The organism is Duganella sp. Dugasp78 (genome assembly GCF_059491455.1).
In genome coordinates this window covers 1531006-1988552 of sequence record NZ_CP168506.1, presented here as the reverse complement: position 1 = coordinate 1988552, position 457547 = coordinate 1531006, and the positions used below count along the sequence as shown (strand labels likewise).

Annotated in this window: 400 protein-coding genes, 7 tRNA genes, 3 pseudogenes and 2 riboswitches (2 of these 412 only partly in view); of the genes and pseudogenes, 237 read left to right on the top strand and 173 right to left on the bottom strand. The window is 64.3% G+C overall.

Translation table 11 applies throughout. The features are described from left to right. A protein-coding gene (locus ACEN9O_RS08890; protein ID WP_495617208.1) for a 3-hydroxybutyrate oligomer hydrolase family protein crosses the window boundary here: on the top strand, nt 1-566 show its 3' end. 1492 nt of this gene lie to the left of the window's left edge; the window shows 566 of its 2058 coding nt (coding positions 1493-2058); its start codon lies off the left edge, out of view; the stop codon is at nt 564-566. Between the two features lie 67 nt (nt 567-633). Here ACEN9O_RS08890 and ACEN9O_RS08885 read toward each other — a convergent pair whose 3' ends face one another. After that, nucleotides 634-1800 carry an iron-containing alcohol dehydrogenase gene (locus ACEN9O_RS08885; RefSeq protein ID WP_495617207.1) on the bottom strand — a complete coding sequence of 389 codons (1167 nt, stop codon included), beginning with the start codon at nt 1798-1800 and terminating at the stop codon, nt 634-636. Nucleotides 1801-1944: 144 nt separating this feature from the next. On the opposite strand from ACEN9O_RS08885, the gene ACEN9O_RS08880 reads away from it, so the two are divergent. The 16 genes from ACEN9O_RS08880 (at nt 1945) to ACEN9O_RS08805 (ending at nt 19253) form a co-directional block, all read left to right on the top strand. Continuing rightward, the gene (locus tag ACEN9O_RS08880) at nt 1945-2709 is read left to right on the top strand and encodes a sulfite exporter TauE/SafE family protein (RefSeq protein ID WP_495617206.1); all 765 of its coding nucleotides are present in this window, start codon (nt 1945-1947) and stop codon (nt 2707-2709) included. Between the two features lie 168 nt (nt 2710-2877). Then, the gene (gene mnmG / locus ACEN9O_RS08875) at nt 2878-4809 is read left to right on the top strand and encodes a tRNA uridine-5-carboxymethylaminomethyl(34) synthesis enzyme MnmG (protein ID WP_495617205.1); all 1932 of its coding nucleotides are present in this window, start codon (nt 2878-2880) and stop codon (nt 4807-4809) included. After that, complete coding sequence (gene rsmG / locus ACEN9O_RS08870; RefSeq protein WP_495617204.1) at nt 4806-5456, top strand: 16S rRNA (guanine(527)-N(7))-methyltransferase RsmG; 651 nt, start codon at nt 4806-4808, stop codon at nt 5454-5456. The genes mnmG and rsmG overlap by 4 nt, the downstream gene beginning before the upstream one ends. Before the next feature lie 110 nt (nt 5457-5566). Next, on the top strand, nt 5567-6337 hold the full coding sequence (locus ACEN9O_RS08865) for a ParA family protein (RefSeq protein ID WP_495617203.1): 771 nt from the start codon (nt 5567-5569) through the stop codon (nt 6335-6337). 9 nt (nt 6338-6346) lie between these two features. Then, a complete protein-coding gene (locus ACEN9O_RS08860) occupies nt 6347-7234 on the top strand; it encodes a ParB/RepB/Spo0J family partition protein (RefSeq protein WP_495617202.1) in 888 nt (295 codons plus the stop codon). A 273-nt stretch (nt 7235-7507) separates the two neighbouring features. Continuing rightward, nucleotides 7508-7873, top strand: coding sequence for an ATP synthase subunit I (locus ACEN9O_RS08855; protein WP_495617201.1), 366 nt, complete (start codon nt 7508-7510; stop codon nt 7871-7873). A gap of 21 nt (nt 7874-7894) precedes the next feature. Next, complete coding sequence (atpB, locus tag ACEN9O_RS08850; RefSeq protein WP_495617200.1) at nt 7895-8695, top strand: F0F1 ATP synthase subunit A; 801 nt, start codon at nt 7895-7897, stop codon at nt 8693-8695. 62 nt (nt 8696-8757) lie between these two features. After that, the gene (atpE, locus tag ACEN9O_RS08845) at nt 8758-9039 is read left to right on the top strand and encodes a F0F1 ATP synthase subunit C (RefSeq protein WP_495617199.1); all 282 of its coding nucleotides are present in this window, start codon (nt 8758-8760) and stop codon (nt 9037-9039) included. 41 nt (nt 9040-9080) lie between these two features. Further along, nucleotides 9081-9551, top strand: a complete 471-nt coding sequence (locus ACEN9O_RS08840; protein ID WP_495617198.1) for a F0F1 ATP synthase subunit B — start codon at nt 9081-9083, stop codon at nt 9549-9551. A gap of 2 nt (nt 9552-9553) precedes the next feature. Further along, the gene (locus ACEN9O_RS08835) at nt 9554-10099 is read left to right on the top strand and encodes a F0F1 ATP synthase subunit delta (protein ID WP_495617197.1); all 546 of its coding nucleotides are present in this window, start codon (nt 9554-9556) and stop codon (nt 10097-10099) included. Between the two features lie 62 nt (nt 10100-10161). Continuing rightward, nucleotides 10162-11703 (top strand): F0F1 ATP synthase subunit alpha, encoded by a 1542-nt coding sequence (gene atpA, locus ACEN9O_RS08830; protein ID WP_495617196.1) that lies wholly within the window; start codon nt 10162-10164, stop codon nt 11701-11703. Between the two features lie 52 nt (nt 11704-11755). Next, nucleotides 11756-12631, top strand: coding sequence for a F0F1 ATP synthase subunit gamma (gene atpG / locus ACEN9O_RS08825; protein WP_495617195.1), 876 nt, complete (start codon nt 11756-11758; stop codon nt 12629-12631). 30 nt (nt 12632-12661) lie between these two features. After that, nucleotides 12662-14062 carry a F0F1 ATP synthase subunit beta gene (gene atpD, locus ACEN9O_RS08820; RefSeq protein ID WP_117012360.1) on the top strand — a complete coding sequence of 467 codons (1401 nt, stop codon included), beginning with the start codon at nt 12662-12664 and terminating at the stop codon, nt 14060-14062. 60 nt (nt 14063-14122) lie between these two features. Beyond that, entirely contained in the window at nt 14123-14545 is a 423-nt protein-coding gene (locus tag ACEN9O_RS08815; RefSeq protein ID WP_008443442.1) for a F0F1 ATP synthase subunit epsilon, read from the top strand. Nucleotides 14546-14793: 248 nt separating this feature from the next. Continuing rightward, nucleotides 14794-16278 carry an ATPase domain-containing protein gene (locus ACEN9O_RS08810; protein ID WP_495617194.1) on the top strand — a complete coding sequence of 495 codons (1485 nt, stop codon included), beginning with the start codon at nt 14794-14796 and terminating at the stop codon, nt 16276-16278. Further along, entirely contained in the window at nt 16275-19253 is a 2979-nt protein-coding gene (locus ACEN9O_RS08805) for an EAL domain-containing protein (protein WP_495617193.1), read from the top strand. The genes ACEN9O_RS08810 and ACEN9O_RS08805 overlap by 4 nt, the downstream gene beginning before the upstream one ends. Nucleotides 19254-19316: 63 nt before the next feature. Here the strand turns inward: ACEN9O_RS08805 and ACEN9O_RS08800 are convergent, their stop codons facing one another. The 8 genes and pseudogenes from ACEN9O_RS08800 to ACEN9O_RS08765 all read right to left on the bottom strand — a co-directional run bounded on the left by ACEN9O_RS08800 (nt 19317) and on the right by ACEN9O_RS08765 (nt 26651). Then, nucleotides 19317-19691: a GFA family protein gene (locus ACEN9O_RS08800; protein WP_495617192.1), complete on the bottom strand. Its 375-nt coding sequence runs from the start codon at nt 19689-19691 to the stop codon at nt 19317-19319. A 40-nt stretch (nt 19692-19731) separates the two neighbouring features. Then, nucleotides 19732-20613 (bottom strand): helix-turn-helix transcriptional regulator, encoded by an 882-nt coding sequence (locus tag ACEN9O_RS08795; protein WP_495617191.1) that lies wholly within the window; start codon nt 20611-20613, stop codon nt 19732-19734. A gap of 38 nt (nt 20614-20651) precedes the next feature. Beyond that, nucleotides 20652-21206, bottom strand: coding sequence for a hypothetical protein (locus ACEN9O_RS08790; protein ID WP_495617190.1), 555 nt, complete (start codon nt 21204-21206; stop codon nt 20652-20654). Nucleotides 21207-21327: 121 nt separating this feature from the next. Next, nucleotides 21328-22380, bottom strand: a complete 1053-nt coding sequence (rsgA, locus tag ACEN9O_RS08785) for a ribosome small subunit-dependent GTPase A (RefSeq protein ID WP_495617189.1) — start codon at nt 22378-22380, stop codon at nt 21328-21330. A gap of 239 nt (nt 22381-22619) precedes the next feature. Further along, nucleotides 22620-22850: a helix-turn-helix domain-containing protein gene (locus ACEN9O_RS08780; protein WP_495617188.1), complete on the bottom strand. Its 231-nt coding sequence runs from the start codon at nt 22848-22850 to the stop codon at nt 22620-22622. A gap of 498 nt (nt 22851-23348) precedes the next feature. Continuing rightward, a pseudogene (locus tag ACEN9O_RS08775) lies at nt 23349-24801 on the bottom strand (aldehyde dehydrogenase family protein). An 8-nt stretch (nt 24802-24809) separates the two neighbouring features. After that, on the bottom strand, nt 24810-25625 hold the full coding sequence (locus ACEN9O_RS08770) for an alpha/beta fold hydrolase (RefSeq protein WP_495617187.1): 816 nt from the start codon (nt 25623-25625) through the stop codon (nt 24810-24812). A 33-nt stretch (nt 25626-25658) separates the two neighbouring features. Further along, entirely contained in the window at nt 25659-26651 is a 993-nt protein-coding gene (locus ACEN9O_RS08765; RefSeq protein WP_495617186.1) for an alpha/beta fold hydrolase, read from the bottom strand. A 138-nt stretch (nt 26652-26789) separates the two neighbouring features. On the opposite strand from ACEN9O_RS08765, the gene ACEN9O_RS08760 reads away from it, so the two are divergent. Then, the gene (locus ACEN9O_RS08760; RefSeq protein WP_495617185.1) at nt 26790-27254 is read left to right on the top strand and encodes a MarR family winged helix-turn-helix transcriptional regulator; all 465 of its coding nucleotides are present in this window, start codon (nt 26790-26792) and stop codon (nt 27252-27254) included. Between the two features lie 20 nt (nt 27255-27274). On the opposite strand, the gene ACEN9O_RS08755 is transcribed toward ACEN9O_RS08760, so the two are convergent. After that, nucleotides 27275-28084 (bottom strand): AraC family transcriptional regulator, encoded by an 810-nt coding sequence (locus ACEN9O_RS08755; protein WP_495617184.1) that lies wholly within the window; start codon nt 28082-28084, stop codon nt 27275-27277. An 80-nt stretch (nt 28085-28164) separates the two neighbouring features. On the opposite strand from ACEN9O_RS08755, the gene ACEN9O_RS08750 reads away from it, so the two are divergent. After that, on the top strand, nt 28165-28791 hold the full coding sequence (locus ACEN9O_RS08750; protein WP_495617183.1) for a glutathione S-transferase family protein: 627 nt from the start codon (nt 28165-28167) through the stop codon (nt 28789-28791). 94 nt (nt 28792-28885) lie between these two features. Beyond that, nucleotides 28886-29356 carry a hypothetical protein gene (locus tag ACEN9O_RS08745; RefSeq protein ID WP_495617182.1) on the top strand — a complete coding sequence of 157 codons (471 nt, stop codon included), beginning with the start codon at nt 28886-28888 and terminating at the stop codon, nt 29354-29356. Here ACEN9O_RS08745 and speD read toward each other — a convergent pair. Genes speD through ACEN9O_RS08720 form a run of 5 tightly spaced genes read right to left on the bottom strand, consistent with a single transcriptional unit; the run spans nt 29349 to nt 32841 of the window. Beyond that, nucleotides 29349-29750 carry an adenosylmethionine decarboxylase gene (gene speD, locus ACEN9O_RS08740; RefSeq protein WP_495617181.1) on the bottom strand — a complete coding sequence of 134 codons (402 nt, stop codon included), beginning with the start codon at nt 29748-29750 and terminating at the stop codon, nt 29349-29351. The two genes, ACEN9O_RS08745 and speD, sit on opposite strands and share 8 nt — an antisense overlap. After that, nucleotides 29747-29929 carry a hypothetical protein gene (locus ACEN9O_RS08735; RefSeq protein ID WP_495617180.1) on the bottom strand — a complete coding sequence of 61 codons (183 nt, stop codon included), beginning with the start codon at nt 29927-29929 and terminating at the stop codon, nt 29747-29749. The genes speD and ACEN9O_RS08735 overlap by 4 nt, the downstream gene beginning before the upstream one ends. After that, the gene (locus tag ACEN9O_RS08730; RefSeq protein ID WP_495617179.1) at nt 29926-31395 is read right to left on the bottom strand and encodes a DUF4178 domain-containing protein; all 1470 of its coding nucleotides are present in this window, start codon (nt 31393-31395) and stop codon (nt 29926-29928) included. Before ACEN9O_RS08730 ends, ACEN9O_RS08735 begins: the two co-directional genes overlap by 4 nt. Before the next feature lie 9 nt (nt 31396-31404). Beyond that, nucleotides 31405-32439, bottom strand: a complete 1035-nt coding sequence (locus ACEN9O_RS08725; protein WP_495617178.1) for an SPFH domain-containing protein — start codon at nt 32437-32439, stop codon at nt 31405-31407. A gap of 15 nt (nt 32440-32454) precedes the next feature. After that, the gene (locus ACEN9O_RS08720) at nt 32455-32841 is read right to left on the bottom strand and encodes a DUF350 domain-containing protein (RefSeq protein WP_495617177.1); all 387 of its coding nucleotides are present in this window, start codon (nt 32839-32841) and stop codon (nt 32455-32457) included. A gap of 65 nt (nt 32842-32906) precedes the next feature. Here ACEN9O_RS08720 and ACEN9O_RS08715 point away from each other — a divergent pair, with 65 nt between their 5' ends. From ACEN9O_RS08715 to ACEN9O_RS08700, 4 genes are all read left to right on the top strand, one after another. After that, the gene (locus ACEN9O_RS08715; RefSeq protein ID WP_495617176.1) at nt 32907-34418 is read left to right on the top strand and encodes a polyamine aminopropyltransferase; all 1512 of its coding nucleotides are present in this window, start codon (nt 32907-32909) and stop codon (nt 34416-34418) included. Beyond that, complete coding sequence (locus ACEN9O_RS08710) at nt 34418-36025, top strand: NAD(P)-binding protein (protein WP_495617175.1); 1608 nt, start codon at nt 34418-34420, stop codon at nt 36023-36025. Before ACEN9O_RS08715 ends, ACEN9O_RS08710 begins: the two co-directional genes overlap by 1 nt. Before the next feature lie 113 nt (nt 36026-36138). Then, nucleotides 36139-36981 carry a polyphosphate kinase 2 family protein gene (locus ACEN9O_RS08705; protein WP_495617174.1) on the top strand — a complete coding sequence of 281 codons (843 nt, stop codon included), beginning with the start codon at nt 36139-36141 and terminating at the stop codon, nt 36979-36981. A gap of 12 nt (nt 36982-36993) precedes the next feature. After that, entirely contained in the window at nt 36994-38448 is a 1455-nt protein-coding gene (locus ACEN9O_RS08700) for an NAD-dependent succinate-semialdehyde dehydrogenase (protein WP_495617173.1), read from the top strand. On the opposite strand, the gene ACEN9O_RS08695 is transcribed toward ACEN9O_RS08700, so the two are convergent. Both ACEN9O_RS08695 and ACEN9O_RS08690 read right to left on the bottom strand, forming a co-directional pair. Further along, the gene (locus ACEN9O_RS08695; RefSeq protein ID WP_495617172.1) at nt 38445-39503 is read right to left on the bottom strand and encodes an extracellular catalytic domain type 2 short-chain-length polyhydroxyalkanoate depolymerase; all 1059 of its coding nucleotides are present in this window, start codon (nt 39501-39503) and stop codon (nt 38445-38447) included. The two genes, ACEN9O_RS08700 and ACEN9O_RS08695, sit on opposite strands and share 4 nt — an antisense overlap. 84 nt (nt 39504-39587) lie before the next feature. Beyond that, nucleotides 39588-40526: a LysR family transcriptional regulator gene (locus ACEN9O_RS08690; protein WP_495617171.1), complete on the bottom strand. Its 939-nt coding sequence runs from the start codon at nt 40524-40526 to the stop codon at nt 39588-39590. 62 nt (nt 40527-40588) lie between these two features. Here ACEN9O_RS08690 and ACEN9O_RS08685 point away from each other — a divergent pair, with 62 nt between their 5' ends. The 3 genes from ACEN9O_RS08685 to ACEN9O_RS08675 all read left to right on the top strand — a co-directional run bounded on the left by ACEN9O_RS08685 (nt 40589) and on the right by ACEN9O_RS08675 (nt 42479). Beyond that, complete coding sequence (locus ACEN9O_RS08685) at nt 40589-41491, top strand: NmrA family NAD(P)-binding protein (protein WP_495617170.1); 903 nt, start codon at nt 40589-40591, stop codon at nt 41489-41491. 41 nt (nt 41492-41532) lie between these two features. After that, entirely contained in the window at nt 41533-42141 is a 609-nt protein-coding gene (locus ACEN9O_RS08680; RefSeq protein ID WP_495617169.1) for a glutathione peroxidase, read from the top strand. 80 nt (nt 42142-42221) lie between these two features. Then, on the top strand, nt 42222-42479 hold the full coding sequence (locus ACEN9O_RS08675; RefSeq protein WP_495617168.1) for a hypothetical protein: 258 nt from the start codon (nt 42222-42224) through the stop codon (nt 42477-42479). Nucleotides 42480-42481: 2 nt separating this feature from the next. Here ACEN9O_RS08675 and ACEN9O_RS08670 read toward each other — a convergent pair whose 3' ends face one another. Then, a complete protein-coding gene (locus ACEN9O_RS08670; protein ID WP_495617167.1) occupies nt 42482-42883 on the bottom strand; it encodes a rhodanese-like domain-containing protein in 402 nt (133 codons plus the stop codon). A gap of 97 nt (nt 42884-42980) precedes the next feature. Here ACEN9O_RS08670 and ftrA point away from each other — a divergent pair, with 97 nt between their 5' ends. The 3 genes from ftrA to ACEN9O_RS08655 all read left to right on the top strand — a co-directional run bounded on the left by ftrA (nt 42981) and on the right by ACEN9O_RS08655 (nt 44824). Beyond that, nucleotides 42981-43937 (top strand): transcriptional regulator FtrA, encoded by a 957-nt coding sequence (ftrA, locus tag ACEN9O_RS08665; RefSeq protein WP_495617166.1) that lies wholly within the window; start codon nt 42981-42983, stop codon nt 43935-43937. Nucleotides 43938-44003: 66 nt separating this feature from the next. Next, entirely contained in the window at nt 44004-44363 is a 360-nt protein-coding gene (locus ACEN9O_RS08660) for a DUF1428 domain-containing protein (protein ID WP_495617165.1), read from the top strand. After that, on the top strand, nt 44363-44824 hold the full coding sequence (locus ACEN9O_RS08655) for a GNAT family N-acetyltransferase (RefSeq protein ID WP_495617164.1): 462 nt from the start codon (nt 44363-44365) through the stop codon (nt 44822-44824). Before ACEN9O_RS08660 ends, ACEN9O_RS08655 begins: the two co-directional genes overlap by 1 nt. On the opposite strand, the gene pabB is transcribed toward ACEN9O_RS08655, so the two are convergent. Genes pabB through ACEN9O_RS08640 form a run of 3 tightly spaced genes read right to left on the bottom strand, consistent with a single transcriptional unit; the run spans nt 44821 to nt 48034 of the window. Next, a complete protein-coding gene (gene pabB / locus ACEN9O_RS08650) occupies nt 44821-46671 on the bottom strand; it encodes an aminodeoxychorismate synthase component I (RefSeq protein WP_495617163.1) in 1851 nt (616 codons plus the stop codon). The two genes, ACEN9O_RS08655 and pabB, sit on opposite strands and share 4 nt — an antisense overlap. Nucleotides 46672-46675: 4 nt before the next feature. Then, nucleotides 46676-47269, bottom strand: a complete 594-nt coding sequence (gene slmA / locus ACEN9O_RS08645) for a nucleoid occlusion factor SlmA (protein ID WP_495617162.1) — start codon at nt 47267-47269, stop codon at nt 46676-46678. Between the two features lie 42 nt (nt 47270-47311). Then, nucleotides 47312-48034 (bottom strand): HAD-IA family hydrolase, encoded by a 723-nt coding sequence (locus ACEN9O_RS08640; protein WP_495618446.1) that lies wholly within the window; start codon nt 48032-48034, stop codon nt 47312-47314. Between the two features lie 64 nt (nt 48035-48098). Between ACEN9O_RS08640 and ACEN9O_RS08635 the strand changes: the two genes are divergently transcribed. Continuing rightward, on the top strand, nt 48099-48986 hold the full coding sequence (locus ACEN9O_RS08635; RefSeq protein WP_495617161.1) for a TraB/GumN family protein: 888 nt from the start codon (nt 48099-48101) through the stop codon (nt 48984-48986). Between the two features lie 22 nt (nt 48987-49008). Here ACEN9O_RS08635 and ACEN9O_RS08630 read toward each other — a convergent pair. Together ACEN9O_RS08630 and argB are read right to left on the bottom strand one after the other, a co-directional pair. Then, nucleotides 49009-49083, bottom strand: a tRNA-Thr gene (locus ACEN9O_RS08630). Between the two features lie 54 nt (nt 49084-49137). After that, nucleotides 49138-50031: an acetylglutamate kinase gene (argB, locus tag ACEN9O_RS08625; RefSeq protein WP_495617160.1), complete on the bottom strand. Its 894-nt coding sequence runs from the start codon at nt 50029-50031 to the stop codon at nt 49138-49140. Nucleotides 50032-50176: 145 nt separating this feature from the next. Between argB and ACEN9O_RS08620 the strand changes: the two genes are divergently transcribed. The 5 genes from ACEN9O_RS08620 to ACEN9O_RS08600 are packed head-to-tail and all read left to right on the top strand — an operon-like array spanning nt 50177 to nt 55481. Beyond that, nucleotides 50177-50752, top strand: coding sequence for a sigma-70 family RNA polymerase sigma factor (locus tag ACEN9O_RS08620; RefSeq protein ID WP_495617159.1), 576 nt, complete (start codon nt 50177-50179; stop codon nt 50750-50752). A gap of 46 nt (nt 50753-50798) precedes the next feature. Beyond that, nucleotides 50799-51044 carry a zf-HC2 domain-containing protein gene (locus ACEN9O_RS08615; RefSeq protein ID WP_495617158.1) on the top strand — a complete coding sequence of 82 codons (246 nt, stop codon included), beginning with the start codon at nt 50799-50801 and terminating at the stop codon, nt 51042-51044. Between the two features lie 7 nt (nt 51045-51051). Next, nucleotides 51052-51258, top strand: a complete 207-nt coding sequence (locus ACEN9O_RS08610) for a cysteine-rich CWC family protein (RefSeq protein ID WP_495617157.1) — start codon at nt 51052-51054, stop codon at nt 51256-51258. A gap of 16 nt (nt 51259-51274) precedes the next feature. Continuing rightward, nucleotides 51275-54334 carry a hybrid sensor histidine kinase/response regulator gene (locus ACEN9O_RS08605; protein ID WP_495617156.1) on the top strand — a complete coding sequence of 1020 codons (3060 nt, stop codon included), beginning with the start codon at nt 51275-51277 and terminating at the stop codon, nt 54332-54334. A 13-nt stretch (nt 54335-54347) separates the two neighbouring features. Next, nucleotides 54348-55481: a response regulator gene (locus tag ACEN9O_RS08600; protein ID WP_495617155.1), complete on the top strand. Its 1134-nt coding sequence runs from the start codon at nt 54348-54350 to the stop codon at nt 55479-55481. Here ACEN9O_RS08600 and ACEN9O_RS08595 read toward each other — a convergent pair whose 3' ends face one another. Next, nucleotides 55482-56696 carry an extracellular catalytic domain type 1 short-chain-length polyhydroxyalkanoate depolymerase gene (locus ACEN9O_RS08595; protein WP_495618445.1) on the bottom strand — a complete coding sequence of 405 codons (1215 nt, stop codon included), beginning with the start codon at nt 56694-56696 and terminating at the stop codon, nt 55482-55484. It lies immediately after the preceding gene. Nucleotides 56697-56729: 33 nt separating this feature from the next. Beyond that, entirely contained in the window at nt 56730-57143 is a 414-nt protein-coding gene (locus ACEN9O_RS08590) for a CopG family transcriptional regulator (protein ID WP_495617154.1), read from the bottom strand. Nucleotides 57144-57230: 87 nt separating this feature from the next. On the opposite strand from ACEN9O_RS08590, the gene ACEN9O_RS08585 reads away from it, so the two are divergent. The 3 genes from ACEN9O_RS08585 to ACEN9O_RS08575 all read left to right on the top strand — a co-directional run bounded on the left by ACEN9O_RS08585 (nt 57231) and on the right by ACEN9O_RS08575 (nt 59418). Continuing rightward, complete coding sequence (locus tag ACEN9O_RS08585; protein WP_495617153.1) at nt 57231-57461, top strand: DUF1289 domain-containing protein; 231 nt, start codon at nt 57231-57233, stop codon at nt 57459-57461. Next, nucleotides 57458-58366, top strand: coding sequence for an MBL fold metallo-hydrolase (locus tag ACEN9O_RS08580; RefSeq protein ID WP_495617152.1), 909 nt, complete (start codon nt 57458-57460; stop codon nt 58364-58366). Before ACEN9O_RS08585 ends, ACEN9O_RS08580 begins: the two co-directional genes overlap by 4 nt. Before the next feature lie 98 nt (nt 58367-58464). After that, nucleotides 58465-59418, top strand: a complete 954-nt coding sequence (locus tag ACEN9O_RS08575) for an NAD(P)H-dependent flavin oxidoreductase (RefSeq protein WP_495617151.1) — start codon at nt 58465-58467, stop codon at nt 59416-59418. A 99-nt stretch (nt 59419-59517) separates the two neighbouring features. Here ACEN9O_RS08575 and ACEN9O_RS08570 read toward each other — a convergent pair whose 3' ends face one another. Both ACEN9O_RS08570 and ACEN9O_RS08565 read right to left on the bottom strand, forming a co-directional pair. After that, complete coding sequence (locus ACEN9O_RS08570) at nt 59518-60987, bottom strand: amidohydrolase family protein (RefSeq protein ID WP_495617150.1); 1470 nt, start codon at nt 60985-60987, stop codon at nt 59518-59520. Nucleotides 60988-61184: 197 nt separating this feature from the next. After that, nucleotides 61185-61358, bottom strand: coding sequence for a hypothetical protein (locus tag ACEN9O_RS08565; RefSeq protein WP_495617149.1), 174 nt, complete (start codon nt 61356-61358; stop codon nt 61185-61187). 78 nt (nt 61359-61436) lie between these two features. Between ACEN9O_RS08565 and ACEN9O_RS08560 the strand changes: the two genes are divergently transcribed. Then, entirely contained in the window at nt 61437-62627 is a 1191-nt protein-coding gene (locus ACEN9O_RS08560; RefSeq protein WP_495617148.1) for a tetratricopeptide repeat protein, read from the top strand. 3 nt (nt 62628-62630) lie between these two features. Here the strand turns inward: ACEN9O_RS08560 and ACEN9O_RS08555 are convergent, their stop codons facing one another. From ACEN9O_RS08555 to ACEN9O_RS08515, 9 genes are all read right to left on the bottom strand, one after another. Next, nucleotides 62631-63200, bottom strand: a complete 570-nt coding sequence (locus tag ACEN9O_RS08555; protein WP_495617147.1) for a hypoxanthine-guanine phosphoribosyltransferase — start codon at nt 63198-63200, stop codon at nt 62631-62633. Nucleotides 63201-63300: 100 nt separating this feature from the next. After that, nucleotides 63301-64557: a phenylacetate--CoA ligase family protein gene (locus ACEN9O_RS08550; protein ID WP_495617146.1), complete on the bottom strand. Its 1257-nt coding sequence runs from the start codon at nt 64555-64557 to the stop codon at nt 63301-63303. A 7-nt stretch (nt 64558-64564) separates the two neighbouring features. After that, nucleotides 64565-64912 (bottom strand): MmcQ/YjbR family DNA-binding protein, encoded by a 348-nt coding sequence (locus ACEN9O_RS08545; RefSeq protein ID WP_495617145.1) that lies wholly within the window; start codon nt 64910-64912, stop codon nt 64565-64567. 12 nt (nt 64913-64924) lie between these two features. Further along, nucleotides 64925-65764, bottom strand: a complete 840-nt coding sequence (locus ACEN9O_RS08540; protein ID WP_495617144.1) for an ABC transporter ATP-binding protein — start codon at nt 65762-65764, stop codon at nt 64925-64927. Next, a complete protein-coding gene (locus tag ACEN9O_RS08535) occupies nt 65761-67071 on the bottom strand; it encodes an ABC transporter substrate-binding protein (protein ID WP_495617143.1) in 1311 nt (436 codons plus the stop codon). Before ACEN9O_RS08535 ends, ACEN9O_RS08540 begins: the two co-directional genes overlap by 4 nt. A 34-nt stretch (nt 67072-67105) precedes the next feature. Further along, nucleotides 67106-68164, bottom strand: coding sequence for a branched-chain amino acid ABC transporter permease (locus tag ACEN9O_RS08530; RefSeq protein WP_495617142.1), 1059 nt, complete (start codon nt 68162-68164; stop codon nt 67106-67108). A 19-nt stretch (nt 68165-68183) separates the two neighbouring features. Beyond that, nucleotides 68184-69080, bottom strand: coding sequence for a branched-chain amino acid ABC transporter permease (locus ACEN9O_RS08525; protein WP_495618444.1), 897 nt, complete (start codon nt 69078-69080; stop codon nt 68184-68186). A gap of 2 nt (nt 69081-69082) precedes the next feature. Beyond that, nucleotides 69083-69916, bottom strand: coding sequence for an ABC transporter ATP-binding protein (locus tag ACEN9O_RS08520; protein WP_495617141.1), 834 nt, complete (start codon nt 69914-69916; stop codon nt 69083-69085). A gap of 21 nt (nt 69917-69937) precedes the next feature. Next, entirely contained in the window at nt 69938-71884 is a 1947-nt protein-coding gene (locus tag ACEN9O_RS08515; protein ID WP_495618443.1) for an AMP-binding protein, read from the bottom strand. Nucleotides 71885-72023: 139 nt separating this feature from the next. Between ACEN9O_RS08515 and ACEN9O_RS08510 the strand changes: the two genes are divergently transcribed. The 7 genes from ACEN9O_RS08510 (at nt 72024) to ACEN9O_RS08480 (ending at nt 78254) form a co-directional block, all read left to right on the top strand. Next, nucleotides 72024-72704, top strand: coding sequence for a Crp/Fnr family transcriptional regulator (locus ACEN9O_RS08510; RefSeq protein WP_495617140.1), 681 nt, complete (start codon nt 72024-72026; stop codon nt 72702-72704). A 657-nt stretch (nt 72705-73361) separates the two neighbouring features. Continuing rightward, nucleotides 73362-75176, top strand: coding sequence for an aminopeptidase P family protein (locus ACEN9O_RS08505; RefSeq protein WP_495617139.1), 1815 nt, complete (start codon nt 73362-73364; stop codon nt 75174-75176). Continuing rightward, nucleotides 75173-75430, top strand: a complete 258-nt coding sequence (locus ACEN9O_RS08500; protein ID WP_495617138.1) for a hypothetical protein — start codon at nt 75173-75175, stop codon at nt 75428-75430. The genes ACEN9O_RS08505 and ACEN9O_RS08500 overlap by 4 nt, the downstream gene beginning before the upstream one ends. Nucleotides 75431-75454: 24 nt before the next feature. Beyond that, the gene (locus ACEN9O_RS08495; RefSeq protein WP_495617137.1) at nt 75455-76201 is read left to right on the top strand and encodes an MgtC/SapB family protein; all 747 of its coding nucleotides are present in this window, start codon (nt 75455-75457) and stop codon (nt 76199-76201) included. A gap of 14 nt (nt 76202-76215) precedes the next feature. Continuing rightward, nucleotides 76216-76833, top strand: a complete 618-nt coding sequence (locus ACEN9O_RS08490) for a DUF924 family protein (protein WP_495617136.1) — start codon at nt 76216-76218, stop codon at nt 76831-76833. Beyond that, nucleotides 76833-77657 (top strand): Rossmann-like and DUF2520 domain-containing protein, encoded by an 825-nt coding sequence (locus ACEN9O_RS08485; RefSeq protein WP_495617135.1) that lies wholly within the window; start codon nt 76833-76835, stop codon nt 77655-77657. The genes ACEN9O_RS08490 and ACEN9O_RS08485 overlap by 1 nt, the downstream gene beginning before the upstream one ends. A gap of 234 nt (nt 77658-77891) precedes the next feature. Next, nucleotides 77892-78254 carry a hypothetical protein gene (locus tag ACEN9O_RS08480; protein WP_495617134.1) on the top strand — a complete coding sequence of 121 codons (363 nt, stop codon included), beginning with the start codon at nt 77892-77894 and terminating at the stop codon, nt 78252-78254. A 3-nt stretch (nt 78255-78257) separates the two neighbouring features. On the opposite strand, the gene ACEN9O_RS08475 is transcribed toward ACEN9O_RS08480, so the two are convergent. Then, nucleotides 78258-78848, bottom strand: coding sequence for a molybdopterin-dependent oxidoreductase (locus ACEN9O_RS08475; RefSeq protein ID WP_495617133.1), 591 nt, complete (start codon nt 78846-78848; stop codon nt 78258-78260). 44 nt (nt 78849-78892) lie between these two features. On the opposite strand from ACEN9O_RS08475, the gene ACEN9O_RS08470 reads away from it, so the two are divergent. From ACEN9O_RS08470 to ACEN9O_RS08460, 3 genes are all read left to right on the top strand, one after another. Beyond that, the gene (locus tag ACEN9O_RS08470) at nt 78893-79489 is read left to right on the top strand and encodes an alpha-ketoglutarate-dependent dioxygenase AlkB family protein (protein WP_495617132.1); all 597 of its coding nucleotides are present in this window, start codon (nt 78893-78895) and stop codon (nt 79487-79489) included. A gap of 122 nt (nt 79490-79611) precedes the next feature. Further along, nucleotides 79612-81237: a methyl-accepting chemotaxis protein gene (locus tag ACEN9O_RS08465; protein ID WP_495617131.1), complete on the top strand. Its 1626-nt coding sequence runs from the start codon at nt 79612-79614 to the stop codon at nt 81235-81237. 172 nt (nt 81238-81409) lie between these two features. After that, entirely contained in the window at nt 81410-81997 is a 588-nt protein-coding gene (locus ACEN9O_RS08460) for a porin family protein (protein WP_495617130.1), read from the top strand. Between the two features lie 105 nt (nt 81998-82102). On the opposite strand, the gene ettA is transcribed toward ACEN9O_RS08460, so the two are convergent. Together ettA and rarD are read right to left on the bottom strand one after the other, a co-directional pair. Further along, nucleotides 82103-83770: an energy-dependent translational throttle protein EttA gene (gene ettA, locus ACEN9O_RS08455; RefSeq protein WP_495617129.1), complete on the bottom strand. Its 1668-nt coding sequence runs from the start codon at nt 83768-83770 to the stop codon at nt 82103-82105. An 81-nt stretch (nt 83771-83851) separates the two neighbouring features. Next, nucleotides 83852-84727, bottom strand: a complete 876-nt coding sequence (gene rarD / locus ACEN9O_RS08450) for an EamA family transporter RarD (protein WP_495617128.1) — start codon at nt 84725-84727, stop codon at nt 83852-83854. Nucleotides 84728-84929: 202 nt separating this feature from the next. On the opposite strand from rarD, the gene ACEN9O_RS08445 reads away from it, so the two are divergent. Together ACEN9O_RS08445 and ACEN9O_RS08440 are read left to right on the top strand one after the other, a co-directional pair. Beyond that, nucleotides 84930-86810: a potassium transporter Kup gene (locus ACEN9O_RS08445; protein ID WP_495617127.1), complete on the top strand. Its 1881-nt coding sequence runs from the start codon at nt 84930-84932 to the stop codon at nt 86808-86810. Between the two features lie 126 nt (nt 86811-86936). Then, the gene (locus tag ACEN9O_RS08440) at nt 86937-87794 is read left to right on the top strand and encodes an FKBP-type peptidyl-prolyl cis-trans isomerase (protein ID WP_495617126.1); all 858 of its coding nucleotides are present in this window, start codon (nt 86937-86939) and stop codon (nt 87792-87794) included. A 76-nt stretch (nt 87795-87870) separates the two neighbouring features. Here the strand turns inward: ACEN9O_RS08440 and ACEN9O_RS08435 are convergent, their stop codons facing one another. The 4 genes from ACEN9O_RS08435 to ACEN9O_RS08420 are packed head-to-tail and all read right to left on the bottom strand — an operon-like array spanning nt 87871 to nt 94736. Further along, entirely contained in the window at nt 87871-90300 is a 2430-nt protein-coding gene (locus ACEN9O_RS08435; RefSeq protein WP_495617125.1) for an ABC transporter permease, read from the bottom strand. 13 nt (nt 90301-90313) lie between these two features. Then, nucleotides 90314-92701, bottom strand: coding sequence for an ABC transporter permease (locus ACEN9O_RS08430; RefSeq protein WP_495617124.1), 2388 nt, complete (start codon nt 92699-92701; stop codon nt 90314-90316). Nucleotides 92702-92719: 18 nt separating this feature from the next. Then, nucleotides 92720-93400 carry an ABC transporter ATP-binding protein gene (locus ACEN9O_RS08425; protein ID WP_152807651.1) on the bottom strand — a complete coding sequence of 227 codons (681 nt, stop codon included), beginning with the start codon at nt 93398-93400 and terminating at the stop codon, nt 92720-92722. Between the two features lie 31 nt (nt 93401-93431). After that, nucleotides 93432-94736, bottom strand: coding sequence for an efflux RND transporter periplasmic adaptor subunit (locus ACEN9O_RS08420; protein WP_495617123.1), 1305 nt, complete (start codon nt 94734-94736; stop codon nt 93432-93434). Between the two features lie 191 nt (nt 94737-94927). On the opposite strand from ACEN9O_RS08420, the gene ACEN9O_RS08415 reads away from it, so the two are divergent. Both ACEN9O_RS08415 and ACEN9O_RS08410 read left to right on the top strand, forming a co-directional pair. After that, the gene (locus ACEN9O_RS08415) at nt 94928-96367 is read left to right on the top strand and encodes a sigma-54-dependent transcriptional regulator (RefSeq protein WP_495617122.1); all 1440 of its coding nucleotides are present in this window, start codon (nt 94928-94930) and stop codon (nt 96365-96367) included. Beyond that, the gene (locus ACEN9O_RS08410; protein ID WP_495617121.1) at nt 96357-97601 is read left to right on the top strand and encodes a sensor histidine kinase; all 1245 of its coding nucleotides are present in this window, start codon (nt 96357-96359) and stop codon (nt 97599-97601) included. The genes ACEN9O_RS08415 and ACEN9O_RS08410 overlap by 11 nt, the downstream gene beginning before the upstream one ends. 9 nt (nt 97602-97610) lie before the next feature. On the opposite strand, the gene ACEN9O_RS08405 is transcribed toward ACEN9O_RS08410, so the two are convergent. Continuing rightward, nucleotides 97611-98063 (bottom strand): GNAT family N-acetyltransferase, encoded by a 453-nt coding sequence (locus ACEN9O_RS08405; protein ID WP_495617120.1) that lies wholly within the window; start codon nt 98061-98063, stop codon nt 97611-97613. A 96-nt stretch (nt 98064-98159) separates the two neighbouring features. Continuing rightward, nucleotides 98160-98585, bottom strand: coding sequence for an organic hydroperoxide resistance protein (locus tag ACEN9O_RS08400; RefSeq protein WP_176653133.1), 426 nt, complete (start codon nt 98583-98585; stop codon nt 98160-98162). A gap of 322 nt (nt 98586-98907) precedes the next feature. Between ACEN9O_RS08400 and ACEN9O_RS08395 the strand changes: the two genes are divergently transcribed. The 10 genes from ACEN9O_RS08395 to ACEN9O_RS08350 all read left to right on the top strand — a co-directional run bounded on the left by ACEN9O_RS08395 (nt 98908) and on the right by ACEN9O_RS08350 (nt 115551). After that, nucleotides 98908-99432 (top strand): hypothetical protein, encoded by a 525-nt coding sequence (locus ACEN9O_RS08395; protein ID WP_495617119.1) that lies wholly within the window; start codon nt 98908-98910, stop codon nt 99430-99432. 13 nt (nt 99433-99445) lie between these two features. Then, a complete protein-coding gene (locus ACEN9O_RS08390) occupies nt 99446-100237 on the top strand; it encodes a 4'-phosphopantetheinyl transferase family protein (RefSeq protein WP_495617118.1) in 792 nt (263 codons plus the stop codon). Nucleotides 100238-100365: 128 nt separating this feature from the next. Next, nucleotides 100366-101193: a phytanoyl-CoA dioxygenase family protein gene (locus ACEN9O_RS08385; protein WP_495617117.1), complete on the top strand. Its 828-nt coding sequence runs from the start codon at nt 100366-100368 to the stop codon at nt 101191-101193. A gap of 107 nt (nt 101194-101300) precedes the next feature. Then, a complete protein-coding gene (locus ACEN9O_RS08380) occupies nt 101301-104315 on the top strand; it encodes a beta-ketoacyl synthase N-terminal-like domain-containing protein (RefSeq protein WP_495617116.1) in 3015 nt (1004 codons plus the stop codon). Then, the gene (locus ACEN9O_RS08375; RefSeq protein WP_495617115.1) at nt 104312-105418 is read left to right on the top strand and encodes an LLM class flavin-dependent oxidoreductase; all 1107 of its coding nucleotides are present in this window, start codon (nt 104312-104314) and stop codon (nt 105416-105418) included. The genes ACEN9O_RS08380 and ACEN9O_RS08375 overlap by 4 nt, the downstream gene beginning before the upstream one ends. A 3-nt stretch (nt 105419-105421) precedes the next feature. Continuing rightward, nucleotides 105422-105907 carry a 3-hydroxyacyl-ACP dehydratase FabZ gene (gene fabZ / locus ACEN9O_RS08370; protein WP_495617114.1) on the top strand — a complete coding sequence of 162 codons (486 nt, stop codon included), beginning with the start codon at nt 105422-105424 and terminating at the stop codon, nt 105905-105907. A 58-nt stretch (nt 105908-105965) separates the two neighbouring features. Then, on the top strand, nt 105966-107321 hold the full coding sequence (locus tag ACEN9O_RS08365; RefSeq protein WP_495617113.1) for an MFS transporter: 1356 nt from the start codon (nt 105966-105968) through the stop codon (nt 107319-107321). Then, nucleotides 107318-112438 (top strand): AMP-binding protein, encoded by a 5121-nt coding sequence (locus ACEN9O_RS08360; protein ID WP_495617112.1) that lies wholly within the window; start codon nt 107318-107320, stop codon nt 112436-112438. The genes ACEN9O_RS08365 and ACEN9O_RS08360 overlap by 4 nt, the downstream gene beginning before the upstream one ends. After that, the gene (locus ACEN9O_RS08355; protein WP_495617111.1) at nt 112435-113979 is read left to right on the top strand and encodes a carboxylesterase/lipase family protein; all 1545 of its coding nucleotides are present in this window, start codon (nt 112435-112437) and stop codon (nt 113977-113979) included. The genes ACEN9O_RS08360 and ACEN9O_RS08355 overlap by 4 nt, the downstream gene beginning before the upstream one ends. 36 nt (nt 113980-114015) lie before the next feature. Further along, entirely contained in the window at nt 114016-115551 is a 1536-nt protein-coding gene (locus tag ACEN9O_RS08350) for a carboxylesterase/lipase family protein (RefSeq protein WP_495617110.1), read from the top strand. A gap of 185 nt (nt 115552-115736) precedes the next feature. On the opposite strand, the gene ACEN9O_RS08345 is transcribed toward ACEN9O_RS08350, so the two are convergent. From ACEN9O_RS08345 to ACEN9O_RS08335, 3 genes are read right to left on the bottom strand one after another with little or no spacing between them, the layout of a single operon-like run. Then, a complete protein-coding gene (locus ACEN9O_RS08345; protein ID WP_495617109.1) occupies nt 115737-116570 on the bottom strand; it encodes an arginase family protein in 834 nt (277 codons plus the stop codon). Then, nucleotides 116561-117811, bottom strand: coding sequence for a hypothetical protein (locus ACEN9O_RS08340; protein WP_495617108.1), 1251 nt, complete (start codon nt 117809-117811; stop codon nt 116561-116563). Before ACEN9O_RS08340 ends, ACEN9O_RS08345 begins: the two co-directional genes overlap by 10 nt. Next, complete coding sequence (locus tag ACEN9O_RS08335; RefSeq protein WP_495617107.1) at nt 117808-118500, bottom strand: 50S ribosomal protein L11 methyltransferase; 693 nt, start codon at nt 118498-118500, stop codon at nt 117808-117810. The genes ACEN9O_RS08340 and ACEN9O_RS08335 overlap by 4 nt, the downstream gene beginning before the upstream one ends. A 195-nt stretch (nt 118501-118695) precedes the next feature. Here ACEN9O_RS08335 and tolB point away from each other — a divergent pair, with 195 nt between their 5' ends. Next, a complete protein-coding gene (gene tolB / locus ACEN9O_RS08330) occupies nt 118696-119967 on the top strand; it encodes a Tol-Pal system beta propeller repeat protein TolB (protein ID WP_495617106.1) in 1272 nt (423 codons plus the stop codon). A gap of 14 nt (nt 119968-119981) precedes the next feature. Here the strand turns inward: tolB and ACEN9O_RS08325 are convergent, their stop codons facing one another. The 8 genes from ACEN9O_RS08325 to ACEN9O_RS08290 all read right to left on the bottom strand — a co-directional run bounded on the left by ACEN9O_RS08325 (nt 119982) and on the right by ACEN9O_RS08290 (nt 128398). After that, on the bottom strand, nt 119982-120719 hold the full coding sequence (locus ACEN9O_RS08325; protein ID WP_495617105.1) for a GGDEF domain-containing protein: 738 nt from the start codon (nt 120717-120719) through the stop codon (nt 119982-119984). 7 nt (nt 120720-120726) lie between these two features. After that, nucleotides 120727-121770: a histone deacetylase family protein gene (locus tag ACEN9O_RS08320; RefSeq protein WP_495617104.1), complete on the bottom strand. Its 1044-nt coding sequence runs from the start codon at nt 121768-121770 to the stop codon at nt 120727-120729. 13 nt (nt 121771-121783) lie between these two features. Next, a complete protein-coding gene (gene gshA, locus ACEN9O_RS08315; RefSeq protein ID WP_495617103.1) occupies nt 121784-123382 on the bottom strand; it encodes a glutamate--cysteine ligase in 1599 nt (532 codons plus the stop codon). Between the two features lie 192 nt (nt 123383-123574). Beyond that, the gene (prmC, locus tag ACEN9O_RS08310; RefSeq protein ID WP_495618442.1) at nt 123575-124414 is read right to left on the bottom strand and encodes a peptide chain release factor N(5)-glutamine methyltransferase; all 840 of its coding nucleotides are present in this window, start codon (nt 124412-124414) and stop codon (nt 123575-123577) included. Then, a complete protein-coding gene (locus ACEN9O_RS08305) occupies nt 124414-124881 on the bottom strand; it encodes a disulfide bond formation protein B (protein WP_495617102.1) in 468 nt (155 codons plus the stop codon). Before ACEN9O_RS08305 ends, prmC begins: the two co-directional genes overlap by 1 nt. A gap of 178 nt (nt 124882-125059) precedes the next feature. Then, nucleotides 125060-126136, bottom strand: a complete 1077-nt coding sequence (prfA, locus tag ACEN9O_RS08300) for a peptide chain release factor 1 (protein WP_495617101.1) — start codon at nt 126134-126136, stop codon at nt 125060-125062. 92 nt (nt 126137-126228) lie between these two features. Further along, nucleotides 126229-127503 carry a glutamyl-tRNA reductase gene (hemA, locus tag ACEN9O_RS08295; RefSeq protein ID WP_495617100.1) on the bottom strand — a complete coding sequence of 425 codons (1275 nt, stop codon included), beginning with the start codon at nt 127501-127503 and terminating at the stop codon, nt 126229-126231. Between the two features lie 205 nt (nt 127504-127708). Next, entirely contained in the window at nt 127709-128398 is a 690-nt protein-coding gene (locus tag ACEN9O_RS08290) for a response regulator transcription factor (protein WP_494690796.1), read from the bottom strand. A 238-nt stretch (nt 128399-128636) separates the two neighbouring features. On the opposite strand from ACEN9O_RS08290, the gene ACEN9O_RS08285 reads away from it, so the two are divergent. After that, nucleotides 128637-129149, top strand: a complete 513-nt coding sequence (locus ACEN9O_RS08285) for a hypothetical protein (protein WP_495617099.1) — start codon at nt 128637-128639, stop codon at nt 129147-129149. Nucleotides 129150-129290: 141 nt separating this feature from the next. On the opposite strand, the gene minE is transcribed toward ACEN9O_RS08285, so the two are convergent. The 4 genes from minE to metE form a co-directional block, all read right to left on the bottom strand. Continuing rightward, nucleotides 129291-129542: a cell division topological specificity factor MinE gene (gene minE / locus ACEN9O_RS08280; protein WP_008443622.1), complete on the bottom strand. Its 252-nt coding sequence runs from the start codon at nt 129540-129542 to the stop codon at nt 129291-129293. Nucleotides 129543-129544: 2 nt separating this feature from the next. After that, nucleotides 129545-130360: a septum site-determining protein MinD gene (minD, locus tag ACEN9O_RS08275; protein WP_495617098.1), complete on the bottom strand. Its 816-nt coding sequence runs from the start codon at nt 130358-130360 to the stop codon at nt 129545-129547. Between the two features lie 28 nt (nt 130361-130388). After that, on the bottom strand, nt 130389-131156 hold the full coding sequence (gene minC, locus ACEN9O_RS08270; protein WP_495617097.1) for a septum site-determining protein MinC: 768 nt from the start codon (nt 131154-131156) through the stop codon (nt 130389-130391). 206 nt (nt 131157-131362) lie between these two features. Beyond that, nucleotides 131363-133720: a 5-methyltetrahydropteroyltriglutamate--homocysteine S-methyltransferase gene (gene metE / locus ACEN9O_RS08265; protein WP_495617096.1), complete on the bottom strand. Its 2358-nt coding sequence runs from the start codon at nt 133718-133720 to the stop codon at nt 131363-131365. Between the two features lie 106 nt (nt 133721-133826). Here metE and ACEN9O_RS08260 point away from each other — a divergent pair, with 106 nt between their 5' ends. The 6 genes from ACEN9O_RS08260 (at nt 133827) to ACEN9O_RS08235 (ending at nt 139133) form a co-directional block, all read left to right on the top strand. Next, nucleotides 133827-134735, top strand: a complete 909-nt coding sequence (locus ACEN9O_RS08260; protein WP_495617095.1) for a LysR family transcriptional regulator — start codon at nt 133827-133829, stop codon at nt 134733-134735. Nucleotides 134736-134997: 262 nt separating this feature from the next. Continuing rightward, nucleotides 134998-136176: an acetyl-CoA C-acetyltransferase gene (locus tag ACEN9O_RS08255; RefSeq protein WP_495617094.1), complete on the top strand. Its 1179-nt coding sequence runs from the start codon at nt 134998-135000 to the stop codon at nt 136174-136176. Between the two features lie 105 nt (nt 136177-136281). Next, the gene (phbB, locus tag ACEN9O_RS08250) at nt 136282-137022 is read left to right on the top strand and encodes an acetoacetyl-CoA reductase (protein WP_008443632.1); all 741 of its coding nucleotides are present in this window, start codon (nt 136282-136284) and stop codon (nt 137020-137022) included. A 163-nt stretch (nt 137023-137185) separates the two neighbouring features. Further along, complete coding sequence (gene pip / locus ACEN9O_RS08245) at nt 137186-138142, top strand: prolyl aminopeptidase (RefSeq protein ID WP_495617093.1); 957 nt, start codon at nt 137186-137188, stop codon at nt 138140-138142. A 70-nt stretch (nt 138143-138212) separates the two neighbouring features. Then, a complete protein-coding gene (locus ACEN9O_RS08240) occupies nt 138213-138656 on the top strand; it encodes a DUF2721 domain-containing protein (protein ID WP_495617092.1) in 444 nt (147 codons plus the stop codon). Nucleotides 138657-138680: 24 nt separating this feature from the next. After that, nucleotides 138681-139133 (top strand): hypothetical protein, encoded by a 453-nt coding sequence (locus tag ACEN9O_RS08235; RefSeq protein ID WP_495617091.1) that lies wholly within the window; start codon nt 138681-138683, stop codon nt 139131-139133. Between the two features lie 88 nt (nt 139134-139221). Here the strand turns inward: ACEN9O_RS08235 and ACEN9O_RS08230 are convergent, their stop codons facing one another. Then, nucleotides 139222-139749, bottom strand: coding sequence for an SRPBCC family protein (locus ACEN9O_RS08230; protein WP_495617090.1), 528 nt, complete (start codon nt 139747-139749; stop codon nt 139222-139224). Nucleotides 139750-139959: 210 nt separating this feature from the next. Here ACEN9O_RS08230 and ACEN9O_RS08225 point away from each other — a divergent pair, with 210 nt between their 5' ends. Then, on the top strand, nt 139960-142005 hold the full coding sequence (locus ACEN9O_RS08225) for a 2,4-dienoyl-CoA reductase FMN-binding domain-containing protein (protein WP_495617089.1): 2046 nt from the start codon (nt 139960-139962) through the stop codon (nt 142003-142005). A gap of 8 nt (nt 142006-142013) precedes the next feature. On the opposite strand, the gene ACEN9O_RS08220 is transcribed toward ACEN9O_RS08225, so the two are convergent. The 3 genes from ACEN9O_RS08220 to pdxR form a co-directional block, all read right to left on the bottom strand. Next, nucleotides 142014-142979 (bottom strand): hypothetical protein, encoded by a 966-nt coding sequence (locus tag ACEN9O_RS08220; protein WP_495617088.1) that lies wholly within the window; start codon nt 142977-142979, stop codon nt 142014-142016. After that, nucleotides 142969-144696, bottom strand: a complete 1728-nt coding sequence (locus tag ACEN9O_RS08215) for a cation:proton antiporter domain-containing protein (RefSeq protein ID WP_495617087.1) — start codon at nt 144694-144696, stop codon at nt 142969-142971. The genes ACEN9O_RS08220 and ACEN9O_RS08215 overlap by 11 nt, the downstream gene beginning before the upstream one ends. A gap of 64 nt (nt 144697-144760) precedes the next feature. Further along, a complete protein-coding gene (pdxR, locus tag ACEN9O_RS08210) occupies nt 144761-146191 on the bottom strand; it encodes a MocR-like pyridoxine biosynthesis transcription factor PdxR (RefSeq protein WP_495617086.1) in 1431 nt (476 codons plus the stop codon). A gap of 79 nt (nt 146192-146270) precedes the next feature. Between pdxR and ACEN9O_RS08205 the strand changes: the two genes are divergently transcribed. Next, entirely contained in the window at nt 146271-146714 is a 444-nt protein-coding gene (locus ACEN9O_RS08205) for a GNAT family N-acetyltransferase (RefSeq protein ID WP_495617085.1), read from the top strand. Then, entirely contained in the window at nt 146711-147328 is a 618-nt protein-coding gene (locus ACEN9O_RS08200; RefSeq protein ID WP_495617084.1) for an FMN-dependent NADH-azoreductase, read from the top strand. Before ACEN9O_RS08205 ends, ACEN9O_RS08200 begins: the two co-directional genes overlap by 4 nt. Here the strand turns inward: ACEN9O_RS08200 and ACEN9O_RS08195 are convergent. Both ACEN9O_RS08195 and ACEN9O_RS08190 read right to left on the bottom strand, forming a co-directional pair. Next, a complete protein-coding gene (locus ACEN9O_RS08195) occupies nt 147325-148446 on the bottom strand; it encodes a beta-ketoacyl-ACP synthase III (RefSeq protein ID WP_495617083.1) in 1122 nt (373 codons plus the stop codon). The two genes, ACEN9O_RS08200 and ACEN9O_RS08195, sit on opposite strands and share 4 nt — an antisense overlap. 229 nt (nt 148447-148675) lie before the next feature. After that, nucleotides 148676-150121, bottom strand: coding sequence for a S41 family peptidase (locus ACEN9O_RS08190; protein WP_495617082.1), 1446 nt, complete (start codon nt 150119-150121; stop codon nt 148676-148678). Between the two features lie 363 nt (nt 150122-150484). Here ACEN9O_RS08190 and ACEN9O_RS08185 point away from each other — a divergent pair, with 363 nt between their 5' ends. The 11 genes from ACEN9O_RS08185 (at nt 150485) to ACEN9O_RS08135 (ending at nt 166561) form a co-directional block, all read left to right on the top strand. Beyond that, nucleotides 150485-151069: a hypothetical protein gene (locus ACEN9O_RS08185; RefSeq protein WP_495617081.1), complete on the top strand. Its 585-nt coding sequence runs from the start codon at nt 150485-150487 to the stop codon at nt 151067-151069. Nucleotides 151070-151287: 218 nt separating this feature from the next. Continuing rightward, the gene (locus ACEN9O_RS08180; RefSeq protein WP_495617080.1) at nt 151288-153501 is read left to right on the top strand and encodes a TonB-dependent receptor plug domain-containing protein; all 2214 of its coding nucleotides are present in this window, start codon (nt 151288-151290) and stop codon (nt 153499-153501) included. 55 nt (nt 153502-153556) lie between these two features. Further along, nucleotides 153557-155548: a M13 family metallopeptidase gene (locus ACEN9O_RS08175; RefSeq protein WP_495618441.1), complete on the top strand. Its 1992-nt coding sequence runs from the start codon at nt 153557-153559 to the stop codon at nt 155546-155548. A gap of 195 nt (nt 155549-155743) precedes the next feature. Then, on the top strand, nt 155744-157744 hold the full coding sequence (locus ACEN9O_RS08170) for a M13 family metallopeptidase (RefSeq protein WP_495618440.1): 2001 nt from the start codon (nt 155744-155746) through the stop codon (nt 157742-157744). 87 nt (nt 157745-157831) lie between these two features. Further along, nucleotides 157832-159898, top strand: coding sequence for a M13 family metallopeptidase (locus ACEN9O_RS08165; protein WP_495617079.1), 2067 nt, complete (start codon nt 157832-157834; stop codon nt 159896-159898). Between the two features lie 195 nt (nt 159899-160093). Then, on the top strand, nt 160094-160651 hold the full coding sequence (locus tag ACEN9O_RS08160; RefSeq protein WP_495617078.1) for a hypothetical protein: 558 nt from the start codon (nt 160094-160096) through the stop codon (nt 160649-160651). A gap of 177 nt (nt 160652-160828) precedes the next feature. Next, nucleotides 160829-161797: an ABC transporter substrate-binding protein gene (locus ACEN9O_RS08155; protein WP_495617077.1), complete on the top strand. Its 969-nt coding sequence runs from the start codon at nt 160829-160831 to the stop codon at nt 161795-161797. Between the two features lie 15 nt (nt 161798-161812). After that, the gene (locus tag ACEN9O_RS08150) at nt 161813-162634 is read left to right on the top strand and encodes an ABC transporter permease (protein WP_495617076.1); all 822 of its coding nucleotides are present in this window, start codon (nt 161813-161815) and stop codon (nt 162632-162634) included. Between the two features lies 1 nt (nt 162635). Continuing rightward, a complete protein-coding gene (locus ACEN9O_RS08145; protein ID WP_495617075.1) occupies nt 162636-163427 on the top strand; it encodes an ABC transporter ATP-binding protein in 792 nt (263 codons plus the stop codon). Nucleotides 163428-163449: 22 nt separating this feature from the next. Continuing rightward, a complete protein-coding gene (locus ACEN9O_RS08140; protein WP_495617074.1) occupies nt 163450-165222 on the top strand; it encodes a sensor histidine kinase in 1773 nt (590 codons plus the stop codon). A 1-nt stretch (nt 165223) separates the two neighbouring features. Beyond that, nucleotides 165224-166561 (top strand): sigma-54-dependent transcriptional regulator, encoded by a 1338-nt coding sequence (locus tag ACEN9O_RS08135; protein WP_495617073.1) that lies wholly within the window; start codon nt 165224-165226, stop codon nt 166559-166561. Nucleotides 166562-166615: 54 nt separating this feature from the next. Here the strand turns inward: ACEN9O_RS08135 and ACEN9O_RS08130 are convergent, their stop codons facing one another. Next, a complete protein-coding gene (locus ACEN9O_RS08130) occupies nt 166616-167167 on the bottom strand; it encodes a c-type cytochrome (protein ID WP_495617072.1) in 552 nt (183 codons plus the stop codon). 203 nt (nt 167168-167370) lie between these two features. Here ACEN9O_RS08130 and ACEN9O_RS08125 point away from each other — a divergent pair. Beyond that, a tRNA-Arg gene (locus ACEN9O_RS08125) sits at nt 167371-167446 on the top strand. Between the two features lie 37 nt (nt 167447-167483). Here ACEN9O_RS08125 and ACEN9O_RS08120 read toward each other — a convergent pair. The 12 genes from ACEN9O_RS08120 to soxC all read right to left on the bottom strand — a co-directional run bounded on the left by ACEN9O_RS08120 (nt 167484) and on the right by soxC (nt 176820). Next, the gene (locus ACEN9O_RS08120; RefSeq protein WP_495617071.1) at nt 167484-167957 is read right to left on the bottom strand and encodes an RES family NAD+ phosphorylase; all 474 of its coding nucleotides are present in this window, start codon (nt 167955-167957) and stop codon (nt 167484-167486) included. Then, nucleotides 167954-168490, bottom strand: a complete 537-nt coding sequence (locus ACEN9O_RS08115; RefSeq protein WP_495617070.1) for an antitoxin Xre/MbcA/ParS toxin-binding domain-containing protein — start codon at nt 168488-168490, stop codon at nt 167954-167956. The genes ACEN9O_RS08120 and ACEN9O_RS08115 overlap by 4 nt, the downstream gene beginning before the upstream one ends. 68 nt (nt 168491-168558) lie before the next feature. Next, complete coding sequence (locus ACEN9O_RS08110) at nt 168559-168984, bottom strand: DsrE family protein (RefSeq protein WP_495617069.1); 426 nt, start codon at nt 168982-168984, stop codon at nt 168559-168561. Beyond that, a complete protein-coding gene (locus ACEN9O_RS08105; RefSeq protein ID WP_495617068.1) occupies nt 168981-169955 on the bottom strand; it encodes an MBL fold metallo-hydrolase in 975 nt (324 codons plus the stop codon). Before ACEN9O_RS08105 ends, ACEN9O_RS08110 begins: the two co-directional genes overlap by 4 nt. Then, complete coding sequence (locus ACEN9O_RS08100; protein WP_495617067.1) at nt 169952-170383, bottom strand: thioredoxin domain-containing protein; 432 nt, start codon at nt 170381-170383, stop codon at nt 169952-169954. The genes ACEN9O_RS08105 and ACEN9O_RS08100 overlap by 4 nt, the downstream gene beginning before the upstream one ends. 6 nt (nt 170384-170389) lie before the next feature. Beyond that, nucleotides 170390-172108, bottom strand: a complete 1719-nt coding sequence (gene soxB / locus ACEN9O_RS08095; protein ID WP_495617066.1) for a thiosulfohydrolase SoxB — start codon at nt 172106-172108, stop codon at nt 170390-170392. A 28-nt stretch (nt 172109-172136) separates the two neighbouring features. Beyond that, nucleotides 172137-172757, bottom strand: coding sequence for a sulfur oxidation c-type cytochrome SoxX (gene soxX / locus ACEN9O_RS08090; RefSeq protein WP_495617065.1), 621 nt, complete (start codon nt 172755-172757; stop codon nt 172137-172139). A gap of 13 nt (nt 172758-172770) precedes the next feature. After that, nucleotides 172771-173577 carry a sulfur oxidation c-type cytochrome SoxA gene (gene soxA / locus ACEN9O_RS08085; RefSeq protein WP_495617064.1) on the bottom strand — a complete coding sequence of 269 codons (807 nt, stop codon included), beginning with the start codon at nt 173575-173577 and terminating at the stop codon, nt 172771-172773. 10 nt (nt 173578-173587) lie between these two features. After that, on the bottom strand, nt 173588-173899 hold the full coding sequence (gene soxZ, locus ACEN9O_RS08080; protein ID WP_161098385.1) for a thiosulfate oxidation carrier complex protein SoxZ: 312 nt from the start codon (nt 173897-173899) through the stop codon (nt 173588-173590). Between the two features lie 29 nt (nt 173900-173928). After that, nucleotides 173929-174387, bottom strand: a complete 459-nt coding sequence (soxY, locus tag ACEN9O_RS08075) for a thiosulfate oxidation carrier protein SoxY (RefSeq protein ID WP_495617063.1) — start codon at nt 174385-174387, stop codon at nt 173929-173931. 31 nt (nt 174388-174418) lie between these two features. Continuing rightward, nucleotides 174419-175486 carry a c-type cytochrome gene (locus ACEN9O_RS08070; RefSeq protein ID WP_495617062.1) on the bottom strand — a complete coding sequence of 356 codons (1068 nt, stop codon included), beginning with the start codon at nt 175484-175486 and terminating at the stop codon, nt 174419-174421. Beyond that, on the bottom strand, nt 175486-176820 hold the full coding sequence (gene soxC / locus ACEN9O_RS08065; RefSeq protein WP_495617061.1) for a sulfite dehydrogenase: 1335 nt from the start codon (nt 176818-176820) through the stop codon (nt 175486-175488). Before soxC ends, ACEN9O_RS08070 begins: the two co-directional genes overlap by 1 nt. 108 nt (nt 176821-176928) lie before the next feature. On the opposite strand from soxC, the gene ACEN9O_RS08060 reads away from it, so the two are divergent. The 4 genes from ACEN9O_RS08060 (at nt 176929) to lnt (ending at nt 182872) form a co-directional block, all read left to right on the top strand. Next, complete coding sequence (locus tag ACEN9O_RS08060; protein WP_495617060.1) at nt 176929-178461, top strand: methyl-accepting chemotaxis protein; 1533 nt, start codon at nt 176929-176931, stop codon at nt 178459-178461. Between the two features lie 245 nt (nt 178462-178706). Continuing rightward, nucleotides 178707-179798 carry an SGNH/GDSL hydrolase family protein gene (locus tag ACEN9O_RS08055; protein WP_495617059.1) on the top strand — a complete coding sequence of 364 codons (1092 nt, stop codon included), beginning with the start codon at nt 178707-178709 and terminating at the stop codon, nt 179796-179798. Continuing rightward, nucleotides 179795-180409, top strand: coding sequence for a hypothetical protein (locus ACEN9O_RS08050; RefSeq protein ID WP_495617058.1), 615 nt, complete (start codon nt 179795-179797; stop codon nt 180407-180409). Before ACEN9O_RS08055 ends, ACEN9O_RS08050 begins: the two co-directional genes overlap by 4 nt. A 6-nt stretch (nt 180410-180415) precedes the next feature. After that, nucleotides 180416-182872, top strand: coding sequence for an apolipoprotein N-acyltransferase (gene lnt, locus ACEN9O_RS08045; protein WP_495617057.1), 2457 nt, complete (start codon nt 180416-180418; stop codon nt 182870-182872). 15 nt (nt 182873-182887) lie between these two features. Here lnt and ACEN9O_RS08040 read toward each other — a convergent pair whose 3' ends face one another. Then, nucleotides 182888-185050: a HAMP domain-containing methyl-accepting chemotaxis protein gene (locus tag ACEN9O_RS08040; protein ID WP_495617056.1), complete on the bottom strand. Its 2163-nt coding sequence runs from the start codon at nt 185048-185050 to the stop codon at nt 182888-182890. Nucleotides 185051-185235: 185 nt separating this feature from the next. Between ACEN9O_RS08040 and ACEN9O_RS08035 the strand changes: the two genes are divergently transcribed. From ACEN9O_RS08035 to ACEN9O_RS08015, 5 genes are all read left to right on the top strand, one after another. Next, nucleotides 185236-186060, top strand: coding sequence for an arylamine N-acetyltransferase family protein (locus tag ACEN9O_RS08035; protein ID WP_495617055.1), 825 nt, complete (start codon nt 185236-185238; stop codon nt 186058-186060). Nucleotides 186061-186169: 109 nt separating this feature from the next. After that, a complete protein-coding gene (locus ACEN9O_RS08030) occupies nt 186170-186952 on the top strand; it encodes a substrate-binding periplasmic protein (protein ID WP_495617054.1) in 783 nt (260 codons plus the stop codon). 20 nt (nt 186953-186972) lie between these two features. After that, complete coding sequence (locus ACEN9O_RS08025) at nt 186973-188076, top strand: hypothetical protein (RefSeq protein WP_495617053.1); 1104 nt, start codon at nt 186973-186975, stop codon at nt 188074-188076. Between the two features lie 13 nt (nt 188077-188089). Then, complete coding sequence (locus tag ACEN9O_RS08020) at nt 188090-188515, top strand: phosphate ABC transporter substrate-binding protein (RefSeq protein ID WP_495617052.1); 426 nt, start codon at nt 188090-188092, stop codon at nt 188513-188515. A gap of 86 nt (nt 188516-188601) precedes the next feature. Then, entirely contained in the window at nt 188602-189186 is a 585-nt protein-coding gene (locus tag ACEN9O_RS08015) for a response regulator (RefSeq protein WP_495617051.1), read from the top strand. Here the strand turns inward: ACEN9O_RS08015 and ACEN9O_RS08010 are convergent. Both ACEN9O_RS08010 and ACEN9O_RS08005 read right to left on the bottom strand, forming a co-directional pair. Further along, complete coding sequence (locus tag ACEN9O_RS08010; RefSeq protein WP_495617050.1) at nt 189162-190856, bottom strand: response regulator; 1695 nt, start codon at nt 190854-190856, stop codon at nt 189162-189164. The genes ACEN9O_RS08015 and ACEN9O_RS08010 overlap by 25 nt on opposite strands. A 157-nt stretch (nt 190857-191013) precedes the next feature. After that, the gene (locus ACEN9O_RS08005) at nt 191014-195384 is read right to left on the bottom strand and encodes a molybdopterin cofactor-binding domain-containing protein (protein WP_495617049.1); all 4371 of its coding nucleotides are present in this window, start codon (nt 195382-195384) and stop codon (nt 191014-191016) included. 280 nt (nt 195385-195664) lie between these two features. Between ACEN9O_RS08005 and ACEN9O_RS08000 the strand changes: the two genes are divergently transcribed. The 3 genes from ACEN9O_RS08000 (at nt 195665) to ACEN9O_RS07990 (ending at nt 201467) form a co-directional block, all read left to right on the top strand. After that, nucleotides 195665-197146, top strand: a complete 1482-nt coding sequence (locus ACEN9O_RS08000) for a glycoside hydrolase family 30 protein (protein WP_495617048.1) — start codon at nt 195665-195667, stop codon at nt 197144-197146. Between the two features lie 154 nt (nt 197147-197300). Beyond that, nucleotides 197301-198713, top strand: coding sequence for a glycoside hydrolase family 5 protein (locus ACEN9O_RS07995; RefSeq protein WP_495617047.1), 1413 nt, complete (start codon nt 197301-197303; stop codon nt 198711-198713). 36 nt (nt 198714-198749) lie between these two features. Next, entirely contained in the window at nt 198750-201467 is a 2718-nt protein-coding gene (locus tag ACEN9O_RS07990; protein WP_495617046.1) for a TonB-dependent receptor, read from the top strand. A gap of 77 nt (nt 201468-201544) precedes the next feature. On the opposite strand, the gene ACEN9O_RS07985 is transcribed toward ACEN9O_RS07990, so the two are convergent. The 7 genes from ACEN9O_RS07985 to ACEN9O_RS07955 form a co-directional block, all read right to left on the bottom strand. Then, nucleotides 201545-201934 (bottom strand): EF-hand domain-containing protein, encoded by a 390-nt coding sequence (locus tag ACEN9O_RS07985; protein ID WP_495617045.1) that lies wholly within the window; start codon nt 201932-201934, stop codon nt 201545-201547. A 48-nt stretch (nt 201935-201982) separates the two neighbouring features. Then, on the bottom strand, nt 201983-203542 hold the full coding sequence (locus ACEN9O_RS07980) for a S10 family peptidase (RefSeq protein WP_495618439.1): 1560 nt from the start codon (nt 203540-203542) through the stop codon (nt 201983-201985). 110 nt (nt 203543-203652) lie between these two features. Then, a complete protein-coding gene (locus ACEN9O_RS07975; protein WP_495617044.1) occupies nt 203653-204129 on the bottom strand; it encodes a nucleoside deaminase in 477 nt (158 codons plus the stop codon). Beyond that, nucleotides 204126-205142, bottom strand: a complete 1017-nt coding sequence (locus ACEN9O_RS07970) for a Rieske 2Fe-2S domain-containing protein (protein ID WP_495617043.1) — start codon at nt 205140-205142, stop codon at nt 204126-204128. The genes ACEN9O_RS07975 and ACEN9O_RS07970 overlap by 4 nt, the downstream gene beginning before the upstream one ends. Before the next feature lie 8 nt (nt 205143-205150). Next, nucleotides 205151-206233 carry a BMP family ABC transporter substrate-binding protein gene (locus ACEN9O_RS07965; RefSeq protein WP_495617042.1) on the bottom strand — a complete coding sequence of 361 codons (1083 nt, stop codon included), beginning with the start codon at nt 206231-206233 and terminating at the stop codon, nt 205151-205153. Nucleotides 206234-206257: 24 nt separating this feature from the next. After that, complete coding sequence (locus tag ACEN9O_RS07960; RefSeq protein ID WP_495618438.1) at nt 206258-207109, bottom strand: outer envelope protein; 852 nt, start codon at nt 207107-207109, stop codon at nt 206258-206260. A 133-nt stretch (nt 207110-207242) separates the two neighbouring features. Next, nucleotides 207243-207995, bottom strand: coding sequence for a GntR family transcriptional regulator (locus ACEN9O_RS07955; RefSeq protein WP_495617041.1), 753 nt, complete (start codon nt 207993-207995; stop codon nt 207243-207245). Between the two features lie 288 nt (nt 207996-208283). On the opposite strand from ACEN9O_RS07955, the gene ACEN9O_RS07950 reads away from it, so the two are divergent. From ACEN9O_RS07950 to ACEN9O_RS07935, 4 genes are read left to right on the top strand one after another with little or no spacing between them, the layout of a single operon-like run. Further along, entirely contained in the window at nt 208284-209855 is a 1572-nt protein-coding gene (locus ACEN9O_RS07950; RefSeq protein ID WP_495617040.1) for an ABC transporter ATP-binding protein, read from the top strand. Continuing rightward, nucleotides 209842-210930 carry an ABC transporter permease gene (locus ACEN9O_RS07945; RefSeq protein ID WP_495617039.1) on the top strand — a complete coding sequence of 363 codons (1089 nt, stop codon included), beginning with the start codon at nt 209842-209844 and terminating at the stop codon, nt 210928-210930. The genes ACEN9O_RS07950 and ACEN9O_RS07945 overlap by 14 nt, the downstream gene beginning before the upstream one ends. Next, nucleotides 210927-211853, top strand: coding sequence for an ABC transporter permease (locus tag ACEN9O_RS07940; protein ID WP_495617038.1), 927 nt, complete (start codon nt 210927-210929; stop codon nt 211851-211853). The genes ACEN9O_RS07945 and ACEN9O_RS07940 overlap by 4 nt, the downstream gene beginning before the upstream one ends. 10 nt (nt 211854-211863) lie before the next feature. Further along, a complete protein-coding gene (locus ACEN9O_RS07935; RefSeq protein ID WP_495617037.1) occupies nt 211864-212175 on the top strand; it encodes a 2Fe-2S iron-sulfur cluster-binding protein in 312 nt (103 codons plus the stop codon). Here ACEN9O_RS07935 and ACEN9O_RS07930 read toward each other — a convergent pair. Next, nucleotides 212120-213022 carry an AraC family transcriptional regulator gene (locus ACEN9O_RS07930; RefSeq protein WP_495617036.1) on the bottom strand — a complete coding sequence of 301 codons (903 nt, stop codon included), beginning with the start codon at nt 213020-213022 and terminating at the stop codon, nt 212120-212122. The genes ACEN9O_RS07935 and ACEN9O_RS07930 overlap by 56 nt on opposite strands. Nucleotides 213023-213131: 109 nt before the next feature. Between ACEN9O_RS07930 and ACEN9O_RS07925 the strand changes: the two genes are divergently transcribed. Continuing rightward, nucleotides 213132-213668 carry a carboxymuconolactone decarboxylase family protein gene (locus ACEN9O_RS07925; RefSeq protein WP_495617035.1) on the top strand — a complete coding sequence of 179 codons (537 nt, stop codon included), beginning with the start codon at nt 213132-213134 and terminating at the stop codon, nt 213666-213668. Here the strand turns inward: ACEN9O_RS07925 and ACEN9O_RS07920 are convergent. Next, nucleotides 213665-213985 (bottom strand): hypothetical protein, encoded by a 321-nt coding sequence (locus ACEN9O_RS07920; protein WP_495617034.1) that lies wholly within the window; start codon nt 213983-213985, stop codon nt 213665-213667. The two genes, ACEN9O_RS07925 and ACEN9O_RS07920, sit on opposite strands and share 4 nt — an antisense overlap. 86 nt (nt 213986-214071) lie before the next feature. Between ACEN9O_RS07920 and ACEN9O_RS07915 the strand changes: the two genes are divergently transcribed. Together ACEN9O_RS07915 and ACEN9O_RS07910 are read left to right on the top strand one after the other, a co-directional pair. Beyond that, nucleotides 214072-214341, top strand: coding sequence for a ubiquitin family protein (locus tag ACEN9O_RS07915; RefSeq protein WP_495617033.1), 270 nt, complete (start codon nt 214072-214074; stop codon nt 214339-214341). 1 nt (nt 214342) lies between these two features. Then, the gene (locus tag ACEN9O_RS07910) at nt 214343-215431 is read left to right on the top strand and encodes a WD40/YVTN/BNR-like repeat-containing protein (RefSeq protein ID WP_495617032.1); all 1089 of its coding nucleotides are present in this window, start codon (nt 214343-214345) and stop codon (nt 215429-215431) included. Here the strand turns inward: ACEN9O_RS07910 and ACEN9O_RS07905 are convergent. After that, nucleotides 215428-216042 carry a TetR/AcrR family transcriptional regulator gene (locus ACEN9O_RS07905; RefSeq protein ID WP_495617031.1) on the bottom strand — a complete coding sequence of 205 codons (615 nt, stop codon included), beginning with the start codon at nt 216040-216042 and terminating at the stop codon, nt 215428-215430. The two genes, ACEN9O_RS07910 and ACEN9O_RS07905, sit on opposite strands and share 4 nt — an antisense overlap. An 87-nt stretch (nt 216043-216129) precedes the next feature. Here ACEN9O_RS07905 and ACEN9O_RS07900 point away from each other — a divergent pair, with 87 nt between their 5' ends. Continuing rightward, nucleotides 216130-217200: an MBL fold metallo-hydrolase gene (locus ACEN9O_RS07900; protein WP_495617030.1), complete on the top strand. Its 1071-nt coding sequence runs from the start codon at nt 216130-216132 to the stop codon at nt 217198-217200. An 84-nt stretch (nt 217201-217284) separates the two neighbouring features. On the opposite strand, the gene ACEN9O_RS07895 is transcribed toward ACEN9O_RS07900, so the two are convergent. Together ACEN9O_RS07895 and ACEN9O_RS07890 are read right to left on the bottom strand one after the other, a co-directional pair. Further along, nucleotides 217285-217626: a hypothetical protein gene (locus tag ACEN9O_RS07895; protein WP_495617029.1), complete on the bottom strand. Its 342-nt coding sequence runs from the start codon at nt 217624-217626 to the stop codon at nt 217285-217287. Nucleotides 217627-217760: 134 nt separating this feature from the next. Then, nucleotides 217761-220235 carry a TonB-dependent receptor gene (locus tag ACEN9O_RS07890; protein ID WP_495617028.1) on the bottom strand — a complete coding sequence of 825 codons (2475 nt, stop codon included), beginning with the start codon at nt 220233-220235 and terminating at the stop codon, nt 217761-217763. 364 nt (nt 220236-220599) lie between these two features. Between ACEN9O_RS07890 and ACEN9O_RS07885 the strand changes: the two genes are divergently transcribed. The 8 genes from ACEN9O_RS07885 to ACEN9O_RS07850 all read left to right on the top strand — a co-directional run bounded on the left by ACEN9O_RS07885 (nt 220600) and on the right by ACEN9O_RS07850 (nt 228174). Beyond that, complete coding sequence (locus ACEN9O_RS07885) at nt 220600-221607, top strand: LacI family DNA-binding transcriptional regulator (RefSeq protein WP_495617027.1); 1008 nt, start codon at nt 220600-220602, stop codon at nt 221605-221607. Between the two features lie 88 nt (nt 221608-221695). Further along, complete coding sequence (locus ACEN9O_RS07880; RefSeq protein WP_495617026.1) at nt 221696-224020, top strand: glycoside hydrolase family 65 protein; 2325 nt, start codon at nt 221696-221698, stop codon at nt 224018-224020. Continuing rightward, nucleotides 224017-224658 (top strand): beta-phosphoglucomutase, encoded by a 642-nt coding sequence (gene pgmB, locus ACEN9O_RS07875; RefSeq protein WP_495617025.1) that lies wholly within the window; start codon nt 224017-224019, stop codon nt 224656-224658. Before ACEN9O_RS07880 ends, pgmB begins: the two co-directional genes overlap by 4 nt. Nucleotides 224659-224754: 96 nt before the next feature. Beyond that, nucleotides 224755-226023 carry an MFS transporter gene (locus ACEN9O_RS07870; protein ID WP_495617024.1) on the top strand — a complete coding sequence of 423 codons (1269 nt, stop codon included), beginning with the start codon at nt 224755-224757 and terminating at the stop codon, nt 226021-226023. Between the two features lie 10 nt (nt 226024-226033). After that, nucleotides 226034-227047, top strand: a complete 1014-nt coding sequence (locus ACEN9O_RS07865; RefSeq protein WP_495617023.1) for a substrate-binding domain-containing protein — start codon at nt 226034-226036, stop codon at nt 227045-227047. 64 nt (nt 227048-227111) lie between these two features. Continuing rightward, a complete protein-coding gene (locus ACEN9O_RS07860) occupies nt 227112-227324 on the top strand; it encodes a FitA-like ribbon-helix-helix domain-containing protein (protein ID WP_495617022.1) in 213 nt (70 codons plus the stop codon). Nucleotides 227325-227338: 14 nt separating this feature from the next. Next, entirely contained in the window at nt 227339-227749 is a 411-nt protein-coding gene (locus tag ACEN9O_RS07855; protein ID WP_495617021.1) for a type II toxin-antitoxin system VapC family toxin, read from the top strand. Between the two features lie 194 nt (nt 227750-227943). Then, a complete protein-coding gene (locus tag ACEN9O_RS07850; protein WP_495617020.1) occupies nt 227944-228174 on the top strand; it encodes a hypothetical protein in 231 nt (76 codons plus the stop codon). A gap of 21 nt (nt 228175-228195) precedes the next feature. Here ACEN9O_RS07850 and icmF read toward each other — a convergent pair whose 3' ends face one another. The 3 genes from icmF to ACEN9O_RS07835 all read right to left on the bottom strand — a co-directional run bounded on the left by icmF (nt 228196) and on the right by ACEN9O_RS07835 (nt 236351). Next, nucleotides 228196-231486 carry a fused isobutyryl-CoA mutase/GTPase IcmF gene (gene icmF, locus ACEN9O_RS07845; protein WP_495617019.1) on the bottom strand — a complete coding sequence of 1097 codons (3291 nt, stop codon included), beginning with the start codon at nt 231484-231486 and terminating at the stop codon, nt 228196-228198. 147 nt (nt 231487-231633) lie between these two features. Further along, entirely contained in the window at nt 231634-235203 is a 3570-nt protein-coding gene (locus ACEN9O_RS07840) for an indolepyruvate ferredoxin oxidoreductase family protein (protein ID WP_495617018.1), read from the bottom strand. A 215-nt stretch (nt 235204-235418) separates the two neighbouring features. Then, entirely contained in the window at nt 235419-236351 is a 933-nt protein-coding gene (locus ACEN9O_RS07835) for a LysR substrate-binding domain-containing protein (protein WP_495617017.1), read from the bottom strand. Between the two features lie 130 nt (nt 236352-236481). Between ACEN9O_RS07835 and ACEN9O_RS07830 the strand changes: the two genes are divergently transcribed. Next, nucleotides 236482-237702, top strand: coding sequence for an HD-GYP domain-containing protein (locus ACEN9O_RS07830; protein WP_495617016.1), 1221 nt, complete (start codon nt 236482-236484; stop codon nt 237700-237702). Here ACEN9O_RS07830 and ACEN9O_RS07825 read toward each other — a convergent pair. Continuing rightward, on the bottom strand, nt 237699-238742 hold the full coding sequence (locus ACEN9O_RS07825; protein WP_495617015.1) for a GGDEF domain-containing protein: 1044 nt from the start codon (nt 238740-238742) through the stop codon (nt 237699-237701). The genes ACEN9O_RS07830 and ACEN9O_RS07825 overlap by 4 nt on opposite strands. Nucleotides 238743-239207: 465 nt before the next feature. Here ACEN9O_RS07825 and ACEN9O_RS07820 point away from each other — a divergent pair, with 465 nt between their 5' ends. The 11 genes from ACEN9O_RS07820 to ACEN9O_RS07770 all read left to right on the top strand — a co-directional run bounded on the left by ACEN9O_RS07820 (nt 239208) and on the right by ACEN9O_RS07770 (nt 249293). Next, nucleotides 239208-239387: a Flp family type IVb pilin gene (locus tag ACEN9O_RS07820; protein WP_495617014.1), complete on the top strand. Its 180-nt coding sequence runs from the start codon at nt 239208-239210 to the stop codon at nt 239385-239387. 56 nt (nt 239388-239443) lie between these two features. Then, nucleotides 239444-239974, top strand: coding sequence for an A24 family peptidase (locus ACEN9O_RS07815; RefSeq protein WP_495617013.1), 531 nt, complete (start codon nt 239444-239446; stop codon nt 239972-239974). A gap of 100 nt (nt 239975-240074) precedes the next feature. Continuing rightward, entirely contained in the window at nt 240075-241439 is a 1365-nt protein-coding gene (locus ACEN9O_RS07810; RefSeq protein WP_495617012.1) for an ATP-binding protein, read from the top strand. After that, nucleotides 241436-242272, top strand: coding sequence for a Flp pilus assembly protein CpaB (gene cpaB, locus ACEN9O_RS07805; RefSeq protein WP_495617011.1), 837 nt, complete (start codon nt 241436-241438; stop codon nt 242270-242272). The genes ACEN9O_RS07810 and cpaB overlap by 4 nt, the downstream gene beginning before the upstream one ends. 7 nt (nt 242273-242279) lie before the next feature. Further along, entirely contained in the window at nt 242280-243812 is a 1533-nt protein-coding gene (locus ACEN9O_RS07800) for a type II and III secretion system protein family protein (RefSeq protein ID WP_495617010.1), read from the top strand. A 13-nt stretch (nt 243813-243825) separates the two neighbouring features. After that, nucleotides 243826-244104: a hypothetical protein gene (locus tag ACEN9O_RS07795; protein WP_495617009.1), complete on the top strand. Its 279-nt coding sequence runs from the start codon at nt 243826-243828 to the stop codon at nt 244102-244104. 9 nt (nt 244105-244113) lie between these two features. Next, nucleotides 244114-245286 carry a CpaE/TadZ family protein gene (locus ACEN9O_RS07790; RefSeq protein ID WP_495617008.1) on the top strand — a complete coding sequence of 391 codons (1173 nt, stop codon included), beginning with the start codon at nt 244114-244116 and terminating at the stop codon, nt 245284-245286. Nucleotides 245287-245316: 30 nt separating this feature from the next. Further along, the gene (locus ACEN9O_RS07785) at nt 245317-246663 is read left to right on the top strand and encodes a TadA family conjugal transfer-associated ATPase (protein WP_495617007.1); all 1347 of its coding nucleotides are present in this window, start codon (nt 245317-245319) and stop codon (nt 246661-246663) included. A 4-nt stretch (nt 246664-246667) separates the two neighbouring features. Then, entirely contained in the window at nt 246668-247645 is a 978-nt protein-coding gene (locus tag ACEN9O_RS07780) for a type II secretion system F family protein (protein WP_495617006.1), read from the top strand. Nucleotides 247646-247655: 10 nt separating this feature from the next. Continuing rightward, nucleotides 247656-248591 carry a type II secretion system F family protein gene (locus ACEN9O_RS07775; protein WP_495617005.1) on the top strand — a complete coding sequence of 312 codons (936 nt, stop codon included), beginning with the start codon at nt 247656-247658 and terminating at the stop codon, nt 248589-248591. Nucleotides 248592-248597: 6 nt separating this feature from the next. Further along, nucleotides 248598-249293, top strand: a complete 696-nt coding sequence (locus ACEN9O_RS07770; RefSeq protein WP_495617004.1) for a LytR C-terminal domain-containing protein — start codon at nt 248598-248600, stop codon at nt 249291-249293. A gap of 80 nt (nt 249294-249373) precedes the next feature. Here ACEN9O_RS07770 and ACEN9O_RS07765 read toward each other — a convergent pair whose 3' ends face one another. The 3 genes from ACEN9O_RS07765 to ACEN9O_RS07755 form a co-directional block, all read right to left on the bottom strand. Beyond that, nucleotides 249374-250150, bottom strand: a complete 777-nt coding sequence (locus ACEN9O_RS07765) for a GIN domain-containing protein (RefSeq protein WP_495617003.1) — start codon at nt 250148-250150, stop codon at nt 249374-249376. Nucleotides 250151-250183: 33 nt separating this feature from the next. Then, nucleotides 250184-250387, bottom strand: coding sequence for a hypothetical protein (locus ACEN9O_RS07760; protein WP_495617002.1), 204 nt, complete (start codon nt 250385-250387; stop codon nt 250184-250186). A gap of 124 nt (nt 250388-250511) precedes the next feature. Further along, complete coding sequence (locus tag ACEN9O_RS07755; protein ID WP_495617001.1) at nt 250512-251414, bottom strand: LysR family transcriptional regulator; 903 nt, start codon at nt 251412-251414, stop codon at nt 250512-250514. A 172-nt stretch (nt 251415-251586) separates the two neighbouring features. On the opposite strand from ACEN9O_RS07755, the gene ACEN9O_RS07750 reads away from it, so the two are divergent. Further along, the gene (locus ACEN9O_RS07750) at nt 251587-252438 is read left to right on the top strand and encodes an alpha/beta fold hydrolase (RefSeq protein ID WP_495617000.1); all 852 of its coding nucleotides are present in this window, start codon (nt 251587-251589) and stop codon (nt 252436-252438) included. A 163-nt stretch (nt 252439-252601) separates the two neighbouring features. After that, nucleotides 252602-253591, top strand: coding sequence for an alpha/beta fold hydrolase (locus ACEN9O_RS07745; protein ID WP_495616999.1), 990 nt, complete (start codon nt 252602-252604; stop codon nt 253589-253591). Nucleotides 253592-253636: 45 nt separating this feature from the next. Here ACEN9O_RS07745 and ACEN9O_RS07740 read toward each other — a convergent pair whose 3' ends face one another. Then, entirely contained in the window at nt 253637-253768 is a 132-nt protein-coding gene (locus ACEN9O_RS07740; protein ID WP_495616998.1) for a hypothetical protein, read from the bottom strand. A 54-nt stretch (nt 253769-253822) separates the two neighbouring features. Further along, nucleotides 253823-254089: a hypothetical protein gene (locus tag ACEN9O_RS07735; protein ID WP_495616997.1), complete on the bottom strand. Its 267-nt coding sequence runs from the start codon at nt 254087-254089 to the stop codon at nt 253823-253825. A gap of 82 nt (nt 254090-254171) precedes the next feature. Between ACEN9O_RS07735 and ACEN9O_RS07730 the strand changes: the two genes are divergently transcribed. Beyond that, nucleotides 254172-254915 (top strand): substrate-binding periplasmic protein, encoded by a 744-nt coding sequence (locus ACEN9O_RS07730; protein ID WP_495616996.1) that lies wholly within the window; start codon nt 254172-254174, stop codon nt 254913-254915. Between the two features lie 455 nt (nt 254916-255370). Further along, entirely contained in the window at nt 255371-256111 is a 741-nt protein-coding gene (locus tag ACEN9O_RS07725; RefSeq protein ID WP_495616995.1) for a PEP-CTERM sorting domain-containing protein, read from the top strand. Nucleotides 256112-256174: 63 nt separating this feature from the next. Here the strand turns inward: ACEN9O_RS07725 and ACEN9O_RS07720 are convergent, their stop codons facing one another. From ACEN9O_RS07720 to ACEN9O_RS07710, 3 genes are all read right to left on the bottom strand, one after another. After that, complete coding sequence (locus ACEN9O_RS07720; protein WP_495616994.1) at nt 256175-256957, bottom strand: hypothetical protein; 783 nt, start codon at nt 256955-256957, stop codon at nt 256175-256177. A 172-nt stretch (nt 256958-257129) separates the two neighbouring features. Next, nucleotides 257130-258476, bottom strand: coding sequence for a type II toxin-antitoxin system HipA family toxin (locus ACEN9O_RS07715; RefSeq protein ID WP_495616993.1), 1347 nt, complete (start codon nt 258474-258476; stop codon nt 257130-257132). Between the two features lie 2 nt (nt 258477-258478). Further along, nucleotides 258479-258742: a helix-turn-helix domain-containing protein gene (locus ACEN9O_RS07710; RefSeq protein ID WP_495616992.1), complete on the bottom strand. Its 264-nt coding sequence runs from the start codon at nt 258740-258742 to the stop codon at nt 258479-258481. 616 nt (nt 258743-259358) lie between these two features. Between ACEN9O_RS07710 and ACEN9O_RS07705 the strand changes: the two genes are divergently transcribed. Then, nucleotides 259359-260288 (top strand): Abi family protein, encoded by a 930-nt coding sequence (locus ACEN9O_RS07705; protein ID WP_495616991.1) that lies wholly within the window; start codon nt 259359-259361, stop codon nt 260286-260288. 405 nt (nt 260289-260693) lie between these two features. On the opposite strand, the gene ACEN9O_RS07700 is transcribed toward ACEN9O_RS07705, so the two are convergent. Continuing rightward, the gene (locus tag ACEN9O_RS07700; protein ID WP_495616990.1) at nt 260694-261704 is read right to left on the bottom strand and encodes a hypothetical protein; all 1011 of its coding nucleotides are present in this window, start codon (nt 261702-261704) and stop codon (nt 260694-260696) included. Nucleotides 261705-262015: 311 nt separating this feature from the next. Further along, the gene (locus tag ACEN9O_RS07695; protein ID WP_495616989.1) at nt 262016-262576 is read right to left on the bottom strand and encodes a hypothetical protein; all 561 of its coding nucleotides are present in this window, start codon (nt 262574-262576) and stop codon (nt 262016-262018) included. Between the two features lie 504 nt (nt 262577-263080). Between ACEN9O_RS07695 and ACEN9O_RS07690 the strand changes: the two genes are divergently transcribed. The 11 genes from ACEN9O_RS07690 (at nt 263081) to ACEN9O_RS07640 (ending at nt 270912) form a co-directional block, all read left to right on the top strand. Continuing rightward, entirely contained in the window at nt 263081-264484 is a 1404-nt protein-coding gene (locus ACEN9O_RS07690) for a replication initiation factor domain-containing protein (RefSeq protein WP_495616988.1), read from the top strand. A 24-nt stretch (nt 264485-264508) separates the two neighbouring features. Further along, nucleotides 264509-264844: a hypothetical protein gene (locus ACEN9O_RS07685; RefSeq protein WP_495616987.1), complete on the top strand. Its 336-nt coding sequence runs from the start codon at nt 264509-264511 to the stop codon at nt 264842-264844. Continuing rightward, nucleotides 264831-265043 (top strand): hypothetical protein, encoded by a 213-nt coding sequence (locus ACEN9O_RS07680; RefSeq protein WP_495616986.1) that lies wholly within the window; start codon nt 264831-264833, stop codon nt 265041-265043. The genes ACEN9O_RS07685 and ACEN9O_RS07680 overlap by 14 nt, the downstream gene beginning before the upstream one ends. 45 nt (nt 265044-265088) lie before the next feature. Further along, nucleotides 265089-265376 carry a hypothetical protein gene (locus tag ACEN9O_RS07675; RefSeq protein WP_495616985.1) on the top strand — a complete coding sequence of 96 codons (288 nt, stop codon included), beginning with the start codon at nt 265089-265091 and terminating at the stop codon, nt 265374-265376. A gap of 29 nt (nt 265377-265405) precedes the next feature. Further along, nucleotides 265406-265612 (top strand): hypothetical protein, encoded by a 207-nt coding sequence (locus ACEN9O_RS07670; protein WP_495616984.1) that lies wholly within the window; start codon nt 265406-265408, stop codon nt 265610-265612. 161 nt (nt 265613-265773) lie between these two features. After that, on the top strand, nt 265774-267012 hold the full coding sequence (locus ACEN9O_RS07665) for a hypothetical protein (protein ID WP_495616983.1): 1239 nt from the start codon (nt 265774-265776) through the stop codon (nt 267010-267012). Nucleotides 267013-267019: 7 nt separating this feature from the next. After that, nucleotides 267020-267307 (top strand): DUF2523 family protein, encoded by a 288-nt coding sequence (locus ACEN9O_RS07660; protein WP_495616982.1) that lies wholly within the window; start codon nt 267020-267022, stop codon nt 267305-267307. Nucleotides 267308-267311: 4 nt separating this feature from the next. Continuing rightward, on the top strand, nt 267312-267485 hold the full coding sequence (locus ACEN9O_RS07655; protein WP_495616981.1) for a hypothetical protein: 174 nt from the start codon (nt 267312-267314) through the stop codon (nt 267483-267485). A 1-nt stretch (nt 267486) separates the two neighbouring features. Continuing rightward, nucleotides 267487-268578 carry a zonular occludens toxin domain-containing protein gene (locus tag ACEN9O_RS07650; RefSeq protein WP_495616980.1) on the top strand — a complete coding sequence of 364 codons (1092 nt, stop codon included), beginning with the start codon at nt 267487-267489 and terminating at the stop codon, nt 268576-268578. Further along, nucleotides 268575-269849: a type II secretion system protein GspD gene (locus ACEN9O_RS07645; RefSeq protein ID WP_495616979.1), complete on the top strand. Its 1275-nt coding sequence runs from the start codon at nt 268575-268577 to the stop codon at nt 269847-269849. The genes ACEN9O_RS07650 and ACEN9O_RS07645 overlap by 4 nt, the downstream gene beginning before the upstream one ends. 52 nt (nt 269850-269901) lie before the next feature. Then, nucleotides 269902-270912, top strand: coding sequence for a phage integrase (locus tag ACEN9O_RS07640; protein WP_495616978.1), 1011 nt, complete (start codon nt 269902-269904; stop codon nt 270910-270912). Between the two features lie 50 nt (nt 270913-270962). On the opposite strand, the gene ACEN9O_RS07635 is transcribed toward ACEN9O_RS07640, so the two are convergent. From ACEN9O_RS07635 to petA, 6 genes are all read right to left on the bottom strand, one after another. Further along, a tRNA-Thr gene (locus ACEN9O_RS07635) sits at nt 270963-271038 on the bottom strand. A gap of 26 nt (nt 271039-271064) precedes the next feature. Then, nucleotides 271065-271544, bottom strand: a complete 480-nt coding sequence (locus ACEN9O_RS07630) for a ClpXP protease specificity-enhancing factor (RefSeq protein ID WP_495616977.1) — start codon at nt 271542-271544, stop codon at nt 271065-271067. 91 nt (nt 271545-271635) lie between these two features. Next, nucleotides 271636-272247: a glutathione S-transferase N-terminal domain-containing protein gene (locus ACEN9O_RS07625; protein ID WP_008443913.1), complete on the bottom strand. Its 612-nt coding sequence runs from the start codon at nt 272245-272247 to the stop codon at nt 271636-271638. A 115-nt stretch (nt 272248-272362) separates the two neighbouring features. Then, the gene (locus tag ACEN9O_RS07620; RefSeq protein ID WP_495616976.1) at nt 272363-273127 is read right to left on the bottom strand and encodes a cytochrome c1; all 765 of its coding nucleotides are present in this window, start codon (nt 273125-273127) and stop codon (nt 272363-272365) included. A 36-nt stretch (nt 273128-273163) separates the two neighbouring features. Beyond that, nucleotides 273164-274576, bottom strand: coding sequence for a cytochrome b (locus ACEN9O_RS07615; protein ID WP_495616975.1), 1413 nt, complete (start codon nt 274574-274576; stop codon nt 273164-273166). 3 nt (nt 274577-274579) lie between these two features. Beyond that, complete coding sequence (petA, locus tag ACEN9O_RS07610; RefSeq protein ID WP_026334826.1) at nt 274580-275188, bottom strand: ubiquinol-cytochrome c reductase iron-sulfur subunit; 609 nt, start codon at nt 275186-275188, stop codon at nt 274580-274582. 360 nt (nt 275189-275548) lie between these two features. On the opposite strand from petA, the gene mscL reads away from it, so the two are divergent. From mscL to ACEN9O_RS07595, 3 genes are read left to right on the top strand one after another with little or no spacing between them, the layout of a single operon-like run. Continuing rightward, a complete protein-coding gene (gene mscL / locus ACEN9O_RS07605; protein WP_495616974.1) occupies nt 275549-275983 on the top strand; it encodes a large conductance mechanosensitive channel protein MscL in 435 nt (144 codons plus the stop codon). 36 nt (nt 275984-276019) lie between these two features. Further along, nucleotides 276020-277189, top strand: a complete 1170-nt coding sequence (locus tag ACEN9O_RS07600) for a Do family serine endopeptidase (protein WP_495616973.1) — start codon at nt 276020-276022, stop codon at nt 277187-277189. A gap of 9 nt (nt 277190-277198) precedes the next feature. Next, complete coding sequence (locus tag ACEN9O_RS07595) at nt 277199-277888, top strand: DUF2461 domain-containing protein (RefSeq protein ID WP_495616972.1); 690 nt, start codon at nt 277199-277201, stop codon at nt 277886-277888. 102 nt (nt 277889-277990) lie between these two features. Here ACEN9O_RS07595 and ACEN9O_RS07590 read toward each other — a convergent pair whose 3' ends face one another. The 5 genes from ACEN9O_RS07590 to ACEN9O_RS07570 all read right to left on the bottom strand — a co-directional run bounded on the left by ACEN9O_RS07590 (nt 277991) and on the right by ACEN9O_RS07570 (nt 280927). Then, nucleotides 277991-279031: an NAD(P)H-dependent glycerol-3-phosphate dehydrogenase gene (locus ACEN9O_RS07590; RefSeq protein WP_495616971.1), complete on the bottom strand. Its 1041-nt coding sequence runs from the start codon at nt 279029-279031 to the stop codon at nt 277991-277993. Between the two features lie 39 nt (nt 279032-279070). Continuing rightward, complete coding sequence (locus tag ACEN9O_RS07585; RefSeq protein WP_495616970.1) at nt 279071-279514, bottom strand: SH3 domain-containing protein; 444 nt, start codon at nt 279512-279514, stop codon at nt 279071-279073. A gap of 105 nt (nt 279515-279619) precedes the next feature. Continuing rightward, nucleotides 279620-280105 carry a protein-export chaperone SecB gene (secB, locus tag ACEN9O_RS07580; protein WP_117012620.1) on the bottom strand — a complete coding sequence of 162 codons (486 nt, stop codon included), beginning with the start codon at nt 280103-280105 and terminating at the stop codon, nt 279620-279622. Nucleotides 280106-280257: 152 nt separating this feature from the next. Continuing rightward, complete coding sequence (grxC, locus tag ACEN9O_RS07575; protein WP_495616969.1) at nt 280258-280515, bottom strand: glutaredoxin 3; 258 nt, start codon at nt 280513-280515, stop codon at nt 280258-280260. A 10-nt stretch (nt 280516-280525) separates the two neighbouring features. Next, nucleotides 280526-280927 (bottom strand): rhodanese-like domain-containing protein, encoded by a 402-nt coding sequence (locus ACEN9O_RS07570; RefSeq protein WP_495616968.1) that lies wholly within the window; start codon nt 280925-280927, stop codon nt 280526-280528. 107 nt (nt 280928-281034) lie between these two features. Between ACEN9O_RS07570 and gpmA the strand changes: the two genes are divergently transcribed. From gpmA to ACEN9O_RS07480, 18 genes are all read left to right on the top strand, one after another. Then, nucleotides 281035-281781 (top strand): 2,3-diphosphoglycerate-dependent phosphoglycerate mutase, encoded by a 747-nt coding sequence (gene gpmA, locus ACEN9O_RS07565; protein ID WP_495616967.1) that lies wholly within the window; start codon nt 281035-281037, stop codon nt 281779-281781. Nucleotides 281782-281854: 73 nt separating this feature from the next. Beyond that, on the top strand, nt 281855-283348 hold the full coding sequence (locus tag ACEN9O_RS07560) for a murein hydrolase activator EnvC family protein (RefSeq protein ID WP_495618437.1): 1494 nt from the start codon (nt 281855-281857) through the stop codon (nt 283346-283348). 15 nt (nt 283349-283363) lie between these two features. Then, entirely contained in the window at nt 283364-284914 is a 1551-nt protein-coding gene (locus ACEN9O_RS07555; protein ID WP_495616966.1) for a S41 family peptidase, read from the top strand. A 28-nt stretch (nt 284915-284942) separates the two neighbouring features. Then, nucleotides 284943-285692 carry a HesA/MoeB/ThiF family protein gene (locus ACEN9O_RS07550; RefSeq protein WP_495616965.1) on the top strand — a complete coding sequence of 250 codons (750 nt, stop codon included), beginning with the start codon at nt 284943-284945 and terminating at the stop codon, nt 285690-285692. Between the two features lie 29 nt (nt 285693-285721). After that, the gene (locus tag ACEN9O_RS07545; RefSeq protein WP_495616964.1) at nt 285722-287848 is read left to right on the top strand and encodes an amidohydrolase family protein; all 2127 of its coding nucleotides are present in this window, start codon (nt 285722-285724) and stop codon (nt 287846-287848) included. A gap of 242 nt (nt 287849-288090) precedes the next feature. Continuing rightward, nucleotides 288091-288537 carry a type II secretion system major pseudopilin GspG gene (gene gspG / locus ACEN9O_RS07540; RefSeq protein ID WP_495616963.1) on the top strand — a complete coding sequence of 149 codons (447 nt, stop codon included), beginning with the start codon at nt 288091-288093 and terminating at the stop codon, nt 288535-288537. A 20-nt stretch (nt 288538-288557) separates the two neighbouring features. Next, complete coding sequence (locus ACEN9O_RS07535; protein ID WP_495616962.1) at nt 288558-289025, top strand: GspH/FimT family pseudopilin; 468 nt, start codon at nt 288558-288560, stop codon at nt 289023-289025. Then, nucleotides 289026-289397, top strand: a complete 372-nt coding sequence (gene gspI / locus ACEN9O_RS07530) for a type II secretion system minor pseudopilin GspI (RefSeq protein WP_495616961.1) — start codon at nt 289026-289028, stop codon at nt 289395-289397. It begins immediately after the preceding gene. Next, nucleotides 289394-290008 (top strand): PulJ/GspJ family protein, encoded by a 615-nt coding sequence (locus ACEN9O_RS07525; RefSeq protein WP_495616960.1) that lies wholly within the window; start codon nt 289394-289396, stop codon nt 290006-290008. The genes gspI and ACEN9O_RS07525 overlap by 4 nt, the downstream gene beginning before the upstream one ends. Continuing rightward, the gene (gene gspK, locus ACEN9O_RS07520) at nt 290005-290931 is read left to right on the top strand and encodes a type II secretion system minor pseudopilin GspK (protein WP_495616959.1); all 927 of its coding nucleotides are present in this window, start codon (nt 290005-290007) and stop codon (nt 290929-290931) included. The genes ACEN9O_RS07525 and gspK overlap by 4 nt, the downstream gene beginning before the upstream one ends. 27 nt (nt 290932-290958) lie before the next feature. Then, nucleotides 290959-292215, top strand: coding sequence for a type II secretion system protein GspL (gene gspL, locus ACEN9O_RS07515; protein ID WP_495616958.1), 1257 nt, complete (start codon nt 290959-290961; stop codon nt 292213-292215). Then, nucleotides 292212-292730 carry a type II secretion system protein M gene (locus ACEN9O_RS07510; RefSeq protein ID WP_495616957.1) on the top strand — a complete coding sequence of 173 codons (519 nt, stop codon included), beginning with the start codon at nt 292212-292214 and terminating at the stop codon, nt 292728-292730. The genes gspL and ACEN9O_RS07510 overlap by 4 nt, the downstream gene beginning before the upstream one ends. Nucleotides 292731-292746: 16 nt before the next feature. Next, a complete protein-coding gene (locus tag ACEN9O_RS07505; RefSeq protein WP_495616956.1) occupies nt 292747-293520 on the top strand; it encodes a type II secretion system protein N in 774 nt (257 codons plus the stop codon). Nucleotides 293521-293541: 21 nt separating this feature from the next. Then, nucleotides 293542-295794 carry a type II secretion system secretin GspD gene (gene gspD, locus ACEN9O_RS07500; protein WP_495616955.1) on the top strand — a complete coding sequence of 751 codons (2253 nt, stop codon included), beginning with the start codon at nt 293542-293544 and terminating at the stop codon, nt 295792-295794. A 1-nt stretch (nt 295795) separates the two neighbouring features. Next, nucleotides 295796-297217 carry a type II secretion system ATPase GspE gene (gspE, locus tag ACEN9O_RS07495; RefSeq protein ID WP_495616954.1) on the top strand — a complete coding sequence of 474 codons (1422 nt, stop codon included), beginning with the start codon at nt 295796-295798 and terminating at the stop codon, nt 297215-297217. A gap of 10 nt (nt 297218-297227) precedes the next feature. Further along, nucleotides 297228-298448: a type II secretion system inner membrane protein GspF gene (gene gspF, locus ACEN9O_RS07490; RefSeq protein ID WP_495616953.1), complete on the top strand. Its 1221-nt coding sequence runs from the start codon at nt 297228-297230 to the stop codon at nt 298446-298448. A gap of 16 nt (nt 298449-298464) precedes the next feature. Then, the gene (locus ACEN9O_RS07485; RefSeq protein ID WP_495616952.1) at nt 298465-299073 is read left to right on the top strand and encodes a type II secretion system protein N; all 609 of its coding nucleotides are present in this window, start codon (nt 298465-298467) and stop codon (nt 299071-299073) included. 9 nt (nt 299074-299082) lie between these two features. Beyond that, on the top strand, nt 299083-301347 hold the full coding sequence (locus ACEN9O_RS07480; protein ID WP_495616951.1) for a patatin-like phospholipase family protein: 2265 nt from the start codon (nt 299083-299085) through the stop codon (nt 301345-301347). Here ACEN9O_RS07480 and ACEN9O_RS07475 read toward each other — a convergent pair. The 10 genes from ACEN9O_RS07475 to ACEN9O_RS07430 all read right to left on the bottom strand — a co-directional run bounded on the left by ACEN9O_RS07475 (nt 301337) and on the right by ACEN9O_RS07430 (nt 310434). Next, nucleotides 301337-302095 carry a helix-turn-helix domain-containing protein gene (locus ACEN9O_RS07475; protein WP_495616950.1) on the bottom strand — a complete coding sequence of 253 codons (759 nt, stop codon included), beginning with the start codon at nt 302093-302095 and terminating at the stop codon, nt 301337-301339. The genes ACEN9O_RS07480 and ACEN9O_RS07475 overlap by 11 nt on opposite strands. Nucleotides 302096-302280: 185 nt before the next feature. Beyond that, nucleotides 302281-302487 carry a hypothetical protein gene (locus tag ACEN9O_RS07470; protein WP_161099754.1) on the bottom strand — a complete coding sequence of 69 codons (207 nt, stop codon included), beginning with the start codon at nt 302485-302487 and terminating at the stop codon, nt 302281-302283. A 25-nt stretch (nt 302488-302512) separates the two neighbouring features. Continuing rightward, nucleotides 302513-303862: an ATP-dependent protease ATPase subunit HslU gene (hslU, locus tag ACEN9O_RS07465; protein ID WP_495616949.1), complete on the bottom strand. Its 1350-nt coding sequence runs from the start codon at nt 303860-303862 to the stop codon at nt 302513-302515. Beyond that, nucleotides 303859-304401, bottom strand: a complete 543-nt coding sequence (hslV, locus tag ACEN9O_RS07460) for an ATP-dependent protease subunit HslV (protein ID WP_495616948.1) — start codon at nt 304399-304401, stop codon at nt 303859-303861. Before hslV ends, hslU begins: the two co-directional genes overlap by 4 nt. A gap of 139 nt (nt 304402-304540) precedes the next feature. Beyond that, nucleotides 304541-305857, bottom strand: a complete 1317-nt coding sequence (locus tag ACEN9O_RS07455; protein WP_495616947.1) for an STAS domain-containing protein — start codon at nt 305855-305857, stop codon at nt 304541-304543. Nucleotides 305858-305923: 66 nt separating this feature from the next. After that, nucleotides 305924-306373, bottom strand: coding sequence for an RNA polymerase-binding protein DksA (dksA, locus tag ACEN9O_RS07450; RefSeq protein ID WP_070271465.1), 450 nt, complete (start codon nt 306371-306373; stop codon nt 305924-305926). Between the two features lie 89 nt (nt 306374-306462). Beyond that, on the bottom strand, nt 306463-307521 hold the full coding sequence (locus tag ACEN9O_RS07445) for a CobW family GTP-binding protein (RefSeq protein ID WP_495616946.1): 1059 nt from the start codon (nt 307519-307521) through the stop codon (nt 306463-306465). 131 nt (nt 307522-307652) lie between these two features. Continuing rightward, nucleotides 307653-308588, bottom strand: a complete 936-nt coding sequence (locus ACEN9O_RS07440) for a tyrosine recombinase XerC (RefSeq protein WP_495616945.1) — start codon at nt 308586-308588, stop codon at nt 307653-307655. Nucleotides 308589-308596: 8 nt separating this feature from the next. After that, nucleotides 308597-309265, bottom strand: coding sequence for a DUF484 family protein (locus ACEN9O_RS07435; protein ID WP_495616944.1), 669 nt, complete (start codon nt 309263-309265; stop codon nt 308597-308599). A gap of 122 nt (nt 309266-309387) precedes the next feature. Next, complete coding sequence (locus ACEN9O_RS07430; RefSeq protein WP_495616943.1) at nt 309388-310434, bottom strand: porin; 1047 nt, start codon at nt 310432-310434, stop codon at nt 309388-309390. A 419-nt stretch (nt 310435-310853) separates the two neighbouring features. Here ACEN9O_RS07430 and ACEN9O_RS07425 point away from each other — a divergent pair, with 419 nt between their 5' ends. Then, nucleotides 310854-312419, top strand: a complete 1566-nt coding sequence (locus ACEN9O_RS07425) for a tetratricopeptide repeat protein (protein WP_495616942.1) — start codon at nt 310854-310856, stop codon at nt 312417-312419. A 9-nt stretch (nt 312420-312428) separates the two neighbouring features. On the opposite strand, the gene dapF is transcribed toward ACEN9O_RS07425, so the two are convergent. The 3 genes from dapF to ACEN9O_RS07410 are packed head-to-tail and all read right to left on the bottom strand — an operon-like array spanning nt 312429 to nt 315031. After that, on the bottom strand, nt 312429-313292 hold the full coding sequence (dapF, locus tag ACEN9O_RS07420) for a diaminopimelate epimerase (RefSeq protein WP_495616941.1): 864 nt from the start codon (nt 313290-313292) through the stop codon (nt 312429-312431). Nucleotides 313293-313304: 12 nt separating this feature from the next. Beyond that, nucleotides 313305-314183, bottom strand: a complete 879-nt coding sequence (locus ACEN9O_RS07415) for an LpxL/LpxP family acyltransferase (RefSeq protein ID WP_495616940.1) — start codon at nt 314181-314183, stop codon at nt 313305-313307. Beyond that, a complete protein-coding gene (locus tag ACEN9O_RS07410; protein ID WP_495616939.1) occupies nt 314180-315031 on the bottom strand; it encodes a lysophospholipid acyltransferase family protein in 852 nt (283 codons plus the stop codon). Before ACEN9O_RS07410 ends, ACEN9O_RS07415 begins: the two co-directional genes overlap by 4 nt. Before the next feature lie 195 nt (nt 315032-315226). On the opposite strand from ACEN9O_RS07410, the gene metK reads away from it, so the two are divergent. Continuing rightward, nucleotides 315227-316393: a methionine adenosyltransferase gene (gene metK, locus ACEN9O_RS07405; protein WP_495616938.1), complete on the top strand. Its 1167-nt coding sequence runs from the start codon at nt 315227-315229 to the stop codon at nt 316391-316393. A 140-nt stretch (nt 316394-316533) separates the two neighbouring features. Here the strand turns inward: metK and ACEN9O_RS07400 are convergent, their stop codons facing one another. Next, nucleotides 316534-317061 carry a hypothetical protein gene (locus ACEN9O_RS07400; RefSeq protein WP_495616937.1) on the bottom strand — a complete coding sequence of 176 codons (528 nt, stop codon included), beginning with the start codon at nt 317059-317061 and terminating at the stop codon, nt 316534-316536. A gap of 122 nt (nt 317062-317183) precedes the next feature. After that, nucleotides 317184-317251: riboswitch (S-adenosyl-L-homocysteine riboswitch) on the top strand. Nucleotides 317252-317279: 28 nt separating this feature from the next. Between ACEN9O_RS07400 and ahcY the strand changes: the two genes are divergently transcribed. The 3 genes from ahcY (at nt 317280) to metF (ending at nt 320016) form a co-directional block, all read left to right on the top strand. Next, a complete protein-coding gene (gene ahcY / locus ACEN9O_RS07395) occupies nt 317280-318707 on the top strand; it encodes an adenosylhomocysteinase (protein ID WP_495616936.1) in 1428 nt (475 codons plus the stop codon). A 138-nt stretch (nt 318708-318845) separates the two neighbouring features. After that, the gene (locus tag ACEN9O_RS07390) at nt 318846-319196 is read left to right on the top strand and encodes a phage holin family protein (RefSeq protein ID WP_026334838.1); all 351 of its coding nucleotides are present in this window, start codon (nt 318846-318848) and stop codon (nt 319194-319196) included. Beyond that, nucleotides 319189-320016, top strand: a complete 828-nt coding sequence (metF, locus tag ACEN9O_RS07385) for a methylenetetrahydrofolate reductase [NAD(P)H] (RefSeq protein ID WP_495616935.1) — start codon at nt 319189-319191, stop codon at nt 320014-320016. The genes ACEN9O_RS07390 and metF overlap by 8 nt, the downstream gene beginning before the upstream one ends. 53 nt (nt 320017-320069) lie before the next feature. Here metF and ACEN9O_RS07380 read toward each other — a convergent pair whose 3' ends face one another. Next, complete coding sequence (locus ACEN9O_RS07380) at nt 320070-320693, bottom strand: 5-formyltetrahydrofolate cyclo-ligase (protein ID WP_495616934.1); 624 nt, start codon at nt 320691-320693, stop codon at nt 320070-320072. A gap of 89 nt (nt 320694-320782) precedes the next feature. On the opposite strand from ACEN9O_RS07380, the gene ACEN9O_RS07375 reads away from it, so the two are divergent. The 11 genes from ACEN9O_RS07375 (at nt 320783) to dsbD (ending at nt 332653) form a co-directional block, all read left to right on the top strand. Continuing rightward, nucleotides 320783-322708 carry a lytic transglycosylase domain-containing protein gene (locus ACEN9O_RS07375; RefSeq protein WP_495616933.1) on the top strand — a complete coding sequence of 642 codons (1926 nt, stop codon included), beginning with the start codon at nt 320783-320785 and terminating at the stop codon, nt 322706-322708. A 26-nt stretch (nt 322709-322734) separates the two neighbouring features. Beyond that, nucleotides 322735-323451 (top strand): glutathione S-transferase family protein, encoded by a 717-nt coding sequence (locus tag ACEN9O_RS07370; RefSeq protein ID WP_495616932.1) that lies wholly within the window; start codon nt 322735-322737, stop codon nt 323449-323451. A gap of 4 nt (nt 323452-323455) precedes the next feature. After that, nucleotides 323456-324706, top strand: a complete 1251-nt coding sequence (locus ACEN9O_RS07365) for a multifunctional CCA addition/repair protein (protein WP_495616931.1) — start codon at nt 323456-323458, stop codon at nt 324704-324706. Then, nucleotides 324703-325380: a GNAT family N-acetyltransferase gene (locus ACEN9O_RS07360; protein WP_495616930.1), complete on the top strand. Its 678-nt coding sequence runs from the start codon at nt 324703-324705 to the stop codon at nt 325378-325380. Before ACEN9O_RS07365 ends, ACEN9O_RS07360 begins: the two co-directional genes overlap by 4 nt. 87 nt (nt 325381-325467) lie before the next feature. Further along, the gene (gene mrtJ / locus ACEN9O_RS07355; RefSeq protein ID WP_495616929.1) at nt 325468-325845 is read left to right on the top strand and encodes a JDVT-CTERM system glutamic-type intramembrane protease MrtJ; all 378 of its coding nucleotides are present in this window, start codon (nt 325468-325470) and stop codon (nt 325843-325845) included. Nucleotides 325846-325866: 21 nt separating this feature from the next. After that, complete coding sequence (locus ACEN9O_RS07350) at nt 325867-328008, top strand: choice-of-anchor D domain-containing protein (protein WP_495616928.1); 2142 nt, start codon at nt 325867-325869, stop codon at nt 328006-328008. A 1-nt stretch (nt 328009) separates the two neighbouring features. Continuing rightward, complete coding sequence (locus tag ACEN9O_RS07345) at nt 328010-328504, top strand: TlpA family protein disulfide reductase (protein WP_495616927.1); 495 nt, start codon at nt 328010-328012, stop codon at nt 328502-328504. Continuing rightward, nucleotides 328501-328716 carry a DUF4266 domain-containing protein gene (locus ACEN9O_RS07340; RefSeq protein ID WP_495616926.1) on the top strand — a complete coding sequence of 72 codons (216 nt, stop codon included), beginning with the start codon at nt 328501-328503 and terminating at the stop codon, nt 328714-328716. The genes ACEN9O_RS07345 and ACEN9O_RS07340 overlap by 4 nt, the downstream gene beginning before the upstream one ends. 8 nt (nt 328717-328724) lie before the next feature. After that, the gene (locus tag ACEN9O_RS07335) at nt 328725-329867 is read left to right on the top strand and encodes a DUF3570 domain-containing protein (RefSeq protein WP_495616925.1); all 1143 of its coding nucleotides are present in this window, start codon (nt 328725-328727) and stop codon (nt 329865-329867) included. A 21-nt stretch (nt 329868-329888) separates the two neighbouring features. Continuing rightward, on the top strand, nt 329889-330785 hold the full coding sequence (locus ACEN9O_RS07330; RefSeq protein ID WP_495616924.1) for an FAD:protein FMN transferase: 897 nt from the start codon (nt 329889-329891) through the stop codon (nt 330783-330785). Nucleotides 330786-330796: 11 nt separating this feature from the next. Next, on the top strand, nt 330797-332653 hold the full coding sequence (gene dsbD, locus ACEN9O_RS07325; RefSeq protein ID WP_495616923.1) for a protein-disulfide reductase DsbD: 1857 nt from the start codon (nt 330797-330799) through the stop codon (nt 332651-332653). Here the strand turns inward: dsbD and ACEN9O_RS07320 are convergent. The 3 genes from ACEN9O_RS07320 to ACEN9O_RS07310 all read right to left on the bottom strand — a co-directional run bounded on the left by ACEN9O_RS07320 (nt 332643) and on the right by ACEN9O_RS07310 (nt 333975). Beyond that, on the bottom strand, nt 332643-333194 hold the full coding sequence (locus tag ACEN9O_RS07320) for a hypothetical protein (RefSeq protein WP_495616922.1): 552 nt from the start codon (nt 333192-333194) through the stop codon (nt 332643-332645). The two genes, dsbD and ACEN9O_RS07320, sit on opposite strands and share 11 nt — an antisense overlap. Before the next feature lie 2 nt (nt 333195-333196). Further along, on the bottom strand, nt 333197-333385 hold the full coding sequence (locus ACEN9O_RS07315) for a hypothetical protein (RefSeq protein ID WP_495616921.1): 189 nt from the start codon (nt 333383-333385) through the stop codon (nt 333197-333199). A gap of 68 nt (nt 333386-333453) precedes the next feature. Next, nucleotides 333454-333975: an Lrp/AsnC family transcriptional regulator gene (locus tag ACEN9O_RS07310; protein WP_008444048.1), complete on the bottom strand. Its 522-nt coding sequence runs from the start codon at nt 333973-333975 to the stop codon at nt 333454-333456. Nucleotides 333976-334101: 126 nt separating this feature from the next. Here ACEN9O_RS07310 and hppD point away from each other — a divergent pair, with 126 nt between their 5' ends. Continuing rightward, complete coding sequence (hppD, locus tag ACEN9O_RS07305; RefSeq protein WP_495616920.1) at nt 334102-335214, top strand: 4-hydroxyphenylpyruvate dioxygenase; 1113 nt, start codon at nt 334102-334104, stop codon at nt 335212-335214. A gap of 170 nt (nt 335215-335384) precedes the next feature. Continuing rightward, complete coding sequence (locus ACEN9O_RS07300) at nt 335385-338948, top strand: indolepyruvate ferredoxin oxidoreductase family protein (protein WP_495616919.1); 3564 nt, start codon at nt 335385-335387, stop codon at nt 338946-338948. A gap of 103 nt (nt 338949-339051) precedes the next feature. Here ACEN9O_RS07300 and ACEN9O_RS07295 read toward each other — a convergent pair whose 3' ends face one another. The 3 genes from ACEN9O_RS07295 to ACEN9O_RS07285 form a co-directional block, all read right to left on the bottom strand. Beyond that, entirely contained in the window at nt 339052-341685 is a 2634-nt protein-coding gene (locus tag ACEN9O_RS07295) for a molybdopterin-containing oxidoreductase family protein (protein WP_495616918.1), read from the bottom strand. Nucleotides 341686-341687: 2 nt separating this feature from the next. Continuing rightward, a complete protein-coding gene (locus ACEN9O_RS07290; protein ID WP_495616917.1) occupies nt 341688-342398 on the bottom strand; it encodes a 4Fe-4S dicluster domain-containing protein in 711 nt (236 codons plus the stop codon). A 99-nt stretch (nt 342399-342497) separates the two neighbouring features. Continuing rightward, nucleotides 342498-342758 (bottom strand): hypothetical protein, encoded by a 261-nt coding sequence (locus ACEN9O_RS07285; RefSeq protein WP_495616916.1) that lies wholly within the window; start codon nt 342756-342758, stop codon nt 342498-342500. A 76-nt stretch (nt 342759-342834) separates the two neighbouring features. Between ACEN9O_RS07285 and ACEN9O_RS07280 the strand changes: the two genes are divergently transcribed. Beyond that, entirely contained in the window at nt 342835-343650 is an 816-nt protein-coding gene (locus tag ACEN9O_RS07280) for an AraC family transcriptional regulator (protein WP_495618436.1), read from the top strand. Here ACEN9O_RS07280 and ACEN9O_RS07275 read toward each other — a convergent pair. Beyond that, nucleotides 343647-344873: an MFS transporter gene (locus tag ACEN9O_RS07275; protein WP_495616915.1), complete on the bottom strand. Its 1227-nt coding sequence runs from the start codon at nt 344871-344873 to the stop codon at nt 343647-343649. The genes ACEN9O_RS07280 and ACEN9O_RS07275 overlap by 4 nt on opposite strands. A 115-nt stretch (nt 344874-344988) precedes the next feature. Here ACEN9O_RS07275 and ACEN9O_RS07270 point away from each other — a divergent pair, with 115 nt between their 5' ends. After that, nucleotides 344989-345900: a LysR family transcriptional regulator gene (locus ACEN9O_RS07270; protein WP_495616914.1), complete on the top strand. Its 912-nt coding sequence runs from the start codon at nt 344989-344991 to the stop codon at nt 345898-345900. 138 nt (nt 345901-346038) lie between these two features. Beyond that, nucleotides 346039-347808 carry a M14 family metallopeptidase gene (locus tag ACEN9O_RS07265; RefSeq protein ID WP_495616913.1) on the top strand — a complete coding sequence of 590 codons (1770 nt, stop codon included), beginning with the start codon at nt 346039-346041 and terminating at the stop codon, nt 347806-347808. Between the two features lie 38 nt (nt 347809-347846). Here ACEN9O_RS07265 and ttcA read toward each other — a convergent pair whose 3' ends face one another. The 3 genes from ttcA to ACEN9O_RS07250 are packed head-to-tail and all read right to left on the bottom strand — an operon-like array spanning nt 347847 to nt 349981. After that, entirely contained in the window at nt 347847-348782 is a 936-nt protein-coding gene (gene ttcA / locus ACEN9O_RS07260; protein ID WP_495616912.1) for a tRNA 2-thiocytidine(32) synthetase TtcA, read from the bottom strand. Further along, the gene (locus tag ACEN9O_RS07255; RefSeq protein ID WP_495616911.1) at nt 348779-349177 is read right to left on the bottom strand and encodes a dihydroneopterin aldolase; all 399 of its coding nucleotides are present in this window, start codon (nt 349175-349177) and stop codon (nt 348779-348781) included. The genes ttcA and ACEN9O_RS07255 overlap by 4 nt, the downstream gene beginning before the upstream one ends. Before the next feature lie 24 nt (nt 349178-349201). Next, complete coding sequence (locus ACEN9O_RS07250; protein WP_495616910.1) at nt 349202-349981, bottom strand: SDR family oxidoreductase; 780 nt, start codon at nt 349979-349981, stop codon at nt 349202-349204. An 86-nt stretch (nt 349982-350067) separates the two neighbouring features. Between ACEN9O_RS07250 and ACEN9O_RS07245 the strand changes: the two genes are divergently transcribed. Both ACEN9O_RS07245 and ACEN9O_RS07240 read left to right on the top strand, forming a co-directional pair. Further along, a complete protein-coding gene (locus tag ACEN9O_RS07245) occupies nt 350068-351219 on the top strand; it encodes a class I SAM-dependent methyltransferase (RefSeq protein ID WP_495616909.1) in 1152 nt (383 codons plus the stop codon). 112 nt (nt 351220-351331) lie between these two features. Continuing rightward, nucleotides 351332-352357 (top strand): J domain-containing protein, encoded by a 1026-nt coding sequence (locus ACEN9O_RS07240; protein ID WP_495616908.1) that lies wholly within the window; start codon nt 351332-351334, stop codon nt 352355-352357. A 144-nt stretch (nt 352358-352501) separates the two neighbouring features. On the opposite strand, the gene ACEN9O_RS07235 is transcribed toward ACEN9O_RS07240, so the two are convergent. Both ACEN9O_RS07235 and ACEN9O_RS07230 read right to left on the bottom strand, forming a co-directional pair. Then, complete coding sequence (locus tag ACEN9O_RS07235; RefSeq protein ID WP_495616907.1) at nt 352502-354232, bottom strand: methyl-accepting chemotaxis protein; 1731 nt, start codon at nt 354230-354232, stop codon at nt 352502-352504. A 21-nt stretch (nt 354233-354253) separates the two neighbouring features. Continuing rightward, nucleotides 354254-354733 (bottom strand): chemotaxis protein CheW, encoded by a 480-nt coding sequence (locus tag ACEN9O_RS07230; protein ID WP_495616906.1) that lies wholly within the window; start codon nt 354731-354733, stop codon nt 354254-354256. Between the two features lie 238 nt (nt 354734-354971). Between ACEN9O_RS07230 and ACEN9O_RS07225 the strand changes: the two genes are divergently transcribed. Both ACEN9O_RS07225 and ACEN9O_RS07220 read left to right on the top strand, forming a co-directional pair. Continuing rightward, entirely contained in the window at nt 354972-356555 is a 1584-nt protein-coding gene (locus ACEN9O_RS07225) for a DUF3369 domain-containing protein (RefSeq protein ID WP_495616905.1), read from the top strand. Between the two features lie 49 nt (nt 356556-356604). Further along, nucleotides 356605-358137, top strand: a complete 1533-nt coding sequence (locus ACEN9O_RS07220; protein WP_495616904.1) for an HDOD domain-containing protein — start codon at nt 356605-356607, stop codon at nt 358135-358137. 111 nt (nt 358138-358248) lie between these two features. Here ACEN9O_RS07220 and ACEN9O_RS07215 read toward each other — a convergent pair whose 3' ends face one another. Then, nucleotides 358249-361512 (bottom strand): bifunctional diguanylate cyclase/phosphodiesterase, encoded by a 3264-nt coding sequence (locus tag ACEN9O_RS07215; RefSeq protein WP_495616903.1) that lies wholly within the window; start codon nt 361510-361512, stop codon nt 358249-358251. A 195-nt stretch (nt 361513-361707) separates the two neighbouring features. Between ACEN9O_RS07215 and ACEN9O_RS07210 the strand changes: the two genes are divergently transcribed. From ACEN9O_RS07210 to ACEN9O_RS07145, 14 genes are all read left to right on the top strand, one after another. Continuing rightward, nucleotides 361708-361791 (top strand) — tRNA-Tyr (locus tag ACEN9O_RS07210). Nucleotides 361792-361849: 58 nt separating this feature from the next. Beyond that, nucleotides 361850-361923 (top strand) — tRNA-Gly (locus tag ACEN9O_RS07205). Nucleotides 361924-361953: 30 nt separating this feature from the next. Continuing rightward, a tRNA-Thr gene (locus ACEN9O_RS07200) sits at nt 361954-362028 on the top strand. A gap of 108 nt (nt 362029-362136) precedes the next feature. Further along, nucleotides 362137-363327 (top strand): elongation factor Tu, encoded by a 1191-nt coding sequence (gene tuf, locus ACEN9O_RS07195; RefSeq protein ID WP_495616836.1) that lies wholly within the window; start codon nt 362137-362139, stop codon nt 363325-363327. A 66-nt stretch (nt 363328-363393) separates the two neighbouring features. Further along, nucleotides 363394-363469 (top strand) — tRNA-Trp (locus ACEN9O_RS07190). Nucleotides 363470-363505: 36 nt separating this feature from the next. Further along, nucleotides 363506-363889 (top strand): preprotein translocase subunit SecE, encoded by a 384-nt coding sequence (gene secE / locus ACEN9O_RS07185; protein ID WP_495616902.1) that lies wholly within the window; start codon nt 363506-363508, stop codon nt 363887-363889. Continuing rightward, the gene (gene nusG / locus ACEN9O_RS07180) at nt 363889-364503 is read left to right on the top strand and encodes a transcription termination/antitermination protein NusG (RefSeq protein WP_495616901.1); all 615 of its coding nucleotides are present in this window, start codon (nt 363889-363891) and stop codon (nt 364501-364503) included. The genes secE and nusG overlap by 1 nt, the downstream gene beginning before the upstream one ends. A 121-nt stretch (nt 364504-364624) precedes the next feature. Further along, nucleotides 364625-365056 carry a 50S ribosomal protein L11 gene (rplK, locus tag ACEN9O_RS07175; RefSeq protein WP_495616900.1) on the top strand — a complete coding sequence of 144 codons (432 nt, stop codon included), beginning with the start codon at nt 364625-364627 and terminating at the stop codon, nt 365054-365056. 2 nt (nt 365057-365058) lie between these two features. Beyond that, complete coding sequence (gene rplA, locus ACEN9O_RS07170) at nt 365059-365754, top strand: 50S ribosomal protein L1 (protein WP_020704298.1); 696 nt, start codon at nt 365059-365061, stop codon at nt 365752-365754. A 256-nt stretch (nt 365755-366010) separates the two neighbouring features. After that, a complete protein-coding gene (rplJ, locus tag ACEN9O_RS07165) occupies nt 366011-366550 on the top strand; it encodes a 50S ribosomal protein L10 (protein ID WP_026334850.1) in 540 nt (179 codons plus the stop codon). Between the two features lie 71 nt (nt 366551-366621). Further along, nucleotides 366622-366993: a 50S ribosomal protein L7/L12 gene (gene rplL, locus ACEN9O_RS07160; RefSeq protein ID WP_117012784.1), complete on the top strand. Its 372-nt coding sequence runs from the start codon at nt 366622-366624 to the stop codon at nt 366991-366993. 268 nt (nt 366994-367261) lie between these two features. Next, a complete protein-coding gene (gene rpoB / locus ACEN9O_RS07155; protein ID WP_495616899.1) occupies nt 367262-371368 on the top strand; it encodes a DNA-directed RNA polymerase subunit beta in 4107 nt (1368 codons plus the stop codon). Nucleotides 371369-371505: 137 nt separating this feature from the next. Next, on the top strand, nt 371506-375738 hold the full coding sequence (gene rpoC, locus ACEN9O_RS07150; protein WP_495616898.1) for a DNA-directed RNA polymerase subunit beta': 4233 nt from the start codon (nt 371506-371508) through the stop codon (nt 375736-375738). A gap of 311 nt (nt 375739-376049) precedes the next feature. Continuing rightward, complete coding sequence (locus ACEN9O_RS07145; RefSeq protein ID WP_117012696.1) at nt 376050-376658, top strand: helix-turn-helix domain-containing protein; 609 nt, start codon at nt 376050-376052, stop codon at nt 376656-376658. Here ACEN9O_RS07145 and ACEN9O_RS07140 read toward each other — a convergent pair. After that, nucleotides 376655-378061 carry a sensor histidine kinase gene (locus tag ACEN9O_RS07140; RefSeq protein WP_495616897.1) on the bottom strand — a complete coding sequence of 469 codons (1407 nt, stop codon included), beginning with the start codon at nt 378059-378061 and terminating at the stop codon, nt 376655-376657. The genes ACEN9O_RS07145 and ACEN9O_RS07140 overlap by 4 nt on opposite strands. 199 nt (nt 378062-378260) lie before the next feature. On the opposite strand from ACEN9O_RS07140, the gene ACEN9O_RS07135 reads away from it, so the two are divergent. Further along, nucleotides 378261-378719 (top strand): acyl-CoA thioesterase, encoded by a 459-nt coding sequence (locus ACEN9O_RS07135; protein ID WP_495616896.1) that lies wholly within the window; start codon nt 378261-378263, stop codon nt 378717-378719. Between the two features lie 38 nt (nt 378720-378757). Here the strand turns inward: ACEN9O_RS07135 and ACEN9O_RS07130 are convergent, their stop codons facing one another. From ACEN9O_RS07130 to ACEN9O_RS07120, 3 genes are all read right to left on the bottom strand, one after another. Continuing rightward, on the bottom strand, nt 378758-380575 hold the full coding sequence (locus ACEN9O_RS07130; RefSeq protein WP_495616895.1) for a DUF885 domain-containing protein: 1818 nt from the start codon (nt 380573-380575) through the stop codon (nt 378758-378760). A 225-nt stretch (nt 380576-380800) separates the two neighbouring features. After that, nucleotides 380801-381964: an HPP family protein gene (locus tag ACEN9O_RS07125; protein WP_495616894.1), complete on the bottom strand. Its 1164-nt coding sequence runs from the start codon at nt 381962-381964 to the stop codon at nt 380801-380803. Between the two features lie 62 nt (nt 381965-382026). Further along, nucleotides 382027-382503, bottom strand: a complete 477-nt coding sequence (locus ACEN9O_RS07120) for an Lrp/AsnC family transcriptional regulator (protein WP_495616893.1) — start codon at nt 382501-382503, stop codon at nt 382027-382029. 120 nt (nt 382504-382623) lie between these two features. Here ACEN9O_RS07120 and ACEN9O_RS07115 point away from each other — a divergent pair, with 120 nt between their 5' ends. From ACEN9O_RS07115 to ACEN9O_RS07105, 3 genes are all read left to right on the top strand, one after another. Beyond that, nucleotides 382624-384669: an aminotransferase class V-fold PLP-dependent enzyme gene (locus ACEN9O_RS07115; protein ID WP_495616892.1), complete on the top strand. Its 2046-nt coding sequence runs from the start codon at nt 382624-382626 to the stop codon at nt 384667-384669. A 197-nt stretch (nt 384670-384866) separates the two neighbouring features. Then, on the top strand, nt 384867-393527 hold the full coding sequence (locus ACEN9O_RS07110) for a glycoside hydrolase family 94 protein (protein WP_495618435.1): 8661 nt from the start codon (nt 384867-384869) through the stop codon (nt 393525-393527). Nucleotides 393528-393732: 205 nt separating this feature from the next. Continuing rightward, nucleotides 393733-395892: a CehA/McbA family metallohydrolase gene (locus ACEN9O_RS07105; RefSeq protein WP_495616891.1), complete on the top strand. Its 2160-nt coding sequence runs from the start codon at nt 393733-393735 to the stop codon at nt 395890-395892. A 6-nt stretch (nt 395893-395898) separates the two neighbouring features. Here ACEN9O_RS07105 and ACEN9O_RS07100 read toward each other — a convergent pair whose 3' ends face one another. Both ACEN9O_RS07100 and ACEN9O_RS07095 read right to left on the bottom strand, forming a co-directional pair. Next, nucleotides 395899-396165 (bottom strand): hypothetical protein, encoded by a 267-nt coding sequence (locus ACEN9O_RS07100; protein WP_495616890.1) that lies wholly within the window; start codon nt 396163-396165, stop codon nt 395899-395901. Nucleotides 396166-396239: 74 nt separating this feature from the next. Then, entirely contained in the window at nt 396240-396809 is a 570-nt protein-coding gene (locus tag ACEN9O_RS07095) for a TMEM165/GDT1 family protein (RefSeq protein ID WP_495616889.1), read from the bottom strand. Nucleotides 396810-396814: 5 nt separating this feature from the next. Next, nucleotides 396815-397003: riboswitch (yybP-ykoY riboswitch) on the bottom strand. A gap of 90 nt (nt 397004-397093) precedes the next feature. Here ACEN9O_RS07095 and ACEN9O_RS07090 point away from each other — a divergent pair. Beyond that, nucleotides 397094-398938, top strand: coding sequence for a M1 family metallopeptidase (locus ACEN9O_RS07090; RefSeq protein ID WP_495616888.1), 1845 nt, complete (start codon nt 397094-397096; stop codon nt 398936-398938). A 2-nt stretch (nt 398939-398940) separates the two neighbouring features. After that, nucleotides 398941-400539 (top strand): serine hydrolase, encoded by a 1599-nt coding sequence (locus tag ACEN9O_RS07085; protein ID WP_495616887.1) that lies wholly within the window; start codon nt 398941-398943, stop codon nt 400537-400539. A 1-nt stretch (nt 400540) separates the two neighbouring features. On the opposite strand, the gene ACEN9O_RS07080 is transcribed toward ACEN9O_RS07085, so the two are convergent. Beyond that, nucleotides 400541-402259: a GGDEF domain-containing protein gene (locus ACEN9O_RS07080; protein WP_495616886.1), complete on the bottom strand. Its 1719-nt coding sequence runs from the start codon at nt 402257-402259 to the stop codon at nt 400541-400543. 199 nt (nt 402260-402458) lie between these two features. On the opposite strand from ACEN9O_RS07080, the gene panD reads away from it, so the two are divergent. Then, nucleotides 402459-402815: an aspartate 1-decarboxylase gene (panD, locus tag ACEN9O_RS07075; RefSeq protein WP_116993687.1), complete on the top strand. Its 357-nt coding sequence runs from the start codon at nt 402459-402461 to the stop codon at nt 402813-402815. 104 nt (nt 402816-402919) lie between these two features. Here the strand turns inward: panD and ACEN9O_RS07070 are convergent, their stop codons facing one another. Continuing rightward, on the bottom strand, nt 402920-403543 hold the full coding sequence (locus tag ACEN9O_RS07070) for a Crp/Fnr family transcriptional regulator (RefSeq protein ID WP_495616885.1): 624 nt from the start codon (nt 403541-403543) through the stop codon (nt 402920-402922). Between the two features lie 233 nt (nt 403544-403776). Between ACEN9O_RS07070 and ACEN9O_RS07065 the strand changes: the two genes are divergently transcribed. Further along, nucleotides 403777-405360, top strand: coding sequence for a methyl-accepting chemotaxis protein (locus tag ACEN9O_RS07065; protein ID WP_495616884.1), 1584 nt, complete (start codon nt 403777-403779; stop codon nt 405358-405360). 137 nt (nt 405361-405497) lie between these two features. Here the strand turns inward: ACEN9O_RS07065 and aqpZ are convergent, their stop codons facing one another. After that, nucleotides 405498-406190 carry an aquaporin Z gene (gene aqpZ / locus ACEN9O_RS07060; RefSeq protein ID WP_495616883.1) on the bottom strand — a complete coding sequence of 231 codons (693 nt, stop codon included), beginning with the start codon at nt 406188-406190 and terminating at the stop codon, nt 405498-405500. Nucleotides 406191-406650: 460 nt separating this feature from the next. Between aqpZ and ACEN9O_RS07055 the strand changes: the two genes are divergently transcribed. From ACEN9O_RS07055 to ACEN9O_RS07000, 12 genes are all read left to right on the top strand, one after another. Beyond that, nucleotides 406651-407826, top strand: a complete 1176-nt coding sequence (locus ACEN9O_RS07055) for a methyl-accepting chemotaxis protein (protein WP_495616882.1) — start codon at nt 406651-406653, stop codon at nt 407824-407826. 43 nt (nt 407827-407869) lie between these two features. After that, nucleotides 407870-408238, top strand: coding sequence for a response regulator (locus tag ACEN9O_RS07050; RefSeq protein WP_495616881.1), 369 nt, complete (start codon nt 407870-407872; stop codon nt 408236-408238). A gap of 16 nt (nt 408239-408254) precedes the next feature. After that, nucleotides 408255-408563, top strand: coding sequence for an STAS domain-containing protein (locus tag ACEN9O_RS07045; protein WP_495616880.1), 309 nt, complete (start codon nt 408255-408257; stop codon nt 408561-408563). 57 nt (nt 408564-408620) lie between these two features. Continuing rightward, nucleotides 408621-410813 (top strand): chemotaxis protein CheA, encoded by a 2193-nt coding sequence (locus ACEN9O_RS07040; RefSeq protein ID WP_495616879.1) that lies wholly within the window; start codon nt 408621-408623, stop codon nt 410811-410813. 16 nt (nt 410814-410829) lie between these two features. After that, nucleotides 410830-411399, top strand: a complete 570-nt coding sequence (locus ACEN9O_RS07035; RefSeq protein ID WP_495616878.1) for a chemotaxis protein CheW — start codon at nt 410830-410832, stop codon at nt 411397-411399. A 12-nt stretch (nt 411400-411411) separates the two neighbouring features. Continuing rightward, nucleotides 411412-412218, top strand: a complete 807-nt coding sequence (locus ACEN9O_RS07030) for a CheR family methyltransferase (RefSeq protein WP_495616877.1) — start codon at nt 411412-411414, stop codon at nt 412216-412218. After that, the gene (locus ACEN9O_RS07025) at nt 412215-412751 is read left to right on the top strand and encodes a chemotaxis protein CheD (RefSeq protein WP_495616876.1); all 537 of its coding nucleotides are present in this window, start codon (nt 412215-412217) and stop codon (nt 412749-412751) included. The genes ACEN9O_RS07030 and ACEN9O_RS07025 overlap by 4 nt, the downstream gene beginning before the upstream one ends. Next, the gene (locus ACEN9O_RS07020; protein WP_495616875.1) at nt 412748-413821 is read left to right on the top strand and encodes a protein-glutamate methylesterase/protein-glutamine glutaminase; all 1074 of its coding nucleotides are present in this window, start codon (nt 412748-412750) and stop codon (nt 413819-413821) included. The genes ACEN9O_RS07025 and ACEN9O_RS07020 overlap by 4 nt, the downstream gene beginning before the upstream one ends. Before the next feature lie 11 nt (nt 413822-413832). Next, on the top strand, nt 413833-415101 hold the full coding sequence (locus ACEN9O_RS07015) for an EAL domain-containing response regulator (protein WP_495616874.1): 1269 nt from the start codon (nt 413833-413835) through the stop codon (nt 415099-415101). A 41-nt stretch (nt 415102-415142) separates the two neighbouring features. Beyond that, nucleotides 415143-416837 (top strand): methyl-accepting chemotaxis protein, encoded by a 1695-nt coding sequence (locus tag ACEN9O_RS07010; RefSeq protein ID WP_495616873.1) that lies wholly within the window; start codon nt 415143-415145, stop codon nt 416835-416837. 12 nt (nt 416838-416849) lie between these two features. Then, nucleotides 416850-417374: a chemotaxis protein CheW gene (locus ACEN9O_RS07005; protein ID WP_495616872.1), complete on the top strand. Its 525-nt coding sequence runs from the start codon at nt 416850-416852 to the stop codon at nt 417372-417374. 108 nt (nt 417375-417482) lie between these two features. Next, nucleotides 417483-418964, top strand: coding sequence for a methyl-accepting chemotaxis protein (locus ACEN9O_RS07000; protein WP_495616871.1), 1482 nt, complete (start codon nt 417483-417485; stop codon nt 418962-418964). Between the two features lie 9 nt (nt 418965-418973). Here the strand turns inward: ACEN9O_RS07000 and ACEN9O_RS06995 are convergent, their stop codons facing one another. Further along, entirely contained in the window at nt 418974-419786 is an 813-nt protein-coding gene (locus tag ACEN9O_RS06995) for a class I SAM-dependent methyltransferase (RefSeq protein WP_495616870.1), read from the bottom strand. A gap of 440 nt (nt 419787-420226) precedes the next feature. Between ACEN9O_RS06995 and ACEN9O_RS06990 the strand changes: the two genes are divergently transcribed. The 10 genes from ACEN9O_RS06990 to ACEN9O_RS06945 all read left to right on the top strand — a co-directional run bounded on the left by ACEN9O_RS06990 (nt 420227) and on the right by ACEN9O_RS06945 (nt 433801). After that, entirely contained in the window at nt 420227-421864 is a 1638-nt protein-coding gene (locus ACEN9O_RS06990) for a TldD/PmbA family protein (protein WP_495616869.1), read from the top strand. A 17-nt stretch (nt 421865-421881) separates the two neighbouring features. Further along, the gene (locus ACEN9O_RS06985) at nt 421882-423219 is read left to right on the top strand and encodes a TldD/PmbA family protein (protein ID WP_495616868.1); all 1338 of its coding nucleotides are present in this window, start codon (nt 421882-421884) and stop codon (nt 423217-423219) included. A gap of 116 nt (nt 423220-423335) precedes the next feature. After that, nucleotides 423336-424973, top strand: a complete 1638-nt coding sequence (locus ACEN9O_RS06980; RefSeq protein ID WP_495616867.1) for a TldD/PmbA family protein — start codon at nt 423336-423338, stop codon at nt 424971-424973. Between the two features lie 3 nt (nt 424974-424976). Continuing rightward, entirely contained in the window at nt 424977-426314 is a 1338-nt protein-coding gene (locus tag ACEN9O_RS06975) for a TldD/PmbA family protein (RefSeq protein ID WP_495616866.1), read from the top strand. A gap of 128 nt (nt 426315-426442) precedes the next feature. Next, nucleotides 426443-427063 (top strand): DUF4159 domain-containing protein, encoded by a 621-nt coding sequence (locus ACEN9O_RS06970; RefSeq protein WP_008444191.1) that lies wholly within the window; start codon nt 426443-426445, stop codon nt 427061-427063. Nucleotides 427064-427065: 2 nt separating this feature from the next. After that, a complete protein-coding gene (locus ACEN9O_RS06965; protein WP_495616865.1) occupies nt 427066-428064 on the top strand; it encodes an AAA family ATPase in 999 nt (332 codons plus the stop codon). 6 nt (nt 428065-428070) lie between these two features. After that, nucleotides 428071-428988: a DUF58 domain-containing protein gene (locus tag ACEN9O_RS06960; RefSeq protein ID WP_495616864.1), complete on the top strand. Its 918-nt coding sequence runs from the start codon at nt 428071-428073 to the stop codon at nt 428986-428988. 13 nt (nt 428989-429001) lie between these two features. Beyond that, nucleotides 429002-430108: a BatA domain-containing protein gene (locus ACEN9O_RS06955; protein ID WP_495616863.1), complete on the top strand. Its 1107-nt coding sequence runs from the start codon at nt 429002-429004 to the stop codon at nt 430106-430108. Further along, the gene (locus tag ACEN9O_RS06950; protein ID WP_495616862.1) at nt 430092-432134 is read left to right on the top strand and encodes a hypothetical protein; all 2043 of its coding nucleotides are present in this window, start codon (nt 430092-430094) and stop codon (nt 432132-432134) included. The genes ACEN9O_RS06955 and ACEN9O_RS06950 overlap by 17 nt, the downstream gene beginning before the upstream one ends. A 5-nt stretch (nt 432135-432139) precedes the next feature. Then, a complete protein-coding gene (locus tag ACEN9O_RS06945) occupies nt 432140-433801 on the top strand; it encodes a hypothetical protein (protein WP_495616861.1) in 1662 nt (553 codons plus the stop codon). A 73-nt stretch (nt 433802-433874) separates the two neighbouring features. Here the strand turns inward: ACEN9O_RS06945 and ACEN9O_RS06940 are convergent, their stop codons facing one another. The 3 genes from ACEN9O_RS06940 to ACEN9O_RS06930 all read right to left on the bottom strand — a co-directional run bounded on the left by ACEN9O_RS06940 (nt 433875) and on the right by ACEN9O_RS06930 (nt 438549). Beyond that, on the bottom strand, nt 433875-436601 hold the full coding sequence (locus ACEN9O_RS06940; RefSeq protein ID WP_495616860.1) for a TonB-dependent receptor: 2727 nt from the start codon (nt 436599-436601) through the stop codon (nt 433875-433877). A 207-nt stretch (nt 436602-436808) separates the two neighbouring features. Then, complete coding sequence (locus tag ACEN9O_RS06935; RefSeq protein ID WP_495616859.1) at nt 436809-437816, bottom strand: alpha/beta hydrolase; 1008 nt, start codon at nt 437814-437816, stop codon at nt 436809-436811. A 76-nt stretch (nt 437817-437892) separates the two neighbouring features. Then, nucleotides 437893-438549, bottom strand: a complete 657-nt coding sequence (locus ACEN9O_RS06930) for a pyridoxamine 5'-phosphate oxidase family protein (protein WP_495616858.1) — start codon at nt 438547-438549, stop codon at nt 437893-437895. Nucleotides 438550-438639: 90 nt separating this feature from the next. Here ACEN9O_RS06930 and ACEN9O_RS06925 point away from each other — a divergent pair. Further along, nucleotides 438640-439242, top strand: a pseudogene (locus ACEN9O_RS06925) (GntR family transcriptional regulator); the annotation flags it as partial. Nucleotides 439243-439599: 357 nt separating this feature from the next. On the opposite strand, the gene ACEN9O_RS06920 reads toward ACEN9O_RS06925, so the two are convergent. The 3 genes from ACEN9O_RS06920 to ACEN9O_RS06910 all read right to left on the bottom strand — a co-directional run bounded on the left by ACEN9O_RS06920 (nt 439600) and on the right by ACEN9O_RS06910 (nt 442153). Next, nucleotides 439600-440208 carry a recombinase family protein gene (locus tag ACEN9O_RS06920; RefSeq protein WP_495616857.1) on the bottom strand — a complete coding sequence of 203 codons (609 nt, stop codon included), beginning with the start codon at nt 440206-440208 and terminating at the stop codon, nt 439600-439602. A 225-nt stretch (nt 440209-440433) separates the two neighbouring features. Next, nucleotides 440434-440751, bottom strand: a complete 318-nt coding sequence (locus ACEN9O_RS06915; protein ID WP_495616856.1) for a hypothetical protein — start codon at nt 440749-440751, stop codon at nt 440434-440436. Nucleotides 440752-441412: 661 nt separating this feature from the next. Then, complete coding sequence (locus ACEN9O_RS06910; protein ID WP_495616855.1) at nt 441413-442153, bottom strand: hypothetical protein; 741 nt, start codon at nt 442151-442153, stop codon at nt 441413-441415. 73 nt (nt 442154-442226) lie between these two features. Between ACEN9O_RS06910 and ACEN9O_RS06905 the strand changes: the two genes are divergently transcribed. Then, the gene (locus ACEN9O_RS06905) at nt 442227-442469 is read left to right on the top strand and encodes a helix-turn-helix domain-containing protein (RefSeq protein ID WP_495616854.1); all 243 of its coding nucleotides are present in this window, start codon (nt 442227-442229) and stop codon (nt 442467-442469) included. A gap of 151 nt (nt 442470-442620) precedes the next feature. On the opposite strand, the gene ACEN9O_RS06900 is transcribed toward ACEN9O_RS06905, so the two are convergent. Further along, nucleotides 442621-444318 carry a recombinase family protein gene (locus ACEN9O_RS06900; protein WP_495616853.1) on the bottom strand — a complete coding sequence of 566 codons (1698 nt, stop codon included), beginning with the start codon at nt 444316-444318 and terminating at the stop codon, nt 442621-442623. Between the two features lie 7 nt (nt 444319-444325). Between ACEN9O_RS06900 and ACEN9O_RS06895 the strand changes: the two are divergent. Beyond that, a pseudogene (locus ACEN9O_RS06895) lies at nt 444326-445225 on the top strand (aminotransferase-like domain-containing protein); the annotation flags it as partial. Here ACEN9O_RS06895 and ACEN9O_RS06890 read toward each other — a convergent pair. The 9 genes from ACEN9O_RS06890 to ACEN9O_RS06850 all read right to left on the bottom strand — a co-directional run bounded on the left by ACEN9O_RS06890 (nt 445222) and on the right by ACEN9O_RS06850 (nt 456921). After that, a complete protein-coding gene (locus ACEN9O_RS06890) occupies nt 445222-447651 on the bottom strand; it encodes a TonB-dependent receptor plug domain-containing protein (protein ID WP_495616852.1) in 2430 nt (809 codons plus the stop codon). The pseudogene ACEN9O_RS06895 and the gene ACEN9O_RS06890 sit on opposite strands and share 4 nt — an antisense overlap. A gap of 218 nt (nt 447652-447869) precedes the next feature. Next, the gene (locus ACEN9O_RS06885; protein ID WP_495616851.1) at nt 447870-448643 is read right to left on the bottom strand and encodes a spermine/spermidine synthase domain-containing protein; all 774 of its coding nucleotides are present in this window, start codon (nt 448641-448643) and stop codon (nt 447870-447872) included. A 69-nt stretch (nt 448644-448712) separates the two neighbouring features. Next, a complete protein-coding gene (locus ACEN9O_RS06880; RefSeq protein ID WP_495616850.1) occupies nt 448713-449183 on the bottom strand; it encodes an FxDxF family PEP-CTERM protein in 471 nt (156 codons plus the stop codon). Between the two features lie 247 nt (nt 449184-449430). Next, nucleotides 449431-450822 carry a sensor histidine kinase gene (locus tag ACEN9O_RS06875; protein ID WP_495616849.1) on the bottom strand — a complete coding sequence of 464 codons (1392 nt, stop codon included), beginning with the start codon at nt 450820-450822 and terminating at the stop codon, nt 449431-449433. Beyond that, nucleotides 450822-452165 (bottom strand): sigma-54-dependent transcriptional regulator, encoded by a 1344-nt coding sequence (locus ACEN9O_RS06870; protein WP_495616848.1) that lies wholly within the window; start codon nt 452163-452165, stop codon nt 450822-450824. The genes ACEN9O_RS06875 and ACEN9O_RS06870 overlap by 1 nt, the downstream gene beginning before the upstream one ends. A gap of 139 nt (nt 452166-452304) precedes the next feature. After that, nucleotides 452305-453540: an ABC transporter permease gene (locus ACEN9O_RS06865; RefSeq protein WP_495616847.1), complete on the bottom strand. Its 1236-nt coding sequence runs from the start codon at nt 453538-453540 to the stop codon at nt 452305-452307. A gap of 12 nt (nt 453541-453552) precedes the next feature. Continuing rightward, nucleotides 453553-454869 carry an ABC transporter permease gene (locus ACEN9O_RS06860; RefSeq protein WP_495616846.1) on the bottom strand — a complete coding sequence of 439 codons (1317 nt, stop codon included), beginning with the start codon at nt 454867-454869 and terminating at the stop codon, nt 453553-453555. Between the two features lie 10 nt (nt 454870-454879). Then, nucleotides 454880-455632, bottom strand: coding sequence for an ABC transporter ATP-binding protein (locus ACEN9O_RS06855; RefSeq protein ID WP_495616845.1), 753 nt, complete (start codon nt 455630-455632; stop codon nt 454880-454882). A 20-nt stretch (nt 455633-455652) separates the two neighbouring features. Beyond that, on the bottom strand, nt 455653-456921 hold the full coding sequence (locus tag ACEN9O_RS06850; protein ID WP_495616844.1) for an efflux RND transporter periplasmic adaptor subunit: 1269 nt from the start codon (nt 456919-456921) through the stop codon (nt 455653-455655). A 193-nt stretch (nt 456922-457114) separates the two neighbouring features. Between ACEN9O_RS06850 and ACEN9O_RS06845 the strand changes: the two genes are divergently transcribed. Next, nucleotides 457115-457547 carry the 5' portion of a MutS-related protein gene (locus tag ACEN9O_RS06845; RefSeq protein ID WP_495616843.1) on the top strand. Its footprint extends 1121 nt past the window's final position, so the window shows 433 of its 1554 coding nt (coding positions 1-433); the start codon lies at nt 457115-457117; its stop codon lies off the right edge, out of view.

Genomic DNA, 457547 nt, shown 5'->3' with positions numbered 1-457547 from the left:
CGCCGAGCAGCAACCTGGCGGACCAGTCGCTGGATGGCTTCCTATGCCTGCGCTCGCTGGCCACGGGTGTCGATCCGGTCACCGGCGGTGCCCTGAGCGCGACGCTGGCGGCGCAAAGCGCACGCGTGAAGGCCGGCATGGCCGAGGTGGCGGCGACCGGCAATCTGCATGGCAAGCCGGCCATCATCGTGCAGGGACGCAGCGACACGCTGATCCCGGTGAACTTTGCTTCGCGTTCCTATCTGGGCTTGAACGCGTCGGTGGAGGGTGGGGCGAGCAAGCTGCGCTACATCGAAGTGACCAACGCCAACCACTTCGACTCGTTCACCAACGCGCTGCCGGCCAACATCGTGCCGCTGCACGTCTACCTGTTCCGCGCGCTGGATGCGATGCTGGCCAGCCTGCGCAATCCGTCGCTGACGCTGCCGCCGTCGCAGGTGGTGCACACCGTGCCGCGCATCGACAACACCTCGGTGATCACCGTGGCCAATGTCCCGCCGATCGCTGCCGCGCCCGGCGCCAACGCCATCACGGTCAATGGCACCACGGTCGATGTGCCGAACTGAGCCTGACCCGAAGAGGCTGGGGTCGTACCCCGTACGGGGTACGACCCCTTCGGAGCGCCGTGCGGGGTTATAACGCCGCCGCGTAGATCGCCCTCGCATCGTCGCGCGTGACGGTGCGGGGGTTATTTCCCAACAAGCGGGTCTGGAGCATGGCGTCATCGGCCATCCGGTCCAGATCCGTTTCCCTGATCCCCACCTGCTGCAAGGTCCGTTCTATCCCCGTGATGATGGCTATTTGTTGCATCGCAACAACCAGCGCCTCCACCCTCGCCTCGACGCTGCCGCTGGCCTGCGGCACGACGATCTCCGCCAGTTCCGCGTACAGCGCGGCCGCCTCCGGTGCGTTGAAGCGCAACACGTGCGGCAGCACCAGCGAGTTCGACAGCCCATGCGGCACGTGGAAGATGCCCCCTATCGGATACGCCAGCGCATGCACCGCTGCCACCGGCGCGTTGGAGAACGCCTGTCCCGCCAGCATCGCACCCAGCAGCATGGCCTGCCGCGCCGCCAGGTCGCGGCCGTTTTCGCAAGCGCGTATCAGGTTGCCGGACAGCAGACTCAGCGCCTTGCGCGCCAGAATGTCGGACAGCGGATTCTTTTTGTGGCGGCTGGTGTAGGCCTCAATGGCATGCACCATCGCGTCGATGCCGGTCGCGGCGGTGACCATGGGCGGCAGGCCGATGGTCAGTTCGGCGTCCAGCAACGCCAGATCGGCATAGAGCTGCGGCGCGACCACGCCCATTTTTGTGGTGGTGCCGGTGGTGACGATGGCGATGTTGGTGACCTCCGAGCCGGTGCCGGCGGTGGTTGGAATCTGCACCAGGGGCAGCCGCGCGCCCTGCACATTGCCGATGCCGTAGATGGCGCTGAGCGGTTGGTCGCTGCCGGCCAGCACGGCGATCAGCTTGGCCACATCCATCGAGCTGCCGCCGCCGAGGCCGATCACCAGGTCAGTGCGATGCTTGCGGGCGGCCGTCACCGCATCGAGCACCACCTGTTCCGGCGGGTCCGCCACGACCCGGGAATAGATTTCCACCGCGACCCCGGCAGCGCGCAGGCTGGCCTCCGGAGCCTCGACCAGGCCGGTTCCCAGGAAGCCGGGATCGGTGACGAGCAGGGCGCGCCTGGCCGCCGGAAAGCGCTGGACGATATGCTCGCCCAACCGTCCGGCTGCGCCGAGCTCGGAAACGATGTGGGCGACGGTGCTGAAGGCGAATGCTGGGAAGTCGGTCATGGCGGTTCCAGGGTGGTGGATTTCACGTGAAGCTTACCTCATGTGAGGGCCTTGCGCCCGCCGTTGTCCACGCGGGAGGCGCACGGAGCGCTTTGGATTTCTTCCGTACAATATGGCCTTTGCAAGCGTTAAGGATGGCAGGCGATGGTGGATTATCTGGTGTTGGGTGTGGCGGCGTTCGGTGCAGGTCTGGTGGACGCGGTGGTCGGGGGCGGGGGGCTGGTACAGTTGCCTGCATTGTTCTCGGTATTTCCCAACACGGCACCCGCCACGCTGATCGGCACCAACAAGTTGTCCAGCATCTTCGGCACCGGCGTCGCGGCGGCCAGCTACGCGCGCCGGGTCGCCATTGCCTGGTCGGTCGCCACGCCGGCCGCGCTGGCAGCGTTGATCTTCGCCTTCCTCGGCGCCTACACCGTGACCAAGGTCTCGGCCGAATTCATGCGCTTGCTGCTACCGGTGGTGCTGGTGGCGGTCGCCATCTACACCTTCGCCAAGAAGGACTTCGGCAGCGTGCACGCGCCCATCCACTCCGGCGCCCGGGAGCAGACGCTGGCGCTGCTGATCGGCGCCGGCATCGGTTTCTACGACGGCTTCTTCGGGCCCGGCACCGGCAGCTTCCTGGTGTTCCTGTTCGTGCGCGTCTTCGGCTTCGACTTCCTCGGCGCCTCGGCCGTGGCCAAGATCGTCAACGTCGCCTGCAACTTTGCCGCGCTGCTCTGGTTCGGCTACAGCGGTCACCTGATCTGGCAATTGGGAGCGACGATGGCGGTGGCCCAGATCGCCGGTTCCATCGTCGGCTCGCGCATGGCGATGAAGCACGGCAGCGGATTCGTGCGCAAGCTGTTCCTGGCCGTGGTCACCATCCTGATCATAAAAACTGGCTACGATGCATGGTTGAGGTGGTGACACTGTTTCACGTGGAACAAAAAAAGGGGCTCTTATCGGGAACGATAAGGGCCCTTTTTCAATGTTTCACGTGGAACAATCCAGCGATATTTTTTTGCTTAAAAAAGTCGCAGCCACAAAAAGACTCTATAATCTGACCTTGATCCCTTCGCTTTAACCAATTCCAACATGCTATTTCCTACAAAATTCGACGTCATCGTCGTCGGTGGTGGTCACGCCGGCACCGAGGCGGCCCTCGCTTCGGCCCGCATGGGCCAGAAGACCTTGCTGCTCACGCACAACATTGAGACGCTGGGCCAGATGTCGTGCAACCCATCCATCGGCGGTATCGGCAAAGGCCATCTGGTCAAGGAAGTCGACGCCATGGGCGGCGCCATGGCCATCGCCACCGATGAGTCGGGCATCCAGTTCCGCATCCTGAATTCGTCCAAAGGCCCTGCCGTGCGCGCCACCCGCGCCCAGGCCGACCGCATCCTGTACAAGCAAGCCATCCGTTCGCGCCTGGAAAACCAGCCCAACCTGTGGCTGTTCCAGCAGGCCGTCGACGACCTGATGGTGGAGGGCGACCGCGTGATCGGCGCCGTCACCCAGATCGGCCTGCAGTTTTTGGCGCCTGCCGTGGTGCTGACCGCCGGTACTTTCCTCGACGGTAAGATCCACGTCGGCCTGCAGAACTACTCGGCCGGCCGCGCCGGCGATCCACCGGCGATCTCGCTGTCCGCTCGCCTGAAGGAACTGAAACTGCCGCAAGGCCGCCTGAAGACCGGCACGCCACCGCGCATCGACGGCCGCAGCATCGACTTCTCGCTGATGACCGAGCAGCCTGGTGACCTCGATCCGGTGCCGGTATTCTCGGTGATGGGCAATGCCGCCATGCACCCTGAGCAAATGCCGTGCTGGGTTACGCACACCAATACCCAGACCCACGACATCATCCGCGCCGGCCTGGACCGCAGCCCGATGTACACCGGCGTCATCGAAGGTGTCGGTCCGCGTTACTGCCCATCGATCGAAGACAAGATCCACCGCTTCTCGGCCAAGGAATCGCACCAGATTTTCCTGGAACCGGAAGGCCTGACGACCAACGAATTCTATCCAAACGGCATCTCCACCAGCCTGCCGTTCGACGTGCAAATCAACCTGGTGCGCTCGATGAAGGGCATGGAAAACGCCCACATCCTGCGTCCCGGCTACGCTATCGAATACGATTATTTCGACCCGCGCGGCCTCAAGGCGTCGCTGGAAACCAAGGCCGTCAGCGGCCTGTACTTCGCCGGCCAGATCAACGGCACCACCGGTTACGAGGAAGCAGCGGCGCAGGGCATGCTGGCCGGCATCAACGCCGCGCTGCAAACCCAGGGCCGCGAAGCCTGGACGCCAGCCCGTTCCGAAGCCTACCTGGGCGTGATGGTCGACGACTTGGTCACACAGGGCGTGATGGAACCGTACCGCATGTTCACCAGCCGCGCCGAGTATCGCCTGAGCCTGCGTGAAGACAATGCCGACATGCGCCTGACCGAAATCGGCCGCAAGCTGGGCTGCGTCGGCGATGCGCAGTGGCAGGCGTTCGAGACCAAACGCGAAGCCGTCGCGCGCGAGCTGGAGCGTCTGCGTTCCACGTGGGTCAATCCACGCATCCTGGAAGCGGCCGAATCCGAGCGCGTCATCGGCCAGGCGATCGAGCGCGAGTACTCGCTGGCCAACCTGCTGGCCCGTCCCGGCGTCGACTACGACAAGCTGATGAGCCTGTCCGGCATCGACGGCCGCGAGCTGGCCGGCCCCGGCGTGAGCGACGAAGCGGTGCGCGAACAGGTGGAAATTCAACTCAAGTATTCGGGCTATATCGACCGCCAGACCAAGGAAGTCGAGCGCCACGAGCACTACGAAAACTTGAAATTGCCGGAAGGTTTCAACTACCTGGACATCACCGCGCTGTCGGTGGAAGTGCGCCAGAAGCTGCACGCGCAGCGTCCGGAAACGCTGGGCCAGGCATCGCGCATTTCCGGCGTGACGCCGGCGGCGATCTCGCTGCTGCTGGTGCACCTGAAGAAGGCCGGTTTCGGCGGATTTGTGAATCAAAAAGATGAGGCTGTTCAATGAAGGTGTTTGACCGTGCGGTACTCGCGGATGTTTTAAAACAAGGCATCAACAGTCTGAAGCTGGACCTCGGCGACGACCAGGTGGAAAAACTGCTGGACTACCTGGCGCTGCTGAACAAGTGGAATTCGGTGTACAACCTGACCTCGGTGCGCGATCCGATGCAGATGGTCACCTTGCACGTGCTCGACTCGCTTGCGGCGGTGCCTGCCTTTGCCGGTGCGCAGAATGTGCTGGACGTGGGAGCAGGGGGCGGCCTGCCGGGCATGGTGCTGGCGATCAGCCGTCCGGACATGAAAGTGTCGATGATCGACACGGTGCACAAGAAGACCGCGTTCCTGAACCAAGTGAAGGCGGAGCTGGGCCTGGCCAACGTGACGGTGTACACCAAGCGTGTGGAGCAGCTGGAAGTGAAGACGAAATTCGACGTCATCACCTCGCGGGCTTTTGCCGACCTGTCGGACTTCGTCAACTGGTCGGGGCACCTGCTGCAAGAGGGCGGGCGATTCATAGCTCTGAAGGGAACGGCGCCGGCAGAGGAGCGAGAGCGACTGCCAGAGCCATGGAAAGTGCAGAAACTGGAGCCTTTGGAAGTGCCGGGGCTGGACGCGGAGCGCCACCTGGTTTTCATCCAGGCCAAAACCAAGTAAATGATTTATACGATATAAATGGTTTATACAGTTCATACTGTATAAACAGTATAAATCGTTTATATCGTTTTAATAGTATAAATAATTAGAAGCACAACACAAAGAAATACATGGCGAAAATTTTTTGCGTAGCGAATCAAAAGGGTGGTGTAGGAAAGACTACCACGACGGTCAACCTGGCCGCCGGATTGGCAAAGCTGGACCAGCGGGTACTGCTGGTCGACCTGGACCCGCAGGGCAATGCCACGATGGGTGCGGGCATCAACAAGGCGGGCCTGCCTGCATCGACCTATGAGGTGATGCTGGGCGAATCCGACGTGGCCACCGCGCGCCAGCGCTCGGAGCCCGGCCAGTTCGACGTGCTGCCCTCCAACCGCGAGCTGGCCGGCGCCGAAGTCGAGATGGTCTCTTTGGAAAACCGCGAACGCCGCCTGAAGGACGCGCTGGCCGTGGTCGACAAGGAGTACGACTTCATCTTGATCGACTGCCCACCCGCGCTGTCGATGCTGACGCTGAACGGCCTGTGCGCCGCGCACGGCGTCATCATCCCGATGCAGTGCGAGTACTACGCGCTGGAAGGCCTGTCCGACCTGGTCAACACCATCAAGAAGGTGCACGCCAACCTGAACCCCGACCTGAAGATCATCGGCCTGCTGCGCGTGATGTTCGATCCGCGCATGACGTTGTCGCAGCAGGTGTCGGCGCAGCTGGAGCAGCACTTCGGCGACAAGGTCTTCAAAACCATCATCCCCCGCAACGTGCGACTGGCCGAAGCGCCGTCCTACGGCCTGCCGGGCGTCACCTTCGATCCATCCTCCAAGGGTGCGCAGGCGTATATCGCCTTCGGCGCCGAGATGGTCAAGCGCATCAAGAAAATGTAAGGCAATCACATGGCAACCAAAAAACTCAAAGGCCTGGGTCGCGGCCTGGAAGCGCTGCTCGGCGGCGACGGCGACATCACCACCCCGGACGCGAACACGCCGTCCGAACTCCCGGTCACGCAAATGCAGGCAGGCAAGTACCAGCCGCGTACCCGCATGGATGAGGGCGGCCTGCAGGAGCTGGCCGCATCGATCAAGACCCAGGGCATCATGCAGCCCATCCTGGTCCGTCCGGTCGGCACCGACAAGCTGAGCGGCGCCATCAAGTACGAGATCATCGCCGGCGAGCGCCGTTTCCGTGCCGCGCAAATCGCCGGCCTGGAAGTGCTCCCTGTCTTGGTGCGCGATGTGGACGACCAGGCCGCCGCCGCGATGGCGCTGATCGAGAACATGCAGCGCGAGGATTTGAATCCGCTGGAAGAAGCGCAGGGCATCCATCGCCTGATCACCGACTTCAGTTTCACGCACGAGCAGGCGGCCACGGCCGTCGGCCGTTCGCGCAGCGCCGTGTCCAACCTGCTGCGCCTGATGAACCTGGCCAACCCGGTACAGACCATGCTGATGGCCGGCGATATCGACATGGGCCACGCCCGCGCCTTGTTGTCGGTCGATGCCGCCACGCAGATCAACCTCGCCAACATGGTCATCGCCAAACGGTTATCGGTGCGTGAAACTGAAAAGTTGGTGGCAAAAACGCTGGAAGATCAAAAAGCCTCGCCGACTGAAGCGCGCCAGAAAGAAAAGTCCGGCGACATCGTGCGCCTGGAAGAAGAGCTGTCCGACAAGCTGGCCACGCCGGTGGTGTTCAAGATGGGCAGCAAGGGCCGCGGCCAGATGATCATCGACTTCGCCGACCTGGACATCCTCGACGGCGTGCTTGCCCGCCTGCGCGCCTAACCCCGCAAGCCTGGGGTCAGACCCCGTTCGGGGTCTGACCCCGAAGCGGAGCCTCGGGGTAGCTGTACGCGCAAGTCATTGACGATTCACCAACAAAAAACGAAAACGCTTAACTGGTTCCAACTTGGTGCAACCAGCTTGGAAATGTTTATAAAAGCGTCTCTTTCGTGCACCAATTGCTCTGCTGCGGTGCAGCAATGTTTGACGTGATACAGTAAAGACACATATAATCCCGTGTCTTTGGGTTTTATCGGCTTTTCGGGAGCTCGCCAGATGAATGATTCGACGAGTATTTCCAAGCCGATTTTTAAAGTCGTCGCCCTCCAGTTGGCCATCGCCACTGGATTCGCCTTGCTCGCCTGGAACTTGGGCGGAGTACTCAAAGCTTGGTCGGCCGCCTATGGCGGAGCAATCGCAGTCATCGGGAGTCTGATGTACGCGATGATTGTTGCGGGCGGAACAAATGACGCCAAAAAAGCTTTCCGGTCGCATGTACGCGCCGAAGTTGTAAAAATATTTATCACGGTAGTGCTGTTTTCGTTGGCACTGGCGCTGTTTCAGTCGGCCTCTTGGTTATGGCTGATCTTGGGTTTCGCGGTGGCAACCTTAGCCTATTGGTTTTCACTGCTCGCAATTTAATCACCAAAATCTAATACTTTTATGACCACAGAAAACGCTGTAGGGGCACACGAAGCGCCCACCTCCATCGAGTATATCCAGCATCACCTGAGCCATCTCAAGAATGCTGACGCAACCTTCAACCTGGATACGTTCTGGGTTTCGGCCATTCTGGGCATGATCTTCCTGGGCGTGTTCTACATGGCTTCGCGCCGTGCGACCGCCGGCGTGCCGGGCAAGCTGCAAAACTTCGTCGAAGCCATCATGGAGCTGGTCAACGAAGTCGTCAATTCCGCATTCCACGCCAAGAGCAAGGTCATCGCGCCGCTGGCCATCACGATCTTCTGCTGGGTTTGGCTGATGAACGCGATGGACTTCCTGCCGGTCGATCTGCTGCCTAAGCTGCTTGGCTATGTTGGCGTCCACAAATTGCGAGTCGTGCCGACCGCGGACGTCAATCACACTTTCGGCATGTCGTTCGGCGTCATGCTGTGCATTATTGGTTTCTCGATCAAAGCCAAAGGTCTCGGCGGCTGGGGTAAAGAGTTGCTGACCGCGCCGTTCCACGCCCACGGCTTCATGGCCGTCGTGCTGGCCCCGGTCAACTTCATCTTCCAGATGATCGAGTTGCTGGCTAAGCCACTGTCGCTGTCGCTGCGACTCTTCGGCAATATGTACGCCGGTGAGCTGCTGTTCATTCTGATCGCTCTGCTGCCTTGGTGGGCGCAGTGGCTGCTGGGTGGTCCTTGGGTTATCTTCCACATCCTGGTGGTGACCCTGCAAGCGTTTGTGTTTATGGCGTTGACTGTTGTGTATCTGAGCCTTGCGGTTGAGAAACATTAAGCAACAAATCGTTTTAACTTTTTAGTATCTGTAGTCTTTTTTAAAATCTTAGGAGAAATTCAATGCAAGCTCTGATCGCACAAGTACAAAGCATGACCGTTCTGGCCGCAGCAATCATCATCGGCCTGGCCGCTATCGGCACCGCACTCGGTTTCGCAATTCTGGGCGGCAAATTCCTGGAAGCTTCGGCTCGTCAACCAGAACTGATGCCACAACTGCAAACCAAGCTGTTCGTTATCGCCGGTCTGCTGGATGCGATCTCGATGATCGGCGTCGGTGTTGCTCTGCTGTACACCTTCAGCAACCCGTTCCTGGCTCAAGTTATCGCCTTCGCCGGTAAGTAATCGCTCCCTTCTAGGAGAAACTTTTAGTTAGGAGCAAAGGTATGGACATCAATATGTCTCTCATCGGTCAGATGATCACCTTCGCGGTGTTGGTCTGGGTTTCGATGAAGTTCGTATTTCCATCGCTGAATTCGGCGTTGGATGAGCGTGCCAAGCGTATCGCTGACGGTCTGGCTGCGGCCGACCAAGGCCAGCAAGCGATGGTAGTGGCTGAGAAGCGCGCCAGCGAAGCGCTGGCAGGTGCACGCGAAGAAGCTTCGCAACGCGTTGCCGACGCTGAAAAGCGCGCGCAACTGGTGGCAGAAGAAATCAAAGCTAATGCACAAGCCGAAGCGGACCGCATCATTGCGCAAGCCAAGGCCGACGCCGATCAGCAACTGGCCAAGGCGCGCGAAGCGCTGCGCGCTCAGGTGGCTGACCTGGCTGTGAAGGGCGCCGAGCAAATCCTCAAGCGCGAAGTCAACGCCTCGGCCCACGCCGATCTGTTGTCGCGCCTGTCTGTCGAGCTGTAATCATGGCAGAAAACGCAACCGTCGCCCGTCCCTACGCGGAAGCTTTGTTCCGCGTAGCCCAAGCAGGTAAGGAATCGTTCAACCTCGCGGCGTGGTCCGAACTGGTGGCCGAACTGGCCCAGGTCGGTGCCCACCCCGAGGTGCAAGCATTCGCCCGCAATCCGAAAGCTTCGGCTAGCGATGTGAGCGCCGCCATCACGGCACTGGTCAAGTCGCCGCTCAACACGGAAGCGAAAAACTTCCTGGCGATGCTGGTCGAGAACGGCCGCATCAGTCTGCTGCCGGAAATCGGCGCGCAATTCCAGGCCTTGAAAAACGCCGTGGAAGGTGCGGCAGACGCCGACATCACCAGCGCCTTCGACCTGAGCTCGGCTCAAGTGAGCGAGCTGGTCGCCACGCTGGAGAAGAAATTCAGCCGCAAGCTGAACCCGGTCGTGACCGTGGATCCAGCGTTGATCGGTGGTGTGCGCGTCGTTGTCGGCGACCAGGTGCTGGACACGTCGGTCCGCGCCAAGTTGCAGCAAATGCGTGTTGCGCTGGTCGCGTAAGCGCCGCTTAGAACAGATTCTTCCCCTCGCGCAAGCTGAGAGAAACACTTTTAGGAGTTAGTATGCAACTCAACCCATCTGAAATCAGCGAGCTGATCAAGAGCCGTATCCAAGGCCTTGATGGCGGCGCTGAAGTACGCAACCAAGGCACGGTTATTTCCGTGGCCGACGGTATCGTCCGCATCCACGGCCTGTCGGACGTGATGCAGGGCGAAATGCTGGAATTCCCTGGTAACACCTTTGGTCTGGCGATGAACCTGGAGCGTGACTCCGTCGGTGCCGTGATTCTGGGTGCTTACGAGCACATCTCCGAAGGCGACACGGTCAAGTGCACCGGCCGCATTCTGGAAGTGCCGGTCGGTCCTGAACTGCGTGGCCGTGTGGTCAACGCCCTGGGCCAGCCGATCGACGGCAAAGGCGCTGTCGATGCCAAACTGACCGCACCAATCGAAAAGATCGCGCCAGGCGTTATCGCCCGTGAGTCCGTCTCGCAGCCTATGCAGACCGGTCTGAAGTCGATCGATGCGATGGTACCTATCGGCCGTGGCCAGCGCGAGCTGATCATTGGCGACCGTCAAACCGGTAAGTCCGCCGTAGCGGTTGATGCAATCATCAACCAAAAAGGCCAGGGCATGACCTGCATCTACGTGGCGATCGGTCAGAAAGCCTCGACGATCAAGAACATCGTGCGTTCGCTGGAACAGCACGGCGCGATGGAGTACACCATCGTAGTTGCCGCATCGGCCGCCGAATCGGCAGCGATGCAGTACATCTCGGCCTACTCGGGCTGCACCATGGGCGAGTACTTCCGCGACCGCGGCGAAGACGCGCTGATCGTGTACGATGACCTGTCCAAGCAAGCCGTGGCCTACCGTCAGATCTCCCTGCTGCTGCGCCGCCCACCAGGCCGCGAAGCCTACCCAGGCGACGTGTTCTACCTGCACTCCCGTCTGCTGGAACGCGCAGCACGCGTCAACGCCGACTACGTCGAAGCCTTCACCGGCGGCGCAGTCAAAGGCAAGACCGGCTCGCTGACCGCACTGCCGATCATTGAAACCCAGGCTGGCGACGTTTCGGCATTCGTGCCAACCAACGTGATTTCGATTACCGACGGTCAGATCTTCCTGGAAACCTCGCTGTTCAACTCGGGCATCCGTCCTGCGATTAACGCGGGTATCTCGGTGTCGCGCGTTGGTGGCGCCGCCCAGACCAAGGTCATCAAAAACCTGTCCGGCGGTATCCGTACCGACTTGGCACAGTACCGTGAACTGGCTGCGTTCGCGCAGTTCGCTTCCGACCTGGACGAATCGACCCGCAAGCAGCTGGACCGCGGTGCCCGCGTGACCGAACTGCTGAAGCAGGCTCAGTACTCGCCACTGTCGATCTCCATGATGGCCGCTTCGCTGTTCGCAGTGAACAAGGGTTACCTGGACGACGTGCCAGTCAAGAAAGTTCTGCCGTTCGAAGCTGGCCTGCACGCCTACCTGAAGACCAAGCAAGCTGACCTGATGTCCAAGATTGAATCGTCGAAGCAACTGGACAAAGACGGCGAAGCAACGCTGTCGGCGGCCATTGCGGACTTCAAGAAATCCGGCGCATTTTAAGCACAACGGCGTCCCGCAAGGGGCGCCTTACGCGCAGAAGGAGTAAGGACTCATGGCAGTAGGCAAAGAGATACGTGGCAAGATCAAGAGCGTAGAGAATACGAAGAAGATCACCAAGGCGATGGAAATGGTCGCCGCATCGAAAATGCGCAAAGCGCAGGATCGCATGCGCGCCGCCCGTCCCTACAGTGAAAAGATTCGCAATATCGCCGCTAATCTGGCTACCGCAAATCCGGAATACACCCACCCGTTCCTGGCTGAAGAGCAAAAGGACACGGCGAAGGCAATTGGCTTCGTGATCGTCACCACCGACAAAGGTCTGTGCGGCGGCATGAACACCAACATCCTGCGCATGGTGACGGCGAAAACCCGTGAGCTGGAAACAGCCGGCAACAAGATTGCCGCGGTAGCTATCGGTAACAAAGGTTTGGGGTTTTTGAATCGCGTAGGCATCCCTGTCGTTGCGCAAGTAACGCAGATCGGCGACACGCCGCACCTGGAAAAACTGATCGGACCGGTCAAGGTCATGTTGGAAAAGTTCCAGAATGGCGAGATCGACGCAGTCTACCTGTGCTACACCAAGTTCATTAACACGATGAAGCAAGAGCCGGTAGTGGAGCAGTTGCTGCCACTGCCAGCGGCCAAGACGCAGGCTGACGCAGGTAATCACAACTGGGATTACATCTACGAGCCAGACGCGGCAACCGTGATTGATGAGCTGCTGGAGCGCTATGTTGAAGCGCTGGTGTACCAGTCGGTGGCGGAAAACCTGGCGTCCGAGCAATCGGCGCGGATGGTGGCGATGAAATCGGCAAGCGACAACGCCGGTAACGTGATCGGCGAACTGAAGCTGATTTACAACAAGACCCGTCAAGCTGCGATTACCAAAGAACTCTCCGAAATCGTCGCCGGTGCGGCAGCGGTTTAAACGAATTTAACTATATTTGAAGGAACGAACATGGCTGATGGCAAAATCGTTCAGTGTATCGGCGCTGTGGTGGACGTAGAGTTTCCACGCAACGCGATGCCTAAGGTATTTGATGCCTTGAAGATGGCTGGCTCCGAGCTGACCCTGGAAGTACAACAACAGCTGGGTGACGGCGTGGTCCGTACCATTGCTCTGGGTTCGTCCGACGGCCTGCGCCGCGGCATGATGATCCAGAACACCGGCAAGCCGATCATGGTGCCAGTGGGTAAAGCTACCCTGGGTCGCATCATGGACGTGCTGGGCAACCCGATCGACGAATGCGGCCCGGTCGCTCACGACCAGATCGCCTCGATCCACCGCACTCCTCCTGCATACGACGAACTGTCGCCGTCGCAGGACCTGCTGGAAACTGGCATCAAGGTGATTGACCTGGTCTGCCCGTTCGCAAAAGGCGGTAAGGTCGGTCTGTTCGGCGGTGCAGGTGTGGGCAAGACCGTGAACATGATGGAACTGATCAACAACATCGCTAAAGCGCACTCGGGTCTGTCCGTGTTCGCCGGCGTTGGCGAGCGTACCCGCGAAGGTAACGACTTCTACCACGAAATGGCTGACGCCAAAGTAGTTGACCTGGAAAACCCGGCCAACTCGAAAGTAGCGATGGTCTACGGTCAGATGAACGAACCACCTGGTAACCGTCTGCGCGTCGCGCTGACCGGCCTGACCATGGCGGAAGCGTTCCGTGACGAAGGCAAGGACGTTCTGTTCTTCGTCGATAACATCTACCGCTTCACCCTGGCCGGTACCGAAGTATCCGCACTGCTGGGCCGTATGCCTTCCGCAGTGGGTTACCAGCCTACCCTGGCCGAAGAAATGGGCCGTCTGCAAGAGCGCATCACCTCGACCAAGACCGGTTCGATTACCTCGATCCAGGCCGTCTACGTTCCAGCGGATGACTTGACCGACCCATCGCCAGCGACCACCTTCGGTCACCTGGATTCGACCGTCGTTCTGTCGCGTGACATCGCCTCGCTGGGTATCTACCCTGCGGTGGACCCACTGGATTCGACCTCGCGTCAGCTGGATCCGCTGGTCGTCGGCCAGGAGCACTACGACACCGCGCGCGCTGTTCAGGGCACCCTGCAGCGCTACAAGGAACTGCGCGACATCATCGCGATTCTGGGTATGGACGAACTGGCGCCGGAAGACAAGCTGCTGGTATCGCGCGCACGTAAGATGCAGCGTTTCCTGTCGCAGCCGTTCCACGTTGCTGAAGTGTTTACCGGTTCGCCAGGTAAATACGTTTCGCTGAAAGATACGATCAAGGGCTTCAAAATGATCGCTTCCGGCGAACTCGATCACCTGCCAGAACAAGCGTTCTACATGGTCGGCACGATCGACGAAGCTATCGAAAAAGCCAAGAAGCTCAACTAATCATTGAGTTTCGATTGCGGCCCCGCGCGAGCGGGGCCGCATCACACCGACAGGACACACATGGCAAACACTATTCACGTTGACGTGGTTTCCGCCGAGGAGTTGATCTACTCGGGCGAAGCCGAATTCGTCGCGTTGCCGGGCGAGCAGGGCGAGCTGGGGATCTACCCCAAGCACACGCCGCTGATCACCCGCATCCGTCCGGGCGCGGTGCGCATCCAGGTACCAGGTCAAGCCGAGGAAGAATTTGTCTTCGTCGCGGGCGGCCTGCTGGAAGTGCAGCCAGGCGCCGTGACGGTGCTGGCGGATACCGCGATTCGCGGCAAGGATCTGGACGAAGCCAAAGCGGCAGCGGCCAAGAAACGTGCCGAAGAAGCGCTGGCCAACAACACCTCCGGTATCGACTACGCAAAAGCGCAAGCCGAACTGGCAGCGGCCATCGGCCAGCTGGCGGCGATCGCCAAACTGCGCGCCAAGCATTAAGCACTAAGCAACGCACAGCATCACAGCAAAAAGGCAGCCTCGGCTGCCTTTTTTTATGGCCGTCGTGTTTTTGCAAATAGTGAGAATTGAAGAGTTTTTGCTAAGCAATTACGTGTAACTTCGCAACTACAGAGAACGCCTCGATCCAGGCCTAAAAAACGCCAACATTTCTCTCGGCTTGCTGCGGCAGTAAGGCCGGTCTGGCGCCATCGTACTTTAGTATTCCACCCCTTTTACGTTGAAATGCCATGACGTTGCCTACAACTGAATCACGCCTGTCTACTGGTATCCCCGGATGCGATGAAATTCTTTGTGGCGGCTTCGTTCGCGAGCGAAGCTACCTGATCACCGGCGCGGCCGGCGCAGGCAAAACCATCTTCTCGTTGCAATGGTTGCGGGACGGCCAACGTGCGGGCGAGCGATGCATGTATATCACGCTGGCCGAACCAGGCCATGAGATCGCCCGCAACGTGGCCGGTTTTGGCTGGAGTCTTGACCGTATCGACGTTGTGGACCTGTCGCCGGCCGGCGATGAACTCATCGACAATCCCGGCGAGTATCATATATTCCCGCCCAGCGAGGTCGAGAGCGTGCCGGTCTGGAAGGCCATTTTCCAGGCAGTGCTTGAGAAGCGGCCCCAGCGTCTCGTAATCGACTCGGTGACCCAGCTGCGGTTTCTTGCCACCGACGCCTACCAGTTCCGCAAGAACATCCTTAGCCTCATCAATTTTTTGAATAAGTCAGGCGTCACGTCGCTGCTGGCGTTCGACCCCAATGAATTGGAACGTGATTCATCCGTTGTGCTGGCCGTTGATGGTGCCATTCATCTGCATTCGAGCATTTCCAACAGCCTTGCGATCGGATTGCGCAGCATCCAGATTGACAAGTTGCGCGGGTCCGGTTTCCTTTCAGGGCTGCATCCGTTGCGCATCAACGATTCGGGCATCACGATATTCCCACATAGAATTGAACACAGCAGCACCAACGATGCTGGCTGGCATATGGTCTCGTCCGGCATCCATCAATTCGACGAGCTGTTGGGTGGCGGCCTGGAGTCCGGCACCACCACACTGCTGACAGGTCCCACCGGAACCGGCAAGAGCACGCTCGGCGCGCAGTTCGCCGGACATTTCGCTAAAACAGGACGTGCGGTCATTTTCACATTCGAGGAGCCGGCCCACTTTATCGCCGCCCGCAGCCGCGCCATCGGGGTGCCCCTGGATCATGTGCTGGCATCCGGAGCACTCAAGATCGTACGCATCAATCCCCTCGAACTTTACCCGGATGAATTCCTTGCCGTCGTCCGTCAGGCGGTAGAGATCGACGGCTGCGGGATGGTCATGATCGACAGCCTGCGTGGTTATGAGCTTGCCATGGAAGAATTCGGCAAGCCGCAAGCGCACATTCATAATCTGGTTAGCTACCTGTCACGCAAGCTGGTCACCACCATATTAATCAACGAGGTTGAGCACATTACCAGTACCAGCCTGAAGGCCACCGACCTCGGGGTCAGCCATCTGGCGGACAACATCGTGCTCCTGCGCTACGCCGAATACCAGGGCAAACTGACCAAGATGGTCAGCTGCCTGAAGAAGCGCACCGGCTCCTTCGAGCCCGAACTGCGCCAGCTGGAAGTGAGCGCCGAAGGTATCCGGATCAGCGAAAAGCTGGAGCACCTGCAAGGCATCCTGAGCGGCTTGCCCTCATCCACAAGGGACGAGCGTGCGTCATGAAGCGTCTGCAGAGGACAGCAATCATAGGGCTGTGCATTGCGGATGCGGCGGATCGAAGCCTGCTAGCCGAGTTTCTCGGCCAGACCGGCTATGTGATCCAGATGCTGGATGCTCCGGATTTCCCGACGAGCGATTCAGCCTGGTCCTTAATTATTGCCGATGAGATTTCGGCCCGCCGCCACGCCCAAGTGATTTTCGGCTTGAGACAAGCGGCGCTGCCGCTATATTTGCCAGTACTGCTGACCCTGGGCGGAACCGCGCGCGCGACGCCATGGCTGCGCGTCGGCTTCGATGACGTGCTGCGCCTGCCACTCAGCAAAGACGACCTGCTCGCACGGCTGGAAGCGTTTCTGAGGTTGCGGCAGCATTCGGAAATAGCACGCAACGAAAGCGCACGCAACTACAGAGCCACATTCGATCTCGCCCCGGTGGGGATCGTGCATCTCGCTAGTGACGGCCGTCTGCTGCAGGCGAACTCGCGCTTTCGCGATATGCTGGGCTATGCGGAGGATGAGCTCCTGGCGATGGGCATCGGCCAGTTGCTTGAGCCGGTCGACGCCACCGCCATCGCACCGATCATCGAAAAATTGCTTGCCGCTCCAGGCAGGGCCGTGCCGCCCCACGACCAATGCTTCAGGCGCAAGAGCGGCGCGACGATCTGGACCATACTCGCGCTGTCGGCGGTGCACAATAGCGAAGGAGAATTGCTGTACCTTATCGCTGCGGTCGAGGACATCACCACGCGCAAGCAGATGGAAGAGACGTTGAGCGAATCGCAGCGGTTTATCAAGTCAACGATCGACGCGCTCTCCATGCACATTTGCGTGGTGGATGAGAAGGGCGCCATCCTCGCCGTGAACAAGGCCTGGACGGATTTCGCGACCGCTAACGGTGCCCGTCATGGCGGTGCATGGTCGGGCATGGACTATGTGGCCATTTGCGGCGAAGTGCTCGGCTTGCGCGCCAACGATGCGGAGGTTTTCTCGGCAGGCATGCTCGCCGTGGCCAGCTGCCATCGCGACGAGTTCAGCATGGAGCACTATTGCAGCTCGCCGGCGGGGCCGCACTGGTTCCGCGCGAAGGTGACGCGTTTTCCCGGCGACGGGCCGACACGCTTCGTCATCGCGCATGAAAACATTACCCAGGCGAAGCGGGCAGAGACCGAATTGCGTTACCTCGCCGAGTACGACACCCTGACCGGGCTGCCGAACAGGATACTATTGCGGGATCGCTTGCAGCAAGCCATCGCGCTTGCGAACCGGTACGGGCATCGGGTGTGGGTGATGTTCCTCGACCTCGACCGGTTCAAACTGGTCAACGACACGATGGGGCACAAGGCTGGCGATGATCTCCTTGAGATATTTTCCGAGCGGCTGGTCTCCGTCATGCGAGAAACGGATACCGCGGCGCGATTCGGAGGAGATGAGTTCATCGTGATTCTGACCGAACACGGCGAAGACAACATCAGCGGCATCTTGAGACGGATTCTCGCTGCCGTGGGAAAACCGCTGCTGGTCGGCGACCAGGAGTTCGTCATGACCGTCAGTGCCGGCATCGCGGTGTATCCCGACGACGGCATGGAGCCGGATGCCCTGGTCGATCATGCGGACATCGCCATGTACCGGGCGAAGGAACTGGGCCGCAATAACTATCAGTTTTATACAGCTGCCATGAACGAAGCGGTGCTCGAACGAGTGCAGCTGGAGCATCATCTGCGCAGGGCGCTGGAGCGCAAGGAGTTCGTGCTGCATTACCAGCCCCAGGTCGACCTCAGAACCGGACGGATCGTCGGGATGGAAGCGCTGATCCGCTGGCAGCACCCGGTAAGGGGGCTGGTCATGCCCGGCAGTTTTATCTCGGTGGCGGAGGACACGGAATTGATCGTCCCGATCGGCGCCTGGGTCATCCGCACCGCCTGTTTGCAGCACAAGGCGTGGGAACGCGCAGGACTGGGGCAGGTGCGCATTGCCGTGAATTTGTCGGGGCGTCAGTTTGTGCAGGAGTCCCTGGTACGGTCGATTGCCGGCATCCTCGAGGAAACCGGTATGGCGCCGCACTTCCTGGACATCGAATTGACCGAGACCATCATCATGACGGAGGTCTCGCAAGCTGTCACCATTCTTCGCGATCTCAAATCGCTCGGCGTCCAGCTGTCGATCGATGATTTCGGCACCGGCTACTCGAGCCTTTCCTACCTGAAGCGCTTTCCCATCGACGTGCTCAAGATTGATCAGTCGTTCGTACGCGACTTGATTATCGACCAGGGTAACACCGCGATCGCGAATGCGATCGTGTCATTGGCCCACAGCCTGGGAATCAAGGTGATTGCCGAAGGTGTCGAAACGGAGTTGCAGTGCGACTACCTGAGCCGAAACATGTGCGACGAGATACAAGGCTATTGGTTTTCCAGACCGTTGCCGGCTGAAGAGATCGACGTCTTGCTACGCTCGAACCGGCAGCTGCCGCCCCATCTCCTGCGTATGCAGGTCCCGCCCAGAACCTTATTGCTCATCGACGATGACCCCCACATCATGTCGGCGCTCAAGCGGGAGTTGCGCGCCGAGCGATATAAGATCCTGGCCGCACACAGCGGTCAAGGAGGACTGGAACTGTTAGCGACGAATAAAGTTGATGTGATTTTGGTTGACCAGCGGATGCACGGCATGACCGGGGTCGAATTTTTGCGCAAAGCAAAGCTTACGCATCCGGATACGGTGCGGATTGTACTTTCGGGCTACACGGAATTGCAGTCGGTCACCGACGCCATTAACGAAGGTTCGATCTTCCGATTTCTTACCAAGCCGTGGGAGGAAGACCAGTTGCGCAGGAATCTGGACGAGGCATTCCAGTACAAGGAAAGCGCGGACGAAAACCGACGCCTCAGTTTGAAAATACAAACAGCAAACTTTGAATTGGCAGAAAGCAATCGGAAGCTCGAGGCGGCGCTTCAACAGCAGCGTGAACAGGTGACCTGAGCGAACTTCAGGGCACCTTGACCAAACACGCAATCAAGACTCACTGAGCCAAGACGCCTCAAGCTACCAAAGATTTTTTCCGTCGATGACGTCGATGCGGGCCGAGGCCGCGTCGAAATTATCGAAAAGACGGGCGTTGACGCCGATCCGGCGGGTTTGCTGGTCCCAGCTGCCGTCCAGCTCGAACGCCGGGCTATCGGAATAGGTCGCGCAGCCGCAGTGGGCGCAAAAATGGTGGGCCACCAGCTTGGTCTGCCAGCGATAAACGCCATCGTCGGGTGCCGCCGACGTCACGTGAAACTGGGCGGGCTGGTAATACGCCAGCAGCGCGCCGCGCTTGGCGCAGAACGAGCATGTGCAACGGGTCAGTGCGTCGGGAATCTCGCCCTCGATACGAAACGTGGTCTTCCCGCAGTGGCAACTTCCTGTGATCGACATAGGGTTCTCCTTTGTCATGGTTAGTTGGGGGGGCGGAACGTCAGCAGCGCAGCCGATATTCCGTGGGGCTCATCCCTTCGGTCCGCCGGAATGCGGCGGCGAAGGCGGATGAGGTCTGATAGCCGACCGCCAGCGCGACCTGGGTCAGCGGAATCGAATGATCGGCCACCAGTGCGCGGGCGCGCGCCATGCGCTGGGTCAGCAGCCACTGGTGTGGCGTCAAGCCGGTGCTGCGGCGGAATGCGGTGCAGAAGTAAAAGCGCGACAAGCCGGCCAGCTTGGCCAGATCGTCCAGCCGGACTTCTTCATCAAGCCGCTCCTGCAAATATTCCGTCACGCGGCGGACCTGCCAGTTCGCCAGGCAACCTTGGGCGCGCTTGCCTTTGTCGCGGCAGGTGGTCGAGTGGGCGCGCACCAGATGCATACACAGCAGATCGACCGCCTGTTCGACAAACAGGCCGTTGCCGGCGTCGTCGCGGCAGGCTTCGGAGGAAAGGATTTCCAGCAAGGCACTGGCGGTGGGATCGGGCAATGCCACCCGGTCCAGCAGCTGTACCGCCGGGCCGCGATGGCCGGTCGCCTCGGCGCAGGTTTGCAGGCGTGCATCCGAAAAATAAACATGCGACACCTCGATCGCGCCGGCGATCATCCAGGCCGCCTCGTGGCCGCTGGGGATCAGCGTGATCGACTTCTGCCGCGTGACCCCTTGCTGGTAGCTGGCACCGTCGCGCCATTCTATTCTTTGCGGTGCGCCGTAGTAGGTCATCACCACATGGTCCGCCATCGGCTCGACATGAGAGGTGAAGCCACTGTGGGCCCAACGTTCAGTGATGCAGGCGCCATGGCCACACACGTCGGGACGCAGGCGCGGCGCGACGTCGAGTACGCGATTCATCTCCTGCATGGCGCTGCGGTCCAGCATGGCGTGGTATCTCCATTGGCGACGACCTTGCAAGCATATCACTGCTTTACCCCGATCCAGCGCAAGCGTGACATGGCACAGGGCTCCAGCAGCAGCAGCTCGGCATGGGTGTCGAGTGCCGCCTCGGTCGCGCGCAGGGCAGGGTGCAGGGCAGCGAGCGCCTGCATGTTTTGCACGATGGCTATCCAGACGACGCAATCGGTATCGACCGCCTCCAGTAGGCCCGCCTCCACCACGCCGACGCCGTGGTAACGGCCCACGAGCTGGTCGACTCGCACGAAGCAGGCGCCGTGGAACAGATGGACCAGCACCACGCCGCGCGTGCAGCGAGGTTCGCGCAGCGGATCGGCGGGCGGCAGAAGAGGGAGGGCATGCATGCGATTCGGCGCCTGCAGCAGCATCGTCTGCTCGGCTTCCGGCGTTGCGGCCTGTGCTGTGCGTGCGCTGGCCGCGGTCGAATAAGCCCGCAGTGAAACATGATTGCCGCGTCGGCCAGCCTCGGTGAAGCAGCCGTATGCGGCGTCGTTGTGACAGGGCTGCAACCGTGGCGGGCCACGGTGCAGCACGATGATGGCAGGGGTTTTGTGTTCCATGCTGCGGCTCCTGACGCGGGTGGAAGTTTGGATTGCGTGGAGATTTTCACGTTAGCCAGACTTCCCTGCTGTTCGGGAGTTGTTGGAACTATTCCGAAATTGCTGCTTCGGAAAGAGGACCTTATCGCTTGCCGAGCTTATCCTTCGAGCGGGCCACGGCGGCGCGCTGCATCACCTTCCACTTGGCGACTTCGGCGATGCGGTCCAGCGGGGTTTGCCGGCTGCGGCGTGCCTCGCGCAGCAGTTTGTGGTAGTTCAGCAGACGATCCTCATCCACCGCGCCACGCACCGCGCAACCGGGCTCGCCGGCGTGACGGCAATCGCGGAACTGGCATTGCGCCGCCAGCGCGTCGATGTCCTCAAAGGCGGCCGTCAGGCTGGCCTCATCGGCATCGGGCTGCCAGCTGCGCAGGCCGGGCGTGTCGATGATGCAGGCGCCGCCGGCGCACAGGTGCAGCGAGCGCGACGTGGTCGTATGCCGGCCGCGTCCATCTCCCTTGCGCACGCCGCCGGTTTGCTGGCCGGCCTGCGTCAGCGTGTTGGTCAGCGTGGATTTGCCCGCGCCTGAGGAGCCCAGCAACACCAGCGTCTGCCCCACGTCCAGCCACGGCGCCAGTTGCAGCGCCGCGTCGTCGCTGAGCGCGTTCACGGCCAGCAGCGGAATGCTGGCGGGCAGGCGCTGCCGCAGCAGCGCCATGCGTTCATCCACCTCGTCGCCGATGTCGGCCTTGCTCATCACCACCACCGGCTCCACGCCCGCAGTCTTGACGATGGCGAGGTAGCGCTCCAGCCGGCGCGGATTGAAGTCGTGATCCAGGCCCATCACCAGCAGCGCCGTATCGATGTTGCTGACCAGGCTGTGATGGCGGCCGTCGTTGCCGCGCCGGGCGATGTGGGTGGTGGGCGGCAGCAGCGCGCTGAGCCAGCGTTCGTCATGCGCCGGCGTGGTGCTGAGTACCCAGTCGCCGACGGCCAGCGCTTCGTCGTGCAGCGCCGGCAGCACGCGGGCGCGGAACTCGGCCTGGCCGTCGTGCACGGTGAGCCAGTCGCGCTGGATTTCGGTGATGCGCACCAGCCGGGCGTTGGCCGGTGCGTCGTGGAAAAGATAAAGCTGGCTGGCGATGGTTTGCGTTAAGCCGATAAGGCGCAGCGATTCAAAATCGATGTCGATCATGGTGTATGTGTTTCCTGATTCCGGTAAGACGAGCAAGACCCTTCGCGAAAAAGCGAATAGGTGGCGAATACGGGAAGTCAGCTGCGCGAGTACGCGCGGATCAACACACTACAAAAGGGAGTCCCGACGTAATCAGGCAGCCGACAGGAGGGCAGTATCTACTTGGCGCATTTTATGGTCTCCTGTGGTTTGGGTAAGGCGCACAGTGTCGCACTGGATGATGGTGCCGTCAATTGTCTTCATACTTCCTGAGGCTGGTTGGCGATGGCGATCAGCGCTTCGGGGTGGCGGAGGGCGATGGCGATCAGGGTCCGTACCGCACCGACCGGCGGATTGCGGTCTTGCTCCCAGCTTTCCAGGGTGTTGACGGAAATGCCGAACAAGGCCGCGAACTGCTCCGGTGTCAGGCCGGTATTTTGTCGTGCGGCGATCAAGGGGGAATAGACCACGCGTCCAAGTCCCGCTCGCATTTGCTCGCCGGCTTGCAGTAACTCAGCAGCCAAGTCCCGGGTAGCCTCAAAGGCTACGAGCTCTTCATCGCTGAGAGGTAATTTGCTATTCGTAGACACGGCGAATTTCCCTTAATGCTGCGCTGGACAGAGATGCAGTATCTGCCTTGGCGTATAGCGTCAACAAAACAATCTCATTTGCGGAGTTACGGGTAAAGTAAATTACTCTCACTCCAGCTGATTTTCCTGATCCTGCACGCCGCCAACGGACCTTGCGAACACCTCCCGTTCCCGGAATCACGTCACCAGCCGACGGATGCGTGGAGATGTATGCCGCAAAGGCCCCCCGTTCGTCCTCGCTCCAATAGAGAGGCCAGCGGCTTTGGAACAGCGGCGTTTCAATGACGGTGTACATGAAACGACTGTACCTTCAGGAAGTATAGTCGATTTGGCGTAGCGTCAAAGGCCGTAGCTCTTCGTGAGTTCGCTGGCAGGCTATGTTTTGCTCAGTCCCCGAATTCAGCCCTCTACAATGGTTTTAGGTTCCAGGAACGCTTCCAGCCCGAACACGCCGAACTCCCTGCCGATCCCCGATTGCTTGACGCCGCCAAATGGCGCCAGCAGTTCGGGCACGATGCGGTTGATCAGCAACTGTGCCGGCCTCCAGTCGTTCGGCGATCCGCAGCGCGCGCTGCGTCTGCGACGTGAACACATAGGCCTGCAAGCCGTAATCGGAGTCGTTGGCGATACGAATCGCTTCTTCCTCGTCGCCGTAGCCGATCACGGACAGTACCGGTCCGAAAATCTCTTCCCGCGCGATGTCCATGTCGTTGCGCACATTGACGAACACGGTTGGCCTGACAAAGAATCCCAGCTCCAGGCCCGCATCCAAAGCCGCCGGCTTGCCTTCGCCACCGGCGATCAGCGTGGCGCCTTGCTCAAGGCCGCGCCGGATGTAATGCTGCACGCGCTCATACTGGGCACGGCTGGCAAGCGGCCCGATGTCCGTATCCGGATCGCGCGGATCGCCGACGCGCATGCCCGCCACGATGGCGCGCAGGCGCTCGCTGATCTCGTCCATGCGGGCGCGCGGCACCAGCAGGCGGCTGCCCGCGACGCAGGCCTGGCCGTTGTTCATGAATGCCGCGTTGACCGCCAGCGGTAACGCGTTCGCCAGGTCGGCGTCGTCGAGCAGGATCGAGGCGGACTTGCCGGTCAGCGCCAGGCTGACCCGCTTCATGGTTTCGATGCCGGCGCGCGCGATCAGCTTGCCGGTGGCGGTCGATCCGGTAAATGAAATCTTGGCGATGTCGGGATGCCTGCTGAGCTCGTCACCCACGTCGCTACCCTGGCCGAGGAGAATGTTGAAGACACCGGGCGGCAGGTCCGCTTCGTGCAGCGCTTCGGCCACCACCTGCGCCTGGATCGGGCCCAGTTCGCTGGGCTTGATCACGGAGGCGCACCCGGCCGCGAGTGCTGACGCGAGTTTGCTGCAGATGGAACCGGCTGCGCTGTTCCACGGCGCGATCAGCGCGGCCACGCCGACCGGCTGCATCAGCACGGCCGCCTCGCCGATGCGCCGGACCGGTTCATGCCGGGCCAGCGCATCGGCTGTGTTGGCAAAGCACTGCGACGCATACTGACTGATCCACTGGGCACGCGCCACGGGGCCGCCATATTCTTCGATCGTGACATCACGGATGCGGTCGGTGTGCGCCAGCACGGCGGCTTGCAGGCGCCGCAGCATGGCGATGCGCTCGTCCTTGCTGGCGTGCCGCAACCCGTCCTGCGCCCGCTTGGCCGCGGTGATGGCGCGCCGCGCGTCCTCGCGGCTGGCCAGGGTGGCGGTGCCGATGGTTTGCCCGGTGGCCGGGTTCACGCTTTCCACCACACGGTCACCCTGCAGGAGCACGAAGGCGCCGTCGATATAGGCGTGGTCGATTTTCCACGCCGGGGTTGGCTGATTGTTCATGGCAGGCCTCATTGCGCCGCAGCGGCTTCTTCGATCAGCTTTGCCACCGCATCCGGATGCGACACCATCACCACGTGCGACGCCCCTTTGATTTCAACGACATCTTTCGCGCCCGCGCGTTTGGCCATGAAGCGGAAGGCTTGCGGCGGAATGTTGCGGTCGGCGCCGCCGTACACGAAATATGATGGCAACTGCTTCCAGGCCGTGCCGGTCGCCGGTTCGTCCAGCGCGGCCACGGCAATGGGACGCTGGCCGGCCGCCATCAGGGTCGCTTGGGCCGCCGGGACATCGGCCGCGAACTGGTCGTGGAATTTGTCCTGGCGGATGTACAGGTCCTTGCCGTCGTCCAGCGCGACCGGATCGGCCAACGCCTGGCCCAGCGTGCTGCCCGGGAACTTGTTGGCCAGGCCAGCGACGGTTTCACCTTGCTCGGGCGCGAAGGCCGCCACATACACCAATGCCTTCACCTCCGGATTACCCTCCGCCGCCTTGGAAATCACCATGCCGCCGTAAGAGTGGCCGACCAGCACCACCGGTCCCTTGACCGCATGGATCGCGCTGGCGGCGTAGCTTGCATCCGCGCCGATGCCGCGCAGCGGATTGGCCACGCTCAGGATGGGATAACCCTTGCCGGCGAGCTTCTTCACCACGCCATCCCAGCTGCTGGAATCGGCGAAGGCGCCGTGCACGAAAACGATGGTGGGTTTGGCTGGCGAGCCCTGTACCGCAGTGATGGCGCCTTCGGCATGTGCCGTTGGCAGTGTGGTGGCGAATACAGCGCCGGCGGCGAGGGTGATGGCGGACAGCAGTTTGGTGGCTTTCATGATTTTCCTTTTGATTGGTGGTGTGATGGCGGATTACAGGTGATCGACTTCGATCACGGCATTGGCAAAAGCGCGCGGCGCTTCTTGCGGCAGGTTGTGGCCGACGCCGCCCGAGATGAGTTCATACTTGTACTTGCCGGTAAAGCGCTTCGCATACGCTGCCGGTTCTGGGTGCGGCGCGCCGTTGGCGTCGCCTTCCATCGTGATGGTGGGCACTGTGATGGCGGGCAATTGCGCGAGGCGTGCTTCCAGGCCGGCGTACTGCGCTTCGCCCGAGGCGAGGCCGAGCCGCCAGCGGTAGTTATGCACGGTGATGGCGACGTGGTCCGGATTGTCCAGGGATGCGGCGCTGCGGTCGAACAGGGCATTGTCGAAGTGCCATTGCGGCGAAGCGGTTTGCCAGATCAGCTTGGCGAAATCGTGGCGGTTCTTTTCATAGCCGGCCTGGCCGCGCTCGGTGGCGAAGTAAAACTGGTACCACCATTGCAGTTCGGCGCTTGGTGGCAGCGGTTGCTTGCCTGCTTCCTGGCTGCCGATCAGGTAGCCGCTCACCGAGACCAGTCCCTTGACCCGCTGCGGCCACAGCGCCGCCACGATGTCGGCGGTGCGCGCACCCCAGTCATAACCGGCCAGGACGGCCTTGTCGATCTTCAGCGCATCCATCAGCGCCACCACGTCGGCGGCTAGTGCGGCCGGCTCGCCGTTGCGGACCGCGTTGGCGTCGAGGAAGCGGGTGGTGCCGTAGCCGCGCAGGTGCGGCACGATCACGCGGTAGCCGGCTTTGGTCAGCAGGGGCACCACGTCGACATAGCTGTGGATGTCGTAAGGCCAGCCGTGCAGCAGGATCACAACAGGGCCGTTGGCCGGACCCTCATCCACGTAGCCAACGTTCAGCACGCCGGCGTTGACTTGCTTGATCGCTGCAAAGGGCTGCTGATGCTCTTGTGCCATGGCTGGCAGGGAGAATTGTGCGGTGATGGCGGCTGCGGCGGCGACTGCGAGGATGCGGGTGCGGACGTTGTTCATGGTTCACTCCTGGGTTGGTGGAAGGTTTGAAGCAATTTACTTATCGCGATAATCATTATGAACGTAAATATATACCAGTGGTTTGGACTTTTCAAGTACGATAATGATTATCTCGATAAATAAATTTTTGGAGTTCAAATGAGCAACGATGACAATGCCCGCAAGAACGTCGCGAAACTGGGTGATTTCATGTGCTTCGCGATCTACTCGACCAACCTTGCCTACTCACGCGTCTACAAGCCCGTGCTGGAGCAGCTCGGCCTGACTTACACGCAGTACGTCACCATCATTTGCTTGTGGGAAGAAGACCGGCAGACGGTCAAGGGACTCAGTGAAAAGCTGTTCCTGGAACCGAGCACGATGACGCCAATGCTCAAGCGTCTGGAAGCCATGGGCTATGTGCGCCGCGAGCGCGACACGGAAGACGAGCGCAGTGTGCGCGTGTCGCTGACCGACGCCGGGCGCGCGCTGCGTGAAAAAGCGTTTGATTACCGGGAAATCACGGCCAAGGCGGCAGGCCTGGCGCCTGATGAATTCAAGGCTTTGCAGAAGGCAGTGGTCAATTTACGGACCAACCTGATGGATGCGGCCGACCCGTCGTAGTCCTGATCCGCCATGTGCGCTCAAGCTTGCCGCTTGCAACTGCGGCGGTAATCGGCCGGCGGCTTGCCGACCAGTTTTTCAAAGTCGCTGGTGAAGTGGGCCTGGTCGTAATAGCCCAACGCCAGCGCCAGCGAGGCCAGGTCGATCTCGCTGCCATTCGACAGCTGGTCGGCCGCGTCCAGCAGGCGGTTGCGGCGTATCACCCATTTCGGCGTGGCGCCCACATATTCCTTGAACAGGATCTGCAGGCGGCGCACGCTGATGCCGGTGTGATCCGCCAGCTGCTGCACTTGCGTGATATCGGGATGGTGTTGGATCGCGTCCAGAATCTGCGCGATGCGCGCGGTCTGCGGATCGGGCGCGGGCAGGGCGCGGCGCAGGATGGCGCTGGCCGCCTCCACCATGCCGGCATCGTCGGCCGCCGTCAGCACGCTGCGCTCCGCCTCCGCGTCGTCGCAATCGAACAGCGCCGACAGCGGCAATACGCGATCCGTCACCGACTGCACCGGCTGCTTCAGGAAGCTGCGGAAGGCGCCCGGCAAAAAGCGCACGCCGAGGATGCGGCCGCTGCCCTTGAGCGTGTACTCGAAGGCCCCGGTCATCACACCGAACACCGCCGTGCGGCCGGCGTCGAACACCAGGTGGATGCAGGGCGAGGGCAGGGTGCGCTGCACGTGGACTACGCCGTCCGGCAACTGCCACGCCACCAGCCAGAAGTGCTCGATGAAAGGCGCCAGGTCCGGCGCCGGCAGGTAGCGTTCCAGCCGGAAGATTTTTTCCGCCGCAGCAGGATTGACCACGCCCTTGGGCCGGCTCGTCACGGTTTGCATACAGTGTTCGCGTTTTTACAAGACCACCATCATAGCAAGAGTTATCGTGGCGTTTCTTCACCATCGACAGGAGACTTACCATGGCACCACTGCTGACTTTGTACCATTGCCCGTATTCCCGTTCCACCGGCGTCATGACCTTGCTGGAAGAGTTGCACGCGCCCTACGACCTGCATGTGATGAACATGAAGAAGGGCGAGAACCGCGAGCCTGCCTACCTGGCCGTCAACCCGATGGGCAAGGTGCCGGCGATCCGCCACGGCGACGCCGTCATCACCGAACAGGTGGCGATCTACCTGTACCTGGCCGACCTGTTCCCGGACGCCAAACTGGCGCCGCCGCTGGGCGATCCGTTGCGCGGACCCTACCTGCGCTGGATGGCTTTCTACGGCAGCTGCTTCGAGCCGGCCATCGTCGACAAGTGGATGAAAAACAAGCCGGCCGACAAGACATCCTGCCACTACGGCGACTTCGACACCATGTTCAACACGCTGGTCGAACAGCTGTCCAAGGGCCCGTACCTGCTGGGCGAGCAGTTCAGCGCGCTGGACGTGCTGTGGGCCTCGGCGATGGGCTGGATGGGCGCCTACGAGCTCTTGCCCAAGCTGCCCGTGATCGAGCAGTACGTGGCCCGCGTCACCAGCCGTCCGGCTTTTGCCGCAGCCAACGCCAAGGACGGCGAACTGGCCGCCGCCCAAGCCGCTTAGCGCTTCAAAGTGCACACCCTCGAGAATTGCATATTGTCATCTTCTATTTCCTGAGTGATAATTTGCCGGACACTTGGTCCACGAGGGGAAATACATGAAGAGCATACTCGCTTTGACGGGCATCCTGGCAATGACCGGTTGCGCGTCGGTGATAGGCGAAAAGATGCAGCCGGTATCCGTGACAACGGTTTTCGAGAGCAAGGAAATCGCCGGCCTGGGCTGCACCCTGAGCAACGACGCCGGCAGCTGGTTCCTGACCAGCCCGGCAAGCGTGGTGGTCCACAAGAGCACCGGCGACCTGGCGATCGACTGCAAAAAGGACGCCTACTTCGGCAACGCGGCGGCGGTATCCAAGGCCAACGGCGCGGTGTGGGGCAATATCCTGGCGGGTGGCGTCATCGGCTACGTCGTCGACCGCAACACCGGCGCCGGCTTCAACTACCCGTCGAACATTGTGGTCACCGTGCGACAACTGGTCGCGCCCGCCACGACGGCCGGCCTGCCGGTGGAGGATGTGCCGCTCAAGCTGATGTCGCCGACCCAGAGCGCGGCCAGGGTCAACTGAGCGCGGGCGGCGCCCGCCGCACCGTGTTGATGCGGCTGGAAGCCGGCTGCAAGGCCGCTTCGATGATGGCGAGCGCTAACTCAGGCTGCGCGCTGCCGCACATGAAGATGTCGGCTGCGGCAAAGCCGCATTCGGGCCAGGTGTGGATCGAGATGTGCGATTCCGCCAGCAGCACCACGCCGGTCACGCCCAAACCCTCGCCGAAACCGTGAAAATGGCTGAACAGCACGCGCGCGTGCGCGGCCTCGGCGGCTGAGCGCAGCAGCGCTTCCAGCCCGGCGCAATTGCCCAGTTTTTCAGCAGCGATGCCGCTCAGGTCCGCCAGCACATGCGTGCCGGCCGGCTGGTGCACCACCTGCACGGCCGCCGGCTGCGGGAGCGCTTCGCGTTTCACTTGTGGCCTCCGCCGCCGGAGCCGCCGCCGTAACTGCCGCCGCCACCGCCGGTGTTCGAGCTCCAGGTGCTGCCCCGGTAGCTGCTGCCGTAGTTGCTGCCGCCGCTCATGGCGCGCATCCAGCTGCTGCCCGAGGTGACCACGGAAACGATGATCGCGTAGATGAAGAATTTGCTCATGACTTGTCCTCGTTATCCATAAACCAGGCGGGCAGGTAGATGGCCGCCGCGCCGACCAGGCTGAGGAACCAGGTGCCGGAGAAATTCATCAGCAACGGGATCGCATTAATCGCCAGCATGAACCAGATGATGTACTTGGCCATGTCGCGGTAGCGGCGGTTACCGCCACCCTTGGCCCCCGCAGGCGCGCCCACGCGGCCCTTGAACTTGTCGCCGAACCAGGCCTTGAGCTGGTCGGCCGGTACCGGCGAGGAGCGCGACCACGTCATCTCCTGGTCCGTGGTTTCGGACGCCAGCCGGATCTGGCCGGCGGAGAATTCCTCCACCCGCGTGCGGTCGCCCGCCGCCACCCGCCAGTTGAAGGCGCCGGCGGCAAAGGTCACCACCGAACCGTAATCGTAGAGGCGGGAAAACTGCGACTTATCCACAGTCACCGTCGGCGCGCCGGGCGTGTACCACGCCGGCCACTCGGCCATCACGTTGGCACCGGACCAGCCTTCGTCCGTCTCCACCAGCCACGAGAAGCCGGCGCGGGTGCCGTACATCAGGTACTCGTTCCACTGCGTGCCCTCGTCGTCGGCGCGGCGCATCATGCCGATGATGGTGAAGTCCTGGTTGTTGATGCGGGCGGTCGCGCCCAGTTCTATCGTCATCGGCACGGCGGCCACGCGCTCGCCGGCGGCCAGCACTTCGGCCTTCGGGCTAGCGGCGTCGATCTGCGCGTGGCAGGCCGGGCACACCAGCGTCGTCGTCACGCCGGGGATGTATTTGATCGCGCTGCCGCAGGACGGGCAATCGAGCGCATCGAGCTTGCCGCGATAACGGCCGGCCGCGCGCTGGATGGTGTCGTCGTCGCGCAGCAGCTGGCATTGCATGCTCTCCAGCGTGACGGACAGGCCGGTGTAGACCACGGGGCGCGGCGAATCCGAATAATCGAGCGTGATGAACTCGCCGCCACGGCGGAAGTCCGCTACCTTGGCCTGGTAACCTTCGCCGACCTTGAACGGCAGCTCGCCCTGGCCGCCGATGCAATCGGCGGTGCGGATTTCGGCGGCGATGTAGGGCGCGCCGTTGATCGGATAGGTGCGGCCCGGCTGCAGCTGCTCGAAGGCCGGCAGCTCGCCTTCGCCCTTGTACTGCGCGGTGACGGTGTACATGCCGGACGAATCGCCCAGCCACGAGGTGACGCCGTCGTCGAACAGCAGATACCACTCGTTCCACATGCCGGCCGAATAGCGCAGCTGGATGCGGCCGACCACCGTGAACGGGCGCTTGCCCAGCACCCCGGAGGTGCCGATCTGGATCGGCGAATAGTCCTCCAGCACGGACGACATCTTGCCCAGGTCCTTGACCGAGTCGGCGTCTTTGAGCACGCTGGTGCTGCAATACTCGCAGACAGCCATAACCGAGGCATGCGAGCGGAATTTGACTTCCGCGCCGCAGCTGGGACAGGAGACGATTTGCATGTAGTGCGCTTAACCGAGCAGTTTTTTCAGCAGTTCGGCCTTGGTGCTGTCGTAGTCGGTAGCCGTGATCAAGCCCTTGTCGAGCAGACCTTTGAGTTTTTCCAGCCGCGCCTCGATCGAGTCCTCGGCCGGTGCTGCGGCAGCGGGAGCGGGAGCAGCTTGCGGCGCCAGCGTCGAGCCGAGCGCCTGACCCATCGCCTGGCCCAGCTGCACGCCCGCGCCCAGGCCGACGCCGATGCCGGCCATGCCGCCCTCGTTCTGCGCCGCCAGCGGAATCGCGCTGGCCACCTGGTACTTGGTGAAGCCGGCCATCTTGTCGGCGCTCATGCCGCCCTTCATGCCGGCGGAGATGCGCTCGTCCAGCGCGGCCTGCAGTTCCTCCGGCAGGCTGACGCTGGCGACGTTGAATTCATCGAGGCCGATGCCGTAGCGGCCGAACGCCGTGGCCAGGTCGCCCTTGACCTGCTGCGCCATCAGCGCCTGGTTGGCCGCCATGTCGAGGAAGGGAACCTGTGCGCTGCCCAGCGAGCTGGCCATGGTGGCCATCAGGATGCCGCGCAGCTGGTCTTCCACCTCGTCGCGGGTGTAGGCCGCGCGGGTGCCGCTGATCTCCTTGAAGAACAGGCGCGGATCGGCCACGCGGTACGAGTACATGCCGAAGGCGCGCACGCGCACCATGTCGAAGTCCTTGTCGCGGATGGTGATCGGCTGCTGCGTGCCCCATTTGCGGCCGGTCTGCACGCGGGTGCTGAAATAATAGACATCCGACTTGAACGGCGAATCGAACAGCTTGTCCCAGTTTTTCAGGTTGGTCAGCAGCGGCAGGGTTTGCGTGGTCAGCTTGTGGGTGCCGGGGCCGAACACGTCGGCGACCTGGCCCTCGTTGACGAACACCGCCATCTGCGATTCGCGCACCACCAGCACGCCGCCGTTCTGGATCTCCTGGTCCTGCATCGGATAACGCCACGCCAGAACGCCGTCGACTTCCTCGTTCCACTGCAGTACGTCGATAAACTGCTTCTTGATAAAGCTGCCTAAGCCCATGATGGTCCTCGCTAATTAGGAAATGCAGGCGCCGTTGATGGCGCCGATGGAAATGGAGATGGCGCCCAGCAGGCCGCCGAAGGCCGCGTTGTTGCCCTCGATCTGGTCCTTCGCCATGTTCAGCACACGCGTGGTGATGGCATACGCCAGCATCTGCACCACCATCGCGCCGAGCGCCCAGGCGGAGAACTCGCGATAATCGGCAGTATGCACCAGCGCCGAGGCGATGGTGACGGAAAAACCTATCAAGGCCCCGCCCAGCGATAGCGCCGCGGCGAAATTCCCCTGTCGTATCAGCAGCACCTCGTCGAAAGGTGTCATCCACGTGTAGGCTTTGAAAAATACCGCCAGCAGCACGGCGGCCAGCAAAAGGTGAATCAGGTAGTTTAGGATGGCGGGCACGGCGCACCTTGGGTTAAAGTGGTTGACTTGCTAACGCCCAAACATATTAGTGCAAAAATAGCTAAATGACCAAAAAGATTCTCATCCTGTCCGTCTTCGTCGTCGCATCCTGTGGCCTGGCCTATGAATTGATCGCCGGCGCCTTGTCCAGCTACCTGCTGGGCGACTCCATCCTGCAATTCTCCACCATCATCGGCTGCTACCTGTTCGCCATGGGCGTGGGCGCGCACTTTTCCAAATATGTCAGGGACGAGGACGTGCTGTCGCGTTTTGTGGATATCGAACTGGCGGTCGGCCTGGTGGGCGGCTTGTCGGCGGCGGTGCTGTTCCTGACCTTCTCGTGGATGGCGGCGCCGTTCCGCACGCTGCTGTACGTGATGGTGTTCCTGATCGGCGCCTTCGTCGGCATGGAAGTGCCGCTGGTGATGCGCGCCCTGAACGAGCGCAAGACCGAATTCAATGAACTGGTCAGCCGCGTGCTGACCTTCGACTACCTGGGCGCGCTGGCCGTGTCGCTGCTGTTCCCGCTGGTGCTGGCGCCGTATCTGGGGCTGGTGCGCACCGGCTTCTTGTTCGGCATGCTGAACGTGGGCGTCGCCCTGTGGACAATTACCGCGTTTCGCACAGAGCTGAAAAACGTCACCGGCCGCATGTTGCGCGCCGCCAGCGTGATGTGCGTGTTGTTGTTCGGCTTCGCCTTCGCCGACAAGATGACCTACTGGGGCGAGCATGGCCTGTTCGGCGACGAAATCGTCTACGCCACCACCACGCCCTACCAGCGGCTGGTGATCACGCGCTGGAAGGACGACCTGCGCCTGTACATCAACGGCAACCTGCAATTCTCCTCGCGCGACGAGTACCGCTATCACGAAGCGCTGGTACATCCGGTGCTGCAACCGCTGCCCTGGGCGCGGCGCGTGCTGGTGCTGGGCGGCGGCGACGGCCTGGCGCTGCGCGAGATCCTGCGCTATCCGAATATCGAGCAGGTCACGCTGGTCGACCTCGATCCCGCCATGACCGGCGCCTTCACCAGGCGCGAGGAACTGGTCAAGCTCAATCACGGCTCCTTCAGCGACAAGCGGGTGCACGTCATCAATGCCGACGCGGCCATCTGGCTGCAGCATAGCGACGATATGTTCGACGCCGTCGTCGTCGATTTCCCCGATCCGTCCAGCTTCGCGCTGGGCAAGCTGTACTCGGTGCCGTTCTACGGCATGGTGAAGAAGCACCTGTCGGCCAACGGCTTGATGGTGGTGCAATCGACGTCGCCGTTCTTTGCGCCGCACGCCTACTGGACCATCGACGCGACGCTGCGCGAAGTGGGCCTGAAGACCTATCCGTATCACGCCTACGTGCCGTCGTTCGGCGAGTGGGGCTTCATTCTCGCCACGCCGCAGGCGGACTACAAGCCGCCCACCGAATACCGCCTGCCGATGCGCTACCTGAACGCCGACACCACGCGCGAGATGTTCATCTTCCCGCCGGATATGACGGCGCTGCCGATGGAGCCCAACCGTCTCAACACGCAGTCGCTGGTGCACGAGTTCGAGCAGGACTGGCGCAGGGTGATACGCTGATGCTGCGCCGCTCCTTCCTCGTATGGGCCGGCGCCAGCGGCGTGGTGGCGGCGGGCAGCGTGGCAGGATTTCACCGCTGGCAGGAGATCACGCCAGCGGTCCATTATCCGGGCCGCGCCGAGGGCCACTTCCTGCGCGACCGCCGCGCCTTGCCGCCGCCGTCGGAAGTTATCCGCACCGACATCGCCATCCTCGGCTCCGGCATGGCCGGCCTGACCGCCGCGTGGAAGCTGAAAAAACTCGGCAAGACCGACGTGCTGATGATCGACGGCCCGCAGCCGCACGGCAACGCCGCCGGCGGTGCCTTCGGCGACCTTGAATACCCGACCGGCGCGCACTACCTGCCGCTGCCGTCGCCGGAATCGGTGCACGTGCGCGAGATCCTGGCCGACCTGGGCATCATTCAAAAAGATCCGATGGCGGAGAAGCCCTACTACGACGAGCGCTTCATCCTGCACGGGCCGGAGGAGCGGTTGTTGTTCAACGGCCGCTGGCAGGACGGCTTCATTCCAACCGGCGGCGTGCCGCAATGGGAGCGCGACGAACACACGCGTTTCTTCGCCGAGGTAACGCGGCTGCGTCAGACGCATGGCGCGGACGGCCGCCGCATCTTCGTGTTCCCGACCGTGCTGTCGTCGGAAGACCCGCAGTGGCAGGCGCTGGACCGCATCACGCTCAAGCAGTGGCTGGAGCAGAACGGCTACAAGTCGCCGACCTTGCACTGGTACCTGAACTACTGCTGCCGCGACGACTACGGCACGCGCTACGACCAGGTCTCGGCCTGGGCCGGGCTGCACTACTATTGCAGCCGCTGGGGCCAGGCCGCCAACGCCGGCAACGGCGCCTGGCTCACCTGGCCGGGAGGCTTGCAGCCGCTGGCTTCCGGCATCGAGCGCGCGGCCGCCATCCAGCGCAAGGCCGGCACCGTGGTGTCGCTGAAGACCACGGCGGACGGCGTCGAGGCGCTGTGCTTCAGGCTGGAAAACGGTCAACCGTTCACCTACACCGTCCGCGCCCGCAAGGCCATCTGCGCGATGCCCACCTATGTGGCGGCGCGGGTTGTGGATAACATCGCTGCCTACGGCTTCGACCCGGCCCAACACGTTCCACAGTACGCGCCGTGGATGGTGGCGAACTTCCTGCTCAAGCGTTTCCCGGACGAGCGCCCCAGCCAGCCGCTGTCGTGGGACAACGTGGTGTACAGCGAGCCGGGACTCGGCTTTGTCGTCTCCACCCATCAGGACATCCGCGTGCGGCCGCCGGAGAAGACCGTCTTCAGCGCCTACGTCGCCCTGTCGGACCGCAAGCCAGCCGCCGCGCGCCGCTGGCTGGAGGCGGCCACGCCGGAGGAGCTGCTGGCGCTGGCCAGCGCCGACCTGAAGGAAGCCTACGGCTCGCAGTTCGCCTCCTGCGTCGAGCGGGTCGACATCACGCTGCGCGGCCACGCGATGGCCTCGCCCGGTCCCAACTTCCGCAGCAACGCCGGCATGAAGGCGCTGCGCGAGGTGGATGGCCCCATTCTGTTCGCGCATGCCGACCTGTCGGGCTTCTCGGTGTTCGAGGAGGCCGCCTGGTGGGGCTGCCGTGCCGCCACACTTGCGGCTTAAACCCCCAAAGGTCGGGGTCGGACCCCGTACGGGGTCCGACCCCTGTCGCCGCAGTGCGGGGTAAACGGTTCCCGCGCGCGCCGTTCAGTTTGTCGGAATGCTATGCTAGTGTCATGACACATGACGCCCGCCAGCGCTTCGGCGCCTCCGCCAAACTCAAGCTGCGCGAAAGCGACGCAGACGACATGGCATTTTCCTGCCGCTCCGCCAACCCGGAACTGAGCAAGTCCAAGGCCAAGGCGCTGGACCTGAAGCGCACCGCCGCGCTGATCGCCCGCATCGACGCCTTGCAGGACAAGCTGTATGCCGAGCACGATCGGAAGGTGCTGCTGATCCTGCAGGGTATGGATACCGCCGGCAAGGACGGTACGATACGTGCCATGTTCAGCGGCATCAGCCCGATGGGCGTGCGCGCCGCCGCCTTCAAGAATCCGACCGACAACGAGCTGGCCCACGATTACCTGTGGCGCGTGCACCAGCAGGTGCCGGTCAAGGGCGAGATCGCGATCTTCAACCGCAGCCACTACGAAGACGTGTTGATCACCAAGGTGCAGGGCATGATCGACGGCGCCGAGTGCAAGCGCCGCTACGCGCAGATCCGCGATTTTGAACGCATGCTGACGGAGACGGGCACGGTGATCGTCAAGGTGTTCCTGCACATCTCGAAGGAAGAACAGCGCCAGCGCCTGCAGGAGCGGCTGGACGATCCCGACAAGCAGTGGAAATTCAACCCGGCCGACATCGACCAGCGCAGTAAATGGGACGACTACCAGCGCGCCTATGAACGCGCCATCCGCGAGACCAACGCGCCGCACGCGCCATGGTACGTGGTGCCTGCCAATTCCAAGACCCATCGCAACCTGGTGGTCGCCAGCCTGCTGCTGGAAACGCTGGAAGCGATGGATCTGACCTATCCCGAACCGCATCCCGATTTATCCTCGTTCACCGTGGAGTAAAGGAGCTTACCCATGCTGCAACTTAAAGATCCCAGCCTGCTGCGTCAGCAGGCCTATATCAATGGCCTGTGGAGCGACGCCGACAACGGCGCCACGCTGGCCGTCACCAATCCCGCCACCGGCGAGCAGCTCGGCACCGTGCCGCTGATGGGCACTGCCGAGACGCGCCGCGCCATCGCCGCCGCCAACGCGGCCTGGCCGGCCTGGCGCAAGAAGAGCGCCAAGGAACGCGCCGCCATCCTGCGCAAGTGGAATGACCTGATCCTGGAAAATACCGAGGACCTGGCGCAGCTGATGACGGCGGAGCAGGGCAAGCCGCTGGCCGAGTCGCGCGGCGAGGTGGCGTATGGCGCGTCGTTCATCGAATGGTTCGGCGAGGAGGCCAAGCGCGTGGCGGGCGAAACGCTGGCCTCGCCGTGGCCGGACCGCCGCCTGGTGGTGACCAGGGAACCGATCGGCGTCTGCGCCGCCGTCACGCCATGGAACTTCCCGATCGCGATGATCACCCGCAAGGCCGGTCCGGCGCTGGCGGCCGGTTGCCCGATGGTGCTCAAGCCGGCCGAGTCGACCCCGTATTGCGCGCTGGCGCTGGCGGTATTGGCCGAGCGCGCAGGCGTGCCGGCCGGCGTGTTCAGCGTGGTGACCGGCACGCCGAAGGACATCGGCGCCGAAATGACCTCCAACCCCACCGTGCGCAAGCTGACCTTCACCGGCTCGACGGCGGTGGGCCGTCTGCTGATGGAGCAGAGCGCGAAGACCATCAAGAAGCTGTCGTTGGAACTGGGCGGCAACGCGCCGTTCATCGTGTTCGACGATGCCGACCTCGATGCGGCGGTGGAGGGCGCGCTGGCCTCCAAGTACCGCAACGCTGGCCAGACCTGCGTCTGCGCCAACCGCATCTACGTGCAGGACGGTGTGTACGACCAGTTCGCTGAAAAACTGGTGGCCGCCGTGGCCAAGCTCAAGGTCGGCAACGGCGCGGAGGAGGGCGTCACGCAAGGCCCGCTGATCGACGAGAAGGCGGTGCAGAAGGTGGAACAGCACGTGGCCGATGCGCTGGCCAAGGGTGGCCGTCTGCTGGCGGGCGGCAAGCGGCACGCGCTGGGCCACAGCTTCTTCCAGCCGACTGTGATCGCCGACGTCACGAGCGACATGATCGTCGCCAGCGAGGAGACCTTCGGCCCGCTGGCGCCGTTGTTCCGCTTCACGACCGACGAGGAGGCCGTGGAACTGGCCAACAACACCGAGTTCGGCCTGGCCAGCTACTTCTATTCGCGCGATATCGGCCGCATCTGGCGCGTGGCCGAGGGACTGGAGAGCGGCATGGTCGGCGTCAACACCGGCCTGATCTCGAATGAAATCGCACCGTTCGGCGGCGTCAAGCAATCGGGCCTGGGGCGCGAGGGATCGCGCCACGGCATCGACGACTACCTGGTGATGAAATACATCTGCCTGGGTGGCATCTAGTCCGGCGCGCTTAGCCGCACCAGCACGGTGGCCGGCGCCACGCCGGTCAGCCGGTCGACCATGCGCTTGACGGCCGCCATCTGGTGACCGGACTTCTGCGCAAAGCGCGGATCGTCGTAGGAAAACCAATCCCAGCACGCGTTGGGATTGGTGTACGGGTAGATCGCCGACGCTTGCGGATACAACACCACGATCTTGTTGCTGTCGGCCCAGGCGTTGTAGCCGGCGTGCTCCACAAAAGTGGTGCCGATATTGTCCAGGTCCTGCAGGCAGCCGTGGAAGGCCACGTGCAGCTTGCACCCCGCGCCGCTGTTGCCGTCGCAGGCCTTGGGCACGTACAGGTAGCCGGTGCTGGCCATGCCGTGCCAGCCCGGCAGCGGCAGGAAATCCGACTGGTCGAAGGCGATGAAGCGGCCGCCCAGCGTGCCGTTGTTGCGTGGCGTGAGCGGGCCATAGATCCAGCGCAGCAGCTCGCCCGCAGCATCGTAGCCGCAGTTGTTGATGTAGGGCGTGCCCAGCGTGCTGCAGGTGTTGCCGTACTGGTCGGTCGGCATCGCATGCTCGGCCGACAGGTTGCGGGTGTAGGAAATGTGGTCGGCGTCGACGTAGTGGCGATAGTAGAAGAACAGGTCGTTCATCACCGGCTGCGGCACGACGGTATCGGCGCTGCCGGACAGCATCCAGATATGGTGGTTGGCCAGGGCGGCGGTCGGGTCGATGCTGCCGGCACTGGCGAACCAGTCGGTGAAGGCGATCAGGTCATTGATGCGGGTGGCGCCGGGGCTCACCTGGCAGGCGAACAGCTCGTTGGTGCAGCTGCAACTGGTGGTGGCGATGAACACGTTGCCCTGCGAGCAGAAGTACGGCCCGCCGGCGATGACGCCGGCGCCCCGCACCGTCTCCGAGAAGGCCACCTCGAACTGCACCGCCATGTAGGCGCCGGACGAGAGGCCGGAGACGGTGACCTGGGTGGTGTTCATGTTCGGCAGCGCCACCACCTGCGCCTCCGCGACGCCGGCGAGCAAAGCCCATAGCAAACACAGCATCTTCATCATGGCTCCTCGCGTCAGATAGGGCATCCAGTCTGGGGCAGTAGAGCCGATTTTGCTTAATTTCGCTCAATCGTGCGCGGGCAACATTTACCCGGCCGTATTGAACGAGGCAACGACGTCGACCAGCTGCTGCCTGATCCAGACATGAGCGGGGTCGCCGTGGAAGCGCTCGTGCCAGATCATGGCCGGCGACAAGGGGGCGACTTGTAGCGGCAAATCCAGCAGCATGAGCGGGAGCTTTTCCGCAAGCCGGCGCGCCAGACGGCCAGGCAGTGTAAGGATCATGTCGCTATCCGCCACCAACATCGCGCCGGCAAGAAAGTGCGGAACGCGCAGCGCGACGTGGCGGGTGTGGCCCAGTGTCGAGAGGGCGGCGTCGACCGCGCTTTCTCCCACGCCGGAAATCGTCACGGCAACGTGGCGCAGCGTCAGATAACGTTCCAGGCTGAGGCCGCCCGCCAGCCCGGGATGACCGGATCTCACCACGCACGCCATGCTGTCGGTGTAGAGGCCGCGCCGATAGAGGCTGCCGGGCAGGGCCTCGAAAATGCCCAGTGCCAGATCCGCGGTCCCCTGCTCGACGAGCCGCACGTTGTCCCCGGCAGGTTGGGCGATATGCAGGCTGAGCGCGGGCGCATGGCGCTCCAGGCGCGCGATTAAACCGGCCAGGACCAGCAAGCTCAGATGGTCGTGCGCGGCGATCGTGATCCGCCCCGTTGCGGAGGCGGGATCGAAGACGGCGGGCGAGACGATACCTCTGGCATCTTCCAGCAGCCTGGCCACCCGGCCAGCCAGCATTTCACCGCGTGGCGTCAGGTCCAGCCCGAGCTTGCCGCGCACCACCAGGCGGTCACCGAGCATGGTGCGCAGTCGTGCCAGCGCGCGGCTGGCGGCCGGTTGGCTCAAGCCCAGGCGCAGGCCCGCCTGGGTGACGCTGCGCTCCCGCACGAGAGCGTCGAACAGCTTTAACAGGTTGAGGTCGACTGAAGACAAATCCACTTGGTGCATTTTCACTATGACTTTCATGCCATTGATGCATTTCGAACAATCATGCACCCTTCAGTTTCATCTTAACAGGAGATTTTTATATGGCTGCTTCCCCTCACCTTCCTTACGTTGTGTTCGGCGTGACCGGCCGCACCGGCGCCGCTGCCGCCGATGCGCTGTTGCGCGCCGGGCAAGCTGTGCGCGTTGTCGTGCGCGATCCGGCCCAAGGCCGCATGTGGGCCGAGCGCGGCGCAGAGATCGCGGTGGCCGACCTGACCGACCTGGCTTCCATGACCAGGGCGCTCAGTCGGGCGCAGGGCGCCTATGTCGTCAGCCCGCAATCTTACAACCGTGAAGACCTGTTCGAGAGGGCCGGCTTGATTGCCGACACCACGGCGCGCGCCGCTGCGGCGGCGGAGGTGCCCAGGCTGGTGGCCCTGTCCTCGGTGGGCGCCGACCGCGAAAGCGGAACCGGATGGATCGGCATGAACCGCATGTTCGAGCAGCGCCTGGGAGAAGCAGGTGTGCCCACCGTCTTCCTGCGCGCGGCCTACTTCATGGAGAACTGGGCGCCGATGGTCGGACTGGCCGTGCGCAGCGGCACCCTGCCTACATTCCTGGCACCCGCGCAGCGTGCCATCCCCATGGTGGCGACTGTGGATGTCGGGAGCGCCGCAGCGGCCTTGCTGCAAGAAGAGCGGGCCGGCAGCTGCATTGTGACCTTGTCGGGGCCTCGGGACTACGCGCCGAACGATGTCGCCGCGATCATGTCAGCCGCGCTCGATAAGCCCGTCCACGTGGCGGTCCTGCCGGAAGCGGACTGGCCCCAAGCGCTGGCGGATGCCGGTTTCTCGGCGGCCGCGCTTGCCGGGTTCACCGAAATGACGCGTGGCCTCAACAACCCGCATATCGACATCAAGAGCGATCCGGGCGCGCTCGCATGGGCGGGAACCACCACGCTGGAACAAGTCATTCAAACGATGCTCGGCAAGCAAGCTGGTTAGGATTGGCATAAAATGGTCTTTTCCTTTTTCGGCCCATCACCATGTCCAAGACCTTTGCCCAGTTATGCCTGCTTTCCTCGCTGACTTTGCTGGCCAGCGCGTCCGCGTTTGCCCAGGCGCCCGCCACCGCCGCGTCGACGGCGGCGGCCCCGGCCGCTGCTGTGGGCAGCTGCCCGGCCATCCTCAAGCAGACCTTCAAGCGTTTGCAGGACGAGTCGCCGCAGGACCTGTGCCAGTACGCCGGCAAGGTGATCCTGGTGGTCAACACGGCCAGCTACTGCGGCTTCACCAACCAGTACGAAGGCCTGGAGGCGATGTACGCCAAGTACAGCAGCAAGGGCCTGGTGGTGCTGGGCTTCCCGTCGAACGACTTCGGCCAGCAGGAGCCGGGCAGCAGCAAGGAAATCGCTGATTTCTGCTACAACACCTACGGCGTGAAGTTCCCGATGTTTGCCAAGTCGGTGGTGTCGGGCAAGGAGCCGAATCCGCTGTTCGCCAACCTGATCAAAATCACCGGCAAGGCGCCGGCCTGGAACTTCCACAAATACCTGATCGACCGCAACGGCAAGGTGGTGGAAAACTTCGGCAGCAAGGTCACGCCTTCGGACAAGCAGCTGGTCGGCGCGGTGGAGAAAGCGCTGGCGATGTAAGCTGTGCTGAACTTTTGAGCAGGGCCGAGGTCTACCAGTAATGGCTGCCTCGGTGGCTCAATCGTCAGTGTGGAGGCGCCATGGCGCGTACTAGTCACTTGCTTGATATTTCGGTTGGCGGCATTACCGTCCGGACGAAACCTTCGACCGCCTTCCAACTGGTTCGGGCGCGCAACACCGGCAAGCGTGCCGTGATCGCGCTAGCCGATGTGCTCGCTGAGCCGGGCACGCCCATCTTCAGCGCCGATCCGCAGGACCCCAAGCTGGTCATCCGCGAACTTGATGGGCGGGTGGCGAGGGGTTATTTTAAAGCGGGCAAGTTTATCGAAGTCCCGTGACTCTACGCTGTCACCAGGGCAAAGCCTTCATCCACCCAGCCAGTAATCCCCCCCGGCATCAGCTTGACCGGCCGGCCCAGCTGCGCCAGGCGCACGGCGGCGCGGGCGGCGCCGTTGCAGTGCGGGCCGGCGCAGTACACCACGAACAGCGTGTCGGCCGGGAACTCGGCCAGTTTGGAGCCAATGATCTTGCGGTGCGCCAGGTCCAGCGCGCCCGGCACGTGGCCGGCCGCGTATTTCTCCGTGCCGCGCACATCCAGCAGGACGAAATCCCGGGGGCCGTTGGTCAGCGCGTCGTGCACGTCCCAGCAGTCGGTTTCGTAGCTGAAGCTGGCTTCGAAGCGGGCCAGCGCATCGCTGCTGGCGGCGGCGGGAATGGCGGCGACGAGGGACTTGGCGGACATCATGATCTCCTTCAATGAGTGGACAGTGACGCCATTGTGCGCCGCCGCCGCCGTCGCCGGCAGTGGCGCACCGGCCATTCTGCGTTAAGATTGCGCCATGAAAAAACATCTGGTTGTCGCACTGGCCTACGACCGCCTGTGCACCTTCGAGTTCGGCTGCACGGTCGAGCTGTTCGCGCTGGAGCGCCCCGAGCTGGACGTGGACTGGTACGACTTCGCGGTCTGCGCCGTCGAACCCGGCCCGATCCGCGCGGCCGGCGGCATCACCGTGCAGGCGCCGTACGCGCCCGAGCTGCTGGAACGGGCCGACACCGTCGTCATTCCCGGCTGGCGTGACGCCGACGAGCTGCCGCCGCCTGCGGTGCTGGACATGATACGTGCCGCCCACCGGCGCGGCGCCCGCCTGTGCTCGATCTGCTCCGGCGTGTTCGTGCTGGCCGCCGCCGGCGTGCTGGACGGCCAGCGCGCCACCACCCACTGGCGCTACGCCGACCGCCTGGCCCAACGTTATCCACAGATCCAGGTGCAGCCTGACGACCTGTACGTGGACAACGGCCAGATCATCACCGCCGCCGGATCGGCCGCCGGCCTCGACATGCTGCTGCATCTGGTGCGACGGGATTACGGCGCCAAGGTTGGCAACCTGGTGGCGCAGCGGCTGGTGGTGGCGCCGCATCGCGAGGGCGGCCAGGCGCAGTTCCTGCCGCGGCCGATGGTGCAGGGCGAGCAGGGCCGCCTGTCGCGGCTGATGGACTGGCTGCGCAGCCATCCCGAGCAGCCGCACACCGTCCACAGCATGGCCGAGCGCGCCGCGATGAGTCCGCGCACCTTGCAGCGCCAGTTCCAGCAGGCGACCGGCCTGGGTCCGGTCGAATGGCTGATCCGCGAGCGTGTCGCCCTCGTCAAGGAGATGCTGGAAGTGCCGGACGTGCCGCTGGCGCAGATCGCCGAGCGTGCCGGCTTCGGTTCGGAGGAATCGCTGCGCCACCATTTCCGCCGGCTGGCCGCCACCACGCCGGGCGCCTACCGCCGCCGCTTCGCCCACGCGATTTAATGGGGCTGCTTGTCATTTCGGCCATATTTGGCTACCCTGAATCCCCACACTGAGAAGGAGACAACCATGTCCTATGCAGACGGTTTTGTGATTCCTGTTCCGAAGGAAAACGTTGAGGCGTACAAGAAAATGTCGCTGGAATGCGGCAAGGTCTGGAAGGAGTTCGGCGCGCTCGAATTCCGCGAATGTATCGGCGACGATGTCCCGCCCGGCAAGGTGACGTCCTTCCCGCTCAGCGTCGACCTGCAGGAGGGCGAGGTGGTGGTGTTCTCGTGGATCGTCTACGCCTCCCGCGCGGCGCGCGACGAGATCAACGAGAAGGTGATGAAAGACCCGCGCATCGCCCACTACATGGATCCGAAGAACATGCCCTTCGACGGCAAGCGCATGATCTATGGCGGCTTCGAAATGATGATCGACCTGTGATGCTGGCACGCCGATCCAGCCAGCCCGGGGACGAGGCTTTCCTGCGCAGCGTGTACGCCTCCACGCGCGCGAACGAAATCGGCCTGTTCGGCTGGCATTCCAGCCAGGCCGAGATTTTCCTGCGCATGCAGTTCGATGCGCAGGACCGCCACTACCGCGCGGCCTATCCCGACGCGCAGTTCGATATCGTCGAACTGGATGGCACGGCGATAGGCCGCATCTACGTCGCGCGGCGGCCGCAGGTCACGCACGTGATCGACATCGCCTTGCTGCCGCCGTGGCAAGGCCAGGGCATAGGCACGCAACTGCTGCAAGGCTTGCAGCAGGATGCCGCGCGCGATGGCGGCAGCGTCAGCATGCACGTGGAGGGCAGCAATCCGGCGCAGCGTTTGTATGAGCGTCTGGGATTTCGCGTGACCGGCGACGCCGGCCCGTACAAGATGCTGGAGTGGCGTTCCTAGCTTGCCAGCACGGCCCGCATGGCGCCGCGCAGCGCGTTGCAGACGACGATCTCGTCGGCCGCCGCCAGCATCGCGCGCGTGATGACGGCCTCGCTGGCCTGCCATTGCGGATCGTCCAGCACCACGCCGCGCATCACGCCGGGCAGCACGCCGCTGCCCAGGGGCGGTGTCAGCCAGCGGCCGTCCACGTGAACGAAGACGTTGCTGCGGCCACCTTCGGTCAGTTCGCCGCGCTCGTTGAAGAACAGCGTATCGAAAGCGCCCTGCGCCTCGGCCTCGCGCCAGGCGGCGTCGTAGCGGCTGCGGATGCTGGTTTTGTGACGCAGGAACAGGTCGCCCGAGTCGGTGGCGTCCGGCGCCAGCAGCACGCGCACCGGCTCGGTCAACGGCGCCAATGGCGCATGCTGCACCGAGAACGCGCCCGCTGAACTGAGCGCCAGTCGCAGCCGGTAGTCGACGCCCGCATCCAGCATCGCGCAGGCGGTGTCGAGGTAGGCGTTGGCGGCCGCCTCGTCCCAGGCATAGCCGAAGCAGATTGCCGATGCCGCCAGTCGCCGCAGATGGCGCGCGCGATGGCGCACGCCGTCCGCCCGCGTGGCGCGCATGGTCTCGAAAATCTCGAAGTCGTTTTTCAGGCCGGTGAGGAAGCGTGCCTTGAGCTGGCATTCGGCGTATTCCTCCTGCGCGTCGCTGTCGAAGACGATGCCGGCACCCACGCCCATCTCGCCGCGGCGTACGCCGTTCGGGTGGGCCGGCGCCTGCAGCGTCAGCGTGCGGATCGGGACCGACATGCAGAAGTCGCCCACCTTGCCGTCGCCGCGCGGATCGAACCAGCCGATGGCGCCGGTGTAGATGCCGCGCGGGGCCGGCTCCAGTTCACGGATGATCTCCATCGTGCGCCGCTTGGGCGCGCCGGTGATCGAGCCGCACGGGTACAGCGCGTTGAAGATGTCGGCCAGCGTGGCATCGTCGCGCAGCCTGGCGGTGATGGTGGACGTCATTTGCAGCACGCTGCTGTAGCGGTGCACCTCGAACAGCGCGGGCACCTCCACGCTGCCGGTCTGTGCGATGCGGGCGATGTCGTTGCGCAGCAGGTCGACGATCATCAGGTTTTCTGCGCGGTTCTTCGGATCGGCGGCCAGCGTGGTGGCGCGCAGGATGTTCTCCTCCGCTTGCGACGGCGGCGCGGCGGGGGCGGTGCCCTTCATCGGCCGCGCGGTCAGCACGCCGCTCTCGTGGCGGACGAACAGTTCGGGCGACAGCGACAGGATGGCCGTGCCGTCCTCCAGTCCCACCAGCGCGCCATAGGGCACGGGCTGGCGTCCGCGCAGGCGCGCATACAGCGCGTGGATGCTGCCAAACGCGTCAAACCGCAGCCTGTACGTGTAATTGACCTGGTAGGTGTCGCCGGCCTCGATGTAGTCGTGGATGCGCGCCAGGGCCCCGCTAAAGGTCTCCTGGTCGATGTTGGCGCGGATGTTGGCGATGCCGGACGGCCGCTCGATCGGGAAGGAGTGCGCCGCCAGCCATTCGCCCACTTCGTCCGGCGACAGCTGGGTGCATTGCGAGAACAGCAGGATCTGCGCCAGCGGCGGGGCGTCCGCGGCGCGGGCCACGGGTGGGCCCAGCTCCAGCAGCTCCGCTCCCAGCTCGTAGCTGCACACGGTGACGGCATATTCGCCGCGCGTCAGCGCCGCCTGCATCCGCTCCAGCAGTTGCGGCCACTGGCCGATGTCGTCGCAACGCAGGGTGCCGGTGTGGCCGGAGTACAGGCGTGAACGAGCGCCCGGAGTTTGCATACCCTCCGGGCTGGCGTCATCCAGCAGTGCGAAGCATTCGGCGTTCATTTATTCAGCGTTCATTTTCTACGTACGGCAGCAACAGGGCTATTTGCAGCGGCGCGTCCTGCGCCGGGTTATTCTTGAATCCACTCTTGGCGTAACGGTGCCAGCGGCCGATGATGAAACTCACCAGCATGCCGGCGCGCGCCTGCACCTCCGGCTCGTGTGCCTGGCCTTCGGCGGCGGCCAGGCGCAAGGCCTGTTTCAGCGCCAGCTCGACGCGCTCGTAGAACTGGTTGATGCGCAGCTGCAGCCGCTCGTCCTCGTTCACCAGCGCCTCGCCGGTCAGCACCCGCGTCATGCCGGGATTCTGGCTGGCGAAGTTGAGCAGCATGCCGAGGATGTCGCGCGCCTGCGCCAGGCCGTCGTTTTGGCGTTCGGCGATCTGGTTGATCAGACCGAACACCGTCGACTCGATAAACTCGATCAGCCCCTCGAACATCTGCGCCTTGCTGGCGAAATGCCGGTACAGCGCGGCCTCGGAAAATTCCAGCTTGCGCGCCAGCGCGGCGGTGGTGATCTTCTCGCCTTTGGGTTGTTCCAGCATCTCCGCCAGCGCTTGCAGAATTTGCATGCGGCGCTGGCCCGGCGGGTTGCTTGCCATGTGATCTCGCGGATAAGTGAATGAGAGTGTTAGTGGTTCCGTTCAGCGCAGATGATGCAGGCGTGCCGGCAGATTCCTGACAGATTTTACTTTGACATCGACATAAGCGGGGCGAATTAAGCTTTTTTGCGGATGCGCCAGGCCGACCGCGTCGCCCACTTTCAGGTACTGCGTGACCCACGCGGTGCGCATGCCCAGCGCGTGGGCGCTGCGCAGATTGGCCAACGTATCCTCGACCAGCACGCAGCGGCCGGGCGTGAGTCCATGGCGGCGCATCAGTTTGCGCAGCAGCAGTTTGGACGGCTTGGGCCGCATCTGCCGGTGCACCGTCATGGCTTCGACCGAGACGTGGTGGCTGAACTGGCGCTGCAGGCCCAGGTGGCGCAGCACCTGCGTCGAATAGCGGTGCGGCGCGTTGGTCAGCAGGATTTTACGGCCGGGCAGGCGGCGCAGCAGCTGGCGCAGGCCGCGTTCGGCGCGGATCATGTCGGGCAGGCTGTCGAAGCGGTGGGTCTCGTCGAGAAAATGCGCGGCTTTGACGCCATGGTGCTTCACCAGTCCCAGCATGGTGGCGCCGTAGCGCCGCCAGTACAGCGTGCGCGCGGCGTTGACCGCGTCCGCGCCGGCGGGCGTGACGCCGTCGCCCAGCACATCGGCGATGTAGGCGTTCATATTGGCCATGAGCGCCGGGAAGATCGCGTGGGAGGCGTTGTGCAGCGTGTTATCCAGATCGAATAGCCACACCGGGGCGTTGCGGGTAATAATGTTCACTTCAAGTCAGTCATCTAAGGAAGCCATGCGGGAAGCCATACAGCGCCAGATTATAGTGATGTTCTGGACTTTACTCTGTTTCACGTTGATGCCGGCATGGGCCGCGGACAAGGTCCAGGTACCCAACCACGGCGCCTTGTTCAAGGTGCAGCAGGGCGGCCATACACTGTACCTGTTTGGCACCATCCACGTCGGCGCGGCCGATTTCTATCCGCTGGAGCCGCGCATCGCGGCGGTGCTGAAGAAGGCGCCGGTGCTGGCGCTGGAGATCGATCCGCTGGGCGACCAGCAGCCGCTGATGCGCGCCGTGCAGCGCCACGGCATGCTGGCCAAGGGCGGCCCGGCCGGCCCCGAGTTGTCGGCCGACTGGCGCCTGCGGCTGGACCGCCTGCTCAAGCAGTACAACATCGAACCGGAGACGGTGGCGGCGATGAAGCCCTGGCTGCTGGCCAGCCTGCTGACGGTGAGCGAGTTCTCGGCCCAGGGCTACGAAGCGGCGCTGGCGGTGGATGCGCATTTGTCGCGGCAGGCGCACGGCCGCGGCCAGAAGGTGATCGAGCTGGAATCGGCCGAGAGCCAGATGGCGCTGTTCGACCAGATGAGCGCCGATGAGCAGCTGATCTTCCTGCAGGAGGCCATCGCCGGCATCGAGGACAAGGAGCAGGCCAACCAGGCGCGCGAGATCGCCGACGCCTGGCGCAAGGCCGACACCATCGCGCTGGACGCGCTGGCGCTCAAGGCGGAGATGGACGACAGCTTCTCCGGCCGCTTCGTGCAGAAGGTGCTGCTGGACGGGCGCAATCCCACGCTGGCCGACGGCATGGCCAAGCTGATGGCGCGCGAGAACAACAGCGTGGCGGCGATCGGCATACTGCATTTGATCGGTAACGGCAGCGTGCCGGAACTGCTGCGCAAACGCGGCATGACGGTGGAACGGATTTACTGAACGGGGAGGGGTACTACAGGAATGGTGCCCTTTACGTGGATTGAACACGTGGCCTCTCCCTTACCAAGGGAGTGCTCTACCACTGAGCTAAAAGGGCGTACTGGTATGACGATGCACTTGAAATCGCGGCTAAAAGTGCATCGCCGTTTTTTCAGTGAGACCGGATCATAGTGCCAAAAGCCTGTTCGGTCAACACCTCGAGCAATAAACTGTGTTCAATTCGCCCGTCGATGATGTGAACCGTGTTGACGCCGGACTTGGCCGCGTCCAAAGCTGATGAAATTTTAGGCAGCATGCCGCCCGAAATCGTCCCGTCGGCGAACATCTCGTCGATCTCGCGCGCCGACAGGTCGGTCACCAGGTTGCCCTGCTTGTCCTGCACGCCGGCGATGTTGGTCATCATGATCAGCTTTTCAGCCTTCAGGATCTCGGCGATCTTGCCGGCGACGACGTCGGCGTTGATGTTGTACGCCTGGCCGTCCTGGCCGAAGCCGATCGGCGAAATGATGGGGATGAAGGCGTCGTCCTGCAGCGCCTTGACCACGGCCGGGTTGATCGCGTCGATCTCGCCGACGAAGCCGATGTCGAGGAACTGGCCCGGATTGTCGCGGTCCGGCATGGCCATCCGCTTGGCGCGTATCAGGCCGCCGTCCTTGCCGGTCAGGCCCACTGCCTGGCCGCCGTAGTGATTAATCAGCATCACGATGTCCTGCTGGACTTCGCCGCCCAGCACCCACTCCACCACTTCCATGGTTTCTTCGTCGGTGATGCGCATGCCCTGCACGAAGGTGCCTTGCTTGCCGATTTTTTTCAGCGCGTTGTCGATCTGCGGACCGCCGCCGTGCACCACGACCGGGTTCATGCCCACCAGTTTGAGCAAAATGACATCGCGGGCGAAGCCGTGTTTCAGACGCTCGTCGGTCATCGCGTTGCCGCCGTATTTGATGACAATGGTCTTGCCATGGAAATTACGGATGTAGGGCAGGGCCTCAGCCAGGATCTGCGCCTTGATCTGCGGCGCCACCGCGGTCAAGTCGTCAGTCATGCCTAAGTTAAGGTTAGTCAGTTGGGTCATGGCGAGTCCGGTTAGAAAATTCTGTGCAATTTTACAGCCTGATGCTGCAATCAACCATGCATTATAGGGCTATCCGGTTGTATTTTCCCGGATCATCCGATACGCTGGCCGTCATATGAGCCCTATCGATACCCTTCACCGCCAGTTGGAAGTCATGCGCCCCCTGCTTGTTCGATTTGCACAGTTGCAAATTCGGAATCAGGCGCTGGCCGAGGACGCGGTCCAGGACGCGCTGATCGCCGTGCTGGAAAAGCCCGAACGCTTCAACGGACAATCTTCCCTGCGCACCTATGTCACGGGCATCCTGAAGTTCAAGATCATCGACTGTCTGCGCGCCAGCTCGCGCGAACGCCAGATCGACACCGCCGAGGACCAGTCCGAGGACGACGCCATCGACGCGCTGTTCAAGGCCGACGGCCACACCGTCGCGCAGCCGCTGGCCTGGGGCGACCCGGATGCGACGCTGGAGCAGAAGGATTTCTTCAAGGTGCTGGAGGTTTGCCTGGAAAAGCTGCCCGCCAAGACCGCTCGCATTTTCATGATGCGCGAGTGGCTGGAGCTGGAAACCGACGAAATTTGTAAGGAACTGGCGATTACAACGTCTAATGCCTGGGTGCTCCTGTACCGGGCGCGCTTGCGTCTGCGCGAATGCCTGGACCTGAACTGGTTTGGCAACCGCCAGGCCACGTGACCGCGCCACTTAGCGTCACTTACTGTCTCACTTATTGTCTGCGACCATGGAACCACATGAAACCGGCTTGAAACCGACCTGCCGCGAAGTACACCGGCTGGTGTCGGAAGGGATGGACCGCGACCTGTCCTTCATTGAACGCACCCGCATGCGGCTGCACCTGATGGTCTGCGACGCCTGCACCCGGTTCAACGGCCAGATGTCGCTGCTGCGCACCGCCATGCACCGCTTCCCGGACGACAGCCCGCCGCCGCTGGACGACGACGAGCACGCGGAACATCACCACCCGTAGGCGCGCCATGAGCACCTGCTCGCGCTGCGGCGCCCAATTCAGCTGCGCCATGGTCGATGCCGATCCGGCGGCGCCGGCGCAGCCTTGCTGGTGCACGTATTTGCCGGCGTCGTTGCCGGTGCCGTCCGCGCCGGGCGCCAGCTGCTGGTGCCCGGACTGTCTGAAACAGCATATTTTGGACCAACGCGCCGCCCAGCCCAAGCCGGCCGGCTAGCCTGAAGGAAGCATGCATGCGCCGTTTTAGCGACATGGGTATCCGCGCGCGCATCAGCAGCGGCTACATCATCCTGATCCTGCTGCTGATCGGCGTGATCCTGGTCGGCGTCAGCCGCATCTACTCGATCCGCGCCGAGAGCGACCATATCCTGCACCAGGACTGGGCCGCCAGCGCCGCCATCAACGCCATCGACACGCAGTCGCGCGAGGCGGCCACCCGCATCGTCACGCTGATCATCCAGAAGGACCAGAAGCACCGCGTGGACAGCTACAGCCGCATCGACCGCATCAAGCTCGATATCGACGCCCAGCTGGAACTGCTGGCCAAGCTGGACGCCACGCCGGCAGCGCGGGCGCAGATCGAAAAGGTCAAGCAGGCGCGCGCCGCCTACTACGACACCTTCATCGCGGTGGCCGACATGGTGGAGGCGGAAGACCGCGACCAGGCCGAGGAAAAGATGAACGCGATGGCGCTGCCGGCGCTGGATCACTTGCTGGAGCAGATCAAACTGCTGGACCAGCTGCAGCAAAGCCAGGTGATGGCCAGCGCCGCGCGGGCGCGCGCCGACATCAATTTTTCGCTGGTGCTGATGTCGCTGATGGGCGGCACGGCGGTGCTGGTGGGGATAGGCTTCGGCATTTCGGCGCGTTCGATCACGCGGCCGCTGGAGGCGGCGATCGGCATCGCCAAGCGGGTCGGGCAGGGCGACCTCAGTTCCGTGATCGAGGTGACCTCGCAGGACGAGACGGGCGAACTGCTGCACGCGCTGAAGCTGATGACGGCCAGCCTGGCGGCCGAGCAGCAGCTGCGCCGCGCGGTGACGGTGGCCGAGGATGCGACCAAGATGAAGTCCGACTTCCTGGCCAATATGTCGCACGAGATCCGCACGCCGATGAACGGCATCATCGGCATGACCCACCTGGCGCTGCAGACCGACCTCACGCCCAAGCAGCGCAACTACCTGGAGAAGGTGGAGGGCGCGGCCAAGAACCTGCTGGGCATCATCAACGACATCCTGGACTTCTCGAAGATCGAGGCCGGCAAGCTGGCCTTCGAGCAGGTCGATTTCTACGTCGAGGACGTGATGGCGAATATCGCCGACCTGTCCGTCATGCGGGCGCAGGACAAGGGACTGGAGCTGCTGTTCGATGTGGCGCCGGACGTGCCGCAGGCGCTGGTCGGCGATCCGCTGCGCTTCGGCCAGGTGATGATCAACCTGACCAACAACGCCATCAAGTTCACACAGCAGGGCGAGATCGTGGTGACGATCCACGTGCAGGAACGGCTGCCGGACGAACGCGTGCGTCTGCGGATCGAGGTGCGCGACACCGGCCCGGGCCTGACGCCGGAACAGCAGGCGCGCCTGTTCCAGGCCTTCTCGCAGGCCGACACCTCGACCACGCGCCACCACGGCGGCACGGGCCTGGGTCTGACCATCAGCAAGCGCCTGGTCGAGCTGATGGACGGCGAGATCGGGCTGCAAAGCCAGCCCGGCGTCGGCAGCACCTTCTACTTCACGGCGGTATTCGGCATCGCCACCGTCGAGGCGCCGCTGCCGCTGCCTGACATTTCCGGCCTGCGCGCGCTGGTGGTGGACGACAACGCCAGCGCCCGCGAAATCTTCATGGGTATGCTGTCGACCATGCAGTTCAACGCCGCCTGCGCCGACAGCGGCCAGCGCGCCGTCGACATGGTGGCGCAGGCCCGCAGCGAAGGCCGGCCTTTCAATATTGTGCTGCTGGACTGGCAAATGCCCGGCATGAATGGCCTGGAGACGCTGCAGGCGATACGCGAGCAAGCCGCGGCCGCCGGCGCCGAGTCGCCGGCCTTCATCATGGTCACGGCCTACAACCGGGATGTGCTGATGGACGAGGCGCGCGGCATCGCCATTGACGCCATGCTGAACAAGCCGGTCAGCGCGTCGACGCTGCTCGATTCGATCTCCACCGTGTTCGGCAAGGACCTGAGCCGCTGCCGCAGTACGCGCCGCCGCGCCGACTATATGGCGGCCGAAGAGGCCGTGCGTGGCGCCTACCTGCTGCTGGTGGAGGACAACGAGGTCAATCAGGAGGTGGCGCAGCAGATCCTCAGCGACGCTGGCATCCGCGTCGATATCGCCGTCAACGGCGCGATGGCGCTGGCGAAGATCGCCGTGGCCGACTACGACGGCGTGCTGATGGATTGCCAGATGCCGGTGATGGACGGCTACGACGCCACCCGCAAGCTGCGCGAGGACGCCCGCTACGCCAGCCTGCCGGTGATCGCCATGACCGCCAACGCCATGGTCGGCGACAAGGAGAAGTGCCTGTCCGCCGGTATGAACGACTTCATCGCCAAGCCTATCGACGTGGCGCAGTTGTTCACGACGCTGGCGCGCTGGGTCAAGGTGAAGAACCCGCTGGCGCCGGTGGCGGCGGAGGAAACGCCGGCCGGCGCCGGCCGCGACGAGACGCTGCCAGCGGTCGCCGGCCTGCGCATGGAAGCGGCGCTGCAGCGCGTGGGCGGGAATGTTAAGCTGATGCGCAAGCTGTTGTCGCGCTTTGTCGAAACCCAGATCGACGCCATGCAGCGCATCGCCACCGCCATCGAGAACAACGATTTGTCCGGGGCCACGCGCGAGGCGCATACTGTCAAGGGATTGGCCGGCAATATCGGCGCCGGCGGCATGGCCGATGCGGCCGGCAAGGTGGAGCAGATGCTGGCGATGGGCGCGACCAAGGGCCGCGACGAGGCCATCGCCGACATGGCGAGCGAATTGAACGACCTGGTGGCGCGCATCGCGATGGCGATGTCGATGGACGGCAAGCCGGCCGCCGACGCCACCGGGCCCGCACCGGCCGCGCAAGCGGTCGACCAGGCGGAACTGGCGTCGATGGCGCACGAGATGGCGCGCCTGCTTTCGCAGGACGACGGCGCCGCCGTCAAGCTGCTGGACCGCCTGTGCGGCACGCTGACCGCCGCCGGCCAGGCCGAACACGCGCGACAGATGCGGCGCATGCTGGGACAATATGATTTTGAAGGCGCGCTGGACGAACTGAAGGCCGCCGCCGATGCACTGAACATCGCCTTGTGAAGAGAGACTGCCGATGAACGCAAAACCAACGATCCTCGTGGTCGACGATATCCCGGACAACATCGATCTGCTGTGCGCCGTGCTGGAGGACGATTACCGCACCAAGATCGCCGTCAACGGCGAACGCGCCCTGAAGATCGCCAACGGCGAATCCAAGCCGGACCTGATCCTGCTGGATGTGATGATGCCGGGGATGAGCGGCTACGATGTCTGCAAGGCGCTCAAGGCCAATCCAGACACGCGCGACATTCCGGTCATCTTCGTCACCGCCATGAGCGAGGCGGTGGACGAGCAGCTGGGCCTGAGCCTGGGCGCGGCCGACTACATCACCAAGCCGATCTCCGCGCCCATCGTGCAGGCGCGCATCAAGACCCAGCTGTCGATGAAGCGGGTGCACGACTTCCTGCGCGACCAGAACCACTTCCTCGAAACGGAAATCGAAAAGCGCACGCGCGAAGTCGTCGCCTTGCAGGATGTGACCATTCACACCATGGCCTCGCTGGCCGAAACCCGCGACAGCGAAACCGGCAACCATATCCGCCGCACTGCGCACTACGTGAAGACGCTGGCGGAAAAGCTGCGCACCAATCCGCGCTTCAGCGATTTTTTGACCGATAAGAATATCGAACTGCTGTTCAAGTCCGCGCCGCTGCACGACATCGGCAAGGTCGGCATCCCGGACCGCATCCTGCTCAAGCCGGGCCGCTTCGAGGGCAACGAGTTCGAGATCATGAAAACCCACACCACGCTGGGCCGCGACGCGATCCGCCAGGCCGAGCGCGAGCTGGGGGTGGAGGTGGACTTCCTCAAGTTCGCCAAGGAGATCGCCTACGGCCACCAGGAGAAGTGGGATGGCAGCGGCTATCCCGAAGGCCTGAGCGGCGACAACATCCCGATCTCCGCGCGGCTGATGGCGGTGGCCGACGTGTACGACGCGCTGATCAGCCGCCGCGTCTACAAGGCCGGCATGTCGCACGAGGCGGCGGTGGCCATCATCATCGAGGGACGAGGAAAGCACTTCGATCCCGACATGGTCGACGCCTTCCTGGAACTGCAGCAGGACTTCGTCGACATCGCCAAACGCTACGCCGATTCGGACCACGACATGGAGCAGCACCGCGAGAAGATCGAGCGCTTCAGCGGCTGATCAACTGACGGTGCGGAAGAAGCGCAGCATCTCGCGGCTGGCGTCCGGGCCTTTGGCGTCGGTGTAGGTGCCGCTGCCGCTGCCGCCGAACCAGGCATGGCCGGCGCCGTGCACCACCCAGTGTTCGCCGATTGGCGTGCCGTCCGCCCTGGTGTGGGTGGTCTGGGTGTAGCGGTGGCCGTTCGGCACGCTGCCCGATTGCACCGATGACTTGCCTTGCTGGCGATGCAGCAGCTGTTCGATCACCTGTTCGCCGTTGCGCGGATGGACGGTGCTGTCGCTGTCGCCGTGGAAGACGATGATGGGCTGCGAGCCGTCGCCGGCCTTGCGCGGCGAGGCAGCGCCTCGTTTCATGGCCGCCAGCGCCGACGGCAGGTCCTGCGCCGAGGCGAACGGCAGCCCCGAATGCACGCCTACCGCCGCGAACAGTTCGGGGTACAGTGTGCCGACGATGACCGCCATCGCGCCGCCCGCCGACAGGCCGGCCACGTACACCTGACGCTTGTTGACCGGGTAGTCGTCGGTGATCTGCCGGGTGATGCCGGCGATGATGGACGGTTCGCCCTGGTCGCGCTGCTGGTCGATGGCGCTGAACCAGTTCCAGCACTTGTGTTGATTGGCGTTGGGCGTCTGCTCGGGGTAGAGCACGAAGCATTTGTTTTCCTCGGCCAGCTGGTTCATCTGCGTGCCGGTGGCGAAATCGTCGGGATTCTGGGTGCAGCCATGCAGCATCACCATGAGCGGCATCGCCTGGCCATGGTAGCTGGCCGGGATGTACAGCTTGTAGTTGCGGGTGCCGGCGTGGTTGGTGTAGCTGCCCTTGATGAACTGTGCGCCGTCCGGCAGCGGCACTTCCGGCGCCGGATGCATGATGGCGCCGACGTCGAGGGCGCGGTCGATATTAGCTTGCAGGTCGACCTTGATGCCCATGCGGTTCAGCATATCCTGCGCGAATTCGGCCGGATGCGTGGCCGGATTCGGTGTGGCGCCGTTGTGCTGCGGCGCGGCTGGTTCCGGCGCGGCCTTGGCCGCAGGGCCGGGCGCCGCTTCCGCGGTTGCGCGGGACGGCGGCGGATTGATGTCGCGCATCGCTGGTTGCGGGGGCTGTGTTTGGGCGGCCGACTGCATGGACGGATGTCCGCGCAGGCTCTCCATCGCCTGCTGGATGGTGGCTGTGGCGCTTTTGTTCATTAGCTTTTGCGCCGCTTCGCGCATTTGTGAAAACAGTGGTAATTTCATGTTAGTCCTTTAATGGATGCGTTTTGCCAGCGCGGTTTTGAGTACGGCGCTCGCATGCAGCGATCCCAATACGAAGATTGATTCGATCGTCGCCAGTGCCAGTTCGACCGAAACGTCGCTGGCGATGCTGGCCAGGCCCAGTACCTGGATTTGCAGCCGCTCTCCGGCCGCCTGCGTGGCTTCCAGGTCGGCGCGCGAATAGTGCTGCATGCCGAGTACGAGGCTTTTGCGCGCCACCGTCTGTTTCACGACGTCGGCGTGCTGGTTCAACTGATTGCGGATCGCTGTGCGTATCAAGTCGGTGCGGTTGGAGTAAAACCCTTCCTGCACCAACAGATCAATTTGTCCCAGGTCGATAGGCCCGAGGTTGATCGTGATCTTTTCCGATTCAGCGGTCTTCAGTTTTAATTCTTGCTTTGCCATGAGTCTCCATCCGGTTACCATCTATATGGATGGTAGTATAGGTCTGAAAATCACCAAGTCAAGCGCGTTCGCGGGCATAATGGCGGCATGAGTGAACCAGCTAACTTAACTTCCCCCGCTGCGCCGGAATTGGCCACGCCGGTGCCGTCGCCCTGCGTCAGCCTGTGCAAAATGGACGCCGACCGCCTGTACTGCCTAGGCTGCATGCGCACCATCCCGGAGATCGTCGCCTGGTCCCAGGCGGACGACGACTACAAGCGCGGCGTGTGGGCGGAAATCCGCCGCCGTGAACAATTAATCAACTTCGACGACGAATGAACGCGCTCCCGGCTTCGATCCAGGTCTTTGAACGCGGTTGGCTGTCGTCCAACAACATCATGCTGCTGGGCCGCCACGACACGGCCATCATCGACACCGGTTACCTGAGCCACGCGCCGCAAACGCTTGAGCTGGTGCGCCATGCGCTGCGTGGCCGCCATCTCGACCAGATCATCAACACCCATCTGCATTCCGATCATTGCGGCGGCAACGCCATCCTGCAGGCGCATTTCGGCAGCCGCACCTCGATCCCGGTCGCCGAGGCGGACAAGGTGCGGCGCTGGGACGTGGAGGCGCTCAGCTTCAAGGCCACCGGCCAGCGCTGCGAGCGGTTTACCTTCGACGCCACCGTCGCCCCAGGCGACGTGCTGAAACTGGCGGACATGGAATGGCAGGCGCTGGGCGCGCCAGGCCACGATCCGCATTCGCTGATCTTCTACTGCCCGCAGGAGCGGCTGCTGATTTCGGCGGACGCGCTGTGGGAAAACGGCTTCGGCATCATCTTCCCGGAGCTGGACGGCCAGTCCGGCTTCGCCGAGGAGCGCGCCACGCTGGACGTGATCGAGCGTCTGGATGTGCGGCTGGTGATCCCCGGCCACGGCAAGCCGTTCGACGACGTGGCCGGCGCGCTGGCGCGGGCGCGCTCGCGGCTGGACTATCTGGAGACCGATCCGCTGCGCAACGCGCAGAACGCGCTGAAGGTGCTGCTGAAGTTCCTGCTGCTGGAGCGCCAGCGCATCCCGCTGGCGGACGTGCCGCAGCTGCTGATGGAACTGCCGGTGTTTGAAAAGGCCAACACCAACTTCCTGAAACAGACGCCGGAGCAGGTCGCTACCTGGGCGGTGGGCCAGCTGGTGCGTGCCGCAGCGGCCCGTGTCGAGGGTGAGTACTTACTTAACGAGTAGTCGCAAGGAAATATAGAGGAAGCCGCCTATTTTCGGCACGGTCGTACTATTTTCGATCTATAATCGATTTTCCTTCACTCACCGACAGCGAGTTCGACATGGCCCTGCCTGTAGCGTTGCAAAACCTTTCCCTTCCAGTCATCGCATCGCCGATGTTCATCGCCAGCGGCCCGGCCCTGGTCGCGGCGCAGTGCAAGGCCGGCATCGTCGGCTCCTTCCCTGCGCTGAACGCGCGTCCGGCGGAGCTGCTGGATGTGTGGCTGACCGATTTGCAGAAAGAGCTGGCCGAGTTCCAGGCCGCCAACCCGGACAAGCGCGTCGGCCCGATCGCCGTCAACCAGATCGTGCACCAGTCGAACGACCGCCTGGCGCATGACGTGGAAGTCTGCGTCAAGCACCAGATCCCGATCATCATCTCCTCGCTGCGCGCGCCGCCGAAAGAGATGCTGGATGCGATCCACAGCTACGGCGGCATCGTCCTGCACGACGTGGTCTCGATCCGCCACGCCGAGAAGGCGCTGGAGGCGGGCGTCGATGGCCTGATCCTGGTGGCCAGCGGTGCCGGCGGCCATGCCGGCACCTTGTCGCCGTTCGCGCTGGTGGGCGAAATCCGCAAATTCTTCAAGGGCCCGATCGCGCTGTCCGGTTCCATCGCCACCGGCGATGCGATCCTGGCGGCTCAGGCGATGGGCGCCGACTTCGCGTACATCGGCTCGCGCTGGCTGGCGACGCAGGAATCGAACGTCAGCGATGACTATCGCAATGCGATCGTGGAATCGACGGCGGCGGACATCGTGTATTCGAACCTGTTCACCGGCGTGCACGGCAACTACCTGAAAAAATCCATCGTCGCCGCAGGCCTGGATCCGGAAGCGCTGCCGCAGGCCGACAAGAGCTCGATGAACTTCGGCTCCAGCAGCGCCAAGGCGTGGCGCGACATCTGGGGCGCAGGCCAGGGCGTGGGCCTGATGGACGACGTGCCGACCACCGCCGACATGGTGGCGCGCCTGAAGCGGGAGTACGATGCCGCGCGCGCGCGACTGAGCCTGTAAAACCAACCCGCGGCCTTTTCTTCGGAGTTGGCCGCAGCACATAGGGGTCAGACCCCGAACGGGGGCTGACCCCTGCCTTGGCCTGGGGGGCGCTGCTGGCTAATGCGCGACTTCCAAGCTGTCGCGCGCAGCCTGTTTGCCGCGCACCCAGACCGTGTCGACGCTGTCGTAGGCGCGGATATCGGCCAGCGGCGACATCTTCATCAGCACCAGGTTGGCCAGCTTGCCCGCTTCGATGGTGCCCACCTGCGCATCGATCTTGAAGGTGCGGGCATTGTTGATGGTGGCCGCCTTGAACAGCTGCGTCAGCGACAGGCCGGCATTGTGCAGGTCCTGCATCTCCAGGTAGCCGTTCAGACCGGGGATGTTGCCGTAGGTCGGCGACGACGGCGTGTCGGTGCCAAACACGAAGTTGGCATCCTTGCTGGCCAGGTAGGCCACCACCTGCTGCTGGCGGCGCAGCGGCGCCTCCATTCCCTTCAATGCCACGGCGTCGGTTTCGTCTTCCGCCAGCTCCTGCCTGAACCATTTGCCTTCGGGTGTCTTGAGCCAGGCCAGCATGGACGGCGGCAGCAGCTTGGCCAGCGCCGGGTTGTTCAGGTAGGCCGGTTCGAAGTAGGCGCTAATGCCATGCATCACCTGCATCGTCGCCTGGTAGCCGGTCCTGCGCTCGACGATCTTGTCCAGCAGCTGCTTGATCTTGGGCGGCAGTTCCTGCTCCTTGTCCATCTCGCCCCAGTTCCACATGCCGTGCGCCAGCACGTCGACGCCGCCGTTGACGGCGAAGGTCTGTGCTTCGAACGAATTGCCATGGGTGATCAGCACCAAGCCTTCTTTGCTGGCGGCCGCGCGCACTTCCGCGTACACGGCGGGGCTCATCACCGGCAGGTTGTGCATGGTGCCGAAGCCGTGTTCGAAGTGGGTCTTGACGCAGATGGCGCCGTCGGCCTTGGCCCGCGCCACGCCCTTGGCCGGGGTGTAGTCCTCCGGCTTGAAGCGGGCGGGGATCTTGTCGGCCTGCGCCGGGTCGTAGATAAAGTTGGAGAACATCTCGAAGCGGCTTTCCGGCGGCGCGTAGTTCGACGGGTAGCCGTTGGCGAACACCAGCGGCGCGCCGCAGTCGTAGACGTCCGGGTGCAGCGGCGTGGCTTTCACGCGGTCGATGAGTTCGCGGTTGAGGGCGGCCAGGTCGATCACCGTGGTGTAGCCGTAGTAGAGGAAGGAACGCGGCATCTGCGCGAAATATTCGGCGGCCATGGTCTTCTTCTGGTCGGCCTGCTCGAAGCTCATGCCGGGGACGGAGAGCAGATGGACGTGCGAGTCGATCAGCCCGGGCGTCAGGTACTGGCCTTTGCCATCGATGCGGCGCGCGCCGGCCGGGGTTTTCTTGCCCGCGCCGCGTTCGACGCGGACGATGCGTTCATCTTCGATCAGCACGCTGCCGCTTTCGATGCGGTCCAGTTTTTCCGGTGACACCAGCTTGACGTTGGTGATCCAGGTCTGCTGGCCGGCCCAGGCCTGGGCACAGAGGAAGAGGGAAAGGCTGGCGAGAATGCGAGTGGTTTTCATGTGATGCTCCGTGTTGTGAGGAGGCCAGTGTGCAGCCGTATGCAGCGTTTTGCGTCTCAAATGATGATTTGGTACCTGCTACGTGGGCGTTTTTGCGTGCTCGCGGAATTCGCCCGGGGCGTGCAAAGCCTGTTTCAGGGCTTCGACGCGGTGACGGTTCAGGAAATCCGCGAAATTGGCGTCGCAGTTTTCGTTGATCACCTGGGACAGTTCGTGCGGCGTGTGATGGCCGCGAACACCAGCAGCAGCGCGGACAGCAGGCGGTTAGCGGTGCGCATCTCCGCCTGATGGCCGCTGAGCAGCGTCACCGTCATCAGGAACGATTGGCCTATCGCCAGCAGGAAGAGCCACGAAAGTATCAAATTGTACATTCCGTCGATGCTGACATTTTCTGGGACGGAAAGCAATTATACTAACTCCAACCTTATCAATTAGTGACGTTCACCCCGATGAAAAAAATCCATGTGTTGACGATGGTGCTGGCGCTGGCCGGCGCCCATGCCTGTGCCGCCGGTCTGCCCAACGAGGCGGCCAAGCCGCTGGTGCAGGAAGGTGCGGTGCTGGCTGCGCAGGGCAAGTACCAGGATGCGTTGAACAAATTTTCCGCAGCGATGAAGGCCGATCCGGCGTCATCGACGCCGTTGTCCTACGTCGCCCATGTGCTGTTGATGGCCTCGCTGGGCGCCAGCGGCGACAACGTGGCCAAGCTGCGGCAGCAGTCGGAAGGCGCGGCGCGCCAGGCGCTGGGCCTCGACCCCCAGGACCCGCTGGCGCAGGAGGTACTGCGCTCGCTGCAGGACGACAAGGAGTCGCCGCTGCACGTGCCGTCGCCCCAAGCCTGGGAGCTGACGCGGGAGGGCGAAGTGCTGTACCAGGGGAACAAGCCGGAAGAGGCGCGTGCCAAATACGAACAGGCGGCCAAGGTGGATCCGCAGTATTCGTCGGTGCTGGTGTATCTCGGCGATACGTACTACATGCAGCAGAATATGCCGGAAGCGGAAGCCTGGTTCCGCAAGGCGGCGGTGCTGGAGCCGTTGAACGGCCAGGCGTGGCGCTTCCTGTCCGATGCGCTGGCCAGGCAGGGCAAGCGTGCCGCAGCCGAAGCTGCGCTGTTGAGCGGTATCGCCGCACAGCCCAGCCAGCGCCCCAGCTGGGACAAGCTGGCGTCCCTGCGCGCGGCCAACGGCTATCCGCTGACGCCCCTGCGGATGAAGCGCAAGGCCAGCACGATGATGGACCCTGCGACCGGCAAGTTCGTCATCAATCTGGATGAAGGATACAGCGGACCTGTCGCGCAAAAGAGTCCCGACGGCGCGGTGTGGCTGATGCTCGCCGCGCAGGAGGCGAATATCCGTGGCAAGAACCGTGAAGACAAGGTGACCGACAAGCCGTTCGCCATCGAGCTGGCGTCATGGGAGGGCGCGATGAAGGTGGCCGATGAACTGGCCGCCAACGGCGTCGGCGAAGTCACCGATCCAAACCTGAAGACCATGCGCATGCTGGCCAAGGCCGGCCAGCTGGAGACCGCGCTGATGCTGTTGCAGTACAAGGAGTCCTGGCGCCCCGAGTTCGAGGCGTGGAAGCGCGAACACCCGGACGGCATCCGCAAATTCGTCGACGCATACGGCCTGCGGCCGTAAGGCTTAGTTCTCGGTCTGGATGGCCCACAGGCCTGGCAGGTTGCGCCAGTAACCGTAGGCGTCCATGCCGAAGCCGACGACGAAGCGGTTGGGAATGGTGATGCCGACGATGTCGGCCTTGCACGGCTTGGCCTTGCCGATCGCCTTGTCGGCGAAGACGGCCAGCACCACTTCGGAGGCGCCCATGTCCAGCAGGCGTTGTTTGACGTGGGCCAGCGTTTCGCCTTCGTCCAGAATATCGTCCAGCACGATGACCACGCGGCCGGCCACGTTCGAACGCGGCACCACTTTCCAGACTACTTGTCCGCCCTTGTCGTCGTCGCCGTAGCGGCTGACGTGGATGTAGTCGAATTCGAGCGGGAAGGTCAGTTGCGGCAGCAGGTTGCCCGTGAAGACCACGGCGCCGCCCATCACGCCGAGCACCAGCGGGAAGGAGTCGCTGTCCGGCCGGTCGAAACGGGCGTTGAGGGTGTTGGCCATCGCGGTGACGGCTTGGTCGACGTCTGCCTTGCTGAACAGTTCTTCCGCGTTCTCCAGCAGGGCGCGGGCGCGGTTGTGGTGGAAGTCTTGCATGATCTTCTTCGGCTTCTAAAAACAGGTGGTGAGTGCGCTATTATCCGCCATATCCCGCCTCGCCGCATGCCGTTGGTTTTCCACCACAATCAGCCGCGGCTTATGTGTAGTCGCGGACGTCGTCGATCACCTTGCCGTCGTTGGGCAGGCTGCCGATGGTGGCAAACCGCACTTCACCCCGCAATTTGGTCAGGTCGCGTATCGATTCGGTGATGGCGACCGCGCTCGATGCGCTGGACGGATCGGCCACTTCGCAGTGCAGCGTCATCACGTCCTGCGCCATGTGGCCCGACACCACCAGCCGCGCCTTGACGATTTCCGGATGGCGGCGGGTGACGTCGTGCACCTGCGACGGATGCACGAACATCGCGCGCACCTTGGTGGTCTGGTCGGCGCGACCCATCCAGCCTTTGATGCGGGTGTTGGTGCGGCCGCAGGGCGAGGGCGGTGCGTCGGTCAATATCGCCGACAGGTCGCCGGTGGCGAAGCGGATCAGCGGATAGTCCGGATTGAAGAGGGTGACGACCACCTCGCCGATTTCGCCAGGCGGCACGGGGTCGCCGCTGCCGGGGCGGACGATTTCCAGTATCAGGTCCTCGTCCAGCACCATGCCGGGATCGCGCACGCCGCCGCTCTGCGTTTCATAGGCGATGCTGCCGATATCGGCAGACGCGTAGCATTGCAGCACGTGCGGCACGCCGTGTTCGACGAACCAGCTGCGCAGCGATTCGGGCAGCGCCTCGGCGGACATCAGGGCCTTCTGGATGCTGCTGACGTCCGCGCCCAGTTCCTGCGCTTTTTCGATGATGATCTTCAGGAAGGACGGCGTGCCGATGTAGGTATCGGGCCGCAGGTGGCTGATGGATTGCACCTGCAGCTCGGTCTGGCCGGCGCCGGCCGGTATCACGGCGCAGCCTATGCGCGCGGCGCCGCCCTCGACCATGAAAGCCGCCGGCGTGAAGTGATACGAGAAGCAGTTCTGCAGCAGGCCGCCGGCGCGCACGCCGGCCGCGTACATTGGCCGCGCGAAACGCCACCAGTCCTGGCCGCGGCCCTCCGGATCGAAGATCGGACCGGGCGACATGAACACGCGCGAGAGCTCGCCGATGGGCGTGGTATTGAGGCCGCCGAACGGTGCCTGCTGCTTCTGCAAGGCGTGCAGCTCGGACTTGCGCGTCACCGGCAGCGTCGCCAGGGCTGCGCGGCTGTCGATGCCGGCTGCGTTGACGTCATGCAGGATGCGCGACCAGCCGGCGGCGGCCTTGGCGCGCGCCACCAGCTGCGGCAGGCGTGACATCAGTTCGCGCTCGCGCTGTTCGGGCGGGCGCGTTTCGAGACTGTCGTAGGTATCGGCCATGATTTGTTTATCCTTGTATCTCGCGTTGCAGCTTCTTGGTCAGTTTGCCGAACACCAGTTCATAAGAGCGCGCCAGAAGTTCTTTGGCTTCGGCGTCGCTGAGGGTTTTTAAATCTTCAACGTACACCCACCTGGCGCGCGCCAGGTAGGGCGCGGGGATGATGCCTGGGCGGTCGGTCAGTTCCAGAAAGCGCTCGTCGTCCACCTTGAAGCTGATGCCCCAGGCCTTGTCATCGAGCTCGGTGACGGCGAACATTTTTGCCCCGACGGAGAACACGAGGTCGGCGCCCCATTTGGTATCCTCGGTCGCGCCGGGGAAGGTGCGGCACAGGGCCTTGGCCTGCTTGATATTCATGTGCATCGGTCCTCAGGCCAGCCAGCGTTTGCGGCGGCGGTAAAATTTCATGTCGCGGAAGCTCTTGCGGCCGGCGCCGGAAACGCCGAGGTAGAACTCCTTGACGTCTTCATTGCTGGCCAGCTCGGAGGCCGCGCCTTCCATCACCACGCGGCCGTTCTCCAGGATGTAGCCGAAGTCCGCGTAGCGCAGCGCGATGCTGGTGTTCTGCTCGGCCAGCAGGAAGGAGACGTTCTCCTTGCTGTTCAAATCCTTCACGATGCCGAAGATCTCGTCGACGATCTGCGGCGCGATGCCCATCGACGGCTCGTCCAGCAGGATCATCGACGGCTTGGCCATCAACGCGCGGCCAATGGCGCACATCTGCTGCTCTCCACCGGAGGTATAGCCGGCCTGGCTGGCGCGCCGCTCTCGCAGGCGCGGGAAGTAGTGGTACACCTTTTCCAGCGACTCCTTCAGCTCCGCCCGCGACGCGCTGCGGGTGTAGGCGCCGGTGAGCAGGTTCTCTTCGATGGTCAGGTGGCCGAAGCAGTGGCGGCCCTCCATCACCTGCGACAGGCCGCGCCGCACCAGTTCATTGGGCGTCAGCTGGTCGATGCGTTCGCCCTTGAACTGGACTTCGCCCTTGGTGACGTCGCCCCGTTCGCCGCGCAGCAGCGTGGAGATGGTCTTGAGCGTGGTGGACTTGCCGGCGCCGTTGGCGCCCAGCAGGGCCACGATCTTCCCCTGCGGGACCTGCAGGGATACGCCCTTGAGCACCAGGATCACATGGTCGTAGATCACTTCCACGTTGTTCACGGAGAGATAGGGCGCTGCCGCCGGGGCGGCCGCTGTGCTGGCGGCGGTGATCATTTTGCGCAGGCTGGCGTGATTTTTTTCTCGGCCGCGTAGGCTGCGGAGCTTTCTTCCAGCAGCTTGCGGGTCAGCGCCTTGTCGCCGACGATCCAGTTCGGCGTGATGGCGTTCCACTTCTTGCCGTCCCATTGCTGGACCTTGACGGCGCCGGAACCTTCATGATCGTCGCAGCTGGTCTTCACCACCGGCAGCATGCCGAAGGCGCCGATGGCTTTCTGGCGCGCCTCGTCGACGTTCAGGTGCTCCAGGCCCCAGCGCATTTGCTCGCCGGTGACGGGTTTGCCCTTGCCGAATTTGTCCTGCGCGGTGCGCATCGCTTCCACCCACAGGATGGCCGCGCTGACGCCGCGCATGTGGTACACGGAGCCGATGCGGGTGCGGTCGGCCAGGTTGCCCTTGCCGGCGTCGTAGAGTTTTTTGTGGATCTCGTCCATCACCGGGTAGTTGCCCGGCGTGTTGAAGGTCATCGCGCTGTAGCCTTTGGCGGCGTCGCCGGCCGGTACGGTGTCTTCTTCGGAGCCGGCCCACCACACGCCCAGCATTTTCTCGCGCGGGACACCGTTGCGTTGCGCGGTCTTGATGGCGACCGCGTTCATCGAACCCCAGCCCCACAGGATCACGTGGTCGGGATTGGCCTGGCGGATCTGCAGCCACTGCGATTGCTGTTCGGTGCCCGGCGGCGTGACCGGGATCTTGATCAGGTCAAAGCCATACTGCTTGGACAAGGCCTCCAGCACCGGCAAGGGTTCCTTGCCGAATGCCGAGTCGTGGTACAGGTAGGCGATCTTCTTGCCCTTCAGTTTGTCCATGCCGCCGTTTTTGTCGCCGAGGTATTTGATCATCGCGGCGGCCTGGTTCCAGTAGCTGGTAATCAGCGGGAACACATAGGGGAAGACCTTGCCGTTGGCGGCGTCCGAGCGGCCGTAGCCTATCATCGTCATCGGGATTTTGTCGGTCGGCAGACGATCGAGCACGCCGTAGGCGACGCCGGTGGACAATGGCTCGACCAGCGTGGCGCCGCCGTTCTTGGTCTTCAGGCGCTCGTAGCATTCGACGCCGCGCGAAGGGTTGTATTCGGTTTCGCATTCTTCCCACGAGATCTTCACGCCGTTCACGCCGCCCGCCAGGTTGACCAGGTTGAAGTAGTCGATGATGCCGCCGTAGAAGCCGGAACCGCCCGCCGCATAAGGGCCTACGCGATATGAGGGCAGGGCGACGTATTGTTCGGCGGCGGCGGGTTGCGCCCATGCCGGAACGGATGCCGCCAGTGTGAGTCCAAGTACCAGGGATGCGATGCGCTTCATTGTCTTCTCCTCCAGGTTATTGTTTTATATGCGCTCAGTGCGGGAACGGCCACAGACGCAGTTTCTCTTTACCGATTTGCCATAAACGCGCCAGACCGTGCGGTTCCACGATCAGGAAAAATATGATCAGGGCGCCGAACACCATCAGCTCAAGGTTGGACGCCACGCTGGTCGGCAGCGCGAGGCTGTGCGCGAAAATATTCAGGAACACCGGCAGCAGCACGATGAACGCCGCGCCGAGGAAGGAGCCGAGCACCGAGCCGACACCGCCGATGATCACCATGAACAGGATGCGGAACGACAGGTCGAGGTTATAGGCCTCCGGTTCCACCGTGCCGAGGTAGGCGTAGGCATACAGCGCGCCGGCCACGCCGCAGTAAAAGGAGCTGACGGCGAAGGCCAGCAGCTTGGTGCGCATCAGGCGGAAGCCGATCACCTCGGCCGCCACGTCCATGTCGCGCACCGCCATCCACGAGCGGCCCACGTTGGAGCGGATCATGTTCTTGGCCAGCAGCGCCATCACCGCCACCACACCCAGTACCAGCAGGTATTTGCGGTCCGGCGTGTCGAACTGGTAGCCGAGGATGACGATCTTCTGCGCGGTGATCACGCCGGAGCTGCTGTAGTTGGTCAGGTAGGGGATCTTGGTCAGGCACCACACCACGAAGAACTGTGTGGCCAGCGTGGAGGCGGCCAGGTAGAAGCCGCGTATCCGTAGCGACGGCAGGCCGAAGGCGATGCCCACCATCGCCGCGCTCAAGCCGCCCAGCACGAAGGCCAGCAGCACCGGCAGGCCTGGCAGCCGCGCCAGGAAATTGTACGAGGCGAAGGCGCCGACCGCCATGAAGGCAGCGGTGCCCAGCGACAGCTGGCCCGCATAGCCGGTCAGGATGTTCAGTCCCAGCGCGGCCAGCGAGAAAATCAGGAAGGGGATCAGGATCGCCGACAAGGTGTACGGCGATGCGAACAGCGGCACCACCACGATCGCCACGGCCAGCAACGCAAACAACGCGATGCGGTCCTGGAGTATCGGGAAGATCTGGCTGTCGGCCTGGTAGCTGGTTTTAAATTGTCCTGCTTCGCGGTAGAGCATCGTCTTTACCTTTACTCTCTCAGATTCTGCGGATGATTTTTTCACCGAACAGGCCTTCCGGCCGCACCAGCAGGAACAACAGCGCCAGCACGTACGGGAACCAGCCTTCGATGCCGCCGCCGACCAGCGGGCCGATATACACCTCGGCCAGTTTTTCGGAGGCGCCGATAATCAGGCCGCCGACGATCGCACCAGGCATCGACGTGAAGCCGCCCAGGATCAGCACCGGCAGCGCCTTCAACGCCACGAAGGTCAGCGCGAACTGCACGCCGTTGCGGGCGCCCCACAGCAGGCCGGCCACCAGCGCGACCAGCCCGGCCACCGCCCACAGCACCGCCCAGATGCGCTGCAGCGGAATGCCGACGGCCAGCGCCGCCTGGTGATCGTCCGCCACCGCGCGCAATGCGCGGCCCACCTTGGTCCTGGAGAAAAGCAGTGCCAGCGCCGTCACCAGCAGGCCGCAGACAACGGCCGCCATGATGTCGAACTGCGAGACCAGGATGTTAAATTTGTTCATCAGGTACTCGGACGGCACATCCTCGATCGGCAGATCCAGCTTGTGCACCTGCGAGCCCCACATCAACTGCGCCAGCCCTTCGATGAAGAAGGCCAGGCCGATGGTGGCCATGAACAGCGTGATCTCCGGCTGGTTCACCAGCGGCCGCAATACCACGCGCTCGATGGCGATACCGAGCAGTATCATGACGACGATGGTCAGCGGTATCGCCACCCACAGCGACACACCGAACTTGTCGACGATGCCGACGCAGGTCAGTGCGGCGAAGAACACCATCGCGCCCTGGGCGAAGTTGAATACGCCGGAGGCCTTGTAGATCAGCACAAAGCCAATCGCCACCAGCGCGTACATCACGCCGGACAGCAGGCCGCCGATCAAGACCTCAAAGAAAAAGTTCACGTTCATTCGCAGGCCTTTCCGAGGTAGGCGTTGATGACGTCCTGGTTGCAGCGGATCTCGTCGGGTGTGCCGTCGCCGATTTTCTTGCCGTAGTCGAGCACCACCACGCGGTCCGAGATGTCCATCACCACGCCCATGTCATGCTCGATCAGCACGATGGTGGTGCCGAATTGGTCGTTCACGTCGAGGATGAAGCGGCACATGTCCTGTTTCTCTTCGACGTTCATGCCGGCCATGGGTTCATCGAGCAGCAGGATCTCCGGCTCGGCGGCCAGCGCCCGGCCCAGCTCCACGCGTTTTTGCAGGCCGTAGGGCAGGCGGCCCACCGGCGTCTTGCGGATCGCCTGGATCTCCAGGAAGTCGATGATCTCCTCGGCTTTGACGCGGTGGGCGATCTCCTCGCGCCGCGCCGGGCCCCAGTACAGCGCCTGCATCAGGAAGTTGGACTTCATCTTCAGGTTACGGCCGGTCATGATGTTGTCGAGGACCGTCATGCCCTTGAACAGCGCGATATTCTGGAAGGTGCGGGCGATGCCGGACTTGGCGGCGGCATGGCAGTCCATGTTCTTGCGGTGTTCGCCGCGGTAGATGATCTCCCCCAGCTGCGGGCGGTACACGCCGTTGATCACGTTGAGCATCGAGCTTTTGCCGGCGCCATTGGGGCCGATGATGGCGCGGATCTCGTGCCGCTTGACGTCGAAGGAGATGTCGGTCAGCGCCTTCACGCCGCCGAAGGAGAGCGAGATATTTTTCAGGTCGAGGATCACCGGGCCGATTTTCCGGCGGTCGGGATCCGCATCCGTCCCGAAGTGGGTGTCTGGTTCGTTCATTTGCATGGTCGCTTCCTCCATTCTGGCCTAGGCCGCTGCCTGGATGGCAGGGAAGGTCTTGCAGGACTCGATCTTCAGGTCCGCCGCCACCAATCCCGTGCGTCCATCCTCGAACTTGACCTGCGTTTCGATGTACTGCGACAGCTTGCCGCTGTAGAGCGCATCGATCAGCACCGCGTACTTCCCGGCGATGAACTTGCGGCGCACCTTGCGGGTACGGGTCAGCTCATCGTCGTCGGGGTCGAGCTCCTTGTGCAGCACCAGGTAGCGGTGGATCTGCGTATCGCTCATCATCGGCTCGGCCGCCAGGTCGGCGTTGACCTGCTCGATGCAGTCGCGCACCAGGCCATACACCTGCGGGTGCGCGGCCAGGTCGGTGTAGCCGGAATAGGCGAGGCTGCGGCGTTCCGCCCAGTTGCCCACGGCTTCCATGTCGATATTGATGAAGGCGCAGACTTCGTCGCGCTTGTCGCCGAACACCACCGCCTCTTTGATGAAGGGGAAGAACTTGAGTTTGTTCTCCACGTAGTTGGGCGCGAAGATGGCGCCGCTGTTCATCTTGCCGACGTCCGCCGCGCGGTCGATGATCTTCAGGTGGCCTTCGTGGTCGAACAGGCCGGCGTCGCCGGTGTGGAAGTAGCCTTCGGCGTCGATCGCTTCGCTGGTGGCGTCGGGACGCTTGTAATAACAGTCCATCAATGTTGGTGACCTGACCAGGACCTCGCCGTTGTCGGCCAGCTTGACCTCGACGCCCGGCGCCGGCAGGCCGACGCTGTCGAACTTGATCTGGCCGTCCGGCTGCAGGCAGATGTAGGCGCAGGTTTCGGTGGAGCCGTAGAACTGCTTCAGGTTGACGCCGATGGAGCGGTAGAAGCGGAACAGGTCCGGCCCGATCGCGGCGCCGGCCGTGTAGGCGACCCGCACGCGCGACATGCCGAGCACATTTTTCAGCGGGCCGTAGACCAGCACCTGGCCTATCGCATAAGCCAGGCGGTCCGACAGCGGCACCGGCTTGCCGTCCAGGATGGCGGCGCCGCTGCGGCGCGCCACTGCCATGAAGTGATGGAACATGCGGCGCTTGATGGCGCCGGCGTCCTCCATCCGTATCATCACGGTAGTGAGCATGTTCTCGAACACGCGCGGCGGGGCGAAGTAATAAGTAGGGCCGATTTCGCGCATGTCGGTCATGACGGTGTCGCCGGATTCGGGGCAGTTGACGGTGAAGCCGGCCGTCATCGCCTGCGCGAAGGAGAACAGGCAGTCGCCCACCCAGGCCATCGGCAGGTAGGACAGGATGTCTTCTTCGTCGGTGAGGTTCTCGAAACCGACCCCGCCGGTGCCGGCCGCGATCAGGGCGGAGTGGGTCTGGCACACGCCTTTGGGTTTGCCGGTGGTGCCGGAGGTGTACAGGATGATGGCGTTGTCGCTGCCCTTGCCTGCCTTGACGGCGTTGTCGAACATGCCGGGGTTGGCCTTGTCCCAGTCGCGGCCCAGTTCCTGCAGGCGGGCGAAGGACAGCAGGCCTTGCTGGCGGTAGTGGCGCATGCCGCGTTCGTCGTCGTAGGCGACGTGTTCTATATGCGGGTACAGGCTTTGCAATTCCGTCAACTTGTCGACCTGTTCCTGGTCTTCGACGATGGCGTAGCGGATCTCGGCGTTTTCCAGCACATAGGCCATGTCGGCGGCCGGGGCGTCCTGGTACAGCGGCACCGGCACGCCGCCCAGGCATTGCGCGGCCAGCATGGACCAGTAGAGGCGGGGGCGGTTGTCGCCGATGATGGCCAGGTTCATGCCGCGCTGGAAGCCGATGGCGGCCAGGCCGCAGGCCAGCGCCCGCACTTCGTCGTTGACCTGGGCCCAGGTCCAGCTTTGCCAGATGCCCAGGTATTTTTCGCGGAAGGCGGGTTTTCCCGGACGCTGCTGGCCATGGGTCAGCAGCCAGCGCGGGAAGGTCTCGTTCTGTGTTTGCACCAGTGTCTCCTGTTGCTGTTTGCTCGTACTTGTTAAACTTCTGATACGGCAGCCTTTTTATGTGATGATATTAGCCTGCCGCCGACCGTCAGGTTGTCTTTTCGGCGACATTTGACCGAACTTTCCATGGTGCGTTGCAATAATGCCTAATCGACATCATATCTCCCTCGAAATAGCTTTGCGTTCGGCAATCTGGGCGCAAGGGCTGACGCCGGAACAAATGACGCGCGTGCTGGCCGATACCTTTGAAACTTTTGTGCCGAAGGGGGGTTATGTTTGCCGCAAGGGGGAAATGGTCGAGCATTGGCTGGGGATTATGGACGGCATGGTCAAGATGACTAATTTCTCGGCGACGGGTAAAAGCGTGTCATTTACCGGTGTACCGGCCGGCGGCTGGTTTGGCGAAGGTTCGGTATTAAAGCGTGAGATACTGAAATACGACGCGATGGCATTGCGCGACAGCCATATCGCCCGCATGCCGATGTCCACGTTTCACTGGTTGCTGGATAACAGCCTGCCTTTCACGCGGTTTTTATTGATGCAGCTGAATGAGCGGCTGGGGCAGTTTATCGGCATGGTGGAAAACGACCGTTTATTAAACCGCGTTGCGCGCTGCCTGGTTTCCATGTTTAATTCCCATCTTTATCCGGGATTGGAAAAGCTGGTGCAAATATCGCAGGAGGAATTGGGCCTGCTGTCCGGCGCCTCGCGCCAGCGCGCCAATCAGGCATTACAGCTGCTGGAGAAACAAGGCTTATTAAGTCTTGATTACGGCGGCATTCGTATTCTCGATCTCGAAGGCCTGCGCCGCTACGAGGCATGAGTTAGCGGAATCCCGCAGTCTTATCCCAATCAATCTGTCCAGATGCTCGGCCCGGCGTCGTTACGCCCCTTGCTCATGCTAATTATTGGCATGTTTGTGCCAGTTTTCAGCATTTGTCCACGGCCGAGAGCAGTCCAGGTCAATGAATTGTCACGGCCTGATGCCCAGTTTCGCCGCACAACGGCGGCCGCTGACTTTATGAGACCGTAAATTTACTTCCAGAATAAATTTACCGGGATGAAGGGGGTTATGCATTTCCATTAGTAAGAATCCTCGTAATCTATTGCATAGGCGTGGCAGTCTGCAAATTTGCCCTTTTGTGTTGGAACGAAATTCTTATTGTTCACTATAGGGCACCTCGAATAACCACCAATTCGTCATTCCCGCGCAGGCGGGAATCCATGTTGAGATTCTGCTCATGCGGCGTATGGGTTCCCGCTTGCGCGGGAAGTCATTTCCCCTGGGAGGGGAAATGACGGTATTTCGAGGTTCCCTAAAGTTTTCAAGGTAACGCGAAACAAGCTGATCAAATAAAAGTACTTTACCGCAACGATCGGGTGCAATCAGATCAAGTTCGAAACCTGCACCCCAAGCAATCGCGGTATCATGGCGACAAGCTATGCCGCATCGGCGGCGCACCGGAAATTGACCTCATCCATGCATATTCCAGATACTTCCCATTTCGTCGAGCGCCTGGCGCTGTTGCGGGCGGCGATGCGTCAACAGCAGATCGACGCGCTGATCGTGCCGTCGGCCGATCCTCATTTGTCCGAATATTTGCCGGCCCGCTGGCAGGGCCGCGAATGGCTGTCGGGATTTACCGGCTCGGTCGGTACTTTTATTGTCACGCCGGAGTTTGCCGGCATCTGGACCGACGCCCGCTATTGGACTCAAGCCGAGCAGCAATTAGCCGGCACCGGCATTGCCCTGATGAAACTAACTTCCGGCGCCAGCGTTCAATATGTCGACTGGTTGGCCGCGACCCTGAAGCCCGGCGAGACGGCGGCGGTTGACGGCGCGGTGCTCGGCCTGTCCATCGCCCGCCTGCTGGAACAGGCGCTGCAAAAGAAAAACGTCGCGCTGCGCACCGATCTCGATCTGCTGGATCAGGTCTGGAGCGGCCGCCCCGCGCTGCCGGCCGCGCCGGTGTACGAGCATCTGCCACCTTACGCCTCGCAGACCCGCGTCGAAAAACTTGTCAATTTGCGCACGACGATGCAGCAGCTGGGCGCGGAGCGTCACCTGATTTCGACGCTGGACGATATCGCCTACCTGTTCAACCTGCGCGGCGCCGATGTTAATTACAACCCAATTTTTCTGTCCCACGCGCTGATCGGTCCGGCCCGCGCCACGCTGTTCGTCGCCGACGGCAAAGTCTCGCCCGCGCTGCGCGCCACCTTGGCGGAGGACGGCGTCGACGTCGCGCCCTACCAATCGGCCGCCGCCGCGCTGGCCGCGCTGCCCGCCGACAGCACGCTGCTTATCGACCCGCGCCGCCTCACCCACGGCACGCGCCAGTGGATACCGGCCACGGTTCAGGTGATCGAGGCGATCAACCCCACCACCTTCGCCAAATCGAAGAAAAGCGAAGCCGATGCTGCCCACGTGCGCGCCGCGATGGAGCAGGACGGCGCTGCCCTGTGCGAATTCTTCACCTGGCTGGAGCAGACGCTGGCCGATCCGCAGCGTCCGCCGCTGACCGAACTGGCCATCGACCGCGAAATCACGGCGGCGCGGGCGCGCCGTCCGGGCTTCGTCAGCCCCAGCTTCTCCACCATCGCCGGCTTCCGCTCCAACGGCGCAATCATGCATTACCGCGCCACCGAGGCCCAGCACTCCGTCATCGAAGGCGACGGCCTGCTGCTGATCGACTCCGGCGGCCAGTATTTGGGCGGCACCACCGACATCACCCGCGTGGTCGGCGTCGGCGCCATCACGGCCGAGCACAAACGCGATTTCACGCTGGTGCTCAAGGGCGTGATCGCCTTGTCCTCGGCGCGCTTCCCGCGCGGGACCAAATCGCCGATGCTCGACGCCATCGCCCGCGCGCCGCTGTGGGCCGAGGGCCTGGACTTCGGCCACGGCACCGGCCACGGCGTCGGTTACTTCCTCAACGTGCACGAAGGCCCGCAGTCGATTTCGCAATCGGCGATGCCGGAGCTGCACACCGCCATGGAGCCAGGCATGATTACATCGATAGAACCGGGCCTGTACCGTCCCGGACTATGGGGCATCCGGATTGAAAACCTGGTGCTGAACCGGCCTGCGGGCCAGACCGAATTCGGCGAGTTCCTCGATTTCGAAACGCTGACCCTGTGCCCGATCGACACCCGCTGCATCGCGCCCTCGCTGCTGCGCGACGACGAGAAGCGCTGGCTCAACGACTATCACGCGACGGTGCGCCAGCGTTTGCGCCCGTTGCTGTCGGGCGCCGCTCTGGCTTGGCTGGAAACCCGTACGGAGGCGTTATGAGCGGTCGCGCAACCCGTGCCACCTCCGCTGTCGACCGCCTCAAGGTCCGCAGCGGCAACGCCAAGTATTCGATGTCGCGCACCGGCAGCGGCCACTTCTTCCTGACCGAAGGCGCCGGCCAGCCGCCGCTGTGCCCTCCGCTGGAGCTGGACGATTTCGTCGCCTTCGTCAACGGCATTTCGCCGGGGCCGCCCCGGCGCGTCAGCAAGCTCGATGTCGCGTTCGAAAAACAGCTCGTTAAAAAAACGCCGTAGCGTTACCACTGAGAGAGAGCACGCATGCCACCGATTGAATCCCTGTTCGCCTATTGGTCTACCCAGGAAATCGCCACCAACGGCGTCATTTTGCTGAATCTGGTCGGTGCGCTGCTGCTAGGCCTGATGGTCGGCTACGAGCGCTCGTATCACGGCCGCGCGGCCGGCATGCGCACCTATGGGCTGGTATGCATGGCCTCCGCCGCGCTGACGGTGATCGGCGGCTATCCCGGCGACTGGTTCGGCGGCCATACCGGCCACACCATCCTGACCTCCGACCCGACCCGCATCGTGCAGGGCATCGTCACCGGCATCGGCTTCCTCGGCGCCGGCGTCATCATGCGCGAAGGCTTTAACATCAGTGGCCTGACGACGGCGGCCTCGATCTGGGCGTCGTCGGTGATCGGCGTGATGGTCGGCATCGGCTTCTACCTGGGCGCGATGGGGCTGGCGGTGCTGTGCGCAGGCGCGATGATCCTGCTGACCAGGGTCGAGGCCTGGCTGCCGTCGCGGCACGCGATTGCGATCACCATGCGCTTCAAGGCCGGCTTTCTGCCGCAGGAGCCGGCGCTGCGCGCGATGGCGCTGCAACGCGGCTACGAAATCGCCGGTGGCTCGCTGATGATAGGCAGCGATGGCGGCATGCAGGAATGGCGCTTTGTCGCCATCGCGCTCAGCAAGCGTAGCGGCGCGCCGATGTCGGTGCTGTCGGCCGAGCTGGCGCAATTCGACGGCATCCACAGCTTCCAGCTGTCGCACGCACGTAACTGAAAACTAACACGAACATGAGCATGAACGAACAAGCCAGGGCGGTATTCGATTTCTGGTTCCAGCCTTCCGCAGGGCAGGCCGCCGACGCGATGCGCCGCGAGTGGTTCCAGAAGAGCGACGATTTCGACCGCGAGATCGCCGGGCGCTTCGGCGCGCTGATCGAGCAGGCGCTGGCCGGCGGCCTGCATGCGTGGGATGCGGAAGGTCCGCAGTCGGCGCTGGCGCGCATCCTGGTGCTGGACCAGTTCTGCCGCAACGTCCACCGCGGCACGCCGCTGGCCTTTGCCGGCGACCCGCAGGCCTTGCAGGCGGCGCTGAATATGGTCGACGCGCAACAGGACCTGGCGCTGCCGCCCTTGCAGCGCGCCTTTGTCTACCTGCCGTTCGAGCACGCGGAGGACATGGCGATGCAGGAACGGGCCGTGGCCCTGTACACGCACATGGCGGACGCGGTACGCGACACCGCGCCGCCGGCCACCAGCCAGGGCATCGCCGGCATGCTCGATTTCGCGCATCGCCATCGCGAGGTGATACGCCGCTTCGGCCGTTTCCCGCACCGTAACGCCATCCTCGGCCGCGCATCGACGCCGGAAGAACAGGCGTACCTGCAGCAGCCGGGGTCTGGTTTCTGATGGCGACACTCAACCTGATCGGCGCCGGCCATGTCGGCCGCGTGCTGGGACGCTTGCTGGCGGGGCAGGGCGGCTATCAGGTGCAGCAGGTGCTCACGCGTTCCGCCGCGTCGGCGCAGGCCGGCGTGGATTTCATCGGCAGCGGCGCGGCGGTGGAGCGCTACGACCAATTGCAGCCGTCCGACATCCATGTGCTGGCCGTCGGCGACGACCAGATCGCGAGCGCCTGCGCCGCGCTGGCGCAGGCGGTGCCGTTGCAAGGCAGCGTGGTGTTCCATTGCAGCGGTGCGCTGGCGTCCGGCCAGTTGCAGGCGGCGCGCGATGCCGGCGCGCTGGTCGCCAGCGTCCACCCGATCCGCAGCTTTGCCGATCCGGCGGCGGTGGCTGCTCAATTTGCAGGCACCTTCTGCGGCATTGAGGGCGACGCCGCCGCGCTGGCCGTGCTGACGCCGGCCTTGCAGGCGATAGGCGCGCAGCCGGTGCCGATCGACGCCTCGGCCAAGACCGTGTATCACGCCGCCGCCGTCTTCGCCAGCAACTACCTGGTCACGGTGCTGGACGCCGCCCTGCGCGCCTACATGGCGGCCGGCATTCCGGAACCGGTGGCGCGCCAGATGGCGCAGCCGCTGGCCACCGAGTCGATGGCCAATGTCTTCCGGCTCGGCGCCGCCGCCGCGCTCAGCGGCCCGATCGCGCGCGGCGACATGGACACTGTGGATCGCCAACAACGGGCGGTCAGCCGGTGGGACAGGTCAACTGGCGAACTCTACCAGGCGCTGGTGGCGCCCACGGCGGACCTGGCGCGCCGGAAGCGCCAGAAATAGCCCGCTGCGACGGCTACAGCTCTTATCTCCTTGCAAATTACTAAACAACAACTATATTTTAAGCAGGTGCATGCTTGGTCCGAAGCGGGCGTTGCAGTTTTATTGGTACGAATTCACAAATAAGTGGCGGGATTAGTCGACAAACCTCGGAATTAGCAATAAGCTTGTTTCTTAGAATGTTTTCCTAAAGAATCTAGCATCAAGCCGGCGCACCAATAGGATAGGGGTAAGAACATGTTATTTCTGAAGAGTACGACCGTCACGAAAGCGCCTGGGATTTACGACGTAGATGTCGCCGCTAAACCACCCGGCAAGACCTTCGGTGTGTTCATGGCCACCGACCCGGACAATCCGCCGGCCGAGGTACTGGCGGCGCTGGCGGCGATGGGCTTCAAGAACACCTACAGCGGCGGCTACACCCACAAGGACCGCGGCAAGGTGCTGGACCTGCACTTCCAGAAGGACGGCACCGATCTGTTCCAGGGCTGGAAAGCCGAAGAGATGGAAGCCAATATGGCCGCCATCACCGCGCTGTTCAGCGGCATCGGCATCACCATCGCTCCGCGCGTAATGACCCTGGCCGAAGCCTACGCTTAAGCGTTAAGCCTGCACCTCGATGTGATACAAGGCCCACGGGCAGGAACCGAACCGCTCCGCGAGCGGTTTGGCCGCCATCTCCGCGACCTTGTCGGCATCGTAGACCGCCCATAGCGGCCCCAATCCGCCCAGCGCCATCGGCGCGCCATCCAGATGGGTGGCGACGATGTAGCGCTGCGCGCGCGCCTGCGCCACGGTGACCGTGGCCGCATAGCCATCCACCGCCCGCAACACCAGCTTGCCGCCGTCGCCCAGCGACGCGCCGGCCGCCTTCATCACATCCAGCAGCAGCGGGCCGCGCATGGTATGCACCTTGCCGTCGTATTCCAGCGTCGGCTGGATGGTGATGGCCGGCAGCGCGGCCAGCGCCGCGAAGTCGAAGGCATGCGCCTTGTCGAAGCTGAGTTTTTGCTTGTGCATCATCTGGTCGCGCACCGGATCGAAGCGGCCGCGGTTGACCTTGCCGACGGCGCCGGTGACGGTCAACAGCGCGGGGCCGGCGCCGCCCGCGGCGGCAGAGGCTTGCGATGCCGGCAGGGCGGCGGCGGCCATGCCGGCCAAGGCGGCGCGGCCCAGAAACTGGCGTTTTTTCATGCGGGTGATCTCTTGGCTGACGTAGTGCCGGTATCATACCGCGCATGGACTTATTTGCCGACGACAGCGCCCTGATGCCCATCCCGATCGAGGATGGCGAACTGTGGTTCCAGCAGCGGCTGGCGCTGGACCTGGCGCCGGCCGAGGCCATGCAACGCCTGCTGGACGAGACCGACTGGCGCGCGGAACAAGTCCAGGTCTGGGGCAAGCTGCACATGCAACCGCGCCTGAGCGCCTGGCATGGCGAGGCCAGCTACCGCTATTCCGGCAAGACCTTCCATCCGCTGCCGTTCACGCCGCTGCAGTTGCACATCAAACAGGCAGTCGAGCAGGCCACCGGGCGCCGCTTCAACAGCGTGCTGCTGAACTACTACCGCGACGAACGCGACAGCATGGGCTTCCACGCCGACGACGAGCGCGAACTGGGGCCGCAGCCGGCCATCGCCTCGGTCAGTTTCGGCGCGCCGCGCACCTTCATCCTCAAGCACCGGCGCCTGCCGAAGACCATCAAGCTGGCGCTGGGCGACGGCTGCCTGCTGCTGATGGCGGGCACCCTGCAGCAACATTGGCTGCACGGCATCAACAAGGCACGGGACCCGCGCGGGCCGCGCATCAACCTCACTTTCCGCCTGATCGCCTAAGTTCTTGCAAGTGTTGGCGTGCTGTGACATTGTGGGTGGGCCGGCGGGGAAATTGCTGCGCGGATCGGGGGGGGGCGCCGGCTGACGCTGTTATTGTTAGCTCTCTACATTGGAGGCCAGCCATGTTTAACAATATGAAGATTGGAACCAAACTCATCTGTGGATTTGTGTTTGTTGCGGTGCTTGGGGCCGTGGTCGCGTGCATCGGCATTTTCAGCATGAATCGCATCGCCGGCATGGCCGACAGCATGTACGCGGAAGACCTGATGGGCGTTTCCTACATCAAGGAAGCCAACATCAACCTGATTTACGCCAGCCGTTCGCGCAGCAATTTCTTGCTGGCGACTTCGGCGCAGGAGCGTGCCGGCCACCGTGCGGACATCCAGAAATACCTGGCGACGATCCGCGACTATCTCGACAAGGCGCGGCCGCTGTTCGTTGTCGAGCGGGGGCGCAAGCTGATCGACAGCTACGGGGTGCAAGCCCAGGAATTCGAGCGGCTGCTGGCGCGCGCACTGGACCGCGCCGAGGCCGAACCGCTGGCGCAGCGCAGCGACGAGTTGAACCAGATGCTGGCCGTCGCGCGCAAGCAGGCCAATGTGCTGGATGACCTGCTGACCGAAATGACCAAGCTCAAGGAGGAACGCGCCAACGCCAAGGCCGAGCAGACAGCCGCCTTGTCGCGCTCCAGCCTGCTGACGATGGTGGGCCTGGTGGCAGGCAGCTTGGCGCTGGGCGTGGCGCTGGGTGTGGCGATCACGCGTGGACTGATCCGCCAGTTGGGCGGTGAACCGGGCTATGCCGCGGACGTCGCCAACAGCATCGCCGGCGGCGACCTGACCGTCAGCGTCGATGTGCGGCAGACCGACCACGGCAGCGTGCTATATGCGATGAAGACCATGCGCGACAGCCTCGGCGACATCGTCGGCCAGGTACGCAACGGCACCGACACCATCGCCACCGCCTCGTCGCAGATCGCCAGCGGCACGCTGGACCTGTCGGCGCGTACGGAGGAGCAAGCGGGGGCGCTGGAGGAAACGGCCTCGTCGATGGAAGAGCTGACCGCGACGGTCAAGGCCAACGCCGATCACGCGCGCACCGCCAACGAGCTGGCGCGCTCGGCGTCAGAGGTGGCGCGCAAGGGCGGCGCCGTGGTCGACGAGGTGATCGGCACGATGAGCGCCATCAATGAATCGTCCGGCAAGATCGCCGACATCATCGGCGTCATCGACGGCATCGCTTTCCAGACCAACATCCTGGCCCTGAACGCGGCGGTGGAGGCGGCCCGCGCCGGCGAGCAGGGGCGCGGCTTTGCGGTGGTCGCTTCCGAGGTGCGCACGCTGGCGCAACGCTCGGCGGCCGCGGCCAAGGAAATCAAGGAACTGATCGGCGACTCCGTCAGCAAGGTCGAAGCCGGCGCGCGCCAGGTGGACCAGGCCGGCGCGACGATGCGCGACATCGTCACCAGCATTCAGCGCGTGACCGACATCGTGGCCGACATCCAGGCCGCCAGCGGCGAACAGCATGCCGGCATCGAGCAGATCAACCAGGCCATCATCCAGATGGACGCGGTGACCCAGCAGAACGCGGCGCTGGTGGAGCAGTCGGCGGCGGCGTCGGATTCGATGCAGCAGCAGGCGGAGAAATTGTCGGCGGTGGTCGGCGTGTTCCGCCTGGCGCAGCATCAGCAGGCGTCGGCGGCCCCGCCCGCGACGCGTGCGGCGCCCAAGCGCTTAAGCATCGCTTAAGTTTTGTCGGAACAGAATTTTTCAGCGGTTCGTTCGGCTTACATCTCGTCACACTTCTTACTAATTCGGCGGTGACGGGAGTTGATTCGAGTGCTATCTTGACTCCATCGCAATTCAGAGAACTGCGATCCCAAGCAAGTCCAACACTCATTTTGCTGAAAGATCCAAGACCATGAAAAAAATTCTGTTCGCAATCGTTGCTTCCGCTGCCGCCCTGGCCGGCACCTCCGCTTACGCCGCCGATGACGCAGGCACCGCCTACATCGGCGCCGGTGTCGTGGGCAGCCACTACAAATTCGACGTGCCTGGCGCCACCAGCACCTCCGACCGCAGCGGCGACAAGGCGACTGGCAAGATCTTCGCCGGCTACAACTTCGACAAGACCTGGGCGATCGAAGGCGGTTATACCGACTTCGGCAAGAAAGGTTATGACTACACGTCAGGCGGCGCAGCCGGCCACGTGCAGACCGACGCCAACTCGTTCTATGTTGCAGGCAAGGGTACCTACACCGTCAATGACCAGGTCGCCGTGTTCGGCAAGCTGGGCGTGGCGCGCAACCACAATGCCGTCACCACCACCGGCATCGCGGCCGTCAGCGGCGACAGCAACAAGAGCGCGCTGTACGGCTCCGTTGGCGCCGAGTACGCGATCAACAAGAACGTGAAGGTCTCGCTGGAGTATGAAAACTACGGCAAGAACAACATCGATCTGGGCCGCAAAAACAGCGCCATCACCGCCGGCGTGCGCTACAACTTCTAACCCGCACGGCACCACAGGGGTCGGACCCTACGGGGTCCGACCCCGCCTCGGTTCGGGGGGCGCCTCTCAGGCATAAAAAGGCCACCTTGCGGTGGCCTTGGTCGTTTACACGGTCAGTGGCTTGTAGCGGATGCGCTTAGGCTTCGCGCCTTCCTCGCCCAGGCGTTTCTTCTTGTCGGCTTCGTATTCCTGATAGTTACCGTCGAAGAAGGTGACCTGCGAGTTGCCTTCGAACGCCAGGATGTGGGTGGCGATACGGTCCAGGAACCAGCGATCGTGCGAGATCACCAGCACCGAACCGGCGAACTCCAGCAGCGCGTCTTCCAGCGCGCGCAGGGTTTCCACGTCCAGATCGTTCGACGGTTCATCCAGCAGCAGCACGTTGCCGCCCTTGAGCAGCGTCTTGGCCAGGTGCAGGCGGCCGCGCTCACCGCCGGACAGGTTGCCGACGATTTTCTGCTGGTCCGAACCCTTGAAGTTGAAGCGGCCCAGGTAGGCGCGCGACGGCATGTCGAAACGGCCGACGCTGAGCATGTCGGCGCCGCCGGACACGTCCTCGAACACGCTCTTGCTGTCGCTGAGCGTATCGCGGCTCTGGTCCACCAGCGAGATGCGGGCGGTCTGGCCGATCACCACTTCGCCGCTGTCCGGCTTGTCGAGGCCGGCGATCATCTTGAACAGGGTCGACTTACCGGCGCCGTTCGGGCCGATGATGCCGACGATGGCGCCCGGCGGTATCGTGAACGACACGTTGTCGATCAGCAGGCGGTCGCCAAACGCTTTCGACACATTCTTGAACTCGATCACTTCATTGCCCAGGCGCTCGGCCACAGGGATGAAGATCTCCTGGGTCTCGTTGCGCTTCTGGTATTCGTACTCGCTCAGCTCGTTGAAGCGGGCCAGGCGGGCCTTGGACTTGGCCTGGCGCGCCTTCGGATTCTGACGCGACCATTCCAGTTCCTTGGCCAGCGCCTTCTGGCGCGCGGACTCGGTCGACTCTTCCTGCTTCAGGCGGTTGGCCTTCTGGTCCAGCCACGACGAGTAGTTGCCCTTCCATGGAATGCCATGGCCGCGGTCCAGTTCCAGGATCCATTCGGCGGCGTTGTCGAGGAAGTAGCGATCGTGGGTGATGCCGACCACAGTGCCAGGGAAGCGCAGCAGGAACTGCTCCAGCCATTCGACCGACTCGGCATCCAGGTGGTTGGTCGGTTCGTCGAGCAGCAGCATGTCCGGCTTGGACAGCAGCAGCTTGCACAGCGCCACGCGGCGCTTCTCGCCGCCGGACAGCACGCCGATCCTGGCGTCCCAAGGCGGCAGGCGCAGCGCGTCGGCGGCCATTTCCAGTTGCAGGTTCAGGTTGCCGCCGTCGGAGGTCGAGATGATCGCTTCCAGGCGCGCCTGCTCGGTGGCCAGCGCGTCGAAGTCGGCGTCTTCCTCGGCGTAGGCGGCGTACACGGCCTCCAGCTTGGCTTGCGCCTCGAACACTTCGCCCAGACCCGACTCGACTTCCTGGCGCACGGTTTTTTCCGGATCCAGCTGCGGTTCCTGAGGCAGGTAGCCGATGTTCAGGCCCGGCATCGGCACGGCTTCGCCCTGGATGTCGGTGTCGATGCCGGCCATAATTTTCAGCAAGGTCGACTTACCGGAGCCGTTCAGGCCCAGCACGCCGATCTTTGCGCCCGGGAAGAAGGACAGCGAAATATCTTTCAGAATCTGGCGCTTGGGCGGGACGATTTTGCCCACGCGGTTCATGGTATAGACGTAATTTGCCATTGAGAATCTCAGTAAGAATTTTTTAATTGCGTAGAAATGCAAGGAGGACGACAGGATACGATAAATCCCGCCGCCCGCCCACTATTTAGCGCGCCGGGCGCTCCACAGCCCCTCGGCCACGTACAGCGCCAGCGCGGCCCAGATGATGATGAAGCCGATCAGCCGCGCCGGCGGAAAGCCTTCATGGAACACCCACACGCCCAGCAGCGCCTGCATGGTGGGCGACAGGTATTGCAGCAGGCCCAGCACCGACATCGGGATCTTGCGCGCGCCGGCCGCGAACATCACCAGCGGGATCGCGGTGATCGGCCCGGCCGCCGCCAGCAGCCAGCGGGTGCTGTCGTACGGAGTGTTGAGGAAGGTGTTCTGGCCGTGCGCGGTCAGCCACAGCACATACACCAGCGCCAGCGGGAACAGCAGCATGGTTTCCAGCGACAGGCCCTCCAGCGCCGCCAGCGCGGCCATCTTGCGCAGCAGGCCGTAGCCGCCGAAGGTGATGCCTAAAATTAAGGCAATCCACGGCACCTGGCCGGCCGACCAGGTCAGCCACAGCACGCCGCCGGCCGCCACGGCGATGGCGATCCACTGGCCGCGCCGCAGCTTTTCCTTCAGCACCAGCAGGCCCAGCAGCACATTGATCAGCGGATTGATGAAATAGCCCAGGCTGGAGTCGATGACATGGCCGTTGTTGACCGACCAGATGTAGACGAACCAGTTGGCCGTCAGCAGCAGCGCCGAGGCCACAAAGCTGGCCAGCACGCGCGGATTGCGCAGCACCTTCGGCAGCCACTTCCATTGCTGGCGCGCGGTCAGCACCAGGCCCAGGAACAACAGCGACCACAGCATGCGGTGCGCCAGGATTTCCACCGCGGGCACCTCGCCGATGGCGTGGAAGTACAACGGGAACAAGCCCCAGCAAAAGAACGCGAATGTGGCGTAAACAATACCAATATTCATGGAGAAGGGAGCGGGTCGAAGGCAAGGTCTGCCATTATCGCCGATCTGGCGCACCACCGCTGCGCGGCCTCGCGCTTCGGCCCGCAGCAGCGTACACTGGCGTTATTGAAATTTTGGAACGCCCTTCCATGCGAAAATCTCCTTGCCTTTTGCAAATACTTATCCTATTGTGCAATGCACCAAAACAACAACAGGTGCAATCTTGACCGAGCAACATAAGAAAAGCAGCCTCGTCGCCCTGACGCTGGCTGCGGTAGGCATCGTCTACGGCGACATCGGTACCAGTCCCCTCTACACCCTCAAAACCATCTTCGATCCCGAACACGGCCTGGCGCTGAACGAGTTCAACCTGCAGGGCATTATTTCGCTGATTTTCTGGGGCCTGACGATGATCGTCTCGCTCAAATACGTCACGCTGGTGCTGCGCGCCGACAACCGCGGCGAAGGCGGCATCATGGCGCTGATGGCGCTGGTACTCAATTCGGTCAGCAAGGCCGCGCCGCGCTGGCACTATCCCTTGATGCTGCTGGGCGTGTTCGGCGCCACCATGTTCTACGGCGACAGCGTGATCACGCCCGCCATCTCGGTGCTGAGCGCGATGGAGGGCCTGGAAGTGGCCGCGCCAGGGCTGGAGCAGTACATCGTGCCGCTGACCATCATCGTGCTGGTCACGCTGTACGCGGTGCAGCGCCACGGCACGGCCGGCATCGGCCGCCTGTTTGGCCCGGTGATGATGGTGTGGTTCGCCGCGCTGGCCGTCATGGGCCTGATCAATATCCTCGAAGCGCCACAGATCCTGTGGGCGCTCAATCCGCTGAACGCCTTCCGCTTCATGCTTCAGAACCGCATGATCGCCTTCGTCGCGCTGGGTGCCGTGGTGCTGGCCTTCACCGGCGCCGAGGCGCTGTACGCCGACATGGGCCACTTCGGCAAGAAGCCGATCCGTGCCGCCTGGTTCCTGGTGGTGTTCCCCGCGCTGGCGCTGAACTACCTGGGCCAGGGCGCGCTGCTGCTGGTCCACCCCGAAGCGATCTCCAATCCCTTCTTCCAGCAGCTCGGCGCCTGGAGCGTCTACCCGCTGGTGGTGCTGTCGACGATGGCGACGGTAATCGCCTCGCAGGCCACCATTTCCGGCACCTTCTCGATGACCAAGCAGGCCATCGCCCTGGGCCTGCTGCCGCGCATGCGCGTGGTGCACACGTCCGAGCGTGAAATCGGCCAGATCTACATCCCGGCCGTCAACTGGCTGCAGCTGGCGGTGGTGCTGCTGGCGGTGATCGGCTTCGGCTCGTCGGACAAGCTGGCCGGTGCCTACGGCATCGCGGTGACCGCGACCATGCTGGCCACCACCTTCCTGACCTTCTTCGTCACGCGCTACCGCTGGCACATGCCGCTGGCGCTGTGCCTGGCCGCCACCGGCTTCTTCATCATCATGGACATCATGCTGTTCTCGGCCAGCACGCTCAAGCTGTTCCACGGCGGCTGGTTCCCGCTGCTGCTGGGCGCCGTGCTGTTCACCGTCATGCTGACCTGGAAGCGCGGCCGCGAGCTGGTGTTCCAGAACCTGCAGAAGCACGCGATCCCGCTGGAAGACTTCCTGGCCTCGCTGTTCGTGGCGCCGCCAACGCGGGTCTACGGCACCGCCATCTTCCTGCGCGGCGAGAGCGACGGCGTGCCGCACGCGCTGCTGCACAACCTGTCGCACAACAAGGTGCTGCATGAACGCGTGGTGTTCTTCACGGTGCACGTGGTGGAGGAGCCGTTCGTGCCGGAGGCCGAGCAGGTCAAGGTCACGGACCTGGGCCACCAGTGCTACCAGGTGAACGTCCACTACGGCTTCAAGGACGAACCGGACATCCCGAAAGCGCTGGCGCTGTGCGACTGCCTCGGCCTGCCGTTCGAGATGATGGAGACCTCGTTCTTCATCGCCCGCCAGACGGTGATCTCGACCCCGGGCGCCGGCATGTCGACCTGGCGCGAACACCTGTTCGTGGCGATGTCGCGCAACGCCCGCGGCGCCGCCGACTACTACCAGATTCCCACCAACCGCGTGATCGAACTTGGCACGCAAGTGGAAATTTAAGCACACTCGCGGCGCTAAATGATGTAACCGAATGTAGCGCCCGGAGCAGAAGCGGCTTGGTCTGCTAAACTTCTGCTCCGAATGTGGGACCAATACGAATACTCATCAAAGGTAATCATGAAATCGATGTTTCAATTTATTGCTGCCGTTGCCTGCGTAGCGGCCCTGACGGCCTGCGGCGGCGGATCGAAAGCACCGGTGGCGGTGGTGGTGCCGCAACCGGCGTTCAAACTGACCGATACCGTGGTCGGCACCGGCGCCGCGCCCAAGGCGGGCGACATTGTGGTGATCAACTTCACCGGCTATCTGTACGACTCGACCAAGTCCGATTTCAAGGGCGCCAAGGTGGAAAGCTCGGTCGATACCGGCAAGCCGGCCGCGCCGTTCACGGTGGGGCTGGGCGCGGTGGTGACGGGCTGGGACCAGTCCATCCTCGGCGTGAGTCCAGTCGCCGCCATGAAAATCGGCGGCAAGCGCACCGCCATCCTGCCGGCCAATCTGGTGTACGGCGCTGCCTCGCGCCCCGTGCCGAGTCCTAACCCGTACGGCTACGCGGCCATTTCCGCCAATTCGCCGATGGTCTACGATTTCGAGCTGGTCGATGTCATCCCGGCCATCGTGATCCCCTCCGACCCGCCGCCGACGGTACTGACGATAACCAATGACGTACCTGGCACCGGCGCTGTCGCCGCCGCCGGCAGCTCCGTCACCGTCCATTACGTCGGTTGGGTGTATGACGGCACGCGCGCCGACAAGAAGGGCCCGCAGTTCGATGCCAATGTGGCGCCGACCGATCCCTATGCGCTGGTCCTGAGCGGCAGCGACAATATCCCAGGCTTCATCAACGGCGTCATCGGCATGGCCGTAGGCGGCACGCGCACCGTGACCATCCCTCCCGACCAGGCTTATGGTTCGGTTGGCAAAGGCAGTGTTCCTCCCAATGCGACGCTGATCTTCCAGCTGGAACTCGTTTCGGTCAAATAAGCTGGTCGGACATGAATGAAAAAGGCCGGTTCCCTCGTTGGGGGAACCGGCCTTTTTGCTTGAGGAGGCGAGGCGGCTAGTCGCGCAGCGCTTGTGCCGGTGCGATGCGCATCGCCGCCAGCGTGTGGCGGGCGGTGGCCAGCGCCACGATCAGCAGCGTGAACGCCAGCGCCGCCGCCGGCGCCCAGCCGCCCAGCGGCGTGCGCGCCGCGAAGCCCGCCAGATAGCGCTCGATGGCCAGCCACGCCAACGGCAGCCCGGCCGCTGCGGCGGCCATCGTCAGCAGCAGGAATTCGCGGCTGACCAGGACCGCGATCGCCTTGCGGCCGGCGCCATGCAGCTTGCGCAGCACGATCTCGCGCGCGCGCCGCTGCACGCTGTGCGCCGCCAGCACGTAGATGCCGAAAGCGGCCAGCGCCAGTACCACGGCCGTCGCGCAGGCCAGCAGCCTGGCCATGCGTACGTCGTCGGCGTAGGCTTGCGCGTAGTAGCTGCCGGCCCGGCGTATCACCGGTTCGCTGTCAGGGAAGTAGCGGCTCCAGGCTGTGGCGATGTCCTGCTCCAGCGCGGCCCGGCTGTGCGCGTCCGCTGCGGCGCGCATGCGCACCGTCAGCAGTTGATTGTCCTGGGTGATCTGGTACATCGTCGGGCGCACCGGATCGCGCAGCGTTTCCCAGCGCAGGTCGGGCGCCACGCCGACGATGCGGAACTGCGTGTTGCCGATGCGCTGGCCCACCGCCTGCTGCGCGGACGGCCAGCCCAGCGCCTGCACCGCCGCCTGGTTGATCACGATGTTTTGCTCGCCGTCGCCGGCCGTGCCTTCGATGCGCGGATCGAACAGGCGCCCGACCAGGGCCTTTAAGCCGTAGACGTTGAAGAAATCCGCTCCGACAAAATGCGCCGACAGCGATACGTTGCTGCCGTCCACGCGCGGGACCGTGGTGCTGCCATGCGTGCCGGTCTTGTCGTCGCGGCCCGGCACGTCGCGGCTGTCCGCCACGCCGGCCACCCCGGGCAGTTGTGCGATGGCGTCGCGCAGCGCGCGGGCGGCGGGATTGTCGCGCAGGTTCTCTTTCATTTCCACCACCAGCAGCGGATCGGGATCGAAGCCCGGCGGCGCCGCTGCGGCGAACTGTGTCTGCCACAGGATCGCCAGCGCCACGCTGCCCATGCTCATCGCGGCGCCGAACTGCACCACCGTCAGGACGCGGCGCAGCCATGCGCCGCCGGCCGTCTCGCCGCTGCGGTGGGCCAGCGCAATGCCCATGTCGACGCCGCGCGCCAGCCAGCCCGGATAGACGCCGGCCGCCGCGCCGACCAGGGCGCCGGCCAGCAGGTACGCGCCGACCGTCGCCGGCGTGAACATGCCGTCCAGGCGGCGCTCCAGCAAATCGGAGGCCAGCGGCAGCAGCAGCCACGCCAGCAGCACGCCCAGCGCGGCGGCGGCCACCGACAGCAGCATCGACTCGGCCATGAACTGGGTCAGCAACTGACGCGTGCCGGCGCCCAGCACACGGCGCATGGCGATCTCGCGCTGGCGGCGCAAGGCGCGCACCGTCGCCAGGTTGACGTAGTTGATCACGGCGAGCAGCAGTATCAGCAAGCCGGTGGCGCCGAGCGCCAGCACCATGCGCATGTCGCCGCGCGGGCCGGTGCCCATGGTGTTGGCGACGCTGCGGTCGAAGTAGGCGTCGGCCAGCGGACCGAGGCCGATATCGACCATCTTGCGCTGGCCCAGCGCGACCTTCATTTCAGGCGTCGCCAGGCTGGCCCAAGGCGCACGGTCGATCACATCTTGCAGCACCCGCTGCAAGGTCTGCGGATTGACGTCCTGGCCGGTCTTGACGTAGATGCGGCCGCCGATGCTCATCCAGCTCGACAGCGCCTCCTGGCGCTCCTTCTCAGGCCACAGTGCGCTGCCCACGCCAACCAGCGCATTGAATTGCAGCGTGCTGTTGGCAGGGCGGTCCGCCAAGACTGCCCGGACTTGCAGCGCTTGGCGATTGATCTCGATGCTGCGTCCCAACGCCTGCGTGGTGCCGAACAGGCGCAGCGCGGTCTGCTGCGTTACGGCCAGGCCGTCGGGCCGGGTCAGCGCCGCGCGCAGGTCGCCTTCCAGTGCAGGCAGGCCGCTGATGGACTGGAACGCAGGATCGACAGCCGTGACCTCCAGCTGCTGCGTGCGTCCGTGCAGTTGCAGCGTGGTCTGGCGCGGCCACCAGGCGCTGGCCTCCAGCGGCACGCCGCTGCGCAGCGCCACTCCGCGCAGCGCGAACGGCGTGTACTCCATCCATTGCGGTTGCGGGATGAAGTTCAGCCGGTGCTTGATGACGAACACGCGCTCGCGCTGCGGCACGTCGCGGTCGTAGCTGAAGGAGTAGGCCACAAATCCCAGCAGCAGGAAGCAGACGGCGAAGCCGGTCGCCAGTCCGAGTATCTCCACGGCGGAGTGGAGGGGATGGCGCAGCAGCAGGCGCCAGCCGATGCGGAAGTCGCTTGGTTTCATGTTGGTCTCCGGTTCAGTCGCGCAGTGCCAAAGCAGGCGACATGCGCAAGGCCGCCATCGTATGACGGGTGGTGGCCAGCAGCGCCACCAGAATGGCCATTGCCAGCGCCGCAGCCAGCGTCCATGCGCCGATGGGCGCATGCTCGGTGTAGCTGGCCAGATGGCGCTGGATCGCGACCGCCGCCAGCGGCAGGCCGATCAGCGCCCCGGCGCCCACCAGCGCCGAGAACTCGCGGCCCATCATCAGCGCAATGTCGGCGCGGCCGGCGCCATGCAGCTTGCGCATCACGATCTCGCGCCGGCTGCGCTGCACGCTGTAGGCGGACAGCACGTAGATGCCGAAGGCCGCCAGCGCGATGGCGATCACGCTGGTGGCCGCCAGTATCCGTATCAGCCGCGTTTCGGCGACATAGCGTTCCGCCAGCACGGACTGCTGCGTTTTCATTTCCATGATGGCGTTGGGGAAGTGGTGGCGCCACAGCGGTTCGATCTCGCTGTACGCCGCCTCCAGCTTGTCGCTGGTGCGTATCGTCAGCACCTCGCCGGCGCGGACGAAGTACGCGATCGCCTTCGATGGCTCGTGCAAGCCCTGGAAGCGCACATCGGGCGCGATGCCGACTATCTCCATGCCGCCTGCGACCTGGCCGACCGCGTCCTGCGGCGTTGCATAGCCCAGCGCCAGCGCGGCGGCGGCGTTCACCACGGCTCGCCGGGATTTGCTGTAGTCGATATCCTGCCCCGCGACGAACAGCCGTCCATGCAGCGCATGCAGGCGGTTCACTTCAAACCAGTTGGCACTGACGTTCTTGCCCTCCAATGGTATGTCGCGGCCGTCCCTGGCCGTCACGGTGCTGATCAGCTTTCTGCCGTCGCGGCCCACCGCTTCCGAAATGGACGACACGCCCTCGACGCGCGGCAGCCGGGCCAGCTGCTCCATGAAGGCCACGGCTTCCGGCTTGCCCTCCGCGTCGGGCGGCAGGTCCAGTACCAGCAGATGATCCGGATCGAATCCCGGCGAGGCGTGAGCTGCAAAGTAGGTCTGCCAGCCGACCGCCAGCGCGGTTGCCGACAGCGCCATCGCGCTGGAGAACTGCAACACGGTGAGCACGCGCCGTACCCACAGGCCGGCGGCCGTCTCGCCATTGCCGCGGCCCGCCAGCGCCGGCCCCGGCAACGCGTGCTGCGCCAGCCATGCCGGATAGGCGCCGGCGCACGCGCCGATGAATAGCCCGAATGTCAGCGCGATCAGGCAGCGCAAGGGCGTGAACATGCCGGCCAGCGGTCGGTTCACCAGATCGGAGAAGGTCGGCAGCAGCAACCACGCCAGCACCAGGCCAGCGCATGCCGCCAGTACGGACGTCAGCGCCGCCTCGCTGAGGAACTGGCGCACCAGCCGCGCCGCGCTGGCGCCCAGCAGCTTGCGGATGCCGATTTCGCGCTGGCGGCGCAAGGTGCGCACGGTGGCCAGGTTGATGTAGTTGATCGCCGCCAGCAGCAGGATCAGCAAGCCCGCCGCCGCCAGACCGAAGACGCTGCTGCGCCGGCCATACTGCTCGGCTGCGCGGCTGTTCGCCAGGCCTTCGTCGAAGTAGGCGTCGCGCAGCGGCAGCAGGGAGATGTCGGCGACATTGCGGCCATTCAGGTTCTTGCCCATAGGGCCGCTTTTCACCCGCTGGTTCATCGGCGACTTCTCGCTGGCTTCCTGCAGCAGCGCCGTCAGCGCCTGCATCGACGCGCCGGGCTTGAGCTTCATGTAGACGGTGCCGCGTCCCCATTTGCTGATCGCGGTTTCGCGTTCCGGCCAGGCGCTGCTGCCGGCGCCGATCAATGCCTCGTATTGCTGGCTGCTGTTGGCCGGAGGATCAGGCATCAGCGCCCGCACCTGCAATGCCGTGCCGTCGACAGTGACGGTCTGGCCAACCGCGGGGTCAGCACCGAACAGCTTATGCGCGGCGGTACGCGTCAGCGCCAGGCCGTCCGGCTGCGTCAGCGCCGCGTTCAAGTCGCCCTGCAAGGCTACGATGCCGAACATGGTAAGGAAAGCGGGATCGACCACCTGCAGGTCCAGCGCACGCAGCTCGTTACCGGCACGCAGCGGCGTATCGATGGACTTGGCGATGCTGGCCTCCGACACCATGCCGCTGGCAAGGGCGACGTCGCGCAAGGGCATGAAGGCCCTGGTTTGCCATTCAGGACGCGGGAAGACGTTGATGCGCTGCTTGATTACCACCAAGCGGTCGTTGTCGGGTATGGCGCTGTTGAAGTTCAGGCAGAACTCGACGAAGCCGAACAGCAGGAAGCAGGCGGCAAAGCCGATCGCCAGGCCGCCGATCACCACGGCGGAGTAGGCCGGCTGCTGCAATAGCAGGCGCCAGCCTATGCGGAAGTCGCGCAGGTTCATGGAGATGAGCCTGACGCTTTAAGCGGCTTGCAGGACGTCGACCATGATGCGGCCGTCCAGCAGGTTCAATGTGCGCGACGCTTGCGCGGCATGGTCCGGCGAGTGGGTGACCATGACCACGGTGGTGCCTTCCGCGTTAATCTCGCGCAGCAGGCGCATGACTTCGTCGCCGTGCGCGGTGTCCAGGTTACCGGTCGGTTCGTCGGCCAGCAGGACGGCGGGGCCGGCCACCAGCGCGCGCGCGATCGCTACGCGCTGCTGCTGGCCGCCGGACAGCTGCGAAGGGCGGTGCGAGGCGCGATGGCCCACACCCAGTTTGTCGAGCATCGCCGTCACGCGTTCGCGCCGTTCGCGCGCCGGCGTGCCGTTGTACTCCAGCGCCAGTTCGACGTTCTCGAACACGGTCAATTCCTCGATCAGGTTAAAGCTCTGGAAGATGAAGCCGATGCGGCCGCGCCGCAGCTGGTTCAGTTTCGATTCGCTCCAGCCGGCCACGTTCTGGCCTTCGAACCAGTATTCGCCGTGGTTCGGCACATCCAGCAGCCCCAGTATGCCCAGCATGGTCGACTTGCCGCAGCCGGACGGCCCGGTGATGGCGACGTATTCGCCCGCTTCGATTTCCAGGTCGATGCGATCCAGCGCGGTGGTCTGGATTTCTCCTGCCTGGTGGATTTTGCTGATGCCGACGAGTTTGAGCATGGGATTTGCCTTTATTGGTAGTTATGGGAATTTACTGCGTTATTTGTAATCGTGGTGAATTTCCGTAGGCCGCGTAGCTGGACAGGATCACCTTGTCGCCGGCGGCCAGGCCGTCGAGTACTTCGAGCTGGCTGTTGTTGCGGCGGCCGACCCGCAGCGCGCGCCGTTGCGCCGTGCGGCCGCCGGCATCCAGCACATAGACCCAGGCGCCGCCGCTGTCGTTGATGAAGGCGCCGTTCGGCAGCAGCAGCGCCTTGGCCGGCTCGCCCAGCGTGATGCGCGCGTCCAGGCTCTGGCCGGGATTGAGCACGGGCGGCTGGCCGCCGGTGAACACCAGCTCCACCATGAAGCGGCCCTCCTTGATCTGCGGGTAGATGGCGCGGATATCGACCGCGTAGCTGCGCTCATCCTGCTTGACGCTGCCGTGGCGGCCGACCGCCATGCGGTTCAGGTAGTACTCGTCGACGCTGGCGGAGAGCTTGAAGCGCGCCGGATCGTCGATGCGGCCGATGTTCTTGCCGGTGCTGATCGATTCGCCCACCTGCAGGCGGAAGTTGGTCAGCCGGCCGTCGACCGGCGCCCGCACCGCCAGCGCATCGACGGTGGCGGAAACCAGCTTCAGGCCGGAGTTCAGTCCCTCGATCGCCGTCTCCAGCTGCTGGGCGGCGTTGCGGCGCACGCCTTCCTCGGTGCCGGAGGCGCGTTCTTCCTGCGCCAGCAGGCGGCGCTGCTGCTGCAGTTTGTCGGCCGACTCCTCCAGCGCGACGGCGGAGATATAGCCCTGCGCCGCCAGCCGCACATTGCGCTCGTGCTGCTTGCGGACCTGCTCCAGCGCGAACTGCAGATCTTCACGCCGCCGCTGGTGGTCGCTGGCGCTGGCCTCCTGCGCCACGCGCAGGTTGGACAGGTTGAAGATGCTGACCGCGTGCTCCGATTGGCGCGCCAGCAGTTCCAGGTTGCGCTGCGGGTTGGAGATGCGGAACAGCAGCTGGCCCTTCTTCACCAGCGTGCCGTCGATGGCGAAGACCTCTTCGACGCGGCCCGATTCGACCGAATCGAGTATCACGGAATTGAGCGGCTCCGCACTGGCGCGCACGACGATTTCGTCGACGAAGACGCCGCGCGCGGCCTGGCCGATGCGCAGGTCGGCGCCGTCGATTTGCAGGCCGCGCGGCATCCACGACCACATGGCATAGCCGGCCGCCGCCACGGCCAGCGCGGCCGCCACTCCGATGGCGATAGCCTTGCCGCGTTTGCGGGGCACCACGACGTCCATCGCCGCGCCGCTGGATGGCAGGCGCGAAGAAGAGGGGCCGATATTTTTTTTGATGTGCATGACAGCCATACAGCAAACCCTGTGCCATGGCCGAAAAGCCCGTAACAACGGCCGTTTGAGCCTTCATTGGCCGTCCGCTGTCCGCTTATGAACAGCGGCCACTGTTCGGAACTGAACACTTGCGCCGGGTCGTCGGGAAGCATGGCCGCAAGCCATGTCCACAGCCCGTTGGCGGCTGCTAGAATGCCTGCATGTCCGCCTATGTACTGATACTCGATGATGACGCCGATGTTGCCACTGCCGCGCAGTTGCTGCTGCGGCGACGCTATGGCAAGGTCGCAACGCTGTGCGATCCAGCGGGCTTGCCGGCCTTGCTGTCGCAGGGTGTGCCGGACGTGGTGCTGCTGGACCTGAACTTCACGCCCGGCTTCATCGACGGCGCCGAGGGCCTGGCGCTGCTGGACCTGTTGCGCGCGCAGCCGCAGCCGCCGGCGGTGATCGCGATGACCGCCTACGCCGACGTGCCGCTGGCGGTGGAAGCGCTCAAGCGCGGCGCCGGCGATTTCATCACCAAGCCGTGGGACAACGCGCGCCTGGTGGCCGCCATCGACCAGGCGCTGGCCCGCCGCGCCGCCATGCGCGGCCCCACCGCCGCCACGCCCGACCTGATGGGCGAGTCGGCCGCGATGCGCGAGTTGAAGGCCTTGATCGCCAGCGTGGCGCCGACCGAGGCGAACGTGATGGTGCTGGGTGAGAACGGCGTCGGCAAGGAGCTGGTGGCGCGCGCCATCCACGCGCTGTCGCGCCGCGCGGCCGGCACGCTGCTGGCCGTGGACATGGGGGCGCTGCCGGAATCGACCTTCGAGAGCGAGTTGTTCGGCCATCGCAAAGGTTCGTTCACGGACGCCAAGGCCGACCGCGCCGGGCGCTTCCAGGCCGCGCGCGGCGGCTCGCTGTTTTTGGACGAAATCGGCAATATGCCGCTGGCGGCGCAGGCCAAGCTGCTGACCGCGCTGGAACGGCGCGAGGTGACGCCGATCGGCGCCGACAAGCCGGAAGCCATCGACGTGCGCATCGTCAGCGCCACCAACCTGGATGAGGCGCGGCTGTTCGATCCCGCCGTGTTCCGGCCGGACCTGCTGTTCCGCCTGAACACCATCGTGATCCGCGTGCCGCCGCTGCGCGAACGGCGCGAGGACATTCCGCTGCTGCTGGCGCATTACCTGAACCTGTACGCCTTGCAGTACGACCGGCCGGTCCGCAACGTGAACGCGGCGGCGATGGATGGCTTGCTGCGCCACGACTGGCCGGGCAATGTGCGGGCGCTGCGCCATGCTTGCGAGCGCGCCGTGATCCTGGGGCAGGGCGCTGAATTAACGCTGGGCGATTTCGGCCTCGGCGCCGGCAGTGCGGCGGCGGATGATGGAGGAGGCTGCGCCATGCCGCCGGGCGTCGCCGCCTCAGCGCGGGCGGCCAGCAGCGGCGGTGCCACTGGCGGTGCCATCGGCACCATCGGCACTATCGGCTCCATCGGCGGCATCGTCAGCGGCGACATGACGCTCGATGCGCTTGAGCGTGAAGCCATCGCCTCGGCACTGTCGCAGTTCAACGGCAATATCAGCCACGCCGCCAGGTCGCTGGGTGTCAGCCGCGCGGCGCTGTACCGCAAGCTGGGCAAGCATGGCATCTGAACGCGCCCTCAAGCTGGGCGTTGCCACCAGCGTCGCCTGCCTGATGGCGCTGGCCGCTGTTGCCGATATCATGTCCGCCACGCCCGAGCCGCGCCGCATCGTGTTATGCGGTCTGGCCGCGCTGGTGCCTGCCGCCGCGTTGTGGCAATGCCTGCGCCGCCTGGCGCCTCGTGCACCGCGCATGGAAGCGCATGACGGCTCGACGCATCACGGCGCACCTGCGGGGCGCGAACTGGCCTGCACCATCCACGCGCTGGAAGCCCGCCTCGAACACGCGCCCATCGCGCTGTTCAGCATCCAGAACGCGGCCGGCGCCGGCACGGTGGCGCCGCTGAACGCCAGCGCGCGCCGCCTGCTCGCACCCGGCCGCGCCAGCGCGCCGCAGGACCTGCACCAGCTGCTGGCCGCGCAGGCCGCCGGCCAGCGGCAGCTGATCAGCTTTGACACCGAGCGTGGCGTGGAGCGCGCGCTGGTCGCCGTCTCCGCGCTGACGATGCAGGGCGCGGCCCAGCGCCTGGCCGCGCTGATGCCGGTGGAAAGCGAACTGGAAGCCGAAGCCCTGAATGCCTGGCGCGAACTGGTGCAGGTGCTGACCCACGAGATCATGAACTCGCTGACCCCGGTGGCATCGCTGTCGCGCACCGCCTGCGGGCTGCTGGACGAAGCGGCAGCCGGACTGCCGGCCGATATCCACGCCGACCTGGGCACCGCGCTGGACGCCATCTCGCGCCGCGCCGCCAGCCTGGTCGATTTTGTCGGCAGCTACCGCAGCCTGTCGACGGTGCCGCAGGCGCAGCCTCAGCGCGTGCTGCTGGAGGAATTGTTCGAACGCCTGTCCATGCTGATCGCGCCGCAATGGCAGGCTGTGGACGGACGGGTGTCGTTCTCGGTGGAGCCGGCGTCGCTGGCGGTGATGATCGATCCGGGCCAGCTGGAACAGGCGCTCATCAACCTGTTGAAGAACGCGGCCGAAGCCATCACCGGCAAGGCGCCGGAAGCGCAGGTGCGCGCGCGCCTCAGCCGGGGCGGCCGGCTGCGTATCGAGGTGGTCGACAACGGCCCAGGCGTGCCGGAGGCGCTGGCCGCGCACATCTTCACGCCGTTCTTCTCGACCAAAAAACAGGGCAGGGGCATCGGCCTGGCGATGGTGCGGCACCTGGTGCACGCCAACGGCGGCACGGTGCGCTACGCGCGCTCGGTCAGCGCCGGCGCGCGCTTCATGCTGACGTTCTAGCGCACCGGCCTACCGCACCATATCGATGTGCAGGATGCCGTCTTCGTCATAAGGCTCGGTCACCGTCCTGAAGCCGTAGCTGCCGTAGAATTTTTCCAGGTGCGCCTGCGCGCCGATGCGGAAGCCGTGGCCGGGATGCAGCGCTTCGGCCAGCGGGATGGCCTTGGCCAGCAGCTCGCGGCCGATGCCGCTGCCGCGCGCGGCCTGCGTGGTCAGCACGCGGCCCAGCGACATTTCATCGTACTTCACACCGGGCGGCACGCAGCGCAGATACGCCGCCAGCGTGCGCTTGCCATCGATCTCGCGCCAGGCCATCAGGTGATGGCACTGCGGATCGCAGCCGTCGATGTCCGGGTACAAACAGGTCTGCTCCAGGATGAACACCTGCTGGCGTTGCAGCAGTACTTCGTACCAGTCCTGGCGGGGGATGTCGTCAAAGGCCAGCCATTGCCACTCAATCATTGCGTGTCCCGATGCGGTTCAAAACACCGATTGTATGTGAAAAAAGGCCGGCGCCTCGGAGGAGGGGCCGGCCTTTTCATGCGGGGACCGTGTCGATTAAACGATGGTCAGCGTCACGTCGATGTTGCCGCGGGTGGCGTTCGAGTATGGGCACACGATGTGGGCGGCGGCGACCAGTTTCTCGGCTTCTGCGCGGTCCAGGCCAGGCAGCGAGATCTTCAGTTCGACTTCGATGCCGAAACCGGTAGGGATGGCGCCGATACCGACGGTGCCTTCTACCGACACGTCAGCCGGGACGGCGATCTTGTCGCGGCCGCCGACGAATTTCATCGCGCCCAGGAAGCAGGCCGAGTAGCCGGCAGCGAACAGCTGCTCAGGGTTGGTGCCGACGGCGCCGGCGCCGCCCAGTTCCTTCGGGGTGGTCAGTTTCACGTCCAGCACGTTGTCGGAGGAAACAGCACGGCCTTCGCGGCCACCGGTTGCTTTTGCGTTTGCGCGGTACAGAACTTGTTGGATCGACATGATGATATTCCTTTGAGTGAGTGGGGATGCCTAATTAACTATCTAATCGCTAGCTACTTGCTTCTACTATCTGGCGCTGTCTGCAGCGCCCATGAACACACTATAGATCGTGCACTATAGAATAGCAAGCGATTTTTAAAATTATTTTTGCGCCATGGCGTGAGCGGTCGCGGCCTTCCTTTTTATCAATAGTATGAATTTACTCACTCCCCGTAGCGAAATTTACCAAGCGCGACCCAGCGCCGCGAGTATCCCGTATATTTACGCCACAGCGCGCCACGTAGCGCGCCCCGCCCTCACAACACATGGAAAGACGCATCCGATGGAAGAGAAAATTCGCACCTACGCCTACGACGAAGGCTTGGAAATGTTCTATAACGGCGAAGTGTTGGGCGAGGCCGTCTACTCGGCCCTGATCGCCGCCACGCCCGACCTGGCGATCCAGTTGAAGCTATCGTACCTGCTGCAGCTGGAAACCGAAACCAAGGCGTGGCTGCGCCAGCACCTGCTGGCGGTCGGCATGAACGTCGTCGAGCCGGACGAGATCCGCACCATGGGCGCCTCGCTGGCCGCCGAGATGGCTGCCTTGAGCTGGCTCGAAGGCATGCAGGCGATCTACAACATCGCCACCGACGACCTGCTGCCGCACTATCGCCGCTACGCCGAGGAGGCGCGCGCGCGCGGCATGCCGGGCCAGGCGGCCGTGTGCGACCACATGGTCGAACACGAGGAGGCCCAGGCCGAATTCGCCCGGCGCGAACTCGATGGCGTGCCCTTCGCCCGCGCCATCGAACCGCTGACCCACCGCAGCAAGTATCCGCTGAACGCCGCGCCGGCCGAAGCGTAGCGCCGGCCCGCGCGTGCCCGTCCCCCCGCAAACCGGTAACGTCGACGCCACGCCAGCCGATACCGCGCGCGCAGACTTCGAGGCCATCGCCTGGCTGGATTGGCCGCACGCCGGCCTCGACCTGTCACTGGCGTTGACGCGATTCACGCCGGCCGGCTTTCGTCTCGACCGCTTTGTCCTGGCCGGTATCGATTGCCCGCCACAGATCGCCGCGTCCGAGCCCAAGCGCCAGGCGGAGTTCTTCCACGGCCGCCTGTGCGCGCGGGCGGCCTTGCGCCTGATGGGCGTTGAGGGCGGCGCGCTTCAGCTACCCATTGGTTCCCGCCGCGAACCGCTCTGGCCAGCCGGCGCGATCGGCAGCATCACCCACACGGCCGCCATGGCGGCGGCGCTGGCCCTGCCGGCGACGGCCGACTGGCAGGGGGTGGGCATCGATATCGAGGCCGTCCTCAGCGCCGACGGCGCCGCGGCCGCGCGCGCCGTGGTCGTGTCGGCGGCCGAGGCGCATTACCTGGCGCCGTTCGAGGCGGCCCTCGGCGCGCACCTGCCGTTGACCTTGGCGTTCTCGGCCAAGGAAAGTTTTTTCAAGGCGGTGCACGGGGTCGTGCGGCGCTATTTCAATTTCGACGCGGTGGAACTGATACGGATCGACCTGCCCGCCCGCACCCTGGTGCTGCGCCTGCGCGAGACGCTCAGCGCGCAGTGGCGCGAAGGGATGCGCTGCACCGTCGCCTTCCGCATGGTCGATGCCGGCCACGTGGCGACCTTGTGTTTGTGGGGACCGGCGTCGCTGTCGTCGCAATAAGTTAAATGGCGTGCAATTTAGTAAATTTCATAATTGCAGTTGTTCAAATTTGAAATTTTAGTAACTATTTCCTCCAGTATGATCGAGTCCTCGTCGCCAAACGGCGCCATCTGCGGCAATGGAGGAATATGAGCACTGGGATTCTCAATGCGTACCGCGAGACGGGATTGGCGGGCATGCCCGTCGGGCTCGTGCGCGCCGACGTCGACAACATCAACACCCGCATCAACGCCTATCTCGCATCGAACGATTACGGTGTCGTCGCCGAGGACGCGCTGGCGGTGCCGCGCGCGGCCCATGGTCTGCACCTGGTCGATCCGTTTTTCCGCGCGCTGAGCGAGCGGCCCGAGATCCTCGACGTGGTCGAGGCGATCCTGGAGCGTCCGGTCTATGTGCACCAGTTCAAGGTCAATCTGAAGGCGGCGCGGGTGGGCGAGAGCTGGCCCTGGCATCAGGATTTCATTTTCTGGAACGAGCTCGATGGCATCGCCCGCCCCGACCTGGTGAACGTGGCGATCCATCTGTCGGACACCGATCTCGAAGCCGGTCCGCTCGAGTACTACCCGGGCTCCCACCTGTGGGGCAACATCTGCAAGCGGCCAAGCACCACCGCGCCGTCCATCGAGCCGCATGGCGCCGAAGGCGCGGCGGCCTGGCAGTCCAATGTCGGCCGAGAGCTGACCTTCCAGGCCTGCCCGGACGAGTTCTCGCGCCGCGTGCGCGGCGCCGCGCCTGTGGCCATGGTCCGGCGCGCCGGCGCCATCGATTTCTTCCATCCGCAGCTGGTGCATGGCTCGCGCCAGAACGTCTCGTCGCATGACAGGCGCCTGCTGATCATCACCTACAACGCCATCGACAATCCGCCCGATGCAGGCGAGCGCGCCCGCCGTCCGGAATTCCTGTGTGCGCGCAGCTTCATGCCCGCCAGGACCTTTGCCCCGCCCGAGCCGGCGTAGGCAGCGGCCGCCGGGCGTTGCCGGCCCCAGCGTTTTACACCACCGTTTTCGCAGCAAACCCCACCGCGCATGGTGCGCGGTACCCCAGCAAAATTTTGGAGAGTGATATGTCCGCGTCTACCGATGTTGATATCGCCGTAATTGGCGTGTCGTGTGAATTTGGAGGAGCTTCCGGCCTCGAGGAATACTGGAGCATGATGCGCAACCGCCAATCCTTCATCCGCCAGATCGGCGTCGATGAAATGGAGGACCGCGGCGCGCTGCAGCAGTACGGCGCCGAGGATGTGGTGTTGCGCATCTCCCCGCTCAAGGACATCGCGCTGTTCGACAACCGCAAGTTCGGCATCTCCAACCGCGACGCCAACATCGTCGATCCGCAGCTGCGCATGATGCTCAAGCACGCCAGCCACGCGCTGCGCTCCAGCGGCTACGATCCGTCCCTGTACTGGGGCCAGATCGGCGTCTACGGCGCGGCGTCGATTTCGATGGAGTGGGCCTGGGAAGTGCGCGACAGCCTGGGCGCGGGGCGCCAGATGGCGATCAGCGAAGTGCCCTACGTCGAACGCGATTTCTACATGACGCGCCTGGCCTACCAGCTCGGCCTGCGCGGCCCGGCTGTGCTGGTCAATTCCGCCTGCTCGTCCTCGCACGTGGCGATCCATACGGCGATCCAGGCGCTGCTGGCCGGCGACTGCGATATCGCGCTGGCCGGGGCCAGTTCGGTGCGGCCGTTCTGGGCCGGCTACCATTTCCAGGAAGGCGGCTTCTTCTCGCCCAGCGGTAACTGCTCGCCGTTCTCCGACAACGCCGACGGCACCGTGCCGGGCGAAGGCGCCGCCTTCGTCGTGCTCAAGCGCCTGGAGGCCGCGCGCGCCGATGGCGACAAGATTTTCTGCGTGATCAAATCCTCGGCGATCAACAACGACGGCAACCAGAAGCCGGGCTACGCCGGTCCGTCCGAGCGCGGCCAGGCCGACGTGATCGAGGCCGCGCTGGCCGGCGCCAACATCGATCCGTCGCGGCTGGCCTATGTGGAAACCCACGGCACCGGCACCAAGCTGGGCGACCCGATCGAGGTGACGGCCCTGAGCCGCGCCCTGAAACGCTGGGGTAAAACCCAGCGCCTGCATATCGGCTCGGTCAAGGCCAATATCGGCCACACCGACGTGGTGGCCGGCCTGGCTGGCCTGATCAAGGCCGCGCTGATTTTGCGCCACGGCGAAGTGCCGCCCGAAATGCCGGTCGATACGCTCAACGCGCTGTGCAAATTCGACGAGACCGGCTTCGACCTGGCGCAGGAGCCGGTCGCGCTGCCGAAGGCCGACGGCCGCTGCGCGGGCATCAGCTCGTTCGGCATTGGCGGCACCAATGGCCACATCATTATCGAAGCCGGCGACCAGAATTTCGAGCTGGCCTCGACCCTGGCCGACACCGGCACGCGCTTCGATGGCATCCTGCGCAAGCGCAATGCCCGCCGCGGCGAACGGCGCGACACCAGCGCGCCGGCTCCCCAGCTCGACAGCGACGCCCAGGACACGGGCGCCAAGGATACCGAGACCATCCTGGCGGTGCTGCGCGAGAACGCCACCGGCGCGGAGATCACGCCGCAATCGAAGCTGCAGGACCTGGGCATCGATTCGATCGGCGTCATCATGATCACCGAGGAGCTGGACAACCAGTTCGGCCACACGCTGACGGCGGCGCGCTTTGCGGAACTGAGCACGGTGGCGGACCTGATCGCGGCCATGCGCGCGCCCGACGACGGCGCCAGCCCGGCCGCGGCCCCGCAGGGCGGCGCCGGCGCGCCGGCCGAAGAGATTCCCGACCATTCGCCGCTCACCCTGGGGCAGAACCGCTTCTTCTATCCGAAGCCGGCCGACCCGGCGGCCGAGATGGGCGCCTCGATGTTCGAGCTGGTGGGCGCCATCGATACGCCCAAGGTCAAGGCGGCGGTGGCCAAGACCATCCAGCGCCACCAGGCCCTGCGCTCGCGCTACCTGCAGGATGCGCGCGGCCACTGGTTCGTCCAGTACGACGATTTCCCTGCCGACGGCTACTTCCGCAACGTGCGGCTGGGCGCCTATGCCGACTTCGACGCGATCGCCTACTGCCAGGCCATCTTCGCCACCATCGACTTCGCCAGGGCGCCGCTGTTCTTCGCCCACCTGCTGCGCTTCGACGAGGACAAGCACCTGATCATCCTGTTCAGCCACAAGGTCATGTTGGACGGGAATTCCTTCCGCATGCTGGCCAATGACTTCGTGGCCTACTACCAGATGGACAATCCGCCGCTGCCGGCGGCCACGCCGATCTCGATCTACGCCAGCTTCCAGAACGGCTGGTTCGACGCCAGCGACAGTGCGCGCGAGAACGATTACTGGGCGCGGCCGGAATGGCAGCGCTGCCGCAGCCTGCCGGTCGACGAGGAAGCCGGCATCGGCGGAAAAATGGCCGATGAAACCGAGCTGCGCGAGTACCTGTCCGTGGAGCAGAGCACGGCGTTGATGAACCGCCTCAAGCCGCACAAGGTCTCGCTGATGGACCTGATCCTGTACGCGGTGACGACGTTCGCCACGTCCGAGAGCGACGGCGCGTGGACGCAGATGTCCTGCACCTTCGGCGGTCGTTCGGATTTGCTGGGCAATAGCGGCCACGATTTCTCCAGCACGGTGGGCCTGCTGGCGCTGAACGGCCTGCTGCTGCTGCACGCGCCGGCCGGCGCCACGGTGCTCGAACGGGTCGAGGACATGAAGCGCCAGCTGGCGGCGATACCGTCGAAGGGCCTGTCCTACTTCATCGGTTCGGACGCGCCGGTCAAGCCCGGTGTCGAGCGGGTCAACGTCGACCACAAGCCGCTCTACAACCGCGAGCTGGCGGTGAACTTCCATGGCTACGAAGGCTACGACGCGCCCGACATCGAGGCGGCCCGCGTGATCCCGGCCGGAACCTACGTGCACGTGCCGCCGGATTACGAGCGCTGGTGCCGGCTCGATTTCAACTTCGGCTTCGAGAACGGCATGTTCTACCTCAGCTGCAAGCATTCGGCCAAGCAGTACCGCGGCGAGACGATCGCCCGCTTCATCGCGGGCATCCGCGCCAGCATCCTGTCGGAGCTGGCATGACGGGCGCGCACGCAACGGCCGGCGCCGGCACCGGCATGGATTGGAGCCTGTTCCTGATCCACGCCCAGCCGCCGGGGATGGAGGCGCACGACGTCATCGAGAACGGCGTGCAGTACGCCGTGGCGGGCGAGCGCCTGGGTTTTTCCACGGCCTGGGTGCTGGAGCACCACTTCACGCAGTTCGGCCTGGTCGGCTCGCCGCTGTTCCACGCCTCCTTCCTGCTCGGCCGCACCACCACGCTGAAGGTCGGCACGGCGGTCCAGGTGATCACGCTGGACCATCCGGTGCGCCTGGCAGAACAGGTGGCCCTGCTCGATCACTTGAGCAACGGGCGCCTGCTCTTCGGCTTCGGACGCGGCTATTTTGTGAAGGATTTCGTGGTCTTCGAGAAGGACCGCCACAAGACGCGCGAGATTGCCGACGAATGGCTGGCGATCATGCAGTCGGCCTGGACCACGGGGCGCTGTTCCGCCGACAGCGAGCATATCCGCTTCCCGCAGATTAATGTGCAGCCGCGGCCGCTGACACGTCCGCATCCACCGCTCTACACGGTGGCGCAGACCGACCAGACCATCGAATGGGCCGCCACGCGCGGCATCCCGCTGCTGCTGCCGTTCGGCTTTACGGACCAGCAGACGCTCGACATCCTGAACCGCTACAACGCCTTTGCCGACAAGGCCGGCATCGACGCGAGCCAGCTGCCGCACGTGCTCACGGCGCTGGCCGGCGTGTCGTCCGATGGCGCGCGGATCAAGGAAACGGCGCGCGAGCGCATTCTCTGGTGGGAGGAGGCCAGCCAGCGCGCCATGCAGTTCGGCGAGACGCTGGTGACGGAGCGCTACGGCCGCCGTCCCGGCGAGGAGATGGTCTGGGGCGGCACCGGCCTGTTCGGCAAGGTCGACGCCTACCTGGCCAACAGCCCGATCGGCACGCCGCAGGAATGCATCGACAAGCTCAATCGCACGGCCGAAGTGACGGGCATCCGCCGCATCGCGCTGGCGCTCGAGGGCGTCGGTCCGCGCCAGGCGGTGCTCGACTCGATGCAGCAGTTCGCCGAGGAGGTGATGCCGCATGTGCGGCCGCCCGTTCGGCCGGGGCGCTGAGGCATGGGCGTCATGTCCAGCGGCGCGCTCGCCGTCGGCGAGGTGAGCCTGGCCGAGATCATGCGCTACACGCCGCACCGCTACCCGCTGTTGCAGATCGACCGCGGCCGGGATTTCGAACCGTTCCAGCGCATGGTCGGCATCAAGAACGTGTCGATCAACGAGCCCTGGAGCCTGGGCTGCCCGCCCGGCCAGGAGTATTACCCCGACATGCTGGTGCTCGAAGCGATGGGCCAGACCGGCGGGGTGATGATGTCGAAATCGCTTGGCGCCAACCTGGACGGGGTCACGGTCGCGTTCATCGCGATGGACAACGTGCGCTTCCTGCGCCGCGCGCGGCCCGGCGACGTGCTGCGCCTGCCGGTGTCGGTGACCAAGTACCGCGAGAATTTTTTCAAGTTCCACGCCGAGGCTTACATCAACGACCGCCTGGCCGCCGAGTGCGACTTCACCGGCGTGGCGATGGCAAGGCCGGCCGGCGGCGCCTGAACCGGCGCGCATCAAGCACTTCCCCGCACCCGCACTCCAACATCAAGAGAGACACGCAATGACACAGGCTTTGAAATCGCGGCAGTTGTTCGGTTACGGCATCGCCGACGCCGGGCAGGCGCTGATCGGCACCCTGATCGGCTTCTATCAGTTGTACTTCTTCACGGACGTCATGCGCCTGCCGCTCTCCAGCGTGACCGGGCTGTTCCTGATGACGAAAGTCCTCGACAGCATGAGCTATCCGCTGTTCGGCCTGATGGTCGACCGGCTGGCCGGGCGCGCGGGCCGGTTCCGCCGCTGGCTGGGCTGGCTGATCGTGCCGGCCTTCGTCTCGTCGGCCCTGCTGTTCGCCTTCGACCGTAGCTGGGACACGTCCACCCGGGTGGCCTACGCCTACGCCGTGGTCAGCGTGTTCGTGCTGGTCTCGGCGCTGATCTCGGTGGTGTACGCCGGCCTGGTGTCGTCGATCGCCAACCTGGCCAGCGACCGCGCGCGCCTGTCGACGATGCGCTTCGCGTTTGCCTTCGGCGCCAGCACCATCGCCACCCTCTCGATCAAGTACATCGTTGATTTCGCCGGCGGCAAGGATAGCGGCGGCTTCTACTACGTGGCGCTGCTGTTTGCCTTTTTCGGCGCGCTGACCATGTACATCACCTACGCCACCACCACCGAGCGCGCCGCCGCGCCCGCTGCCGCGGCCAAGGACGGGCCGCAGGAGATGCTGGCCGGCGTCGGCCTGATCCTGAAAAACAAGCTGTTCCTCGCGCCGCTGGTGGCCACGCTGTTTACCGGCATGTTCGTGGCGATCAAATCGCAGACCACGCTGTACTACATCACCTACGTCATGCGGCGCGCCGACATCGCCAACTTCATGCTGGCCGCCGGCACCATTTCCTGCGCCGTCGGCGTCGCGCTGGTGGGCCTGCTGATCAACCGCGTCGACCGCCAGAAGCTTTACCTCGGCCTCATGGCCGGCAACGCGCTCTTCATCGGCGTGATCTACTTTCTCGGCGCGGCCAACACGCCGATGATCATCCTCAGCCACTGCCTCAACTCGGTGCTGGGCGGCGCCTGCGCGCCGGTGATGTTCTCGATTTATTCCGACGTGGTCGACTACTTCGACCAGTCCAAGGGCCAGCGCGCGCCGGCCCTGATCAATTCACTGGCCATGCTGGGCGGGCGCCTGGGCGGCTCGCTCGGCATGGTGCTCGCGCCGCTGGGCCTGGCGTACTTCCACTACCAGCCGGGCGTGGAGCAAAGCGCCTCGTCCGTGCAGGGCCTGGTCCTGATGTTCACGCTGGTGCCGGCCGGCTTCGCGCTGCTGTCGGCGCTGGCCATGTGCGCCTACAGCATCACCAACAAACAGGCCGAGGCGACTTCGCTGAACCTGTCGGCCGCGAAGGAAGCGGCATGAACGGCGCCAATGTGATCGAGCTGCTACTGGCCGGCGCGCGCGCCGCGCCCGACGCGACGGCCTATATTTTCCCGGACGAGGATGGCGGCGAGCGCCGCCTCACGCGCGCCGGGCTGGTGGGCCAGGTGCGGCGCCTGGCGGGCGGCTTGCTGCGCCGCTGCGCCAGCGGCGACCGCGTCGCGATCCAGCTGCCCCAGGGCGAAAGCTATGTCACGGTGTTCTGGGCCTGCCTGTACGCCGGCCTGGTGCCGGTGCCGCTGTACCCGTCGGCCAACGCGGACGTGCGGCGCCGCCTGGCCGGCATCGTGGCCGACAGCGGCGCGCGCCTGTCGGTGTGCGCCGGCGCCGGCGATGCCGGCCAGGTGGACGTGGCCGCGCTGCTGGCCGACGGCGCCGAGGCGGCCGCGCCGGCGCCGCTCGCGCCGTCCACGCTGGCCTATCTGCAGTACAGCTCCGGTTCGACCGGCGCGCCCAAGGGCGTCATCATCAGCCACGCGAACATCATGGCCAACCTGGCGATGATCGCCACGTCGGCCGGGGTGCGCGGCGACGACGTGTTCGTCAACTGGCTGCCGCTGCACCACGACCTGGGCCTGGTCAACACCGTGCTGCTGCCGCTGGCGATGGGCTGCCCGTCCGTGATCGGCACGCCGCTCTCGTTCATGCGCAATCCGCTGTCGTGGCTGACGCGCCTGTCGCGCTACGGCGGCACCATCTCGGGCGCGCCGAACTTCGCCTACCAGGCGGTGGTCGACCGCTTGCGCGCCCGCGGCCAACGCGCGGCGGCGCAACTGGCCGAGCTGGACCTGCGCCGCTGGCGCGTGGCCTTCAACGCCGCCGAACCGATCCAGAGCGCGACGCTGGAAGCCTTCCTCGCGGCGTTCGCGCCGGCCGGCTTCGCCGAGAACGTGTTATTCGCCGCCTACGGCATGGCCGAAGCGACCGTGTTCGTGTGCGGCGCGCGCTGGCGTCCCGGGCGCGAGCAGGACATCCGGGCCAGCCAGGCCGGCGACGCCCAGCTGGCCGGCACCATCGCCTGCGGTCCGGCCGATGGTCGCACGCTGCTGGTCGTCGATGCCGAGGGGCGCGGCGCGGCGCCCGGCGCCGAGGGTGAAATCTGGATCCGCGGCCCCCACGTCGGCGCCGGCTATTTCGGCCGCGCCGACGAGCCGGACTCGCCGTTCCGCCGCCACCTGGCCGATGGCGACGGCCCGTTTTTCGCCACCGGCGACAGCGGCGTGATTGAAAGCGGCCAGCTGTACGTGCTGGGACGGATCAAGGAAATGATCATCCAGAACGGCCGCAATATCTACCCGACCGACGTCGAGCAGGCGGCCGCCGCCGTGCTGGCCGCCGACCCGGCCACTGAGGCCGGTTACGCCGGCTGCGCCGCCATCGGCGAGCGCCAGGGCGGCACCGAGGCCGTGCTGCTGGTGCTCGAGGCGCGCGGCCACGACGCCGGCGACGATGCGCCCCTGCTGGAGCGCGTGGCCGCGCGGGTGTTCGAGGAGCAGGGCGTGCTGCTTGAAGCGATCGTCGTCGTGCCGCGGGGCAGCATCACCAAGACCTCGTCGGGCAAGGTGCGGCGCCAGGTGCTGCGCCAGGCGCTGGAAGCGGGCACGCTGGCGGCGCGCCGCTTCCAGCCGCGCGCCGGCGAGGATGCCGGCGCGGCCGGGACGGCCGCCGATGCGGCGCTGGAAGCGCAGCTGGCCGGCGTGCTGGCCGCGCTGAGCGGCGAGACCATCGACGATCCGCGGCGCAGCTTCTTCGCGCTCGGCCTGTCGTCGATGCAGATCTACCAGCTGGTGGCCGAACTGAACGAACGCTTCGCCGTCGAGCTGTCGGTGCGCGACGTGTTCGAGCACCCGAGCCTGCGCGGGCTGGCCAGTCTGCTGGCCGAGCGGCTCGCCGCCGGCGGCGCGCGGCCGCCGGCGGCGCCGGACGCCGTGGCCCTGTCGGCCAACCAGCAGATGATGCTGTCGATCGACGCCTGGTCGCCGGCCAACCCGGCCTACCATCTGCCGCTGGTGCTGGTCTTCGACGGCGGCATCGATCCGCAGCGCCTGGCGGACGCCGCGCGGCAGGTGCTGATGCGCCACGATATCCTGCGCACGGCGTACCCGGGCCAGGCCGATGGACGCTACCGCCCGACGGTGCTGGACGCCGCCGGATTCCGGATCGCGATCGAGCCGGCCGAGGCGCACGCTCTCGATGAGCGCCTGCAGGCGCTCGCCCGCGCCCCGTTCGGCCTGGACCGCGACTATCCGCTGCGCGGCCACATCCTGACAACCGGCGCGGGCGGACCAACCGTGCTGGCGCTGGTGGTGCATCACATCGCCGCCGATGGCTGGTCGCTGCGCCTGCTGGCCGACGCCATCGTCGCGGCCTGCGCCACCACCGCGCCGGACGCGGCGCGCGTGCCCTTCATCGTCCGGCCGGCGCCGCCGGCGCGCCACGCGGCCGCGCTGCGCTACTGGACGGCGGCCCTGGCCGGCGCGCCGGATGTGCACAGCCTGCCGCTGGACATCCCGCGTGGCGGCGCGCGCGGGCGCGGCGTCTCCGGCCGCCATGAGCTGCATCTGTCGCCGGCCCGGGTCGACGCCTTGCGCGCGCTGTGCGCCGGCCGGCAAGCGACCCTGTTCAGCGGCGTGCACGCGTTGGTGGCGCTGGCCCTGGCGCGCTTCGGCAACCAGGCCGACATTGTGCTCGGCACCTTCCTGGCCGGACGCGACGGGCTGGAACAGCGCACGCAAATCGGCTTTCTCGCGCAAACGGCACTGCTGCGCACGCGCGTCGACCTGGGGGCCGACATCGGCGTGCTGGTCAGCCTGTGCCGCGACACCCTGCTCGACGCGCACCAGCATGGCGACGTCTCGTACATGGACTTGCTACGCGAACTCAAGCCAGCGCGCGATCCGAGCTACAACCCGCTGTTCCAGATCAGCCTGAACTACCACGATTACGACACGGCCGAAGTGCGCTGCGGCGCCACGGCGGCGCGCCTGATCGACGTTGACACCGGCGTAGCGCGCTATGATTTGTCGATCGACGTGCACCCCCACGAGGGCGGCCTGCGGCTGGCGTTCGACTACGACCGGGCGCTGTTCGAGCAGGCCAGCATCGCCCGCCTGGCTGACTTCTGCCTGGCGCTGCTCGACGGCGCGCTGGCCGCGCCGCGCGCACCGGTGGGCCGCCTGGCCGGCCATGCGCCGCCGGCCATCGCCGCGCCGGACGGGCAGGCGTCGCTGTACCGGCGCTTCCGCGCGCAGGCCGACGCCACGCCAGACGCCATCGCGCTGCGCTACCTCCAGGCCGGCCTCAGCTACCGCCAGCTGGCCGCCGAGGCCGACCGCCTCGCCGGCCTGATCGGCCCGGCGGCCGTGGCGGGCGAGCGTGTGCTGATCTTCATGCGCCGCACGCCGCGCTACGTGGCGGCCATCCTCGCCATATTGCGGCGCGACTGCACCTACGTTCCGCTCGATCCCGACTACTACCAGGATGCCGTGCTCGAACGGATCGGCTTTATCGCGCCGGCCTGCGTGCTGGTCGACGAGGAAACGGCGGCGACGCTGGCCGGCGCCGACCTCCGCGTGCCGGTGATCGTGGTGCCTTCCCCCGTCGATGGCGCGGCGGCGGCGCTGCCCGCGCTGGCCGAGGGCGAGGCGCGCGGTGAGCACCCGGCCTACATCCTGTTCACCTCGGGCAGCACCGGCTCGCCCAAGGCCGTGGCCATGGGCCATGCCGCGCTCGACAATCTGATCACGGAAATCAGCGCGGACCTCAACCATGCCGCGCCGGTGGTGCTGAACTACTCGTCGATCGCCTTCGACATGCATTTCACGGAAGTGTTCACGGCGCTGCTCAACGGCGGCACCGTGGTGCTGGCCGACGCGGCCATGCGCCGCAACACCCTGGCCCTGCTTGGCCTGCTGGCCGAGGAGCGCGTTACCTTGCTCAATCTGTCCTACCCGGTGCTGTGCGAACTGGCGCTTGGCGCCGAACAGGCCAAGGTCCACCTGCCCGCCTTGCGGATGGTGTTCTCGACGGCGCAGCAATTGAAGATCACGCCCGGCCTGCGCCAATTCTTCACGCGCCATCCGGAGGCGCGCCTGTTCAATCACTACGGTCCCACCGAGACCCACGTCGTCACCATCGCCGCGCTGGGCCAGGCGCCGGCCGATTGGCCCGACGTGCCCGATATCGGCCGGCCGATCGGCCACACCGCCTGCATCGTGATGAGCGCCAGCGGCGTGGCGGAGGCGCCGGGCGCGATCGGCGAACTGTATGTGGCCGGCGTGGCGCTGGCCGACGGCTATTACGCCAACCAGGCCATGAGCGCCGAACGCTTCGTGCTGGCCGAACTGGGCGACGGCCGCCGCGTGCGCGCCTACCGCACCGGCGACTTCGTGCGCATCCGCCCCGACGGCGCCCTGCAGTATGCCGGCCGCAAGGACCATGAAATCAAGATCCGCGGATTGCGCGTCGACCTGAGCGACATCGAAGCGTCGCTGCAGGGCTGCGCCGGCGTGGCCCAGGCGGTGGTGGTCGCCCGCCCAAGCGGTGCCGGCGTCCAGATCGTCGCGTACGTCCAGCTGGCAAACGGCTTGCCGGCCGCGGACCCCGGCCTCGCGGCGGAGCTGCGCAAGACCCTGCCGAGCTATATGGTGCCGGACCGCTTCATGCTGGTCGACAGCTTCCAGCTGAACCAGAACGGCAAGATCGACCTGGCGCGCTTGCCGGCGCCGGCCGACGAAGGGGCGACGCAGATGGAGGCGGCGCGCACGCCGCATGAAATGGCGGTCCACGAGGTCTGGTGCAAGGTGCTGGGTCTCGACGGCATCGGGCGACGCACCAACTTTTTCGAGGTGGGCGGCGATTCGCTGGCACTGATGGCGGTCAAGCGCGAGCTGGACCTGCGCTACGGCCGCGATATCGACCTCGTCACGATCTATGGCAGTCCCACCATCGCCAGTCTGGCCGAGCTGGTCGCCGGAGTCGAACCGGTGCTCCCCACCGGCGCGCTGCGGCCACGCCAGAATCTGAACAGCGCGCGCCGTCAACGCCTGGCCCAGTCAAAAACCACTACAACCCTTTCACACAGCAAGGAAAATCCATGATTATTTCTGTACGCGCGCTCAGCCTGGCCACCTCCGGCTTGCTGGCCCTGGCGGCCCCGCTGACCCAGGCCTCCGCGCTAACCAGCCCGGTCAAGGTCACCGGTGGCGCCATCGCCGGCACGCAGGACGACACTCTCAAGACCTATCTGGGCATCCCGTTCGCCGCGCCGCCGGTCGGCGATTTCCGCTGGCGCGCGCCGCAACCGGTGGTGCCATGGACGGGCGTGAAGTCGACCACCAGCTTTTCGCCGGCTTGCGCCCAGACCGCGGACTGGATCACGAATCCGAAAAGCGAGGATTGCCTGTACCTGAACCTGTGGACGCCGAACAAGGCGAACAAGCTGCCCGTCATCGTGTGGATACATGGCGGCGGCATGTATGGCGGCACCGCCGCGGTGCCCGTCCAGGACGGCGCCAACCTGGCCAGGCGCGGCGCGGTTGTCGTCACGATCAATTATCGGCTCGGCATACTCGGCTTCTTCGCGCACCCGGAACTGAGCGCCGAATCGCCCTCGCACACCTCCGGCAACCAGGGCATCCTGGATCAGATCGCGGCGTTGCGCTGGGTGAAGGACAACGTCGCGGCCTTTGGCGGCGACCCTGAGCGCGTCACCATCATGGGCAACTCATCGGGCGGCGAATCGGTCGGGCTGCTGGTCGCCACGCCACTGGCCAAGGGCCTGTTCCAGCGCGCCGTGGCCGAAAGCGGCAACGACGCCATGCCGATCCGGCCTGACGACAGTCACCGCTTCGACCAGAAGTCCGCGGCCGAAGCAAAAGGCCTGGCGCTTGCCAAGTCCGTCGGCGCGGAACATCTGGCCGATCTGCGCAAGCTGAGCGTGAAGGACATGCAGAAGCCGGCATGGCTGCCGCGCACCTATGTGGACGGCTATCTGCTGCACGCCGACCTGACCACCCTTTACCGCAACCACCGTCAGAACGATGTGCCGCTGCTGGTGGGCTGGACCGCCGAAGAAGGCAAGGACCTGGCCGGAGAAATCCTGGGCACCAACGAGATCAACGCCGCCAAACACCCTGAACTGGTGACCACGCTGCTGGGTCACGCGCCGTCCGAGCGCATGCTGGCGGCCTACCCGGGCGGCAGCGACACGCAGGCGGTCGCGTCCATCCACCAGCTGACCAACGACTGGTGGGGCTGGCGCATGGAACACTGGGCCGCGCTGCAGGCGAAATACGGCCACGCCAAATCGTATGTCTACTACTTCGCCCACCGTCCCGCCGCGCCGCCGACGCCGTGCAACTGGGGTTGCGGCGCCGGTCATGGCGTGGAGATTCAATACCTGTTCGACAATCTGGACATCGACAAGCGCGCCTGGGCACCGGCGGACCGGCAGTTGGCCACGCGCCTGGCCGACACCGTGATCCAGTTTGCCAGCACCGGCGCCCCGACCGGCAAAGGCTTGCCGGCCTGGCCCGTGTTCAACGGCACGCCGGCGACCACGCTGCGCATCGGTAGCGCGGCGGAACTGAAGGAACATCCGCTGCCCGATTTCACCCTGTTTCCACAGGTCGCGGACTAGGCATAACCCGTAATTTAAGCAATTGGAGAACCAACAATGACGTCTTTTCGTGCGATCGGCCTGATCGCGTTTTGTCTGACGGCGCTCGCGACCAGCGGCGGCTACGCCGCCGAGCTCACCAGCCCCGTAAAAGTGACCGGCGGTGCAGTCGCCGGCCTGCACGCCGACGGCCTGAAAACCTATCTGGGCATACCGTTTGCCGCGCCGCCGGTTGGCGACCTGCGCTGGCGCGCGCCGCAAGCGGTGCTGCCGTGGGAAGGCGTCAGGGAGGCGCGCGACTTCTCGGCGGCCTGCGCGCAGACGGCCGTGTGGATGCCCGACACCAAAAGCGAAGACTGTTTGTATCTGAACGTCTGGGCACCCGAGCACGCCGTCAAGCTTCCCGTGATCGTGTGGATCCATGGCGGCGGCTATTACGGCGGCACGGGCAAGTACAGCGCCGGCAATCTGGCGAAACGCGGCGCCATCGTCGTGTCGATGAACTACCGGCTCGGCATCTTCGGCTTCTACGCGCATCCGGAGCTGTCGGCGGAATCGCCGGACCATGCCTCCGGCAACCAGGCGCTGCTGGACCAGATGGCGGCCCTGCGGTGGGTGAAGGACAATATCGCGGCGTTTGGCGGCGATCCGTCACGGGTGGCCATCATGGGTGAATCGTCCGGCAGCGAATCGGTGGCGATTCTGATCGCCTCGCCGCTGGCGAAGGGGCTGTTCCAGCGCGCCATCGCCGAGAGCGGCAACGACTCCATGCCGATCAGCGCCGAGGAAAAAGTCCGCTTCCAGTACAAGGCGGACGCCGAAGCCACCGGGCTGGCATTTGCCACGTCCGTCGGCGCGCCGCATCTGGCCGAGCTGCGCGCGCTCAGCGTCGAGGCTTTGCACAAGCCGGCGTGGAAGGCACGCACCGCGGTCGAGGGCCACGTGCTGCGCGAGGATTTGGGCACCATCTATCGCAATCACCGTCAAAACGACGTGCCCTTGCTGATGGGGTGGAACGCCGAGGAGGGCAGGGACCTGACCCAGGAAATCTCCCACATCGGCGACCTGTCGGCGGACCATGTGCGTGGACTGGTCGGCATGATGCTGGGCCGCGCGCCGTCCGAAGCCCTGCTGGCCAACTATCCCGGCATCGTGGATGCCAAGCCTAACCGGGCCGCCATCGATCAGCTGATGACCGACTGGTGGGGCTGGCGCATGGCGCACTGGGCTGGATTGCAGGCGAAATATGGCAAGTCCAAGACGTATCTGTATTTCTTCGCGCACCAGCCGGCAGAACCGCTGACGCCTTGCAGCTACAGCTGCGGCGCCGGCCATGGCTCTGAACTTCCGTACGTGTTCGACAACCTGGGGTTGGACAAGCGGCCCTGGACCAGCGCGGACCGGCAGCTGTCCGCACAACTGGCGAATACCTGGGTGAATTTCGCCAGCACGGGCAATCCGAACCAAAAGGATTTCCCAGCGTGGCCGGCCTACGATGGATCGAAGGCCACCGTGCAGCGCTTCGGTAACGCGGAGGAACTGAAGCGCTTCCCGCTGCCGGATCTTTCCGTGTTTCCGCAGATTGCGGATTGACGGAACCCGCCAGTCTACCTTGCCGCCGGCGCCAGCTCGATGACCTCCCGGGTCGCCTTGTCGATTGCCGCGCGGCTGTACAGCGTTCATAGTCGCTCACGCGGCTGACCGGTGCGGCACGCCCCAGGTGTCGATCTGGATGCGCACCGGCGCTCCTCTGAAAGCGGGGCCCACTGAAAAGTACTTCAACCGCCGGCGATCTCCAATTCGCCCAGCAGCGCCAGGCAGGCCCGCGCTGCCGCGTTGTCGAGGTCCTTTTCCTCGTGCCAGGCCGACACCGATACCGCGACGATGTCGTGTCCGCGCAGCGAGCGGAACAGCGCCACCATGTCGGCGTAGCCCGGCCCCGATTTGACGTGGTATTTCAGCGCCGGCATTTCCGTTTCCGCATCCATCACGTCGCTGTCGAAATGCAGGTAGAGGCGCTCGCCCGGCGTCAGGTATTGGCCGATCTGGGCGATGGTGCAGCAGGTGATGCCGGAGCTGCGCACCGATTCCAGCTCACCCGGGTCGAGGTCGCGCGCGTCGGAGAGGACCACCTGCCGTTCCGGGTAGGGCCGCACGCCGATGGCCGCCCGCATCGCGCCGATGGCGTCGCGGCTTTGCTTGCGGCGGTCGCCGCGCCCCACCAATATCGCCAGCGGCATGCCGCCGAGGTATTTGGTCTGCGTGGTTTCCCAGGTATGGAAATCGCCGTGGGCGTCGAGCCACAAGATGCGGTCCGGCTCGCGTCCGCCGCGTTGCAGGCCGCCCAGCATGCCAAGCGCGGACATGCAGTCGCCGGCGATGCTGACGGGGACCTTGCCGGACTCGACGATCCGGTGCACGCGATCGGCGAGGTTGGCGTAAATCCAGCCCATCCTGCGCAGCTTCTCGTTGCGATCGCTCAGCGTGGCCTCCGTGAAATCGGGCACGTCCACCACATCCCACGCATGCCGGTCGAGTTCGGCGACGCGGCGCAGGCCGTCGCGGCGTTGGCCGATCAGGAAGGGCACCACCAGGTGATTGTTTATATCCATGTGTCGGGATCCATCGAGTAGCCCAGCCGCTCCATCATCGCCCGCACCGGCCGGCGTTGGCCCATATCCAGCAAGGCCTGCTCGCGCTTGCGCCAGCGCAGCGCGCCGGGGGCGTCGGTGGCCATGGTGACGGGCAGCTGCTCGGGCGGCAGCAGCCGGGACAGGCCCAGCCAGTCGCCGATGCGCTGCAGCTGCGCGGCCGGATGGTCGATGAAGGCCTCGAACGCCACGCGCAGCGCGGGCACGCCGCTGGCGACGATGGCTTCATTCGATGCCAGCCATTGGTTCAGGCAGACGTCGCCCAGGTCGGACTGGATGAACTCGCGCCAGTTGGGCGGCAGGTCGAACTTCCACCAGCGCCGGCCGAACGGCGTGGCGTCGGAGTAGCCGCCGATACGCAGCGTCGTGCCGGCCCGCGCCATGTCGTGCGCGAAGAAGCCCATCGGCGAGAGCCAGCCATCCATCAGGCCATTGACCGATTGCGCGTAGCCGCGGCTGAGGTGGATGTAGCGGATGTCCGCCTGCGGGAACAGCTGTTCATGCATGCCGATCCGGTAGGCGTCGCTCGGTGACTTGAACAGCAGGACCTTGCTGCCGGCGTCGTCGACGGTGAACTGGCGGCGATAGCTGCGCGGCAGCACGAAGGGCGGCTCTTCGATCTTCAGCTGCTCGTCGTAGTGGCCGCTGGGGCCCAGCCCGAAATCGCGCAGCGACGACGGCGGCTGCCCGTCGTAAAAATTCATGCGCCATGGCTGCTCGCGAAACACCGAGGCCAGGATCGCGCGTTGCAGCGCGCTGTCGTCCTGCTGACTGAACGATCGCAGTGCGAGGTCCAGCGCGTCGCCGAGCTTGCGCTGTTGCGCCGGCTCGATGAAGTGCAGCGGAAACTGCAGAATCAGGCGCCGCCGCCAGCGCTCCTTCAACTGCTCCAGCGGCGGCAGGACCGGGCTGGGCAGGGTGAGCTCGGCGAAGACGTTGTCGGCCAACAGGTCCGGCTGCGCCAGGGCGCCGACGGCGTCGCTGTCGGCGTGGATGCCGAAGCGGTTACCCGTGAGCGCCAGGTACGGTTCCATTTCCCCGTCCAGCGAGGCGATGTCCGGATGTTCGGCCAGCACGTGCTTGACCAGGCTGGACCCCGCGCGCGAATTGCACAGTATTACCGCCACACGCCGTACCAGCGGGCGCCACGGCGCCTGCGCGACCGCGCGCAAGCCGGCGATGGTGTCGAACACCGCGCTCATACGCGGGCGGCTTGAGGCAATCGCTTGATGAGGAAGGCGTAGAACTCTTTGGTTTCGTCGGCGCGTGCGCGGGCCACCATGCGCATGCTGAAGCCGTTTTCCCTGGCCAGCTTGCGCACTTCCTTCACCGCGCCGAAATTGGAGTGGGCAAAGTAGATGCGTCCGTCCGGCTTCAGGTATTTGCCGACCTGCTGGAAGAACTGGGTGTTGGTGCGGAAGTCGGTGTCCCATTGCGAACGCGCGACGACGTCGGGGGCTTCCTTGTTGCGGAAGGGGAGGTTGGCGGTGATGACGTCGAACTGCTCGTTGCCGATGCCATCGAACAGGCAGGAGTAGCGTACCTCCATCGTGTCGCCGAAGCCGTGTTCGGTGGCGTTGTGCTGGGCACTCTTGAGCGCGGCGGGGTTGATGTCGACGGCCAGCACGCGGGAAGCGCCGCCGTAGCAGGCGTGGACCGCGATAACGCCGGAGCCGGTGCCGACATCGAGCACGCTGTCCCCCGGCTTGACGCGCAGGCTGTTGACGAGCGGCTGGCTATCCGTGTAGGGCCAGAAGGTGTTGGGGAAAACGTGGAATTCCTTGCCCAGGTAGCGGAACGTCTTGCCGCCCTCGGGTACTATTTTGAAAGCCTTCTGGCGGTCCTTCTGCCAGCGATCGATGTGCGCCTGCTTGCCAAGGGAATTGTCCATTTCTATCACCTTTCAGATGAAGGAAAAACAAATCGTGACGCCAGCATGCCGTTTATCGCTCGCGTCTTCAGGAATGCAGTGTTGGATATTACACCGATAATTTATTGTTGGAAAAACATTTGCGTGTTGTTGCGTAAAGTAGCCCCCGGCGGTGTTTTCGACTATATTCGCTCGGAATATTTATTTTTCCCTTCTATGAAAAAACTCAGTCACTACTTAATCTTTGCCGGCACGGCCGTCGTCCTCCACGCCGCGCAGGCGCAAATGCGGATTGAAATCAGCGGCGTCGGCAGCAATCAGATTCCGGTTGCCGTGGCCGGCTTTGCCGACGAGATCCTGGCGCCGCAGCAGATCTCCGCCATCATCAAGGCCGACCTGGAACGCAGCGGCATGTTCAAGCTGATCGATGCCGGCGCCGTCGCCGACGTCAACAACATCGACTACGCCGGCTGGAAAGCCAAGGGCGCCGATGCGCTGGTGGTGGGCACCGTCTCGGCGCTGGCCGACGGCCGCTACGATGTGCGCTACAAATTGTTCGACACCGTCAAGGCCAGCCAGCTGTCGCGCCAGGAACAGTCGGTGTCCGGCCAGGCCGCGCGCTTCGCCGCGCACAGGATCGCCGACGATGTGTTCTTCAAACTCACCGGCGTGCCCGGCGCGTTCTCGACCCGCGTGGCCTACGTCAAGCAGGAGGGCAGCCGCTACCAGCTGGCCGTGGCCGATATCGACGGCGAGGGCGAGCAGGCGGCGCGGCGGTCGAATGCCCCCATCATGTCGCCGGCCTGGTCGCCGGACGGCAGCAAGGTCGCCTACGTGTCGTTCGAGCAGGGCAAGCCGGTGGTGTATGTGCAGAACCTGCTCACCCAGGCCCGCACCGTGATCGCCAACGAAAAAGGCAGCAACTCGTCGCCGGCGTGGTCGCCGGACGGCGCCAGGCTGGCGGTCTCGTTGTCGCCGGACGGGCACACGCAGATCTACACCGTCAACGCCGACGGCAGCGGTTTGCGCCGCCTGTCCGACGGCACCGGCGCCGCCATCGACACCGAGGCGCAGTTCTCGGCCGACGGCGGCAGCATCTACTTCACCAGCGACCGCAGCGGCGCTCCGCAAATCTACCGCATGAATGCGGATGGCAGCGACGTTAAGCGCATCACCTTTAGCGGCGGCTACAACATCAGCCCGCGCATCTCGCCCGACGGCATGACGCTGGCCTATATCTCGCGCCGCGACGACAACTACCAGCTGTATGTGCTGGACCTGGCCACCGGCCAGGAGCAGCGCCTGTCCGACAGTACCGACGACCTGTCGCCCAGCTTTTCGCCGAACGGCAAGTACATCATCTATGCCACCGAAGCGGCGGGGCGCAAGTCGCTGATGGTGGTGTCGGTGGATGGCCGCGTGAAGCAGCGCCTCACCGCGCAGGACGGCGATATCCGGCAGCCGACGTGGGGACCATTCCCGCGCTGAGCGCGCGATGTGTTCTACAGATTGCGTTCGGAGATTTTGTGCAGCGCCGCCAGCGTTTGCGCGTCTTCCGGCCAGCGGGCCAGGCCCAGCCTGGCGGGGGCCTGCTGTTCGGCGTTGATGCGCGCCAGCAGACGGTCGGCGATCTGCTGCCCCTGCACCTGCGACACCCACGGCACCAGCACGCAGAACCGGTCGTCGCCGAAGCGGAAGGCCCAGTCGCTGCCGCGGCATACTTCCTCGATCAGGCGGGCGGCCTGGATCAGCCGGGCGTCGTCGGCGCCGGGCGCCAGCGCCACCAGCATCATCGTCACCGATTGCGGCTTGCCGCGCTGGCTGTGCGTGAGCTGGCTGAAGATAGCCTCCAGATACAGGTGGTTGTGCAGGCCGGTCAGCGGATCGAGCGAGGCGGTGCGGCGCATGACTGCCGCCAGCGCGGCGCGCCGCGCTTCGAACCAGTGCGACAGCAGGCCCACACCCAGCACGGCGGCGGCGGTGCCCAGCAGCGCCTCGTTGGAGCTGCCCGGCCGCAGCAGCAGCACGGCCATGCCCAGCACCGACCAGCCGATGCTGTACACCATGCCCATGTGACGGCCCAGCATCAGGTAGGAGGCCAGCGGCACCACGCACAGCAGGCTGGCCAGCGGCGGCAGCAGGTACACCGCCGCCAGCAGGGCGCTGAAACAGCAAAACAGCACGGCGCACCACATGCTCAGTCGCGGCGTGTCGTCGGCCCAGGGCAGAGGTTTTTCCATTGTTTGGTCAGAGCGCCGTCTCGTAACCTTCGAGGACGTTGACGACGTTGGTGCCCAGTTCCTTGACCGCGTAGCCGCCTTCGAAGATGAAGGCGGTGGGTACGTTCAGGTAGGCCAGGCGCTCGCCGATCTTCAGGTAGTCGGCGCTTTGCAGCGTGAAGCGCGACAGCGGATCGCCGGCGAAGGTGTCGACGCCCAGCGACACCACCAGCGCGTCCGGCGCAAAGCTGCCCAGGCGGATGCAGGCCGTCTCCAGCGCCGCGAACCACGCCTGCGCCGAGCTGCCCGCCGCCAGCGGCAGGTTCATGTTGTAGCCCAGTCCCGCGCCTTCGCCGCGCTCGTCGGCGTGGCCCAGGTAGAACGGATAGTCGCTGCGCGGGTCGGCGTGGATGGAGATGAACAGCACGTCGTCGCGGTGGTAGAAGATGCTCTGCGTGCCGTTGCCGTGGTGGTAGTCGATGTCGAGGATGGCGACCTTGCGCGCGCCGTCATCCAGCATGTGCTGCGCCGCCAGCGCGGCGTTGTTGAGGAAGCAGTAGCCGCCGAAAAAGTCCGCGCCCGCGTGGTGGCCCGGCGGGCGGCTCAACACGAAGGCGCCGCGCTCGCCCAGCCGCAGCGCGTGCGCGGCGTTGACCGCGCAGTCGGCGCCGGTCTTGGCGGCGGTCCAGGTGCCGGCCGTCAGCGGCGTGCCGCTGTCCATCGAGTACAGCCCCAGCTTGGCGCAGAAGTTGTCCGGCTCGATGTCGTCGCGCAGCGAGCGTATCGGCCAGACGGCGGGGAAGGCGTCCTTGCCGGCGTTGGCCGGATCGAGCGCCAGCCATTCGTTCCAGGCGCCGCGCAGGAACTGCAGGTAGCGCGGCGTGTGGACGCGCTCCAGCGACATCAGCGGCACGCCTTGTGGCGTGACGATCTTGCCCAGGCCGCGCCGGCCCAGCTCCGCCAGCACCGAATCGGCGCGCTCCGGCTTTTCAAAGCACGGCACCATCTCGCCGCGGAAGATCTCGTAGCGGCCGCGATGCTGCGCGTGCAGTTCGTTGTAGAAGGTGAGCAAGGAGGCTCCTGGTTTAGTCGCAATCCGTGCTGGAGTGGCACAGGTTGCTGGCGCGGTAGGCGGCGACGTAATCGTCGAAGCTCGATTGCGGCGCCGCTTCCATCTCCGCCTGCTCGGCCAGCGAGACGGCGGCCAAGCCGTCGAAGTAGGCGGCTTCCTCGGCGCTCGGCGGATGGCTGCGGAAGTAGGCGGCGTGCCGCTTGCTCTGCTCCAGGCCGAAGGCGGCGAACGATTTGCCGTTGGCGCGCAGGGCCGCCAGCACCTTGGCCGACGGCGTCAGGTCGGCGTCGCGCAGCTTGGCCGCCTGCTGCGCCATGGCGTCGGCGTGCACGGTGTCGCCGCGCTGGGCGTCGAGCAGGGCCGCCACCGGACCGATGCGCTCCAGCAGCTGCTGGCCCCAGGCTTGCAGGCTGATTTCGCCGTTGTCGCTGTTGAGCATCAGGCCCGGACGGCGGCCTTCCTTGACGGTGCGGGCGAAGTTCTCGGTGTGGCGCAGGCCTTCTTCCGGCGAGATGGCCGGGCTTTCCTCGAGCGCGCAGAACAGCAGGAAGGCGTCGAGGAAGCGGCCGGTCTGCACGTTGATGCCGACCGGTTCGAACGGGTCGACGTCCATGCAGCGCACTTCGATGTACTGCACGCCGCGCGCGCACAATGCCTGGATCGGCCGTTCGCCGGTCTGGATCACGCGCTTGGGGCGGATGGTGGAGTAGTACTCGTTCTCGATCTGCAGCACGTTGGTGCTCAGCTGTATCCATTCGCCGTCACGCTTGGTGCCCAGCGCGGCATACGGTTCGTACGGCTGGTTGACGGCCTTGGTCAGGGCGGCGACGTAGCTGTCCAGGCAGTTTTCGTGCGGGCTCAGTCCCGATTGCGCATCGTTCTGGTAGCCTAGGTCGCTCATGCGCAGGCTGGTGGCGTAGGGCAGGTAGAGCGTGTCGTCGGACAGCGTCTCCAGCTTGTGCGGACGGCCGCGCAGGAAGCCGGTCGACAGCACCGGCGAGGCGCCGAACAGATACATCAGCAGCCAGCTGTAGCGGCGGAAGTTGCGGATCGTTGCCAGGTAGGCTTCGGACTGGAAGGACTTCGGCGACAGGCGCTTTTGGTTGCCTTCATGCTCGGCCAGCACGCGCCACAGGCGTTCGTCCAGCGAGTAGTTGTAGTGGATGCCGGCGATGCACTGCATGGCCTTGCCGTAGCGCAGCGCCAGGCCGCGCCGGTACACATGCTTGAGCGTGCCCATGTTGGAGGTGCCGTACCAGGCGATCTCGATCTCGTCCTCGCCCGGCAGCTGGCAGGGCATGGACTGGCTCCACAGCAGCTCGTCGCCCAGCTTGCTGTAGGCGTAGCGGTGGATGCCGTCGAGCTTGGCGATGGTGGTGGCGATGTCGGCCTCGGCCGGGGTGATGAACTCCAGCAGCGTCTCGGCGTAATCCGTGGTGATTTGCGGGTGCGTCAGGGCCGAGCCCAGGGCCGCCGGATGCGGCGTCGCAGCCAGATGGCCGCGCGCGTCCACCCGCAAGGTTTCCCGTTCGATGCCACGCAAGCCACCCAGCACCGGACGGTACTCTGGCTGGGCCAGCAAGGCCAGGCGGCGAGTCAATAGATTGGACAATTGGATCTTCCTTTCGTAGTGCAGCAAGTGTTGCATCAAAGCGTGAGGTGCGAGATTAACCGAAAACGGGCAATCGCGTCGGCGCCGGCCCAAAGTCCCGACGGCGCCGAAGATCGCTTGCTAGTTTATCAAATACTGGGAAGAGGGGCTGAAAGCCGGAATATTGCAGGATATTGCGTATGGATGGCGCCGTCAGTGCGCCCGCGCACCAGTGACCCGCTCGATGCCGGCCAGGTCGGTCCAGCTTTGCACCTCGGTGTAGCCTTGTGCGCTTAGCAACGCGCGCACGGCGGCCGACTGGTCGTAGCCGTGCTCCATCAGCAGCCAGCCTTGCGGCTTTAAATGCGCGGCGGCGCCGGCGACGATGATGCGCAGCGCCGACAGGCCGTCCGCATGGTCGGTCAGCGCGCCGGGCGGCTCGTAGCGCAGGTCGCCCTCGGACAGGTGGCGGTCGCCGCTGGCGATGTAGGGCGGGTTGGAGGCGATGACGTCGAACGGCGGCTGGCCCTGCAGCGCCGCGTACCAGTCGCTCTGCAGGAAGTTGACCTGGACGCCGTTGGCTGCGGCGTTGCGGCGCGCCACGGCCAGCGCGTCCGGGCTGACGTCGAGCGCGGTGACGGCGGCGTCGCGCCGGGTGTGCGCCAGCGCCACGGCGATGGCGCCGCTGCCGGTGCCCATGTCCAGCACGCGGCCTTGCGGCGGCAGGCGGTCCAGGGTCAGTTCGACCAGCAGTTCGGTGTCGGGGCGGGGGATCAGCACGGCGCCGTTGACCTCGAATGGCAGGCCGAAAAATTCGCGCTGGCCGACGATGTAGGCGACCGGCTCGCCGGCCAGGCGGCGCTGCACCAGCGCGGCGAAACGCGCGGCCTGCTCGGCGTCGAGTTCGCGTTCGGACTGGGTGATCAGGCTCACGCGCGACAGGCCCAGCGCGTGGCACAGCAGCACGCGGTTATCCAGCGGGTCCAGCAGGGACTGCGCTTGCAGCGCGCCGATGGTGACGCCGGCGGCGATGGCGCGGATATCGTCGATCATCAGCGCGGGCGGCGGATCAGCAGCCAGGCCAGGCCCAGCGTGCACAGGCCGAAGCTCAGGAAGGACCACTGCGGGATCGACAGGCCGAACCATGGCGCCAGCGCGTCCTCGCACAGGCCGTCGGCATGGAACAGGAAGGGCAGGTAGGTCGCGGTTGGGATCTTGTTGAGGAAGGTCTCCATCGGGTCGATGCCGCACGACAGGCCGGGGTGGGCCAGGATGTACAGGTGCTTGCCGGCGGTGTACAGGCCGCCCAGCGCGGCCAGCAGGCCAAGGCCGGTGCCCAGCCTGGGCTTGCCGTAGGCGCCGAACAGGCAGCAGATGCCGATGGCGATGAACAGGTAGCGCTGGATCACGCACAGTGGGCACGGCAGCATGTCCAGGCCGATCTGCAAATACAGGGCGACGCCGATCACGCCGAAGCAGGCAATGGCGATGGACAGCAGCAGGGAGCGCGTATGTATCATGGGGTGATCCGATTCGGTGGGTATGGGAGTAGCGGGCAATTCTCGCACAAAGTTGTCGCTTCAGCCTTAGGCTGATGTTAACTCCGGCCCGTCGTTCCCGCGCAGGCGGGAACCCATGCTGTACATCCCGCTCGGCGAAGCATGGATTCCCGCGTTAGCGGGAATGACGATTTACTGGTTAATCCCCCAGCGCCGCCAGCAACTCGGCCTGGTGTTCGGCGGCCAGCGCATTGGTCAGCTCGGTCAGGTCGCCGTCCATGATGAAGTCCAGCTTGTACAAGGTCAGGTTGATGCGGTGGTCCGTCATGCGGCCCTGCGGGTAGTTGTAGGTGCGGATGCGCTCGCTGCGGTCGCCCGAACCGATCAGGCTCTTGCGGGTGGCCGCCTCCTTTGACTGCTGCTCGCGCAGCTGCACGTCCTTGATGCGCGCGGCCAGCACCTTCATGGCCTGCGCCTTGTTCTTGTGCTGCGAGCGGTCGTCCTGGCACTCGACCACGATGCCGGTCGGCAGGTGGGTCAGGCGCACCGCGGAGTCGGTCTTGTTGATGTGCTGACCGCCGGCGCCGGACGCGCGGAAGGTGTCGATGCGCAGGTCGGCCGGATTGATGTTGACGTCCTCCACCTCGTCGGCCTCCGGCATCACCGCCACCGTGCAGGCCGAGGTGTGGATGCGGCCCTGGGTTTCGGTGGCCGGCACGCGCTGCACGCGGTGGCCGCCGGATTCGAACTTCAGCTTGGAGTAGACGCTGTTGCCGATCAGGCGCACGATCACCTCGCGGTAGCCGCCCAGGTCCGACGCCGATTCCGACACCACCTCCACCTGCCAGCGGTTGCGCTCGGCGAAGCGGGTGTACATGCGCAGCAGGTCGCCGGCGAACAGCGCCGACTCGTCGCCGCCGGTGCCGGCGCGGATCTCCAGGAAGATGTTGCGCTCGTCGTTGGCGTCCTTCGGCAGCAGCATCTTCTGCAGTTCCAGCTCCAGCTCCGCCAGGCGGGTCTTGGCCGCTTCGATCTCGTCCTGCGCGAAGTCCTTCATCTCCGGATCGCCCAGCATCTCCTGCGCGGCGGCCAGGTCGCCGATGGCTTCCTGGTAGGATTTGTACAGCGCCACCAGCGGGCCGAGTTCGGCGTGCTCGCGGGTCATCTTGCGGTAGGCGTCCATATTATTGGTCGCGCCTTCGGACATCAGCAATTCATCGAGTTCGACCAGGCGGTTCGCCAGTTGATCGAGCTTGGCCAGCATGGATGGTTTCATAGCGTATTCGGTAAAGGGGTTGAAGCAGGTGCCGCGTGGGAGCGGCGGGGAGTGCGCGGCGGCGTGGCGCGCGCGCTGGTCAGGCAGGGGCGCTAACGGCGGCCGCGGAACAGCTGCGGCAGCAGCTCGGCCAGTTGGGCGCGTTCCTCGCCCTGCGCACGGTGCAGCGCCTGCTGCGGGCCGTGCATGAACTTCGCGGTCAGGCCCTTGGACAGGGCTTCCAGCACGGCGTCGATATCCTCGCCCTTGGCCAGCATCTTGCGGGCGCGCTCCAGTTCCAGCTGGCGCAGCGCTTCGCTGTTCTCCTGCAGGCTCTGGATGACCGGCACCACGGCGCGGTCGTCGATCCAGTGCATGAACGATTGCACGCGGGTCTCGATGATGGCTTCGGCCTGGGCCACGGCGGCCTGGCGGTTTTCCATGCCGGTCTGGACCACTTTGCCGAGGTCGTCCACGGTGTACAGGAAGACGTCGTTGAGGCGGCCCACTTCGGCTTCGATATCGCGCGGCACGGCCAGGTCGACCATGAACATCGGCTTGTGGCGGCGCGCCTTGATCGCGCGCTCCACCATGCCCAGGCCGATCAGCGGCAGCGACGAGGCGGTGCAGGAGATGACGATGTCGTACTGCTGCAGCTTGTCCTGCAGCTCGGCCAGGCGGATGGCGCGGCCGCCGAAGCGGTGGGCCAGCATCTCGCCGCGGTCCAGCGTGCGGTTGGCAATGGTGATGGACTTGGGATTCTGCGCCGCGAAGTGGGTGGCGCACAGCTCGATCATCTCGCCGGCGCCGATGAACAGCACGTTCTGCTCGGCGATCTTGTCGAAGATGCGCTGCGACAGGCGCACGGCGGCGGCCGCCATCGACACGCTGTGGGCGCCGATCTCGGTGGTGCTGCGCACTTCCTTGGCCACCGAGAACGAGCGCTGGAACAGCTGGTGCAGATAGGTGCCCAGGCCGCCCGCCTCGTCGGCGGTGCGGATCGCGTCCTTGATCTGGCCGAGGATTTGCGTCTCGCCCAGCACCATCGAATCGAGCCCGGAGGCGACCCGGAAGGTGTGGCGCACGGCGTCGTGCTGCGGCAGCAGGTAGAGGTGCGGGCGCAGCTCGGCGTAGTTCAGCTGGTGGAAGTCGGCCAGGAAATGGGCGCCGGCGTCGAGCGAATCGGGCACGCGGCTGGCAGCGTACAGCTCGGTGCGGTTGCAGGTCGACAGGATGGCCGCCTCGTCGCTGCCGCGATGGTCGATGCGCTCGAACCAGGAACGCGCCGCCACCACCGCCTGGCCCAGCTGCTCAGGGGCGAACGCCAGCCGCTCGCGCAGCGAGACAGGGGCGGTGTTGTGGTTGAGGCCGACGGCAAGCAGCTGCATTTCGGGTCCGTGCGTTGAGTTAGCGGACATTATACCGTGTTGTATCCCTGACTTGCCGGCGCCTGCCCATAGGCCAGGCGGCATACCGTGCATATTGTGAGCGGGCTAATGACACCCGTCGTTCCCGCGCAGGCGGGAATCCATAGCACGTCTCCCCGGCAAGCGTTCTATGGGTTCCCGCCTGAGCGGGAACGACGGCCAAGGGTCAGGCGCCCAGTTTTTCCAGCCGGTAGCCATAACTGTAGACCGGCACCAGGCGGAAGCCGTTTTCTGGTTTCAATTGCAGTTTATTGCGGACGCGCGAAACGTGGGTGTCCATGGTGCGCGACGGCACGGCGGTCTCGCGTATCCATACCGCCTCATGGATGTAGGCGCGCGACAGCGGCCGTCCGATGTTGCGGAAAAATAACAGTGCCAGGTAGAACTCTTTGTGGGTGACGTCCAAAACAATGCCATCCATCAACAAACGGCCGGGGCGGGTCTCGAACACATATTGACCGAATTGTAATTGTTCGGCGCCATTTTGCGCCGGGTAGGCGCGCCGCAGCAAGGCTTGCACGCGCGCCACCATTTCGCTGCGGCGCAGCGGCTTGATCATGTAATCGTCGGCGCCGGCGGCCAGGCCGGCGACGATGTCGTCCTCGCCGGAGCTGGTGGTCAGGAACAGCACGGGGGCGCTGTCGGGCAGCTTTTCACGGGCGCGGCGCAGCACCTCCGCCCCGCTGAGATCGACCACTTGCCAGTCGAGGATCAACATGTCGTAGCTGTCCTTGCGCAGCTGCGCCAGCACGTCCTTGGCGGTCTGGAAGCTGTGGCAGACGTGGCCTGCCGAGGTCAGTACCTGGCAGATCAGCTCGGCCTGGCTGCGGTCGTTGTCAAGTACGGCGATTCTCATACCACTGCCTGTAGGAAATTATGTTAAGGAGAAGTCACTACAAATATAACAGAGATTTACAAAAATAGTTAGCAAAATGGCTAATTATTTTTCTTAATGCACTAATATTTCCTTGACGACAACCCGATAAATCACCGTGCGCACTTGCACAACCATTACACGGTACACTGGAAAAACGCCGAATTCAATGAAGAAGTTGAAAAAAGGAAAGAAAGTCAGCTGACCGCCGGGAGCGCGCATGGGACTGAAAAAAGACACAAATTGGACGCTGGTCCCGGGGACCGAGCGCGACATCGAGGCGGTGCGCCTGCGTTGCCGCAAGCTGGTGCGGCGGCGGGCGATGGTGTCGGCCGGCGTGGCGGCGGTGCCGATACCGGGGCTGGACGTGGTGTCGGACCTGCGCCTGTTCGCGCTGCTGATCGATGACATCAACCAGGAGTTCGGCCTGACGGCGCAGCAGATCGAGCGCATGCAGCCGAAGTTCCGGCTGATCGCCTACGAGGCCGCGATCGGCGTCGGCGGCATGTTGGTGGGCAAGCTGGTGACGCGGGAAGTGGTGCTGCAGCTGCTGCGCCGCACCGGCCTGAAGTCGGTGGCGCGCCAGGCCAGCAAGCTGGTGCCGCTGGCCGGGCAGCTGGCCTCGGCCGGCATCGGCTTCGTGGCCTTCAGCCAGATCGGCTACCAGCACGTGGAAGCCTGCGCCAGGGTGGCGCAGGAACTGGTGACGGCCGGGATCGCCCAGCCGCTGTAACTTAAGGGCACTTCAAAAAACCACCAAATTGTCGTTCCCGCGCAGGCGGGAATCCAGGCATTGCCTGAATTCCCTCCATGCTGCGCCTCTGACCATGCGGCCTATGGGTTCCCGCCTACGCGGGAACGACGGTATTTACCCTTAAGCGTCCGGCAGCACCACGTTCACGTCCAGCACCTCCAGGTTGCCCTGGCGGTCCAGCGAGATCTTGATGTCGTCGGCGTTGACCTTGGTGTACTTGGAGATCACCTCGATCAGCTCCTTGTGCAGCGCCGGCAGGAAGTCGGGACCGCTGCGGCCATTGCGCTCGCGCGCGATGATGATCTGCAACCGCTCCTTGGCCGCGGTGGCGGTCTTGGGTTTTTGCGGGAACAGGAAAGAAAGCAGGGCCATGATTACTTGCTCCCGAAAATACGCTGCAGCAGGCCGGGCTTCTCGTAGTTGGTGAAGCGCAACGGCAACTCCTGGCCGAGGAAGCGCGACACCACATCTTCGTAGGCTTCCGCAACGTCGGTGCCCTTGAAGTGAATCGCCGGATTGCCCTGGTTCGACGCGTGCAGCACCGATTCCGATTCCGGAATGATGCCGATCAGTGGAATACGCAGGATTTCCTGCACATCTTCGTACGACAGCATTTCGTCCGCTTCCACGCGTTTGGGCGAGTAGCGGGTGATCAGCAGGTGCTCCTTGACGGGCTCGCCGCCGGTCTGGGCGCGGCGCGACTTGGCCTGGATGATGCCGAGGATGCGGTCCGAATCGCGCACCGACGACACTTCCGGGTTGGTGACGATGATGGCCTCGTCGGCGAAGGTCAGCGCCATCAGCGCGCCGTGCTCGATGCCGGCCGGCGAATCGCAGATGATGAACTCGAAGCCCATGTTGATCAGCTCGTGCAGCACGATCTCCACGCCGTCTTCCGACAGCGCATCCTTGTCGCGCGTCTGCGAGGCCGGCAGGATGAACAGGTTGTCGCAGTGCTTGTCCTTGATCAGGGCCTGGGTCAGCGTTGCCTCCTTGTTGATCACATTGATCAGGTCGTACACCACGCGGCGTTCGCAGCCCATGATCAGGTCGAGGTTGCGCAGGCCGACGTCGAAGTCGATGACCGCGGTTTTATGGCCGCGCATGGCCAGCCCGGTGGAGAAGCTGGCGCTGGAAGTCGTCTTACCGACACCGCCCTTACCGGACGTTACAACAATAATTCTCGCCACAAAAAAATCCTTTTCAGAGAGTTGCTACTCAAGCGCGGTTTGCAGAATTGACAGATAGTATATCGATTCGGTCGCCGACCAAGCGAATTTGCGCTGGAGAACGTGCATATTCGGTCGGGAAGCCGTCTTCAAAAGTGCGGTAAACGCCGGCAATGGAGACTAACTCCGGCGACATATTCATTGCGAAGATACGCGCCTCGGGATTGCCGGAAGCGCCCGCCAGCGCGCGGCCGTTCAGCGTGGCGTACACGTGGATGCTGCCGTCGGCGATGATCTCGGCGCCGTTGTTGACCACGGCGGTGATGATCAGGTCGCAGCCGCGCGCGTAGATGCGCTGGCCGGCGCGCACCGGGGTGTCGATGATCATCACGCCGGCGTTGCCGGGTGGGGCTTCGGCCGGTGCGGCGGCTGGCGCCGCTGGCGCGGGGGCGGCCCTGGCCGGCGCCGGTGCTTCGGCCTGCTCGTCGCGCGGCTTGGTCGCGGTTTCCACGCTCAGGCCGTGGGCGGCGATGTCGGCCGCCATGGCCGGCGGCGCGTTGCGCACGGCGACCGGGTTCAAACGGTATTTCTTCAGCAGGGCGATGATGCCGGCCCAGTCGATGGGCTCGCCGCCGGCCGGCAGCGCGGCGACGTCGATCACGGTCAGATCGTCTTCGAAGAAGTCGGTGGTGCCGCCGGTCATTTCGGCCAGGGCGGCGTCGAGGGCCAGGCGGTCCGCCGTGGACAGGATGGCGGAGACTGCGACTACGGTGGAAATCTTAATTTCTATGGGCTTTTGAAACAGGCTCTTGGACATGGGCGACAGTAATAGAGGGTTAACCTCGCGCGCATGCGCAGGCACAAGCATTTTACTGTGGAAAACGACGGATGGGGAGGGCTGGCACCGTACTGGGCCAGTAAAAATGCGGGATGGCGGCGGCGGTGTCATTCCCGCGAACGCGGGAATCCATAGACCGCTGCCCAGTTCGGCGAAGTATGGATTCCGCTTTCGCGGGAACGACGTTAATAGATCGCGTGTTCGGCGCGCAGCTGGCGGGCGGCGGCCACCATGTTGCGCAGCGCGGTTTCAGTTTCCGGCCAGCCACGGGTTTTCAGTCCGCAATCCGGGTTGACCCACAGGTTAGCCGGCGGAATCACCGCGCTGGCCTTCTGCAACAGCCGCACCATCTCGGCCTGACCCGGCACGCGCGGCGAGTGGATGTCGTACACGCCGGGGCCGATCTCGTTCGGATAGCGGAACCGGCCGAAGCCGTTCAGCAGCTCCATGTCCGAGCGGCTGGTCTCGATGGTGATGACGTCGGCGTCCATGGCGGCGATCTGCGGCAGGATGTCGTTGAACTCGGCGTAGCACATATGGGTGTGGATCTGCGTGCCGTCGGCCGCCGCGCTGGCCGACACGCGGAAGGCGCGCGTGGCCCAGTCCAGGTACTCGTCCCAGCGGCTGCGGCGCAGCGGCAAGCCTTCGCGCACGGCCGGCTCGTCGATCTGGATGATGCCGATGCCGGCCTGCTCCAGGTCGGCCACCTCGTCGCGGATCGCCAGCGCGATCTGCAGCGCGGTGCGCGCGCGCGGCTGGTCGTCGCGCACGAAGGACCATTGCAGGATCGTGATCGGGCCGGTCAGCATGCCCTTCATCGGCTTGCCGGTCAGGCTTTGCGCGTGCACGGTCCAGTCCACCGTCATCGCCTTCGGACGGCTGACGTCGCCGTAGATGACGGGCGGCTTGACGCAGCGCGAGCCGTACGATTGCACCCAGCCCAGCTGCGTGAAGATGAAGCCGTCGAGCTGCTCGCCGAAATATTCGACCATGTCGTTGCGCTCGGCTTCGCCGTGCACCAGCACGTCCAGGCCCAGGTCTTCCTGGCGGCGCACGGCGTAGGCGATTTCCTCGCGCATCTTCGCTGCGTAGTCGCCGGCGTTGAGCTCGCCGCGCTTGAAGCTGGCGCGGGCGGCGCGGATGTTGGCGGTCTGCGGGAAGGAGCCGATGGTGGTGGTCGGGAAGTCCGGCAGCTTGAAGCGTGCGCGCTGTTCGGCCTGGCGTTGGGCGAACGCCGAACGGCGCTGGTCGGCGTCGGCCGGCAGCGCGTCGATGCGGGCGCGCACGGCGTTCTGATGCACGCGCGGGCTGGCGCGGCGGCTGGCGATGGCGGTGCGCGAGGCCTCCAGCGCGTCGGCCGTGGCGGCGTCGTATGCGCCTTGCAGCGCTTGCTTGAGCACGTAAAGTTCGTCCAGCTTTTCAGACGCGAAAGCTAGCCAGGATCGGATTTCCTGGTCGAGCGCGGTTTCCGCGGCCAGCGTGAACGGCACGTGCAGCAGCGAGCACGAGGACGACAGCCACAGTTTGCCGCGGCGTTTTTCAACGATGGGCGACAAGGTGGCCAGCGCCGCGTCGAGGTCGGTGCGCCAGATGTTGCGGCCGTCGACGATGCCGACCGACAGCACCTTGTGCACCGGCAGCCAGTCGGCAATGCTGGTCAGTTCCTGCGGCGCCCGCACGCCGTCCACGTGCAGGCCGGCCACCGGCAGGCGGCAGGCCAGGCTGAGGTTTTCTTCCAGCGGCGAGAAGTAGGTGGCCAGCAGCAGCGGCACGCCGACCTGGTTCAGCTGCCAGTAGCTGTTTTCAAACGCGCTGCGCCACGGCGAAGGCAGGTCGAGGCCGAGGATGGGCTCGTCGATCTGCACCCATTGCACGCCCTGCGCCTTCAGGCGGTCCAGCACCTGGCCGTAGACCGGCAGCAGCTGGTCCAGCAGGCTGAGGCGGTCGAAGCTGGCATCCTTGGCCTTGCCCAGCCACAGGAAGCTCAAGGGCCCCAGCAGCACGGCCTTGACCGCATGGCCCAGCGCCAGCGCTTCGTCCACTTCGTCGAACAGGCGCTCGCTGGCCAGCGAGAAGGCGGTCTCCGGCGTGAATTCCGGCACCAGGTAGTGGTAGTTGGTGTCGAACCACTTGGTCATTTCCAGCGCGGCCGAGGCGTGCACATGGCCGTCGTCATGCGAGTGGTGGTGGCCGCAGGCGGCCGGTTCGCTGCCGCCGCCGTTGCCGCGCGCCATGGCGAAATAGCGGCTCAACTGCGATTGACCGGCGCTGAAACCGTAGCGGGCCGGCTCGCAGCCCAGCAGCTGGATGTGGTTGGCGACCTGGTCGTAGAAGGCGAAATCGCCGACGGTGACGAAGTCCAGCCCGGCCTGCTGTTGCAAGGCCCAGTGGCGGGCGCGCAGCTGACGGCCGACGTTTTCCAGCTCGGCGTCCGGCAATTCGCCGCGCCAGTTGGCCTCCAGGGCGAACTTCAGTTCGCGTGCCGCGCCGATGCGCGGAAAGCCCGGGACGTGGCTTTGTATGGCTTTATTCGATGTTGTCATTTTGATGTCATCCGCATTTAATATTGGTGATATAAAGTGTGCGGCAATCCGGTCTATAATCAAAACGAAAGATTTTGTGGCTTCACATGAAAAAATTTAATAGACCATGCTAGAGATACGCCACCTGCGCACCCTGAGTGCCCTCCGCTCCGCCGGCAGTCTGGTTCGTGCTGCGCAACTGCTGAACCTGACGCAGTCGGCCTTGTCACATCAGATCAAGTTGCTGGAAGATCGCTACGGTGGGCCGCTTTTTGAGCGAAAATCCGTGCCGATCGGGTTTACCGCCACCGGTGCGCGGCTGCTCAAGCTGGCCGATCTGCTGCTGCCGGAAATCGAGTCGGCCGAGCGTGAAGTGGCGCGCCTGACCCAGGGCGACACCGGCCAGCTGCGCGTAGTGCTGGAATGCCATACCTGTTTTGACTGGCTGATGCCGGTGATGGATGAATTCCGCAAACGGTGGCCGGAAGTGGAAATCGACCTGGTGTCCGGCTTCCACAGCGAGCCGGCCGAGCTGCTGCGCAGCGGCGCCGCCGACCTGGTGATCGGCTCGGCCTACGGCCCGGATTTCGCCACCTTCCCGCTGTTCCGCTTTGAAATCCTGGTGGTGATGGCACAGAAGCACCGGCTGGCGGCCCAGCGCCGCCTGCAAGCGTCCGACTTCGAAGGCGAAACGCTGATAACCTATCCGGTCCCGGAAACCCGCATCGACCTGATCCGCGAAGTGCTGCAGCCGGCCCATATCCAGTTCGAACGCCGTACCGCCGAGCTGACGGTGGCGGTGCTGCAATTGGTGGCCAGCCGCCGCGGCATCGCCGCGCTGCCGAACTGGGCGATCAAGAATTATGTCGATTACGATTACGTGATCGCCAAGCCGATCGGCGAGCAGGGTTTGTGGAGCGATTTGTTCGTGTCGGTGCCGGAGGCGCAGAAACACAAGGCCTACGTGCTCGACTTCGTCAACGTGATACGCGAACAGTGCGCCAGCACGCTGGATGGTATCAAATTATTATCGTGACAGATTGACACTGTTTCTTCAAAATGAATGGGACTGGTTTGACTAAAGTCAAAGTTGCCACGATGTGCGACGCTTACGATGGGTGCCCAACGATGCCGATCGTTGGCACGGATGCTGCTAGAGAAACCCTGTCATATCTTGGGAAAGTTCTCGCGGCAATGCACCATCGAAACACCTCACGGCCCAGTCGCTCGAAGCGTATTATCGAAGTTCGCGTTGTTGCTAAACTAAGCCGGCCTTGGCCGGCGCATTGGAGAGTCAAATGGATGATGTAGTTATCGTGGCCGCTGGCCGTACTGGTGTCGGCAAATTCGGCGGTAGCCTGGCCAAGACGGCGGCTGCCGATTTGGGCGCGCACGTGATCAAGGGCCTGCTGGCCAAGACCGGTATCGATCCCAACCTGATCAGCGAAGCCATCCTCGGCCAGGTGCTGACCGCCGGCGTCGGCCAGAATCCGGCGCGCCAGGCCGTCATCAAGTCCGGCCTGCCGAACACCATACCTGGTTTCACCATCAACCACGTGTGCGGCAGCGGCCTGAAGGCCACCCACCTGGCGGCGCAGGCCATCAAGGCTGGTGATGCCGAGATCGTCATCGCCGGCGGCCAGGAAAACATGAGCGCCTCGCCGCACGTGATGAACGGTTCGCGCGACGGTTTCCGCATGGGCGACTTCAAGATGGTCGATTCCATGATCGTCGACGGCCTGTGGGACGCCTACAACCAGTACCACATGGGCACCACCGCCGAGAACGTCGCGAAGAAATACGAGATTTCCCGCACCGAGCAGGACGAGTTCGCGCTGAACTCGCAGCTGAAGGCGGAAGCCGCGCAAAAAGCCGGCAAGTTCAAGGATGAGATCCTGCCGCTGGAAATCGTCCAGAAAAAGGGCAGCATCGTGTTCGACAGCGATGAATACGTCAAACCAGGCTCGACCATCGAAGCGCTGGCCGGCCTGCGTCCAGCCTTCGCCAAGGACGGCACCGTCACCGCCGGCAACGCCTCCGGCCTGAACGACGGCGCCGCCGCAGTCATCATGATGTCGGCCACCAAGGCCAAGGAGCTGGGCCTGCCGGTGCTGGCCAAGGTCAAGGCCTACGCCTCGTCCGGCCTGGACCCTGCGTTCATGGGCATGGGCCCGGTCTCGGCCACCAAGCTGTGCCTGAAAAAGGCCGGCTGGACCCCGGACGACCTGGACCTGATGGAAATTAACGAAGCCTTCGCCGCCCAGGCCGTGGCGGTGAACAAGGAAATGGGCTGGGACACCAGCAAGATCAACGTGAACGGCGGCGCCATCGCCATCGGTCACCCGATCGGTGCGTCCGGCGCCCGCATCCTGGTTACGCTGATCCACGAAATGGTGCGCCGCGACGCCAAGAAAGGCCTGGCCTCGCTGTGCATCGGCGGCGGCATGGGCGTGGCGCTGGCGATTGAACGCGCTTAATCAGCAGAATTTGTATCCGTAGCATCCGCAGCAGCAGTGCCGCGCCGGGCTGGCCCCGGCGTGGTGTCAGACGATTTTTGGTGTCAATTTAAAGAGGGGACGAAAATGGCAAGAGTTGCATTAGTAACCGGTGGCATGGGTGGCTTGGGCGAGGCAGTGTGTTTCAAACTGTCGGCATTAGGCTATTGCGTCGTTACCACGTATTCCCCTGGCAATCCGAAGGTCGAGCAATGGCTCGCAACTACCCGCGACCAGGGCTTTAATTTCCGCGCTTATCCGTGCGATGTGGCCGATTACGATTCGGCCCAGGCGTGCGTCGCCGCGATCGAAAAAGATATCGGTCCGATCGACGTGCTGGTGAACAACGCCGGCATTACCCGCGACATGACCTTCAAGAAGATGGACAAGCCGAATTGGGACGCCGTCATGGCCACCAATCTGGATTCCGTGTTCAACATGACCAAGCCGGTGTGCGATGGCATGGTGGAGCGCGGCTGGGGCCGTATCATCAATATTTCGTCGGTCAACGGCCAGAAGGGCGCCTTCGGCCAGACCAACTATTCGGCCGCCAAGGCCGGCATGCACGGCTTCACCAAGGCGCTGGCGCTGGAAGTGGCGCGCAAGGGCGTGACCGTCAACACCATTTCGCCGGGCTACATCGGCACCAAAATGGTGATGGAGATCCCGCAGGAGGTGCTCGACACCAAGATCATTCCGCAAATTCCGATGGCCCGCCTGGGCAAGCCGGAAGAAGTGGCGGGCCTGGTGGCCTACCTGTCGTCGGACGAGGCGGCTTTCGTCACCGGCGCCAATATCGCCATCAACGGCGGCCAGCACATGTCCTAAGCGGCATGATGTTGTAGCTCCGGGCCGGGATCGTTCGCGATCCTGGCTTTTTTTTCGCTTGAACCCCGGTAAGGCGGGGTCCGACCCCGTCCGGGGGCCGACCCCAGTTCGCGGCCGTGCGGGTTGGCGGTACAATCCGCTATCTGCTTTCCAAGGACCACACATGTTTGACCCGACTTCGCCCCTGTTTCCGCCCGTCCTGCCGTCGCGCCACGGCATGCTGGCGGTCGACGACCTGCACACCATTTACTGGGAAGAGGTCGGCAATCCGCAGGGCATACCGGTGATCTTCCTGCATGGCGGGCCGGGCGCCGGCCTGTCGCCGCAGCACCGCCGCTTCTTCGACCCGGACCGCTACCGCGTGATCCTGTTCGACCAGCGCGGCGCCGGCAAGTCGCTGCCGCTGGGCGAGTGCCGCAACAACACCACCGAGCTGCTGATCGAGGACATCGAGCGCCTGCGCGCCATGTTCGGCATCGAGCAGTGGCTGGTGTTCGGCGGCTCCTGGGGTTCGACGCTGGCGCTGGCGTACGGCCAGGCCCATCCCGAGCGCTGCCTGGGCTTCATCCTGCGCGGCATCTTCCTGTGCACGCAGGCGGAAATCGACTGGTTCCTGCACGGCGCGCAGTGGTTCCATCCCGAGGTGCACGCCGAATTCGTCGCGCCCATCCCGCCGGCCGAACGCGGCAACCTGCTGCAAGCCTACGTCGACCGCATCATGAGCGACGATCCGGCCATCCACTGGCCGGCGGTGCGCGCCTGGAGCCGCTTCGAGGGGCGCCGCGTGTTCCTGATGCCGCAGGCCGAAGATCCGCCGTCGGACACGCTGGACCTGGGCGTGGGCCGGCTGGAGTCGCACTACATGGCCAACCTGGGTTTCTTCAGCGAGGACCAGCTGCTGCGCAACGTCGGGCGCATCGCCCACCTGCCGGCGCTGATCGTGCAGGGCCGCTACGACGTGATCTGCCCGCCGGTATCGGCCTGGCGCCTGCACCAGGCCTGGCCCGGATCGATGCTCACCATGGTGCCGGACGCCGGCCACGGCGCAATGGAGAAGGGCATCTCGCGCGCGCTGGTGGGCGCCACCGAGCAGTTCAAGAATAGCCGCAATTTTTCCTGATCCGGCCCGGAACCGGGGCTCACCCGGTGCGGGCTGATACACTATCGTTAATTCCAGTTACTACGCATCCATGAATATTCAAGTCGGCGATATCGGCCACATCATCCAGCTGGCGATCGCGCCGGTGTTCCTGCTGACCGGCGTCTGCACCAACCTCGTGGTGCTGACCAACCGCCTGGCGCGCATCATCGACCGTTCGCGGGTGCTGGAGGACCGGCTCGACATCGGCTACAGCGACGCCTACCTGAACGAACTCGATGTGCTCTACCGAAGATCGCACCTGATCAACGTCTCGATCACGCTGTCGACCGCCTGCGGGCTGCTGATTTGCCTGGTGATCGCGATGCTGTTCTGGGGCGATATCACCAACATCTCGCTCGATAAGTACATCGCGGGCATGTTCGTGGTGGCGATGCTGGCCCTGATCGGCAGCTTCTTCTACCTGCTGCGCGAGATCTTCATTGCCTCGGCGGCGATGCGCGCGCACCGCCATGTGCGCCGCCCGACCAAATAACTTTGTAAAGAATAGAGTACCGATATGCACGATTACCAACGCCCTCCGACCCTGTACCGCTACGGCGTGCGCGAAGACCTGGAACTGGCGCTGACCCAGGGCCAGTTCATCCTGACCCCGGCCTCCAGCTGCCTGACCCTGAGCTTCTCGCAGGCGTGGGACCGCAAGCTGTTCGAGCTGTTTTCGTCGGACACCTGCCTGGTCATCCACAACACCGAGGAATTCGGCGAGCGCCTGCACCGCGCGGTGCAGCGCACCCTGCCCAGCTGGGCGGGCATCGACGGCGCCGTCGAATACGGCACCCGCGCCGCGCTGGGCGCGGCCTTCACCAAGACCGCGGCCGAAGCGCAGGAGCAGGAATGGCAGTTCGCCTGGCGCGCCATGCAGGCAAAGCTGAGCCTCAATCCGGTGCTGGTGAAGATCGGCAGCCTGGAAAATTTCGCCGAGATCCGCGACCGCGATACCTATTTGGCCTAGTTTTACCCCGCACTGCCAGGCGGGGTCAGACCCCGTTCGGGGTCCGCCCCCTAAGTGGCACGCTGGCTGCGCCACTTAGGCATGCGGGTTACCTGGCGTCCTCGCGGCGGTCGAGGCGCGCCAGCACGGCGCTCATCATGCGCTCGATATCGCCGCGTATCATCTTGGCGCCGAGGATGCCGGGCACGTAGAAGTTCGGTATCAGCTTGCCGCTGTAGACCACCTTGGTGCCGCCGGTCTCGGGCACCGGTATCAATTCCCAGTGCGATTCGTAGTGCTTCATGTCGCCGGAGATCAGCGAGATGTCGATCGACGACATCGGCTGCTCGGTCGCGCGCACGATCAGGTGGATGGACTTGGACATGAACAGGAAGCGGGCCACGCCGAATTGTTCAATGATGACTTCATTGCCATTGCGCGACAGGACCTTGCACGACTCCATGTCGGGCACGAATTCGGCCATGCGCTCGTAGCCGGTCAGGATGCGCCATACCTTCGGCAGTGGCGCCGCCACCGTGCCGGTGGCATCCACTTCATACATATGCAGCGCATCGAGCTCCACCCGGTTGACCGACACCTCCAGCTTGGGTAATTCAAGCCTAGGTGCCTGCGCCATCACCGGGGCGGCTACACCTAACATCAGAAACAGAAGGAATCGCATCATCTTTCCAGCGTAAGGGAAAGGGTGGCAGAATACAAGAGCGCTACCGCACCCCAGGCCAAATTCAGGGGCGGGCGCCGGGACTTTAGAAGCCCAGGTCTAGAGAATTGCGTTTTAATGCGGGCATCATCCTGCCCGACCCCACGTCTGACTCTAACAACCATAATGACAACTTCACCATACCCACACCTGCTGGCCCCCCTCGACCTGGGCTTCACGACGCTGCGCAACCGCGTCGTCATGGGCTCCATGCACACCGGTCTTGAGGATCGCTTCTACAACTACGGCAAGCTGGCCGCCTTCTACCGCGAACGCGCGCGCGGCGGCGTCGGATTGATCGTCACCGGCGGCATCTCGCCCAACCGCTCGGGGTGGCTGCTGCCGTTCGGCGGCACGCTCAACTTCAAGGGCGACGTGATCAACCACCGCCGCGTGACCAGCGCGGTGCACGAAGAGGGCGGCAAGATCCTGATGCAGATCCTGCACGCGGGCCGCTACGGCTACCAGCCGTTCGTGGTGTCGGCGTCGGAGAAGAAATCGCCGATCTCGCCGTTCAAGCCGCGCGCGCTGACCGAGGCCGGCATCGAATCGACCATCCGCGACTACGCCCGCTGCGCCAAGCTGGCGCGCGACGCCGGCTACGACGGCATCGAAGTGATGGGCAGCGAAGGCTACCTGCTCAACCAGTTCCTGTGCGCGCGCACCAACCTGCGCACCGACCAGTGGGGCGGCAGCATCGAGAACCGCATGCGGCTGCCGGTGGAAATCGTCAAGCGCATCCGCGCGGAAGTGGGCAATGACTTCATCATCATGTACCGCCACTCGCTGCTCGACCTGGTCGATGGCGGCAACACCTGGGACGACGTGGTGGCCGTGGCCAAGGCCCTGCAGCAGGCCGGCGTGACCATCCTCAATTCCGGCTACGGCTGGCACGAGGCGCGCGTGCCGACCATCGTGACCTCGGTGCCGCGCGGCGCCTTCGCCAGCCTGGCGGGCCGCCTGCGCCGCGAGGTGACGATACCGGTGGTGGCGTCCAACCGCATCAACATGCCGGCCGAGGCGGAAGGCATCCTGCAACGCGGCGACGCCGACATGATTTCGATGGCGCGTCCCTTCCTGGCCGATTCGCACTTCGTCATCAAGGCCGCGCAAGGCCGCACCGATGAAATCAACACCTGCATTGGCTGCAACCAGGCCTGCCTGGACCACACCTTCTCCAACAAGCGCGCCAGCTGCCTGGTGAATCCGCGCGCCTGCCACGAGACGGAACTGGTCTACGCGCCGGCGGCCAGGAAGCGCCGCGTGGCGGTGGTCGGCGCCGGGCCGGCCGGTTTGTCGGCGGCCACCGTGGCGGCGGAATGCGGCCATGACGTGACCCTGTTCGACTCCAGCGACAGCGTCGGCGGCCAGTTCAAGATCGCCATGCAGATACCGGGCAAGGAGGAATTCGCCGAGACCATCCGCTACTTCCGCCGCAAACTGGAATTGACCGGCGTGAGCGTCAAGCTGGGCGTGCGCGTCACGCGCGAGCAGCTGATCGCAGAGGGCTACGACGACGTGGTGGTCGCCACCGGCATCAAGGTGCGCCGTCCGCCGATTGAAGGTATCGATCATCCGAAGGTGCTGTCGTATATCGACGTCTTGCAGAACAAGGCGCCGGTGGGCAAGCGCGTGGCCATCATCGGCGCGGGCGGCATCGGCTTCGACGTTGGCGAATACCTGCTGCACGACCCGAAGCATCCGCTGCCGCTGGCGCTGGATGTCTGGGCCAGGGAGTGGGGCGTGGACATGAAGGGCGACGCGCCTGGTGGCCTGACGACGGCCGCCGCGCCGGAGCCGGTGCGCCAGCTGTACCTGTTGCAGCGCAAGGTATCGAAGCTTGGTGCTGGCCTGGGCAAGACGTCGGGCTGGGTGCACCGTGCGGTCCTGGCGCGCAACGGCGTGGTGATGCTGGCCGGCGTGCAGTACGACCGCATCGACGACCAGGGCCTGCACGTGACCATCGCTGGCGAGCAGCGCCTGCTGTCGGTGGATAACGTGGTGGTCTGCGCGGGCCAGGACAGCCTGACCGAGTTGATGCCGTCGGAAGATGAGGTCAAGGCCAACGCAGGTTGGCCGCGCTTCCACAAGATCGGCGGCGCCGCGTTGGCCGCGGAGCTGGACGCCAAGCGCGCCATCAAGGAAGGCGCGGAGCTGGCGGTCAGCCTCTAAAGCGCGCCTTATCCGGCTGGCAGTTGGTCGACCATGCGCGCCACTGCCTGGTCGAACGTCTGCTTGCCGTTCATGTAGGGGCGCCATTCGTTTTCTATCGACGGCATCAGGGGAGCCCAGTAACCTTTGAACAGGCCGGCCTTGTCCGCATAGGGTTCGTAGGCGATGCCATCGCGTTTGTACGCGTCCTTCACCACGGCGCCGACGGTGTAGAACTGCACCGCATGCCACAGGTCCGAATCGAGCTTGCGCTGCGTGGCCTTGAGGCGCGCTTCGATGGCGTTTTCCAGCTTTTCCGTCGACGCGACGTGTGAGATTTCGTGATACACCATCTCCAGCGACGCCAGCCCCTGATAGCTGGGACGTCCGCCGAGGATCACCGTCTGCGTATCCGTGTAGGCGCCCTGGCGCTTGCCGGTTTCCGCCACGATGTCGATGCGGATCGGCGTGAGCGGGAAGGGGGCTTGCAGATAGCGGGCGATGGTTTCCTGGACCTCGGCGCCATAACGCGTGTCGAGCCGCTTCGCTTCGGCGATCCATCGTTGGTTGCCGGCGTCATGCTGGTTCCAGAGGCAGCGCGCGTACATCGGCGCGACACTGTCCAGCGTGGCGGCCAGTTGCGGCGGCAAGGCCAGGCCGCCGGCGCTGCGCCGCGTGTCGGCCACGCTTAACGCGGTTTTGATGGACGTCATCTGGTCGTCGAACAGCAGGTCGCGCTTGGCGTAGTTGTCGCGATAGTGGGTGACGGCGTTGCGCAGCGCGGCCATCTCGTCGGCGGTTGGCGCGGCTGTCCAGCTGGTTTTTTCCAGCTGTTCCGGATGCACGCCCAGGTTGAACAGGAAGTGGTGAAGATTCATCAGGAACGCGCTGTGAAATTCCAGCTGCACGCGCGCTGGCGACGCACCCGCGCCGGCAACGATGACGGACAACGGCAGCGCCGCCGCGCAGCACATCAAGGCGCGCCTAGTGAGCATGGTGGCCTCCGCCCTTGATCATGGTGGTCAGTATGGATTCAGTCATTCCTTTTGCCAGCTCCTGTTCGCCGATGAAAATCTCGCCCGCGCGTTCGCCGCGCAGGAGTTCCGCCTCCTCGTCGCTGTGCGTGCGCACCACGGTCTTGATGTCGGGGTTGAGCGCGCGCGCGGTTTCGATCATGGTCCGCACGTGGAAGGTGTCCGGCGTGGCGATCACCAGCATCGCGGCGCGCGCGATGTGCGCCTGGATCAGCACCGCCGGTTCTCCCGCGTTGCCGGCCACCGCGTGCGCGCCTTCCTTGCGCAACTGGTCGACCAGTTCGCGATTCTGCTCCGCCACCACGAAGGGAATGCCGCGCTCGGTGAGCACCGCGGCAATGCGCCGGCCCACGCGGCCATAGCCGACCAGCACCACTTGTCCCGACAGATGCTCTTGCGGCACCGATGTCGGCAGCTCCGCCAGCGGATCGGCCGCGCGCTCGAATTTGGCGGCCAGCGCTATGTTCTTGCCCAGCCAGCGCTCCAGCGGTTTGGTGGCGCGGAACACCATCGGATTGATCGCGATGGAGATGATGGCACCGGCCAGTATCAGGCTCTGTCCTTCGACCGGCATCAGGCCGAGGGACAGGCCCAGCGCCGCCAGGATGAAGGAGAACTCGCCGATCTGCGCCAGGCTGGCCGACACCATCAGCGCAGTCTTGACCGGGTAGCGCAGCAGCAGCACCAGCAGGAAAGCCGCGACCGATTTGCCGGCCACGATGATCGCCACCACCGCCAGCAGCTTGAGCGGCTGCTCGACCAGTATCGACGGCTCGAACAGCATGCCGACCGAAACAAAGAACAGCACCGCGAACGCGTCGCGCAGCGGCAGCGATTCCTCGGCGGCGCGGTGCGCCAGTTCGGATTCGCGCAGCACCATGCCGGCGAAGAAGGCGCCCAGCGCGAACGAGACGCCGAAGTAGTGGGTCGACGCATAGGCGATGCCGACGGCGGCGGCGATCACGCACAGCGTGAACAGCTCGCGCGAGCCGGTGCGCGCCACCTGCCACAGGATCCACGGGAACAGCTTGCGGCCCACCACCAGCATCAGCGCGATGAAGGCGCCCACCTGGCCCAGCGTGATCGCCAGCGTGGTCCACAGGTTTGCTTCGCCCATGGCGGTGACGCCGTGGCTTTCGCTGTGCGTGCCGCCCAGCGAACCGGCCAGCGCCGGCAGCAGCACCAGCACCAATACCGTCACCAGGTCTTCCACCACCAGCCAGCCTACTGCGATGCGGCCGTTTAAGCTATCGAGGATGCCGCGTTCCTCCAGCGCCCGCAGCAGCACCACCGTGCTGGCCACCGAGAGTGCGAGTCCGAATACCAGCCCGCCGCCCAGGCTCCAGCCCCAGAAGTGCGCCAGCGTCATGCCAAGCGCGGTGGCGACCGCAATCTGCAGCACGGCACCCGGCAGCGCCACGCGCCGCACTGCCCACAGGTCATCAAGTGAAAAATGCAAGCCGACGCCGAACATCATCAGCATCACGCCGATTTCGGCCAGCTGCCCGGCCAACGCCGTATCGGCCACGAAGCCCGGCGTGGCGGGGCCGATGACGATGCCCGCAGCCAGATACCCCACCAGCGCCGGCAGCTTGAGGCGCGTTGCGACATAGCCGAACAAAAGGCCGAAGCCCAGCGCGGCCGCGATGGTGGTGATCAGGCTGATATTGTGGGGCATGCGTGCGGGGCTCCTGCGGCAGGGTGGGTGAACCCTAGCGTAGCACAATCATTTCGCGCACGGATTACATCAGCCGGAGTATGCGCTTGCCCAGTTCGCGCGCCCGCTGCGGCGTGTCGATGTTGGTGAAGGCCAGCAGCAGCGCCGACGATGCATGCGGCAGCACCGTGCGTTCGGACAGCGCCAGCGCCGCCATGCCGTCCTGCCGCATGCGTTCGGCCAGGGCACGGTCGGTGTGGCGGCCCTTCATGCGCAGCACCAGGTGCATGCCGCCGGGCTGCGGATCGATGCGCAGGTGCTTGCCCAGCACCGCGTTCAGTCCTTCCGCCGCGATCTGGCGGCGTTCCGCGTAAAGACGCCGCATACGCTGGATGTGGCGGGCGAAATGGCCTTCGTTCATGAAATCGCTGACGATGGTTTGCGTCAGCGCCGGTCCGCCGGCGGCGAAGGTCAGGCAGGTTTGCTCGAAGCGCCGTACCTGCGCCTCCGGCACCACCAGGTAGGCCAGTCGCACGGCCGGGAACAGTACCTTGCTGAAGGTGCCGGCGTACAGCACGCGGCCGTCGCGGTCCAGGCTTTGCAGCGCCGGCAGGGGGCGGCTGGCGTAGCGGTATTCGCCGTCGTAGTCGTCTTCCACGATCCAGGCGCCGGCCTGCGCCGCCCAGTCCAGCAGCGCCAGGCGGCGCGGCAGCGACAGCGACACGCACAACGAGCTTTGATGCGCCGGCGTGACGATGGCAGCCCTGGCATGCGGCGCTGTCGCCACGCCGTGCGACACCTGCAATCCCTCGGCGTCAACCGCCACCGGGGCCAGTTTCATGCCGGCTTGCGTGAGCAGCTCGCCGGTGGGCGGGAAGCCCGGATCTTCCACCCACACGCCGTCGCCCGGTTGCAGCAGGGCGCGCACGACCAGCTCCAGCGTGTTGCGGTAGCCGGAGGTGATGAACACCTGCGACGGCGAGCAGCTGATGCCGCGCGATAGCTGCAGGTACGTGGCGATAGCCGCGCGCAGCGGCGCCTGGCCGGCGAAGGGCGGGTAGACCATGTCGTCCGCCTGCGCGGCGCGGATCGCGCGCGCCGCCAGCCGTGCCCACACTTTGCGGGGGAAAGCGTCCAGCGCCGGCAGGCCCAATTGAAATGGACGATTCAGCGTGTCATGCACGGGGGAGGGCGATGCGCCGGCCGGCGTGCGGCGCGCGCGCGTGGCCGGCTTGGATACCGCCGTCGCCGCGTGGTGCGCCAGCGCCGGCGTGACGACGGTGCCGGCCTGGCCGCGCGTTTCGACGTAGCCTTCGGCGGCCAGCAGCGAGTAGGCCGCTTCGACCGTGCCGCGCGCCAGGCCCAGTTCCAGCGCCAGTGCGCGGGCCGACGGGATGCGGGCGTCCGGCAACAGCAGGCCGTCGGCGATGGCGCTGCGGAAGCGGGTGTAGATCTGCCGGTAGAGCGGTTCGGCGGCGGCGTTGTCGAGCTGGAGGAAGTCGGGCTTGGTTTTCATGGCCTAGTCGGGATGTCATTTTATGGCTCTGGAGATTATGCCATTGCAGCCATAAGATGGTGTTTTAAAAGGAGCCGCCATGCACGAAAAACTGAAGGACGTGGAGACGACGGAGCAGCTGCGCGCCTGCTATCCGGTGATGAAGGAACTGCGGCCGCACCTGACGACCGAAGACGATTTCGTCACGCGCGTGACGCGTATGAACGAGCAGGGCTACCGCATCCTGGCCGCGTGGGAGGATGGCGAAGTGGTGGCGCTGGCAGGCTATCGGCTGGAGGAGAATCTGGTGTACGGCCGCTTCCTGTATGTCGACGACTTGGTGGCCGGCGAGAAGACGCGCGGCCAGGGCTGGGGTGCGCGGTTGCTGGAGCGGTTGACGGTGTATGCTGATGAGGCGAGGTGCGCCAAGCTGGTGCTCGACACCGGGCTGGCGAATGCGCGCGCGCAGCGCTTCTACTTCCGCGAGGGCCTGATGACGGGCGCGATGCGCTTCGGTAAATTCCTGAAGGCGGAGGCGGCATGAAGATCCTGCACATTACATGCAGCCCGCGTGGGGAGCAATCGGTGAGCTATCGCCTGTCCCAGCGTGTGATGGACCGCCTGCTGTCGCAGCATCCCGCCGCGCAAATCCTCACGCGCGATTTGTGGGCCGAGCCGCTGCCGCATCTCGACGCCGAGTACGCGGGCGCATTGGGCGGCACGCGGGATGGCGCGCGGGCGGCCAACGGGCGCGCCATGTCCTCGCTGGCGCTGTCGGAGCGCCTGATCGCCGAACTGCGCGACACCGATTGCGTGATCATCGCCACGCCGATGCACAACTTCACGGTGCCGTCGGCGCTGAAGGCCTGGCTGGACCACGTGGTGCGCATCGGCGTCACCTTCAACGCCACGCCGGAGGGCAAGGTCGGCATGCTGGCCGATCGTCCGGTGTACATCGCCGTCAGCTCCGGCGGCCACCGCACCGGCGAACGTGCGCGTCAGCCCGACTTCCTCGAACCCTATCTGCGCGCGATCCTGCCGACGATAGGCCTGAAGAACCTGAGCTTCTTCTCCGTCGAGTCCACCGTGGCCGGCCCGGAAGCGACAACGGCCGCATTCGCGGCCGTCGAGCGGGAACTGAACGACTGCGTCGCTTAGATCCGGCGCACCACCACGCAGCCGATCGAGTAGCCGGCGCCGAACGAGCAGATCACGCCCAGCTGGCCGGGTGCCATGTCGTCCGAGTGCTTGTGGAAGGCGATCACCGAACCGGCCGACGAGGTGTTGGCGTAGGTGTCCAGGATCACCGGCGCTTCGCCCGGCTCGGCGTCGCGGCCCAGCACCATGCGGCTGATCAGCAGGTTCATGTTCAGGTTGGCCTGGTGCAGCCAGTAGCGGCTCACCTGCGGCACTTCCAGTCCGGCGCCGGCGATGGTGGTCTTGATCATCTCGGCGGCCATCGGGCACACGTCCTTGAACACCTTGCGGCCCTGCTGGCGGAACAGCTTGTCCGGCTGGCCGATGCCCGACTCGTCGAAGCGGTTCAGGAAGCCGAAGTTGTTGCGGATGTTGTTGGAGAAGCTGGTCTTCAGTTTGGTCTCGACGATTTCCCAGCGGTGCGTACCCTTGGCCGTGTCGGCCGCCTCGATCACCATCGCCGTGCAGGCGTCGCCGAAGATGAAGTGGCTGTCGCGGTCGCGCCAGTTCAGGTGGCCGCTGGTGATTTCAGGATTGAGCACCAGCACCGCGCGCGCCTGGCCGCTCTGCACCGCCGCCACCGCCTGCTGGATGCCGAAGGTGGCCGACGAGCAGGCCACGTTCATGTCGAAGCCGTAGCCCTCGATGCCCAGCGCGTCCTGCACCTCCACCGCCATCGCCGGATAGCCGCGCTGCATATTGGAGCAGGCCACCAGCACCATGTCGATATCGGCCGGCGCGCGGCCGGCGCGGTCCAGCGCCTGGCGCGCCGCGGCGACGCAGATTTCCGCCTGCAGCGACAGTTCCTCGTCCGCGCGTTCCGGGATGCGCGACACCATGCGCTGCGGGTCCAGGATGCCGGTCTTTTCCATCACAAAGCGCGATTTGATGCCGGACGCCTTTTCAATGAAGGCCACGCTGGACATCTCCAGCGCCGTGACGGAGCCGTCGGCGATGGCGGCGGCGTTGTCGGCGTTGAACTGTTCGGCGTAGGCGTTGAAGCATTCCACCAGCTCCTCGTTGGAAATCGATTGGGCTGGCGTAAAGAGACCGGTACCGCTGATGACCGCTTGTTTCATGTTTAAACTTTCAAATTAGGCAATGGCTTGCGCCAATAATGAGGCAAATTCTACACAATGACTGCATGATCGGAGAAAAAGCCGCAAAAATAAAAGCGGCGCCCTGAGGCGCCGCTGAGTTCGCTACAACAAACGGCGGGGTCAAGTCTGACATTCGGACACGGGCTCTACCATAACGCAGGTTAAGGCAGAGCCCGTGTCCGAATGTCAGACTTGACCCCGGGGTTGATTATTTCTTGGCCAAATCCTTCTTCACGCCCACGTCGGCCTGCACCACCGTGGTCTCCGGCTTGGACAGCTGCATCGGCAAGCCTTTCAGGTGGTTGAGCGCCTGCGCCAGCTGGAAGTCGTCGGCGCTGCCGTATTCCAGCGGCTTGCGCTTCTTCTCCAGCGCCACGATGCGCAGCTGCTCTTCCAGCTCGTCGCGCTTGCTCTTGGCGATTTCCTGGTCGCGGTCGTTGGTCAGGTGCTTGTCGAGGTCGGCTTCGCGGGTGCGCAGCGCGTTCAGGCCGTCGCCGTCGGCGTTTTCATCCACCGCCAGGTCCGGCACGATGCCCTTGGCCTGGATCGAGCGGCCGTTCGGCGTGTAGTAGCGCGCCGTGGTCAGCTTGACGGCGGTGTCGGCGGTCAGCTGGCGGATGGTCTGCACCGAGCCCTTGCCGAAGGTCTGGGTGCCGATGATGTCGGCCCGCTTGTAGTCCTGCAGCGCGCCAGCGACGATTTCCGAGGCCGAGGCCGATCCGGTGTTGACCAGCACCGCCATCGGCACCTGCTTGATGGCGGCCGGCAGCTTGGCCAGCGCGTCGCTGTCGTTGCGCAGCGCGTAGTATTCGGGACGGCCGTAGAAGATCTGCTTGGAGTCCGGCAGCTGGCCGTTGGTCGAGACGATGGCCGCATCCTTGGGCAGGAAGGCCGCCGCCACGCCGATCGCGCCCTGCAGCACGCCGCCCGGATCGTTGCGCAGGTCCAGCACCAGGCCCTTGATGTTCGGGTCCTGTTTATACAGTTCGACAATCTTGGCGGCCAGGTCGTCGACGGTCGGCTCCTGGAACTGCGAGATGCGCAGCCATGCATAGCCGGGCTCGACGATCTTGCCCTTGACGCTCTTCTGGTGGATCTCTTCGCGCGTGATGTTGAACACCAGCGGCTCGGCCTCGCCCTTGCGCAGGATGGTCATGCTGACCTTGGTGTGCGGCTCGCCGCGCATCTTCTTGACCGACTCGTCCAGGCTCAGGCCCTTGACCGGCGTGCTGTCCAGGCGCGAGATCAGGTCGCCCGCCTTGATGCCGGCGCGCCAGGCCGGCGAGTCCTCGATCGGTGCGACGATCTTGATGTAGCCGTCCTCGCTCTGGCCGATCTCGATGCCCAGGCCGACGAACTTGCCCTGCGAGCCTTCGCGCAGTTCGGCGTAGGCTTTCTTGTCCAGGTAGGCGGAATGCGGGTCCAGCGAGGCGACCATGCCGGAGATGGCTTCGGTCAGCAGCTTCTTGTCCTCGACTTTTTCAACGTAGTCGGACTTGATCAGGCCGAAGACGTCGGCCAGCTGGCGCAGCTCTTCCAGCGGCAGCGGCGGGTCCACCGGCTTTTGTGCCATGGCGGAAAATTGCAGGGACACAGCGATGCCGGCGATGACGCCCAAACCGACCAGTCCGGAATTCTTTAGTTTCTTGCCCATGTTTCACCTATCGAAGCTGTTGCCGACAGCCGTCGCCGGCGAGCCCTCCCGCCGCAACGTGCTTGAGTTGAGTATAAACCTGATTCCTGGCAAACGTAGTAGCCACGACGAAATCATTTATACCTTTACGAGAATTTACAACGCTGGCCGTTGACTTTTGAAGTACGCCAGAGCCCGCTTGGCGTAAGGTTAAGTTTGCTGTTTTGTACGCAGTGTATCCCCCACGTTCACGACCGTAAGCAAATGTAAGAAGTCCTGTAACGGCGGGGGGCGCGACCTAAACTGAACTCGTATTTCTCTCTACCCTGAAGTGGTTTTTGCCTGCGCCCCAAGCGCAGGCTTTTTTTTATCGACGGAGCCCCCATGCGTACTCGTTTTTATTCCACCTTGCAGCGCGCGACTGTCGCGCTGGCCTTGAGCGCTGCCTTGCTGCCGGCCTTCGCGCTGCCGGTCATGGAAATGCGCGCCGAAGACATGCTGCCGATGGCGGCCGAGTTGAAAAAATCGCTGAACCTGAACGCCAACCAGCAGGTGCTGTGGCAGCAGACTGAAAACAAGACCCGCAACCTGCTGCGCGAGCGCCAGGCGCGCCGCGAACGCCTGCAGGCGGCCACGCTGGAAGGCACCAAGGGCGCCAATGTCGAGCTGCGCGACCTGGCCAAGGCGGTGGACGAGGAAACCACCGCCAGCGCGCTGGAGGAAAAGCTGCTGCGCGAATGGTGGCTGACCGTCAACGATGCCTTGAATGAAACCCAGCGCCAGGCCGTGGTGCAACTGGTTAGCGAGCAGCTGCAGCGGATGCCGGATTCCGGCGCCCACAACGGCGCCGCGCCGCACCGCCAGGAAGGCGGCGAGCAGCACCGTGGCGGCCGCAAGGGCGGCATGGGTGGCATGGGCGGCAGCATCGGCGGACCCGGCGGCGCCAGCATCAGCCTGCCGGGCGGTTAAGCTGCAGCACCGTCGTTCCCGCGCAGGCGGGAACCCATGCTGAGCATCCTGGCCGGCGGAGTATGGAGGGAATTCAGGCAATGCCTGGATTCCCGCTTGCGCGGGAAGTCATTCCCCCAGTGGGGGGAATGACGACAGTCGCACGGGTGTGTATCGTAAAGTAAAAATCGGCCTCCGGCCCTGTTGGCAGGCGGGGCTGCCGGTAGAATGTGCAGCCTATGAGCAAACTGATCTCCCTCGCCTGCCTGGCCCTGTTGGGCGCCTCCGACGTCTATGCACAAACCGATACCGCGCCCGCCAAGCCGGCGCTGGGAGCCGACGGCAAGCCCGTGCCCCAGGTCAACATCAGCGGCGGCCGTGCCAGCGACATGGACGAACGCCGCAATTCGGTGGCCGGCAAGCAGGTCTACGGCCGCGAAGAGCTGGACCGTAACGGCGACAGCAACCTCGGCGACATCCTCAAGCGCCTGCCGGGCGTGACCATCGGCGGCCGCCCCGGCCGCGGCGGCGATGTGCGCATGCGCGGCATGGGCAACGGCTACACGCAGGTGCTGCTGAACGGCGAGCGGCCGCCGGCCGGCTTCTCGATGGAATCGCTGTCGCCCGACCAGGTCGAGCGCATCGAAGTGATGCGCGGCCCGGTCGCCGAGCACAGCACGCGCGCCATCGCCGGCACCATCAACATCATCCTGCGCGACGGCTACCAGCAAAAGGACAAGCAGCTCAAGTTCACCGACAGCATCGAGCAGGGCCGCCACGCGCCCAATGTCTCGCTGACGGTGCCGGGCAAGGTGGGCGGCCTGACCTGGCTGCTGACCGGTTCGGTCTTCGAGAACCGCCAGCACGACCAGACCGAAACCTACAACCGCGACACCCGCGAAGACGGCGTGGTGCTCAAGGACCAGAACGTCCTCGACCAGACCAAACGCACTTCGCGCGGCATCCACCTGACGCCGCGCCTGTCCTACAAGTTCGACAGCGGCGACACGCTGAACTTCCAGCCCTTCCTGATGGTCAACCGCAGCGACGGCAACTCGCGCAGCGACCTGACGCAGAACTTCGGCCTGGTGCCGCCGGCCCTGCAGCAGCCGCCCGAATACAACCTGGCGCTGACCGGCACCCACGCGGAATCGACCTTCCTGCGCGGCTTCGGCAACTGGGTGCACAAGCTGCAGGGCGCGTCCAAGCTGGACGTCAAGTTCGGCTTCGGCAGCGGCCACAGCGACAGCGATTCGCTGCGCTATCAATACGACAACGCCGGCAAGCTGCTGCAGCGCTACACCGACGACGCCACCGTGCGCGACCGCAGCGCCAGCAGCGGCGGCAAGTACACCACGCCGATCGGCAAGGAGCACTCGCTGGCGGCCGGCTGGGATGTCGAGCTGGGCCATCGCGTCGAGACCAAGACCTCGCTGGACAAGAACGGCGTATCGCAGTTCGGCGATTCCGGCGACAACCTGACCGCCGACACGCGCCGCCTGGCCGTGTTCGCGCAGGACGAGTGGGACATCAGCAAGCAGTGGTCCGGCTACGCCGGCCTGCGCTGGGAAGGCATCCGCACCACCAGCACGCGCGCCGGCCAGGACATCAGCAACACCAGCAGCGTGCTGAGCCCGCTGTTGCACGGCGTCTACCGCATCCCCGGGCACGACAAGGACCAGATCCGCGCCAGCCTGACCAAGAGCTACAAGGCCGCCAACATCCAGGACCTGATCGCCTTGCCGTCGCTGTCGCGCCTGAACAGCGCCACCCGGCCCGACCGCACCGGCAACCCCGACCTCAAGCCCGAGCTGGCGACCGGCCTGGACTTCGCCTACGAGCACTACCTGGGCCGCAGCGGCATCATCACCGCCGGCGGCTTCGTGCGCGACATCAAGGACCTGATCCGCCGCGAGCTGACCCTGCAGAACACGCCGACCGGCCCGCGCTGGGTGTCGACGCCGGCCAACATCGGCCACGCGCGCACCAAGGGCATCGAACTGGAAGCCAAGCTGCAGTTGCAGGAGCTGATCCCGGACGGCCCGGCGCTCGACTTCCGTTCCAACTACAGCCGCTTCTGGTCCAGCGTGGACGACATCCCCGGCCCCAACAACCGGCTCGACGCGCAACCGAAGCAGACCGCCAACGTCGGCCTGGACTACCGCCTGAAGCCGGTGCCGCTGACCCTGGGCGCCAGCCTGAACTGGACGCCGGCAACCATCATCCAGAGCAGCGTGGAGCAGGTGGTGACCACCAGCCGCAAGCGCTCGTTCGACGCCTACGGGCTGTGGAAGTTCAACGCGCGCAATCAAGTCCGCATTTCTGCAAATAATTTAATGGCGGAAGACGCGCTCGGTAGTAATATCGTGACCACCAATGGCCTGGCACAACTGGCCAACACGACCAACCAGACTTACGTAGTCTGGAGCGTCAAATACGAGATGAAATTCTGACCAAGAAGGAAATGCAGTGAAACGATATTTGCTGAGCGCGCTTACCCTGAGCCTGATGGCCGCCGTCGCCGGCGCCGCCGACACCACCCCGGTATCCGGCATCGCCACCCAATACATCGACGCCAGCGTGCGTCCGCAGGACGATTTCTACCGCTATCTGAACGGCGAGTGGCTGAAGGCCACGCAGATCCCCGAAGACAAAGCCAGCTGGGGCACCTTCGCCAAGCTGCGCGACGACGTGCTGCCGCAGCTGCGCGCCATCATCGAAACGGCCGAGGCCGACAAGAACCGCAAGGCCGGCAGCGATGCCCAGAAAATCGGCGACCTGTACGCCAGCTTCATGGACGAGAAAAAGCTGGAGTCGCTGGGCGTCAAGCCGCTGGCGGGCGAGCTCAACCGCATCCGCGCCATCAAGGACAAGAAAGCCTTCCCGATGCTGATCGCCCACCTGGGCGAGATCGGCGTCAGCGCGCCGTACGGCATCTACGTCAGCCAGGATGCACGCGCATCGACCCGGTACGCGGTCGGCATCTCGCAAAGCGGCCTGGGCCTGCCGGACCGCGACTACTACCTGAAAAAAGACGACCCGAAGATGGCCGACACGCTGGCCAAGTACGAGGCGCACATCACCAAGATCCTCACGCTGGGCGGCGACAAGCAGGCCGCCGCCAGCGCCAAGACCATCGTCGCGCTGGAAACCGCGCTGGCCGAAGCGCAGTGGACCAAGGTCGAAAACCGCGACCCGGTCAAGCGCTACAACAAGACCGAGATCGCCAGGCTGTCCGAACTGGCGCCGGCCTATGACTGGCAGCACGCGCTGGCCGCGGCCGGCGTGGCCAACAAGGTCGACTACGTGATCGTCAACCAGCCCAGCTACCTGACCGGCTTCAACGCCGTGCTGGAAAAGACCGACCTGGCGACCTGGAAATCCTACTTCGAATGGCAGCTGCTGCGCCGCGCCTCGCCCTACCTGTCGAAGGACTTCGCCGACGCCGATTTCGATTTCTACAGCACCGTGCTGACCGGCGTGGCCGTCAAGCCGCCGCGCTGGAAGTCGGCGGTGGGCCTGGTCGAAGCCAGCCTGGGCGAAGTGCTGGGCAAGCTGTACGTGAGCCAGTACTTCCCGCCGGAGCGCAAGGCGCGCATGGAAGAGCTGGTCAGGAACCTGCTGGTTGCGTACAAGACCAGCATCGACACCCTTGACTGGATGAGCCCGGAGACCAAGAAGGAGGCGCAGGCCAAGCTGGCCAAGTTCACGCCCAAGATCGGCTATCCGAACAAATGGCGCGATTACTCGTCGCTGGCCATCGTCAAGAGCGACCTGCTGGGCAACGCCATGCGCGCTGCGGCGTTCAGCCACCAGCGCATGGTCAACAAGCTGGGCAAGCCGATCGACCGCGAAGAGTGGGGCATGACGCCGCAGACCATCAACGCCTACTACAACTCGACGATGAACGAGATCGTGTTCCCGGCCGCGATCCTGCAACCGCCGTTCTTTGACGCCAAGGCCGACGACGCCGTCAACTACGGCGCCATCGGCGCGGTGATCGGCCACGAAATCAGCCACGGCTTCGACGACAAGGGCAGCCAGTCCGACGGCGACGGCAACCTGCGCGACTGGTGGACCAAGGAAGACCGCGCCAACTTCAAGGCCAAGGCCGACGCGCTGACCAAACAGTACGACGGCTACAGCCCGATCAGGGGCTACAACGTCAACGGTGCGCTGACCCTGGGCGAGAACATCGCCGACAACAGCGGCGTGGCGATCGCCTACAAGGCCTACAAGCTGTCGCTGGGCGGTAAGGAAGCGCCGGTGATCGACGGCCTGACCGGCGACCAGCGCTTCTACATGGGTTTTGCCCAGGTATGGCGCAGCAAGACGCGCGACGCCCAGCAGATCGTGCTGATCAAGACCGACCCGCACTCGCCGGGCCAGTTCCGCGCCAACGGCACGATGGTCAACCAGCCGGGCTTCTACGAAGCCTTCGGCGTCAAGCCGGGCGACAAGATGTATGTTGCGCCGGAACAGCGCGTGATCATCTGGTAAGCGCTTAACCGTCGAAAAACTGCATAAAAAGGCCACCAAGTGTGGCCTTTTTGCTATCGTTACAGCGGGGGTCAAGTCTGACATTCGGACACGAGCCCAGCCCTAAGCACCTGTTACAGAAGAGGTCGTGTCCGAATGTCAGACTTGACCCCACCTTTGGAGAAAGATTTGAAAGCACAACTGTTAAGCGCGCTGATGCTGGCGCTGCTGGCTTCGGCCGGTGTCCAGGCACAACAAAAAATCTCGGGCGTGGATGTGGGCGAGCTCAACGCCGCGGTGCGCCCGCAGGACGATTTCTTTCTCAACCTGAACGGCAAGTGGCTGGCCAAGACCGCCATCCCGGCCGACAAGTCGAGCTGGGGCTCGTTTGAAAAGCTGGACGACGACACCAAGCCGCAGCTGCGCGCCATCATCGAGGCGGCCGCCGCCGATCCGAACAAGACTCCCGGCTCGGACGCCCAGCGCATCGGCGATTTCTTCGCCAGCTATATGGACGAGGCCAAGCTGGAGCAATTGGGTCTGAGCCCGCTGCGCGCCGAACTGGACCGCGTGGCCGCGCTCAAGGACAAGAAGGACATCCCGGCCCTGATCGCGCATTTCAACCGCTACGGCGTGACCGCGCCCTACGGCTTCGCCATCCACCAGGACAACAAGGATTCGACCAAGTACGTGGCCGACCTCGGCCAGGACGGCCTGAGCCTGCCGGACCGCGACTACTACCTGAAAAAGTCGGACAAGAAGATGGCCGACACGCTGGCCAAGTACCAGCAGCACGTCACTAAAATGCTGACCCTGGCCGGCAACGCCAACCCGGCCGCGGACGCCAAGGCCATCGTCGCGCTGGAAACCGAGCTGGCGAAAATCCAGTGGACCAAGGTCGAGCTGCGCGATCCGGTCAAGGCCTACAACAAGGTGCCGCTGGCCGACCTGTCCAAGCTGGCGCCAGGCTACGACTGGACCACCTGGCTCAACGATACCGGCATCGCCGGCAAGGTCGACTACGTCATCGTCAGCCAGCCCAGCTTCATCAGCGGCTTCAACAAGGTGTTGAACAAGACCCCGCTGGCGACCTGGCAGGCGTGGTTCCGCTGGCAGGTGATCCACGCCAGCGCGCCGTATCTGTCGAAACAATTCGCGCTGGAGAACTTCGCCTTCTACGGCACCGTGCTGAGCGACACCAAGGAGCAGGAGCCGCGCTGGAAGCGCGCGGTCAACGCCACCGATGGCGCGCTGGGCGAGAGCCTGGGCAAGCTGTACGTCGAGCAGCACTTCCCGGCAGAGCGCAAGGCCCGCATGGAGGCACTGGTGGCGAACCTGCTGGCGGCCTTCAAGCAAAGCATCAACACGCTGGACTGGATGGGCCCGGCGACCAAGGAGCAGGCGCAGGCCAAGCTGGCCAAGTTCATGGTCAAGATCGGCTATCCGAACAAGTGGCGCGACTATTCGTCGCTGGTGGTGGTCAAGGATGACCTGGTGGGCAATGTCCAGCGTTCGCGCCAGTTCGACTACAACAAGGAGGTGAACAAGCTCGGCAAGCCTATCGACCGCGACGAGTGGGGCATGACGCCGCAGACCATCAACGCCTATTACAACCCGGAGCTGAACGAGATCGTGTTCCCGGCCGCCATCCTGCAACCGCCGTTCTTCAACGCCGACGCCGATGACGCGGTCAACTACGGCGCCATCGGTGCGGTGATCGGCCACGAGATCAGCCACGGCTTCGACGACCAGGGCGCCCAGTACGACGGCGACGGCAACCTGCGCGACTGGTGGACCAAGGCCGACCACAAGAACTTCGCGGCCAAGAGCAAGATGCTGGTCAAGCAATACGACGCCTTCAGCCCGGTCAAGGGCTACCACGTCAACGGCGAGCTGACCCTGGGCGAGAACATTGCCGACAATTCCGGCGCGGCGATCGCGCTCAAGGCTTACCAGATTTCGCTGAACGGCCAGCCGTCGCCGGTGATCGACGGCCTGAGCGGCGAGCAGCGCTTCTACATGGGCTTTGGCCAGGTGTGGCGCAGCAAGATCCGCGACGCCCAGCAAATCGTTTACCTTAAATCCGACCCGCACTCGCCGGACCAGTTCCGCGCCAACGGCACGGTGCGCAACCAGCCGGGTTTTTACAACGCTTTTGGCGTCAAACCGGGCGATAAAATGTATCTGGCGCCAAAAGACCGCGTCATCATGTGGTAAGCCTTTGTGCGAAAGCGGCCCTGTGATATAAAGCGCAACAGGGCCAAACATCTGGATTGGCCTTTATTAATTCAAGAGGATATTTTCGTGAAACGTCATCTCATAAGTGCATTGACCCTGAGCCTGATCGCAGGCCTGGTGGGCGCAGCCGACAACACCACAAGTGTAGCTCCGGCCAGCGCCCAAGTAGCAAACGCCAAGCTGGCTTCCGGCATTGCGGTGGAGTACATCGATCCAGCGGTACGCGCGCAGGACGACCTGTTCACCCACATGAACGGCAAATGGCTGGCCACGACCGAAATCCCGGCCGACAAGGCGAGCTGGGGCAGCTTCGCCAAGCTGCGCGACGACATCCAGCCGCAACTGCGCGCCATCATCGAAGGCGCGGCCGCCAACAAGGCCGGCGGACCTGAAGCCCAGCGCATCGGCGACTTCTACGCCAGCTTCATGGACGAGGCCAAGCTGGAACAACTGGGCCTGACCCCGCTGAACGCGGAACTGGCGAAGATCGCCGCCGTGAGCGACAAGAAGCAGCTGCCGGCGCTGATCGCGCACCTGAACAAAATCGGCGTGACCGCGCCGTACGGTTATGGCATCCATCAGGACAACAAGGATTCGACCAAGTATGTGGTCGATATCGGCCAGGATGGCCTGGGCCTGCCGGACCGCGATTACTACCTGAAAGCGGACGACAAGAAGATGGCCGATGCGCTGGCCAAGTACGAACTGCACGTCGGCAAAATGCTGACCATGGCAGGCGACGCGCACGGCGCCGTCACCGCGCACGCCATCGTGGAATTCGAAAAAGAACTGGCCAAGATCCAGTGGACCAAAGTCGAGCTGCGCGATCCGGTCAAGGCCTATAACAAGGTCGACATCGCCAAGCTGGGCAAGCTCGCGCCAGGCTACGACTGGAACGCCTACCTGACCGACGCCGGCGTGACCGGCAAGGTCAAGTATGTGATCGTCGGCCAGCCTAGCTACCTGAAGGGCATGACCGCGCTGCTGGCCAAGACCCCGCTGGACACGCTGAAGTCCTACTTCCGCTGGCAGCTGCTGCACTCCGGTGCGCCTTACCTGAGCAAGGCCTACGACGATGAAAACTTCGCCTTCTACGGCACCGTGCTGAGCGGCGTGACCGAGCAGCGTCCACGCTGGAAGCGCGGCGTTTCCGTGACCGAAGGCGCGCTGGGCGAAGCCGTCGGCAAGATCTACGTCGAGCAGAACTTCCCGGCCGAGCGCAAGGCGCGCATGCAGGCGCTGGTGAACAATCTGCTGGCCGCCTACAAGGTCAGCATCGACCAGCTGGATTGGATGAGCCCGGTCACCAAGAAACAGGCGCAGGAAAAGCTGGCCAAGTTCACCACCAAGATCGCGTACCCGAACCATTGGCGCGATTACTCCAAGCTGGTCGTTGCCAAGGACGACCTGGTGGGCAACGTGCTGCGCTCGCGCGAGTTCGAGTACAACAAGGAACTGGCCAAGCTGGGCAAGCCGATCGACCGCGAAGAGTGGGGCATGACGCCGCAAACCGTCAACGCCTACTACAATCCGGAAATGAACGAGATCGTGTTCCCGGCCTCGATCCTGCAGGCACCGTTCTTCAATGCTGACGCGGACGACGCGGTCAACTACGGCGCCATCGGCGGCGTGATCGGCCACGAGATCAGCCACGGCTTCGACGACCAGGGCGCGCAGTACGACGGCGACGGCAACCTGCGTGACTGGTGGACCGCTGCGGACCACAAGAACTTCGCGGCCAAGACCAAGATGCTGGTGGAGCAGTACAACCAGTTCAGCCCTCTGCCTGGCTACCACGTCAACGGCGAGCTGACCCTGGGCGAGAACATCGCCGACAACAGCGGCATCGCGATTGCGTACAAGGCCTACAAGCTGTCGTTGGGCGGCAAGGAAGCTCCGGTGATCGACGGCCTGACCGGCGACCAGCGCTTCTACATGGGCTTTGCGCAAGTGTGGCGCCTGAAGATGCGTGAAGCGCAGCAGATCGTGCAGATCAAGACCGACCCGCACTCGCCAGGCCAGTTCCGCGCCAACGGCCCGATGCGCAACCAGCCAGGCTTCTACGACGCTTTCAACGTGAAGCCGGGCGACAAGATGTACCTGGAACCAAAAGACCGCGTGATCATGTGGTAAGCACCGCATAGACGCAAAGAAGGGCCGCAGCGATGCGGCCCTTTTTATTGCCCCCCGTCGTCACTCCCGCGAAAGCGGGAGTCCATGCTGAGCATGCGTCAACGCGGCACCAGCTCAGCATGGATTCCCGCCTGCGCGGGAACGACGCGGCGCCTGTTAAACTAGGGGCTTCGAATTACAAGAAACCGGTACCCCATGCGCTTGCGTTATTCCGCACTCCTCGTTTTGCCCCTGCTGCTGGCCGCTTGCGGCGATTCGTTTACGCCTGTCGATGTCTACATGGCGAAGACGCCGGAGTGCTCCACCTGGCAGGAAGGCTCGCGCTACGAGCTGCCACGCGGGATCAGTGTGTCGACCACGCCGCCGGTCACGCTACCGGACGGCGGCGCCGAGTTCACCTTTGTCTACCTGGTGCCGCGCGGCGAGCGGGCCATGTTCCTGAGCCGCGAGTATCACGTCACCGCGCCCAAAGGCCCGGTGCTGGCCAAGGCGGAACTGGTGAGCTTCTACCAGCGCGCCACCAACTCGCGGCCGGAGATCGTCGATGTGATCCCCAAGGTGCCGGACATGCTTGTGGCAGGCGCCACCAGCGACGATACAATCTGGCGCGTGCGCCTGCGCGTGAAGGAGAAGCTGCCGGAACGCTTCGACATGGTGCCGCCCGCCTTCGAGATCGCGTTGACCAAGTACCCGATGCGCACCTTCACCTACCGCTACTTCGCCGACCGCAAGGCCTTCGGCCTGTGCAGCTGATCTGCAGCCAGGCTTGGCGGATTTCCGCATAAGCGCCAGCCGGTTCATGCGGTTTTCCGCCTGAATCGCTGCGCGCCAGTTCTACCATCCCTTATAAATCAATGACTTGAACCGCAGCCCGTGCTTGGCACGGAAGCTGCAATGTCTCCGGTAACTACAACCACAAAGGAGACACGCATGTCCAAGTTCCGTCTGTTATCGCTGGCCTTCGCGCTGGCCGCCGCTTCGGGCGCGCAAGCGCAGGAAGTGGTCCGCCTCGGCAACCTCAAGTTCGCCCACTACGGCGCCGTCTCGTACATCAAGGAAATCGCGCCCAAGTGCGGCATCAAGGTGGAAGAGCACGTCTTCGCCAAGGGCCCGGATGTGATGCAAGCCATCCTGGCTGGCGAGCTCGACGTCGGCGCCACCGCTTCCGAGGCCGCCATCTCCGGCCGCGCCAACGGCGCCCCGATCTACGTCGTGGCCGGCTTCGCCAAGGGCGGCGCACGGCTGGTCGCCCGTCCCGACAGCAACATCAAGTCGATCAAGGATTTGAAGGGCAAGAAAGTCGGCGTCACGCGCGGCGGCATCCACGAGGTGCTGCTGATCGCCGAACTGGCCCAGGCCGGCCTGACCGCCTCCGACCAGCCGGGCAAGGATGTGCAACTGGTGTTCCTGGCCTTCGCCGACCTGAACCAGGCGCTGATGGGCAAGAACCTCGACGCCATCATGCAAAGCGAGCCGCAGTCCTCGCAGGCCATCAACAAAGGCTACGGCGTGGAAGTGATGAAGCCCTACGACACGCCGATCGGCGCGCCAGTGCGCACCATGGTGATGAGCGAGAAGTTCTACAAGGAACACCGCGCCACCGCCGCCAAGTTCATGACCTGCTTTGTGCAAGCCACCAAGCTGTTCATCGACAACAAGCCGGTCGCCGAGAAATACGTGCGCGAAGTGATCTTCAAGAACCAGATCACCAAGGAAGATTTCGACGACGCCATCAGCAACTCGCCATACAGCTACGACGTCACGCCCGAACACATCCAGATCACTACCGACGTGATGGCCAAGCACGGCACCGGCAAGATGCGCGCCGCGCCCGTCGCCAAGGACTGGGTCAAGACCGACCTGCTGGAAGCGGCCAAGAAAAGCCTCAGCATTCAATAACCACGGAGACACATCATGAGCAAGCAAGACTGGCGGCAAGCCGCCTCGGGCGTGGTTGTGCCCATCGTCATCGTCGCCCTGTGGCAGGCCAGCGCCATGTTGGGCTGGGTCAATCCGCAGGTGCTGCCGTCGCCGTTCGCGGTGGTGCACAAGTGGATCGAGTACCTGCTGCCGCTGACGGCCTACGATCCGTCCGCGCAGTCGTGGCTGGGCTGGGCGTTCTCCGGCGAGCTGCTGGGCGACACCTTCAGCAGCATGTACCGCGTGATCGTCGGCTTCGCCATCGGCGCCGGCCTGGCGCTGCCGCTGGGCCTGCTGATGGGATCGAGCCAGCGCATGTACGCGTGGTTCAATCCGCTGATGCAGGTGCTGCGGCCGATTCCACCGATCGCCTACATTCCGCTGGCGATTTTATGGTTCGGCCTGGGCAATGCACCGGCCGTGTTCCTGATCGCGCTGGGCGCGTTCTTCCCGGTACTGGTCAACACCATCGCCGGCGTGCGCCAGGTGGACGGCATCTACATCCGCGCCGCCCGCAACCTCGGCGTCAGCCAGCGCACCATGTTCGTCCGCGTGATGCTGCCGGCCGCCGTGCCCTACATCCTGTCCGGCGTGCGCATCGGCATCGGCACCGCCTTCATCGTCGTGATCGTGTCGGAGATGATCGCCGTGAACAACGGCCTCGGCTTCCGCATCCTCGAAGCGCGCGAATACTTCTGGTCCGACAAAATCATCGCCGGCATGATCAGCATCGGCCTGCTGGGCCTGATCATCGACGTCGGCATGAACAAACTGAACAATCATTTGCTGCGCTGGCACCGCGGCCTGGAGAATTAAGATGACCCATATCGAAGTCAAAGCCGTCAACAAGGTCTTCAAGACCGACAGCCGCGAAGTGATCGCGCTCAAGGACATCAATCTGGAGATCCCACAGGGCCAGTTCGTCTGCCTGCTGGGGCCTTCGGGCTGCGGCAAGTCCACGCTGCTGAACGCGATCGCCGGCTTTTCGCTGCCGTCGTCCGGCACCATCACCGCCGACAGCAAGCTGGTCACCGGCCCCGGCCCGGAACGCGGCATGGTGTTCCAGGAGTACGCGCTGTTTCCCTGGATGACGGTGGAAAAAAACATCGCCTTCGGCCTGGAGATCAAAGGCATGCCGCAAGCCGAGATCACGGCCAAGGTCGATCAGCTGCTGGGTATGCTGTCGCTGAGCGATTTCAAGCACCGCTTCCCGAAAGACCTGTCCGGCGGCATGCGCCAGCGGGTCGCCATTGCCCGCGTGCTGGCGCTGGACTCGCCGATCATGCTGATGGACGAACCCTTCGGCGCGCTGGACGCGCTGACCCGCCGCAACCTGCAAGACGAACTGCTGCGCATTTGGGCCGAGCTGAAGAAGACCATCATCTTCGTCACCCACAGCATCGAAGAGGCGATCTACCTGGCCGACCGCATCGTCGTGATGACCTACCGCCCCGGCACCGTCAAGCGCGATCTGATGGTGGAACTGCCGCGCCTGCGCGACCCGTCCGCCGCCGAGTTCAACGCCCTCAAGCGCGAGCTGGGCCAGCTGGTGATGGAAGAGCAGCAACGCCACCACAACGACGAGATGCGCATGGCGGCGGTGGACTGAGCAGGTGCAGTAGAATCTGCCCATGCGCGCCCAAAAAAACCTGCTGCTGTTTGTAGTCACCTTCGCGTGCGCGCTGGGCGTGATTGCCGGCTCCTATTTGGCCGGCACCTGGCGCGCGCGCGAAGAACTACGGCAGCAGGGCCAGCGCCAACTGCAATTGATGGCGCCGGACCTGCAATCGCTGCTGCAAAAATATGAAACGCTGCCCTTTGTACTGGGCTTCCAGCCCGACCTGATCGAAGCGCTGGCACACCCGTCCGATGCGCAGGCGATCACCCGTCTCAACAGCACACTGCAAACCATCCAGCAGCAGGCGAAGGTCGGCGCCATCTACGTGATGGACCGCGACGGTCTGACCATAGGCGCCAGCAACTGGGACCAACCGCTGGGCTTCGTCGGCAAGAACTTTTCCTATCGCCCTTATTTCGACGCAGCGTTGCATGGCAGGGCGGGGCGCTTCTACGGCATCGGCACCAGCACCAGCGAGGCCGGCTACTTCATCGCCCAGCCGGTGTACCGCAACGGCACGGCTGGCGGCCCGGTCACCGGGGTGGTGGCGGTGAAGATCAGCCTGGCCGACTTCGAACGCACCTGGCGCAGCAGCGACGACGCCATCGTCCTGGCCGACAGCACCGGCGTCATCTTCCTGAGCAACCGCCCGGATTGGATCTACCGCAGCCTGCACGCGCTGGACGCGGCCACCGAGCGCCAACTGGCGCGCACCCAGCAATACACCGGCCAGAAGATCACACCGCTGAGCGGACATGCCGATTTGTTTGTCACGCAGCCGGTGGGGCAGCTGGGCTGGCAGCTGATGCTGTTCCCCTCCCAGCAGCGCGTGCTGCGCACCGGCATGCAGTGGGCGGCGGCGGCGGTGCTGTTGGTGGCCTGCGCGGCCGTGTCGAGCTGGGCGCTGCATCAGCGCCGTCGCAGGGTGGAAGAACGCATGGCCTCGGCCGCCGCGCTGCGCCAGGCCGCCGCCGAGCTGGACGATAAAATCGTCGAGCGTACGCAACAGCTGCGCACCACCAATCAGCATCTGGAGAGCAAGTACGCCAAGCTGCAGGAGACCGAACACCTGCTGCGCTCCACGCAGAACGAGCTGGTCCAGGCGGGCAAGCTGGCGATGCTGGGCCAGATGGCGGCCGGCATCACCCACGAACTGAACCAGCCGCTGGCCGCGATCCGGGCCTTCGCCGATAATGCCCGCGTGTTCCTGGCGCGCGGGCAGGGTGAGCAGGTCGAGGGCAACCTGGGGCACATCAGCGAGGCCAGCGCGCGCATGGGCGCCATCATCGGCCAGCTCAAGGGCTTCGCGCGCAAGGATGAGACGGTGGCCGTGGTCGACCTGGCGGCCTCGGTGCGGGCCTCGGCGTTTTTGCTGGAGAGCGAGTTCCGCCGTCACGCCGTCGCGCTGGATATCGCCGTTGTCGACGGCCTGCAAGTGACCGGCAGCAGCGTGCGCATCGAACAGGTGCTGATCAACCTGCTGCGCAACGCGCTCGACGCGGTGGAAACGGCTGAGCGGCGCGAGGTAGCCATCCGGCTGGAGCGCGACGGCGCCTGCGCGCTGGTGAGCATCAGCGACAGCGGCGCAGGCATCCCGGATCAGGTGGTGGCGTATCTGTTCGAGCCGTTCTTCACCACCAAGCCGTCGGGCAAGGGATTGGGATTGGGGCTGGCGATCTCGTCGTCCATCGTGCAGGCCATGAACGGCCAGCTGACGGCGCATAATCAAGCTGGCGGCGGCGCGCGCTTTGAGCTGCGCCTGCCATTACAACAAGAGGGGGCATGACGTGCAGGCTATTTTGATCGAAGACGAAGCCGCGCTGCGCCTGGCCACCAGCCAGACGCTGGAACTGGGCGGCTTCAGCGTGCAGGCCTGCGCCAGCGCCGAGGAAGCGCTGGCGCTGCTGCGCGCCGACTATCCCGGCGTGATCGTCACCGATGTGCGTTTGCCGGGCCGCTCCGGCCTGGAGCTGCTGGCGCAGGCCGCCGCGCTGGATGCGGAGTTGCCGGTCATCGTGGTCACCGGCCACGGCGATGTCGAGATGGCGGTGGCCGCGATGCGCAGCGGCGCCTACGACTTCATCGAAAAACCGTTCGCGGCGGAACGCCTGCTGGAAGCGGTGCGCCGCGCCCAGGAACGCCGCCGGCTGGTGCTGGAGAACCGCCAGTTGCGCAGCGCCCGTGCCCAGCATCCGGACATGCCGGACCTGGTCGGCCGCTCGGCCGCCATCGAGCAGCTGAAAGTCTTGATCCGCAACATCGCTCCGGCCGGCGTGGACGTGCTGATCAACGGCCAGACCGGCACCGGCAAGGAGGTGGCCGCGCGCCTGCTGCACGCGGCCAGCGGACGCAAGGGCAACTTCGTCGCGATCAACTGCGGCGCGCTGCCGGAGTCGGTGTTTGAAAGCGAGATCTTCGGCCACGAGGCCGGTGCCTTCACCGGCGCGCAAAAGCGCCGCATCGGCAAGCTGGAGTACGCGCAGGGCGGCACCGTCTTCCTCGACGAAATCGAAAGCATGCCGATGGCCTTGCAGGTCAAGTTGCTGCGCGTGTTGCAGGAGCGACGGCTGGAACGCCTGGGCGCGAATGAAACGGTGGCGCTGGACTGCACCATCGTCGCCGCCACCAAACTTGATCTATTACAGTTAAGCGCGCAGGGCCTGTTCCGCGAGGATTTGTACTACCGCATCAGTGTGGTCAGCCTCGACCTGCCGCGCCTGCGCGACCGGCGTGACGATATCCCGCTGCTACTGGCCCATTTCGCCGCCGACGCGGCAGCCCGCTACCATCGCCCGTTGCCGGACTGGAGCGCGCAGCAGATGGCGCAATGGCAGGCGGCGGAGTGGCCGGGCAATGTGCGCGAGCTGCGCAACTTCGCCGAGCGGCTGGTGCTGGGCGTGGCCGCCGCCGGGGTTGCTGCCACTGCTGCTGCGCCTGCGCCCCTGGCCGATGGCGTGGCGTTATCGCTGCCGCAACAGGTCGACCTTCACGAGCGCGAGCTGATCGTGCAGGCCTTGTCGGCGGTCGACGGCAATGTCGGGCTGGCGGCGGACAACCTGATGGTGCCGCGCAAGACCCTCTACGACAAGCTGAAGAAATACCAGATCGTCACCGGCCGCAAATAATCCGGACGTAAAAAAACCGGCCGCTTGGGGCCGGTTCTTCAGGAGAGGCGAGGCTTACTTGGCTGGCGTGGACGCTGCTGCGGCAGCGGCTGCTGGAGCTGGCGCTTCAGGTTCCTTGAACTTGGCACCGCCCTTGTTGGCCATGTAGACCACGGCGCGAGCCACTTCCACATCATCCAGATCCGGGTTGCCGCCTTTGGCTGGCATGGCGCGCAGGCCTTCGATGGCGTGCTTGACCAGGGTATCGTAACCTTGGGCGATACGAGCGCCCCAGGCGCCAGCGTCGCCGAACTTCGGCGCACCGGCGGCGCCGCTGCCGTGGCAGGCTGCGCAGGTCGAGGTGTAGATGGCTTCGCCGGTCTGCAGCACTTTCGGTGCGTTGGAGTCTTTCAGCGTAAAGCCGGCGTCGGCGACGGGGGCGATGCGGGCAGCGACTTCTTCAGGGGCCTGGCTGTTGGAGCCGCGGCCGGTCAATTTGTCTGCGGTCACGTACTGCACCAGCAGGATGATACCGAGTACTGTGACTCCAAAGAAGCCGATCACAGCAGCAACGAGCTGCTTGGGCGTTCTGATGGCGGATTCGTGTTCGTTATGTGCGTCGCTCATGATTTCCTTAACAGACTAATTTCGAAGCCGGGTGGCGTGAGAAGAATGTATCAACCAGCTGCCTTGCAAAACCTTCACCAAACGGGCGATTATAGACTCAAAAATGCCTGCATGGAAACGCAAAGATGCTCAAAACGACACTTTCCATGGACGGCTCTCGATAAAAACGGTATCCTACGGCACACTTCAGAAATTCCCCCCGCGCGGCTGTAGCTCAGTGGATAGAGTATTGGCCTCCGAAGCCAAGGGTCGTGGGTTCGATCCCCGCCAGCCGCACCACAATTCCCCATAAAAATCAAATAGTTAGGTGCAAGCGCTAAACGCGCTGATCGTAGACGAATCGCCGAACCCGATCGACCGTCAGTCTGGATGCGTCCGGATGCACAGGATTGATCAAGACGTTATCCTCCTCGTTGATGATTACCGATGGCACAACTAATAGTGCTGTCGTTCCACTGGCCAACCAAGCCGATCCGAACGCGCGCGATACCATACCCTCGGGAACCACGTCCCAGCCAACTGGCAATGGCTTGGGTGTTATTTCGCGGGCAGCCCAGATATCGTCCGGAACGTTGATGCGCACCAGGATCCGATTCCACGGCAGCGCTGCACCCTTTGCAAAATGAGCGCGCGTTTCCCATGCTGCTAGCGAAATTGACGTGGCAGCGTATGTGACATATTCGCCAACCTGATTCCAGCGCGCCCCATTGCTGGCGGCAGCTTTTCCGCTCATGTCGTCCGCAGTCCAGGAGCTTGTGTCGGAAGCGATCCGCCATAAGCTGACCGTCATGCGGCCAATCCTCCTCTCATGCGTTCAAGCACCTGCTCCACTGCCCGTTGGCCTTCAGGATTACGCAACATCTCGGCTGGCGCCTTGCCTCCCAACTCCGGGAGTTTTTCATGGACCCAATGCGCAAACCAAGCTTCGAGGTCGAAGTTTTTCGTTTGTTCAGGGTCGCCACTCTCGTCCAACATTTTTCGCAAGGTGGCGAGCAGACGAAGATAGCCCATGATGCGGTGGCCAGCCACGTCGGGCAGCGGCCTGTTTGCGGCCTCGTTGCGGACAAACGTAGTCTGGGACACGCCTGCCAAGCCCATGACTACGGAGGTCGGTTCACCGGTTGCCTTTGCAATCAGTTTCACCACGTCCGTTGGAACACCGGCTTCCACCGCGTCGAATAGTTGGATTCCAGGCGCTTCGCGGACGCGCGTGACGAGTGCCCTGAGCCGTCCCAGAGAGGCCTTACCGGTCCCTTCCGTTGTGGGCGTTGTCATACGCCACAACGCGTGTCTCTTGGCATTCGGATCATCGGCGGCACTCATGGCTTCATCCATTTGGTTGGGGTGATGCAGTCAAATGGTATGCCTGAATGCCGAATTACTCAATACGCTTAAGGCTTGATGTAGGCGTAGCCTTCCAGCGACTGCAAACGGCCGATTTCCGCCACACCGGATGGGACGATGGTCGCTTCCGGCAGTACCTTTTCCTTGCCGAGGCCGCGCGCTTTCAGCGTGTTGTTGCAGACGCGGAACTGCACGTGGCGGGCCGCCAGCTCCTGCACCACCACCTCATACGGATTGCCGTTCTTGTCCACCGCGCCTTCGAGCATGAAGTCGATACCTCCACCCAGCGCCACGACCACGATCTGCGCGTTGGGACTGGCGTCCAGGTGGTTGCGGATATTGCGCAAGCCGCCCATGGCATTGCTGCTGTCGCTGAAGTGATAGACCACTTTCTCCACGCGCGGCGCCTCGGCCTGTGCCGCCTGGGCGCACAGCAGCATCAAGGGCAGCAGCAAGATACGGAATAGTTTCATTTGGCCTCCTTGCCAGATCGTAGATATTCTTGTTCCATCAGCAGGTACGTGCCATAGGCGTTGAGCCGGTTGGCCTGGCTGAAGGTGGGATAGTCCCTGAACGCGGACCAGTCGGTGCGCGCATAGGCCTCATCAAAGGATAGCAGCTCCTGCACGGCATTGCCCATCTGTTCGCGCAGGTAGCGTAGGTAGCGCTGTGTCAGCAGCATGTCTTCGCGCGGCGCGCGCGAGGCTGGGCCGTGGCCGGGGATCACCACCGCCGGCTGCGCGTCGAGCATGCGGTCGAGCGCCTGCAGCCAGCGCTTGCTGTCCGCGTTGCCGACATACGGCAGGCGGCCGGTGAAGAACAGGTCGCCCGCGAACAGGACGTGGTCTTCCTCCACCAGCATCAGCAAGTCTTCCGGCGAGTGGGCGCCGCTGCTGTCGATCACACGGAAGTGCAGGCCACCCAGTTCGAAGCGCCATGGCTGGCCGTCGGCAAAGTCCAGCCAGCGGTCGGCCGGCACCAGTTCCGTGCGTTCATCCACCCACGGCGCCAGTTCGGCGCGACGCTGTGCCAGCCGTTCGCGCGCCAGGTCCGAGCTCAGGTAGTCGCGGCCGTTGCGGTGGGCGGCGATCACCACGCCCGGCTGGCGCAGGGCTTGCAGGCCGTAGAAATGGTCGGCGTGGTAGTGCCCGACGATCACCATCTTCAACGGCGCCGTCGTCACCTGGCGGATCGCGCGCAGCATGGCGGCGCCCAGCGCCGGCGTGGCCAGCGCGTCGTACACCACCACGCCGTCCGGAGTGACGACAAAGCCGGCATTCGACATGAAGCCTTGGTTGGCATGGCTGGCCACGCCGGCTTCTCCCTGGAAGTAGTAGACATGCGGGCTGACCTGGATCGGCTTGAGGACGATGTCCGGCGCGGCATGGGCCGGCAGCACCGGCAGCAACGCAGCCAGCAACAGCAGTCGGCGGAGGAGGTTCATTTTGTATCCTTAGGTACGATGAGGGCGGCCGCCTGCGCCTCGCGCAGGCGCTCCTCCAGGTAGGCACCGTAAAAGCCGGACTGGTCCGAACCGGGCAGGGGTGCGGCCAGCGTGCGGCCTCCGCTGCCGAGAAATAATACCGTGGGGAAGAAAGCCACGTGCAACTGGCGCAGTACTTCGGCGATGGGCTGCAGTTGTCCGGCCGCGTCGGTCAAGCGCTCCACGGTGTCGCTTTCCAATTCGCGCAGCACCAGGCGTGGATTGCCTTCGCGTTGCAGCGGCGCCAGGTAGTTGCGCCGCACTTCCAGGCAATACGGGCAGTCCCGGCGTGACACCAGCAACACCAGCACCGCCGATGGCGCCGCCAGCGCGGCCAGTTCCGCCTGCAGATCGCGCAGCAGCGGCAACAAAGGAGCGGGGGCGGCCATGACAGCTCAGGCTGCGATGCCGGGATTGCCGGCCGTGCCCACCAGCGTCGGCTGGTCGGGGCGGCGCGCGCGCACCACCGGGTGGGCGCGCAGATAAGTCTCCAGCACGTCCCAGATCGGAGGACCGCTGGCGCCCTCCGCCACCGGGGCCCAGCCTGCCACCTTGTAGGTCTTGTCCGCATCGAGCAGCTTGCCGTTCAGCCGCATGTCGCTGATGCGCCGACCAGTGGCCGCGGCCGGCGTGCAGGTGTAGCTCATGCCGCCCACGCGCACCATGTCGCCGCCCTGCTGGTAATAGGGGTCCGGGTGGAACAGGTTGTCGCACACATCTTCCATGATGGTCTTGATGGTGGCGCCGGTCATCTCGGTCAGCGTGGTGGCTGGGTAGGTGATCGCCAGTTGGTCCATCAGGTCGCCGCGCGTGATGGTCGCGCCCGGCAGCAGCGACGTGCCCCAGCGGAAGCCCGGCGAGAACGCCAGATCGGCGCCTTTGACCGCCAGCAGTCCGTCGACGATCAGCTGGTCCCAGCTGCCGTTGAAATTGCCGCGCCGGTACAGCAAGCCTTCGGTGACGGCCAGCTTTTCATCCAGCCTGGCGCGGAACGGCGCGCGCACCGCGTCGATGTGCGCCTGCATGGCACTGTCGGCCGGCAGCAGATTGGAGAACACCGGCAGCAGCCGGTACTGGTAACCCTGGATGCGTCCGTCGCGCACATCGAAATCCAGCACGCCGACGAACTTGCCGTTCGAGCCGGCATTGGTCACCAGCGTTTGCCCGCCCTGGTTGGACACCACCACCGGCGTCGGCATACCATCATGGGTATGGCCGCCGAGGATGGCGTCGATGCCGGTGACGCGACTGGCCAGCTTCAGGTCCACGTCCATGCCGTTGTGCGACAGCAGCACTACCACCTTGGCGCCCTTGGCGCGCACTTCCTTCACCAGCGCCTGCAAGCGCTCCTCCTGGATGCCGAAGCTCCAGTCCGGCACCATGTAGCGCGGATTGGCGATCGGCGTGTACGGGAACGCCTGGCCGATCACGGCCACCGGCACGCCGTTCATCTCGCGCCAGCTGTAGGGGGCAAACACGGGGTCGCCGAAATCGGCCGTCACCACGTTCTGCGCGATGAAATCCACCTTGCCCTGGAAATCCTTCTGCACGATTTCCTGCACCCGTTGCGCGCCCAGCGTGAACTCCCAGTGCGACGCCATGATTTCCACGCCCAACAGCTTGGCGGCATCGACCATGTCCTGGCCGTTGGTCCACAGCGCCGTGGCCGATCCCTGCCAGGTGTCGCCGCCGTCGCACAGCACGGCGTGCGGCCGGCTGGCGCGCAGCTGCTTGATCAGCGTGGACAGATGGGCGAAACCGCCGACCTTGCCGTACACCTTGGCGGCGGCGGCAAAATCGAGGTGGGTGAACGCGTGTGCGCGCGCCGTCTTCGGTGCGATATTGAACTGCTTGAGCAGCGCATCGCCCACCAGGTGCGGCGCCTTGCCGGCCGCCTCGCCGATGCCGAGGTTGACGTTGGGTTCGCGGAAGTACAGCGGCCGCAGCTGGGCGTGGCAATCGGTGATGTGCAGCAGGCTGACGTTGCCGAAACGCGGCACCGCATACAGCTGCTCGGCGGCGCCGGGCGTGGCGGCCAGCGCATCCTTGCCGGCCAACGCCAGGCCGCCAGCGCTGGCGATGGCCAGCATTTGCATGAATTCGCGTCGTTGCATGGGGTAGCCTGGCTCAGGTTCGGATTGCTTACTGGTTGACCGGCGATTCAGGCGCCAGCAGCAGCGCCATCACATCCTGCATCTGCTTCTCCGTCAGGATGCCGGCGGCGCCGAAGCGCGGCATCGTCGAGCACGCCTGGAAGGCATGCGAGTTGTAGATCTTGGCCCAGGTGTACTTCAGGATCTCCGGCGTCGGGCCGCCGTGCAGCTTGCCGTACTGCTGCAGGCTGGGGCCGATATTGCCGAAGGCGATTTCCTTCTTGTCCAGCGCATGGCAGGCATAGCAGTTGCCGCCGGCGGGCGTGCCTTTCGGATCGGACGATTGCAGGCCGCGGCCGTTCTGCGCGACCTTCTCGCCTTCCTTCCAGTCGCCCAGATAGTTGCCATCGGCAGGATAGCGCACGGTGGCCATGGCCTGCTGCTCGATCTGCTTACGCTGTGCGGGTTTCAGCGGCCGCTGCGCGTCCTGCGTGCAGAGGCGCTGCGCCTCGCTCTGTTCCAGGCGGTCGACGGTGGCTTCGTTCTTGTCGCGGAACGAAGCCTTGAAAGCGGCCAGGTCGGCGCTGTCCTTGGCTGCAGGTCCGGCGGCCAGTGCGCTGCTGGAAGCCAGCGCGCCCAACAGGGCGGCGGTGATGAATTTGCTGTGCATGGACACTCCGGTATCAGCGTTTCAAGCCCGGCGCCGCCATCGTGCCGCCCTTGGCGTTGACGCCGAGGTAGGTGATCAGGTCGATGGCTGCCTGGGAGTTGTATTCCAGTTGCGGGAAGCGCTGCTGGCGGAAGCAGTCGGCCATGCGCCACTGCATGGTGCGCACCGCGCCCTGGCTGACGCGGTAGGCCGGCCAGCTGGCAAACGCACCGCGCGCGGCAGCCGCTTGCTGCAGATTGGGCAGGTCCTGCAGGCGGATGCGCTGGTCGTTCTTGCCGTGGCAGGAGGCGCAGGAAAAATCATACGGGCCGGCGCGGTAGAAGAACGCCTGCTTGCCGCGCGCATAAGCGGCCTTTTCCTCGGCGTGCTGCTGCGGCAGATTGATCTTCATGTCGCGCGAGGCGGCCGATACGTAGGCGGCCAGCGCCTCCATGTCGGTGGCGCGCTCGCCTTGTTCGGAAAACGGCTTGCGCACGATGTCGGCGCGCTCTAAGCCCTGCAGCGTCACCATGCAATGCACCAGGCGCGCTTCGGCATCCATCACCTTGCCCGTGTCCTTGAAGTAGCGCGGCAGCTCGGCATAGGCGCCGGCCACCACGCCCGGGCCCTTGCCCAGGTCGCAGGCCTCCAGCGTGGCCTGCTTGGGGCCGCGCTTGGTGGTCCACAGCACTTCGCCCTGGCCCTCCACCAGCTCGGCAGGATTGCCGTCGGCCAGCATGGCGCGGTATTTGGCGATTTCATCGCTGGCGCTTTGCGCCGCGGCGCTGCCTGCAACGACCAGCCCCAACAGACTGGCCCAGGTGACACGGGATAGTGACATGGTGGCGGCCTCAGGCTACGGTGACTTGATCGGTACGGCTCTCGCCCAGATTGTCCTGCCAGCTGACGCTGACCGTGTCACCCTTGGCGCCGCCCTTGAACTTGAAGGCGAGGTAAGGGTTTTGCGAGACCGACTGGCCCCACAGGCATTGCAGCACCACGCGTTCGCCGTGCTTGACGGTGACGTCGGTGATGTAGTGGGCCGGCACCACGGCGCCGGCCGCGTCCTTGCGGATGCCGGTCTCCATCGGGTGGGCCATCAGTACTTTTACTTCCGTGACGCCGTTGGCGGCATTGGCACGGATTTTCATTGGATCTGCCATGTCTGCTCCTGTCCTGAATCTGATTGGGGTCAGCCGCCGCAGCCGCCCAGCGTGACTTTGGTTTCCTTGGTCGCCGAGAACAGCTTGCCGTCGGCGGTTTTCACCACGGCTACCACGTTGGTGCTCTGGCCCATCTTCAGGCGGCTCTGCACGGCGGTGGTGGTGCCGTCCGGGATGCGGAACACGGCGGCCAGCGGGTTCGGGTTCTTTTCGACAAAGAAGTAGATTTCGCTGGTGCCGGGAATATTGGACACCACAGCCACCGGCACCACGGCGCCGTTTTCAGCGATGTCGGGCGAGGTGATGACGATGTCCTTGCTGTCGACCGGCGTGCCGCCGACGGCGGCCAGCGCATCGGCCAGGGTCTTGGCGCTGAAGCCTTCGCGGCCGGTGGCGGCCAGCGCTTGCTGGCTGGTCACCAGGCCACAAGCGACCAGCAGGCCAAGGGCCGAGCTGGTCTTCAATACGGTACGACGGGTCGGGTTCATGCAGTCTCCTGGTGGTTGCGGGCTGGCCCGCTCATTGCGCGCCGCTGGCCAGCCATTGAACGATGGCTTGCAGATCGGCTTCTTTCAATTGGCTTTGCGGCGGCATGGGCATGGTACCCCAGGCGCCGGCGCCGCCGCTGCGTATCTTGGCTTGCAAATAGCTGGTCTTGTCGGCGCGGCCCTGGTACTTGGCGGCGACGTCGCGCAAGGCGGGGCCGATAATTTTGCTGGTCACGCCGTGACAGGCAAGGCAGCCGTTCTTGTTCAGCAGCTGTTGCACGTCTCCTCCGGCGGCGGCCTTGGCTGGGGGCGGCGCAGCTGCGGCAGCAACGGTAGCGGCCGGCGCCAGCGCGGCGCGTGGCGGATGCGTGGTATCGGTGCCGCGCACGCCGCCCACCAACCGGTTTTGCTCGGCCAGGTTGCCATGCGCGTTGCGGGCGAATTCGGGCAGGCTGGAAGTTAGTTTGACCTCGGTCTGGCAATTGCTCATGCAGGCGGTATTGAGCACATCGGGCTTGCCCTTGGTGTCCCACAGTCCGGGCTGGCGCACCAGGCCGTTGCGGTTGGGCAGGCGCTGCTGCACGTCGGCGATGTTGTCGTTGCTCAGCACGAAATCGGACGGCACGATGCCGCCCAGGTTCAGGATGTGGGCCGTGACGGCATACACCTCATCGGTGGTCAGCGACTTGGGCGCGTCCCACGGCATGGCGCGGTTGATGTAGTCCCACAGCGTGGACAGGTGGGCCACCTTCATCAGCGTCGTGCGCTGCGGCACGCTGCCGCTGGACAGGGCGGCAACATGGCCGCTCTTGATGTCGGCCTCGGTGGTGCCACCGACGATGGGCGTGAACACCTCGTTCGATTCGCCAAAGCTGCCGTGGCAGCCGGCGCAGCGGTTTTCCCATATCTGCTCGCCCTGGGCGACGGAGCCACGGCCTTTCGGCAGCCCCTGGAAATCGGCGCGCACGTCGATATCCCAGGCCTTGATTTCAGCCGGCGTGGCCGGACGGCCGATGGCCTGCCACGGCGTATCGGCCGCCTGTACCAGCAGGCAGGTGAGCAGAGCAGCGGCAGCGGCGGCGGTGATCGATTTTTTCATCAGCTCACCTGTACGTTGGAAACTTCGCCGTTCGGCGACACCTGCCACGACTGGATGGCGTTGTTGTGATAGATGGAGCGCGTGCCGCGCACGGCGCGCAGCTGTCCGATCTTGGGCTGCACATAGCCGCTGTCGTCGATGGCGCGGCTCTGCAGCACGGCGTTGCTGCCATCCCACACCCAGTCGATATTAAAGCGCGTCAGCGCCTTGTTCTGCACCGGTCCCTCGATGCGGGCGGTGCGCCAGTTGCGGCCGCCATCCACGCTGACATCGACGCGCTTGATGCGGCCGCGCCCCGACCAGGCCACGCCGCTGATGTTGTAGTAGCCGCGATCAAGCAGGGTCTGGCCGCCCGACGGCGTGGTGATCACGCTCTTGCATTCCTGGATGGAGGTGTACTGGCGATGCTGGCCGTCCGGCATCAGGTCGATGTAGTGGATGGTTTCGTCCTTGGTATCCCATGGCTGGTCGCCCACTTCGATGCGGCGCAGATACTTGACCCAGCTGACGCCCTGCACGCCCGGCACTACCAGCCGCAGCGGGTAGCCGTTTTCCGGCCGCAGCATTTCGCCGTTCTGGCCCCAGGCCACGATGACATCGTCCAGCGCCCGTTCGATGGCGATGGTGCGCGTCATGCTGGAACCGTCGGCGCCTTCGGCCAGCACATAGCGGGCCTTCTTGCGGTCGATGCCGCACATGTCGAGCAGGGTCGACAGCAGCACCCCCGTGTATTCCGAGCAGGCCAGCATGCCGTGCGTGTATTGCACGGTCGGCAGCGCCACGTTGCCCCACTCGGCGCCGGTATTGGCGCCGCATTCGATGAAGTGGATGCGCGACACGGACGGCAGTCGCATCAGGTCGTCCATGGTGAACACGCGCGGCTCACGCACCAGTCCGTTGATCATCAAGCGGTGCTGACTGGGGTCGATGTCGTGCCAGCCCTGGTGATGGCGTTCGAAATGCAAACCGCTGGGCGTGATGATGCCGAACAGTCCCTGCAGTGGTGTGAAACTGACGGAAGCCTGGCGCACGCGGGTCAAGCCCGGGCTTTCGCGGCGCAGCACATTGCCTTCCCACTTAGACGGCTGGCCGTAGGGCAGGGCGGCGACCGGCTGGCCCAGCGTCTTGCTGTGGGCCGGCAGGGTCAGGATGGCGTCGTCGCCGGCCGCGTTTTGCGCGGCCGCAACGCCGCTCGCGGCCACGCCGGCGCCCATGGCCAGGGCCTTACCCATGAAGCTGCGGCGCGCCGTGCGCGCTTGCGCGCTCCGGGCGTCATCGAGATGAAACTCGGGGGCTTGCAACAGCCTGCCGATGGTGCGTCGCACATCCGTCACGGCCGGTCTCCTTGTGTTTTTATGGGGATAAGCTTAGCCTGTACAAGTTCCTCTACGCAAGACATTTCCTGTCCCATATCGTTGCCTTTTCACCAATGGAGAACGCCAATGAAGTTACGCGACAAGATGGTGCTGTGCATGGCTGTAGTATGTTGTGCTTTTCTGGTCGCGCTGGGCGTGGCGTTGATGGGCATGCAAAGCGCCCGCAACCAGTTCCAGCAATTCCTGGAAGTGGATCAGGCCTTGCTGCAGACCACCACCAACCTGTACGCGCAAGGCCTGCAAATGGGACAAGCCCTGCGCAACGTGGTGCTCGATCCCACCAACAAGGCCGGGCTCAAGAATATCGACGACGCCAGTAAATCCTTCGCTGAATACCTGCAGGTGGCGCAGGGCCTGGTCGCGCCGCAAAGCGAGGCCGGCAAGATGTTCGCGGAGATGGCGCAATTGCGCGAAAAACAGGCAGGGATGCAGGCGAAGATCATGGCGCTGGCCAAGGACGACCAGCCCGCCGCCATCGCGATGCTGAACAAGGACGAAACGCCGGTCTGGCGCGTCATGCGGTCCCATCTGCTGGACTTCCTCAAGGTCAAGAAGGACGACGTCAAGCAGACCGAGGCGACCGTGATCGCCTCCACCCAGCGCACGCTGTGGGTCAGCCTGGGCCTGGCGCTGGCGACCCTGGTGGCGGCCGGCCTGGTCACCTACTGGCTGGCGGCCAATGTGATGCGCCAGCTGGGCGGCGAACCGGACTATGCGGCCGACATCGCACGCCGCATCGCCGCTGGCGATTTCACCGAAGAGATACAGACCAGCGGCGGCGACCGCGACAGCCTGCTGTCGGCCATGCAGTCGATGCAGCAAAGCCTGGCCGGCATCGTGGCCCAGATCCGCACCGGCGCCGACACCATCTCGACGGCCTCGAGCGAAATCGCCGACGGCAACCTCGACCTGTCCAACCGCACGGAACAACAAGCCAGCTCGCTGGGCCAGACCGCCAGCGCCATGGACGAACTGACCAGCACGGTAAAGCAGAACGCCGGCAGCGCGCGCCAGGCCAGCAGCCTGGTGGCGGCCACCGCCACCGTCGCGGTCAAGGGCGGCACGGTGGTATCCGAGGTGGTGACGACCATGGGTGAGATTAACGAATCGTCGCGCCGCATCGTCGACATCATCGGCGTCATCGATGGCATCGCTTTCCAGACCAACATCCTGGCGTTGAACGCGGCGGTCGAAGCGGCGCGGGCCGGCGAGCAGGGACGCGGCTTTGCCGTGGTGGCGTCCGAAGTGCGCAACCTGGCCCAGCGTTCGGCATCCGCCGCCAAGGAGATCAAGGAACTGATCGGCGTCTCCGTGCAAAGCGTGGAGCAGGGCGCGCGCCTGGTCGAGCAGGCCGGCACCACGATGGACGAGATCGTGGCCAGCGTCAATCGCGTCAGCGCCATCATGGGCGAGATCGCCGACGCCAGCGAGGAACAAACCTCGGGCATCGAGCACGTCAACAACGCCATCGTCCAGATGGACCAGGTGACGCAGCAGAACGCGGCGCTGGTCGAGCAGGCCACGGCGGCGGCACAGTCGATGCAGCAGCAGGCGGCCGCCCTGGCCGGCGCCGTGAGCGTGTTCAAGCTGCGGCGCTGAGGCGTCCGGTCCGGCCGTTGTGATCGCGGCGCGACAGGACACCGGTCCTGTCGAGACATTCTCTGGTCCCGTCGAGACAGCCGCCTGGCCGTGGAAAACCTCAACTGTGCGAGGGGTAATATGAATCGGGGCAAGCTGGGCGCCGCGATGTGATGGCTCGCGCGACTGCGCTTGCTGCATGTCGCAGCGCGAGACTGATCATAAAAACAGCCATCTTGCAGATCACCCGATCGGAGACACACCACATGTCGCACACCCGCCTTCTCAAGAAGTTGCCTACGCTATTGTCCTCGCTGGTCCTGCTCGCCCTCGGCGGCCAGACGGCGGCCAGCACGCTGAACCAAAACGTTTCCTGGACCATCGACCGTCCCGGCACCTCCACCGTCTACCGTGTGGTGGCCTACGGCGATTCGATCTTTGCCGGCTACAACGGCTCCATCACCAGCGCGGCCAAGTACTCGGCGCCGACGGTGGACGCGGAATACCTGTCCGCGCTGTGGAACGCCGACATCGAGAGCGTGCGCCGCACCAAGTCCGGCGCGGTGGCCTCGGACGTGTACAACAACAAGATCGTGGCCGAGCGTTCGTATATGCAAGCCAGTAACACCCGCGTGGTGGCCTTCGAGATGTGCGGCAATGACGGCCTGCAGGCCCGCACCGCCTTCAAAAGCCAGACCGGCACCTGCGACGACAGCGTGCTGACCGCCGCCGAAAGCAGCTGCAAGACCTATGTCAGCGCAGCGATGGACTACATCAACGCCAACGCCTATTCCGGCGTCAAGCTCAAGCTGGTGTCCAACCTGCACTATCCAGGCTACGCCGCGGACAACGTTCAGAGTTCCTGCACCGATCCGTCGACCGGCAAGACCGTCAACATGCAGGACAAGTTCCTGCCATCGCTGGTCCGCATCAACTTCGCGATGTGCGACCTGGCGCGCCAGAAGGGCTTTGCCTGCGCCGACAACTTCGCGCAATACATGGGCGCCGACTACGACAGCAACGGCGACGGCCAGATCGATGCCGAGGCACTGCGCTATGTGGCCGGCGAGAGCCAGGCCAGCTACCTCACGCGGATCACCACCACGCTGCGCTCGACGCTGCGCGACGCCAACACGCACTTCGTCTCGGCCGGCAGCAGCTACGACTACATCCAGTCGGACGACACCCACCCGACCTACACCGGCAGCACCGTCACGGCCGGCCTGTTCGGCGGCACCACCGGCACAGGCGCGCCGCGCTACACCTCCTTCTCGGCCGGCAAGAACCCGATCTGGAACCAGTACGGCCACGAGCGCATGGGCTGGGCGGTGTCGACCTATAACGTCGCCACGCCTTGAAACCACGCGCCGGCTTGCTGGCCATCGCGCTGGTGCTTGTCGTGATCGGCGTCGCCGGCCTGGTTTTCCTGGTCACGACGCCCGACCCCGGCATCGTCGCCGGTGCGGCGCCGCAGCCGCTTGCGGCCAGCGCAGCGGTGGCTGCCGGCGCGCCGCCCGCATCGCCGCCGGCCGCGCCGCAGCCCGCCGCGCAAGAACCGCAGCGTCCCCCCGAGGGCGACGCCGATCCAACGCGCGACCTGAAAAGTTATGTGCCGCGCGGCGCGAAGCCGACCATGCCGGAAGTGATCGAACGTCTGCATGAACGTGGCATCTACTCCGGCCTCGGCGCGTTTTCGCCGCCGGGTACCCGGCCGCCGATGGTCGGCCTCGCGGTGCCCGAGGATTTCGAACTGCCTGCCGGCTACGTCCGCCACCACCAAGCCACCGACGATGGCCAGCGCATCGAAGCGATCCTGATGTTCGCGCCGGACTTCCAACTGTACGACGCCGCCCACAATCCGATCGCCATGCCCAAGGATCGCGTGGTGCCGCCGGAGCTGGCGCCGCCCGGACTGCCGATCCGGCGCATCGTCATTCCCCCTCCCATCGAACCCGGCCCCGGCCGCTGATACCGCATGCGACAACTGTTGACCTCTTCCACGGCGCGCATGGTCGCCGGCATCCTGGCGAGCGCCGTCCTGTCGGCCCTGTATGTGCGCGGCGGCCCCGGCTGGATGCTGGGCTTTGTGATGCTGGCGCCCTGGCTGGGCGCGCTTAACGCCAGCCGTTCGCTGGCCGCGACGCTGGGCTGCGCCTACCTGATGTCGCTGGCCTTCACGGCGGCCGTCTTCCCCTGGTTCGGCAGCGCGCTCGGACGTTACACGCAGGTGGGCGCGGGAACCGGCCTGGCCGTGCTGTTGCTGGCTGCTCCGCTGTTCCAGCCGCAGTTCCTGGTGTTCGCGCTGGTGCGCAATGCCGCCGGACGCGGGCATGGTCCGCTGCTGCGGGCGTTGGCGGCGGCTGCATCGTGGGTGGCCGCCGAATGGCTGCTGCCCAAGCTGCTCGGCGACACGCTTGGTTACGGCCTGTATCCATCCCGGCTGATGCGCCAGGGCGCGGCCGTGGGCGGAGGTGCTGGTCTGACACTGTTGCTGTTGCTGGCCAACGAGGGCATCGCTGCGGCGCTGGCGCGGCGCCGCGATGGCTGGCGCGCGCTGGCCGCGCCGCTCGCGCTGGCCGCGCTGGGGCCGCTGCTGCTGGCAGGCTACGGGCTGGCGTCGCTGCCGGACAGCGCCGCCGCCGGCAAGACGCTGCGCATGGGCCTGGTGCAGGCGAACCTGGTCGACTATGAAGGCTTGCGCCAGAAGAAGGGCGCACGCGCCGTGGTGCGCGAGGTGCTCGACGCGCACTTCGCCATGAGCTATGACGCGGTGGTGCGCCGTCACGCCGATGCGGTGCTGTGGTCGGAGACGGCCTATCCCACCACCTTCGGCCATCCCAAGAGCGCAGCCGGTGCCGAGTTCGACCGCGAGATCCTCGCCAACGTCCGCGCCGCCGGCGTGCCCTTTGTGTTCGGCACCTACGATATCGACAGCGACGGCGAATACAACGCCGCCGCCTTCGTGCAGCCCACCGGCCTGACGGGTTTCTATCGCAAGACGCGCCTGTTCCCGTTCACCGAATACGTGCCGGCCTGGCTGGACGGGCCGCAACTGCGGCACCTGCTGCCATGGACCGGCAACTGGCGCGCCGGCAATGGCGCGCGGGTGTTCCCGCTGCGCCTGGCCGACGGCCGCGAGATCCCGGTGCTGCCGCTGATTTGCCTCGACGATGTCGACGCCGGCCTGGCGCTGGCCGGCGCCAGGCTGGGCGCGCAGGCCATCCTGACCATGTCCAACGATTCCTGGTTCAGCGACGACCCCGAGGGCGCACGGCTGCACCAGGCTGCTGCGGCCTTCCGCAGCATCGAAACGCGGCTGCCGCAATTCCGCGTCACCACCAACGGCTACAGCGCGGTGTTCGACGCGGCCGGCAACATACTGGCCGGCACGCGCATGGGTGAACCCGCGCTGGTCGTCGCGGAACTGCGCGTGAGCCGGCCGGCGCCGACTCTGATGGTGCGGTGGGGCGACTGGGTCGGGCGGGCCGCCGGCGTGCTCCTGTTGTTGCTGGCGGCAAGGGCGGCCATTCCCTCGTGGCGTCCGCAAGCGGAGGAGCCCTCGTCGCCGGCGCAGCCTGCCGTGAGCTTTCCGGTGCGGGTCGCGTTGCTGCCGCCGGTGGCCCGCTTTGCCGCCGCGCTGTTGCGCATCATGGCGCGCGCCGGCCTGCTCGGCATCTGCGCCGCCCTGCTGCTGAACGAACCGTTGAGGACCAACACCCTGGCGCAGATCCGCCTGTTCGCCGCGCTCTTCCTTGCGCCGGAAGCGGCCGCGTGGTGCGTGCTGCTGGCGTTTGCCGCGCAGGCGTCGGTCAGCAACGGCATGCTGGTGTTGACGCGGGGCGCACAGCGCATCGAGCTGGCCCTCGGCGAGCTTGCCGCGGTGGCGTTATGGCGCTTGCCGGTGCCCGCCGCCGGCCTGACGTTGCGGCTGGCGTCGGGTCAGCGCTGGCGCTACGGACTGGCGCTCGCCGATCCGCTGGCCTTCGCCGCCGCGCTGGCCGGCGCCGGCGGACCGCAAGGAGTCGAGCGGCCGGGCGCGATGATGGGCGTGTATGCGCGCGCCCGCCTGGCGCTGCGCCGCCGCCAGCTCGACCGCCCGTTGGCCAAGTTCGTTCTGTTGCCGCTGGCGCTGGCCATTCCCGCCTTCCACCTGCACCAGCACATCGCTTATGGCAGCGCGTTCGGCGAGTACTACAGCTACGGCCTGAAGGCTTACCTGCTGGCGCTGGCCTTGTGGTGGGCGGCCTGGGCGATTGGCGTGGTGCTGAGCGCGGCCCTGTTGCGCGCGGCGATCGAAGCCGGCACCCTGCTGGCGGCCTTGCTGCAGCCGGGGAGGGCGATCGAGGTGCGCCGCTGGCTGGAGCGCGCCGGCCGTGCGGCGCTGTACCTCGGCCTGCCCGGATGGTTGCTGGCGAATCTGGTGGGCGCCTGAGGGCCGGCGGCACCGTTAGAACCGGGCGAACTTGCTTTCGTCGACGTCCTGCACGCTGCCGGACATGGTGTGCGGGGGCGGCACCGGGGCCTGCCGTTTGCCGCCGCGCACCGGCGGCCGGGCGCCCCTCGCGGGCGCGCTGGCACGGCCGCCGCTCTGCACCTTGAAGAAGGCCATCGCTGATTGCAGTTGCTCGGCCTGGCCGCTCATTTCCTCGGCCGTGGCCGCCAGCTGTTCCGAGCTCGACGCGTTCTGCTGGGTGGTCTGGCTCAGCTGGCCCACCGCGCTGTTGATCTGGCCCACGCCGGCCGATTGCTCCTCCGATGCGGCGGTGATTTCCTGCACCAGGTCCGAGGTCCGACGGATGTTCGGCACCATCTGGTCGAGCAGGCGGCCGGCCTTCTCGGCCAGGTCGACGCTGCTGGTGGCGACCTGTTCGATCTCCTGCGCGGCCAGCTGGCTGCGTTCGGCCAGCTTGCGCACCTCGGCCGCGACCACGGCGAAACCCTTGCCGTGATCGCCGGCCCGTGCCGCCTCGATGGCCGCGTTCAAGGCCAGCAGGTTGGTCTGGTAGGCGATGTCGTCGATGATCTGGATCTTCTTGGCGATCTGCTGCATCGCCGCCACCGTCGAGCGCACCGCGTCGCCGCCTTCGACCGCTTCCTTGGCGGCCTGGCTGGCCATGCCGTCGGTGACTCTGGCGTTCTCGGTGTTGGCCGAGATCGACGCCGTCATCTGCTCGATCGCGGCGCTGGTCTCCTCGGTGCCGGCGGCTTGTTCGCTGGCGGCCTGCGACAGCGTCTGCGCGGTCGCGCTGATCTCCTCGGAGGCGCTGGCCAGGGCCTCGGCGCTGCCGTTGACCTCGGTGACCACCTGGCCCAGCTTGTAGACGGTGTTGTTGCAGAATTCCTTGAGCTCGCCGAAGGAGCCCTGGTAGTCCTTGTCGATGCTGATGCTGAGATCGCCCTCGGACATCGCGCCCATCACCCGCACCACGTCGTCAATGCTGGCGCCGGTGATGGTGACCAGGTTGTTCAAGCCCTCGCCCATCTCCTTCTGGAAGCCCTGCAGCCCGGCCAGCTCGACGCGGCCGTCGAAATTGCCGCGGTTGGCCGCGTCGACCACGCGGCGCTGGCCCTCGATCACTTGCGTGAGCTTGGCGATCATCTGGTTGGCGTAATCCTTAAGCTCGCCGAACGCGCCCTCGTAGGGTTTCTCGATGCGCTTGGACAGGTCGCCCTCCGACAGCGCGCCCATCACGCGCACCACGTCGTCGATGCTGGCGCCGGTGGTTTGCATCAGGGCGTTCAGGCCGTCGGCCATGTCCTTCTGGAAGCCCTGCAGCTCCGTGGCGCTGATGCGCATGGCGAAGTTGCCGCGGTTGGCCGCGTCGACCATGTTGCGCTGGCTTTCTATCATTTCGCGCAACTTCATAAGCATGTGCTTCATCGCCGCCAGCAGCTGGCCGGTCTCGTCGTTCGACTTGACCTGGATGTCCAGGTTCAGGTCGCCGCGCGCCAGGGTCTCGGCGGCCGTCACCGCCTGGCTGATCGGACGAGTGATGCTGAGCGTGATGTAGATGCCGGCGGCGATGGTCAGCACCACGATTACCGCCAGCGTTTCGATCACCTTGGTCTGGGCGGCGGCACTGACCTCGCTCATGACCTGGTCGGCGTGCTTGAGGGTGGCCTCGGTCTTCTCGCCCAGACTGGCGAAGGCGGCGGTGATTGGCTTGTCGGCGCCGGCCACTGCCTTGTCGAGCTCATTCGGATTGTCGGTCTTGGCGCGCATGGCGACCAGCACCGCCATGTCCTTGCGGTAGGCGGTGGCGCCGTCGCGCAACTGGCTCAGCAGCTTGTCCTCGTCGGCCGTCAGGAAACCGGTGGCCTTATAGTCGGCCATGGTGCGCTCGACATCGGCCATGTCGGCCTCGAACTTCTTGTCGTAGTCGCCGCCGCGCAGGATGTAGTTCTTGAAGTGGTGGACGCCGGCGCCCAGGGCGTTGGAGCCGCGCTCGATCGCACTGCGCTTGGCCAGCGCATCCTCCTTGATGGTCTTCCACTGCTCATTCATGGCCGAGGTTTCATGGATGGCGATCCAGCCCAGCGCCACCGACAACAAGGTGAGCAGAAAAAAAGCCAATCCCAAACGCGTGCCGACTCTTAAATTGGAAAACATTTACGCCTCCTGGTCGAGAATGTGCTGCCGCTGAGGTATTTGCGCCACGTAAATAAGTGTGAAGTTGATACTACCTCCTTCGACTCGCACTTGCTACAACGGCAGCTGGAGCTGTGGAAATTGTGGGACGGCAGCGTGCTGCTATGATGGTGGTTCTTTCGCTAATATTTCAAACAGGCGGGACCATGGAACTACTGGACGCATATTGCGCGCGCATCGCTTACACGGGGCCGCGCACCCCGACGCTGGACACGCTGCGCGCCTTGCAGCAGCTGCACCCGGCAACCATTCCTTTCGAGGCCATCGACGTGCTGCTGGACCGGCCGGTGCTGCTGGCGCCGGAGGCGGTGGACGCCAAGCTGATCCACGCCGGGCGCGGCGGCTACTGCTTCGAGCAGAACAGCCTGTTCCAGCGCGTGCTGTGCGCGCTGGGTTTCGAGGTGGAGCCGCTGATCGCCCAGGTGCAATGGATGGCCGGCCCCGAGGCGCGGCAGCGGCCGCGCACCCACATGGTGTTGCGGGTGACGGTAGACGGCCAGCCGTGGCTGTGCGACGTCGGCTTCGGCAGCTGCGTGCTGACGGCGCCGATCCGCTTCGACCTGCCCACGCCGCAGTCGACGCCGCACGAGCGCTTCCGCATCACGCCGCAGGGCAACGAACATCTGCTGGAGGCGCTGCTGGGTGACGACTGGCTGCCGGTCTACCTGATCTCGCCGGCGCCCTGCCGCGACGGCGATTATGTGATGGCGAACTATTACTCGTCGACCTACCCGCAATCGCATTTCCGCCATGACCTGATCGTGGCGCGCAGCACGCCCGAGGCGCGCCATGCGCTGCTGCGCAACCGGCTGACGATACGCCGCGCGGACGGCGGCGGCGAACGCCGTTTCCTGAACGCGGACGAGCTCGAGCAGGCGCTGGCCGAGGTGTTCCTGCTGCCGGTGGCGCCGGACTGGCGCCCCGTGATCGAGCGCGCGGCGGCAGCCGTGTGGGACGAGCCGGCCGGCTAGCCGCCCGCCAGTCGCAAAAAAAGTTTTCATCGACGCAACACTTATTGCGGCGGCCCCGACGGCATTTGCTAGAATGGAACTCGGATTGTTGCGCCTGGCTCCCATGTTTATGTATCGCGTCCACGCATTCTTGCTGCTGCTGTGCCTTGCTGCAGGCTCCGCCTGTGCCGGCACGGTGCAAGTGTGCGCCGACCAGGCCGAAATGCCGCCGTTCGTGTTCGCCGAGCGCGCCAACGGCCAGCGCGACGGCCATGTCGTGGGGGCCAGTGTCGACCTGCTCAAGTTGATCGGCGCGCGCCAGGGCTGGGACGTCACCGTCCAGCTGCTGCCGTGGGCGCGCTGCCTGGCGCTGGTGGCCGCCCATCAGGTCGATATCGCGCTCAACGTCGGCCAGGCCGATGCCGCCGGCAACCTGGTGCTGAGCGACGCCTACTTCACCATGCACAATGTGTATTTCTACTCGCGCCGGGCGCGGCCGCAAGGGCTCAACCTGCAACAGCTGAGCGACGTGCGGCGCTACCACCTGTGCGGCCTGGGCGGCTACCGCTTCGAGGTCTATGGCATCCCCACCAGCACGGTCGACCGCGGCGCCACCATTGGCTACGAACAGCTGATCGGCAAGTTGCATCTGGGCCGCTGCGACCTGTTCATCGACAGCCGCGAAACCATGGCCGGCCAGTACCTGATCAACCCCAAGCTGCGCAGCCTGCTGGTGGACGGCACGCTGGTGAGCCAGCCGTTGCCGGATTCGCCGCTGCGGCCCCTGTACTTCGGCGTGGCGGCCAGCGGCGCCGACGCGGCCAGGCTATTGCAAGCGTTGAACGACGGTCTGGCGCGGCTGGCCAAGACCAGGGAACTCGATAAGCTGCTGGCCCATTACATGGAACAATAACCAACCTGCCTGGAGCCTGGATGCCTGCCATCTCCCACCTGATTTCGGCTACGACGGCGGTGCTGCTGAGCCTGGCCTTGCCCGTGTGTGCGGCGGAGTCCGCCGCTGATCCGGTGCGGCCCTGGCTGTCGGTCAACGGCTTCGGCACGGTGGGCCTGGCTCATTCAGACGAGCACGGCGCCGACTATGTGTTCGACAACCTTCAACCCTCCGGCACCGGCCGCAACCGCCAGTGGACCGGCGATGTCGATAGCCGGCTGGGCCTGCAATTGACGGCCAACTTCACGCCGCAACTGTCCGGCGTGGTGCAGGTGGTGTCCGAGTACCGCTCGAGCAATAAATACCAGCCGCTGCTGACCTGGGCCAATCTGAAGTACGCGTTCACGCCGGACCTCAGCGTGCGGGTCGGCCGGATCGGGCTGGCCAGCTTCCTGATGTCGGACTCGCGCCGCGTCGGCTACAGCAATATCACGGCGCGTCCGCCGATCGAGGTCTATCGCCTGCTGGCGCTCAAGGAAAGCGACGGCGTCGACGCTTCCTACCGCAGCCACTTCGGCGATATCAGCAACACCACCAGCGTCCTGTACGGCAAGCGCACCGTCACCAACACGCGCGGCATCGACGTCCATTCCACCGCCGTGATGGGTATCTTCGACACCCTGGAACGGGGCCCGCTGACGTTGCACCTCGCCTACCAGGAACGCAACGTCGACAACCAGAACCCGCCGCGCGGGCGCTTCGCGTCGCTGGGCGCGTCGTGGGATCCCGGCCAGTGGTTCGTCAATGGCGAATGGGCGCGTGTCAGCAACTACGACGGCAAGCGCGTCAAGGCCCTGCGCGAGGCCTGGTATGTGAACGGCGGCATGCGCTTCGGCACGCTGACGCCCTACGCCACCGTGTCCGATTTGCGGCCGCTGACCGACACCGGCAGCCTCCCCGTGGCCCAGCGCACCTATGCGACCGGCGTGCGCTGGGACGCGGCGCGCAACCTCGACCTCAAGCTGCAATGGGACCAGTTGCATCTCGGCGCCAATTCCTACGGCACCTTGCAGAACGTGGTGGCCGGCACGCCGCGTGGCGGCCATGTGAACGTGGTCAGCCTGTTGGCCGACTTCCTCTACTGACGGGAGGCCGGACATGCGCAAATCTCTCCCCCGTTGGCTGCTGGCCGCGACCTTGTTGGCGGGCAGTTGCAGCCGTGCCGAGGTGGTGGTGATCGTCTCGGCCCGCAATCCCGTGAAGGCCCTGAGCGGCGAGCAGGCCGCCGATCTGTTCCTGGGCAAGGTGGCCGACTTCCCCAACGGCCAGCACGCGGTGCCGGTCGACCAGAGCGAAGGCTCGCCGGTGCGCGACGTCTTCTACCTGAAGAGCAGCGGCAAGGCGCCGGCCCAGATGAAGGCCTACTGGGCGCACATGCTGTTCACCGGGCGCGGGCAGCCGCCGGTGGAGTCGGGCGACAGCGCCGCCATCAAGCGCCTGGTGGCCGACAACCCCAACCTGGTGGGCTATATCGACCGCAGTGCGCTCGATTCCAGCGTGCGCGCGGTGCTGGCCATTCACTAGTGGACGCGCCGCGTGATGGCTGATTATTGCCAAGTCGTACTAATCTGACTATCCTGTCAAAATCAGCACACGACATGGATGGGCGCATGGAAGACGTATTGACCACAGGGGAAGCCGCACGCATATGCGGTGTCAACTTCCGGACGGTGTTGCGTTGGATAGACCGGGGCATGTTGTCCGCGTATAAATTGCCAGGCCGAGGCGACAGACGCATCCTGCCCGGCGAACTGCAGCGCTTCATGCGCGAAAACGGCATACCCGACCGGACGGAGGCGAAGGCCGCGCCCAGGCGCGTGCTGATCGCCGATGACGAAGTGGCCATGGCGCGCGCGATCGAGCGTGTGCTGCGCGCGGCGGGCTTTGAAACGGCGATCGCAGCCAACGGATTCGAAGCGGGCGCCATGCTGTCGACTTTTCAGCCTGCGGTGATGACTCTGGATTTGCGCATGCCCGGCCTCGATGGCCTGGACGTGCTGCGCTTTTTGCAAAAGACAGAGCTGCCAACGCCGTTAAGGACGCTCGTGGTGTCGGCCGACAGCGAAGAACGGTTGCAGCAGGCGCTGGCGCTGGGGGCACACGACGTGCTGCGCAAGCCTTTCGAGAACGCGCAGCTGCTGGCGGCAGTGGAGCGGATGCTTGCGACGCATCAGGCGCAAAGCGCCACTGCCTGACTGCCGACTTCCTGGACGTTGGGCATGAGACTCCCCAACTGCAGGCTCAGCTCGGCATGGCGGCGCTGACCGGGAGCGATCTGGTCCACCAGCGCCAGTATTTCGGTTGCCTCAGCCAATAGCAGCGGATCGTAGCCCAGCTTCTGCACGTGCGAGATCAGGATTTGTGCCGTGTTGAGCAAATTGCGCAGATTTCCCGGCATTTTCGTGCGTGCGGCCCGCATCCAGTCGACCGCCTCTTCCAGCTTGTCGGTCTTCCACAGCAGCACGCCGCGGTTCATGATGTCGGTCGCCTCTTTGCGCGCCGCCTCGATCAACAGCGTGCCTTCTTCGCCCATGTTCGCATAAGTGAACGCCTTTTGTACCTCGTCCCGGATGCTCTTGTCGTCGTCGTTGTTCTGGATGATGTGGCACAGCAGCTTTACCGCCGGATCCTTGATGCCCACTTCGAGCAGCAAAGTGGCGATATCCATGCAGGTGCTGGGGGAGGGCAGGTCGATGGCGCTCGCGGTGGCCAGCATGGTTTCGAGTTCCCGGGCGACGACCGTGGCGCTGTGCACGTCGTCATTGTCCACGTAGACCAGCCCTTCGGTGACACGGGCGCGCAGATCGCTGGCCTCGCCGGAGAATTTCTTCTGCACCGTCAGCAGGATCTGCAGCGCTTCCTTGGGCGCCTTCTTGATGCTGCACACCCGCGCCAGTCCAAAATACGGGTCGGCGGTCTTGCTGATCGAATGCTCGCCGACACTGATGCATTTGCGGAAGGCCTTCTCTGCCGCTGCGACATTGCCCAGCCGCAGGGACAGCTCGCCCAGCGTGTTCTGGCGCGTCACGGAATTGGGCGACATCCTGGCCGCCCGTTCCAGCACCGTGCTGGCCTGTTCCTGCTGCCCCATCTGCTTGTGTACGGCAGCAAGCTGATCGTAAGCCTCCAGGAAAAGGCTGTTGCCATCAATCGCACTCTGGAACAGTTGCGTGGCGCCGGCAAAGTCGCCGTCCTCCATCATGAGCTTGGCCAGCCCGGCCTTGGCCCAAGTGCAATCTCTTTCCCCCACTATCCGTTCATAGATGACGCGGGCCTGGTCGCGTTCACCGCATTTCAGCAGCAAATTCGCCTTCATGCGCAGCAAGTCATTTTCGTGCAGCGGGTTGGCGGCGATCTGAAAGTCGCACAAGAGGGCGGCGCCTGCGTAGTCCTTGTGCGCATAGGCCAGGTCGATCTTCTGGAACACCTGCTTCTTGACCCAGATGCGGTTCAGGCGCGTGACCAGCATGCCCTCGGTGATCGGCTTGATCAGATAGGCGTCGGGATGATATTCGGCCGTGCCCATCACGGAGTCGGCGCTTTTCTCGGCCGACACCATGATGAACATGCTGCTGGGCTTGAGCAAATTATTGCCGCGCACCTCTTCCAGGATCTGCTGGCCATTCTTCCCGCCGTCCAGGTGGTAGTCGCACAGGATGACGTCGTAACGACTGTTGTTGATGAGGGCGATTGCCTCGGCGCCATCCATGGCCTGGTCGATGAATTTTGCCCCCATGCTGCGCAGGCTCTCGCGCAGCAATTGGCGGATACTCGCGCAGTCGTCGATCACCAGGTAGCGCATGTCGGCCCAGTTGACGGATCGGGCCGGACTGGCGGCCGGCGCTTTGGCAATTGAGTGGTTCATCGCGTTTCCTTTCGGCGTACTGATGTGTCCAGAATTTCAATATTGCAGGCCCTGATCCGCCCGAGGCGGGCGTTGCCACATGGCAATCACTGACTTCAAGATAGTCCAACCTGACTATCCTGTCAAATGGAACTTTCCTATCGGGGTCAAAGTTCCGCTAGTCGGCGCGCAGGTCGGCCGTATCGACCAGGCAGGCCTCGCGCACGCGCTGCACCGTGGCCGGCGACTCCATCTGGAACCACTCGTAGTGGCCGCGGTCCTTGCGCGCCGCCAGCACGGCGCGCTTGATCGCGAAGAACGCCGCCACCGCCAGCGTCATCGGCGGCTCGCCCATTTCCTTGGCCGACAGGATGTCGCCCTGGTCCGGCGGCGCGTTCGGCGCCAGCTCGCGCGGGAACATCATGATGTTCATCTCCAGCGGGATCGACTGCGCTGCCGGCGGTTTGTACTCCCAGGTGTTGGTGGTGTACAGCGCGCCCGGCGCCGGCCGCGTGGTGCTGGGCGCGGTGCTGGAATCGGCCGGCTGGTAGCTCAGGTCCTCGCTGGTCACATAGCCCAGGCCCTGCACGAAGCCGCCTTCCACCTGGCCGACGTCGATCGCCGGATTGAGGCATTTGCCGCCGTCGTACACCACGTCCGCGCGCAGGATGGTGGTCTCGCCGGTCAGCACGTCGAGCTCGACCTCGACGCAGGCCGCGCTGTAGGTGTAGCCGGTGAAGTAGTCGACCTCCTCGCCGGCCGGCTTGCCGTCCACCAGCTTGAACTCCAGGTTGCCGTCGGGATGGGTGCCGCCCTCGATTGCCACCCGTGCCTGCGCGGACAGGTTGAGCCGTTCATTGAAGGCGCGGCCGATGATGTTTTTCCATATCATGGTCTGCGGATTGCCGGGCGTGGCCTCGGCGCGCCAGCCGTCCTTGTAGTCCCAGAAGTTGATCTGGTTGGCGACGCACCAGTCGTTGCCGTTGGCCGTGAGCAGGCCCAGGCAGTAGGCCTCCAGCCGCTGGCGCAATTCGCCGCAGGCCTGCTGCGCGGCCAGGCCGTTGAACGAGGTGCCGGTCGAGGCGCCGGTGCTTTCGGGATTGGGCACCACGGCGGTGTCGTTTTCCGCCACCCGTATCATGCCGATCGGGACGTTGAGCGCGTAGGCGACCACCTGCGCCATCTTGGTGTTCAGGCCCTGGCCCATCTCGATGCCGCCGTGCCGCACCAGCACCGTGCCGTCCTGCGCATACACTTCGATCAGCGCGCCGCCCTGTTCCAGCGTCGCCAGGTTGAAGCCCGAGCCGTACTTCACCGGCAGCACCGAGATGCCGCGCTTGCGCCAGCGGTTGTCGGCGTTGAACTGCTCCACCGCCGCCGCGCGGTTGGCGAAGTCGGCCTTGTCCAGCGTGTACTCCCACACCTCGCGCATGTAGCACGATTCGAGCGGCTCGGCATACGGCGTGACCTGGCCCTGCACGTACAGGTTGCGCGCGCGCACCTGCTCCGGCGTCAGGCCGACGCTGTGGGCGGCCGCCTCGATCGCGTCCTCGACAATGATGGCGCCCTGGATCATGCCCACCGTGCGCATCGAGGTGTTGGTGGTCTTGTCGGTGCGGCAGACGTCGGTGGTGCACGACCAGTTCGGAATAAAGTAGGCCGAGTCGCTGCGCAGCGACATGCAGTCGCTGATGACGAAGCTGCAATCGTAGGTGCGGCCGCCGTCGATCCAGTAGTCGGCCTGGAAGCCGAACAGCTTGCCGTGCGTGAGCGGGTTGCTGGCGTCGCCGACGGCGATGTTGTAGTTGCCCAGCGCCGGGTGGCGGTGGCCGAACATGGCGCTGTCGACCTGGCGCAGCGCGGCCATGCGCAGCGGCCGGTTCAGCTTCCATGCGCCGACCGCTGTGATGGTGCTGGCGAACGCCGACTGCCCGCACTTGCCGCCGTAGCCGCCGCCGATGCGGCGCACCCGCACGTCGACCTTGTTGACCGGCAGCTGCAGCACGCTGGCGACGGCGCCCTGCACCACGTTGGCGTCCTGGGTCGAGGCGTAGACGCGCACCTGGCGGTCTTCCACCGGCTCGACGTAGCTCGACTGCGTCTCCATGTAGAAGTGGATCTGGCTGCCCACCTTCTGCCGGCTGGACACGCGCGTGCAGCTGACGGCGCCGTAGGTGTCGCTGGCGATCGTCACGTTGTATGCGGTCACCGGCTGTTGCAGGTCCGGCTGGTCGGGCGCGCGCGGCGGCACCCAGGCCAGGCTGGTGCCGGCGCGGGTGATCTTCCAGATGTGCGAGTACCACGTGGCGCCGGCTGGTTTGTCCAGGTAGACCAGCTGGTTGCGCGCGGCGTCAGTGTCCGGCAGCTCGATCTGCGGGCGCTCGGCGCTGAAGCGGCAGAACTGCGTTTGCAGATGGAACGCCGCTTCCTGCGCCAGCTGTTCGTTGCGCGCCACCACCATGCCGATGCACTGGCCGTAGCCGGTCAGGATCAGCGGCGCGCGCGGGTCGTAGCCGGCGGGCAGCGCGCCTTTCGGGCAGGCGCTGGGCGCCACGCTGATGGCGAAGATGGGATCGTCCAGCGCCATGCCGTCGATCACCGCGCCGGGCACGTCGATGGCGGTGACGTAGTCCTTCACGCCAGGATACAGCGCTTGCAGCGCCGCCAGCACTTCGGCCGGCGAGGCCGGGCCTTCAACGCCGGGCACCTGGTAGACGCAGCTGCCCAGCGCGACCATGCTCTGCACCGGCGCGCCGTTCATGCCGGTCGGCGGCATCGGGATGTCGTGGACGTACTGGGCCTCGCCGGTGGCCTGCAGCATGGCTTCGATTTTCACGTAGGGCACGTGCACTGGGAACTGGTCGGCATAGGCCCTGTAGGCCTGCGTGCCTTTCGACACCGGCCGCTCGCCGCGTTCGCCGGCCGAGCGCAGCGCCGGCGGCACCGGCAGGCCGCGCCATTCGCAGACGGCGATGAAGAATTTGTACAGGTAGGATTCGGCCAGCTGGCGCTTGTAGGCGGCGCTGTAGCCTTCGTCCGGCAGCTGCGCGTAATGGGCGGCGTAGCGGTCGGTCAGCGCGTCCAGCTCCTGGCGCAGTACCGGCATCGCACTGGCCAGCGTGGCGCCGTCCCAGCGCTGGCCGCGCAGCGCCTGTTCGGTCTGCGGCATGCGGGTGGCGGTCGGCGACATGCCACCGTACACCAGCGCGATGTCGGCGACGCATTGCTGCGCGTCGAGCCGGACGCGCATGCCGCTGTTGACGATGGAGTGGGCGTTGACCTCGCGCTGCGCGGTCTTGTAGGTTTGCGCGTATTCGTCGGCGCCGGTCGGCCGCAGCTGGTAGGACAGCAGCATGCAGCCGTCCGCATGCTGGCGCCAGTAGGCGGGCAGGTCCAGCAGCGCCAGGGTTTTCGGCTCGGCCTGGCCGGGCGCGGCCACCGACACGGTGGCGTCCAGCGCGGCCAGTGCCGTGTACAGGTCGGAAGGGAAGGGCACGCCCTGCTCGGCATGCGTGACCACCAGCATGGTGTTGCCGGCCAAAGTGGCTGCGTTGCGGACGATGCCGCCGGCGGTGCGGCCGGCCATGTAGGCCAGCGCCTGCAGGCCGGGGTTGGGGTTCTTGCTGTTTTCGGCGTCGAGGAAGTCCAGCAGCGTGGCGTACAGCAGGCCGCCGCCCAGGCGCAGCTGGCCGTCCGCCATGCTCAGCGTGTGCAGCTCCGGCACGTGCGAGATGTCGATGAACACATGCGGATTTTCCACCGTCCGTGGGTAGATGCCGATCGACGTATTGCCGCCGACCAGGCGCAGATTGGCGCGGTCGGGGAAGTCGCGCATCAGGCCGATGGCGCTGGACACCGTCAGCGGCCGGAACCAGTGGTAGCCGTTGGCCGAGTAGTGCACCGCGCGCGGCGGCTTGCGCAGCTCGGCGGGGAAGGCGATCTCCACCGGCGCCACCTGGCCCACCTTCTCGGCCGGGTCGACTTCGCACGTCATGCAGCCGGCTTCGTCGATCGTGGGGTTCCAGTCGGAGGCGAAGGTTTTCTTGAAGCCGTACAGGATGGGACGGTAGCCGGTGCAACGGCAGATGTTGCCGTCGAACATGGCTTCGATCTGCTGCTTGGTGCCCGGCTTGGGGCCGCGCTGGGCCACGGCGGCCGTCATGTTCATCACCCAGCCCGGTGTGCAGTAGCCGCACTGCGTGCCGTTGTTGCAGGCCAGCCCGTCCTGCACGGTGCTGATGCAGCCGGACTTGACGCTGCCCGTGCCTTCCACCGTCGTCACCAGCATGCCGTCCAGCGAGGCCACCGGCCGCAGGCAGGAGTTGACCGAGCGGTGCTCGACCTGCCGGGTGTCCTCGTTCCAGCTCGACAGCATGACGGTGCAGGCGCCGCAACCGCCTTGCTTGCAGCCTATCTTGGTGCCGGTCAGGCCGACGTCCGGCGAGCGCAGGTAGTCGGCCAGCAGCACGGTCGGGTCGATCGTGGGCAGCTGGATCCGCTCGCCGTTGAGATAGAACACCAGGTCGGGCGTTTGGTCTGAAGTGGGCATGAAAGACTCCTGTGGCGTGGGTGGTGGGGGCCAGCGTGGCAAATCCGAGACAAGAAATTCAACGTTTCCGCACGGGAAGAATACTGGTTTCGCAATGGGCGGCCAACTTAATTTTGCGCATTTTTTGCCCGGCGAAAACTCACCAATTGCCACACTCGATGCTTTTCCCTGATTGACACTGAAGAATTCACGGTGCTATAGTGAATTTAACAAGTGGAAGCGTTTCCACTCACGTAAAAACCTCGACGGGCGGGCCACGACCCAGCCGCATGGAGACCGAATGTACACAGCCAGCCCCGCTCTGCCGGGCGATGCGGCCTTGCGCCCTTCGCTTGCCCGTCATCCGCTACCACGGTGGTGGTGCCTGCTGGCTGTCCCGGTCTTGCTGCTGTGCGCGCAGGCGCAGGCTCAGGGCCCGGTGCAGGCCTGGATCACCACCGGCGACCAGAGCAAGCTGCTGGCGCGCGGCCCGGATGCCGCCTTCGGTGCCGGCGTCAAGGCCGCCATCGTCATCGACGTCGATCCGGCGCAGCGCTACCAGGAGATGGTGGGCTTCGGCGCCGCCATCACCGACGCCTCGGCCTGGCTGATCCAGAATCGCCTGAACCCGCAGCAGCGCGCCGCGCTGATGAACGAGCTGTTCGGCAAGGCCCCCGGCGCCAATTTCAGTTTTACCCGGCTGACCATCGGCGCGTCCGATTTCTCGCGCCACCACTACAGCTTTGACGACATGCCGCCCGGCCAGACCGATCCAGCGCTGGCGCATTTCTCCATCGAGCCCAACCGCGCCGATGTGCTGCCGGTCACCCAGGCCGCGCTGGCGATCAACCCGCAGCTGCGCGTGATGGCCTCGCCGTGGAGCGCACCGGGCTGGATGAAAAGCACCGACAGCCTGATCCAGGGCACGCTGAAGCCGGAAGCGTATGCGCCGTTCGCCGCCTACCTGTCGCGCTACGTCGGCGCGTACGAAAAGGAGGGCGTGCCGATCTACGCGCTGACCTTGCAGAACGAGCCGCACTTCGAGCCCAAGGATTATCCCGGCATGCGGGTCGAGCCGGCCCAGCGCGCCGCCTTCATCGGCGGCCACCTGGGGCCCTTGCTGGCGAGAGAGCATCCGCACACCCGCATCCTCGACTGGGACCACAACTGGGACGAGCCGGGCTCGCCGGCCGAGGTGCTGAAAGACCCGGTGGCCAGCCCCTACGTCAACGGCGTGGCCTGGCATTGCTACGGCGGCGACGTGCGCGTGCAGGCCGCGCTGCACGACCGCTGGCCGGACAAGGACACGTATTTCACCGAATGCTCGGGTGGCAAGTGGGCGCCGGTGTGGTCGGACAATCTGCAGCACTTCGCCCGCACGCTGGTGATCGGCGCCACGCGCGGCTGGGCCAGGGGCGTGCTGCTGTGGAACCTGGCGCTGGACGAGAACGACGGTCCGCACCTGGGCGGCTGCAAGGATTGCCGCGGCGTCGTCACCATCGACAGCCGCGACGGTAAGGTCACGCGCAACGAGGAGTACTACGCGCTGGCCCACGCCAGCCGCTTCGTGCGCCAGGGCGCGCGCCGCATCGCCTCGACCAGCGGCTACAACGATCTCGACACGGTGGCCTTCCGCAACGCCGACGACGGTTCGGTGGCGCTGATGGTGGTGAACTCGGCCAAGGCGCCGCGCAGCTTTGCCGTGCGCCTGGCGCCCGGCCAGCGCAGCTTCCGCTACACCTTGCCGGCCGCCAGCGTCGCGACCTTTACCTGGCAACCCTGACACGCACTGCCGTGCAAGTGCGCGGCAGTTTTTTCAACCCTGTTGTGGAAGCGCTTCCACAAGGAGAGTGCAAATGAGCAAACACGTCGTCCCCGCGAAAGCGGGGACCCATAGGCTGGGTCTATTTCGGCGCAGTATGGAGGAAATTCAGGCAATGCCTGGATTTCCCGTGCGCGGGAATGACAGGGTGGCGGCGTGCGGTGCGCGGCCGCTATGTGCCCTGTTGTTCATGGCGATGCTGGCCGGTTGCGGCAGCGGCGGTGGTGCCAGCGTCGTGGCGCCGCCGGTGACGCCGCCCGCGCCGCCGCAGGTGGAAGCAATCAAGCCGACGCCGGTGACGCCGGTGCCGGTGCTGCCGCTGACCATGCTGCACACGCAGGGCACGAAATGGCTGAAGGCGGACGGCAGCCCGGTGGCGCTCAAGGGCACCAACCTCGGCAACTGGCTGATCAACGAATTCTGGATGATGGGGCAGGGCAGCGCCGGCATCGACGACCAGTGCAAGCTGGAGGCCAACTTCGACAGCCGCTTCGGCTACGCCGAACGCCAGCGCCTGATGCAGCTGTTGCGTGACAACTGGATCACCACCCGCGATTGGGACCGGATGCAGAAGTTCGGCCTGAACGTGGTGCGCCTGCCCTTCATCTACAGCGTGGTGGAGGATGAAAAAAATCCGCGCCACCTGCGCGCCGACGCCTGGCGCTACCTGGACGACGCCATCGCCCAGGCCGAGCAGCGCGGCATGTATGTGATCCTCGACCTGCACGGCGCGGTCGGCTCGCAGGGCTGGGAGCAGCACAGCGGCTGCGCCAACAAGAACCTGTACTGGTCCACGCCGGAATTCCAGGACCGCACCGTGTGGCTGTGGCAGCAGATCGCCGGCCGCTACAAGGACCGCGCGGCGGTGGCCGGCTACAGCGTGCTCAACGAGCCATGGGGCACCACCGCCGCCAACCTGGCCGCCGTGGTCAAGACGCTGTACGCGGCGATCCGCGCGGTCGATCCCAACCACGTGGTGATCCTGCCCGGCCACAACAGCGGCAACATCACCGCCTACGGCAAGCCGGCCGACCAGGGCATGAGCAACGTGGCGTTCGAAATGCACTTCTATCCCGGCCTGTTCGGCTGGGGCCAGACCGGCCTGCAGGTGCACAAGGACTGGCTCACCTGCAGCGGCGGCAGCAATAGCGGCGTGTGCGAGTGGGACAACAAGATCAAGGCCGTCGACACCGCCTTCTTCATCGGCGAAACCCAGCCGTGGATGGGCCTGGGCCTGGACCTGGGCGGGCAGATCGCGCGCGCCTCCTTCGATACCTACGCCCAGTACGGCTGGGCCACCACGGCATGGAGCTGGAAGGTGGTCAGCAATGGCGGCGGCCAGGGCAGCGGCAGCTGGGGCTTGGTCACCAACGCCGCCGGCGCCGCCGTGCCCGCCATCGACTTCACCACGGCGCCCATCGCCGATATCGAGAACCTGTTCAAGTTGTTCGGCACCCAGGCTTACGAGGTACACCAGCCCATGCAGGACTGGATGACCAGCAGCACCGCACCACAACCGTTCCGCTAGTATTTTCCACCCGTTTAAAACTATAAGAGAGACCAGATGATGAGCAAGCCAAGCCACGCACTCGCACTGACACCGATCGCCGCCGCCTGCGCGGCGCTGGCGATCGCCTCCGCCCCGGCATGGGCGCAACAGGGACCGTCCGCCAGCGCGGACGAGAAGGAAGTCCAGTCGGTGGTCGTCACCGGCATCCGCCGCAGCATCGAGACCTCGATGGCGGTCAAGCGCGATGCCGAGTCCATCGTCGAGGCCATCACCGCCGAGGACATCGGCAAGCTGCCCGACGTCAGCATCGCCGAATCCATCGCCCGCCTGGCCGGCCTGACGGCGCAGCGCGTCGAAGGGCGGGCGCAGGTGATCTCGATCCGCGGCCTGGCGCCGGACTTCTCCGGCACGCTGATGAACGGGCGCGAGCTGGTCTCCACCAGCAACAACCGCGGCGCCGAGTACGACCAGTATCCGTCCGAGCTGATCAACGGCGTCACCGTCTACAAGACGCCGGACGCGGCGCTGGCCGGCGGCGGCCTGTCCGGCACGGTGGACCTGCACACCGTGCGTCCGCTCGACATCCGCGAACGCACCATCGTGCTCAACGCACGCGGCGAGCACAACTCCAACGGCAAGCTCAACTCGAACACGCCGGCCAACGGCAACCGCGTCAGCGCCTCGTACGTGGACCAGTTCATGAACAATACGCTGGGCGTGGCGTTCGGCTATGCGCACCTGGATTCGCCGGGCCAGCAGCAGGAATACAAATCGTGGTGGTGGGGCACCGACAACAAGCTGCCCAAGGGCGACGAGGACGTGGTGGCGCTCAAGGGCGCCGAGGTGACGGCCACCTCGCGCAAGCAGAAGCGCGACGGCCTGATGGGCGTGATCGAATACCGTCCGAGCAAGGAGTTCCGCACCACGCTGGACCTGTACTATTCCGAGTTCAAGGAAGACACCACCATGCGCGGCATGATGTGGAACTCGCACCAGTGGAGCGACGTCACCTACACCAATCCGCAAATCCAGACCATAGGCGGCACCCGCCTGCTGGTGGGCGGCGCGCTGGTCAACCTGGAACCCATCGTCCGCAACGACTTCAACACCCGCAAGGACCAGCTGGGCGCGCTGGGCTGGAACAACACCTACAAGAAGGATGGCTGGACGCTGGTGGGCGACGCTTCGTACTCGACCGCCAAGCGCCGCGAGCAGGTGCTGGAAACCTACGCCGGCCTGGGCCCGGCCGGCTCGCACATCACCGACAACAACTTCCAGTTCCGCATTCCGACCGCCAGCGGCCTGCCGACCTTCACGCCCAGCATCAACTTCGCCGACCCGGCCATCATCAAGCTGACCGACGTCGGCGGCTGGGGCAAGGACGCCGACATGCACCACCCGGTGGTGGAAGACAAGCTCGGTTCGCTCAAGCTGTCGGCCAGGCGCGACCTGGATGGCATGTGGCGCAGCCTGGAAGGCGGCGTCAACTTCAGCAAGCGCGAGAAGACCCACGCCGACACCAACAACTACTGGAACCTGAACAACGGCCGCGCGCCGGCCGTCGTCTCGTCCGACCTGATCCAGCCGTCGACGTCGCTGGCCTTCGCCGGCATACCGGGCGTGCTGACCTATGACGTCATGGGCGTGCTGGGCAAGTACTACACGATGCAGCCGGCCCGTCCCGACGACCAGGCGCTGCAGGACTGGGGCGTGACCGAGAAGGTCACCACCGCCTACGCCAAGCTGGGCATCGACACCGAGGTCGGTCCCTTCCCGCTGCGCGGCAACATCGGCCTGCAGGCCGTCAACGTCGACCAGAAATCGCGCGGCACCATCGTCAACGCCGGCAAGCTGGGCTCGATCAACGGCGGCGCCAACTACACCGACGTGCTGCCCAGCCTGAACCTGAACTTCGACCTCGGCAAGTACCTCGAGACCACCAACCTGCGCTTCGGCGCGGCCAAGACGGTGGCCCGTCCGCAGATGTCGGACATGCGCGCCGGCGTCTCGGGCGGCGTGGACGCCACCACCCGCATGTGGAACGGCAGCGGCGGCAATCCGCAGCTGGAGCCGTGGCGCGCCAATTCCTACGATCTGTCGATGGAAAAATACGTCGGCAAGCGCAGCTACATCGCGGGCGCGCTCTGGTATAAAAAACTGCAGAGCTACATCTACAACCAGCAGACCGCGTTCAGCTTTGCCGGCTTCCCGAATCCGTCGGGCGTGGTGCCGCTGCAGGACATCGGCACGCTGAACCGGCCGGCCAACGGCGCCGGCGGCCTGGTCAAGGGTGTCGAGCTGTCGGGCGCGCTGGACGGCGGCCTGCTGTACGCGCCGCTGGAAGGCTTCGGCGTGACGGGTAGCATGTCCGGCACCGAGAGCTCGATCCATCCCAACGGTCCGGGCACCAAGGAGAAGCTGCCGGGCTTGTCGGGCGTGGTGTCCAACTTCACGGTCTACTACGAGCAGTCGGGCTATCAGGCGCGCGTCAGCCGGCGCTACCGTTCGGCGTATCGCGGCGAGGTGACGGGCTTGTTCGCGCAGCGTGCCTTCAGCGAGATCCTGGCCGAGCGCCAGATCGACTTGCAGCTCGGTTATGCGATCGAGGAAGGCCGCTACAAGGGCCTGTCCTTCCTGTTCCAGGTGAACAACCTGAACAACTCGCCGTACCAGACCCGCCAGGGCGATCCGTTCTCAGGCGGCTCGTATGCGCCGGAGCGCTACACCACCTACGGCCGCCAGTTCCTGCTGGGGTTGAACTACAAGCTGTGACCGCCCGCGCGTCATTCCCGCGAAAGCGGGAATCCATGCACTGTATGCTCAGCTTGGCGGGAACGACGGGGAAGGGGTCAACGCGAGCGCGCTTCTTCGCGGCGCTGGATGATGAAGGCCTTCAAGTCTTCGAAGGTGACGGCGCCGCGCTGGGCGCTGTCGATGTGGTCGAAGTTTTTCTCGACGAAGCCCAGGCCGGCCTGGTGCGCCTCTTCACGACTCAGGCTGCCATTGCCGTCCAGGTCGGCTTCTTCAAAACGTTTTTTCAGCTTCTGCATGGCCTGGTACTGCAATACCGGGCCGGAGGCGCCGTCGCGCGGCGGCTTGCGCATGGCCGGCGGGATGTAGGGGTCGGGGTGGAGCGGCGCCGACATCATCGCCGCCTCCGGCTGCGGCGTCTGGGCGTACGCGCTGGCGCAGCAGGCCGCCGCAGTGGCCAGCATGGCAATATGGACTAACAGTTTCATGGTGGTCTCCCCCGCGCCGTGTATTGAGCCGGGCGCATGGTTTATGGCTTATGGTGTCACTGTGACGCTGTTGAAGAAATTAATCAAATCCGTTTGCTGAGCCCGGCGTGCAGTGTCGTCTAGATACGTCATATGGCCGCTTGCATAATATTTGAGCACAATTAACGGATTGGCACCCAAACGCGCCAGATCGAGCTCGGTCTGGTGGAACGGTGTGGCGAGATCGTGGTAGCCGTTGACGGACAATACCTTCATGGTCGGGTTCAATGTCATGGCGGCCGCCAGGTCCGGAATGGTATCCGGCAGCTGCTTGCCGTCGTGGCTGAAGTTCCATTGGTCGATGATGTCGTTGTTGCTGACGTAGCCGGAGCTGGCGCTGTAATGCAGCTCCTTGGCCAGGTAGGTGGCGATGCTGCTGACGAAGGCGGAATTGATGACCGTCAGCGAAGGATCGCCGTCGACCGTCAGCGCGCTGCCGTTGGCTGCGGAGACGCGGGCGTCGTAGCGGCCCACCAGCTTGCCCGGCACGGCGTTCTTTTGGTAGTAGTCCGGGCCCATGTCGAAGTTCTGCTGCCAGGTCAGCACCGGCAGGCCGGTGTAGCCGACCAGTTGCGCGATCACGCCGGCCGGCGGTGCAACCTTGCTGGACAGGTAAGCCGTCATGGCGCTGCGGTAGTCGCCGGCGGCAAAGCTGCGCGCCTGTTGCACGTAGGCGCTGAAATCGGTGGGCAGCGGATTGCTGCGCTGGTAGTAGGCGCTGGTGGCGGCGTAGGTGGGCACATAGCCTTCGCAGCTGATGGCGCCCGGATCGAGCACGCCGCAGTTGCTGTTGTAGTCCATGATGGACGATTGCAGCACCACGCCGGCGATCTGCACGCCGGCTATTTCCAACAGATTGGCCAGCACCGCGGTGCGCGGCGTGCCGTACGATTCGCCGAACAGGATCTTGGGCGAGGCCTCGCGCTTGTTGACGGCGACGTAACGCTGCACGAAATCGCGGAAGGCGGCGGCATCCGCGTCGACGCCCCAGAAAGTCTGGTTGGTGTTGGGCGCGATGGCCTGCGAGTAGCCGGTGCCGATGGCGTCGACGAACACCAGGTCCGATTGCGCCAGCAGGGTTTCCTGGTTGTCGACCAGTTGCTGCGTCAGCACGGTGGCGGCGGGGATGGTGCTGACCAGCCGGCGCGGCCCGAACGAACCGAGATGCAGGTAGGTGGAGGAGGAGCCGGGGCCGCCGTTGTAGAAGAAGGTGAGCGGCCGCTTGGCCGCATCGGCGCCGGCCACGGTGTAGGCGACGTAGAAGAACGATGCCGAGGCCTTGCCGGTGCGGACGTCGGTGGCGGTCAGGTGGCCGGTGGTGGCGGTGTAGTTGAACTGCTGGCCGTTCAACTGGATATGGCTGGCGATGACGGCGGCGCTTTCGTTGGGCGCGGACAGCGAGGCGCCGGCGAGGCTGGAATAGGCCAGCGTGTCGTCGAAGGCGCCGGGCACCGCCGGTATGGAGGGCGTGACCGGGGGCGCCGGTGTTACCGCCGCGCTGGAGCCGCCGCCACCGCCGCCGCAGGCGGCCAATATCGCGGCGCAAGCGGCAAACGCCACCGCGCGCAGTTCATACCGCCATCCATGCAATTTTGTTGGATATGCCACTGCGCTCTCCACTGGGCCGGATCACAATTATGATCCCGGCTTGTGTGAAATGCATCAGCTATTTGCATCGGCTATTTTTGCCAGAAGCCGGCGTGCGCCAGCCGCGCCTCGTCCTCGCGCAACGGGCCTATGACCTCGGTGGGGCGCTGGCCGCGTGCGAACACCTCGCGGCAGGGCAGCGACAGTGTCGGATTTTCGGGATCGCTGCCGGTCAGTGCCAGCAGGCTCGCTTCGGACATTGCATACACCACCCGTCCGACGCCGCTCCAGTAGGTGCCACCGGCGCACATGGCGCACGGTTCGGCGTTGGCGTACAGCGTGGCCGTTGCCAGCTGCTCGGGGCTGTGGCGTTGCGATGCCTGACGCAGCGCGTTCATCTCGGCATGCGCGGTGCGGTCGCTGCTGGAGGCGTTCATCGCTTCGGAGATCACCGTGCCGTCGGCGGCGACCACCATGGCGGCGAAGGGATGATGGCCCTCGTCGCGCGAACGCTGTGCCAACGCCAGCACGCGGGTGAGGAATTCTTGGTCCTGATCGGTGGGGCTCATTGGGGCTCCTGGTCGTTGCGCAGCACGCCGTAGCGCAGGTTCTGTTGTTTGAGATAAGCGCGATAGGCCAGCGACATGCGGTCGCAGGCCACCGACACTTCGGCGCCCGGTATCAAAGGCAGCCTGGCGGGGCTCTGGCTTTCGAGTATCGGCCGGTCCTGCAGGAAGATGGTGTCCTGGAACTGGCGCAGTTCGTCGTCGCCGGAGGTGAAGTCGTCCAGCGCCAGGATGATCCAGACGCGGGTGGTGGTTTCGGTCAGCGGTTGCAGCATCAGCGCGATCGCTTCGCGCACGCTGGCCGCCGGATGTTTGGTCAGCACGGCCGTCAGCGGCCGCACCACGCGGTAGGTGTATTCGATGTCGGCGCCGGCGGTGGCGGCCTTGCTGGCCTGCGGCTGCCATGCGCGGCATTGCTTGGCCCAGATGCCGCTGCCGTAGTCGGCATCGTCGAAGGTCTCGACGGTATAGTCGGCGATGGCGGCTTGCTCCTGCACGCCCAGTATGCCCTCGTGGACAAAGGCGAAATGCGCCATGTCGAGGAAGTTTTCGACGATGCGCGGTCCGCTGCTTTGCACGTCGTACGGGCCGCACCAGACCTTGCGCAGTGCCGGATCGGCGAATTCGGGAAATGGCGGCGGCGCCGGCGCGGCAGGCCCGCCGAGGCAGACCCACACCAGGCCATGGCATTCCTGTACGTGGAAGGTGGCGACTTGCGCCTTCAGGTTGGCTTCTCCCAGCGCCGGCAGGGCGGGGATGTGCTTGCAGCGGCCTTCGCTGCCGAAGGTCCAGCCGTGGTAGGCGCAGCGCAGCGTGTCGTTGTGCAGCGCACCCATCGACAAGCGGGTGCCGCGATGCGGGCAGCGGTCTTCCCATGCGTGTAGCGCACCGCCGCTGTCGCGCCACAAAGCGAGGCGCGTCTCCAGCAGGTCGGTGGCCGCGATCACGCCGGTCGCGATCCCTTGCGAGAGCGCGACCGGGTGCCAGTCGTTCAACAGGACTGGATCAAGGGTCACTTAAACCCTCACTTCGGAATCGAGCCTTCCACGCCCTGCACGTAGAAGTTCATCGACAGCAGGTCCTTCACCGGCACCACCACACCGGCCGCGTACTTGACGGCGCCTGACTGGTCCTTGATCGGACCGGTGAACGGCGCAAGCGTGCCGGCGGTGAGCGCGGCTTTCTTCTCCTCGAACACCTTGGCCGCTTCCGCTGGCACCACCGCATTCAGCGCCGACATCTTGACCATGCCTTCCTTCATGCCGCCGCGGTATTCGCCGGTTTTCCAGGTGCCGGCCATGACCGCCTTGGCGGTCTCGGTGTAGTAAGGGGCCCAGTTGTTGGTGGCTGCCGTCAGGTGCGCCTTCGGTGCGAACTTGGACATGTCCGAATCCCAGCCGAACGCGTACACGCCTTTTTCCTGCGCCACTTGCAGTGTGGCCGGCGAGTCGGTGTTCTGCGCCATCACATCCGCGCCTTGCGCCACCAGGGTTTCCGCCGCCTGGCGCTCCTTGGCCGGGTCGTACCACGAGTTCACCCAGATCACCTTGGTCTTGATGGCGGGATTGACGCTTTGCGCGCCCAGCGTGTAGGCGTTGATGTTGCGGATCACTTCAGGCACAGGGAAGGAAGCGATGAAGCCCAGCGTCTTCGACTTGGTCATCTTGCCGGCGATGACGCCGTTCAGGTACGCGCCTTCGTACAGACGCGATTCGTAGGTGCCCAGGTTCTTGCCGGTCTTGAAGCCGGTGGCGTGCAGGAACACCACGCCCGGCGTGGTCTTGGCGACTTTCTCGGTCGGATTCATGTAGCCGAAGGAGGTGGTGAAAATCAGCTTGTTCCCTTCGGCCACCAGCTTGCGGATCACGCGCTCGGCGTCCGCGCCTTCCGGCACGTTCTCGACGTAGGTGGTCTTGACCTTGGCGCCGAGTTCCTTCTCCATCGCCAGGCGGGCCTGGTCGTGGGCGTAGGTCCAGCCGGCGTCGCCGACCGGGCCGACGTAGACGAAGCCTATCTTCAACGGCTCCGCTGCGAACGCGGAGGCGGACAGGCCGATGCTTGCGGCGGCCAGCGCGGCCAGTGCCAGTACTTTGCGACGATTCATCATACGGTTTCCTTTGGAGGCTAGAGGTTAGAAGTGGTATTCGGCGCGGACCATCGGCGTTTTCGCCGTGGCGCCTGGGTTGTTGGTGTCGGAGTTGCCGAACTTGTTTTTCCAGAACTGGTATTCGACGCCGACCTTGAAGGTGTTCTTGGCCGCGCCGACCGCGCCGCTCATGTCGTACATGACCTGCATGTCGATGTTGGTCTCGCGCGCGGTGTCGCCGCCGAATTCGTTCTTGCCCTTGGTGCCGATGAAGTTGGCGAAGCCTTCGAACGACAGCGGAATGCCGATGTTGAACGGGATGCCCCATGCGGCCGTCAGCATCGGGTGGGTCTTGTAGGCGTAGCGCGGGGTGGCGGCGCCGGTGAAGGTGTTGAACGGCGCGTTGCTCTCCCACAGTGCGAACAGGCTGACGTCGAGGAAGCCCGGAACGTCCAGCATCAGCGTCGGGCCGGCGACGACCATGCGCTTCTTGGAGTTGTAGCCGGCGTCGGTCTTGCTGTTGAAATCAAAGCCGGCGGTGGCGCCGACGCCGCGCACCGGGCCGAAGGCCCAGCTGGTGCCGGTGACTTTGCCCAGGTCCAGCGTGTGGCGGTACAGCGCGTAGGCTTCGTGCGCGCCGCTCTTGGCGCCGGCGGACGACGGGTCCAGTTCCGACGACATCAGGAGGTCGACGCTGAAGAAGTTCTTGCCGTACTTGTAGCCGGATACGCTGCTCAGGTTAACGATGTTCTTGGTGATGTCGTTGTTGTTGAACGGCTCGGCGAACTTGGTGCCGTAGCGGTAGCTGAGCGAGGTGTCGCTCCAGTCGGCGGCGTGGGCGCTTAAGGCGCAGCTGGCGAGGAGGACGAGGGCGGTGCGGGAAGCAAGACGGGACATCATGAACTCCATTCAGTGAGATTAAAGACGGCAAAAGCAGGACAGCACGGTTTGTAATAACTTCTTTTGTATCCAATTCGTTTTTGTGATTGGATTCAATCTCATCGACATCTCTAGCAATTCCCGGGCCACATTAGTAGCCGGACAGCGCCTCGGCCAGATTCACTTTCTTGTCCTGTTCATTCAGATGCAGGCGCGCTTCGATTTCCAGCAGGTGGTGCTCGATCAAATGGGTGGCCTCCTTTATTTTTCCCTGCTCGATCAGCGTGGCCAGGTCCTGGTGCTCGTCGTTCTCGCACATGGTGGCGCCGGGCGCCTCGTACAGCGCGATGATCAGCGAGCAGCGCGACACCAGCTCCGCCATGAAGCGCTGCAGCACCTGGTTGCCGGCCAGTTCCGCCAGCAGGATGTGGAACTCGCCGCCCAGGCGTATCCAGCCGGCGCGGTCGCCGGTGCGGCGGGCCTGGTCCTCGGCGTGCAGCGCGGCGCGGATCTGCTTGAGCGAGGCGGGGGTGGCGTTGCGTATCACCAGCGGCACGATCTCCCGTTCGATGGCGCGGCGGGCGGCGAAGATGTCGCGCGCTTCCTCCGGCGTGGGCGAGGCGATCACCGCGCCGCGATTGGGCCGCAGCTCGATGATGTGGTCGTGCGCCAGCCTTTGCAGCGCCTTGCGCACGGTGGTGCGGCTGACTTGATACAGTTCGCAGAAATCGGCTTCGCCCAGATGGGTGCCGGGCGGCAGGCGGTGGCTCATGACGGCATTGACGACCGCGCGGTAGATGCGCAGGTCGACGGCGGTGGTGCCGCGCTTGATGGCGGCAGGCGCACCGGCAGCGATGGCCGCTGGTTCGGCTTTGCGAGGTTTGCGTTTGCCTGGTGATGGCATCGATCGATTCTCCGTGAGGGTGGTGCTCACACTGCATAAAGCAGGAACCATGCTAACTGCATCGTGTACAACAACTGCGGTAAGGCTGTCTTGCATTGTGTACGAAAGTACTTTGTTTTGTCCTCATTTTTGAGCGCTGCGCACATTTTTGGTGAGAAAGTGTGTCATATTTAGTGCACTCTTCCGCCCAAAATGGAGCGCTCCGGCGGATTCTGACTGGCATGTTAATTGCGTCTGTTTTGGTATTAAATTTGTATACGATAGGGGAAGCCGATGAGGGAAGCGTCGATGACAGAGCCGCGCCTGAAGATGCTGGGCATCTCCAAGATTTACCCTTCCGTGGTGGCCAACGCCGCCGTCGACCTGACTGTGATGCCGGGCGAAATCCACGCTGTGCTGGGCGAGAACGGCGCCGGCAAGAGCACGCTGATGAAGATCATCTACGGCGTGACCAAGCCCGATGAAGGCCAGATCATGTGGGAAGGGAAGCAGGTCCACATCCACTCGCCGCACGACGCGCGCAAGCTGGGCATCGGCATGGTATTCCAGCACTTCGCGCTGTTCGAGACGCTGACCGTGGCCGAGAACATCGCATTGGCGCTGGACGAGAAGATCGCGCCGGCCGCGCTGGCGCCGCGCATCCGCGCCGTCTCCGAACAATATGGCTTGCCGCTGGACCCGCAACGGCTGGTGCACAGCATGTCGGTGGGCGAGCGGCAGCGGGTGGAGATCGTGCGCTGCCTGCTGCAGTCGCCACGCCTGCTGATCATGGACGAGCCGACCTCGGTGCTGACGCCGGACGCGGTGCTCAAGCTGTTCGAATCGCTGCGACGCCTGGCCTCCGAAGGCGTCAGCATCCTGTATATCAGCCACAAGCTCGACGAGATCCAGTCGTTGTGCGACAAGGCCACCGTGCTGCGCGCTGGGCGCGTGTCCGGCACCGCCAATCCGAAGGAGGAAAGCGCCAAGTCGCTGGCGGAGCTGATGATAGGCCGCGAGCTGCCGGTATGCGTGCACCAGCCGCGCGAGCCGGGCGAGGTGCTGCTGGCGCTTGACAAGCTCAATGTGCGCAGCGAAGACCCGTTCGGCACGCGGCTCAAGGACATCAGCCTGGACCTGCGCAGCGGCGAGATCGTCGGCATCGCCGGCATTTCCGGCAACGGCCAGCAGGAGCTGTTGAAGGCCATCTCCGGCGAGCGCGCGCTGGCCGCGGGCAGCGGCGCGATCCGCCTGTGCGGGCAGGACGTGGGCGTGCTCGATGCGGCGCAACGCCGCCAGCTGGGACTGGGCTTCGTGCCGGAGGAGCGGCTGGGACGTGGCGCCGCGCCCGACCTGTCGCTGGCCGACAACGCGCTGCTGACCGGCTATCTGCCGGCCGCCAACACCGGCATGGTCAAGCGCGGCCTGATACAGCGCGGCGCGGTGCGCGAGTTCGCGCGCAAGGTGATCGAACGGTTCAACGTCAAATGCGGCGGCGAGCAGTCGGCGGCGGCCAGTCTTTCGGGCGGCAACCTGCAAAAATTCATCGTCGGCCGCGAGATCGCGCTGGCGCCCAAGGTGATGGTGTTCGCGCAGCCCACATGGGGCGTGGATATCGGCGCCGCCATGCTGATACGGCAGGCCATCATCGACATGCGCGACCAGGGCGTGGCGGTGCTGGTGTTGTCGGAAGAGCTGGACGAATTGTTCATGATGAGCGACCGCATCGCCGTGCTGGCGGACGGCCGCTTGTCGCAGGTGGTGCCGGCGGCCGGCACCAGCATCGACCAGATCGGCGTGTGGATGAGCGGCGACTTCAGCGCCGGCGCCAGTACCAGTACCGGTAACAACGAAGGAGCAGCAAAATATGTCCACGCTTGAACGACGCCCCGAACCCTCGCGCGGCATGATGCTGGCGTCGCCGCTGATCGCTGCGGCGGCCATGCTGGTGACTGGCTCCGTGCTGTTCTTCTTTTTGGGCCAGGAGCCGCTGCATGCTTTCTACGTCTACTTCATCAAGCCGTGGACCACGCTGTACGGCGTTGGCGAACTGCTGCTGAAGGCGACGCCGCTGATCCTGTGCGGCGTGGGCCTGGCGATCGGCTTCCGCGCCAACGTCGCCAACATCGGCGCCGATGGCCAGCTGACGGTGGGCGCGATCGCCGCCGGCGCGGTGGCGCTGTATTTCGACGAAGTGCAGGCGTGGTGGGTGCTGCCGCTGATGCTGGTGGCGGGCGCGCTGGGCGGCATGCTGTGGGCCGCCATCCCCGCGCTGCTGCGCACGCGCTTCAACACCAGCGAGATTCTCGTGAGCCTGATGCTGGTGTACGTGGCGTATCACTTGCTGAGCTATCTGGTGCACGGGCCGATGCGCGATCCGGCCGGCTTCAATTTCCCGCAATCGAAAATGTTCAGCGACTCGGCCACCTTGCCGCTGCTGGTGGAAGGCTTGCGCGTGAACGCGGCCTTCATCCTGTCGCTGGCGGCGGCGGGGGCGGCCTGGTTCTTCTGCAAGCACACCTTTGCCGGCTACCGCATGCAGGTCAGCGGCATGGCACCGGCCGCCGCGCTGTACGCCGGCTTCAGCGAGCCGCGCAACGTATGGCTGGCCTTCATGGTTAGCGGCGCCTTGTCCGGCATCGCCGGCGTGGGCGAAGTGGCGGGGCCGCTGGGGCAGATGCAGCCGTCGGTGTCGGCCGGCTACGGCTTCGCGGCCATCATCGTCGCTTATGTCGGACGTTTGCATCCGCTGGGCGTGGTGCTGTCGGCGTTGTTGATGTCGTTGCTGTACATCGGCGGCGAGACGGCGCAGATCGAGCTGCAGGTGCCGTCGGCGATCACCGGCATGTTCCAGGGGCTGCTGCTGTTTTACCTGTTGGCTGCGGACCTGTTCATTCACTACCGCTTCAAGCCGCGCAAGCGTCACCTGCCTGTCACCGTTGGAGAGACCGCATGATCAGCACCGAACTGTTAATCGCCTTCCTCGCCAGCACGGCGGGCGCCGCCACGCCGCTGGTGGTGGCTTCGATGGGCGAGTTGGTGACCGAGCGTTCCGGCGTGCTCAATCTGGGCATGGAGGGCATGATGCTGGTGGGCGCCGTGGTGGGCTTCGGCGTCACGCTGGGCACGGGGCAGATGTGGCTTGGGCTGCTGGCGGCGATTGCGGCGGGCATGCTGATGTCGCTGATCTTCGGCTTCCTGGTGCTGACCTTGCAGACCAACCAGGTCGCCACCGGGCTGGCGCTGACCTTGTTCGGCATCGGGCTGTCGGCCTTCATGGGGCGCGGGCTGGTGGGGCAGACGGTGGAGCCGATGCCGCATCTGCATTTTCCGTTGCTGTCCGATCTGCCGTTTGTCGGGCCGCTGCTGTTCCGCTTTGATGCGATGGTGTACGGTTCGGTGGCGTTGGTGGTGCTGGTCGGCTGGATGCTGGCGCGCACGCGGCTTGGGCTGGTGATACGCGCTGTGGGCGAATCGCCGCACAGCGCTCATGCGATCGGCTATCCGGTGATCGGCCTGCGCTACGGCACGGTGCTGTTCGGCGGCGCCATGGCCGGCTTGGGCGGTGCTTATCTGTCGCTGGCACTGACGCCGATGTGGGTCGAGGGCATGACGGCGGGACGCGGCTGGATCGCGCTGGCGCAGGTGGTGTTCGCGACGTGGAAGCCGCGCGGCGTGATGGTGGGCGCCTATCTGTTCGGCGGCGTGACGGTGCTGCAGTTCCACGGGCAGGGCATGGGGCTGGACATTCCGTCGGAGTTTTTATCGATGCTGCCTTACCTGGCCACGATCGTGGTGCTGGTCATTATTTGCCGGAATCCGCAGACCATCTTGCTGAACAAGCCGATGTCGCTGGGGCAGAACTTCAAGCCGGATTAAAATACGCGGCATGACTACCTACAGTGTGCGCATGGACCCGAAAGGACTGGCGTTTGCGGCCGACGAATCGCAAACGCTGCTGGCCGCTGCGGAGCAGGGCGGGGTGACGCTGCCCAGTTCCTGCCGCAACGGCACCTGCCGTACCTGCATCTGTCTGAGCACCAGCGGCACGGTGCGCTACAAGATCGAGTGGCCGGGCCTGAGCTTCGATGAGAAGCGCGAAGGCTACATCCTGCCCTGCGTGGCCATCGCCCAAAGCGATCTTGTTATCGTGGCTCCCGCCGCCGGTATGCGCCCGGCCCCAACCCGTACTGACGTTTGAAGGCACGGTTGAAGGCCGCTTCCGATTGGTAGCCGACCGCTTCGGCGACGTCGCCTGCGTGCCGGCCGGCGTCCAGCAGGCGCGCCGCTTGCGCCATGCGCAGTTGGGTCAGCACGGCGGCCGGCGCGGCGCCGGCGGCTTGCCTGAACAGACGCGCGAAGGTGGCGCGCGACATATGGCAGGCCGCCGCCAGTTGTTCCAGCGTCCACGCGCGCTGCGGCGCGGACAGCATGCCATCCAGCGCCGCCAGCAGGCGGCGCTCCCCCAGCACGGCGAACAGGCCCGGTATCGTCATCGATTGTTCCAGCCAGCTGCGTATCAATAACGCGAACAGCGCGGAGGCCAGTTGCCGCACGATGGCTTCCGAGCCGGCGCGCGGTGTCTCCGCTTCCGCTTGCAGCATGGCGATCAGGTGGTTCAGGCCTTGTGCGTCGGCGCGGTCGGCGCTGCGCACCACCAGCATGGACGGCAACGCGGCCAGCAGGCCATTGTGGCCGTCGTCGTCGAAGCGGAATTCGCCGCACAGGATGTCGGTGGCGGGGCCGTCGCCGTCGTTGCCTTCGTAGCGCAGCAGGCCTGCTGCCCTGTGCATGGCCGATGCCTGCGTGGGGTCGCCGATGTAGAGCCGGTGCGCGCCGCCGTGCGGGAAGACGATCAGGTCGCCCGCTTGCAGCAGCAGGCCGTCGGCGCCGTCCACCAGCGCCGTGCCGCGCGCGATCAGGTGGTAGGGGGCGATGCCGCTGGCGCTGGCCGGATGGTCCAGCACCCACGGCGCGCCGAAGTGGCAGCGCGTATCCAGCGCGGTGCGCATCGGGTACAGCGAGAGGAGGTGGCTGAGGGTGTCCATGGTTGGTGTGGTTGAGACGTATGAGCAAATTGTAGGGCATTTCGAGCATTCATCATCTCATGCGGCGGACCTACACTGTTCCATACCAACTCACCTGAAAGGAAACATCATGTCTCGTCTGACCACTCAAGCTGTCTCGGAAGCCACTGGCCACGCTGCGCAATTGTTCACCGCCATCAAGGGGGCGATCGGCAAGGTGCCCAATGCCTATGTCACGCTGGGCACCAACAGCCCGATCGCGCTGGAAACCGCGCTGAATATGGATGCCGCGCTGCGCAAGAGCAGCCTGTCGGCGAAGGAAGTGGAAGTGGTCAAGCTGGCCGTCAGCCAGGATGCGCAGTGCGATTACTGCCTGGCCGCGCATACGCTGGCTGGCGCCAGGTCCGGCCTGAACGGCGAGACCATGCTCAATGTGCGCCACGGCCAGGCCAGCGGCGATGCGCGCATCGATGCGCTGGCGACGTTTGCGCACACCGTTTTCACCACCAGCGGCGACGTGCCGGCGCCGGTGGTGGAGGCGGTCCAGCAGGCCGGCTACAGTGACGCGCAGATCGTCGACTCGCTGCTGGCGATTGCCACCATCACGTTCACCAACCTGTTCAATCGCGTCAACGTGACGACGCTGGACTTCCCTGCCGCGCCTTAAGTTTGCGGGCCGTCGTCGCGTTTGCGAAGGCGGCTCAATAGCGCGTCGGTCGATTCGCTGAGCGGCACGCCGTGGCGCCGCATCAGCTGGATATTCAACACCATGTTTTCCAGCACCAGCTTGGCCGCCACGGCCAGCAAGGTCAGGTGCTTGTCCTCCTCGCTGAAGCTTTCCATCGCCTCGGCCATCTCGCACAGGTGGTTGGAGATCAGGCCGCGCAGATCGTGCTCGTCGAACGGCAAGTCGGCGAAATCGATCGGGTCTTCCTTCTCCACCTCTTCCATCAACAGTTCCAGCTCTTGCGGTGTGATCGTCATGCGGCGCTCCGTTGGTTGATGCGTTTTCATTTTATGCGATTCGGCATAGAATCTGAATTCCCGTCGATCAAACAACAAGATTAACGATGGCGCAACTCGTTTTTACCCAGCAACTGGGCCGCTTCATGACCGTGCCGCAGGTGGAGACCAGCGCGGCCGATCTGCGCAGCGCCCTCGACGCCGCCTTTGCCGACCACCCACGGCTGCGCGGCTACGTGCTCGACGAGCAGGGCCAGTTGCGCGAGAACGTCGTCATCTTCATCGACGGCCAGCGCACCCGTGAGCGAAAAATATTGAACGATACGCTCGCGCCGCATTCCAAAGTCTATATCCTGCAAGCTCTCTCTGGAGGTTGATATGTCCGACCGCGCCTACATCGGCACCCGCAAAGGATTGTTTGAAATTTACCGCACCCACGAGGCGTGGCATATCGACCAGCAGCATTTCCTGGGCGATCCCGTGTCGATGGTGCTGGCGGACCGGCGCGACGGGACCCTGTACGCGGCCTTGAACCTGGGCCACTTCGGCGCCAAGCTGCACCGGCGCGACGCGGGCAGCGACAACTGGGTCGAGGTGGCGGTGCCGGCGTTTCCCGCCAAGCCTGCGGATTCGGCAGATCCGGTGGAGTGGACGATGCGGCAGATCTGGTCGCTGGCGACGGGCGGGCCGGACCAGCCGGGCGTGCTGTGGGCCGGCACCTTGCCGGGCGGCTTGTTCCGCTCGAACGACCGCGGCGACAGCTGGAAGCTGGTGGAGTCGCTGTGGAACGTGCCGGAGCGCGCGCAATGGATGGGCGGCGGCTACGACGTGCCGGGCATCCACAGCATCTGCGTCGATCCGCGCGACAGCAGGTCGGTGCTGGTGGGCATATCCTGCGGCGGCGCCTGGCTGACCAACGACGGCGGCGAGAGCTGGACCATGCGCGCCAAGGGCATGGTGGCGCGCTACATGCCGCCGGAACTGGCCGAGACGCAGCAGATACAGGATCCGCACCGCATCGTGCGCTGCCCGGCCGAGCCGGACAAGCTGTGGTGCCAGCATCACAACGGCATCTGGCGTTCGGTGGACAACGGCGCCAACTGGACCGAGGTGCACAGCGCGCCGCTGTCGAATTTCGGTTTCGTGACGGCGGTGCATCCGCATGACGGCGAGACGGCGTGGTTCGTGCCGGCCGAGGCGGACAGCAAGCGCATCGCCGCGCACGCGGCGCTGGCGGTCACGCGCACCACCGATGGCGGCAAGACTTTCACCGCCTGGCGCGGCGGCCTGCCGCAGCAGCATTGCTATGACCTGGTGTATCGCCATGGCCTTGCGGTCAGCGATTGCGGGCAGATACTGTTGATGGGGTCGACCACCGGCGGCGCCTGGCTGTCGGAGGATGGCGGCGGGCAGTGGCAGACCATCTCCACCACCTTGCCGCCGATTTACTCGGTCAGCTTCGCTTAGCTGGCTTGGTTGGCGTAGGCCAGGAACATATCGACGGTCGCCTCGACCACTTTTTTCTGCAGGGCCGGGTCCAGCGGCGGCTGGTTCAGCGTCACCTGCGGCCAGAAGGCGAAGGTCTTCAGCTGGCCCGTCAGCATTTGCGGGGCCAACAGCGGGTCGGCCTTGAGCAGCTTGCCGTCGGCCTGGGCGGCGCGCAGCCAGACCACGGCTTCTTCTTCCTTGCGGGTCAGCCGCGTCACCATCTCCTGCGCCCGCTCGGGCGAGTGGATGGACTCGGCGATCGCCACCCGTGCCAGATCCAGGAAGTAACTGTCCTGGAGCATGGCCATCTTCTTCCACAGCAAAGCCAGTAATTGCTCGCGCATCGGCACGGCCGGATCGTAGGGCTGGTGCTGCTGCGCCATCGAACTATTCCACAACTCATGCAATATTTGCGCGAACAGTTCGTCTTTACTGGGGAAGTGGTTGTACACCGTGCGCTTGGACACGCCGGCGGTGGCGGCGATCTTGTCCATGCTGGTCGATTCGAAACCGCTGACGCGGAATTCGGCGATGGCGGCTTCGACGATGGCCTGGCGCTTGCGGTCGGTCAGTTTGAGGGGCGTGTTCATGGCTTTATTTTACACCGACTAGTTTACTTTTTAAAAGATTGGAACTACACTGTGTAGTGTACATTCTCAATCCAGGAGTTGCTCATCATGGCTTATCAATCCGCTATCGCCGAATCCGACCTCGACGGCCTGTCCGTGCCCAGCGCGCCGCGCACCCGCGACGGCAAGTTCCGCAATCCGGTGAAGATGCACAAGATGGGTTTCTTCAAGTCGCTGGGCATCATGCTGCGCTTTGCCTTCGACAAACCCAAGGACACAGTGCCGCGCCAGGCCATTCCCGTTCATGCGATCACGCAGCAGCAGTTATTGGATGCTCCGGATCGCAGCCTGTTCCGTCTGGGACACTCGACGGTGCTGCTCAAGCTTAACGGCCATTTCTGGCTGACCGATCCCGTGTTTTCCGAGCGCGCTTCGCCGGTGCAGTGGGCGGGGCCGCAACGTTTCCATCAGGCGCCGATCAGCATCGAGGAACTGCCGCCGATCAAGGGCATCATCCTGTCGCACGATCATTACGATCATCTGGACTATGCTGCCGTGATGAAGCTGGCCGCCAAGACCGAGCATTTCATTACACCGCTGGGCGTGGGCGACCGTCTGATCGCCTGGGGCATTCCGGCCGCCAAGGTGCGGCAGTTGAGCTGGTGGGAGTCGACCCATGTGGCGGGCCTGAGGCTGGAGGCGACGCCGGCGCAGCACTTCTCGGGCCGCGGCCTGGGCGACCGCAACAAGACGTTGTGGGCATCGTTTGTGATCGAGGATCGCGACGTGAAGGTGTTTTTCAGCGGCGATAGCGGCTATTTCGACGGTTTCAAGGAAATCGGCCGCCGCCATGGTCCGTTCGACCTGACGATGGTGGAGACCGGGGCCTACGATCCGCAGTGGCCGGATGTGCACATGCAGCCGGAGGAATCCTTGCAGGCGCACATCGATCTGCGCGGCAAGGTGATGCTGCCGATTCATAACGGCACATTCGATTTGTCGCTGCACGCCTGGCACGACCCGTTCGACCGCATCACCGAGCTGGCTGCGGAACGCCGGCTGCCGCTGGCTACGCCGGAAATCGGCCAGGCGCTCGATATCCTCCTGCCGCAGGCCGATGGCCGTTGGTGGGATGGGGTGAAGGAACTGGAAGCGGCGATGTCCGCTCAGCCCGCCTAGGAACCGCAGTCATTCCCGCGCACGCGGGAATCTATGCTGAGCAAGCGTTCTATGGGTACCCGCCTTCGCGGGTACGACGACGGGTCAGGCGACGACGTTGATCAGCTTGCCGATGGTCTCGCCCTGGGCGTTGATCTGCGGCTTGGGCGGCGCGGTCAGGTCGGCCGGCAGCACCTGCTCGGCGCGCGATGGTTTTTCAATCGCATTGTTCAGATTCGGGGCTGGCGCCGCCTTCAGCGGTGGCGCGGACGCCTGATCGCTTTCTTGCTGGGTATCGCTCAGCGTCTGCTTATCCTTGGTCAGCTGCACCCGGCTCTGCTCCAGCCGGCTGGCGTCCTGGTTCACGCGCGACTGGTCCGTTTGCACTTGCCTTTCGGCCTGTGCAATCGATGCTTGCAGCGCGCTGACGGACGTTACGGAAGCCACGATCTAATCCCTAGTCAATAATTCCGGGCATGGTAAGGCAGAATCGTGTTGATCACGATCTATTGAAGAGTAGGCCACAAAAACAAAAAAGGCAAGGCTGACTGCGCCTTGCCTGTGAGGGAGGGATCTACAGCTTAGAAGCGGTACAGCACCGACGCTTCCCAGGTACGGCCAAACAGCGGACGTGCGTTGATCGGACCGGTGCCGCCGGAAGTCAGGCGGGAATTGCCTTCGGTCAGGCCCAGTTCATTGTTGAGGTTGGTGCCGCTGAGGCGCACTTCGATCTTGTCGCCCAGCGAGAACAGCACGCCGGCATCGATGGTGCGGTAGGACGGCAGGTATTGCTGGTTGGCCTGGTCAGCCCAACGCTCGCCGATCGAGGTGTAGGTGGCGTAGAGCTTGGCCGAGTTGCCGTCGCCGAAAGGAATCCGGTAGGTCGGCGTGAAGCGGAACTGCAGCTTCGGCTGGCGCTGGACGGTTTTGCCCGCGGTGTCCGGATTGTCGCGGTATTCCGATTTCTGATAGTCGCCGGTCAATGCCAGTTGCAGGTTTTCGATCGGGCGCACGGCCAGTTCGAATTCCAGGCCGTTGCCCTTGGAGCCGCTGATCGAATGCAGCTCGCGGCCGTCGGCCAGCACCTGCGAGAAGGCGATGCCGTCGAACTCCGTGTGGAAGGCGTTGATGTAGGCGCTGTACAGCTGGGTCGCGGTCTTGAAGCCGATTTCGTACTGGCTCACTTTCGGCGTCGGCAGGATGCCGCGGTCGTCGACCTTGGCCTGGCTGCCGGCGCCGCGCAGATCGTCGAACGAGATGAAGGTGTGGCCGCGGTTGGCGCGCACGAACACCGCCGTATCCTTGGCCAGCTTGTAGTTGCCGCCGATGGTGAAGGAGTTGGCGCTGTCGGTGCGGCTCAGGTAGGTGTTGGAGCCGTCCGGCATCGAGGTGCCGTTGTTGTACACGGTCAGCGGATTGTTGTCGGTGTCGGCCGAGGTCAGGTTGGAGATCGTGCCGCTGATCTTCTGCTGTTCATGGCGCATGCCGAAGTCGACCTTGATGCGGTCGTTGACTTTCCACTCGTCCGAGACGAAGCCGGCGGTGTTGCGGCCGTCGTACGAGGCCACCGGCGCGTAGAACACATTGCCGTCGGTGCCGTTCTTCGACACGACCACGCCGTTGTTCAGGGTGACGTTGATCAGGCTGGCCTGCGGCACGGCCGTCATCAGGTGGCTGTTGCCCAGGTACCAGACGTCATGCGACGAGTAGTCGGCGAAGTAGCCGCCGACGGTGACGGTGTGGCCGTGGCCGATGTCCTTGCTGACGCGCAGTTCGTCGGTGAACGATGTCAGTTTCTTCTCCACCGACCACAGGCCGGCCTGCACCACCTGCTGGTTGCCGTCGACCGCGCCGCCGTGCACATAGGTGGCGGTGCCGGCCGTGGCCAGCTTGCCGCCGGCCGCCGCGACGGTGGCCGCGTTGCCGTTGGCCGAGGCGATGGCCGCGCTCAGGTAGTCGTTCATCGACAGCGGGTTGTTACCGGTGAACATGGCGTTGGTGTTGAGGTCGCCGTCGAAGCGGTTGAACTTGTTCGATACGCTCCACTCGCCGATCTTCTGGTCGAAGTCCGCGCCGAACACGGTGGCCTTCAGGCCGCGGCCGTCCGCCAGGTCGCGGTTCAGCGTCTTGCCTGGTGCCGCTTCGATGGTGAAGTTGCGCATCTCGCCGCTCATCAGGGTGCCGGTCAGCGCGTTGAAGCCGGGGAATTGCGAGATCGAGTGGCCGCCGTTGCTGGAGATCAGCGGCACGCCGGTGTAGAAGGCGTTCTTGTCGTCGGTGTTGCGGACGTACATGGTCAGCTTGCCGTCGTCGAGCTTGCGCGTCAGCGTGGCGGTCAGCTGGTGGCCGTCGTCTGCCGGGAAGCCGGCGTCGCGCACGCCGTCGGTCTTGCGGTAGAAGCCGCCGACCGAGCCGTACCAGCCATCGCTGATTTTGCCGCCGTAGAACATGTCGACGCGGCGCAGGCTGCCGGTGCCGGTGGTGAAGCGCACCGAGCCGTCCGGCGTGTCGCTGCCTTCTTTCAGGATGAAGTTCATGGTCGCGCCGGGCTGGGCGTTGGACCAGATGGTGGACGGGCCGCCACGCAGCACTTCAACGCGCTCGACCGTGTCGTCCAGGCGGAAGGCCGACGAGCCTTCGAAGAACGACAGCGTCGGCGGCGGGAAGATCGGGTTGCCCATCAGCTGCACCGAGACGAAAGGCGAATCGCTGCCGGATGGGAAGCCGCGCACCTCGATGTTGGCGCCGGACTGGCCGCCGGTCGATTCCGCATACACGCCCGGCACGATCTTCATGATGTCGGCGGTGCTGCTGGGCGAGGCTTGCTTCAGTTGCTCTTCGTTGGCGGTGGTGATCGAGAAGGCCGAGTCGACCTTGCGCACGCCGCGCGCCGAGGCCACGCCGGTGACGACGACCTGCTGGACTTCTGCGGCCACTTCCTTGGTGGTGGAAGGTTCGGCAGGGGCGGCGCTCTGGGCTTGCGCGGCGGTCTGGTTGACGAGCGTGAGGACGGCAGCCGTGACTGCGGATAACAAGAACGGATTCTGGCTTTTCATGTGGTCTATGCTTTCTTATGGTGTAAATCGTCTCCTGGACGGTGCGCCACCAGCCAAAACAGCCTCCGGTAGTTCCATCCCCATCTTCCACGATTCGTGAAGATGGGTCATTGAAACAAGAAATGATATCGATGTCAATCGAAATGTTATCGATGTCATTTTTCGCGACAAACGAAAATTTTCTGTCATAATGCGTGCGCACCCCCAGCTTCGTCATTCCCGCGCAGGCTCGTCATTCCCGCGTAGGCGGGAATCCATGCCGAGTTTGCCCGTGATGCGTTCCATGGGTTCCCGCTTGCGCGGGAACGACGTGGTTAGGCTGAACGGTATTAAAGCACTGCCATTTCCAACCTATGAGCGATCAATGCCTTCGAATAAGTCTGTAGCCCGCAAAGCCGAAACGGCATTGACGATGGAAGACCTGGCCAAGCTGGCCGGCGTCTCCAAGATCACCGTTTCCCGCGCGCTGCGCGACAGCCCGCTGGTGACTGCGGAGACGCGCGAGAAGATCCGCACCCTGGCGAACGAGCAGGGCTACCGCTTCAATGTGAGCGCGCGCAATCTGCGCATGGGCCGCAGTTATTCGGTGGCGGTTGTGGTGGAAATGACACCGGTGCGCGGCCGGCCGATGTCCGATCCGTATCCGCTGGAGCTGTTGGGCGGCATCACGCAGGAGCTGACGACCGCCGGCTACAGCGTGGTGCTGACGTCCAAGCAGTTGATGAACACGGCGCCGGTGCAGGGCGCCGACGGCTTGATCCTGCTGGGCCAGGGCTCGCACGGCGAGGCGGTGCGCACCTTGCAGCAGACCGGCATGCCGCTGGTGGTATGGGGCGCGCCGGAAGCCGATACCGATTACATCGTGGTCGGCTCGGACAACAGGAAGGGCGGCATTAGCGCCGCCGAGCGCTTCATCGCGCAGGGCCGGCAAAAGCTGGTGTTCCTGGGTGACGTCGATCACGCCGAGGTGCAGGAACGCTGCGCCGGCTTCATCGACGCGATGGGCGGACGGGCGACGGTGCACATCATCCGTCCCAAAGCCTTCACCTTCGAGGCGGGCTTCGACAGCATCTCGGCGCTGTTGAAAAAGAAGGGCGCCAGTTTCGACGGCGTGTTTGCCGCCAGTGATTTGCTGGCCATGGGCGCGATCCGCGCGCTGGCCGAGAAGAATTTGCGGGTGCCGGAGAATGTCTCCGTCATCGGCTACGACGATACGCCCGGCGCGGCCAGTTTCGTGCCGCCGCTGACCAGCGTGCACCAGTATCTGCGCGACGGCGGCGTGTTGTTGGCCAAGAAGATGCTGGGCCTGATCGAAGGCCAGCCGGTGGCATCCGAAATGCTGCCGACCATCTTGATGGTACGCCAGACCTAGTTTCCCCCTGAAGTAAGCTAAAAACCTCAAAAAACCGGCTTTTTTCAAAATTCAAACCGCTTTGAATCGCATTTTTAAGGAATACGCTGTGCAACAACACACCTATCCCCTCGAAGCCTGGTGCATCCGCGAGACCAGTTTCGACACCGACTCCCATTTTCTCGACGAGACCCTGTTCGCGCTGGGCAACGGCTACATCGGCCTGCGCGGCACCGGCGAGGAGGGCTACGGCGGCCCTGCCGGCACCTCGCTCGACGGCACTTACCTGAACGGCTTCTACGAGTCGGAGCCGATCCAGTATCCGGAGGCGGCCTACGGTTTGGCCAAGGTGAACCAATTCATGCTGAACGTGCCGAACGCGAAGGGCGTCGAGCTGTGGCTGGAGGACGAGCGCTTCGATCTGCTGAGCGGCTCGGTGCAGTCGTATGAGCGGGTGCTCGACTTCCGCACCGGCGTGTTGACGCGCACGGTGGAATGGACTTCGCCGCAGGGCCGCAGCGTGAAGCTGCACAGCCGCCGCCTGGTGTGCTTCGAGAACAAGCACCTGTTCGCGATCTCGTTCGAGGTAACGCCGCTGAATTTCGCGGGACGCGTGCGGCTGGTGTCGGCGCTCGATGGCGCGGTGAAGAACCAGGAAGCCGGCGACGACCCGCGCGTGGGCTCGGCGGTGTCGGGCCAGTCGCTGCAGATAGTGGGGCATGAGCAGAACGTCGGCTTCGCGGCGCTGGTGCAGCGCACGCACAACAGTGGCTTCATGCTGGTCAGCGCCACCGATACCGAACTGACGGGCGCCGATGCGACCATCGAAATCGCGCAGGTGGAGCAGCGCCTGACGCAGACGTATGAGCTGCAAGCGCAGGCCGGCCAGCGCATCACGCTGAACAAATACGGCAGCTACTTCTCGTCGCGCGACTACGCCGAGGGGGAGCTGATGTGGCGTAGCAAAGACACGCTGGCCACCGCCAGGGCGGCCGGCTTCGACGACCTGCGCCTGGCGCAGGAGCAGTATTTGGCCAACTTCTGGCAGCAGGCCGACGTGCAGATCGCCGGGGACGACGCGCTCCAGCAAGGCATCCACTTCAACCAGTTCCACCTGCTGCAATCGGTGGGCCGCGACGGCAAGACCAACATCTCCGCCAAGGGCGTGACGGGCGAGGGCTACGAAGGCCACTATTTCTGGGACACGGAGATTTACATTTTCCCGTTCTTCCTGTACTCGAAGCCGGAGATCGCCCGCAAGCTGCTGGAGTACCGCTACGCCGGCCTGCCGAAGGCGCGCGAACGCGCACGCCAGATGTCGCATGCGAGCGGCGCGTTGTACCCATGGCGCACCATCGCCGGCGACGAGTGCTCGGCCTACTTCCCGGCGGGGACGGCGCAGTATCACATCAACGCCGATATCGCCTATTCCATCAAGCTGTACATGGAAGCGACCGACGATCAGGAATACCTGGTCAAGCATGGCGCGGAAATCGTCATGGAGACGGCGCGCATCTGGATGGGCATCGGCAGCTACGATCGCGAAGGACGCTTCTGCATCAATCAGGTGACGGGGCCGGACGAATACACGGCGCTGGTCAACAACAACTACTACACCAACGCGATGGCGCAGATGCACCTGAACTTTGCGGCATCGATCGCGGAGCAGTTGCAGGCGCGGGAGCCGGCGGAGTTTGCGCGCATCGCCGCCGCCGCCGCACTGGATGCGAACGAGCCGGCGGCATGGCGCCGCGCCGCGTCGCTGATGAACCTTCCTTACGACGACGCGCTGCAAATCCACGCGCAGGACGACAGCTTCCTGTCCAAGAAGGTGTGGGATTTCGCCAACACGCCGAAGGAGAACTACCCGCTGCTGCTGAACTATCACCCAATGGTGATCTACCGCCATCAGGTGTGCAAGCAGGCGGACGTGGTGCTGGCGCTGCTGCTGCTGTCCGACCAGTTCACGCTGGAGGACAAGCGCCGCGACTTTGATTACTACGAGGCGGTGACGACGCACGATTCGTCGCTGTCCTCTTGCATCTTCAGCATCATCGCGGCGGAAGTGGGCTATCAGGACAAGGCCTACGACTACTTCATGGAGACCGCGCGCCTCGACCTGGACGACACCCACGGCAACACGCACTACGGTGTGCACACGGCGGCGATGGCCGGCACGTGGATGGGCGTGGCGTATGGCTTCGCAGGCATGCGCGTGGTGGGCGGTGAGCTGCACTTCGCACCGTCGGTGCCGAAGCAGTGGCAGCACTACACGTTCAAGATTCATTTCAAGGGTGCGCTGCTGGAGGTCCACGTGGAGCCTGGCCGTGCGGATTACCGCCTGCTGCAAGGCGAGGTGCTGAACTTTACCCACGGCGGCGAACCTGTCGCGCTGACGCTGTCGCAACCGACGCAATCGAGGAGTTTTGCATGAGCCGATTTAAAGCCGTTATCTTCGACCTGGACGGCGTCATCACCGACACCGCCCACTATCACTACCTGGCGTGGAAGCGTCTGGCGGAATCGCAGGGCGTACACTTCGACCACGCCTTCAACGAGAATTTGAAGGGGATTGATCGTATGGGATCGCTGGACTTGATCCTGGCGTCGTCCAAGCGGGCGTACACTAGCGAGGAGAAGCTGGCGCTGGCCGATGAAAAAAACCGGCATTACCAAGAGCTGATCGCCACCATGTCCGCAGCCGATCTGCTGCCGGGTGCGGTGCGGGCGCTGGACGTGGTGCGCACAGCGGGCTTGCGCATCGGCCTGGCCTCGGTCAGCAAGAATGCCTTTACGGTGCTGGGTCGCCTGGGCATCACCGATAAATTCGACTACGTGGTCGACGCGGCGACCATCGCGCGCGGCAAACCGGACCCGGAGATTTTCCTGAAGGCGGCGCGTGAACTGGGCGTGGCGCCGGAGGATTGCCTCGGCGTGGAAGATGCGGTGGCGGGGGTGACGTCGATCAAATCGGCCGGCATGTTCGCATTGGGAATAGGCCATCCCTTTGTGCTCACCGAGGCCGACGTGGTTATCACGAGCCTGAGCGACTTCAATCTCGAATCATATTAGAACGTTGTCGCTCCCGCGCAGGCGGGAGCCCATACGCCGCATGGATTCCCGCTTGCGCGGGAATGACGTGTAGGCTATAAAAATAATGGAGACAGTATGAAGAACAATCGCATTCTATTTGCGCTATTTCTGATTTACTTTGTTTTTGCGATCCTGCTCAATAGCGTGGGCACGGTCATCCTTCAGGTCATCAACAACTACGGCATCAGCAAATCCAGCGCCAGCGTGCTGGAAGGCTTCAAGGACTTGCCGATTGCGGCGGTGTCGTTCCTGATCGCGTCCTTCCTGCCGCGTCTCGGCTACAAAAAGGCCATGCTGACCGGACTGGCCATCGTCACCGCCGCCTGCGTGGCGATGCCGGTGCTGCCATCGTTCGCCACCACCAAGCTGCTGTTCTTCTGCGTTGGCATGTCGTTCGCGCTGGTGAAGGTGTCGGTGTATTCGACGCTGGGCCTGATCGCAGCGGACCGCAAGCAGCACGCCAGCGTCATGAACCTGCTGGAAGGCTTCTTCATGGTCGGCGTGCTGAGTGCCTACTGGGTGTTCGGCTACTTCATCGATTCTTCCGATCCGCTGTCGCGCAGCTGGTTGCAGGTGTACTGGGTGCTGGCCGTGCTGTGCGCGCTGACGTTCGCGCTGCTGCTGACCACTCCCTTCAACGAGGACATGGCGGCGCTGCCGCAAGGCCGCAGCATCGCCCAGGACTTCGCCGCCATGCTCAAGCTGTTCTTCAAGCCGCTGGTGTGCGTGTTCGTCATCACCGCGTTCCTGTATGTGCTGATCGAGCAAAGCGTGGGCACCTGGCTGCCGACCTTTAACAACGAGATCCTGAAACTGCCGGCGGCCATGAGCGTGCAGGTGACCAGCATCTTCGCCGCCTGCCTGGCGATCGGGCGCCTGTCGGCCGGCGTGTTGATGCGCAAATTGAACTGGTATCCGGTGATGAATGCCTGCGTGATCGGCATGGCGGCCATGGTGCTGCTGGCGCTACCCTTGACGCACAACGTGGTGGCCGATCCGAACATCAGCTGGTCCAGCGCGCCATTGGCGACCTTCTTGTTCCCCCTGATCGGATTGTTCATGGCGCCGATCTACCCCGGCATCAATTCGGTGATGCTCAGCTCCTTGCCGAAGAATCAGCATTCGGCCATGACCGGATTGCTGGTGATTTTTTCAGCACTGGGCGGCACCACCGGCTCGCTGATCACCGGCTATGTGTTCGGCAATTTCAGCGGCCACTTCGCCTTCTACCTGACGCTGGTTCCGATTTCTATCGTTTTGATTATGTTGTATTTTTTCAAAAAAGCGGTAGATGACGGTGGTGGTGGTTTCGACCCGTCCGCTATAATCACCGGCCAACATTGAGCAATTGTCTATGAACCTGGAGCGCCTCGCGAACTTACTCGGCATGTCGAAAACCACGGTGAGCCGCGCATTGAACGGTTATCCCGAGGTTAACTGCCGGACCCGCGAGCGCGTGCTGAAGGCGGCCAAGGAGAACGGCTACCAGCCCAATCCGATGGCGCGCTCGCTGGCGCTGGGGCGCACCAATGTGTTCGGCATCATCTATCCGCTGCTGCCGGCGGACCTGGGCGATCCGATGTTTCTCAACGTGGTGGCCGGCATGTCGGCCGCGCTGGAGCAGGTCAGCAAGAGCCTGATCATCGCGCCGGTGTCGCCGGCGGCGGAGCAGCCGTCGTACCAGCAGATCGTGCGCGGACGGCGGGTCGATGGGCTGGTGGTCAGCCGCACGCTGGTGCGCGACGAGCGCATCGCCTTCCTGAGCAAATCCAAATTCCCCTTTGTCGCGCATGGCCGCACCCAGCTTGACGCGCCATATGCGTGGTTCGACTACGACAATGCGGCGGGCATACGCATGGCGATGGAGCGCTTGCTGGGATTGGGCCATCAGCGTGTGGCGCTGGTCAGCGCGCCGCTGGAATTGAACTTCGCCCGCCAGCGCAAGGACGCCTTTGTGGCGTCGATGGCGTCGGCCGGTTTGGCTGTGGATACGCGCTACCTGATCGACAATACGCTGGACCGCCGCAGCGGCTATCAGGCGATGCAGCAGTTGCTGGCGTGTTCGCCGCGGCCGACCGCCGTCATCGTCGACAATCACCTGTCCGGTGTGGGCGCCGTGCGCGCCCTGCTCGACGCGGGCATCGATATCGGCAAGGAGATGTCGGTGATCGTCTGGGGCAGCATGGCCGACACGCTGGCCGGCGTCGACGTCACTACCATCGACCAGCCGGACGCCCACAAAGCCGGCGCCCGCATGGTTGAAATGCTGATGGCGCTGGTGGACGGCAAACCGGCCAGCGAGCTGCAAGAGCTGTGGCAGCCGGTGCTGTTGGCGGGGTCAACAGTTGGGCGTGCTCAACCCGCGTAGTACTTGATGCGCGCTTCCTTTTTCATTGATGTATGATGAAATCGATGATCTTGGGGAGATCGCAATGGCCACCAATCTAATTGTGCGCAATGTCGATGACGACCTTGCGTTAGCGCTAAAGCAAAGGGCGGCAGCAAACGGCCGTAGCCCTGAAGCAGAACATCTGGAAATTTTAAAAAAAGCATTGCACCGGCTGCACCGGCGTTCGTCTGTCGACGTCCTTGCGAGCATGCCCAATGTTGGGGACGATGAAGATTTCGATGTCCGCAAGAACTAAAGTGCGATGCATTTATGTATCTGATCGATACCAATGTCATCAGTGAAGCACGCAAGGGACGGCAAGCGAACCCAGGTGTTATAAGGTTCTTCCTTACGAACCGGCCGAGCGATCGCTATCTTTGTGCGCAGACTATTGGAGAAATCAGATGTGGCATCGAAAACGTCCGAAAGCACGGCGACTCAAACAAAGTAATGCAACTCGAGACCTGGCTCGGTCTGGTCATCCATGAATATGCGGATCGAATATTGAATTTTGATGTGGATTGCGCTCAGGTGTGGGGAGGTTTGATGTCTCCTCAGACAAATCATCCGATCGACAGACAAATTGCGGCAATTGCGCTTGTTCATGGACTTGAGGTTGTGACCCGCAATGTCCATGACTTCGCTGCGACGGGGGCCATTTTATTGAACCCGTTCGTCTAAATGACAGCGGTGGCGTCGATTTCGAACAGCATGCCATCCAGCGCCAGGCGTGGCCGCATTTCGAGTCTCGTTGAAAGCCTGGCGCATATTTCTGCGCTGGCTACTGGGCGTCGGTGCCGTCAAACTAAATCGGCTTGTTATAGCCCGGTTCTGCGGCTATATTGAATTGGGACCAAACCGCCAGGGAGAGCGCCATGGCAAACGCGCACGACAATTTGACGCTGCAGATGCTGGACTGGCTGCAACAGCGGCCGCATTCGTATTCCGAGGTGATGGAGGTGTGGCGCAGCTCCTGCCCCAGGTTGACTATCTGGGAGGACGCTTGCGCAGATGGCCTGATCGCGAGCGAGGGAGGCGCCTCCGGCCGGGTCTTCGTTTCCGAGAAGGGCAGGAGGCTGCTGCAATCAGCCGGCGGGCGGCATTGATCCGCCTCCCGCCTTGCTGCCTTACATATTGCGGCGGTACTGGCCGCCGACTTCGAACAGCGCCGTCGTGATCTGGCCCAGCGAGCAGACGCGCACGGCGTCCATCAGCTTTTCAAACACATTGGCATTGTCGATGGCCGCCTGCTGCAAGGCCGCCAGCGCCGCCGGCGCGGCAGCCGCGTTGCGAGCGTGGAAGTCGTTCAGGCGCGTGAGCTGCGACTGCTTCTCGTCGTCGGTGGAGCGCGCCAGTTCGATGATCTGCGGCGCTTCGGTGCCGGCCTTCGGATTACGGAAGGTGTTGACGCCGATGATGGGCAGCGTGCCGTCGTGCTTCTGGTGCTCGTACAGCATCGACTCTTCCTGGATCTTGCCACGCTGGTAGCCGGTTTCCATCGCACCCAGCACGCCACCACGTTCGGCGATGCGTTCGAACTCCTGCAGCACCGCTTCTTCCACCAGGTCGGTCAGCTCTTCCATGATGAACGAGCCCTGGTTCGGGTTCTCGTTCTTGGCCAGACCCCATTCGCGGTTGATGATCAGCTGGATCGCCAGTGCGCGGCGTACCGATTCATCGGTCGGCGTGGTGATCGCTTCGTCGTAGGCGTTGGTGTGCAGCGAGTTGCAGTTGTCGTAGATCGCGATCAGCGCCTGCAGCGTGGTGCGGATGTCGTTGAAGTCGATCTCCTGCGCGTGCAGTGAACGGCCCGACGTCTGCACGTGGTACTTGAGCTTTTGCGAACGGTCGTTGGCGCCGTACTTGTCGCGCATCGCCACCGCCCACAGGCGGCGTGCCACGCGGCCCAGCACCGTGTATTCCGGGTCCATGCCGTTCGAGAAGAAGAACGACAGGTTGGGTGCGAAGTCGTCGATGTGCATGCCGCGCGCGAGGTAGGCTTCGACAAACGTGAAGCCGTTCGACAGCGTGAACGCCAGCTGCGAGATCGGGTTCGCGCCCGCTTCGGCGATGTGGTAGCCGGAGATCGACACCGAGTAGAAGTTGCGCACCTGGTGGTGGACGAAGTATTCCTGGATGTCGCCCATCACCTTCAGCGAGAACTCGGTCGAGAAGATGCAGGTGTTCTGGCCCTGGTCTTCCTTCAGGATGTCGGCCTGCACGGTGCCGCGTACGTTTTGCAGTACCCAGTCCTTGATCTTGGCCGCTTCGTCGGCGCTCGGCTGACGCTTGTTCTCTTCGACGAATTTTTCGACCTGCTGGTCGATGGCGGTGTTCATGAACATCGCCAGGATGGTCGGCGCCGGGCCGTTGATGGTCATCGAAACCGAGGTGCTTGGGCTGCACAGGTTGAAGCCGTCGTACAGCACCTTCATGTCGTCCAGTGTGGCGATCGAGACGCCGGAGTTGCCGACCTTGCCGTAGATGTCCGGGCGCAGCGCGGGATCGGCGCCGTACAGGGTCACGGAGTCGAAGGCGGTCGACAGGCGCTTGGCGTCCATGCCGGTGGAGACCAGCTTGAAGCGGCGGTTGGTGCGGAAGGCGTCGCCTTCGCCGGCGAACATGCGGGTCGGGTCTTCGCCTTCGCGCTTGAAGGCGAACACGCCGGCCGTGAACGGGAAGGAGCCCGGCACGTTTTCCAGCATCAGGAAGCGCAGCACTTCGCCGTGGTCTTCATAGCGCGGCAGGGCCACCTTGCGGATCTTGGTGCCGGACAGCGTGTGCTGGATCAGGCGGGTGCGGATTTCCTTGTCGCGGATTTTGACGACGTAATCGTCGCCCGCGTACGCGGCCTGCATGTCCGGCCACTGGGCCAGCAGTTTCTTGGCGCCGCCGTCCATTTCCGCGTCGCGTTCGGCGATGAGATCGTCGAAGTCGGCGGTCTTGTGGGCGATGGCCAGCATGCGTTTCGATTCGGTCAGCTGCTGGCGTTCGCGCGCCAGCGTCACTTGCTTGCGCGTGAAGCGGTGGTAGCCGCGCACGGTGTCGGCGATCTCCGCCAGGTAACGCGCGCGTGCCGGCGGCACGATCACGTTCTTACCGCTGGAGAAGCGCACGTCCACCGGCGCCAGTTTGCCCGGCTTGGCCTTCAGGCCGAACTGCGCCAGTTTCGGCAGCAGGCCTTGGTACAGCGCGGTCACGCCGTCGTCGTTGAAGCGCGACGCCTGGGTGCCGTAGACCGGCATTTCTTCCGGGCGCTTGCTCCACATTTCGCGGTTGCGCTGGTACTGCTTGGCGACGTCGCGCAGCGCGTCCTGCGAACCCTTGCGGTCGAATTTGTTGATGGCGATGAAGTCGGCGAAATCGAGCATGTCGATTTTTTCCAGCTGCGATGCGGCGCCGAATTCCGGCGTCATCACGTACATCGACACGTCCACGTGCGGCACGATGGCGGCGTCGCCCTGGCCGATGCCGGAGGTTTCGACGATCACCAGGTCGAAGCCCGCCACTTTGCAGGCGGCGATCACGTCCGGCAGCGCTTGCGAGATTTCGGAGCCCGCTTCGCGCGTGGCCAGGGAGCGCATGAAGACGCGGCTTTGGCCGTTCCACGGATTGATCGCGTTCATGCGGATACGGTCGCCCAGCAGTGCACCGCCGGATTTGCGGCGCGACGGATCGATCGAGATGATGGCGATGTTGACGGTGTCGCCCTGGTCGAGGCGGATGCGGCGTATCAGTTCATCGGTCAGCGAGGATTTGCCGGCGCCGCCGGTGCCTGTGATGCCCAGTGTCGGCACGGCCAGGCCTTCGGCCGCGGCCAGCAGTTCGGCGCGCAGGGCAGGGGAGGCTTTTTCGTTTTCCAGCGCGGTGATCAGCTGGGCCAGTGGGCGGTGGCGAGTGGCGATGTCGCCATCCTTCAACGGCGCCAGCGAGGTGGGCGAGTAGTCGGACAGGTCGATGTCGCACTGCTGCACCATCCACTGGATCATGCCGACGAGGCCCATGCGCTGGCCGTCTTCCGGGCTGAAAATCTTGGTGACGCCGTAGGCGTGCAGGTCGGCGATTTCGTCGGGGACGATGACGCCGCCGCCGCCGCCGAACACCTTGATGTGCGCGCCGCCGCGCTGGCGCAGCAGGTCGATCATGTATTTGAAGTATTCGACGTGGCCGCCCTGGTAGCTGGAGATGGCGATGCCTTGCACGTCTTCGGCCAGCGCCGCGGTGACGACTTCGTCGACCGAGCGGTTGTGGCCGAGGTGGACGACTTCGACGCCGTTCGATTGCAGGATGCGGCGCATGATGTTGATCGAGGCGTCGTGGCCGTCGAACAGCGAGGCGGCGGTGACGAAACGGACTTTGTTGTTCAGGCGCGGCTGATCCGGCACGGCTGCGATTTTCGGAGCGGAGAGGTCGTTCATGGTGTCCCTTGTGCTTTTGTTCAGTTCATTATATGACGTTTACGTTAACGTCAAGTCAAGCGAAATTGTTGTCGTTCCCGCGCAGGCGGGAACCCATGCTGAGCGTGCGCCGTATGGGTCCCCGCTTTCGCGGGAACGACGTGCGGTTTAAGCAGCGCGCTGCTGGCTGAATTGATTCAGCAGGCGGGCCTTCTCGGTACGGAAGGTGGCGACAGCCTTTTCCTTCACGTGGCCGAAGCCGCGCACTTTCTCCGGCAGGCCGGCCAGTTCCACTGCGGTTGCGTGGTTTTCCGGCGTCAGCTTGTCCATCAGCGCGGCGACCATCTCGCGGTACTCGACGATCAGCGCGCGTTCCATCTTGCGCTCCCCGGTGTAGCCGAAGATGTCGAACGCGCCGCCGCGCAGGCCTTTGAACTTGGCCAGCAGCTTGAACGCGCTCCACATCCACGAACCGAATTCCGCCTTGACCAGGTGGCCCTTGGCGTCCTTCCTGGCGAACATCGGCGGCGCCAGGTTGAACTTGACCGAGAAGTCGCCTTCGAACTGCTGCTTGAGCTGCTCGACGAAGCGGCCGTCGGTGTACAGGCGCGCCACCTCGTATTCGTCCTTGTAGGCCATCAGCTTGAAGGCGTACTTGGCGACGGCGGTGGACAGCTTGTTGCCCAGACCCAGAGCGGTCTCCTTCGCGCGCACCTGCGACACCAGCTGCTCGTAGCTGGCAGCGTAGGCGGCATTCTGGTACGCGGTCAGGAACTCGACGCGTTTGCTGATGACGTTCTCCAGACTTTGCGGCATCTGCATCACGATCGCTTGCGTGGGCGTGGCCACGCGCTCGACGCGCTTCAGGTCCACGGCGGCGCGGCGGCCCCACAGGAAGCTCTTCTTGTTCGAGGCGATGCCGACGCCGTTCAGCTCAATCGCGCGCAGCAGCGATTCCTCGTTCAGCGGGATGCGGCCTTTCTGCCATGCGTAACCGAGCATGAACAGGTTGGCGGCGATGGAGTCGCCCATCAGCGCAGTGGCCAGTTTGGTGGCGTCGATGAAATCGGCGGCGCCGGCGCCGACCGATTCCTCGATCAGTGCGCGCACTTCCTCCACCGGATACTGCCAGTCGGGGTTCTGCGCGAACGTGCCTGGCGGCTGCTCGTGCAGGTTGACGATGGCCAGCGTGCGGCCCGGACGCATCTTCGATACCGCGTCGGCGGCGCCGGCGGTCAGCATGTCGCAGCCGAGGATCACGTCCGCCTCGCCGGTGGCGATGCGTTGCGCGCGCAGGTGGGCCGGGGTCTTCGCGACTTTGACGTGCGAGGTGACCGAGCCGTTTTTCTGCGACATGCCGGTCATGTCCAGCACCGACGCGCCCTTGCCTTCCAGGTGCGCGGCCATGCCCATCAGCGCGCCGACGGTGATCACGCCGGTGCCGCCGATGCCGTTGATCAGGATGTTGTACGGCTCGTCGCAGGACGGCAGCACAGGCTCCGGCAGGGCGCCGAAGCCGTCGTCGGCGTTGTCCTTCGTCACGCCGGTCTTGGTCTTCTTCAGCGATCCGCCTTCGACCGTGACAAAGCTCGGGCAGAAGCCCTTCACGCACGAGTAGTCCTTGTTGCAGGACGACTGGTCGATGGTGCGCTTGCGGCCGAACTCCGTTTCCTTCGGCAGGATGGAGGTGCAGTTGGACTGGATGCCGCAATCGCCACAGCCTTCGCACACGGCTTCGTTGATGACCATGCGCTTGGCCGGGTCGGGGAATTCACCTTTCTTCCGGCGGCGACGCTTCTCGGCCGCGCAGGTCTGGTCGTAGATCAGCACCGATACGCCGCCCACTTCGCGCAGCTCGCGCTGGACTGCGTCCATGTCCTTGCGGTCGTGCAGGCTGACGATGGATGGCAGGGCGCTGCGGTCGGTATAGCGGTTCAGGTCTTCGGTAACCAGCGCGATGCGTTTAACCCCCTCCGCGGCCATCTGCTGCGCGATCATCGGCACCGAGGTGATGCCGTCGACCGGCTGGCCGCCGGTCATCGCCACCGCGTCGTTGTAGAGGATCTTGTAGGTCATGTTGACCTTGGCCGCCACGGCCGCGCGGATCGCCAGGTAGCCGGAGTGGAAGTAGGTGCCGTCGCCCAGGTTCTGGAACACGTGCGGGATCTTGGAGAACGCGGCCTGGCCGATCCACGGCGCGCCTTCGCCGCCCATGTGCGTGGTCAGCTTGTTGAACTCTGGGTAGATCGAGGTGGCCATCACGTGGCAGCCGATGCCGGCCAGCGCCAGGCTGCCTTCCGGGACCTTGGTCGAGGTGTTGTGCGGGCATCCGGAGCAGTAGAACGCCGGACGGAACGGGGTGCTGATGGCTTTCTTCAGTACCGCGTCCTTGGCGTCGAGGAAGGTCAGGCGGGCCTTGATATGGTCGCAGGTGACCGGGTCCGAGATCAGGCGCTTGACGCGCGAGGCGATCACGCGCGCCACTTGCGACACCGAGAAGTCGGCCTTGGAGGTCAGCAGCCATTCGCCGCGCGGCGCGACCCATTCGCCTTTTTCATCGAACTTGCCGATCACGCGCGGACGCACGTCGTCGCGCCAGTTGTACAGCTGTTCCTTCAGCTGGTACTCGACTATCTGGCGCTTCTCCTCGACCACCAGGATCTCGTCCAGGCCCTGCGCGAATTCGCGCACGCTGTCCGGCTCCAGCGGCCATGGCATGGCGACCTTGAACAGGCGCAGGCCGACGTCGGCCGCCATCTTCTCGTCGATGCCCAGTTCTTCCAGCGCTTCCAGCACGTCCAGGTAGGACTTGCCGGAGGCGATGATGCCCAGTTTGGCGTTCGGGCTGGTGATGGTGGTGTGATTGAGTTTGTTCTCGCGCGCATAGGCCAGCGCGGCGTAGATTTTGTAGTCCTGCATCAGCGCTTCCTGATTGCGCGCCTGCTGGCCCAGCGGGATGCTGGACAGGCGTGCATTCAGGCCGCCTTCCGGCATGACGAAATCGTGCGGGATCTTGACCTCGACGCGGAACGGATCGGCGTCGACCGAGGCCGAGGATTCGACCGTGTCGGCCAGCGCCTTGAACGCCACCGTGCAGCCGGAGAAGCGCGACATGGCCCAGCCGTGGATGCCCAGGTCCAGGTATTCCTGCACGTTGCAGGGATACAGGACCGGGATCATCGAGGCCGAGAACAGGTGGTCCGACTGGTGCGGCAGCGTCGACGAGTAGGCGCCGTGGTCGTCGCCGGCCACCAGCAGCACGCCGCCGTGCTTCGAGGTGCCGGCGTGGTTCATGTGCTTGAAGACGTCGCCGCAGCGGTCCACGCCCGGGCCCTTGCCGTACCACATGGCGAACACGCCGTCGTACTTGGCTTCGCCGATCAGGTCGACCTGCTGCGAGCCCCAGACGGCGGTCGCGGCCAGGTCCTCGTTCACGCCCGGCACGAACTGCACGTGGTGGGCTTCGAGGTGCGGCTGGGCCTTCCACAGGTTCTCGTCCAGGCCGCCCAGCGGCGAGCCGCGGTAGCCGGAGATGAAGCCGGCGGTGTTCAGGCCGGCCGCCTGGTCGCGCACGCGCTGCATCATCGGCAGGCGCACCAGCGCCTGGATGCCGGACAGGAAGATGTCGCCTTTGATGGCCGTGTATTTGTCGTCGAGGCTCACGGACGTGAGGCGGGATGGGGCGGCGGCGTTGTCTCTGGTGGACGTTGCTGGGCCGTGTGCCGTGGTATCGGGCATGGCGGTGTCTCCGGTTTTGTGTCAGATCGCGCCCAAACTTGGTGGCGCCGGGTAGGCGCGCCAGGATCAGGCCATGGGCCGCATGGTTAGCGGCGGTGCAGGTATTTTAGGCTTAAAAAACCCGCTTTGTAGCGGAGTATGGGCGCTAGTTGACGTATACGGAAATACCGATTGCCGATGGGGGTATAAGAAAAAATGATGACCTGACGGGGGGCTCAGGCGATGGCGGTGGCGCCCGGCCAGGTGTCGCCGGCGCACAGCTGCGCGCTGACTTGCTGCACCAGCCGGCTGACCGCCGCCGCGGCGTTGGTCAGCGGAATATTCTTGGAGGCGCACAACACCACCGTGCGCGAAATCGACGGGCTGTGGATGCGGTGGGCGCGCATGGTGCCGCGCTGGAGCTCGTCCAGCACCGGCGCCGACGGCAGGATGGTGGCGCCCATGTCGGCCAGGATGGCGGACTTGAGTATGGCGATGGAATTGATCTCGATGACATTTCCCACCGTCAGTCCGGCCTGGCGCGCCACGCTTTCGATGCGCGGCCGCACCCCGTGTTGCAGGCCGGGCAGGATCAGCGTGGTATTCAACGTCTGGGTCAAAGTGAGCGCTTGCTCACCTTGCGCGTAAGTGGCGTCGGCGCGACAGATGAAGCGCAGCTCTTCTTCCACCAGCGGCGTGGTGGCGAACTGGGCCAGCTGGCCGTCGTCGAACAGCACCGCCAGGTTGACGCGGCCGGATTTGAGCTGCTCGCTGAGGTTGCCGGTCAGTTCTTCCGTCAGTTGCAGCGTGATCTCGGGATATTGCGCGCGGGCTGCCGTCAGCAGCGGCAGCGCCAGCGCGCCGGAAATGCTGTGGGGCAGCCCCAGCGTGACGCTGCCGCTGGGGCGCTCGGCCGACTGCGCCACTGCCGAGCGGGCGTCCGCCACCTGCTTGAGGATGGCTTGCGCATGTTCGTAGAAGATCTTGCCGGCGTCCGTGCTCAGCACGCCTTGAGCCGAGCGGTGCAGCAATTGCACGCCCAACTCCTCTTCCAGTTGCCGCAACTGTTGTGTTAGTGCCGGTTGTGCAACATGTAGTACAACAGCCGCCCGCGACAGGGAACCGTGGTCTACTATAGCTACAAAGTAACGAAGTTGGCGTAATTCCATAAATTGTGAGCACTATTAACCTGGACAAACAAATGGTAGCACCTGTAAATCTGATCCTGACAGGAAACTATTTGCTATACTGGCATCAGCGCTTTCCGCTGCTTCCAGTCTCTTCAAAGTGGGTACCAGTATGTTAAAGAAAGTCGACTCTTCGCAGCTAAAAGTGGGCATGTATATCCATGACTTGAGTTGCGACTGGATGACCCACCCGTTTGTCCGCAACCGTTTCCTGATCTCCAGCGAAGATGAAATCCGCAAAATCATCAACGCCGGCATCCACGACGTTGTCATAGACAACGCCAGAGGCCTGGACGTGCAGGACGCGCCCACGCTGGACGAGGCGCAGGCCGCTACCGAGCGCGAAATCGTCGAAATCGTCGCCAAGGCGCCGGTCATCACGCGCGTCTCGCTGGGCGAGGAAATGAAGCGTGCAGTACAAATCCGCCACCAGGCGTCGACGCTGGTACGCACCGTGATGCAGGATGCGCGCCTGGGCAAAGCCATCGAACTCGATCAGGTCCAGCCGGTGGTGCAGAATATCACCGAATCGATCTTGCGCAACCCTGGCGCGCTGGTCGGTTTATTGCGGATCAAGAACAAGGACGATTACACCTTTTTGCACTCGGTCAGCGTCTGTACGCTGCTGGTGGCGTTCTGCCGTTCGCGCGGCATGGACGCGGAAACCACCCACCAGGCCGGTCTCGGCGGCTTGCTGCACGACACCGGCAAGGCGCTGGTGCCGGACGCCATCCTGAACAAGCCCGGTCCGCTGACGGACGAGGAATTCGCCATCATCAAGCGCCATCCGCAGGACGGCTACAACATCCTGCTGCAGTCGCCGGAGGTGGGGCCGATTCCGCTGGATATCACGCTGCACCACCATGAGCGGCGCGACGGCAGCGGCTATCCGAACAAGCAGGCCAACGACGAAATCAGCGAATTGGCGCAGATGGCGGCGATTGTCGACGTGTACGACGCGATTACGGCGGACCGCTGCTATCACAAGGGCATGTCGGCGGCGGCGGCGCTGCGCAAGATTTATGAGTGGAGCAAGTTCCACTTCAACCCGCAGTACGCGCAGGAATTCATGCGCTGCGTCGGGATTTATCCGGTGGGCACCATGGTGATGCTGGAATCGGGGCGCCTGGGCGTGGTGATTGAGCCGCACGAAACCAATTTGCTGGCGCCCAAGGTCAATGTTTTCTTCAATACCAAGAAAAACCTCTACATCAAGCCGGAAACCATCGATTTGTCGCGGGGACTGGGCTTTGGCGGCGGCGACAAGATCGTCGGCCACGAGTCGCCCAGCAAGTGGAATGTCGACCCGATGCGCTTCCTGACGCTGGCCTAGAAGAACTCGGCGGTATCGTTGGAGGCGATGGCCTGCAGCATGCCGCCCTCGACCAGCTCGTCGTAGTGGCAGGCCAGGTTGCGGCCGTGGCTTTTCGCATAGTACAGCGCCTGATCGGCGTGTCCCAGGATGATCACCGGCGCCTCCAGCGCGCTGATGCTGACAAACCCCACGCTTACCGTCACCTTGCCCACTTGCGGGAAGTCATGCGACGCCACGTTCATGCGGAAGCGGTCGATGATTTTCTTGGCGTTGTCCAGGGTGGTCGAACGCAGCAGCACAACGAATTCCTCGCCGCCGAAACGGAACACGCGGTCTTGCGCGCGGAACGAGGAGGTGAGCAGGTTGGCGATCAGGATCAGGACCTCATCACCGTATAAATGACCGAAACGGTCGTTAACGTGCTTGAAATGGTCGACATCGACCACGGCCAGCCATTGCTTTTCCTGCTCGTGGTGATGCCGGCGCTCCGGCTCGCCCGGCAGCGTGACCGAATCCTGCTCGGTGCTGGCGGCCAGCATCTTGGCCAGCTGGTCGTCGAAGGTCTTGCGGTTGAGCAGGCCGGTCAGCGAATCGCGTTCGCTGTAGTCCAGCAGGTTCTGGAAGTTGCGGTAGACGCTGACGATGCCGCCGATGATGTGGATGGTGTCGCTGGTGTACGGGGTCGGGTTGACGATTTCCAGGCAGGTATCGGCCTTGTCGCCCAGCCAGATCGGCAGCCACAGCGTGTGCTCGCCCGCCTCGTTGGCGACGTCGGCGCCCGATTCGTGGTTGGCGATGCAGTCGGCCAGGGCCGGGATGTTCTCGATGGGCTCGCCGGGATTGTGCAGGTCCGTGCTGTCGACCATGCGCGCCGCTTCGCCGGCGCAGACGATGGCGCGCGGACGGACGAAGATCTTACCCCTGACTGTGGCCAGCGTCAGGACGCGGGCCTGGCTGGCGCGTGCAAGCTCCTGCACCGCCGAGATCACGGAGATGTCGAGCATCGTGTGATCGCGGTGGCCGGTCATGTCCACCATGTGTTTCAGTAGGGAATCCATTTTCTTCTCTGGAAAATAATCACACAACCTTGTGTCTAGCCACGTTTGGTTCACGCCTATCAAGCCAATCTCTTTGATAGTCAGGCGCACAGTGAAGCAGCAACACGGGGCCTTTCCAAAGAACAGCTAAGCAGGATAATAGCTTTTTGCAATCAAGGCAATTCATGTGTGCGAAAAAAAACATTCCTTGCAACTGTATGCGACCTTTTTCCGACAGCTGGGTCAGCCCTTCCAGCGTATCGACCGGGAAACTGATGCAGTTTGACATAAGCCAGCCGTGATGTGTGTCCCGCGCGCACATTTTCATCAAACCCGCCAAAATAATGCCGCATGGAAAACTTGCGTCACGTCAACTCTCGGAAAACTCCGATCCGTATAGTAAGCCTTAATGGCGCAGCATCAGCGATTCAGTAGGCCGCCCGCCGCGCCAGGGGTACTTTTTTTGACTTTTTACGGGAGTAAATCATGAACTCGATTATTGCAGCCGCAAAAGTGTTTGCGCACGACGAAGACGGGATCACTGCGATTGAATACGGCTTGATCGCGGCGACGATGGCGACGGCGGTGATTGCCGTCTTCGCCTTGCTGGGGCCGGCGCTGACCACCGCCTTTACCGCCATCGCGACCAAAATCACCTCGGCGTAAACCCCAGGCTTTCCAGCCGCAGTCGGGCTGGAAAGCCTTTCGTCGGAGCGACTGTCATGCTGAACGCGATCGAAGTGATATTGATCTGTCTGGTTGCGCAAGCGGCCGTGACCGACCTGGCCCTGCGCAAGATCCCCAACGTGCTGATCCTCAGCGGCCTGCTGCTGGCGCTGATGCTGCACATGCTGGGCGGGCTGCACTGGGCGCCGGTGACGCACTGGCTGGCCGGCACCTTGGCCGGCTTTTTTTTATTCCTGCCGCTGTATCTGTTGCGCGGCATGGCCGCCGGCGACGTCAAGCTGATGGCCATGGTCGGCAGCTTCGTCGGCCCACTGATGGCCCTGAAGGTGGCGGTGCTGGCCGCGCTCATCGGCGGCGCGATGGGCCTGCTGATGCTGCTGTTTAAGGGCCGCTGGCGCGACGGCTGGCGCAACGTGGCGACGATCTGCAAACCGCTGCTGCTGCGCGCGCTGGGCGTGCCCTTGCAAGCGGTGCCGCTGGCGCCGGGCGCCAGCGTCGGCGGCATCCCCTATGGCGTGGCGATCGCGCTGGCCAGCCTGGCGATGGTGGTATCGGCGCATCGCTGAGCGGCGCTTAGCCACGTATTTGCTGCGCGTCAATATCCGCAAAGCGTGGGCCGATAGACTTGATTCCTCAACGTAACTAATTCCACCGCTGGAGATCGTCATGCTTGCTGTTGAATCGCCTTCCCCCGCCGTCCATGCCGAGCCCGCCGAGATGCTGCCGGCGCAGCCCAAATCGGTGTGCGACACCGGTTTGTCGCAACAGCTGATTGTCGAGCTGATCGCCAAGACCATCTTCATCACCGGAAAAATCCACTTGCCGGTGCTGACCACGCGGCTGCACCTGTCGATCAATGTGCTGCGTGAAGTGCTGGAGTTCATGGTGGCCGAGCAGGTGGTCGAAGTGGCCTGGCGCGGCGAATCGGACATCGACGTGCAGTACCAGCTGACGCCGGCCGGCCGCCTGCGCGCCAGCGCCTGGATCGACCGCTGTCCCTACGCCGGCCCGGCGCCGGTGACGCTGGATGCCTATCGCGCCATGGTCGAACGCCAGGCCGGCCAGGCGCAGCAGCTGTGCGCCGAGGAACTGGCCGCCGAATTTGCCGACGACTTTCTCGGCCCCGCCGTGCAGCGCATGCTGGGCGCGGCCATGTACGCGGGCCGCACGGTGCTGCTGCATGGTCCGTCGGGCGGCGGCAAGTCGGTGCTGGCGCGCCGGCTGGGCGCCCTGCTGCAAGGCGTGATCGCGGTGCCGCATGCGCTGGTGGTGGGGCAGGAGATCATCCAGGTCTACGACGCGCTGCTGCACCGCGCTCCGGACCCGCGGCATCTGCGCCAGCTGCGTCAAGTGCAGGAGCGCCGCAGCAGCGATCCGCGCTGGGTGCTGTGCGCGCGGCCCGTGGTGGCGCTGGACGCCGACCTGAGTACCGATATGCTGGAGCTGCAGCCGGACAGCCATAGCGGCTGCTATCGTTCGCCGCCGCAGCTGAAGGCCAACAACGGCCTGCTGATCGTCGATGACCTCGGCCGCCAGCGCATGCCCGCCGCCGATTTGCTGAATCGCTTGTCGCAAGCGCGCGAACTGGAACGCAGCCAGCTGGCGCTGGCCGGCGGCTATCACTTCAGCGTCCCGTGCCGCATGCAGCTGGTGTTTGCCACCAGCCTGGCGCCGGAAGCGCTGCTGGATGCGGTGGCGCTGCGCCGGGTCGGCTACAAGATCCCGGTCGGGCCGCTGGACGCGGCCCACTACCGCGCCTTGTTTCGCCAACAATGCGTGGTCGCCGGCGTGATATCCGATGAAGCGGCGCTGCGCTACCTGGTCGAGGAACTGCATGCCGGCAGCGGCCTGCCGCTGCTGGCCTGCTACCCGCGCGAGATCATCGGCCGCATCAATGACTTCGCCGGCTTCCTGGGCGAGCCCGCGCGCGTCAGCGTGGAGACGCTGGAACAAGCCTGGATCAGCATGTTCGCCACCGGCGCTGCGGCGCAGGCAGATGCCATCGACCAGCTGCAACGGCGCATAGCATGAACAACCGGCGCGCACTGATGATGATGGCGCTGGCCATCGTACTGGGACTGGCGGCGGTGGTGCTGGCTTCGCGCTGGCTGCTGCGCCAGACGCCGGCGTCGGCCAACAAGATCATCGTCGCCGCCACCGATGTGAACCTCGGCCAGCGCCTGACCCCGGAGATGCTGAAGGCGATCGACTGGCCGGCCGAGAGTCTGCCGCGCGGCGCCATCCGCGACGGTTCCAAACTGGTGGGCCGCGTGCTGAAAACCAGTGTGCTGCGCGACGAGCCTTTGAACGAGGCCAAGCTGGCGCCGGCCGGCACGCTGGGCGGCCTGTCGGCGCTGATCTCGGAAGGCAAGCGGGCGATCACGGTGCGCGTCAACGACGTGGTGGGCGTGGCCGGCTTTGCGCTGCCGGGGAATTTTGTCGACATCATCGTCAACACCCAGGCCGCGGCCAGCGGCAACGAGAACGCGATCTCCAAGATCGTGCTGGAACGGATACTGGTGCTGGCCGTGGCGCAGGAAGTGGGGCGCGACGAAACCAAGCCGCGCGTGGTCAACGCCGTGACGCTGGAGGTGACGCCGGCGCAGGCCGAGAACATCGACCTGGCGCGCAGCGTCGGCACGCTGTCGCTGGTGCTGCGTAACCAGGTCGATCCGCGTCCGGGCGTGACGGACGGCGCGACCAAGATTAGTTTGCTCGGCATCGCCAGGGCGCCGGTGGCGCCGCCGGCGGAGACGCCCGCCGCCGTCGCCAGGCCGCGCCCGCAACTTGCGCAAGCCGCGCCGCGTGCCCGCTCCTGCGTTGGCGTGATCGCCGGCGTGCAGCGCACGCAAGAATGTCTGTGAGCCGGCCATGACGACATTACGACACGCGGCGCTGTTGCTGGCGATGGCCAGCCAGGGGGCGGCCGCCGCCACGAGTGCCACCGCCGGCGCGCCGGCACCGGTCCCCGGTATGGCCGCAGCATTGTCCGGTGCCGCTTCCGCTCGCGCCATGCCGGAGGCACCGCAGCCATCGCCGGGCCGCGATGCCGTGAGTCTGCGCTGCAGCGGCCAGGCGGCCACGCCGGGCAGCCTGACGCTCGCACTGGGCAAGTCGACGCTGATGCGCATGCCGGAAGCGGTGCAGGCGCGCAGCGTCGGCAATCCCGCCGTGCTGCAGGCGATGCTGGTGGCGCCCGACACGCTGTATGTGGTCGGCGTCGACATCGGCAGCAGCAATATGATCGTGCAGGGCCGCAGCGGCGTGTGCAATGTGATCGAGGTGGTGGTCGGCGTCGATCCGGCCGCGTTGCAGAACGCGCTGGCCGCGCTGATGCCGACGCAGAAGGACATCCAGGTCAGCGCGGCCGGCGATACGCTGGTCCTCAGCGGCACGGTCGACGACGCGCAAACGGCGGCGCGCGTGCTGGAGCTGGCGGCCGCGTTTGTGCGCCGTCCGGCGCAGGCGCTGGAGGCGGCCAAGGGCGACAAGGCCGGCGCGGCGGCGCCTGCGGCGCCAACGCCAGCTGCGCCTTCGTCGGCATCGGCGGCGGGCGGCGCTGCGCGCATCGTCAACTTCCTCAACGTCGGCGCGCCGCAGCAGGTGATGCTGGAAGTGAAAATCGCCGAGGTCTCCAAGACGCTGCTGGACAAACTGGAGGCCGGGCTGTCGCTGAGCTTTGGCGGCGGCAGCTGGAGCACCACGCTGGCGTCGGACTTCATCAGCGGCACCTTGAAAGGCCTGCTCAGCGGCGGCAGGGCCACGGGCAACCACGTCGGCATCGCCGCCGACAAGCAGGATGGGCTGGTGCGCATCCTGGCCGAGCCGACGGTGATGGCGATCAGCGGCCAGGAAGGCAGCTTTCTGGCGGGCGGCAAGATCTTCGTGCCGGTCGCGCAGGACAACAACAAGGTCACGCTGGAGGAAAAGGAGTTCGGCATCGGCCTGCACTTCACGCCCACCGTGCTGGCCGGCGGCCGCATCAACCTGCGCGTGGCGCCGGAAGTGTCGGAGCTGTCGCGCGAAGGCATAGGTATCTCGGCCGCGGGTTTCTCGGGCGGCGCCATCCTGCCGCTGATTACCACGCGCCGCGCCGCCACCACGGTCGAACTGTTCGACGGCCAGAGCTTCGCCATCGGTGGCCTGATCAGCAACAACCAGACCACCAACATCCGCGGCCTGCCGGTGCTGGGCGAGCTGCCGGTGCTGGGGGCGCTGTTCCGCAGCACCGACTTCCAGCAGGACCGCACCGAGCTGCTGTTCGTGGTGACGCCGCATTTGGTGAAGCCGCTGCCGCCGAACTACAAGCTGCCGACCGACAGCGTCACCACGCCGAGTCGCGCCCAGCTCTTCCTCGAAGGGCGCATGGAAGGGCCGCCGGCCCAGAGTACCGACCACAAATAAACGGGATACGACGATGCGATATCTACTTAGCCTGCCGATGGCATGCATGCTGGCCTCCTGCGCCCTGCAACCTGTGTCCACCACGCCGCAATGGGACCGGCACTTCGGCGACATCGCCCGCGTCACGCTGGCGCAGCAGGTCGCCAATGCGGACGCGGGCCGCAACGGCGATCCGGTGGCCGGCATGGACGGCCGCGCCGCGCGCTCCGCCTTCGAGCGGTACCAGAAGGCCGGCAGCGATCCTGCGCCGCAGCCGTCCGCATTCACCATCGGCGTCAGCGGCACAAAGTAAGGAGCGACCATGAAAGCACTGATGATCAGCAGGGACAGCCTGCTGCATGCCGAAGTCGCCGCGCAAGGCTCCGCGCGCGTGCCAGCCGTGCAACTGGTGGCATCGCGCAATGGCCTGCGCGACGCGGTGGAACGCCAGCTGCTGGAACTGCCGGAGCTGGTGATCGTCGACGCCAGCGATGTGACGCCGGACGAGGCGGAGCTGGTCGAACGCCTGAGCAAGCTGTATCCATCCTCGTCCTTCATGCTGCTGACGCGCGAGCCGCAGCAGGACCTGTTGATCCGCGCCATGCGCGCCGGCATACGCGAGGTGCTGCAGCTGCCGCTGGTGCACAGCGCCTTCCACGAGACGATGAGCCGCATCGAGGTGGCGGCCGGCGTCAGCCAGATGCGCGACGGGAAGGTGCTGGCCTTTATCTCCTGCAAGGGCGGCAGCGGCGCGACCTTCTTGTCGACCAACTTCGGCTACGCGCTGGCAGCGCTGGCCGACAAGAAGGTGCTGCTGATCGATTTGCACGGCCAGTTCGGCGACGCCACGCTGTACGTGTCGGACCAGAAGCCGGCGATGACGCTGTCCGACATCTGCGCGCAGATCAGCCGCATGGACGGCTCCTTCCTCGATTCCTGCCTGGTGCACGTGGCGTCGAACTTCGGCGTGCTGGCGGCGGCCGACGATCCCAATCACGCGGTCGACATGAAGCCGGAGCACATGGACACCATCTTGCGCGTGGCGCGCCAGCACTACGACTTCATCGTGCTCGATGTGGGCCGCCAGATCGACGCCATCTCGCTGCGCGCGCTGGACCAGGCCGACACCATCCACCCGGTGCTGCAACTGGCGCTGCCGGACATCCGCGACGGCCGCCGCCTGCTGGACATCTTCCGCTCGCTGGGCTATCCGAGTGAGCGCATTCGCCTGATCGTCAACCGCTACGAGAAGGGCGGCAAGCTGCGCCTGATGGACCTGGAGCAGGCGCTGGGCGCGGAGGTGGTGCACACCGTGCCGAACGACTATCTGTCGGCCACCGACTCGGTCAACCAGGGCATCCCGGTGCTGCAGCTGTCGCGCAGCAGCGCGGTGGCGCGCAGCCTCGCCGAGCTGGTGGAGCAGGTGACGGCGCGCCGGGTGGCGGAGAGCAAAGGCTTGTTCGACCGCCTGTTCGGCCGCAACGACAACGACTAGCAACCTTTAACAACGGCAGCGGAGGATGACATGAGCTTACGCGAACGGCTGGCGGCTTCGGACGACCACCGCCAGGGAAGCAGCGGCCCGCCGGGACTAGCGGCGGCCGCCTACCAGGACCTGAAGAAGAGCATGCACCAGACGATACTCGACCGCATCGACCTGGAACGCCTGAAGCGGCTGACGCCGGAACAGTTCAAGCACGAGCTGGCGCTGCTGGTCCAGCGCATCATCGAGGAGGAGCGCATCGTGCTCAATCAGCACGAGCGGCATAACCTGGTGCTCGATATCCAGCACGAGATGCTGGGCTTCGGGCCGCTGGAACCGCTGCTGGCCGATCCCGGCGTGTCGGACATCCTGGTCAACACCTGCGCCAGGGTCTACGTCGAACGCGCCGGCCGGCTGGAGTTGACCGACGTGACCTTCAACGACAACGCGCATCTGATGAAGATCATCGAGAAGATCGTCTCGCGCGTGGGCCGCCGCGTGGACGAATCCAGTCCGATGGTCGATGCCCGGCTGCCGGACGGCTCGCGCGTGAACGCCATCATTCCGCCGCTGGCGATCGATGGGCCCATCCTGTCGATACGCCGTTTCTCGGTCCATCCGCTGACGGTGCAGAACCTGCTCGACTACCGCAGCCTGACGCCGCCGATGATGGAAGTGCTGAAGGCGCTGGGCCAGGCCAAGGTCAACATCCTGATCTCCGGCGGCACCGGCAGCGGCAAGACCACCATGCTGAACGTGCTGTCCGGCTTTATCCCGCCGACGGAGCGCATCGTCACCATCGAGGACGCGGCCGAGCTGCAAATGCGCCAGCCACATGTGGTGCGGCTGGAGACGCGGCCGCCCAACATCGAAGGCAAGGGCGAGGTCAATCAACGTTCGCTGGTGCGCAACGCGCTGCGCATGCGGCCGGACCGCATCATCCTCGGCGAGGTGCGCGGGCCGGAGGCGCTGGACATGCTGCAGGCGATGAACACCGGCCACGAAGGTTCGCTGGCCACCATCCATTCGAACACCCCGCGCGATGCCTTGTCGCGGTTGGAGAACATGGTCGGCATGACCGGCTTGAACCTGACGCCGCGCGCCACGCGGCAGCAGATCTGCTCGGCCGTGACGGTGGTGATGCAGGTGTCGCGGCTGACCGACGGCACGCGCAAGCTGGTCAGCCTGCAGGAGATCACCGGCATGGAGGGCGAGGTGATCGCCATGCACGAGATCTTCCGCTACGAGCAAAAAGGCGTGGACGCGAACGGCAAGGTGCTGGGCCACTTCTCGGCCACCGGAGTGCGGCCGCGCTTCGCCGACCGCCTGCGCATGTTCGGCGTGCCGGTGGCCGATTCGGTGTTCGACCCCGACAAGATCTACGAGTAGCGGCATGGATGCGATCTTCTCCGCCTTCGCGGTGCTGCTGTTCGCCGCCGTGATCCTGATGATCGAAGGCGCGTGGCTGTGGTGGTCGAGCGCGCACGGCAGCGGTGCGCGGCGCATCGCCAAGCGGCTGCGCCTGATGGCGGCGCGCGGGGAGCGCGGCGGGGAGCGTATCGATATCCTCAAGCAGCGCAGCTATAGCCGCAACCCGGCACTGGAAAAAGTCCTGCGCCGCTTCAAGTACCTGGCTGCGCTGGACCGCCTGCTGTTGCAGGCCGGCGTGCGCTGGTCGGTGGCGCAGTTCATCGGCTGCGTGCTGGCGTTGCTGGCGCCGGCGCTGCTGCTGCCGGCCATGCTGGACTTGCCCGCGCTGGCGGCGGCCGGCATGCTGGCGATGATCCTGTCGCTGCCCTGGGCGCTGTTGATGCGCACGCGGCGCGCACGCCTGGTCAAGCTGGAGGAGCAGCTGCCGGAAGCCGCGGATTTTCTCGGCAGGGCGCTGCGGGCCGGCCATTCCTTCGCCAACGTGATGCAGATGGTGGGCGAGGAAATGCCCGAGCCGATCGCCGGCGAATTCAAGTTCGCCTATGAAGAGATCAACTATGGCGTGCCGATGAACGAAGCCTTGCACAACCTGGCGATGCGTGTACCGCTGACCGATCTGCGTTACCTGGTGATCGCGGTGCTGATACAGCGCGAATCCGGCGGCAACCTGGCCGAAGTCCTGGGTAACATCAGCCGCCTGATACGCGCCCGCCTGCGGCTGCTGGCGCAGGTGCGCGTGATGTCGGCCGAGGGGAGGATGTCGGCGTGGATACTGGGTTTGCTGCCGCTGGGCGTGATGGCGCTGATGATGTTGACCAATCCCGCTTATGTGCGGGTGCTGTGGAGCGATCCCGCCGGCGTGACGCTGAGCTGGTACGCCCTGGCGATGGCGGCGGGCGGCGTGCTGTGGATGCGCAAATTGATACGCATACGGGTTTGAGGAGCGCGGCATGGATATCCGGCAGATAGCTTTCCTCGTTATCGTGTTCGCGGTGGTGGTGGGCATCGCGCTGGTGGCGCTGCTCAGCTTTTCGTCGGTGCCGATACGCGAACGGCTCGGCGATTTTATGGGCAAATCGGAATTGTCGGCGCCGGCCGAAGGCGGCTGGATAGAGAAGGTGGCGCAAGTGGCACAACCGTTTTCGCGGCTGTCGCTGCCGGAGGAAGGGTGGGAGCGCTCGCCGCTGCGCACCCGCTTCATGAACGCGGGCTGGCGCAGCGCGTCGGCGCCGTCGTTGTACTTCGCGGCCAAGACGCTGCTGGCGCTGGGGCTCCCGGCCCTGCTGGCGGGGCTGGGCGCCGCCGCGCTGGAGCACGCGCTCAACCGGGGCTTCATCCACTTGTTGCTGCTGACGGCGGCCATCGGCTACTACCTGCCGAACGTCGTGTTGTCGCGCAGGGCGGCAAGCCGCTGCCGCGAGATCTTCGAGAACTTCCCCGATGCGTTGGATCTGTTGACCGTCTGCGTGGAAGCGGGCCTTAGCCTGGAGCGCGCGATGGCCAAGGTGGCCGGCGAAATCCACATCAAAAGCGTGGCGCTGGCGCAGGAGCTGCAACTGGCGTTGATGGAGATGCGCGCGGGCTTCAGCAAGGAGAAGGCCTTGCGCAACCTGGCCTTGCGCAGCGGCGTCGACGATGTCGATACGCTGGTGGCGATGCTGATACAGTCGGAACGCTTCGGCACCAGCATGGGCGAATCCTTGCGGGTGCACTCGGACAATCTGCGTGCCAAGCGTAGCATGATCGCCGAGGAAGCCGCCGCCAAGATCGCATTGAAGCTGTTGTTCCCGCTGATCTTCTGCATTTTTCCGACGTTGATGCTGGTGCTGATCGGCCCCGCCGGCATACAGATCTATCGCATGCTGCCGACCATGTTGGGAAAATAGGAGGCGATGATGAAACGTACACTGGGCGCCGCGTGCGCCGGCGCTTTGCTGATGGCGTGCAGCGGCATGGTCCCCGCACCGGCCCCGGCGCCCGTGCCGGAGGCCGGCCGGACGGCCATCACCACGCTGGAACAAGCCTGTCTGCTGGAGCCGACCGACGCCTCGCGCTGGGAGCAATTGGGCGCCGCGCTGGAAGCGGCCGGAGAACGCGAACGGGCGACGAAAATGTTCAGGCAAGCGGCGACGCTGCGCGCGCATGACGTGCAGCGCGACTATGCGCTGCTGAAGGAGGGCGCGGCGCAGGCCAGGGCCGTTGCCGATGCCTCGATGCCGCGTACGGAAGTGCGGCAGGTTGGCGCGGCGCTGGTGGAAGTGCTGCGTGTCGCCGCAAGTGTTGAAGCTACGCCTGCGGGGCAGGGCGTCAAGCTGGAAATCAGCAACGGCAACGGCGTTGCCGGCGCCGCCGCGCGGCTGGCACGCACGCTGGACGCGGAAGGCATCAAGACCACGCGCCTGACCAACGTGAAGCCGTTCGTGGTGCCGCTCAGCCGCATCGAGTATCAGCGCGACCAGCAGTTGTTGGCGCAGACTTTGGCGCGGCGACTGGGCCTGCCGCTGCAAGCGCGGAGCGGCAAGCCGGTTTCCACCGACATGCGCATCGTGCTGGGGCGCGACGCCATGCAGGCGCGCTATCTGAAGTAAAAAAAACCGTCCGGGAGGAGTGAGCCTCGCGGACGGTAAAAACACACCCATGTGTTTCCTGCTGCGGACTACCGCATTCTTTACTGCCAGCTGATGCTGCCCATGCCGTGGGCGCTGGCGCTACGATTGGCCGGGTTGCCATATACCTTGGCCGAACCCATACCCGATAACTTCATATTCGCGCTGGTCTTCGCGTACACCGACGCGCTACCCAGGCCGGACATATTGACCTCCACCGCGTCGGCGCGCAGCTGCTCCGCATCGAGGCCGCCGACGCCGCCAAGGCTGGCGTGCAGCTGTTTGGTCTGGCCGGTTATTTCGATGTGACCGGTGCCGCGCAAATTCAGGTCGACGTTGTCGCTGTTGCCGGCGTTGACGGTCATGCTGCCGACGCCACCGAGCTTCACGTCGACGTCGCGGTATTGGGCGTTGACCTTGACCGAGCCGGCGCCGTCCAGCGCCAGGCGCAGCTTGTCGCCGCTAAAGCCGCTCACTTCCGTGGAACCGACGCCGCCCGACACCACCTGGTGCAGATTCGGCAGCGTCAGTTCCGCCCGCAGGTCTTGCTTCTTTCCGAAGCCGAAGCTGAAGCCGCGGGACTTGATGGTGCCGATGTGCAGGGTATCGCCCGTCTGCTCCACCGTCACTTTTTTCAGCGCGTCAGCCTCTCCGTAAAGAGTCAGCGACGCGACTGGACCTTGCTTGACCTTGAGGCTGATGACGCCATCAAGATCGATGTTGACGGCGCGCGCATCGACGCTGCGGTTTTCGCTGATCACATCGGCGGCCAGCGCGGCGCTGGCGCCGCTGCTCAGTACCGTGGCCAGCATCGCAGCCTTCAGATATTTTTTCATCATGCGCTCCGTCGTTCAGCGTGAATTAGTGGTCGATTACAGTGCGGCTTTTTCAGCGGCGGTCAGGCGCTTGGCGCTGACGGTCACCACTTGCATTTTCGCAGTGTCGGCCTTGGCGACGACTGCTGCCACTGGGGTGGCGGCGTGCGTTGCCGGTACGGCGGCGGTGGCGAACGAGGTAGCGCTGGCGACGACGATTGCGGCTACGAAGATGGCTTCCATGTTTTTAGCGATGTTCATTTTGAGCTCCTTGGGTGGTTGGTTGCACTGCGTTTTGTCTTGCGTTGAGTGAACTATAGACAAGGGGCACCTGTACATCCACCGGGATGTGACGAACTGCAAAAACGGAGGGGCAGAATGCGGATTAACGGTGTAAAACCGCGCCGCACAGCAGGTCCTGGTTGCTGGCGTAGAGCTGCGACAGCCAGGCGGCGACGGTTTTGAAGCGGGCGATGGAGCCGGCGTCGCGGTGGCTGAGCAGCCAGATATCGCGCTGCACCTCGACGCCGCCGCCGATGCGCACCAGCCCTTCCTGCTGTCCCATGATGCAGGGCAGGAGCGCCATGCCGACGCCGGCGCGACAGGCGCGCACCATCGTGCTCAGGCTGTTCACCTTCAGCACGATGCGCGGCTGCGGTTCCATCTGCGCCAGCCAGCGCATCTCGCCGGTGCCGGCCATTGTGTCGGCGTAGGCGATCCACGGCTGGGTGCCCCAGCAGGCGCGCGGCGTGTCGGCGAAGCGGGCGTGGCCGTAGACGGCGAAGCCCAGGTCGCCCAGCTTGCGCATCACCAGCGCCGCGTCCTCGCCCGGCTTGCCCAGGCGCAGGGCGAAATCGACCTCGCGGCGGGTGAAGGACAGGTTCTGGTTTTCCGCCTGCAGCGTCAGTTGCAGCTGAGGGTGCAGCGCGTGCAGGGCGGGAACGTGTTCCAGCAGCCAGTAGTCGAACAGGAAATCGATGGAGGTGAGGTTGACCGGACCGGCGGTGGCGTCGGCCTCCTGCGACGAGGCCTGCAACATGCTCTGGACGTTGCCGTACACCGCCTCGCCGTGCTGGACGAAGACCTGGCCGGCGTCGGCCAGCTGGTAGCCGGTGTTATCGCGGATGAACAGGCGCAGCTTCAGGGCTTTTTCGGCGGCGGCGATGCGGCGGCTGATGGTCGAGGCGTCCACGCCCAGCTGGCGGCCGGTGGCGCTCATGTTGCCGCTGCGGGCCAGCGTCAGGATCAGCGGGATGTCGTTCCAGTCGAAATCGGTATTTGAGGGCATGGAGGGTGTCGGTTCGTGGTGGGCGCCTGCATTTTTGCAAAGTGGCCTTGCAGGGCTGTCTGTTCCGCAAATGCCTTGGCAGGCCTAAGATTCATCCCATCGCAAGGCCAAACTTGCCAGGAACATTAGCACAACACCTGATATCCACACATCGACTAAAAGGAAGAAGATCATGAACCACGTTATTCAACACACCAGCACCATCACCACCCGCGACGGCGTCGAGATCTACTACAAGGACTGGGGTCCACGCACCGGCCAGCCGGTAGTGTTGAGCCACGGCTGGCCGCTGAATGCCGACAGCTGGGAATCGGCGGCCTTCCATCTGGCCAACAACGGCTTCCGAGTCATCACCCACGACCGCCGCGGCCACGGCCGTTCCAGCCAGCCCTGGGACGGCAACGACATGGACCACTACGCCGACGACCTGGCCCAGCTGATCGAAGCGCTGGACCTGAAGAACATTATCCTGGCCGGCTTCTCCACCGGCGGCGGCGAGGTGGCGCGCTACGTCGGCCGCCACGGCACCAAGCGCGTCGCCAAGCTGGGCCTGATCTCGGCGGTGCCGCCGCTGATGCTGAAGACCGATACCAATCCGGGCGGCCTGCCGATGGAAGTGTTCGACGGCCTGCGCGCCGCCTCGGTCGCCAACCGTGCGCAGCTGTATCTGGACATCGCGTCGGGTCCGTTCTACGGCTACAACCGTCCGGGCGCCAAGCCTTCGCAGGGCATCATCCAGGCCTGGTATGCGCAGGGCATGCAGGCCGGCCACAAGAATACCTATGACTCGATCAAGGCCTTCTCGGAAACCGACTTCCGCGACGATTTGAAGAAATTCGACAAACCGACGCTGGTCATCCACGGTGATGACGACCAGATCGTCCCGATAGCCGCCGCCGGCAAAGCCTCGGCCGCCATCGTCAAGGATGCCAAGCTGATCGTCTACGCCGGCGCGCCGCACGGCCTGACCGATACCCACAAGGACCAGTTCAACGCCGATTTCCTGGCGTTCGCGAAGTCCTGATGTAGCGGGCCGCCTGCGGGCGGCCCAAAATAATGCGCTAAAATAGCTTGCTATTAAATAGCGCACAATATATATTGTGCGCATGGACAGCAAAAACCGTCCGGTCAGAATACGCAAACATAGTTCGCTACTAAATCGTTATCTACTTAAAATGGAGTCCGTCATGAACAACAATACCCAAGACCAAGCAGTGAATCCATCCCGTCGTTCCGCCCTGTTCGGTGGCGTCGGCGCCGCCGTGGCCGCAGTTGCCGTTCCCCTGGCCGCGTTTGCCGGCGCTAGTGCCGAGGCCGCGCCGCTTGTGCATCCCGTCGGTAAAACGGCCAGCACCATCACCACCCGCGACGGCGTCGAGATCTACTACAAGGACTGGGGTCCACGCACCGGCCAGCCGGTAGTGTTGAGCCACGGCTGGCCGCTGAACGCCGACAGCTGGGAATCGGCGGCCTTCCACCTGGCCAACAACGGCTTCCGCGTCATCACCCACGACCGCCGCGGCCACGGCCGCTCCAGCCAGCCCTGGGACGGCAACGACATGGATCACTACGCCGACGACCTGGCCCAGCTGATCGAAACGCTGGACCTGAAGAACATCATCCTGGCCGGCTTCTCCACCGGTGGCGGCGAAGTGGCTCGCTACGTGGGCCGCCACGGCACCAAACGCATCGCCAAGCTGGGCCTGATCTCGGCGGTGCCACCGCTGATGTTGAAAACCGCCACCAATCCGGGTGGCCTGCCAATGGAAGTGTTCGACGGCATCCGCGCCGGCTCGGTGGCCAATCGTGCGCAGCTGTATCTGGATATCGCCTCGGGTCCGTTCTATGGTTACAACCGTCCGGGCGCCAAGCCTTCGCAGGGCATCATCCAGGCCTGGTATGCGCAAGGCATGCAGGCTGGTCACAAAAATACCTATGACTCGATCAAGGCCTTCTCGGAAACCGACTTCCGCGACGACTTGAAAAAGTTCGACAAGCCTACGCTGATCATCCACGGTGATGACGACCAGATCGTCCCGATCGACGCCGCCGGCAAGGCCTCGGCCGCCATCGTCAAGCATGCCAAGCTGATTGTGTATCCTGGCGCGCCGCACGGTCTGACCGACACCCACAAGGAAAAATTCAACGCCGACTTCCTGGCGTTCGCCCAGTCCTAAAACGAAGAAAGGGCCCCGCAGGGCCCTTTCTTTACAGGCTAGCGCTTAGAAGCAGCAGGCCAGCATCTTGACGCAGCACTCCAGGCCGCCGCAGCAATCCATGGAGCTGGCGTAGGCGCCGGCGGACGCCAGCAGGACGGCGGTAACGGCGGATGCTTTAATGATGATCGATTTCATGGTGTTTCCTTATAAAAGTAAAAGTGGTGTATTTGATCTGAAACACTTTTACCGTCAGTCGGGAGGGCACCATATTTTGGTCGGCGGGGTAGGCAGCATCGTCGCAGCCGGGCATTGCGCCGCCACGCTGGCGGGCTGCGCGGCCGGTAGCGCGATATCGCCCAGGGCCGCCGGCATCGCCGACGGCAGGCAATCGGCCGCTGCGCACTGGGTGACCGGGCAATCGGCGCTCTTGCAGCAGGCATGCGTTGGCGCGGCTGCCAGCAGGGAGCTGTACAGCACAAAAATCAGGGCGACAAGGAGGGCCAGGGCGTTACGCATCCGGCTATTGTAGCAAGCGGGCTGGCTACGAGGTTAGGATGGGCTTAAGTCGGACCGCAGGATGGCGTACTATATTCAAATTATGAAAAAGTTCCTGACGGCACTGGCGATGCTGAGCCTGGGCGTGCTTCATGGCGCGGCGCGGGGCGAGGTCGTCAACGTCTATACCAGCGCCCGCGTCGCGCCCTTGATGATAGGCGACGGCAGCGGCATCTATCCCGATCTGGTGGATTACCTGAACCGCAAAAAACTCGGCCAGCTGAGTTTTAAGTTGATCTATCTGCCGCGCAAGCGCTTGCAGCTGCAAGTGGAGCGGGACGAGTTGGACGGCATTGTTATCGGCATGATGCCGCATTGGTTCAACGACGTCGCCCAGAAAAAATACCTGTGGACGGTGCCGTTCGACATCGACCGTTATGTGATCGTGTTGCCTGCGGGGCCGGTCTTTAATGTGTCCAAGCCGGGCGCGTTGAGCGGCCACTCGGTCGGCATGGTGCTCGGCTACAGCTATCCCGATCTGGATGCGTGGATACGACAGCAGGGGCTGGTCCGCAGCGACGCCATCAGCGACGACAACAATCTGGAGAAACTGCGGTTCGGACGGGTGGACAGCGTGACCGCCGCCGAATCGGTCGTGCGCTACTACCTGAAGGTGCACGCGCTGGAGGCGGACAAATTTCAGCTGCACGAGCTGCCGTCGCGCACCACCGAGCGGCGCTTTCTGGTGCCGCACGCCAAAAGGGCGATCTATGACAAGATCGCCCCGGTGATCCGGCAGCTCAAGGATGATCCGGCGTGGCAGCGGCTGGCGGCCAAGTACGAATAGCTGAGGGTGTCAGGTCAGGTATGCGCGGATTTTGAATTGATCGGCTATCAGACGTACGTTTTGCGGCTCGACGGTTACGAGACCTACCTTTTCCGGCGCGTTACTTATCCTTTTCCGTTGACCCAGACTTCGCGGCGTAGTTGGCCATTGGCGCGCTTGGTGGAAATTTTATAAACCGTATTGATGATTTTTTTGTCAGCCATGGTTGAGCCATGCTATAGCTGAAACAGCAGGTGCGATCTGGGGCTGCGCAAGTGTAGCGGCGGTTGATGCCCCCTAGCCGAACTGCGCATTGGCAATAATCGATGCCGATTTACCAATAAGGGTTACGCAGTTATGCTATGCTTCGATAGTTGAAAAAATTCAAACAATCTTAACTACGCACACTACGATGCGGCCCAGTCTGGTGCGACGGCTTCGCCTTGCTTGGATAGGTATATACGGAAAGAAAAACAGTGAAGAATAAATTGATTGTCAGTTTGCTGGCGGGCGCAGTTGCCGCTACTTCGGCCCAGGCAGCGGGTTACGTCGAAATTAAAGGAGCTCACGAAGACTTCTTTTACGATAGTGACTTCTGGGCTGGCAGTGTTGTTTCGGTAACCGGCGATGTGATCTCGTTCTCGTCGATTCCTGGTTTCGATGTCAGCGCCACTGCTGCGACCCGGGGAACGTCGACGGTCACTAATTCGATATCGGACCAACCGGTGTCCGGAAACGCATTTGTGGCGGTCGCGCATGCTGGCTATACATTGAGCAGCGCTGTGCAGCCTGGAGTATTTGGTAATTACATCTTGCCTACAACTGGCGGCAATTCGTTGGTTGACAGCTTTACCTTCGTTAGCCAAGGGGATTATTTCCAAGGCGCATACTATAAAAGCACAGATTTGAGCAGTATTTTTACGACGTCGACGATGTACTCCAACGGGGTCGCGCCTCAGGCTGGTGGCCTTACCCAGAACGCGATTGCGCCCCCATTCTTCAACGTGCCGGTTGGGCAATATACTACGCTCGGTATCAATGTGTTTTTGGACGCGACCGCCATCCAGGCAGGTAACCGTACCGGCACTACCGTCACAGAACTGACATCCGCAAGCTACGCCTTCAACGCTGTCGCAGTGCCGGAGCCGGGTACCTACGCCATGTTGCTGGCCGGTCTGGGACTGATGGGACTCATGGTTCGCCGCCGCAAGGCTTAAGCGCAATCAAGTTGGCCGATGGTCTCCGGGCTGGTCAGCTGGCCCTGCATGAACGCCTGTATCTCAGTGCCCAAGCAGCATCTTCGCGACAGGCAACCATGCGGGCCACAGATACAGGCTGACATGCGTGATCTGCCAGCCGAAACTCCAGACCAGACCCGCCACGTAGGCCGGGTGCAGGCGGCCTCGGGTCAGCAGATCGTATGCTCCAAGCCCGAGCGCGAGTACGTCGTTCGTGAGATGCAGGATCAGAAAAGTCGCCCAAAAACTCTGCCCCCAGTGGCCGAACTGAATGGCCCCGCCTACCGTACCGCCCAGCCAGCGTGAGAAGCCCGCCGTACTCAGTTGCAAGATCGCGAGCAGCATCAAACGTTTGTGCGCCGCCGTCCGCTTGCGATAAACGATGGCCGCCACGCTCAGGCCGACGAAGCCGATCAAATCGCCCATCTGAACGCTGAAAAACGCGGGATCGCTGCGCGGCGTGCCGAAATTGAGGTTTTGTATCGTGTAGGCCGTCAATGTTCCGACGATGGCCATCAGGCCTATACCGAACCCCATCGCCATGCCCAGCCGCCGGTGCAGGGCCGGTTTCCCGGTACGAATGAGCAGAATCTGCGCCGTGAACCCGACCAGCCATGTGACGAACACTGCGGAGTGCACGTGCAGGATCATTGGATAGGGCGGCTCATGGTTCTGGATATGGCGCCCGATCTCGCCGCCGAAACCGAGGATCATGCCGATCCAGATCAGCGTAATGTAGATAAGGAAGAGTGCGCCATCGGCCGGGTGACTGGGCGCGAATTCGCCGCGCGATAATGGCGGACTGGGTTGTGCGTAAGTCAACATATGCCAGGCCAAGTCAGAAAAATACAATCTTACCAACTGTGAGACGTGCTGTCGGTTATGAAATCCGCAATTCACTTCATACAATTTATCAACATGCCCATAACGAGCTCTGTTGCTGGCTTTGCTCGCGCATCCTGTCCGGGTTTGGCCTGGGCCGCAGGTAAGTGTTCGATCAGACTGGGGACATCTGTTCCAAGGCGTGCGCTGCGGCGAGAATGCCACCGAGAATTCGGTCGGCGACCTTTTCCGAGAACCCGGTTGGCAGCTCCGTGCGGACCTTGTTTACAATTGCAGGCGTGCGGGCAATGAAATCCTGGATGAGAGGTTCGGCGTTGTCGCCGTACCCGACCTTCTTCGCCGTGCTGTTGAAGTGGCGTCGCATGATGCTGTGTGCCAGGTAGTGCCGGGTCTTCCCGAGTAGTGCCATAGCCATCTTGATGTCATGATCTGCCCACTGGTTCGGCCCATGGCCGATGGCAGGGTAGGCCGACATCACGTCATAGACAGGCGTCATCTTGAAGCGCTGCTCCCCGGCGAGCAGTTGGATGCTGAAGTTCTTGGCGTGACCATCCGGCGCACGCAGCATCCAGAACAGAAGCTGAGTGGCCATGAGTGTGTGCATGTCCGTATCGGCCTGCTGCGACTGTTGCAGCAGGGTGAATATCTGCTGCAGGCCCGGGCCGCCCTGGTTTTCGTATTTCATCAGCGGCGAGGTCCCCGTAGCCTGACAAAAATCCTCCTGAACCAGCCGGAACAGCTGCTTCCCGTCGCGCGACAGTGCCCTGTCGAAGCGCTCGACGATGAGCACCCGTTGTGAGCCGAATGTCGCAATCTGCGCATTCGCCGTTGGCAACCCGTATTCTTTGAACAGTCGCAGGCATAGCCACTCGTTGTCGACCGATGTGGAGAAGTTCGCCTTTCTCCCACCAACCAGCCCGATGGGGAGCTTGAAGATGTGCGTCGTCGGCGTCGTGCCCCGCGGCTTTAGCCATTTTCCGTCCCACCACAGGAACGCATCCTTCTCTTGCGCGCCGGCCAGCGAAATCCTGAAATCGTCATCGGGGTCCGGCATGGCGCCGTAATGGCCCGGATTAACCGCGTCCAGCAGGTGCCGCTCAATGGCCTCATCATCAACCACTATGCCATCGACCTGGCCCCGTCCTTCCGGTTCGACACCCTCGGGCAGAAGCTGCAAAGCACCAGCGCAATCCCGACCAACGGCCGCGAGAAGGTCAAATGCATCGGTGGACCCAGTCTTGAACCGGACTGCAAGGCGTTTGCGTATGGTGTCGCTGTCCGGCAGCAGTCCATCGAAGTAGTGGGAGACACGGTCTCCCTTTAGCGGTTCATTATGAAGATTGAACGGCAGCGATAGTGAGATTGGGCGCCCACGTGTGGAGTTGCGCCAGGCTGCGTCGTATTGCAGTTCGGAGTCTCCTGAGGCTTTGACCGTCCAACGTCCGACGTAATCCCCGTTGGCCCAGAGGTGCAGTGTTTGGCGATGCGCGCGACGGCCCATGATTACCACTCAGCGGAGCTGCTCGGCCCGCCCCCGATTCGCTCTCCGAGCCGCAGCTCCAGCCCGATTACTGAGCACCAGCTAAGCAACTGCTTGACGCTGATTTCATCCGGATGTTGTTCCAAGTGCGAAATGCGATTCTGGCTCAAGCCTAGCCGATGCGCCACGTCGGTCTGCGTGAGCTTGCGCCGCTTACGCGTAGACAAGAGCAACTGACCTAGCTGTGGCGTGGTGATGAGAAGCAGGGATGCAGGGGCAGTTGACATGGAGAGTATCCGTTATTCAGATAAGTTAAATTTAGCTGAATTTCAGATAAAGTCAATATATCCGAATATCAGATATATATGATTTATCCGTCAGACGGATATCTCCAATTTCCAAACGACAAAGGGCTACAGGCAAATGCGCTGTAACCCTTTGAATTTATTGGTGCCGACTGCCGGTTTCGAACTGGCCACCTGATGATTACAAATTCTTTCGCGCCATTAACACTAGGGCACATTGTATAACGAAATCAGGTACTTATGGAACTTGACCTAACACTGCTGCCTTCGTGATCTAACAGTAGCGTTGACACTACGTTGACAGGCAAATTGACCTCTAACGAAATTCTTGCCGGAAAGCTACGCTAACCGCTGGACAAAACTTACGCAACCCAGCACACTCACCAGCCAAGATATGACGGTCAACTCAAGGTAAGCCGCTGTAGCATAATTGTTCAATAGGGAACTGTGAACGGTACAAAAAATCTAGGCCAGAAAGCGAAAGACCTCCTTGCGGAGGTCCTTACACTCTTTACGTTGAGGCGCCCTTACGGGTAGTGCCGACCAACGCTTCACGAACAAATATACGGCAAAAATCACTCTCTGTCAAACGAACTCCATGCGCCCACTTCTCCCTTTGGCCTTTGAACAATCTATCTCGAAGCCTCGACTTGACAGTTACAAGAGCTACTTCCGCACCACCAGCGTGGAGGAATCAATTGGCCTGTACATGTGGAACATTGAACTGTCGGCGTGCTTCAACGCACTGCTTTCCAATTTTGAAATAGTTCTACGCAACAATATTCACCGCGCTATGTCCACTCAGTACTGCGGCGGCTCGGCAAGCGGCCACTGGTACGACCTTAGCATCAAGGCACAGCTCAAACCCGAAACCTTGAAGAAGGTCGATGACGTCCGCTATACCGGTCACGGTCGCAAACGAGCATTGCGCAGGCCAGCACCGAATCCAGACGAGATCGTATCCCGCGTCTCGTTCGGCTTTTGGCCAAGCATCCTGAAAGCCATTCCTCAAGCGCACGCACACTTAGTCTTTCCGGCCATCTTCCCGAATCACGTGCTCTCAGCAACTCCCGCTGACTGGGGTGACGCCACCAAACGTAAAAGCGCGCTCGCGTTCATATATGAACTAAACGAATTTCGCAATCGCCTAGCCCATCACGAGCCGTTATGGAAATTTGGTTCTATCTACGACACCTCAGTTCGCCCGCCAGCCCTATTGATGCGAGCGTCCAACAACCACATCGATAGCTTCGCTCGTTTCCAGCGCCTCATCGGCTTCCTGGATGGCGCAATTTTCTCTATGAACCAAGGTCTCCATTCTGACCTTGTCCAGTCTAGCTGGCGAACTAGGCTCAATTTCTTGCTTACGAATGGCGGCTTGGCGCGATACCGAACTGGACGGTATTGTCCTGCTGATCAGTTGCTCACGCCAACAGAGTTTCGACGCAAATTTGCATTTGTTGTTAAGGAAAATCAGCCCGTCCGCATTGGTCGTTCTCAAGGCCGTGGACTCTTCATTCCTGACTAAGTCGAGGTGGATATGCCGCCAACCGGCTGGCATCGTTGCTGGCCGGGATGACCGGCCAAACGCTGTTGCCGTGTGGCATCATGTCAGATATTGTGCTGCCAGATCGACCAGATACAAACCCCTCTGGCGAAAAATTAGTCAAATTGAGTAACCGACTTTGGCCTAGCAAATCGGCGCGTGCGGTAAAGGTTCCACGAAAACTCAACAAGAACTCAACAAAAAATCCACAAAAACTCTACAAAAGATGCCGAACAGCGTTCAGCTTATTAGCCATTTTGAGCGGTAACGTTCATTTTCCTGGCATAGCTACAGTGCGCGGGCCTGTTAGGACGGTTACTCAATTTGAGTGAGCGCCCAGTCAAGTTCTGGCGTAACTGGGTGGGTGACTCTCCGTTGACATGTCTTCTAGCGACGACCTCTGTTTCGTTCCATCTGCACCTCGGCTTGAGCTTCGATGCCACCAACAACACTTTCGATAGGAACCAAAAAGGAATTTATTTCCGACGACAGCGCAAAATAACTTTGCACGGCCGAGTACTTCTGAGCACTTACCAGCTTTCGTGTTCTTCGCCTCCATGCCTCAACCGGCACATTTCGGAACCTTGGCTGCCAGGATTCACGCATCTTTTTTGCTTTCGTTGAGATGTGTGATTGGTACTCACTTGAACGCGGCTCTATTTCAAGAGGTACATCGGCGAACAACTCAGTCCACCACTGTGCCTCCACCAACTCGCGCTCCATGTCATGGTCTGATGGACGATTTCTAACGATTACGTCAATCAACGTCTCCACTTGTTCTATTAACTCCTCGAGGTGAGAGGTAAGCGACCGTTGCAACGTCTTCGACAGCGGCGGCCTCGATGCATTCAACGACTCTGAGATAGATGCCTCAATCCCGAACTGATATGCAATTGAACTGTTGAGCCTCATCGCTTCTGGTATATGGAAGGCGTAACGTTTAGGAATTGGAAGTCGGGGGTTTATCGATCTTGTGTCTGACTTAAACCTGCCAAAGATACCGCATGCGACTTCATGGTAATGCCATGCCAAGGCAGGAAGTATTTCATCGTGGATTAAACCAGAGTGATAGGCCTCTCCTCGAATGTCATGGCATTTGACAATGAAAGTGTACTCAGCTTCGCTTATCTCACCTTCAGCCTTGAGAAACTTAAGCTTCGGGTCGAAGAAACGCCCCAGCACTCTATGCTGCTCAACCCGCCCATATTTTTTTTGTGGCTTCTGGTCGCTCCATGCGGGAGTGTGGCGACGAAATATTCGCTCACATCTTCGGTGAATCATTAGCTCAACTATGTTGTCGGTGAGAATTAATGCGAGTCGAGCGCCCACTACCGAGCCCTCGTGCAGCTCTTGAGCAGCGCGATCAAGTTGTTCAACGCACGGTACCAAATACCTCATGATTGCGGACTCTCCAAGCATCGACCTTGATGGATAGAAACTCTTTACCTCTGTGGCACAATAAATTTCTGAATAGCAATAGCGCCGACAGCTGCACCAAGGGTGTATTGAATATACCCGGTAGGTCCAATACGCATATGGACCCAAAGTGGCGGTTCATACGCAGAGTAGGCGTTAGTCAAATTGAGTAACCTGCTTGTGAATTAGTCATTTTGAGCAAAACGAGAGCTTTTTTGGCCATATTGGTTACTTAAAGGCTCCATCTTGTCCTTGGTTACTCAAATTGACTAATAATTTGACGGTTACTCCGCCTACTCGTCGTCGTGTTCCCCATTAGCGTCATCCGGTCGCCACGGATTCACTTTGGCGGGCTTTGCAGTGAGACGATCTTCGTAGCTTCTGCCGATTAGCCGCGGCGCGTTGATTTCAACCTCGCGTTGCCAGGCTAGGTCGTTAGCTGTTTCCCAATCGCGGTTCCATTCCTTGTCGCCTGTGTAGGCGTCATGCGACAGCTTGTCTTGCATTTTGATGCAGTGCTCAAAGTAGTCGCTACCTGCTCTGATTTCCCTGCCTTCATATTCCGGCCAAGTGACCGATTTTTGTTGATTTTTAGGAAATGTGTGTCCGTACTCTACGTCAGCAATACCGGAAATTAGCCAAAGTGCATATTTCGGCCATAAGCGCGCCGCTGCCTCTAGCATTTTCCCGCTAGGCGGTGCTTCCTCCTTATCCCACCAGGTCTGCCAGGTGTTGCGAGAGATTCCTGTCTTCTTCTGTAGCCACCCAAACCTGCCCGCCTCGTCGGTTTCCTGCAGGACAACCGCTTTTAGCCTGATGTGAATGGGTACAACCCCGAACGTAACTTTTTTCATGGCAGTTCTGCTTGACTATAAGAAACACTGCCGATACTATGCTGTTTATGACGTAATTACGTCATAAATTTAAGTTTTACGGCAGTTATTGAATTTTTGCGGCGCTTGGTTTGGGCCGGTCGTTGGTTTTGCCGATTATGAATCGTCAGGCGGTGGTTGTCACTGCCGGTAGAGGGGCCAAAGGGTCGAATTGTCTTCTCACTCGGCGCATGGTCCGCCTCTCGAATGTGATTGATGTGTTGATATGGGAATCGATAGTTCTATGGAGCAAGTATCTGTGCCAGTGGCAAATGCAGGCTCGTTGTCAAACGGGGCCGGTCTTATGACGCTTGAAAAATTCGCGGAAGTAGTTGGCCTTCCTCCTGGCGTCGTCCTTGGACACCTCAATCGCGGGATCATCCCATCAGTAACGCTCGGCCGCCGTCGCTTGGTTAACGTTGTCGCGCTTCAACGCGAACTGAGTCGTAAGGAGTTCGCGCTGTGAGGCCCGTCCGTACTTCTCTCTTGAGCAAAATCCGAAAGCAGGAAGAGAAAGCGTATGCGGATGCGTCCGGTGGTGTTGGTCACGCACGTCACGTCAAGTCGCAAATCTATGGCGTGGGGAAATCCTGCGCCGGCGACGGCGAACGTACCGCCAGCGCGCCAGCGCTGCCGGAACGGATCGCCGAAGGCGGCCGTGCGCGGGGGTTAGTGCCGCATTCGGCGCAGGTAAGCGCATCTCCTGATACCCCCATTAATAACATGGGGGAAAACTTAGCGGACGCCGATGTTGCTGACGGTGCGGACATCTGGGCGAGCATTTCCGAAGAAGAACTGGGCGAAGTGTCGTTGATGATGACGGACTCCGGCAAGATCAAGACAGTCATGGTCCGCAGGCCGTCAGAGACTCAAGCCTGCATCATCGACTGGATCAATTTCACTGTGTTGGAAGACACGTTCTTCAAGACCGCTCGTCAGACCCTGGTTGCCGACGATCAGATCATCGAAGAAGCGAGTCGTCAGTTTGAAAAAATCTTCGGCTTCGGCATCACCGAAAAGCGTGACCGAGGTATGAATTTTTACCGTGAGTCTTGGGTGCTTGGCGATGGTATGGGGTTCGTGTGCTTTGGCGGACAACGCGCAACCATGCTTGTCACCTTATCGGGTCAAGGATGTCAGAACGCTGTCGCGGGCTGGGAAAAGCGGCTGTTTCAGTTCTTGACCAAGGTGGCGATGCGGCCCTCGATTTCTCGTATCGACTTGGCCCACGACGACATCGAAGGTGCTTACCTGTCCGTGGACTGGGCCTACGATCAATACGCTCTCGGCGGCTATACGCAGAAGGCTGGCGGTCGGCCACCAAATATCGAACGTATCGGCAATTGGACCAGACCTACTGGCAAGGGAAGGACATTGACTATCGGCTTGCGGAGCTCCAGTAAGTTCTGCCGCTTCTACGAGAAGGGCCGTAAGGAGGGCGACAAATCCAGTTCATGGTGCCGCTGCGAAGTCGAATTCAAAAACACAAACACGATCATTCAGTTTGACGTGCTTCTGAACCCAACAGATTTTTTCGCTGCCGCCTACCCGTGCTTCTCACATTTCGTTCAGGTCGAAACGCCGCAACGCATGGAAGTGAAAGTCAAGACAGCGCAGATCACCGTTGATGCTTGCATTGAAGTGACCAAGCATCAGTTCGGCAAGTACATCCGTGTCTTCCGCGAGCTGTGGGGTGACAAGAAAGCCCTTGATCTGATTTGCAATGAGGCAGACGACTACTGGCCGAAGCGCATGAAGCCGCTTACAAGCGATGCCACGTCTGGCCCTACGCCTGTGCACAAGCAAGCCCCTGTGCCTATTCCGTCGTTCATGCAGTTTATTACCACCGTCCCATGTTTCGGCCTCAATGGGGAAAACGGTTTTGCGTAGGCCGTTCAAATCAGGAACTAAAAAATGAAATTCACTTCGACGATCAAAGTCACCGGCATGAAGTTCTCCAAAGGGACCATGGACAACGGTCAGGCATTCGACAGCACTAAGGTATTTGTCGAGACCGAACTGGACAGCAGCAAGGACACGGCGATGGGTACTGCCTGCGCCGAGTATGGCTTGGGCAAGGCCGAGGAGTACCAGAAATACAAACACCTGGCCGACTCGTTCCCATTCATGGCGATCGCCGAGATGGAGATCGTGACGAACGGCAAGACGCAAAAAACCGTCATCCACTCGCTGCGGCCTGTGGAAGCTGCGAAGCCAGCTGCCTCGGGTGGCAAACATGCAGGCGCATAAGGCCGAGTTCAAATTCATCGTTCAAGACAAAGAGTCGGCGTTGTTTCTGATGCCGGTGGAAGGCGATGTTGGGTTCACGCCTTGGGCGCATGAAGCCGGACGCTTCGATGGGATTGCAGAGGCCACCGATACAGCAACGCTGAATTGTCACGAAGGGTTTTTCGTGACGCAGGTTGTGTGTACTGGCACAAGCGAGTAGTACAGGCCCGGCTGTATCCGGGTTCCTTAATCTGTAAAAACTGAAATGAATATTGGTTCTGTGGTCAACATCTTGAGCTGCCAAGCCCGTACTGACGGTGGGCCGGCAGTTGCTCCATGTGGAATGGATGCGAACGGCGTGAGTTTTCAGCCGCTGGTCGTCCAGGCCTACGTGATCGATGCCGCCAACGCTTCCAAAATTGACGCGATCGCGGAACCCTTCGATTACGCGCAAGCCACTGGTCTTTTTGGCTTCGCATTCAGCATCGTATTACTGGCATGGCTCGCAAGCCATTTCAGCGGCACGATCCTCGGCTTAATCCGCCGGGGCTAACCTCAACTTCCTAGAAAGGGAATTGCAACATGAAAAACAAAATCGCTCTGGCCATCGCGGCCCTGTCCGTCGCTGCAACCTCGCAGGCTGCGCCGCTGGACCTGACCGGCGTTACCGGTGCCTTCTCTGCTTCCGATGTGGTCACGCCCGTGATTGCCATCGCTGGCACGTTGGCTGCCGTCTACGTCGCCATGAAGGCTGCTCGCATCGTCCTGGGCATGCTGCGCGGTCGCTAAGACCTCGCCGCGTCGGCCAAGGTGGGCGGCCTTCGGGTCGCCCTTTTTTATCCAACAATGGGGTTAGCTATGACTGCAAATGATGCTTGGTACATCGTCATGTTCGGGTGGGGAATGCTCACGGCTTGGGCCGTGATCAAAGGGTTTGAGGGGGGCGCACGATGATACGCAAGCTGCTGGTTCTTTTCTTCGCGTTCACGCTCTCGTGCAATGCCTTCGCCTATGACGGCTCGAACATCGCACGCGAGGTTGCCAGCGTCCTTCGTGGTAAGGCTGTTGCTCGTGGCTTGGCCGCGAGCGATCCCCGTGTAACCGGGCTCGTGTCAGCTGCCGGTACGGCTGTTACAGAGATTGCGGTGGGTGTGGTCGCTGCCGGTACGGCTCCTGCCTGGGGCACTCTGCTTGCCTCGGCCGCTATCGCTGGTGTTGTCGGTTATGGCATCCAGGTGCTGGCTGGCTACCTGTTCAACAAGGACGGTACTGTCAACGTGCCGGCCCAAGGCGCTCAGGCTCCCGCCCTTGCCTCTGGCAAGTGCTACCGAAGCGGCGGTAGCGGATGCTGGGCGTCTATCGCCGATGCGCTGACTAATGGCAGTGCCATGAGCACCTATTCCGGTATTTGCCCTGGCGGCGCTAAGATTGTCGGCTCGTCGTTGCCCGGCTGGTGGGAGCTTCAATTACTCAACGCTAGCGGTAACCCTTGCATGGGGCAGTCCGGTTACATTGAGGTAGCTGACGGCGCTGCAGGCCCGCTCGTGAATGCAGACGCGGCGTACATCGCTGGTGGCACACCAGCTAAGACCCGTCCGGTTGGCGATGCTCTGGAGGCGCTTCCCGAGCTGCAGAAGGGTTTGGTCATACCTGCCAAAACCATTGCGGACATCGCCGACGCTGTATGGCGTGACGCCGCTGGCAAGCCTGGTTACAACGGCGTGCCTTACTCGCTGTCCGATCCGGTCACTGAGGCTGATGTTCAGGCCGATAGGGCCGCTAATCCCGGTCGTGCTGTGCCGCGCATCGGCGATCTGACTTCTCCGATAAGTACAACAAATCCCCTTGCGGAGCCGTCGACCAGTCCGGTTAATGATCCAGTGGTAAACCCTTCCACCCAGCCGCAGGTCAATTTGGGTAACGACCCCGTGATCGGTGCGCCCACGTTGGAGGCTATTCCCACGGCACAGCAGATCATCGATCCGTTGGCTTCGCTTGCGCCGTCGCTGAAGAACTGGACTGTGCCGTCTCACTCTGCAGAGTGTCCCAAGCCAGCGTTCGATTTGTTCAACAAGCACATCCTCATGGATCAGCAGTGTTATCTGTTCGAGGACAATCGCGCCGTGCTGTACAACGCGATGCTCGTCGTTTGGCTATTGATCGCCCTGTTCATCGTCTTGTCTGCGTGAGGTCCCCATGTTCGGCATACTCGTTTCAGCCTTCAATTTCATTCTCGCTTGGGTGGTTCGCTCCGTCCTAGTCAAGTTCGTCGTGTTCTTTGCGCTTTACTTCGTGACGACCCAGTTCGTCGGTGTCATCGCCTCTTGGCTGCCGACTGGCTCCAGCTTGACAAGCGCGTTCGGCGGCATCAGCGCTGCCACCTGGTACTTTCTCGATTTGTTCGCGCTGTCGGTTGGCCTGCCTGCCGTCATTTCGGCCTACCTGACTCGGTTTATCATTCGCCGGCTGCCCGTGATCGGATGATGGCATGCTGACCCTCATCGCTTTTTTGTCCCGCAGGTTCGATAAGCGCGTCGCGGCCGCGTTCGCTGTCGGCCTGGCGGTCGGTGCCGTCCTCCTGGCCGTTCTGCTCGGCGTACACCTACGTTACGCCTGCAGCCCGCTCGGACTGCCGGGCTTCGTCGTGTGCAAGGTGGCCTGAAATGCCGATCAATGTCTACACCGGCCTCATGGGCAGCGGCAAATCCTACGAATGCGTCAGCTCCGTGATCATCCAGGCGATCACGAAGGGCCGGCGCGTCGTTACCAACGTGGATGGTATCGACGGTGATTCGATTAGGGCGTACATCCATGAGAGTAAGGGGATCGAGCTGGCCCGCCTGGGGACCGTCGTTCACTGCTCGAACGACGATGTGGCTAAGGCAGATTTTCTTCCGCACGGCGCGGACGTGGACACGTTCGTCAAGCCCGGCGACATCGTGTGCATCGACGAGGCCTGGCGCTTCTGGGGCACTGACTGCAAGCTCCTAAAGGAGCACTCGGTGTTCTTCCGTGAGCATCGGCACTACGTTGATCCTGAGACCAAGGTTTCGTGTGACCTGGTGCTGATGGTGCAGGATATCAGCGACCTCCACCGTACTCTTAAGGTGGTTGTCGAGCTGTCGTTCCGAACCACGAAGATCAAGAGCCTCGGGTTGACCAAGGTGTACCGGGTCGAAATGTGGGAGGGCTGGAAGCAGCACATCAAGAGCCGCATCAAAGTCGAGAACAAGAAATACGACCCGGCTATCTTCCCGCTGTATAGCAGCTATGACGGCGGCAAGGGCAAGGAAGTGACGGTCGATGACCGCCAGAACATCCTCAAGAATCCTGTGATATGGGGCCTGACGGTGCTGTTTATTGTGCTTGGGTCGGCATCGTTCTGGGCCGTGTGCAGATTCTTTAAAGGGCCGCAGGATAAGGCGAAGGTCGAGGCTAAGGGATCGGTACCGGCCAATGCCGCAGCGCCCGCTGGCGTACCTTCTACTGTCCCAGTTACAGCTCCGCGTGCCGAGTTCTCGGACGAATGGCGGGTCGCCGGTGACGTGCGACTTGGCCCGGTGCGCTATGTCGTTCTGGTATCCACGCTGGGCCGGGTCCGCTACGAGCACCCCAGCGCATTCAACAACGAAGGTGGGGCCATCGTCGGCACGTTGGACGGACGCAAGGTTACTGCTTTCTCTGGCGGAGGCTCCCCGTCTTCACAACAGTCCGGCATGGTTCCCATGCCAATCAACTCTGAGGGGAAGAAATGAAGCTCCTGATAGTCGCTCTGGCGCTGGCTGCACCGCTGGTACATGCCGCACCGTCCAGCAAAATTCTTAGTAATATCAAGCCCGCTCAGAAGGTCGATGACGCGATCGCGTTCAACCTGGCTAACGTCAAGCTTGGGGAGCTGATCACGCTGGCCTATCGCGATGCGTTCAAGATGCCCTATGTGCTGGCGCCGGAGGTCGCGGCCGATGCTCGTGTGGTGTCGCTGCGGATCGGCGGCGAAAGCACCGGCAAGGGCAAGGCCGATTTCGTCAAGTTTCTGGACATGATGGGCATCGTGATCGAGAAGCGCGGCGGCATCGAGTTCCTGACCGTTGTTAAGCAGGCTGAAGTCGAGCGTGAGCCATTCGTTTACAGGCCACGCTACCGCGATGTCAACTACCTGACGGACCTGCTTAAGCCGCTGTTCAAGGGCCAGTTCGTCAACCAGCGCGGTGTGCAGGCGGCGCTTGGTGCCGGGGTCGATGCCTCCAAGCCTGTGCCAGCCGGATCGGCCGCAGCGTTGATCGACAAGAACGCGGATTTGCTGGTGTTCGCCGGCGAGCATGCGGAAATCGTAAAGTTGTCCAACTTGTTGCCTCAGCTGGACGTTGCCAGCGGTGAGATACTGGCTCGGGCTGCGCTGTACGAGGTCACGAACACGAAGGATGCGGGGTCAGCGTGGCAACTCGCGGCGTCGATCTTGTCGAGCAAATTATCGATTTCGATTGGTTCGGGTTCCCAGGTGCTGGGCAACGCCGTTCATATAAAGACTTCTGGCATCGATGCTGTGCTGTCCGCACTGGCGACCGACAGTCGTTTTAAGGTTGTTTCCTCACCCTCGATCCGGGTCCGCTCGGGGGCTGCCGCCCGATTTTCTGTCGGCCAAGAAGTTCCGGTGCTTGGCGCTGTCTCCTACCCCGGCAACAGCCAGCAGCCTGTCCAGTCGGTCGAATATCGACCTTCTGGCGTCATCTTCGAGCTGACGCCACAAGTACGCGATAACGCGGTGGACGTGTCGCTATTGCAGCAGGTGAGCAACTTTGTGAATACGACTACAGGCGTCAACAACAGTCCGACGCTGATAAAACGCGAGCTGAAAACCGATGTCACCTTGGCCGACGGCGACGTGATCGTAATAGGTGGCATGACGGAGACGAAGGATAGCGAGGGCAGTAGCGGGCTACCGTTTTTCCCGGCATTCATGCAGAGCAAAACAGGCTCAAATAGTCGAAGTGAGATCATCTTGGTCCTGCAATTAACGCGAATCTAGCTCGGCGTTTGGTCGGGGATGTTTGAAGAAGTAAATGTTGGGAAGTTTAGAAATGACAATCAAGAAAACAGAGAGTGGTTGGCTGGTCGATATTCAACCAGGTGGGCGCGGGCAGAAGCGGATTCGCAAAACGCTGCCTACAAAATCTGAGGCACTTCAATTTGAAGCCTGGGCGAAAACGCAAGTCGTTCAGAACGATGGCTGGGTGAAGCCCAAGAAGAATCTCACCAAGCTGTCCGAACTAATTGAGCTTTGGCAGTCCCATCATGGCATTCAACTGCGGCACACCAGGACATACAGCACGCTTCAGCGGGTATGCGAAGCTCTGGGCAATCCTGTAGCCGAACAATTGAAGTCGGAGCATTTCGCGGCATACCGTTCTGCTCGCTTGGCCGAAGGCGTTACGCCCAATACGATCAACCGCGAGCATGCTTATCTGCGCGCCGTGTTCAATGAGCTTATTCGACTTGGATTTTGGAGTGAAAGCAATCCGCTGGCTCGGCTACGGCAGTTCAAGATTGCAGAACGTGAACTGTCTTACCTGACGGACGATGAGATTGGTGCCCTCCTGGCGGCACTGGAGCGCCGGAAGGATCGAGACGCGTTGTTGATTACAAAGCTGTGCTTGGCGTCTGCCGCCAGGTGGAATGAGGGTGAATCGCTGCGCATTTCACAGCTTCACAGCGGAATGGTGCACTTCACCCAAACGAAGACCGACAAGAATAGGTCGATTCCGATTGACGACGCTTTGGCTGTCGAGATAAGGGAGTTCTACCAGGCCGGAAATACGGATGCGTCAGGTCGAATTTTTAAAAGTTCGGTCGGTGCATTCCGTATGGCAGTAAAGGAGGCCGGCATTGAACTGATGCAGGGTCAGCTCACGCACGTGCTGCGCCACACGTTCGCCAGCCACTTCATGATGAACGGTGGGAACATCCTCGCGCTGCAAAAGGTGCTTGGCCATTCGAGCCTGCAAACGACCATGATCTACGCGCACCTCAGCCCAGACCATCTGCAGGAGGCCAAGTTGTTGAACCCGTTGACGCGGTTGACACTTGGTTGACACCACACAAAGCAACAAGGGCTTACATCGCTGTAAGCCCTTGTTTTTATTGGTGCCGACTGCCGGTTTCGAACTGGCCACCTGATGATTACAAATCAACTGCTCTACCAAATGAGCTAAGTCGGCGAAACTTGTACGGGGCGAATTATACGCTATTTAATTCGCGTAAGAGTGGGCCGGCCGCCCTTTTTTGGCGGGTCGGTGTCGTCGTCCGGAGCGCTTGGCGCCTCGGTCTTGACCTCTTGCGCGGGCGCCGGAACGGCCGCCAGCGCCGGTGCCGGCACGCTGGTTTCCCCTTCCTCCGGCGGCTCGGCAAAGCCCAGCTGCGGTTCGAACGCCATCCCCTGGCCGTTCTCGTTGGCATAGATCGCCATGACGTTGTTGACCGGCACGTAGATCTCGCGCGAGACGCCGCCGAAGCGCGCGTGGAAGCGGATGCTGTCGTTGTCCATCTTCAGGCCCGAAGTGGCGCCGAAGCTGATGTTGAGGACGATTTCGCCTTTTTTCACATATTCCATCGGCACCGTGGTCGAGGCGTCGACCTTGACGGCGAGGTAGGGCGTATAGCCGCTGTCCGTGCACCACTCATAAATGGCGCGCAGCATGTAGGGCTTGGTTGAGATTTCAGACATGGTGTTCCAGACTGCAGTAAAACCCGGCGCGCCGCCCGCTAAGGCCGGCAAACGCGCCGATAGACTTCAAGTAAAACGGACTACGCCACAATTAACGGCGCATGACCTTTTCCGACGGCGTCAGCGCTTCGATGTAGGCAGGGCGCGAGAAGATGCGCTCGGCGTACTTCATCAGCGGCGCCGCGGTCTTCGACAGTTCGATGCCGTAGTGATCCAGACGCCACAGCAGCGGCGCGACCGCCACGTCCAGCATCGAGAATTCATCGCCGAGCATGTACTTGTTCTTCAGGAACAGCGGCGCGAGCGTGGTCAGGCGGTCGCGGATTTCCGCGCGGGCCTTGTCGTGGCTCTTGTCGTTGCTCTTGGCGCGTTCGCTTTCCAGCACGTGCACGTGAACGAACAATTCCTTTTCGAAATTGAACAGCATCAGGCGCGCACGCGCGCGCATCAGCGGGTCGGCCGGCATCAGCTGCGGATGCGGGAAGCGCTCGTCGATGTACTCATTGATGATGTTCGATTCGTACAGGATCAATTCGCGTTCGACCAGGATCGGCACCTGACCATACGGATTCATGGTCGAGATGTCTTCCGGCTTGTTGAACAGGTCGACATCGCGCACTTCGAAGTCCATGCCTTTTTCAAACAGGACCAGACGGCAGCGTTGCGAGAATGGGCAGGTTGTACCCGAGTAGAGAACCATCATTTTTTATAGTTCCTTAGAAGAACAAAGGGGGTGACGCCGCGAACGGTTCACCCCGGATCGATCGCCCGCCAGCGCGGGCATCGCAAAACAAGCGCCGGCCAGCCGGCGCTCTCGATTATTTAACTTCTTTCCAGAACGACGCGTTCAGGCGCCATGCCAGGAAGGCGAACAGGGCCATGAACAGCACCACCGCTACACCCAGTTTCTTGCGGGTCTGCGCCGCAGGCTCCGCCATCCACTCCATGTAACCGACCAGGTCGGCCACCGCAGTGTCGTATTCCAGCTTCGTCAGCTTGCCCGGCGTGACCTGCTCGAAGCCGGCAAACTGATGAATCTTCTTGCCTTCCTCGTGCGGGTCGGCCACTTCTTCCATCTTGACCTTCTGTACGCCCTGCAGTTCCCACAGCACATGCGGCATCGCCACATTGTTGACCACCAGGTTGTTCCAGCCGGTTGGGCGGGTGTCGTCCTTGTAAAAGGTGCGCAGGTAGGTGTACAGATAGTCGCCGCCGCTGCCGGCGCCCGACGCTTTCGCGCGCGAGATGACGGACAGGTCCGGCGGCACCACGCCGAACCATGCTTTCGCATCTTTCGGATTCATCGTGGTGGTCATCATTTCGCCGACCTTGTCGCCGGTAAACAGCAGGTTGGCCTTGATTTGCTCTTCCGTCAGGCCCAGGTCGCGCAGGCGGTTGTAGCGCATCGAGGACGCATTATGGCAGTTCAGGCAGTAATTGACGAACAGCTTGGCGCCATGCTGCAGCGCCGCCATGTTGTTCGAGCGGTCAGGGGCCTTGTCGAGCGCGACGCCGCCTTCGTTGGCCAGTGCCAGACCCGGCAGCAATGCCAGGATAGCGAGCAGTTTTTTAGGAAAATTCATGTAATGTCCTTTGTGTACTTTAGCCGGGGTGGTCGATCAGTGCGCGTGGAACACTACGCGGTCCGGGACCTTCTTGAACGTGCCCATGGCGCTCCACCATGGCATGAACAGGAAGAAGCTAAAGTAAAGCAGGGTGCATACTTGCGAGAACAGCGTGCGGCCTTCGGTCGGCGGCAGGGTACCCAGGTAGCCCAGCGACAGGAAGCAGAAGAAGAACACGCCGTACACGTATTTGTGCCAGCTTGGGCGGTAGCGGATCGACTTGACCGGCGACTTGTCCAGCCAGGGCAGGAAGGCCAGGATCACCACCGAACCGCCGAAGAACACCACGCCCCAGAACTTGGCGTCGAGCACCTGCGGCAGCATGCCGATGATGGCCACCAGCGCGATCACGGCGATGGCGGTCTTCACCATGCTCGACAGGCGCGACTTCAGCCACACGAACACCACGTAGGCGGCCACGAAGAACATCAGCACCCACATGAAGTCGGCGGTGGTGGCGCGCAGCACCGAGTAGAACGCGGTGAAGTACCAGGTCGGCGCGATGTGCAGCGGGGTCTTGAGCGAGTCGCCCGGCAGGAAGTTGTTATATTCCAGGAAGTAGCCGCCCATTTCCGGGGCGAAGAACACCACGGTGCTGAAAATCAGCAGGAACACCGACACGCCGAACAGGTCGTGCACGGTGTAGTAAGGGTGCGAAGGAATCGAGTCGACCGGGTGGCCGTCGGCGCCCAGGTTTTCCTTCACTTCGATGCCGTCCGGGTTGCTCGAGCCGACTTCGTGCAGCGCGATCAGGTGGGCAGCCACCAGACCCAGCAGCACCAGCGGGATCGCGATCACGTGGAAGGCGAAGAAGCGGTTCAGGGTGGCGTCGGACACCACGTAGTCGCCGCGGATCCACAGCGACAGGTCAGGGCCGATCAGCGGAATCGCGCCGAACAGGTTGACGATCACCTGCGCGCCCCAGTACGACATCTGGCCCCATGGCAGCAGGTAGCCGAAGAAGGCCTCGGCCATCAGGCACAGGAAGATGGCGAAACCGAACAGCCAGATCAGCTCACGTGGCTTGCGGTACGAGCCGTACAGCAGGCCGCGCGTCATGTGCAGGTAGACGATGATGAAGAAGGCCGAGGCGCCGGTCGAGTGCATATAACGCACCAGCCAGCCCCACGGTACTTCGCGCATGATGTATTCGACCGAACCGAAGGCCAGGTTGGCGTCCGGCTTGTAGTGCATGGTCAGGAAGATGCCGGTGACGATCTGCAGCACCAGCACCAGCATGGCCAGCGAGCCGAAGATGTACCAGAAGTTGAAGTTTTTCGGGGCGTAGTATTTGCCCCATTGGTCGTTCCACAGCTTGGTGAGCGGGAAGCGGTCGTCGACCCAGCCCAGCGCTTTTTGTGCGGCCGGAGCATCGGCCGGGAATTTTGTCTCTTTGAAAGCCGCCATGATTTACGCCTCGCCTTTCTCGTCTTTACCAATGATCAGCTTGGTGTCGCTCAGGAACATATGGCGTGGCACTTGCAGATTGTCCGGCGCCGGCTTGTTCTTGAACACGCGGCCGGCCATATCGAAGGTCGAGCCGTGGCACGGGCAGAGGAAGCCGCCCTCCCAGTCGTCCGGCAGCGATGGCTGCGGGCCCGGGGTGAATTTGGACGATGGCGAGCAGCCCAGGTGGGTGCAGATGCCGACCGCGACCAGCAGTTCAGGTTTGCGCGAGCGCCATTCGTTGCGGGCGTATTCCGGGGTGAACTCGTCCGGGTTGCGCTTGGAGTCGGCGTCGGCCACTTTGCCGTCGGTTTTTTTCAGCGAGGCCACCATTTCAGGGGTGCGCTTGATGATCCAGACCGGTTTGCCGCGCCATTCGACGGTTTTCATTTCGCCGGGATTGAGGCTGGAAATATCCACTTCCACCGGTGCGCCGGCCGCTTTTGCGCGCTCGGACGGTTGGAACGTGCTTACCAGTGCCCCGGCGGTTGCCAGACCCACTACACCACCCGCCGCGCCTGTTGCGACGAGCAATCCGCGTCGGCCGGAATCGACCTGCTTTTCGATACTCATACAAACCCCAATCAGTCAAAGTGCGAACAAAATCCGAGAACCGAGAACAAAACCTGAAACTTGTTGAAGCACGAATATAGCTTCTAGCAACCTTAAATTATAAGGTAAGCGTGATACGAATTAAAGCAAAAACGTTGCCGTAACCCCAATTGGCGCGATTTGCGCACCGTTTTGGACTTGAATTCCGCCAGGCCATCCCCTACTGCCGGCGCGCAAGCCATAGATATTGATACAAGACAAATTTATAGCGTAATTCGGTGTCCAAATGCGCACCACGCGCGCGTGTTTGGAATCTAATTGAAAAAATAGTATGATCCAGACGCAGTTTTGTTCACAAATGACCACAGCGAGGATGTAAAAATGTCAATGATGCAGGAATTTAAAGAATTCGCGATGAAGGGCAATGTGGTCGACCTGGCTGTGGGTGTGATCATCGGCGGCGCTTTCGGCAAGATCGTCGATTCGCTGGTGGCCGACATCATCATGCCGCCGATCGGCAAACTGTTCGGCGGCCTGGACTTCGCCAACTACTACATCGCCCTCAACGGCCAGGACCCGCACCTGAGCTTGGCCGAGGCGAAAAAGCTGGGCGCCGTGTGGGCCTACGGTAATTTCGCCACCATCCTGCTGAACTTCATCATCCTGGCCTTCGTGATCTTCCAGATGGTGCGCTTGATGAACAAGGCGCGTACCCTGAGCACCAAGGAAGCGGCGGCTGAAGCGGCCGCGGCGCCGGCGCCCACGCCGGAGGATATCGTGCTGCTGCGCGAGATCCGCGACTCCCTCAAGAAATAACAAGGACGCCGTCCGGCGGACGGCTGATGGAAAGCTATGCGACGACTCTGGTTATTGTTTGCGCAAACGGTGACTGTCGTACTGGCACTGTATTTTGTCTACGCGGCCGTGGGGCCGGAGCGGCGCGCACCCGTGCACACCCAGCAGATGGGCAGCGCCGACCATCCGGCCGTGATGCTGGAAGCGGCGCCGGGCAAGGCGCCCGGCGTGGCGGTCGGCTCCTACCGGGCGGCGGCCGGGCGCGCGATGCCGGCCGTGGTCAACATCATCACCAGCAAGAAACCCAAGCGTGGCAAGCATCCGCTGCTGCGCGATCCCTTCTTTAAAAAATTCTTCGGCGACCGCGATCGTGACGGCGAGAACGACGACGACGAGTCCAGCCTGGGCTCGGGCGTGATCGTCTCCGGCGAAGGCTACATCCTGACCAACAACCACGTGGTGGAGGCGGCCGACGAAATCGAGGTCATGCTGGCCGACGGCCGCAAGGCCGCCGCCAAGGTGGTGGGCACCGATCCCGAGACCGACCTGGCCGTCATCAAGATCGATCTCGACAAGCTGCCGGTGATCGTGCTGGGCCAGGCCGAGCAGGCGCAGGTGGGCGACGTGGTGCTGGCCATCGGCAACCCGTTCGGCGTCGGCCAGACGGTGACGATGGGCATCATCTCCGCGCTGGGCCGCAACAACCTGCACATCAACCATTTCGAGAACTTCATCCAGACCGACGCCGCGATCAACTTCGGCAATTCCGGCGGCGCGCTGGTGGACGCCAACGGCAACCTGCTGGGCATCAATTCGGCGATCTATTCGCAGTCGGGCGGCTCGGTGGGCATCGGCTTCGCCATTCCGGTCTCGACCGCCAAGTCGGTGATGGAGGCCATCATCAAATCCGGCCATGTGGTGCGCGGCTGGATCGGCGTGGAGACCCAGGAGATCACGCCGGAGCTGGCGTCGAGCTTCGGCCTGAAGCGCCAGAGCGGCGCCATCATCGCCGGCGTGGTGCGCAACGGCCCTGCCGACAAGGGCGGCATGAAGCCGGGCGACATCCTGTTGTCGGTGGACGACAAGCCGGTGGCGGACACCAACGAGATGCTCAACCTCATCGCCCAACTCGTTCCTGGCGGAAAAGCTAAAATGACGGTCTTGCGCAAGAGCCGCGAGACCACGCTGGACATCCTGGTCGGCAAGCGTCCGGCCGGCGCCAAATAAGGAACCTTAATGCATCTGCGCGACCTGACTCAATTCCTCAAGGAACTGGCGGACAACAACAACCGTCCCTGGTTCATCATGAACAAACCGCGCTACGACATCCTGCGCGAAGAATTCCTGCAAGTGGTGACGGACATGATCGTCGAGCTGGGCAAGTTCGACGCCGCCGTCAAGTTCTGCAATCCGAAGAAGGCGATGTTCCGCATCAACCGCGACGTGCGTTTCGCGCACGACAAGAGCCCGTACAAGACACGCTTCTCGGCCGCCGTGGCGCCGAACGATCTGCGCCGTCCCAGCAAGGCCGGCGGCCCGACCTACTACATGCAGATCGACGGCAGCGGTAAGCTGCTGTTCGGCGCCGGCGAATACATGCCGCCGCCGCCGCGCCTGAAGGCGCTGCGCCAGCACATGGTCGAGGACGCGGCCGGCTTCAGCAAGGTATTGAAGAACAAGAAGTTGAAAGCCACCTTCGGCGACATCCAGAACGAAGGCAAGCTGATGCGCCCGCCCAAGGGCTTCGACCCCGAGCACGAGCACATCGAATACATCAAGCTGAAGAGTTTCTTCGTCTGGACCGAGGTCGACCTGCCGATGAACAAGCCGGAACTGCTGGTGCCGATGATCGCCAGCGGGCTCAAGGATGCGTTCCCGCTGGTCGAGTGGATGCGCGCCGCCAAGGAAGAGGAGTCCGAGGACTAAGCACGTCCGTCATTCCCGCGCAGGCGGGAATCCATACGCCGCCTGCCGGCCCGCGTTCTATGGATTCCGCATCGGCGGACCGCCGCCTACACGGGAATGACGTTAGCGCTGCACTTTTTCATCGCGCGGGTCGCGCGCCAGCAGGCGCGAGACCATTGCCTGCGGCTGGTCGCCGTCGAACAGCACGCCGGCCACCGCGTTGGTGATCGGCATGTCGACGCCCATGCTGGCCGCCAGCTCGCGCACCGCCTTCGAGCACGGTACGCCTTCGGCCACATGGCCCAGCTCGTGCACGATGACGTCCAGCGGCTTGCCCTGCGCCAGCCCGAGGCCGACGCGGCGGTTGCGCGACAGGTCGCCGGTGCAGGTCAGGATCAGGTCGCCCATGCCGGTCAGGCCCATGAAGGTTTCGGTATGCCCGCCCAGCGTGGTGCCGAGCCGGGTGATTTCCGCCAGCCCGCGCGTGATCAGCGCGGCGCGCGCGTTCAGGCCCAGGCCCAGGCCGTCGGCCACGCCGGTGGCGATGGCCAGCACGTTCTTCACCGCGCCGCCCACTTCAACACCGACCAGGTCCTCGCTGGAATACACGCGGATATTGCCGCCGTGGACGCAGGCCACCACGCAGTCGCGCAGCGCCGCCGAGTCGGAGGCGATGGTCAGCGCGCAAGGCAGGCCCCTGGCCACTTCCTGCGCAAACGACGGTCCGGACAAGGCGCCGCCGGCCACGCTGTCGCCCAGCACCTCGCGCATGATCTGGTGCGGCAGCAAGCCGGTGCCGTATTCGAAACCCTTGCACAGCCACACCACATTCGGTATCGCCCGCGATTTCAGCTGCTCCAGCAGCGGACGCAGCCCGGCCACCGGGCAGGCGGCGATCAGCAGGCTGTCCGGCCCGGCCACATGGGCCAGCGCGGCGTCGAAATCGGCGGCGACCCGCAGGCCGTCAGGGAAGGGATAACCAGGCAGGTAGCCGGTGTTTTCGCGCGTGCGCGCCATGTCCTGCAGGGCGTCGCTGTCGCGGCCCCACAGCATCACGTCGTGACGCTGGGCCAGCGCCATGGCGACGGCGGTGCCCCAGGCACCCGCGCCGAGCACAGCCACCTTGCGGACCGCGGCCGCAGCTTTGTTGGGATTATCTTGCATGGGACCTCATCCGGCGCCGGGAGGGCGCCGCTACGGCAATTATATGCCCCAGACTTCGGAAGTCTTGACGTAACCGACCAGGCCGTCGCGATGACGCACCTTGAGCCAGCCGCCGGTGGCCGATTCGGTCACTTCCAGCAGCACGCCCTTGTCGGCGCTGAACACCGGCGCGGCGCTGTCGTCCGGCGTGGCGCGGATTTTCAGGTTGGGCGTGCGGACGATGACGTTGCGCTTGCCGCTCAGGCCCTTGGCCTCGGTCCAGGCCAGTTCGCCGTTGACGTCGCGTACCTTCAGCCATTCGCCGTAGGCCAGCACCACTTCCAGCGGCGCGCCGCGCGGCACGACAAACAGCTTGCCGCCCTTGGTCGATGGCGCGTCATAGAGGATGACGGGTGCGGCACCCACCGTTTTGAAGTCGAACGCGTGACTGGCGCTCATGGCCAACAACATGGTCAGACTGGCGATCAAACGGGGAAATGTCATGGCTTACCTTGCAGATGGACAGCGCGCGAAGGCGCGGCATGTCGGGGTGATACCGCTGCCGGACGTGGCGCCCGGCAGCGAAGTACTTCAGTACGACTTAATGACTTAGTGCGTGGTGGCAGCGCCGTCGGTTGCTGCTGGTGCGGCGGCGGCCGCGTCGGCGATCGCTTGCATACGCTGCTGGTAGAACACTTCGAAGTTGATCTCGGCCAGGTGCACTGGTGGGAAACCGGCACGGGTGATCACGTCGGCGATGTTGGCGCGCAGGTAAGGGTAGACGATGTTCGGGCAACCGATGCCCAGCAGCGGATCGAGCTGCTCGGCAGGAATGTTGCGCGCTTCGAAGATACCGGCTTGCTTGCCTTCAACCAGGAAAGCGACCTTGTCTTTGACTTTGGCGGTCACGGTGATGGTGACGGTCGATTCGAACACGCCATCGGCCAGCGGCTCGGCGCCGACGTCCAGGGCTACTTCGATCGATGGGGCTTCCTGTTCCAGGAAGATAGCTGGGGAGTTCGGTTGTTCCAGCGACATGTCTTTCAGGTAGACGCGTTGGATTTGGAATACTGGTTGCAGGTTTTCGTCAGACATGGAACGCTTTCGTTATAGTGAAAACGAGCGGCACGGGCCGCTCAGAATAAGTTTGCTTGGTATGGAGCTCAAATCAAACGCGAGGGCAATTGTATCAAAACCATTATGGTTTCAAACTATTTCTGCGGCCCTCACGTTGTATTTGAGGGTGATCAGCCATTTAACAAGGGGGACAGGCCCCCGGCTTGATCGAGCGCATACAAATCGTCGAAACCGCCGACATGGGTGTCGCCGATGTAGATCTGCGGCACGGTGCGGCGGCCGGTCTTTTGCATCATCAGCACGCGCTGCTCCGGGTCCAGGTCGACGCGGATCTTTTCCAGGGTCACGCCCTTGGACTCCAGCAGGCGCTCGGCGCGCACGCAGTACGGGCACACGGCGGTGGTGTACATGATTACACGGGCAGTCATCTTGACCTCCTTATTTGGCCAGCGGCAGGCCGGCTTTTTGCCATGCGGCAATGCCGCCATCCAGGTTGACCACGTCGGCAAAGCCGGCCTTGGCCAAGGTGGCGGCGGCCGACGAGGCGCGCGCGCCGGTCTTGCACACCACGATCACGCTCTTGGCCTTGAACTTCTCCAGCTCGCCGAGGCGGGTGGACAACTCGCCCAGCGGAATATTCTTGGCTTCTGGCAAGTGGCCGGCGGCGAATTCCGTGGCGTCGCGCACGTCGACGACGGTGGCTTTGCTACGGTTGATCAACAGCGTCACCTCTTGCGCGGAGGCGCGTTTGCCGCGCTGCGTCAGCACCGGCCAGAGCAGGGCACCGCCCGAAAGGAGCACGATGGCGATGATGAAAATATTGTCAATGAAGAATTTCACAGGGTTCCAATGGTTTAAGTCAATCCGCGCATTATAAAATAGAAGCTGGAAGAGTTCTCGCAGTACCGGTTTTCCGTCCCGTTCAATCCTTTTTGAAGATAGTTCTCATGTATAAAATCGTATTCATGCGCCATGGCGAGTCCACCTGGAACCTCTCGAACCGCTTCACCGGCTGGACCGATGTCGACCTGACCGAGAAGGGCATCGCCGAGGCCAAGGCCGCCGGCAAGGTGCTGAAGGAGTCCGGCTACACCTTCGACCTGGCCTACACCTCGGTGCTCAAGCGCGCCATCCGCACGCTGTGGCTGACCATGGACGAGATGGATATGATGTACCTGCCGGTCAAGAACGACTGGCGCCTGAACGAGCGCCACTACGGCGCGCTGCAGGGCCTGGACAAGGGCGAAACCGCCGCCAAGTACGGCGACGACCAGGTGCTGGTATGGCGCCGCAGCTACGACACGCCGCCGCCGCCGCTGGCCGAGAACGACGACCGCGCCTCCTTCAACGACCCGCGCTACGCCGGCCTGGACAAGTCGCAGATCCCGCTGACCGAATGCCTGAAGGACACCGTGGCGCGCGTGATGCCGGCCTGGGACGAGGAAATCGCCCCGGCCATCCGCGCCGGCAAGAAGATCATCATCTCGGCCCACGGCAACAGCCTGCGCGCGCTGATCAAGATGCTCGACGGCATCAGCGACAACGACATCGTCGGCCTCAACATCCCGAACGGCCAGCCGCTGGTCTACGAGCTGGACGAGAACCTGAAGCCTATCCGTCACTACTACCTGGGTGACGCCGACGCCATCGCCGCGGCCCAGGCCGCCGTAGCCAACCAGGGCAAGGCCAAGTAATTTGTCGCATTCCTTCTTCCGAGGCTGGCGCGGCGCCGCCACCAGCGCTGCGCTGCCGCTATTGCTGACATTGATGATGCCGAACGGCGCGCACGCCGCGCCGTTCGGCAAGACCACCGAGCGCAGCAAGCAGAAAGCGGCGGCCGAGGCCGAGCGCGCCGGCTTGCAGCAAAAGCTCAGCGCGCTCAAGAAAGACATCGGCAAGACCGAGAGCGCCAAGGACGACGCGGCCGACACGCTGGCCGAGTCCGAACAGGCGATCTCGGACGCCAACCGCTCGCTGCGCGACCTGGCGCAGGAGCAGGGCGACACCAACACCAAATTGCAACAACTGGCCGTCGAGCACGACAAGCTGGCGGCCACGGTCGCCCAGCAGAAGCAGCAGCTGGCCAAGCTGCTGCGCGACCAGTATGTCGCCGGCAACGAGGACCGCATCAAGCTGCTGCTGTCCGGCGACAACCCCAACCGCATTAACCGCGACCTGCAGATGATGTCCTACGTCTCGCAGGCCCAGGCGCGCCTGCTGGACTCGCTGCGCGCCAACCTGAAGGCGGTCGAGGTCAACCAGGCCGAGGCGCAGAACGCCAAGGACGAGCTGCAGGAAATCGCCGCCGAGGAAATGGAGCAGAAGGCCAAGCTGGAGCAGGAGAAGTCGCGCCGCGCCGCCTTGCTGGCCTCGCTGTCGAAAAAGCTGGTGGCGCAGCGCAAGGAAGCCGGCAACGTCGAGCGCGACGAGCAGCGCCTGACCGGCCTGGTCGACAAGCTGGGCAAGCTGATCCAGGAGCAGGCGATCGCCGCCGCCGCCGAGAAAAAACGCCAGGAGCAACTGGCCGCGCGGGCCAAGGCGGAAGCGGAAGCCAGGGCCGAAGCCAAGGCCAAGGCGGACGCCGAGGCGCGCGCGCTGGCCAAAGCCAAGGCCGCCGTCGAGGCCGAGCGCCAGCGCCTGGCCAAGGCAAGCGCCAACGCCGGCAAGCCGGGCGCCGTCAAGCCGGCGCCGTCCAGGCCCGACACCACCGAGACCGAGCCGCCGAAAGTGGCGCAACAAACGCCGCCGCCGAAACCGCCGGAGCCGCTCAAACCGGCGCCGCGCGAGGAAGAACCGGCCAAACCGCCAGCCAAGGTGGCCGCGGCCGCAGCTGATATCGCGCTGGCCCCGGCCGTGCCGTCCGGCGCGCCGTTCGTCAGCCTCAAGGGCCAGCTGCGCGCGCCCGTCAGCGGCAAGATCGCCGCCAGGTTCGGCACCAAGCGCGGCGACGGCCCAAGCTGGAAGGGCGTGTTCATCCGCACCGGCGAAGGCGCCGAGATCCGTTCCATCGCCAGCGGCAAGGTCATCTTCTCGGACTGGCTGCGCGGCTTCGGCAACATGATCATCGTCGACCACGGCGGCCAGTACTGGAGCATCTACGGCAACTGCGAGTCGCTGCTGAAACGGGTCGGCGACGTCGTCAAGCCTGGCGACTCGATCGCCAGCGCAGGTAACAGCGGCGGTAACGAAGAATCGGGGCTATACTTTGAGCTTCGCCATCAGGGCACGGCATTCGATCCGGCTGGCTGGGTCAAGTTTTAAGGTTTGCGGAAAAAAATGGGCAACAAAGTCAAGAGCATCGGCCTGATCGGCCTGGGGATGGTGGCCGGGGTCGCCGTCTCCTTGCAGTTTTCCGCCGTCGCGCAAAAAGTCACCGGCGCGCCGCTGCCGCTCGAGGAGCTGCGCCAGCTGTCCGACGTGTTCGGCCTGATCAAGTCCGACTACGTCGAAAACGTCGACGACAAGAAGCTGCTCACCGAAGCCATCTCTGGCATGGTGGCCTCGCTCGATCCGCACTCGGTCTACCTCGATAAAAAAGCCTTCCGCGAAATGCGCGAGACCGTGGCCGGCAAATTCGTCGGCATCGGCGTCGAAGTCGGCATGGAAGACGGCTACATCAAAGTCGTCTCGCCGATCGAGGATTCGCCCGCCTTCAAGGCCGGCGTCAAGACCGGCGACCTGATCACCCGCATCGACGGCACGCCGATCAAGGGCCTGACGCTGGACGAAAGCGTCAAGAAGATGCGCGGCGAGCCGCATTCCAAGGTCACCATCACCATCAGCCGCAAGGACGAGGACAAGCCCATCGTCCTGACCATCTCGCGCGAGGAGATCCGCGTCCAGAGCGTCAAGGCCAAGATCGTCGAGCCGGGCTACGCCTGGCTGCGCATCTCGCAGTTCCAGGAGCCCACCGTCGAGGACATGGCCAGGAAGCTCACCGCCCTGTACGCGCAAGACCCGCACATCAAGGGCCTGGTGCTGGACCTGCGCAACGATCCGGGCGGCGTGGTGCCGGGCGCGATCGGCGTCTCGGCCGCCTTCCTGCCCAAGGATGCGGTGATCGTTTCGACCAACGGCCAGCTGCTCGACTCCAAGCAGACCTTCTACGGCCGCAGCGAGTTCTATTCCTCGCGCCCCAAGAACGATCCGCTGGCCAAGCTGCCGGCCGCGCTCAAGGACGTGCCGATGGTGGTGCTGGTGAACGCCGGTTCGGCCTCGGCCTCCGAAATCGTCGCCGGCGCGCTGCAGGACTACAAGCGCGCCACCATCATGGGCACGCAGACTTTCGGCAAGGGCTCGGTGCAGACGCTGCGCCAGCTGACCGCCGACACCGCCGTCAAGCTGACCACGGCGCGCTACTACACGCCGCACAACCGCTCGATCCAGGCGCGCGGCATCGTGCCGGACCTGATGGTCGACGAAACCGCCGACGGCGACGGCTTGAACAGCCTGCGCGTGCGCGAAGCCGACCTGCAAAAGCACCTGAACAACGACAAGGATCCGGACGGCGACAGCGCCGTCCAAAAAGCCCTGAGCGCGCAGCGCGACGAGGTGGAAGAAGGTGCAACCGCGCTGGCGAAGAAAGCCAAGCCGGTGGAATTCGGCTCGAAGGACGACTTCCAGCTGGCGCAGGCGATCAACCATTTCAAGGGCCTGCCGGTCAAGCTGTCGAAAGTGGAGGCGGCACCGGCCGCCGGCGGCGAAGTCGGCGAGATCAAGTCGGACAGCAAGACCGACAAGACCGAAGTCAAGCCGGCCGCCAAACCGGAATCCAAGCCCAAGGCCAGCGAAAAAAAGCCGGCCTTGAAACAGCCAGTCACCCAATAACGGCAGGCGCCGCTGCCGGTCTGAGACAATGAACGACTCGCAACTGCTGCGCTATTCGCGCCACATCCTGCTCGACGAAATCGGCATCGAAGGCCAGCAAAAGCTGCTGGCCGCGCATGCGCTGGTGATCGGCGCCGGCGGCCTCGGTTCGCCGGCCGCCATGTACCTGGCCTCGGCCGGCGTCGGCCACATCACGCTGGTCGACAACGACACCGTCGACCTCACCAACCTGCAGCGCCAGATCGCCCACACCACGGAGCGGGTCGGCCAGTCCAAGGCCGAATCGGCGCGCCTCACGCTGGCGCAGATCAATCCCGACATCGCCATCACCGCGCTGAACGAACGCGTCGACGACGCCCGCCTGGCCGCGCTGGTGGCGCAGGCCGACGTGGTGCTCGACTGCACCGACAACTTCGCCACCCGCCACGCCGTCAACCGCGCCTGCGTCGCGCTGGGCAAGCCGCTGGTGTCGGGCGCGGTGATACGCTTCGACGGCCAGATCAGCGTATTCGATCCGCGCGGCGGCGCGCAGCCCTGCTATTCCTGCCTGTTCCCGCAGGACCAGCAGTTTGAAGATGTGGCCTGTTCCACCATGGGCGTGTTCGCGCCGCTGGTGGGCGTGGTGGGCGCGATGCAGGCTGCCGAAGCGCTCAAGCTGCTGATGGGCGTGGGCGCCTCGCTGGCAGGGCGCCTGTTGATGCTGGACGGTCTGCACATGGAGTGGACCAGCATAGGTGTGGGACGCAACGGCGATTGCCCGGTCTGCGCAAAAAAATAACACTAACCGGAAGGAGACTTACCTTGTTGATGAAACGACTCGCCGTACTGCCGCTGGCGCTGGCCGCGGCGTTCGCCGTACAAGTAGCCACCGCAGCCACCAACACCAAGTACCTGATCGTCACCGAAAACGGCAAGCAGATCGGCGAACAAGCCGTCGAGCATCAGGACGACGGCCTGACCAAGGTGTATTTCATCTTCAAGAACAACGGCCGCGGCCCGGAACTGACGGAGCAATTCCGCATGGGCGCGGACGGCGTGATGACCGAGTACAGCGTCAAGGGCAACTCCACTTTCGGCGCCGTGGTCGACGAGCGCTTCGAGCGCAAGGGCGACCAGGCGGAATGGAAGTCCACCTCCGAGCAGGGCAAGAAGGCCGTCAGCGGTCCGGCCGGCTACCTGCCGCTGAACGGTTCCTTCGAAACCGTCTCCGCCTACATCACCGCGCTGGACGCCGCGCCCGGACATAAAATGGCGCTGCTGCCATCGGGTACGCTGTCGCAGACCGTGCTCGATACGCTGGAAGTGAGCAGCGCCAGCGGCGCAAAACAAACCGTGCAGCTGGTGGCGCAAACCGGCGTCGGCCTGTCGCCGTCGTTTTACTGGGCCACCACCGGAACCAAGCCACGCCTGTTCGGCGTGATCATCCCCGGCTTCGCCAGCTTGCTGGAAGAAGGCTGGCAGGGCGCCGCGCCAACGCTGGCCGCGCGCCAGAAACAGGCCGAGGGCAAAATGCTGGAAGACCTGGCCACCAAGCTGCAGCACCCGCTGACAGGCCTGACCCTGGTGCGCAACGCCCGCGTGTTCGACAGCGAAAAAGCCACCGTCGGCGCGCCGTCCGACATCTACCTGCTGCGCGGCCGCATCACCGCCGTGCTGCCGGCCGGCTCGCCGGTGCGCGGCGCCGACAACACCATCGACGCCGGCGGCCGCATCGTGCTGCCAGGCCTGTTCGACATGCACGGCCACGTCGACCGCTGGTCCGGCGCGCTCAATATGTCTACCGGCGTGACCAGCGTGCGCGACATGGGCAACGACAACACGCAGCTGCAGGCGATGCTCGACGAGACCGCGGCCGGCAAGCTGCTGGCGCCGCAGGTGGTGCCGGCCGGCTTCCTGGAAGGCGAGAGCCCGTTCAGCGCCATGAACGGCTTCACCATCAAGGACCTGCAGGGCGCGAAGGACGCGATCGACTGGTACGCGGAGCACGGCTATCCGCAGCTGAAGATCTACAACTCCTTCCCCAAAGCCATCCTGAAGGACACCGTGGCCTACGCCCACAGCCGCGGCATGCGCGTCTCCGGCCACATCCCGGCCGGCCTGCGCGCGCAGGAGGCGCTGGACGCCGGCTACGACGAGATCCAGCACATCAACCAGGTGCTGCTGAACTTCCTCGTCAAGCCGGACACGGAAACCCGCAACCTGAACCGCTTCCTGCTGCCGGCCGAAAAAGTCGCCGGCATGGACTTCAATACGCCGCCGTTCAAGGACTTCGTCGCCGGCCTGGCCAAGAAGCAGATTTCGATCGACCCGACGCTGTCCGCGTTCGCCTTCATCCAGCAGAAGGACGGCGACGTCAACGAGCCATACCGCGCCTTCGCCGCCAACATGCCGCCGGACGTGGCGCGCGGCTTCGCCGTCGGCGCCATGAAGATCGAGGGCGCCGATACGCTCAAGCGCTACCAGAAATCCTATGCCAAGATGGTGGAATTCGTTGGCATCATGTACAAGGCCGGTGTGCCCATCGTCGCCGGCACCGACGACATTGCCGGCTTCACGCTGCATTCGGAGCTGGCGCTGCTGGTCAAGGCCGGCCTGACGCCGGCCCAGGCCCTGCAGGTGGCCACCCGCAACGGCGCCCGCTACACCCGCACCAGTAACGACCGTGGCAGCATCGCGGCCGGCAAGCTGGCCGACCTGGTGCTGGTGGATGGCGATCCGACCAGGGATATCGCCGACATCCGCAAGGTGGCGGCGGTGATCACGCGCGGCTATGTCATCTACCCGCAGGAGATCGACAGCGCGCTGGGCATCGCGCCGTTCGTCAAGGATGGGCCGCAGGCCGCGAGAACCGCGGCCGCCGTGGCGGAGATTAACGGTGGCGGCAACGACGGCGCGCGCCGCCGCCTCGACGCTACCGCTCATCAACACGAATAAGTAAAACGCGGTAAACCGGCGACCATCGGGTCGTTCCCGCGCAGGCGGGAACCCATAGGCAGCATACTAGGTCGCTCAGCATGGAGGGAATTCAAGCAATGCTTGGATTCCCGCCTGCGCGGGAATGACGGTTTGAGAGGCATTAAGCCTTATTTAAGCCTGTCGGCGCAAAACTCGCATTGGGGTGTCGCTGGCGCCGATTCAGCCTTATACTCTGCACTCACTTTAATTTGTTATCGATTATGAAAAAACTCTCCCTGCCCCGTCGTGCCGCCTCGCGCGGCTTTACGCTGATTGAAATCATGGTGGTGGTAGTCATCATGGGCGTGCTGGCGGCGCTGGTCGTGCCCAAGCTGCTGAGCCGCACCGGCGAGTCCAAGGTGGCCGCCGCCAAGGTCGATATTGCCACCGTCATGCAGGCGCTCAAGCTGTACAAGCTGGATAACCAGCGCTATCCGACCACCGAGCAGGGCCTGCAGGCGCTGCTGACCAAGCCGAGCGCGGGCCCGTCCGCCAACGGCTGGAAGGCCGGCGGCTACCTGGAAAAAATGCCGAAGGACCCATGGGGCAACCCTTACCAGTACCTGTCGCCAGGTATCAAGGGCGAGGTCGACGTGTTCTCCTACGGCGCCGACGGCGCACCGGGCGGCACCGGCGACGATGCCGACATCGGCTCCTGGGATAACTGATCGCAGGGGGATCCAGGCATATGCGCGCCGCCCGCCAGCGTGGTTTCACGCTGATCGAACTGCTGGTGGTGATGGTCATCCTGGGCATCACGCTGGGGTTGGTGTCGCTCAACGCGCTGCCGGGCCAGAAGCAATCGCTGCGTGAAGACGCACAGCGTGTGGCGCTGCTGCTACAACTGGCGCGCGACGAGGCCATCGTGCGCAACCGCCAGATCGCCTTTGAGGCGGGCGCCGACGGCTACCGCTTCCTGATCCGCAACGACAAGCAATGGGACCTGGCGGTGCAGGACGACCTGCTGCGCGAGCGCGAATTCAAGCACGCGCCGATCACGCTGATGCTCGATCCGCCGCCCAACGTCGCCGACACCAGCCTGCGCATCATCTTCGGCCGCGAGCCGGTCGACAAACCCTTCGTGCTGACGCTCAGCGCCGGCGATGCCAGCATCGCCATCCGCGCCGACGGCATCGGCCATTTCACGGTGGACTAGATGCGCCTTCCCCGACAAAGCGGCTTTACTCTGCTGGAAGTGCTGGTGGCGCTGGTGATCGTCGGCACCGCGCTGGGCGCGTCGCTGCGCGCGGTCGGCAGCCTGACGCAAAACAGCGACGGCCTGCGCGGCGCCATGATGGCCACCTGGTCGGCCGAGAACCGGCTGGTGCAGCTGCGCCTGACGCGCCAGTTCCCGGCGGTCGGCAAGCAGACCTTCGAGTGCCCGCAGGGTGACATGAAGCTGATGTGCCAGGAGGAGGTGATCGCCAGCCCGAATCCGCGCTTCCGCCGGGTCGAGGTCAGCGTCTACGACCAGGCCGCGCCGGAGCGGCGCATCATCAAGCTGGTCCAACTGGTACTGAATCAATGACGACGCCATTGCGCCGCGCGCGCGGCTTCACGCTGATCGAGCTGCTGGTGGCGATCTCGATCCTCGCCATCGTCGCGGTGCTGGGCTGGCGTGGGCTGGACGGCATCATCCGTTCGCGCGCCGCCCTGACCGAGCAAATGGAGCAGACGCGCGGCCTGCAGCTGACCTTCGCCCAGCTGCAGAGCGATTGCGCCAACCTGGCGCCGCAGTCGCTGATCGGTACCCGTACCATCCTCAGCGCGGAGGACGGCCGCATCACGCTGCTGCGCCTGGTGCTGGCCGAGAACGAGGCCACGCGGGTGCAGGTGGTTTCCTACCGCCTGCGCGACGGCGTGCTGACGCGGCGCGAGTCGGCCGGCACGCGCGACCTGGCGCAGCTGGACGCGCTGTGGCAGGCCGCCAACAGCGACGCCGATCCTGCCGCCAGCGTGGCGCTGAAATCGGGCGTGCAGCGCATGGCGATGCGCTTCTGGAGCACGCAGGGCTGGACCCAGGCGGCTGGCGCGATGCCGGCGCCGGCCAACAATGCGCCCAGCGGCATGGAAGTGTCGGTGGTGCTGGACGGCCAGGAAGTCCCGATGACCAAATCCTTCCTGCTGGGGGCACTGTGAAGCTGCGGCGCCAGCGCGGCGTGGCCGTCATCACGGCGTTGTTGCTGACGACGCTGGCGGTGACCATCGTGGCCAGCCTGTTCTGGCAGCAGCAGGTGCAGGTGCGCTCGATGGAGAACCAGCGCCTGCAACTGCAGACGCGCTGGATCGTGCGCGGCGCGCTGGACCTGAGCCGGCTGGTGTTGTACCAGGACTTCCTGGACTCGCAACTGGTCACACAGGCGGGCGGCATCTGGGCCACGCCGCTGGAAGAGACGCGGCTGGACGACTATATCGAGCGCGAACGCGCTGAGGCCGAAAATTTCAACGCCACCCTGTCCGGCAAGATGGTCGATGCGCAGTCGCGCTACAATCTTGCCAATCTGGCCAAGGACCATGTGGTGCAGCCCGACCAGGTGAAGGTGTTGGAACGCCTGCTGGCCAACCTGCGGCTCGACTCGTCGCTGGCGCAGGCGGTGGCCAACCAGGTGGCGGATGCCCAGGTGCCGGCGCCGCCGGCGACGGCGGCCGCGCAAAAGTCGATCGACCTGCTGCGGGTGGAGGATCTGCTGGCGGTGAGCGGCTTCACGCCGGCCATGGTGGAGCAGTTGCGCGATTTTGTCATCATCCTGCCGGAGCGCGACACGGAGCTGAACGTGAACACCGTGTCGCCCGAGCTGATGGCGGCGATGGTCGAGCCCTTGTCGCTGTCGGAAGCGGCGGCGCTGGTGAATAATCGCAAGCGCACCTATTATCTCAGGGTGACGGATTTCGACGATCTGCCGCAAATCAAGGGCAAGCTGGTCGCCAAGCACGGCATCGCCAGCCACTACTTCCTGGCCTACAGCCGGGTGAGGCTGGACCGGGCGGCGCTGGATGCGCAATCCTTGTTGGTGCGGGCGAAGAACGGCATAACGACGGTGGTTTGGATACGAGAATATTAGAACCGGCATGAACGAAAGCGAGACCCTTTGACTACACTACTTATCCGCTATCCGGCCAAGGCCAGCGTCGACAGCGGCGCGGCCCAGACCTGCCCGTTCGCGCTGGTGGGCGACGGCGGCAATCTGCTGCAACAGGGCGCCTCCCCGCTGGGCAACCTGTCGGACCTGGTGGCCTCGGCGCGCCGCGTGGTGCTGCTGCTGGCCGCCGCCGACGTCACGCTGCTGCGCGTGGTGGCGCCGCCGCTGTCCGCCGCGCGCCTGAAGGCCGCGCTGCCGGCGCTGGTGGAGGAACAGGTGCTGGGCGATCCGGCCGACTGTGTGCTGGCGGCAGGCGCCGCCGACGCCGAGGGCGGCCGCACCGTGGCCGTGGTGCAGCGCAGCTGGATCGAGGTGCTGGTGAAGGCGCTGCAGGCGCAGGGCGCGCACAACGTCGCCGTGCTGCCGGCGCAACTGTGCCTGCCGTTCCAGCCGGGTTCCGTGTCGGCCGCGCTGAGCACCGGCGACGCCGGTTTCGAACTGATACTGCGCCAGTCGCAGCACATGGGCCTGGGCCTGACGCTGCCGGCGCAACCGCAGGCCGCGCTGCAAACGCTGCGCGCCATGGCGGGCGACGAGCCGGTCACGCTGTACCTGGCGCCGTCGCAGATGGCGCAGTTCGCGCCGCTGGTGGCGAACGCCGACGCCGGCCACGGCGTCACCCTGATGGAAGACCATTGGGCGCACTGGGTCGCCGCCTCGCGCTCGGCCGGGCTGGACCTGGCGCCGGCGCTGGGCGCCAGCGGCGCCACCGCGCGCCAGTGGCAGCGCTGGCGCTGGCCGGTGCGCATCGCCGCGCTGGCGCTGCTGGTCAACGTGGTGGGCCTGAACGTCGAGTGGCTGCGCCTCAAGCGCGAGGCCGACGCGGTCAGCCTGTCGATGCTGCAGATCTTCAAGGCCGCCTATCCGAAAGAGCTGGTGATACTCGACCCGGCCGCGCAGATGCGCAAGAACATCGCGCTGGCCAAGGCCGACGGCGGCCAGCCGGCGGCCGATGAATTCAACGCGCTGAGCGCCGCCCTCGGCGAGGCGCTGGGCACACTGCCGCGCAAGGACATCATCGCCACGCTGGAGTACCGCGAGCATGCCTTGCAAATGAAGGTGAAACCCAACACCGTCGATACCGGCACGCTGGCGCAGCTGCGCTCCGCGCTGGCGGCGCACAAGCTGGACCTCTCGGAAGCCAATCCGGGCACCTGGCAAATACGTCCGCTGAGCGGCACCGGCGCGGGCGGAGGAAAATCATGAGCAAGCTGACACTGACGATACAAGAGTACCGTGGCCGCGCGTCGGCCTTCTGGAGCGAGCGCACGGAGCAGGAGCGCAAATTCCTCGGCGTCGGCGGCGCCGTGCTGGCACTGGCGCTGTTTTATTCGCTGCTGATCGCGCCGGCGCTGGATGGCGGCGCCAAGCTGCGCAAGTCGCTGCCGGAACTGCGCCAGCAGGCCGCCGAGCTGCGGGCGCTGGCGCTGGAAGCTGCCGCGCTGCGCGGCCAGAACACCATCGCCCCGGCGCCGATGACGCGCGAGATGCTCAACGCCGGCCTCACCGCGCGCGGCCTGACCACGCAGTCGGTGTCCGTCACCGGCGAATACGCCAAGCTGCAGATGAACGGCGTGTCGTTTCCCGCCCTGATGACGTGGCTGGACGCGATCCGCACCGAGAGCCGCATCGCCGTCTCGGAGGCGAACATCAGCGCGCAGGACACCGCCGGCATGGTCAACGCCACGCTGACGCTGCGCCAGAACACGGGCGGACGATGATGCAAAAAGGCTGTCCATGAAGCGCGCCGTGCTATGGTTGCTGACCATCGTCCTGAGCGTGGCGGCGACGCTGGCGGTGTTCTTCCCCGCCGCGTGGCTGGGATCACTGGTGGAGTCGCGCACCGCGGGACGTTTGACGCTGGGGGACGCGCAGGGTACGCTGTGGCGCGGTTCGGCCTTTATCGGCGGCGCGGCCGGCGGCAATGGCCCGGTCACGCCGCTGCTGCCGGGGCGTTTCAGCTGGAGGATTTCGCCGCTGGCGCTGGTCGGCATGGTCGACCTGCAACTGGAAAACAGCGAGGCGCTGGCGCAGCCGCTGACCTTCAAGGGCAGCTGGTCGCACTGGCAGCTCAGTCCATCGGCGCTGCTGCTGCCGGCCGAAGGCCTGGCCGGCCTGGGCGCGCCGCTGAACACCGTGGCGCCCAGCGGCACCATGCGGCTGTCGTGGACCGCGCTGGAGCTGGCGCTGGCCGACCGCCAGGTGTCGATCAACGGCCGCACCACGCTGGAGATGACGGACATGGCCTCGCGGCTGTCGACCGTGCGGCCGCTGGGCAGTTACGCGCTGGCGCTGGACTGGCACGGGCAGTCGGCGGCGCTGACGCTCAATTCCGTCAAGGGGCCGCTGTTGTTGAGCGGGACCGGCAACCTGAATAACGGCCGCCTGCAGTTTTCCGGGCAGGCCGAGGCAGCAAAAGGATTTGAAGAGCAACTGGCCAACCTGTTGAATTTGCTGGGCCAGCGCAAACCGAATAGTGACCGCAACATCATCGCTTTAGAGTTCCACTAAGTTCAGATAAAAGTTCAGACAATGAAAAAACAGTCCGTGAGCAAATCCAATCTTCCCGCGCTGCGCCGCCTGAGCGCGGGCGCGATGCTGTGCTGTGCGACCAGCGTCCTGCCGGTCGTGACGCCGTTGCTGGCGCTGCTGCCCGCCACCGCCCACGCGGCGGCCGACGACGCCGCGCTGAACTTTGTCGGCGCCGACATCGAGTCGGTGATCAAGGCGGTCGGCCACTACACCAACATCACCTTCGTGATCGACCCGCGCGTCAAGGGCACGCTGACGGTGGTGTCGGAAAAGCCGGTCACCAAGACCCAGGCCTTCGGTCTGCTCACTTCCGCGCTGCGCCTGCAAGGCTATGCGGTAGTCAGCGGCGACGGCTACGCCAAGGTGGTGCCGGAGGCGGATGCCAAGCTGCAGGCGGGGCCCACCCAGATCGGCGCCGGCCAGGCCACGGCCAAGGGCGACCAGGTGGTCAGCCAGATCTTCCATCTGAATTACGAGTCGGCGGCCAACGTGGTGACGGTGCTGCGTCCGCTGATCTCGCCGAACAACACCATCAACGCCAATCCGGGCAATAACAGCGTGGTCGTCACGGACTACGCCGACAACGTCAAGCGCCTGGCCAAGATCGTCGCCGCGCTGGACGCGCCGGCGGTCGCCGACCTCGATGTGATCCCGGTGCGCTACGCCATCGCCAGCGACCTGGCGGCCATGGTCAACAAGCTGCTGGACAGTGGCGCCGGTGCCGGCGACGCGGGCAAGATCAGCGTGCTGGCCGATCCGCGCACCAACTCGCTGATCCTGCGTGCGCCGTCGGCGGCGCGCGCCAACCTGGCCAAGTCGCTGATCGCCAAGCTCGATCAGCCGACCCAGGAACTGGGCAACGTCCACGTGGTCTACCTGAAGAACGCCGAAGCGGCCAAGCTGGCGCAGACGCTGCGCTCGGTGGTGTCGGGCGACACCTCGGCGGCCAACGCCACCGGCATCGGCGGCACCGGCCAGACCGGCCAGGGCCAGGGCCAGGGGGGCCTGGGCGGCCAAAACAGCAACACCGGCGGCGGCATCGGCGGCAACAGCAATAGCGGCAGCACCAGCAGCGGCCCGTCCAATCCGCTGCTGTCCGGCTCCGGCCAGCAGCAACAGCAGGGCGGCGGCACGGCCGGCTACATCCAGGCCGATTCCACCACCAACACCCTGATCATCACCGCGCCGGAATCGGTGTACCGCAACCTGCGCGCCGTGATCGACCAGCTGGACGTGCGCCGCGCGCAGGTCTACATCGAATCGCTGATCGTCGAAGTCTCGTCCGACAAGGCGTCCGAGTTCGGCATCCAGTGGGTGGGCGCGACCGGCAACGAGAACAGCACCTACCGCGTCGGCGGCCTGCAGTCGTATTCGAGCGGCGGCAACAACATCGGCACGCTGGCCACCCAGCTGCTCAACAAGGGCGCCGGCACCACCACGGCGCCGTCGCTGCCCGGCGCCGGCCTGACCATCGGCGTGTTCAAGCAGGTCGCCGGCGGCCTGGGTCTGGGCGCGCTGGCGCGCTCGCTGGAAACGGACGGCAACGCCAACGTGCTGTCGACGCCGAACATGATCACGCTCGATAACGAGCTGGCCACCATCTCGGTCGGCCAGAACGTGCCTATCCTGACCGGCCAGTTCACCACCACCTCGGGCACCAACAACAATCCGTTCCAGACCATCGACCGCAAGGAAGTGGGCCTGACGCTGAAGGTGCGTCCGCAGATTTCCGAAGGCGGCACGGTCAAGCTGGCGATTTACCACGAGACCTCCAGCGTCGACAAGACCACGCTGACGGCGGCCGCCGGCATCACCATCAACAAGCGCGTGATCGAGAACAACGTCATCGCCGACGACGGCCAGATCATCGTGCTCGGTGGCCTGATCGAGGACACCGAAGGCGACGGCGTGGACAAGGTGCGCGGCCTGGGCGACATTCCGGTGCTGGGCAATCTGTTCAAGTACCAGACCCGCACCCGCAAGAAGACCAACCTGATGGTGTTCCTGCGCCCCGTGGTGATCCGCAACAAGGAGCAGAGCACCTCGCTGGCCACCGACCGCTACGACTACATGCGCGGCCAGCAGGAATCGATCCAGCCGCCGGAGAGCATCCTGGTCAAGGACCTGGGCCAGCCTTTGCTGCCGACGCTGAAGGACGGCTCGCCGCTGGGCGGGACCATGGTGCGTCCGCTGCCGGCCGCGCCAACACCGGCGCGCGAGCCGGGCGCCGCCGAACCAGGCAAGCAGAAGTGATATGAGCAATCTCCTACCCTACGCTTTCGCCCGCGACTTCGTGGTGCTGGCGCAGCAGAGCGACGAAGCCGAACACACGGTGGACGTGCTGGTCTGCGGCGCCACCGCGCCGGCGGCCATCGCCGAGGTGTCGCGCCGCTTCGGCCGCATCCAGCTCAAAAGCATGCCGCGCGCCGACCTGGAAACAGCCATCGCCGCGGCCTACGCCAGCTCGGGCGGCAACGCCTCGATGGTGGCCGAGGAGTTCGACGCCGACCTCGATCTGACCAAGCTGCTGCAGGACGTGCCGGCCATCGAGGACCTGCTGGAATCGTCCGACGACGCGCCGGTGATCCGCATGATCAACGCGCTGCTGACGCAGGCGCTGCGCGACAGCGCCTCCGACATCCACATCGAGCCGTTCGAGCAGACCTCGGTGGTGCGCTTCCGCGTCGACGGTTCGCTGCGCGACATCGTCCGTCCGCGCAAGGCCATCCACGGTTCGCTGATCTCGCGTATCAAGATCATGGCGCAGCTGGACATCGCCGAAAAACGCCTGCCGCAGGATGGCCGCATCACGCTGCGCATCGGCGGCAAGCCGGTCGACGTGCGCGTCTCGACGCTGCCGACCGGCCACGGCGAACGCGCGGTGCTGCGCTTGCTGGACAAGGAAGCGGGCCGGCTGGACCTGAACCACCTGGGCATGAGCGAGACCATGCTGCCGCAGTTCGATGCGCTGATCAACCAGCCGCACGGCATCGTGCTGGTGACCGGCCCGACCGGCTCCGGCAAGACCACCACCTTGTACGCCGCGCTGTCGCTGCTGAACGCGGCCACCACCAACATCATGACGGTGGAAGACCCGATCGAGTACGACTTGAACGGCGTCGGCCAGACCCAGGTCAACCCGCGCATCGACATGACCTTCGCCAAGGCGCTGCGCGCCATCCTGCGCCAGGACCCGGACGTGATCATGATCGGCGAGATCCGCGACCTGGAAACCGCGCAGATCGCGGTGCAGGCGTCGCTGACCGGCCACCTGGTGCTGGCGACCCTGCACACCAACGACGCCGCGGCGGCGGTCACGCGACTGCTGGACATGGGCATCGAGCCGTTCCTGCTGTCGTCGTCGCTGCTGGGCGTGCTGGCGCAGCGGCTGGTGCGCAAACTGTGCGGCAGCTGCAAGAGCTTCGACGGCCAGCAGTGGCACGCGGTCGGCTGCGAGCATTGCGGCCATACGGGCTACCAGGGCCGCGTCGGCGTCTACGAATTCCTGCAGACGACGGAGCAGATCCGCGCGCAGATCCACAACCGCGCTTCCGAGGCCGAGGTCAAGGCGGCGGCGCTGGCGGGCGGCATGCAGACCATGCGCGAGGACGGCGAGCGTTGGCTGGCCACCGGCGTGACCACGCAGGCCGAACTGCTGCGCGTGACCAAAGACTAGGCGAACCACGATGCCCGCATTCCGTTATGAAGCCGTCGACGCCGGCGGCGCCACCAAGAAGGGCGTGCTCAATGCCGACAGCGCGCGCTCGGCCCGTTCCGAGCTGCGCACGCAGGGCCTGGTGCCGCTGAAGGTCGACGCCATCGCCGCGCAGGTCGACGCCGCCGGCGTGACCAAGAGCCGCGGCTTCGGCGAGCGTTTGTCGGCCACCGAGCTGGCGCTGTTCACGCGCCAGCTGGCCAGCCTGCTGGAAGCGGGGCTGCCGCTGGAGCAGGCCTTCACCGCCTTGCTGGAGCAGGCCGAGCGTCCGTATATGCGCGACCTGATCGCGTCGATCCGCTCCGAGGTGATCGGCGGCGCCGCGCTGTCGGACGTGCTGGGACGGCATCCGCGCGACTTCGCCGAGATCTACCGCGCGCTGGTCGCCTCCGGCGAGCAGATCGGCCAGCTGTCGCGCGTGCTGTCGCGCCTTGCCGACTACATCGAGCGCCGCAATGCGCTGATCCAGAAGGTGCGGCTGGCCTTCACCTATCCGGCCATCGTGACGGTGGTGGCGTTTTCCATCGTGATCTTCCTGCTGACCTATGTGGTGCCGCAGATCGTCTCGGTGTTCGCCAACACCAAGCAGAAGCTGCCCATCCTCACCGTCATCATGCTGGCCGTGTCGGACTTCGTGCGCAACTACGGCATCGTGGTGGCGATCCTGCTGGTGGGGGCGTGGTTCATGTGGCGCCGGGCCTTGCAGAATCCGGCGCTGAAGCGGCGCTGGCACACCTGGCTGCTGACGGCGCCGCTGTACGGCAAATTCGAGCGCAGCCTGAACACCGCGCGTTTCGCCAGCACGCTGGCGATCACCACCGGTTCCGGCGTGCCGATTTTGCGCGCGCTGGAGACCAGCCGCGATACGCTGTCCAACGTCGCCATGCAGGAACTGGTGGAAGAGGCCAGCGACGCCGTGCGCGAGGGCGTGAGCCTGGCGCGTTCGCTGTCGGCGCAAAAGCATTTTCCGCCGATGCTGATCCACATGATACGGGCCGGCGAAATCACCGGCGAGCTGCCGGCCATGCTGGACCGCGCGGCCGCCGCGCAGGAGGCCGACCTGGAACGCCGCACGCTGACCATCGCCGGCCTGCTGGAGCCGGCGCTGATCCTGGCGATGGGCGTGGTGGTGCTGCTGATCGTGCTGGCGGTGCTGATGCCTATCATCGAAATTAATCAGCTGGTACGCTGAGGAAGTAAAGAGAACCATGAAGCGTTTGCCATTAATCGTTACCGTCCTTGCCGTGGTGCTGTTGTCGGCGTCGCTGGCCTACTGGGGCCTGCAGTTGTTCAAGCCGCAGCAGCGCGCGATCGCCGCGCCGCCGCAGCAGTTCGCCACGCCGTTGAATATCGAGGCGGCCAAGGGCCTGTTCGGCGGCCAGATCACGGTCGCCGCCGTCAGCAACTACCAGCTCAGGGGCGTGATCGCCGCGCGTGGCGCTGACAGCGCCGCCATCATCGTGGTCGACGGCCAGCCGCCGATGGCGCTGGGCGTGGGCCGCGAGGTGGTGCCCGGCGTGACCATCAAGGAAGTGCATCCTAACTACGTGATGCTGTCCGAAGGCGGTGCGCTCAAGCGCGTGGAGCTGGCCAGCGATGCCGGCGCCGGCCCGGCGGGCGCCGCGCCGCAGTCGCTGCTGCCCGGCGCGGGCCAGCCGCCCTTGCCGCAGGTCGCGCCGCCGCAGGCGCCACCGTCGCAGCAACCGCCGCCGCAACAGCAGCAACAACCGCCGCAGCAAGCGCCGCTGCCGCCGCCACCACAACGCTCCAGCGTGTCGGGCACCACTGTCGCTCCCGGTGCCGACCGTACACAATAGGCCATCCCCATGGTGATATCCCGTACCCTGGCCGCAGCTTTTTGCTGCGGCTTTTTCTTGGCGGCCGCCATTGGCGCGCCCGCTGCGGCGCAAACTGTCCTGCAAACCGCCACGCATGCCGCCACGTCGGTAGCGCCCGATGCGTCGATCAAGCCGCGGCCGAAAGTGGCGCTGGTGTTGTCCGGCGGCGGCGCGCGCGGCTTCGCCCACATCGGCGTGCTGCGCGCCTTGCAGGAGTTGCGCGTGCCGGTGGACTTTGTGGTCGGCACCAGCATGGGCAGCGTGGTCGGCGGCGCCTACGCGGCCGGCAGCTCGGTCGAGCAGCTGGAGCAGCTGGTGCGCCGCACCGACTGGAACGCCGTGGTGGCCGACCGTCCGCCGCGCGACGAGCTGGTGTATCGCCGCCGCGAGGAGGACTTGCTGCTGCCGTCGCGCATCGAGTTCGGCGCCAAGATGGATGGCATCTCGCTGCCGCCGGCCGCCGCCGGCAACGAGGCGCTGGAACTGGCGCTGACCCGCGTGCTGCCGCAGGGCGCGCGCGACAAGCCGGTCAACCTGCTGCAACTGCCATTTCGTTCGGTCGCCTCCGACCTGGTGACGGGCGAGCTGGTGGAACTGAACGACACCCCGCTGTTCCTGGCGATGCGCGCCTCGCTGGCGGTGCCGGGGGTGTTCGCGCCGGTGCGGGTCAACCAGCGGCTGCTGGTCGATGGTGGCCTGGTGCGCAACCTGCCGGTGGACGTGGCGCGCGACATGGGGGCCGACATCATCATCGCCGTCAACGTCGGCACGCCGCTGGCGCAGGAGAAGGAATTGATCAGCGCGGTCAGCGTGGCGCAGCAGATGCTGCAGATCCTGACCGAGCAAAACGTCCAGCGCTCGCTCAAGGAGCTGCGTCCCGGCGACATCCTGCTGGCGCCCGACCTGGGCGGCATCGGCTTCCTCGACTTCGCCCGCCACGACCGTGCCATGAAGGCCGGCGAGGCGGCGGTGCGGGCCATGAGCGCGCAGCTGGTCAAGCTGTCCCTGCCCGAGGCGCAGTATGCCTCGTATGAGCTCAAGCGCCTGTCGGCGCCGGTGGCCATCGACCAGCCGGTGCGGCTGGCCAGGCTGGAGGTGGCGCCAAGCGGCCGCATCAATCCGAAGGAGCTGGAGGTGCAGTCGGGCTTGCAGGTGGGGCAGATGGTCACCGGCGAACAGGCCCAGGCGGCCGGCAACCAGCTGTTCGGGCGCGGCGACCTGGCGCGGGTGGAGACCGAAGTCCACGACGACAAGGATGGCCGCAGCGTGCTGATCAAGCCGACCGAGGCCGACTGGGCGCACAGCCGACTGCGCGTGGGCCTGGAGCTGAGCAGCGATTTCTCCGAGAACAATGCGTTCGAGCTGAAGGTGATGCACGTGCTGTCGTCGCTGAACGACTGGGGCGCCGAGCTGCGCACCGTCGGCCGCGTCGGCACCGAGCGCGCGCTGGGCGTGCAGTTCTGGCAGCCGCTGGGGGCGGGCTCGCAATGGTACGTGGCGCCGGGGCTGCAATACGACTCGTCGGCGATCGACATCTTCAGCCCGAGCGGCTTCCGCCAGGCGCGCTATGCCTACACCCGCCAGAGCGGCGGCGTGGCGCTGGGACGCCAGCTGGGCCATTGGGGCGACCTGCGCTACAGCGTGACGCGCCAGAAGCAGGTGTATCACCAAAGCATACCGGAGAACCGCACCGAGGGCTCGGACATGCAGACGGTGCAGCAGCTGTCCTTCAATATCGACAGCCTCGACACGGTGGCCTTCCCGACCCGCGGCACGCTGTTCTCGCTGGGCTGGCAGCGCCTGATGCACAGCGGCTCGACCGGTGCCGTGCCGACCACGCAGGCGGTGCAGGGGTTGCAGGCCTTCCATGTGAACCGCTGGGCCGGCCATGTGTACGCGGAATGGTCGCGCAGCCAGGGCGGCGGGTCCGCCAACAACCTGGGCGGCTTCCTGCGCCTGTCCGGCTCGACGCCGCAATCGGTCATCGGCGACCGTACCCTGCTGGGACGGGTGGTGATGGCGCGCAGCATCGGCGCGATGCCGGCCGCGCTGGGCGGCGACGTGCGGCTGGGCTTTTCGCTGGAGGCGGGCGGCGCCTACAGCCCGGCCAGTCCGCTGCACTGGGGCGCGCTGCATCAGGCCGCCAGCGGCTTCTTCGCGGTCGACACGCGTTTCGGTCCGCTGTACCTGGGCGCCGGCACCACCAAGGGCGGCAATAGCAGCGCCTATCTGTTCCTCGGTCCTATCTGGTAGCCGGCGCCTTGGGCGGCGCGCGCCGCAGCGCGGTGAAGGCGGCGAATTCCCACGAGCGGAAGCCGACCAGCAAGGTGAAGCCGTCGCGGTCCTGCGGCGCCAGCTTGCGGTCGCTCTGATGCAGCCGCGCCAGTTCGCCGGCCAGCTGCTGGATGCGGCCCACCAGTTCCTCGGCGCTGGACAGCGATAGCCGCGCGGGCAGGCACAGCAGCGTCTCGCCGACGCCGTCGAAGCTGCCGCTGAAATAATCGGCCACCGCGTGCTCGCGGAAGAATTGCTGCACCGGGCCGTCCGGCAGCCAGCGGAAGGCGTTCGAGACGCGCAGGCGGTAGCGGTTCAGGGGCTTGAGTTCGATCACGCCCAGCCGGTCCAGCTCGGCCAGCAGCATGATGCATTCGGGTTCGGTCAGCTGGTAGGTTTCCAGCACCTGTTCCAGGGTCCAGTGGCCCAGGCAGCAGATCGCCATCAGCAGCAGGTGCGGCTGCGCCAGCAGCGATTTTTCCTGGGTCAGGGTCAGCGCGTCGGCCTGCGGGGTGGCGTCGGCCGCGCCGCGCAGCACGTCTTCCATCGCCACGCCCGCCGCCTTGCAGATCTGCGCCAGCCGCGACAGCGACATGTCCTGCTGGCCGAACATGCGCTTGACGCTCGATTCGCTCATCGCGATCCGCTCGGCCAGCATTTTGTAGGTGACGCCGGCGGCCCGCATCTGGGTCCGCAAGACTTGCAGCAGCAATTCCGGTGAGCTCATACCCTGCCTTGGCAAAAGAACAAAAGGTATCGTAACACGGTACTGGATGGCGTGAAAAGCTGCGCTTGGAATAATCGGGTGGTACATCGGGCGGAACTGCGAGACACTGCGGCACGCTGTCCCTCGCAGCAGGGACGGCACCGGATAACCCGAGGGCGGGCGCCACCACCGGCGCCCGCCAACGGTTACTTTTCCTCCGGGTCGGGCTTCAGGCTGATCTTGGCCAGCAGGCGCTTGGCGGCCTGGCGGTCGGTGGACTGCGGCTTGGCGTGCGGACCGGCGCCGCCGGCGCGCGCCTTGGCCGCCAGCGCCACCGGATTGCGCGGCGGCTTCTGCGACGGCTCGACCCGTATCGTCATCTTCTGCCGCGTGGCCAAGGCCTTGTTTGCCATGATCCCTGCTCCTTACAAGACGCGCTTACAGCACATAGCGCGACAGGTCTTCGTTGACCGCCAGCGCGTCGAGGCGCGCGTTGACATACGCCGCATCGATGGTGATGAGCTTGCCGCTGTCTTCGCTGGCCGTGAAGGACAGTTCCTCCAGCAGCTTTTCCATCACCGTGTACAGCCGGCGGGCGCCGATGTTCTCGGTGCGCTCGTTGACCGAGTAGGCGATCTCCGCCAGCCGCGTGATGCCTTCCTGCGCGAACGCGATGGTGACGTTCTCGGTGGCCAGCAGCGCCTCGTACTGCTTGGTCAGGCAGGCGTCGGTGCTGGTCAGGATGCGTTCGAAATCGGCGATCGACAGCGACTCCAGCTCGACCCGGATCGGGAAGCGGCCCTGCAGCTCCGGGATCAGGTCCGACGGCTTGGCCAGGTGGAAGGCGCCCGAGGCGATGAACAGGATGTGGTCGGTCTTGATCATGCCGTACTTGGTGTTGACGGTCGTGCCTTCGACCAGCGGCAGCAGGTCGCGCTGCACACCGGCGCGCGAGACGTCGGCGCCGCCCACTTCCGAGCGCGAGGCGATCTTGTCGATCTCGTCGAGGAAGACGATGCCGTTCTGCTCGACGTTCTGGATGGCCTTCTGCTTCATCTCGTCGTCGTTGACCAGCTTGGCGGCCTCCTCGTCGATCAGCACCTTCATCGCTTCCTTGATCTTGACCTTGCGCGCCTTCCTGCGGTTGCCGCCGATGCCGGAGAACATGGACTTGATCTGCTCGGTCATTTCCTCCATGCCGGGCGGGGCCATGATCTCCATCTGCGGGCCGGTCTCGGCCAGCTCGATCTCGATTTCCTTGTCGTCCAGCTCGCCCTGGCGCAGGCGCTTGCGGAAGGTCTGGCGGGTAGTGTCGCCTTCCTTGCCGTCCTTGGACGGGTCGGCCGGCGTGGCCTGGTGGAAGCCGAAGTCGCGCGCCGGCGGCAGCAGGATGTCGAGCACGCGGTCCTCGGCCGCATCCTCGGCGCGCGCGCGCACCTTGGCCATCTCGGCCGAGCGGGTCTGCTTGACGCCGATGTCGATCAGGTCGCGGATGATGGTGTCGACGTCGCGGCCAACGTAGCCCACCTCGGTGAACTTGGTGGCCTCGATCTTGATGAAGGGCGCGTCGGCCAGCTTGGCCAGGCGGCGCGCGATCTCGGTCTTGCCGACGCCGGTGGGGCCTATCATCAGGATGTTTTTCGGCGTGATCTCGTGGCGCAGCGGCTCCTCGACCTGCTGGCGCCGCCAGCGGTTGCGCAGCGCGATGGCGACCGCCTTCTTGGCGTTGCCCTGGCCCACCACGTGTTTGTCGAGTTCGCCGACGATTTCCTTCGGGGTCATGTTCATGCTGGGTCCAGTGTCTCGATGATGTGGTTGAGGTTGGTGTAGATGCACAATTGGCCGGCGATGGTCAGTGACTTTTTGACGACTTCCGACGGCGACAGTTCCGTATTTTCCACCAGCGCCTTGGCCGCCGACTGCGCGTAGGTGCCGCCGGAGCCGATGGCGCCGATGCCGTCCTCCGGCTCCAGCACGTCGCCGTTGCCGGTGATCACCAGCGTCGATTCGCTGTCGGCCACCAGCAGCATGGCCTCCAGGCGGCGCAGCACGCGGTCGGTGCGCCAGTCCTTGGCCAGCTCGACCGAGGCGCGCAGCAGGTTGCCCTGGTGCTTCTCCAGCTTGCCCTCGAAGCGGTCGAGCAGGGTGAAGGCGTCGGCCGTGCCGCCGGCGAAGCCGACCAGCACCTTGCCCTGGTAGACCTTGCGCACCTTGCGGGCCGTGCCCTTCATGACGATGTTGCCCAGCGTGACCTGGCCGTCGCCGCCCAACGCGACCTGCTTGCCGCGCCGTACGCACAGGATGGTGGTGCCGTGAAATTGTTCCATAGTGTCCTCAAAGTAGTGATGCCAACTGCCTCAAGACTGAAAAATGGGGTTAAACATTGCAATTGCAAGCGCTTTACCCCGCACTGCGCGGAACCGGGGTCTGACCCCATCCGGGGGCAGACCCCTTGCTTGCGGGGTGCTAATACCGGTGCGGGTAGATCCGGGCGATGTCGGTATAGCCCAGCAGGCGCAGCAGCGCCGTCACCAGGTGATTGACGTCGCGGAATTCGATCTTCTTGCCCAGCTGGGCCAGGCTGGCGTGCAGCTGGTTGGCGCAGGCGTAGTCGATGCGCGTCAGGCGCGAGCAGTCGAACACCAGGGTCTGGTACTGATCAGCATAGTGCTGGATCTGGCCGAGTAAAGGCCCGAGCTGGCCTTCGAGCAGCGGCGGCAGCATGAAGCGGTCCGGCGAGGCGGACACATGTTGGGCCGAGGCGGTGGCCACCTTGTGCGGCGCCGTGAACGACGGCGGCGACACTTCGAAGGTGACGCAGTAATCCATGCCGATTTCCTCGAATTGTTTTTCGCGGTTCAGCAGTTGCAGCAGCTCCAGCAGCAGCAGCCACGGCGCCTCGGTGTCGTCGCGGCGGCCGATGGCGATGCCGTCGCGGATCAGCGCGGCCAGGCCGTCGGCGCCCACCAGGATCAGCTCGCGCTGCTGGCCTTGCAGCTTGCGCAGGGTGTCCAGCAGCAGCGCGCAGCCGGCCGCCTCGACCGCCGTCACGCGGGAAAACTCCAGCCGCAGCACCGGGCTGGCGGCGGCCGACTGGCGCAGCCGTTGCAGCTGGGCCTCGATATGCGGGGCGAGCACGCCGGCGAAGGCTTCGGTCGGCGTCAGGCCGGCCCAGTCCGGCGAGGAGGCGGCCAGCGCGGCCGGCGCGTTCCACGGCGGCGGCGAGGTCTCGAAGGTGCTGGCGTAGTCGATCGAGAGGTTGTCGAAGCGCTCGCGCTCACCGTTGACCTGGTACAGGTCGAACAGCATCCACCAGACGGTGCGGTCGCCGCCGGCCTCGGCCAGGCTGGCGCTGAGCAGCTGCCCGGCCACGGCGCCCTGGCCGTTGGCGTACAGGATGGCGATTTCTTCCACCACCGGGGCGGTCTCGGCGGCCACGGCCGGTTGCGGCAGGTCGTCGTCGTGCAGCAGCAGGGTGGTGGGGATGTCGGCCAGGGCCCGGGTGTCGGGGCCGCCGTCGGCGGGCGGCCTGGGCCTGGCGGGGCGGGCGGCGCGCTGGCTGCCCCAGGCCGGTTCCGGCTCGTTGAAGATGTCGAAGGTCATCGCCGATTCGATGGCGTCGATCTTCATCGCGGTGGCGCGGGCGATCTCGCGCTGGCGCGCCTGCTGTTGCTGGCGTTCGGTTTCGCTGTTGGCGGCCAGCCGCGCCGCCTCGTCATCGTCGTTGCTCGACTGCGGGGCGGGCGCGGCGTCGGTCTTCTTGAAGATGGAGAACAGTCCCACGCTGATCCTCGTGTTTGCCGTAAAAAAAAGCACGCGGCTGCGTGCTTTTTTTAAAGTCCCAGCGAATTAATCGCCGTACAGTTTCTGCTTCAGTTCGCGGCGCTGCTGCGCTTCCAGCGACAGCGTGGCGGTCGGACGGGCGATCAGGCGTGGAATGCCGATCGGCTCGCCGGTTTCCTCGCACCAGCCGTAGTCGCCGCCGTCGATGGCGACGATCGACTGCTGGACCTTCTTCAGCAGCTTGCGCTCGCGGTCGCGGGTGCGCAGCTCCAGCGCGTGTTCTTCTTCGATGGTGGCGCGGTCGGCAGGGTCCGGCACCAGCACGGTTTCGCGCAGGTGTTCGGTGGTTTCGCCTGCGTTCTTCAGCAATTCCTTTTCAAGCGCTTGCAGCTTGGCTTTGAAAAAGGCCATTTGCGCCGGATTCATATAATCCTTTTCATCCATCTTCAGAATTTCTTCTTCGGTCAGGATGCGGTCGGCGGCGGCGGGGGTCGATTTATTAGTTTTGGTGGTCATAACTTCGCTTACCTTCGATACGACAGAGTTTTCAATTAATCAGCCCGGAGTTTGTGGCTATTCAGCCATCCCCACAAAACCCGGATAGTTTATACCAGACATTGTTCTAAACCGCTAATAAAGATATCTTTCGGCAGATTTTTACCGATAAACACCATTTTGCTGCCGCGAACGTCGTTTTCTCCCCATTTGGCGCCCAGGTCGCTGCCCATGATCTGGTGCACGCCCTGGAACACCACCTTGCGATCGGCGTCTTTCATCAACAATACGCCTTTGTAGCGCAGCATGCGAGGACCGTAGACATTTACCAGGCCGCCAAGGAACTCGTCGAGCTTGGCGGTGTCGAACGGGCGTGTACTTTTGAACACAAACGCCGCGATGTCGTCGCTGTGGTGGGCGTGGTGGTGGTTGTGGCCGTGACCGTGGTCGTGGTGGCCGTGATCGTGGCCGCAGTGCTCGTCGTGCACGTGGTCGTCGTCGTGGGCCTGGTCGGTTTCCAGGAAATCCGGGTCCAGCTCCAGCTTGTCGTTCAGGTTGAAGCCCTTCAGGTCCAGCACCTCGGACAGCGGGGCGCGGCCGAAGTCGGCCGTGCTGACCGGCGCGCGCGGATTAATCCGCTTCAGGCGCGCGGTCAGCGTGGCCACGTCCTCGGCGCTGACCAGGTCGGTCTTGGACAGCAGCAGCTTGTCGGCGAAACCGACCTGGCGCTGGGCTTCCTCGTGCTGGTCCAGCTGGTCCATGGCGTGGCGGGCATCCACCACGGTGACCACGGCGTCCAGCATGTAGTGAGTGCCCACTTCCTCGTCGACGAAGAAGGTCTGCGCCACCGGGCCGGGATTGGCCAGGCCGGTGGTCTCGATGACCACGCGGTCGAACTGCAGCTCGCCGGCCTCGCGCTTCTGCGCCAGGCCGCTCAGGGCCACGATCAGGTCGCCGCGCACGGTGCAGCAGATGCAGCCGTTGTTCATTTCCACGATCTGTTCGCCGCTGTCCTGCACCAGGATTTCGTTGTCGATGTTTTCCTGGCCAAACTCGTTTTCGATGACGGCGATGCGCATGCCATGCTGCTCCTGCAGGATGCGGTTCAGCAAGGTGGTCTTGCCGGCGCCAAGGAAGCCGGTGAGGATGGTGGTCGGTATCAGTGCCATGGTGCTTACCAGTCTGGTCTAGGGGAAACCCCAGATGGGGATCAAATGCAGAAATGCAAGCAGCCGATTATGCCGGAATTTAGCCTGGGCTAGCAATTCGCCTGATTGAGCGACGTCAGTACGGCCGGCGGCTATTTCACCTTGGCGCGCGGATGGGCCTTGTCGTAGACCTCGGCCAGGTGCTGGAAATCGAGCGCGGTGTAGACCTGGGTCGAGCTGATGCTGGAGTGGCCCAGCATTTCCTGCACCGCCCGCAGGTCGCCCGACGACTGCAGCACGTGCGAGGCGAACGAATGGCGCAGCATGTGCGGGTGCACGTGCACCGGCGCGCCGTGCGCCACGCCGTGGGCCTGCAAACGTTGCTGTATCACCCGCGGCGACACCCGCGTGCCGCGCGTGCTGAGGAACAGGGCGTTGCCGCCGTCGGACGGCGCCGGCCGCACGGCGATCCAGGCCGCCAGCGCCTCCAGCGCGGCGGCGCCCACCGGCACCACGCGCTGCTTGTTGCCCTTGCCGGTGACGATGACTTCGCGGTTGTCCAGCGCCACCCAGCCCAGCGCGTCCTTGCCGGCGGTCAGGTCCAGCCCGGCCAGTTCGGACACCCGCAGGCCGCTGGAATACAACAGTTCGAACATGGCGCGATTGCACAGCTCGGCCGCTTCCGGGGCGGCGCCGGCGTGCGGCCGGGACGGCGCCACCAGCTGCACGGCGTCGTCCACCGACAGCGCGCGCGGCAGCGTTTTGGCGCGTTTGGGCGCGCGTACGCCCTGCACCGGGTTGGCCGCCAGTGCGGTCTGGCCGCCCAGCCAGTCGAAAAAGCCGCGCCAGCTGGACAGCTTGCGGGCGATCGAGCGCGGGTCGAGCGCGCGCGCGTGCAGCTTGGCGATCAGGCGGCGGATGGCGAAGTGGTCGAGCTGCTGCCAGTCCTGGCCGGCGGACAGCCCGGCCAATTCGTACAGATCGCGCCCGTAGGCGCTGACGGTGTGCGGCGACAGCCGGCGCTGGTCGCGCAGCTGGGCCAGGTAAGCGTCGATCCAGGCCAGCTTGCTGTCTGGTTCGGCGCTCATGGCGGCGCTCAGGCCAGCAGCCAGGCCAGCGCGGTGCTGGTGGTTTCGCCGATGTGGACCAGGAAATCGGTGGCCATCAGCGAGGTGAAGCGCGCCGGATCGGCCGAGCCCAGGATCAGCAGGCCGAAGGCGGTCTTGTTGCCCGGCTTGCGCAGCGGAATGATGACGGTGGAGGTGATGCCGGTAGCGTCCGGCAACCAGCGCACCGCTTCGAAATCCTTGTTGGTGCCGCAGTACGGCGCCATCAGGCTGTTGGCGAAGATGCGCGCGTCGTCCGACACGCCGTTGACGAACCATTCGCCGAGGTAGTCGGGCGCGGTGTTCCAGATGCGCAGCGTGGCCTGCGGTACATCAAAACTGGACTTCAGGCCGCTGACCACGGCGTGTGGCATGGAACCCACATCCTCGGCTTCCAGCAGCACCTTGGTCCAGCGGTGGAATTTGTTGGCGATCGCTTCGTTTTCCGACGCCAGGCGCATGAGATTACTCATGCGCAATTCCAGCGTCTTGTACTTGTCGCGCATTACTTCCATCTGGCGCTCTTGCAGCGACACGGCGCGTCCCGTCAGCGGGCTGGCCAGTTTGATTTCCCCCAGCAATTCGGCATGCTCTTCGAAGAAATTCGGGTGTTCGGTCAGGTATTGCGCGACGAGGGTGTGATCCAGTGGGACAGTCATTGAGTTACTTTATTTACGAGGGTGGAAAGGCCCAGTCATTCTAAACGAAAAAAAACGGGCATGGTTGCCCATGCCCGTCATTCCCCAACCCAAGCGCCGGCAGTTCTTGCCGACTGCGCGGCTTAGAAGTTGTGGTGGATACCGAGGCTGTAGAAATTCAGCGTGGTAGCTGCCTTCTTGTTCGAGGCATCGACATACAGGTAGGTACGGGCCGACAGGTTGTAGTCGTAGCCGATCGACGCCTGCTTGGTCTTGGCCAGGGCCGGGTTGTTCAGGGCGTTGTCCGGGGTCTTCTGGCCATAGCCAACGCGGATCAGGCCGGCGCCGATGGTGTAGTTGGCGCCCAGCAGCCATGCCTTGGTGTTTGGATTGATCAGGGTGCTGCTGCTCTGGTCCTGCTTCTGGTAGGAACCCATCAGCTTCAGGTCGTTGATTGGCTTGAACGACGCGCCCACCGACCACAGCTTGGTTTCGATGGCGTTCTTCTCGTAGGCGGCGTAGGCGGCGAACGGGCCGTTGGCGGCGGTGGCGCTCAGCGAGTAAGGCGTGGTCACCGGAGCGCTGTTGGCCGGGAATTGCGGCGCGGCAGGGTTGGTGCTCTTGCCTGGAATCGCCGGATTGCCGTTGGCTTCCTTGGCGGCCACGGCAACGTTCAGCTGGAACATGTCGGCGATCATCGGCGTGTTATAGAACACGGCGTTCGAGAAACGGTTGTTCGAGTTGCCGGCCGGGCTCAACGGATCGCTGGTGTAGCCGGCCACTTGCAGGTCGGTCTGGTAGCCGGCCACGCCAGGCATGCCGCTCCATGGTTCGAAGGCGGTGCTGGTTTCCTGGAAGGGGGTCAGGCCACGGCCCAGGCGCACGGTACCGAAGTCGCCCTGCAGGCCGACGCGGCTCTGGCCCTGGAACAGCGGACGGGTGGTGTTTTCAATCACGCCGGTGTCCGGCTCATAGCGGATTTCCAGCTGGAAGATGGCCTTCAGGCCGCTGCCCAGATCTTCGACGCCTTTGAAACCGAGCTTGTTGTTGTCGCGCTTGCCGACCATGGTGGTGGTGCCGGTGCGCTTCGAAATACCTGCATCTACAGTGCCATAGATGGTCACGGACGATTGCGCGTATGCGCCAGCAAATACGCCCATGAGAGCCAGAGCCACTAAAGATTTTTTCATTTGGGTTATTCCTTTAAGAGTGAACGTGCATACAGCCAAAGCAAGGGGTCGCAGAGTCAACCCTCGATGAGAGAACCTTAATATCTCATCAGGCCAAAAGCGCTGGAATGGTTGATTATGACGGCTAGTTTTGGTCGAAAGCCAATGAAACCGGGCTTCTTGTTGTATTTTTGAAACGCTTGATTGGCAGGCCATAAGGGCCTGTTTGGCTATTATTTCCTTTCATTCAGGCATCAAAACAGCTCTAGCGTACAGGGCGAAGCGGGGTAGGCCGCTTGTGCAAAATCAAAGCGTTCTGCATATTGTCTAGGGTGTGGCGCGGATCGCACGCTACACTCATAAGCACCAGCGGTCGTCCCAGCCTGCGCAGACAGCAGGGCTGCGCCGCCGCATCGATGAATCGGACTAATAGTGAGACGATGGCTAATCGAGAAGAGTTAGGGCTCATCCGGGGAGCCCGCGCGGGAGACGCGGCCTGCCAACTGGCGCTGGGCAAGCTCTATCTGTTCGGCGGCGCCAGTTTGCCGCTCAGCCTGCCTACCGCGCTGCACTGGCTCAACCGCGCCGCCCTGCAGGAACAGGATGAAGCCTGGATGTTGATCGGCAGCTACGTTCCCTTTGAGCATGCCCAGCATTGCCTGCCGGCGGTGCTGCCTTGGTATGACCGCGCCTACGACGCTGGCGTCGAGCAGGCCGGCCTGGTGCTGGCGCAACTGGTGCTGAACCAGGCTGACGGGCAAGAAACGTCGCATTTACGCCACAAGGCCTTGCGGGCGCTGGAGGTGGCCGCGCGCGGCGGCTCGGCCGAAGCGCAATGGTTGCTGGCGCACCAGGCCGGTGCGCAGCCGCCGTCGTCGGCGCCGCTGGCGCCGCAGCCGTCCCGGCGCGCGTTGGGGCGGCCGTCCCCGCATCGCGCCTATGTCCGCCAGCAATGGCTGGCGCGGGCGGCCGACAGCGGCCTGGCCGCCGCCCAGTACGCCGTACTGGAACAGGCCTGGCATGGCGACCGTGCGGCATTTTTGCAACGCGCCTTGCCCCTGGCGCGCAAGCTGCTCGCCGACGCCCCGGCCGACGCCGAGGCGGCCCGTGCCGCCGATTGGCCGCTGGCACCGGCCCAATTGACCTTGCTGGCGCGCTGCGCCGAGTTGTTCGACGGCGCCACGGAGCACCGGGACGAACTGCATCACTGTCGTGAACTGGCTGCCCACGGCGGCGACCGCCACGCCCAGCTGGCACTGGGCCTGTGGTTTTCCCGCATGGATGGCGACGGCAAGCGGCTGGCCAACGGCATTGCCGCCGTCAACTTCAAGCGCGCGATCCGCTGGCTGACCCAGGCCGGCGACCAGGGCCTGGCCGAGGCCTGGTATGCCTTGTCGCGCATTTATCTGAAACCGGAATTTTCCCAGCGTTGCGTGACGGAAGCCCAAGCCTACCTGGAGCGCGCGGCCGATATGGGCCATTGCGCCGCGCAGCTGGAGTGCGGCATTTACGCGTGGCGCAACCGCCGCAACGATCAACACAGCGATGTGCGCGCCGCCTATTGGTTGCAGAAGGCGGTGGCCCAGGGCTGCGAGGAAGCGGAAACCGCGCTGGCGCGCGTTGCGGCGGCGCCCAAGGTGTCGGGCTGGGCCGGTGCCATCCTGGACGGCATGGCGCGCGAAGCGCTGGAAAGCCAGCCCTTGTTGGCGGCGCGGCTGGAGCTGGCCGAGCTGTTCGGCCTGAGCCGGGCGGAAGCGTTGCTGCTGGATGTGAAAGCGGCCGACCAGGGCCATTGCCTGGTGGTGGATATCCGCGCCAGCTACGGCCGCAGCAAGCGGCGCCTGGTGTTGCTGCGCACCGCGCGCGAGCGCCAGGCGCTGGACCGCATCGGCCGTCTGTTCGAGCATCTCGACAACGGCCCGGACGGCCTGGAGGGCAATTACCGCCAGCGCCTGTACCGGCTGAAGACCTGGCGGCCCGCCGACGAGGACCGGCTGGCCGCCTGAGTTATTGCCTCAAATCTCGATTTCGCCTTCGAACACCGTCACCGCCGGTCCGGTCAGCCACACGGGCTGGCCCACGCCCGCCCAGCTGATCGACAGCTGGCCGCCGCGCGCGTCGACCCGCACCGGGCTGTCCAGCAAGCCGCGGCGGATGCCGGCCACCACGGCCGCGCACGAGCCGGTGCCGCAGGCCAGCGTTTCGCCGACGCCGCGCTCGAACACGCGCAGCTTGATGTGATGGCGGCCGACGATCTGCATGAAGCCGGCGTTGACCCGGTTCGGGAAGCGCGCATGGTGCTCGATCAGCGGACCGGTCAGCTCGACCGGCGCGGCGTCGACGTCGTCGACGATCTGCACCGCGTGCGGATTGCCCATCGATACCACGGAAATCAGCACGCTCTCGCGCGCGCCGCCCAGCTCCAGCACCAGCGGCCACAAGGTGTCGTCACCCTGGCGCTCGCCGTGCAGGCCGTCGGCGTCGAAGGGCACGCGCTGCGGCTCCAGCACCGGCGCGCCCATGTCGACCGTGATGCTGCCATCGGGCTCCAGGCGCGGCGCGATCACGCCGGCCTTGGTCTGCACCGTGATGCTGCGCTGCGCGGTCAGGCCTTTTTCCGCGACGAACTTGACGAAGGCGCGCGAGCCGTTGCCGCACTGCTCGACCTCGCCGCCGTCGGCGTTGAAGATGCGGTAGCGGAAATCGCAGCCCGGCTCGGTTGGCTTTTCCACCAGCAGGATCTGGTCGGCGCCGACGCCGAAGCGGCGGTCGCCCAGCAGCTGCCACTGCGCGGCCGTAAAGTTGATGTCCTGGTTGATGCCGTCGATGACCACGAAGTCATTGCCGGCGCCATGCATTTTGGTGAATTTGAGTTTCATCTGCTGCCTGTTTTATTTGGAACGCTGGTACAGCGAAGCTTCGCCGTTCGGGCGCGTCTTGAACCGTTTGTGCGTCCAGAAATATTCAGCCGGGGCTTCGCGCACGCGTTCCTCGATGAACTCGTTCATGCGGCGGGTGGCGGCAACCATGTCGGGACCAGGGTAATTGTCCCACACTGGATAGAATTTCACACGCCAGCCCTGGTAATCGGGCAGGAAGGTGGCGATCACCGGCATCACCTGGGCGCCGGTGGTGGCGGCGATGCGGGCGGTGGCGGTCAGGGTGGCGGCCTCGATGCCGAAGAAGGGCACGAACTCGGCATCCTTCTCGCCGAAGTCCATGTCCGGCAGCATGAAGTAGGGCAGCTTGTCGCGCAGCGCGCGCAGGATGGGCTTGATGCCGTCCTGGCGGGTGAACAGCTTGACCGGCTTGAAGCGGGCGCGGCCGGCGCGCAGCACCTGGTCGAAGGCGGCGTTCTTCTGCTGCACATACATGGACGAGGCGCTGGCCACCATGGCGATCGAGGCGCCGGCCACGTCCAGGCAGACAAAGTGCGGACACAGCAGGATGGTCGGCGTGGACGTCATGGCCTCCACCGGCACCGGACCCGGCTCGACCTTGATCAGGCGCCGCAGCCTGGCCTCGGACGCCCACCACAGGATGCCGCGTTCCCACACGCTGCGCGAGTACGCCTGGAAGTGGCGGCGGGCGATGCCGGTGCGCTCGGCCTCGCTCAGCTCCGGCATGCACAGACGCAGATTGGTCAGCGTGATATGGCGGCGCGAACGCATCACCACGAACAGCAGGCTGCCGACGGCGTCGCCGAAGCGGCCCAGCACCGGCAGCGGCAGCCAGTGCAGCAGCCACATGATTCCTAACAGTAGCTTCATGCCTGCGCTCCCGCTGCTGGTGCCGCGATGCCGGCCGGCACCTTGTAGCGGTTGTAGCTCCAGAAATACTGGGCCGGGCTGCGCGCGATCAGGCGTTCCATTGCATGGTTGATGGCCTGCGCCTGCTCGGCGGCGCCGCCCTCCAGGCTGCCGTCGAAGGGCACGAAGCGGATCACATAGCCTTTGCCGCCCGGCAGGCGTTCGGCGTAGGTGACGATGATGGTGGCGTCGCCCAGCTGCGCCAGCTTGGCCGGCAAGGTCATGGTGTAGGCGGCGCGGCCGAAGAAGGTGGCCCACACGCCTTCGCCTTCCTGCGGCACCTGGTCCGGCAGCAGGCCGATCGGCTTGCCTTTCTTGAGGCACTTGGCCAGCATGCGCACGCCGGACATATTGGCTGGCGCCAGCAGCAGGTTGTCGCGCGCGCGTGCACCTTCGATCAGCGGCTTGAGCGCGGCTTTTTTCGGCGGCCGGTACATCACCATCAGCTCGGTGCGCAGCGCGATTTCCTGCGCCACGATCTCAAAGCAGCCCAGGTGGGGCGTCAGGAACACGATGCCGCGGCCGGCGTCCAGCTCGGCCTGGACGATGGCCCAGTTCTCATCGGTGGCGTGGCGCGACACGCGCTCCGGCCTGGCGCACCAGATGAACGGCAGTTCGACGATGCTTTTGCCCGCCTCGGCGATGGCGGCCGACAGGTGCTGTGTGTAGCCGGCCTGCGCCATGTTGTCGCGCATGCGGCGGCGGTAGGAAGGCGAGCTCAGGTAGACCAGCCAGCCCAGCGCCGCACCCAGCGTGTGCAGAAAAGGCAACGGGAAGATGGAGAGAAGTCGAAAAATTGGTACAAGCATGTGTAATTCGTCTAATAGAAGGGTCTTTTGGCTTCTGTTGCTCTGCCAAAATTTTTTAAGAAGCGTAAAATACCACGTATGCAGTATCCGCTGAGTTAACAGACAACTTGCGAAGCGGAATATAAATATCGCTAAAGCGTCGCAAGCCGTATTGGTGAGCGACAAAACATTCTCAACCAATATCAGGAGCTTGCGATGTCAAACGATTATCTCTTCACTTCCGAATCCGTCTCGGAAGGCCACCCGGACAAGGTCGCCGACCAAATTTCCGATGCGATCCTGGACGCCATTCTGGCCCAGGACCCGAAAGCCCGCGTCGCCGCCGAAACCTTGTGCAACACCGGCCTGGTCGTGCTGGCCGGCGAGATCACCACGCATGCCAACGTGGATTATATTCAAGTGGCGCGTGAAACCATCAAACGCATCGGCTACGACAACACCGACTACGGCATCGACTACAGGGGTTGCGCCGTGCTGGTGGCCTACGACAAGCAGTCGCCGGACATCGCCCAGGGCGTGGACGAGGGCGCGGGGATTGACCTGGATCAAGGCGCCGGCGACCAGGGCCTGATGTTCGGCTACGCCTGCGACGAAACCGCGGAACTGATGCCGGCCGCGATCCACTACGCGCACCGCCTGGTCGAGCGCCAGTCGCAGCTGCGCAAGGACGGCCGCCTGCCATGGCTGCGCCCGGATGCCAAATCGCAAGTCACGCTGCGCTACGTCAATGGCCGTCCGGTGTCGGTGGACACGGTGGTGCTGTCGACCCAGCACGCGCCGGAAATGCACCACAAGCAGATTGAAGAAGCGGTGATCGAAGATATCATCAAGCAAGTGCTGCCGCGCGAGTGGCTGATCGACACCAAATACCTGGTCAACCCGACCGGCCGCTTCGTCATCGGCGGTCCTCAGGGCGATTGCGGCCTGACCGGCCGCAAGATCATCGTCGACACCTACGGCGGCGCCAGCCCGCACGGCGGCGGCGCGTTCTCCGGCAAGGATCCGACGAAAGTCGACCGCTCGGCCGCCTACGCCGCCCGCTACGTGGCCAAGAACGTGGTGGCCGCCGGCCTGGCGCGCCAGTGCCAGGTGCAGGTCAGCTACGCCATCGGCGTGGCGCGTCCGATCAACATCACGGTCTACACCGAAGGCACGGGCGTGATTCCGGACGAGAAGATCGCCGCGCTGGTGATGGAGCACTTCGACCTGCGTCCGAAGGGCATCGTGCAGATGCTGGACCTGCTGCGCCCGATCTACGGCAAGACCGCCGCCTACGGCCACTTCGGCCGCGAAGAGCCGGAATTCACGTGGGAGCGCACCGACAAGGCCGCCATCCTGCGTTCCGCAGCCGGCCTGAAGTAATCGCTACGCACTAAACGACAACGCCCCGCATGCCGGGGCGTTGTCGCATCCGGACCGCGCGAACGCTCAGGTCGGCCGCTTGGGCGGCGGCGGGATCGGATTGGGCGGTTCATACCTGCGCCGAGGATTGTCTCTCGATATCATGTTCCCTCCTGCTCTAGCCGGCCCAGCGCCTGATTGACGGCCGCCTGCGTCCGCACGCGCAGCGTTTGCGTCAGCAGCAGGTCATGCGGAAATTTGCTGACCTCGGTACCGTACCTGCCTCTGAAACCCAGCAGCTTCTTTTCGAACTCCGCAACGGAAAAGTTCGGGTTGATTTTCATCCGCACAATCAGCGAGCCGATATCGATGACCAGAACGCTGAGGCTGACGGCGGATGTGGCATGCCCCTGCAGTTTCTCGGCCACCGACAATTGCCGCGACACGATGGCGAGCAGGGCGCTGGCCGAGGTGAACATCGGCCATAAAAAAGTATAGTCGCTATTTTTCCAGAATACGAGGCCGGCCAGCGCCGCGCCGCCCGACGAGATGGCCACCGCGATCTTGGTGATGCTGTCGAGCCATACCCAGCGCGCCAGCAGGGCCGTCTTGAGTTCGCCGGCGTAGCTGGCGCGATACAGCAGATCCTGGGCTTCATTCCAGATCGCATCGCGCGGATCGATAGTCATGATGGTTCACCACCTGAAAAATCCAGCGTAGCCGGGTGCCGCCGCCGTTGGCTTGATCCACCACAAGTGGGACTTTATTGGCGCCGCAGTTCACCATTCCAGCCCAACGGTGCTAAAATGCGCCTTCCGAGGAGCGTTGCGACGAATCATGATTCGCCAGGCTCGGAGTCCCAAACCGCGCTCACGTTACTTTTTTCAACACATGAAAGGAGGGCGTGATGAACGCCGTACTCAAATCCGCACAAGACTTCCTGGTCGCCGACATCTCCCTGGCCGCCTGGGGCGACAAAGAAATCAAGATCGCTGAAACCGAAATGCCCGGCCTGATGGCCATCCGCGAGGAATTCGCCGCCTCGCAGCCGCTCAAGGGCGCGCGCATCACCGGTTCGCTGCACATGACCATCCAGACCGCCGTGCTGATCCAGACGCTGGAAGCGCTGGGCGCCAAGGTCCGCTGGGCCTCGTGCAACATCTACTCGACCCAGGACCACGCCGCCGCCGCCATCGCCGCCGCCGGCACCCCGGTGTTCGCCATCAAGGGCGAAACCCTGGACGAATACTGGGACTACACCCACCGCATCTTCGAATGGCCAGCCGACGCCGCCGGCAACGCGGTCTACTCGAACATGATCCTCGACGACGGCGGCGACGCCACGCTGCTGCTGCATCTGGGCGCGCGCGCCGAGAAAGACATCTCGGTGCTGGCCAATCCAGGCTCGGAAGAAGAGATCTGCCTGTTCAACGCCATCAAGGCCCATCTGGCGATCGACCCGTCGTGGTACTCCAAGCGCCTGCCGCAGATCCTGGGCGTGACCGAGGAAACCACCACCGGCGTGCATCGCCTGTACCAGATGCACAAGGAAGGCAAGCTGGCCTTCCCGGCGATCAACGTCAACGACTCCGTCACCAAGTCCAAGTTCGACAACCTGTACGGCTGCCGCGAATCGCTGGTTGACGGCATCAAGCGCGCCACCGACGTGATGATCGCCGGTAAGGTCGCCGTGATTGCCGGTTACGGCGACGTCGGCAAGGGCTCGGCGCAAGCGATGCGCGCGCTGTCGGCGCAGGTGTGGGTCACCGAAATCGATCCGATCTGCGCGCTGCAGGCCGCGATGGAAGGCTACCGCGTCGTCACCATGGACTACGCCGCCGAACACGGCGACATCTTCGTCACCTGCACCGGCAACTATCACATCCTGACCGAGAAGCACATGCTGGCCATGAAGGACCAGGCCATCGTCTGCAACATCGGCCACTTCGACAACGAGATCGACGTCGCCGCGCTGAAGAAGTACACCTGGGAAAACATCAAGCCGCAGGTCGACCACGTGATCTTCCCGTCGGGCAAACGCATCATCCTGCTGGCCGAAGGCCGCCTGGTCAACCTGGGTTGCGGCACCGGCCATCCGTCGTACGTGATGTCGTCGTCGTTCGCCAACCAGACCATCGCCCAGATCGAGCTGTACGCCAACACCGACAAGTATCCGGTCGGCGTGTACGTGCTGCCTAAGCACCTGGACGAAAAAGTGGCGCGCCTGCAGTTGAAGAAACTGAACGCGCAGCTGACCGTGCTGACCGAAGAGCAAGCGGCCTACATCGGCGTGACGCAAGCCGGCCCGTACAAGCCAGACCACTACCGTTACTAAAACCCGGTCGTTCCCGCGCAGGCGGGAATCCAGGCATTGCCTGAATTCCCTCCATGCTGAAGCGCCATATTCGGCGTTCTATGGATTCCCGCCTACGCGGGAATGACGCGGTCCTTTCCCTTGCAGCGAGCTTATCTTATGCGTTTGGTCCTTACCTGGTTAATCAATGCAATTGCCTTGCTGGCAGTTCCCTACCTGATGCATTCCGTCGATGTCACAAGCATAGGCGCAGCCCTCGTCGCGGCCCTTGTACTGGGCCTGGTCAATACGCTGATACGCCCTGTGCTGTTGTTGCTGACACTGCCCGTGACCGTGGTGTCGCTGGGCCTGTTCATCTTCATCATCAACGGCTTCATGTTCTGGCTGGTCGCCCAATGGGTGGACGGCTTCCACGTCGACAGCTTCGCGTCGGCGATCGGTGGTGCACTGTTGTACAGCGTGATTTCCTGGGCCCTGTCTACCTTACTTTTGAAGAAGTCAGATGGCTAATCATAATTTCAGTATCGAGTTCTTTCCGCCCAAGACGGCGGAAGGGGCGGAAAAGCTGCGCGTCACGCGCGCCAAGCTCTCCGAGCTCAAGCCCAAATATTTTTCCGTGACCTTCGGCGCCGGCGGCAGCACGCAGCGCGGCACGCTCGACACCGTGGTGGAAATCCTCGCCGCCGGTGAAGACGCCGCGCCCCACCTGTCCTGCGTCGGCGGCACGCGCGAATCGATCCGCGAGATCCTCACGGAATTCAAGTCGCACAACATCAAGCGCATCGTCGCGCTGCGCGGCGACCTGCCGAGTGGCTACGGCGCGGCCGGCGAGTTCCGCTACGCGAACGAGCTGGTGGAGTTCATCCGCCAGGAGACCGGCGAATGGTTCCACATCGAAGTGGCGGCCTACCCGGAAGTGCACCCGCAGGCCAAGTCGCCGCAGGACGACCTGCTGGCCTTCGAGCGCAAGGTGAAGGCCGGCGCCAACGCCGCCATCACGCAGTACTTCTACAACGCCGACGCCTACTTCCAGTTCGTCGAGCAGACCCGCAAGCTCGGCATCGATGTGCCCATCGTGGCCGGCATCATGCCGATCACGAACTACACGCAGCTGATGCGCTTCTCGGACATGTGCGGCGCCGAGATCCCGCGCTGGGTGCGTTTGAAGCTGGCCAGCTTCGGCGACGACAGCGCCTCGATCAAGGCCTTCGGCCTGGACGTGGTGACCGCGCTGTGCGAACGCCTGCTGGCGGGCGGCGCGCCCGGCCTGCACTTCTACAGCATGAACCAGGCCGCGGCCACCACCGCGCTGTGGCAGCGCCTGGTGTGACGTGTCGTTCCCGCGCAGGCGGGAACCCATAGAGCGTTAGCTCAGCAGAGGTTCTATGGATTCCCGCCTGCGCGGGAATGACCGGTTGCTTCGGTGATGATGCGGTCCAGCGCCACATCGTGACCGTCGCCGTCGAACCGCACCTGCAGGCACTGGTAGGCAATGCCCAGTGTCTGCGGGCGCGGTGAGCGCGCCAGCGTGCGGTCATAGAAACCGCCGCCATATCCCAGCCGGTAGCCCTGCGGCGTGTAGCCCAGGCACGGCACCAGCAGCGCCGGCGGATACGCTTCCTGCAGGCGCAGCTCGGCCGGCACCGCCACCCCCATCGCATCCCTGACCATCGTCTCGCCGATGCGCCACTCGGCAAACTCCAGCGCCGCATGTTTTTCCACCACCACGGGCAGCAGCAGCCGCGCGCCCAGGCGCGCCAGCTCCGCGTAGGCGGCATGCAGATCCGGCTCGTCGCGCAGCGGCCAGTACACGCCCAGCGCCGCCGGCCGCGCGGCCTTCCACCAGGCGACCACCTGCTCGCCGATCGCATGGTCCCACAGCGCGCGCGTGGCGGGATCCAGGGCGCGGCGCGCGGTCAGCAACTGCTTGCGCAGGTCGGCCTTTTGCGGGGCTGGCGGGGCTGGTGGTGCGGTCGTGGCGCGTGGTATTCTAGGGTCGCTGGTCATAGGTTCAGATTTTCAAGACTTTAGAGAGTTGCACATTGATTTCCGCTTTAAAATGGATTGCCGGCGCCGCCACTTTTGCTGCTGTGGCAATGAGCTCCCTGGCCCACGCCGACGACCTTGGCGATGACGGCCGCAGGGCGGACGATTCCTTCCTGCTGCTGCGCGACGCCGTGCGCCAGGACGACACATCCAAGGCCGATTTCTACGCCGCCCGCCTGGCCGATTATTCCATTCCGTCCTACGTCGATTATTATCGGCTGAAACCGCGGCTGAAGGATGCCTCGTACGCGGAAATCCGCGATTTCATGAAGCGCTACGAAGGCCAGGCCATCGTCGACCGCCTGCGCAACGACTGGCTGCTGGACCTGGGCCGCAAGCGCGACTGGGCCACCTTCGACGAGCAGCTGCCGCTGTTCGTGCTGAATGACGACACCCAGGTCAAATGCTACGCGCTGCAATCGCGCGCGCTCAAGGGCCAGAAGGTGGCCGGCGAAGCGCGCGAGCTGCTCACCGCGCCCAACGGCTACGGCGAACCATGCGCGGGCCTGATCGCCACGCTGTACCAGGCCGGCCAGTTCAACACCGACGACTTGTACGCGCAGCTGCGCCTGTCCGGCGAGTACAACGCCACCGGCCAGGCGCGCCGCATCGTCGCGCTGTTGAACGGGAACGAGAAAAAGGCCGTGCAGGCGGTCGACCTGCCGGCCATCGCGCTGGCCAAGGGCGTGGGCGGCGGCCGTGTCGAACACGAGATCTACATCGTCGCCATCGGCCGCATGGCCAAGACCAGCACCAAGCTGGCGGTGCTGGCGTTGAACAAGGCCGCTTCGAAACTGAGCCCGCAGGAACAGCAGGAAGCCTGGGCCGCGGTGGCGCTGCAATCGTCGTATTCGCTGGCGCCGGAGACCACCGAGTACTGGCAGAAATCGAACGGCGCCGCGCTGTCGGTCGACCAGATTCAATGGAAGACCCGCATCGCGCTGCGCAACGGCGACTGGAAGCAGGTGGAGAAGGACATCCGCGCCATGCCATCGTGGCTGCGTGCCGATCCGGCCTGGGTCTACTGGCTGGGCCGCGCGCTGATGGTGCAAGCGGGTTCCATCCAGGCCACCGGCGAAGCGATGCAGCTGTTCCGCAGCATCTCGGACCAGTCCAACTTCTACGGCCTGCTGGCGCTGGAGGAAACCGGCAAGCTGATTACCATTCCGCTGCCAGGCCTGCCGATCACGCCGGCCGAGATCGCGCCCATCGCCGCCAATCCGAACTTCCAGCGCGCCCTGAAATTCTTCGGCATGCGCCTGCGTTTCGAAGGCACGCGCGAATGGAACTGGGGCCTGCGCGGCCTGAGCGAACGCGAACACCTGGCGGCCGCCGAATTCGCGCGCCAGAACAATATCCTCGACCGCATGGTCAACACCTCGGACCGCACCCGCATCCAGGTCGACTACACGCAGCGCTTCCCGGCGCCGCATATCGACATCATGCATCCGACCACGCAGACGCTGGGCCTGGACAAGGCCTGGGTGTACGGCCTGATACGGCAAGAGTCGCGCTTCATCATGGACGCGCAATCGCACGTCGGCGCCTCGGGCCTGATGCAGGTGATGCCGTCCACCGGCCGCTGGGTGGCCAAGAAGATCGGCCTGACCGACTTCGCGCAGGAGATGCTGAGCGACGTGCGCACCAACATCCTGCTGGGCGCGAACTACCTCAACATGGTGCTGGGGAATATGGACGGCTCGCAGGTGCTGGCCACCGCCGCCTACAACGCCGGGCCGGGCCGCCTGCGCTCGTGGCGTTCGACCTTGACCAAGCCGATGGACAGCGCGGTCTTCATCGAATCGATCCCCTTCGTCGAAACCCGCACCTACGTCAAGAACGTGATGTCGAACACCACCTACTACGCGGCGTTGTTTGAGGGGCGCCCGCAATCGTTGAAGGCGCGGCTGGGCACCGTCGCGCCGAGAGGCTACACCGAACAGGAACAGCAGGAGTCGAGCTTCGGCTCGCGCTGACATCTACAACAACCATTGGACGCATCATGCAGACCACTCAACTTGATCCCAGCCTGTCGCAAACCCTGGCCGCCGCCCGCGAGCCGGGCCTGACGCTCGTCATCGGCAACAAGAACTATTCGTCATGGTCGATGCGCCCGTGGGTGGCGATGACCGCCTTCGGCATCCCGTTCCAGGAGGTGCGCGTGCTGCTGGACCAGGACGACACCGCCAACCGCATCTGCGGCTACTCGGCCAGCGGCCGCGTGCCGGTGCTGCTGGCCGGCGAGATGACGATCTGGGACAGCCTGGCGATCTGCGAATACCTCGCCGAGCAGTTCCAGGAACTGCACCTGTGGCCGCAGGACGTGGCCGCGCGCGCGATGGCGCGCTCGGTATGCGCCGAGATGCACGCCGGCTTCAGCGACCTGCGTACCTCGATGTCGATGAACATCCGCGCCAGCTATCCGGGCAAGGGCCGCACCAACGGCACCCAGGCCGACATCGGCCGCATCAGCGAGATATGGGAAGAATGCCTGTCGCGCTTCGGCCACCACCAGTTCCTGTTCGGCGAGTTCTCGATCGCCGACGCCTACTACGCGCCGGTGGTGATGCGCTTCCGCACCTACGGCGTCTCGCTGGCGCCGGCGCTGGACGCCTACTGCCAGCGCGTGCTGGCGCATCCCGCCGTGGCCCGCTGGGTCGAGGAGGCGATGGCCGAAACCGAAAGGGCGCCCAAGCACGATGCCGAAATGCCGGACTGACAGCATGCAAACCTATGTAGTCGGCGGCGCCGTGCGCGATGAACTGCTTGGCCTGCCGGTCAAGGACCACGATCACGTCGTCGTCGGCGCCACGCCGGACGACATGCTGGCCAAGGGCTTCCGCCCGGTCGGCAAGGACTTTCCGGTGTTCCTGCATCCGAAGACGCAGGAGGAATATGCGCTGGCCCGCACCGAGCGCAAGACCGCGCCCGGCTACAAGGGCTTCGTGTTCCACACCTCGCCCGACGTCACGCTGGAAGACGACCTGGTACGCCGCGACCTGACCATCAACGCCATCGCCCGCGCCGACGACGGCACCCTCACCGACCCATACGGCGGCCGGCGCGACCTGGAGCAGCGCATCTTCCGCCACGTCTCCGAAGCGTTTGCCGAAGACCCGGTGCGCATCCTGCGCGTGGCCCGCTTCGCCGCGCGCTTCAGCGATTTCCGCGTGGCGCCGGAAACCAACGCGCTGATGCGGCAGATGGTGGAGCAGGGCGAAGTCGACGCGCTGGTGCCGGAACGCGTGTGGCAGGAGCTCTCGCGCGGCCTGATGGAAGCCAAGCCCTCGCGCATGCTGGAAGTGCTGCGCGACTGCGGCGCGCTGGCGCGCATCCTGCCGGAACTGGATGTGCTGTGGGGCGTGCCGCAGCCGGAGAAGTGGCATCCCGAAATCGACACCGGCACCCACATGCTGCAGGTGATCGACTGCGCGGCGGAAGCGGGGCACGAACTGGCCGCGCGCTTCGCCTGCCTGATGCACGACCTGGGCAAGGGCGCCACGCCGCCGGAAAACTGGCCCGCGCACCACGGCCACGAAGGCCTGGGTGTCAAGCTGGTGGAGCAGGTGTGCAAGCGCCTCAAGGTGCCGACCGAGTGCCGCGACCTGGCCGTGATGACCGCGCGCGAACACGGCAACGTCGGCCGCGCCTTGCAGCTGCGGCCCAACACCATCGTCACCCTGTTCGAGCGCTGCGACGCCTTCCGCAAACCGGCGCGCTTCTCGCAGATGCTGCTGGCGACCGAATGCGATTCGCGCGGCCGCATCGGCCCCAACGCCAGCTTCCGCGATGCCCCGTTCCCGCAACTGGCGCACCTGGAGACGGCGCTGGCCGCCGCGCGCGGCGTCAACGCCGGCGAGATCGCGCTGGCCAGTACCGCCAACCCGCAGCGCATCCCTGAGCTGGTGCACCGCGCGCGCGTGACGGCGGTGAAGGTGGCGCTCAATGCCGGCGACGACGAGGACCCGGAGTGAGCTCGATCGACCTTTTCCAGAATCCGCTGCGCCGCTGGGGCAAGCAAAGGGACGGCAAGCACCGTCCCACGGTTCTGGTCAAGGAGCTGCGCGAACGCGACCGGCGGCGCATGGTCAAGCACTTCCTCGGTCTTGAGACCAGCGACCGCCTGCTGCGCTTCGGCACCGCGCTGCCGGACGAGCAGGTGGCCAACTACGTCAACCGCATCGACTTCTCGCGCGACATGGTGTTCGGCGTGTACAACCGCGTGTTCAAGCTGGTGGCCGTGGGCCACCTGGCGTTCGCGCCGCGCGACGAATCGAAGAGCGCCGTCACCGAGAAGGAACGGGTGGCGGAATTCGGCGTGTCGGTCAGCCGCTCGGCGCGCGGCATAGGCGTGGGGTCCAAGTTGTTCGAGCGGGCCGCCATCCACTGCCGCAACAACGACGTCGACACGCTGTACATGCACTGCCTGTCGTCCAACAAGACCATGATGCACATCGCGAAAAAAGCCGGCATGGAGATCCATCGCGACTACGGCGAAGCGGACGCCTACCTGAAACTGCCGCCGGCCAACCCGGCCAGCATGCTGCAAGAAGCGCTGGACGAGCAATTCGCCACGCTGGACTACGCCCTCAAGGCCAACAAGCGCATCGCAGCAAAGTGGTTCGACCGCCTGCTCGGCCGAAAATAAATTACTCCTCGTTAGAACCTTTGCTGCGCGACCGGGTATCAACGGTCGGACAAGATACGCAACCGGCAGCAAAACCACAGAAATCCCGTGTCGTCGATTACCCATTTTTGCAGCACGCAGTTGCAGGCGCCGGACTTCGCCGTCTGCCTGCGCCTGCTGCTGCTCTCGCCCGCGCTGGAGGAATGCGTGGTCAGGGCCGGGCTGCAGGAGTGGATGACACGCCAGCTGGCCGCCCGCAACGGCGGCCTGCCTTTGACGAAGGCGGGACCCGTGCTGGTGTCGACGGCGGTTTTCAGCTTGCTGCATATAGGCTCCGGCTGGCAGCAAGTGCTGGCGGTGCTGGCGCCGGGACTGGCGCTGGCGCTGCTCTACCAGCGCACCCGAAGCTGGACCTGGTGCACCCTGGCGCACAGCGGCATGAATGCCTTTGCGATCTCTGTCTGCGAATTACAGATCAACTTTTAGATCAAACCTCAGGAGAATGTGATGACAGGCTTGTTAGCAAAGGTGTTCCGGCTTCGGTGGACTGCGGTCCTGCTGGTCGGTGTGATGGGGCAGGGCGCCAATGCGGCCGATGCCCTGAACGGCAAGAGCCTGTATCTCAACGGGCCGGTGTCCGGCGGCGCCTCGTGCACCACCTGCCACAGCGCCTCGCCGGCGAATAACGTCAACGGTATCCTGGCGGCTGCCAACCAGCCGTCCGTGATCCAGAACGCCATCGCCACCAACAAGGGGGGCATGGGCAGCCTGTATAACGGCAAATTCAGCGTGGCGGAGCTGGCCGACCTGGCGGCCTTTATCGGCAATCCGACCGTGGTGGCCGCACCTGCCGCCTCGCTGGCGCCGGCCAGCCTGACCTTTAGCGGAACCAGTATCGGCCAGACGGCCGGCCCGCTGGCCGCCACCTTGAGCAATACCGGCAATGCTGCGCTCAATATCGGCACCATTTCCCTCAGCGGCGCGGCGGCGGGCGACTTTAGCGTCGCCGGCGGCAGCTGCACCAACGGTGGTGCCGTCGCCGCGGGCGCCAGCTGCACCGTGCAGGCCAGCTTCAAGCCGACGGCGGCAGGCGCGCGCGCGGCCACGCTGACCATCACCCACAACGCCACCGGCGGCAGCAGCAGCGTCTCGCTCAGCGGCACCGGCAACGCCACGCCGCAGGCCACCATCGCCTTGTCCGCGTCCAGCGTCAATTTCGGCACGCTGCTGACGGGCTCTCCTTCCGCCGTGTCGACCGTCACCGTCAGTAACAGTGGCCAGGCCGCGCTGACCTTCAGCTCCATCGCGCTTGACGGCGCCAACGCCGGCATCTTCACGCAGGGCGGCAGCTGCGCGGTCGCCACGCCGGTGCCTGCGGGCGGCAGCTGCACGGTGACGCTGCAAGCGCTGCCCGCGACGGCCGGCGCCTTCTCCGCCAGTTTGACGCTGGCATCCAACGCATCCAATGGCAATGCCACGGTCGGCCTGTCCGGCAGCGCCGCTACGCCGGCGCCGGCACTGACGGCCACACCGTCGGCCATCGCCTTCGGCACACAGACCATCGGCGCCGCCGCTGTGGCGCAGACGGTCACGCTGGCCAACACCGGCAATGTGGTCATCAGTTTCAGCAAGATCGGCCTGAGCGCCACCAGCGCGGCCAGCTTCAGCCTGGGCGCCAGCGATTGCGGCGCCACCCTGGCGGTAGGCGCCAGCTGCTCGGTGCCGGTACGTTTTGCACCGGCGGCGGAAAGCGCGGTCTCGGCGACGCTGGCGGTGAGCTCGAACGCGGCTGCGCTGCAGGTCGGCATCACCGGCACCGGCACCAAGCAGGCCACGGCGACGCCGGTGCTGTCCGAAGCAGGTCCGATCGTCTTCGCCGATACGCAAGTCGGCAGCAGCGCGGCGGTGCATACGACCACGCTGGCTAACACCGGCAACGGCTCGCTGACCATTTCCACGCTGACGCTGGGCGGCAATCAGCCGGGTGACTTCGTCCCCGGTGGCACCTGCGTCGCCGGCGCCGCCGTCGCTCCGGGTTCCAGCTGCACACTGACCACCGCGTTCAAACCTGTCGCCGCCGGTGCCCGTAGCGCCGACCTGCTGCTGGTGACGGACAGCGGCGCGCAGTTCCACCTGGCCCTGAACGGTAACGGCGTGGCCGTCGTCGTCACCGCACCGTCGCTGACGATCGCGCCGCAGAGCTTCGACTTCGGCGCGGTCGTTATCGGCAGCGCAGCGCCGACCCGCCGCTTCACGCTGACCAACAGCGGCTCCGCCGCCGTCACGCTGGCCAGCGCCGCCTACACCGGCCCGTTCGCCGCCGTGGCGGACAGCACCGGCTGCGCGGCCTTCCCTGTCACGCTGGCGCCGGGCGCCAAGTGCGATCTGGTGGTGAGCTACACACCGGTCAACGCCGGCAACAACAGCGGCAACGTGGCGATACAGTCCAGCGTCGCCGGCAGCAGCTGGACCATCGCGTTGAGCGGCCAGGGCACGGCGGCTGCAAGCAGCGCCGCGCCGGTCAATAAAGGCGGCGGCGGTTGCTCGGCGTCGGACGACGTCAACGACCCGATGATGGTGTTCCTGGTGATCGCCGCGGCAGCCGCCATCGGCTGGCGCCGTCGTCAATCGAAACGCATTGGAGGCTGACATGAAACCAATATCGATCGCCATGCTGCTGGCTGCCGCGCTGGGCGCGGCCCCTGCCTGGGCGCTGGAGAAGGGCGTCACCGCGCCGCAGTTCGACCTGCAAGGGTTGGAAGGCGCGGTGAAGCTGGCCAAGCTGCAGGGCAAGGTGGTGTATGTGGACTTCTGGGCTTCGTGGTGCGGCCCGTGCCGCCAGTCCTTCCCGTGGATGAACGAGATGCAGGCCAAGTACGGCGCCAAGGGCTTGCAGATCGTCGGCGTCAACGTCGACGCCAACAGCGCCGACGCGCGCCAGTTCCTGACGACGACGCCGGCGCGCTTCGCCATCGGCTTCGATCCGCAAGGCGCCACGCCGCGCAGCTACGGCATCAAGGGCATGCCCAGCAGCGTGTTGATTGGGCCGGACGGCAAGGTGCTGCTGGAGCATTCCGGCTTCCGCGAAGCCGACCGCGCCGAGTTGGAAGTCAAAATCCAGAACGCATTGGGAGCCGTCAAATGAAAACGCTACTGTTGATCGCGCTGGCGGCCGGCCTGTCCGGCTGCGCCTCGATGGGTAACGTGCAGCCTTGGGAAAAGGGCACGCTGGCGCGCCCCGAGATGACCTTCGGCGACGGCCATATGTTCACACGCTTCGACGACCATATCTACACCAGCCGCGAGGCTTCGGCCGGCGGCGCCGGTGTGGGTGGCGGCGGTTGCGGCTGCAATTAAGGACCACCATGACGAGTAACGAAGACAAGGCATCCGGGCGCGGCCTGGCTGCATCCATCATGACGGCGGCGCTGATGCTGCCAGGCGTGCAGGCGCATGCCGAAACGCCGCCTGCCAACGGCACCATTACACTGGGCTATCTGAACTACAAGGACAGCCAGTCGGGCCTGGACCGCATCACCGTGCATTCGCCGTCGGTGTCGATCACGGCGCCGGTGGCGGGCGTGTGGAATATCGGTGCCTCGGTGGTGTCGGACGATGTGTCGGGCGCTTCGCCGCGCTATCACACGGCGATCTCCGGCGCCTCGCACATGCAGGACCACCGCACGGCGGGCGATGTCTCGGCCACGCGCTATTTCGAACGCGGCACGGTGACGGCCGGCGTGGCGTATTCGAACGAGCACGATTACCTGTCGCGCGCATTGTCGCTGCAGGGCAGCCTGGAGAGCGAGAGCAAGAACACCACCTGGACCGTCGGCATCGGCCATGCGGATGACCACATCAATCCGGTCAATAAGATCGTCAGCAACGAGAAGAAGCGCAGCACCAATCTGCTGCTGGGCGTGACGCAGGTGCTGACGGCCAATGACATCGCCCAGCTGACGCTGACGCACAGCGAAGGCGAAGGTTATTTCTCCGACCCGTACAAGGCGCTGGACAACCGTCCGCGTAGCCGCGACGAGACGACCCTGCTGGCGCGCTGGAATCACCACCTGGCCTCGACCGGCGGCACCAGCCGGCTGTCCTACCGCTATTACCGCGACAGCTTCGGCGTGCGCGGGCATACGCTGGGCGCCGAATACGTGCAGCCGCTGTCGCAGGGCTGGACCGTAACGCCGGAGGCGCGGCTGTATTCGCAAAGCGCGGCGAGCTTCTACTACGATCCGCTCTACGATGCCAAGCTGGGCGCGCCGTTCCCGCCGGGGTACAACGGCAACGGCTACATGTCGGCCGACCAGCGCTTGTCGGGCTTCGGCGCGGTGACGTTGGGCCTGAAGGTCAGCAAGCAGATCGACAAGCTGTGGTCCGTCGACGTGAAGGCGTCGGTGTACCAGCAGCGTGGCAGCTGGCGGCTGTTCCACGAGGGCAGTCCGGGCCTGGATGCGTTGCGGGCGCAGACGATACAGATAGCGATCAACCGGCAGTGGTAGACGCAAAATGGTAGACGCAAAATGGTAGACGCAATACATCGCACCACGTTCCAGGCGATGGCCAGCCGCTGCGAGTTGCGGTTCGCCGCGTCGGACGCGCACACGGCGGCGCTGCTCGCGCAGCGCGCCATGGACGAGGTGCTGCGTATCGAAACCAAGTATTCGCGCTACCAGCCGGACAGCATCGTCTCGCGCATCAACGCGGCGGCAGGCAAGCACGAAGTGGATTGCGACAGCGAGACCATGTCGCTGATGGGTTACGCCGCAGCGCTGCACGGCGCCAGCGGAGGGCTGTTCGACATCACTTCCGGCGTGCTGCGGCGGGCCTGGGATTTTCGCCAGCCCAAGGTGCCGGGCAGGGAAGTGCTGGAGCCCTTGCTGGCGCTGGTCGGCTGGGACAAGGTGGGATGCGGCGCGCACCATGTCTACCTGCGCCAGGCCGGCATGGAGATTGATTTCGGCGGCTTCGGCAAGGAGTATGCGGCCGACCGCGCGGCGGCGCTGCTGGCCGATGCGGGCGTCAAGCACGGTTATGTGAACCTGGGTGGCGACATGCGCTTCATCGGTCCGCGCCTGAACGGGCAGCCATGGAGCATCGGCATCCAGGACCCGCGCGATCCGGACAGCGTGATCGCGAGCATACCGGTCAGCACAGGTGCGCTGGCCACCAGCGGTGATTACGAGCGCTACTTCGAGCTCGATGGGCAGCGCTACTGCCACATCCTCGATCCGCGCGACGGCATGCCGGTGCGGTACTGGCGCTCGGTCAGCGTGCTGGCGCCGATGGCGATAGCCGCGGGCAGCTGCTCGACCATCGCGATGCTGAAGCAGAAGGACGGTTTGAATTTTTTGAGTGCATCGGACATGGGGTATCTGGCCGTGAACGATCAGGGACAGATGCTGTTCAGGGATGTTTGAATAAGGTGGAAATGATGAACAATTGGATGACGCGTTTGATGGCGCTGCTGGTGGCGGTAATCGCGCTGGCTACCGGCGCGCGAGCGGATGATTTCCTGGAGCCGGATCAGGCGTTCCAGTTAAAGGGTGAGCTGGTTGATGCGCATACGGTGCGCTTGTCGTGGGTGATCGCGCCGGGCTATCACTTGTACCGCGACCGCCTGAGTTTCAAGGCGGACGGCGCCCAGCTTGAAGCGCCGGCGCTGCCGGCAGGGCTGCGCAAGTTCGACACCAACTTCAACAAGGAGATGGAGACTTACCAGGACAGCCTGGTGGTCAAGCTGCCGTTGACGGCGACTGCCGCGTTCACGCTGCAAGTGGGCTATCAGGGTTGTGCGGACGCGGGCTTGTGCTACTCGCCGGCGACGCAGAGCTACCGCGTCGATCCATCGCCGCCGGGCAAGCTGGTGGCGGTTGATGCGCCGCCGGCCGGCGCGCCGGCCAACGCCACCGCCGCACCGGCCGCGCCAGTTGCGGCTGCAGCTTCAGCCGCGCCAGCCGCGTCCACCGCGCCGCAGCATGAAGACGACAGCTCCCTCGCCCAGCGCACGCTGCAAAGCGGCAGCGCATGGCGCATCGGGCTGGCCTTCCTTGCCTTCGGCCTGCTGCTGTCGTTCACGCCATGCGTGCTGCCGATGGTGCCCATCCTGTCCTCGATCATTGTGGGTGAAGGTGCCGTGTCGCGCAGCCGGGGCTTCTCGCTGGCGCTGGCGTATTGCCTGGGCATGGCCCTGGTCTACACCTCGCTCGGCGTGGCTGCCGGCCTGGCTGGCGAAGGCCTGGCCGGCGCGCTGCAAAAGCCCTGGGTGCTGTTGACCTTCGGCGCGCTGCTGGTCGGCCTGGCCTTGTCGATGTTCGATGTCTACCAGCTGCAGCTGCCGAGCGCCCTGCAAAGCCGCTTGAGCGCGACCAGCGGCAACATGGGCGGCGGCCGCTTCGTCGGCGTGTTCGTCATGGGCGCCTTGTCGGCCCTGATCGTCGGCCCGTGCGTGGCTGGCCCGCTGGCCGGCGCGCTGCTCTACATCAGCCAGACGCGCAACGTCTGGACCGGCGGCTGGGCCTTGTTCTCTATGGCGGTCGGCATGAGCGTGCCCTTGCTGCTGACCGGGATCTCGGCAGGCAGCCTGCTGCCGCGCGCCGGCGCCTGGATGAACGGCGTGAAGAAAATCTTCGGCCTGCTGTTGATCGCGGTGGCGATCTGGATGATCACGCCGGTGTTTCCGGTGACGGTGATGATGTGGTTGTGGGGCGTGTTCGCACTCTTGTGCGCAGTGTTCCTGCACGTGTTCGAACCGTTGCGCGGCGGCGCCAACGCCGGACTGGGCGCCTACGTTGGCAAGACGCTGGGACTGGCCTTCCTGGTCGGCGGCCTGCTTGAGCTGGCAGGCGCCGCCAGCGCCGGCCGCGACGTGCTGCAACCATTGGCCCACCTGAGCATCGCCCGCACCGAAGGCGCGGCGCCCGCCGGCGACGAGATTCGCTTCAGCCGCATCAAGACCGTGGCCGAACTGGATCAGGTGCTGGCCACCAGCACCACCCCGGTTATGCTGGACTTCTACGCCGACTGGTGCGTGTCCTGCAAGGAGATGGAGCGCTTCACCTTCTCCAAGCCTGCAGTCAGCGGCAAGTTGAAGCAGGTGCGTCTGATCCAGGTGGACGTCACCGCCAACAGCGCCGACGACAAGGCCTTGATGAAGCGCTTCGGCCTGTTCGGCCCACCGGGCATCATCCTCTTCAACGGCGGCAAGGAGATCCCGAACAGCCGCGTGATCGGCTTCCTGGCGCCGGAGCCCTTCGTCCAGCACCTGGACCGCCATCTCACTTCCTGAGCGGCGCCGCTTTCCTTTGCTGAGTCTCCAGATCAATGCCTACTGCCTTTTCGGCAGTGGCATTGATCGCAGCGAAGCGCACATACCCATTGAACAGCAGACCGACCGCAAGTATCACTCCGAGGCCTGCAATAAAGGCGGTAACAATATCCCGCCCCCAAGCCCGCAGAGTTTTTTTCTCATCCAATTTCCTCTCGATACGCTGAAATCCTGCCGTTATCCCGGCATCAAGCAAGAAAAGTCGAGCAGAAAGCTCCGACTGAGTGACATTTTCGGCGACCTGCACCATCTTCTCTTCAAGAGACTTCGCGAGAAACTCCGCGGCGATTTGCTCACCACGCTGTCTCAAACCGATCAAATTTTCTGGAAGCATGCAGAACGTCGTGAATTCGGCTTCGTCCTTCGCATCGGGCTCCGCTCCGCCGTGTAGCGCAGCGAAACCAGCGCGCCATTCTATTTTGCTCCGTTTGTAGATGGCGTAAGCGATGGCGCCGGGGACGTCGTCCTCGTATTTTATAAGCGCTTTAAATACGTGCTGCAAGATTATTTCGCTTTGCGCTCGGCGGCCATTTTCGCGATGGTCTTGTCTATCTCCTCGCGTGAAAAATGCACAGACTTAATTATGCGTTTGCTTTTTTCCGAAAGACGAGGGTTGTCGTCGATACTTACCGACATGTTCTCGCAAATCCGGCGTATTTCTTCGGGGGTAAAGAATGGTGAAACATTAAACATGATCACGCTCCTTCACTGCTGGGTTGCTTGGGATCCGGCCGGACGCGCATCCGGCCAGCCATCCTCCTTTATACCAGCGGCAGGGCGGTGGTGTCCTTGATGCGCTGCAGGGCGAACGAGGATTTCACGTCCAGCACCGCCGGGTGGCGCAGCAGCGTCGCCATCATGAAGCGCGAGAAGTGGTCCATGTCTTCCACGTGCACCCGCAACAGGTAATCCATCTCGCCCGTCATCGCATAGCAGGCCACCACTTCCGGCCACTGCTCCACCGACACCGCGAAATCCGCGCGCGGCGACACCGGCGCGTTTGGCGCGCCCAGCGCGCGGGCGTTGCTGTGCGCGGCCGCCTCGCTGTGCTTCTCCAGCCGCACGTTGACATAGGCCAGCAGGCCCAGGCCGATCTTGTCCGGGTCCAGCAGCGCCACGTACTGGCGGATCACGCCAGCCTCCTCCAGCCGCTTGATGCGGCGCAGGCAGGGCGACGGCGACAAGGCCACCAGTTCCGCCACGTCCTGGTTCGACAAACGCCCGTCCGCCTGCAAAATTGACAGAATTTTACGGTCGGTTTTGTCCAGCGCAATTTTGGTCATAAATACCTCAAAAAATCAGTGTTCAGGCAATATTATTGCGCAAATTGGCAATCCATGGGAATTGTTTGCAATTTAATGCTGGTGAAGCGGGTCTATACTGTGCGCTATTCAAAGAAGGAGACGCGCATGAAATTTACGCCTTGGGACAACCCGATGGGGACCGATGGTTTTGAGTTTGTCGAATACGCCGCACCCGATCCGAAGGCCCTGGGCGCGCTGTTCGAGAGCATGGGTTTTACCGCCATCGCCCGTCACCGCCACAAGGATGTCACCCTGTACCGCCAGGGCGACATCAACTTCCTGATCAACGCCGAGCAGGACTCCTTCGCCCAGCGCTTCGCCCGCCACCACGGCCCGTCCGTGTGCGCCATCGCGATCCGCGTGCAGGATTCCGCGTTCGCCTACAAGCGCGCGCTGGAGCAGGGCGCCTGGGGCTTCGATAACAAGACCGGCCCGATGGAACTCAACATCCCCGCCATCAAGGGCGTGGGCGATTCGCTGATCTACCTGGTCGACCGCTGGCGCGGCAAGAACGGCGGCGAGCAGGGCGCCATCGGCGACATCAGCATCTACGACGTCGACTTCGTCGCCATCCCGGGCGCGGTGGCCAACCCGGTCGGCCACGGCCTGACCTATATCGACCACCTGACCAACAATGTCCATCGCGGCCGCATGAAGGAATGGGCGGACTTCTACGAGAAGATGTTCAACTTCCGCGAAGTGCGCTACTTCGACATCGAAGGCAAGCTGACCGGCCTGAAGTCGAAGGCCATGACTTCGCCCTGCGGCAAAGTGCGCATCCCGATCAACGAATCGTCGGACGACAAGTCGCAGATCGCCGAATACCTGGACGAGTACCACGGCGAAGGCATCCAGCACATCGCGCTGGGCACCGACGACATCTACTCGTCCGTCGAGACGATGAAGAAGGCCGGCATCGTGTTCCAGGACACGATCGAGACCTACTATGAATTGGTCAACCGCCGCCTGCCGAATCACGGCGAGCGCCTGGAAGACCTGCGCCGCCTGCGCATCCTGATCGACGGCCATAGCAGCGAGAACGAGCGCGAACTGCTGCTACAGATCTTCAGCCAGAACGTCATCGGTCCGATCTTCTTCGAGATCATCCAGCGCAAGGGCGACCAGGGCTTCGGCGAGGGTAATTTCCGCGCGCTGTTCGAGTCGATCGAGCTCGATCAGATCAAGCGCGGCGTGTTGAAAGATCCAAGCGCCGCCTAAGAAACAAGGGTGGAAAGCCGGCAGTCCCGCACAGAACGGGGCGCAGGCCTGTGGTACCCTGTAAATAACCACATTTTTCCGTTCCGCCGCCTCCACAAGAGCCGGCGGATCGCGCGCTGATGGGCCAACGAGGCCCTGTAGCGCATGGCTTAAAGAATAATGGAGACACAATGAACGCACCTCACAAGGGCTCGCAACTAGAGCCGGGCACGCACTCGGACAACGACATTTCACTAGACGACAAGTGGACGCTGGAACGCGGCCGGGCCTTCATGACCGGCACCCAGGCCCTGATCCGTCTGCCGATGATGCAGCGCGAACGCGACCTGAAGGCAGGCCTGAACACCGCCGGCTACATCACCGGCTATCGCGGTTCCCCGGTCACCAGCGTCGACATGACGGCGATGAAGGCCAAGAAGTACCTGGACGCCCACCACGTCAAGTTCCATCCCGGGATGAACGAAGACCTGGCCGCCACCGCGGTCTGGGGCACCCAGCAAACCAATCTTTTCGAGGACGCCAAATACGACGGCATCTTCTCCATGTGGTACGGCAAAGGCCCCGGCGTCGACCGCTGCGGCGACGTCTTCAAGCACGCCAATAACGCCGGCTCCGCCAAGCACGGCGGCGTGCTGGTGCTGGCCGGCGACGACCACGCGGCCAAGTCCTCGTCCACCGCGCACCAGTCGGACCACATCCTCAACGCCTGCGGCATCCCTGTGCTGTATCCATCGTCGGTGCAGGAATACATCGACTACGGCCTGCACGCCTGGGCCATGAGCCGCTACACCGGCCTGTGGGTATCGATGAAGTGCGTCACCGACATCATCGAATCCGGCGCCGTGGTGGACTTCGACCCGGACCGCGTGCAGATCAATCTGCCCACCGACTTCGAGCTGCCTGTCGGCGGCCTGAATATCCGCTGGCCGGACACCGTGCTCGATATGGAAGTGCGGATGAACAGTTACAAGTGGTACGCCGCATTGGCCTACTGCCGCGCCAATAAACTGAACCAGATCATCTGGGATTCGCCGAAGCCGAAGATCGGCATCATCACCGCCGGCAAATCCTATCTGGACACGCGCCAGGCGCTGGCTGACCTGGGCATCGACGAGCAGGCCGCCGCCGACATCGGCATCCGCCTGTACAAGATCGGCATGACCTGGCCGCTGGAAGCGGACGGCGTGCACGAATTCGCCAAGGGCCTGGACGAGATCCTGGTGGTCGAGGAAAAGCGCCAGATCCTCGAATACGCGCTGAAGGAAGAGCTGTACAACCTGCCGGACGGCCAGCGTCCGCGCGTGGTCGGCAAGTTCGACGACACCGGCGAGTGGAGCAATAAGGGCAAGACCGGCCACGGCGACTGGCTGCTGCCGGCCACCTATGAGCTGAACCCCGCGCAGATCGCGCGCGCCATCGCCTCGCGCATCGCCCACTACTGCGCCGGTCATCCGGTCGCGCAACGCGTGCAGGAACGCGTGGCCTTCCTGGAGGCGAAGGAACTGGCGCTGAAAACGCTGCCGTCCAAGCCGAATCCGGAAACCGACCGCACGCCGTTCTTCTGCTCCGGCTGCCCGCACAACACCTCGACCAAGGTGCCGGAAGGTTCGCGCGCGCTGGCCGGCATCGGCTGCCACTACATGGTGCTGTGGATGGACCGCGAAACCTCGACCTTCACCCACATGGGCGCGGAGGGCGTGACCTGGGTAGGCCAGGCGCCGTTCACCAACGAGAAGCACGTCTTCACCAACCTGGGTGACGGCACCTACTTCCACTCCGGGATCCTGGCGATCCGCGCGGCGGTGGCGGCCAAGGTCAACATCACCTACAAGATCCTGTTCAACGACGCCGTCGCCATGACCGGCGGCCAGCAGTTCGATGGTCCGCTGGACCCGGGCATGATCTCGCGCCAGATCGCCGCCGAAGGCGTCACGCCGATCATCGTCGTCACCGACGAGCCGGAAAAATACCCGGCCGATTACAAATGGGCGGAAGGCGTCACCGTGCGCCATCGCAGCGAATTGATGGACGTGCAGCGCGAACTGCGCGACAAGCCGGGCGTGTCGGCCATGATCTACGACCAGACCTGTGCTTCCGAGAAGCGCCGTCGCCGGAAGCGTAACGAATACCCGGATCCGGCCAAGCGCGCCGTCATCAACGAAGCCGTCTGCGAAGGCTGCGGTGACTGCTCCGTGCAATCCAACTGCCTGTCGGTGGAGCCGCTGGAGACGGAACTGGGCCGCAAGCGCCAGATCAACCAGTCGTCCTGCAACAAGGACTTCTCCTGCACCACCGGTTTCTGCCCGAGCTTTGTGACGGTGGAAGGCGGAGCGTTGAAGAAGCCGAAGAAGGCCGCCGTGGGTGAAGGCCCGCAGGCGGTGCTGCCTACGCCGGTACTGCCGTCGACGGCGACGCCGTACGGCATCCTGATCACCGGCATCGGCGGTACCGGCGTGGTCACGGTCGGCCAGATCCTGGCGGTCGCGGCGCACGTCGAAGGCAAGGGCGCCATCGTGCTGGACATGAGTGGCCTGGCCCAGAAGGGCGGCCCGGTGATGTCGCACGTGCGCTTGGCGGACAAGCAGTCCGACCTGCATTCGACCCGTGTCGGCACCGGCAGCGCCGATCTGGTGGTGGGCTGCGACTTGATCGTCACCGCCTCGCGCGACGCTTTGTCGCGCATGGGCGAAGGCCGCACGCACGCGATGATCAACTCGACCGGCTCGTCGACTGCGGCGTTTGTGAAGAATCCTAACTGGCAGTTCCCGGATGCTTCCTCGCGTGGCGAAATCGTCAGGGCCTGCGGCAACGACCTGGTGGACTTCGTCGACGCCGGCCAGATCGCCACGGCGCTGATGGGCGACTCGATCGCCACCAATATGTTCATGCTGGGCTATGCATTCCAGAAGGGCCATGTGCCGCTGAGCGAAGCGTCGCTGATCAAGGCGATCGAGCTCAATGGCGTGTCGGTGGGCTTCAACAAATCGGCCTTCAACTGGGGCCGCACCGCCGCCCACGACCTGGCTTCGGTGACCAAGCTGACCACGCCGGCCAAGGTGATCGAGTTCAAACGCATCCAGACGCTGGACGACATCGTCGCCCGCCGCGTCGAGCTGCTGACGGCCTACCAGGACGCTGATTATGCTAAACAGTATAAATCGTTTGTCGACCAGGTCCGCGCGGAAGAGGCCAAGCTGGGCAAGAGCACCCGCCTGAGCGAAGCCGTGGCGCGCTACTACTACAAGCTGATGGCGTACAAGGACGAGTATGAAGTCGCGCGCCTGTACACCGACGGTGCATTCCAGCAGAAGATCGCCGGCATGTTCGAAGGCGACATCAAGCTGAAGTTCCACCTGGCGCCGCCGCTGCTGGCCAAGCACGATGCCAACGGCCAGTTGATCAAGCAGGAATTCGGTCCGTGGATGATGAAGGCGTTCGGCCTGCTGGCCAAGCTGAAAGGCTTGCGCGGTTCGGCGCTGGACATCTTCGGCTACACGGCGGAGCGCAAGATGGAACGCGCGCTGATCGGCGAGTACCGCGACACCGTGACCTCGCTGCTGCCGAAGCTGACGGCCGAGAACCTGTCGCAGGCCGTGGCCATTGCCAGCATCCCGGAAGACATCCGCGGCTACGGCCACGTGAAGGAGCGTCACTTCAAGGCGGCCAAGCAGAAGGAGGCGGCGTTGCTGGCGGCCTTCGGCAAGCCGGTTGGCAGCCACACCAACGCTGCCTGAGGAGCCACCCGTCATTCCCGCGAAAGCGGGAATCCATGCGCTGCATGCATTCCCTCCGAGGCATGCTCAGTATGGATTCCCGCCTGCGCGGGAATGACGGGGCTCACACCTTGCGCAGCGAGCAGACGGTATCGAACCAGGATTGCATGCCGACCAGCGGTTGCGGATTAATCGGCAGCAGCGCGTTGATGTTGACACCATTGCCCCGCCCACCGTTCTTCTTATCCCACCACACACCGGCGTTCAGGTCATCGAGCGCCGGCGCCGGCCCGAAGGCCTTGGCCGCCTCGGGACCAATGCCCTGCGCCGCCACTTCCACACGTCGTCCGTTGCGGCCCTCGGCAGCGCGCCCGCCGCTGATCCATCCCAGGGAGTTCGACACCGCCACCACACGCGGATGGATGCCACGCGTGACGAACACCCGCATCCGCGCCGAGCCGATCTTCTCGCCGTTGCCGCGATATGCGTGCAAGGCCGGCTGGTCGGCCGGACCGGACTGCGGCCGATAGGTGGTCAGCTCCACCATGTCGCCGCTTTTCAGGCCGAGCTTCCTGGCCGTCGCAACGTTGATCCACATCGGGTTGTCATGCACGATCTCGCTCAGGTATTTTTGCGACGCGGTGCGCCCCTGCGTATGCACATTCCATTTGAAGGTGCTCAGGATGAAGCGGTCCGCCGGCAGGTTGCGGTGCGACGGGATCTGCACGAAGGTCGGCATGCCGTCGTCGTCGAAGCCGCGCGTCTTCGCCACCGCCGTCACTTCCGGCGCATGCACCTCGAACTTGCGCGACGGCGTGGCGAAGCCGCGCACCGCCGCACCGCCGGCCATCAGGCCGACCGCGCTCTCCTTGCCCTTGTCGTTGGGACGGTAGATCACGCCGCTGGCGGCGTCCACCCGGCTGCCGTCAAGCTGCTTGCCGCTCAGCGGCTTCTGGAACACCTCGTACGATTTCGGTTGCGAGGTGTCGACATACACGCCGTAATGCTTCATGTATTCAAAGCCGTCCTTGAATTGCTTGCCATCCGGCCCCGTGGTCGGCAGCTTCGAACACTGGATGCGCACGAAATCCTCGTGACTGCCGAACTGGAAGTACTTCGCCTGCTCAGGTCCGAGGCGGCGGCCGATGTCGAACAGCACGTCGGCAAAGCTGCGCGCCTCGCCCGGCGGCGGCACCAGCGGCTGGCGCAGCGTGACGAAGTGCGTCAGTTCCAGGTTGTTGCGGATGTCCAGGCCCCAGCGTTCGAGGAAGGTCGCATCGGGCAGGATCAGGTCCGCATAGTGGGCCATCTCGGAGTAGACCACGTCGGAGCAGGCGTGGAAGGGAATCAGCTTCTCGTCCTTCAGCACGTCGACCGTGGTGCTGCGGCCCTCCGGCCACGTCATCGGCGAGGCGATGGTGTAGCTCAGGTAGACGTCCAGCGTGGCGCGGCCCTGTCGCAGATAGTCGTAGACGATCTGGCCGACCTTCATCTTCTGCCAGCGGTTGGCCAGCGGCCATTCCGGCGGATCTTCCAGGTCGGTGCGGATCTTGGGCGCGGGCGGCACCGGCTGCGGCAGCGGATAGCGGCTGACCGAGAGCTTCTCCTCCAGGCCGTAGCAATAGCCGCCGGGCCGCGCGACCGAGCCGACCAGCGCATTGAGCATGACCACCGCGCGCTCAGAGTTGAAGCCGTTGTAGTGGGCGCCGGTGCCGCGATTGGTGAAGGCCGCGACGGCAGGGCGCTTGCGCGCAAACTCCAGCGCCAGCCGCTCGATGTCGTGCGCGGCGATGCCGGACAGCTTGGCCGCCCACGCCGGCGTGCACGGGGCCAGCCAGCTGCGTATCGTTTCAAGCCCGGGCTGGACGAACTTGTCGATGAAGTCGTGATCGATCTCGTTCTCCCGCACGATCACGTGCGCCATCGCCAGCGCGACCGCGCCGTCGGTGCCGGGGAAGGGCTGGTGCCATTCGTCGCTGCGGCCGGCTGTGTTGGACAGGCGTACGTCGAACGTCACCAGCTTGGCGCCATGGTCGAAGCGCGCCTTGACGACGCGGCTCACCAGATGCAGGCCGCCCTGGTGCGCCTCGTAGAAATTCGCGCCGAAGTTGAGGAAGTACTTGCAGCGTTCGGCGTCGATCGATTCCCAGTCGGTCTCGCCGAGCGAAACGTAGTTGGCGGCGCGCTTGTTGGAGGAGCACAGCGCGCGATGGTTCAACTGCACCGGCGTGCCGATCGCGCTCAGGAAGCGGTTGATCTCGGCGTCGATGCGGGAGCGACCCTGGTGCAGCGCGACCCGCTCCGGGTGGCCGCTGGCGATGCTGGCCTTGATGCGCTCCGCCACCTCGGCGTAAGCCTCGTCCCAGCTGATGCGCTTCCACAGGCCCGCGCCGCGCGCGCCGACCCGCTTGAGCGGATACAGCAGCCGCTCCGGATAGTCGTTGATGGTCGGGCCGGACTGTCCCTTGGCACAGGTCATGTAGCTGCCCATGTTGGGATCGAGCGGATTGCCGCGTATCTTGATCACCTTGCCATCCTGGACGAAGGCTTCGATGCCGCACACCGTCGAGCAGTTCAGGCATACGCTGGTGATGCGCTTGGCGTTGCGGTAGTCGTTCTTGACCTTGCGCTGTTCGCCATTGGCCAGCGGCCGGTAGTTCAGCGCCTGCGCGGTGTTGGGCGTCAGCAGGATGGTCTCGCCCAGACCCAGTCCGGCCATCGAGCCGATGCCGCTTTTGATGAATCCCCTGCGGTCCATATTCATGCTCCCTTCGGTTTCGAGAACGTCGACTTCAGCTGGTCCCAGGTGTCGATCTCGTAGGAGAAGGGATCATGGCTGCGGCCCTTGGGCACCTTGTGCGCCATCTCGCGCGGCACCACGCCGCCCAAGCCACGGTACTGCACCAGCGGCTTGGTCTTCTCCTCCGGCTTGAGCGGCGCCACCTGCTGGCGGTGCTTGGCGTGGAACTGGCTCACTGGACTGGCGGGATCGTTCAGGTCACCGAACGCGAACACGTCGGCCGGGCATACCTCCACGCAGGCCGGCGCCATGTCGGCCGCCAGCCGGTGCGAGCAGAAGTCGCATTTGTCGGCCACCTCGGCCACCGGGTCGATATGGATGGCGCCATAGGGGCAGGCCTTGATGCAGTCGCGGCTGCGGTCGCAGGCGGTATCGTCGATGTGGATGATGCCGTCGGCTCCGCGCGCGATGGCGTCGTTGGGGCAGGCGTCCAGGCAGGGCGCATCCTCGCATTGCATGCACAGCGTCGGCAGGAAGGCGCGTTTGGTCGTCGGCTGCTGGTTGTAAGGATTGACCGCGGCGAAATCGTAGTAGTACACCTTGGTGCGGAAGTGGCCGAGCGAGACGGAGTTCTCGACCTTGCAGGCCACCGAACAGGCGTGGCAGCCGATGCAGCGTTCAAGGTCGATGGCCATGCCCCATTTTGGGCCGGCGGTTTTGGATGTGGTCATGAGGCTGTCCCCGATCATGGAGTGGGCATGTGTCCGGCGATTAAACCACAAAACAATCTGGAACAATCCGGATTCAAGCGCAAATGGCCACGTCGGTTCTTAGGCCGGCCGGTGTCGCGCCACCAGCTCGCGCAGCGCCGGATCGGTGATTTCGAATACATCGAAGATGCCCAGCGCCGCCATGGCCGGTACCGCATCGATGATGTCGGCCCGCGCTTCGGCACGGGCCTGCTCCGTAGCGCCCTGCATACCCAGGGTGCGGGCATTGGCCAGGAAAGCGCCGACGGTGCCTTTCCTGACAATGACGCCGTTGAATTCTCCGGTGTTGACGTGGTCCGCCAATATGTCCTGTGCTCGCATGATGCAATCTCCTGTGGTTGATGAGGACTTCATCGTGCCAGCCACCGTGTGGCCTGGCTTGCGCGGCGATGCCATAATGTGTCGCATGCAAGCCAAACCTTCTCCCCTGATCGATCCCGTGCGCGCCGACACCGGCGAAGGCGCGCTGCTGTTCGCCGCGCTGTCGTCCGCCGACACGCGCGCCACGGCTGCGCACAGCCACGCGCGCGGCCAGGCCATAGGCGCCCTGAGCGGCCTGCTGACCATCGGCACGGAGCGCGAGCGTCTGGTGGTGCCGCCCGGGTATGCGATCTGGATACCGCCGCATCATCTTCATGGCCTCGATGCGCATGGACCGGTGAGCGCGTGGAGCGTCTACGTGGCGCCGGGCGGCTGCGCGGCATTGCCCGTATGGCCGCAGGTGTTCCAGGTATCGGGTTTGCTGAGGGAGGCGGTGCTGCGCGCCAGCGCTTGGCCGCCGGCATCCGCGCCAACGCCGTCGAGCGACCGCATCGCGGCGGTGATCCTCGATGAATTGTCCGCCGCGCCGCGCGAGCGCCTGGTGCTGACCATGCCCACCGACCGCCGCCTGCTGAAGATCGCGCAGGCGCTGGTGGCCGATCCGGCCGATGGGCGCTCGCTGAACGACTGGTCGGCATGGGCCGCCATCGCGCCACGCACGCTGACGCGGCGTTTCGTCTCGGAGACCGGACTGTCCTTCACCGACTGGCGCCAGCGCGCGCGCCTGATGCGGGCGGTGGAACTGCTGGCCGCCGGCCAGGCCGTCACCAGCGTCGCGCTGGAACTGGGCTACGACAGCCTGAGCGCCTTCATCGCCATGTTCCGCCGCACGATGGGCGTGGCGCCCGGCGGATTCGCCGCCGCCCACGCGGCGGCATTGGCGCTGCCTTAAGCTTTCACCTCGGCCTTGAGCGTGCCGGTGTGGCCGGCAAACTCGCTCAGCCAGTACAGCAGCGCCAGGCCGGGGAAGGCCATGCCGGTCAACAGCGCGGCGTGCCAGCCGTGGGTGGCGTACATCCAGCCGCCCAGCGCCGAGCCGAGCGCGCCGCCGGCGAAGAACAGCGCGAAGTACACGCCGTTCAAACGGCTGCGCACCTCCGCGCCCAGCGTGAAGATGGCGCGCTGGCCCAGCACCAGGTTGGCCGCGACGCCCATGTCCAGCACGATCGATGCGATCACCAGGATCGCCAGCGCCACGTTGCGCAGCTCCTCAACCTGCGGCGCCAGCAGCGGCAGCACGAAGCCGACCACGCCCAACGCCAGCGCGGCGGCGGTCGCCATCAGCGTGTGGCCGGCGTCGGCCAGGCGACCGGCGATCGGCGAGGCCACGGCGCCGGCCATGCCCACCAGCGCGAACACCGCGATGCCGGTCTGCGACAGGTGGAACTGCGGGCCGGCCAGCATCAGCGGGGTGACGGTCCAGAACAGGCTGAAGGAGCCGAACAGGCCGGCGTGATAGGCGGCGCGGCGGCGCAGCAGCGGCGTGCGCAGGAACAGGTGCCACAAGGACGCCATCAGCGCCGGATAGCCGATCGTGGCGGTCGGCACGCGCAGCGGCAGCTTGGCGCGCAGCAGCAGCGCCACCGCCAGCACCACCACGGCGGCGCCGCCGAACACCACGTGCCAGTTGCTGGCGTCGGCGATCAGGCTGGCGGCGGGGCGGGCCAGCATGATCCCCAGCAGCAGGCCGCTGACCACCTTGCCGACCGTGTGGCCGCGCGTGGCTTCCTTGGACAGGTGGGCGGCGAATGGCACGATGATCTGCGCCGCCACCGATCCCAGGCCGATGCCCAGCGCGGCGGTCAGGAACATCCACGCGCTGGTGCTCAACGCGGCCAGCACCAGCATGGCGGAGGTGAACAGCAGGCCGGCGACGATCAGGCGGCGGTTTTCCAGCAGGTCGCCCAGCGGCACCACGAACAGCAGGCCGAGGGTGTAGCCGATCTGCGTCAGTGTGACGATCAGGCCGGCCGCCTGCGGCGACAGCCCGGTGGCGGCGCTGATCGGGCCGACCAGGGTTTGCGCGTAATACAGGTTGGCGACGATCAGGCCGGTCGCGGCGGCCAGCAGCAGCACCATGCCGGGGCTGATGTCGTCTTGTGCGGGTTTGCTCATGATGGCTCCGTAAGTGAGTGGGGATGGGCAGATTCTAGGCAAAACCCGTGCAAAGATAATTGGGGCATAATGCCCTTATACTTTTCACATAATGTGAACAATAAGGTGAACAATCATGGACAGACTCAAGGCCATGCAGACCTTTGTGCGCATCGTCGAGGCGAACAGCTACACGCGGGCCGCTGAAACGCTGGATCTGCCGCGCGCCGCGCTGACGGCGACCATCAAGAAACTGGAAGCCTTCCTCGGCACCCAGCTGCTGCAGCGGACCACGCGCCGCCTGTCGCTCACGCCCGACGGCGCCGACTATTTCAGGAAGTGCCTGGAGATCCTGCAGGCCGTGGAGGATGCCGAGGGCGCGTTCCGTGGCCACGGCCGGGGCAAACCGCGCGGCAAGCTGCGGGTGGAGTTGCCGGGGGCGGTCGGCCGCCACGCGGTGCTGCCCCACATCGCCGGCTTTTGCCGCGAGTATCCCGACATCGAACTGGTCGTCAGCCTGAACGAGCGCCTCACCGATCTGACGCAGGAAGGCCTGGACTGCGCGCTGCGCGTGGGCGAGCTGCAGGATTCGGCCATGGTGGCCCGGCGCCTGGGCACGATGAACTTCCTGACCTGCGCCGCGCCGTCGTATCTGGCCGCGCATGGCGTGCCGCACACACCGGCCGATCTGGCGGCGCATCGCGGCGTGACGCATTTCTCCGGACGCACCGGCCGCGCCTTCGCTTGGGATTACCTGGTCGACGGCGGCGTGACGATGGTGGAGGTGCCCGGCGCGATCGCGGTCAACGATCCCGACGCCTATGTCATCTGCGCCTTGCAGGGCATGGGCCTGATCCAGGCGGCGCGCTACCAGGTGCGCCAGCATCTGGCCAGCGGCGCGCTGGTCGAGGTGCTGGCCGCGACGTTGCCGACGCCGATGCCGATCTCGCTGCTGTACCCGCAGGGCCGCATGGCGTCGCCGCGCCTGCGGGTGTTCGCCGACTGGATCGCCGGCGTGTTCAGCGCCGATCCCGACCTGCAAACCTGACGATTGCTGCCACCGCTGAAGGAAATGCCGGTCCGCGTTCGCTGCGGCGCAAAGCCGTCTATAATTTCCCGCGCATCCGATGCCGGCGGGCCGATCCCGCCGGGCACCGGCCATTCAACCCTTGCTGGAAGCCCGTCCATGATACGTTCCGCCATTCTGCTTGCCTTTGCCGCCACCTCCACCCTGGCCGCCGCCGCGCCGGCCTCCGCACCACTGAGTACCATCGCCGAACGCTCCGGCTTCCAGAACACCGGCCGCTACGACGAGGTCGTCGACCTGTGCGGGCGCTTCCAGAAGGCGTATCCGAAGCAGGTGCGCTGCTTTGAATTCGGCCGCACGCCGGAAGGCCGTCCGATGCTGGCGCTGGCCGTCTCGCGCACCGGCGCCCTGACCGCCGAGCAGGCGAAGAAGCGCGGCTTGCCGGTGATGCTGGTACAGGGCGGCATCCACGCGGGCGAGATCGATGGCAAGGATGCCGGCTTTCTGGCGCTGCGCGAAGCGCTGGAGAACAAGGCCGCGCCGGGCGCGCTGGACAAGCAGGTGTTGTTGTTCGTTCCGGTGTTCAACGTCGATGGCCATGAGCGCTTCGGCAAATGGAACCGTCCGAACCAGCGCGGCCCGGTGGAAATGGGCTGGCGCACCACGGCGCAGAACTACAACCTGAATCGCGACTACGTCAAAGCCGATGCGCCGGAGATGCAGGCCATGCTGGCGCTGGTGAACGCCTGGGATCCGCTGGCCTACATCGACCTGCACGTCACCGACGGCGCCAAGTTCCAGCCCGACGTCTCGATCCAGGTCGAGCCGGTGCACGGCGGCGACGAGGAACTTAAGCGCGCCGGCGCGGCGCTGCAGACGGCCGTGATGGCGGACCTGAAGGCGCAGGGCTCCGATCCTAAGCCGTACTACATCGCGTTCGCCACCGACGACGATCCGACCTCTGGCTTCGTCGACAGCATGGCGACCCCGCGCTTCTCGACCGGCTACTTCCCGCTGCGTAACCGCTTCGCGATGCTGGTCGAAACCCACTCGTGGAAGGACTACCCGACCCGCGTGCGCATCACCCGCAACACCATCGTCTCGCTGCTGTCGCAGGTCGCCGCCCACGGCAAGGAATGGCAGAAGATGACGCAGGAGGCCGACGCCCGCGCCGCCACCCTGGCCGGCGCCGATTTCCCGATCAGCTACCGCACCACCTTCAACGCCAAGACCATCGAGTTCCCAGGCTACGAATACACGCGTGGCCACTCGGAAGTGTCGGGCGGCCTGATGACGCATTACGACGAGACCAAGCCGCAGATGTGGAGCGTGCCGCTGCGCGACGAAGTGGTGCCGGACCTGAGGATCGCCGCGCCCAAGGGCGGCTACCTGGTGCCGCTGGCGGATGCGGCCCGCATCGGCGCCAAGCTGAAACAGCACGGCATCGCCTTCAAGGTGCTGGCGTCGGACCAGATGTCGGCCGAAGTGGAGACCTTCCGCGCCACCAAGACCAAATTCGGCACGCAGTCGTTCGAGGGCCATCAGTCGCTGGCGGTGGAAGGCGACTGGGGCCGCGAGCGCCGCAGCCTGGCGAAGGGCGCGTTGTTCGTGCCGATCGCGCAGCCGAAGGCGCGCCTGTTGATGACGATGCTGGAGCCGCGTGGCGCCGATTCGCTGCTGGCCTGGGGTGAGTTCAACAACGCCTTCGAGCGCAAGGAATACATGGAGGAGTATGTGGCGGAGGACGTGGCGCGCGGCCAGCTGGAGGCCGATCCGGCGCTGCGCGAGGAGTTCCAGAAAAAGCTGGACAGCGATGCGGAGTTCAACAAGAGCCCGGCCAAGCGGCTGGAGTTCTTCGCGCGCCGCCACGCGTCGTGGGACGAGCGCTACAACCTTTATCCGGTGATGCGCACCGCGCAGAAGTACTAGGCGGTGGCAGGGCCGGCGCGAGGCCGGCCCTTGGCCGTTCAGCCCTGCTGCAGCGGGATGATTCCGGGCAGGTTGGACGGCGTCGAGCAAGGCTCTTCGTCGAAGGCGATGTCGCCCAGCGGATTGGCCTGGCCGTCGGCCTTGATGTCCTTGAAGCCGAACAGGTCGCGGTCCATCAGGTGCGACGGCACCACCGTCGACAGCGACGAGAAGATGTTCTCCACGCGGCCGGGGAATTTCTTTTCCCAGTCGCGCATCAGGCCCTTGATCTGCTTGCGCTGCAGGTTCTCCTGCGAGCCGCACAGGTCGCACGGGATGATGGGGAAGCCTTTGACCTCGGCATAGCGCTCGGTGTCCTCTTCCTTCACGTAGGCCATCGGGCGGATCACCATGTGCTTGCCGTCGTCGGACACCAGCTTGGCCGGCATGCCCTTGAGCTTCCCGCCGAAGAACATATTCAGGAAGAAGGTCTCGAGGATGTCGTCGCGGTGGTGGCCCAGCGCGATCTTGTTGCAGCCCAGTTCATCGGCCACGCGGTACAGGATGCCGCGGCGCAGGCGTGAGCACAGCGAGCAGGTGGTCTTGCCTTCCGGGATCAGGCGCTTGACGATGCTGTAGGTGTCCTGGTTCTCGATGTGGAAGGGGATGCCCAGCTCCTTCAGGTAGGCCGGCAGGATGTGGTCGGGGAAGTTGGGCTGCTTCTGGTCCAGGTTGACGGCGACGATCTCGAAGTTGATCGGCGCGCGTTCGCGCAGCGTCATCAGGATGTCCAGCAGCGCGTAGCTGTCCTTGCCGCCGGACAGGCAGACCATGACCTTGTCGCCGTCTTCGATCATGTTGAAATCGCCGATGGCCTGGCCGACCAGGCGGCACAGGCGCTTGTGCAGCTTGTTGTTTTCCAGCGCGATCTTCTCGGCGGATTTGCCTGCTGGTGCGGCCGGTGCGGCCGCTACGTTGTCGAGTACAGCGTTCATACATTTTCCTTGATCTTGAATACTTCCACGCCCACGCCTTCGCAGTCCGGATAGACGTCCGGCTTCATGGTCGATACGCGGGCCGCGCGCACGCGCGGGTGTTCCAGCATGGCGCTGACGATGTCGTCGCACAGGCTCTCCTGCAGGTGCACGTGGCCGCGCGCCATCAGCCTGGCGATGGTGTCGCGCATGAAGTCGTAGTCCACCACTTCCTCCAGCTGGTCCTTGACCGGGGTGGAGACGGCCAGCGGGATGTACAGGTCGACGTTGATCAGCAGGCGCTGCTCGCCCTTCTTCTCGAACTCGTAGACGCCGATGTTGATCAGTACTTCGTAATTGCGCAGGAACAGGCGGCGGCAGTCGTTCAGTTGCGGGTGGATCAGGGCGGACAGCATAGGATTACCTTTTTTCGATTGTATTCATTTGGCCAAAAACATCACGTCGCGCGGCAGCGGCATCAGGTGCTGGCCGCCGTCGACCAGCAGGGTGGTGCCGGTCAGCGCGCGCGCCGTGGCAGCGTAGACCACGCTGTCGGCGATATCTTCCGGGGTGCTGGAGCGGCCCAGCGGTGTTTGCCGGTGCGCGTTGGCGAAGCCGGCTTCGGTCTGGTCGCCGGACACCATCGTGATGCCGGGCGCGATGCCGACCACCCGCACCGCCGGCGCCAGCTGCTGCGCCAGCATCGTGGTGGCGGTGTGCAGCGCCGCCTTGGACAGGGTGTACGACAAAAAATCAGGATTGAGATTGTACAGTTTTTGGTCGAGCAGGTTGATCACCACGCCCTGTTCGCCGTTGGCCAGGGCCGCATGCAGCGCCTGCGCCAGGATCACCGGCGCGGCGACGTTGGTGCGCATGTGGGCGTCCAGCCGGTCGGCGCTGAAGTCGGCGGCGCTGTCGTAGTCGAACAGCGAGGCGTTGTTGACCACGCAGCGCACCGCGCCCAGCGCGGCCACCGCCTGCGGCAGCAGCGCGCGCACGGCCGCTTCGTCGGCCAGGTCGCAGGGCAGGGCGACGGCGCGCCGGCCCAGCGCCTCGATCGCGGACACGACCTCGCGCGCCGCGGCGGCCGCGGCGCGGTAGTGCACCGCCACGTCCCAGCCGGCGCGCGCCAGGCCCAGCGCGATGGCGCGGCCGATGCGGCGGCCCGCGCCGGTCACGAGCGCCACGGGAGCAGCGGATGGATTGTGCTTTGTTGTCATGGTCGATTTAGTTTATGTGTCATTCCCGCCTGCGCGGGAATGACGTTTCTGGCGGCCCGGCGCGCCGATTCGCTACAATGCCGGTTATGTCCCTACCTGTACCTTCCAGTGACGCGCTGGCCGCGTCCCACGCCCTGTCGCACCTGATCGCCGCCGAAATCGCGCGCAACGACGGTGCCATCTCCTTCGCCCGCTATATGGAGCTGGCGCTGTACGCCCCCGATCTGGGCTACTACAGCGGCGGTTCCGCCAAACTCGGCAAAGATGGCGATTTTACAACCGCGCCCGAACTCACGCCGCTGTTCGGCGCGGCGGTGGCGCAGGCCGCAGCCGCTATTATCGCCCAAAGCGCGGCCCGGATCCTCGAATTCGGCGCCGGCACCGGCAAGCTGGCCTTCGACATCCTGACCGAGATGGCCGTCGCCGGGGTGGCGATCGAGCGTTATTTCATCGTCGAGCTGTCCGGCGAACTGCGCGCGCGCCAGCAGGAAAAGCTGCGCGATTTCCCGCAGGTGGTGTGGCTTGACGAATTCCCCGACGCCTTCGACGGCGTGGTGGTCGGCAACGAGGTGCTCGATGCGATGCCGGTCCACCTGGTCACCAAACACCCGCAAGGCTGGCAGGAACTGCAGGTGACGGTGCGCGACGGCCGCTTCGATTATCTCGAAACGCCGGCCAGCGCCGAACTGCAGGCGCAGATCGAGCTGCAGATCCAGGAACACGACAGCCTGCCGGTCGGCTACGTGACCGAGGTGCACGGCGTGGCCTGCGGCTTCATGGCCACGCTGTCGCGCATGTTGCGCAACGGCCGCGCCAACGCCGCCTTCCTGTTCGACTACGGTTTCCCGGCGCACGAGTACTACCTGGGCCAGCGCGCCACCGGCACGCTGATGTGCCATTACCGCCACCATTCGCACCCGGACCCGTTCTACTATCCGGGCCTGCAGGACATCACCGCCCACGTCGACTTCACGGCGATGGCGCTGGCGGCGCAGGAGGCGGGCGCCGAGGTGCTGGCCTATCTGAACCAGGCCGGCTTCCTGATCGGCGCCGGCGCCGGCGAGCTGCTGTTGCGCACCGACCCGTCCGACGCGCTGCGCTACCTGCCGCAGGCCAAGGCGTTGCAAAAGCTGTTGTCGCCGGCGGAGATGGGGGAATTGTTCAAGGTGCTGGTGATCGGCAAGAACGTCGTCTTGCCGGACGCCATTGCCGTCCATGATCGCAGCCACCGCTTGTAGATTAAATGTTACAGTGGTCAAAACAGCAAGGCTAATCCTTGCTTGATCGCTGAGTTGCCGCGCGCCAGATCGGCTATGATGAATGACGCGCGTTCGCTGGACAACGATGGGAATGATGGCAAAGATACACACTCACTATGACAACCTGAAGGTGTCGCGCATGGCGCCTCAGGAGGTCATACGTGCCGCCTACAAGGCGCTCAGTCAAAAATACCATCCGGACAAAAATCCGGGGGATGAGAAGGCTGCGCGCATCATGGCCATCCTCAACAGCGCCTACGACACCTTGTCCGACACGCAGCGCCGCAAGGAGCACGACGAGTGGATCGCGGCCGAGGAGTGGGAGATCGAGTGGCTGGAAAGCACCCGCCACGAGGACGGCCATGGCCACCGCGGCGACAAGCATCGCCACGACGCGCCGGACCGGGCCTGGACTCCGGAAGCGGTCGACGACACGCCGCGCCCGCGCCGCCCGGCCGCATGGAAATGGTGGGGCGGGCTGGCAGCCAGTATGGCGCTGGGCTGGCTGGGCGGCATGGCGATGGTGGCCGAGCCGCAGCTGCTGTCGTCCGCGCTGGCGGCAGCCTGGGGCGGCAAGGCCGACAATGGCGGCACCGGCGCGCGCGGCCAGGCCCGCGCCGCGCCGCGCGATCCCAAGGCCGAGATGCGCGAGGCCTGGGCCGGCACCCAGCCCTATTATCCGGAGGCGAATAGCAGCCGGCCGGCGCCGATCAAGGTGCAGGCGCTGTCGCAGGTGATCCTGCCGAATGCGGCGGCCGATTGCGAGAGCGAGACCCAGACCCTGGTGGCGCCCAACGGCGAGCCGTGGCCGGCGCAGTCCGGCTACATGACCGGCTTCCCGGTCGGCAACCGCGGCGACGATATGCAGCTGACGCTCGACAACGCCGGCAACGCCTCGGCCGTGTTCATCAAGATCTACGATACCGAGCGTCATTCGAATGTGCGCTACGCCTACGTGCAGGCGCATGACAAGCTGGTGGTCGACAAGCTGGCCAACGGCAAGTACGAGATCCGCTACCAGAACCTGGACCTGGGCGCCAACCAGAGTGGCTGCGCGCCGGCCAGCCGCACGGCGGCGGCCAGCACGGCGCCGCCCGCGCCGCCGGTCAGCAACTAGATCCCATGTCGTTCCCGCGCAGGCGGGAATCCAGGCATTGCCTGAATTCCCTCCAGGCATTGCTTAAATTCCCTCCATAGAACGCCGCATTAGCCACCTCGGCATGGGTTCCCGCCTGCGCGGGAACGACGGCTATGCTCGAACCTAGAACTCTTCCCACTCCGAATTCATGTCCGCCTTGGGCTTGGACGCCGGCTTCGGCTTCGCCGCAGGCTTGGCGGCAGGCTTGGCCGCGGCTGGAGCGGGCGCCAGCCGCGGCGCCGCAGCCGGGGCGGGCGCCCTGGCGACGGCCGGACGCGAGGCCGCCACCGGCGCCGGCGCCGCGTAGCTGTCATCGAGCTTGAACACGCTGACTGAGGCCGACAGCGTGGCCGCCTCGTTCTGCATGCTTTGCGCGGCGGCGGCGGCCTGCTCGACCAGCGCGGCGTTCTGCTGCGTCATCTCGTCCATCTGCGAAATCGCCTCGTTGACCTGCTCGATGCCCAGGCTCTGTTCCTGGCTGGCCGAGGTGATCTCCGCCATGATGTCGGCCACCTGCTGCACCGAGGTGACGATCAGGCCCATGGTCTGGCCGGCCTCGTCGACCACGGCGTTGCCGCCGTCGACCTTTTCCACCGAATCGTCGATCAGCACCTTGATTTCCTTGGCCGCCGTGGCCGAACGCTGCGCCAGGCTGCGCACTTCCGACGCCACCACCGCGAAGCCGCGCCCCTGTTCGCCGGCGCGCGCCGCCTCCACCGCCGCGTTGAGCGCCAGGATATTGGTCTGGAAGGCGATGCCGTCGATCACGCCTATGATGTCGACGATCTTGCTGGAGCTGGCCTTGATCGAGCCCATGGTGTCGACCACCTGGGCCACCAGCTGGCCGCCGCGCGTGGCCACCGACGACGCCGAGATCACCAGCTGGTTGGCCTGGCGCGCGTTGTCGGCGTTCTGCTTGACGGTGGAGGTCAGCTCCTCCATGGTGCTGGCGGTCTGCTCCAGCGAGCTGGCCTGCGATTCGGTGCGGCCCGACAGGTCCATATTGCCGGTGGCGATTTCGCCCGACGCCTGGTGGATGGTGGCGGTGCTGCGCCGCACCTCGTGCACGGTGCGCGCCAGGCTGGTGTTCATGTGCTGCAGCGCGGCCAGCAGCTCGCCGGTCTCGTCGCTGGCGCGGACGTCGATGTTGGTGCTCAGGTCGCCTGCCGCGACCGACTTGGCGATCGCCACCGCCTCCTCCAGCGGGCCGGTGATCGAGGCCGTGATCCACACCGCCAGCCCGCCCGAGACGATCAGCGCCACCACGCCCAGCACGATCATCATGGTGCGCGAGAAGTCGATGTGGCTGGTGGCCACCTTGCCGCCGTCCTCGATGTCGGCCTTCTGCTGCTTGACCATGGCGCCGGTCAGCTCTTCGAGCGTGTCGAGCGCGGGGAAGGTTTCGCTGTTCATCAGCTCGGCCGCCTTGTCGCGATCGTCCGCCTCGACCATGTCGGCCACCTTCAGGAAGGAGGTGTTGTAGCTGGCGCGCGCGGCCTGGATCTTGGCCAGCAGCGCCTTCTCGTCGGCGGTCTCGGTCAGCTGGCCCAGCGCGGCCAGCGCGGCGTCGATGGCTTTCTTGTCCTGGTCGATGCGCTCGTAGCTCTTGGCGCGCTGGGCCTTGTCGCTGATGACGAACAGGGCCAGCACGCGGCGCGCGTCCTCGCGCGCGGCGGCGTCGATGGTGGCGGCGGCCGAGGCGCTGGGCCAGTCGCGCTCGACGATGCCCTTGGCGCTCTGGCCAACCGCGCCGAAGCGGCCGATGGCGGTGACGATCATGATCAGCATCAGCAGCAGCACCAGGCCGAAACCGGCGCCCAGGCGGGTCTTGATTTTATAGTCGGTCAGGTTCATTGGGGTTCCGTGTCGATGGGGTCAGTTGGTGGCGGCGACGTCGGTCAGGCCCATCTCGGCGCTCGACATCAGCTTGTCGATGTCGACCAGGATCAGCATGCGCTCGTCGATGGTGCCCAGGCCGATGATGTAGTCGGAGTTGAAGGCGGTGCCCATCTCCGGCGCCGGCTTGACCTGGTCGGGCGTGAGCGTGGTGACGTCGGAGACCGAATCGACCACCATGCCGACCACGCGCCCGCCGATATTGAGGATGATGACCACGGTGAACTGGTCGTACACCGGCTCGCCCAGCTGGAACTTGATGCGCATGTCCACCACCGGGATGATGATGCCGCGCAGGTTGATCACGCCCTTAATGAACTCGGGCGCGTTGGCGATGCGGGTCACCGCCTCGTAGCCGCGGATCTCCTGCACCTTGAGGATGTCGATGCCATATTCCTCCGCGCCGAGGGTGAAGGCGAGGAACTCTCTGCCGGCGATGTCCGATGCGTTTTCTTGCATGATTATGGTCCTTGAAATATTGATGTGATCACGATACGCCTTGGCCGGCGACCGTGCCGCAATCCTTACAATGACGGCGCTAGCGTATCAGAGTCGGACCGCAATGACGAGCGCGGAGCCGCCGCGCGTGGGCGAAAAACGCACGCCTGTTGCTATCAATTTCGAAGGGGGTTGTCACAGGGGGGGAATCTGATTATGCTAGGACCAAGACAGCCACGGGCCCAGCTCAGGAGATGTGATGACAGATTCGAATGCCGCAGACGACAACTGGCTGATCCAGGAAGACGAGGAACCAGCGCCGGTTGACGGAACGGGCTCGCCGGACCAGCGCTTGTGGCGGGTGCTGATCGTGGACGACGACGTCGACGTCCACGCGGTCACCCGGCTGGCGCTGCGCAACGTCTCCTTCAAGGGCCGCGAGCTGGAGCTGTTCTCGGCCTACAGCGGCCGCGAAGCCTACGACTTTTTGCGCGACACGCCGGACATCGCGCTGGTGCTGCTGGACGTGGTGATGGAGACCGACGACGCTGGCCTGCTGCTGGCGCGCCGCATCCGCGAGGAGCTGCACAACGCCATCGTGCGCGTGGTGCTGCGCACCGGCCAGCCGGGCCAGGCGCCCGAGCAGCGCGTCATCATCGAATACGACATCAACGACTACAAGGCCAAGACCGAGCTGACCACGCAGAAGCTGTTCACCACCGTGATCTCGGCGCTGCGCGCGTACGAAAGCCTGAACATGCTCGAGCGCAGCCGCATCGGCCTGGGCAAGATCCTGGCCGGCGCCACCAATCTGTACCAGATCCACTCGCTGCGCGAATTCGCCTCCGGCGTGCTGAACCAGGTCAGCGCCATCCTCGACGTCGGCGCCGACGGCGTGCTGTGCCTGATGCAGGGCGACACCGGCGTCACCAGCGTGGTGGCGGCCACCGGCGGCTACGCCGCGCTGAGCGAGTCGGAGCTGATGCCGACCAGCCATCCGCTGTGGCCGACCATCGCCAAGGCCTTCGCCGAAAAGAAGAGCCAGTTCGAGCATCCGGCCAATGTGCTGTTCATCCATACGCAGGAAAACCGCGAGGTGGCCATTTCCGTCACGCCGCCCTGGCCGCTGGCGCAGATCCAGCGCGACTTGCTGGAGGTGTTCTGCCAGCGCATCGCCGCCGCGTTCGACAACCTGTACATGTTCGGCCAGCTGCGCAAGGCGCAGGAGGCCACCGTGGTGGCGCTGGCCGACCTGGCCGAGTTCCGCGACAGCGGCACCGGCGGCCATGTGCGGCGGGTGCAGATGCTGTCGTCGGCGCTGGCCCAGCGGCTGGCCGCGCGCGGCGTGTATGGCGACGAAGTGACGCCGCAGCTGCTCGACATGATCGGCCTGGCCAGCATCCTGCACGATGTCGGCAAGGTCGCCACGCCGGACCACATCCTGCTCAAGCCGGGCCTGCACACGCCGGAAGAGCGGGCCGAGATGCAGACCCACGCCGCGGTGGGCCGCTCCATCCTGGAGCGCGCCGCCAACATGGTCGACGGCGTCAGCTACCTGACCTACGGCGCCGAGATCGCCGGCGCCCACCACGAGCACTACGACGGCAACGGCTATCCCAACCAGCTCGCCGGCAAGGCGATCCCGGTGTCGGCGCGCATCGTCGCCGTGGTCGACGTGTTCGACTCGCTGCTGCACGAGCGTCCGTACAAGGATCCGTGGCCGCACACCGAGGTGATGACCTATATCACGGACCGCGCCGGCAAGCAGTTCGATCCGGAGGTGGTGGCCGCGTTGCTGGACCTGATCGAGCGCGACCCGACCATCGGCCACACGCCGGACTAGGCTGCGCCCGCCGCGGCCGCCCGGCCGCCCAGCCCCATCAGGACATGCCATGCCATCGACCCCGCTCCCGTCCGACAGCGAACCGCGCCCGGTGCGCGGCGCGCTGCTGAAAAAGCTCAGCGGCGACGAGGGCATGTTCGCGCTGGGCGCGTCGGTGGCGCGGGTGGTGCAGCTGGCCGATTCCGACGACCAGGGCACGCAAAGCCTGGCCTACTACGTGCTGTCGGACGTGGCGCTGACGCAGAAGGTGCTGCGGCTGGCCAACACGCCCGCCTACCGCGCGGCCGGCGGCACCGCCGTCACCACCATCTCGCGCGCGATCTCGCTGCTGGGCTTCGACAACGTCAAGACCACGGCCATGGCCATGCTGCTGGTCGACACGCTGGCCAACAGCCGCCACGCCCACAGCGTGCGCATCGAGCTGGAGGCGGCGCTGTGCGCCAGCCTGGTGGGCCGCGAGATGGCGCGCCTGAGCATCTACCAGGGCGCCGAGGAGGCGGCCATCGGCGCGCTGTTCAAGAACCTCGGCGCGCTGGTGGTGGCCTCGCACGAGCATGCGCTGTTCCGCGAGATCGGCCTGCTGACCGCGGCCGGCAAGCTGACCCAGACGCAGGCCGCCCTGCAGGTGCTGGGCTGCAGCTACGACAGCCTGTCGGCCGCCATCCTCAATGAATGGAAGATCCCGGACGTGATTGTGCGCGCGCTGTCGCCGCTGCCGCCGGGCGCCTGCAAGCCGGCCGCCAGCCGCCAGGAGTGGATGCGGCAGGTGGTGGCGTTCAGCATGGAGACGGCGCGGCTGCTGGCGCGCCGCCAGGGCGCCGACAGCGCCGAGGGCAGGGCGCTGGGGCAGCGCTACGGCGCCGCGCTCAATCTCGACCGCGAGCGTTTGGCGCAGCTGTTCGCCACCGTCTCGCGCGACATGGACAGCCTGCTGGAAAGCCTGCAAATGGGCGCGCACGCCGATCCCGACGACGGCGCGCCCGGCCTGCCCAGCGTGCTGGCGCAGGCGGCCATGGGCACGGACGAGGCGCCGCAGGGCAGCCATCCGAGCGGCAAGCCGCACAACGCCCGCGAGCAGCTGCTGGCCGGGGTGCAGGAGGTGACGCAGATGCGCGCCGGCGGCCACGGCAAGGTCAACGACGTCATCCAGGCGGTGCTCGAGACGCTGTACCGCGGCATGGGCTTCCGCTTCGCCACCGTGTGCCTGAAGGATGTGCGCAGCGGCCAGTACCGCGCGCGGGTGGCGTTCGGCGAGCTGCACGCGGAGCGCCAGGCCGGCTTCGTGTTTCCCAGCGCCGGCGGCGACGATCTGTTCCACCTGGCGATGCAGAACAACGCCGACCTGATGATCGCCGACGCCAGCGCGCCCAAGATCCGCGCGCTGCTGCCGGACTGGCACCGCCGCCTGCTGCCCGACGCCCGCAGCTTCATCGTGCTGCCGCTGGTGGTCAACTCGATCCAGCTGGGCCTGTTCTACGCGGACCGCACCTTGCCGGCGCCGGAGGGCGTGCCGCCCGACGAGACCTCGCTGATCCGCGCGCTCAAGGGGCAGGTGCTGGTGGCGCTGACCCCCGGCGCCTGAGCCGTCATTTCCCCCACTGGGGGAAATGACTTCCCGCGCACGCGGGAATCCAGGCACTGCCTGAATTCCCTCCATACGCCGCGTCCGAATCCACTCAGCATGGGTCCCCGCTTACGCGAGGACGACGTCTCTGCTTTCGCTGCGCACCATGGCCTCGAACTGCGCCACCGGCATCGGCCGCGCGAACAGATAGCCCTGCGCCTCGTCGCACTGCTTGGCGTCGAGGAAGTCGCGCTGCGCCTGCGTCTCCACGCCCTCGGCCACCACGCCCAGGCCCAGCGAGTGGGCCAGCGCGATGGTGGCGGCGACGATCACGGCGTCGTTCGGATCGCTCTCGATATCCTTGACGAAGCCGCGGTCGATCTTGATGCGGTCGATCTCGAACAGCTTCAGGTAGCTCAGCGAGGAATAGCCGGTGCCGAAATCGTCGATCGCCACCTTGATGCCGCGCGAGCGCAGTTCGATCAGCAGCGCGCGGCTGCGTTCCGGGTCCTGCATCGCGGCCGATTCGGTGATCTCCAGCTCCAGCAGCGACGGCTCGATGCCGTGGGCGTCGAGCAGGCGGTCCAGCTGCGGCAGCAGGCCGGCGCCGTGGCACTGGCGCGCCGACAGGTTGACCGCCAGCCGCAGGTGCGCCAGCCCCGGCGCGCGCCACGAGGCCAGCAGCCGGCTGGCGCGCTGCAGCACCCAGTCGCCCAGCGCCAGGATCAGGCCCGACTCCTCGGCGATCGGGATGAAGCGGTCCGGCCCCACCATGCCCAGCTCCGGATGGTGCCAGCGCAGCAGCGCCTCGGCGCCGATGATGCGGCCGGACGCCAGCTCCACCTGCGGCTGCAAATACAGCTCGAACTCGTTGTGCTCGAGCGCCTGCCACAGGCGATTCTCCAGCAGCAGGCGCTCGTGGGTGGCGCTGTTCATCTCGGCCGAGAAGAACTGGAAGTTGCCGCGGCCCTGGCTCTTGGCCGCGTACATGGCGGTGTCGGCGTGGCGCAGCAGGGTGCTGCCGTCCTCGCCGTCGGACGGGAACATGGCGACGCCGACGCTGGCGCCGCTGTGCACGGTCTTGCCCTGCAGCTGGTAGGGCGCGGTCAGCGATTCGACGATGCGCACCGCGATATTGGAGGCCTCGTCCGGCGTCACGCTGCCGGAGGTGACGACGATGAATTCGTCGCCGCCCAGGCGGGCGATGGTGTCGACTTCGCGCAGCAGCTCCTGCAGGCGCTGGGCCACCGCGATCAGCAGCAGGTCGCCGGTCTGGTGGCCGTGGGTGTCGTTGATCTTCTTGAAGTGATCGAGGTCGATGAACAGCACCGCCGCCGCGCCGCCGCTGCGGCGGGTCTGGGCCAGCAGCTGGTCCAGCCGCAGGTTCAGCGACAGGCGGTTATCGAGGCCGGTCAGGGTGTCGTGGTGGGCCAGGCGGTGGATGCGCTCCTGCGCCAGCTGCTGCGCCGTCAGGTCGTGCAGGATGGCGACGAACAGGTGCTCGTCGGGCAGCTCGACCTCGCTCACCGACATCGCCAGCGGGAATTCGTTGCCGTCGCTGCGCCAGCCGGTCAGCTCGTATTCGTGGGTGACGCCGCAGGCGATCATGCGCAGCAGGCCGGCCGCGTCCAGGCCGGCGGCGTCGCCCACGCCGACCGGGATCAGGCGGTCCAGCGGCAGCCGGGTCATGTTCTCCGGCGCGTAGCCGAACAGGCGGCCGGCGGCGGCGTTGGCCGACATCAGCAGGCCGCCGCCGTCGATGGTGAGGATGGCGTCGGCCGCCTTGTTCAGGATGGCCTGCAGCCGCGCTTCGCGTTCGCGCAGGCGCGAGGTGCTGTCCTTGACCTGGGCCTGGATGCGCGCGCGTTCGCCGCTGATCAGCATCATCAGCGTGCCCAGCAGGCCGGTCAGCAGCAGGCCGCAGGTCAGCACGGTCCAGCTTTGCCAGCCACGCTGCTGCTGCAGGTAGGCCGGGGTCGGCGCCAGGGTCAGCTCGTAGATGCGGCCGCCGAAGTGCAGCTGGCGCTGGAAGTCGCCCGCGTCCGGCTGCCGCCGCAGGCTGTCGCGCACGGTATGGCGCGGGCCGTCGTCGTCCATGTCCTCGAAGCGCATCAGGAAGTGGCCGAACTCGGAACGCTTGAGTGCCTGGTCCAGGTAGGCATCGAACTGCATCGCGATCAGCAGCGAGCCGATGGCCTGGTGGCGGTTGTTGTTGGGGTAGACGGTTTGCAGCAGCAGCAGGCCGGCGCTGCCTTGCGTGCGGATCAGCTGCAGCGGCGCGGTGGCGGTCGGCTGGCCGGACTGGATGGCGCGTTCCAGCGCGGTGCGGCGCTGCGGATCGGACAGGAAATCCAGCCCCAGGTAGCCGCGGTTTTCCGCCGGTTCGATGTAGGTGGCGACGAAATAGCGTGCGCTTGGCGCGGCGCTGGCGAGGCTGCCGTCGGCCTTGCGCTGGCGGATCTCGAAGCCCGGCGCGATCCGGGCGCGGCCGCGGGCTTCGAAGGCGGCGCGCTCCTCGCCGGCCACCGGCGTCAGCCAGGCCATCGACAGCAGCTCGGGGCGCTGGTCCAGGTAGCCGTGCGCCAGGTTGCCGAAGTCCTCGGCGCCGAGCGTGCGGCGCGGGTCGTTGAGGGCCTTGGCCATCGCGTAGATGAAGCGCTCGTGTTCGCTGAACTGCGCTTGCAGCAGGTCGCCGGTCTGCTGCGCCTTGAGGCGGAACGCCTGCAGCTGCTGGTTGTTTTCCCAGCGGTCGGCCTGCAGGTAGATGGCGATGAAGGCGGCTGCCGACAGCACCAGCGGCAGCCCGACCAGCAGGCGGCGGCGCGACCACAGCGCGCGCGGGCGGCCGATGATGATCCAGGTCAGCGGCGCCGCCAGCAGGATGCCGATGGTGTCGCCCATCCACCAGGCCAGCCAGTCGAGGACGATGGTGTCCCAGCGCAGGATGCCGAGCAGCGCCATGCCGCTCAGCGAGATGGTGCTGCTGATGACGGTGACGCTGGCCGCCAGCAGGATGAAGCGCACCACGTCGCGGCCGGAGCCGATGGCGGGGTCGATATAGCGGCGGAACAGGGTGCTGCCGGCCCAGGCTTGCAGCGCCGCGCCCAGCGCGGGGAAGCAGGCGCCGGCCAGCGCGGTGGCGCTGACGCCGTCGGCGCTGAGGAAGGGATAGATGAGGTTGACCGTCAGCGAGCCCAGCGCCACTGCCGGCAGCAGGCCGGCGCCGCCGATCACGCAGCAGGCCAGCGCCAGGCCGGCCGGCAGGAAGATCGGCGAGGCGTAGCCGGGCGGCAGCGCCAGCAGCAGGCCCAGACGGCCGGCGACGAAGTAACAGGCCAACAGGCCCACATTGGCCAGCACCAGGCTGCGCAAACTGCCGCTACGGTTGTTCAACTGCGGGGCTCCAGGTCTCAGTATCGTGGGCCGATTGTATAGGATTTCGTAGAACCTAAAAACAACACTTGCACTTTTGCAGTCGGTGCAGTTAAAATCTCGCCCCGAAGCAGACGGTTCATCCGGACGGCGCGAAATAACGCTGAGAAGGGTTGACAGGTCGGAGAAGTTGCTTCATACTCTGCGGTTCCTCGCGGAGGGGTGGCCGAGTGGTTAAAGGCGACAGACTGTAAATCTGTTCTTTCGAGTACGCTGGTTCGAATCCAGCCCCCTCCACCAAGTTTTTGCAAAAAGACTGGGTGACGCAAGTAGATGAAGTAAGAATTGAACAATCCTCGCGGGTGTAGCTCAATGGTAGAGCAGAAGCCTTCCAAGCTTACGACGAGGGTTCGATTCCCTTCACCCGCTCCAGTGTTGTTGCAATGCAGATGTACCCCATAAGCCCTTGTAGCTCAGTGGTAGAGCACTCCCTTGGTAAGGGAGAGGCCACGTGTTCAATCCACGTCAAGGGCACCAGAATTCGCACTATCCCGCAGTATCGGCAGCATATAAATACATACGCAGCACTATCAAGACAGTCGGGCGTACGCCCAGGCAATCACACCAAATCGTTAGGAGTCTAAAATGGCAAAAGAGAAATTCGAGCGGACCAAGCCGCACGTTAACGTCGGCACCATCGGCCACGTCGACCACGGCAAGACCACCCTGACCGCTGCGATCGCAACTGTTCTGTCGAAGAAATTCGGCGGCGAAGCTAAAGCATACGACCAGATCGATGCTGCTCCAGAAGAAAAAGCACGCGGCATTACCATCAACACCGCGCACGTCGAGTACGAAACCGCCGGCCGTCACTACGCTCACGTTGACTGCCCAGGCCACGCCGACTACATCAAAAACATGATTACCGGTGCAGCGCAGATGGACGGCGCGATCCTGGTTTGCTCCGCAGCTGACGGCCCAATGCCACAGACCCGCGAGCACATCCTGCTGGCCCGTCAAGTTGGCGTTCCATACATCATCGTGTTCCTGAACAAGTGCGACCTGGTCGACGACGCAGAACTGCTGGAACTGGTTGAAATGGAAGTGCGCGAGTTGCTGTCGAAGTACGACTTCCCAGGCGACGACCTGCCGATCGTTAAAGGTTCGGCCCGTATGGCGCTGGACGGCGACACCGGCCCAATGGGCGAGCAGGCCATCATGGCCCTGGCCGAAGCACTGGATACCTACATCCCTACGCCAGAGCGCGCAGTGGACGGCGCCTTCCTGATGCCAGTGGAAGACGTGTTCTCGATCTCGGGTCGCGGTACCGTTGTGACCGGTCGTATCGAGCGCGGCATCATCAAGGTCGGCGAAGAGATCGAAATCGTCGGCATCAAAGACACCGTCAAGACCACTTGCACCGGCGTGGAAATGTTCCGCAAGCTGCTGGACCAGGGGCAAGCTGGCGACAACGTTGGTCTGCTGCTGCGCGGCACCAAGCGTGAAGACGTGGAACGTGGTCAAGTTCTGGCCAAGCCAGGCTCGATCAAGCCACACAACCACTTCACCGGCGAGATCTATGTTCTGTCGAAAGACGAAGGCGGCCGTCACACTCCGTTCTTCAACAACTATCGTCCACAGTTCTACTTCCGTACGACTGACGTGACCGGTTCGATCGAGCTGCCAGCGGACAAAGAAATGGTTATGCCAGGCGACAACGTGTCGATCACCGTCAAGCTGATCAACCCGATCGCGATGGAAGAAGGTCTGCGCTTCGCCATCCGCGAAGGCGGCCGTACCGTTGGTGCAGGTGTTGTAGCGAAGATCATCGCTTAAGGAATACTGGTCGTACCACCAGGGGCGTCTCTGGTGGTATAATCGATATCCTTTGTAGTTTTACGTAGGGACGTAGCTCAATTGGCAGAGCGTCGGTCTCCAAAACCGAAGGTTGGGGGTTCGATGCCCTCCGTCCCTGCCACCGTTTTCAGGTGCAGGGCACCGAAAGTAAATATAAATGTCAAATCAATCCGTGCAGACCGTCAGCACGTCGAATGACAAGATTAAGGTTGCTCTGGCAATAGCCGTGGCAATCGCAGGTGTGGTCGGGTTTTATTACCTGTCAGACAAACCAGCTCTCGTACGCGCAGGCGCACTTGTAGCTGGTTTGGCTTTTGCCGTTCTGCTCTTGTGGACCTCGACGACTGGCCGTGAATTCCTGAATTTCGCCAAAGAAGCCGTGCGCGAAACGAAAAAGGTCGTCTGGCCTACTCGTCGCGAAGCTACCCAGATCACCGGCATCGTGTTTGCCTTCGTGGTGGTGATGGCGCTGTTCCTGTGGGGCACGGATAAGACACTCGAGTTCCTGTTGTACGACGTCATTCTGGGTATACGAAAATAATGAGCGAAAATGTGCAAGACGATGCAGCTGGCGAAGTTCCAGCGCAAGATGCTGGCGCAGCGCCAATCAGCGTACCAGTGAGCAACAAGCGCTGGTACGTTGTACATGCGTATTCCGGCATGGAAAAAAGCGTCCAGCGTGCGCTGACGGAGCGCGTCGAGCGCGCCGGCATGCAGGACCAGTTCGGCCAGATCCTGGTGCCGACCGAAGAAGTCGTCGAAGTCAAGAACGGTCAGAAGTCCGTCACCGAGCGTCGTTTCTTCCCGGGCTACGTCCTGGTTGAGATGGAAATGACCGACGAAACCTGGCACCTGGTGAAAAACACCAACAAGGTGACCGGTTTCATCGGCGGCAAATCGAACAAGCCGACCCCGATTCCAGCGCGCGAGATCGACAAGATCATGCAGCAGATGCAAGAGGGTGTTGAGAAGCCACGGCCAAAAGTGCTGTACGAAGTGGGCGAGCAAGTCCGCATCAAGGATGGCCCGTTCACTGATTTCAACGGCAATGTCGAGGAAGTCAATTACGAGAAATCCAAAGTGCGCGTCTCGGTTACCATCTTCGGCCGCGCTACTCCGGTGGAACTTGAGTTCGGCCAGGTCGAAAAAGTATAAGCAGCACCGTTCGCCAGAACGGGCGACGGTGTAAAAACCTGACAAATCTGGCAAAGAGGAGCCCCGCCCTGCAATTGCGCATGGTGGGGCGCTACTACTCATATCCAAGATAGGAGCCATCATGGCAAAGAAAATCATTGGTTTTATCAAGCTGCAAGTGCCAGCTGGTAAAGCAAACCCATCCCCACCGATCGGTCCAGCTCTGGGTCAACGCGGTCTGAACATCATGGAATTCTGCAAAGCGTTCAACGCGCAGACCCAAGGTATGGAACCAGGCATGCCTATCCCAGTCGTGATCACCGCGTTCGCTGACAAGTCCTTCACCTTCGTGATGAAGACCCCGCCAGCAACCTTCCTGATCAAGAAGCACTCGGGCGTTGTCAAAGGTTCGCCGAAGCCACATACCGACAAAGTCGGTAAGCTGACCCGCGCTCAAGCTGAAGAAATCGCTAAATTGAAAACCCCAGATCTGACCGCTGCCGACATGGATGCTGCTGTACGCACCATCGCTGGTTCCGCACGTTCGATGGGCATCACGGTGGAAGGTCTGTAATCATGGCAAAACTGTCCAAACGCGCTAAAGCTATCAAAGCCAAAGTTGATAGCACCAAGTCCTACGCATTCGACAACGCAGTCGCTCTGATCAAGGAACTGGCTACCGCCAAGTTCAACGAATCGATCGACGTGTCGGTACAGCTGGGCGTGGATCCTAAGAAGTCGGATCAGGTCGTTCGCGGTTCCGTCGTGCTGCCAGCCGGCACCGGCAAGACCGTTCGCGTTGCTGTGTTCGCTTCGGGCGAAAAAGCTGAGCAGGCTAAAGCCGCTGGCGCCGACGTTGTCGGTATGGAAGACCTGGCCGAGCGCGTCAAAGCCGGCGACATGCCTTTCGATATCGTCATCGCTTCGCCAGATACCATGCGTATCGTTGGTACCCTGGGTCAGATCCTGGGCCCACGTGGCCTGATGCCTAACCCGAAAGTCGGCACCGTAACTCCTGACGTCGCTACCGCCGTGAAAAACGCGAAAGCCGGCCAGGTTCAGTACCGTACCGACAAAGCCGGTATCATCCACGCGACCATCGGCCGCAAATCGTTCGCTGACGCAGATCTGAAGAGCAACCTGGTTGCCCTGATCGACGCACTGAACAAAGCTAAGCCAGCAACCAGCAAGGGTGTCTACCTGCGCAAGGTTTCCCTGTCGTCGACCATGGGCGCTGGCGTCCGTGTTGACCAGGCTACCCTGGCTGCTTAAGTAAAAAATTAAGTCCTTGTACGGCCTTGGCCGTGCGGGGCAGTTCTTTGGGCTGGTCGTTTCTTCGGGGACGGCCAGGCAATCAAAGACCGTTGGGCCGGGTGCATCAGGCAGGCAACTGGTTAATTGAATTTTTCACCCAACGCAGATGGTGTACCCGATCAAGTTTCGTAGTCCATTGGACTCCTAAACCTCGGACGCCGTTGTTCGAACCGATGGCAGGCAGTTTGCCCGTCATCATTTAAGGAGGTTGACCGTGGGTCTCAATCTGAATGACAAAAAGGCCGTTGTCGCCGAAGTTTCCGCAAAAGTAGCAACTGCGCAAACTATCGTCGTGGCCGAATATCGTGGCATCCAGGTTGCTCACTTGACGCAACTTCGTGCCAAAGCGCGCGCTCAAGGCGTGTACCTGCGAGTGTTGAAAAACACCCTCGCTCGTCGCTCCGTCGAAGGCACGCAGTTCGCCAGCCTGGCAGACAGCATGACCGGTCCGTTGATCTACTCGATCTCGGACGATGCCGTTGCAGCAGCTAAAGTCATCGCTGACTTCGCTAAAACCAACGACAAACTGGTCATCACCGCAGGTAACTACGCAGGCAAGCAGCTGGATAAAGCAGCTGTTGCAGCGTTGGCGAGCATTCCTAGCCGTGAAGTTCTCATCTCGCAGTTGTTGGGCGTTATGCTGGCTCCGGTGTCGGGCTTTGCACGTGGTCTGGCTGCTCTGGCAGCGAAAAAATCCGAAGGTGCTCCAGCTGTTGCCGAAGTGGCCGCAGAAGAAGCGCCAGCAGCTGCTTAATTGTAGCCGCCGGTTTTTTCTCAAGTACCAATCTGATGTATTAACGAATCAAAAAATTATTGGAGTTTCAAATGGCAATTAGCAAAGACGACATCCTGAACGCAGTTAGCGAAATGTCCGTAATGGACCTGAACGAACTGGTCAAAGCTTTCGAAGAAAAATTCGGCGTTTCGGCCGCTGCAATGGCTGCTCCAGCAGCTGGCGGCGCAGCTGCTGCTGCAGTTGAAGAGCAAACCGAGTTCAACGTTGTTCTGACCGAAGTCGGCGCAAACAAAGTTGGCGTTATTAAAGCAGTTCGCGAAATCACCGGTCTGGGCCTGAAAGAAGCCAAAGACGTGGTTGATGGCGCTCCTAAGACCGTTAAAGAAGCCCTGTCGAAAGCTGACGCTGAAGCCGCTAAGAAGAAGCTGGAAGAAGCTGGCGCCAAGGCCGACCTGAAGTAATCAAGTTGTACGGCGGCTACTAGTTAGCGCCTCGAGCCAAAGCTGCGGATTTCCTTCTGAAAGGGAGGAAATCCGGCTTTGGCTCCTTTGTCGTCCTCGTCGTATTTGTAGCGTTTGTCCAACGCCGCAGTTTTATCGAATCAGCTGGAAATGGTAGAAGTTTCAGGTTTCGTCTGTGTGACATGCAGCCGATCTTGTTGCTGAAGTGGCTAATTTTGCACTGGCAAAACCTGAATTTTTTATCCTTTCTGTCACTCACGGAGTGTCCATGCACTACTCATTTACTGAGAAGAAACGCATTCGCAAATCATTCGCGAAGCGCGCCAACGTTCACCACGTTCCGTTCCTGCTGGCTACCCAGCTCGAGTCCTACCATAGTTTCTTGCAAGAAGACGTAGCACCGTCGACGCGCAAGAACGACGGCCTGCAGTCGGCCTTTACCTCGATTTTCCCCATCGTTTCGCACAATGGCTTTGCGCGTCTCGAGTTCCTGTCGTACGTCCTGGGCGACCCCGCCTTCGACGTCAAGGAATGCCAACTGCGCGGACTGACCTTCGCGTCGCCGCTGCGCGCCAAGGTGCGTCTGGTGATCCTGGACAAGGAATCGCCGACCAAGCCGGTCGTCAAAGAGATGAAGGAACAGGAAGTCTACATGGGCGAACTGCCCCTGATGACCACCACCGGTTCGTTCGTCATCAATGGTACCGAGCGCGTTATCGTTTCGCAGCTGCATCGCTCCCCTGGCGTGTTCTTCGAGCACGACCGCGGCAAGACCCACTCGTCCGGCAAACTGCTGTTCTCCGCGCGTATCATTCCTTACCGCGGCTCGTGGCTGGACTTCGAGTTCGACCCGAAAGACATCCTGTTCTTCCGCGTCGACCGCCGCCGCAAGATGCCAGTGACGATCCTGCTGAAAGCAATCGGCATGTCGCACGAGCAGATCCTGGCGAACTTCTTCGTGTTCGACAATTTCAACCTGCGCTCCGAAGGCGCGGAAATGGAATTCGTCGCCGAGCGCCTGCGTGGCGAAGTCGCGCGTTTCGACATCGTCAACAAGGAAGGCAAGACGCTGGTCCTGAAGGACAAGCGTATCAACGCCAAGCACGTGCGCGACATCGAATCGAACGGCATCAAGCACATCTCCGTGCCGGAAGACTACCTGCTGGGCCGCGTGCTGGCCAAGAACATCGTCGATCCCGAGACCGGCGAAGTTGTCGCGTCCGCCAACGATGAGCTGACCGAAGACGTGTTGGGCCGCCTGCGCGAAGCCAACATCTCCGAAATCCAGACCCTGTACACCAACGACCTGGACCAGGGCGCCTACATTTCGCAAACCCTGCGCATCGACGACACCGCCGACCAGATGGCCGCCCGTGTCGCGATCTACCGCATGATGCGTCCTGGCGAACCGCCAACGGAAGACTCCGTCGAAGCGCTGTTCAACGGCCTGTTCTACAGCGCCGACCGTTACGACCTGTCGGCCGTGGGCCGCATGAAGTTCAACCGCCGCATCGGCCGCGATGAACTGACCGGCGCCATGACGCTGTCGAACGAAGACGTGCTGGCCGTGATCAAGATCCTGGTGGAACTGCGCAATGGCCGCGGCGAAGTCGACGATATCGATCACCTGGGTAACCGTCGCGTACGTTGCGTCGGCGAACTGGCAGAGAACCAGTTCCGCGCCGGCCTGGTGCGCGTTGAGCGCGCCGTCAAGGAACGCCTCGGCCAGGCCGAAGCGGACAACCTGATGCCGCACGACCTGATCAACTCGAAGCCGATCTCGGCCGCAATCCGCGAGTTCTTCGGTTCGTCCCAGCTGTCGCAGTTTATGGACCAGACCAACCCGCTGTCGGAAATCACGCACAAACGCCGTGTCTCCGCCCTGGGACCTGGCGGTCTGACCCGCGAACGCGCAGGCTTCGAAGTACGCGACGTGCACCCGACCCACTACGGCCGCGTGTGCCCGATCGAGACGCCTGAAGGCCCGAACATCGGTCTGATCAACTCGCTGGCGCTGTACGCCCGCCTGAACGAATACGGCTTCCTGGAAACCCCGTACCGCAAGGTTGACGGCTCCAAGATCACCGACCAGATCGACTACCTGTCCGCCATCGAAGAAGGCCGCTACATCATCGCTCAGGCGAATGCGACCATCGACAAGAATGGCATGCTGAGCGACGAGCTGGTCTCGGCCCGTGAAGCCGGCGAGACCATCCTGGTATCCCCGGAGCGCATCCAGTACATGGACGTGGCGCCAGGCCAGATCGTTTCGGTGGCAGCGTCGCTGATTCCGTTCCTCGAACACGATGATGCGAACCGCGCATTGATGGGTGCCAACATGCAGCGTCAGGCAGTTCCTTGCCTGCGCCCAGAGAAAGCACTGGTCGGTACCGGTATCGAACGCACCGTGGCAGTCGACTCGGGCACCACCGTGCAGGCGCTGCGCGGCGGTATCGTCGACTACATCGATGCGGGCCGTGTCGTGATCCGCGTGAACGATGACGAAGCAACCGCCGGCGAAGTCGGTGTCGACATCTACAACCTGATCAAGTACACCCGTTCGAACCAGAACACCAACATCAACCAGCGTCCTATCGTCAAGGTAGGCGACCGTGTGGCCAAGCGCGACGTGATCGCCGACGGCGCATCGACCGACCTGGGCGAGCTGGCTCTGGGCCAGAACATGACCGTGGCCTTCATGCCATGGAATGGTCTGAACTTCGAAGATTCGATCCTGATCTCGGAAAACGTCGTCAAGGACGACCGCTACACCTCGATCCACATCGAAGAGCTGTCCGTTGTTGCACGCGATACCAAGCTGGGCGCGGAAGAAATCACCCGCGACATCTCGAACCTGGCTGAGAACCAGCTGGCTCGTCTGGATGAGTCCGGTATCGTCTACATCGGCGCGGAAGTGCAAGCGGGCGACACCCTGGTCGGTAAAGTGACGCCTAAGGGCGAAACCCAGCTGACTCCGGAAGAGAAGCTGCTGCGCGCGATCTTCGGCGAAAAAGCATCGGACGTTAAGGACACCTCGCTGCGCGTGCCATCTGGCATGATCGGCACCGTGATCGACGTCCAGGTCTTCACCCGTGAAGGCATCGTTCGCGACAAGCGCGCGCAACAGATCATCGACGATGAACTGAAGCGTTTCCGCCTGGACCTGAACGACCAGATGCGTATTGTGGAAGGCGATGCCTTCCAGCGTCTGGAAAAAATGCTGATCGGCCAAGTCGTCAACGGCGGTCCGAAGAAGTTGGCCAAGGGCGCCAAGATCACCAAGGAATACCTGGCTGATCTGGACAAGTACCACTGGTTCGACATCCGCCCGGCGGAAGACGCATCGGCTACCGCCCTGGAAGCGATCAAGGAATCGATCAACGAGAAGCGCCACCAGTTCGACCTGGCCTTCGAAGAGAAGCGCAAGAAACTGACCCAGGGCGATGAGCTGCAACCTGGCGTGCAGAAGATGGTCAAGGTCTACCTGGCCGTCAAGCGCCGCCTGCAGTCGGGCGACAAGATGGCGGGTCGTCACGGTAACAAGGGTGTGGTTTCCCGTATCGTGCCGGTGGAAGACATGCCATACATGGCCGACGGTACGCCGGCCGACGTGGTGCTGAATCCGCTGGGTGTTCCTTCCCGTATGAACGTGGGTCAGATTCTCGAGACCCACCTGGGTTGGGCAGCCAAGGGCCTGGGTATCCGTATCGGCGAAATGCTGGCCGTGCACACCAAAGCCGAAGAGATGCGCAAGTATCTGACCGTGATCTACAACGAAAACGGCCGTCCGGAAGACCTGGACCAGTTCGACGACGAAGAGATCATGAAGCTGGCGAACAACCTGAAGAAGGGTGTTCCATTCGCGACTCCGGTGTTCGACGGCGCGCACGAATCGGAAATCCGCCGCATGCTGGACCTGGCGTATCCGGACGAGATCGCGACCAAGCTGGGCATGACCCCGTCGAAGAATCAGGTCACGATGTACGACGGCCGCACCGGCGAAGCGTTCGAGCGCAAGGTCACCGTCGGCGTGATGCACATGCTGAAGCTGCACCACTTGGTCGACGACAAGATGCACGCGCGTTCGACCGGTCCATACTCGCTGGTGACGCAGCAGCCACTGGGCGGTAAAGCCCAGTTCGGCGGCCAGCGCTTCGGTGAGATGGAGGTGTGGGCACTGGAAGCATACGGCGCATCGTATGTGCTGCAAGAGATGTTGACCGTTAAGTCGGATGACGTGAACGGCCGTACCAAAGTGTACGAGAACCTGGTCAAGGGCGACCACGTGATCGACGCCGGTATGCCGGAATCGTTCAACGTGCTGGTGAAAGAGATCCGTTCCCTGGGTATCGATATCGACCTGGAACGCAACTAAGACACTGGCCGCCGTCACTCCCGCGCAAGCGGGAGTCCATGCTGAGTCTGAGTTATCGTGATGCGCGCTCAGCATGGATCCCCGCCTACGCGGGGATGACGGCATGAAAAGAATTTAATCACTACCTGGAGTGATACATGAAAGCACTGCTCGATCTATTCAAGCAAGTACAGACGAACGAGACTTTTGACGCGATCAAGATCGGTCTCGCTTCGCCTGAAAAAATCCGTTCGTGGTCCTACGGCGAAGTTAAAAAGCCGGAAACCATCAACTATCGTACCTTCAAGCCTGAGCGCGATGGTCTGTTCTGCGCCAAGATCTTTGGCCCGATCAAGGACTACGAATGCCTGTGCGGCAAGTACAAGCGCCTGAAACACCGCGGCGTGATCTGCGAAAAGTGCGGCGTCGAAGTCACGCTGGCCAAGGTGCGCCGCGAGCGCATGGGCCACATCGAGCTGGCCTCGCCGACCGCCCACATCTGGTTCCTGAAGTCGCTGCCATCCCGTCTGGGCATGGTGCTGGACATGACCCTGCGGGACATCGAACGCGTGCTGTACTTCGAAGCATACGTGGTGACCGATCCAGGCATGACCCCGCTGAAGAAGTGCCAGATCATGTCGGAAGACGACTACGCCGCCAAGTACGAAGAGTACGGCGACGACTTCACCGCCTTCATGGGCGCTGAAGGTATCCGCGAACTGCTGCGCTCGATCGACATCCACCGTGATGCCGAGACCCTGCGCGTGGAACTGAAGGAATCGAAGTCCGAAGCCAAGATCAAGAAATACGCCAAGCGCCTGAAAGTGCTGGAAGCGTTCCAGCGCTCGGGCATCAAGCCTGAGTGGATGATCATGGAAGTGCTGCCGGTGCTGCCGCCGGAACTGCGTCCGCTGGTCCCGCTGGACGGCGGCCGTTTCGCGACCTCGGATCTGAACGATCTGTATCGCCGCGTGATCAACCGTAACAACCGTCTGAAACGCCTGATGGAGCTGCGCGCTCCAGAGATCATCACGCGCAACGAAAAGCGCATGCTGCAGGAAGCGGTCGACTCGCTGCTGGACAACGGCCGTCGCGGCAAAGCGATGACCGGCGCCAACAAGCGTCCGCTGAAATCGCTGGCTGAGATGATCAAGGGTAAGGGCGGCCGCTTCCGTCAGAACTTGCTGGGTAAGCGCGTCGACTACTCGGGCCGTTCGGTCATCGTGGTGGGGCCGCAGCTGAAACTGCACCAGTGCGGTCTGCCGAAGCTGATGGCGCTGGAACTGTTCAAGCCATTCATCTTCAACAAGCTGGAACTGATGGGCCTGGCTACCACGATCAAGGCCGCCAAGAAGCTGGTCGAGATCCAGGAACCGGTCGTCTGGGACATCCTGGAAGACGTGATCCGCGAACATCCGATCATGTTGAACCGTGCGCCTACGCTGCACCGTCTGGGTATCCAGGCTTTCGAGCCGGTCCTGATTGAAGGTAAAGCGATCCAACTGCACCCACTGGTCTGCGCGGCATTCAACGCCGACTTCGACGGTGACCAGATGGCAGTCCACGTTCCGCTGTCGATCGAGGCACAGATGGAAGCCCGCACGCTGATGCTGGCTTCGAACAACATCCTGTTCCCATCGAACGGCGAACCGTCGATCGTTCCTTCGCAGGATATCGTGCTGGGTCTGTACTACGCGACCCGCGAAGCGATCAACGCCAAGAACGAAGGCATGCTGTTCCCTGACGTGTCGGAAGTCATCCGTGCCTACGACAACAAGGAAGTGGAACTGACCACCCGTATCACCGTACGTATCGTTGAGAATCCAAAAGATCCAGCGACGGGCGAATTCGTTCGCACCGTGACCCGTTACGAGACCACGGTCGGCCGCGCCATCCTGTCGGAAATCCTGCCGAAAGGCTTGCCATTCTCCGTGCTGAACCGCGCGCTGAAGAAGAAAGAGATTTCCAAGCTGATCAACACGTCCTTCCGTAAGTGCGGCCTGCGCGCGACGGTGGTGTTTGCTGACCAACTGATGCAGTCGGGCTTCCGCCTGGCGACCCGCGCTGGTATTTCGATTTGCGTGGACGACATGCTGGTACCGCCTCAGAAAGTGACCCTGATTTCGGCCGCAGAATCCGAAGTCAAGCAGATCGAGCAGCAGTACGCTTCGGGTCTGGTCACCGCCGGCGAACGTTACAACAAGGTGGTCGACATCTGGGGCAAGACCTCGGACGAAGTCGGCAAGGCCATGATGGACCAGCTGAAAGTGGAAGACGTCATCAAGCGTGACGGCACCAAGTCCACCCAGGAATCCTTCAACGCGATTTACATGATGGCCGACTCGGGCGCCCGCGGTTCCGCAGCGCAGATTCGCCAGCTGGCAGGTATGCGTGGTCTGATGGCGAAACCGGACGGTTCGATTATCGAAACGCCGATTACCGCGAACTTCCGCGAAGGCCTGAACGTGTTGCAGTACTTCATCTCGACCCACGGCGCTCGTAAAGGTCTGGCGGATACGGCACTGAAGACCGCGAACTCGGGTTACCTGACCCGCCGTCTGGTCGACGTGACCCAGGATCTGGTCGTCATTGAAGATGATTGCGGCACCTCCAACGGCACGCTGATGAAGGCGATGGTCGAGGGTGGTGAGGTTATTGAAGCGCTGCGCGACCGTATCCTTGGCCGCGTGGTGGTCAACGACGTCGTCAACCCAGAGACCCAGGCTACGCTGTACGAAGCCGGCACGCTGATGGACGAAGACATGGTCGAAGAGATCGAGCGTCTGTCGATCGACGAAGTCAAGGTTCGCACTCCGCTGACTTGCGACACGCGCTTCGGCCTGTGCGCCAAGTGCTACGGTCGCGATCTGGGCCGCGGCATGCTGGTCAACGCCGGCGAAGCCGTCGGTGTGGTTGCAGCGCAGTCGATCGGTGAACCAGGTACCCAGCTGACCATGCGTACCTTCCACATCGGTGGTGCGGCGTCGCGTGCGGCAGTGGCATCGTCGGTGGAAGCGAAGTCGAACGGTACCATCCGCTTCACCTCGACCATGCGTTACGTCACCAACGGCAAGGGCGCGCAAATCGTCATTTCCCGTTCGGGCGAAGTGCTGATCACCGACGACCACGGCCGTGAGCGTGAGCGTCACAAGGTGCCGTACGGCGCCACCCTGATCGTCAAGGACGGCATGGTCATCAAGGCCGGTACGGCCCTGGCGACCTGGGATCCGCTGACCCGTCCGATCATTACCGAGTACGCCGGTACGGTGCGTTTCGAGAACGTCGAAGAAGGCGTGACCGTTGCCCGTCAGGTGGACGAAGTGACCGGTCTGTCGACCCTGGTGGTAATCGATGCGAAACGTCGCGGCTCGCTGACCAAGACCCTGCGTCCACAGGTCAAGCTGCTGAACGAAGAGGGCCACGAAGTGAAGATCGCCGGCACCGAACACGCTGTGGCGATCGGCTTCCAGGTCGGCGCGCTGATCATGGTGAAAGATGGCCAGGCAGTGTCCGTCGGTGAAGTGCTGGCACGTATCCCGACCGAATCGCAGAAGACCCGCGATATTACCGGTGGTCTGCCGCGCGTTGCCGAGCTGTTCGAAGCACGTTCGCCAAAAGACGCGGGTATGCTGGCGGAAGTCACCGGTACTGTTGCCTTCGGTAAAGAAACCAAGGGTAAGCAGCGTCTGGAAATCACCGACATGGACGGCAACAAGCACGAGTTCCTGATTACCAAGGATAAGCAAGTGCTGGTCCACGACGGCCAGGTGGTGAATAAGGGCGAGATGATTGTCGACGGCCCGGCCGATCCGCAAGACATTCTGCGTCTGCTGGGTATCGAAGCGCTGGCGCGTTATATCGTTGACGAAGTGCAGGACGTTTATCGTCTGCAGGGCGTGAAGATTAACGACAAGCACATTGAAGTGATTGTGCGTCAGATGTTGCGTCGCGTTCAGATCGTTAATGCCGGCGACACCAACTATATCGTTGGCGAGCAGGTTGAGCGTTCGGAACTGCTGGATGAAAACGATCGCGTGATTGCAGAGAATAAGATCCCTGCAACCTACGAAAACGTTCTGCTGGGTATTACCAAGGCATCGCTGTCGACCGATTCGTTTATCTCGGCCGCGTCGTTCCAGGAAACCACCCGCGTTCTGACCGAAGCCGCAATTATGGGCAAGCGCGATGGTCTGCGTGGTCTGAAAGAAAACGTCATCGTGGGTCGTCTGATTCCAGGCGGCACCGGTCTGGCATTCCACCGCGCTCGCAAAGAGAAAGAGCAGTGGGAAGTGGAAGAGCGTCAAGCTCTGCTGCTGGCCGAGAAAGCCTCGATGTCCAGCGGCGATGCGGAAGTTACCGAAACGGTTACCCCGCACGACGGCGAAGCGTAATTCAGCTTTTAGTCCTGCAAATAAAAACGGCACCTTCGGGTGCCGTTTTTTTTATTTAAGACCGTATTTTAAATACCCAGGGCTTCCCTTAAATATAATCCGCCTGAATATCGCGCGTTGTGAAAAGAAGAGTTAATCGCGGCCTGTTCGTCGCTTGCTCACGTGGCAAGCGGCGTTAATATGCCATTCGCCTTGCGGTCGTCATGCGCGTCGCTGCATTCCGGGTACTTCGGCTTGTGGTTTGCAAGCTAACCCGAAAACCCTACGTTAAACATGCCAGATGGCAGTGTGTTCATGCTAAGATTTGGCTCATGATCGCTCAAGCACTCTTCACCCCTGCCCAGCAAAAGCTGCTGGGCTTGCTATTTGTACGTGTCAATCAAGGCTTCCACTTGAACGAGATCATGCGCCTGACGGGTTTGGGCAGCGCCTCGGCCCAGCGTGAGCTGAAACGGCTGCATGAGTCGGGCGTCATCGTGTCCGAGCGGATCGGCAATGTGCGCCGTTTTAAACCCAACAAGGAATGCATCGTGTTCGGGGAGTTAAGCAACCTGGTCAAAAAAACCTTCGGCCTGGTGAGCGTGCTGAATTCGGCGCTGGCGCCGCTGCAACACGTGCTGAATGTGGCGTTTGTTTATGGCGCCACGGCCAAGGAACACGAGGGCATGGACACGCCGGTGGAGTTAATGCTGATCGGCGATAACACCAGCTACGGCGAACTATTATCCCGGCTGCCGGTAGCCGAGCGTTTATTGCGCCGTAAAATCAATCCCAACCTGTATTCGATCCCCGACTTTAAACGCCGCCTGCGCGAGCAGCAGCCTTTTATTCTGCAGGTATTGCGGGAACAGAAAATATACGTGTTGGGCGATGAAACAGATCTGGAAAAAATCAGCGGCGAAGAAGTCGCCGTGAATTAATCCATAACCTGTTTGGCAGACCATATCTGCTTTTGCGGGAATAATACAGAAAACCTGGTATATCGTCCCGCTTGGGATTCGCACTGAATCTTGCCGCCGAATGCGGTAATCACGCGCTGGCAGAATGCCAATCCCATTCCCGTGCCGCCGCCGTTATGCCGGGTGCTATAAAACGGTTCAAATACATGCGGCAGTACGTCATCCGGTATTCCCGCGCCGGTATCCGTCACCAGTAATTGCTTGCTATTCCCTTGTGTAAAGAAGGCAATTTCTACTTCTCCCCGCCCCGCCGATTTAATCGCGTGTAATGCGTTTTTAAACAGGTTATACAAAACGTAGACCAGCAAGACATCCGAACCAAAAAAGGTGAAATCCTCGGCGGCCTTCACCACTACCTTGTCGCGCATCGAGCTTTCAAATGGATAACAGGCCAGGGCTTCGTCGACGCATTTCTTGATTGAATGATTGGCGAAGTCGTTGCGATTCAGGGTGCCGGCGCGGGCCGAGGCCAGCATCATGTCCACGATGAAATTGGAACGGCTGATTTCAGCTTCGATGTGCTGGGTCAGCTTGCTCAGATAATGCAGCTGCGCCGGTTGTAACAAGGGCTCGATATGCCGGTTGTCAACTGCGCACTGGTAGCCGGCCAGCAAGTCCGGCAGGCATTTGGCCAGCACCCGTGACTGGTTGCGGATGGTCGCCAGCGGCGTGCGCATTTCATGCGCGATGGTGGCTGCCACTTCCATCGGGTCGGCCAGCAGGTTGTGCCGCACCATCGCCTGGGCAATCAGGCCCAGGCTGGTCGCCACGAACAGCACCCCCGGCGGATAGAACTGCACGCCGTAATTGCACAGATAGTCGACCGAGGCGAAGAAATAGATCAGCAGGCTGACCAGGCAGTAGCGCAGCCTGCTTCTTTCGGTCGATATGGCCAGTTGCTGGCGCCGGTAGAGCAGCCATAGCCCGCGGCCCACCACCACACCTGTCTGTATCAGGTGCAGCGGGTGCAGGGGCCCCGCCTTGGGATAGTATCCGAAGAAATAGGGGTAGAGACCGGCAATCAGCCAGTCCGTGCTCAGCATGACGACGCCCAGCAAGCCGGCGATCACATAGGACAGGTCCACCCAGCGGCGCTCGCTGCGCTGCGCCGTCAATTCGGCGACGAAGTGGTATAGCGTGGTTGGCAGGAAGAGGATGAGCAGGTAGCCCAGCTTGGCCAGCGCCAGCGCCTCGTGCTCGTCGTGGATCTGGAACAGCACGGCCCAGGTGAATTGCCAGCAGAAAGTGGTCGTGCACAGCAGGAAGAAGGTCAGGCTGATGCGGCTCACCCCGCGCGAATGCAGCACGTAAGCGCCGTAGCACAGGAAAAGCAGGGAGACCACGGCGGGCAATAGGGAATGCATGCGCTTTTTCCAACTGACTTTGGATAGGTATAGCCCGCAGTATTGCGCGTGTTGATCTGGCTCGCTTGACTATCGAATAACTATTTGCGCCAAATCAAACAAGCACAGCAGAAATCCGCTTTAAGTGTTTCTGTCCGCCCTGCGGACAGCGCCCCGCCTGCAAGCCGGGCGTTCCAACTCATTTCAAAAGGGGAATCCCATGCTGCTGCACGCCACCGAAGTTGAAAAGTCCAAAAGCACTACTGCGACCGCCGCCAATGCCAGGCAGACTTTTACCCATGCCTTGACGATCTACCTGAAGGATTCCAACGCCTACGGCAACACCTATTTCGCACGTTATTTCGAATGGCAGGGTATTTGCCGTGAAAAGTGGTTCTTCGATTGCGTCTCGCGCGACATGTTGCAAAACGAGGGCGTATTCATCACCAAGCGCGCGGAGCAGGACTACTTGCAAGAAACCTTCCCCTTTCAGGAGATAAATTGCGAGTTGAACGCGTATGACGTAAAGAAGTGCTCATTTTGGCTGGAGTTCCGGTTTTATGCCGATGGCAAGCCGGTCTCCGTCGGGCGTCAGCAGATCGTCTTTGCGAATCACGCCAAGCAGATCACCGCCTTGCCCGAGCTGGTAATCGCCCGCATCAAGCGTTACGCCAAGTAAAACCAGGAAGGCGGGCCATTGCGGCCCGCCCTGATGCTTTATTGTTGCGAGGCGATCCAGCGGTCGACCTTTTCCTCCAGCAGCGCCAGCGGCAGGGTGCCGTCGCCCAGCACGACGGCGTGGAATTTCGGCAGGCTGAACTTGTCGCCCAGCGCCTTGGCCGCGCGCTGGCGCAGTTCGACGATCTTCAGCGAGCCGATCTTGTAACCCAGCGCCTGGCCCGGCCAGGCCATGTAGCGCTCGGTCTCGGTCTTGGCGGTGTTGTCATAGCCCAGCGTGTCGTGCATGTACTGGATGCTCTGCTCGCGGGTCCAGCCTTGCGCATGCATGCCGGTGTCGACCACCAGACGGGTGGCGCGCAGCAGTTCATCGTTCAGGTGGCCGAAGTACTGGGCTGGATCGTCGAACAGGCCCATCTCCTTGCCCAGCGTTTCCGCATACAGTGCCCAGCCTTCGGTGTAGGCGTTGTTGCCGCCGTATTTGCGGAAGTTGGGCAGGTTCAGCTCCTGCATCAGGGCGATGTGGAAGTGATGGCCGGGCTTGCCTTCATGCAGGAACAGCGTGGTCATGCCGGTGCTGCCGTACTTGGTTGGATCGTTGACCACCGACCAGAACACGCCGGGGCGCGAGCCGTCGCCGGCTGGCGCGGTGTAGTGGTCCGAGGCGGTGGCGCGGCTCAGCTCGGGCTCCAGGCGCAAGTCCAGCCTGGCCTTCGGCAGCAGTGTGAACATCTGCGGCAGCTTGGTGTCCAGCACGTCGTTGAGCTTGTGATACACGGCCTGGACCTCGTCCTCGGTCTTGAACGGGTAGAACTTCGGCTGCGCCGCCACCCACACCGGCAGGCCGGAGGCCGGACCGTTATAACCCAGCTTGGGGCCCAGCACTTCAAACTGTGCCTGGATGCGCGCGACTTCTTTCAGGCCGATGGCATGGATTTCATCGGGTTTGAGCGACGTTGTGGTGGCGCCGGCGACACGCGCCTGGTACCAGGCGGCGCCGTCCGGCAGCGCGCCCAGGCCGGTGGTGGTGCGGCAGGCCGGCACGTATTCTTTTTCCAGGAAGGTCGCCAGGCGGGCCAGCGCCGGCATGACTTGCTCGCCCACGGTCTTGCGGTAGGCTGCGCTCAGGCGCGCCTTGTCTGCGGCGGAAAAGGCGGCCGGCAGCTTGGTGATCGGCGTGTAGAAGATATTGCTTTCCGGCGTGGCGCTGACCAGCTTCTGGAACTGCGGCAAGCCCGATTCCATGATGGCCTTCGGCTCGGTAATGCCTTGCTTCATGCCCACGCGCATATTGGCGATGGCCTGGTCTATCCAGGCCGGCAACTGGCTGATGCGATGCAGGTAGGCGTCGTACTCCTTGACGGTGCCGATAGGCTGCGAAGCCTCGCCGCCGGCGTAGTTGGCCAGGGTCACGGGCACGCTGTCCATCTGGTTGATCGGCAGCAGGTGCTCGGGGAAGCGCTCCATCGTCAGCAGCTGGTCCAGCTCGTAGGCCAGGATGTCGTAGTTGATGCGGTCCTTGCTATCGAGCTGCGCGCGCTGGACCGCCTTCAGGCGGGTGGTGAACTGGCGATACAGCTTGAACTGCCGGGCGCGCTTGGCCGGGGCGATGCTCAGGCCGAGCAGGTCGTCAAAGCGGTTGTCGCCGTTTTCCGTGGCGTTGAGCGGCTCGAAGCGGGCGGTGGCGTCGTAGTACTGGTCGGCGATCGCCAGCAGCGCCTTGTGCGCGGGCGCGGCGCTGACTTGCGGCGCGGCGGCGGCCGGCGCCGCGGCGTTGGCCGCCAGCGGTGCGAACGCCAGCATCACGGCGGCGGCGAGCGGGGCAAAAGCGGCATAGGTGTTGCGGCGACGCGTCATAATTTCTTCCTCAGGATGTCACAAAATTGGCGCCTAGGATAAGCCATTGCGGGGCGGCGCTGGGACAATTTTTGTATCGGCGATACATTCTTACTTTAAGGAAATATTTGATCCGCATCCGCAAATATAATTATGCAATGCACATCTAAAACCGGAGTATGCTGGAGACTTGAAAGCATAACAAAGCAGCAAAGCCTGGCCGCTACCTTGGTAGCGGTTTTTTTTTTAGGCGGCGGCCTCGGCGAAACGGCTCTCGTACAGCGCCGCCACCAGGTCCGATTGGGTGATGATGCCGGCGAAGCGCAGTTCCTGGTCGACGATGGGGATGTGGTGGAAGCCGGAATCGGCCATCAGCGGCACCAGGTCGACGATCGGCGTGTCCAGCCGCGCGGTGGTTGGGTGCTGGCTCATGATCTGGCCCACCACCTCGGCCTTTTCCGTGTGGGTTACACCGCTTTTGCGCAGAAATCGCTGAAGTTGATGGCGGATGCCGCGATAGTCGTCCAGCCCGCCGTGCTCCAGGAAATCTGTCTGCGTGACGATGCCGATCACCCGCCGCGCACGGTTGAGCACCGGCAGCGCCGCCACGCGGTGCGTGCGCATCTGCTGCCAGGCGTCCTCCAGGCTGGTGCCGAATTCGGCGCTGACGATATCGCGCGACATGATGTCGGCACAGCTGATGATGCCGAAGCGGCGCTGGTAGGCGCGCTGCTCGGTTTGCATGAACAGCGATTCCAGGTCGTCGCGGCTGATGTCCAGCACCTGGTTGTACTGCTTCAGCACGGCGTCCAGGTCTTCCGGCTTGAAGCCCAGCCGCACGGTCGGCACCGCGTCCTTGGTCGCGTGCGGATTCGGATGGGCGCCTTGCTGCGCATGGGGATAGCGGCGTCCGGTCAGATTGTTGTATAGCATCGCCATCAGGGCCAGCAGCGTCGTGTCGGCCAGCACCGTCACCAGCGGAAAGGCGAAGCCGGCCGCGTGGATGGCCGGCCCGCCGATCACCGCCGTCAACGCCACCGCGCCGCCGGGCGGGTGCAGGCAGCGCAGCGCGAACATGGCGGCGATCGCGCTGCTGGCGGCCAGCGCGCACAGCAGCGGCGCCGGCAGCATGTCGCCAAACAGGCGCACGCAGATCACGCCCATCAGTCCGCTGACGACATTGCCGCCGATGGCGGACCATGGCTGCGCCAGCGGACTGGCCGGCAGCGCGAACAGCAGCACCGACGAGGCGCCGATCGGCGCGACCAGGAAGATGGCGCCGGGCGACAGGGTAAGGCCGAGCAGGGCGGTCAGCAGCAGGCCGAACAGGGCGCCGCCGGCGGCGCGCAATTGTTCGCGCCGGCTGGCGGTGGTGGGGCTGGGCAGCCAGCGGTCGAGAAATGCGCGCATGGGCTTAATCAAGTATTTGAAATGGGACAAAGATTATCCCATGCTCAGCCCGCCAGTGCACATTATTGGTGCGACACCAGCTCCAGCGGCAGGGCCGTGGTGATCTTGATCTGCTCCATCGAAAACGCCGACGACACCCCGCTCAGCTGCGCCGCCTTGATTAACTTCTTGTAAAACCTGTCATATCCTTCGATATCGCTCGTCACCACCTTCAGCAGGTAATCGATGTCGCCGCTCATGCGGTGGAATTCCTGCACTTCCGGCAAGGCCACGACGGCGGCCGCGAAGCGCGCCAGCCATTTGTCGTCGTGCTGGCTGGTGCGCACGCTGACGAACACCGTCACCGGCAAGCCCACCTTGCGGCGGTTGACGATGGCCACGCGGCTTTCGATATAGCCTTCCTCTTCCAGTCGCCGCACCCGCTTCCAGCACGGCGTGCTGGACAAGCCGACCCGCTCGCTGAGCTGGGCGATCGACAGCGTGCCGTCGCCCTGCAAGGCCGACAAAATGGCATAGTCATAGCGGTCAAGGTTATTCATTCTATTTTTCCGGAAAAAGCAGCATGAAAATGCTATATGGAGTGCGTAACAAGAGTATTTTAGTACATATGTTTCGCCATCACTGAGTAAGCTATAGGTATCAATGACACAGGCATTATCATGACGACCGAAATCTACCTCGATGGCAACGCCACCACCGCCGTGCTGCCGGCCGCCATCGCCGCCGCGGCCGACGCCATGGGCCAGCGCTACGGCAACCCCAGCAGCAGCCACGGCACCGGACTGAAGGCGCGGGCCCTGCTGGACCAGGCCCGCGCCTGCGCCGTGCGCCTGCTGGGCGTGGGCGACGGCCGCCTGATGTTCAACAGCGGCGCCACCGAAGGCATCCAGACGGCGGTGCTGTCGGCGCTGGTGGCGCTGCGCGAACGCCGCGAGCGTGGCGAGGCCATCGGCAGCCTGCTGGTCTATGGCGCAACCGAACACAAGGCCGTGCCGGAAAGCCTGGCGCACTGGAACCGCCTGCTGGGCCTGAACCTGACGCTGCAAAAGCTGCCGGTCGACCAGGACGGCGCGCACGACCTGGCGCTGCTGCGCGCGCTGGCGCCGCAGGCTGCGCTGGTGTGCACCATGGCCGCCAACAACGAGACCGGCGTCATCACCAACCTGGCCGCGATCGAAGCCCTGCTGGCCGAGACCGGCAGCGGCGCCTACTGGCTGGTCGACTGCGTGCAGGCGCTGGGCAAGCTGGACCTGAACCTGGCCGCCACCCGCATCGACTACGCGCCGTTCTCCGGCCACAAGCTGTACGCGCCCAAAGGCGTCGGCATGCTGTACGTGCGCGCCGGCGCGCCGTTCACGCCGCTGATCATGGGCGGCGGCCAGGAAGGCGGCCAGCGCTCCGGCACCGAGAACATGGCCGGCATCGCCGCGCTGGGCGCCGTGCTGGCCGCGCTGGAACGCGGCGACACCTTCCGCAGCCACGACCAGCTGGCCAGCTTCCGCGCCCGCCTGGCCGAGAGCCTGCGCGCCGCCTTGCCCGGCGTGGTGTTCAACCATCCCTTCGACAAATCGCTGCCGACCACGCTGAACTTTTCCGTGCCCGGCCTGTCGAGCCGCGAACTGATGGACGTGTTCGACGCCGCCCAGGTGCGCGTCAGTTCCGGCAGCGCCTGTTCGGCCGCCAAGGCCGCGCCCAGCTACGTGCTGGACGCCATGCAGGCACCGCTGTGGCGCAGCGCCGGCGCGATCCGCATGTCCTTCGGTCCGCTGGCTGACGAGGCCACCATCAGCGACGCCTGTCGCCGCATCGAGCGCTGCGGCGCCGCCCTGCGCGCCAGCTGCCTGATCCCGTCCGAGCGCGCCGCCGTGCCGCACGACGGCCTGCTGCAACTGGGCGTCGAAGGCGCCTGCAGCTGGATGGTGCTGGACGCCGCCAGCCGCGGCTGCATCGTCATCGATCCCTTGCCGGAGATGACCGCCCGCATCGTATCTTATGCGCGCTGCCAGAACTACCAGGTGCAAGCCGTCGTCACCACCCAGGCCGGCGCCGACCGCGCCACGCTGATCGACGCGCTGGGCAGCAACTTCGACGGTCACACCGCCACCGACGCCTACGGCTGGCCGGCCGCAGCCCGCGCCATCGCGCTCGGCGCGCAGACCCTGGCCAGCGTGGCGGACGGCAACTCCCGCCACTACCTGCTGGGCGACGCCGTCGATGCCGAACTGCCGCCGCAGGCGGTGCGCTTTGCCTTCAGCGCGCGGCCGGCTGTGGAAGCGCTGCGTCCGCTGACCTGCGCGCAGACGCTGCTGTGCCCCACGCGCGACGAGCACAACCAGTTCTGCGTCGGCATGAACGCGTCCGCCACTGCCGATGCGCAAGCCGCGTTGCAACTGGACAGCGCCGCATTGGATGCCTTCCTGCAAGCCCATCCCGACACCCAGCTGGTCGATGTGCGCGAGGCCTATGAATTTGCCGCCGCCAGCGCGCCCGGACCGGCCGGCCGCAGCGCCCGCAGCGTGCCGCTGAGCCGCCTGGCCGAGCACGCCAGCAGCTGGTTGCACGGCGAACAAGTGCCGCTGGTGTTCTTCTGCCGCAGCGGCAACCGCAGCCTGAAGGCCGCGCAGCTGCTGCGCCGCCTGGGCCACGGCCAAGCCTACAGCCTCGGCGGCGGACTGGCCTTGGCGCCGTTGGCGCTGGCCGCCTAGGGCCTGCATCGCCCGTCACGTTTTCTTCCTTTACAAGGCCGCGCAAGCGGCCTTTTTTTTCGTGGAAATTCTGTATGTACGTCAGCGCACAGTCGCCTGCCGTGCGCCCCCGTACGATTCCTTGGCAGATAATTTCCAATTCGCAGAATCGAAGCGAGGTAACAGTTTTGAACCAATCTCCCCCCCTCCTGCCCGAGATGACGCTCGGCTTCCGCGAATCCCCCTCCGGCTCCCTGTTGTCCGACGCCGATGACGAAGACTTGCCGCTGCGCGCCGAGCTCTTCAGCGCGGCCCAGATGGCCGCGCACGGCAAGACACTGGCCACCCATCACGAACTGAGCAAGCGCGGCGGCCGCGACCGCCTGCTGGCGCGGCTGACCGAAAACGCCGCCGTCATCGACTCGACCTGCGACGAGCTGACCGCCGCCGTCAAGGCTGGCCGCCAGATCACGCCGGCCTCCGAATGGCTGCTGGATAACTTCTACCTGATCGAAGACCAGATCCGCATCGCCCGCCGCCACCTGCCCAAGGACTACAGCAAGCAGCTGCCGCGCCTGGGCAAGGGCGCGCCGGAAGGCACGCCGCGCGTCTACAAGATCGCGCTGGAAATCATCGCGCACGGCGACGGCCGCGTCGATCCCGAATCGCTGTGCCGCTTCGTCGACGCCTACCAGGAAGTGGCCAGCCTCAAGCTGGGCGAGCTGTGGGCCATCCCCATCATGCTGCGCCTGGCGCTGATCGAGAACCTGCGCCGCGTGGCCGCGCGCGTGGCCGACAACCGCATCCACCGCGACCTGGCCAACAGCTGGGCCGACCAGATGACCGACGTCGCCGAGAAAAATCCCAGCGGCCTGATACTGATGGTGGCCGACATGGCCCGTTCCAATCCGCCCATCAGCAGCGCCTTCGTGGCCGAGCTGGCGCGCCGCCTGCAGGGACAAAGCCCGGCGCTGACGCTGGCGCTGTCGTGGATCACGCACCGCCTGGCCGAATCGGACCAGACCATCGAGCAGCAGATCCAGGCCGAGATCCAGCAGCAGGCGGCCGAGCAGGTCTCCATCGCCAACAGCATCGGCAGCCTGCGCTTCCTCGGCACCATGGACTGGCAGGAGTTCGTCGAGACCATGAGCGTGGTCGAACAGACGCTGCGCCAGGATCCGGCCGGCGTCTACGGCCGCATGGAATTCGCCACCCGCGACCAGTACCGCCACGCGATCGAAAAAATCGCCAAGCGCTCGCGCTACTCGGAACTCGAGGTGGCGCAGCAAGCCTTGCAGCTGGCGCAAGCCCACTACGACGGCGGCGACGTGCGCCACGGCCATGTGGGCTTCTACCTGATCGGCGGCGGCCTGGCCGCGCTGGAAAAGCAGACCGGCATGCGCCGGCCGTGGCTGGAGGCCCTGCAGCAAACCTCGCGCGCCTCGCCGCTGACGTCCTACCTGGGCGCCATCGCCGCCATCGCGCTGGTGTCGACCGCGCTGCTGCTGGAGCGCGCGGCGCGCAACGGCGTGCACGGCCCGGTGATCGTGCTGCTGGGCGTGCTGGCGCTGCTGGGCAGCAGCCAGCTGGCACTGAGCCTGGTGAACTGGGTCGCCACGCTGGTGACCCGTCCCAACCCGCTGCCGCGCATGGACTTCCGCGACGGTGTGCCGGCCGACGCCCGCGCCATCGTGGTGGTGCCGACGCTGGTCTACAGCCAGCAGAACCTCGCCGACCTGTGCGAGCAGCTCGAGGTGCGCTTCCTGGCCAACCGCGATCCCAACCTGGTGTTCTGCCTGCTGACCGACTTCGCCGACGCCGCCGCCGAAACCCTGCCGGGCGACGCCGCGCTGGTGGAGCAGATGCATCGCTGCATCGGACAACTGAACCGCAAGTACGCCACCCACCCGAACGGCGATCCGGCCTCGCCGTTCCTGCTGCTGCACCGGCCGCGCCGCTGGAATCCGCAGGAAGGCGTGTGGATGGGGGAGGAGCGCAAACGCGGCAAGCTGCTGGACCTGAACCACTACCTGCGCGGCGGCGCGCGCGACAAGTTCAGCGTGGTGGTGGGCGAGCCCGGCGAGCTGGAAGACATCAAGTACGTCATCACGCTCGACACCGACACCCAGCTGCCGCGCGACGCCGCGGCCCAGTTCATCGCCACCATGCAGCACCCGCTGAACCAGCCGCGCATCGACAGCGCGCGCGGCCGCGTGGTGGAGGGCTACGGCATCCTGCAGCCGCGCGTGACGGTCAGCCTGCCGAGCGAGAACGCCTCGCTGTACGAAAAACTGTGCGGCGGCGAGCCGGGCATCGATCCCTACACCCGCACCGTCTCCGACGTGTACCAGGACGTGTTCTTCGAAGGCTCCTTCATCGGCAAGGGCATCTACGACGTCGACGTGTTCGAGCAGGTGCTGGGCGACCGGCTGCCGGACAACCGCATCCTGTCGCACGACCTGCTGGAGGGCTGCTACCTGCGCGCCGGCCTGTTGAGCGACGCCCATTTGTACGAAGCCTATCCGGCCCGCTACAGCGACGACGTCAGCCGCCGCCAGCGCTGGATCCGCGGCGACTGGCAGCTGGCCTCGTGGGTGTTCGGCCGCGTGCCGGGCCCCAACCGCAAGCGCGAGCGCAATCCGCTGTCGCTGCTGTCGCGCTGGAAGCTGTTCGACAACCTGCGCCGCAGCCTGACCGCGCCGGCCCTGGTGCTGTCGCTGATCACCGCCTGGCGCTGGCTGCCGGACCCGTGGCTGTGGACCGCCGCCGTGCTGGCCGTGATCTTCGTGCCGCCGCTGGCCGCCACCCTGCACGACCTGCTGCGCCGTCCCGAGGACACCTTGTGGAGCCAGCACATACGGGCCGCGCTGCGGCGCGGCGGCATGCAGTTCGCGCACGCGATCCTGATGCTGATGTTCCTGCCCTACGAGGCCTACTTCAGCCTCGACGCCATCCTGCGCAGCGCCTGGCGCCTGCTGGTCTCGCACAAGCACCTGCTGGAATGGCGGGCCTCGGCGTTGACGCGCGCGGCCGACGGCGCGGCCAGTGTCTGGCGCACCATGTGGGTGTCGCCGGTGCTGGCGCTGTTCGTCGGCGGCGCGCTGTGGGGCTGGCGTCCGCTCAGCCTGGCGCCGGCCGCGCTGTTCCTGCTGGCGTGGCTGGTGGCGCCGGCCGTGGCGGACCGCATCAGCCGCCCGATCGCGCGCCGCCACGCCCAGCTCACGCCGGAGCAGCACCGCTTCCTGCACCAGCTGGCGCGCCGCACCTGGGCCTATTTCGACCGCTACGTCGGCCCGGAGGACAACTGGCTGCCGCCCGATAACATGCAGGAGCATCCGGCGCACGTGGTGGCGCACCGCACCTCGCCCACCAACATCGGCATGGCGCTGCTGGCCAACCTGAGCGCCAGCGATTTTGGCTACATCACGGTCGGCCAGATGATGGCGCGCACCGCCAGCACGCTGGCCACGATGGACCAGCTGGAACGCCACCAGGGCCACTTCTACAACTGGTACGACACGCAGACCCTCAAGCCGCTGCATCCGATCTACATCTCCACCGTCGACAGCGGCAACCTGGCCGGCCACCTGCTCACCTTGCAGGCCGGCCTGACCGGCTTGTACGACCAGCCCATCCTGGGCCCGCAGACGGTGGACGGCATCGTCGCCACCTGCGGCGTGCTGCAGGAGGCGCTGCAAGGCACCGGCGACACGGGCGGGATGGACGCCCTGTTGGCGGCGCTCGCTGTCGCGCCGGATGCCGGCAAGCTGCAAGCGCTGCACGCCTGGCTGGCGCGCGTGACCGCCGCCGCCGCCGGCTTGCAGGCGCCGGCCGATCCGCACAGCGAAGCGGCCATGTGGCTGGCCTCGCTGGTGCGGCAATGCCAGGCCGCGCTGGCGGAACTGGCGCTGCTGGCGCCGTGGGTCAGCCTGCCGGAGGACGCCGTCATCGACACCAGCCTGGCGCGCATGCCGACGCTGCGCGAACTGGCCGCCATGATCAACCAGGCCGCCGCCGTGCTGGCCAGCGACCTGGCCCCGGCCGAGCGCGATCGCCAGCTGCTGCTGGCCGGCCTGTGCGCGCAGGGCGCCGCCGCCGCCCACGAGCGCATGCGCGCACTGGCCGAGCTGGCGCAGCGCTGCGGCGCCTTCGCCCAGATAGAATATGGCTTCCTGTTCAACACCACCACCAACCTGCTGGCCATCGGCTACAACGTCACCGAGCGCCGTCTTGACGCCAGCTACTACGACCTGCTGGCGTCGGAAGTGCGGCTGGCCAGCTTCGTCGCGATCGCGCAGGGCCAGCTGCCGCAGGAGCACTGGTTCGCGCTGGGCCGCCAGTTGTGCATCGTGGCCGGCAAGCCGGTGCTGCTGTCGTGGAGCGGCTCGATGTTCGAGTACCTGATGCCGCTGCTGGTGATGCCCAACTATCCGAACACGCTGCTCGACCATACCTACTGCTCGGTGATCGACGCGCAGATCGACTACGGCAAGCTGCGCAACGTGCCGTGGGGGATCTCGGAATCGGGCTACAACACCGTCGACGCCAACCTCAATTACCAGTACCGCGCCTTCGGCGTGCCCGGCCTGGGCCTGAAGCGCGGCCTGGCCGACGACCTGGTGATCGCCCCCTACGCCACCATGCTCGGCCTGATGGTGCAGCCGGAGGCGGCCTGCCTCAACCTGCAGAAGATGGCGGGGCTGGGCTATATGGGCCGCTACGGTTTCTTCGAGGCGGTCGACTACACGGCCGCGCGGCTGCCGCGCGGCCAGACGGCGGCGGTGATCCGCTCCTTCATGGTGCACCACCAGGGCATGGGCTTGCTGGCGCTGAGCTACCTGCTGCACGACCGGCCGATGCAGCGCCGCTTCGAGTCCGATCCGCTGCTGCAATCGACGCTGCTGGTGCTGCAGGAGCGCAGTCCGCAGGCGGGCGCCTTCTACTCCAACACCACCGAGATGGCGGCGATCCGTTCCAGCGCGCCGGAGCAGGCCATGCCGATGCGCGTGCTGGCCCAGCACAGCACACCGGTGCCGGAAACCCAGCTGCTGTCCAACGGCCGCTATCACGTCATGGTCACCAACGCCGGCGGCAGCTACAGCCGCTGGAAGGACCTGGCCGTGACGCGCTGGCGCGAGGACAGCACCCGCGACAACTGGGGCAACTTCTGCTACGTGCGCGATCTGGACGACGGCCGCTTCTGGTCCACCACCTACCAGCCGACGCTGGTCGAGCCGCGCAAGCACGAGGTGATCTTCTCCGAGGGCCGCGCCGAGTTCCGCCGCTCCGACCGCAACATCGACCTGTACACGGAAATCGTGGTCTCGCCGGAGGACGACATCGAGCTGCGCCGCACCCGCATCACCAACCAGTCCGACCGCGAGCGTACCATCGAGGTGACCAGCTTTGCCGAAGTGGTGATGGCGCCGGCCGCCGCCGACGCCGCCCATCCGGCCTTCAGCAAACTGTTCGTGCAGACCGAGATCCTGCGCGACGAAAACGCCATCCTGTGCACGCGCCGCCCGCGCGGCCAGGGCGACGCCATGCCGTGGCTGATGCACTCGATGATGGTGCACGACGCCGCCGTCACCGGCGTCTCGTTCGAGACCGACCGCTCGCGCTTCATCGGCCGCGGCAACACCGCCGCCGCGCCGCAGGCGATGCTGGGCGAGGAGGCCCTGAGCGGCAGCGAAGGCTCGGTGCTCGATCCGGTGGTGGCGATCCGCTACACCATCACGCTCAAGCCGGACCAGGCGGCCATCGTCGACATCGTCACCGGCATGACCGAGCAGCGCGAGACCGCGCTGCACCTGATCGACAAATACCAGGACCGCCACCTGGCCGACCGCGTGTTCGAACTGGCGTGGACCCACAGCCAGGTGGTGCTGCGCCAGCTCAACGCCAGCGAGGCGGACGCCCAGTTGTACGGGCGCCTGGCCAACTCGGTCATCTACCCGAACGCCGCGCTGCGCGCCGACGCCGGCACCTTGACCAAAAACCAGCGCGGCCAGTCCGGCCTGTGGGCCTACGCGATTTCCGGCGACCTGCCGATCGTGCTGCTGCAGATCAAGGACCCGGCCAACATCGAGCTGGCGCGCCAGCTGGTGCAGGCGCACGCCTACTGGCGCCTGAAGGGGCTGGTGGTGGACCTGGTGATCTGGTACGAGGACCAGTCGGGCTACCGCCAGCTGCTGCACGAGCAGATCATGGGCCTGATCGCCTCCGGCATCGACGCCCAGGCCATCGACCGGCCCGGCGGCATCTTCGTGCGCCTGGCCGACCAGATCGCCAACGAGGACCGCGTGCTGCTGCAATCGGTGGCGCGCGCCATCCTCAGCGACAGCCGCGGCACGCTGGCCGAACAGATCAAGCGTCCCGGCGCGCCGGCCATGCGCATGCCGCCGCTGATGGCCGACAACCGCGGCGAGTACGCGGACGCCGGCCCGGCCACGCCGATCGCGCGCCAGCTGATGCTGGAAAACGGCATCGGCGGCTTCACGCCGGACGGCCGCGAATACGTCGTCACCACCAGCGCCGCCCGGCGCACGCCGGCGCCGTGGTCCAATGTGCTGGCCAATCCGCAGTTCGGCAGCGTGATCTCGGAAAGCGGCCAGGCCTACACCTGGTACGAGAACGCCCACGAGTTCCGCCTGACGCCATGGCACAACGACCCGGTCAGCGACGCCAGCGGCGAAGCGTTCTACCTGCGCGATGAACAGAGCGGCCAGTTCTGGTCGCCCACCGCCTTGCCGGCGCGCGGCAACGGCAGCTACGTCGCGCGCCACGGCTTCGGCTACAGCGTGTTCGAGCACACCGAGTCCGGCATCGCCACCGAGATGACCACCTTCGTCGCCACTGACGCGCCGATCAAGTACACCGTCCTCAAGGTGCGCAACGACTCGCTGGTCACGCGCCGCCTGTCGGCCACCGGCTATGTCGAGTGGGTGCTGGGCGATATGCGCTCCAAGTCCGGCATGCACATCGTCACCGAGGCCGATCCGGTCAGCGGCGCGCTGTTCGCCAAGAACGCCTACAACACCGAGTTCACCGGCCGCGTGGCCTTCTTCAATTGCGACGCCACGCTGCGCACCTACACCGGCGACCGCAGCGAATTCATCGGCCGCAACGGCTCGCTGGCGGCGCCGGTGGCCATGCGCCGCTCCCGCCTGTCCGGCAAGATCGGCGCGGGGCTGGACGCCTGCGCCGCGATCCAGGTGCCGTTCGACCTGCTGCCCGGCCAGGAGCGCGAGATCGTCTTCGCGCTGGGCGTGGCCGGCCGCCGCAACGCCGACGCCAGCAGCCTGGCGCAGAAGCTCCGCAGCGCCGGCGCCGCGCACGAGGCGCTGGCCGCCGTGCAGGCGCACTGGGAGCGGACCCTGGGCGCGGTGCGCGTCGACACGCCGGAGCCGGAGCTGGACCTGCTGGCCAACGGCTGGCTGATGTACCAGACCATCGCCTGCCGTATGTGGGCGCGCAGCGGCTACTACCAGTCCGGTGGCGCCTTCGGCTTCCGCGACCAGCTGCAGGACGCGATGGCCACCATCCACACCCAACCGCAGCTGCTGCGCGACCAGCTGCTGCTGTGCGCCGCCCACCAGTTCCTGGAAGGCGACGTGCAGCACTGGTGGCATCCGCCGTCGGACCGCGGCGTGCGCACCCACTGTTCGGACGACTACCTGTGGCTGCCGCTGGGCGCTTGGCGCTACGTCATCGCCACCGGCGACACCGCCGTGCTGGGCGAAAGCGCGCCTTACCTGGAGGGTCGCGCCGTCAAGCCGGAGGAGGATTCCTACTACGACATGCCGGGGCGCTCCAGCCAGAACGGCACGCTGTACGAGCACTGCGTACGCGCCATCCGCAACGGCCTGCGCTTCGGCGCGCACGGCCTGCCGCTGATCGGCTCCTGCGACTGGAACGACGGCATGGACAAGGTGGGCGAGCATGGCAAGGGGGAGAGCGTGTGGCTGGCCTTCTTCCTGTGCGAGGTGCTGCAGCGCTTTGCCGAAGTGGCGGACCTGATGCAGGACGCGGCCTTCGCCACCGAATGCCGAGGCGAGGCCAAGAAGCTGGCCGCCAACGTCGAGCGCAACGCCTGGGACGGCGAGTGGTACCGCCGCGCGTATTTCGACGACGGCACGCCGCTCGGCTCGCACACCAACGAGGAATGCCAGATCGATTCGATCTCGCAAAGCTGGGGCGTGCTGTCCGGCGCCGCCGATCCGGTGCGGGTGCGCGGCGCGATGGAGCAGGTCAACCAGCGCCTGGTGCGGCGCGATTCAGGCATCATCCAGCTGCTCGATCCGCCGTTCGACAAGTCCGGCCCGAATCCGGGCTACATCCGCGGCTACGTGCCCGGCGTGCGCGAGAACGGCGGCCAGTACACGCACGCCGCCATCTGGACCGCGATGGCCTTCGCCCGCCTGGGCGAGACCGAGCGCGCCTGGGAGCTGGCGCGCATGATCAACCCGGTGCAGCATGGCGGCACGCCGGAAGGCATGGCGCGCTACAAGGTCGAGCCCTACGTGGTGACGGCCGACGTCTACGCCGTGGCGCCGCACGTCGGTCGCGGCGGCTGGAGCTGGTACACCGGCTCGTCGGGATGGATGTACCGGCTGATACTGGAATCGCTGCTCGGCCTGACCCGCACCGCGACCCAGCTGACGATGGCGCCGCGCATGCCGGCCGCGTGGGACCACTTCACGCTGACCTATCGCTACGGCGCCGCCTCGTACGTGATCCGCGTGATGAAGTCGGCGGAAGCCGGCCCGCCGGTCATGACGATAGACGGTGTGCGCCAGCTCGGCATGGCGATCGACTTGAGCGATACCGCCAGCATCCATAAGGTCGAACTGTTCGTGCCGGCCACGTTCAATTCTTAACAGAGTGTCCCAATCTGGACATTTTCATCATCGTTACAACGGCGCGAAAAATCAGTCGCGCGCCGTTGTCGCGCACGCGCCCAGTCGCCACCGCATTTATTCCAAAGACGTCTGAATAGCCAAGTAAATTCGAATTGGTTCGTCATCTTCCTGTCATGCATAGTTGCCAGAATTTTGGATCCCCAACCGCAGAGAGAAAATAGTGATGAACAAATCTAAGATGCTGTCCCGGCTCGCGATGATGTTGATTTTGTCTTCCGGCGTGATTGGCGCGGTCCACGCGTCCATGGCCGATCACCATGAATTCGAGGCCACGCTGCACGCGCCCTTCGTTGCCGACGGCGCCGACCAGGACCGGCCGGAAGCCCGTACCTTCAAGCTGGCTTTCGACTTTCCCTTGCTGGAGCGAGAGCAGGACGTGCAATGGCGCCTGGAGCTGGTCAGCCCCGACGGCGTGGTGGTGCAGCAGTGGCAGGGCGTGCAGCGCATCGCTGGCCAGCCGGTCGACGTCAGCATCGCCTGGGACGGCCGCGCCGACGGCTTGATCCTGACCGACGGCGTCTACCTGGCGCGCATGCAGGCCGTCACCGGCGGCGAGACCGTTGAACAAAGCTGGGACATCTCGGTGGGCCACAATCCGGCGCAGGCCATGCCGGCCTTCAAGGCGCTGCCGACGTCCGCCAAATCGGCGCGCACCACGCGCGCCGATGGCCGCGTGGTGCAGGGCGCCGTCGCCGCGACCGCGTCGCTGCCTTACACCGTCTACCTCGGCAACCTGCACAGCCAGACTAACCACAGCGACGGCGGCGGACCGCTGGGCAGCTGCACCGGCGCCCAGGCGCCGCAAAGCGCGGCACTGGGACCGGCCGACGCCTACCAGTACGCGATGAACAAGGGCCTCGATTTCCTGATGGCCTCCGAGCACAATCATATGTACGACGGTTCCGACAGCACCAACGCGTCGGCCGATCCGGCCGCCGCCAAGGCGCTGTTCCAGTCCGGCCTCGCCGCCGCCGCCAACTTCAACAGCGCGCACGCCAGCTTCCTCGGCATGTATGGGCTGGAGTGGGGCGTCATCAGCAACGGCGGTCATATGAACATCTTCAACACCACCGAGCTGCTGGGATGGGAGAGCAACAGCAGCGGCCAGCTGATCGCCGACACGCTGACGCCGAAGAGCGACTACGCCGCGTTGTACACGCTGATGCGCCAGCGTGGCTACATCGGCCAGTTCAACCATCCGGAATCGTCGGGGCAGTTCCTGGTCAACGGCACGCCGCTGGGCTACACCGCCGACGGCGACCAGGCGATGGCGCTGTGCGAAGTGCTCAACACCTCGGCCTTCTCGAACAACACCAGCGAGACCGAGACCGGCCGCAGCACCTACGAAGGCGCCTGCAACAAGGCGCTGGAGGCGGGCTACCACGTGGCCTTCTCCAGCGACCAGGACAACCATTGCGCCAACTGGGGCGCCTCCTACACCAACCGCACCGGCGTGCTGGTGCCGACCGGCACCGCGCTGACCTCCGCCAGCATGATCGCCGCCATCAAGGCGCGCCGCGTGTTCGCCACCATGGACAAGACCTCGCAGCTGATCCTGACCGCCAACGGCCACGTGATGGGCGAGCGCTTCGCCAACAGCGGCACCTTGAACCTGGTCGCCAACTTCGCCAGCAGCAGCGGCAAGACGGTATCGTCGGTGAAGATGTACGAGGGTGTCCCGGGCCGCAACGGCACGGTGACGCAGCTGTCGTCCACCGCCAGCACCACCATCACGCCGGCCGTGGGCGAGCACTTCTACTACGCCAAGATCACCCAGAACGACGGCAACATCCTGTGGTCGGCGCCGGTGTGGGTCACCCAGGCCAGCGGCGGCGGCACCACGCCGCCGCCGACCGCCACGCAGCTGATCGTCAACGGCGACTTTGAGTCGGGCGCCACGTCGTGGACCGCGACGTCCGGCGTCATCAGCAACGATGCGAGCCAGGCGGCGCATGGCGGCAGCTACAAGGCCTGGCTGGACGGCTACGGCAGCGCCCACACCGACACGCTGTACCAGACCGTGACGATACCGGCCAACGCCACCAGCGCCACGCTGGCGTTCTGGCTCAAGGTGGCCTCCGACGAGACCACCACCAGCACCGTCTACGACACGCTCAAGGTACAGGTGCGCAGCAGCGCCAACGCGGTGCTGGCGACGCTGGCGACCTATTCCAACCTGAACAAGGGCAGCACGTATGTGCAGAAGAGTTTCGACCTGTCGGCCTACAAAGGGCAGACGGTGAGGATTTACTTCGAGGGGGTGGAGGATGCGTCGGTGTCGACCGCGTTCCTGATCGACGACGTCACGCTGAACGTGCAGTAAGCGCGCTTACTTGGTCCATGGCTGTTCGCGCTTGCCGTCGGTGCGCGCGAACAGCAGCAGGACCACGATGCCGAGCAGGATCAGCTTGTAGCTTACCGGCTCGGGCACCGACACCACTGTGGTGGCTTTGTCCGGCGCCGGTTTGACCGTCCTGAGGGTGCTGGCGGTGCTGGCGGCATGGGCGGCCACCGGCGCCGTCTCGATGGCATGAGCCTGAACGCCCAACGCGGAGGCGCTCAGTACCAGCGCAGCTATTTTGCTTATCAATCGCATTCCTTGCCCTCGACAGTAATCAAGTGACAAGTATAATAGATTATTAATTTTTTTTCCTCCGTGCGGTAACACACTTAGCGCAACAGATACCCGCCCAGCAGCGTGGCCACGCCCAGCACGGCAAACACCAGCGCGGCGATGCCATGCACCAGCTTGAGCGGGACCCGGTTGGCGATCTTGCCGCCCAGATATACCGCCGGCACATTGGCCAGCATCATGCCCAGGGTGGTGCCGCACACCACCGCCACCAGGCTGTGGTAGCGGGCCGCCAGCGCCACCGTGGCCACCTGCGTCTTGTCGCCCATCTCGGCCACGAAGAAGGCGATCAGCGTGGTCAGGAACACGCCGTACTTCGCCAGCGGCATATCGTCCTCGTCGATCTTGTCCGGCACCAGCGTCCACGCTGCCATCGCCAGGAAGGAGGCGCCCAGCACCCAGCGCAGGATGTCGGGCCCCAGCAGGCCGGTGATCCAGGCGCCGACGGCTGCGGCAAACGCGTGGTTGGCGATGGTGGCGACGAAAATCGCGGCGATGATCGGCAGCGGACGGCGGAATTTGGCGGCCAGGCAGAAGGCCAGCAGTTGGGTTTTGTCGCCGATTTCAGCGAGGGCGACGATGCCGGTAGAGACGAGGAAGGCTTCCATGGGTTGAGATGTAGTACGCGGGCCGGAACGATTAACCAATGATCCAGGCGCGACTCCGGCCCATCATGGCCGCACCTCGATCATGGTCTCGTCAAGTTTTTCAACCACCTGCACCACGGTCTGCGGACCGATTATGTTGACACAGGTTCTTGCGCCGGGAAGACGCAAGCCGACTACTCCCCACTTACGGCCCGAATGATAGCATAGCCGCACGCGTGTACACATCCCCGATACATGGCTATGCTATTCTGCTTCGCGCTTCAGTCAACATTGAAAAGACCGCCATGCCTATCAAGAAAAAACTGTCCGCGTTCGTCCTGGCCGCCCTGACGGCGCTGGGCGCCGCCCATGCCGACCCGCTGAGCTACGCGCGCTACGACCAGGTGCGCACCAGCGACCTGTATCTGGACCTGAAGGCCGACTTCGGCCACAAGACGCTGGCCGGCTACGCCGAGCTGACCTTGAACTGGATCGACCCGTCCGCCCGCACGCTGGTGCTGGACACGAACGAACTCAATATCGCCAAGGTGCAGGTGCTCAACCCGAACGGCCGCTGGAGCGCCGCCTCCTTCATGCTCGACAAGCCCGACGCCGAAAAGGGCAGGGCGCTGCGCATCGCGCTGGCGTTCCAGCCGCAGAAGGTGCGCGTGTACTACCGCACCGCGCCGTCGGCAGCCGCGCTGCAATGGATGTCGCCGCAGCAGACCATGTCCGGCAAGCGTCCGTTCATGTTCAGCCAGTCCGAGGAAATCAACGCCCGCTCGTGGGCGCCGGTGCAGGACACGCCGGCGGTGCGCTTCACCTACAGCGCCCGCATCGAAGCGCCGGCCGGCATGCGCGTGGTGATGAGCGCCGAGAACGACCAGCAATCGACCGGCGCCGGCGGCTGGAAGTTCAAGATGGCGCAGCCGATTCCGTCCTACCTGCTGGCGATCGCCATCGGCGAGATCGACGTGCGCAATCTCGGCCCGCGCTCCGCCGTCTACGCCGAGCCGGCGCGCATTGACGCCGCCGCCTACGAACTGGCCGACACCGAGAAAATGATCAGCGCCGCCGAAGGCCTGTACGGCCCGTACCGGTGGGAGCGTTACGACATGCTCGTGTTGCCGCCGTCGTTCCCGATCGGCGGCATGGAAAACCCGCGCCTGACCTTCGTCACGCCGACCATGATCGCCGGCGACCGCAGCCTGGTCGACCTGATCGCGCACGAACTGGCGCACTCCTGGTCCGGCAACCTGGTGACCAACGCCTCGTGGAAGCACTTCTGGCTCAACGAAGGCTTCACCACCTACGTCACCACCCGCATCGTCGAGAAGCTGTACGGCGAGGAAGTGGCGGAGATGAACCTGCAGGTGGAGCAGGAGGAGGCGCTGGCCTCGCTGCCATCGATCCCGGCGGCCAAGCAGGCCCTGGTCACGCGCGATGCCGACACCAGCGCCGCCAGCTATACCGACAGCGGCTTGGTTTATCCGAAGGGCGCCTGGCTGCTGCGCACCCTGGAGCAGCGCGCCGGCCGCGAGGTGTTCGATCCCTTCCTGCGCGGCTGGTTCGACCAGCACGCGTTCAAGTCCGCCACCACCGACGAATTCGTGGCCTACCTGAAGAAGAATTTGCTGGACGCGCATCCGGAAGTGATGACGCAGGCGGAGCTCGACGAGTGGCTGTACGGCGCCGGCATACCGGCCAGCGCCAAGCACGTGGCATCGCCGCGCCTGGCCGCTCTGGACGAGCAGCGCACCGCATGGCTGAAGGGCGAACTGCCGACCAAGGACTTGAACGGCAAGAACTGGATCGCGCTGGAGTGGATGCACTTCCTGAACGATATCGACGGCAAGGCCAACGCCACGCAGCTGCGGGAGCTGGACCAGGCCTTCGCGCTGGCCAGGAGCGGCAACAACGAAATCGCCTACCGCTTCTACCTGGCCTCGATCAAGGCCGGCTACAACGTGCGCGAGCCGCTCAACGCCTTCCTCATGAGCGTGGGCAGGCAGAAGTTCGTGGTGCCGCTGTACACCGCACTGCTGAAAAACCCGGGCGACCGGGAATGGGCCAAGGCGGTCTACGCCCAGGCGCGCGAGCACTATCATCCGGTCACGCAAGGCTCGGTCGACAAACAATTTAAAAAATAACGATGCTTAAATTCTCCCGTACTTTTTGCCGCGCTTCTGCTGCGGTACTGCTGGTGCTGGCGGTGTCCGGCCCGGCACTGGCCGCCGCGCCGGCCTACAACCTCGACGCCGACGTCAACCTGGCGCTGAAAACCTTCGACGTCCCCGGCATGGCGATCGCCATCGTCAAGGACGGCAAGGTGATCGCCGCCAACGGCTACGGCGTGCGCAAGCTGGGCGACCCGACGCCGGTGGACGGCAAGACCCTGTTCGAAGTGGCCTCCAACTCCAAGGCCTTCACCGCCGCCGCGCTGGCGATGCTGGTCGACGAGGGCAAGATCGCCTGGGACGATCCGGTCACCAAGCACCTGCCGGACTTCCAGATGTACGACTCCTACGTCACCGGCGCGATGACGGTGCGCGACCTGCTGACGCACCGCAGCGGCCTGGGGCTGGGCGCGGGCGACCTGCTGTGGTGGCCCACCACCAGTTTCAGCACCGACGACATCATTGAGCGGCTGCGCTACGTGAAGCCGGCCACCAGCTTCCGCAACAGCTACGCCTACGACAACCTGCTCTACATCGTGGCCGGCAAGATCGTCGCCGCCAAGGCCGGCAAGCCGTGGGGCGCGGCCATCCACGACCGCATCCTGGCGCCGCTGGGCATGAACGGCACCACCACCAGCGTGGCCGAGATGCTGGCCAGCGCCGACCACTCGGCGCCGCACAGCAAGATCAACGACAAGGCCGCGGTGGTCAAGCCCATGCCGGTGGAGAACGCGGTGGGCGCGGTTGGCATCAACACCAGCGCCGAGGACATGGCGCGCTGGATGACGATGCTGCTGGGCGGCGGCAAGCTGGAAAACGGCACGCAGCTGATCAGCGCCAGGCAGCTCAACGAGCTGTGGTCCGAGCAGACGCCGATGCGCATCCGCGAACCGAAGCCCGCGCTGGCCGCGACCAAGCCTAACTTCTCGGCCTATGGCCTGGGCTTCAGCCTGCGCGACTACAAGGGCCGCAAGATCGCCATGCACGGCGGCGCGCTGCAGGGCTTTTACTCGACGGTGCTGATGGTGCCGGAGGAGAAGCTGGGCATCGCCATCCTGACCAACGCCGAGAACAGCCCGGTGATGGCGTCGCTGTACTGGCGCATCCTGGACCAGTACCTGAACGTGCCTGCCAGCGACTGGATCAAGCTGTACGCCGAGCAGGAAGCGGCGGCGCACAAGGAGGAGCTGGAACGGCAGGGCAAGGAGGTCACCGCGCGCACGGCCAAGTCGACGCCGTCGCTGCCGCTGGCGTCCTACGACGGCGAGTACGAGGACCCGTGGTACGGCAAGGTGACGATACGCGCCGAGGGCAAGAAGCACGTCATGAGCTTCACGCGCACGCCGGACCTGACGGGGGAGCTGGAGCACTTCCAGCACGACACCTTCATCGTGCGCTGGAAGGAGCGCAACTTCAACGCCGACGCCTACGTGACGTTCGCGCTGAACCCGGACGCCAGCATCGAGCGCATGAAGATGGCGCCGGTCTCGATGGAGACCGATTTCAGCTACGACTTCCGCGACCTGAACTTCACGCCGGTGAAACCGGCCAAGTCCGACAAGGCCGCGAAGTAAGTCAGACCTGGCTCTCGACCCGGTTGCGGCCGTTGTGCTTGGCGCGGTACAGCGCCAGGTCGGCGGCGTGGAACAGGTCGTCGAGCGCCGCGTGCGGGCCGTGCGCCACCGCCACGCCGAAGCTGGCCGTCACCCGCAGGATGTGGCCGTCGGACAGCGTCAGCGGCTCGCTCGCGATCGCCGCCCGCAGCCGCTCGGCCAGCGCGCGCGCCGCGTCCAGGCCGCAGAGCGACGGCATCACCACGAATTCCTCGCCGCCGTAGCGCGCCACGATCTCGCCGTCGCGCAGGCTGTCGCGCACCACTTCGGCGATGCGGATCAGGACCTGGTCGCCGGCGTCGTGGCCGTAGGAGTCGTTGACCGACTTGAAGTGGTCGACGTCGAACAGGATCACCGCCAGCGATTCATCGCGCTCGCAGGCGCCGCGCAGGCGCTGGTTGCCGGCCGCCGTGAAGGCGCGCCGGTTCAGGATGCCCGTCAGGTAGTCGGTGTCGGCGCGCAGCCGCAGTTCCTCGATCAGGCGCACGCGCTCCTGCTCCAGGCGCTGGCGGTCCATGCTGTTGGCGCGCAGCGTCGCCAGCGCGCGCAGCATGTCGCCGATTTCGTCGTCGCGCCGGGCGCCGCTGGGCGGCAGCGAGAAGTCGCCGTTGCCCAGCCGGACCACGGCGCGGGTGGCGCTCAGCAGCGGCAGCACCACCCGCCGCCGCAGTATCATCAGCAGCAGGGTCAGCGCCAGCAGGATGGCGGCGCCCACCAGCAGGGCCAGCATCAGCTCGCGCCGCGCGGCCTGGTAGTCGCGCAGCGCCTGCGCCTGCGCTTCCTGCAGCAGCACGTCGCGCAGCGCCAGGATGGGCGCCATGCGGGGCACATAGCGTTGCGCGAACTGGCCGGTGTCCATGCCGTAGGGGCGGCCCGCGCGGCTGGCCTGTTCGACCTCCGCCACCAGCTGCAGGCCGGCGTCGAAATACTGCTGGTCCATGTGCGCCACCGCGGCCAGCACGCGCGGCTCGCTGTCGCTGTCGCTGCCGGGGATCTTGATCAGCTGGCGCAGCTGCTCGATGCGGCCGCGCAGGAATTGCAGGCGCTGGTGGTCGCTCTCGGTGAGCGGCCGGGCGGCCGCCAGCGGCACCGTCAGTGCCGAGCCGAGGCGGCCGGCGATCTCGCGCAGCTCGACCGTCAGGCGGGCCTTGGCCAGGATGCGGCCGATGCGTGGATACACCTGTTCCGACGCGCGCGTGTAGCCGGTCACCGCGTCGAGCGCCAGCGGCACCAGCCGGAACATGCGTTCGACCGCGACGTTCAAGCGCTCCGGCGTGCGCTGGCTGAGCGGCAGCGCGGCCAGCTGGTCCACCGTCTGGCGGGCCGCGCCCAGCGCGTCGTACAGCGGCTCCAGTGGCGCGGCGGCGGCGTCGGGTTCGGCGGCCAGTTCCTGGCGCAGCTGCGCCAGCGCCTGGTCGGTGCCGGCGCGCGCGCGCAGCAGCCGCTCGCGGTAGGCCGGGTCGGCCGGCGCGCGGTCGCCCAGCACGGCGTTGACCGGGCCGCGTTCGAAGGAGAGTTTTTCAGCGGCGATCATGGCGCGCTGCATCAGTTGCAGCGTGTGATAGCCGCTGCCCGCGGCGCGGTAGTGTTCCCACTCGCCCCACAGCAGGCGCCCCAGCATGCCGCACACCAGCGCCGCCAGCACGGCCCCGGTGAGGGCGAATAATCGGGTTAATCTCATTGCTGCCAACCTGCATTCCAATTTGCTAGTTGGCAATATGCCACAAAGCAGGGCCGCTGTGGTTGTTGGGGCGGCGGCGGCGCGAAATGAGACGGCGGCCGGCCGCTAATGGTAGGATGGCGCCCTCGCGTCGCGGCACAGCGGTTTGTGTGGATGCAAAGCTTGAATGTTTACTAATTGAGGGATGAAGAAGATGTCTATGCAACGAGTTATGCTGCGCTCCAAGCTGCACCGTGTGACGGTCACGCAGGCGGATCTGAATTACGAGGGTTCGTGCGGTATCGACCAGGACCTGCTGGATGCGGCCGATATCTGGGTCAACGAGAAGATCGAGCTGTACAACGTGAACAACGGCGAGCGTTTCGCCACCTACGCGATTCCGGGCCTGCGCGGCACCGGCGAGATCTCGCTGAACGGCGCCGCCGCGCGCCGCGCCCAGCTGGGCGACCTGCTGATCATCTGCACCTACGCGCCGATGAGCGAAGACCAGGCCCGCGACTACAAGCCGAAGGTCGTCTTCGTCGACGACAAGAACAAGATCAAAGGCATGAAATAAAACCTCGGGGGTCAAGTCTGACATTCGGACACGAGCTCTTCCGTAGCGCTTGCTACGGAAGAGCTCGTGTCCGAATGTCAGACTTGACCCCCGCTTAGGTTTATTTATTTGGACAGCGCGCCGTCGTTGCGCAGCAGCTGCGACATGTACTGCGGCGTGATGCCGAGGAAGGATGCCACCACCTTCTGCGAGATGCGCTGCTCCAGCCCCGGGTACTCGCGGCGGAAGGCGCTCAGCCGTCCCTGCGCCGGCGAGGCGCTCAGGTAGCGGCGCCGGCTCTGGTCGATGATGCAGCGCTCGGAGACCTTCAGGTAGTAATCGCGCAACACGTTGTTGCTGACCGTGAGCTTGCTGATCTCCAGCCAGTCCAGCCGGTAGCCGTGCACCGCCGTCTCCGCCACCACGAAATTGAGCGCCGGCTCGTCGTCGCGCGCGCGCAGCAGGTCCTCGTGCGCGGCCGCCGGCTCGCCGTCGGTCAGGAAGTGCAGCGTGACCTCGTTGCCGGTCTCGGTGATGAAGCCGGTGCGCGCCACGCCGCTGTGCAGCCATACCACGCTGCCGGCCACCGCGCCGATGCGCTGCAAATACTCGCCCTTGCGCAGGCTCACCGGCACCGCCAGCGGCGCCAGCACGCGCGTCACTTCGTCGTACATTTCAGCGGTGACTTTGTAGCGGCGGGCGACAATATCCCGGTACTTTGCTCTGTGTTCTAAGAATGCCTGATTCATTTTTTCGTGGTCGTCTTCATCCCGGCATGTAAATGGCCGTACATAACAGCCGGAAGTGTAAACGTTTTCTCAGTCCTCTACGCAATTTTTGTTGTGATTTGGAATGAAAAACGAAAATATATTTTAAACTTCAACTAGTTGAATGCCGCGCCGGATTGGCGTTACCATAGACTGGCAGCAAGCCCGCCGGACGGCCACAGTCCGGCCTGGAATACAGCCACGGGGAGACTGGAATGAAGATCACCGACCTCAGCATTGGACGGCGCTTGTCACTTGGTTTCGCTGTCATTCTTGCGGTTCTGATACTGAACACCGGCCTGGGCATCTATCGCCTGCAGGGCGTGGCGACCTCCACCCGCGCCATGATGGAGCTGCCGCTGGCCAAGGAGCGCCTGATCGCCGACTGGTACCGCGTGGTGTTCGCCGGCATCCGCCGCACCACCGCCGTGGCCAAGAGCGCCGACCCGGCGCTGGCCACCTTCTTTGCCGAGGAGGCCAGGACCAACACCATCTACGCCCAGGGTCTGATCAAGAAGATCGAGGAACTGGCCTCCGACGACGACAAGGCGCTGATGGCCGACCTGGTCAGCACCCGCAAGGCCTACGTGGCCGCGCGCGACGGCGTCATGAAGTCCAAGGCCGCCGGCGATGCCGACGAGGCCACCCGCCTGCTCGACAGCGCCTACATGCCGGCCGCCAAGACGTACGAGGTGATGTTGCAGAAAATGCTGGACCACCAGCGCAAGGAAATCGACGCCGCCGCCGCCCGCATCGACCAGGTGGCGCAGGACAGCCGCAACCTGCTGGTGGCGATGGCGGTGCTGGTGGTGGCCTTCAGCGTGGCGTTCGCGTGGTGGTTGACATCGGGCATCACCCGTCCCATCAACGAGGCGGTGGCGCTGGCCGAATGCGTGGCCGAAGGCGACCTGGTCGACCATGGCGACCGCGCCCGGCGCGGCTACAGCCAGGACGAGCCGGGCAAGCTGCTGCAGGCGCTGCACCGCATGTCGGGCGGGCTGGTGCGCATCGTCACCGATGTGCGCAACGGCACGGACGCCATCGCCACCGCCTCGTCGCAGATCGCCGCCGGCAACCTCGACCTGTCCTCGCGCACCGAGCAGCAGGCCAGCTCGCTGGAGGAGACCGCCTCGTCGATGGAGCAGCTGACCTCCACCGTCAAGCAGAACGCCGAGAACGCGCGCCAGGCCAACCAGCTGGCGGCGTCGGCCTCGGACGTGGCGCAGCGCGGCGGCGCCGTGGTGTCGGACGTGGTGCAGACCATGGCCTCGATCGACGCCTCGTCGAAAAAAATCGTCGACATCATCGGCGTGATCGACGGCATCGCCTTCCAGACCAATATCCTGGCGCTCAACGCCGCCGTCGAGGCGGCCCGCGCCGGCGAGCAGGGCCGCGGCTTCGCGGTGGTGGCCTCCGAGGTGCGCAACCTGGCGCAGCGCTCGGCCAGTGCGGCCAAGGAGATCAAGGCGCTGATCGACGATTCGGTCGGCAAGGTGGCGGCCGGCACGCGCCTGGTGGGTCAGGCCGGCAGCACGATGGAGGAGGTGGTGAGCAGCATCGGCCGCGTGACGGCCATCATGGCCGAGATCAGCAACGCCAGCAGCGAGCAGACCAACGGCATCGAGCAGATCAACAATTCCATCACGCAGATGGATCATGTGACGCAGCAGAACGCCGCGCTGGTGGAGCAGGCCGCCGCGGCGGCCGATGCGATGCAGGCCCAGGCGGCCCAGCTGGCCGACGCCGTCAGCATCTTCAAGCTGGGCGACGCCGCGCCGAGGCGCCCCATGCTGGTTTAAGGGCGCATCGGATCAACGGAGGTCGTCATTCCCGCGCAGGCGGGAATCCATACGCCGCATGACTGGAGGCGCCGCATGGATTCCCGCCTGCGCGGGAATGACGGTATTTCGAGGCGCTCTTAAACGATCTAAACGGTTTACGCCTTTTCCGGCGAAGCGATGAAGCGGTAGATCGCCGCACCCAGCAGCGCGCCGGCGATCGGCGCCACCCAGAACAGCCACAGCTGGCTGGTGGCCCAGTCGCCCACGTACAGCGCCACGCCGGTGCTGCGCGCCGGGTTGACCGAGGTGTTGGTGACCGGGATGCTGATCAGGTGGATCAGGGTCAGGCCCAGGCCGATCGGCAGCGGCGCGAAGCCTTTCGGCGCGCGCTCGTCGGTGGCGCCCAGGATGATCAGCAGGAACATCATGGTCATCACCACTTCCGTCACCAGCGCGGCCAGCAGCGAGTAGCCGCCCGGCGAATGCGCGCCATAGCCGTTGGAGGCGAAGCCGCCCATGACGTCGAAGCCGGCCTTGCCGCTGGCGATGGTGTACAGCACGCCGCCGGCGACGATGGCGCCCAGCACCTGGGCGACGATGTAGGGCAGCAGCTTATTGGCCGGGAAGCGGCCGCCGGCCCACAGGCCGATCGAGACCGCCGGATTCAGGTGGCAGCCCGAGATGTGGCCGATGGCGTAGGCCATGGTCAGCACCGTCAGGCCGAAGGCCAGCGAGACGCCCAGCAAGCCGATGCCGACACCGGGAAAGGCCGCCGCCAGCACGGCGCTGCCGCAGCCGCCGAGCACCAGCCAGAAGGTTCCAAAAAATTCCGCGCCATATTGTTTCATGTAGTTCCCCATATCTTGGTAGTCAATTTTGCATCATTGTCATGCAACGTTGGCAATCTAACCGGGAAGCGCGCAAATGTCGAGTGTTGAGTTTTCAAACGGACCGGCAAGGCGGCTTGCCGCGCAAGGCGGCGCGGCGCGGCGGCGGCGGCAAATCGATTTTCGAAACCGGCACGGCGGGTTCCGAAATGCTAGTAAAAAACCGGCACGGCGGGTTCCGAAATGCTAGTAAATCAGGCGGTTGCGTGCGTGCAACAGGCCGCGTGGGCAGCCCCTGCGGCCCCGTGCGCAGGCGTTAAATTATTTCCTCTTGGAAGCAATTTAAAGCGCTGTCGCGGAAAACAACCGATACAATTGAATCGCCATCTACATTGTGGCGCGGGCTTTGTTTCTGAGATACAGTTGGACTCACAGCATCCATCGAACGAGATGCAGAGAGACTACAGTGGGGTGGCGTCCAGTGAAGAATAACAGCGGCTTCGACAGTAAAATCCTGATCCCTTTCGGCCTGGCCGGCGCGGGCGCTGCGGGGACGATGGCGGCCGGTTGGAGCGCCTGGGGCTGGTACACCGTGTTGTGGTCGGCGCTGTTGCTGGCGGCCGCGGCGTGGAGCGTGCGCGGCGCCGCCGCGTCGGCGCTGGGCGGCGGCGAGCGTGCCATGATCGAGGACTACCTGGAAGCGCGCGAACGCTTCGGCGACGCCGTGTTGCCGATCTGGTGCCGCCACATCGAAAACTCCCGCAGCCAGATGGAAGAGGCGGTGGCCGACCTGGCCGGGCGCTTCTCCAGCATCGTCGACAAGCTCGACGACGCGGTCCACGTGTCCAGCCACGACGCCGGCAAGGACGGCAAGGGCGACGGCAGCTCGATGACGGAAATCTTCAGCCGCAGCGAAGCCCAGCTCGGCTCGGTGGTGACGTCGATGAAGTCGGCCATGTCGTCCAAGCACGCCATGCTGGCCAAGATCAAGGACCTGGAACGCTTCACGCGCGAACTGCGCGACATGGCCGAGGGCGTGGCCAGCATCGCCGCGCAAACCAATCTGCTGGCGCTGAACGCCGCCATCGAGGCGGCGCGCGCCGGCCCGGCCGGACGCGGCTTCGCGGTGGTGGCGACCGAGGTGCGCAACCTGTCGAGCCGCTCGGCCGAAACCGGCCGCAACATCTCCAACCGCGTCGGCCTGATCAGCAGCGCCATCCTGGCCGCCAGCCAGGCGGCCGAACAGTCGAGCGAGCAGGAGGACAAGTCCATGCAGTCGGCCGAGGGCATGATCGAATCGGTGCTGGGCGACTTCCGCCGCATGACCGACGCGCTGGTGCAGTCGTCCGACAAACTCAAGCAGGACAGCATCGGCATCCAGGGCGAGGTGGGCGAGGCGCTGGTGCAGCTGCAGTTCCAGGACCGGGTCAGCCAGGTGATGGCCCACGTGCGCGAAAACATGGAACAGCTGCCGGCGCTGCTGCGCGAGAACCGCGAGCGCTACGTCGCCGGCCAGGTGCTCGAAGCGCTGGACCCGCAGCCGCTGCTGAGCGATCTGCAAAAGACCTACGCCATGGCGGAGGAGCACGCGGTGCACAGCGGCTCCAGCCACGCCGCGCCGGTGGCCGCGGCCGCCGACGAGATCACCTTTTTCTGACGTTTTTTTCTGACGGGTTAACCGAGGTAGCGAGGTAGAGAACATGGCAAAAACCATCATGGTGGTCGACGATTCGGCCTCCCTGCGTCAAGTGGTCGGCATCGCGCTCAAGGGCGCCGGCTACGAGGTCATCGAAGGTCGCGACGGCGTCGATGCGCTGTCCAAATGCACCGGCCAGAAGATCCACCTGGTCGTGTGCGACGTCAACATGCCGAATATGGACGGCATCACCTTCGTGCGCGAATTCAAGCAGCTGCCGATGTACAAATTCACGCCCGTCATCATGCTCACCACCGAGTCGCAGGAGAGCAAGAAGGAGGAGGGCAAGGCGGCCGGCGCCAAGGCCTGGGTGGTCAAGCCCTTCAAGCCCGACGTGCTGCTGGGCGCCGTTGCCAAACTCGTGATGCCATAACCCCACGGAGGACGCCATGTCCGATCAATCCGCAGCAGCCGTCGCCCGCATCGCCCTCGACGGCGAGATGACCATCTACCGCGCCGCCGACCTCAAGGCGACGGTGCTGGAAGCCTTGCGCAAGACCCAGGTGCTGGAGATCGACCTGTCCGGCATCACCGAGCTCGACACGGCCGGCCTGCAGGTGCTGATGCTGGCCAAGCAGACCGCCAACGCCCACCAGCGCGAGCTGCGCCTGGTCAAGCACAGCCCGGCCGTGGTGGAGATCTTTGAAATGCTGGACCTGGGCGCCTTCTTCGGCGACGCCCTGCTGATCCACGCCTGATGCACGCCTGATTCTTTCCTCTGTTTTTTCTGTTTTTTCTGTTCCGAGGGCATAACCATGAACCTGGACGAAGCACTACAGACCTTCATCACCGAAAGCCGCGAGCTGCTGGAAGACATGGAGAACGCGCTGCTCAACGTCGACATCGCGGGCGACCAGGGCGAGGCGATCAACGCCATCTTCCGCGCGGCGCACACCATCAAGGGCTCGGCCGGGCTGTTCAGCCTGGACCACATCGTCGCCTTCACCCACGTGGTCGAGAGCCTGCTCGACGAGGTGCGCGACGGCCGCGTGGTGCTCAACGACGAGATGATCGTGCTGCTGCTGTCCTGCTGCGACTACCTGTCCGGCATGACCGACGCGCTGGCCGCCGGCCAGCTGGAGGCCGATCCCGACACCGCGCCGGAAGGCGAGATGCTGCTGCAGCAGCTGCGTCGCCACATGGCCGGCGGCGACGTGGCGCCCTCGGCCCAGCCGCCCGCCGCCGGCGCCGCCGCGCCGCTGGCGGTGCACGCCGAGCCGGGCGTCGAGCGCATCGACAAGCAAAGCGGCGACAGCGACTACTGGCACATCTCGCTGCGCTTCGGCCGCGGCGTGCTGCAGAACGGCATGGACCCGATCGCCTTCCTGCGCTACCTGGCCAAGCTGGGCCGGATCGTCGGCATCGCCACCGTGCCCGACGCGCTGCCGGCCGCCGACGACATGGACGCCGAGCTGTGCTACCTGGGCTTCGAGATCGCCTTCGACAGCACGGCCGACCGCGACGCCATCGCCGGCGTGTTCGAGTTCGTGCAGGACGACTGCGAGATCCGCATCATCCCGCCGCACAGCAAGGTGTCGCACTACGTCGACCTGATCCGCGCGCTGCCGGAGCAGGCCGCGCGGCTGGGCGAGATCCTGGTGCGCTGCGGCAGCGTCACCAGCTTCGAGCTCGAGGGCGCGCTGCACCAGCAGTCCCATCCCGCCAATCCGCAGGACGACGCCCCGCCGCAGCAGCTGGGCAGCATCCTGGTCGGCGCCGGCAACGTGCCGCCGGTGGTGGTGGAGGCCGCGCTGGCCAAGCAAAAGCAGGTCAGCGAGCAGAAGGCGCAGGAAAGCCGCTCGATCCGCGTCGATTCCGACAAGCTCGACCGCCTGATCGACCTGGTGGGCGAGCTCATCATCGCTGGCGCGCGCGCCGACATGATCGGCCAGCACATCCAGAACACCGAGCTGCAGGAATGCACCTCCACCCTGTCGGGCCTGGTGGAGGAGGTGCGCGACGCCGCGCTCGAGCTGCGCATGGTGAAGATCGGCGCCACCTTCAACCGCTTCCAGCGCGTGGTGCACGACGTCGCGCGCGAGCTGGGCAAGGACATCGGCCTGATCGTCGACGGCGAGGACTCCGAGCTCGACAAGACGGTGGTGGAGAAGATCGGCGATCCGCTGATGCACCTGGTGCGCAACGCCATGGACCACGGCATCGAGCCGGGCGAGGTGCGGGTGGCCAGCGGCAAGCCGGCCAAGGGCATGATCAAGCTCAACGCCTTCCATGAGTCGGGCAGCATCGTCATCGAGGTCAGCGACGACGGCGGCGGCCTGCGCAAGGAGAAGATCCTGGCCAAGGCGGTCGAGCGCGGCCTGGTGGACGCCGACCGCAAGCTCACCGACAGCGAGATCTACAACCTGATCTTCGAGGCCGGCTTCTCGACGGCGGAAAAGATCACCAACCTGTCCGGGCGCGGGGTCGGCATGGATGTGGTCAAGCGCAACATCACGGCGCTGCGCGGCAGCGTCGACGTCTCCAGCAAGGAGGGCGCCGGCACCACCGTCACGGTGCGCCTGCCGCTGACGCTGGCCATCATCGACGGCTTCCTGGTACAGGTGGGCAGCTCGGTGTTCGTGATCCCGCTCGACATGATCGAGGAGTGCATCGAGTACGCCACCGAGCCGGGCCAGGACTATTGCAACCTGCGGGGCCAGGTGCTGCCGTTCGTGCGGCTGCGCGAGCTGTTCCGCATCGGCGGCGCCGCCACGCGGCGCGAGAGCATCGTCGTGCTCAAGCTGGGCAACCAGCGCGCCGGGCTGGTGGTCGACACCCTGCTGGGCGAGTTCCAGACCGTCATCAAGCCGCTCAGCCCGATGTTCAGCGAAGTCAAATGCATCAGCGGCTCCACCATCCTGGGCAGCGGCGAAGTGGCGCTGATCCTGGATGTGTCGGCGCTGATGCACGCCGTCAGCGGCAAGGGCGCGGCCGCGCTGGCCGCCTAATCGTGAAGAGGACGACATGAATACAGCAGCAAGCGAAACCGTCAACAAGGTGGTCACCTACGGCAGCAGTGCGATCATCGCGCTGCAAAGCGGCGCCGCCCTGCCCAGCCAGTTCCTGACCTTCATGCTGGGCGAGGACCCGTACGCGGTCGGCATCCTGCACATCAAGGAGATCATCGAGTACGGCGCGCTGGCCGCGGTGCCGATGATGCCGCCCTGCGTGCGCGGCGTGATCAACCTGCGCGGCGCGGTGGTGCCGGTGATGGACCTGTCGGCGCGCTTCGACCGCGGCCCCAGCGTGATCGGCAAGCGCAGCTGCATCGTCATCGTCGAGGTGGACGGCGGCGCCGGCGACGGCAAGCAGGTGCTGGGCATGCTGGTCGACGCCGTCAACGCGGTGGTGGAGATCGCCGCCGGCGACATCGAGCCGGCGCCGTCCTTCGGCACCCGCATCCGGCCCGACTTCATCGCCGGCATCGGCAAGGTCAACGGCAAGTTCGTGATCCTGCTCGACATCGAGCATGTGCTGTCGAGCGAGGAGATCGTCGAGATGGCGCGCGGCACCGTCGCCATGCACCATAATTGAGGCGGCCCCGCCATGCCTGCCGTGACCATCACCGAGCGCGAGTTTTCGCAGTTCCAGCGCTTCATCTACGAGGCCGCCGGGATCTGCATGGCCAACGGCAAGCAGGCGCTGGTGAGCGGGCGCCTGGCCAAGCGCCTGGCGCACTATCAGCTGGAGACCTACGGCGACTACCTGCGCCTGCTGGAAAGCCGTGCCCAGCCGGCCGAGCTGCAGGTGGCGGTCGACCTGCTGACCACCAACGAAACCTATTTCTTCCGCGAGCCCAAGCACTTCGCGCTGTTGCGCGAGCTGGCCCTCGAGGCGCGCGACAAGCGCCAGACGCTGCGCGTCTGGAGCGCCGCCAGCTCCAGCGGCGAGGAGGCCTACAGCATCGCCATGGTGCTGGCCGACGTGCTCGACGAGGCGCCATGGGAAGTGATGGGCACCGACATCAGCACCCGCGTGCTGGAGCGCGCGCGCTGCGGCCACTACCCGATGGAGCGCGCCAGCCAGATGCCGGCGGCCTACCTGAAGCGCTATTGCCTCAAGGGCCAGGGCAGCGAGGCCGGCACGCTGCTGATCGAGCGCCCGCTGCGCCAGCGGGTGCAGTTCCGCCACCTGAACCTGAACGAGCCGCTGCCCAAGCTGGGCTGCTTCGACGTGATCTTCCTGCGCAATGTGATGATCTACTTCAACCTGGCCACCAAGCGCCAGGTGGTGGCGCGGCTGCTGGCGCAGCTGCGCCCGGGCGGCTATTTCCTGATCGGCCACTCGGAAACCCTCAACGACATCAACGACACCCTGGTGGCGGTGGCGCCCTCGATCTACCGCAAGCCATGAGCGTGACGCTGACCATGCCCGATTCCAAGCTCATCGACATTTTCCTGATGCCCGGCGATTACTTCGTCGGCGACGAGCGCTATCGGGTGCGCACGCTGCTGGGGTCCTGCGTGTCGGTCACGCTGTGGCATCCGGCGCTGCGCATCGGCGCCATGTCTCACTTCCTGCTGCCGGGCACCAGCCGCAAGAAGTCGCACGACAAGCCGGGCATCTACGGCGCCGACGCCATGGACCTGCTGTTGCGCGGCATGGCGCGCCACGGCGTGCCGCTGATCCAGTGCCAGGGCAAGATCTTCGGCGGCGCCGCCATGTTCCCGCGCAGCGTCAAGGTGCGCGACATCGGCATGCAGAACGGCGACTTCGCCCGCACGCTGCTGCAGCAGCACGGCATCCGCGTGGTGTCCGAGAGCCTGTTCGGCGAGGGACACCGACAACTGATCTTCACCATCCGCAGTGGTGAAGTACTGAGCCGCCAGGTGGCGCCGGAACTGGCGGCGGGCGTCGTGGCGGGGCCGCACAAGGAGAAGGCATGAGCGCAATCAACGTCATGATCGTCGATGACTCGGCCGTGGTGCGCCAGGTGCTGAGCAGCCTGCTGAACTCGGCGGCGGGCATCGTGGTCGGCCACGCGGTGGCCAATCCCCTGCTGGCGATGGAGCGCATGAAGGTGCAGTGGCCGGACGTGATCGTGCTCGATGTCGAGATGCCCAAGATGGACGGCATCACCTTCCTGCGCAAGATCATGAGCGAGCGGCCGACCCCGGTGGTGATCTGCTCGACGCTGACCGAGAAGGGCGCGCAGACCTCGGTCGAGGCGCTGTCCGCCGGCGCGGTGGCCATCATCACCAAGCCGCGGCTGGACCTCAAGCAGTTCCTGCACGATTCGGCCGACGAGCTGGTGTCGGCGGTGCGGGCGGCGGCCGGCGCCCGCGTCGGCAAGCTGGTCAACCGTCCGGCGCCGCAGCCGGTGGCGGCCAAGCTGAACGCGGACGCGGTGCTGCCGCCGGCCGACCACCGGCCGATGACCACCACCACCGAGCGCGTGGTGGCGATCGGCACCTCGACCGGCGGCACCCAGGCGCTGGAGGAGGTGCTGACCGCGCTGCCGCGCGTCTCGCCCGGCATCGTGGTGGTGCAGCACATGCCGGAGAAATTCACCGCCGCCTTCGCCGCCCGCCTGGACAGCGTGTGCGAGGTGCGCGTCAAGGAGGCGGCCAACAACGACCGCGTGCTGCAGGGGCTGGTGCTGATCGCGCCGGGCGGCAAGCACATGCTGCTGCGCCGCACCGGCGCCCAGTATTTCGTCGAGGTGGTGGACGGCCCGCTGGTCAACCGCCACCGGCCGTCGGTGGACGTGCTGTTCCGCTCCGCCGCGCGCGCGGCCGGCGCCAACGCGCTGGGCGTGATCATGACCGGCATGGGCGACGACGGCGCGGCCGGCATGCTGGAGATGCACAAGGCCGGCGCCCGCACCGTGGCCCAGGACGAGGCCAGCTGCGTGGTGTATGGCATGCCCAAGGAAGCGGTCAAGCGCGGCGGAGTGGAGAAGTCGCTGCCGCTGAACGCGATCTACCGCGAAATCCTGCAACAGCTTTCCCACTGATGGACGCCGTCATGAGCAGCTCCATCCTTGCCGCCGGTTCCACCGCCCAGGTCCCCGCCTGGCGCGGCCAGCGCGTGCTGGTGGTGGAGGACAGCCTGGTGCAGCGCGGCTACCTGGCCGGGCTGCTGCGCCAGCTCGAATTCGGCGAGGTGCTGGAGGCGGCCGACGGCAACGAAGCCCTGCAGGTGCTGGAGCGCCAGGGCGGCGAGACGATCTTCCTGGTGCTGACCGACCTCGAGATGCCGGGCATGGACGGCATCGAACTCACCTGCCAGCTGCGCGAGCGCCAGCTGGCGCAGAACCTGATCGTGGTCAGCGCGCGCGATCCGCGCCTGCTGGAGGTCATCGAGAGCATGAACTTCGAGGACGCCTGCATGAACCTGCTGGGCACCCTGCTCAAGCCGGTGCAGCTGGACGCGCTGGCGATGCTGCTCGACCGCGCCGGCAAGCAGGCGCTCCCCCGGCCGGCCTGCATGAAACTGGACCTGCCCGGCGCGGACGAACTGGCGCAAGCCGTGGCGCGCCAGGAATTCCTGCCCCACTTCCAGCCCAAGGTGACGATCCAGAACGGCCACCTGAAAGGCCTGGAGGCGCTGGCGCGCTGGCAGCATCCGAGCCGCGGGCTGCTGGCGCCGGCGTACTTCATCGAGGCGATGGAGGGCACGCCGCTGATGGCGGCGTTCACCCTGGACATGGTGCGCCAGGTGCTGGACCGGTTGCTGGAATGGACCCGGCAGGGCCTGCCGCCGCTGACGGTGTCGGTCAACCTGTCGGCCGACAACCTGTCCGAACGCGGCTTCATCGACCGCCTGATGGCGCTGGTGAACGCCTCCGGCGTGCCGCCGTCGGCGCTGGTGTGGGAGGTGACCGAGACCAGCGTGATGCGCCAGCTGTCGCAGGCGCTGACCAATATGGGGCGGCTGCGGCTGATGGGCTTCGGCCTGGCGATGGACGATTTCGGCATCGGCTATTCGTCGATGCAGCAGTTCGCGCGCTGCCCGTTCACCGAGCTGAAGATCGACCGCGCCTTCGTCCACGGGGCCTGGCAATGGCCGAACCGCCACGTGGTGCTGAAAAGCGCGCTCGACCTCGGCCAGAGCCTGGGCGTGGCCACCGTGGCCGAGGGCGTGGAGACGCTGGCGGACTGGAAGCTGCTGCGCTCCCTGGGCTGCGACATGGCGCAGGGCTATCTGCTGGCCAGGCCGATGCCGGCCGAGGAACTGGTGACATGGATTAAGCATGACCGGCGCCGCTTGCGCGCGCTGGCGGAACAGCCGTAGTCGGAGGAAGTCCAAACCATTCAATTACCTGGGGAATCGCCATGTTGTCTACACTAACGGTCAGGTCCAAGATCATCATACTGCTATCGGTGGCGGTGCTGGCGCTGGCGGCGGTGGTCACGATCGCCTTTGTCGGAATGAAACAGAATGCGGCCATGCTGGCGGAGGTCGGCAAGAACCGCTTGCCTTCGGTACAGGCGCTGCTGCAGGTCAGCGAAGGCCAGACGGCGATCCGCTCGGCCAACCGCGCCATGGACGCGGTGGCGGCCTACCCGGAGGACATCAACAAGCTGGCCCATGAGATCAAGCGCAAGCAGGAAATCTGGGGCGGCATCGACCAGGCCTGGAAGATCTACGAGCCGCTGCCGCAGGAGCCCGAGGAGGAGGCCTTGTGGAAGGTGTTCGTCAAGCAGTGGGACGCCTGGAAGACGCACGACGCCGCCATCGCCGAGGTGGCCGGGCAGATCGGGCGGGCCGGCGCCGGCCAGCGCAAGGAGCTGTTCCCCGCGCTGCACAAGGCCATCGGTGACGCCGCTCCGTTCTTCCACGACGCCGAGGACAGCCTGAACAAGCTGGTGGCGCTGAACGTCGGCTACGGCGACGCGGCCGTCCGCCAAGCCGACGCCTCGTCGGCGCATGCGCTCAACCTGATGTACCTGACCGGCGGGGTGGCGCTGGCGCTGCTGGTGGCGATCGGCCTGCTGATCCTGAACGGCATCATGCGGCAGCTGGGCGGCGATCCGGCCTATGCGGCCGAGATCGTGCGGCAGGTGGCGGACGGCGACCTCAGCGCCGACGTCGCGCTCAAGGCTGGCGACACCACCAGCCTGCTGGCGGCGATGAAGGGCATGATCGACAAACTGTCGCACGTGGTGCAGGAAGTAAACAACGGCGCCGAGGCGCTGGCCAGCGCCTCCGAGGAGGTGAGCGCGACCGCGCAGTCGCTGTCGCAGGCGGCCAGCGAACAGGCCGCCGGCACCGAGGAAACCAGCGCCTCGGTCGAGCAGATGACGGCGTCGATTTCGCAGAACACGGAGAACGCCAAGGTCACCGACGGCATCGCCAGCAAGGCGGCGCTGGAGGCGGCCGAGGGCGGCGAGGCGGTCGAGTCGACGGTCGCGGCGATGCAGCAGATCGCCAAGAAGATCAGCATCATCGACGACATCGCCTACCAGACCAATCTGCTGGCGCTGAACGCGGCGATCGAGGCGGCGCGCGCCGGCGAGCATGGCAAGGGCTTCGCGGTGGTGGCGGCCGAGGTGCGCAAGCTGGCCGAGCGCAGCCAGGTGGCGGCGCAGGAGATCGAGCAGGTGGCGTCGAGCAGCGTGCAGCTGGCGGAAAAGGCTGGCCGCCTGCTCAGCGAGATGGTGCCCAATATCCGCCGCACCTCTAACCTGGTGCAGGAGATCACGGCGGCGTCGGAGGAGCAGTCGGCCGGCGTCGGCCAGATCAACTCGGCCGTCACCCAGCTCAGCCAGACCACGCAGCAGAACGCCTCCAGTTCCGAGGAGCTGGCCGCCACCGCCGAAGAGATGAGCGGCCAGGCCGAGCAGCTGCAGCAGACCATGTCCTTCTTCAAGCTGACCGCGGGCGCGCGGCCGGTGCGCACGGTGACGGCGGTGCGCCAGCCGGGCAAGCCCGGCAAGCCGGCGTTGCGCGCCGGCGGCGAGATGGCGGGCAGCCGCCGCATGGCGGACCTGCGGGAACCCGATGAAACGCATTTTGTTAAATTCTGAGCGAGGGCGGCGATGAATACCTTGACTGTATCCGAGACCAAGCAACTGGCTGCCGGCGGGCCGGCGCAATACCTCAGCTTCATGCTGGGGCAGGACATGTTCGCCATCGGCATCCTGGCGGTGCGCGAGATCCTCGAATATGCCGGCGTGACGCCGGTGCCGCAGATGCCGGCCTGTATCAGCGGCGTGATCAACCTGCGCGGCACCGCGGTGCCGGTGCTGGACCTGGCGCGCCGGCTGGAACGCCAGCCCTCGCCGATCGGCAAGCGCACCTGCATCATCGTGGTCGAGGTCGACAGCGACGAGGGCGCGTTCGTGATCGGCATCCTGGTTGACGCGGTCAATGCGGTGCTCGATATTCCGCCGGCCGATATCGAGCCGGCGCCCAGCTTCGGCGCCCAGGTGCGCGCCGAGATGCTGCAGGGCATAGGCAAGGTGCAGGGCCGTTTCGTGCTGTTGCTCAACGTACAGCACGTGGTGGCGGCCAGCGAGCTGGCCGCGCTGGCCGGGGGCGGCGCGCTGCCGCTGGCTTCCTGACGCCGAAGGGCGTGGGGCGTACGCCACAAGTGAGTATTGGTGAGAATTGCCGTAAAGGATAGGTTCACAATGACTCGTGACCCCGCCCGTCGATAGGAGAATGTGCTCATGTTCAAGCAGATGAAAATGGAAACCCGGCTGCATGCCGGCTTTGGCGGCATCGTGCTGCTGGTGGTGCTGCTGGGGGCGGTCGCCTTCGCCAAGCTGAGCTCGCTAAACGAGCACTGGAACGAATTCGAAACCGTCACGCTGATGCGCAAGAACGCCGTGCTGGAGGCCGTTACCGCCCACGGCCAGGCGGTCCATCATTTCAAGAACTACATGCTGCGCGGCGGCGACTACCACAGCAAGTTCCGCGCCGACCTGGCCGCCATCGACAAGGAGATGGCCAACTACAAATCGACCGGCGTCGTCACCGCCGACGAGCAGGCGTTGCTGAACGAAGTGCTGGCCGGCACCAGGAGTTATGGCGAGAGCATGACCCAGCTCGAGGCGATGCGCGAGAAGGGGACGACGCCGCAGGAAATGGACAAGGCCATCAAGGGCGCCGACGAGGCCATCAGTTCCGCCTTCCGCAAGCTCCTCAGCGTCAACGACAGCGAGACCAAGGGCGAATCGGCCGCCATGACGGAAGTGGCCGCCTCCGCCAAGAAGCTGATCCTCGGCATAGATATCGCGATCGCGGTGCTCGGTTGCGTGCTGGCGGTGTGGCTGGCGCGCAGCCTGTCGGGCATCGTGCGCGAAGTGCAGTCGGTGGTGGGCAGCCTGGCCGGCGCCTCCGAGGAGGTCAGCTCGACCGCGCAGTCGCTGTCGCAGGCGGCCAGCGAGCAGGCCGCCGGGGTGGAAGAGACCAGCGCCTCGATCGAGCAGATGACGGCGTCGATCGCGCAGAATACCGAGAACGCCAAGATCACCGACGGCATCGCCACCCAGGCGGCGGTGGACGCGGCGCGCGGCGCCGAAGTGGTCAAGGCCACGGCGGCGGCGATGAAGCAGATCGCCAGCAAGATCAGCATCATCGACGACATCGCTTACCAGACCAACCTGCTGGCGCTGAACGCGGCGATCGAGGCGGCACGCGCGCACGAACACGGCAAGGGCTTCGCGGTGGTGGCGGCCGAGGTGCGCAAGCTGGCCGAGCGCAGCCAGGTGGCGGCGCAGGAAATCAGCAAGGTGGCGTCGGACAGCGTCGAGCTGGCCGAGCAGGCCGGCCATATGTTCGATGCGCTGGTGCCGAATATCCGCAAGACCTCGGACCTGGTGCAGGAGATTTCTGCGGCGTCGGAAGAGCAGAGCTCAGGCGTGCGGCAGATTAACAGCGCGGTGGGGCAGCTCAGCCAGACCACCCAGGTCAACGCCGCCAGCTCGGAGGAATTGGCGGCGACGTCGGAGGAGATGAGCGCGCAGGCCGAGCAGCTGACCCGGCTGATGGCGGTCTTCAAGCAGTACGCGGCCGACGATGTGCCGCACGCGCGGACGCAGCGCCGGCCGGTGGGGCCGAAGGCCGGCGCCAAGCCCGCGCGTCAGGCGCACAAGCTGGACCTGGTGGCCGACGGTGCGCCGGACGAGAACAAGTTCACGCGCTTCTAGCCTTCCGGCTCAGGGCTTGACGAACTTCAGCGTCATGCGGTCGCTCTCGCCGATGGCCTTGTACGGGGCGCGGTCCTGGTCCTTGTTGGCGTAGGTCGGCGGCAGCGCCCAGACGCCGTTTTTATGCTCGGCGTTGTCCTTGGGATTGGCGTTGACCTCCGACTTGTCGGCCAGCTTGAAGCCGGCCGCCTCGGCCAGGCCGATCACATATTTCTCGTGCATGTAGCCGGTGCTGGCATCCTTGTCCTGCGTCTTGGCGGCCGGCAGGCGGTGCTCGACCACGCCGAACACGCCGCCTTTTTTCAGGCTGGTGTAGACGCTGCCGAACAGCGTCTTCAGGTTGTCCGGGCCGGTCTCCATCCAGTTGTGGACGTTGCGGAAGGTGAGCACCATGTCGACGCTGCCGGCCGGCGCGAATTCATACTTGCGCGGCGGCGAGAACACGCCCAGCGCCACCTTGTTGTACACCTCCGGCTTGGCGTTCAGGCGTGCCATGTAGCGCTCCGCGCCCTTGCGCTCATCGGCGTCGGGCGAGGCCAGGTCGTCGCCGGCGGCGATCAGCTTGCCGTGGTCGCGCAGGTAGGGCGCCAGGATCTCGGTGTACCAGCCGCCGCCCGGCGCCAGCTCGACCACGGTCATGCTCGGCTTGATGCCGAAGAAGGTCAGCGTTTCGTACGGATGACGGTAGACGTCGCGCTCCACGTTGGCCGGCGTGCGCGACGGCGCGGCGATGGCAGCCTTCAGCGCCGCGTCTTCGGCGGCGATGGCGCCGCCCGCGATCAGCATGGTGGTGGCCAGGACGGCGAGTACGGTTCGTTTCATGCAAAGTCTCCTGAAGGTTCGTTGGTTGTGGCGATGCGCAGCCGCTCGCCCTGCGCGATCATGGTGCAGGCTTGCCAGAAGGTCAAGCAAATTGGGATGGCGCTCCGCCGCACCGTGACGGGCGCCCGCCGGACAGTCGACGGACACTTCCGGACACCGGCGGACAGTTGGCCGGACAACTATGCGGACACTTTGCGCCTGAACACCCCGCCGGCAGCACCGACTTGCAATATGAATACGCGTGGCACACATTTTGCCTGTCTCGTCCCTTAATCCGGCGCTAATATTGCAAAACCGGCGGAAACGGCGACGGATATTCAGGTGTAGTGCGAAGCAACGAGCGGTAAAGAAGTAGTTCCAGCTAGAAGAGCAAATAAAAAGCAGAACCCCGGGCGACCGGCCCGCAATCTAATCCTTGCTGTTACGTTTTTGGAGATACGATGGAACGACGTGCATTCCTCAATATTAGTAGTCTGGCGCTGGGCACGATGCTGCTGCCCGCCTTCGGCCGCGCGATCGCGGCGGAAGAATTGCTCAAGCCAGTCGCCCTTCAATTCAAGAAAATGCTGGCCGATACCGCGATGACCGCGGCGACGCAGGCCGGCGCCTCCTACTGCGACGTGCGGGTAGGCCGCTACCTGAACCAGTTCATCACCACCCGCGACCTCAACGTCGAAAACGTGGTCAATACGGAATCGGCCGGGGTCGGCGTGCGTGTGATCGCCGGCGGCGCCTACGGCTTCGCCGCCACCAACGACATGAGCCCGGACGGCGTGGCCGCCGCCGCGCGCCAGGCGGTCGCCATCGCCAAGGCCAACGCCAAGCTGCAGACCGAGCCGGTGATCCTGGCCCCGGTCAAGGGCGTGGGCGAAGTGGCGTGGGCCACCCCCATCGTCAAGGACTGGCGCACCGTCGCCATCAAGGACAAGGCCGAGCTGCTGATCGCCGCCAACAAGGCCGGCATGGAGGGCGGCGCCAGCTTCATGCAGTCGCTGCTGTTCCAGGTCAACCAGCAGAAGTACTTCGCCTCCACCGACGGCTCCTACATCGACCAGGACGTCCATCGCCTGTGGATGCCGGTGTTCGCCACCGCCGTCGACCAGAAGACCAACAAGTTCCGCTCGCGCCAGGGCCTGTCCTCGCCGGTCGGCATGGGCTATGAATACCTGGACGCGCGCCCCGAGCACAAGATCAAGGCGGCCGGCGGCGTGACCACGCTGTACACCAAGTCCTACGACCTGATCGAGGATGCCCGCGCGGCCGGCAAGCAGGCCAGGCAGAAGCTGACCGCCAAATCGGTCGAGCCGGGCAAGTACGACCTGGTGCTGTCGCCGGAACACCTGTGGCTGACCATCCACGAATCGGTCGGCCACCCGACCGAGCTCGATCGCGTGCTGGGCTACGAGGCCAACTACGCCGGCACCAGTTTCGCCACGCTCGATAAATGGCAGTCCAAGAAGTTCAAGTACGGCTCGGAGATGGTCAACATCGTCGCCGACAAGACCACGCCAGGCTCGCTGGCCAACGTCGGCTACGACGACGAAGGCGTCAAGTGCAAGCGCTGGGACATCATCAAGGACGGCATCCTGGTCAACTACCAGGCCACGCGCGACCAGGCGGCCATCATCGGCGAGAAGGAGTCGCACGGCTGCTCGTACGCGGACAACTGGAGCAGCGTGCAGTTCCAGCGTATGCCCAACGTCTCGCTGCAAGCCGGCAAGAAGAAGATGACCCCGGACGAAATGGTCAAGGACGTCAAGAAGGGCATCTACATCGTCGGCGACGGTTCCTTCTCGATCGACCAGCAGCGCTACAACTTCCAGTTCGGCGGCCAGCTGTTCTACGAAATCAAGAACGGCAAGATCGGCGAAATGCTGGAGGACGTGGCCTATCAATCGAACACCCAGGAGTTCTGGAACGCCTGCGCCGGTCTGTGCGACGAGCGCGACTGGCGCATGGGCGGTTCCTTCTTTGACGGCAAAGGCCAGCCTTCGCAGGTGTCGGTGGTGTCGCATGGCGCCAGCACGGCGCGCTTCAACGGCATCAACGTCATCAACACCGCACGCAAAATCGGCTAAGCCCTGGAGACCACGAGATGAAGAATTTGAGTCAAGACGAAGCAAAACGTATCTGCGACAAGGTGCTGTCCTATTCCAAGGGCGACCAGTGCGAAGTGAACATCACCGGCACCCGCAAGGGCAATATCCGCTACGCGCGCAACGCCGTGTCGACCGCCGGTTTGATCGAGGACACGCAACTGATCGTGTCGGTCGCCTTCGGCAAAAAGCAGGGCATCGCCACCATCAACGAGTTTGACGACAAGTCGCTGGAAAAGGCCGTACGCCGCGCGGAAGACCTGGCGCGCCTGGCGCCGGACAATCCGGAGTTCATGCCGACGCCGACCAAGCAGGAATACAAGGCCAGCCAGACCTTCTTCCAGAAGACCGCCGACATCGATCCTGAATTCCGCGCGCAGGTGGCGGCCTACAGCATCGAGAACAGCAAGAAGAACAATCTGGTGGCGGCGGGCTTCTTCACCGACAGCACCAAGTTCACCACCATCGCCAACTCCAACGGCGTGTTCGGCTACCAGAAGGACACGGGCCTGGATTTCACCGTGACCGTGCGCACCGAAGACGGCCGCGGTTCGGGCTGGGTCAAGCGCAGCGTCGGCGACGTCAGCAATTTCGACCCGCGCGAAGCGTCCAACGTGGCGATTGAAAAAGCGCTCAAGTCGGTGGACGCCAAGGCGCTGGAACCGGGCCGCTACACGGTGATCCTGGAACCGGCTGCGACCTCGGACCTGCTGGGCTTCATGTTCAACGGCTTCGACGCGCGCCAGGCCGACGAGGGCCGCAGCTTCCTGTCGAAGAAGGGCGGCGGCAACCGCATGGGCGAGAAGCTGTTCGACGAACAGGTCAACGTCTGGGCCGACCCGTGGGACAAGGACGTGGCGGTGCTGCCGTGGGATGGCCAGAGCATGCTGGCGCGCGAGCGCATGGACATCATCAAGGGCGGCAAGGTTGCCAACCTCGATTACTCGACCTACTGGGCCAAGAAGCAGGGCAAGCGCGCCGTCGGCTCGGCGGGCAACATCATCATGGCCGGCACCAACAAGTCGACCCAGGAGCTGATCGCCAACACCAAGAAGGGCGTGCTGGTGACGCGCACCTGGTACATCCGCCTGGTCGATCCGCAGTCGGTGCTGCTGACCGGCCTGACGCGCGACGGCACCTTCTACATCGAGAACGGCAAGATCAAGCATCCGATCAAGAACTTCCGTTTCAACGAAAGCCCGGTGACGATGTTGAACAACATCGAGGAACTGGGGCGGCCGGAAATCCTGTCGGGTGACGAGTCGCAGTTCCAGCTGCTGATCCCGGCGATGCGGGTGCGCGACTTCAACTTCACCTCATTGTCGGACGCGGTGTAAAGCACTAGCCGTCGTTCCCGCGCAGGCGGGAACCCATGCCGAGCTTCCTGGCCGGCGAAGTATGGATTCCCGCCTGCGCGGGAATGACGGGGTAAGGCCTGCTGTCAGGAGTTATAGTGGAACGACGTTCATTTCTAAAAGTTAGCGCGGCGGCCGGCGGCAGCCTGCTGATACCGGTCTTCGGCAACGCCATCGCGGCCGAGGAGCTGCTCAACCCCGTCGCCGTACAGTTCAAGAAGTCGCTGGCCGACGCCGCGATGAACGCCGCCACCAAGGCCGGCGCCAGCTACTGCGACGTGCGCATCGGCCGCTACCTGAACCAGTTCCTCACCACGCGCGACCTGAACGTGGAAAACATCGTCAACACCGAATCCTCCGGCGTCGGCGTGCGCGTGATCGCCAACGGCGCCTACGGCTTCTGCTCGACCAACGTCATGACGCTGGACTCGGTGGCCGCCGCCGCGCGCCAGGCGGTCGCCATCGCGCGCGCCAACGCCAAGCTGCAGACCGAGCCTGTGGTGCTGGCGCCTGTCAAAGGCGTCGGCGAAGTGGCATGGGCCACGCCGTTCAAGAAGGACTGGCGCACCGTGGCTATCAAGGAAAAGGCCGAGATGCTGATCGCCGCCAACAAGGCCGGCCTGGACGCGGGCGCCAGCTTCATGTCGTCCAACCTGTTCCAGGTGAACCAGCAGAAGTACTTCGCCTCCACCGACGGCTCCTACATCGACCAGGACATCCACCGCCTGTGGGCGCCGCTGACCGCCACCGCCGTCGACAAGGCCACCAACCGCTTCCGCACGCGCGACGGGCTGTCGTCGCCGGCCAGCATGGGCTATGAATTCTTCGACGCGAAGGACTCCAACAAGGTCAAGGCCGCCGGCAACGTCACCACCTTGTACAAGGGCGCCTACGATTTGATCGAGGACGCCCGCGCCGCCGGCCGCCACGCCCGCGAAAAGCTGACCGCGAAAACCGTCGAGCCGGGCAAGTACGATCTGGTGCTGTCGCCGGAACACCTGTTCCTGACCATCCACGAATCGGTCGGCCACGCCACCGAACTGGATCGCGTGCTGGGCTACGAGGCCAACTACGCCGGCACCAGCTTCGCCACGCTGGACAAGTGGAAGAGCAAGAACTTCAAGTATGGATCGGAGCTGGTCAACATCGTCGCCGACAAGACCACGCCAGGCTCGCTGGGCTGCGTGGGCTACGACGACGAGGGCGTGGCCTCCAGGCGCTGGGACCTGATCCGCAACGGCATCCTGGTCAACTACCAGGCCACGCGCGACCAGGCGGCCATCATCGGCGAGAAGGAGTCGCACGGCTGCTCGTACGCGGACAGCTGGAGCAGCGTGCAGTTCCAGCGCATGCCCAACGTGTCGCTGGAAGCGGGCAAGAAGCCGCTGACGCCGGACGACATGGTCAAGGACGTCAAGAAGGGTATCTACATCCTGGGCCGCGGCTCGTACTCGATCGACCAGCAGCGCTACAACTTCCAGTTCGGCGGCCAGCTATACTTCGAGATCAAGAACGGCAAGATCACCAACCAGCTGGAGGACGTGGCCTACCAGTCCAACACCCAGGAGTTCTGGAACGCCTGCTCGGCGCTGTGCGATGAACGCGACTGGCGCATGGGCGGCTCCTTCTTCGATGGCAAGGGCCAGCCTTCGCAAGTCAGCGCCGTATCGCACGGGTCTCCGACCACGCGCTTCAACGGTATCAACGTCATCAACACCGCTCGCAAGATAGGATAATCAATGAAGATGCTGACCCAGGAAGAAGCCAAACGCGTTTGCGACAAGGTGATGTCGCTGTCCAAGGCCGATGAGTGCCGCGTGCAGATCAGCGGTCAACGTGATGGCAATATCCGCTACGCGCGCAACGCCGTGTCGACCGCCGGCCTGACCGAGAACACACAGTTGACGGTGAGCGTCGCCTTCGGCAAGCGCCAGGGCACGGCCTCGATCAATGAGTTCGACGATAAGGCGCTGGAACGCGCCGTGCGCCGCGCCGAGGACGTGGCGCGCCTGGCGCCGGAAAACCCGGAGTTCGAACCGGCGATCAAGAAGCAGGAGTACAAATCCTCAGCCACCTACAACGAGTCCACCGCCGCCATCGATCCCGAATACCGCGCCGAAGTGGCGGCCGTCAGCATCAACGCCTGTCGCAAGAAGGGGCTGATCGCGGCGGGCTTTTTCAACGACACCACCGGCTTTGAAACGGTGGCCAACTCCAACGGCGTGTTCGGCTACCAGACCTTGAGCAACCTGGGCTTCACCGTCACCACCCGCACCGAAGATGGCCGTGGTTCCGGCTGGGCCACCCGTTCGGCGACGGATGCGAAGAAGTTCGATGCGCGCGAAGCGTCCGAGATCGCGATTGAGAAGGCGATCAAATCGGTGGAGGCCAAGGCGCTGGAGCCGGGCCGCTACACGGTGATCCTGGAGCCGGCGGCAACGTCGGAAATCATCGGCCGCATGTTCGGCGCCTTCGACGCGCGGCGCGCCGACGAGGGCCGCAGCTTCCTGTCGAAGAAGGGCGGCGGCAACCGACTGGGCGAGAAGCTGTTCGACGAGCAGGTCAACGTCTGGGCCGATCCGTGGGACAAGGACGTGCCGGTGCTGGCGTGGGACAGCTCGTCGATGCTGGCGCGCGAGCGCACGGACGTCATCAAGGGCGGCAAGGTGGCCTCGCTGGACTACACCCGCTACTGGGCACAGAAACAGGGCCAGCGCGCTGCTGGCCGTCACGGCAACATGATCATGGCGGGCGGTGGCAAGTCGACCGAGGAGCTGATCGCCTCGACCAAGAAGGGCGTGCTGGTGACGCGCACCTGGTACATCCGCATGGTTGATCCGCAGTCGCTGCTGCTGACAGGCCTCACGCGCGACGGCACCTTCTACATCGAGAACGGCAAGATCAAGCATCCGATCAAGAACTTCCGCTTCAACGAAAGCCCGGTGTCGATGCTGAACAATATCGATGAACTGGGCAAGCCGGTGGTGATCGGCGGCGACGAGGTGCGTTACCAGATGCTGATCCCGCCGATGAAGGTACGCGACTTCAATTTCACCTCTCTGTCGGACGCGGTATGAACGCCGTCGTTCCCGCGCAGGCGGGAATCCATAGAACGTTTGCGTTCACGCTCAGCATGGAGGGAATTCAGGCAATGCCTGGATTCCCGCCTGCGCGGGAATGACGTTAGCTAAGGCAAGGGAACCGCGTGGCCAACTACGATTTTTATTTCACCCGCCTGACCTACGAGTCGGGCGATTGGGATGTCGATATCCGCATGCCGAGCAACGTGCTCAACTCGCTGGTCGAATACACGACCTTGCGGGTTGATCCCGTCGAGCGCATCGTCGCGCTGTCCGATCCGAAGATGCTGGAGGCTCCGTTCTGTTATTTCGCCGGCCACAAGCTGGTGCAGTTCACGCCGGCCGAGCGCAAGAACCTGGAGCGCTACATCAAGGGCGGCGGCTTCCTGTTCGTGGACGACTGCAACCACGACATCGACGGCCTGTTCGCCAAATCGTTCGAGGCCGAAATCGCCCGCATCTTCGGACCCAAGGCGCTGCACAAGATCCCGAATACGCACCCCGTGTATTCGAGCTTCTTCCATTTCGACGGCCCGCCCAACACCAGCGTGGAGCTCAACGGCTGGGGCGACGATCTGGTGCACGACTATCTGAAGGCGGTGGAAGTGGGCGGCCGCGTGCGGCTTTTGTACAGCAACAAGGACTACGGCTGCGAGTGGGACTACGACTTCCGCAACAAGCGCTGGCTGGTGGTCGACAACACCCGCTTTGCGGTCAATATCATTCAATATGCGTTGGGAGCCTGATCTTGGATAGTGCAATCGCCTGGAGCGAAAATGAAATCGGCGCGCTGAGCGCCAAGGTGGCGGCGCTGAAGGCGAGCATGTCCCGCGTGATCATCGGTCAGGAAAACGTCATCGATGCGCTGATCATCTGCCTGCTGGCCGGCGGCCACGCGCTGGTGGAGGGCGTGCCGGGACTGGGCAAGACGCTGCTGGTGAAATCGCTGTCGCAGGCGACCGATATGAACTTCCACCGCGTGCAGTTCACGCCGGACCTGATGCCGTCGGATATCGTCGGCACCGAGATCCTGGAGGAGGACCACGCGACCCGCAAGCGCGAGTTCCGCTTCCAGCAAGGGCCGGTGTTCACGCAGGTGCTGCTGGCCGACGAGATCAACCGCGCGCCGCCGAAGACGCAGTCGGCGCTGCTGGAGGCGATGCAGGAGCGCAGCGTCACCTTCGCCGGTCAGACGCACCAGCTGCCCAAACCTTTCTTCGTGCTGGCGACGCAGAACCCGATCGAGCAGGCCGGAACCTATCCGTTGCCGGAGGCGCAGCTGGACCGCTTCCTGCTGCGCATCGACGTCGTGTATCCGACCGAGGAGGAAGAGATCGCGATGGTCTCCGCCACCACCCACGCCGGCCTGAAGGACGCGGACCCGGTGATGGACGTGGCGACCTTGCTGCGCTTGCAGCAGCTGGTGCGCGATATCGAGATCGGCGATCATCTGCTGGCGTATGCGACGCGGCTGGTGCGCGCCACCCGTCCGGCGCTGACGACGGTGCCGGCGGTGAAAAAGCATGTGGGCTGGGGCGCGGGCCCGCGCGCGGGGCAGGCGCTGGTGCTGGCCTCCAAGGCGCGCGCCTTGATGCACAACCGCCTGGCCGTCACCCGCGAGGATATCGGCGAGATGCTGCTGCCGGTGCTGGCGCACCGCGTGATCCGCAACTTCGAGGCGGAGGCGGATGGCGTGGCGATCGCAGACATCCTGCTGGCGCTGCGCGAGCATATCCGTCCAGATTAAGCCGCGATGCAATCGACCTTTACACCGTCCGCGCCCGCCGCCATGACGGCGATGATGGCGCAGACCAAGGATCTGGAGCTGGTGATCCGCCACGTGCTGGCGGGGCTGGGCCACGGCCTGCACGCGGGCCGCGAGCGCGGCGCCGGCGTCGAGTTCTCCGAGTACCGGGCCTACGCGCCGGGCGACGAGTGGCGCCGCGTCGACTGGAAGCTGCTGGCGCGCGCGGACCGCTACTTCGTCCGCGAGGCGGAGCGCGACAGCCACGTCGCCACCTGGCTGTGGCTGGACGCCAGCGCCTCGATGGCGGAGCCCAGCCGCGAGATCAATGGTGTCGACAAGCTGTGGTTCGCGCGCACCGTGCTGGCCTGCGTGGCGGCGATCGCGCAGCGGCAGGGCGACGCGTTCGGCCTGGTGGTATGCGGTAGCGGCAAGGTCGAGTTCACGCCAGCCTCGCGCGGGCCGCGCCAGTTGCAGCGCGTGCTGGCGCAGCTGGCCAAGGCCAAGCCGGAAGGCGGCCTGCCCAGTGCCGAGGTGCTGAAGGCCAGCCTGCATTTCGCCCGTTCGCCAAGTCTGATTTTCGCCGCCAGCGATTTCCTCGACTGGCCGTCGCCGTTGAGCGAAGCGCTGGTGCGTTTGCGCAGCCTGCGGCACGACGTGCGCTTGCTGACCCTGCGCACGCAGGCGGAGGTGGACGCGAGCTTCAAGGCTGGCGCGGCCTACCGCGATCCGGAGCAGAGCGATGGCCTGCACCGCATGAGCAACGCTGACCGCGAAAGCTACAGGCAGCAGAGCCGTGCGCATTTCGATGCGGTGGCGACCAGCTGCCGTCAAAACAATATCGTCCACTACGAGGCGCGTATCGAGCAGCCTCTGGGCGGTGTGTTGCGCAGCTGGTTGCGGCTGGCGGGAGCGCGCGCAAAATGAAGATGGGCTGTCGATGCTGAGTTCTTATCCATTGTGGTGGCTTGCGCTGCCGGTGCTGCTGCTGCCGGTGTGGTGGCACCGTCAGAAGCGCCAGCGCCTGAAGGCCGAGCCGCTGGCGACGGCGCGCTTCCTGCCATCGGCCGCGCCGGAGCAGTTGCGCGTCTGGCAATGGCGCGACCGCTTGCTGTTGCTGGTGCGCTGCCTGATGCTGGTGGCGCTGATCGCCTGGCTGGCCGCGACCATCTTCCCTTGGCGCGGCGATACCGTGCTGCTGGATGCCGGTGCGGATAAGGCGTGGGCGGAGCAGCAGATCGCGGGCGCCGGCATGGGGGCGGCGCAGCGCATCGAGCTGCCGTCGAATGGCTTGCAATGGCTGCGTCAGCATGAACGCGACTGGCGCCCCAGCGCGCGTCTGCTGATGGTCGCGCGTGCCGGGCAGGTGGCGATGCCGGCCCGCGTGCCGCAATTCAGCCATCAGGTGGAGCTGCGCATCAAGCCATTCGTCGCCGCGGCCGCCGCGACGCCGACCGAGCATCACATTGTGCTGGCGGGAGCTCAGGAGCAGGGCGCTGGCTGGCGTTCGCTGTTCGCCGCCTTCAGCCGCGCCGGCGATGGCGCCAACCGCTACACGCTCGCTGCCGAACCAAACGCAAAAACCGAGTTGATCGTCTGGGAATCCGCCGCTGCGCCGCCCGCCGACTGGCGCGCCCCGCACTGGTGGATCGCCGCACCAACCCCCGTCGTTCCCGCGCAGGCGGGAACCCATACGGCGCGTGATCAGAGCCGCAGCATGGATTCCCGCCTACGCGGGAATGACGAGCTAACGATACGCGGCGTAAACGACATCACATTGAAATACACCGACACTCCGCGCGGCCGCCTCTGGACCTCGGACGCCATACCGCCCCGTGACGCCGACACCGCACGCACGCTGTACGAAGCCTGGCAGCAGCTCAGTCCAGCCCCCGCACCGGCCTACCCGATGCCATCGAAAACGCTGGGCGCCGCCCGCAGCGCGCTGCCCGCCATCACCGACGCCAAGCCGGCAGCGTGGCTCGCGCTAGCCCTGCTTGCGCTGTTTTTACTGGAACGGATACTGACCCATGCACGGCGAAACTGACTTCCTGCGCCGCCACCTGTGGGCCGCCGTCCTGCGCCGCCGTGCGCCGCAATGGCTGGCCGCGCTGGCGCCGCTGGCCATCGCCCTGATCCTGCTGCACGCGGCGCCCCTACTGGCGATAGCGGCCGTACTGCCGTGGGCTGCCTGGGTGGCAATCGACATCTACCGCTGGCGCCTGCGCGTCAAACGGGAATGGACCTCCTGGCTCAACGCCGCCATCCCCGCGCTGGAAGACAGCAGCACGCTGCTGGCAGCCGACGCCACCACGCCCATCGCAAAACTCCAACAGCAACGCCTGCAAGCCCGCCTTGCCTCCGTGCTGGGCAACGGCGACTACCGCAGCATCGCCCGCAGCCGCGTGCGTGTCAGCGTCATACCGCTCCTGCTCAGCCTTGCAGCCGCAGGCGCCGCGTGGGGTTATCACGGCAAACAGACCGCCGCCGTGATAACCACCCCCGCCAGCCAGACCGCAAAGCCCATCGTCGACGGCGAGATCTACCTGCGCGTCACACCGCCTGTCTACACCGGCGCCCAACCATTCGAGACCGCCGCCCGCGACATCCAGGTGCCGCAGTTTTCCGAAATCCGCTGGTGCGTGCGAAATCCGACCGGCCCGCAGCCGGCGGTGGAGCTGGGCGACGGACTAAGCCTGCCCGTCACCGAAGCCTGCGCGACGAAGCGAGTGGAAGAGTCGCTGTTCTGGCGCGCGCGCGGCAAGAACGGCACGCGCTACAACATCCGCGTCACGCCGGACCAGGCGCCGCAGGTGACCATCATCGAGCCGGGCGAATTGATACACATCCTCGCCAAGGATGTGAAGACCGTGCAAATCGCCGTCAGCGCCCGTGACGATTACGCCATCGTCCGCGCCAGCCTGCACATGACGCTGGCGCGCGGCAGCGGCGAGAACATCCGCTTCAGCGACCGCGAAGTGCCGCTGCCGCAATCGTCCGACCCGAAAGTCCGCCACTGGAAAAAGCAGTGGACCTTGGCGGAGCTGGGCATGGAGCCCGGCGACGAGCTGTACTTCTTCGTGCGCGCCACCGACAACTCGCCGGACAATCCGCACACGACGCAGTCGCCGACCTACACGCTGCGCCTGCCCGCGCCGGAAGCCGAGAGCCTGGACTCGACCGCGCTGCCGTCGATCGCCAAGCCGGAAAACCTGCGCAGCCAACGCCAGATCATCATCGACACCGAGCAACTGGTGGCCGACATGCAGGCCCATCCCGCCATGTCTGCCGCCACGGTGCGCGCGCGTAGCGAATCCATCGCATCGGACCAGGCCAAGCTGCGTCTGCGCTACGGCCAGTTCCTCGGCGAAGAATCCAGCCTGTTCGGCGACGAGCACGAACACGAACACGAGGGCGAAGAACACCACGGCGGCAAGCCTGCCTTCGGCAGCGAAATGTCGGTGCTGAAGGAGTTCGGCCACGCCCACGACCAGGAAGACAACGCCACCATTTTCGATCCCAAGACCAAGGCGATATTAAAGCGCGCGCTGTCGGCCATGTGGGACGCGGAGAAATCGCTGCGCGCCATTTCGCCCAAGCCCGCGCTGCCGCCCGAGTACAAGGCGCTGGATGCGATCAAGGAGCTGCAGGCTGCGGAGCGCATCTATCTGCACCGCACCGCCTTTGTCCCGCCTGCGCTGAAGGAAGAGAAGCGCATGAGCGGCGACATCGTCGGTGTGTTGAGCTACAAGCGCGCACAGGGCGCCGCCGGCGAGACCGTGCCCGCAGAAGTGCGCGAGCTGGTACAAGCGCTGTCGCAGGACGGTGCCTTGCCCGCCCTGTGGAGCAAGGCCGCGCGCGACACCATCGCCGCCCGCATCGCCGACCAGGAACAGAAACTGAGCGCCCAGCGCGCCGTGCAGGACGTGCAGGATGGCTGCGTCGCCTGTCGCGGCGAGCTGCGCGCATGGTTGCGCGGAACGCTGACGGATGCGCCGGTGCTGCTGCAGGCGCGGCCTTCGACGGATACGCCGTTCCGCCAGGCGTGGAACGGCAAGGAGCAGTTGAAATGATCAATATGGATCTCACCGCAATCGCCGTACCTGCGGCGGTGCTGGCCGTCGGCGCGACCAGTGCGGCGCTGTATGGCCGCAAGCGCAATTGGGTCAACGCGACGCTGGTGGCTGTGGCGTCGGCGTCGCTGGCGGTTTCACTGGCGAACATACGTTTGCCGCAAGCCGGCGAGAACGTCCTGGCGGTAGCGACCGACGCTTCCGGCGGCATCAGCGAAGCATCGCTTCTGGCGATTCCGCGCGCGCAGGCCATCGCCCTGAGCGGCGACGGCCTGCGCGAAGCGGAATGGCGCGACCTGCCAGCGCGCCGCGTGCAGTGGAAGCCTGCCGAAGCCGACCTGCTGTGGCTGGACTTTCCGCGTTCGATGTCGCTGGGCCGCATCTTCACGTTGACGGTGCGGCGCGCCCAGGCGCAAGCGGGTTGGCGCTTGCAGCTGCTGGCCGAGAACAAGCAGGTGCTGGCGGATTCGAATCTCACCGCGTCGGCCACGTCGCAGCTGAGCGTGCAGTGGCTGCCGCCGGTAGCGGAGGCGATGGTGTTGCAGGCGCGCTTGCTGGACGCCGCAGGGAAAGTGATCGCACAAGGCCCGGTGCCATTGCACGTAAAAGATGCGCTGCCCTTGCAGATACAGGGCCGCTTCGATGCGCCATCGTTCGATGCCCGCGCGCTGAATCAACTGCTGGCGGACGGCAACGCGATCCTCGACTGGAGCGTCACGCTGGGCAAGGCGGTGGCTCGCAGCGAAACCGCACGTACCCCCTTAACAGCGCCCAACGCGGTGTTTGTCGATGCCGCCTACGTGGAGCATATGAATCCGTCCGCGCGCGGCGCGCTGCTGGCGCAGACGCGCCAGGGCGCGCCGCTGGTGGTGCTGGGCGCGAACGCCGCCGACGCCGCCATGTGGCAGCGCGAGTTCGGCCTGCGCCTGCATCCACAATCGCCGACCACGGAGAAGGAGGACACGCGCCAGTTCACCGTCGCCGGCGCCGTGCTGGCGATGCCGCCGGGCGGCTTGAATCCGGACGATAACGCGGCAGCGCCGTGGTCCGTCGTTGCGCGCGACGGCAAAAAGCTGCCATGGCTGTGGCAACGCGATATCGGCCAAGGGCAGCAGCAGGGACGCGTGATATGGATAGGCGTGTCGGACTGGCACCGTTATGCGATCAGCGCGCCGCAAGCCCTGGCCTTGTGGTGGCAGGGCGCGATGGACACGATCGCGCTGGCCAGCGCGCAGAAAGCCAGCTGGCGGCTGCCGGATCCGATGCCGGTGCCGGGCTTGCGCAGCGAAGTCTGCGTGGAAGGCGGCGCGGTGGCAAGCGTGCAGCCGGCCGAAGACGAGCCTGTCCTGGCATTGCAGGCGCGCGCCGACAAGGCCGATGCGCGTTGCGGCGCCTGGTGGCCGCAGCATGCCGGTTGGGCCAAGTTCAACGCGGCGGGCATGGATGCGCCGGCGTACGAGTATGTGTATGACGTGAAGGATTGGCCTGCGTGGCAGCGGGCCTTGCGGCGCGATGCGACGGCGGTGTATGCGGCGCGGAGCGCTGGCGAGGATGGCAAAGGCAACGGCGCGGCAGTCGAACGTCCACTGCCGGCTGTCCCTTTTGCGCTGCTGTTCGCCCTGTGCATGCTGGGCTTGTGGTATCGCGAGTCGGCGCAACGCCGGTAAAAAAGATCCTGCAACGGGGATTGCAGGATCAAAAACCGGCCTGATACTTTGGCCGGCATCCTTGCAACTGACATCAGAACTTGTAGTTCACTCCAAACAGGACCGTGCGGCCATACTTCGCATACTCCAGCTGACGGTCCTTGCTGTTGGCGTAGGTTTCATACGCCTCGTTGGTCAGGTTGTTCACCTGCAGCAGAACACCCAGGCCCTTGTAGGCGCCGTCGTTGAAGGTGTAGCCGATCTGGAAATCGACCGGGCTGTCGCCCACCACGTAGCGCAGCTGGCGGTCGCCGGCGAAGTTGCCGATCTCACCCACGTAATCCGAACGGCGGCGCGTGCTCACGCGGGTCGAGAAGCCGGCCTTCTCGTAGTACATCGTCAGGTTGGTGACGTTGCGCGACAGGCCAGGCAGCTGGATCTTGCCGATGGTCGAGTTGATCTGCTTGATGTCGATGCCGCTCTCGGTGTACGAGCTGCTGGCCAGGATGCCGAAGCCGTCCAGCGCTGGCGTCAGTAGTTCCAGCGGCACCGACACGGACAGCTCGGCGCCTTTCAGCATGCCGCCGCTGCCGTTGTAGGACGTGGTGTACTGGCCCATGTTGGTGATGGCGTTGGTGCCCGCCGTGTACTGCGAGAAGTCGCGGGTTTCCGAGAAGGTGTAGATGTAGGTGTCGAGCTTTTTGTAGAAGCCCGCCAGCGCCACGTAGCCCTTCTTGGCGAAGTACTTCTCCCACGAGATGTCGAAGGCCTTGGCGCGCCATGGATCGAGGCGCGCATTGCCGCCGCTGCCGCTCGGCAGGCGGGTGCCGGCATCGACGGTGAAGTTGAAGCCGGCGTTGAGCTCATCGACGCGCGGACGGGCGATCTGCTTGGCCAGCGACAGGCGCAGCGTCTGCTCGTGCGGCAGGCCGAAGGCCAGGTTCATGCTCGGCAGGACGTCGTTGTAGGTGCGGCCGTCTTCGATTGGATGGGCGGCGCCGCCGTTGTCGGCGTACAGCGACTGCGAGGACTGGTCGGTGCGCAGCAGCTGCGCGCCGAAGTTGCCGCGCACGGTCACGCCGCCCCAGTCGCTGTCGATGTTGGCGCGGGCGTAGCCGGTGGTGATCTTCTCGGTCACGTCCCACGCGCGGCTGATGGTGCCGGCGTTGTTGGCCAGGCTGTAGTCGATCGGGTTGAAGTACTTGGCGATCACGCCCGGCACGTTCCACGAAGGGACGATGCCGCCGCCGGCGAAGCCCAGGTCGACCGGTGAATACAGCAGGTCGCTGGAGATGGTCGGATTGCCCTTGGCGAACAGCTGGCCGGACGGCTGGCGCTTGGTCTTGGTGCGGTCGCTGTAGTTGATGCCGATGTCGACGCCGCTCAGGTATTTGTCCAGCATCTCCGGCGCCGGCAGCGTGGCGGCCAGCTTGAAGCTCTTGAGCGTGTCCTTCAGGTGCGGCGAGTAGGTGCTGCCGTAGCCGTAGATCGAGTTGCCGGTATAGAGCTTGGCCGGATCGCTGTAATCGAGCTTGCCGGCGATGGTGGCGAAGTGGCCGGGCGTCCAGCCCACGGTCATCAGCGGATCGTTGAAGGCGCCGCCGCCGGCGCTTTGCAGCTGCAGGTTGTTTTCCAGGTAGGTCTCGTCGCGCTTGGCTTCCGAGTAGTTGGCGTCGGCCAGCAGCGACCAGCCGCCGAAGTTGAATTTGTTGGCCCAGCCGGCGGTGCGGATTTCATCCTTGCGGTTGTTGTACTGGCCGCGCACCAGCGGGTAGGCGCCGGTGGCGGTGCCGCCCAGCAGCGTGCCGTTGACGATGTTGGTGCTGTTGTAGTTGAAGCCGACCGGGTTGTTGCTGCCGTTGTAGCCGCCCAGGTTGACTTCGAACTGGTTGTTGGTGTCGACCTGCTTGAACTCGGAGGCGAAGACGTCCAGGGTGCTGGTCCACATCTTGTTCGGGCGGTATTCCAGCACGCCGATCAGGCCGGTGCGCTTGAGGGTGCCGCTCTTGGCCAGCGCCTTGACGCCGGCGGTGACGTAGGTGCCGGCCGGGACGCCGGAGACCTTGCTCTGGTCGAACGGCTCGTAGGTGCCGGTCTCGTTGTCGAGGATGGGCGATTCCAGGCTGGCGATGCCGAGCGCGACGCCGACCGTGCGGTTGGCGAACTGGTCGATGTAGCTGGCGCTGATGCGGTGGCCGGTGTCCTTGGTGTTGGCGATCTTGCCCATCGAGTTCTGCTCGCCGCGCACGTTGACCGACATGGTGCGGCCGGCGAAGGCCAGCGGGCGCACGGTCTGCATGTCGATGGTGCCGGACAGGCCCTGGCCGACCAGGCCGGCGTCCGGGGTTTTGTAGACGGTCACGCCGCTCAGCAGTTCGGACGGGTACTGGTCGAATTCCACGCTGCGGTTGTCGCCGGTGCTGACCTGTTCGCGGCCGTTGAGCAGGGTGGTGGCGAAGTCCGGCGACAGCCCGCGGATGCTGATGACCTGGGCGCGGCCGGCCACCCGTTGCGCAGCCAGTCCGGGCAGGCGGGCGATCGATTCGGCGATGCTGACGTCGGGCAGCTTGCCGATGTCCTCGGCGGAGATGGATTCGACGATGGAGGTCGAGTCCTTTTTGACCGAAATCGCGTCCTCGATCCCGCGCCGGATGCCCGATACCACCACCGTCGACACCGGCGTGTCGGCCGCTTGCGGCGCGCCGGCGGTCTGCGCGTGCAGCGGCGCGGCCAGGGCCGACATCAGCAGCGCGCAGGCGGCGGCCACCGGGGTGAGGGGAAGGGCGGCACGGACGCCGGACGGGTGCGTATTGAACTTCATTTGGAGGTCTCCTGGTGTTGTAAAAGGTCGCTTTTGTACGGCGTTCTGAGGCCGCTCGGAAACGATCTTGTATTAAAACTAGAAACCAAGTCAAACGAATATTTATGTTTCGACATTAAGAATACGCAATATTTGCCACAATTCTCCCAGGGAAGCGCTTCCACGTTGTATTTACGCCATGTCGTCCGATCTCAAATTGTAGGTAAACTACATCGGCATGTGGCGCGCCCAGCGCGCGATGTGCTCCGCGACCGCCGGATCGCTGACGGTGTCGAGCGCCATCGACTGCATCGGCGGGATGCCGGGCGGCGCGACCTTGTAGAAGTGGGTCAGGCCGGGGAAGCGGGCCAGTTCCGTCGGCAGATTGCCGCGTCCCTGATGGAGGAGTTCGGCGTGCGCCGGCGGCACCGACGCATCCTGCCCGCCCTGGACGATCAGCACTGGCTGGCGCACGCGCGCCAGTTCGGCCACGGGGTCGACGCGGTCGACGCTGCGCAGGTAGGCCAGGCTGAAGTCCGGCATGGCCGCCAGCATCGCCGTTTGCGGATCCGTCCGGGCGCCGGCCGGCAGCGGCTCGCCGGCGCGGATGGCGGCGACGACCTGGTCGAACATCGCCATGCCGGCGGGCGCCATGGCGGCCACCTGCTCGCGCATCAGGCTGAGGAGGGGCGTGGCCGGACCGGACAACGAGACAACGCCGTCGATGGCCGGCGCGTCGGCGCCGCTGGCCAGCAGCGACGCCACCAGCGCGCCCTCGCTGTGGCCGGCCACGATGAGGGGACGGGCCGGCGCTGTCTTGCGCAGCAAGGCCAGGCCGGCCGACGCGACCTCGGTGCGGGTCGGGAAGGCGGCGTGGCGCGCGGCCGCTAGCGCATCCACCGTGCGCGAGCCGGTGCCGGGACCGATCTTCGCCATCCGCAGGACGGCGTAGCCGCGTTCGCCCAGTTGCGCAGCCAGGTCCGCATACAGATGCGGTTTGAGATTCATGGTCGGGTAGTTGCCGTCGACGTCGCTGAAGAGCGAGCCTGGCAGCAGCAGCACCGCGCCCTGCGGCTGGCCGGCCGGGAAGGTGATGCGGCAGGCGATTTCCACGCCGGCGACGGTGACGATGTCGTCCTGCTCGCGCAGCGGCGTGGCGCCGGCGGCCGGCGCGATGATGGACATGGTGAGCGCGCCGGCAAAGGCGGCCCTGGCAATCTGCTGAAATGTACGCATGATGTTCCTTTCCTGGTAAAGCACCAAGGCTGAAGTATCACGTTACGTTAATGTCAAACAGATTGTACGTCCTGCCTTACCACTTCTGCCACGCGATTACGTAGGCCGGCGCGGCATGGCTGCATGCCGGATCGGTGATGGGCTTCATCTGCATGCGCGCGAACGGCAGCACGCCCGCCCACACCGGCCAGCTCATGTCGTCCTCGTCGTCCTCCGGGCCGCCGGCGCGCACCTTGCAGGCCGCCTCGTCGAGCGCGATGCGCATGATGGTGGTGGCCGCGTATTCCTTGTCCGAGCCCGGCCGGATTTCGGCCTGCCGGCCCGGCACCAGCTTCTCCATGAACGCCTCCATCGTGCGGCGCCGTTCGCCCTCGTCCGCCACCACCTCGAACCGTCCGTAGATCATCGCCGAGCGGTAGTTCATCGAATGATTGAACGCCGAACGCGCCATCACCAGGCCGTCGAGGTGGGTGATGGTCACGCAGGTCTCGCTTTCCGTCAGGCGCTTGAGCATGCGGCTGCCGTTGGAGCCGTGAATGTACAGGTGGTCGCCCTCGCGCCAGCAGGCGGTGGGGATGCAGTGCGACCCACGGTCGTCGGCGAAGGCGATGTGGCACAGGTAGGCGTCGTCGATGATGGCGTGCAGCGTGGCGGTGTCGTAATGCGCGTTGGTCGGAATGCGGCGGACGCGGGTGCGTTCGCTCGGTGCGGCGTGGCTTGCTGGTTCGGTCATGATCTCCATCCAAAAAGGTTGAAGCCGCAATATAATGGTTGGCTGGCTCCTGAAACAGGTCCAGAAATAATCAATTTGATGGAGCCACGAATGGACTTTGCCTTGCTGATCGACGGCTATGCCGCGCAGAACCGCCATCGCGGCTGGCCGCGCCAGCGTTTGCTGCACGAATGCCTGCGCGCGGCGATCCGCAACGGCACGCTGGCGGCGGGCACGCGGCTGGCCGCTTCGCGCGCGCTGGCCGAGGAGCTGGGCCTGGCCCGCAACACCGTGCTGTACGCCTACGAGCAGCTGGCCAGCGAAGGCTTCGTCACCACCGACCGGCGCGGCACCGTGGTGGCCGCCGTGGCGCCGGACCGCGAGCCTGCGGCGCTGCAGGCGGCGGCCGTGCCGCAGGCCGGCCTTTCGCAGCGCGCGCGCGCCTTGCGCCCCCAGCAGGGACCGGCCGAGATGATGGGCGCCTTCGTGCCCGGCGTGCCGGCGCTCGACCATTTTCCGCTGACGCTGTGGCGCCGCATGCTGGAACGCGCCTGGCGCGCACTGACGGTGGAGCAGCTCAACTACGGCGATCCGGCCGGCGAGCCGCAGCTGCGCGAAGCCATCGCCGACCATCTGCGGGCTGCGCGCGGCGTGGTGTGCGAGGCGGCCCAGGTGTTCATCACCGACGGCACGCAGAGCAGCCTGCTATTGTGCACGAATACGCCGGACTTTTTTTCGCTACGCTCGTTGTCATAGATGTACTGTAGTGGTGTAGAAACGTAGCGAAATTAGGTGTTGATTTTGATCGTCAATTTGAAGGGAAATAGGGGAGAGGTTCTCTTTAACCATGCCTATGTACACAATCGCATATGAGCAGGTGCGTGGTGTACCGAGGTTGCCAATGGCCCGCATTGGTTTTCGTTATGAAAGGTTAGCTATGAACAGAGTCAAGACGGTGTTAGTTCGTGCATATCTACGCTTCAGGTTCGGTGTATGGGAAACTGTAATTTCTCATTACCGGGCTGCACCTGTTGCGTAAGTAGTTGAAAACCTCTCCCCTATTTCTATTCGTCAACACGCTTTCTTTAAGATTAGTTTCACTTGTGACTCGCTCACGTTGAGCGTCGATGCGATCTTGGCTATTGTGTAACCGATGGCGCGTAGTTCAACTATTTTGGCATTTGCTACTGTGTCAGGCTTACGGCCTTTGTAGGTTCCTTTGGCCTTTGCTACCGCGATCCCTTCGGCTTGACGCTGACGGCGCGTTTCGTAGTCTTGGCGGCACTGATAGAGGGCGATCTTGAGTAGCATATCCTGCATTGCACTCATTACGATGTCCGCTACGCCCTCACCAGCTTTGGGCAGGTCAATAAGGCCAGGAACACTCACCTTCGCTCCTTTCACCTTGATTGTTTCCATCAAGGCTTCGGCCTTGTCCATTGGCAAGCGGCTTATCCGATCAAGGTGTTCTGCAATGATGGTTTCGCCCGGCTGAAGGTCCGCAATCATACGTTGCAGTTCGGGGCGATTTTCTGTGGTGCCGCTGGCCTTCTCGCTGTACACCGCCGCAATGTAGAACCCTGCCGCCTTCGCTTCCTCAACCAATTTCTGTTGGCGGGTAAGGTCTTGTGATTCGGCGGATACGCGCTGGTAGATTCGGGCGATGCGTTGGGTAATCATACTTGGCTCTCTTTGCTTTTTTTGATAAGACAAATAGAGTATACCCATAGTAACCATTGAAATCAACAGAATTTGTGGGGGGAATCAGCAAAAAATCCCGCTATTTTGACTGCTCTTATCTCCACCACCCTATTTGACTTGTGGATTGGCTGCGGCACAAGTTCTATGGCCTTAATCTGTCCAGCGCAGGAAACGATATATACTGTTTATACTAATCTTTCATACTCAGCGTACTCGGTCTTGTAGCAGTGCCATGTCCTGCTCCGTCACATGCCCTAACTTCATCAAGTAGGCCCAGCCTCTAGCAAGGCTACTATCATCTTCCAGTCGGGCCATCTTGAGAATTTGCATCTGAAGGCTGTTCATTGACCAAGTGCCGCCCGTCAGCGTCTTGACACGCCTCGCGTTTAGCTTGTCGCATAATGTCTTGGTATCGTACCCATTCCTAATGCCAAGTTGAAGCCAATTGAGAATGTTCTTAACGTCTTCCCACTTCTTTGGTGCCTTACTTGCATCTATCTTCGCTTGGTATGCGTCTTTCATCTTATTGTTTCCTAAGTGGTGGATTAATGATTAATATTGCCTCCATGGATTTGAACTAATTAAAGGTTTGTCCTGCTGGACTGGACTTAACAGAAACCGTAGAAGGAGTTGTTACTGAATTTTAGGCGCAACTGTAGCGTGACACCTGTACATATACCGCTTAATGGATATGTTTCTTGAGGTGTTTTAGGTGAGTCACGCCAGTGGCGTCGGTACTTTTTTCACTGCGAGTTAGATTTTCTTCGATCTGATCCCCGGGGCGCAACGAAGCGCACACCATTTTTAAGAGGCGAAGATATGAGTAGTCTGTGTGAATAGGTGTACCGAATGTAAGATATTATTACTGGTTGCGTCTTACGCTGACTTTCCGCCCCGAACCGCGCATGTGGGCCAACTGCAAAATACCCGAGCGCTTGTTGTTCTCTCTCCGGGCAGTTGATACCGTTCAGGACTTCAACTCTAATCCACTTGAATTAGCCATTGCCTCTCTGCCGGTACTGTAGACTTGGAGCATTGCACTCACAAGAATACTTATTTATTTAGTTTATTATACACGATATTTGTAGAATGTCAATAGGCAACTATTTCGGAAATTATAATATCTCTTCAGCGAAGAAGGATGGTTAAACAAAATCTTCATAATGAAGAGATAATTTGTCGCCTATAGGGTGTCCGCAATTTTTTGTGCGCGCTCAATCGCATCGCCAGCCGCAGAAAAAATAATGGATACGCCTCTACCAATTTTTAATTCGGTCCCTTTTGGAGAATATCCCGGAGGAAACACAAAGTACTTGCCCAATGCGGTTCCGGGAGCATATATGCTATCTTGGGCTATCCCGGGATAGATTTCCTCCAATTCATCGATATATTTTTTTATTTGCGGGGAGAAAATAATAGAGCGTCCCGTAGAGAAGAAGCCTTGCGTCGGCACATCGAAAACAGCAGAAATTGTGTCGCCATTCCCTTCAAATTTATGCTCCCACAATTCATGTGCCCTATCGTAATGGTTAAGGGCGTCCAGGAAATCTTTCATTATTTCTGGATAATTTTTTGCGATATCTGTCTCAGAAAATAATTTGACATCGAATTTTGCATCAGCTAATGCGGGGGCATAATTAACATAAGATATCCCGGTTTTAACCTTGACGTCCAATTTTTTTAAACTGTTCAATGTTTGCACGATAGCGGCCTTATCCGCTTCAATTTTTCTCTTCCCTGAATTGGCATCAATTTCAGCCCTAACAGCAACATTTTTGACGTTATCTGCCGCCTGCTTGGCTTCAATGCAAGAGTTGCGGACCTCTTTATCTTTGATTTTCTCACATGTGAACCCTTCTTTTGGAGCTGCACCGGTAGCGTTGCAGAAGAAGAGTAGGACAATTGCGAGACTCGTGGATTTCAATGTGGTTCTCCTAAGTATGAATTGAGGTACATGTACCGTCGATCATAGTCTAACATCTTAGGATGATGGCAATGTGCCTAATCTATCAAAAAATCGCCAAGACCATGCCTTGTTGGCGCTTGGGTCTTCCATTCGCCAGCTTCGTATGAGCAAAGGTATGTCCCAAGAGGCGCTGGCTTTAATGGCGGAGGTTGATCGAAGCTACTTGGGCCGCGTGGAGCGGGGAGATAACAATGTGGCTATCCTAACGCTCATCCGACTTGCGAAAGCATTAGGAACCACCGTTGAACAGCTTGCCAGAACGGCGCACCTTTAACTATGCAAAACGAGGTAATCCGAATAATTTCCTCAAAATGGTACTGGCATATCCGTCTTGTTAAGCAATATCCGGTGTTATGTCCCGCCGGCAATAACATTCCATCAAATATCTGACTTTTAAATGGATCAATGTATTAAAGGCTGCAGCATTACGTGCTTCGTTTCATTAAGTTGACTTTGAACATATCGCCCTTCCCAAGCAATGCTGATATGTTGTTTTTCCATATGGGCATTGCTGTCTCCGCAAATTTAAGGTTCTCCTGAGTGTAGTTGCCTTGAGCTTTCATCTTGTCGAGTTGCTCCACATTAAATGGAATAGGCCAAATTTCCTTATGTGATTGAACTATGAACCCAATTAGCGGATTTTCGCCCTCAATAATTATATACGCAACTGCCTGCCTAGGATGCGATATTGATTGAATCGAAACTGTTATCTTGCGACGTTTCAATAGGCTATTTGCTTGAACTCGTCCCTCGTAGCTCGCCATCACGACATTAAGTTTTTCAAAAAATGTATCGATATCTAATATTGCGTCAGAGGCCAACGTGAAATTAAGGTTTGCAATCTCTGCTTGTAGAGAAGCTATCGTATCTTCGCATTTTCTTATCCCCTTAGCGCCAGCTAGTGTCGGTTCCTCTTCCTGAATAATCTGAGTCGCCGCATATTTTTTTTGTTCGATATGAAGCTTGTTCTGTGCCGCTTGAAGCTGTTGTGCTTGGTTAGCGCTGTTGGCCTGAATCAGAGATTTGTCGCCCACCTTTGCTAATATTTCAGGCAATACCTTCTCCGAAGCATCTAGTCGTATACTTTTCTCATCGCATGTACCTTTTTTTGCTCCGTAACACTGGAGATAGGAATGACGGCCTTTATTGCTAAGGTGGAGCCGTGAGCCACAAGTATAGCAACGTGCGATGCCTTGCCATATATTGAAGGTCGCGCTTTGCTTGGTTGCTCGGGTTATCCGACGAGTTTTTGTGGCATCCTGCACTGCGTTATATAGTGTCGAACTAATAATAATCGGATAATACTCATCTATTGGCTCTCCTATGGGCGTGCGTGCTTCTCCCCGGGCGTTTGAATGAGGCTGGTATACTCCCATAACAGCGGGGTTTTTCAGCAAAAGCTGGATACTGCTACTGCCCCATGAGGTGCCTTTGAAACTCTTAATGCCACGTTCATTCAACATTCTGGTAATAACTGTTCTGCCGTAGCCATCCAACGCCCATTGGTACACCTGCCGCACTATCGTTGCGCGTTCTTCATTGATAACGTATCGCTCTGGTGTGTAGGTTAGCCATAGTGGGGCAGTGTCACCACGAGGGGTCTTGGCAACTCTTGCTTTCTCGTTTTTGTTCTGCCAATTGGATATGCTACGTTTGCTTTTAGCCTTGCTCTCATCGTTGCTCCGCTCCATAGAAGCCAGAGCAATGATTAGTGAGGTCCAGTTATCGGACATGCTTTTTTCACTATAGGCGATGCCGTCCATCAAAGTAACTACAACGATACCTTTTTTGGTGATTTCTCTGAGTTTGTCTAGTGCGTCCATTGGCGGTAGGCGCGAGAAACGATCAAACGACTCAATCAAAAGATAAGAACCTTTCGCGATCTGCCCTTTGTCTACAGCTTCTACGAACTTGCCAAGTTTTCCAAGAGGCCCAAGGTTACGCCCTGAAAATGCAGATACACCAAGGTCGTGTAAGGTTAGCGTTGTATCTAGAGTGAGTCCCTCAACAGCGTCCACATAGGCTCTCGCGGCTTTCACTTGGCGCTCAAGAGTGATGCCAGAGGACTGGCGGCCCGATGAATAGCGGGCATAGGAGTAAGCAATTGGCATGGGCGTAATCATACATGGAAGCCTGGATCTGTGCGTGCGCGCGCTGGCCGACGTCGGCGACACCATCTGGATCGAGAATCCCGGCTACGGCGGCGCGCTGGCGGCGGCGCGCGCCGCCAGCCTGAATGTGGCCGGCATCGATATCGACGACGACGGCATCGCGCCCACCGGCGAGGACTGGCTGCTGCGGCCGCCGCGCCTGGTCTACACCACGCCGTCGCACCAGTACCCGGTGGGCAGCGTGCTCAGTCTGCGCCGCCGGCTGGCGCTGATCGCCGCCGCGCGCGAGGCCGGCGCGCTGATCATCGAGGACGACTACGACAGCGAATTCCGCCACGACGGCGCGCCGCTGTCGGCCATGCAGGGCCTGGCGCCGGACGCGCCGGTGGTCTACCTGGGCACCTTCAGCAAGACCATGTTCCCGTCGCTGCGGATCGGCTTCGTGGTGGTGCCGCCGTGGCTGGCCGAGGCCTTCGCGCAGATGCGCGCGCAGTCGTCCGCGCGCGGGCGCGTGGCCGAGCAGCTGGCGCTGGCGGAGTTCCTGCGCAGCGGCCAGTTCGCGCTGCACCTGCGGCGCATGCGGCGGCTGTACCGGCAGCGGCGCGACGCGCTGGTGGCGGCGCTGCAAAAACACCTGGGGTCGGTGGCGACGGTGCACGGCGGCTCGGCCGGCATGCACCTGGCGCTGCGCTTCACGCAGGCGCACATGGACGACCACGCGATCAGCGCGCAGGCGCTGGAGCACGGCATCGTGGCCGAGGCGTTGAGCGGCAAGGATACGCAGGGAACGTCGGGCTGGAAGGGACTGATGCTCGGCTACGCACAAGTGCCGGCCGAGCAGATGGAGGGACTGGTCAAACAGTTGGCGGCGATACTGCACCTGGCGGCGTTTGCCGCCAACCGTTCAGGACGACATTAAAACGCGGTGTCGGCGCGGATGTACATCGAGCGGCCGTTGACGCCGATCGGGCAGGTTTCCCAGCAGCGGGTGAAGCCCAGTTTCGGGAACGCGCCGCCGTTGGTCCACTCCGACGGCAGCTGGTTGAACAGGTTGTTCACGCCGACGCTGAAGAAGGTGCGCTTGGTGTAGGCATAGCGCACCGAGGCGTCGACCAGCCACTTGGCGTCCCACTTCTGCAGCGGGCTGAAGTTTTCCGCTTCGACTTCGCCGTAGTAGTTGGCGCGGGTGTTGATGTTCCACTGGCCGGCGGTGTAGTCGGCCGCCACCACGTGGTGCTTGCGCGGCTGGCCGTGTTCGATCAAGGTCACTTGCGACTTGTCGAACAGCTGCTCGCCGGTCAGCACCGACGACGTCGAGTGGCGCTTGGTGACTTCGGTCTTGTTGAAGCCCAGCTGGCCGGACAGCACCAGGGTCGACGCCGCGAACTTCGAGGTGTGCTCGGCCACGATGTCCAGGCCGCGCGTGCGGGTGTCGACCGCGTTGGTGAAGAACTGCGCCTGGCCCACGCCCAGCGGCTTGAGGATGTTGGCGATCGGGCCGCCGTTGGCTTCCGGCGCGATCTCGCTCGAGAACACGATGCGGTCCTTGATCTTGATCTCGTACAGGTCGGCGGTCAGCGACATATTCTTCGCCGGACGCAGCACCATGCCGACGCTGCCGCTGGTCGAGGTTTCCTCTTTCAGCGGCGCGATGCCGAAGGCCTGGGTGACGGGGCTGCCCTGGCGGGCGGTCAGGGTTTCGGTCAGCACGCCGTTGTTCAGGTTGGTCGACACGGAGCTGTAGAACTCCTGCTGCACGCTGGGCGCGCGGAAGCCGGTGGACAGGCTGCCGCGGAAGCCGACTTCCTTGGTCGGGTCGTAACGGGCGCTCAGCTTGCCGGTGACGGTGCTGCCGAAGTCCGAATATTTTTCGTAGCGCACGGCGCCGGCCAGGGTCAGGTTGTCGAGCGGCTTGTGCTCGGCGTCGAGGAACAGGGCGATGTTGTGGCGGCCCGAATCGACGGCGGTGGCCGGCGTGTAGCCGGGGAAGCCCTGGATGCCGGAGGCGGCGGTGGCGCCGCTCGGCGTCTTGATGACGATGGCCGGGTTGTTGCTGCGGCCGTACTGGTAGGAGACCGGGTCGCCGGCGACGATCTGGTAGTTGTCGGAGCGGTATTCGAAGCCGGTGGCCACGAACACGCTGCTGTCGCCGAACTTGACCGGGCCCTTGACGTCGGCGTTGAAGGTCAGCTGGTTGAACTTGAGCGTGCCGGTGTTGGCGTCGCGCGGCGATTCGCCGTAGATCGAGCCGTCGGCCTTTTTCTCGTACCAGTAGCTGACGTTGACGCTGTCCGATTCATGGAAGCCCAGCTCGCTGGCGCCGTAGTTGATGCTGACGTCGGCCTTCCAGTCGCTGGCCAGGTCGCGGCGGTAGCCGAAGGCGAACGAGGCGTCCTTGATGTCGGTGTGGATGGCCGGCAGGTAGCCGTTCGGCGAGATCGATGGAATGGTGCGGTCGTCGCCGGCCGAGCGGAAGAAGCCGAACGAGTCGCTCTTGCGCTTGGACAGGCCGCCGAAGGCGTAGAACTCGCTGGCCTTGTCGATCGGCAGCGCGGCGTTCCACCACAGGTAGGAATCCTTGGTGTTGCTGTCGCCGATGTGCTGGGTCACGCGTGGCGGGTCGACGCGCAGCGAATCGGGGCCGGCGCGGTTGGTCTCGCCGCGCTTGCGCGCCTCGGCGGTCAGGTTGAGGAAGCCGCCGTCCTGGCCCAGCGCGAAGCCGGTGTTGGCGCTGCCCGAATACAGGTCGCCGTCGCCTTCGGAGGTGGTGCCCACGCTGCCGCTGAGCGAGGTCTCCTTGACCTGCGACTTGAGCACGATGTTGATCACGCCGGCGATCGCGTCCGAGCCGTACTGGGCCGCGGCGCCGTCGCGCAGCACCTCGATGTGGTGGATGGCGCCCAGCGGGATGGCGTTGATGTCGGTGCCTGCCGAGCCGCGGCCGACGGTCTGCTGCACGTTCACCAGCGCCTGCTGGTGGCGGCGCTTGCCGTTGACCAGCACCAGGACCTGGTCAGGCCCCAGCGAGCGCAGCGTGGCGGGACGGATCGAGTCGGTGCCGTCGCTGATGAAGGTGCTGGAAAAGTTGAACGACGGGTCCAGCGTCTGCAGCAGCTTGCCCAGTTCCAGCGGGCCGGCGGTCTGCATGTCTTTCAGGCTGATCAGGCCGACCGGGGCCGAGGTGTCGAGCGCGGTCTTGGCGACCGAGCGCGAGCCCAGCACGACCACGGTTTGTTCCTGGGGTTGGGCGGCATCGGCGGCGGTCTGGGCGCTGCCCTGGCCAGCGGCCAGCAGCAGGATCGCGCTGGCGACCAGCGTGCGTTTGAAGTGCGGTGCTCTTGTCATGTATCTCTCTCATTGTGGTGGACACGCGCGCGGATAGCACGGTCGAGAAAAATACTATCGTGGCCGCTAACCGAGCGGCAACGCGGCTTGCACCATATTGTTGCAAAATATGTACATTTGATAATATTTCGTGCGTTATACGACGACTTGGCGTAACCTGATCGACGGACTGCTGCAAAATGGTGCAAAACTGTGGTGTGCACGCATCAGTAAACTGTTTATTGCTGATCCAACATCCAGCCCTTCAAGCCGTTGACCCAGGACTTGGCCGGCAGGTTCAGGCTCTTCTTGATGGCCCCGGCGCGTTCATACAGCAGGCTGAAATCGAGCACCGGCGACTGCTTGAAGGCGATCACCACGATGTTGGCGTCGTGCACCTCCGGCAGCCAGACCACGGCGTCGAACACCTGTTCCATCGCCTGCAGGTTCTTGTCGTAGTTGGCGAAGTCGCCGAACACATTGGTGGTCATCATGCCGCCGTCGCGCAGGGTGTCGAAGCAGGCCTGGTAGAACTCGGGCGTATCGAGCACCGGGCCGCGCGCCTCCTCGTCGTACAAGTCCACCTGCAGGATGTCGGCGCTGCCGTGGTTGGCCGGGTCGAGCACGAAATCCATGGCGTTCATTTCCAGCACGTTCAGCCGCTCGTCGTTGGACGGCAGGCCGAACTGCGCGTTGCAGATGGCGATCACGTTCGGATTGAGCTCGACCGCCGTCACGCGCGCGCCGGGCAGGCGGCGGTAGCAGAACTTGGTGAGCGCGGCGCTGCCCAGGCCCAGCTGGACCACGTGGCGCGGCTGGTCGTTGAACAGCAGCCACATCATCATCATCTGCACGTATTCGAGCTCGATGTTGTCCGGCTTGGCCAGGCGCATCGCGCCCTGCACCCAGGAGGTGCCCAGGTGCAGGCTGCGCACGCCCTGGTATTCGGTGATGGTGGCGGGAGGGTGGCCGGGCGCGTCGAAGCGGGCGGCGGAGGCGGGGATCTTGGACATGCCGGTAGTTTACCAGCCCGCGCGGGATAAAAAAAAGACGCCGCAGCGTCTTTTACGGAATGACGGCGCTCAGGAGCGGCGTCGCCGCGCGACCAGGCCCATCAGCCCCAGGCCGCCCAGCAGCATGCCGTAGGTGGCCGGTTCCGGCACGGCCGAGGTGATGTTCAGCGTGCCGCCATAGCTGGCTTCGCCCATGTCGGTGCCCTTGATGGTCAGCGTGACCAGGCCGCTCACCGGCACGCTGAAGAACACGCTGCCCGACGAGAAGCCATTGAAGACGGGCAGCGGGGTGCCGTTGATGTCGGCCCAGTTGAAGTTCAGCAAGGTCGCCGGCGTGGTCGTGGCGTCGACGAAGTTGGCGAAGAAGCCCTGCGCCGTGCCCGGCGCGCCGGAGTACCAGAACTTATAGGTATCGGTGAACGCCATCCCGTCGCTGTGCGTGGTGCCGAAGGAAAGGCTCCAGTGGCTGGGACCGCCCACCATCGCGACCACTGCCGGCGCGTAGTCGTTGGCCATGGCGCCACCGGTTGCCGCCGCCATGAGCCCTGCTGCCAGTATTGATTTTAATTTCATATTATCCTCGTGAAATATCAGACTAGAGACATAAAACCCCGTACTACCTATGCAAAGTAAACTGGGCAATTTTCGATGTCAATTCGATATTTTTTTATCGTGCGCCGCCGCGCGATAGACTGGGACTACTACACGGGCTGAGCAATAAGTAATTTCTACTAAGAAATTTCCGATGTGCAAACTGACGGCACAATTTCAGGGCCGGCCGGGCCGATTAGTTGTTGGTTGTCGACACCGGCAGGATCAGCGTCACGGTCAGGCCGCCGCCGTCGCGGTTGGCCAGCGTGATGCGGCCGCCGTGCGCCTCGGCGATCTCGCGCGCCAGCGCCAGGCCCAGGCCGGTGCCGCTGCGCTTGGTGGAGTAGAAGGGCACCAGCGCGTTGGTCAGCACGGTGTCGCTCATGCCGGGGCCGCGGTCCTGGACGTCGATGCGCACCGCGCCGTGCAGGCGCCGCACCTCCAGGCTGACCTGGTTGGCCGGCGAGCCCGATTCGTGGGCGTTCTTGAGCAGGTTCAGCAGCGCCTGCTCCAGTTGCGAGGGGTCGAAGGCGCAGGGCTCGTCGGGCGGCGCGCCGGCCACCGTGAAGTCGACCTGGGCCGCCAGCTGGGCCAGGAAGGCCGGCCAGGCCTGCAGCTCCAGCCGCGGCGCCGGCAGCTTGGCGAAGCGCGCGTAGCCGAGGATGAAGCTTTCCAGGTGGCGGGTGCGCTCCTCGATGGTGGCGAGGATCTGCGGCAGGCGCTCGGTCTGGCCGCGCCGCACCAGCTCGGCGCCGGAATGGGCCAGCGAGGTCAGCGGGGCGAGCGAGTTGTTCAGCTCGTGGCTGATGACGCGGATCACCTTCTTCCAGGTCTGCACCTCCTGCCGGCGCAGCTCCATGGTCAGCTGGCGCAGCAGCAGCAGCTCGTGCTTGCGGCCGTTGAGGTTGAAGCTGCGGCGCGCCAGGTGGTAGACCTCTTCCTCGTCGAGCGTTTCCTGGTCCCCGCTGGCGCCGGCCTCGCTGGTGGTGAACAGGCCGTCGCCGCCGCGCGCCATCGCCTCCCGCAGCGCCGGCGAGGCGTGCGCCAGGATGTCGTCGAGGCGGTGCCCCTCCAGCTTGCGGCCCTGGTTGAGCAGCTGGCGCGCGGCGACGTTGGCGTACACCACCGGGCCGGCCTCGCTCACCAGCAGCATCGCCACCGGCGTGTTCTGCACCATGGTGTCGAGCAGCAGCTCGCGCTGCACCAGGTCCAGGCGCTGCTGGCGCAGCACGTCGCCCAGCGCGTTGTGGGCCGCCACCAGATCGCTGAGCTCGTCGTTCTGCGGCCAGTGCAGGCTGAACGAGAAATCGCCGTCCTTGTAGCTGGTGACGGTGCCGGTCAGCGCGCGGAACAGCGACAGCATGGATTCCAGCTGGGCGCGGATGGTGATGATGGAGATCGGCAGCACGCACAGCAGGCACACCGCCAGCACCAGGCCCGGATGGTCGGGAAAGAAATGGGTCAGCGTCAGCGCGATCACGATGCCGACCGTCAGCAGGGTGCCGACCATCGCGGTCCAGCGCGTCAGCAGGGATAAGCGTGCGGCGGACGGGCGGGGGGCCTGACGGCGGCGGCCGGCGTTGTCCATCAGGGGCGGGCGATGCCCAGCCGCTCCATGCGGCGGTACAGGGCCTGGCGCGACAGACCGAGCTCGGCGGCGGCCTGCGCCACCACGCCGCCGGCGCGGCTCAGCGCCAGGCCGATGGTGTCGCGGTCCGGCTCGCGCGCGCCGTCGTCGGCGATGGCGCCGGCGGCGGCGGCCGGCAGGCCAAGGTCGGCTGCCTTGATGACGTCGCCGGCGGCCAGCAGGCCGGCGCGCGCCATGACGTTTTTCAGTTCGCGCACATTGCCCGGCCACGGGTGGGCCAGCAGCGCCTGCTGCGCCGACGGGTGCAGGTCCTTGCCGGCGCCGAGGAAGTGCCGCGCCAGCGGCAGGATGTCGGCCGGGCGCCCGGCCAGCGGCGGCAGCCGCAGCTCGATCACGTTGAGGCGGTAGAACAGGTCTTCGCGGAAGCTGCCGGCCCGTATCATGGCCTGCAGGTCGGCGTTGGTGGCGCTGACCACGCGCACCTTGACCTGGCGCTCGCGGTTGGAGCCGAGCCGCTCGAAGCGGCCGGTCTCCAGCACCCGCAGCAGCTTCATTTGCCCGGCCAGCGGCAGGTTGCCGATCTCGTCGAGGAACAGGGTGCCGCCATCGGCCGCCTCGAACTTGCCCTCGCGCGCCTTGGAGGCGCCGGTGTAGGCGCCGGCGTCGGCGCCGAACAGTTCGGCCTCGATCAGCTCGGCCGGCAGGGCGCCGCAGTTCAACACCACGAAGGGGCCGTCACGCACGGCGGAGTTGGCCTGGATGATCTCGGCGATGCGCTCCTTGCCGGTGCCGTTCGGGCCGCTGATCAGGACCGGGACGTCGGCGCGCGCCACCTGGCAGGCCAGGTGGATCACGCGCTCGGTGGCCGGGTCCTGCCACACCATGCCGCGCAGGTCGTAGCCGCGCTCGAGCTCGTGCCGCTGGCGCAGCTCGGTCTGCAGGCGCTGCTGCAGCGCGCGCTTGGCCTGGCCCAGTTCGATCAGATTGTGCACCGTGGCGATCAGGCGGTTGTCGTCCCACGGCTTGGCCAGGTAGTCGGCGGCGCCGGCCTTGACCAGGTCGACCGCCGCGTCCAGGTGGGTCCAGGCGGTCAGCAGGATCACCGGCAGCTCGGGATGGCGCTCGCGGATGGCGCGGAACAGCGCCGTGCCTTCCTCGCCCGAGGTGGTGTCGGCGGAAAAGTTCATGTCCTGCAGCACCAGGTCGACGCTGTGGCGTTCCAGCAGCGCCAGGCCGGCTTCGGGGGAGGCGGCGCGCAGCGCGTCGATGTCGTGCAGCGAGAACAGCACTTCAAGCGCGATGGCGACGGCGGCGTTGTCGTCGATGATCAATACGGTAGGCATGCCGCAAGCATAACATTGTCGCGGCATGCCTGACACAGCAAACATCGTTAGTCGTTCCCGCGCAGGCGGGAACCCATAGGACGTGGCCTATCCTGCTCGGCATGGATCCCCGCGTGCGCGGGGATGACGGCCCTGTTCACTAGGCGCTGCGGGTGGCGGTGGCCGGCGAAATGGTGGCCGCGCGCCAGGCCGGGCCGTACACCGCGGCCACGCCCAGCGTCCAGAACACGGCGGCGCCGGCGATCAGGTAGCCGGCCGGCAGGCGCGCCATTTCCAGCTGGCTCACCAAGAGCTGGTTCAGGCCCAGCGCCAGCAGCACGCCGGCCGCCACGCCGCCGCTGGTGATCATGAAGTTCTCGGTGATGAAGTAGCGCAGGATGTCGATCCGGCGCGCCCCCAGCGCGCGCCGCACGCCGATCTGCTTGCGGCGCTGCGTGACCCACAGGCTGGCCATGCCGACGATGCCGCTGGCGGTGATCAAGAGCAGCAGCACGCTGACCGTCACCAGCATCCACGCCAGCGCGTTGTCGGCGCGGTAGCGGTTGGTGCGCATCTCGGCCATGGTGCGGGTCCTGACGATGATCGGGGTCGGCGAGGCGGCGCGCAGCGCCGCCTCGGCCTCCTTGATCACGCGGTCCAACTGGCCCGGCTCGGCGCGCAGCGTGTAGCCGTCGGCGTCGTCGCCGGTCAGGCGCACCGGCACCAGCGTGGAGAATTCGCCGGTCTCGTCGATCTGGGCGCTGGGCGTCTGCAACTGTTCGACCACGCCCACCACGCGCGCATCCTTGGCCGACTCGCCGGTGCCGAAGTAGATGGTCTTGCCGATCACGCTGGCCTGGCCCGGCCACATCTTCTCGGCCAGCTTGCGGCTGACGATGACCACCTTGGGCATTTCATCGCTGGTGTTCTGGTCGACCTCGGGGATTTCGCCGGGCAGGAAGTCGCGCCCCTCGACCAGGTGCAGGCCCCAGGTCTTGACCAGCGAATCGGGGCCGTAGTAGGTGGTCGACTGCGCGGTGGACTTGACCTGCTTGCGGTCGAGCGCCAGGCCGGTGTAGTTGCCGGAGCGCGACAGCGGCAGTTGCGAGACCATGGCCACCGACAGCACGCCGGGCACGGCGCGCATCAGCGCCGTCTCGCGGTGCTGCACCGCCAGCTGGTCCTGGTGGCCGCCGTTCTTCAGGTGGCGGATCTGCAGGGCGAACACGTCCTGCTCGCGTTCCAGGCCGCTGGTGCGGGCCGACACGGCCTGGCGCACCTGCACGATGTGCAGCGCGTTGGCCAGGATCGCCAGGCTCAGCGCGACCTGGACGGCGACCAGCACCGGGCCGGTCTTGTTGCGCAACAGCGCGGAAAGGATGGGGCGGATTTCCATGGTGCGGCTCCCTTATTGAGATTTGAGTTGCAGTGCCGGCGTCACCTGGCAGGCGCGCCAGGTCGGCAGCAGGCCGGCCAGCACGGCCGCCAGCACCGCCATGGCAAAGGTGGTGACCAGCATGATCCAGTCCATGTGCGCGACCACCGTCAGCGCCTTCGACTGCATGGCGATCAGCGCCAGCGCGCCGAAGGCCAGCAGCAGGCCGAGTGCGCCGCCGACCAGGCCGACCACCGTGGTCTCGATCAGGAACTGCTGGAAGATCTCGCGCCGCGAGGCGCCCAGCGCGCGGCGGATGCCGACCTCGGCGGCGCGCACCGAGAACTTGGCCAGCAGCAGGCCGATGGTGTTGACCAGGCACAGCACCAGGAAGCCGAACGCCAGCCAGGCCGACAGCCTGTTGTCGTTGCCGACCACCTTCATGTAGTCCAGCCATTCGCGCACGTCATACAGCTTGTTGGGGGCGTTGCGCTTGAGGCGGCCCAGCTTGCGCTGCTCGATGGCGTAGCTGTCGAGGAAGCTTTGCAGCTCGGCGCGGTCGCCGGCGCTGCGGGTCTCGATCCAGCCCTGGATCCAGGTGCACTCGGAGTCGATGAAGGCCTGGAAGCCGGGCGGCACGTCGCTGCTGCAGCTGGTGCTGCCGTTGCGCTGCATCTCGTGGCGGATGGCGCTGGTGAACGGGATGAACAGCTCGTCCTCCTCGGCGAAGGCGCCGTCCGGGGTGCCGAGGATGCGGTGGAAGCGCGGCACCACGTTCCAGGTGTCGAGCACGCCGACGATCTGGTACTGCAGGCCGGCCAGGGTCATGCGCTGGCCGACCGGGTCGGTGCCGCCGTACAGTTTTTCCGCCAGCTTGCGGCTGAGCACGACGACGTCGGCGCCGACCTTGTCGTCGGCCGGGCTCCAGCCCTGGCCGTGCAGGAAGGGCGCTTCGAACATGTTGAAGAAGTCGCCGTACGGCGCCAGGCCGCGCGCGGTGAACACGCCGACATCCTTGCGCTGCGGCTCGACCGGCACGGCGATGCCGTAGATCGCGGTGCGGCGCTCACCGACCTTGCTGTTGACCAGGTTGACGGCGTCGCGGTAGCTGAGCTGGCGGTCGCCGGGCTCGTCGCCCGGCTTGTAGCCTTCGATCGGACCGTTGTCGACCAGCGGCACGAACAGGCGCTCGCTCTTGGACGGAATCGGGTCGCCCGACATCACGTGCAGGATGGTCAGCGTGGCTACGCTGGCGGCCACGCCGACGGCCAGCGTCAGCACCATCAGCGCGGTCAGGGCCGGGTTGCGGCGCAGGCTGCGCAGCCCCAGCAGGAAGTAGTATTGGAACATGTGGCGCTCCTTATGCGACATGGGTTTTGCCGTCGGCGTGGGGGGGGGCATTGACATTGGCATTGGCGTTGGCATCAAACAGCGTCGGCGCCTTGCGCACCAGGTCCGACACCTGGCCGTCGATGATGTGGACGTTGCGCTGCGAGCGCACCGCCAGTTCCGGATCGTGGGTCACCATCAGGATGGTGGTGCCCTGGGCGTTGATCTCCTCCAGCAGCTCCATCACGCCACGCGCCATCTGGGTGTCCAGGTTGCCGGTCGGCTCGTCGGCCAGCAGCAGCTTGGGCGAGCCGGCCAGCGCGCGCGCGATCGCCACGCGCTGCTGCTGGCCGCCGGACAGTTCGGCCGGATAGTGCCGCATGCGCGAGGCCAGGCCGACCTTGGCCAGCGCGTCCTCGATGCGCTCCTTGCGCTCGGCGGCGTTGAAGCCGCGGTAGCGCAGCGGTACGTCGACGTTGTCGAACAGCGACAGGTCCGGGATCAGGTTGAAGCCCTGGAAGATGAAGCCGAGCTTCTCGTTGCGCAGGCGCGAGCGGGCGTTGTCGTCCATGCCCTTGACGTTGATGCCGTCGAGGATGTACTCGCCGTCGGTGAACTCCTCCAGCAGGCCGGCGATGTTGAGGAAGCTGGTCTTGCCGGAGCCGGAAGGACCGGTCACGGTGACGAACTCGCCCTGCTTGACGTTGATCTCGAAGCCGCGCAGCGCGTGGGTTTCGATCATGTGGGTACGATAGACTTTGCTCAGGTTTTGCATGCGCAGCATGGCGGGCCTCTTCAGAGAAATTATGGATTGATCGAGACGCGCTCGGCGTTCTCGAAGGTTTCGGTACCGGCGATGACGACCTTGTCGCCCTGTTTCAAACCGCCGAGGATCTCCACCGCGGAGACGCTGGTGGCGCCCATCTTGATCGGGGTGCGGATGGCGATGCCGTCCCGGACTACATAAGCGTAGCGGCCGCCTTCGGACTCCACGAACGGGCCGCGCTGCAGCATCAGCGTGTTGGGCTTCTCGTCGATCAGCAGGCGCGCGGTGACGCGCTGGTTCTGGCGCAGGCCGGCCGGCTGGGCGGCGGTGAAGCGCACCCGCGCCAGCACCTGGTTCTTGACCACCTCCGGCGACAGCGCGGACAGCCTGGCGTTGGCGGTGCCGGTGCCGAAGTTGACCTCGGCGTTCATGCCCAGGCCAATGTCGGACACATAGGTCTCCGGCACCTCCAGCTCCACTTCCAGGCGCGACAGGTCGACCAGGGTCATCAGCGGCGCGTTGGCCGGCACCACACTGCGGTTGGCCACCGACAAGGTGCCGATGAAGCCGTCCACCGGCGCGCGCACGGTCAGCTCGTCGACGCGGCGCTGGGCGTTGGCCAGCGACAGGCGCTGGCGGTCCAGCTCGTTGATCTTGGTCTTCAGCTCCAGCGCGACGTTGTCGCTTTCCAGCTCGGCCGCCTGGCCGGCGTGTTTGGCGCGGATCTCGGCCGAGTTCAGCGCGTCCTTGGCCTTCTGGTATTCGATCTTGGCGATGATGCCTTCGTTGGAGACGGCGTTGTAGCGCTCCAGCGTGCGCAGCGCGGACAGGCGTTCGATCTCGGCGGTGTCGGCGTCGCGGCGGGCCAGCAGTTTTTGTTTGCGGGCCAGGATCTTCTGGCGCTCGACCTCGGCCTCCAGCTGCAGGAAGCTCGATTGCTCGCGCTTGAGGGCGTCGGTCAGGTCGGGCGATTCCAGCACCGCCAGCACGTCGCCTTTCTTGACGGTGTCGCCGGCGGCGGCCTTCAGCGTCACCGTGGCCGGCGAGGCCGAGTACAAGGTCGGGCTGATGGCGGCGACGATGCGGCCGTTGACGGCGGCGTCGCGGATCAGCGTGCCGCGGCCCACTTCGGCGATGCGCAGGCGCGACAGGTTGACCGAATGGTCGCTGCCGCGCCAGGAGTGGACGATGGAGTAGGCCGCCGCCGCCAAGGCGATGGCGCCGACCGCGATGATCAGGCGACGCCTGGTGGCCTGGCCCTTGGGGGCGGCGATGACGGCGTCTTGATTGGAGGTGTCGCGTATCATGATCGTGTAAGTGTGTAGAGATGCGCAACGTTATGCAGAAACTGTGCCAGTGGCTAAGTGTTTGATTTCATTGGTGATGACTGCCGCTGTCCGTTGTCCGCCTGCTTGTCCGGTCGTCCGCGCTGTCCGGCCGCGCTTGATAAACCGGCAAGCATGACCATCTGTGGCGCTGTCGCCCCCACCTGAGCACTTGATGAGCTTTCTCGACCGTCTGACCCGCTTCCTGCTGCCGGCCGAAACGCCGATAGCCGACTATCCCTTTGTTGCCAGCGACGTCGCCCTGTACCGGCGCACCGCGCACGCCGACGCCAGCGCGCTGGATGCGCAAACCTGGGACGACATGCTGCTGCCGCAATACAGCGCGCAGCTGGCGCGCGAGACCAGCATCTTCGGCCAGCAGGAGCTGCACCGGCGGCTGCATGCGGACGGCGGCGGGGGGGCCGCGTCCGCCGTCCGCGTGCGGACACTGGCGCAGGATGCCGGACAACGGCAGCGCCTGCTCGCCGCCTGTTCCGGCTTGCGCCGCGCCGACCGCGAGGTCAGCGAGACCCTGTTCGGCGCGCCGCTGGCGCCATCGCCGCGCTGGGCCGCGCTGCTGCCGTGGCTGCCGTTGGGCTTGCTGCTGT

Bases quoted from the DNA above. Each gene is read 5' to 3' on its own strand.
- ACEN9O_RS08885 (WP_495617207.1), bottom strand. From the start codon at position 1,800: ATGACCGACTTCCCAGCATTCGCCTTCAGCACCGTCGCCCACATCGTT.
- ACEN9O_RS08880 (WP_495617206.1), top strand. From the start codon at position 1,945: ATGGTGGATTATCTGGTGTTGGGTGTGGCGGCGTTCGGTGCAGGTCTG.
- mnmG (WP_495617205.1), top strand. From the start codon at position 2,878: ATGCTATTTCCTACAAAATTCGACGTCATCGTCGTCGGTGGTGGTCAC.
- rsmG (WP_495617204.1), top strand. From the start codon at position 4,806: ATGAAGGTGTTTGACCGTGCGGTACTCGCGGATGTTTTAAAACAAGGC.
- ACEN9O_RS08865 (WP_495617203.1), top strand. From the start codon at position 5,567: ATGGCGAAAATTTTTTGCGTAGCGAATCAAAAGGGTGGTGTAGGAAAG.
- ACEN9O_RS08860 (WP_495617202.1), top strand. From the start codon at position 6,347: ATGGCAACCAAAAAACTCAAAGGCCTGGGTCGCGGCCTGGAAGCGCTG.
- ACEN9O_RS08855 (WP_495617201.1), top strand. From the start codon at position 7,508: ATGAATGATTCGACGAGTATTTCCAAGCCGATTTTTAAAGTCGTCGCC.
- atpB (WP_495617200.1), top strand. From the start codon at position 7,895: ATGACCACAGAAAACGCTGTAGGGGCACACGAAGCGCCCACCTCCATC.
- atpE (WP_495617199.1), top strand. From the start codon at position 8,758: ATGCAAGCTCTGATCGCACAAGTACAAAGCATGACCGTTCTGGCCGCA.
- ACEN9O_RS08840 (WP_495617198.1), top strand. From the start codon at position 9,081: ATGGACATCAATATGTCTCTCATCGGTCAGATGATCACCTTCGCGGTG.
- ACEN9O_RS08835 (WP_495617197.1), top strand. From the start codon at position 9,554: ATGGCAGAAAACGCAACCGTCGCCCGTCCCTACGCGGAAGCTTTGTTC.
- atpA (WP_495617196.1), top strand. From the start codon at position 10,162: ATGCAACTCAACCCATCTGAAATCAGCGAGCTGATCAAGAGCCGTATC.
- atpG (WP_495617195.1), top strand. From the start codon at position 11,756: ATGGCAGTAGGCAAAGAGATACGTGGCAAGATCAAGAGCGTAGAGAAT.
- atpD (WP_117012360.1), top strand. From the start codon at position 12,662: ATGGCTGATGGCAAAATCGTTCAGTGTATCGGCGCTGTGGTGGACGTA.
- ACEN9O_RS08815 (WP_008443442.1), top strand. From the start codon at position 14,123: ATGGCAAACACTATTCACGTTGACGTGGTTTCCGCCGAGGAGTTGATC.
- ACEN9O_RS08810 (WP_495617194.1), top strand. From the start codon at position 14,794: ATGACGTTGCCTACAACTGAATCACGCCTGTCTACTGGTATCCCCGGA.
- ACEN9O_RS08805 (WP_495617193.1), top strand. From the start codon at position 16,275: ATGAAGCGTCTGCAGAGGACAGCAATCATAGGGCTGTGCATTGCGGAT.
- ACEN9O_RS08800 (WP_495617192.1), bottom strand. From the start codon at position 19,691: ATGTCGATCACAGGAAGTTGCCACTGCGGGAAGACCACGTTTCGTATC.
- ACEN9O_RS08795 (WP_495617191.1), bottom strand. From the start codon at position 20,613: ATGCTGGACCGCAGCGCCATGCAGGAGATGAATCGCGTACTCGACGTC.
- ACEN9O_RS08790 (WP_495617190.1), bottom strand. From the start codon at position 21,206: ATGGAACACAAAACCCCTGCCATCATCGTGCTGCACCGTGGCCCGCCA.
- rsgA (WP_495617189.1), bottom strand. From the start codon at position 22,380: ATGATCGACATCGATTTTGAATCGCTGCGCCTTATCGGCTTAACGCAA.
- ACEN9O_RS08780 (WP_495617188.1), bottom strand. From the start codon at position 22,850: ATGCGAGCGGGACTTGGACGCGTGGTCTATTCCCCCTTGATCGCCGCA.
- ACEN9O_RS08770 (WP_495617187.1), bottom strand. From the start codon at position 25,625: ATGAAAGCCACCAAACTGCTGTCCGCCATCACCCTCGCCGCCGGCGCT.
- ACEN9O_RS08765 (WP_495617186.1), bottom strand. From the start codon at position 26,651: ATGAACAACGTCCGCACCCGCATCCTCGCAGTCGCCGCCGCAGCCGCC.
- ACEN9O_RS08760 (WP_495617185.1), top strand. From the start codon at position 26,790: ATGAGCAACGATGACAATGCCCGCAAGAACGTCGCGAAACTGGGTGAT.
- ACEN9O_RS08755 (WP_495617184.1), bottom strand. From the start codon at position 28,084: ATGCAAACCGTGACGAGCCGGCCCAAGGGCGTGGTCAATCCTGCTGCG.
- ACEN9O_RS08750 (WP_495617183.1), top strand. From the start codon at position 28,165: ATGGCACCACTGCTGACTTTGTACCATTGCCCGTATTCCCGTTCCACC.
- ACEN9O_RS08745 (WP_495617182.1), top strand. From the start codon at position 28,886: ATGAAGAGCATACTCGCTTTGACGGGCATCCTGGCAATGACCGGTTGC.
- ACEN9O_RS08735 (WP_495617180.1), bottom strand. From the start codon at position 29,929: ATGAGCAAATTCTTCATCTACGCGATCATCGTTTCCGTGGTCACCTCG.
- ACEN9O_RS08730 (WP_495617179.1), bottom strand. From the start codon at position 31,395: ATGCAAATCGTCTCCTGTCCCAGCTGCGGCGCGGAAGTCAAATTCCGC.
- ACEN9O_RS08725 (WP_495617178.1), bottom strand. From the start codon at position 32,439: ATGGGCTTAGGCAGCTTTATCAAGAAGCAGTTTATCGACGTACTGCAG.
- ACEN9O_RS08715 (WP_495617176.1), top strand. From the start codon at position 32,907: ATGACCAAAAAGATTCTCATCCTGTCCGTCTTCGTCGTCGCATCCTGT.
- ACEN9O_RS08710 (WP_495617175.1), top strand. From the start codon at position 34,418: ATGCTGCGCCGCTCCTTCCTCGTATGGGCCGGCGCCAGCGGCGTGGTG.
- ACEN9O_RS08705 (WP_495617174.1), top strand. From the start codon at position 36,139: ATGACACATGACGCCCGCCAGCGCTTCGGCGCCTCCGCCAAACTCAAG.
- ACEN9O_RS08700 (WP_495617173.1), top strand. From the start codon at position 36,994: ATGCTGCAACTTAAAGATCCCAGCCTGCTGCGTCAGCAGGCCTATATC.
- ACEN9O_RS08695 (WP_495617172.1), bottom strand. From the start codon at position 39,503: ATGATGAAGATGCTGTGTTTGCTATGGGCTTTGCTCGCCGGCGTCGCG.
- ACEN9O_RS08690 (WP_495617171.1), bottom strand. From the start codon at position 40,526: ATGAAAGTCATAGTGAAAATGCACCAAGTGGATTTGTCTTCAGTCGAC.
- ACEN9O_RS08685 (WP_495617170.1), top strand. From the start codon at position 40,589: ATGGCTGCTTCCCCTCACCTTCCTTACGTTGTGTTCGGCGTGACCGGC.
- ACEN9O_RS08680 (WP_495617169.1), top strand. From the start codon at position 41,533: ATGTCCAAGACCTTTGCCCAGTTATGCCTGCTTTCCTCGCTGACTTTG.
- ACEN9O_RS08675 (WP_495617168.1), top strand. From the start codon at position 42,222: ATGGCGCGTACTAGTCACTTGCTTGATATTTCGGTTGGCGGCATTACC.
- ACEN9O_RS08670 (WP_495617167.1), bottom strand. From the start codon at position 42,883: ATGTCCGCCAAGTCCCTCGTCGCCGCCATTCCCGCCGCCGCCAGCAGC.
- ftrA (WP_495617166.1), top strand. From the start codon at position 42,981: ATGAAAAAACATCTGGTTGTCGCACTGGCCTACGACCGCCTGTGCACC.
- ACEN9O_RS08660 (WP_495617165.1), top strand. From the start codon at position 44,004: ATGTCCTATGCAGACGGTTTTGTGATTCCTGTTCCGAAGGAAAACGTT.
- ACEN9O_RS08655 (WP_495617164.1), top strand. From the start codon at position 44,363: ATGCTGGCACGCCGATCCAGCCAGCCCGGGGACGAGGCTTTCCTGCGC.
- pabB (WP_495617163.1), bottom strand. From the start codon at position 46,671: ATGAACGCCGAATGCTTCGCACTGCTGGATGACGCCAGCCCGGAGGGT.
- slmA (WP_495617162.1), bottom strand. From the start codon at position 47,269: ATGGCAAGCAACCCGCCGGGCCAGCGCCGCATGCAAATTCTGCAAGCG.
- ACEN9O_RS08635 (WP_495617161.1), top strand. From the start codon at position 48,099: ATGTTCTGGACTTTACTCTGTTTCACGTTGATGCCGGCATGGGCCGCG.
- argB (WP_495617160.1), bottom strand. From the start codon at position 50,031: ATGACTGACGACTTGACCGCGGTGGCGCCGCAGATCAAGGCGCAGATC.
- ACEN9O_RS08620 (WP_495617159.1), top strand. From the start codon at position 50,177: ATGAGCCCTATCGATACCCTTCACCGCCAGTTGGAAGTCATGCGCCCC.
- ACEN9O_RS08615 (WP_495617158.1), top strand. From the start codon at position 50,799: ATGGAACCACATGAAACCGGCTTGAAACCGACCTGCCGCGAAGTACAC.
- ACEN9O_RS08610 (WP_495617157.1), top strand. From the start codon at position 51,052: ATGAGCACCTGCTCGCGCTGCGGCGCCCAATTCAGCTGCGCCATGGTC.
- ACEN9O_RS08605 (WP_495617156.1), top strand. From the start codon at position 51,275: ATGCGCCGTTTTAGCGACATGGGTATCCGCGCGCGCATCAGCAGCGGC.
- ACEN9O_RS08600 (WP_495617155.1), top strand. From the start codon at position 54,348: ATGAACGCAAAACCAACGATCCTCGTGGTCGACGATATCCCGGACAAC.
- ACEN9O_RS08595 (WP_495618445.1), bottom strand. From the start codon at position 56,696: ATGCGCGAAGCGGCGCAAAAGCTAATGAACAAAAGCGCCACAGCCACC.
- ACEN9O_RS08590 (WP_495617154.1), bottom strand. From the start codon at position 57,143: ATGGCAAAGCAAGAATTAAAACTGAAGACCGCTGAATCGGAAAAGATC.
- ACEN9O_RS08585 (WP_495617153.1), top strand. From the start codon at position 57,231: ATGAGTGAACCAGCTAACTTAACTTCCCCCGCTGCGCCGGAATTGGCC.
- ACEN9O_RS08580 (WP_495617152.1), top strand. From the start codon at position 57,458: ATGAACGCGCTCCCGGCTTCGATCCAGGTCTTTGAACGCGGTTGGCTG.
- ACEN9O_RS08575 (WP_495617151.1), top strand. From the start codon at position 58,465: ATGGCCCTGCCTGTAGCGTTGCAAAACCTTTCCCTTCCAGTCATCGCA.
- ACEN9O_RS08570 (WP_495617150.1), bottom strand. From the start codon at position 60,987: ATGAAAACCACTCGCATTCTCGCCAGCCTTTCCCTCTTCCTCTGTGCC.
- ACEN9O_RS08565 (WP_495617149.1), bottom strand. From the start codon at position 61,358: ATGTACAATTTGATACTTTCGTGGCTCTTCCTGCTGGCGATAGGCCAA.
- ACEN9O_RS08560 (WP_495617148.1), top strand. From the start codon at position 61,437: ATGAAAAAAATCCATGTGTTGACGATGGTGCTGGCGCTGGCCGGCGCC.
- ACEN9O_RS08555 (WP_495617147.1), bottom strand. From the start codon at position 63,200: ATGCAAGACTTCCACCACAACCGCGCCCGCGCCCTGCTGGAGAACGCG.
- ACEN9O_RS08550 (WP_495617146.1), bottom strand. From the start codon at position 64,557: ATGGCCGATACCTACGACAGTCTCGAAACGCGCCCGCCCGAACAGCGC.
- ACEN9O_RS08545 (WP_495617145.1), bottom strand. From the start codon at position 64,912: ATGAATATCAAGCAGGCCAAGGCCCTGTGCCGCACCTTCCCCGGCGCG.
- ACEN9O_RS08540 (WP_495617144.1), bottom strand. From the start codon at position 65,764: ATGATCACCGCCGCCAGCACAGCGGCCGCCCCGGCGGCAGCGCCCTAT.
- ACEN9O_RS08535 (WP_495617143.1), bottom strand. From the start codon at position 67,071: ATGAAGCGCATCGCATCCCTGGTACTTGGACTCACACTGGCGGCATCC.
- ACEN9O_RS08530 (WP_495617142.1), bottom strand. From the start codon at position 68,164: ATGCTCTACCGCGAAGCAGGACAATTTAAAACCAGCTACCAGGCCGAC.
- ACEN9O_RS08520 (WP_495617141.1), bottom strand. From the start codon at position 69,916: ATGCAAATGAACGAACCAGACACCCACTTCGGGACGGATGCGGATCCC.
- ACEN9O_RS08510 (WP_495617140.1), top strand. From the start codon at position 72,024: ATGCCTAATCGACATCATATCTCCCTCGAAATAGCTTTGCGTTCGGCA.
- ACEN9O_RS08505 (WP_495617139.1), top strand. From the start codon at position 73,362: ATGCATATTCCAGATACTTCCCATTTCGTCGAGCGCCTGGCGCTGTTG.
- ACEN9O_RS08500 (WP_495617138.1), top strand. From the start codon at position 75,173: ATGAGCGGTCGCGCAACCCGTGCCACCTCCGCTGTCGACCGCCTCAAG.
- ACEN9O_RS08495 (WP_495617137.1), top strand. From the start codon at position 75,455: ATGCCACCGATTGAATCCCTGTTCGCCTATTGGTCTACCCAGGAAATC.
- ACEN9O_RS08490 (WP_495617136.1), top strand. From the start codon at position 76,216: ATGAGCATGAACGAACAAGCCAGGGCGGTATTCGATTTCTGGTTCCAG.
- ACEN9O_RS08485 (WP_495617135.1), top strand. From the start codon at position 76,833: ATGGCGACACTCAACCTGATCGGCGCCGGCCATGTCGGCCGCGTGCTG.
- ACEN9O_RS08480 (WP_495617134.1), top strand. From the start codon at position 77,892: ATGTTATTTCTGAAGAGTACGACCGTCACGAAAGCGCCTGGGATTTAC.
- ACEN9O_RS08475 (WP_495617133.1), bottom strand. From the start codon at position 78,848: ATGAAAAAACGCCAGTTTCTGGGCCGCGCCGCCTTGGCCGGCATGGCC.
- ACEN9O_RS08470 (WP_495617132.1), top strand. From the start codon at position 78,893: ATGGACTTATTTGCCGACGACAGCGCCCTGATGCCCATCCCGATCGAG.
- ACEN9O_RS08465 (WP_495617131.1), top strand. From the start codon at position 79,612: ATGTTTAACAATATGAAGATTGGAACCAAACTCATCTGTGGATTTGTG.
- ACEN9O_RS08460 (WP_495617130.1), top strand. From the start codon at position 81,410: ATGAAAAAAATTCTGTTCGCAATCGTTGCTTCCGCTGCCGCCCTGGCC.
- ettA (WP_495617129.1), bottom strand. From the start codon at position 83,770: ATGGCAAATTACGTCTATACCATGAACCGCGTGGGCAAAATCGTCCCG.
- rarD (WP_495617128.1), bottom strand. From the start codon at position 84,727: ATGAATATTGGTATTGTTTACGCCACATTCGCGTTCTTTTGCTGGGGC.
- ACEN9O_RS08440 (WP_495617126.1), top strand. From the start codon at position 86,937: ATGTTTCAATTTATTGCTGCCGTTGCCTGCGTAGCGGCCCTGACGGCC.
- ACEN9O_RS08435 (WP_495617125.1), bottom strand. From the start codon at position 90,300: ATGAAACCAAGCGACTTCCGCATCGGCTGGCGCCTGCTGCTGCGCCAT.
- ACEN9O_RS08430 (WP_495617124.1), bottom strand. From the start codon at position 92,701: ATGAACCTGCGCGACTTCCGCATAGGCTGGCGCCTGCTATTGCAGCAG.
- ACEN9O_RS08425 (WP_152807651.1), bottom strand. From the start codon at position 93,400: ATGCTCAAACTCGTCGGCATCAGCAAAATCCACCAGGCAGGAGAAATC.
- ACEN9O_RS08420 (WP_495617123.1), bottom strand. From the start codon at position 94,736: ATGCACATCAAAAAAAATATCGGCCCCTCTTCTTCGCGCCTGCCATCC.
- ACEN9O_RS08415 (WP_495617122.1), top strand. From the start codon at position 94,928: ATGTCCGCCTATGTACTGATACTCGATGATGACGCCGATGTTGCCACT.
- ACEN9O_RS08410 (WP_495617121.1), top strand. From the start codon at position 96,357: ATGGCATCTGAACGCGCCCTCAAGCTGGGCGTTGCCACCAGCGTCGCC.
- ACEN9O_RS08405 (WP_495617120.1), bottom strand. From the start codon at position 98,063: ATGATTGAGTGGCAATGGCTGGCCTTTGACGACATCCCCCGCCAGGAC.
- ACEN9O_RS08400 (WP_176653133.1), bottom strand. From the start codon at position 98,585: ATGTCGATCCAACAAGTTCTGTACCGCGCAAACGCAAAAGCAACCGGT.
- ACEN9O_RS08395 (WP_495617119.1), top strand. From the start codon at position 98,908: ATGGAAGAGAAAATTCGCACCTACGCCTACGACGAAGGCTTGGAAATG.
- ACEN9O_RS08385 (WP_495617117.1), top strand. From the start codon at position 100,366: ATGAGCACTGGGATTCTCAATGCGTACCGCGAGACGGGATTGGCGGGC.
- ACEN9O_RS08380 (WP_495617116.1), top strand. From the start codon at position 101,301: ATGTCCGCGTCTACCGATGTTGATATCGCCGTAATTGGCGTGTCGTGT.
- ACEN9O_RS08375 (WP_495617115.1), top strand. From the start codon at position 104,312: ATGACGGGCGCGCACGCAACGGCCGGCGCCGGCACCGGCATGGATTGG.
- fabZ (WP_495617114.1), top strand. From the start codon at position 105,422: ATGGGCGTCATGTCCAGCGGCGCGCTCGCCGTCGGCGAGGTGAGCCTG.
- ACEN9O_RS08365 (WP_495617113.1), top strand. From the start codon at position 105,966: ATGACACAGGCTTTGAAATCGCGGCAGTTGTTCGGTTACGGCATCGCC.
- ACEN9O_RS08360 (WP_495617112.1), top strand. From the start codon at position 107,318: ATGAACGGCGCCAATGTGATCGAGCTGCTACTGGCCGGCGCGCGCGCC.
- ACEN9O_RS08355 (WP_495617111.1), top strand. From the start codon at position 112,435: ATGATTATTTCTGTACGCGCGCTCAGCCTGGCCACCTCCGGCTTGCTG.
- ACEN9O_RS08350 (WP_495617110.1), top strand. From the start codon at position 114,016: ATGACGTCTTTTCGTGCGATCGGCCTGATCGCGTTTTGTCTGACGGCG.
- ACEN9O_RS08345 (WP_495617109.1), bottom strand. From the start codon at position 116,570: ATGGATATAAACAATCACCTGGTGGTGCCCTTCCTGATCGGCCAACGC.
- ACEN9O_RS08340 (WP_495617108.1), bottom strand. From the start codon at position 117,811: ATGAGCGCGGTGTTCGACACCATCGCCGGCTTGCGCGCGGTCGCGCAG.
- ACEN9O_RS08335 (WP_495617107.1), bottom strand. From the start codon at position 118,500: ATGGACAATTCCCTTGGCAAGCAGGCGCACATCGATCGCTGGCAGAAG.
- tolB (WP_495617106.1), top strand. From the start codon at position 118,696: ATGAAAAAACTCAGTCACTACTTAATCTTTGCCGGCACGGCCGTCGTC.
- ACEN9O_RS08325 (WP_495617105.1), bottom strand. From the start codon at position 120,719: ATGGAAAAACCTCTGCCCTGGGCCGACGACACGCCGCGACTGAGCATG.
- prmC (WP_495618442.1), bottom strand. From the start codon at position 124,414: ATGATCGACGATATCCGCGCCATCGCCGCCGGCGTCACCATCGGCGCG.
- ACEN9O_RS08305 (WP_495617102.1), bottom strand. From the start codon at position 124,881: ATGATACATACGCGCTCCCTGCTGCTGTCCATCGCCATTGCCTGCTTC.
- prfA (WP_495617101.1), bottom strand. From the start codon at position 126,136: ATGAAACCATCCATGCTGGCCAAGCTCGATCAACTGGCGAACCGCCTG.
- hemA (WP_495617100.1), bottom strand. From the start codon at position 127,503: ATGCAGCTGCTTGCCGTCGGCCTCAACCACAACACCGCCCCTGTCTCG.
- ACEN9O_RS08290 (WP_494690796.1), bottom strand. From the start codon at position 128,398: ATGAGAATCGCCGTACTTGACAACGACCGCAGCCAGGCCGAGCTGATC.
- ACEN9O_RS08285 (WP_495617099.1), top strand. From the start codon at position 128,637: ATGGGACTGAAAAAAGACACAAATTGGACGCTGGTCCCGGGGACCGAG.
- minE (WP_008443622.1), bottom strand. From the start codon at position 129,542: ATGGCCCTGCTTTCTTTCCTGTTCCCGCAAAAACCCAAGACCGCCACC.
- minC (WP_495617097.1), bottom strand. From the start codon at position 131,156: ATGTCCAAGAGCCTGTTTCAAAAGCCCATAGAAATTAAGATTTCCACC.
- metE (WP_495617096.1), bottom strand. From the start codon at position 133,720: ATGACAACATCGAATAAAGCCATACAAAGCCACGTCCCGGGCTTTCCG.
- ACEN9O_RS08260 (WP_495617095.1), top strand. From the start codon at position 133,827: ATGCTAGAGATACGCCACCTGCGCACCCTGAGTGCCCTCCGCTCCGCC.
- ACEN9O_RS08255 (WP_495617094.1), top strand. From the start codon at position 134,998: ATGGATGATGTAGTTATCGTGGCCGCTGGCCGTACTGGTGTCGGCAAA.
- phbB (WP_008443632.1), top strand. From the start codon at position 136,282: ATGGCAAGAGTTGCATTAGTAACCGGTGGCATGGGTGGCTTGGGCGAG.
- pip (WP_495617093.1), top strand. From the start codon at position 137,186: ATGTTTGACCCGACTTCGCCCCTGTTTCCGCCCGTCCTGCCGTCGCGC.
- ACEN9O_RS08240 (WP_495617092.1), top strand. From the start codon at position 138,213: ATGAATATTCAAGTCGGCGATATCGGCCACATCATCCAGCTGGCGATC.
- ACEN9O_RS08235 (WP_495617091.1), top strand. From the start codon at position 138,681: ATGCACGATTACCAACGCCCTCCGACCCTGTACCGCTACGGCGTGCGC.
- ACEN9O_RS08230 (WP_495617090.1), bottom strand. From the start codon at position 139,749: ATGGCGCAGGCACCTAGGCTTGAATTACCCAAGCTGGAGGTGTCGGTC.
- ACEN9O_RS08225 (WP_495617089.1), top strand. From the start codon at position 139,960: ATGACAACTTCACCATACCCACACCTGCTGGCCCCCCTCGACCTGGGC.
- ACEN9O_RS08220 (WP_495617088.1), bottom strand. From the start codon at position 142,979: ATGCTCACTAGGCGCGCCTTGATGTGCTGCGCGGCGGCGCTGCCGTTG.
- ACEN9O_RS08215 (WP_495617087.1), bottom strand. From the start codon at position 144,696: ATGCCCCACAATATCAGCCTGATCACCACCATCGCGGCCGCGCTGGGC.
- pdxR (WP_495617086.1), bottom strand. From the start codon at position 146,191: ATGAAAACCAAGCCCGACTTCCTCCAGCTCGACAACGCCGCCGCCGAA.
- ACEN9O_RS08205 (WP_495617085.1), top strand. From the start codon at position 146,271: ATGCACGAAAAACTGAAGGACGTGGAGACGACGGAGCAGCTGCGCGCC.
- ACEN9O_RS08200 (WP_495617084.1), top strand. From the start codon at position 146,711: ATGAAGATCCTGCACATTACATGCAGCCCGCGTGGGGAGCAATCGGTG.
- ACEN9O_RS08195 (WP_495617083.1), bottom strand. From the start codon at position 148,446: ATGAAACAAGCGGTCATCAGCGGTACCGGTCTCTTTACGCCAGCCCAA.
- ACEN9O_RS08190 (WP_495617082.1), bottom strand. From the start codon at position 150,121: ATGGGCAAGAAACTAAAGAATTCCGGACTGGTCGGTTTGGGCGTCATC.
- ACEN9O_RS08185 (WP_495617081.1), top strand. From the start codon at position 150,485: ATGCGTACTCGTTTTTATTCCACCTTGCAGCGCGCGACTGTCGCGCTG.
- ACEN9O_RS08180 (WP_495617080.1), top strand. From the start codon at position 151,288: ATGAGCAAACTGATCTCCCTCGCCTGCCTGGCCCTGTTGGGCGCCTCC.
- ACEN9O_RS08175 (WP_495618441.1), top strand. From the start codon at position 153,557: ATGGCCGCCGTCGCCGGCGCCGCCGACACCACCCCGGTATCCGGCATC.
- ACEN9O_RS08170 (WP_495618440.1), top strand. From the start codon at position 155,744: ATGCTGGCGCTGCTGGCTTCGGCCGGTGTCCAGGCACAACAAAAAATC.
- ACEN9O_RS08160 (WP_495617078.1), top strand. From the start codon at position 160,094: ATGCGCTTGCGTTATTCCGCACTCCTCGTTTTGCCCCTGCTGCTGGCC.
- ACEN9O_RS08155 (WP_495617077.1), top strand. From the start codon at position 160,829: ATGTCCAAGTTCCGTCTGTTATCGCTGGCCTTCGCGCTGGCCGCCGCT.
- ACEN9O_RS08150 (WP_495617076.1), top strand. From the start codon at position 161,813: ATGAGCAAGCAAGACTGGCGGCAAGCCGCCTCGGGCGTGGTTGTGCCC.
- ACEN9O_RS08145 (WP_495617075.1), top strand. From the start codon at position 162,636: ATGACCCATATCGAAGTCAAAGCCGTCAACAAGGTCTTCAAGACCGAC.
- ACEN9O_RS08140 (WP_495617074.1), top strand. From the start codon at position 163,450: ATGCGCGCCCAAAAAAACCTGCTGCTGTTTGTAGTCACCTTCGCGTGC.
- ACEN9O_RS08130 (WP_495617072.1), bottom strand. From the start codon at position 167,167: ATGAGCGACGCACATAACGAACACGAATCCGCCATCAGAACGCCCAAG.
- ACEN9O_RS08120 (WP_495617071.1), bottom strand. From the start codon at position 167,957: ATGACGGTCAGCTTATGGCGGATCGCTTCCGACACAAGCTCCTGGACT.
- ACEN9O_RS08115 (WP_495617070.1), bottom strand. From the start codon at position 168,490: ATGAGTGCCGCCGATGATCCGAATGCCAAGAGACACGCGTTGTGGCGT.
- ACEN9O_RS08110 (WP_495617069.1), bottom strand. From the start codon at position 168,984: ATGAAACTATTCCGTATCTTGCTGCTGCCCTTGATGCTGCTGTGCGCC.
- ACEN9O_RS08105 (WP_495617068.1), bottom strand. From the start codon at position 169,955: ATGAACCTCCTCCGCCGACTGCTGTTGCTGGCTGCGTTGCTGCCGGTG.
- ACEN9O_RS08100 (WP_495617067.1), bottom strand. From the start codon at position 170,383: ATGGCCGCCCCCGCTCCTTTGTTGCCGCTGCTGCGCGATCTGCAGGCG.
- soxB (WP_495617066.1), bottom strand. From the start codon at position 172,108: ATGCAACGACGCGAATTCATGCAAATGCTGGCCATCGCCAGCGCTGGC.
- soxX (WP_495617065.1), bottom strand. From the start codon at position 172,757: ATGCACAGCAAATTCATCACCGCCGCCCTGTTGGGCGCGCTGGCTTCC.
- soxA (WP_495617064.1), bottom strand. From the start codon at position 173,577: ATGTCACTATCCCGTGTCACCTGGGCCAGTCTGTTGGGGCTGGTCGTT.
- soxZ (WP_161098385.1), bottom strand. From the start codon at position 173,899: ATGGCAGATCCAATGAAAATCCGTGCCAATGCCGCCAACGGCGTCACG.
- soxY (WP_495617063.1), bottom strand. From the start codon at position 174,387: ATGAACCCGACCCGTCGTACCGTATTGAAGACCAGCTCGGCCCTTGGC.
- ACEN9O_RS08070 (WP_495617062.1), bottom strand. From the start codon at position 175,486: ATGAAAAAATCGATCACCGCCGCCGCTGCCGCTGCTCTGCTCACCTGC.
- ACEN9O_RS08060 (WP_495617060.1), top strand. From the start codon at position 176,929: ATGAAGTTACGCGACAAGATGGTGCTGTGCATGGCTGTAGTATGTTGT.
- ACEN9O_RS08055 (WP_495617059.1), top strand. From the start codon at position 178,707: ATGTCGCACACCCGCCTTCTCAAGAAGTTGCCTACGCTATTGTCCTCG.
- lnt (WP_495617057.1), top strand. From the start codon at position 180,416: ATGCGACAACTGTTGACCTCTTCCACGGCGCGCATGGTCGCCGGCATC.
- ACEN9O_RS08040 (WP_495617056.1), bottom strand. From the start codon at position 185,050: ATGTTTTCCAATTTAAGAGTCGGCACGCGTTTGGGATTGGCTTTTTTT.
- ACEN9O_RS08035 (WP_495617055.1), top strand. From the start codon at position 185,236: ATGGAACTACTGGACGCATATTGCGCGCGCATCGCTTACACGGGGCCG.
- ACEN9O_RS08030 (WP_495617054.1), top strand. From the start codon at position 186,170: ATGTATCGCGTCCACGCATTCTTGCTGCTGCTGTGCCTTGCTGCAGGC.
- ACEN9O_RS08025 (WP_495617053.1), top strand. From the start codon at position 186,973: ATGCCTGCCATCTCCCACCTGATTTCGGCTACGACGGCGGTGCTGCTG.
- ACEN9O_RS08020 (WP_495617052.1), top strand. From the start codon at position 188,090: ATGCGCAAATCTCTCCCCCGTTGGCTGCTGGCCGCGACCTTGTTGGCG.
- ACEN9O_RS08015 (WP_495617051.1), top strand. From the start codon at position 188,602: ATGGAAGACGTATTGACCACAGGGGAAGCCGCACGCATATGCGGTGTC.
- ACEN9O_RS08010 (WP_495617050.1), bottom strand. From the start codon at position 190,856: ATGAACCACTCAATTGCCAAAGCGCCGGCCGCCAGTCCGGCCCGATCC.
- ACEN9O_RS08005 (WP_495617049.1), bottom strand. From the start codon at position 195,384: ATGCCCACTTCAGACCAAACGCCCGACCTGGTGTTCTATCTCAACGGC.
- ACEN9O_RS08000 (WP_495617048.1), top strand. From the start codon at position 195,665: ATGTACACAGCCAGCCCCGCTCTGCCGGGCGATGCGGCCTTGCGCCCT.
- ACEN9O_RS07995 (WP_495617047.1), top strand. From the start codon at position 197,301: ATGCCTGGATTTCCCGTGCGCGGGAATGACAGGGTGGCGGCGTGCGGT.
- ACEN9O_RS07990 (WP_495617046.1), top strand. From the start codon at position 198,750: ATGATGAGCAAGCCAAGCCACGCACTCGCACTGACACCGATCGCCGCC.
- ACEN9O_RS07985 (WP_495617045.1), bottom strand. From the start codon at position 201,934: ATGAAACTGTTAGTCCATATTGCCATGCTGGCCACTGCGGCGGCCTGC.
- ACEN9O_RS07975 (WP_495617044.1), bottom strand. From the start codon at position 204,129: ATGAGCCCCACCGATCAGGACCAAGAATTCCTCACCCGCGTGCTGGCG.
- ACEN9O_RS07965 (WP_495617042.1), bottom strand. From the start codon at position 206,233: ATGATGAATCGTCGCAAAGTACTGGCACTGGCCGCGCTGGCCGCCGCA.
- ACEN9O_RS07960 (WP_495618438.1), bottom strand. From the start codon at position 207,109: ATGTCCCGTCTTGCTTCCCGCACCGCCCTCGTCCTCCTCGCCAGCTGC.
- ACEN9O_RS07955 (WP_495617041.1), bottom strand. From the start codon at position 207,995: ATGCCATCACCAGGCAAACGCAAACCTCGCAAAGCCGAACCAGCGGCC.
- ACEN9O_RS07950 (WP_495617040.1), top strand. From the start codon at position 208,284: ATGACAGAGCCGCGCCTGAAGATGCTGGGCATCTCCAAGATTTACCCT.
- ACEN9O_RS07945 (WP_495617039.1), top strand. From the start codon at position 209,842: ATGTCCACGCTTGAACGACGCCCCGAACCCTCGCGCGGCATGATGCTG.
- ACEN9O_RS07940 (WP_495617038.1), top strand. From the start codon at position 210,927: ATGATCAGCACCGAACTGTTAATCGCCTTCCTCGCCAGCACGGCGGGC.
- ACEN9O_RS07935 (WP_495617037.1), top strand. From the start codon at position 211,864: ATGACTACCTACAGTGTGCGCATGGACCCGAAAGGACTGGCGTTTGCG.
- ACEN9O_RS07930 (WP_495617036.1), bottom strand. From the start codon at position 213,022: ATGGACACCCTCAGCCACCTCCTCTCGCTGTACCCGATGCGCACCGCG.
- ACEN9O_RS07925 (WP_495617035.1), top strand. From the start codon at position 213,132: ATGTCTCGTCTGACCACTCAAGCTGTCTCGGAAGCCACTGGCCACGCT.
- ACEN9O_RS07920 (WP_495617034.1), bottom strand. From the start codon at position 213,985: ATGACGATCACACCGCAAGAGCTGGAACTGTTGATGGAAGAGGTGGAG.
- ACEN9O_RS07915 (WP_495617033.1), top strand. From the start codon at position 214,072: ATGGCGCAACTCGTTTTTACCCAGCAACTGGGCCGCTTCATGACCGTG.
- ACEN9O_RS07910 (WP_495617032.1), top strand. From the start codon at position 214,343: ATGTCCGACCGCGCCTACATCGGCACCCGCAAAGGATTGTTTGAAATT.
- ACEN9O_RS07905 (WP_495617031.1), bottom strand. From the start codon at position 216,042: ATGAACACGCCCCTCAAACTGACCGACCGCAAGCGCCAGGCCATCGTC.
- ACEN9O_RS07900 (WP_495617030.1), top strand. From the start codon at position 216,130: ATGGCTTATCAATCCGCTATCGCCGAATCCGACCTCGACGGCCTGTCC.
- ACEN9O_RS07890 (WP_495617028.1), bottom strand. From the start codon at position 220,235: ATGAAAAGCCAGAATCCGTTCTTGTTATCCGCAGTCACGGCTGCCGTC.
- ACEN9O_RS07885 (WP_495617027.1), top strand. From the start codon at position 220,600: ATGCCTTCGAATAAGTCTGTAGCCCGCAAAGCCGAAACGGCATTGACG.
- pgmB (WP_495617025.1), top strand. From the start codon at position 224,017: ATGAGCCGATTTAAAGCCGTTATCTTCGACCTGGACGGCGTCATCACC.
- ACEN9O_RS07870 (WP_495617024.1), top strand. From the start codon at position 224,755: ATGAAGAACAATCGCATTCTATTTGCGCTATTTCTGATTTACTTTGTT.
- ACEN9O_RS07865 (WP_495617023.1), top strand. From the start codon at position 226,034: ATGAACCTGGAGCGCCTCGCGAACTTACTCGGCATGTCGAAAACCACG.
- ACEN9O_RS07860 (WP_495617022.1), top strand. From the start codon at position 227,112: ATGGCCACCAATCTAATTGTGCGCAATGTCGATGACGACCTTGCGTTA.
- ACEN9O_RS07855 (WP_495617021.1), top strand. From the start codon at position 227,339: ATGTATCTGATCGATACCAATGTCATCAGTGAAGCACGCAAGGGACGG.
- ACEN9O_RS07850 (WP_495617020.1), top strand. From the start codon at position 227,944: ATGGCAAACGCGCACGACAATTTGACGCTGCAGATGCTGGACTGGCTG.
- icmF (WP_495617019.1), bottom strand. From the start codon at position 231,486: ATGAACGACCTCTCCGCTCCGAAAATCGCAGCCGTGCCGGATCAGCCG.
- ACEN9O_RS07840 (WP_495617018.1), bottom strand. From the start codon at position 235,203: ATGCCCGATACCACGGCACACGGCCCAGCAACGTCCACCAGAGACAAC.
- ACEN9O_RS07835 (WP_495617017.1), bottom strand. From the start codon at position 236,351: ATGGAATTACGCCAACTTCGTTACTTTGTAGCTATAGTAGACCACGGT.
- ACEN9O_RS07830 (WP_495617016.1), top strand. From the start codon at position 236,482: ATGTTAAAGAAAGTCGACTCTTCGCAGCTAAAAGTGGGCATGTATATC.
- ACEN9O_RS07825 (WP_495617015.1), bottom strand. From the start codon at position 238,742: ATGGATTCCCTACTGAAACACATGGTGGACATGACCGGCCACCGCGAT.
- ACEN9O_RS07820 (WP_495617014.1), top strand. From the start codon at position 239,208: ATGAACTCGATTATTGCAGCCGCAAAAGTGTTTGCGCACGACGAAGAC.
- ACEN9O_RS07815 (WP_495617013.1), top strand. From the start codon at position 239,444: ATGCTGAACGCGATCGAAGTGATATTGATCTGTCTGGTTGCGCAAGCG.
- ACEN9O_RS07810 (WP_495617012.1), top strand. From the start codon at position 240,075: ATGCTTGCTGTTGAATCGCCTTCCCCCGCCGTCCATGCCGAGCCCGCC.
- cpaB (WP_495617011.1), top strand. From the start codon at position 241,436: ATGAACAACCGGCGCGCACTGATGATGATGGCGCTGGCCATCGTACTG.
- ACEN9O_RS07800 (WP_495617010.1), top strand. From the start codon at position 242,280: ATGACGACATTACGACACGCGGCGCTGTTGCTGGCGATGGCCAGCCAG.
- ACEN9O_RS07795 (WP_495617009.1), top strand. From the start codon at position 243,826: ATGCGATATCTACTTAGCCTGCCGATGGCATGCATGCTGGCCTCCTGC.
- ACEN9O_RS07790 (WP_495617008.1), top strand. From the start codon at position 244,114: ATGAAAGCACTGATGATCAGCAGGGACAGCCTGCTGCATGCCGAAGTC.
- ACEN9O_RS07785 (WP_495617007.1), top strand. From the start codon at position 245,317: ATGAGCTTACGCGAACGGCTGGCGGCTTCGGACGACCACCGCCAGGGA.
- ACEN9O_RS07780 (WP_495617006.1), top strand. From the start codon at position 246,668: ATGGATGCGATCTTCTCCGCCTTCGCGGTGCTGCTGTTCGCCGCCGTG.
- ACEN9O_RS07775 (WP_495617005.1), top strand. From the start codon at position 247,656: ATGGATATCCGGCAGATAGCTTTCCTCGTTATCGTGTTCGCGGTGGTG.
- ACEN9O_RS07770 (WP_495617004.1), top strand. From the start codon at position 248,598: ATGATGAAACGTACACTGGGCGCCGCGTGCGCCGGCGCTTTGCTGATG.
- ACEN9O_RS07765 (WP_495617003.1), bottom strand. From the start codon at position 250,150: ATGATGAAAAAATATCTGAAGGCTGCGATGCTGGCCACGGTACTGAGC.
- ACEN9O_RS07760 (WP_495617002.1), bottom strand. From the start codon at position 250,387: ATGAACATCGCTAAAAACATGGAAGCCATCTTCGTAGCCGCAATCGTC.
- ACEN9O_RS07755 (WP_495617001.1), bottom strand. From the start codon at position 251,414: ATGCCCTCAAATACCGATTTCGACTGGAACGACATCCCGCTGATCCTG.
- ACEN9O_RS07750 (WP_495617000.1), top strand. From the start codon at position 251,587: ATGAACCACGTTATTCAACACACCAGCACCATCACCACCCGCGACGGC.
- ACEN9O_RS07745 (WP_495616999.1), top strand. From the start codon at position 252,602: ATGAACAACAATACCCAAGACCAAGCAGTGAATCCATCCCGTCGTTCC.
- ACEN9O_RS07740 (WP_495616998.1), bottom strand. From the start codon at position 253,768: ATGAAATCGATCATCATTAAAGCATCCGCCGTTACCGCCGTCCTGCTG.
- ACEN9O_RS07735 (WP_495616997.1), bottom strand. From the start codon at position 254,089: ATGCGTAACGCCCTGGCCCTCCTTGTCGCCCTGATTTTTGTGCTGTAC.
- ACEN9O_RS07730 (WP_495616996.1), top strand. From the start codon at position 254,172: ATGAAAAAGTTCCTGACGGCACTGGCGATGCTGAGCCTGGGCGTGCTT.
- ACEN9O_RS07720 (WP_495616994.1), bottom strand. From the start codon at position 256,957: ATGTTGACTTACGCACAACCCAGTCCGCCATTATCGCGCGGCGAATTC.
- ACEN9O_RS07715 (WP_495616993.1), bottom strand. From the start codon at position 258,476: ATGGGCCGTCGCGCGCATCGCCAAACACTGCACCTCTGGGCCAACGGG.
- ACEN9O_RS07710 (WP_495616992.1), bottom strand. From the start codon at position 258,742: ATGTCAACTGCCCCTGCATCCCTGCTTCTCATCACCACGCCACAGCTA.
- ACEN9O_RS07705 (WP_495616991.1), top strand. From the start codon at position 259,359: ATGCGCCCACTTCTCCCTTTGGCCTTTGAACAATCTATCTCGAAGCCT.
- ACEN9O_RS07700 (WP_495616990.1), bottom strand. From the start codon at position 261,704: ATGAGGTATTTGGTACCGTGCGTTGAACAACTTGATCGCGCTGCTCAA.
- ACEN9O_RS07695 (WP_495616989.1), bottom strand. From the start codon at position 262,576: ATGAAAAAAGTTACGTTCGGGGTTGTACCCATTCACATCAGGCTAAAA.
- ACEN9O_RS07685 (WP_495616987.1), top strand. From the start codon at position 264,509: ATGAAATTCACTTCGACGATCAAAGTCACCGGCATGAAGTTCTCCAAA.
- ACEN9O_RS07680 (WP_495616986.1), top strand. From the start codon at position 264,831: ATGCAGGCGCATAAGGCCGAGTTCAAATTCATCGTTCAAGACAAAGAG.
- ACEN9O_RS07675 (WP_495616985.1), top strand. From the start codon at position 265,089: ATGAATATTGGTTCTGTGGTCAACATCTTGAGCTGCCAAGCCCGTACT.
- ACEN9O_RS07670 (WP_495616984.1), top strand. From the start codon at position 265,406: ATGAAAAACAAAATCGCTCTGGCCATCGCGGCCCTGTCCGTCGCTGCA.
- ACEN9O_RS07665 (WP_495616983.1), top strand. From the start codon at position 265,774: ATGATACGCAAGCTGCTGGTTCTTTTCTTCGCGTTCACGCTCTCGTGC.
- ACEN9O_RS07660 (WP_495616982.1), top strand. From the start codon at position 267,020: ATGTTCGGCATACTCGTTTCAGCCTTCAATTTCATTCTCGCTTGGGTG.
- ACEN9O_RS07655 (WP_495616981.1), top strand. From the start codon at position 267,312: ATGCTGACCCTCATCGCTTTTTTGTCCCGCAGGTTCGATAAGCGCGTC.
- ACEN9O_RS07650 (WP_495616980.1), top strand. From the start codon at position 267,487: ATGCCGATCAATGTCTACACCGGCCTCATGGGCAGCGGCAAATCCTAC.
- ACEN9O_RS07645 (WP_495616979.1), top strand. From the start codon at position 268,575: ATGAAGCTCCTGATAGTCGCTCTGGCGCTGGCTGCACCGCTGGTACAT.
- ACEN9O_RS07640 (WP_495616978.1), top strand. From the start codon at position 269,902: ATGACAATCAAGAAAACAGAGAGTGGTTGGCTGGTCGATATTCAACCA.
- ACEN9O_RS07630 (WP_495616977.1), bottom strand. From the start codon at position 271,544: ATGTCTGAAATCTCAACCAAGCCCTACATGCTGCGCGCCATTTATGAG.
- ACEN9O_RS07625 (WP_008443913.1), bottom strand. From the start codon at position 272,247: ATGATGGTTCTCTACTCGGGTACAACCTGCCCATTCTCGCAACGCTGC.
- ACEN9O_RS07620 (WP_495616976.1), bottom strand. From the start codon at position 273,127: ATGAATTTTCCTAAAAAACTGCTCGCTATCCTGGCATTGCTGCCGGGT.
- ACEN9O_RS07615 (WP_495616975.1), bottom strand. From the start codon at position 274,576: ATGGCGGCTTTCAAAGAGACAAAATTCCCGGCCGATGCTCCGGCCGCA.
- petA (WP_026334826.1), bottom strand. From the start codon at position 275,188: ATGAGTATCGAAAAGCAGGTCGATTCCGGCCGACGCGGATTGCTCGTC.
- mscL (WP_495616974.1), top strand. From the start codon at position 275,549: ATGTCAATGATGCAGGAATTTAAAGAATTCGCGATGAAGGGCAATGTG.
- ACEN9O_RS07600 (WP_495616973.1), top strand. From the start codon at position 276,020: ATGCGACGACTCTGGTTATTGTTTGCGCAAACGGTGACTGTCGTACTG.
- ACEN9O_RS07595 (WP_495616972.1), top strand. From the start codon at position 277,199: ATGCATCTGCGCGACCTGACTCAATTCCTCAAGGAACTGGCGGACAAC.
- ACEN9O_RS07590 (WP_495616971.1), bottom strand. From the start codon at position 279,031: ATGCAAGATAATCCCAACAAAGCTGCGGCCGCGGTCCGCAAGGTGGCT.
- ACEN9O_RS07585 (WP_495616970.1), bottom strand. From the start codon at position 279,514: ATGACATTTCCCCGTTTGATCGCCAGTCTGACCATGTTGTTGGCCATG.
- secB (WP_117012620.1), bottom strand. From the start codon at position 280,105: ATGTCTGACGAAAACCTGCAACCAGTATTCCAAATCCAACGCGTCTAC.
- grxC (WP_495616969.1), bottom strand. From the start codon at position 280,515: ATGACTGCCCGTGTAATCATGTACACCACCGCCGTGTGCCCGTACTGC.
- gpmA (WP_495616967.1), top strand. From the start codon at position 281,035: ATGTATAAAATCGTATTCATGCGCCATGGCGAGTCCACCTGGAACCTC.
- ACEN9O_RS07560 (WP_495618437.1), top strand. From the start codon at position 281,855: ATGATGCCGAACGGCGCGCACGCCGCGCCGTTCGGCAAGACCACCGAG.
- ACEN9O_RS07555 (WP_495616966.1), top strand. From the start codon at position 283,364: ATGGGCAACAAAGTCAAGAGCATCGGCCTGATCGGCCTGGGGATGGTG.
- ACEN9O_RS07550 (WP_495616965.1), top strand. From the start codon at position 284,943: ATGAACGACTCGCAACTGCTGCGCTATTCGCGCCACATCCTGCTCGAC.
- ACEN9O_RS07545 (WP_495616964.1), top strand. From the start codon at position 285,722: ATGAAACGACTCGCCGTACTGCCGCTGGCGCTGGCCGCGGCGTTCGCC.
- gspG (WP_495616963.1), top strand. From the start codon at position 288,091: ATGAAAAAACTCTCCCTGCCCCGTCGTGCCGCCTCGCGCGGCTTTACG.
- ACEN9O_RS07535 (WP_495616962.1), top strand. From the start codon at position 288,558: ATGCGCGCCGCCCGCCAGCGTGGTTTCACGCTGATCGAACTGCTGGTG.
- gspI (WP_495616961.1), top strand. From the start codon at position 289,026: ATGCGCCTTCCCCGACAAAGCGGCTTTACTCTGCTGGAAGTGCTGGTG.
- ACEN9O_RS07525 (WP_495616960.1), top strand. From the start codon at position 289,394: ATGACGACGCCATTGCGCCGCGCGCGCGGCTTCACGCTGATCGAGCTG.
- ACEN9O_RS07510 (WP_495616957.1), top strand. From the start codon at position 292,212: ATGAGCAAGCTGACACTGACGATACAAGAGTACCGTGGCCGCGCGTCG.
- ACEN9O_RS07505 (WP_495616956.1), top strand. From the start codon at position 292,747: ATGAAGCGCGCCGTGCTATGGTTGCTGACCATCGTCCTGAGCGTGGCG.
- gspD (WP_495616955.1), top strand. From the start codon at position 293,542: ATGAAAAAACAGTCCGTGAGCAAATCCAATCTTCCCGCGCTGCGCCGC.
- gspE (WP_495616954.1), top strand. From the start codon at position 295,796: ATGAGCAATCTCCTACCCTACGCTTTCGCCCGCGACTTCGTGGTGCTG.
- gspF (WP_495616953.1), top strand. From the start codon at position 297,228: ATGCCCGCATTCCGTTATGAAGCCGTCGACGCCGGCGGCGCCACCAAG.
- ACEN9O_RS07485 (WP_495616952.1), top strand. From the start codon at position 298,465: ATGAAGCGTTTGCCATTAATCGTTACCGTCCTTGCCGTGGTGCTGTTG.
- ACEN9O_RS07480 (WP_495616951.1), top strand. From the start codon at position 299,083: ATGGTGATATCCCGTACCCTGGCCGCAGCTTTTTGCTGCGGCTTTTTC.
- ACEN9O_RS07475 (WP_495616950.1), bottom strand. From the start codon at position 302,095: ATGAGCTCACCGGAATTGCTGCTGCAAGTCTTGCGGACCCAGATGCGG.
- ACEN9O_RS07470 (WP_161099754.1), bottom strand. From the start codon at position 302,487: ATGGCAAACAAGGCCTTGGCCACGCGGCAGAAGATGACGATACGGGTC.
- hslU (WP_495616949.1), bottom strand. From the start codon at position 303,862: ATGAACATGACCCCGAAGGAAATCGTCGGCGAACTCGACAAACACGTG.
- hslV (WP_495616948.1), bottom strand. From the start codon at position 304,401: ATGGAACAATTTCACGGCACCACCATCCTGTGCGTACGGCGCGGCAAG.
- dksA (WP_070271465.1), bottom strand. From the start codon at position 306,373: ATGACCACCAAAACTAATAAATCGACCCCCGCCGCCGCCGACCGCATC.
- ACEN9O_RS07445 (WP_495616946.1), bottom strand. From the start codon at position 307,521: ATGGCACTGATACCGACCACCATCCTCACCGGCTTCCTTGGCGCCGGC.
- ACEN9O_RS07440 (WP_495616945.1), bottom strand. From the start codon at position 308,588: ATGAGCGCCGAACCAGACAGCAAGCTGGCCTGGATCGACGCTTACCTG.
- ACEN9O_RS07435 (WP_495616944.1), bottom strand. From the start codon at position 309,265: ATGACTGTCCCACTGGATCACACCCTCGTCGCGCAATACCTGACCGAA.
- ACEN9O_RS07430 (WP_495616943.1), bottom strand. From the start codon at position 310,434: ATGAAAAAATCTTTAGTGGCTCTGGCTCTCATGGGCGTATTTGCTGGC.
- ACEN9O_RS07425 (WP_495616942.1), top strand. From the start codon at position 310,854: ATGGCTAATCGAGAAGAGTTAGGGCTCATCCGGGGAGCCCGCGCGGGA.
- dapF (WP_495616941.1), bottom strand. From the start codon at position 313,292: ATGAAACTCAAATTCACCAAAATGCATGGCGCCGGCAATGACTTCGTG.
- ACEN9O_RS07415 (WP_495616940.1), bottom strand. From the start codon at position 314,183: ATGAAGCTACTGTTAGGAATCATGTGGCTGCTGCACTGGCTGCCGCTG.
- ACEN9O_RS07410 (WP_495616939.1), bottom strand. From the start codon at position 315,031: ATGCTTGTACCAATTTTTCGACTTCTCTCCATCTTCCCGTTGCCTTTT.
- metK (WP_495616938.1), top strand. From the start codon at position 315,227: ATGTCAAACGATTATCTCTTCACTTCCGAATCCGTCTCGGAAGGCCAC.
- ACEN9O_RS07400 (WP_495616937.1), bottom strand. From the start codon at position 317,061: ATGACTATCGATCCGCGCGATGCGATCTGGAATGAAGCCCAGGATCTG.
- ahcY (WP_495616936.1), top strand. From the start codon at position 317,280: ATGAACGCCGTACTCAAATCCGCACAAGACTTCCTGGTCGCCGACATC.
- ACEN9O_RS07390 (WP_026334838.1), top strand. From the start codon at position 318,846: ATGCGTTTGGTCCTTACCTGGTTAATCAATGCAATTGCCTTGCTGGCA.
- metF (WP_495616935.1), top strand. From the start codon at position 319,189: ATGGCTAATCATAATTTCAGTATCGAGTTCTTTCCGCCCAAGACGGCG.
- ACEN9O_RS07380 (WP_495616934.1), bottom strand. From the start codon at position 320,693: ATGACCAGCGACCCTAGAATACCACGCGCCACGACCGCACCACCAGCC.
- ACEN9O_RS07375 (WP_495616933.1), top strand. From the start codon at position 320,783: ATGAGCTCCCTGGCCCACGCCGACGACCTTGGCGATGACGGCCGCAGG.
- ACEN9O_RS07370 (WP_495616932.1), top strand. From the start codon at position 322,735: ATGCAGACCACTCAACTTGATCCCAGCCTGTCGCAAACCCTGGCCGCC.
- ACEN9O_RS07365 (WP_495616931.1), top strand. From the start codon at position 323,456: ATGCAAACCTATGTAGTCGGCGGCGCCGTGCGCGATGAACTGCTTGGC.
- ACEN9O_RS07350 (WP_495616928.1), top strand. From the start codon at position 325,867: ATGACAGGCTTGTTAGCAAAGGTGTTCCGGCTTCGGTGGACTGCGGTC.
- ACEN9O_RS07345 (WP_495616927.1), top strand. From the start codon at position 328,010: ATGAAACCAATATCGATCGCCATGCTGCTGGCTGCCGCGCTGGGCGCG.
- ACEN9O_RS07340 (WP_495616926.1), top strand. From the start codon at position 328,501: ATGAAAACGCTACTGTTGATCGCGCTGGCGGCCGGCCTGTCCGGCTGC.
- ACEN9O_RS07335 (WP_495616925.1), top strand. From the start codon at position 328,725: ATGACGAGTAACGAAGACAAGGCATCCGGGCGCGGCCTGGCTGCATCC.
- ACEN9O_RS07330 (WP_495616924.1), top strand. From the start codon at position 329,889: ATGGTAGACGCAATACATCGCACCACGTTCCAGGCGATGGCCAGCCGC.
- dsbD (WP_495616923.1), top strand. From the start codon at position 330,797: ATGATGAACAATTGGATGACGCGTTTGATGGCGCTGCTGGTGGCGGTA.
- ACEN9O_RS07315 (WP_495616921.1), bottom strand. From the start codon at position 333,385: ATGTTTAATGTTTCACCATTCTTTACCCCCGAAGAAATACGCCGGATT.
- ACEN9O_RS07310 (WP_008444048.1), bottom strand. From the start codon at position 333,975: ATGACCAAAATTGCGCTGGACAAAACCGACCGTAAAATTCTGTCAATT.
- hppD (WP_495616920.1), top strand. From the start codon at position 334,102: ATGAAATTTACGCCTTGGGACAACCCGATGGGGACCGATGGTTTTGAG.
- ACEN9O_RS07300 (WP_495616919.1), top strand. From the start codon at position 335,385: ATGAACGCACCTCACAAGGGCTCGCAACTAGAGCCGGGCACGCACTCG.
- ACEN9O_RS07295 (WP_495616918.1), bottom strand. From the start codon at position 341,685: ATGGACCGCAGGGGATTCATCAAAAGCGGCATCGGCTCGATGGCCGGA.
- ACEN9O_RS07290 (WP_495616917.1), bottom strand. From the start codon at position 342,398: ATGACCACATCCAAAACCGCCGGCCCAAAATGGGGCATGGCCATCGAC.
- ACEN9O_RS07285 (WP_495616916.1), bottom strand. From the start codon at position 342,758: ATGCGAGCACAGGACATATTGGCGGACCACGTCAACACCGGAGAATTC.
- ACEN9O_RS07280 (WP_495618436.1), top strand. From the start codon at position 342,835: ATGTGTCGCATGCAAGCCAAACCTTCTCCCCTGATCGATCCCGTGCGC.
- ACEN9O_RS07275 (WP_495616915.1), bottom strand. From the start codon at position 344,873: ATGAGCAAACCCGCACAAGACGACATCAGCCCCGGCATGGTGCTGCTG.
- ACEN9O_RS07270 (WP_495616914.1), top strand. From the start codon at position 344,989: ATGGACAGACTCAAGGCCATGCAGACCTTTGTGCGCATCGTCGAGGCG.
- ACEN9O_RS07265 (WP_495616913.1), top strand. From the start codon at position 346,039: ATGATACGTTCCGCCATTCTGCTTGCCTTTGCCGCCACCTCCACCCTG.
- ttcA (WP_495616912.1), bottom strand. From the start codon at position 348,782: ATGAACGCTGTACTCGACAACGTAGCGGCCGCACCGGCCGCACCAGCA.
- ACEN9O_RS07255 (WP_495616911.1), bottom strand. From the start codon at position 349,177: ATGCTGTCCGCCCTGATCCACCCGCAACTGAACGACTGCCGCCGCCTG.
- ACEN9O_RS07250 (WP_495616910.1), bottom strand. From the start codon at position 349,981: ATGACAACAAAGCACAATCCATCCGCTGCTCCCGTGGCGCTCGTGACC.
- ACEN9O_RS07245 (WP_495616909.1), top strand. From the start codon at position 350,068: ATGTCCCTACCTGTACCTTCCAGTGACGCGCTGGCCGCGTCCCACGCC.
- ACEN9O_RS07240 (WP_495616908.1), top strand. From the start codon at position 351,332: ATGATGGCAAAGATACACACTCACTATGACAACCTGAAGGTGTCGCGC.
- ACEN9O_RS07235 (WP_495616907.1), bottom strand. From the start codon at position 354,232: ATGAACCTGACCGACTATAAAATCAAGACCCGCCTGGGCGCCGGTTTC.
- ACEN9O_RS07230 (WP_495616906.1), bottom strand. From the start codon at position 354,733: ATGCAAGAAAACGCATCGGACATCGCCGGCAGAGAGTTCCTCGCCTTC.
- ACEN9O_RS07225 (WP_495616905.1), top strand. From the start codon at position 354,972: ATGACAGATTCGAATGCCGCAGACGACAACTGGCTGATCCAGGAAGAC.
- ACEN9O_RS07220 (WP_495616904.1), top strand. From the start codon at position 356,605: ATGCCATCGACCCCGCTCCCGTCCGACAGCGAACCGCGCCCGGTGCGC.
- tuf (WP_495616836.1), top strand. From the start codon at position 362,137: ATGGCAAAAGAGAAATTCGAGCGGACCAAGCCGCACGTTAACGTCGGC.
- secE (WP_495616902.1), top strand. From the start codon at position 363,506: ATGTCAAATCAATCCGTGCAGACCGTCAGCACGTCGAATGACAAGATT.
- nusG (WP_495616901.1), top strand. From the start codon at position 363,889: ATGAGCGAAAATGTGCAAGACGATGCAGCTGGCGAAGTTCCAGCGCAA.
- rplK (WP_495616900.1), top strand. From the start codon at position 364,625: ATGGCAAAGAAAATCATTGGTTTTATCAAGCTGCAAGTGCCAGCTGGT.
- rplA (WP_020704298.1), top strand. From the start codon at position 365,059: ATGGCAAAACTGTCCAAACGCGCTAAAGCTATCAAAGCCAAAGTTGAT.
- rplL (WP_117012784.1), top strand. From the start codon at position 366,622: ATGGCAATTAGCAAAGACGACATCCTGAACGCAGTTAGCGAAATGTCC.
- rpoB (WP_495616899.1), top strand. From the start codon at position 367,262: ATGCACTACTCATTTACTGAGAAGAAACGCATTCGCAAATCATTCGCG.
- rpoC (WP_495616898.1), top strand. From the start codon at position 371,506: ATGAAAGCACTGCTCGATCTATTCAAGCAAGTACAGACGAACGAGACT.
- ACEN9O_RS07145 (WP_117012696.1), top strand. From the start codon at position 376,050: ATGATCGCTCAAGCACTCTTCACCCCTGCCCAGCAAAAGCTGCTGGGC.
- ACEN9O_RS07140 (WP_495616897.1), bottom strand. From the start codon at position 378,061: ATGCATTCCCTATTGCCCGCCGTGGTCTCCCTGCTTTTCCTGTGCTAC.
- ACEN9O_RS07135 (WP_495616896.1), top strand. From the start codon at position 378,261: ATGCTGCTGCACGCCACCGAAGTTGAAAAGTCCAAAAGCACTACTGCG.
- ACEN9O_RS07130 (WP_495616895.1), bottom strand. From the start codon at position 380,575: ATGACGCGTCGCCGCAACACCTATGCCGCTTTTGCCCCGCTCGCCGCC.
- ACEN9O_RS07125 (WP_495616894.1), bottom strand. From the start codon at position 381,964: ATGCGCGCATTTCTCGACCGCTGGCTGCCCAGCCCCACCACCGCCAGC.
- ACEN9O_RS07120 (WP_495616893.1), bottom strand. From the start codon at position 382,503: ATGAATAACCTTGACCGCTATGACTATGCCATTTTGTCGGCCTTGCAG.
- ACEN9O_RS07115 (WP_495616892.1), top strand. From the start codon at position 382,624: ATGACGACCGAAATCTACCTCGATGGCAACGCCACCACCGCCGTGCTG.
- ACEN9O_RS07110 (WP_495618435.1), top strand. From the start codon at position 384,867: ATGACGCTCGGCTTCCGCGAATCCCCCTCCGGCTCCCTGTTGTCCGAC.
- ACEN9O_RS07105 (WP_495616891.1), top strand. From the start codon at position 393,733: ATGAACAAATCTAAGATGCTGTCCCGGCTCGCGATGATGTTGATTTTG.
- ACEN9O_RS07100 (WP_495616890.1), bottom strand. From the start codon at position 396,165: ATGCGATTGATAAGCAAAATAGCTGCGCTGGTACTGAGCGCCTCCGCG.
- ACEN9O_RS07095 (WP_495616889.1), bottom strand. From the start codon at position 396,809: ATGGAAGCCTTCCTCGTCTCTACCGGCATCGTCGCCCTCGCTGAAATC.
- ACEN9O_RS07090 (WP_495616888.1), top strand. From the start codon at position 397,094: ATGCCTATCAAGAAAAAACTGTCCGCGTTCGTCCTGGCCGCCCTGACG.
- ACEN9O_RS07085 (WP_495616887.1), top strand. From the start codon at position 398,941: ATGCTTAAATTCTCCCGTACTTTTTGCCGCGCTTCTGCTGCGGTACTG.
- ACEN9O_RS07080 (WP_495616886.1), bottom strand. From the start codon at position 402,259: ATGAGATTAACCCGATTATTCGCCCTCACCGGGGCCGTGCTGGCGGCG.
- panD (WP_116993687.1), top strand. From the start codon at position 402,459: ATGCAACGAGTTATGCTGCGCTCCAAGCTGCACCGTGTGACGGTCACG.
- ACEN9O_RS07070 (WP_495616885.1), bottom strand. From the start codon at position 403,543: ATGAATCAGGCATTCTTAGAACACAGAGCAAAGTACCGGGATATTGTC.
- ACEN9O_RS07065 (WP_495616884.1), top strand. From the start codon at position 403,777: ATGAAGATCACCGACCTCAGCATTGGACGGCGCTTGTCACTTGGTTTC.
- aqpZ (WP_495616883.1), bottom strand. From the start codon at position 406,190: ATGAAACAATATGGCGCGGAATTTTTTGGAACCTTCTGGCTGGTGCTC.
- ACEN9O_RS07050 (WP_495616881.1), top strand. From the start codon at position 407,870: ATGGCAAAAACCATCATGGTGGTCGACGATTCGGCCTCCCTGCGTCAA.
- ACEN9O_RS07045 (WP_495616880.1), top strand. From the start codon at position 408,255: ATGTCCGATCAATCCGCAGCAGCCGTCGCCCGCATCGCCCTCGACGGC.
- ACEN9O_RS07040 (WP_495616879.1), top strand. From the start codon at position 408,621: ATGAACCTGGACGAAGCACTACAGACCTTCATCACCGAAAGCCGCGAG.
- ACEN9O_RS07035 (WP_495616878.1), top strand. From the start codon at position 410,830: ATGAATACAGCAGCAAGCGAAACCGTCAACAAGGTGGTCACCTACGGC.
- ACEN9O_RS07030 (WP_495616877.1), top strand. From the start codon at position 411,412: ATGCCTGCCGTGACCATCACCGAGCGCGAGTTTTCGCAGTTCCAGCGC.
- ACEN9O_RS07025 (WP_495616876.1), top strand. From the start codon at position 412,215: ATGAGCGTGACGCTGACCATGCCCGATTCCAAGCTCATCGACATTTTC.
- ACEN9O_RS07020 (WP_495616875.1), top strand. From the start codon at position 412,748: ATGAGCGCAATCAACGTCATGATCGTCGATGACTCGGCCGTGGTGCGC.
- ACEN9O_RS07015 (WP_495616874.1), top strand. From the start codon at position 413,833: ATGAGCAGCTCCATCCTTGCCGCCGGTTCCACCGCCCAGGTCCCCGCC.
- ACEN9O_RS07010 (WP_495616873.1), top strand. From the start codon at position 415,143: ATGTTGTCTACACTAACGGTCAGGTCCAAGATCATCATACTGCTATCG.
- ACEN9O_RS07005 (WP_495616872.1), top strand. From the start codon at position 416,850: ATGAATACCTTGACTGTATCCGAGACCAAGCAACTGGCTGCCGGCGGG.
- ACEN9O_RS07000 (WP_495616871.1), top strand. From the start codon at position 417,483: ATGTTCAAGCAGATGAAAATGGAAACCCGGCTGCATGCCGGCTTTGGC.
- ACEN9O_RS06995 (WP_495616870.1), bottom strand. From the start codon at position 419,786: ATGAAACGAACCGTACTCGCCGTCCTGGCCACCACCATGCTGATCGCG.
- ACEN9O_RS06990 (WP_495616869.1), top strand. From the start codon at position 420,227: ATGGAACGACGTGCATTCCTCAATATTAGTAGTCTGGCGCTGGGCACG.
- ACEN9O_RS06985 (WP_495616868.1), top strand. From the start codon at position 421,882: ATGAAGAATTTGAGTCAAGACGAAGCAAAACGTATCTGCGACAAGGTG.
- ACEN9O_RS06975 (WP_495616866.1), top strand. From the start codon at position 424,977: ATGAAGATGCTGACCCAGGAAGAAGCCAAACGCGTTTGCGACAAGGTG.
- ACEN9O_RS06960 (WP_495616864.1), top strand. From the start codon at position 428,071: ATGCAATCGACCTTTACACCGTCCGCGCCCGCCGCCATGACGGCGATG.
- ACEN9O_RS06955 (WP_495616863.1), top strand. From the start codon at position 429,002: ATGCTGAGTTCTTATCCATTGTGGTGGCTTGCGCTGCCGGTGCTGCTG.
- ACEN9O_RS06950 (WP_495616862.1), top strand. From the start codon at position 430,092: ATGCACGGCGAAACTGACTTCCTGCGCCGCCACCTGTGGGCCGCCGTC.
- ACEN9O_RS06945 (WP_495616861.1), top strand. From the start codon at position 432,140: ATGGATCTCACCGCAATCGCCGTACCTGCGGCGGTGCTGGCCGTCGGC.
- ACEN9O_RS06940 (WP_495616860.1), bottom strand. From the start codon at position 436,601: ATGAAGTTCAATACGCACCCGTCCGGCGTCCGTGCCGCCCTTCCCCTC.
- ACEN9O_RS06935 (WP_495616859.1), bottom strand. From the start codon at position 437,816: ATGCGTACATTTCAGCAGATTGCCAGGGCCGCCTTTGCCGGCGCGCTC.
- ACEN9O_RS06930 (WP_495616858.1), bottom strand. From the start codon at position 438,549: ATGACCGAACCAGCAAGCCACGCCGCACCGAGCGAACGCACCCGCGTC.
- ACEN9O_RS06920 (WP_495616857.1), bottom strand. From the start codon at position 440,208: ATGATTACCCAACGCATCGCCCGAATCTACCAGCGCGTATCCGCCGAA.
- ACEN9O_RS06915 (WP_495616856.1), bottom strand. From the start codon at position 440,751: ATGAAAGACGCATACCAAGCGAAGATAGATGCAAGTAAGGCACCAAAG.
- ACEN9O_RS06900 (WP_495616853.1), bottom strand. From the start codon at position 444,318: ATGATTACGCCCATGCCAATTGCTTACTCCTATGCCCGCTATTCATCG.
- ACEN9O_RS06890 (WP_495616852.1), bottom strand. From the start codon at position 447,651: ATGACAAGAGCACCGCACTTCAAACGCACGCTGGTCGCCAGCGCGATC.
- ACEN9O_RS06885 (WP_495616851.1), bottom strand. From the start codon at position 448,643: ATGTCCAAGATCCCCGCCTCCGCCGCCCGCTTCGACGCGCCCGGCCAC.
- ACEN9O_RS06880 (WP_495616850.1), bottom strand. From the start codon at position 449,183: ATGGCGGCGGCAACCGGTGGCGCCATGGCCAACGACTACGCGCCGGCA.
- ACEN9O_RS06875 (WP_495616849.1), bottom strand. From the start codon at position 450,822: ATGGACAACGCCGGCCGCCGCCGTCAGGCCCCCCGCCCGTCCGCCGCA.
- ACEN9O_RS06870 (WP_495616848.1), bottom strand. From the start codon at position 452,165: ATGCCTACCGTATTGATCATCGACGACAACGCCGCCGTCGCCATCGCG.
- ACEN9O_RS06865 (WP_495616847.1), bottom strand. From the start codon at position 453,540: ATGGAAATCCGCCCCATCCTTTCCGCGCTGTTGCGCAACAAGACCGGC.
- ACEN9O_RS06860 (WP_495616846.1), bottom strand. From the start codon at position 454,869: ATGTTCCAATACTACTTCCTGCTGGGGCTGCGCAGCCTGCGCCGCAAC.
- ACEN9O_RS06855 (WP_495616845.1), bottom strand. From the start codon at position 455,632: ATGCTGCGCATGCAAAACCTGAGCAAAGTCTATCGTACCCACATGATC.
- ACEN9O_RS06850 (WP_495616844.1), bottom strand. From the start codon at position 456,921: ATGATACGCGACACCTCCAATCAAGACGCCGTCATCGCCGCCCCCAAG.